The sequence below is a fragment of the Bifidobacterium adolescentis ATCC 15703 genome (genome assembly GCF_000010425.1).
Lineage (GTDB): Bacteria > Actinomycetota > Actinomycetes > Actinomycetales > Bifidobacteriaceae > Bifidobacterium > Bifidobacterium adolescentis.
This window is the reverse complement of the sequence record NC_008618.1, coordinates 173,015-634,387: the sequence shown is the minus strand read 5'-3', so window position 1 is coordinate 634,387 and position 461,373 is coordinate 173,015. Positions and strand designations below refer to the sequence as shown.

Sequence of the window (461,373 nt, the reverse complement as noted above, 5' to 3'; positions counted from 1 at the left end):
GAGGCCAGCTCGTATTCGTGACCGGGCAGTCCCGGATAATGCACGGACTTGACCAACGGGTGCAGCAGCAGATAGCTGGAAATCGCACGCGCGTTCTCCTGCTGACGGTCCATGCGCAAGGCAAGCGTCTGGATGCCGCGACGCACCGAATCGCATTCGTTCGGCGCGAGCACGCCACCCAAACGGTTCTGCGCGAAGTAGACGCGCTTGCCCAGCTCATCGTCCTTGACCACCACGAGGCCGGCGTTGACTTCGGAATGGCCGGCCAGATACTTGGTGGCGGAATGGATGACGATGTCGGCGCCTTGGTCGAGCGGCTGCTGCAGATACGGGGTGACGAATGTGTTGTCGACGATGGCGATCGCGCCATGACGGTGGGCGATTCCGGCAATGGCCGTCACGTTGTTGACTTGCAGAAGCGGGTTGGTGAGCACTTCGAAGTACACGGCCTTGGCCGGACATCCATGCGCATTGCCCTTGGCGGATTCGCCGGACACCGCCGCATCGAGCGCCTTGTAATCGGTGGTGCCCACTTCCTCTACGATGACGCCCCAGCGTTCGAAATACTCGTGGAACAGCGAGTAGGTGCCGCCGTAGATGTTCTTGCCGACGATGATACGGTCGCCGGGTTGGAAGATCGACAGCACCGCGTGGATGGCGGCCAGGCCGGAACCGAACGCGAAACCGCGCGTGCCATGCTCCAGCTGCGCGATCTGCTTCTCCAGGAACTCGCGCGTCGGATTGCCACTGCGGGCATAATCCCAGCGGGGCATGGTCCCGACCGATTCGAAAGCATAGGTGGACGAGTTGTAGATCGGCGGGTTCACGGCTCCGGTGTTGTTGTCGTTGACCGGCAGTCCGTGGACGAGCTGAGTGTTGAATCTGGTCATGGTGCGCACCCCCTCGGTGTGGTTTCCCTGCCGCGTGCCGTTCACGCGATCGCTGGTTCCTACTTAACCGTGTCTTGGAAAGCGCCACGCGCCGGAGATTATCGACGTTGCTTATACAACGTGCGAATCGCCATAGCGTTTATTTATGAGGGGTTATCGGATGGTACGAAACCTCCGGAAACATACACCCGCGTGGACTGTAAACGGTTTCGAAGGATGTGACATAACCGGCCCGGAATCGGCATGAAAAAACCTTCCGCGGCGTGTGCCACGGAAGGCTTGGAAACAGGATTGACGGACGGCAGGCCGCCGTCAGGTCAGGTAAGAATCAAAGCTGGCCGCCTTCGACCACAATGTCATCCGGGTTGACGTCGGAGCCGTACACCGGCTTCAAAGTCTCCTCGTAATCCTTGTGGAAGAAGTTCTCCTTGCCGAGCTTCACGATCTCGTCGTTGATCCAGTTGAGCAGCTCCTTGTTGCCCTTCTGCACGGCCGGCGCGATGGTGTCTTCGTCACCGAGCTTGGTGATGCCCACCTTGAAGCCCTTGTTGGTCTTGGCCCAGGCCAGCACCTCGGTGTTGTCGGTGGAGAAGGCGTCGCCACGGCCGTCGAGCAGCGCGTTGTAGGCGTCGGCGTACTGGTCGTACTTCTGCAGCTTGACGTCGGGTTCGTTCTTCTCGAAATAGCTTTCGGCGGTGGTGCCCTTGGCGATGATCAGCGTCTTGCCCTTGAGCTGGCTCACGTCGGTGATTTCGGCGTTCTCCGGGGAGACCACGCCGAGCGCGACCTTCATGTACGGCTTGGCGAAGTCGACCTTCTCCTTGCGCTCGTCGGTGACGGTGAAGTTGGCCAGCGTGATGTCCACCTTGTTGGACGTGAGCACATCCACACGGGCGGCCGGATCGACGGACGTGTACTTGACCTTCACGCCCAGATCTTTGGCGAGACGCTCGGCGAAGACGATGTCGTAGCCGGCGTTCTTGCCGTCCTTGTCGATGTAGCCGAACGGGGCCTTGTCGGAGAAGACGGCCACTTTGAGCACGCCGGACTTCTTGATCTCGTCCAGGGAGCGGGCGGTCACCTTGGACGTGGTGACGCCGCCGTTGGAGGCGTTGTTCTCCTCGCTCGGGGTGGCGGCGTTGGGACCGCAGGCAGCCACGGAGGCGGCCATGATCAACGCGGCCGATGCGGCCACGATGCTCTTGATTGTCTTGTTGATGATTGATGCGGTCATGGTTACTCCTCTCTTGTACGGATGACTGCTATCAAAACTTGCGATTACTCGGCGGAAGTTCCCGTCGGTTCCGTCGGCGTTTCCGCCGGCCTGCGATGCCTGTCGAATTCGAACGTGTGCAAGAAACGCTTGGCACGCTCGGTTTTCGGATTGGTGAAGAACGCTTCGGCGTCGTCGGATTGTTCAACGATGCCGCCGTCCTCCAGCATGATCACCTGGTCGGCGATGGCTCGTGCGAATTGCATCTCGTGCGTCACGATGAGCATGGTCTGGCCGGAATCGGCGAGTTCCAGCATCACGTCAAGCACCTCGCGCACCATTTCCGGATCAAGCGCGGCGGTGACCTCGTCGAACAGCAGCACTTCCGGATGCAGGATCAGCGCACGGCAGATGGCCACGCGCTGGCGTTGGCCTCCGGACAGCTCATGCGGCCAGGCATCCTTGCGGTCGGCGAGTCCGACGCGTTCCAGCAGAGCGATGGCTTCCTTCTCGACCTCCGCCTTGTCGCGCTTCTGCACGAGCGTCGGAGCGAGCGTGATGTTGCCGAGCACAGTTTTGTTGGGGAACAGGTCGTAGCTTTGGAACACCATGCCGACACGCGTGCGCAGCTCGCTGCCGCGCTTGCTGCGGCCGGCCGATTCGGTGCCCGGCTTGCCGGTTTCGATAATCTCGCCGTTCAGCGCGATGGTGCCGCCCTGAATCGGCTCAAGACCTGCGATGGTGCGCAGCAACGTCGACTTGCCCGATCCGGACGGGCCGACGATGACGAACACCTTGCCATGGGGCACGTCGAAGGAGATGTCGTCCAGCACTGGCTTGTCGGCATTGGCGTACCGCTTGACCAGATGCCTGATTTCAAGGCTTGTCTGCGATTTCCCGCTGTTTTGCGCGGTCTGCGTAACCTGTTCAGCCTGCTCAGTCATGCTTCCACCTCTTTTCCAACCTGCGGGCCACGATGGACAGCGGCCAGCACACGATGAAGTACATGAAGAAAATCGTTCCGTAAATCCACAAAGTGCCCGTCGGATACTGGAAACGGTTCGCGTCGATGATCTGCTGGCCCACCTTGATGACTTCCACCACGCCGAGCAGCACGGCCAATGACGTGGTCTTCACGATGCGCGTGGCAAGGTTCACGGAAGCCGGCAGCAGCCGGCGCAACGCCTGCGGCAGAATCACTTTCGTGAACGTCTGCCAGCCGCTCAATCCCAAAACGTACGACGACTCGTACTGCGCCTTCGGAATCGATTCGAGCGCACCACGCACCAGATCGCCCAGTTCAGCGCCGCCCCACAAAACGAAGACGAACACGCATGCGCCGGTCGCATCCAAATTCCAATTCCATGCCTGCGCGAAACCGTAGAAGGCGATGAACAGCAGCGCCAGCTGTGGCATGATGCGGATGAAATCCAGATAAATCCTGGTCAGCACTCGCACAACGGGATTTTTCATCGTCATCAGCCAGCCGACAATCAGGCCGACGGGCACGGACAACGCCACGGACACACCGGCGATCCACACCGTGACCCACAGGCCCTGTAGCAGGCGCGGAATCACGCCCGGCTCGAGCAGAATCTCAGCGCCGCTCATAGTCGAACCTCCGTTCCAGCCAAGTGCCGAACAGCGAGATCGGCAGCAGAATCACCAGATACGCCACAATCAGCAGGAACAGCGACTCATAGGTGTCGTAGTACATGCCGATCAGGTCCTTGGCCATGTACATCACGTCGGCGAGCGCGATGGCGGACACCACGGACGATTCCTTGATGAGGAAGATCACATTGGCCACGACGCCTGGAATGGAGGTGCTGATGGCCTGTGGAATGACCACGCGGCTTAATGTCTGCCATTTGCTCAAGCCCAGCACGTATGCGGATTCGCGCTGCACTTCCGGAATGGTCTCCAGGCCGCCGCGCATCGCTTCGGCCATATAGGAGCCGCCGAGGAAGCCGAGTCCGACGATGGCGCACAGTTCCGCGGACCAGACGAGTCCGAGTTTCGGCAGGCCAAAATACAGGAAGTATAGCTGCACCAGCAACGGCGTGTTACGGCTCAGCTCGATGTAGACGCGCACGACCTGCCGCAGGACGGGGATGCGCGCGATCTCGATGCCGGCGCAGACCAAGCCGACCACGATCGCCAGGATGATGCCGAAGACGGAAATGAACAGCGTCATTTCGGCACCGCTGACGAAGAACGGCGCGTAGTGCGAGATGAACGTCCAGTCGAACACGCGCGCCTCCTTCTCTTCTCAACGGATTTTTCGTATTTGTTCCGGCGAACGCGGCTCATACTATCGCTTTATTCGCCACTACGAGCCAGTTTCGTTATCGGTTTTTCGTATAAGGACTTATCAGGTATCGCGAAACAGTCGTCCTGCGATCCCTCCAAGGTTCTTCTACAGTATGGCATGTTGGCGGATTGCGCCGTCGGCGCATATCGAAATGTGAAGATTGGGTATGCCTTGCGAGAGAGTATGCACATGCTCATTCGACATGCAACGATGGAGGATCTGGACGCGATCGAGGCTGTGGAGGCCGCCTGCTTCCCACCTGCGGAGGCCGCAAGCAACGAAAGCCTTACCGCACGCGTGGCCGCTTATCCGGACCATTTCTGGCTGTTGGTCAACACCGATGACGACGATACCCCGTTCCCCTCGCGTGTAGAGGACGGCACGTTGGTTGGTTTCGTCGATGGCATGGCCACAAACGAGCCGAATCTTGCCGATGCCATGTATGACGACGCCGATATGCATGACGAGCATGGCGATTGGCAGATGATTTTCGGCGTGGATGTGGCACCCGTCTACCAGCATCGCGGCTGCGCCAGCTATCTGCTGCGCCAGGTGATTCTCGACACGGCACAGGCCGGACGCAAGGGCCTCGTGCTCACCTGCAAGGAACGGCTGGTCGATTTTTACGCACGGCTGGGATTCGTGGACGAAGGACTGTCCGAGTCGACGCATGGCAACGTGGTCTGGCATCAGATGAGGCTCGCGCTGACGCACGCCGTCGGCACGGGAAACCCTACTGCGAACGGCTCCGCCAAGACCGCGGAGCGAACCAATGATGCGGATACGACCGCCATGAGCGGCGTGGACCACGACACGGAAACCTTGGAGTTTCCGCAGGTTGAACCCACCGCGTGAAGAACGGCCGGCGAACTTCACGTGAACATCGCGACACGCCGACGATTTGCATTCCGCCGAGAATCCACGTAAGTTAGCACTCGCTTCGGGCGGTTGGCGCAGAGGTAGCGCACTTCCCTGACACGGAAGGGGTCACAAGTTCGAATCTTGTATCGCCCACGCGAAGCGGATGACGAAGCCGGGAAACCGGTGGAGACATCCCACGGGTGATTGGCGCAGCGGCTAGCGCACTTCCTTCACACGGAAGGGGTCATAGGTTCGATTCCTATATCACCCACTGGATGCCTGCTTCTCACGGCAGGAATCCTTTGCGGACATAGCTTAGTTGGTAAAGCGCAACCTTGCCAAGGTTGAGACCGCGGGTCCGAGTCCCGTTGTCCGCTCCAGCATGAAGCCTCACCGATTCGGTGGGGCTTTTCGTTTATCCGTTTGTCGGTATCCGACAACAGGCCTCGGGTGGGAAGCAATCGGCGCTTCCCACCCGTCTGTCTTTCGGTTCTATTCGCGCATGCCATCCCACGCGTAGTCGAGATGCATGAATTCGGGCACCTTGTACCATTTGACCGGATAGCCGGCGCCATGCGCGCAGAACACCGAATCCGGCGTGTTCTCCAGGTCGGATTCCGGATCGTAAGCCATGTTCTCGATCACCTCGTCGGCATTGTGGCACGGCTGGTAGCCGGCGAACACGCAGCTTAAATGGCCACGGCCGTGCGTGTACGCGTTCACGTCCATCGCATAGTCACGCATTTCGGATACCGGCGCCGTGCCGTTCAACACCATATATTCGCCGTCGCCGGTAGGCGTGTCGAACGTGCCCGACATGCGCTGGATGTCGGCCATCGCATGTCCGACCATGTCCTGCGGCACTTCCAGACGGAAGCCGTACCAAGGTTCAAGCAGACGGCAATCGCCCTTCTTCTTCGCTTCCATCAGGCCCTGGCGTATCGCACGGTAGGTGGCTTGGCGGAAATCGCCGCCTTCCGTGTGCTTCAGATGCGCACGGCCCGTCAGCAGCGTGATTCTCATATCGGTGATCGGCGAGCCGGTGAGCACGCCCAGATGCTCGCGTTCCTGGAAATGCTGCATGATGAGGCGCTGCCAGTTGCGGTCGAGCACGTCCTCGCTGCACACGGTGGCGTATGCCATGCCCGAGCCCTGCGGCAGCGGTTCGAGCAGCACATGCGTTTCGGCGTAGTGTCGCAACGGCTCGAAATGGCCGATGCCTTCGATCGGAGCGGCGATCGTCTCCTTGTACAGGATGCTGCCCGGTCCGAACGTGACGTCCAGGCCGAAACGGTCGTGCATGATCTGCTGGATGATCTCCAGCTGCACCGCGCCCATCAACTGCAGGTGCACTTCCTCTAGGCGAGACTGCCAGACGACGTGCAGCAGCGGATCCTCGTCCTCCAGTTCGCGTAGGGCGACGAGACATTTGTGAATGTCGCACTCCCCCGGTTCCAGCGTGTACGTGAGCACCGGCTGGAGGACCGGACTGCCGGCGTCCCGCTCCATGCCGAGGCCTTCGCCGGGGAATGTCTGCGTCAGACCCGTGACGGCGCAGATGGTGCCTGCGGGGACCGTGTCGACGGTGGTGGATTTCGCGCCGGAATAGACGCGCACCTGGTCGGCTTTCTCATGCCATTGGCCGTCTTCGGCAACCGCATCCGCGTCGCCGGCGTGCGCGGTGCCGCTTAGCATCATCTTGGCCTTCAGTTCGCCGCCGGTCACCTTGAGCCAGGTCAGACGGTTGCCTTGCGCGTCATGAGACACCTTATATATGCGTGCGCCGAATTCGCCATTGTATTGCGGCTCTTGCGCGAACCGTTCGAAACCTGCGACGAACTGTTCTATACCGTCCATTTTCAGCGCTGATCCGAAATAGCAGGGGAACAGCTCACGGCGGGCGATCATGGCGCGAATGGTTTCGTCCGGCACGGTTTCGGTGTCGAGATACGCGTCCATGGCCGTTTCGTTTTGCATGGCGATCTCCTCCATGCGTTCGCCGTCAATCGGCTCGGTGAAGTCGACGCAGCCGTCCGAGAAGCGTTTCTTGAGTTGGGCGAGCAGTTGCGTTTTGTCGGCGCCAGGCGCGTCCATTTTGTTGACGAAGACGAATGTGGGCACCTGATAGCGATTGAGCAGTCGCCACAACGTTTCGGTATGGCCTTGGATGCCGTCCGCGCCGGAGATGACGAGGATGGCGTAGTCGAGCACGGCGAGCGTACGTTCCGTTTCGGCGGAGAAGTCGACGTGGCCAGGAGTATCGAGCAGGGTGATGGTGAGGTCGGGCGTGGCGATGACGGCCGGCTCGGTGAAGATGGTGATGCCGCGCTGCCGTTCCATGGCGTCCGTGTCGAGGAAGGCGTCGCCGTGGTCGACGCGGCCGAGTTTGCGTACTTGGCCGGTAGCGTACAGCAGCGCCTCCGACAACGTGGTCTTGCCCGCGTCCACATGCGCCAGAATGCCCGCGACGATTCGCTTCATGGTCTCCCCTATCTTCGCAAGCCAATGGCTTGCCGTTCAATGGACAGGAAAGCCCCCGCACCGCATGAAACGACGCGAGGGCTTGATGGTGACCCCGGCCGGGCTCGAACCGGCGACCTTGAGATTAGAAGTCACATGCTCTATCCAGCTGAGCTACAGGGCCAAACTAAACACAGTATAGTCAGTTCGCACACGGTTGCCAACTCGACACGGCAATCACATCGCCTTGAGCACAATGCCGACAATGGCTACGAGCACGCCGACGTATTGGATGCCGGCCACGGGCTTGCGTGGCACGCCAAGCAGGCCGAAACGGTCGACCAGCAATCCTCCGCCGACCTGACCGAGCAATACCAGCATCACCGTCATGCCGGTGCCGATATGCGCGGACAGGTACGCGTTGCACATCACCAGCGTCGCACCCAGCAATCCGCCTACCCACATCCACCACGGATTGCCTTTCTTCAGCGCGTCGCCGAGGCTGTAGGTGCGGTCGACGAATGCGACGACGATCGCAAGCGAGATCAGACCGACCACGAACGAGGCGAGTGATGCCTTCACCGGCGATCCCAACGCGACGCCCAGCTTGCCCAACAACGCCGTCTGCACGGCCGAACACATGCCGAACGCGATGCCTGCGCAACTCCACAGCACGGTCGCGGAACCTGGCACATGTACGGCTTTTCCGTCAGTTTCGGATTTTTCGGAATCGCCGGAATTTTCCGAACCGCCAGCCGGACGATCGATGGCAGGCCTCAATCGCAGATTCGGTCCGGCGACGGCAAGCAGGAAGCCGACCAGCGTGATCGCCGCGCCTGCGATGCGCAGCGGGGAAATCGGCTGCGCGGTGGTGCCGAACCAGCCGAAAGTGTCGATCAGCAGGCCCATGACGATCTGCCCGGTGACTGGCATGATCACGGTTTTGAGACTGCCCAGTTTCGGCAGCAGCAGCACATTGCCGGTCAGGAAAGTGACACCGAACACGCCCGCGAACCACATCCACCATGGGCCGTTCGCCGCGGTGGCGGGAATCAGCGGATACGGGCCAAGCAGCAGCGTCAAAGTCAGCATCGCAATGAGGCCGATGCTGAACGACACCAGCGAGGCGCGCAACGGCGAGCCGATGGAACGGCCGAGCCGCGTGTTCACCGCGGTCTGCACCGGCGTGATCAGTCCGGAGAAAATTCCCAGCAATCCTTGCAGCATGTTCAGCCTTCCTACGTTTCTCGGCACACGCTTCCCGGCACAGATTATCACAGCACCAGACCATCAGCCGACGTAACAATAAACCCTTGAAATCCAATGATTCCAAGGGTTTTCATGCAATCCCAGCAAAAGGTGCGAACCGGCGACCTTGAGATTAGCGGTCAGGGAAACCGGTCGACGGCCAAACGCTACTCGATAATCCAGCTCAGGCCGACGAGCACGATGACGAACAGCACGTTCACCGCGGTGTAGACGGCCAGATAACGGCCTTTCTTGTCCGGGTAGGCGCGCGTCACGTTCTTGTAGCCGATCAGCGACGCCATGGACGCGATCAGCGTGCCCAAGCCGCCCAGGTTGGTGCCGATGATCAGTTCACGCCACTGGTCGCAGAAGCCGGACAGCAGCAGCGTGGTCGGCACGTTGGAGATGAACTGGCTGGACACCACGGCCACTTCCAGCGGATGCGCGCCCACCAGCGAGGCGGCCAGCTCGTAGAATTCCGGCACGCGTTTCATGTTGCCGATGAAGATGAAGAACATGCAGAACGTGAGCGGCAGTCCCCAATCGACGTTGCGGAACACGCGGCGGTCGCATAGCAGGAACGCCACGAACACGATGACGCACATCAACCACAGCGGAATGAAATCGCTCACCGCCAGCAAGCAGACCACGAACAGCACCGAATACACAATCGTACGCCAGCCGCCATAACCGGCACCGTAGCCGGTCACGCGAATCTCGTCAGGCTGCGGCCGGTCGGAATGCGGGGCGAGTACGTTCTGTTCGATGCCGGAACTATCGATCGCGGAAAATTCGGAAACCGGTTTGCTGCCGAAAATCACGCAGGTGATGATTATCAGCAGAACGGCTGCGGTAGCGGAATACGGGGCCATGATGCCGATCATCTCGGACGTCGGCATGCCCGTCAACGCTTTCAGATACAGGTTGTGCGCGTTGCCGATCGGGGTGAGCATGCTGCCCACGTTCGCGCCGATGGTCATCAGCGTGCCGACAAGCACCGCATGCTCTTCCATGTGCGCCATCGTCAACACCGCGATTGCGAACGGCACGAAGGTGACCAACGCCACATCATTGGTGATGAGCATGCCGGAGAAAAACGGCAATGCGATCAACGTGAGCACCAGGCCACGCGCGGTTTTGACGTGATGCAGCAGGCGCGAGCCGATGATGCGGAACACGCCGATGCGCTGGAAGCCGCACACCACAAGCATCAGACAGATCAGCTGCGAGATGGTGCTGGCGTGGATGTAGCCGGCGTATTCCTTGTCTGGCGGCACGATGAAGCACGATATGAGTGCGAGTATGGAAGCGACTACGAGAATGGTCTCGTTCTTCAGGACCTTGACGACCAATCGCCGCATGCATTCCTCCGTCAATCCCGTTTGCAACCGCCTTGCACACCTTGCAAAACCCAAGCGATTTTCATGCAAACGCCTAGACCACTTTACCCAAAAATGCGACTAGCACGAACCCTCGGCGTGCTGCTTTTCCGACCATTCCAACGATTTTCATCCACTATTGCTTACTGCCGCATGCTTTTGCAAACCGGCGAAACCGAAAACAAGGCCCGCAAATCTTCACAAATTAACCCCGCGTGCGCCAAGATTTTGTCTAAAAATCATCTTCCGTTCGCCTTCGATTCACCATATGGGCGTGTCACGCAACGTTGTTGCCGAAAACACGCGACTGCAGGTCCTTGCGCAGCGTTTCCAGTTTGGTGATCTGTCCGAGCAGTTCGATTTTCTCTGCACCGTCCGGCAGTTGCGCCATGCGGCGCTGGGCCGCGCCGATTTTGCGCATGATGCCGGTATCAAGCAGTCTGACAATCAGTTCGGACGCGTACCGCCGCTCCTCCTGCGTCGGCTTGCGCAATTGCGCCGATTGTTCCTGCGACTCGCCTGTATTGCGGTTCGCGTCCGCTTCGCTCGGCGGCAATGGCAGCGGCATGACGGCCAGCTCGTTGATGACCGATTCAAGCATCGGACCGCCCGCCTTCGTCAGATTGTGCATCCACAGTCCCTGCGGCACGTCTTCCCCTGGAAGCCCGCCCGCCGCGGCGACCGCTTGGAACAGCGTGCGGAACACCGGCGTCATGAAACTCGACAAGGTCAGGCTGGCGAACATCGTCGGATCGACGGCCAACGGCACCTGGATCAGCGTGGCCATGAACTGCTGTTCGCAGATGAACACGGCGTCGTCGATGCGATAGTAGCTTTGCTCGGCCGCGTCGCGATGCTCCAACGCCTTGCGTGCGGCGGGATTCGCATACGGATTCGCGCCACGTTCCGCATATGCTGGTTCAGCCGACGGCCCCGCATTGTTTTGGAATCGACGTTTCGGCGCGTACGCGTCCTCGTCACGCATGTTCAGTTTGCGACGCTGGTACGCCACTTCGCGTTGCATGATGTCCAGATCGACGCCGATGCGACGTACCGCCTTGCGTGAGTACAGGTCGAGCAGCGAACGGTCTCGGATTTGCGCGATCAGCGGGGCGACCGCCTTGACCGCGCCCATCTGACCTGTCGCGTACGTGGTGTCGAAACGGTCGATTGCCGAATCGATCACGAAATCGTACAGCGGCCGCGCATTGGCGATCAGCGCGCGCACCGCCTCGTTGCCGCGTTTGATGCGCAGATCGCACGGGTCGAGGTTGTCTTCGGCGACCGCGACGAACGCCTGCGTCGAGAACGCGGCGTCCAAACCGAACGCGTGGATCGCGGCCTTCTGCCCAGCCGCATCGCCGTCGAATGTGAACACGACACGCGAGCTCAACGCCTGCCCCTCCACCTTCAGGGGGCCAACCAGCTGCACGGCGCCCAACGAATCGTCCGCGATCAATCGGCGGATGATCTTCGCATGCTCGGCGCCGAATGCGGTGCCGCACGTGGCGACCGCCGTGTCGATGCCGGCCAGATGCATGGCCATCACATCGGTATAGCCTTCGACGATCACCGCCTGGCGTTTCTTCACAATCGCCGATTTGGCAAGGTCGATGCCGTACAGCACCTGTGTTTTGCGGTACAGCTGCGTGTCGGGCGTGTTGATGTATTTCGCATTGATCGTGTCATCCTCGTACAGCTTGCGCGCGCCGAAGCCAAGCGTACGACCGGTCGAATCACGAATCGGCCATGTCACGCGGCCACGGAAATAGTCGTATACGCCACGCTGGCCCTGACGGGCGAGTCCCGCGTCGAGCATCTCCTGCTGGGTGAAGCCTTTGCCGGCAAGGTGCCGCACCAGGTTATCCCATCCTTGGGGGGCATATCCGCAGCCGAACCGCTGGCAGTCGGCCTGGCTGAAGTTGCGACCGTCCAACAGCTTGCGCGCGGCGAGCGCCTCCTTGGTCATCAGCTGGGAGACGAAGTATTCCTGCGCCGCCTCGTTGGCTTCGAGTAGGCGTGCGCGTTTCGAACCGGTGTGCGCGGGCACGTTGTCGGCCTTGTCGTAATGCAGTTCGATATGGTATTTGTCGGCGAGCAGCTCCACCGCGTCGCGGAAATCGATGTTCTCCTGATGTTCGACGTAGCCGAACACGTCACCGCCGAGACCGCAGCCGAAGCAATGCCACACGCCAAGCGCGGGACGTACGGAAAAACTTGGCGTTTTCTCGTCATGGAAGGGGCACAGGCCTACGTATGTGCCGGTTCCCGAGGGTTTGAGCGTGACGGTCGCGGATACGATGTCATACAGGTCGGCGGTGGCGCGGACCTTTTCTATGTCTTCCTTCTTGATCATTCCCGGCATACGGTCCAGCCTACCAGCCCCGTTCAGCAGAGAAGGGAGTGGAGGGTCAGGGCGGACGTGTCGGTCAGGCTCGCCACCTGGTCTATGGCCACGCGCAGGCGTTCGCCGTCGCTGCCGGCCTCGCGCCAATCGTCGAGGAACACGTTCTCCAACGCGCTGGACGGTTTGGGATTGTCCGCCATGAACACGTCCACCAGATCGCCGACGATCCGCTGTTCCTCGCCGTGCATCGGCTCGCGTTCGCCGGGCGCCATGACGAAATGCACGGCGATGCCTTTCAGCACCACGATTTCGTAACTGGTTTCCTCGGGAATCACCAGATCGCCGTTGTATCGGGTCAGCGGCTCGTTGCCGTACGTGTCCCGCGTGGCTTGTTCCACGGAACCGGCGAATCGGCCGATCAGATTGCTGGTCATGTTCTTCAATGCGGCGAGCGCGCGTCGCGAACCGTCGAAATAGCCGGGGAACGTGTCGCGCCGGTGCATGCGTGCGAACGCGGCCACCAGCTTGTCTGTGTCCCATTGCGGTCCGTACCAGGCGCGCGCGTCCTCGACGACCGCGTCGATCACGCCGCTTTCATGCAGCACGCCCGGATTGAACGCGCCGGTGGCGATGGCGTCCTCCACATCATGCACGCTGTAGGCGATGTCATCGGACAGGTCCATCACCTGGCATTCGACGGGACGGCGGGTGGTGTCGGGCGCGTGTTGTTTGAGCCAGGCGAACACGTCCGTATCATCCGGATAGACGCAGAATTTCGCGCTGCGCTCCCCTTTCGGATGCGCGGCGGCTTCGGCAAGCGTCCACGGGTATTTGACGGCCGCATCGAGCGCGGCACGCGTCAGATTCACGCCTGCGGAACGTCCGTCGGGAAACAGTATTTTCGGTTCGAGGCGCGTCAATAATCGCAAGGTTTGCGCATTGCCTTCGAAACCACCGATATTGCCGGCGATTTCGGCAAGCGCACGTTCCCCATTATGGCCGAACGGCGGGTGGCCGAGGTCGTGCGCAAGGCAGGCGCAGTCGACCACGTCGGGATCGCAACCGAGCGAAGTGCCGATCTGTCGACCGATTTGCGCGACCTCCAACGTGTGTGTAAGCCGTGTACGTGCGAAATCGTCCGTGCCGGCTACCAGAATCTGCGTTTTCGCGCCGAGCCTGCGCAATGCGGACGAGTGGATGAGTCGGGCGCGGTCGCGTTGGAAGGCGGTGCGGGAGCTGGATTTGGGTGGTTCCGGAGCCCAACGCTCCTCGTCGAACGCGCTGTATCCTTCGCTCGTCATGATGCACCGCCTTCCTATGGGTGCGGCGGCTGCCGCCGCTTTTTACGGGATTACAGGATGCTTGCCGGGTCGAGCTTGGCGAGGTCCTCGGCGGACAATACGTCCGTGGCATGCTCGTACAGGCGCGGAATGCGGTTGCGCAGGCAGGTGAAGATCTCGTAGCTGATGGTGTCGGCGGCATGACCCCAATCGTCCGCGGTCGGTTCGGCGTAATCCTCGCCGCGGCCTGGACCGAACAGTTCCACATTGTCGCCTTCGTGGATGCCGAGTTCGGCGGCGGAACCGTGCAGGTCGAGGATGAACTGGTCCATGCACACGCGGCCGGACACACGGTACAGGCGCGGGCCTTCCGAGGTCATCACGCGCACCGGGCCGCCGGGCTTGGTCACATGCTTGGCGCCTTCCATGTCGAATCCGGAGGCGGAGCGGTGGATGCCGTCCGCATAGCCGAGCGGCACGATCGCGGTGGAGGTGTCGGACGGGGTCAGATACGTGCGGCCGTAGGAAATGCCATGTCCGGCCTCCACATCCTTGACGGTGCCGAGCTGCGCCTGCAGGGTCATGGCGGGCTTCAGGCTATACGTGGACGGCGTGCCCATGGCCGGATCGGCTTCGTAACCGTACAGGCCGATGCCCGGACGGGTCAGTTCGAAGTGGATTTCCGGACGGGACAGCGTCGCCGCGGTGTTGGCGAGGTGGCGGATTTCCGGCGGAATGCCGGCCGCCTCCATACGACGGGTGAAGTCCTTGAACGTTTCGACCTGCATGTCGGTGGATGCCACGAATTCCGGGACGTCCGGCGCGTCGGCGACCGCCAGATGGCTCCACTGGCCGACGATGTGCAGCACGCCTTCCTTGGCGAGCGGCACCAGTTTGGCGAGCGCCGCGTCGAAACCGGCGGGCGTGAAGCCGTTACGGCCGAAGCCGGAATCGACCTTCACATGCACGCGCGCCGTCTTGCCGAGCCTGCGTGCGGCCGCGGCGACGCCGTCGATGCCGGCGAGCGAGCCGACGGAAATGTCGATGTCGTTGTCGACCAGCTCGTCGAACGGCACTTCGGCGCCGCTGTAGACCCACGTCAGAATATGGCAGCGATCGGGGCCGATGCCGGCTTTGCGCAGCAGCAGCGCCTCATGCGATTGCGCGGTGCCGAGCCATGTGGCGCCTCCCGCGAGCGCGGCGAGCGCGGCCGGAACCAGACCGTGGCCGTACGCGTCGGCTTTGACGATGCCCATGACGGCGGTGCCGGAATGCGGACCGCCGACGACACTCACCAGATGGCGCATGTTGTCGCGCAGTGCGGCGAGGTCGACGATGGCCTGCGCCGGATACCGCCGCTGGGCGGCCTTGTAGTTCGCTTTGCCTTGTTCGGAGGAGAAATCCCATTCACGTGTTGCGCTCAAAGTCATGGCTCCCATTGTCGCGCCGCTATGTGACAGGTATGGAACATCAGGGACATATGGTGAGACGATTCACGATGTTTTCACGATTTTGTCCGGCAGTGTTTTTTACACTTTCCATACACAAGGCTGTTGCGCATATCGCCGCGGCCTTTCTGATTTCTGGCGTTAAGGCGTGCCAGAGTCCCGGAAATCCGTCCGGTCCAGCCCATTTTTGAAACAATCACAGGGAATCTGACGACCATGGATCTATTTCGCAAGAAGTCGGTGGACCAACTTGTCTCCGAATCGACTCCGCTGAAGCGAACACTGAAAACCTTCGACCTGACCATGCTGGGCATCGGCGCCATCATCGGCACCGGCATCTTCGTGCTCACCGGCAAGGGCGCGCTCACCGCGGGACCGGCATTGTGCGTGTCCTTCCTGCTCGCCGCCGTCTGCTGCGGTTTTGCGGGCCTGTGCTATGCGGAGTTCGCCGCGATGGCACCGGTTTCCGGCTCCGCCTATTCGTACGCGTATCTGGCGTTCGGCGAGTTGATCGCCTTCGTGATCGGTTGGGATTTGATTTTGGAATACGCGTTGCAGGCGGCGACCGTGTCCGCCGGCTGGTCGGGCTATTTCAACAAGCTGTTGGAAGGCTTCGGCCTGCATCTGCCGGTCGAACTGACCGCCGCGTACGGCACCACGCCGGGAGTCACCACGTATTTCAATCTGCCGGGCTTCGTGATCGTGCTTATCATCACGTGGGTGCTGTCCATCGGCATCAACCAGACGAAGAAGACCAACGACATCATGGTGATGATCAAGCTGGCCATCATCGTGCTGTTCATCGTGTGCACCGTCTGGTACATCAATCCCGCCAACTGGAAACCGTTCTCCCCGTATGGCATCTACACGTTCCAGCCGGGTTCGACGCAGCCGTACGGCATCGTGCCGGCCGCGTCGATTGTGTTCTTCAGCTTCATCGGCTTCGACGCCGTCTCCTCCTCCGCCGAGGAGACCATCAATCCGAACAAGACGCTGCCGCGCGGCATCCTGATCTCGCTGGCCGTGTCCACCGTGCTGTACATCATCATGACGCTCATCATGACCGGCGTGGTGCCGTACAAGGAGTTCGCGAAGTTCATCGACGCTCCGGTGGCGGGCGTGATTCTCGAGACCGGCCTCAACTGGCTGGCGTTCATCGTGAACCTCGGCGCGTTGATCGGCATGACCACCGTCATGCTGGTGCAGCTGTACGGCCAGTCCCGCATCTGCTATGCGATGAGCCGCGACGGACTGTTCCCGAAGTTCTTCGGCGAAGTGCATCCGAAGTACCGCACACCGTTCAAGGGCACGTGGTTCTTCGGCATTCTGACGGCCATCGCCGGCGGTTTCATCAACATCAACGTGCTGTTCGAGCTGGTGAACATCGGTACGCTGTCCGCGTTCATCATCGTGTCGGCCGGCATCCTGTGGATGCGCAAGACCCAGCCGGACGCGCATCGTGGCTTCCGTGCGCCGGGCGTGCCGTTCACGCCAATCTGCGCCATCATCTTCTGCCTGATTCTGATCTTCGGTTTGAATTGGGAGACGTGGGTGCGTTTCGCCGTGTGGTTCGCGCTTGGACTGGTCGTGTATTTCACGTACAGCCGCAAGCATTCTCAGCTTAACGAGCCGGGACTGTTCTAATCATCCCTTCATATGGAAAAGGACGTCTCCCGCAGTTTTACGGGAGACGTCCTTTTTTCTACGTTTCTATGTATGCGCAATCACCATTCGTGACGCTGGTAGGCGATACGCGTGGTATCGGTGGGGCGGTCAAGCAGTTGGATCAGGCCGCAGCGGGCGAATCCGTTCGATTCGAGCACGTGCTGCATGGCCTTGTTGTTCGGATGCGTGTCGGCGCGCACGTTGCCGTAATGTTCGATGCACCAGTTGATGCAGTCCTTGGCCGCGCCTTTGACGATTCCCGACGAGGCGATGCGGTGGATGGTCACATACGAGTCGTCGTCCAGCCAGGCGCCGTCGATATGCGCGTAGGTGGGATCCTCGCCCGTGCACAGGGCGAACTGGGCGAGCACACGCTCCTTGCCGTCAGCCTCGTCCACCAGCAGCATGGTGCGCTGCTGGCGAATGTCGTCAAGGATCACTTCCTCACGTGGGAACGTGTTTCCCCATTGCGTGGGATTCCCGTTGGCCGCCATAAGCTCACGCGCATGCTGGTAGATTTTCAGCATGACAGGCAGATCATCCATGGTGGCACGACGGAACCGACGTTCGGAAGTGGTTTCGCTCAACCCTTTCACCTCAATTCGACTGTGTACCTCTCTCAAGCATTCCAGCCGTCCAAACTACCACGCCCACCGCACAGGCATGGTAACGCTCACACAAGGCGGCGTTCGAACGGGTCGGAGCTGATGCCCTTGGCGAGGATGTCCTTGCACCATTCCTTGGCGGTGAACAGGCTGTGGTCGCGGTAGTTGCCGCAACTTTCGATGGTGGTTGCCGGCACGTCGTCCCATGTGGCCTCGTAGGCGATGAATTCCAACGATTCCTTCAATGCGCGAGCCACATCCTCGGTGGAATGCTCGCCCCACGTCAGCAGGTGGAAGCCTGTGCGGCACCCGAACGGCGAGCAGTCGATGTAACCGGGGATGCGTTCGCGCAGCAGCACCGCGATGGTGTGTTCGATGGTGTGCAGCCCGCCGGTCGGAATGGCGTTCTCGTTCGGCTGCACCAATCGCAGGTCGTAGTTCGAGATCACGTCGCCGTGGAGGCCGGTTTCCGTATCGATGTAGCGCACATACGGCGCCTTTACTTTGGTGTGGTCCAATTGGAAGCTTTCCACCACCGGCTTGTCTTCCGCCATGTTCTGTCCTTTCGTTGTTGTGTTCACATTCCACTATTCACGGTTCGCGGGCTCAACGTCAACCGTCGTGCCATGCGTGTCGGTTATGGCCGGTTCAAGCCTCGTCGCCGGAATCCTCCCGAATCGCGGCCAGGAACCGTTCGCCGTACTGTTTGAGCTTGCTTTCCCCCACACCGTTGACGGCAAGGAACTGGTCGTCAGTAATCGGCTTGACCCGTACCATGTCACGCAACGTCTTGTCGGAGAACACGATGTACGGCGGTTTGCCAAGTTCGCGCGCGATGTCCAGTCGCAGCGCACGCAGCTTCTGGAATAGCGCCTCGTCGCCGTCATCCGGCACGTACGATCCGACAGCGGGAGTGGACACGTCGGGCGTTCGACGCGCACGGGCGTCAGCACGTTTGATCTTCTTGATGTCGTAATGGAATTCGGGTGCGACCGTTTCCGCCGCACGGGGTCCGAAGCCGACGATCGGCAGGCGTCCTTCCGCGATCGTCAGGAAGCCGTCGGTGGCCATCTGGCTCAGCACGTCGCGGATGCGCGCTTCCGGCACTTCGTCGAGCATGCCGAACGACGGCAGGCTTTCGGGGTTGAGATAGCTTAGATCCTGTGCCTTCGAGCCGCGCAGCACCTTGACGATTTTGCCGCTGCCGACATGCTGGTTCACATCGTGCACGCAACGGCTGATGGCTCGGGCGATGTCGGTGACGTCGATGGTTTCGAATGTGTGCTCGCAGTTGGCGCAACCGCCCACGCATTTGCCGTCCGTTTTCGCCGCCGCGCCCGCGGTTTCGCCGAAATACCGGGTCATGTACGCGTGCAGGCAGTCCGTGGTACGGCAGTAGCCGACCATCGCGTCGAGCAGCCGGCGTTTCGACGCGCGTACGGCCTCCTGCTCTTCGGGAGTCAATCGTTCGTTTTCGTAATCCGAATCGAGCAGCCGGCGGCGGGTGACGATGTCCGATTCGTTCCACAACAGCGTGCAGCGGCTTGGTTCGCCGTCTCGTCCGGCGCGACCCGCCTCCTGGTAGTACGCTTCGATGGATTCGGGCATGTTGTGGTGGATGACGAACCGCACGTTGGATTTGTCGATGCCCATGCCGAACGCGTTGGTGGCCACGACCACGGGCACACGGTCGGTGACGAAATCGCGTTGCGCCTTCTCTCGTGCGTCGGCGCTCATACCGCCATGGTAGGCGACGGCGATGGTGCCGATATCCGACACATCCGCACCCCCTGCGGCACGCAATTCGGCGACGGCGCTGTTAAGCGATTCGGCGAGCGCTTCCGTTTCCTTGCGCGTGGCGCAGTAGACGATGCCGGATTCGTCCGGATGGCTGGCGATGTAGGACGCCACCCAGGATGCTTTGTCTTTGCGTGGCATGCTGATGACGTCGAAATACAGGTTCGGCCGGTCGAAACCGGTGACGGTGATGGACGGTGTGTGCAGGCCCAGAATCGAAACGATGTCGCGGCGCACGCGTTCGGTGGCGGTGGCGGTGAACGCGGCGACCGTTGGACGTGTGGGCAGTCCGGCGATGAATTCGCCGATGCCAAGATATGAGGAACGGAAGTCCTGCCCCCATTGGGAGACGCAGTGCGCTTCGTCGACGGCGACGAGCGAGATCGGCACACGGACGGCGAAGTTGCGGAATCGTTCGGTTTCCAAACGTTCCGGCGCCACGTACAGCAGTTTGATCTGGCCGGAGAGCGCCTGCGCGAAGACGAGATCCTGTTCGTCCGGCGTCTGAGTGGTGTTGATGAACGCGGCCGGAAGGCCCACGTCGTTCAGGGCGTCGACCTGGTCGCGCATGAGTGAGATCAGCGGCGAGATGACGATGGCGACGCCCGGCAGGATCGCTGCGGGAATCTGATAGCAGATGGATTTGCCGGCGCCGGTGGGCATGACGCCAAGCACGTCGTGTCCGGTGAGGATGGCCGAGACGATGCCGGATTGTCCAGGACGGAACGAATCGTAGCCGAAATAGCGGTTCAGCGCCTCCAATGCGCGGGGGTCTACGGAATCGGCGGAATCAACAGCTTGCGTCATGGTTTCCAAGTGTAGCAATGCCGTGCGTTGACCGCGGAGAGCGAAACGGCCGGCGCGGGTCTTGCCCATGCCGGCCGTTTCATGCTTCTATCGGAAATAGGGAATTCAGATCTGGCGGAACGCCTGCTCCAGGTCAGCGATCAGATCGTCCGCGTCCTCAAGGCCGACGGACAGGCGGATCAGGTTGGCGGGCACTTCGAGCGTGGTGCCGGCCACGGAGGCGTGGGTCATGGCGCCCGGATGCTCGATCAGGGATTCCACGCCGCCCAGGGATTCGGCCAGGGTGAACACTTCGGTGGCTCCGGCGAACTTCTTGGCCGCTTCGAAACCGGCGGCGATCTGGATGGAGATCATGCCGCCGAAACCGCCGTGCATCTGGCGTGCCGCGATGTCGTGGCCCGGGTGGGATTCGAGCCCCGGATACCATACGCGTTCCACTTCGGGGCGGGTTTCGAGCCACTGGGCCACTTTCATGGCGTTGCGGCTGTGCTGCTTGACGCGCAGGTCGAGGGTTTTGAGGCCTCGGATGTCAAGCCAGGAGTCGAACGGGGAGGGCACCGCGCCGGCCGCGTTCTGCAGGAAGGCCACCGCGTCGCGTGTTTCCTTGTCGTTCAGGACCACCGCGCCGCCGACCACGTCAGAGTGGCCGCCGATGTACTTGGTGGTGGAGTAGACGACCACGTCGGCGCCGTCTGCGAGCGGATGCTGCAATACCGGGGATGCGAAGGTGTTGTCCACGACCACTTTGGTGCCGTGCGCGTGCGCCACGGCCGCGGTGGCGGCGATGTCGGTGATGTTGAGCAGCGGGTTGGACGGGGTTTCCACCCAGATGTACGCGTACTGCTTCTTGGCGAGCGCGGCTGAGACGGCGGCCGTGTCGGTGATGTCCACCACGTCGAGGCCGATGCCCCACGGCACGAACACCTTGGACAGCAGACGGTAGGTGCCGCCGTACACGTCGTTGCCGAGCAGGATGTTGTCGCCGGGCTTCAGGGTGGAGCGCAGCAGCACGTCGATGGCGGCAAGTCCGGAGGAGAAGCTTAACGCGTATTTCGCGCCTTCCACGGCGGCGAGCTGCTCGTCGAAGCTGTTGCGGGTCGGGTTGATGGAACGGCTGTAGTCGTAGCCGTTGCGCAGGCCGCCGACGCCGTCCTGCTTGAAGGTGGAGGTCATGTAGATGGGGGTGACCACGGCTCCGGTGGTCGGGTCGGGTTCCTGGCCTGCGTGGATGGCGCGGGTGGCGAGAGCGGTGGCGTTGAGGGCTTCGGTGTTGGTCGAGATGGTCATGATGGGAACTCCTTGGAAGTAGCGGATGGTTTGGGTCGTTCGGATGATGGGCATTGGTTTCAAAGGTGCGATCGGGCTGCCGGACAGTCGTTTGACGGTCTTTTACAGGTACTGTTCGGCGAGGCTGGGCTTGGTGGTGCGTTCCACGACGTCGGCGAATCCGTTGGCTCGCATCCAGTCGTCGTTGAAGATCTTCTCCATATAGCTGCGGCCGGAATCGGGCATCAGCACCACGACGAGCTGGTTTTCGTCGAGGTCGTGCTCGCGGGCGTATTTCAGCGCGGAGAACACGGCCATGCCGGATGAGCCGCCGACGAGCAGTCCTTCCTCGTTGGCGAGGCGTCGGGTCATTTCGAAGGCTTCCGCGTCGGTGACCTGCACTATCTCGTCGGGAAGGCTCCGGTCGAAGGCCTTCGGGTAGAAGTCCTCGCCGACGCCTTCGATCTGGTATTGGTGCACGTCGTTCGGGTCGGAGTAGATGGAGCCTTCCGGATCGGCGCCGATGACCTGCACCGCGCCGTTGGACACGTCCTTCAGATAGTGTCCGGTGCCGGAGATGGTGCCGCCGGTGCCGATGCCCGCCACGAAATGCGTGACCTTGTGGTCGGTGGCCTCCCAGATTTCCGGACCAGTGGTGTGATAGTGGCTTTCGGGACCGTTCGGATTGTCGTACTGGTTGGGACGGTAGCCGCCGGGAATCGCCTTGGCGAGGCGGTCTGCCACCTGGTAGTAGGAGCGCGGATCGTCCGGACCGGCGTCGGTGGGGGTTACGACCACTTCGGCGCCGTATGCGCGCAGCACCGCACGCTTGGCTTCGGAAACCTTGTCCGGCAGGGTGAAGATCGCACGGTATCCGCGCTGCAAAGCCACGAGCGCGAGTCCGACACCGGTGTTGCCGGAGGTCGGTTCCACGATCACGCCGCCGGGCTTCAGTTCGCCGCTGCGTTCGGCCGCGTCGATGATGCGTTCGGCGATGCGGTCCTTGGACGAGCCACCCGGGTTCAGGTATTCGACCTTCACCGCGATGGTGGCTTTGATGCCGTCAGTCACGTGGTTGAGTTTGACGAGCGGGGTGTTGCCGATGAGTTCGGACAGGGAATTGTGGATGGTCATGACGTTTCCTTTGCACGGTGCGGTTCGTGGGCTTTTCGAATGGTTTTGGTTTCGTATGTTCGAGAAGCTCGCGTCCGTCGCGTGCAGTTGTTGAAACGGGACCTGTTGCGATGCTGCCTTGCTCATTCGCGTGCGTCGCGTGCGCCAACCTCGGCTGATGCGCTATTTCGAATGATCGTTTGGCGATTCGCATACGGCCTGCGATATGCGCGACCGCTTGTTGGAATGTCCTATCTCAAGTTATGCGTCGATGAACCACGCGCCCCTCGGGCGGTTGGTCAGCGACAGCAACAACATGAGAAATTGAACATGGCTCATACGATAGCACGGACGTGGACATCGGCGTGTTGCCCATGCCGAGCATCGTCACCACCATACCGGCAGCAACTGCGGAACACGCACCTCACGACGCCGGATCAACAGCCAGCACAACAAGTTGCCGAAGATCATCACACCTACGAAAAGCACCATCATCGGCCAGAACGTGTAGGCCTGATCGTATACGAGACGCTCGTTGGACGTTCCGTACATCGCCGCGGACGCCGCTTGCCCCTCACGCCACATCAGACACCAGCGTCCCCGCAGTGCCTCGAGCAGTTTCCATATCATCGGATTGACATCGGTGGCGGTTCTGTTCAACAGCCATGGACGCGCGACCCATGCTATGCATGCCGACACCGCCAGGGCGATTGCCCCGTACCGATTGACCTGCGCCAGCAGTTCCCCGACGCATTGACCCAGAATCGCCACCGAGGCGGTCAACAGGAACAGCGCCAGGAACAGCAGCATCGGATTGGCCGTATCGCCTCGCACGCCTGTTCTCATGGCCGCGTATGAACCGCCCAGATCACGGTTCAGGAATCGCAATCGTCCGAATGAATCGGATGGTGGCACACAAGCCAGCCACTGCAGGTCACTGCCGACACGGAACGTGATGAGGATATCGGCATCATGGTTCGGCGTCAGCACGAACCCCAACGTCATGACCACCGAGCAGGCAAGGGAGAAGCAAAGATTGGCGAACATCTCGGTCCAGAAATACACGGCCCGGCCCACGCCCATGGATATCAGGGAACGAAAGCCACTGACAGCCGGAACCGCCGTCAGAACCGCGCACATCACCAACGTCGGGCCAAGCACATGGTATTCCACCACATAATGACCTCCGGATACCAAGGCCAAAATCAGACCCCACAGCCACGGCACGCAATAACCGGCCAACACGTACGCCATCAACACGACGCAACGCGCGGCAAGCTGCCTTGTCAGCGCGAACCGCATCCCGGCCGACAAGCCTTTCACTTCATCCATCATGACGCATACCCCTTGTCCATGCCGGTAATCTGGATGACATACTCATTGAGATCGAAAGACCTCATGACAACGTCCTCCGGCATCGGTGCAGATGGCACGCCACGCACGCCGACAGTCAGCAGACCACCGAGAACGGTTTCCGACAGCGTACGCAAACCATTGTCGGCCAAGTACCGCCGCACCGATCCGACCGGCCCCGACAGCATCCGCCCACGTTGTGCCAACTCGTTCATGTCGAAGGATTCCAGCACCCGCCCATGGTCGAGGACCACGGCATGTTCGACCAGTCCCTCCACCTCCGTTATGAGATGGGTGGATATGATCATGGTGCGAGGTCTGTCGCCATACGACTCAATCACGAAGCGGTAACACAGGTCACGGGCCGCAGCGTCAAGACCATCAGTCGCTTCATCAAGCAACACGATATCGGTCGGCGCGCAAAGCGCGGCAACCAGCTTCGCCGCGCCACGCTGACCGGTGGACAGTCTCATGAAACGAGCATCAGGCCGCAGCCCGAAAGCCTGCATCATACGCCCCGCCAACACATCATCGAATCCGCCGTATCGCCGCGAGATCAGACGGAACACCGATCGCAGACGCCATTCGACAGGATATGGCCAAGTCTCGTCCATCAGCATGAGACGTTCCCACATGCCGCCGCCATCCGTCATACGGTTGCCGTCGAACGACACACTGCCGGCATCGGCCACGAGTCGGTTCGCGATGATGTTCAGCAATGTGCTTTTGCCGGCACCATTGCGCCCGAACAGACCATGTATCGCACCGCTCCGTAATTCCAGATTCACTCCGTTGAGCAGGGACGTTCCATGACGGCTCTTGCTCAGATCGCTGATGACCAGACTCATCGATAGGTCCTTCCGATGATGCGCTGTAGTTGTTCGCAGCTGATGCCAAGCGCCTTTGCCTGCGCGACGAGTTCGACGACCCGCGTGGTGAGCAGTTCCTCGCGTTTGGCGTCACGAGCCTTCTCCCGTGCTCCCGTGGTGACGAACATGCCAAGGCCGCGTCTTTTCTCCAGCAGACCCTGATCGACCAGGAGATTCATGCCTTTGAGCACCGTGGCGGGATTAATCGCATACGTGGACGAGATCTCGGTGGTGCTGGGCACCTGTTCGCCTTCCGCGAAGGCACCGGAGACGATAGCTTCGCTGATTTGTTCGGCCACCTGCCGGAACAATGGCGTCGTTCCCGAAAAATCGAATCGCATCCGACGCCTCCAGCCGCCTAGTCGGTTCAATATCAACGTCATCCACTCTAACCGTTGGTCTGCCGCGATGCGGCAACGAACAGCCGGCGAAGCATCTCTCAAGGACACGGCACACGTCATGCGCGTGCCTTGAAATAGGCGAACAACTGCCGTTCACGGATCGTCATACCCCCAACCGCAGTCCCGGCAAGCATCCCGACCGACATGGCGCCCGGAACACGGCATAGCATCGCGACAACCGGCATCGCGTCACCGGATCCGGTCAATATGAGCGGCACAATCGCGACAACCGGCAGACATGCCACGCAAGACGCCGCCACCGTGGCCAGCGTCTCCAAAGACAGCTGCAGCAGCATCGCGGTTTTCGGATACCCCGCATGCAACGCGCTCGCTATCTCGATTCTGCGCATGCAAACCGATGCGAACCCCAACGCCATTGCGATGACGAACATCAACAGTGGCGCATACCGGGTGATGCGGGCATCGAAATCCGCCGGGCCAGGCATATGCGACCCCAGCATAGTATTGATCCGGCTGATTTTCGCATGCGGCGTTTCGTTGCTTCCACTCGTCCCGGCAGAGGTGGAGCTCGCAGCGGCGCCGACACCGGATTCGGCATCGGCGCGAATGGAGACACGCAGCAGGCTTTCGATACCGTCGGGAACCGGCCACGCACGGACCAGACAGGTGTCATAGGCCTTGGTATCGTTGCCGGGCGAGATAATCGCATAGCCGTATGTTGGTTGCCTTCCGTCGCTTGGCCAATCGAACGTCGCGGAAACACGCATGCGTGCGCCACCGACGAGCGGCAGCACCGTGCCGGCATGCGCGCCATACGTGCGCGCCACAGCCGTCGACATGATCACACCGGAATTGTCCTTCCGTATCCCTGTCGCCGCGAATACCTGCGCGACATGTGCGCTTGCCTCGTATGTCGGAATCTCGGTCGCGGGCAATGACGCGATGCGCACGCGGTCGGACGACTGCCGGAGGGCGGCGGCGCCCAACACTCCGTTCGCGGAACGCAGCCCTTCGCAGGCCGCGCCGTCGATTCCTCCCTGCAAAGTGATCGCATAGGTGGAGGCACCTGATTCCTTCCATTTCCAGGCGTCGCCGATCAACCCCGTCATCTGCGTCAGGTCTGCGCACATGCATGCGACCGCGCATATCGACAGCAGCAGCGAGATAAGCGCGCATCGGCTCGTACCAGTGGCGACGTTGCGCCAAGTCTCACGCAGCACCGCTTTCAACCGCATCGATTTCATTGGTAATCCTCCAAATCGATGACATCGGTGGCGGCGTCGCGCGTGCGATGATCATGCGTGGCGACCACCACGATCATGCCCTGTCTTGACAACGCGCCCAGTCGCGCATTCACCGTATCCGCCGTATGTACATCGAGTTGCGCGGTCGGCTCATCGACCAGCAGCAGATCGGCGCCCGACGCCACGCCACGCGCCAGCATGAGCCGTTGAGCCTCTCCTCCGGACAGCTCCCGGTATTCGCTGGACGCGCGCTCCGCCAGACCGAACTGGGCAAGCAGCTCGCGCGCGCATGCCTCCGCCTGCGGCACATCCAACCCCCGCGCAAGATAAGGCAGAGTCACATGGTCGATCACGTTTCGGCGCGCCACTCCGATGGGATTTTGGAACACCCAGCTGGTTTTCCCGATGTTCAGCCGCTGAATGGATCCTTCCGACGGCTTCACCCATCCCGCCAATATGGACAACAATGTGCTTTTGCCCGAACCGGAAGGCCCCACCAGCGCGTACACGCGATCGGGCCGCAGGTCAGCATTTAACGAACGGAACAGCCAAGTGTCTCCAGTGAATGTGTGACCGACATCGCGCAACGTCACCAGTTTTCCCGGCGTCCGCTCATCATCCCCCTTCATCAGAGGACCCGTGGAATCAACGGGATCACTCATCGGCATGGTTTGCCTCCTTGCGGATTCGTGCGCACTTTGCCCAATGCCGCGCCGGAATCGACCGTGGCCATTGAGCGCCCCAAACGGGAGCCGATCACGGTGACCGCGACGGGCTTGCCATCGGACACCACGCAGGCCTGTTCATCATGTTGCGCGTAGAAAGCGGTGGGTGGCAGCGACCATACATCGATTGGAGTTTTTAGACGCCATTGCAGGGTGAAGGTCACATCCGACGCGCCATCCGACGCGCTCTCGGAGGACTCAGCTGTGCCGGACGCCTGCCGATAGGCGTCGCTGCCCAGCAATGCAGCCAGCGTCGACGAGTCGGTGATTGCCGTCGTTTGTTGCGGCATGTCGACCATTCGACCGTCCACGTCAAGCACCCGATCTCCTGCGACCACCTCGTCCTGCGGCATGGTCACGGATACCGATTGCGATTGCGAATCGGTGGTCAACAGTTCGGATTTCACGTCGATTGATGCGCCGATGCCGGCAACGCAGGAACGGATCGTCACGGATTGCCCATCCAACCACACGTAAGCGTCTTTGGCTAGCGTCCACCCGTTGTCCTTGACCAGCCGTGCCGCGCCGACGGTATCGGCGAGCGCATTGTATGCGAGAATCGTGTCCCAGGTCATCGCATCGCCGTCGGGGGCCGCATATCCAAGCCGTCGCAGCTCGGCGTTCAGCGCCGCCACGTCGCGGCCTCGCATACCGGACTGCAGGTCGCGGAACGGCGGAACGGCGGTATGCAACGACAGCAGCGGCACTTCATCCACTGCGATGAAGCTTGTTCCGGAATCGATGGTTTGTCCGGGCGCGCAACCATAGGCGGTGATGGTGCCCGATTTGGGCGAGGCCACGGTGCGCCCCGTTCCGGTATGGACCGTGACGGTGACGTCTCGGGCATCATCGAACCGGCTTTTCGCCGCAGTGATCGAGCCGGAGGCCGTTGAGGATCGCAACGATTGGGGTATGGCCGGTCGGACCAGCAGGAATCCGCATCCGACGCCTGCCGCCAATGCGATGACCACCAACAGCGCGACGACCGACATGGCCAATGGCTGACGTCGTCGCGTCGCCGGCCACCGCTTTCCATCCGCATCCGTCCGTCGGTTCCGAACATGCGACCATGCTCTGACGGGTGTTTTGCCGCCCGCCATCACAATGCCCCACATTGTTCGATGATGGCCGCTTTGCGTTTGTCGTAGGCGGGATTGTCCTTGAGGGCGTATTTGCCGATCAGGTCATCGAAGCTCGTTCCGCCGGATTCGCCCATCGTCGCCAGCTCGTCGTAGGCGTCGGCGGTCACGGAGTCGTCCACGATGCCGTGTTTTTTCAGGCAGGCCAGTGTCTTGTCGTTCTGCTGGCGCGCGAGTTGGTCGTTATCGACGTTCTCGGGATTCTCCTTGAGGCTCAGATACAGGTCGACGATGTTCTTGTATTGGGTCTCATTCTGGCAGGCTTCGTCAGCGGCATTGGTGGCGGCAATCTCATCTTCGCTCAAGTTGCGCTTGTCAAGCGCGTCGTCTCCGTAGGACGGGCCGATCGACCCACCGGGGTATCGCGCCTCGCCGGCGTCCACTGTGATGCCTTTCGAGGTCAGGCATTGCGCGTAGCTGGAACCGAGCTGGACCAACTCCTCTTCCGTGATTTTGCCGTCCTCGAGAATCTGGGCGGCTTCAGTGCTACCGGAGTTCTTGATTTTTGCGATTTCGTCCCGATACGACGCGTCCGCGGCGTTGGCGTCCGCATCGCCGCTGATGGCGGACGCCTGGCCCCGTGACGACTGCTCTTGCTTCCGATCTCCTGCCGTGCCGCACGCGCCCAACGATATGCTCAAAGCAAGAACCGTCAGTATTGTCACGATTCGCCGTGGCCGTTGCATCCCGTGGCTTTGATATGTTCCATGCGTCATCGCAGTCCCCCGATCATGAACATCCGGTCATGCCGGACCATCCATCCTGTTGGTTACATGGTTAGTTACATAACTAACTAACCATGTAACCAACAATATCGACCGACACGCAATCGGTCAAATCGTTATAGAAAAGAGACGCACCACGAATATGCGAGACGGTATGGCGCGCACGAATGAGGCATGCGGAGCGACACCTACAGCGAGGCGGCCTGCACCAATCGCTTGGTGTACTCGTCCTGCGGATGGCCCAGCACCTGGTCCGTCGGGCCGACTTCGACCGCGCGCCCGTCGTGCAGGACCAGAATGCGGTCCGCGATGTGCTGCACCACGCCCAGATCGTGGGACACCATGATGATCGCCATATCGGGCTGCGATTCGCGAATCGCGACGAACGCGTCGAGGATCCGGACCCTTGCAGCCACGTCGATGGCGCTCATCGGCTCGTCGGCGAGCAACATCTTCGGCTTGTCCACGATGGCGCGGGCGATCGCGGCGCGCTGCGCCTGCCCTCCGGACAGGTCGACAGGGAAACGGTTGACGAACGTTCCCGGATCGAGGCTCACCATTTCCAGCACTTCGGTCACACGTTCCGCGACGCGTTCCCGTGGCCAATCCGGATGATGCATTCGCAATGGCTCGCCTATGGATCGGCCGATGCGCCATCGCGGATCCAACGAATCGAACGGGCTTTGGAACACCAATCCGGACTGCAGGCGCAGACTGTGCGCCACGTCGCCACGGACCGGCTCGCCGCAGTATTCGACGCTGCCGCCGTCCGCGGATTCGAGCCCCAGCAGCACGCGGGTCAGCGTGGTCTTGCCCGACCCGGAGCCGCCGATCACGGCGAGGCACTCCCCCGCCCGTACATCCGCATCCACACCGAACAGCACCTGACGGCGGTCATGTTTCGCGCCATACCATTTGTCGAGGCCGCGGCCGCGCAGCACCATTCCTTCGTTCACGTCAGTCATGGTCCACCTCCTTTTGCGCGGGATTCCGCACGGATTCCCGCCCGGCATCCTGCCCTGCGTGCAACGACAACGCGCGGGCCGACCGGACCAGCCTGTGTCCCGCGTCGGTGCGCGGTTGGTCCAGAAGCGCGTCCGTATCGCCGGATTCCGCGATCCGCCCGCATTCAAGCACATAACAGCGTGTGGTGGCCCTGTTCAGCACCGCGAAATCGTGCGTGATGAACAGCATCGACGCGCCCGACTCGTCCACCAGCGACGTGAGCAGGTCCACGATCTGCCGTTGCGTGATCGAATCCAACGCGGTGGTCGGCTCGTCGGCGATGATCAGCCGCGGCGAAGTGACAAGCGCCGTGGCGATGCCGACACGCTGCCGTTGGCCGCCCGACAGTTCATGCGGGTATTTCACCAGCACGTCCTCGCCGAGGCCGACCTTGGCAAGCACCGCTGTGACGCGTTCCGACCGTTCGGCGAGCGACAGATCGTAATGCAGGTACAGCGGAAGACCGACCTGCTGCGCCACGGTCATCACCGGATTCAACGCGGCGGACGGATTCTGGAACACCATGCCCACGTACCGTCCGCGCAGGTCGGCGACCGCTGCGTCCGACGCGCCGACAATCTGCGTACCACCCAATTCGACGCTGCCCGTCACCTGTGCGGTAGCCGGCAGCAGGCCCATCATGGCGCGGGCGATCATCGATTTGCCGGAACCGGACGAGCCGACCAAGCCGACACGTTCGCCGTCGGCGATGTCCAAATCGACATCATCGACGATCGGCTTGCCGTTGATGGCGATGTTCAGATGACGTATGACGGCGCTCATGCGGCCTCCCTCAACGCGGGATTGGTTAGCGGATCGAGCGCGTCGCGCAACGCGTCGCCGAACAGGTTCAACGCGACCACCACCATCGTGACGACCAAGCCGGGCCATAGGACGGCCATGGGATAGATGCTGATGAATTTCACGGACGTGGACAGCGAATGCCCCCAACTGGGCACGCCGGCTCCGACGCCGACGCCCAGATACGTGAGTCCCGCCTCCGCCAGCAGCGAGGTGCCGGCGCTCATGGACAACTGCACGCACAATACCGGCAGCGTGTTCGGCACGATATGCGTGAAGAACACGCGGACGGAGCTTGCCCCCGACCATAATGCCGATTCGACGTATGCCGAACGTGCGGCGAGCAGTGCGGAGGGCCGTAGGATGCGTGCCAGGTTCAGCCCGTACGCGCAACCGCAGGCGGCGATGACCACCGCGGCGGACGCGCCGAACGGCACGGAAAGAATCAATGCGATAAGCACCGTCGGAATGGAGATCAGCGCGTCGGCCACCACCACCGATGTGGACGCGAGCGCACCGGAACGCGATACCATGGCTGCCACCAACAGCAGTCCGATCGCGGCCGCGACGACGACGGTGAGCACGGCGATCATGAGATTCGTGCGGGAGCCGGCCATCAGCCAGCTCAGCACATCCGCTCCGGTACCATCGGTGCCCAACGGATGCGCGGCGGATGGCGAGGCCCACGCGTTGAAACCGTCGGTGTCGAGCAGCGAATACGGCGTCCAGACCAAGGACACCGCAGCGGTCAGCAGCCATAGTCCGATGACGATCGTCGCGTATCTGCCGCTCGCCTTGGCCCAGATGGACGAGACGACCGCACCCGTCGTGCTCATAGTAGCTTCCGCTGGCGTTGTGGACGCTGATTCTTCACCATCCGTAGCGTTCGGAGTTTGCGTAGGATTCGATCTGCTCATGCGTTCACCTTCCCCGAAACGACGCCGGAGGCCTTCAGCCGTGGATCCAGCGCGCGATGCGTCATATCGACCACGAGTCCCAACAGCAGGAAGAATGCGGCCAATAGAAACAGTTCGCTTTGCACCGCGACCAAGTCGCGGTTGCCGACGTCGGTGACCAGCATGGCGCCAAGACCCGGCAGGGCGAACAGGTTTTCCACCACCATCACGCCGGTGATCATTTGCGCGAAGGTCAGGCCGACCACCGACACCAGTTGCGCAGTGGCCAGACGCAACGCCACGCGCAATACCGCCTGTTTGCGGGTCATGCCGCAGGCCATGGCCATGTCCACCGCCTGCGATGAGGCCATATCCCCCACTGCGGCACGCGTGTAGCGCATGATGGACGCGCCGGCTGTGATGCCGGTGGTGAGCGCCGGCAGCAGCAGACAGGACAGGGCCTTTCCCGGCGTGGCCCAGCCGGTGTCGGGGAAGCCTTGCGCGGGCAGCAATCCCAACAGTCCCCTGCCACGGGAGAACAGCAGGATCAGCAGTAGGCCGCCCCACAATGCGGGCACCGCGCCGCCCACGATCGCAATGCCGTGGAACAGGCCGCGCAGCCGCGGATTGCGTGTCAGGACGGCCTCGCAGCCAAGCGGCAGGCCGATCGCCAGCGCGATCAGCAGGCTCAGCACAATCAGAGGGAACGTTACGGCGGCGCGCATGGCGACCTGCCGCGCGACCGGCCGTCCGCCGACTGCGGACACGCCGAGGTCGCCATGCAGCATGCCCGCCATCCAATCGCCATATTGTGCGACGAGCGGCTTGTCCAAGCCGAATTCGGCGCGCAGCGACGCAATGCGTTCGGGGGTGGCGTTCGTGCCGGCGATGACCGCGGCGACGTCTCCCGGCAATACGCGCAGCATCACGAACACCAGCGCGGACAGGCCCACCAAAGCCGCTACGAACAGCGCCAGCCGCTTTCCCACGAATCGCATGGAAATACCGTTCCCTTACTTATTCCTGGAGATCCGCCACAATGGCAGCACCGTCTGACTGAGCTTGCTGGGGAAGCCCTGCACGTGCTTGTTGACGGCCACCGTCACGCGGTAGCCGAACAGCCAGTCCGCCGGCGCGTCCTCGCTTACGGCCTTCGCCGCCTGCTTCAGGTATTTCGCGCTGTCGGCCTCGTCGGTGGCTTCCAAAGCCTTGGCGTACAGTTTCTGCGCCTGCTTGCCGTCGTAATGGTAGTAGTAGTCCGGCGTGGTCCACTTGTAGAAGTCGTGGCTTTCGGCGTGGTCCACCAATGACAGCTCGTAGTCGCCGTTGGCGTGCACGTTCTGCAGCCATGTGGAGAATTCCACATAGTCGATCTTCAAATCGATGCCGATTTTGGCGAGCTGGCTCTTGAGCTGGTCGCCCAGTTCGGTGCCGTACGTGTTGGCGTAGGTGAGGGTGAGCCGCAACGGCTTGTCGGTGGTATAACCGGCTTCCTTCATAAGTTCCTTGGCCTTGTCCACGTTGTACGGGTACAGGCCGGTCAGGTCCTCGTAACCGGGGTCGACGGACGGGATCGGACCGCCGAGCGCGTAGTCGACGTTGCCTCGGGAGGCGATGATCTCCTTGTGGTTGATGGCGTAGCGGATGGCCTGGCGGACGCGCTTGTCCTTGAGTTTGGCGTTCGTGCAGTTGAAGGCGAGGACGAACTTGTCGCTGCCGTCGGCCGCGGACACCGTGTATGTGCTGGCATCCAATGATTTGGCGAGCGTGGCGTTCACCGGGGAAAGCACGTCGACGTCACCGCTTTTCAGCGCGTTGACCGCTGCGTTGTCGTCGGTGAGGAAGCGGATCACCACGTTCTGGGTGGCGGGCTTGTGCGCGGTTCCCCAATATTTCGCATTGGCTTTGAGCACCATTTTGCTGGCCGAGTCGAAAGATTCGACGGTATACGGGCCGGAGCCGACCGCTTCGGTTTTCGCGTTGTATTTGGCGTTTTTGTCGAACACGAGGCCAGGACGTCCGGTCAGATACCACAGCAGGTTGGAGTCGGGGGTGGAAAGGGTGAGCTTGACCGTGTTGGCGTCCACCGCTTCGGCCTTGTCGAGGCTGGCCACCTGGTTGGCGTTGTAGTACTGCTTCTCCTTGAGCTGGTTGATGGACCAGGCCACGTCGTCAGCGTCGAGCTTGTCGCCGTTGGAGAAGGTCATGTTCTGGTTGAGATGGAAGGTGTAGGTCTTGCCGTCCTTGGAAATGTCCCAGGATTTCGCGAGGCCCGGCTGCACTTTGTTGTCGGAGTCGCGCGACAGCAGCGCTTCGTAGACGTTGCCGATCAGCACCTGTTCGATGGCCGATCCGGACTGGTGGCGGATGTCGAGGCTGACCGGGGCGAGTTTGAGCCCGATGGTGACGGTGTCGGCTTTAGTTACGCCGGAAGTGTTCGCGTCATCGTTTTTGCCGCGCGTCACTGCAATGGCGACGATCACCGCGACGGCGGCGATGACGGCGATCAACGCGATAAGCCACTTCTTCGGGCCTTGCGATTTCGCGCCGTTCGACGATTTCGCACGCGCGTTCAGCGTGGCGTCGGTGCTTGCCGTGGACTGCGGCTGCTGTTCGTTCTCCTGTTTGGTTGCGTCGGCTTCGCCGTGCGCACCGGTAGGTGACGACATGGGATTTCTCCTCTTCGTATTTTCGATTATGTGTTGTGATTGCGGTTGACCGCCTGCGTGAGGTCGATCACCACGGCCTGATTCTACCGTCCGCCATACCCGCGGCCCGTTCGGATTCGCCCGCAAAGCGCGCGGAGGCTTCGGCCCGGTTATATACTTGACGCAGTCGCGGCAGGTCACAACGAGAAGGACGGTTGATCCATGGCGCATATTCTTTTGGGGGTCACCGGCAGCATCGCCGCGTTCAAGGCCTGCCATCTCGCCTCCGATTGGAGCAAGCAGGGGCATGAGGTGCGTGTGGTGATGACCGCCGCCGCACAGGAGTTCGTCACTCCCCTGACGTTCAGTTCCCTCACCCACACGCCGACACGCATGTCCATGTTCGCCGCCGGACATCGTCCCGGCGCTACGGCCGACGTGGCACCCGGACCGGACGGTCCGCTGCAGATCAGCCACGTGGCCGACGCGAAGTGGGCGGATCTGCTGGCAGTCGCTCCGGCGAGCGCCGATATCATCGCGAAAATCGCCTGCGGCATCGCCGATGACCAGCTGACCAGCACCATACTCGCGTACGACAAGGGACCGAAGATCCTGTGCCCCGCCATGAACGTGCATATGTATGAAAACGCCGTGACGCAACGCAATCTCAATACCTGCCGTGAGCTCGGTTGGACGATTGTGGAGCCGGAAAGCGGCATGCTGGCCTGCGGCGACGCCGGCAAGGGACGTATGGAGGAGCCGGCACGCATCGAAACGGCGGTGAAAGCGCTGCTGCTTGCGAATCGTCCGGACGGCGAGCTGCCGCTTAAGGGACTTGCCGTGCTCGTCACCGCCGGCCCGACGCAGGAGCCGCTTGATCCGGTGCGGTTCCTCACCAACCATTCCACCGGCAAGATGGGGTATGCCTTGGCCGAACAGGCACGCAATCTGGGCGCGCAGGTGACGCTTGTGTCCGGTCCGGTGGCGTTGGACGCCCCGTATGGCGTGGATGTGGTCGATGTCACGACCGCACGGGATATGTTCGATGTGGTGACGAGCCGTTTCTCGGACACGGACATCACCGTCATGGCCGCGGCCGTCGGCGATTTCCGTCCGGTCGAGCAGGCCCGGGACAAGATCAAGAAGAACGGGCGCAGCGGCATCGAGCTCGAGCTCACGTCGAATCCGGATATTCTGGCTTGGGCCGGCGAGCATAAGCGGCCGGACCAGACATTGTGCGGATTCGCCATGGAGACGCGCGACCTTGAGGCCAACGCGGCGAAGAAGCTTAACGGCAAGCATTGCGACATGCTGGTGGCCAACAATCTGCGCACCCCCGGCGCCGGTTTCGCAGCGGACACGAACGTGGTGACGGTGCTGACGCCGGGCGAAACCGCAGACAGGCCAAGCATCGAACGATGGAGCAAGATGGGCAAGGACGCACTTGCGAAACGTATTCTTGTCAAGCTCGCAGCCATGCGTGCGGACGGCGAACGGCGCTAACCGCAGCATTTTCGAATCGCAATAACCGTATCAATCGCAATAATCGCAATATTTCAACGGAACTTCCGCAAAACGCGAAGGAGAACGCAACATGCTTCTGATGGCTGTGGATATCGGCAACACGAACGTCGTGATCGGTTTCATCGACGATGGGCGCATCGCGGGCACGTACCGCATCACCACGAAGGCGAACCACACGTCCGACGAATACGGGCTGATGATCACGCAGTTCCTGGCTTTGAGCGGCTACAAGCCGGCGGATGTCGATGATGTGATCATTTCGTCCGTGGTGCCGAAGGTCATGCATTCGTTCCGTGCGAGCATCGTGAAGTTCCTCGACATCGATCCGATGATCGTGGGACCGGGCATCAAAACGGGACTCAACATCCGCATGGACAATCCGCAGAACATGGGCGCGGACTGCATCGCCGACTGCGCGGGCGCGTATTACGAGTATGGCGGGCCGATTCTGGTGGCTGATTTCGGCACGGCCACCACGTTCAACTACGTCACCGCGGACGCGTCGGTGATTTCCGGACTGATCACCACCGGTATCCGCACCGCCGCGGCCGCACTGTGGGAAGGGACGGCGCAGCTGCCGGAAGTGGAGATCACCCGTCCGAAGTCGATTCTGGCGAAGTCCACGAAACCGGCCATGCAGGCGGGCCTGTACTACAACTTCCTCGGCGGCATCGAACGCACGATCGCGCAGTTCCATAAGGAGATCGACGAGGATTTCCGTGTGGTGGCGACGGGAGGATTGAGCCGCGTGTTCGCCGACGGCACGAACATGATCGACATTTACGATCCGGACCTGATTTTCAAGGGCATGTGGCACATCTACGACCGCAACGTCCGCTGATTCAAGAGCCAGCGACGGGAACCGGCGATCATAGCCCGGCAATCTGAAAACCGACGGCCTGCGGATAATGCGCTATCCGCAGGCCGCAATCGATTAAACCAATTACACAGACGCTATTGGATGGTGAAGCCCTGGTTGGCTCCGTATTCTTTCAGGTCCTTCTGCCATAGGGCTATGCCGCCCTTAAGTTTGATGCGGTCGGACGATTCGGTGTTCTTCAACGCATCGCCGATGTTGGAGGTGTCGGAGACCTGACCGCCTGCGGCGATGATGTTGAGCCTGTTCTGCTCTTTGCGCAGCAGGCTCGACCATTTGTAGGCCTTGCCCACCGTGGACCGGAAGTCGCTGCGCGCATACACTTCGAACGGCAGATACTGGTATCCGGTCGACACGTTCTCCGCGGCCTGGGACAGCACGCGGTTGTATTCCTGCCCGCCGAAATAGGGCACTTCGATGCCACGGTCGTCGGTCACCGTGGTCTTGCTGAGGAATTTCGAGTCGGATAGGGTGTTTTTGTCGGCTGGGAACGCGCCGCCATCCACGCGGGTTGTGATGCCTTTGGCATTGTGGCAGGCGTATTCGATGAAACGGTATGAGGCTTCGGGTTTGCGGGAACGTTGCAGCACGGCAAGGGCCGAACCGCCGTTTTCCGATGTGGTGGCCTTGCCGTCGGGCGTCGGCATCTGGGCCACGCGCCACAGGCCGGCCGCGCCGGGAATGTCGGACATGAGCAGCGAAGGCAGCCATGCGCCGGAGAACAGCGAGGCGACTTTGCCTTGTCCCACGGCCGATTTCCATCGATCCGACCATGACGTGAGGTTTGTTGCCACCAAACCCTCATCGATCATCTTCTGCCAGAATTCGGTGAATTCGCGGGTGCCTTTATCTTCGGTGAGTCTGATGGTCACGTTCTTGCCATCGTTGGACGTGGAGAACGGGCGTCCGCCGGCGAGCCAGATCATCGTGTCGTAGAAGCTGGCGTCGCCGGAATCGGCGGTGATGTACACGCCGATTTTCTTGAGTTTTTTGGCGGCCTCGTAGTAGTCGTCCCATGTGCGGATCTTGGACGCGTCCACGCCAACCTGTTCGAACACGCTGTTGTTATAGAAGAAGGCCATCGGGCCGGAGTCCATGGGAAGCCCGTACACCCGTCCGTTGAGCTGCACCGACGCCCAGGTGCCGGGCGTGTAGAAATCGGCATAGCCTTCGGTTCTGCCGGTGATGGGCACGAGCTGGCTGCTGACCGCGTACTGGCGCAATGCGTAATATTCCAGCTGCACCACGTCGGGAATGCCGTAACCGTCTTGGATGGCGTTGTTGAGTTTGTCGTAACCGCTGGTGTTCTTCCAAACCACGCGGATGTCGGGATTGTCTTTTTCGAAGCCGGCGATGACCTGTTTCATGCTCGGCTCCCACGACCATACGGTGATCTGTGTGCGTGTGTCCGTATTGGCCCCGCATGCGGCGGCGCTGGACGCCATGACGCCCGCGCAGCAGATGGCGATGAGCTGCTTCACCAGTTTCGCCGATTTCAGCACCACGCCCACGGACCTCCGTTTTGTATTTCGCCTGCGATTACCACCATAAGATTATACGGGTCATGCGGAAGCCACGCACAAGCCTGGAAAGGCTCCCCATATCCACCCAAATACGCCGAATGCGGAAGAACCGCTCCGGAAGCGAACTTCCAAAGCGGTTCCCTGCGATATCGCATCGGCGGCTAAGCCGGTACGCAATCAAGCTTCGATGCCGAGCTTGGCGCGTTCCTTCTTGGAATACATGAAGGCCGGCAGCTGACGGCCCTGCTTGAGCCAGGCATGGTATTCGGCGGTGGCCGCGAACTCCACATCGGACGCGGAGTTCAGGCAGGTTTCCACGGAATCCTGGATGACGCCGATGATGAAGCCGACGCCCACCACCTGCATGGCGATGTCGTTGCTGATGCCGAACAGCGAGCAGGCCATCGGGATGAGCAGCAGCGAGCCGCCTGCCACGCCGGACGCGCCGCATGCGCCGAGCGCTGAGACCACGGACAGCAGGATGGCCGCCGGCAGGGAGATCTGGATGCCGAGCGTGTTGGCGGCAGCCATGGCCATGATGGTGATGGTGATGGCCGCGCCGTTCATGTTGATGGTGGCGCCCAGCGGAATGGACACGGAGTACATGTCCTTGTCAAGCCCGAGCTTCTCGCACAGCTGCATGTTGACGGGGATGTTCGCAGCGGAGGAGCGGGTGAAGAACGCGGTCAGGCCGGATTCCTTGAAGCAGCGGTAGACCAGCGGGTACGGGTTGCGGCGCAGGAAGATGAAGATGACGAGCGGGCCGAACACGAGCACCATGAGCAGCATGGTGCCGACGAGCAGGAGCAGCAGGCTGCCGTACTTGGTGAATGCGGACAGGCCGTTGTCGGCCACGTTGGTGAACACGAGGCCCATGATGCCGAACGGGGCGAGGTTGATGACCCAGCGGATCACCTGGGACACGGCGTCGGCCACGTTGGCCATGAACGCTTTGGAGCTTTCGTTGGCGATGGACTTCATGGCGAGTCCGAACAGGCAGGCCCACATCAGGATGCAGATGTAGTTGCCATCGATGATGGCCTGGATCGGATTGGCCACGATGTTGGTCAGCAGCGTCTGGATGACTTCGGAAAGGCCTTGCGGCACCACGTCGGCTTTGGCGGCCTTGCCCAAGGACAGGGTCTGCGGGAATAGACGGGAGGTCAGCACGGCCACGACCGCTGCCAGGAACGTGGTGAACAGGTACAGGAACAGCACGGTGCCGAAACGGCGGTCGAGTTTCGACGTGCCCTGCGCAAGGGCGCTGGCCACCAGTACGAACACCAGAATCGGTGCCGCGGCCTTCAACGCGGCCACGAACAGGGTGCCGAATTCGCCGATCCAGGTCACGTGGGGCATGGTCAATGCCAGCACGGTGCCGATGATCAGGCCGACGATGATACGGACGATCAGCGATGCGCCGTTGTAGATGTCGGCGACGCCGCGGACGGCTTTCGAGATTTTACCCATGGTTCTCTCTTACTCTCGTGATGCCGGAAACGCTCCGGCAAGTCAACAGAACGCCATGATAATCGGGCGTGTCGGGCGAGATAGGGGAATGTCCAAAATCGTGGGTTTCTATAAGCCCGCGCCCAACGGCACGTGCGATACGAATCGACGTGGCTCGCCGTTGAGCGGGTCATCGAATCGCAGTTCGCGCGCCACCAATTCCAAGGGTTGCGAGAAGTCGTCGTACGCGCGCTGCACGATGTCCGGGTAGAAATCGTCGCCCAATATCGCCAGTCCGAGCGAATTCATATGCACGCGCAACTGGTGCGTCTTGCCGGTTTTCGGATGCAGCGTGTAATTCACGTACGGTCTGCCGGCAACGAAGCGGATGCCGCTTCCCCGTTCGATCAGCGTTTCCGCGTTGGGCACGTCGGCGCTTTCGTACGCCTGCAATCGTCCGCGATCCTTGTTGATATGCGACCTGCGTACCAGCGGAAACGGCAGGTGCCGGTCGATGCGCACCGCCGTTCCATATCGCGGCCGCTGCGTCGGGGCGAGCGGTGCCAGGCATTCGTAGGTTTTGACGGTTTTGCGATTTTGGAACAGCATCTGGTACGCGCCTCGCGCAGACGGATTACGTACGAACACGACGACGCCTGCGGTCAGTCGGTCCAAACGGTGCGCCGGCGTGATGTTCGGCTCGTCGTACCGCTCGCACAACCGGACCAGCGCGGTTTCGCGATACCACATGCCGCGTGGCGTGGTGGCGAGGAAATGCGGCTTGTCGATGACGATGATGTTCTCGTCCTCGTACAGAACCTCATATTCGAAGGGAATATGAGGTTCCTCGAGCACGTACCGGTGCCTGCGTTCGTTACTCAACGGTGACGGACTTGGCGAGATTGCGCGGCTTGTCGACGTCGTAGTTCTTGAGCTTGGCCATGTCCATGGCGAACAGCTGCAGCGGCACCACGTCCACCAGCGGGCTCATCAGCGTCGGGCATGCGGGACGCCAGAAGACCACGTCGGCGTAACGTTCCACGTCCGGATCGTGTTCCTCGGCCACGGCGATGATGTAGGCGCCACGGGCCTTGACCTCTTCGATGCCGGAGATGACTTTGGAGTGCAGCACGTTGCGGCCGCGCGCCGGCGGCACGATGAATACGACCGGTTCGCCTTCGTCCACCAAAGCGATCGGACCATGTTTCAGTTCGCCCGCGGCGAAGCCTTCGGTGAACGTGTAGGCGATTTCCTTGAGCTTCAACGCGCCTTCCATGGCCACCGGATAGCCCACATGGCGGCCGAGGAACAGGAACGATTTCGCATCCACCATCTGTTCGGCGGCTTCCTGCACGGTCTTGGTCTGGGTGTCGAGAATCCACTGGATCTTGCGGGGCATGTCCTTCAGAGATTCCAAAGTCTGGGCGATTTCGTCTCGATACATGGCACCCTTGACTTGGGCCAGATACAGGCCGAGCACGTATGCGGCGGTGATCTGCGCCACGAACGCCTTGGTGGAGGCGACCGCCACTTCCGGACCGGCGTGGGTGTAGAGCACCGCGTCGGATTCGCGTGGGATGGACGCGCCCTGCGTGTTGCAGATGGCCAATACCTTGGAGCCCTGTTCACGCGCGTGGCGCAACGCCATCAGCGTGTCCATGGTCTCGCCGGACTGCGAAATGGCCACCACCAACGTTCGGGGGGTGAGGATCGGGTCACGGTAGCGGAATTCGTGGGCGAGTTCCACTTCTACCGGAATGCGCACCCAATGCTCGATGGCGTATTTGGCCACCATGCCCGCATACGCGGCCGTGCCGCAGGCGATGACGATGATCTTGTCGATGGCTTTGAAATCATGCTCGTCGATGCGCACCTCATCGAGGTTGATGTTGCCGTTCTCGTCGAGACGCCCCAGCAGAGTGCGCTGCACGGCGGCCGGATCCTCATGGATCTCCTTGTCCATGAAGGAGTCCCAACCGCCCTTTTCGGCGGCGGACGCATCCCAGTCCACGGTGTAGGTCTTCGGATCGGGCACGATGTTGCCCATGAAGTCGGAGACGACGACCTTGTCTGCGGACACCATCACGGCCTGGTCCTGGTCGATTTCCATGGCGCGCTTGGTGTAGGCCACGAACGCGGCCACGTCGGAGCCGAGGAAGTTCTCGCCTTCGCCAAGACCGACCACCAGCGGCGAATCGTGACGGGCGCCGACCACGATGTCCGGCTGGCGCACATCGGTGGCGAGGATGGTGAACGCGCCTTCCAGCATGCGTGCGAGACGGCGGACGGCCTTGAACAGGTCAGGCTTGCCGGTCTCTTCGATGATCTTGTCGCTGATCTTACCCAGCAGCTTCGCCGCGACCTCCGTATCGGTTTCGGAAACGAAATGGTAGCCTTCCGTCTGCAGGTCAAGACGCAGCTGGGACGCGTTTTCGATGATGCCGTTGTGGATGATGGCCACTTTGCCGTCACGCGAGGTGTGCGGATGCGCGTTGGTGTCGTTCGGCACGCCGTTGGTGGCCCAACGGGTGTGGCCGATGCCCACGGTGGCTTCCGGCATCGGATCGCGTTCGATGTCCTGCACCAGGTTGGCGAGACGGCCGGCCTTCTTACGCACCGCCACATGGTCCATGCCGGGCGCGGTCAACGCCACGCCGGCCGAATCATATCCACGGTATTCCAATCGCTGAAGACCCTGGAGGCAGACCTCCAAGGGTTTGCCGCACGCGGTCCGAACATTTCCTGCATATCCTACGATTCCACACATAGCTCCTTAGCCTATCGGGTAAGGATGTCAATCATGAAACCAAGCCGCGCGTCCTTACAAATCTTTGCCATATATGCGAAATCCCACTCCCCCAGGGAAATCGTGCGAACCAGTGACGCACGCAACGCGCCCATCGTCGGCGGCAAAAAGAAAACCCAACCCACCGGACGTCTGCGGACGCTTGACGTCAGTGGATTGGGAATTTACGGCAGTACGACAGCCTTACTTGCTACAGGACGTGCTGCAAGAAGTCCTTAAACCTCGACTCCTTCGGATGGTCGATGATCTCCGGTCCGCCCTGTTCGACGACCACGCCACCGTCCATGAAGACGATCTGGTCGGCGACCTCGCGCGCGAAGCCGATCTCATGGGTGACGACCACCATGGTCATGCCTTCCTTGGCGAGGTCGAGCATGACGTTGAGCACTTCGCCGACGAGTTCCGGATCGAGCGCGGATGTCGGTTCGTCGAACAGCATGATCTCCGGCTTCATGGCAAGCGCGCGGGCGATGGCCACGCGCTGCTGCTGGCCGCCGGACAGCTGTGCCGGATAGTAGTCGAGACGCTCCCCCATGCCGACGCGGTTCAGCTCCTGAATGGCGAGTTCGCGGGCTTCCTTCTTGTCCATGTGCTTGACGTGGACCGGAGCCTCCATGACGTTTTCAAGAGCCGTCATGTGCGGGAACAGGTTGAAGCGCTGGAACACCATGCCGAGTTTGGAACGCTGTTCGGCCACTTCCTTGTCGTTCAGGGTCTGCAGCACACGTTCGCCGCCTTTGTCGACGTACTTGTAGCCGATCATTTCGCCGTCGACGTCGATTTCGCCGCCGGTCAGGGTTTCCAGCTGGTTGATCAGACGCAGGAACGTGGATTTGCCGGAACCGGACGGTCCGAGAATCACGGTGACGGTGCCGGGCATGACGGTCATGTCGATGCCTTTGAGCACGTGCAGGTTGCCGAAGGCCTTGTGCACCTGGGTCGCCTTGACGGCGGGAACGATTTCGTTGGTTGTGATTTCGCTCATGGTCATTCCCCTCACGCGGTCATTCCCGCGAACGTGGCTTCGTTCTGCTTGTCGACGTCATCCTTGGGTTCGCCGAAGGTCTTGCCCGGTAGCGGCGTGCGCTTGCCGCGGGCTCCGGCGGGACGGGCGTCGAAGCCCTTGCCGAAGTGCTTTTCGAGTCGCGACTGGATGACCATCAGGATGGAGGTGATGACCAGATACCAGATGCACGCCACGATCAGCAGCGGAATCGGCTTGTACAGACGGGTCGCGATCGCCGTGGTGGCGAACTGCAGTTCCAGCGTGAACGGCACGGCGTTGACAAGCGACGTGGTCTTCAGCATGCCGATGAACTCGTTGCCGGTCGGCGGGATGATGATGCGCATGGCCTGCGGCAGCACGATGCGACGCATGATGAGCGTGCGCTTCATGCCGAGGGCCTTTGCGGCTTCCGTCTGCCCCGGATCGACGGCCTCGAGGCCGGCGCGCACGATTTCGGCCAGGTAGGCGGCTTCGTTCAGGGCCAAGCCCAGCCATGCGGCGTTGAACGCGGTGATGACAGACTGGGAGTCAATGCTCCAGAATTCGATTGAGGTGAACGGGATGCCCACGCCGATACGTGGCACCAGCACCGCGAACAGACCCCAGAAGACCAGCTGCGTGTACACAGGGGTTCCACGGAAGAACCAGATGTAGAACCAGCTCACGCCGCGCAGCACCGGGTTGATGGATTTGCGCATGACCGCCAGAATGACCGCCAGAATGATGGCGATGACCATCGAGATGACGGTCAGCAGCAGCGTGTACTTGATGCCTTCCAGTACGTTCTCGTTGAACAGGTATTTCCAGACCACATTCCATTCGAAACGCGGATTGGTGACCAAAGCCTGCACCAGCATCGCGGCGAAGAGCGCGACGATGATGGCCGCCACGATCGGACCCGTACGCTTGACGGGCAAGGCTTTAATGCGATTGGGAATATCGAGGCCGTCGCCGTCGACTTGTTTCTTCGCCATGATGCTGTTTCCTTTTTCTATCTATCTGATGAGATCAGTTGAGGTCGGTCGGATTGATCTCAGCCTTGTCGAGAGCGCCGGACTCGACGCCCCAATGCTTGAGGATCTTCATGTACGTGCCGTCATCCATCAGCTTCTGCACGGCCTTCTGCACGGCCTCGTCGAGCTGCTGGTCGCCCTTCTTGATGGCGATGCCCTGCTTGGCCACGCCTTCAACGTCGCCGAGGGCCTCAAGCTGGCCGTCGGTCTGGGAGATCGCGTAGCCGGCGACCGGCGAATCGGCGTAGAACACGTCGGCCTTACCGGTGGCCACTGCGGTGGCGGCTTCGGCCTGACGCTTGTAGGACATCACTTCGGCCTTCTTGTCGGCCTTGCAGCCCTTGGCGATCTTGTTGGCCTCGTCCTCCTGGACGGTGCCGGTCTGCACTGCGATCTTCGCGCCGCACATGTCGGAGGTGTCGAGCTTCTTCGGGTTGCCCTTCTGCACGGCCCACGTGGAGCCGGCGCGGTAGTAGCTCACGAAGTCGACGGACTGCAGACGCTCTTCGGTGATGGTCATGGCGGTGATGCCCAGATCGTACTTGGAGCCGATGGACGGGACGATGGTGTCGAACATGGAGGAGACGATCTTCGGCTTCAGGCCCAGCGTCTGGGCGATGGCCTTGGACATGTCCACATCGTAGCCGACCGGCGTCTTGCCGTCTTCGGCGTAGAATTCGGCCGGAGCATAGGACAGTTCCATGCCGACGGACAGCTCGCCGTCCTTGACGGTCTTCGCGGAGGCGGCCAGCTTGGCCAGCTCGTCATCCTTCTTGATGGTGCTCACATCGTAACCAACGGTGGTGTTCTTCGCCTTCGAGTCGCTTTTGGCGTCACCGGAATCCGTGGTGCCGCATGCGGCGACGGAGAACATCATGGCCGCGCTCAGCGCGAGAGCGGCAAACGATTTGAATTTCAACGACATAGTGGGTTCTCCTTCTATTCTCTTCCCATCCACTGAACGGTAATCGTCCATTTGCCAATCAGACGTCCAGTATTCCAAAGGCACACGATAAAACCGCAATGCTACGCCGACGTTAATCGGCAAAAAGCGTAGGGGCATCGATCTATATACGTCCGATGCCCCTACGCCCGCAGCGTCAGTGCGCCGATCAGCCCAAATCGGTCGGGTTGATCTCGGCCTTGTCGACGGCGCCGGATTCGACGCCCCAATGCTTGAGGATCTTCATGTACGTGCCGTCATCCATCAGCTTCTGCATGGCCGCCTGCACCGCCTTGGCCGTGTCGGAATCACCCTTCTTGATGGCCACGGCCTCCTTGGTCACGCCGACGTCCTCACCGAGGGCCTCAAGCTGGTCGTCGGTCTGGGAGATCGCATAACCCGCGACCGGCGAATCGGCGTAGAACACGTCGGCCTTGCCGGTGACGACGTTGGTGGTCACATCGGTCTGCAGCTTGTTGGACAGGATCTGGATGTCAAGCTTGTTGTCCGCCTTGCACTGTTCGGCGCCCTTGTTGACTTCCTCCTCCTGTGTGGTGCCGGTCTGCACCGCGATCTTCAATCCGCACAGGTCGGACGTGTCGATCTTGCCTGGGTTGCCCTTCTTGACCACCCACGTGGAACCGGCCTTGAACATGCTGACGAAGTCGACGGCCTTCATGCGTTCCGGGGTAATGGTGAACGACGAGACGCCGATATCGTACTTCGAACCGATTGATGGAATGATCGAATCGAAATTCGACGTCTGCGGATCCGCCTCGAGGCCGAACGTTTTCGCTAACGCCTTGACGATGTCCACGTCGAAGCCGACCGGCGTCTTGCCGTCCGCGGCCAGGAACTCGGCCGGCGCGTACGACGTATCCATGCCGACGGTCAGCTTGCCGTCCTTGGTGACGGAGGACGGCAGCATCTTGGCGATCTTCTCGTCCTTCTTCACGCCGGACACGTCGTAACCGGTGGTCGACGACGAATTCGAATCGACGGAAGCTTGGGAATCCGTTTTGTCGGAGGTTCCGCAGGCTCCCATCGAGACGACCATCGCCGCGCTCAACGCGAGCGCCGCCCAACCTTTCAGGTTCCTCATCATGGCAAGTCCTCTCTTCAACCCAGCCAAATCAACCAGCCAAACGTGGCTATGGCATAACCTAAGAGCGGATTGCTACGAGCGTATTAACGGACGCAAAAGTTCCGAAACATTCACTCGTTGGTGCCGGGGGTGTTGATCTCCGGCTTGCTGATGGCACCGTCCTGAACACCCCAGTACTTGAGGATCTTCATGTAGGTGCCGTCGTCGATGAGCTTCTGCAGGGCCTTCTGCAGGGCCTCGTCCATCTGCTGGTCGCCCTTCTTGACGACGATGCCTTCCGGGGCGATGCCTTCGGTCTTGCCAAGCGTTTCGAGTTCGCCGTCGGTCTGCGCGATCGCGTAGCCGGCGACCGGCGAATCGGCGTAGAACACGTCGGCCTTGCCGGTGACGACGTTGGTGGTCACATCGGTCTGCAACTTGCTGGAGATAACGTCCATCTCCGCCTTGCCATCGGCCTTGCATTGCTTGGCCATCTTGTTGGCGGCGGTCTCCTGCATGGTGGCGGTCTGCACGGCCACCTTCTTGCCGCACAGATCGGACGTGTCGACCTTGTTCGGGTTGCCCTTCTTCACGGCCCATGCGGAGCCGGCGTTGAAGTGGCTGACGAAGTCGACCGCCTCGAGGCGTTCCTTGGTGACGGTGAACGACGAGATGCCGATGTCGTACTTGGCGCCGACGGCCGGAATAATCGAATCGAAGTTCGCGGTTTCCGGATCGGCCTCAAGACCGAACACTCCGGCCAGCGCCTTGGCGATGTCCACGTCGAAGCCGACCGGCGTCTTGCCGTCCGCGGCCAGGAATTCGGCCGGCGCGTACGACGTATCCATGCCGATGGTGAGCTTGCCGTCCTTGTTCACATAATCCGGCAGCATTTTGGCGATCGCGTCGTCCTTCTTCACGCCGGAAACATCGTAACCGGTCAGTTCGCTGGACTTCGAACTGGATTTCGACGCCGAGGCGTCGCTGTCGTCGCTGGTGCCGCATGCCGCGCCGGTGGCGAGCATGGCCACGCTCAACATGAACGCGGCGGCGGTTTTCAGGGCTTTTCCTGCTTGCATGTTCCCTCTCCTATGGATTCATATCGGCCTGTTCAGCCGAACCGTATCCTAGCGTAAAGAGGGTGTGTTACAAAAATTTTCCTGAATCGGCGTTCTTTCACTATGTGAAACCGGAATTTTTCCGATTTATCGCACCTGCTTGTTGGCGTATCGCATGGCTCGCAGCGCCTCACGCTTGTCCTGCTCCTCGCGAAGCGACTGGCGCTTGTCGAATTCCTTCTTGCCTCGGGCGAGCGCGATCTCGACCTTGACGCGGCCGTCTTTGAAATACAGGCTCAGCGGAATGATGGTGAATCCCTTGGCCTGGGTTTGGCGGGCCAGCTTGTCGATCTGCGCCGCATGCAGCAGCAGCTTGCGCTTGCGCTTGGGTGCGTGGTTGTTCCACGTGCCGTTGAGATATTCGGGAATGTTGGCTCCCTCAAGCCACATCTCCCCACGACGGTCGATGGTGATGAACGATTCGGCCAGCGACGCCCGTCCTTCACGAAGCGACTTCACTTCGGTGCCGGTCAACACGAGACCGGCCTCATACTTGTCTTCGATGGCGTAGTCGTGACGCGCCTTCTTGTTCTGCGCGATCGGTTTGGTTCCCTGTTCCTTGGCCATGTCGGACCTCCTTCCCGGTTCTTTCGATCAGTGTATGCAACGCGACTCCGTCGACCATATCACGAAAGCGCGTCGCCCGACGATGCGGACGGCGCGCTTGCCGTGGTTTCATGTCTGGAACGGAACCGTCAGTAGTGGACGTACTGGTAGGCTCCGGCGTTGGAGATCGTTTCCCAAGCCGGGAACGTCGCGAAGCCAGTGCCGCCTTCGGAGATCAGAACCGAACCGTCGGCGTTCACGCGTTCCACGACGGCCACGTGGCCGTACTGCCAGTCGGCGGTCCAATGTCCGCCTACGCTTTGGCCGCGCGCGAACACCATCGCCGCGCCGACATGCGGGGTGTTGTTCACCAGGTATCCGAGTCCACGAGCGGTATTGGCCCAATCGGCGCCGTTGCCCATGTAGGAGCCGACCGGAAGGCTCAGCTGGGAACGCCTCAGGTATGCCCACAGCGTGCACTGGCGGGACGGATACGCGGCACCGCCGACCGTGTTGCCGGTGTTGTGTCCGTAGCAGTATCCGGAACCGGCCGGGCAATTGCCGGGCACCGCATAGTTCATGCCGCCGGCGCCGCCGGAATTGTTGTTATTGGGCGTCGGAGCCGGCGCAGGTGCAGGCGCGGGAGCGGGATTGTAGTTCGTGTTGTTGTTCGGACGCGACTGCTGCTGGTTGTTATTGGGGTTGACAGCGGCGTTGTTGGAATTGTTGTACTGGTTGTTCCATGAATCGATCTGCGATTTCATGGCGACGATGTCCGCCGCTTCCTTGGCGCTCTGCGTTGTCAGCTGGCTCTTCTGCGATTCGAGCTTCTCACGTTTCACCGTGCCCTCGTCACGCAGCTTCTGCAGGGCGGTCTGCTTGGCGCTGGCCTCGCTTGCCGCCTGCTGGGCGCTTGCCGCCTGCTGGTCGGCCTGCTCCTTGAGCTGAGTGATCTTCTGTTCGATGGCGCCCAGACGGTCCTTACGGTTCATCGACGTGTTCAGCTCGTTCGCCGCGTCGGTTGCCGCGTTGGATTCGCTTCGCGTGACCGCGGCCTGCGACTGCATCTTGTTGACGAAATCGTCGGCGGTCGTCGAATCGGTGACAAAATCCAGCACATCCGACGTACTGGAGCCGTGGAAGCTTTCGCGGGCGAGCTGCGCGACGGCGGCCTTGGCGTCATCATAGTCGGAGCCGGTCTGTTTGATCTGCTCCTCAAGGTTCGCCTTGTCCTGCTGGGCCGCTTGCAACCGCTGCGTGGTCGCTTCCGCCAGGCTCTGCGCCTGTTCTGCCGCCTGCTGGGCAGATTCCGCGGCCTCGACCGCCGCAGGAATCTGGTTGTCGTTCAAATCGGCCAACTGCAGAATCGTGTCGGCGAGATCGCTGCTCACGCCGACAAGCTGCGACTTCAGCTTGGCGTGGTTCGACACCTTCGCCTGGTATTCCGACATGCTCACGGCATGCGCCTGCGGAGCCGGCGCGACGACGACCGCGACGCCGCCGGCGCAGAACATAGCCGAAGCAAGCATCAGTCCAACGATGGGCCGCACCTGTCTCGTCATTTTCCTAGACATGTATTCCCTTCCCGAAATCCACCTATTTCGACATTGTATCCAGCAAACTTCAAATATGCTGAACATCTCGTTCAGCACTCCGCCGGTTTATGCCTTCAGGTACTTCCTCAGCGAGATGCTGGACGCGACGATCGACAGCACGACGGCTCCCACCACAAGGGCCGGTGCAAGCAGCCATACCGTCTTCTGGTTGATCAGAGGCATCCACTGCACGCTCTTCGACAGCCAATCCGTGATGAACAGCTTCACCATGGCGCTCAACGTTCCGCAGGCGAGCAGCGAACCAATCAGCGACGCAAACACGCCTTCCAACACGAACGGCAGGCGGATGGTCCAGTTCGAGGCTCCCACCAGTCGCATGATCTCGGTCTCGTTCTTACGCGAGGCGGCACTCATGCGAATCGTCGTGCCGGTCAGCATGATGGCCACCAGGATCATCACGCCGGCGAGCGCCACGGTGACCGCCGTCGCACGGTTCAGCACCGAGAAGACCGGGTCGAAGATCTTGCGTTGATCCTGCACTTCCTCGACACCGGTGCGGCCGCTCAACACTTCGGATACCACTTGGTATTTGGTCGGGTCCTTCAGTTTCAGACGCAGCGACCCCTGCATGTCGGCGGCGGTGAGCACGCGTCCTTGGTATTCGCCGTTCGGATACTGCTTGAGGAAGGTGTTCTTGTAGAAGTCCTCACGGCTCACATATGTGATTTTGGAGACGATGTTGCCGGCTTCCTCGTTGATCACGTTCTCCAGATCGACGATCTCCTGGTTGGAAGGCGCCTTGCCCGACGAGCAGGACGCCGCCTGGCTGGCACCGTCCGGGCACAGCCATACGACCACTTCGACCTTGTCGTACCATTCGCCCTTCGCGGCGGTGATCTGTGCCTGCATCAGGCCGGATACGCCGATGAACAGGAAGGAGATGAATGTGACCAGCATGACGGAGATGATCATTGAAACATTGCGCTTGAGGCTGTTCCATGTTTCGGAAAGGATGAAACGAAAACGCATCAGTCGTGCTCCTTGGTGTCCTCAGGGTTTTCATCGGACGGTGCCGGCGGGACGGGCGGTTCGGGCGGTGTCGGAGGCTCGGTTTGGGTCGGTGGAACGGGCGGTGCAGGCGGAGCGGACAGCGCCGATGCTTCGTCGGCACCAGTCTCGGAGGCATCATTTTCAGCGGAGGTCTTGGCCTGTTCGTTCCGTTCGGTTTGCTCGGCCTGTTCCTGGTCGGCCATCTGTTCGAGGCTCAGTCCCTTGCCCCAGGTCAAGGTGGTCTCCACTGACGCGAAGGCCTCGCCGTAACGGCCGGTGCGTCCGGAATGCACGGATTTGGCAAGACGGGCGATGCCGTCGTTCCCCTGTCCGTCATGGACGGCAGCGGCGACCACATCCACGGCGTTCACCACGGTTTCGGCGCGCGTCGCGCCTTCCACGTCGACGGTGTCGTCAGGAGCGTTCGTTGAATCGATGGCGTTCTGTCGACGGTATTTCGCGTTCGGGTCGGAAGTGCCCAATGCCTGGTGCGATTTCGACTCGACTTCGGCATCCGGGAAATACAGCGCGGAATCGTAGGATCCCTGCTGCTCGTCGCGCACAATCTTGCCGGTGTGCAATTCGACCACGCGTTTGCGCATGGAGTTGACGATCTCTTCGTTGTGTGTGGCCATGACGATGGTGGTGCCGGTACGGTTGATGGCGTCCAACACTTCCATGATGCCCAGCGATGTGGTCGGGTCGAGGTTGCCCGTAGGCTCGTCGGCGAGCAGGATCTGAGGATGGTTCACATACGCCCTTGCGATGGCGACGCGTTGCGCTTCGCCGCCGGACAGCTCATGGGGGTAGTTGTTTTCCTTGCCCGTGAGCCCCACCGTCTGCAGTACTTTGGGCACCAGCGATTTGATGGTGGAACGGCTTGTGCCGATCACTTCAAGTGCGAAGGCGACGTTCTCCCATACCGTCTTGTTGTTGAGCAGCTTGTAATCCTGGAAGATAAAGCCGATCTGCCGGCGATAATGCGGCACCTGCCGTGCGGACAGGCGTCGCAGATCGTTGCCGGCGACGCGGATCTCGCCATCCGTGGCTTCCTCCTCGCGAAGCAGCAGGCTCAGCAAGGTGGTCTTGCCGGAACCGGACGCGCCCACAAGAAAGACGAAATCACCTCGATCGATGTCAAGACTGATGTCATCCAATGCGGGACGCGTGCCCTTTGGATAGACTTTGCTCACATGTTCAAGCGAGATCAGCGCCATCGTGTTTTCCCTCCGCCTATCGCTTAGGCTTCTTGTTCCTCGGCTGCCGCGCGACGCTGTTCGTGACGCCAGCGGATGCCGGCTTCGATGAACTCGTCGATGTCGCCGTCGAAGACAGCCTGGGTCTGCGAGGTCTCATACCCCGTGCGCAGGTCCTTGACCATCTGGTACGGATGCAGCACATACGAGCGCATCTGGTCGCCCCAGCTGGCCTTGATGTCTCCGGCGAGCTCCTTCTTCTTCTTGGCTTCCTCCTCGTGGCGCAGCACCAGCAGTCGGGACTGCAGCACGGCCATGGCGGCGGCGCGGTTCTGAATCTGAGAGCGTTCGTCCTGCATGGTCACCACGATGCCGGTCGGGATGTGGGTGATGCGCACCGCGGAATACGTGGTGTTCACGCCCTGTCCGCCAGGACCGGACGAGCAGTAGGTGTCGACGCGGATTTCGGAATCCGGCACGTCGATGTGATCGGTCGCTTCGACCAGCGGAACCACTTCCACGGCGGCGAAGCTGGTCTGACGGCGGCCCTGGTTGTCGAACGGGGAGATACGCACCAGACGGTGGGTGCCACCCTCCACGCTCAGTCGCCCGTATGCATACGGGGCGTCCACCTGGAACGTGGCCGACTTGATGCCGGCTTCTTCCGCGTAGGAGGTGTCCATGACCTTGGCCTTGTATCCGTTGCGTTCCGCCCAACGCAGGTACATGCGCAGCAGCATCTGCGCGAAATCGGCCGCATCCACGCCGCCGGCGCCGGAACGGATCGTCACCACGGCGGAACGTTCGTCGTATTCGCCGTCAAGCAGCGTCTGGATCTCCATATCGTCGAGATCCTTTTGGATGCTTTCGACTTCGGCCTTCGCCTCGGCCAACGTGTCGGCGTCCTCTTCCTCCTGGCCAAGCTCGACCAGGGTCTCCACGTCCTCGATGCGCTGGTCGGCGGATGCCAGACGCTTGAGCTGCGACTGCACCGCGGACAGCTTGCTGGTCACTTTCTGTGCGTTTTCCGGATCGTCCCACAATCCGGGTTCGGCCGCTTTCACTTCAAGGTCCTTGGCCTCGGCGGTCAGTCGATCGACGTCGAGGGCCTTGGAAATGGACTCGTATTTGGCGCGCGCTTCGCTGATCGCCTCGGAGTAATCAAATTCTGCCATCGTTTACACCATACATTTCTATTACGTTCCTGACTATTCTGACATGGAGCCGTCCACGGCTCCCGCACAATCCATAAGGTTTTTCCACGTGCCCACATCCATTTCCCACATGGACGGACCGCGAACCTGTCCGCACGCATACGGGAAACCGGGGCCCGTTTCGGATCATACGGGCCCGAAGGCGTCAAAGCCCCGCGTAGATCGCAGGAATGACCAGACTCAGCAGCATCGCCGCGGCGATGACGATGCACACCGTGCGCACCATGGTGCGGCGACGGCGTTCTCGCTGCTCGCGTTCGTCCCTGTAGTCACTCATACGCGCCACTATACCGGCTCGCCCCTACTTAGCGTTTCTTGCGAAACGCCTCGAAAATCACTTGTGGTAAGGTTCTCCGGCGTTGATTTTGTATGCGCGATAGATCTGCTCCAGCAGAATCACCCGCATCAGCTGGTGCGGGAACGTCATTTTGGAAAAGCTCAGCAGGTAGTCGGCTCGTTTGAGGATCGCGGGGTCGAGTCCCAATGAGCCGCCGATGATGAGCTGGATATGGCTGGTGCCGTGGAGTCCGAGGTCGTTGATTTTCGCGGCGAGCTGTTCGCTGGTGAGCTGCTTGCCTTCGATGGCGAGGGCGATGACGAACGCATCGTCACGAATATGTTTGGCGATGCGTTCGCCCTCTTTGGCCTTGATCTGCCGTTCGAGTCCGTCGCTGGCATGCTCCGGTGTCTTCTCGTCGGCCACTTCGACGATGCCGAGCTTGCAATACCGGCCCAGTCGTTTCGAATATTCCGCGATGGCGTCGCGCAGATACTTCTCTTTGACCTTGCCGACGGTGATCAGTGTGATTTTCACGAGTTTCCTCTTGCGGAGAGCGCGGATGACGCTCTCCGCCATTCCGTTTTCAGTTCTTGTGGAGTTTCTCGTTGAGCTCGATGCCGGTCTTGCGGTAGCGCGCCTCGATGCGGCCGGACACGGAGTTGCGGATGAACAGGATGTTGTCCTTGCCGGACAGTTCGGCGCCCTTGACGGTTTCGAGCGGTTCGCCGGCGGCGACCTTGGCCTTGTCGTAGATGGTGACCTTGGTGCCGGCGGTGACGTACAGGCCCGCTTCGACCACGCAGTTGTCTCCCAGGGAGATGCCGATGCCGGCGTTCGCGCCGAGCAGGGAGTGCTCGCCGATGGAGTTCTTGAGCTTGCCGCCGCCGGACAGGGTGCCCATGATGGACGCGCCGCCGCCGATGTCGGAGCCGTTGCCGACCACGACGCCTTGCGAGACGCGGCCTTCGACCATGGAGACGCCGAGGGTGCCCGCATTGAAGTTCACGAAGCCGGCGTGCATGACGGTGGTGCCTTCGGACAGGTGCGCGCCCAGTCGCACGCGGTCGGCGTCGCCGATGCGCACGCCGGTCGGCACGACGTAGTCGACCATGCGGGGGAACTTGTCAATCGACAGCACGTTCACATCGACGTGCGGCGCCAACACGGCTCCGGACTGTCGGGTGGCGGCCATCACGTCAAGCTTGCGCAAAGCGAAATCATCGACGGCGAACGGACCGTAGTTGGTCCACACCACGTTGTTGAGCTTGGCGAAAATGCCGTCGAGATTCAACGTGTTCGGCTTGGCCAGACGCATGCTCAGCAGGTGCAGACGCAGATAGGCGTCGGCGGCGTCCTCGATCGGCTCGTCCAGCTTGGACACGGTGAACACGGGCATGCGGCGCACGCCACGCGCGTCGGCCTCGTCATGCGCGATGGCGCCGAAGTTGTGATTCGGACGCGAGGTTTCAGCCGGAGCCTCGCCCAACGTGAGTTCCGGATACCACACGTCAAGGGTGTTGCCGGCCGCATCGATGCTTGCCAGACCCCAACCCCATGCGGTGCGCTGTTCAGTCATGTGTACGCTCCTTTGACCATGCCGGAGCCGTAGACCGGTTCCAGCGATTCGTTAGGTTCTTTCGTTCCTTGAAACACTGTAGCGGCAAGCCATGGCAGGCGCATGCGCACGTCCGAAACCGGAGCCGCGTGTCAATATCGTTCAGTGGCGCTGGTCCATCGGCACGTAATCGCGTTCCGTGTAGCCGGTGTACACCTGGCGCGGACGGCCGATCTTCGTGTTCGGGTCGGCGAGCATCTCACGGTACTGCGCGATCCAGCCGGGGATGCGGCCCAACGCGAACAGCGTGGTGAACATGGACGGATCGAAGCCGATCGCACGGTAGATCAGTCCCGTGTAGAAGTCGACGTTCGGATACAGATGACGAGACACGAAGTAATCGTCGCTCAATGCGATCTGCTCCAGTTCGGTGGCCACGTCGAACAGCGCGCGCTCGTCCGCCGGCAGCTTCAGCGTGTCGGTGCGTTCCATGATCTTCTGCAGATAGGTCTTGGCGATCGCCGCGCGCGGATCGTACGACTTGTACACGCGGTGGCCGAGGCCGGAGATGCGACGCCCGTTGGCCTTCGCGTCCTCCACGAATTCCTTGACGGTTTTGCCGGAGTCGCGGATGGCCTTGAGCTGGCGGAGCACCGCCTCGTTGGCGCCGCCGTGCAGCGGGCCGGACAGCGCGTTGATGCCGGCCGCGACCGCGGAATACAGGTTGGCGTGCGCCGAACCGGCGATGCGCACCACGGACGTGGAGCAGTTCTGCTCGTGGTCGGCATGGATGATGAGCAGACGGCCAAGCGCGTGCACATACAGAGGATCGGATTCGAACGGCTCATACGGCACGGCGAAGCACATGCGCAGGAAATCGTCGACATAGCCACGCGAGTAGTCCGGGTACAGCATCGGCTCATCGCGACGGCGGCGGAAGATGTAGCTGACGATGGTGCGCGCCTTGGCCATGATGATGGTCGCCGCTTCGTCCAGCTGGTCGGAATCGTTGATGTCCGTGGTGTCCGGGTAGAACGTGGCGAGCGCGTTGACCGCGGACGCCATCACACTCATCGGATGCGCGGTGCGCGGGAAGGAGCCCATGAACGTACGGAAGTCCTCCCCCACCATCGTGCGGTGGTTGATGTCGGAGATGAAACGGTCGTACTGGTCCTTGTTCGGCAGTTCGCCGTGACGCAGCAGCCAAGCGACTTCAAGGAAGTCGGACTGCTCGCACAGCTGCTCGATCGGATAGCCGCGATAGCGCAGAATCGAGTTCTTGCCGTCGATGTACGTGATTTTCGATTCGCATTGCGCGGTGGTGAGGAAACCGGGGTCGAGTGTGACCCAGCCATCATTGCGCAGCGTGGACACCACGATGCCGTCCGCGCCCGCCGTGGCTTCGACCACCGGCAGGGTGAAGTCCTTGGATTCCACACTCAGATTGGCTGTGGCCATACTCGTTCGCTCCTTACCAGTTCAAAAAGTACCGCCCACTATATGGCATGCGCGTTTCGATATGTGGGTTCCGTCTCAAAACGGGCATGAAAAAACGGGCTGTGCGTAATCGCACAAGCCCGTTTTCATAAGGTTTTGGACTAGTCGCGGACGGTGAGGATCACCGGACCGTTTTCGGTGATGGCGATGGTGTGCTCGCTGTGTGCGCCACGGGAGCCGTCCTCGCTCTTCAGCGTCCAGCCGTCCTTCGGATCCTGGTAGATCTCGTCGGTGGTCTTGAGGAACCACGGTTCGATGGCGATGACCAGGCCCGGACGCAGCTTGTAGCCGTGATGCGCCTTGCCGTCGTTCGGCACGTGCGGATCGCCGTGCATGATATGGCCGACGCCGTGTCCGCCGAACTCCAGGTTGATCGGGTAGCCGTATTCGCGTGCCACGTCGCCGACGGCGCAGGAGACGTCGCCCAGACGATTGCCCGGCTGAGCGGCTTCGATGCCGGCCGCCAAAGCCTCTTCGGTGCACTTGATCAGGCACAGGTCGTCGGGATGCTGCGTGCCGACGCAGAAGCTGATGGCGGAATCCGCGACCCATCCGTCGACGTTGATCGCCAGATCGAGGCTGACCAGATCGCCGTCCTTCAGGTTGTAGTCGTACGGAACGCCGTGCAGCACGGCGTCGTTCACGGACGTGCAGATGTAGTGCGCGAACGGACCGGTGCCGAAATCAGGCGCATAGTCGACGTAGCAGGACGAGGCGCCCTTGCGGTCCACGATGCGCTTGTGGACGAATTCGTCGATTTCCAACAGATTGGTGCCGACCTTGGTGAATTCCTTCAGGTCGCGCAGGATGCCGCCGACGAAGCGGCCTGCGGGCTTCATCGCTTCAATCTCTTTAGGGGTTTTCAGTTCGATCATGCCTTCAACCCTACTTCGCGGGCCATACACCGGCGAACGATGTTCTCCTTTCTGTATTCCACCTTGCGTTCCACCCGAATATTCGATTCGAATACACGATGTTGTCACCAAAGATGGATAGTGTGAAGCCATGAACAACACTTCGAATTCTTTGGTTTCGGGTATCGATCCGGCATCGTTCTCCGCCGTGACCGGCCCGTCTCAGGACTTGTTCCGCTTCGTCAACGGCCCGTGGGTCGACATGTACCGTCTTCCCGACGACCGTTCCCGGTATGGTTCCTTCGACAAGCTCGCCGAGGATGCGGAAAACCAGATCCGCGACATCCTTGAAGAGGATGATTGCCCAGCCGTCAAGTCGCGCGCTTTGTACCATAGTTTCCTTGACGTCGATGCCATCGACGCGGCCGGACTCGCCGCCATCGAAGACCAGTTGGCTTCCATCGACGAGGCCGAAGACAAGGCCGCGCTCACCCGCGCGCTTGGCGCCATGAACCCGACCGGCGGTCCAGACCTGATCGGCATCGCCGTTTACGGAGATCCGGGAGCGCCGGAGACCAATGTCGTGCACATCGAACAGGACGGTTTGGATCTGCCGGACGAGGCCTACTACAGGGAAGACCATTACGCGCCAATCCGTGAGGCGTATGTCGAGATGGTCGCCAAGCAGCTGAAGAACGCGCATCTTGCGGCCGATGACGAGGATGCCCATGCGCAGGCCAAGCGTTTCCTTGACGTGGAGACGCGCATCGCGGCGAACCATTGGGACAACGTGTCCACGCGCGATTCGGTGAAGACCTATAACCCGACGGATTACGCCGACCTGTGCGCCATGCTCGCCGATGTTGACCTGGACGCTTGGATCGACGCCTGGCAGAACGCTTACGACGCGACCACCGCGGCTGCCGTGCAGCCGTTGGATTTCCGCGGCTGTTTCAGCCACACGATCGTGCATGAGCCAAGCTTCCTCACCGGACTCAACGCGTTCTGGAAGGAAGCGTCGCTGGATGATCTCAAGCTGTGGGCCCGCGTGCATGTGGTGATCGGCTCCACATTGGAGCTTCCCCACGAATTCGACGAAACGAATTTCGACTTCTACGGCAAGACGCTGTCCGGGCAGAAGGAGCAGCGTGTGCGTTGGAAGCGTGGCGTCTCGCTGGTCAACGGCATCTGCGGCGAGGATGTCGGCCGCGAATACGTGAAGCGTCACTTCCCCGAAACCTCCAAGCAGCGTATGGAGCAGCTGGTCGGCAATCTCATCGACGCCTACCGTGTGTCCATCTCCAATTCCACTTGGCTTGGCGACGAGACCAAGGCCAAGGCATTGGAGAAGCTGTCCAAGTTCGTGCCGAAGATCGGCTACACGAACCATTGGCGTGACTATTCCGCGCTGGATGTGCGCGAGGACGCCGGCTTCGTCCAGAACATGCGTGCCGCGAACCTGTATGAGACCGGCTACCAGCTGGCCAAGGTGGGCAAGGCCGTCGACAAGGACGAATGGCTGATGAATCCGCAGACGGTGAACGCCTACTATGAGCCGTCCATGAACGTGATCGTGTTCCCGGCCGCCATTTTGCAGCCGCCGTTCTTCAACCCGGATGCCGAGGATGCCGCGAACTACGGCGGCATCGGCGCGGTGATCGGCCATGAGATCGGCCACGGTTTCGACGACCAGGGCTCGCAATACGACGGCGACGGCAAACTCAACGACTGGTGGACCGAAGAGGACAAGGCCAATTTCAAGGCGCTCACCCAGAAGCTCATCGACCAGTACAACGAGTTCGTGCCGACGCAGCTCGCCGAAAAGTATTCGGATGACCCGTCGAAGGCCCCTCATGTGAACGGCGCGTTGACCATCGGCGAGAACATCGGCGATTTGAGCGGTGTGAACATCGCTCTCAAGGCCTATGCGTTCGCTCTCGATGAAGCGGCCGGCCGCGGCAAGGATGGTTCCACGGAAGCCATCGAAGCCGCGCTTGCCGATGCTCCTGAAATCGACGGCTTCACCGGCCTGCAGCGTTTCTTCCTGAGCTACGCTTCGATTTGGCGCACTAAGAATCGCGACGAGTTGGCGGAGCAGTATCTGCAGATCGACCCGCACTCCCCCGCCGAATGCCGTACGAACGGCATCGCCCGTAATGTGGACCTGTTCCACAAGGCGTTTGGCGTGCAGCCCGGCGACGGCATGTGGCTCGCACCGGAGCAACGCGTGCGCATCTGGTAACAGGCCATGCCAGCGATCGCATAAGCGTCAGGCAATCGTCAGAAGCCATCGCCGCCGAATTCCTCACGTAGGGGTTCGGCGGCGTTGCTATCCGTACCGGCCTGCGAGCCGCCTTGCTCGTCAACGCCGGAACTCTGCCCGTCCATCGCATTGACTGAAGTTTCGCCCCGCTGTTGGGCGGCTTGCACATATGGATCACGTCCTAAAGCCTGTCCAGGCTGCGCGTCTTGCTGGCCGGAATCGTTTTTCTTGGCGAGTTTGCGGAAGGTGGAGACACCGTAGCTCAAATCATGCCCCGCCGCATTCGCTTCCATGACGAGTTTCGACTGTTGCTTGCCGTTCTGGTCCACCCAGCTTTCCGCCGCCAGCACGCCGGTCACGATGACCGGTTCGCCTTTTTTGAACGATTGGCAGATGCTTTCGGAAAGGCCTCGATATGCCTTCACCGTGATCCATGTGGTGGGCAGGTCCTTCCACTGTTGCGTTCGGCCATCGAAATAATGTCTGGTGCTGGCCAGCCGGAATGAGCTGGCATGCGGCATGCCTTCCCGATTGAATTGCGTGGGCTGGCCGCCCACATATCCCGTGATGGTGAGGAGACCCTGCTGCTGCGCCATGTTCGGCCCTTTCTGTTTGACGAATGATGGACCGCGGAAAGCGCCGTTGACGGCACGGAAGCGACAGGCAGTGAGGTGGATTTATGGTGAGAGAGGGTAAACTGCATGCCCTTCCCGCATCTTCACGTTTCCGCGGTAAGACCACTATCGCCGAACGTTCCATCCGTCTGCAAGCCCAACCGGAGAATGTGGATAACTTGAGATCGTCGGGCGAGTCGTGGATTGTCGGTGGATAATTTCGACTTATCCACCGACATCCACAATCCTCATGTGCGTGAGATGCGCACGGTATTCCCCATGAAAAACAAAAAACGGAAGACCACCTGCTTGATGGTCTTCCGTTGCCGTATGTCGTTCGTCGGATCAAACCGACGCGCTACGGATTGCCGTATGTCACTTGAGCAGTGCAGCGACGCGGTCCGCGATCGCCTGCGCGGCGTCCGCGACCGGCACCGCTTCGGCGTTCTCACCGTTGCGGTCGCGCACTTCGATGGTGCCGTTGTTGACGGTGTCGCGGCCGGCGACGGCGATGATCGGCACGCCGATGAGTTCGGCGTCCTTGAACTTGACGCCCGGAGACACCTTCTTGCGGTCGTCGAAGATGACTTCGATGCCCTTGGCCTCAAGCTCACCGATCAGCTGTTCTGCGGCTTCGAACGCGGCCGCATCCTTGCCGGTGGCCACGACGTGCACCTGTGCCGGCGCGATGACTGCCGGCCACGCCAGACCCTTCTCGTCGTGATGGGTTTCGGCGATGCAGGCCATCACACGGGAGACGCCGATGCCGTAGGAGCCCATCCACACCGGAACGGTCTTGCCGTTCTGGTCGAGCACCTTCAGGCCGAGCGCGTTGGAATACTTGAGGCCCAGCTGGAACACCTGGCCGATTTCCACGCCGCGCTCGAAGCTCAGCGGGCCGGAACCGTCCGGGCTCATGTCGCCATGACGTACCTGCACGGCTTCGACGGTGCCGTCAGCCTCGAAATCGCGGCCGTACACCAAATCGTAGTAATCCACGTCCTGCTCGTCGGCGCCGGTGAACCATGCGGAACCGCGTGCCACGTGCGCGTCGATCAGGTAGCGCAGCGCGTCACCGGTCTCGGACGCGTTCTCGGCCTTCTTTCCGTCGCGCGCCTGCGGGCCAAGCGCCATCGGTCCGATGTAGCCCTTGACGAGTTCCGGATGCTTCTTCAGATCCTCGTCGGTGGCTTCCTCGATCTCGGCCGGGGTGAACTGCGCCTCAAGACGCTTCATGTCGACGGTACGGTCGCCCGGAACGCCTACGACCACGAGCTCGCGCCACGGCTCGTCGTGGTCTTCGTCCTGCGGATGCATGACGGCGATGACGACGTTCTTCAGAATGTCGGAGGCCTGCCAATCGCGGCCGTCGGAACGAGGATGGTTGGCGTTGGCGAATTCGACCATCTTGTCGATGGTGGCCGCGTCCGGGGTCGGGCGCTTTTCGGCTGCCGGCGTTGCGGTAAAGTCGATGGCTTCCGGTTCCGGAGTGGTCAGCGCCTCGACGTTCCAGGCCTTGCCGGACGGCGACTGGGCGAAGGTGTCCTCGCCGATCTCCATCGGAGCCAGGAACTCCTCGGATTCGAAGCCGCCCATCGGGCCGGCCATGGCGTGCACCGGCACGTACTTCAGGTCGAGACGGTTGAAGATGCGCTCGTATGCGCCGCGCTCGTCCATGTATGCCTTGACGAGGCCTTCCTTGTCGAGGGTGAAGGAGTAGGCGTCCTTCATGATGAACTCGCGGCCGCGGATCAGGCCGGCGCGCGGACGGAACTCGTCGCGGTACTTGGTCTGGATCTGGTAGAGGGTCACCGGCAGGTCCTTGTAGGAGGAGTACAGGTCCTTGACCAGCAGGGTGAACATTTCCTCATGGGTCGGGGCCAGCAGGTAGTCGGCCTCGTGGCGGTCCTTCAGACGGAAGATGTTGTCGCCGTATTCCTCCCAGCGGTGGGTGGCCTCATACGGCTCGCGCGGCAGCAGTCCGGAGAAGTGGACTTCCTGGGCGTCGATGGACGCCATCTCCTCGCGGATGATGTTCTCGATCTTGTTCAGGACATTGAGGCCCAGCGGCAGCCAGGTCCAGATGCCCGGAGCGGCCTTGCGCAGGTAGCAGGCGCGCTGCAGCAGCTTGTCCGACACGACGTCGGCATCGGCGGGGTCCTCGCGCAGGGTGCGCAGGAACATGGTAGACATACGAAGTGCTTTGGTCATACGTTCCAAATTACTCAGGTAAGCCGACTTGGATGCGCCACACGTCCTCGAATCGCACACCAATACGCGAAAAACGTTATTTATAGAGTTATAAATAAGTCTAAAGCCGTTTCTATGATACTGGAATCAGCACCATATCGCTTCATAAGGAAAGGACGCAGCATGCGTCACGTCACCGCGCACATTTCGATTTGGAACAAACTCGGCCGGATCGGCATCATCTGCTATTTCGTCTTCGCGGCGGCAGCGCCGGAAGTGCTGACCGAAGGCAACCAATGGATCGGCCTGTGCCTGGCCGTATTGTGCGTCACGTTGATTTCCCTGCCATGGAAGAAGCCGTTCAATGCGATTGCGCTGGCCGGCATGGTGATATGGATCATCGTCACGCGGGCGATTCCAGGTCTTGAGTTCCTGCAGCGCAACCCGCTTTGGTTGCTCGTCGGACTGGCCTGCGTGATCGCCAGCTGTTGGGACCCCGATTCGGAAAGCGTCGAGGACGAAGTTGAGCTCGACCCGGATCTTGCGCGTTCCCTGCAGGCGATGGGCTGATATTTAGCAGCGGGTCAGAACAGCACGTCCTGCGCGAATTCGTCATCCTCACCGGCCGGTTGCGGCATGCGGGCGCGGAATGCTCCGACACCGTCGGAGGCAAGCGTATCGACGGCCTGCGCCGACTCCAATCGCAATTGTCCATCAAGACGGACCGCGTCCGGTGAGACCAGGAACATGCGCTCGTTGACGCCTTGCAGATACAGGCCGTCGAGCCCTTCCACTCGCGACAGCGCCACGTATCCCATGCCCGGCGCGAATGTGCGCCGCAAATCCATGACGGCACGATCGAGCGTCATGCCTTGCGATTTGTGGATGGTGATCGCCCACGCGCAGCGCAACGGCACCTGTTTGACCGTGGCGAGCACGGTATCGCCGTCCTGCATCTGCCAGGAATTCGGCTTCATGGTGACGATGTTGCCGTTTTCGAATTCGACGATCGGCCAGCCGCCCTGCGATTGCGTGGTGAATCCACGCACGGTGCCGAGCGACCCGTTGACGTACTGGTGGTCGGTGTCGTTGCGCACCGCCATCACGGCCGCGCCCGTTTTGAGGTACAAGCGTTCGGGAGCGAGCATGTTCTTTTTGAGCCGTTCCACCAGATTCGCCGCGCCCTCGGATTCGGCGAGGTATTCGTGCGGCTCCTCCTTGATTTCGAACAGGCGCAGGTCATTAAGCGCGTCGGCCTGCCTGTTGACGGGGAACAGGTTCACCGCCTGCTGCCCGGGTTCCGGAATGGCCCCCAACCGGGTCAGCAGCACATTGCGGTCGCCATCGTCCACCGCGCCTTCGCGAATGTCGGTCAGCACGTTCAACAGCTGGCCGTCATCCTGACGATGCTGTTCGGTCAGATAGCAGACAACGGGGTTCAATTCGCGCCATACCAACGATTCGGTGACGAAACCTTCGGGATTGAGTCCGGCGCGCATGTACCGTTCGCGACTGGCCAGATATTCGGCGGACGGCGCGATCAGGTCGTTGTTGCGTCCCGATACCGAAACCGGCGGCAGCTGGAAAAAATCGCCGGACAACACCACCTGCAGCCCGCCGAACGGACGTTCGTCGCGGCGGATGATGCGGCAGATCCGGTCAACCATGTCGAACAGCCACGCGTGCAGCATGGAGACCTCGTCGATGATGAGGATGTCGGCTTCCTGCAGCTTGCGTTTGCGGCGTGTGCGAACGGTTTTGACCAGATTGTCGGTCAATGCCGTGGCCAAGCCGATGCCGCTCCAGGAATGGATGGTGGTGCCGTTGATATGCGTGGCAGCGATGCCCGTGGATGCGGTGACGGCCACGGATGCGCCGTCGGCACGCGCCTGCCGTATGAATTCGTTGAGCACGTAGGTTTTGCCGGCACCGGGCGCGCCCGTCAGGAACACGCTTGCGCCGGAACCCAGAATCGCAAGCGCCTCGGATTGCCTCATTACGCCACCTTCTTTACGTCACCGCGCCCCATGCAACGAAATCGTCAGGCAACCAGCCTGTCCACAACCTTGAGCACACCGTGCTCGACGTTCGACGGTGCGATGTAGCGCGCGGCGGCCTTCAAATCGGGGTGTGCGTTGCCCATGGCGAACGACCAGTCGCCCGCCTCAAGCATGAGCAGATCGTTGAGGTAGTCGCCGAACACCGCCGTCTGCGCGGGTGTGACGCCGAGCACGCGCTGCAACGCCTCGACGCCCTGCTTTTTGTCGGTTTCGATGTTCATGATGTCCACCCACAGTTTGCCGGAGACGACCACCTGGTAGTCCGCGCGCAGATGTGTGAGCTTTTCGTTGGTGAATCGTTCGGAGCCGTCAAGGTCGAGGATCGCGAGTTTCAGAACGATTTCGGCGTCGCCGTCAGGGGTGTAGGCGGACGGTTCCTGCGCGAAGTCGAGCACTTCGTGCAGATCGTCCACGATGCTCAGCGCCGCGTAGTATTTGCCGACTTCATCGAGGAACGGCTTGTCGGAACGCTGCACGTATGCCGATTTAAGGCCACACACCACCAGTCCCACGTTATGCTCGCCGGAGGCAGCGGCGTCGTCGACCAGGTCGATGACGTGACTCGTGACGTCCAAATCGACGCCATGCACTTCCACGACTTTGCCGTCGAGCGCCACCACATTGCCGTTTTCCGCGATATAGGACAGTTCTCCCCCGTCGAGAATCTCCGCGGCTTTGTCGGCGAACATGTTGCGCAGCGTGGCGTATTGGCGTCCGGACGCGGGCACGAATTCGACGCCACGGCGTTTGAGCCGGGCGAGCATGGGCCAGAATCCGTCGGGGATTCGGCTTCGTTCGTCAAGTAACGTGCCGTCCATGTCGGCGACCACAAGGCGGATATCCTGCGGTTGGCCGATGGTGGTCCAATCAGCTGCGGTCATGCGGTTCCTCTCGCTGGAGTCGTGCTGTCAGTCCTTGTTGAGCAGGCTGGTTTCCTGGATTTCAGAGGCGATGGCCTTCGCCTCCGCTTCGCTCGGACCGGGCACCGGGGCCATGAACGCCTTGCGGTAGTAACGCAGTTCGTCGAGCGATTCGATGATGTCGGCGAGCGCGCGGTGGCCGCCGTTCTTCGGCGGACGGTTGAGGTAGACGGCCGGATACCAGCGGCGGGCGAGTTCCTTGAAGGTGCTCACGTCGATGGTGCGGTAGTGCAGGTTCTCCATGAGTTCCGGCATGTAGTGGTCAAGGAACTTCTTGTCGGAGCCGATGGTGTTGCCGGCGAGCAGCGGCTTGACGCCGGCCGGAGTGAATTTCCTGACGTATTCGATGACCTTGGCTTGCGCTTCGTCGAGGCTCAGACCGTGTTCCCATTCGTTGATCAGGCCGGAACGGGTGTGCATGGCGCGCACGAAGTCATTCATGTGGTCGACAGCCTTCTGACTGGGCTTGATCACATAGTCGACACCTTCGTCGAGCACGTTCAGGTCGAAGTCGGTCGGCACCACGGAAACCTCGACGAGCTCGTCGCCGCCGAAGATATCTAGGCCGGTCATCTCGCAGTCGATCCAGATCAGACGTGAGCCTTCGGACGTGTATGTTTCGCCATCGTGTGCATCTACCATCGTTGCCTCTTTCGATTGGTCCGCGGTCGCGCCCTCTGCGCAGGCCGAACATATGAAGATACCGCAGGGTAGGTACGTCGGACCGTCATCGTTGGAAAACGGTCGTTGGAAACAGGAAAGCCGTCCGCGCCCAAATGGAGGGACGCGGACGGCTGGAGCGCGCTGCCGGTTCGATGGTTCAGCGCACGAGTGCGGTATCCGGCACGGACACCCTCAGATCGGGGCATCCTGCGTGCGGTCAATCGGCCAGTTTGAGCCAAGCGCTGGTATCTTGCGGCAGCTTGCCGTCGTCGGTAAGCGGTCCTGATGTCAGCAGCACTTCGCCTTGCGGCAACGTGATCGGTTCTTCGCCGAAGTTGGTGATCGAGGCCCAGCCGTTGGCACGGCGGTACGCGATGGTGCCACCCGGGAAACCGTTGGCGCCGTCATGCGCCTTGCCGGGCTGGTCTTCCGGAAGCCATTCGAGACTCAGGTCGGTGGTCTGCAACTCATGTCGCAATGCCAGCACGCGGCGGTACAGGTTCAGCATGGAATCCGGGTCGGCCGATTCGACATCGACCGCGAAATCCTTGTACCACTTGGGTTGCGGCAGATGCGGCTCGGCCTTCGCGTCTGCCGGCGAGAATCCGAAGGAGCCGCCATGGCCGAACTCATCGTTCGGATCGTCCAGCTGCGGAGCGTCGGCCGCAACCCACGGCAGCGGCACACGGCAGCCGTCACGGCCTTTGGTGCTGGCGGAACGGGAGGTGCGCCATGCGGACGGATCCTCCAGCTCATCCCACGGAATGTCGGCCACTTCGAACAGGCCGAGTTCCTCGCCTTGATACACGTAGGCGGAGCCGGGCAGCGCCATCTCCATCATGATCGCGGCGCGGGCGCGCTTGGTGCCGAGCGCGCGGTCCTCCCGGTATGTGGTGCCGTCGCGCAGCAGCCAGTCGAGCGGCAGTCGATGGTATTCGCCGGTCGGCACCTGGGGCAGCGCGTAGCGGGTGGCATGGCGGACCACGTCATGGTTGCTCATCACCCAAGTGGCGGTGGAACCGGACCGTTCGGCGCTTTCCAGACCTTCCTCGATGGCGAGGTGCATGTCGTCGCGGATCCAATCCTTCTTGGCGAACTCGAAGTTGAAGATCTGGCCGAGATCGTCCGGGGAGGCGTACAGATGCTGGCGGCTTGGTCGGACCCACGCCTCAGCCACGGCGAACGCCGGCGGATCGTACTCGTTGAACACCTTGCGCCACTCGTGGTAGATGTCGTGCACTTCGTCGCGGTCGATCACCGGATGGGAGCCGTCTTCGGGCTGATCGTTGGTGCACCAGACCACATAATCGTCCAGATCATCGCGGTCGAGATCCTTGGCCAGGCCGTGCGCCACGTCCACGCGGAAGCCGTCGGCACCGTGGTCAAGCCAGAAACGCAGGGTTTTGATGAAATCGGCGCGCACGTCCTCGTTTTTCCAGTTCCAGTCCGGCTGTTCCTTGGTGAACATGTGCAGATACCATTGGCCGTCGGGCACGCGCGTCCATGCAGGGCCGCCGAAGTGGTTCTGCCAGTTGGTCGGCGGCTCGTCGCCGTTCGGTCCCTTGCCATCGCGGAAGATGTAGCGGTCGCGTTCCGGCGAGCCGGGTTTCGCGGCCAACGCGGCCTTGAACCATTCGTGCAGGTTGGAGCTGTGGTTCGGCACGATGTCCACGACGATTTTGATGCCGTCGGCATGCGCGGCTTTGGCGAGCGCGTCGAAATCGTCCATGGTGCCGAGTTTCGGATCGACGTTGCGGTAGTCGTCCACGTCATAGCCGCCGTCGGCCAGCTGGGACGGGTAGAACGGGCTCAGCCAGATGGCGTCGACGCCCAGTTCCTTCAGATATCCGATTTTCTCGGTGACGCCGGCAATCTGGCCGAGGCCCTCGCCGCGGGAATCCTTGAAGGAACGTGGATACACCTGGTAGACCACGGCCTGCTTCCACCACAGCGACGGATCGTTGACTTCGGTCATGTTGTCCCCTTTCATACAAACGCTTGTGCACCGTGCGCACGTATCACAACTCCGTACGTAGAACGATTTTCGTTGATTTTCCTACGATGGTTATGTTGTGTTGTGTAGCTTCGTTGCTGTTATCGCATTGCTTGACATAATCAATAATAACGCTTGTGCAAAAAAGCGCAAACCACAGGAGGCAGAACAAGGTGGCAGCACTTCAAAAAGCAAGCAATAACAACACCTGAAGCCATGCAAGCGTTTTTACAAAAGCAGCGTGTCGTGATAGAGTGAAGCAGTCGCGGGCAACCGACCGCCCGCATAGTCCACCCTAAGGAGCCATCCGACCATGCCACGAACCACCATCGCAGACGTAGCCCAGGCAGCCGGAGTGTCCGTCTCCACCGTGTCCCGCGCGCTTCGCGGGCTCGACAGGGTCAGTCCCGAAACCAGGGAACGCATCGAGCAGGAGGCGAAGCGCCTGCATTTCTCCTTTTCGAAAAGCGCGTCGTCCCTGGCGTCCGGCAAAACCATGCGAGTCGCCGTGCTGCTGCCGAACGAAATCAGCAGCTGGTTCAACGCCCACGCCTTCGAAGGCATTTACGAGGTGATGTCGAAGGCCGGATACGACATCGTTCCTTACATCGTGTGGACGCAGGACGATTTGGATGCGTTTTTCCAAAATCTTCCGGGCAACCGCAACGTCGACGCGGTCATCGAGGCGTCATTTGACTTCGACGAGGCGAAGAAGCAGGTGCTTGGCAATCTGACCATTCCGGTGGTCGGCATGAACGCGCCGAGCACGCACGGTCTCGACGCCGGCGTCGCCATCGACGACGAGGCTTCCATGGCGACGATTGTACGGTTCCTCAAATCGTTAGGGCATAAGACGCTCGCCTACATCGAACAGCCCATCAACACCACGCCGTTCGTCTGCTCCGACAGGCTGCGCAAGAAGGGATTCAGCGAAGCCTCACAAGCTTGCGGTTACGCGGATGAAGACATCATCGTCATGCCGTCACTATCCCATATCGATGCTCGCAGCGAGCAGGACATCTATTCCGGCATCGTCGCGCAGCTGCTCAGCGCTCCAAAGCAGCCGACCGCCATCTGCGTCTCCGTCGACGCCGTGGCCGCTCCCCTGCTGAAGGAGCTGCGGCGCATGGGATGGCGCGTGCCACAGGACGTGTCGCTGGTCGGATTCGATGATGACGACACCGCCACCGCATTGGATCTGACCACCATGCATCAGGATCCGGCGGAAATCGGCCGTATCGCTGCACGTAAGACGCTTGCGCTGCTCAATGGCGAGACGCTTGACGAGCCGTTCACCGTCATGCCGACGTCGCTGGTGCTGCGTGGCACCACGGAACGCGTAAGTTGACGTTCATACGGTGCCATCGACATGGCTCAATTAACTAAACGTCACTAGACCAATAGCTGCCGAAAACGCACGAAACCCGTCCAGCGGCATTCCTGCCACCGGACGGGTTTCGTATTATCTAGCGTTTAGTCGCGTCGTATGCGTTTCGCGCGGTATTCGCCAATCACTGACGGCCGGAGTAGTTCGGCGCCTCGGCGGTCATGACGATGTCGTGCGGATGGGATTCGCGCAGGCCAGCGTCGGTGATGCGGATGAAGCGGCCACGTTCCGGCATTTCGGAGATGTTGTGCGCGCCAATGTAGAACATGGACTGGTGCAGGCCGCCGATCATCTGGTACAGCACGGCGTTGAGCGGTCCGCGGTACGGCACTTCGCCTTCGACACCTTCCGGAACGACCTTGTCGTTGGAGGTGACGTCGGCCTGGAAGTAACGGTCCTTGGAGTAGGACTTCTTGCCACGCGGAGCCATGGCGCCCAGGGAGCCCATGCCACGGTACAGTTTGTACTGCTTGCCGTGCAGGAGCACCTTCTCGCCCGGAGCTTCCTCGCAGCCCGCGAGGGTGCCGCCGAGCATCACGGAGGATGCGCCGGCCACGAGGGCCTTGGCGATGTCGCCGGAGTAGTGGATGCCACCGTCGGCGATGCACGGCACGCCAGCGGCGCGGCAGGCCTGGGCGGCCTCGTACACGGCGGTGAGCTGCGGGACGCCGACACCGGCGACCACGCGGGTGGTGCAGATGGAGCCCGGGCCGACGCCGACCTTGACGGCGTCGACGCCGGCGTCGATCATGGCCTGCGCACCCTGGCGGGTGGCGACGTTGCCGCCGATGATGTCCACGCCATTGAACGCGGAATCGGACTTCAGGCGGCGAATCATGTCGAGAGCCAGCTTGGCCTCACCGTTGGCGGTGTCGACCACGAGCACGTCCACGCCGGCTTCCATCAGAGCGGAAGCACGGTTGTAGGCGTCGCCCAGGAAGCCGATGCCGGCGGCGACGCGCAGACGGCCCTGCTCATCCTTGGTGGCGTCCGGATACTGTTCGGTCTTGACGAAGTCCTTGACGGTGATCAGACCGGTCAGGTGACCTTCGGAATCGACCAGAGGCAGCTTCTCGACCTTGTGCTTGGCCAGCAGGTCGTGCGCGTCTTCCTTGGAGATGTCGGACGGACCGGTGATGAGGTTCTCGCGGGTCATGACCTCGGAGACCTTCAAACGGTCGTAATCCTCGGAAGCGATGAAACGCATGTCACGGTTGGTGATGATACCGACGAGCTTGCTGTCCTTGTCCACGACCGGCAGGCCGGAGATGTGGAAACGGCCGCACAGCTTGTCGAGGTCGGCGAGGGTCACGTCCGGGCTCACGGTGAGCGGATCGTTGATCATGCCGGATTCGGAACGCTTGACGATGTCGACCTGGGCGGCCTGGTCGTCGATGGAAAGGTTGCGGTGCAGCACGCCGATGCCGCCGTTGCGAGCCATGGCGATGGCCATGTCGGATTCGGTGACGGTGTCCATCGCGGCGGAGATCGCCGGGACCTTCATCGTGATGTTGCGTGTGAGATGGGTGGTGGTGTCCACTTCGGACGGAATGACGTCCGTCTCGTTCGGCAGCAGCAGCACATCGTCATAGGCGAGGCCAAGCTGGGCGAAAATCGGAGGAAGTGGGGCGAACGTGGAATCTGCATTCATATCAGGAATTGTAGCCATAGACCCACTATATGAACGTGGGCTGACTTACTGCGACACGGCGCGAAAAGCCGAAATTATCAATCGTAATAAAAGCTGCTTATATCGTTTGGCAAAGCGTTTCATCAGTTTTTCTTGCGATTGCGCCGGACGGACGATCAGCGTCCACCGCGCGTTTTGTCGCCGCGCGCGCGTCCGACCGACGCGTGTTGCGCATCGGTTCCGGAGATTGCGTTTTCCTCACGGATTTCGGGAATGCGGTGTTTCAGATACGGGTACATCGTGGCGACCGTCAGCAGCGCCGACGCAATGAGGAAGCCAATCAGCACATACTGCGCTTTGAAGAACAGAATCATGATCGAGCCGAATGCGATCAGCGACGCCCACCCCCAGAGAATCAGCACCGCGCCCTGCACGGTGTGTCCGATGCGCAGCATGCGGTGGTGCAGGTGCATGCGATCGGGATGCATCGGCGACTGGCCTTTGCTCAACCGCCGCACAATCGCAAGACACATGTCGAGGATCGGCAGGAACAGCACCAGCATCGGCAGCAGAATCGGCATGAACACCGGCAGATAGATGCTGGTATGGATGGACGCCGGATCGAGACGGCCCGTCATGACGATCGACGCGCAGGTGATCAGATAGCCGAGCAGCATGGAGCCGGAATCTCCCATGAACAGTTTCGCAGGATGCCAGTTATGCAGGATGAAGCCGACGCACATGCCGACCATGGCGATGTCGATCAGCGTCGCCATGGATGCGTACGACGGCGAGCTTCTTGCGATGATGTACGAATAGATGGCGAAGGCGATGCCGCCGATCGCGACGATGCCCGAAGCGAGGCCGTCAAGACCGTCCACGAAGTTGACCGCGTTGATGGACGCGACGATAAGGAACGCGGTGATGGCCATCGACAGGCTCGGCGACGCGGTGACGAGCGAGCCGAGAGGCAACGAGATGATCTGCAGGCCGCCCCAGGCCACAAACACAGAGATGAGCAGCTGACCGGCGAGTTTGAGCATCCAGTCAAGGTCCCACAAATCGTCGGCCATGCCCAGCAGGCTGATCATAATGGCGCCGGCTAGAATCACCCATGCCTGATGCGATTGGGCGAACAGGCCTTCGATGAAAGGGATGCGCGAGGCGAACAGCATGGCCACGGTGAAGCCGATAAGCATGCCCAGTCCACCCATGCGTGGCGTCGGCACGGTATGCACGTCGCGTGCACGCACTTCGCCGACTGCGCCGATTTCGATGGCGATGTGCCGGATCAGCGGCGTGAGCAGATAGGTGACGCCACCTGCGACCGCGGCAATGAACAGGTAGATTCTCATGCGCCCAAAGCACCGCCATTCAGTGTTAAAGCCTTACGGATGACCAGCTCGCGAATCACTCCCTCCCGAAGAATCGCGATGCCGTCGCGCTCGTGCGGGTCGGCTGCAACCACCGTGGACGACACATGTCCCGGAGTCGCCCCCCCGTCCAAATACAGATCCACCGCATCTCCCAGCGCGTCCGCGGCTTCCTGCACCGTTTGTGCGCTTTCCTCGCCGGAACGGTTGGCGCTGGTGGCGGCCAACGGCCCGGTGGCTCGCAGAATACGCAGCGCGACCGCGGAATTGGGGATGCGCACGCCCTGTGTGGCTTTGCCGGTTGTCGGATCATGACGCAACGTGGCAAGCGAACAGTCGTCTTCCGCTTCCGCTATCGGCGAAAAAGCGCCCGGCATGAACATGGCGGCCAGACGGTTGAGCGGCACCGGCAAGGTCAGATGCAGCTTCTCCATGCTTTCGATTGACGGCAGCAACACCTGCAACGACTTGTATTTCGGTCGTTGTTTGGCTGCGAACACCTTGCGGATCGCCTCGATGTTACGCGGATCGCAGGCGACGCCGTACACCGTGTCAGTGGGGATGACCACCAATCCGCCATCATGGATGATTTCAACGGCCCGGGCAAGGGATTCGTCGTTTACTGTGCAAATTTCGCTCATGACACCTCCCTTTCAGCCAGTCAACTTACCTATTGTAAGGCATGGCTCGATGGCGCGCCCGAATGGAGGGAACACGACCGGCGAATATTCCATCGGATATAGAAAAAGCCCTGTCGGTTTGGATGCGTCCAAGCCGACAAGGCGGATACGGCATGAATCAGGCGCCCAGATACGCCTTGCGCACCTGCTCGTTGTTGAGCAGTTCCTTGGCGTCGCCTTCCATCGTGATACGGCCGGTTTCCAGCACGTATGCGCGGTCGGCGATCGACAGCGCCATCTTGGCGTTCTGCTCGACCAGCAGAATCGTGATGCCCTGCTCGTGCAGCTTGCGGATGATGGAGAAGATCTCCTTGACGAGCTTCGGGGACAGGCCCATGGACGGCTCGTCCATGAGGATCGTCTTCGGATGGCTCATCAGCGCGCGGCCCATCGCCAGCATCTGCTGCTCGCCGCCGGACAACGTGCCGGCCTTCTGGTTACGGCGTTCCTTCAGACGGGGGAACAGGCCGTAGACCATGTCGAGGTCCTTCTTGAGGTCCGACTGGTCCTTCAGGCTGAACGCGCCCATCTCCAGGTTCTCTTCGACGCTCATGCGTGTGAAGACGTGGCGCCCTTCCGGAATGTGCGCCATACCGAGGGTCACGATCTTGTTGTTGTGGGTTTTCAGCAGATCCACTCCGTTGTACATCACGGAACCGGATTTCGCCGGTACCAGACCGGTGATGGTGTGCAGCGTGGTGGTCTTGCCTGCGCCGTTCGCGCCGATCAGAGACACGATCTCGCCGTCGTTGACAGTGAAGCTGATGTCCTTGACGGCTTCGATGGCACCGTACGAAACGGAAAGGTTCTTGACTTCCAGCATCAGGCTTCCTCGCTTTCGTGCTTGGCATCGTCGCTGTCGGTATCGTCGTCGGAACCCAGGTATGCGGAGATGACCTGCGGGTTGTTGGCGATCTCGTCCGGCGTGCCGGCGGCGATGGTGCGTCCGTAGTCGAGCACCTGGATGCGCTGGCAGACGTTCATCACCAGGCTCATGTCATGCTCGATCAGCAGGATGGCGATGCCGAAGCGGTCGCGGATGGTGTTGATGCAGTTGAGCAGGTCCTCGGTCTCCGTCGGGTTCATGCCTGCCGCCGGCTCGTCGAGCAACAGCAGTTTCATGCCGGTGGCGAGGGCGCGGGCGATTTCCAGCTTGCGCTGGGCGCCGTACGGCAGGTTCGCCGCTTCGGTTTCGGCCAGGCCCTCTAGTCCGAAGATCTTGAGCAGGTCGATGGCTTTGGCGTGCATCTCGCGTTCCTGCTTCCAGAATTTCGGCGTGCGGAAAATCGCGCCGCCCATGTGGTAGCTGAACGATTCGTTGAATGCGACCAGCACGTTCTCCTCCACGGTCATCTGGCCGAACAGGCGGATGTTCTGGAAGGTTCTGGCGATGCCGGCGCGCACCACCTGGTACGTCTTCTTGCCGTTCATGCGTTCGCCGTCCAGGAAGAACTCGCCTTCCGTGGGCTGGTACACGCCGGTCAGCAGGTTGAACACGGTGGTTTTGCCGGCGCCGTTCGGGCCGATCAGACCGACGAGCTCGCCGGAGTTGATGGTCATGTTGAAGTCGGATACGGCTTTGAGGCCTCCGAAGGTGATGCCGAGATGTTCGGCTTTCAGGATGGGCTCGCTCATGCCTGCGCCTCCTTGGTGTCGGCGGCCGTCTCGACGGTTTCGTCCGTCTTGGCGGTGTCCTTGGCTGCCTTGGCGGTGGATTCAGCCTGCTTCGACTTGCCGTGCGCCTTGACCTTCATCGGGTAGAACAGCTTGTTGATGGTCTTGGTCAGGGAGAATTCCCAGTTGCCGAAGATGCCCTGCGGGCGGAAGATCATGATGAGCACCAGCGCCACCGAGTACACGAGCATGCGGTAGGTGGAGAAGGCGCGCAACAGCTCCGGCAGGATCGTCAGCGCGATGGCGGAGACGATGGAACCTGTCAGCGAGCCCATGCCGCCGAACACGACCATGATCACGTAGTTGATCGATTGCAGCCATCCGGCCATCGCGGGGTTCAGCGAGCCGATGTACTGGGCGAAGATGCCGCCGGCGATGCCCGCGAAGAACGCGGAGATAGCGAACACGAGCACCTTCATGTAGGTGATGTTGATGCCGGACGCGCTTGCCGCGATCTCGTCGTCGCGGATGGCCTTGACGGCACGGCCGTAACGGGAGCGGGCGAACATGAACAGCAGCACGACGGTGACGACGGTGATCCAGAACACGACGTACAGGTTGGCGAGTCGGTCGATGCCGATCAGCGCCTGGCCGGCCGCGCCCTTGTCAAGGCCCATGCCGCCGGCGACCTTCAGGTTCTGGATGATCACGCGGATGATTTCGCCGAAGCCCAGCGTGATGATGGCGAGGTAATCGCCATGCAGACGCAGTGCCGGAATGCCGACCAGGATGCCGAAGATGCAGGCGACCACGCCGCCGGCGAGCGTCGTCAGCAGGAATCGCAGCGTCGGATCCATCGCAACGCCGTTGGCGACGAGCAGCTTGCTCAGCAGGGCCGCGCTGTACGCGCCGATCGCTTCGAAGCCGCAGCAGCCCAGCGTCAGCTGGCCGAGCACGCCGATGGTGAGGTTCAGCGACGTGGTCATGATGATGGCGATGCAGCTTGTCATCATGATGCCCTTGATGTAGGTGCTGGCCATGCCGGATTCGCATACACCCATCAGAATGCCGAACAGCACGACGATGCCGACCGCGCACATCAGATAGGACTGTTTGGTGGAAAGCATTGATTTCTTCATGAGGTCACACCTTCTCGGTTTCCGGTTCGCCCATCAGGCCGGACGGCTTGACCAGGAGCACGATGATGAGGATGCCGAACACAATGGCGTCGGAGAACGCGGACGTGATCACGCCGCTGGTGATGGTGCCGATGTACGCCTTGGTCAGGCTTTCGACCACGCCGATCACCAGACCGCCGACCATGGCACCCGGGATGGAGCCGATGCCGCCGAGCACGGCCGCGACGAAGGCCTTCAGGCCCAGCATCGCACCCATCATCGGGGACACCTGCGGATAGGAAACGCAGTACATCAGCGATGCGACGGCGGCGAGGCCCGAACCGATGGCGAACGTGAGCGTGATGGTGGAGTTCACGTTGATGCCCATCAGGATCGAGGCCTCCTTGTCTTCGGAGACCGCGCGCATGGCCTTGCCCTGCTTGGTGTAGGTGACGAACAGCTGCAGCGCGACCATGATGATCACGCCGAGCACGATGGTGATGATGGTCGCGCCGTCGATCTTCAGTTTGCCGATCGCCAGCGTCGGAATCTGGATGATGGTGGGCACGGTCTGGTAGTCGGCGCCGAAGATGGCCTGGGAGCCGTTCTCCAGCAGAAGGCTCATTGCGATTGCGGTGATGAGGGCCGTCATGCTGTTGCCCTTTTCACGAACCGGCTTGTATGCGGCCCTCTCCACGATGACGCCCACCGCCACGCACATGAGGATCGCGGGGATGACGGCCACCCATGCGGGCAGGCCGAATGCGACGATCGCCGGAATGGTAAGCATCAGCACGTAGGAGCCGACCATGATGAAATCGCCGTGTGCGAAGTTGATCAAACGAATGATGCCGTACACCATGGTGTAGCCGAGTGCCACGAGCGAGTACACGCTGCCGATCTTCAGACCGTTGAAGATCTGACTGATGAACATGATGATCTGATCGCCCATCATTCCTCCTTTCAAAAGTTGATGATGCCGGACTTTTGACATAACCGTCCGGCTTGGCCGCTGAAGAAGCCCAGCGGCTGAATATGGTTATTTTCGTCTTGATACGCGAAAGGGAGAGAACCGGTTTCCCGGCCCCCTCCTCTTCACAGATTCAGGCCTTCAGGCAAGCGACGCTCACTTGGCAGGCTGAATGGTGGTCTTGTACTGCGGCTTGCCGTCCTTGAGCTCAAGCACGACGACGGACTTCTTCGGGGAGCCCTTCTTGTCGAGCGTGAAGTTGCCGGTCACGCCTTCGAAGCTCATGCCGGCGATGGCGTTGCGCACGCCTTCGCGGGTGGCGTTCTTGCCGGCTTTCTCGATGGCCTGCTTCATCATGTACACGGAGTCGTAGCCCAGTGCGGTGAAGGTGTTCGGATCGGCGTTCTTGTTGGCCTTCTTGTAGGACTTGATGAAGTCCTGCACCTTGGCGTTGGAGGTGTCGTCCGGAGAGTAGTGGGTGGTGTAGAGCACCTTGTTGTACAGCGACTTGTCGTCGGTCATCTTCAGGCCGTCGTAGCCGTCAGGACCCATCACATAGCCCTTGTAGCCGACGGAGCGGGCCTGCGGGATGATGTACGGGCCAGCGACGGAGTAGTAGTACGGAGCGTACAGGAACTCGGCGCCAGCGGCCTGGATCTTCTGCAGCTGGGAGGAGTACTCGGTGTCGTCGGCGCTGGAGGAGTTCTCTTCGGCCACGACGTCAAGGCCGGCCTTCTTGGCGGCAGCGGCGAAGGCCTTGCCCACGCCGGAGGAGTACGGATCGCCGGTGCCGTACAGCACGGCGACCTTCTTGACCTTCAGGGTCTCGGCTGCGAACTTGGCAGCGATCTCACCCTGGTAGGAGTCCTTGAAGCAGGTGCGGAACATGTAGCCACCGGTCTCGATGGAGTCGGAGGTGGCGGCCGGTGCGATGGCCGGCAGCTTGGACTGGTCGGCCAGCGGAGCCACTGCCGCGGTGGTGGAGGAGATGGTCGGGCCGACCACGCCGAGCACGCTGTTGTCGCCGGCGAGCTTGTTGAAGGCGTTGGAGGCTTCGGTGGCGTCGCCCTTGTCGTCCATGGACTCGAGCTTGACCTTCTTGCCGTTGATGCCGCCCTTGGCGTTGATCTCATCCACAGCCAGCTTGAAGCCGGCGACCTCGGCCTCGCCATATGCGGCGGCGGTGCCGGAGTTGGTGGTGACGGAGCCCAGCGTGATGGTATCGCTGTTGGCCGCGCTACCGTTGGAGCTGCTGGAATCGTCCATGCTGCCGCCGGAGCAGGCAGCGAGGGACATCGACATTGCGCCTGCCGCGATCAGGGCGACGCACTTGGCGGAGAACTTCGCGTTCATTCCGTTCTTCCTCTTTTCTTGAAAACGCTGCACATTCCTTTCAACGCGCACCTTGGAAAAAATCATGTTCATCTCAACCCCCGTGCGCGGAACCACGGCGACCACTCATGACGGACGCCCGTTCTCTCTCTGTGCATTCCGATTGTTCTTTATAGCCTGACGGACGGCGGCCTGCATAAAATGTTCTTATAGTGAGACTCAACTTCTGGTTATATCCCCGTCAGCATGGCGCAAAAGAATATAAGTTACTGTGCCGGCTGTTTTTCCGCCGTCAGATAACGTGGCCGTCCGGTGTAGTCGTTATGCACGGTAACGTCGACGAAGCCGCAGGTTCGTGCGAAGGCGGCAAGCCGCTCCCCCTGCGTGATGTCGTGCTCCATCACCATAAGTCCACCCGCACGAAGCAGTTTCGCCGCGCGTGCGATGATGCGTTCCGGAATGAGCGTGCCATCCGCCGAACCGCCGTATAGCGCCAGATCGGGATCATAATCGCGCACTTCCGACTGTTCGGGAATGTCGGCAAGCGGCACGTACGGCGGATTGGTGAGCACGATGTCGATGGTGCCGTCAAGTTGGCTTAGCGTCGGCATTTGCGTGGCGTCGGCGATGTCCAGATGATAATTGCCGGCGATTGCGGGATACCGTTTCGCGGTCTCGTCGAGGTTGCGCCACGTCCACTCGGCGGTCGTAGCGCTTTTCTCGACGGCCCACACCTCGCTGCCCGGCACTTCCGAAGCGAAGGCGAGGCCGATCGCACCGCTGCCGGCGCACAGATCGACCACTTTGGCGCGGTACATGCCGTTTCTGGTGGCCCAGTCGACGCCTTCCTGCACGACCAGTTCGGTTTCCGGACGTGGAATGAACACGCCTGGACCGACTTTCAAATCAAGGTAGCGAAACGGCGCATGGCCGGTGATGTGCTGCAACGGCTCGCGTTTGACACGACGGGCCAGCATGGTCTGGAAACGTTCCATCGCCGGTTCCGCGTCTTCTTTTTCGGCCAGACGTTCGACGCCATCGCCCATGAGCATGGCTTTGTCCACGTGCTGCAGGTCCGTATGGAACGCTTCGGCGAGCAGCAGTTTGGCGTCGTGCTGCGGAGTGTCGACTCCCGCCGCACGTAGTTCGTCCGCGGCGGAACGCACCGTTTCGAATACCGTCGCCACCCAATCGCCTTACTTCTGGTTGGCGAGACGATCGGCTTCGTCCGCCTGGATGTCGCTGTCGATCACGGCCTGCAGATCGCCGTCAAGCACGGCGTCGAGGTTGTACGCCTTGTAGTTCGTGCGATGGTCGACGATGCGGTTTTCCGGGAAGTTGTACGTGCGGATACGTTCCGAACGGTCCAGCGAGCGCACCTGGGAATGGCGCATATCGGCGGCCTCGGCGGCCTCCTGCTCGTGTTTCATGGCCAGCAGGCGGCTCTTCAGAACGCGCAGTGCCGCCGCGCGGTTCTGGATCTGGCTCTTCTCGTCCTGCATGTTCACGGTGATGCCGGTGGGGATGTGCGTCATGCGGACCGCGGAATACGTGGTGTTCACGGACTGTCCGCCGGGGCCGGAGCTCATGAAGATGTCGATTTTGAGGTCTTTCGGATCGATTTCGATTTCATCGTCGTCCTCGTCGGCTTCCGGGAAGACGATCACGCCGGCGGCGGAAGTCTGGATACGTCCCTGCGATTCGGTGACGGGGATGCGCTGCACGCGGTGCACGCCGCCTTCGTACTTGAGGGAAGCCCACACGCCGTCCTCCGGCGCCGGAGTGCCTTTGGCGCGGATGGCCAGCTGCACGTCCTTGACGCCACCCAGCTCGGTGGTGTTCTCGCTTTGCACGGTGACCGACCAGCCGCGCTTTTCCGCGTATCGCATGTACATACGCAGCAGGTCGCCGGCGAACAGCGCCGCTTCCTCACCACCGGTGCCGGCCTTGATCTCCATGATCGTGTCACGCGCGTCATCGGGGTCACGCGGAATCAGCGCGGTGCGCAGCTTCTCTTCGGCTGCGGGCAGCTCGCCTTCCAACCGCTTGGCCTCTTCGGCGAAATCGGGATCTTCGGACGCCATCTCGCGGGCCGCCTCCAGATCGTCCTTCACCTGCTTGTATGCGGTGTAGGCGGAGACGATGGCACCCAGTTCGGCGTGGCGCCGACCCAGCTTGCGCATCTTGTCGGGATTGGATGCGACCTCCGGCTCGGCCATCTGCTGTTCGATATTGTGGTATTCCTCAAGCGCGGTGACGGCCGCGGGGAATTGTTCGTCTGCCAATGTACGCCTTTTCTTCGTATCTGCGCTTCAGCGGAATCACTCGTCGCTGAACCTTACTCAACCTGTCCATCATATAAGGTGGCGCGGAAGTGCGGTCGTCGGAGGTGAGCGACGGCACGTCGGTAACGAAAAACGCCAGCCCACGAATGGACTGGCGTTTTCATTGCCTAAGCAATAAGACTCACTTGGCCTTCTTGCCGTAACGCTTCTCGAAGCGAGCCACGCGGCCACCGGTGTCGAGGATCTTCTGCTTGCCGGTGTAGAACGGGTGGCAGTTGGAGCACACGTCGACGGTCATGTGATCGCCGTTGTAGGTGGAACGGGTGACGAAGGTGTTGCCGCAAGAGCAGGTGACCTGCACTGCGTGGTAATCAGGATGGATACCCTGCTTCATAGTTTGTCTCCTAGAGATTCGGGGGACCCGGGTCGCATTGCCCCGATGGCAAGGCGTGAACCGGATAACCTTATGGAGTGTAGGCGATGGCCGGGACACGGTATGCGCCGTCACACGCAGGGCGTACGGACTGCAATCCGCGGATATGCAAAGGACCCGCCGCTTCCGGCAGGTCCGCATGTGCCCTCGCTGGGACTTGAACCCAGGACAAACACCTTATAAGGGTGCTGCTCTAACCAACTGAGCTACGAGGGCAACGGGAGGAAGTATACCCCAACCTCTGCCCGATTGCGGCAGCGTCGACAGATGACCATTGGAAGACCGACGGCAACACGCCAGCAAATCGTTATTTATAAGTTTATAAACAACGTGCTAACCTATTAATTAAATCAATGGACGATATACCCATACAGTACACCTCGTCACAGCCATTTCACCGACGAAAGGGCACCCATGCGCTACGGTCATTTCGATGATGCCGCAAAGGAATACGTGATTGAAACCCCGGCGACTCCCCTGCCGTGGATCAACTACCTTGGCAACGAGGACTTCTTCTCGCTGATTTCCAACACCGGCGGCGGCTACAGCTTCTACAAGGACGCCAAACTACGCCGCATCACCCGCTACCGGTATAACAACGTGCCGGCAGACAACGGCTCCCGCTGCTATTACCTGAGCCTGATGGACTCCGATTCCGCCGATGCCAAGCCGGTCGAAACCTGGTCGCCGACCTTCCTTCCGTGCAAGACCCCGCTTGATTCCTGCAAGTGCCGTCAAGGCATCGGCTACACCGTGTTCGAAGCTTCCAAGCGAGGCATCGAATCCAAGCTCACCGCCTTCGTGCCGCTGCACACCAATGCGGAAATCAATCGGCTCGACGTGACGAACACCACCGACGAGCCGGCCGTCATCGACGTGACCGGCTCCGTGGAATGGTGCCTGTGGAATGCCGTGGACGACTCGTCCAACTTCCAGCGCAACCTGTCCACCGGCGAGGTGGAGATTGGATTGGCGACGGTGTGTTGGACGGTTTCTTAGAGGACGAGTCCCCAACCCCGGGCGAGGGCAAGAACTCCTGGCTCACCGGCACCGCCGCGTGGACCTTCGTGGACGCGTCCCAATACCTGCTCGGCGTGCGCCCCACCCTCGACGGCGACACCGTCCCGATCCCGACCGATACCACCAAACCAGTCGAAGTCACCGTCACCTTCTGACGGATTGACTATCCGAGTATTGGAAACGGGCGGCCGTGGAAGCATTTTCGCGGCCGCCCGTTTCCAATACCCCCCAAGAGCGGGGAAACACGCAAACCGTGTACGGTAACACGGCATAACCACACGAACTTCATACGAATAGGATGGATGCCATGCAATATTTCATATTTCGAACACAAGATTCCCGGCATCGATGACAGCACGGCCACATTCGTCGGCTATTGCCTTGACAACAGCAAGGAGATCGACCCGGACCGCAGACGTCCATCCGTGCTGGTGATACCCGGCGGCGGCTATGAAATGACGTCTGATCGTGAGGCCGAGCCAATCGCCATGCAGTTCCTTGCAGCCGGTTTCAACGCCTTCGTGCTACGGTATTCCGTCAAACCGTCCGTATTCCCCGTCGCGTTGCTGGAAGCCGCAGAAGCGGTGCGACGCATGCGTGCGCACGCCGCCGAATGGCATGTCGACGGCGATCGAATCGCCGTCATCGGCTTTTCCGCCGGTGGCCACCTCGCCGCCAATCTTGCGACTTCCGCCAGTGACGACGTGCTCGCGGCACACGGCTATGATCCGGACGCGGTACGTCCGAACGCACTGATGCTCGCCTACCCGGTAATCACATCCGGACCGCTTGCGCACCGCGGCAGCTTCGACGCGCTGCTCGGCGACCGCAAGGCTGATGCCGAAGCGCTCGAACCCGTATCCATCGAGAAGCATATCGACGCCAAGACCCCACCGGTGTTCGTATGGCACACCGTTCCGGACGACTGCGTGCCCTACGAGAACACACTTATGCTCATCGATGCCTGCAAGAAAGCCGGCGTGAGCATCGAGGCGCACCTGTTCCCCAGCGGCGGGCACGGTCTGGCGCTGGGCACCGCGGAGACGGCGTGGCAAGGCGTCAACGGCATCGAGGAATGCGTGCAAGCTTGGCCGAAGCTGGCCGTCGCATGGATGCGCCGCACGCTTGCTCAGTGAATCCATCACGTGGCGGCCACCATCAAGTGGCCACCATCAAGTACAGTTGCACAACGGTGCAACAACCACCATTAACCAAGACCATAGGAGATTGACATGAGCGTTGCGGCATGGGACCGTTTTCTGCAGGAACAGGACAGCTGGCCCGCCGCGTCACGCGCCAACACTTCAACCCCCTATGGCACTCAGGCGCGCAACGCATTGGCGGGCAAGACCTTCGAGAAGAAAAAGCGCATGAGTCAGGAGGAGAGGCACCTGCAGATCCTCCAGGCGGCCGTCAAAATCATCGCCACCAAAGGATTCTGGGGCATGAGCCTGCAGGACATAGCCGACGAGATCGGCATCACCGAGGCGGCGCTCTACCATTACATTTCGTCGAAGGATGACCTGCTCAACATGGTGCTGTCGGAATGCTACGACACCCCCGACGCCGACGAGTACAATGCGGTGACCGCCGCCGTGACCGACAACGACGGTCATCGCGTGTATTTCTACCCCCGTTACTGTCTGAACATCGCACTGTACAATCTGCAGCGTCCGGAATTGGTGCAGTTGTATTCGGTGCTCAACGGCGAAGCGCTCAGTCCGACGCATCCGGCGCATAATTTCTTCATCGGCCGCCATATGCGCAATTGGGAGATGATCTGTTCGATGAACTGGATCCTGCCGACCGGCGTGGACGAGGAACGTTTCTACGACCTGTATACGCTGGCGATGAGCGCGATGGACGGTCTGCAATACCGTTGGCTGGGCGACGATTCGATGAATCTGCTTGAGGAATGGATGTCGATTTCCGACATCATCTTCCCGCCAAGCGAATGGGCCGGCTTCACCGATCCAAGCGAATACGACCCCGCCCCAGACCGCTGCCTGCTGCCGTTCACCTTATCGGCACGTCAGTAAGGCCGCCGACTTCCGTTTCGAAGGCGTAGTATGCGCCGATAAGGCCCGCGTTGTTCGTGTGGCGGCAACGTTTGACGGATGTGCGGAAATCGCCCCACTGCGGAATCCTGTCGAGCGCCGCGTTCACCATCGGCAAGAGCTGCTGTTCACGGCAGATACCGCCGCCGAGCAGTATGCATTCCGGATCGGTGGCTGCGGCGGTGTTGAAAATGGCGATCGCCAGGTAATCAATCCATTTGTCAACGATCTTGCGCACGCGCGGCTCGTCAAGCCTGCGGAACAGGGTGGCGGGCACGATGGAACCGGTCGGCACGTCGAATTCCTTGGCGTAGTCCTCGGCCAGCACGATGGTGGACAAATAGTTCTGCATGGTGTTGAACCCGCCGGTTTCATAGTTCGGAATCATCATGCCGAGCTCGCCCGCACGCCAATCCTTGCCACGGCGAATCCCGCCACCCAAAAACAGCGCGCCGCCGATGCCGGTGTCGATGGTGATCAGCGCGAAATCGTCGAGTTTGACGGCGTTGCCGGAGAGTTTTTCCGCCATGGCCGCGCAGTTCGCGTCGTTCTCCATCCAGGTCGGCACCGGCTTGTCAAGATATTCCTGCAGTTCCTTGCCGATCTCATGCTTGTACAGCATGCCCAACGCGCCGGCGGTGACGGCAACCTGTTTGCTGACGTCGATGAATCCCGGCACGCTCATGGCGATGCCGTCAAGCGGCGCGCGTTGGCCGTTGACGATGTGCGCGAGCGCCTGGTAGAAAGATTCCACGCTGTCGACCGGCGTGGCGACGGTGCCGGGGATGCCCATCCGGCCATCCTCGAACACCACGTAACGCGTGAAGAATGTGCCGATCTCGAACGCAAGAATGCGCCTCTTCGCAGTCATATCGCTATCTAACCTGTCTTCAATAGAGTTCAAAACCTGTGACCAGTATAGCGTCCGGCGACTTGCGCGGGCGTATTCGGTCGCGTCTGACGCATCCTGCCACGTGACGACGCCGATGCCGATTATCCGAGTTCGATCACGTTCACGCCGTACGGTTTGAGCCCGACCGGCCCGTCGACCACATGGCCGGTGAGCAGTTCCACACCGCCGTCGAGCTCGTCCAGGCACAGCCTCTTGTCGGATTCGCTGTTGTTGATGAGGAATGCGTAGCGGACGCCGTCATCGCCATAGCGTACGGACAGACTCACATCCTCCGGGGTGTCGAGCGGTTTCAGCCCCAGCTCCTTGATGATCGGGGCCATGAAGGCGCTCATACCGGTCTCGTCCAACAGCGTGCCCACGAAGTACGCCTTGCCTTTGCCGTACGTGTTGACGGTGAGCGCGGAATGGCCCGCGTAGAATTCGCCGCCACCATAGGCGGCGAGCCGTCTGGCGCCTTCGCGGTGGATGATGCTGGCCACGATCTCGCCCTTGGCATCAACCGCGTCGCCATGCACTTCGATGGTCTCGTCCGGCGCGAGCGCGTCGATTTCCTCCACCCATACGCCCATCAGGTCGCGCAATTTGCCGGGATAGCCGCCCGGCACCACGAGGTCGTGTTCGTCGTGGATGCCGGCCATGTAGCCGGTTATGAAGCTGCCGCCTTCGGATACGTAGGATTCCAGCGTTTCGGCGACGCCCGGCAGCACGGTGATGAGGGCGGGCGCGACCACCAGATCGTATTGTTTGAGCTTGTCGAGAGGCGTGGTGCTTTCGATGATGTCGACAGGCACGTTGCGTCGCCAGAACGCGCGATAGAAGCGGTGCACTTCGTTCGGATAGGAGAATCCGGCGGTTGGTCCGACGCAGCCTTCGAGAGACCAGTAGCTTTGCCAGTCGAACATGATGGCGACTTTCGCACGGATTTCCGATCCCATGATCCGCTTGCCGATGCGGTCCAGTTCCCCGCCGAGCGCCGCGGTCTCCTTGAAGACACGTGACTGTTCGGTGCCATCGTGCGCGATGACCGCGCCATGGAATCGTTCGCAGCCGCCGATCGACTGCTTCATCTAGAAGAACTGCACGGTGTCCGCGCCATGCGCCACGGCCTGCCAGCTCAGCTTGCGCACTTCGCCGGGACGCTTGACTTTGCAGAACGGGAACCAGTTCTGCTGGTTCGGGGTCTGTTCCATCAGCATGAACGGCTTGTTGCCGCCGATGCCGCGCATCAGGTCGTGGCACATGGCGGTGAAGCTCGGCGGAGTGTCCATGTCCGGATAGTTGTCCCAGCTGACCACGTCCATTTCCTTGGCCCATTCGAAATAGTCGAGGTCTTTGAACGTGCCCATGAGGTTGGTGGTGATCGGCGTGGCCGCGTCGTAAGCACGGATCGCGTCGCGCTCGTTCGTATAGCAGGCCAGCTGCGCCTGGTTTTGGAAACGACGGTAGTCCATCTGCAGGCCGGAGACCACGCATTTGGCGTCGCTGATGCCGTCGCCGTAGCTGACGGGCGGCACCACGTCGCCCCAATCGTAGATGGTGTGGCTCCAGAAATTGGCGCAACACGGAGCACTGGACAAATATCATCTCTATTTATATACTTATAAATAGCTGTTCAAGGAGGATCATGAAATTCAACACCAACGCCCCGTTCTGGCAGTTCATGAACACGTTGGCGCGCTTCACCGCGCTGAATCTCGTCTACCTGGTCACCCTGATTCCGAGCATCACCATCGGCCCGGCCCGCGCCGCCCTGTACAGCACGATGTTCGCCTATGACGAGCATGACGACGTCAATCTGGTACGCGAGTATCTCAAACGGTTCAAACGCGAGTTCAAACAGGGACTTGCGGCCTGGGTGCTCGTCGCCATCCTCGCCACCGCCATCCTCTTCGGCCTGTCGTTCTGGAAGGCGTGGGATACCAACGCCTCCTACATACCGCTGATCCTTCTGGTCATCGCCGCCGTGGTCGTGGCGCTGTTCGCCGAATACGTCGCACCGTTGCAGGCACGCTTCGCCAACACCACCGGCAGGCTCTTCTCGCTATCGGCGATGTTCCCCTGGCGAGCCTTCCCCTGCTCGCTCGTCCTCGTCGTCATCGACGTACTCGCGGCCGGCCTGTCATATTTCGTACCGTTCATACGCGTTCTCGCCATCCTCTTCGGCATCGCCTGGGTGGCGTATGCGAAATCCCTCATTCTGCTGTGGGGCTTCAAACGGTATGGCGGAACGGGCAAAGTGGAGAATCCGCAATATGTCAATGCGCACGAGTGACGTTGCGGCGGCGCTCAGGAATCATGCTTTGTCGGTGATGAACGTCAGCGGATTGTCGATGAATTTGCGCAAGCCGACTTCCGCGGCACCGTACAACGCCGGATGGTCGGCCACCAACGGGATGGACACGCTCACCTGCATGTCCGACGCCCCCAAGACCTGCGATTCCAAACGGTTTTCGAGCGTTTCGTAGAAGAACGGCCCGAAATCGGTCCACCAACCGCCCAGCAGCACGGTATCGACATCGACCAGATTCAGTGCGGAGCCGATGGCCGAGGCCAGCGCGTCGATGGCCCGTCCGACGGCTTCCACGGTCCGCACATCATGGGAATGCCATGCGTCCAACAGACGCTCCAGTGCCTCACCGCTCGAAGCCGCATTCTTTTCGGCCACTCCGGAAGCCTCGACCAGCGCGCGACGGCCAGCATACGTTTCCAAACATCCGCGTCGTCCGCATCCGCACAGCGGACCGTCCAAAGACACCGACACGTGACCGATCTCACCGGCGAAACCGTGGCTTCCCGACACGATCTCACCGTCACGGACGATCGCGCCGCCGATGCCGATATCGCACGACAGATACAGGAAGGAGTCGGCGCAATCCACGCCATCGAACACGTCCGCACGCGCACAGGCATATCCCGGAATCTGCGCGATGGCGGCCAGCTTCGCCTCATTGCACGGGGTAACGTCATACCCTCGCATAACGTCGAACGTGGTCAGATCGACATTCTCCCAACCGAGATTGCGGGCCATGAGCAGCCTCTTGTCGGAGGTGACCAAGCCCGGCAGCGCACACGAGACGCCCGCGATGATGCATCGTTTCGATTCCAGATCCTCAGCCATCGCCTTGGCCATGGCGTCAAGCTTGCCGAATACGACGTCCGGCTCGACGCCGCTCATGTCGGCATCCACCCATTCGTGCCTGAGTATGTCGTGGTTGATGTCCAAAGCCATGCATCCATAGCCGTCGGTGTTGACCTGCATGCCGATGCCGCACACCTTGCCGCCTCCCAGCATCAACGGCGTGGACGGGCGCCCATAGCTGGCCGAGTTCTGCGGCTCACCCTCCTTGACGACGCCCGCATCGATCAGCAGCGACACCAGCAACGACATCGTCGCCTTGGTCAGCCCGGTCTCCTTGGCAAGATCCGCTCGGCTCATCGGCCCGGAGGCACGCAGTAGCGTGTCAATCACCACCGAAAGATTGTGATTGCGCAGATCGTCCTGATTGATCCTGCGAAGAGATACCATAGCCGTTCCCGTCCCTGCCCTGTTTGCCGTGTTGCCGCATCAGCATGAATTTCCCGAACCGATGTTCCGGAGCCTTTCCTGATGCTACACTACTATAGTATAGTTTATTCATCTAACTATTAACCGTGCGCCACCGGCGAACGGCACATGCAAGGAGGCAACACAAACTATGGCAAGGACTCTGGTTGCAGGCGTCGACACATCGACGCAGTCCTGCAAGGTACGCGTGACGGACGCCGAAACCGGCGAGCTTGTACGATTCGGGCAGGCCAAACACCCGAACGGCACATCCGTCGACCCCTCATACTGGTGGAGCGCATTCCAAGAGGCCGCCGAGCAGGCCGGCGGCCTGGACGACGTATCCGCGCTGGCCGTCGGCGGCCAGCAGCACGGCATGGTGATCCTCGACAACCAAGGCAATGTGATCCGCGATGCGATGCTGTGGAACGACACCAGTTCGGCGCCCCAGGCTGCGGCTCTGATCGAAAAGCTCGGCGCAGCGCCCGCACAAGACGGCGAGCCGGAAGACCCAATCGCCCGAGGCAAGCAGCGTTGGGTCAAGGCCGTAGGCTCCTCCCCCGTCGCATCCTACACGCTGACCAAGGTGGCATGGGTGGCCGAGAACGAGCCCGAAAACGTCAAGAAAATCGCCGCCATCTGCCTACCTCATGACTGGCTGAGCTGGCGCATCGCCGGTTACGGCCCGGTCGCCGAAGGCGAGGACGCCCATCTTGAAGCCCTGTTCACCGACCGCTCCGACGCCTCCGGCACCATCTACTACGATGCCGCGTCGAACGAATACCGCCGCGACCTGATCGCCATGGTGCTCGAGGCCGCGGAAGGCGCCAAAGCCGCGCAATCGCACGCCGAGGCCATCGTGCTGCCCACCGTGCTGGGGCCGCGCGACGCCGCCCCCGTCAAGGCCGATCCGGCCATCGCCGGCAAGAACGTCGAAGGCGGCTGCCTGCTCGCCCCCGGCGGCGGCGACAACGCCATGGCATCGCTGGGACTGGGCATGGCCGTCGGCGACGTGTCCATTTCCCTGGGCACCTCCGGCGTGGCCGCAGCCATCTCCGAGAACCCAACCTACGACCTGACCGGCGCCGTATCCGGCTTCGCCGACTGCACCGGGCACTACCTGCCGCTGGCCTGCACCATCAACGGTTCGCGCATCCTCGACGCCGGCCGCGCCGCCCTCGGCGTGGATTACGACGAACTGGCCAAGCTGGCCTTCGCCTCCAAGCCCGGCGCCAACGGCATCACCCTGGTGCCGTACTTCGACGGCGAACGCACGCCGAACCGCCCGAATGCCACCGCCACCTTCTCCGGCATGACTCTGGCCAACACCACACGCGAGAACCTGGCCCGCGCCTTCGTCGAAGGACTGCTGTGCTCCCAGCGCGACTGCCTGGAGCTCATCCGATCCCTGGGCGCAAGCATCACGCGCATTCTGCTCATCGGCGGCGGCGCGAAGTCCGAAGCTATCCGCACGCTGGCACCAAGCATTCTGGGCATGGACGTGACCCGACCCGCCACCGACGAATACGTGGCCATCGGCGCGGCCCGCCAGGCCGCCTGGGTGCTGTCCGGCGAAACCGAGCCTCCGGCATGGCAACTCACCATCGACGGCGTGGAGACCGGCGAACCGACCGAAGCCGTATACGAAGCCTACGCCAAGGCCCGCGGCTGATCCATCACCGCAGGAATTCAGGCATAGGGCCGGGAAGCTTCCCAACAATGGGGCTTCCCGGCCCTATGCTGATTCATGAACCATACTCATAGAAACGACAATATGAACGACAGCTTCCGTATAAGGCTTTACGCGCTCACCTGCATCGCATGGCTGGAGAAATCGATTTGCCGTCAACACCCCCTATGAAACGTTTGCAAAACTACAGCAAACCTTCCACATCGGCGAAGGCAGGGTCATGTTCGGGAATCTCACGAATCACATGCGCTGGATTGCCCACGGCTATGACATTCTCCGGAATGTCACGTGTCACCACGGACCCGGCGCCGATGATGGAATTCGACCCGATGGTCACCCCCGGCGTGACCGTCACATTGGCGCCGAACCACACGTTATCACCGATGGTCACGGCACTGGCATGCTCCCAGCCCGCCAGGCGGGTGGCAGCGTCCTTGGCATGGTTGGGTGTGGCGATGGTGCAGCGCGGACCGATCAGACAATCCTCACCGAGCGTCACATATCCGCCGCCGCACACCATGAAATCCTTGTTGAGGAACGTGCCGCGGCCAATGGTCAATCCGATACCATAATCGACATTGAACGGCGGCGTGAACTGCACGCCCTCCCCCGCGTCCGGGACCAGCTCGTGAAACAAACGGTACGCCTCGTCCGGATCATCGAAGAAGATGCGGTTGATCTTCGCGCAGGCGCGCATGGCCTCGCCTGTGAATTTCGGCAGCGACTTCGATTTGCGATATTGCGTCGGCTTGCCGGCGAACAGTTTGGTCAGATCCTCGTCGGACGCGATCAGCGCTTCCGTCTCCTGCGTCATATCCGTCTCCTTCATCACATTCCACCGCACTATAGTGAACGCTCACACCATACTATATTCACTTACTTGACCATGACGCATGAAACGTTACCCGGCGTATCGTGGCATCCACCGAACAGCATATATCGTTGACCATCAGGTCCGCATGCCGTCCACTCAGGCAATCCGGAACCGTTCGGATCACCTGTCGCCGCGAAATTCACCCAATATCGATTCATCGCATGGGACAAATCGTAATGCCAGCCTCGAAACGGCCGCCAGCTCGCAGGGAGCGTTCCGAACGAAAACCATAAATCGGACGAATGAAACGCACCGGCATCATCCCCCGGCATATCCACATCGAATCGATACCTGTATGGTTCCGAGCCGCCGCCTGACACCCATGCATCGATCATATCCAGATTGCCGCACTCACCCTCCGGATACGGAGTGCCATCAGGGCCCGGAACCATGAACTCGCCGGTCGTGTTCCCCACCAACAAATCACACGGAACGCGATGTCCCGCAATAAGCGCATCACGGTATTGCTCGACAAGGAATGTCCCATCGACGCAGGGAATCCAATTAGTCATCGGAGCCCATACGACATCATCACCCTGCCCAGACCAATCGCAAGCAGGAAAAGTCACCGCCGCCTCCAGCAGATCAGTCGCAGGAACAGAACGCGCCTCGGCAATCGATTCAACTTCCAGATACTTCAAAAAACGCGCTCCATTTCGCTGCGCATCCTCAAGAGACCACAGATGGCGATTGAACAGACCAGTTCCACCTCCAGACTGCATGATGACGCGTTGGAACAGACCATCGTTCATCGGCGAGACACTTTGCGCCAACGCGCTTGCGGCCCCTGCGGACTGGCCGAACACGGTAATGTTCGCAGGATCACCACCAAACAAGGCAATATTGTCCTTTACCCACTGAATGCCCATCCGCTGGTCAAGAAATCCGAAATTCGCACAAGGCCGTCCATCAACCGCTTCCTTTTCCAACATGGCATGCGCGAAAAAACCAAACACATTCAACCGATAAGCAATGGAGACCACCACCACGCCCTGACGGGCCAGCTGCTCTCCATTGAACTCCTTCTCACAGGTAGATCCAGTCTGAAACGCTCCACCGTAAAGCCATACCATCACAGGCAGCCCATGACCATCGCAACGGGAATCCGTACGAATCTCGGAACCACTGCCGCATCCACGCAAGGCCGGCGTCCAGATATTCAGATACAGACAATCCTCAGCCATCGGAGTGTCAGCGTCAATCTGCCATTCCCTGCCGTAGAACTCATCCGAGCCGGGCAGCGGCTGCATCGGCATCGGCGCGAAATCACCGGCTTCGAGCACGCCATCCCACGCTTCAGCAGGTTGTGGCTCACGCCAGCGTAACTCATCAACAGGCGGCTTGGCATATGGAATGCCCCGAAACACGGTGATCACAGGATCCGCGTCGGAGAATCCGGACACATCCTTGACGAATCATGACTTGTCTGCGCATGACTGCTCCTAATCAACCATGGGCAACGGCAGATGAAACGGCGGAAGCAGAACACCGTCCCCGTCGCAGATGAGACCGGATTCCGGGCTGTTGCTCCACGCATACCGCACCTCGTCCGGCATGCGCGACGGTATGCGCGCCACAATATCGCAACCATCCAGCCATGCCTCAGCCCGCACCGAAGTGGCGCAGTCGTGCCACAGGAAATCAATTTCTCGCGGAACGTCACCATCCAACGTCATCAGATGGCGATTCTGCGATTGCATCTGTTCGCCCATGGAATTCCGCCACACGCAGTGCATCCTCAACAATCCATCGTCCGCCTCTGCGGTTTCAACAACCGGCTGAGGCTGAGCCTGCTGGCCATACACAAAATCCATCGCGACATTGAATGCACGATCCGCGATGGTTTTCTTATCATGAGGATGCAAATCATTGCTTTCACCGGCATCAAGCGTCACCACCGCAGCCACGTGTTCAAGTTCGTCCGCCACTCTCCATTCCTGTTCTCGAATAAGCGGCCAACCACCATCCTCGATGGCGTCGATGTCGAATTTTGGAAGCTGGACGATCAGAAACGGCATATCCGGCTGATGCCATTTGACGCGCCACAATTGAATCATGGCCTTCAGCTCGTCACCATATTGCATGGCGCGATCGCCGGTATTCGATTCGCCCTGATACCACAGCACGGCCCGCACCGCATATGGAAAACACGGGGCGAGCATGGCGTTGTACAGGCCGGTCGGCTTCCATCTGACGAAATCCTCGAATGGGCAATCGCGGTCAGCTTCGGCGGTCACGGCATACTGCCAAATGCCGGACAGGTCGAAGATATCGTCTCCGATGGTCAGTGTCATCCGTTTGCCGGGCGTCACACGGCCGCCGGGCCGTTCAACGACCAGACGCATGCGGATTTCGTTCGCGCCGGCGCGCAACACGCCGGCTGCGACCGGATAGTCCCGCGGCTCATACACATTGCTTCGCCCACCGACCAACACACCATTGACCCACGTATGGTCGGCATCATTCATGGTGCCCAGACGCAGTAGGGCGGGCTTCCCCGCATCCGACGGAGGCAGGAACACGGTTTTTCTCATGGTAATCTCGCCGCGGAAACCGGCAAGTCCGCGATCCTTGTACCATCCAGGCAGGCGTATGTCATGCCATGCCACGTCGCGCGGCTCGATGTTCTTGGATTCCGGACAGTCCCACGCGATCAATGGCAGCCATTCATGGTGGGCATCGGCCACAGCCTCGTATCCAAGCGCCTGATACCACCGGTCCCGTTCGGCAACGGAATCGCGGCTTTTCTTCGACGCCACGCCATCGCCAAGATACGGCTCAAGGTCAGCGAGCGCTTCGGGGAACGCCCGCAATGCGTCGGCATCCATCCAGGATTCAATCGGCGATCCGCCCAATGAAACGTTCAACAGGCCGACGGGCACATTCAGCCACCGACGGATCCTGCGTCCGAAGAAATAGGCGAGCGCGGAGAAATCCCCAAGGGTTTCCGCATCGCACCCCTGCCAGAATGCATGGTCATGATCGCTGCGGGGACCGTTGAAGTCGCAATCGGGAATCGCTTTGTATTGCCGCAGCAATGGGTCAGGCTCACGATCCCACTCCAACGGATAGTCCGCACGCACCCAAGCCATGGGCAGTTCCATGTTCGACTGTCCCGAACACAGGAACACTTCTCCCGCATAGCATTGGCGCGAGATGCATTCGGTTCCGTCCTCATAACGCACCGTCAAATCGTACGGTCCGCCTGCTGTGATCGGACCGTACGACACGCTCCATGAGCCGTCGTCCCCCACCCGTGTAGTCCGGTCCTTGCCATCGAGGCGTACCAGCACGCCGCGTCCAGGGTCGCCGGTGCCCCAGATATGTATGGTCGCACCGGCCTGCAGCACGCAACCGTCGTCAAGCAGTTTCGGCAATCGCAAGACCATGCTCGTCCGCTCCTCATTGCCCATAGATTTCAATGCCGTCGAGTATGCCGGCTGACGACGGACGCTCTGTCGCCAGCCGGCACTGTCTACTGGTTATCGGAAAGCTCCCGATAGTCGAAGTAGTCGAATTCGGCCTGCGCGCCGTAGCCGGACAGATCGACGCAGGCAAGTCCCACGAACGCGCCTGTGAAGAAGCCGCCGTAACGTTGGTTCACGTAATCGTCGGACAGGATCTTCGCATCGAGCTTGACCGGAATCTCGGTGAAATGTTCTCCGTCGAAGGAATATTCGTAGGAATAGTATTCCGTGCGGACCTTGGTGCGCAGCCATACCGCTTCGGCGTCTTCGGGCACTACGATGGCGTCATCCTTGAGGAACGACGTATATTGGTTGAAATCGTTCTGAGCCACTTCGATGACCCTTGCATGTCGTTTCTCATCCCAAGTGACAAACGCCCATGACCAGCACAGGTCATCGTAATAGTTGGTCAGGCCTGCCATCTGCATGTAATTCTTCGGATCGAAACGCACCTTGGTTTCGGCGTCGAAATCAAATGCCTGCCAGCGACGAGCCACAAGAGACAAGTCAAACAGGTTGCACAGCGAGCCCTGACCACGCAATGCCAGTTTGCCACCGCCCACCGTGCCCATGGCGTCGGTGAACGGGACGCGTAGAGTGTTCCAATTCGGACCGAGCTCGCCGGAATCGAACTCATCATGTTCGTCACGCGTTGTTGGGGCCAAAGTCTCGATGGCATCTTTCGGAGCATCAACGTAACGCTGTCCGCCGTGACCTCCGACCACGCGCGGCCAACCGTCCTCATCCCATTCGACTTTCTGGATGGAGGTCTCGCGTCCGAGTGTGCACCATCCGCGGGTGCCATGGGCCGGTTCGGTATCATGACGCCACGGACGACCGCATAGGGAGGCGTAATACCACTCGCCGGACGGGGTGTCCACCAACGCTCCATGGCCCTGCTTCTGCAAATAGGTGTCAGGAGTGTCGAAGTTACCGATGAACGGGCCATTCGGCATAACTTCGAAGGAGTATTCGTCAAGGGTACGGGAACGCGCCACAGATTCCTGATGTTCATACACCGTGCCGCCTTCTGCGGCAAACAGGTAGTACCAACCATCCTTCTTGTATAGGTGGGGACCTTCGGTGATCTTCACCGAAGTGCCATCCCAGATGGTGCGGGCCGTTTCTGGCTTGAGCTTCATGGTGTCGACGTCGAATTCCGTCAACGTGATGCCGTCGAACTGGTGGTGGTATTCACGGAAATCCCATGTCTGCTGCACCAAGTATTTGCGGCCGTCGTCGTCATGGAACAGGCTGGCGTCAAAACCGACCCCGTTGATGCGAACCGGCTCGCTCCATGGCCCGTGGATGTCCTCGGCGGTGACCAAATAATTAGTGCAATCCTTGAATGCACCATTGACCACCTTGACATCAGTGTAGATCAACCAGAATTTGTTATCCGCATAGCTTAGGTCAGGAGCCCAGATGCCTCCCGAAGAGGGGTTTCCTCTCATATCAAGCTGGCTGGACCGGCTCAACGGGCTTGGAAGAATGTTCCAATGCACCAGGTCCTTGGACTCATGCAGGCGAACGCCTGGGAACCATTCGAAAGTGGAATTGGCAATGTAATAAGTGTCACCGACGCGAATCATTGAAGGATCGGCATGAAAACCGGTGAGCACCGGGTTGGAAATCTTCATAATGTACCTCTTGCATAAGAGATGAAGCCCGGAAGACGGAAAGGAACATCTTCCGGGCGTGGATTGTCACATTTCGTCAGCCCTTGACCGCACCTGTCAGGCCGCCGACGATCTTCTTCTGGAAGATGGTGAAACAGATCAGGGCCGGAATCATAGCCAGAGAGGTGAAGGCCAACACCTGTGCGGTGTCAACGGAGTGTTCGGAGCTGAACATCTGTACGCCAAGTGGCAATGTGTACTTGTTGGCATCACTGAGCACGAACAGCGGCAGCATGTAGGCATTCCAGCTTCCCACGAAGGTGAGGATTCCAGTGGTGGCCACGCCAGGCATGGACAGCGGAATGACCATGCGCCAGAAGAAGCCAAGGCGGGAGCATCCATCGAGAAGACAGGCCTCCTCAAGCTCATTAGGAATCGACTGTAGGAACGGCACCAAGATGATGATGGTCTGAGGAAGTCCGAAGGCAATTTGCGGAAGGATCAGACCCCACAGGGAGTTGGCCAGACCCAGATTGCGAATCAGCAGATACAAAGGTGTAATGCCAACGGTCATCGGGAACATGAGACCAGCAGAGAACAACGCGTACATAAGCGGCGCATAGCGGAATTTGTATCGGGCGATGACAAAGCTCACCATGATGCTAAGCACCACGACACCTACCATGGTGGCGATACCCACGATGGTAGAATTCTTCAGTTCCGTCCAGAAAATATCACTTTCGAAGACCGTCTTGTAGTTGTCGGGGACCCATGGGTTCGGCATCCCGGACGGATGGTTGGTGATCTGCGAATTGGTACGGAAACCGCCGAAGATAATGTACAACACCGGAGTGATGCAGATGGCCACAAGCACCAGGGAGAAGAAGTAGACGATTGGGTTGCCCCATGGCGTCTTGGATGACTTACGGTAACCATTCTTCTTGCTGTACTCGCTTTTGTTGGAATGTCCTGCGATTGTTGCGGCAGTCATCACTTCACCTCACTTGCCAGGGCAGCAACCTCACGATGCTGCACTTCTTTTGCGCGCTTCCTGGCACGCTTCTCGGCTTCTTTCTGTTCAGTAACAGCACCGTCCAAGTCACGGTTCAGCACGAACTTCTGATAGACGAGTGCGATGATCAAAGAGATCACGAAGATGATCAGAGCAACGGCGGAACCATAGCCATAGTTGCCGGCTCCACGACCTTCACGCACCATGTAGGTGGCCATGGTGGACACACCAGCGGTGGTCGACACATACTTGCCCCACACGATATAGACCAGATCGAAAAGCTGCAGAGAGCCAATCATGGAAAGGAACACCCAGATCCGCAACGTCGGAGCAAGCAACGGCAACGTGATGCTTTTCTGCATCTGCCAGAAACTCGCCCCATCCACCTTGGCTGCTTCATACAGTTCCTCGGGAATGGATTGCATGCCGGCGAGCATCAGAATTACGGCGAAACCGACGTATTTCCAGCTGATCAGCAACAGCAGCGTCCAAATAGCGATCTTCGGGTCGGCCAGCCAATCGGGACCATTGATGCCGAAGTTGGCCAGAATCTCATTGATGGCGCCCTTCTTCTGCAGCAACAGGCTCCATCCTGTGCCGACGATGACCTCGGAAACGACATACGGCACGAAGATGAGGGTGCGGATGAGACCACGCCCCTTGAACTTCTGGTTCAGCAGCAATGCGAACAGGATGGCGAGCGGAGCCTGGATGACCAACGAGCCGATCACGACCTCGAAGGTATGCAGAATTGCCGCCTGGAACGCGGGATCCTTAAGCGCTGTGATGTAGTTCTGGAGACCAACGAATTTACCTGTCTTGGAGGGAAGTCCGTAACCCTTCCACTGATAGAAGCCGTAATAAGCACCCAAGACGATAGGCAGAATCACAAAGCAGACGAACAGAAGAATCGCAGGTGCGGACAGTACGAAAATCTCAACATTACGACGCATTTTGCCATCGGACGGTTTCTTGGACCGCTTAGCGCGCAGCGTCACCGCGTCTTTGCTTGTACTTGACATGGTTTTCTCCACTACCAGATACGTTTCTCGAATAGGAAGGAGGGCAGATGAAAATCTGTCTATCCACCCTCCTTTGGCCTTCAACCAGCCATGTTCACTGTCAGCCCTTGGCCGCTGCGTCCTTCATCGCCTTGACGATGTCAGCCGAAGTCCCCTGTCCGGAAAGCAGATTCACCACTCCGGAATTAAGAGCGTTGCCAATATTTCCGCCGAGAGCGGTATCCATCCACAGCTGCATGCCATCGGACTTTTTCATAGCTTCGATGATGGCTTTAAGATTTTCATCGGTAACCGCATCGTAAGCTTCGGCGGAAGCCGGAATGGTGCTGAACGCAGTGGCGTATTTCTCCTGATTTGATTTCTCAGCCATGAAATTGACGAAATCAACAGCAGCGTCCGGAGCCTCGGGATTGACAGCGAAACCGGTCACAGCGCCCATCAAAGCACCTTCCTCGCCTTTTCCTCCGTCCACGGTCGGGAAGGCGAAGAAGCCAAGGTCAGCCATTGGCTTCTTGTCCGGAGTCAGGTCCTTGAGAACTCCAGGCTCCCATGTGCCCATGAGCTCCATCGCAGCCTTATGATTGGCCAGCAGACCTGCGGACGAGCTGGCGCCCTGCTGGGCCGTCGTGGTGAGGAATCCTTCGTTAAAAGCATTCGCATCCAACAAATCCTTCAGATCATCTCCGGCCTTGGTCCAGCAGGAGTCGGAGAAGTCCTTGTCATTGACGCCCTTGGCGTAGGCCTTCGGAGAGCATTCGCGCATGGACAACCAGTAGTACCAGTGACCGACCGGCCAAGCATCCTTGCCGCCGAGTGCGATCGGATCGATGCCAGCGCTGCGAAGCTTCTGCACATCGGTCTTCAGCTCGCTGAAGGTGGTCGGCGCGGCATCGATGCCAGCCTGCTTGAACAGATCCTTGGAATACCAGATGCCACCAGGCTGCACAGTGACTGGAACACCATAGACCTTGCCGTCATAGGACATGGACTCCAGCGCAGAAGACATCTGCTTCTTGACGGTGTCACTGATCTTATCAGTGAGGTCCATGGTCTGTCCGGCGTCAATCATGTCCTTGGTCTTGGCTCCACCAAGGGTCATGTACACATCCGGGCCGGAGGCGGGATCCTGCATAGCGGTGGTCAGCTTGCCTTCGAAATCCTCGTTTTGGATGGCCTGAATCTGAACCTTGACACCAGTCTTCTTCTCGAACGCTTTGGCCATATCCTCCCAATACTGCTTGCCGTCACCAGCTGTTGCGTTATGCCAGAACGTAATGGTCTTATCGTCTTTAGCACCAGTGCTGGAGCCGCAGGCACCCATGCCCAACATGGTCGCCACCGCAAGAGTGGCAGCTGCAATGGTTCTGAACTTCATTGTCTTCTCCTTATTGACCAAATCATCATCGACAAAATGATGGCAACGACAGGAATTTCTCTCGAATGGGTCGAATCGGGAAGCATGACCGCAACGAATGCTGCTGCAGCTCCCCTGGCAGACAGAGAATCAGCCTTTGACTCCCTTCGAAAATTTCCATTTCGTTTTCGTTGTACCTATAGACTACCGAAACAAATCACACAAAGTCAAGTTTTTTGTAAAATCAGAAAACTAATTATTTTTCGTTGATTTTACAACGTTTTTAAGTATTGCCAACATATCGAAAGTTTCGAAAAACGCAAACCGAAACTTTCGTTCGCGTTTTCGGATATGATGAGCATGAAGAAGGAGTGACTCATGCGCAATACGACAAAGAAAGCTACGGTACGACTCTCTGACATAGCTAAAGAGACCGGTTATTCCCTTTCCACCGTATCCAAGGCGCTCAACGGCAGAGCCGACGTTTCCGAAGAGACGCGGCAAACCATCAACGCGGTGTTGAAACGGTATGGGTATTCCCGTAAAGCGACAGGCGCGAAAAGCCAACGAATTATCGAAATCGTGTTCCAAGATTTCGATAATGTTTGGGCCCTTGAAGTACTCCGTGGCGCCATTCGCGAAGCCAAGTTGCATGATTTGAACGTCATCACCACCGAAGGCGGCAATCGCCAGCACCCGGACTCATCCTGGATTGACAACATGCTGCGTCGGCAGACAGATGGCGCCATTCTTGTCTTCTCCAGTCTGACACGTATCGAACGGAACAAACTGCATTCCAGAGGTATTCCCTTCGTCTTGTTCGATCCATTCGGTAATCCAGATCCAGACACGCTGTCGGTGCAAGCGGACAACTGGACCGGAGGCGTAATCGCCACCAGGCATCTGCTCGCACTCGGACATACCCGCATAGGCATCATCACCGGACCGGAGGAAATGATGTGTTCCAAAGCACGTCTGGACGGATATACATCAGCGCTTGCGGAACATGGAATCGAAACCGATCCCGAACTTATCACCGAAGGCGATTTCACCACTTCCGGCGGTTACGCACAGTCCATCTCCCTGTTGAAACGACCAAATCGTCCGACCGCAATCTTCGCCGGCAGCGATCTGCAGGCCATGGGCGTCTACGAGGCGGCAAGACAGCTGGGATTACGTATTCCGGAGGATTTATCCGTGGTCGGATTCGACGATGTGCAGACTGCCGCATTCCTTGGCCCGGCGCTGACCACCGTACGGCAGCCGCTCCAAGACATGGCAAGGGCCGCCGTACGCATGCTGGTCGAGGCGCTGTCCACCGACGACGTGATCCAACCGCACATCATCATGCCGACATCGCTAGTGGTACGCAACAGCACACAGCAACTCGAGGGTTAATCAGCGGGGCAAACCTCACAGGCACAACCGTAAGGGAGAACACAGCGCTCCTAGCCTTTCGACCCGTTTTCACCTCGTTCTAAGACGGCCCGTCGGAACACCAGCAGTGAACCATCCTGAAATTCCGTAGAATCTATGCCATGAAGCCGGCCATGCAACCGACGAACCCACCAGCCCATTCGGTGCTGAGGAAACGGGCATCGACACTCAGCAGGACCTGCCCCTGACGCACGAACGTCGCAGAATCAACCGGACCATGCATGCCAGTTACGATGACCGACAAGCGGTTGTCGTCGAAAAGTACCGCCGGACGCACTCCGTCAGCCTGTACGGCAACAGACCCAGCTTGCGAATCGTCTCCATTCACCATCTCGTAGCGCACATCCGTGCCATGCATCGAAAACACCGCGTAATGCGTGGAATTCTGCCGAATCACTAAAGAACCGGACATGGGAATCGGCATGAGCGTCGGCAGTTTCGCTATTCTGCGGTAGCTGACATCACGCTCGTCGCGCACCACCACATCGTTCGTCGAGCCATCAGCCACATCCACCAGCGCAGGTTCCACGTCACCGGCGAGCGAGGATTTCACCCTAGGCTCGATGGTGATGCCATCGTCTTCAGTAGTAACCGTGATCTCGTCGGCCAAGCGGCCAAGACCAGCGCACGTCACTGGCCATCCGGGGTCACCCTCATGCGTATCTAATGCACCGTTGCCGTCCAGCTTCCAATCGGCCGGATTATGTTCCCAGGATACCGGAGCGACAAAGCTCTCCCTTCCCAAGTAGCTCAATAATTCGCCGTCATGCTTTCCCCGCGTCTCCCTCACGCCGAGACACACCAGCCACCATCCCAGTTCCGGATGAAGCAACAGGTCCGCATGTCCCACGCATTGCAGCGGTTCCGACAAACCCAGATGTCGGTGGGTGAGAATCGGATTCTTCTTATCCGCGTGGAAGGCACGGATTGCGGTGCCAAGATAGCAGCGTTCCCCGTCACGAACCTGCGGAATGCACTCACCCGATTCGGATGCTTCCCGTTCGTAAGCTTCGAACGCCCGAAGCAGTCCATGCGGTGCATAGATGCGCATGGCCATTTCGCTATGTTCGAAACTGGTGCCCCCCTCAGCGGTCATCAGATACACATAATCACCCACGCGATAGAGATGCGGCGCCTCAGCCCACACCGATTCCATACCGTATCCGCGCCATATTACCGTCTTGCCCGATCCCGCAGGAAGACCGTCATCGACAAAAGTCCAAGTCTCCGGATTAATGCGTTGGGTCCAGACCTCGGTCTGGCCTTCCCATTGCGGATTGACCGCAGGACGGGTCTGGGTCCAGTACACATTGCCGTCCCCGTCCTCGAATATGTCTGGATCGATGCCTTCGGCGCCCTCGATCCAGAACGGCCCACGCCAAGGTCCGTCGATCGAGTCCGACTCAAGAACGAAGTTGCCTTCCGCCGCCTGGGCCGCATCCAATTCGGCCTGGGAGCATCCTTCCGCGATGGCTTTGCGTCCATTGATGCGAGCGATGGTGCAGGCAATCACGTATTTGCCACGAATCCTACGCAGCGTCGGCGCATAGACGCCACCCGAGTCATCCACGAAAGGAATGAGCAAACGTCTTGCCAACTCCTCATCTATGGCATCCGACACGTGTTTCCAGTGGGCCATATCCCTGGAAACGTAAATAGGCAAGCCTGGAACCAGTTCGAAGGTGGAGGTCACAAGCACGATTTGCCGAAGATCATCATCCCAAATCCAACTCGGATCAGGATGCATTCCGTGAAGAATGGGATTGGCGATGGTAATCGTTGTGGTCATAAGTACGCCTCATTCGGGAACGTTTGGATACATCACATCATTGCGAATAATCGAAATTTTCGCTTGGTCTAACAACGCACGCAAGCCGCTCACCGGCGATCTAGCCGGCAAACGACTTGCGTGCGAAGGAAATTTGAGGAAGGAGGAAGGAAAGAAAAGTGAGTGGTGTGCCGGAACACCGACGTTCGGCACACCACATCCGGCTCTGTCACAGTCGAGCCCCACTGTTTGATCCAGCGATGAATCAGGAGTCCTAACGGAAACTCCTTACTGCGCCCATGCCTCGGTCCTGCAATTCCGGAACGCTACGCGCGCCCAGTCATTGCTCGCCCTCGACTACCGTCTCGGACTTCGCCCGAGGCTACCTAAAACCCTAGTGAGTTTTCGGCTCACGCCTCGGCCAGGGCGTCGATCATGTAGTTGTTGATCGTGGCCTTGACGGACTCGAGGTGATCGGACTTGGTGGCTTCGATGAGCTTGGACTGCGGGATATCCAGAGCGTACTCCTCGAGGGAAGCCAGGGAGGCGGTGCCGTTCTCGACGGTTGCGCCGATGCCGGAATCGAAGGAGCTGTAGCGCTCGGCCTGCAGGTTCTCGATGACCTTGTCCTCGTGCATCTTGGCGGCGACCAGGAGGCCTGCTGCGAAGGAATCCATGCCTGCGATGTGGGAACGGAACAGATCCTCGGCGGTGAAGGAGGTACGACGCGGCTTGGCGTCGAAGTTCAGACCACCGTGAGGGCCGATCTGGCCTTCGGCGAGGACTTCCCACATAACGGTGGAGGTCTCGTACAGGTCGGTCGGGAACTCATCCATATCCCAGCCGATGAGCTTGTCGCCCTGGTTGGCGTCCAAGGAGCCGAGCACGCCGGCCTCGCGGGCGGTGCGGATCTCGTGCTGGTAGGTGTGGCCGGCCAGGTTGGCGTGGTTGCCTTCCAGGTTCAGCTTGAAGACGTCCATCAGATCATAGGTGCGCAGGAAGTTGATGGCGGTGGCGGCATCGAAGTCGTACTGGAACATCGTCGGTTCCTTGGCCTTCGGCTCGATCAGGAACTGGGCGTCCAGGCCGATTTCCTTCGCGTAGTCATGGCACATGTGGAAGAACTTGGCCATGTGCTCCTGCTCGCGCTTCATCTGGGTGTTCCACAGGTTCTCGTAGCCTTCACGGCCGCCCCAGAACACGTAGTTCTCGGCACCAAGGCGCTTGGCGATCTCCAGGGAGTGCTTCAGCTGGCCGCCGGCGTACGCGTAGATGTCGGCGAACGGGGAGGTGGAGGCGCCGGAGACGAAGCGCGGGTTGGTGAACAGGGAGGAGGTGTTCCACAGCAGCTTGATGCCGGTGGACTTCATGTTCTCTTCGATCTTGTCGACGACCTTGTCCAGGTTCTTGTCGGTCTCGCGCAGGGTGTCGCCTTCCGGAGCGATGTCGCGATCATGGAAGCAGAAGTACTCGACGCCGAGCTTCTGGAAGAACTCGAAGGCGTAGTCGACCTTGGCCAGGGCCTCGTCCTCCGGATCGGAATACTTGCCGTACCACGGACGCTGGGCGGTGCCGGTGCCGAACGGATCGACGAGCTGCTGGTCGAAGGTGTGCCACCATGCGACGCCGAAACGCAGCCAGTCCTTCATCTTCTTGCCGGCAACGACCTTGTCGGCATCGTAGTAATGGAAAGCAAGACCCTCCTGCGGCCCCTTTTCGCGACCGACGTACGGAATCTTATCGATATCCCACAGACCCATGGAATGCTCCTTTGCTTGGTTTACTTACGTAAAGCTTTATTTCGCAGCGGGCTTTCCGCCCGTCTTGGTCTACATAATAAATTGAATTACCTAAGTTTGTCAATTCGTTAAACTATACGGCGTTTCCATTGGAATCAAGCCATTTATCAATGCAGTGATACAGTGTGTTTGTTTGTTCGCATCGCGGCGCAACACCTGCGCGGCACACGGAAGCGCGGAATCGAAAGAAGGAACATATGAGCGAAAACGTCGACACCATCTGCGTGCAGGGAGGCTATCAGCCGGGCAATGGAGAATCCCGCACTCCCCCAATCATCCAGGCCACGACCTTCAAATACCAGTCGAGCGAACAGATGAGCCGACTGTTCGACCTGTCCGAATCCGGCTACTTCTACACCCGCCTGCAGAATCCGACCAACGACACCGTCGCCGCGAAGATCTGCGAGCTGGAAGGCGGCGCGGCCGCGATGCTCACCTCGTCCGGCCAGGCGGCGAACTTCTTCGCGCTGTTCAACATCTGCAACAACGGCGACCACATCGTCGCCTCCTCCGCCATCTACGGCGGCACGTTCAACCTCATCAACGTGACCATGCGCAAGATGGGCGTCGAATGTACCTTCGTCAGCCCGGACTGCACCGAAGAGGAACTTGAGGCCGCGTTCCAGCCGAACACCAAGGCCGTGTTCGGCGAGTCCATCTCCAATCCGGCGCTTATCGTGCTCGACTTCGAGAAGTTCGCGAACGCAGCGCATCGTCACGGCGTGCCACTGATCGTCGACAACACCTTCCCGACGCCGATCAACTGCCGTCCGTTCCAGTACGGCGTGGACATCGTCACGCACGCCACCACCAAGTACATGGACGGCCACGGATCCTGCGTGGGCGGCGCGATCGTCGATTCCGGCAATTTCGACTGGATGGCCCATGCGGAGAAATTCCCGGGCCTCACCACTCCGGACGACTCCTACCATGGCGTCACCTACGCGAAGGAATTCGGCAAGGCCGCATACATCACCAAGGCCACCGCGCAGCTCATGCGCGACTTCGGCTCCACTCCGGCGCCAATCAATTCGTGGATCATGGGCATGCATCTGGAATCCCTCGGCGTGCGCATGGAGCGCCACTGCGCGAACGCACTGGCCGTGGCCAAGTGGCTCGACGCCGATCCGCGCGTCAGCTGGGTGAGCTTCCCGGGCCTCGAAACGGACAAGTACCATGCGCTGGCGGAGAAGTACATGCCGAACGGCACCTGCGGTGTGATCTCCTTCGGCGTGCCGGGCGGCCGCGAGAAGGTCTCCGCGTTCCTCGACCATCTGAAGATGGTGTCCATCGCCACGCATGTGGCCGATGCGCGCAGCTGCACGCTGTATCCGGCCGGCACCACGCATCGCCAGCTCACCGAGGAGCAGCTTGAGGAAGCCGGCGTCGGCATCGACCTGGTGCGCCTGAGCTGCGGCATCGAAAACACGGCCGACATCATCGCCGACCTCGACCAAGCCCTCGCCGCCGTGCAGTGAGCCGCAGAAATCCGCCATCTCGCTTATGGATGGCGGATTTCTTCACCCGACCGATGCTATTTCGCTTATAGATGGCAGTCTTCTTGAATCGCTAAGGCCCTAGGGGGTAATATTCATACCTCTTAAGGCCTTTTTGTGGATTTCATCCGCCATCTATAAGCGAAATAGCATCATGCCGCAGCCCGATTCCGCCATTCATAAGCGAGATATGGGCTTGCCCAAGCCTTACAGACGGTTGCCCTTCCTCCGACCATCGGCTATCTGAGCAATCGTCATTCGCCCACATAGCCGCACAGGCTCCCCCAAACGCAATGACATCCTCTGCGCCACACGTTCCGCCAATTCCCTTTGAGAATCCTCATCCCTGAGATTTTCCGCCGTCACCTGGATATACAGCCATCCTTCATCCTCCAACGCTTCCCGACGTTTACTGTCAGCCAACCATCGCGAGGCATGATGCCTGCCGTCGTATTCAATGATGATTTTCAAATCCGGATAAGCCATGTCCGCGAAAAATACATGAGAATAGCCTTTGAGCCGAATGGCATAGTTCACTTCCGGACAAGGCAAACCATAACACAACAGAACAATTCGACTTCTCGTTTCCTGGGAAGAATCTGTATTCTCCCGCATCAGCCTGAGAGCCCTACGCATTTTCGACACTCCTCTCACCGCACGTAATCTGTCGGAGCCTGAATAGTTGGACAAATCGGACAAGCTATCGACATATATCCGAAACTCCTCCAGTGTGGCCTTTTTCATATGTCCATCACGCCGCATCATCGAATCACCCAAAACCACCAATTCTTCATCTTCAAGCCGATTGGCATGCATGGCCCATGTGGTCACGGAATCCGTGCATCGCAATCGACCATGATGAATCGGCATATGCGTCTGAGGTCCAGACCAAAGCACAAAACAAATTCCCTGCAGTATCGTTCGCACGCCGTTACTTTCAATCACCGCGTGCAGCGTATCAGCCAAAAGCCCTCCGCGCCGGTAGCGAGGCAGTTCGATGCCTTGTAAACTCAGTGCGGTATCAAGCGCGAACACCAGCCGCCTTCCGGTGCGCCTCTGCGCTTCGAGACATTGTTCGATGGTTCTTGTCCTCAGCCGTGCGAGGCTTTCCGAATATTGTGCTCCATTGTCCATAGCGCCAAAGTAGAGGAAATGTCGCCGCGCTGCCTACCGGCTTCCGGCAAACAGTGGATAAGTGGATAACTGCGCCCTTCCTTTTCTGATGCGGATAACCGTATCCCAGCGGAGGAATTCAAAGTGCGCATAGCCGATTGAGACGAGCGCGGCAATCGCAAGCATTGCAAAGATACTATGGCTGGCAATGAGGTCATTTTGTTGAATCGAGGATGTATGGGCGAACCGTATGTGATTGAGAATGTGTGTTTCGTGGGGTCCGATGAGTCTGTCGACATCACGATTGAGCAAGGGCGGATCGCGGATGTACGGTCTTCGGAAAAGTCGGTAGCCAAGGCTTCAAAAACGTGGATCATTCCCGGCTTGTGGGATTGTCACACGCACTTCACGCAGTGGTCGTACACGCTGGGGCGGCTTGATCTGATTGATGCCCGCAGCGCCGATGAGGCAATGAGTCTGCTACGCGAGCACTTGGAGGAACGCCGCGAATCCGGCACGCTCGACCCGGACCAGTACGTGGTCGGCATGCGGTTCAGACACTCCCTGTGGGCCGATGATGCCCAACCGACATTGGCTGCGATCGACGCGGTGTCGGGCGACCAGCCCGTGGCGCTGTCAAGCGCAGACATGCATTGCGGCTGGGTGAATTCAGCCGCGGCTCGTAAGCTCGGCGTGCATGTAGGCGAGTCGGGACTCGTCGGCGAGCTTGAATGGTTCGACGCTTACTGCAAGCTGGACAAAGGCCCCGGTGCGGCTGACGAGCTGATGCGATTGCTGCGCAACGCGGAACAGGACGCCGCCGGCAAAGGCGTGGTCGGCGTGCGCGACTATGAGATGGCCGAGAACATCGACACGTGGATTGACCGCTTCAAGCAGGGGCTTGACGGATTGCGCATCGAAGCCGGCGTTTACCCCGAACGACTTCAGCAAGCCATCGACGACGGCTGGCATACCGGCGACGAACTTCCCGGAAGCCATGGCTTGGGCCATGTCGGTGCGATGAAGATGATTTCCGACGGCTCGCTCAACACCCGATCCGCCTACTGCTCCACACCGTATTCGGGCATTACGCCGGAAACCTACGGCACGCTGAGCTACACCCCCGAGCAAATCGAATCGTATATGCGGCTCGCCACCGAACATGGCTTCGACATCGCCTGTCATGCCATCGGCGACGAAGCGAACACCATCGTGCTCGACTGCGCGGAACGTACCCACGCGCACGGCTCCATCGAGCATGCCCAAATGCTCAAGGAACGCGACATTCCACGTCTTGCGCAATTGGGACTTGCCGCGAGCATCCAGCCACAGCACGCCATGGACGACCGTGACGTCATCACACGATTCTGGGGCAATCCCGCCGGAATTCCCTACGCGTTCAACAGTTTGCACAAGTCTGGAACCAAACTGCTTATGGGCTCGGACGCGCCGGTCGCGCCGTTGGATCCGTGGCTGGCCATTTCCGCAGCGGTGTTCGGCACGGAGAGTTCCGATCGAGAGCCTTTCCAGTCTGAGCAATGTCTGGATTTCGAAACCGCTCTCGCTTCGTCCACCGCCCTGGGGCGTACGACGTTGCAAGCTGGAGATGCGGCAGACCTAGTGCTGCTGGATTGCGATCCGAGTGAGCTTGAGTCCCCTGAGGCCATGCGCGCCATGCCCGACCATGTGCTCGCCACTATGCTTGCTGGGTGCTGGACATATCAGTCTCACGTATCTCGCTTATAGATGGCGGAATCGGAAAGCCGCCCGATGCTATTTCGCTTATAGATGGCGGCGCCTCTACGTCATTAAGGTCTTAGAGGGTATGATTTACACCCTTTAAGACCTCTTCGCAAAATTCATCCGCCACCTATAAGCGAGATAGCACTGGACAAGCAGACGAATCCGCCATCTATAAGCGAGATACACGGCCAACAACGCACGAATGGCGCTTCAGTCTTTTTGGCAAAGCCATGGACAACCGCTCGAATGCTTCGTCGCTTTCCACGATGAGGCTGTCGATTTTGCGCTTGCCCAGCTCACTCAGCCATTCGTCTGGATCCGTGCAGGCGAGCGCGCCGGCCTCCAGGAGTAACGGCCTGTGGCCGCCAATCACCACTTCGTCTGCGCCGACGGCTTGGACCGGTCCGTTGAAATGCGCGAAAGACTCGTCAGGAACGTCCGATTCAGTTCCGGCAAGCACCGCCGCATATGTGGCATATAGTTCGCGCCGACGGACCGCATACTCAGAGTCCGATTCACCCGCACGCCTTCTGCCGTCCACAATGTACGGCTTTCCCGTGGTGATGTAGTGGAAGAAATGGCGATTGATGGCGTCGCATTCCTCCCGCATCACGTCGCGAACCACTTCGACGCCCGCTTCCTCAAGGATGCGAAGGCCTTTGCCCGCTACAATCGGGTTCGGGTCAACCGATCCGACCACCACGCGTGCGATGCCGTGCGCCAGAATCAAGGCAGTGCACGCCGGCTGCGATCCGACATGGCAGCAGGGTTCAAGCGTGTCGATGACCGTGGCGCCAGTCAGATCGATGCCGTGCGCGTCGGCATAGTCGAACGCCATACGCTCCGCATGCGGGCCACGATACCGGTCATGGTATCCGGTGGCGAGAACCTCGCCATCACGTACCACCACCGCGCCTACCAGCGGATTCGGGTCCACCCATCCCGCACCCTTGCGGGCCAGTTCAAGAGCCTGCGCCATAGATTCGCGGTATTGCAACATGTCTTCCATGACCCCAAGCATATTGCACCAGTCCAAGCCGCACACGTTGCACCTCACATCCCGAAGCCGACGCGAACGGTCAGGGAATGGACAGGTTCGCCCAGCCGTCCGTCTCGCAGCCATGCGACGCTACAATATTGGCAGACCGGCAACATCCAACGAGAGGAATCACATGCAACGTGAGATTATGACGTCCATCCCATTTTTGAGCCAGCCGTCCGCCGCAGCCGAGAACACCGAAGAGGATCTGGCCGTGGCACAGGACCTGAAAGACACGTTGGACGCGCATCGCAATGGTTGCGTGGGCATGGCGGCCAATATGATCGGCGTTCCCAAGCGCATCATCGCTTTTGTGGATGAGGATTTCGGCGGCCGCATTTTCGTGATGTTCAATCCACACATCACCGCCGAAGACGGCGCGTTCGATACGGCGGAAGGTTGCCTCTCGCTCCAGGGCGAGCGCCGCACCGTCCGATACCAGCGCATCGAAGTGGATTATATGGATCGGAAATTCCGCGAGCGCCACGCAGCGTTCACCGGTTTCACCGCGCAGATCATCCAACACGAGATCGACCACTGCGATGGCGTGATCATTTGATCGCCGGCCTGCCGCCCACCAATCAATAGCCGCCCGCCGAAAACAGCCAACCCACCACCCCGTACTCGAAAAGCACGGGAAAACAGGAAGAATCATCAACAAAGTCACGTACGGAGGTACGATTTCGCCCTCAAACGGTCGAAACATACCCCGTACGCGAAAACCCGATTTCACCGCGCAAAATCACCGCCACCGCACCTACGGGGACAACACCGGGACTCCCCTCTCTCCGGCGACATCTCAACTCGGTGCCATCGCGCGCACAGAGGCACACGGAGACACCCAGGCTCGGAGACCGCCGCAGCAGGCCACCATCACCACCAACCACGTACGGAGGCACGCTTCCATTCCCACACAACCGACCCACGACCGCTGTGTAGACGGGATATGGGATAATCGGCGATGGTACTTTGCGTATGGACACGGTCCGAAAACACTTGGCTTCGATGAGTTCGCAGCAGACTTGCGATTCGTCCGCAACCAGTCGCGCCGGCAACGCGCCACAGCACGGCGAACAAGTGCGATTTTCCGTCGACCGACATACGCAAAACGCTGGAATTCCAACGTTTCTTAAGGATGGAACACAACATTGGCTGAGTTTATTTACCAGATGATCAAGGCCCGCAAGGCTTACGGCGACCGAGTGATTCTTGACGATGTGACCCTGAGCTTCCTGCCGGGCGCGAAGATCGGCGTCGTCGGCCCGAACGGCATGGGTAAGTCCACGCTGCTGAAGATTATGGCCGGCCTCGACACCGTTTCCAACGGCGAAGCCTACCTGACCCCTGGTTTCACCGTCGGCATTCTACAGCAGGAACCGCCGCTGGATGACACCAAGACCGTCGGCGAGAACATCAAGATGGCATTCGGCCCGATCGCCGAAAAAGTGACGCGTTTCAACCAGATTGGCGAGGAAATGGCCAATCCGGACGCCGATTTCGACGCGCTGATGGAAGAAATGGGCAAACTGCAGAACGATATCGACGCGGCCAACGGTTGGGATCTCGACTCCCAGCTCGAGCAGGCCATGGACGCTCTGCAGTGCCCGGATCCGGATACGCCGGTGAGCGTGTGCTCCGGTGGCGAGCGCCGTCGTGTGGCACTGTGCAAGCTGCTGCTTGAGGCTCCGGACCTGCTGCTGCTCGACGAGCCCACCAACCATTTGGACGCCGAATCGATCCTGTGGCTGGAGCAGTTCCTGCACCAGTACAAAGGCGCCGTCATCGCCGTCACCCACGATCGTTACTTCATGGACAATGTGGCCGAATGGATCTGCGAAGTGGATCGCGGCCACCTGTATCCATACAAGGGCAACTACTCCACCTACCTGGAGACCAAGGCCAAGCGTATGGAGATCCAGGGCGCCAAGGACGCCAAGCTCGCCAAGCGCCTGAAGAGCGAGCTCGACTGGGTGCGTTCCTCGCCGAAGGCCCGTCAGGCCAAGAACAAGGCCCGTCTGGAACGTTACGACCAGATGGAGCAGGAGGCACGCAACAACAAGAAGCTCGACTTCTCCGAAATCCAGATTCCGGCCGGCCCGCGTCTGGGTTCCACCGTGCTGGAAGCCGAGCATATCCACAAGGCGTTCGGCGACCGCGTGCTCATCGACGACTTGAGCTTCACCCTGCCGCGTAACGGCATCGTCGGCGTGATCGGCCCGAACGGCGTAGGCAAGTCCACCCTGTTCAAGACCATCGTCGGCTTGGAGCCGTTGACCTCCGGTTCGCTCAAGATCGGCGACACCGTGAAGATCAGCTACGTCGACCAGAACCGTGCCGGCCTTGACCCGAACAAGAACCTGTGGGAGGCCGTGTCCGACGGACTCGACTTCATCGAGGTGGCCGGAGTGGAAGTGCCGACCCGCGCCTACGTGGCGTCCTTCGGCTTCAAGGGTTCCGACCAGCAGAAGCTGGTGGGCGTGCTGTCCGGCGGCGAACGCAACCGTCTGAACCTGGCACTGACCCTGAAGCAGGGCGGCAACCTGCTGCTGCTCGACGAACCGACCAACGACCTTGACGTCGAAACCCTGGAATCCCTCGAAAACGCGCTGCTCGCCTTCCCGGGCTGCGCCGTGGTGATCTCCCACGACCGTTGGTTCCTCGACCGTGTGGCCACGCACATCCTCGCATGGGAGGGCACCGACGAGAATCCGGCCAACTGGTACTGGTTCGAAGGCAACTTCCAGGCCTATCAGGAGAACCGCATCGCCCGTCTCGGCGAGGATGCGGCCCGCCCGCACCGCCTGCACCGCAAGCTGACCCGCTAAAGGCAGACAGATCCAATCGAGTCGCGTTAAGCGCAGATTTCAGCAAAGCGCCACCCTTCATTACGAGCGGTGGCGCTTTGCCATACGTCAACCGTTTGCCGCTAACCAACCGTTCATTCTTCTCACGTACTCGTTACAAAACAATCCGACGAAATTTACTACGTATGGATAGACTCGATGCCAGCATAAAGAGCTATCCACACGCGGAAGGAATCGAGGCCATCATGACGCAGACAGACATGACGCCGCTGCAGCGACTGGCAAAGGTGCTCCAGCTGGGCACGCCCTCAAACTATCGCAACCATACGTATATCAACGGCGAAAGCCTGTACTTCCCCACTGGCCGAGTCTACGGCGGACAGGTCATCGCGCAGTCGCTGATGGCCGCGTCGAGAACCGTCGCTCCATCCCGTCTGCCGAATTCCATCCACGGCTATTTCATTTCGGCCGGCGATATCCGTCAGGATCTGCTGTTCGACGTGGAAAATCTGCGTGACGGACGTTCCTTCTCCGCCCGTCGCGTGAATGTCACGCAGGCGCAGGGCTCGATTTTGACGGCAATCGCCAGCTTCCAGGAACATGACCAGGAAGGCATCGAATTCGCCGACCCGATGCCTGAGAACATTCCCGATCCCGACAGCCTGACCAGTGCGAAGCAACTGATGGAGCCGTATGCGGAACAGTCGCCGTTCGCCAAGTATTATGCGGAGAAGTCGCCGTTCGATATTCGCCATGTGACGCGCACCATCATGCTTGGCGCCGACAAGAAGAGCGCCAGCGAGGATTCCGGCAAGCAGATGGTGTGGATGAAGGCCGACGGCAAGGTGGACGTGCCGCAGGTCATGCATCGTGCGATGCTGGCGATGGGCTGCGACCAGATCATGCTGGAGCCGATTCTGCGCCGTGCTGGCTTAAGCATCGCCACGCCGGGCATTTCGTATGCGTCCATCGACCATTCGATGTGGTGGTACCGCGACATCGACATCAACCAGTGGCATCTGTACGTGCAAGACACGCCGACCGCGGCGCACGGACGCGGCTTGGGCCAAGCGAAGGTCTACACACAGGATGGCGAGCTGGTGGCCTGCATGGCGCAGGAAGCGATGTTCCGCGTGCCGAAGAAGGACTGAGACGGAGTTAAAGAAGGTCTGACGTTCAGACTTTCGATTTCGTGGCAGGATTCGTAGCCGATTTTGTAGACGCCTTCGTGGCGGCGGCCGCATAGCGATTGCGCTGTGCGGCCTTTTTCACGGCCGGACTTTCCGGCCCGTCGATAGGCGGGATGCGGCACAGCCACTCCCCCACGATGCCGACGATCATGTCGGCGACGCATACCACGCAGGCCACCACGCATTCGATGATGGCTTGGCTATAGAATTCCGCCTCACCATGCGGCAGACTCATGATGATCTGCCCACCGTACCAGCCGGGCAACGCCGCGCCCGCAAGTCCGAGCGCTTTGCAGGCCACCAGCGTGCCGAACGCCTTCTGCGGGTCCAATGGCTTGAGCTGCGCGCGTTTGACGGGATCTTTGGTCGTGTATTTATGAATCTGCAGAGCCATGTACAGCACCACACCACCCAACACGGCCAGCACCACCGGCACGATCCAGGGTGCGCCAACCAACGGCAGGCCTGAAATCTCGCCGTATTTCGCCAATCCCATGCCGGCCAGCACGCCAAGTGCGGCCGCAAGGACGAATGACCACCAAGGGGTTCTGCGTGCCCTCATAGCGTGTCTCCGATAATCCAATTGTCGGTCAGCATGCCCACTTGCGCGGCGTCCGGAGCCATCGCCAGCAGGAACGCGACCGGATCCCTGCCGAGTTTCGCGTCCGGATCCATGTCGAACCATGGGGCGAGCACGGCCGCATGCTCACGTGCGGACGGCCACGGCACCATGCAATCAGGTTCGTTGCGGACCACGCCTTCCATGTCCACAAGGTCGAGGTCGAGGTCATCCGAAATGGAGGATGACACCGATTCCAACGCACCGATAAGCTCACGCGCGTCCATGCGCGTGGAAATCTGCATGACGGCGGCCATTTTGTCCGGATAGTCGTCGACCTGGCTGACATGGTACAGCGGCGAAATACCTTCCACCTGGTTGCCGGGAAGCGCGTCGATGGCCACGATTGCCTGACGGAACTGGTGTTCCGCATCAGTTGAAACGCTATCCAGGGAAATGACCGCTCGACGGGATGCCGGTCCCGGTTTCGCCGCGGCCGCAGCGGCTGCTTTGGAGGCCGCCGTACCTTCCGGAAGTTCAATGGAATCAATGGATTCAACAGAATCGGCATCGTCAATCGCATCAACGTCATCTGCAGACGTCCCAATGTCGGAATCGCGAACTATGGGATCCTGAGCTCCGGCAACCATCCAATCGTCCGCGATCTCATCGATATGGTCGCGGTCGGACGTTTCGTGCAGCAGTTGCGCCACGGAACCGGCGTGCGCTCCCCCGAGTTCTGCGTCCGGTTCAAGCGCAAGCCACGGCCCCAATACGAAAGCCCGCTGCCATGCGCGCGGATGCGGCAACGTCAGGTCGGGGTCGGCGCTTTCCTGCCCGTCAAAGTCGATGATGTCCAAATCGAGCGTGCGCGACGTCCAATGGTCGGTGCGCACGCGACCATGTGAGGCTTCGATGCGCTGCAAACCGGCCAGCAGTTCGGCGGCCGAAAGCCTGGTATCCACGGACACGACCGCATTGCGGAATTCCGCAGTACCTTCCGGCATGCCCCATGCGTCGGTCCGATAGAGCGGCGACACCCCCGTCACCTGCGTGGAGGGAAGCCCATCAATGCACCGAACGGCGTCACGCAAGGTGGCGGTCACATCGCCCTGATTGCCTCCCATGGCGATGATGGCATGATGCACCTGCCCATGTTCCGACGACCGCTCACGCGATGGACTGTCAACTGTTTCACGGGAACGTTCCACGGTCACGCTGACATCGTCGAACGGCACGGTGATCGGCGCATTCGGCTTATGCACGGTGACCTGCGTGCGGCACACGGCCGGAAAGCCGAGAATCATGCCGACGATACGATTGGCCAGCTTTTCAATCAAATCGACGTGTTCGCCTTCGATGATGGCCACGATGCCTTTGGCGATCGCACCATAGTCGACGGTGTCGTTCAGATCGTCGGAACGGCCGGCGGCAGCGAGGTCGAGGAACAGCGTGGCGTCCACCACGAAGGTCTGGGCCCGCTCATGCTCGAAGTCGAGCACGCCATGTTTGCCCGTCGCGCGGATTCCCGTCAGTCGAATCTGATCCATACCAGCCTTCCTTTGCCGTTCCTACGTTCCGTATTCCTATTATTTCCGCGATTGCGATGTTGTGACTATCTGCGATTCGCACGGTCACGCGTTCGCATACTCGCGCCATGCGTTGCCGACGGCGACCGCGTCGCGGCTTTTCGCCACGTCATGCACGCGCACGGCCCACACGCCATGTTCCGCGCACAGGGCGCTGATGGCCGCGGTGGCGTTGTCTTTTGAGGCCATGTCCGGCTCGGTCACACCGGCGCCGGCAAGCAGCGAGCCGACGAAACGTTTGCGGGACGCGCCGATCAGCACCGGATAGCCAGTCGCGTTGAACCGGTCAAGCGCCGCCAGAATCGGCAGGTTATGCTCCACGCCCGGCTTGGAGAAGCCCAGGCCCGGGTCGATGATGACCTGTTCGGCCTGCACCCCGGCTTCAAGCACCGCATCCACCTGACGCATCAGCTCGTCATACACGTCATTCACCACGCCATGCTCGTAGCGGGAGGTGTCGGCGTCCGGCACATTGCCTGCGGCGCCGGCAAGCCAGCCACGCCAATGCTGCACGATGTACAGGCAGTCGGAATGGTCGGCCACCACATGCGGCAGTTCGCGGTCCAACTGGCCGCCGGACACGTCGTTGATGATCTGCGCGCCATGTTCGAGCGCGGCCAACGCCACCGAAGCGCGCGTGGTGTCGATGGACAGCACCGCCCCTTCGGGAATCAGCGCGTCCACAGCGCCCAGCACACGGGCCTTCTCGTCGGCTTCGCTGACGCGTTTGGCTCCCGGACGGGTGGATTCCGCTCCGATGTCGATGATGTCGGCACCGGCTTTCATCATCGCCTCGCCATGGGCTTTGGCCGCCTCCGGAGCAAGCCAGAGGCCGCCGTCGGAGAAGGAATCCTCCGTGATGTTGAGCACGCCCATCACCAACGTGCGCTGGCTATCATGAATCGCCTTCATATCAATCGCCATCGGTTTTCTTCCTTCATTCATTCCGTTCTTCCGTTCGGTTCTGTCCGATTCCGCCCGGTAAAGCGCACTTACGAATGGTTCGACAGAATCAGGCTCATCGCCTCGGTCCGCGTGGCCGCGTCGCGCATGCATCCTCGCACCGCCGAGGTGACGGTACGGGACTGCGCCTTCTTGACGCCACGCATGGCCATGCACATGTGGTCGCATTCGGTGACCACGATCACGCCACGCGCGTCGATGCCTTCCATCAACGCGTCGGCCACCTGCTGGGTAAGCCGCTCCTGCACCTGCGGACGGCGTGCGTACAGTTCCACCAACCGTGCCAGTTTGCTTAAGCCCGCCACTTGGCCGTTCTGCGGGATGTAGCCGACGTGGGCCACGCCATGGAACGGCAGCAGATGATGCTCGCAGACGGAGAACAGCTCAATGTCGCGCACCAGCACCATTTCGTCGGTGTCCACCTTGAAACGGGTTTTCAGCACTTCCTCCGGCCCGTGTCCGAGGCCGGCGAACAGCTCCTTGCACGCGCGCCCGATACGGTCCGGCGTGTCCAGCAGACCTTCACGGTCCGGATCCTCGCCGATGGACTTCAAGAACAGGCGCACGGCCTGGCGCACGCCTTCCTCGTCATAGCCGACAGGCCCGGCCGCATGAGCGGCACGGGCCTTGTCGTCGAGGAGGGTATCGAAATCGGTATCGCTCATCAGTTGGTCAATCCTGCGCTTTTCTTCAGCTTGTCGGGAATCGGGACCGGCGGAATGTCGGAATCGGGACGCTTCTCGTCGCTCAACCAGACCTCGCGCTTCGGCGCCTTCTTGATGTTGGCGAAGATGGCGGCAAGCTCCTTCTCGTTGAGCGTTTCCTTGACGAGCAGCTGACGTACCAGCTCGTCGAGGATGTCGCGGTTCTCGTTAATGACGTTCCATGCTTCGGTATGCGCGGTCTCCACAAGCTTGAGCACTTCCTCGTCGATGATTTCGGCGGTGTGCGCGGAGTACTTGTGGGTGAGCGCGCCGAGATCGCTTTGCTCGTCGTCGGACCACTTGATGGCGCCCAGCTTCTCGGAGAAGCCGTAGTCGAGCACCATCTGACGCGCGATGTTCGTGGCCTTCTCGATATCGTTGGACGCGCCGGTGGTCGGGTCGTGGAACACGACCTCTTCGGCGGTACGGCCGCCCATGGCGTACGCCATCTGATCGAGCAGCTGGTTGCGGGACATGGAGTAACGGTCCTCGGTTGGCATGACCGCGGTGTAGCCCAGTGCACGGCCGCGCGGCAGAATCGTCACCTTGGTCACCGGATCGGTGTCGTTCATGGCGGCCGCGACCAGCGCATGGCCACCCTCGTGATATGCGGTGTTGCGTAGCTCGTCGAGAGCCATGCCCTTGGAACGACGCTTCGGACCGGCCTGAACACGGTCGATGGCCTCGTCGATGGCGCGGTTGTCGATGAGCTGGGCGCCGGCACGGGCGCACAGCAACGCGGCTTCGTTCAACACGTTGGCAAGGTCGGCGCCGGTGAAGCCCGGCGTGCGCACGGCGATCATATGCAGGTCGACGTCCGGCACGAACGGCTTGCCCTTGGCGTGTACCTTCAGAATCGCCTCGCGGCCTTCCAAATCAGGTGCTTCGACGGCCACCTGACGGTCGAAACGACCCGGGCGCAGCAATGCCGGATCGAGCACATCCGGACGGTTGGTCGCAGCGATGATGATGAGGTTCGTATCGTTGCCGAAGCCGTCCATCTCGACGAGCAGCTGGTTCAGCGTCTGCTCGCGTTCGTCGTGGCCACCGCTCATGCCGGAACCGCCACGCTTGCGGCCGACAGCGTCAATCTCATCGATGAAGATGATGGCCGGAGCGTTCTTCTTGGCCTCATCGAACAGGTCACGCACACGGGAGGCGCCAAGGCCCACGAACATCTCCACGAAGTCGGAGCCGGCCATGGAGTAGAACGGCACGCCGGCCTCGCCTGCGATGGCGCGCGCCAGCAGCGTCTTACCGGTGCCTGGAGGGCCGTACAGCAGCACGCCGCGCGGAATGCGGGCGCCCAAAGCCTTGTAACGGGACGGGTCCTTGAGGAAGTCCTTGATTTCCTCGACCTCCTGCACGGCAGCGTCTTCGCCGGCCACGTCGGAGAACTTGGTGGTCGGGGTCTGGCCGTCGAGCAGTTTGCCGCTGTTCTTCTTGCCGCCCATGCCGAACATGCCGCCGGCGGCACCGCCCATACGGCTCATCAGGAACCAGAACAGGCCGAAGATGATCAGGAACGGCAACAGCGAGGTGAGCAGGTAGGTCCAAATGCTGGTCTGCTGCATGGACGCGGTCCAGCCCTTGGCCGGATCGGCCTTCTGCACGGCCTTGACCACGGCCGCGGACTGCGCATACGTGTAGTAGAACTGCACGTTCTTGCCGTAGTTCTTCGTACGTCCGGTGTCCGGGTCGGTGGCGGAGTAATCGCTCGACAGCTTGAGCTTGACCTGCTGGGTGTTGTCCACGATCGTCGCATACTCGACGGTGTTGCCGTTGAGGATCTGCATGCCATCCTTGGTGTCGATGGTCTGCGAGCCCGCACCGGCGAAAAGCTGGAACATGGTCACGGCAAGCAATGCCACGACCACAACCCACAGCCACGGCGACTGCCAGAACGGACGGGGGCCGTTGGACTTGTTGCCGTTCGCCCCGCTGCCACCGTTCTTGCCGTCATCGTTGCGGCTAAACGGATTGGTGAACGGGTTACTACCCCCGTTGGGCTTGTTGCCGCCGCCATTGCTTGGCGGCTGGTTCGGACCAGGGAAACTCATGCCTGACCTCCTTCATAGACTGACGGCTTCAGCACCGCGATCGAATCGAGGTTGCGGTAGTACTCGTCGTAATCCAAGCCGAAACCGACCACGAATTCATCGGGAATCTCACGTCCCTTGTATTTCACATCAACATTGACCTTGCGACGTGCCGGCTTCTCCAGAAGCGCAAAAATTTCCACGGAAGCCGCTCTACGGCGCTTGAGCTCGTCGACCAGCCAAGCCAGGGTGATGCCCGAATCGATGATGTCCTCAACGATCAGCACATGGCGTCCTCGCACATCCGTGGACAGATCCTGACGAACCGTGATCTTGCCGCTCGACTCCGTGCCGGAACCGTAGCTCGACAGGCTCATGAAATCCATTTGGACCGGAATGCTCATGGCCTGGGAGAACGCCGCAAGCGTGTTCACGGCTCCCTTGAGCACGCAGACCAGCAGCGGGTTCTTGCCACGATAGTCTTCACTGGCTTGTGCCGCGGCACGGTTGATGATGTCGGAGATCTCTTCTTTGCTGATCAGCTCGTGATCAATGTCTTCTTGTACGTCAGCGATTCGCATGCCCACCATCTTGGCACATGCGAATGACGTGTTTCTGGCTATATGCTGAATATCCGCTGGGAAGATTCACACGTGGCCGTTCACAGCTTCGGCAGACCGGCCACGAATGTGTCGATGGCCGCCTTCGCCGCCGCGAAATCGGTGGGATTGTTGACGATCACCGCGAAGGTCAACGCTCCGCCGTTCAACCGCGACACATTGCCGGTCATGGAGGTCACGTCGCCCAGACTGCCGGTTTTCACACGGATCAGCCCCGCTTCGTCAGCATCGTTCAGACGGCTCTCAGCGGTGCCGACGAAGCCCATGACGGACATTCCTTCGGCTGCGGCCGCCCCCGATCCCGCAGCCAGATTGCGCAGTTGCACTTCGAGCAGGGTGCGCGCCGTCAGTTTCGAATCCTCCGTAAGTCCCGAACAATTGCGCATGTCGAGCCCGGTCGTAGTGATGCCTTTGCGCTCCAGCACGCTTTTTACAGCCTGCACCGCGCCAGCCGGCGAATTGTCCGCGCCGACCTGCAACGCCAGCAGCCTGCCGAATTCCTCGGCGAGCGAATTGTCGGAATGCCGCATGGTGAACGCCATAATCTCGTTCAACGACGCCGAACGCACGGAGGCAAGCGGATGGGATGCCCCCGCAACCGTGCCTTGCGATACAAATCCCTGAACCGTGATGCCCTGTTCGGCCAGCCGCTGCTGGAACACCAGCGCCGCGTCACGCGCCGGCTGCATGCTCAATGCCGGATACGCCGAGAACACATCAGGATTGGCCGGACCTGTCCCGTTCCAATTCCTGCCGCCGTCCACGGCCATGGAAGCTGTCGGGGCGTAGTACAGGTGGTCCGTGTCGAGTTCGGCGATGCCTTGCGGCCAGCGGTCGTTGCCGAACAGTGTGTCGTCATAAGCCAATGTCACGGAGGTGATGCCACGCTGCCGCAACGCCTGTGCGGTCCGCCCGGCAAGCGTGCCCAATCCGGCACGTCCGTTGATGTGGTTCGCGTCGGACGCTCCGGCTCCCAACAGCATGTCGCCGTTGCCTTTGAGCGCCAGCCGCGCGGTGCCGTCCTGGGACTGTTCCAGATAGGTCTGCGTGTCCAGGGTCTTGCCCATGTCGAGTTCGACGGCGGCCGCATACGCCGTCAACGTTTTCATGGTGGATGCTGGCGTGCGGGGCACGTCGATGTTGTTTTCCGCGACCACGTTGCCCGACGCGTCGGCGATGGCGATGGAGAATTCGCCGCCGAAGCCGGCGGCTGAGGCTCGGAACGCGTCGGTCAGCGCGCGCGCAGCGGCCGGATCGATGGTCTTGGAAGCGTCGATGTCGGCGATCACGTCGGCCGCCTCGATCGAACGGCCGGCAGCGGCGGCCGTCGAATGTTCGACATGGCGCAATGTGAGGACGCCCGGTACGACATCGCACATGTCGGCCACTGCATAGCCGACGCACAGTGCGACGGTGGCCACGACGGAAACCGCCACCGTGATTGCTCGGCGTCGTCGCGTATAGCGGTAATCGCCAGCGTCATCCATAGCCAAACCACACCCTCTCTTCGTCATCTTTTCACCATCCGCACCGTATGGATCGCCACGAAACATCTCATGACCGTTCACACCGCCGCGGGCAAGCCTCAGCCCTTATGCTCGATCGGCTTCCATTCGGACTTGGCGAACACCGCCTGGAACGAAATCGGCACATAGCTCAGCATGTAGATCGGGAAGGCCAGCACGTAGGCGAGCAGCTCCTTGTTGGTGGCGCCCACGTGATCGCGTTCCGCCACGATGGTCAATGCGGCGAGTCCCATCATGCCGATCACCGATATCACAATGCCGGATGTCCAGCCGGTCAGCGAATTCAGCTGGCTTTGCCATGTCACGAAACCGCAGGCGGCGAACAGCATGCCCAACAGCACGCGTGCGATGCCGAGCACGGTGAACGGGCACAGCAGCAGCGTGAAATCGACGGCGGAGAAATCACGTTCCCTGACCGCGCGCTTGATCAACGCCGGTCCGTAATAGCGGAACACCTGCAGGAAGCCCTTGCTCCAACGCAGGCGTTGACGCCAGCTTTGCGCGAAGGTGACCGGCTGCTCGTCGTACAGGATGGCGGTGCCGCAGTAGCCGATGCGGTCGCCGTGCAGCACGCTGTCCATGGTGAATTCCAGATCCTCGGTGAGTAGGTGGAATTTCCAGCCGTTGTTGCGACGCATGATCTCCTGGGAGAACATGAAGCCGGTGCCGCCCACGTGGCAGCTGTTGCCGAGCCACATGCGGGAGGCGGAAACGAAGCGCGATTCGCGGATGAACCACAACGCGGAACCGGACGACACCCAATTGTCGGACAGGTTCACGGAATTGCGGTAGCTGGTGAGGATTTTGAAACCGGCTTGGAAGCCCTTGTTCATTTCCTCGATGTAGTGCTTGTCGAGTTTGTTGTCGGCATCGAACACGAAAAAGGCGTCATACGGGTCGGATGCGCCCGACTCGTTCATCTGGTCGAGCAGATAGGTCAGCGCGTAGCCTTTGCCGACCTGCTCCTTGTTGAATCGTTCGATGACGTGGCATCCCATGTTTCGGGCCACTTCGGCGGTGTTGTCGGTGCAGTTGTCGGCCACCAGCCAGATGTCGATGAGCTCGCTCGGATAGGTTTGCGAATGCAGACAGTCGATGAGGTTGCCGATGACGTTCGCTTCGTTTCGCGCGGAAATCAGCACCGCGTACCGTTTGTTCATCGGCGCTTCGGGGAACTTGATCGGCTTGGCGAACAGCGAGATGACGATGCAGACCGCTTGGTAGAGCATGCCGGCGCCGCCCAAAACCACCAGCACGACATCAAGTACGCTCAGCAATACCATTAACGCCACCTACTTCTCGGATTGTCATCCGTTCCCTGCGATTGCGACCCGTCCGCTACCTGCGGTCCGGCTTCCGTCTGCGCTCCGTCCGCTTCCGCGGTTCCCCGCAGCGGCTTGCGATCGACCCCGTCCAACACGCGCTTCGGAATGGCGACGGTCTGCGATTCGTCGGCATCCCCGGTCTCGTCGGACCGAGTGATATTGTACGCCTGCTCCTGCAGGAAGCGCACGTCGTCGGGAATCGGCACATGCGCGCTCGACCCCTGCACGGCGCGCGGCACGGCGTGCAGGTGCTCGCTGATGACTTCGGCGCCTTCCACCAGCTTCGACTTCTTGTCCGGAACCGGATCGTCCATCAGCGGCGAATCGACCAGATCGTACCGCTTGGTGTAGGTGCGGGCGATCGTCTGGATCGAGGCGACGATAGGCAGCGCCAGGAACGCGCCGATCGCGCCGAACAGCGAGCCGAAGGCCAGGACGGCAAGGAAGGCGACCGCATCGTTGACGTCCATGGTGCGGCGGGAGATCTTCGACGCGAAGATCAGGTTTTCGATCTGCTGGTAGACGCAGATGAACGCCACCACGGCGATCGCCTGCCACAAACCACAGCTGCCCCAGGCGAACAGCACCGGCAACGCGCCGCCGATGTACGTGCCGAGCATCGGGATGAACTGCGATACGACGCCGCAGAACAACGCCAACGGCATCCAATACGGCACGTGCAACGCCATCAGGCAGATCGAGGTGAAGAACGCGTTGAGCACGGCGAGGATGGCACGTGAGAACAGGAACGATGAGATCTGCGTCTGGCTGACGGTCCAGACGAACAGGAACCGGCGCTGCGCGGAGGGAGCCATCCACTGGCAGGCCGCGCGGCGCAGCTTCGGGCCGGCCGCCGAAATGTAGAACGTGGTCATGATCACCGTCATGAGGTTCAGCAGGAAGCTGAAGAATCCGGACACCGTGCTGATGGCGGTGCCCGCGAAATCCGTGACCCACGAGGTCTGGATGTTCTTCAGAATCTCACCGCCGAGACTGTTGATCTCAGGAAGCTTGAAATCCGTGTATTGCGCCACGAAATCGCAGATCTGCTGGTAGAGGGCCGGCAGACCGTTGCACAAAGCGATGACCTGCTGCACGAACAGATTGCCGAACAGACCGAACATCACGCAAAGCAGGACACCCAACATCAGCAACGCGAAAATCGAAGCGAACGAACGCTTCCAGCCATGCTTGACCAGCGGAATCACCACCGGCTCCACGGCGAGCGCCAGGAACAGCGAGATGACGACGTCGATGATGAGGTATTCGATTTTGCCCCAACTGCGCCAGCAGAAGGAGAGCAGCACGATGGCGATGGCGATGTACAGCAGCGCGCGACCCAGCCATTCCGGAGGTCTGCGTGGATCGCCTTTCGCAGGGAACAGCGTGCCGAGATCCCAACGCATTTCGTCGGTATTGCCGCACTGTCCGGACGTTCCCGTCCTCTTGTCCGTATCCATATGCTGTTCGCGTTCGCTCATGGCTCCTTATTGTAGACAGGCACCGTGTACGGGCTGGAACCTATTCTTGAAACCATGCTGAACGTTTCAATTGTCATCCCCGCCTGGAATGAACAGGAGCGTATCAACGATTGCCTGCTCAACGCCACCCGGCAGACCGTGATGCCTCATGAGGTGATTGTCGTCGATAACCGTTCCACTGATTCGACCGTTGCCGTGGTGGAGCAGTTCATGAAGGACCATCCGGAAGCGCCGGTGAAGCTGCTGCATCAGGATGATGAGCAGGGTCTGATTCCAACGCGTGATTATGGTTTGAATCATGCCACCGGCGATATTCTTGGCCGTTTCGATGCCGACTGCATGATCCGCCCGGACTGGGTGGAGGTGGTGTCCGGCATTTTCACCGAGGATCCGGATGCGATGGGCGCCACCGGTCCGGTGATGTATTACGATTTGCCGAGCCGTCATTTCGGGCTTCGCGGGGACAATTCCACCCGCAAACGTATTTATAGGGCCGATGATGGGCAACCTCTGCTGTTCGGTTCCAACATGGCCCTGCGCGCCACCGCCTGGCGCGAAATCGCCGACGAGGTCTGCCAAGACAAGGCGGATGTGATGCATGAGGACATCGACATCTCGCTGCATCTGTTGGGCAAGGATCTCAAGACCGTGTATTGTCCGCGGATGATCGCGGGCATCAGCGCACGTCGTATGGACACGTCTCCGGCATCGTTCCTCAACTATATGCGCCGTTTCAAGAACACGTTCAACGCGCATCCGCAGCATTACCGCAAGCACAAGCCGGAAATCCTCATCACCGCGTTATATCCTGTGATGCATCTGCTGTATCCGGTGTGGCAGAAGGTGTTGAACACCGCTGATATCAATCCGGCCGAGGCCGCGTGGATCAACGAGCAGATGGAATTGGCCGAACAGGAAGGCCATGAGCTGTATGACGACACTCCCACTGATGAGGAGTGGAGCGAGAAGCACGAGGAATAGCGATTAGGTATAGCGATTATTCGCGGCGTATTTTCCGCGGATAGCGAACGGACGGCACCGACCATGCGATCGATGCCGTCCGTTTTGTTTTTACGATTGCGGTTTTGCGATTGCGCCTACCGCAGTCGGACCTACATCAGGCTCTTGTAGATGGCGAGGATGTCTTCCTGGGTGGCCTGGCGCGGGTTGCCCGGCGTGCACACGTCGTGGAAGGCGTCATGGGCCAGCGGCTCCAGGTCGGCTTCGGTGGCGCCAACTTCGGAGATCTTGGTCGGGTTCTTCAGATCCACGGTGAGCTTGTGCACCGCCTGGACGGCCTCTTCACGCACGGTTTCGATGTCGCCGGTGTAGGCGTCGGCGATACCGAAGGCGTCGGCGATGTCACGGTACTTCTCGCCGGTGTAGTCCTTGTTGTATTCCATGACCGGGGCCAGCAGGATGCCGTTGGCCACACCGTGCGCCACGCCGAGGCGGCCGCCCAGCGGGTGGGCCATGCCGTGCACCAGACCGAGGCCGACGTTGGAGTAGGCCATGCCGGTGATGTAGGAGGCGTAGGCCATCTGTTCGCCGGCCGGAATGTCTCCATCGGCGCTCTTGGCGAGGTTCTTGGCGATCATGCGGATGGTCTGCATGGACAGGCAGTCGGACAGGCTCCACGCGCCCGGTGTGATATAGCCTTCGATGGCGTGGGTCAGGGCGTCGAGTCCGGTGGCCACCTTGAGGCCGCGCGGCATGGAGTCGGTCAGGTCCGGATCCACGAAGGCGACGATTGGGATGTCGTGCGGGTCGACGGCCACGAACTTACGCTTGTTGGCCGTGTCGGTGATCACATAGTTGATGGTCGTTTCGGATGCGGTGCCAGCGGTGGTCGGCACACCGAAAATCGGCACGGACGGGTTCTTGGTGTCGGCCACGCCTTCAAGGGACAGCACGTCGGCGAATTCCGGATTGGCAGTCACGATGCCGATGCCCTTGCAGGTGTCCTGCGGGGAACCACCTCCCAGGCCGATCAGGAAGTCGGCTCCGGAGGCTGCGAACTTGGCGACGCCATCCTGGATGCATTCGACCGGCGGATTCGGCTTGACGTTGTCGAACACCTCATACGGCATGCCCGCCTCGTCAAGAACGTCGGTGACCTTCTTGACGGTGCCGGTCTCCAGCAGCACCGGATCGGTGACGATGAACGCCTTGGTGAAGCCATGGGACCTGGCGACGCCCGGAATCTCCTTGATGGCTCCGCGGCCGAAATACGCGGTCTGGTTGAAAATCATGCGATAGACCATAGTGCTCTCCTTTAAGCGACTGTGTGTTCAAGCGAAGACCACGGCATCCATTGCCGCGGCCAACGGTTTCATCATAAGCCCTTTTCCATGCGAGGAAGCACCCACGACACACAATTTTTTCGTCAATATCCCACAACACCGGCAAAACCGGACAGCATGCCGTCCGATGCCCGAAATCCTATTCTTCGGACGACGTGTCTTCTTTGGCGAACACCCACATGACCTCGTCCACGGAATGGGTGTCGGGGAAAATCGTAATCAGGAACCGTTCGCCGTCGTTTCTGACATAGGCGTACCGTATAGCGCCTTCCCTGCATATCCGGTCGCGGACGTAATCATAGTCGAACAGCATGCGGAAGCCGTCCCGGTAGGCCGGCGCCACCAATTTGTCGCAATAGTCGAGCAGCATCTCGTGGAAGGAACCGCCATGTTTGTCAAGCATTTTTTGCACATAGCCGGGAACCACGACCGGCCGTTGCGTATCGGCACGCAGATTGACCACATAAGCGATCGAATACCGTGTATTCAAATGCTGCAGCAACGATTCCATGTCTTTGTTGCGTACCAGGATGTCCTCAAGCTGCTTGTTCAACGTGCGCAACTGCCTTTTGCCGCTGCCGCTGGCGTAGTAGCGCTTCTTGTCTTTGCGCATCTCGTTTTCCGCCTGGTTGACCAGATCCGGAATATCCTCGCCGTCATCGGATTCGGCCATGCCCACGGACAGCTCGCAACCGTGATCAAGCAGCTCCTGACGCATATATTCCATCTGTCGGGCGCTCTGCGCCATCGAATGGGCGAAACTGATGATCACGAACTCGTCGCCGCCGATGCGGTAGATATTATCGTCGCCGAAATAGGCGCGCGCCGCATCCGCAAGCTCGCACAGCACCACGTCGCCTCTGGCATGACCCAAATGATTATTGATCTCATGCAGGCCAATCAGATCTATGTACATCACCGTCAACGGCTTGTCATGGGTGGCTTGGATGAATTCCACATCATCGTCGAAAGCGTTGCGGTTGAGCAGCCCCGTCAATGAATCCCGTCGGTACTCCTCGCCGTTCAACCGGACAAAGGACTCTATCGGCAGGTTCCGGCCAACCATCACCACGGCCCATGGATCGCTTTCGGAGCATTCACGTGAGGGAATCACCGCGAAGGAGATTATGCCGGTTCTGGCCAGCACCTCACTGCGGTACACTCCGAACGCGGATTTCTGCGAGAACAGCAGCGAACGGAGCGAAGCCAGATCCATATCAGCACGGAACCTGTCGGCATCGTCCGGATGCACCACGCGTTCGGCGATCAGCGTCTGCACGTAGGTTTCGAAATCATCGGTTTCCGGCGTCGGCAGTATGCCATCGCGTTTGACCGCGCGGTACTCGCCCGTCTTCACATTCAGTCGGGAGAGTTCCGCCACGCCATTGGCCAGAATCTCGAAGGTGCTGGCGGCGAGCGCGGACGTCTCAAGCATGGTACGGCCGTTGACGGGCACATAGCTGCCATGCATGAAATCGTTTGACATATCCCAGAAATGCCGGTCGTCGGGACGTTCGGCCAACAGCTTCTCCATCCGTCCCACCGGAAGCGGTTCGTGGAAGTAATACCCTTGGATGTACCGGCATCCCACGGACAGCAGCTGGTCGACCTGCTGTTTGGTCTGTGCGCCTTCGGCGATGACCAGCAGTCGCAGCTTTCTGGCCATGTTGACCACCGATTCGACGATTTTCAGCCCTTTGCTGGCATTGTCCTCATCGAGGTCGATGAATTTCATGTCAAGTTTGATCACATCGACGTTGATGTCCTTGAGCATGTTCAGCGACGAATACGCCGATCCGAAATCATCCATCAGCACCGCGATGTTGTCCGCATGCAGCTTGCGGATGGTGCTTTCCACTTTGGACAGGTTCCTGGCCACGGCGCTTTCGGTGATTTCCGCTTGGAGCAGCCGAGCGTCGACATCGTATTCGTTCAGCAGTCCGGTGAGCGTGTCCGCCACATCCATCTGGTCGATGTCCACCATGGAGACGTTCACGGAAATCGGCACCAGATTGCGGCCCTCACGTTCCCAACGTGCCAGCATCCGGACCACGGAACGCCATACGAACACGTCCAGTCGGGAGATTTGTCCGGCCTGTTCCAGCATGGGAACGAACCTGCCCGGAGATACCACACCATATTTGGGGTGGTTCCAACGCACCAGCGCCTCGGCACCGACGATGGCACCCGTAGCCGCATTGCATTTGGGCTGCAGGTAGAAGCAGAACTCGTTGTTGTCGAACGCACGGTCGATCTCGTCGAACGTCAGCTCCGGCACAAGCTCGTCGGTGGACGGCGTCCTGCCCATTTCCGGTGTGTCAGCCAAACAGATTCCTTCCTGTCACCACGTCCTATCCGTGATATTCACCGTTGTACTGTATCAGGGTGACGTCCTCAACACCCTCGATGGCACGAATCCGCTCGGCGAACGTCATGTCCTTGTCGTCGCAGAACACTTCCACGGCCATCTCCACATGGTCGCCACGCATGGTTTTGGATTTGACGAAGAACTTCGTGCGGCCGAACGCGCGCGTGATGTCGTCCCCGACCGCGTCGGAAGCGTAATGGATCACCGCGATGTACACGCGGCCCTTGTCCTGATGCGAATAGAACAGGGCGAGCATGCCGATCATCACCGCGCCGGCGACCACCACCAGCAGATACATGCCCGCGCCGGCCGCGATGCCGGACGTGATGGCCCAGAACAGGTACAGCAGGTCCATCGGATCCTTCACGGCGGTACGGTAACGCACGATGGACAACGCGCCCACCATACCAAGCGAGATCACGATGTTCGTGCTGATGGCCAATGTGACCATGCAGGTGAGCACGCACATGCCCACCAGCGTCACCGCGAAGCTGCGCGAATACACGACGCCCGTGTAGAACCGCCGGTATACGCAGTAGATGACGATGCCCACCAGCAGCGCCACCAGCAGGGCCAGCGCCATTTTGGGCACGTTGTATTGGCTGAAGGAGTTCAGCACCGATTTCTTGATCATGTCGTTTACGCTCATGGTTTCGTTTTCTCTTTTGCGATTGTTCGGTTATTACGTTTTCTACGATTGCCGATGTTTTCGGCTGCGCGTTTTCGTCCGTCTGTTTTCGGTCTTCCGCGATACGTCCGACCGGTGCGCTCAAGTCACACGCTCGGCACGTTCCAGCCTTCCTGCCAGTAGTCGAAACCCCGCAGATACGAGGCTTTGTCATAGCACAGCACGTATTTCGAGGCGGCCGTTATCTCCTGCGCCTTGCCTGGCAGAATGTCACGCACGATCTGCGGCAGGAATTCGGTGAATTTGACCTCCATCACCAGCTTGCCCGGCTCAAGCACGGGCAGGGTGGGCAGGGTGCGGTCGAAGATGTCGAATCCGTCGACCGCGGCGCGCACGTCCATGTCGAACGTGACGCGCACCGTGCCGGCGTCGAGGATCCATGGTTCGCGTTCGTAGTCGACGATCACCCGAGGCCGCAGCACATTGCTCACGTATTCCACGTAGAATTCCCGGCACAGCTGATGTTCGCTGTGTTCCATGAATCCGACGTCGCCGGCCAGTATCCGGTCGAACTGCTCGTGCGTGAGCGGCGCGTCCTCCTTGTAAATCCAACTGTCGCTTTTGCGCTTGCGTTCCAGCTTGATCACCCGGTCGCTGTAGTCGTAGATGCGGATGCGGTATTTTTTACGTGTCAGCACGCCGTCCACTTTTTCTTGGTAGGCGGTGTTCCAGTAATCGTCGAAATACAGGCTGCGGATTGTATAGCTGCCGTCACGGGCATGGCTGTCATGGTCGAGCAATGGTGCCATGCGCACGTTCAGGTCGGCCTTCTGACCGTACGAAATCAGATATTTGAGCTCGTGACGGTAACGTTCCTCGCAGCGGCGTGGCGGCATGGCAAGCTCCTCGCCGATACGCCGCCCGACGCGCCGCCCGATTCGCCGCAGCAGCGACGTCGAGGTCTCATCACTGCCCATTGTCGTCCTCCACGACCTGGCCGGACTTGATGTAGAAGCATTTCGTGCCGTACGTCTTGCCATGTTCCGTGACGTAATAGTTGAAGGCGTCCTGCATCTTGCCGGAGGTGTTGCGCGCACGCACCCGAACGAAATACTGTCCATCGGACGGCAGGTCCATCACGATTTGGGGCAATGCCAGATTGGTCTTGCTAAAGACGACGTCCTTGCATAGATAGTCCTTGGCCACGGTGATGTCGTAGCTCAGATCCTCGCCTCGGAAGTCGAACGAGGTGTCCCAGTTGATTTTGAGCTTGCCATTGTCGGCTTGCGGCGCGCCGATGAAGAACGGCATGGGCTTGTCGTAGCTTTCCCGGTAGGTTTTGTAGTTCTGCTCGATCTCATCGTGCAGTTGCCCGGCCACCACGTCATACTGCGCGCGGGTCAACGGCTCGTATGTGGAATCCGGCGTTTTCCACAGGTACTGGTTGGTGATGGATTCGTAGTGGCTCACCATGCCGTTGATTCGATTGGCGTTCATGTAGTTGTATTCCCGTTTCACCGCCGTGTCGAGTTCGTCGCGGAACGACTTGGTTTGCAGGCAGCGGCGGAACAGCACGTTGCCCCAGTAGTTGCTGACGCCCTGTTCCCAGCTGGAACCTTCGGACGTGTTACGCAGCTGGTTCTCCTTGCGCATGAGCATGCCGTCATTGTCCCAGTCCAGCACATAGAAGGTGTCGGAATTCGTAGGGCTGTACAGGTACATGTTGCGGCTCTGCGTGTCGGTGTTGCCGGTCAGCAGCTGGAACGCCATCCAGTATGCGAGATTTTCCGTATCGAAATATTTGCCGAGGATGCTGCTCATCGGCACCGAATAATCGTTGAGCTGGTTGAGCATGGCGATGAGTTTGGTATGGTCGCTGTTGCCTTTGACCTCCAGCTTCTCCTCGAATTTCGACAGATTGTATTTGGGATCGTCGGCGAGTCTGATCACGTCCGCGTCGCGTTGGAATTCGAAGTAGTTGACCTTGTACAGCTGGCCGTTCTTGTCGAGGCCGTGCGCTTGGAGCGCGCTTTTGTTGAGCTGCTCCACCTGCGTGTACAGGCCATAGTCGTCGAAGGAGTTGGAACCGGAGGTTTCGTCCTTGACGTACAGGTGCACGAATTGCGTGCGCAGTCCCATCATCTGGTCGATGCCGCGGATCAGGTCGTATGCCATCTTGTTGCGGAATCGCAGCCCTTCGCCCATATGCTTGTTCAATGCGATGGTGCGCTGCCCGCGCCATTTGCCTTTGCCGCTTTTCAGCTCGATTTTGTAGTTCTTCTGCTTATTGAGACTGGACGACTGGCCGCGCACCTGCACGGTGGCGTTCGGCGCTTTTTCACCGTAGCCGAGTTCGCCGGATACAGGCCCCTGTTCGTCGCCGACCTGCAGCAGACCGTTGACTTGGTACCGGTTGGTGCGCATGGCCGCGTAATCATCCACGGAATACTGGTTGATTTCGCTCCAACTGTGGTCGGTGCCTTCCGACTTGTTGCCGCGCGAGACCGTCAGATACATGGTTTCCACACCGCTGTCGTCATACACCTTGTACAGCGAGTCGTTGTCACGCAGATGCGCGCCGTCAAGCCCCTGCGTGGCGCTTTTCTTGACTTTCTCATGCTTTCCTTGCGATTGCGCCGCCGATTTGTCTGCCGTGGAACCACTGTCCGCAGCGTTTCCGCAGGCGACGCAGGAGAACGTCGTCACGACCGTGGCGATGATCGCCACGCATTTGAATATGGCATTGCGGCCGCACGGCCGATTACCCATCGTCATTCGTCCGTTCCTTTCCATGCTTTCCACGCTTTCCCTCATGATTCCTTCCGTCCGAAAGTTCCATGCAGCCGTTCGCCGAATTCGTCCAACGCTTCGCCCAGTTTCGTAAACCATCCGCGCTTTTCGGTCGCCACAATCGGCTGCGCGCCGAGCACACGATACGGCAGATTGTCGGTGAACACCGCCAATCGCACGACCGCGGCCAGCAGGAACGCCGACGCGCCCAGCAGGAAGCCGAATCCCATCAGCGTGACCGGAACGAACTGCGAAATAACAGTCAAGACCGTGGCCGACCCGGCGAATATCGCGGCGCAGCACACCGCGCCGAAGTAATCAGTGAAATACAGCAGAATCATCAGCATGGTGTTGCCGACCGCGTACAGGGCGTATCCGACGCACAGCACACGGAAATAACCATGCATGCCATCGTTGAAACCGAGCGGCAGCACGCCCAACACCATCTTTTCCAACGAGATGACCGCCGCGGTGACGAACAGCTGCTTCAACGCGGTGTAGTACAGCTCACGGTTGAGCACGGCGAGCATCTCGCGTTCGGCCACCACGATGTCCTTCACGGTGCCGCCGTCGTTGAGCAGCGCGTAGTAGGCACGGTATTTCGGATAGAAATTGACTTCCACCGACACCACGAAATTCACGGTGGTGATCAGAATCGTCAGGAACGCCAGTAACGCGGGCACATCATAGTAGGGGGCACCGTAGAACAGTCCCTTCACATGCACGCCAAGCGGACCACACCAGGTGATCACCAAGTGGGAGAACAAGCCGAGGGTGGTCAGCAGTCCCGTCAGGGCGAGCGGCAGGAACCGGTCCAGCCATGCGAGGAACGTCCACGGGCTTTCCGAGCTTTGCGGGAAATACCGGTGCAGCAGCACCACGTCCCAGACCATCATCACGCCGTAGCCGAACGCCACTGCGGCCAGCAGGCTTTCCACCTGCGGCAGGCCCAGCGCCATCATCGCGCATGCGGACAGGAACGCCACGACCACCGCCGCGACGAACGACCACATGATGCCTTGGTAATCCTTGATGGCCGTCAGATAGCTCATCGCATTCCAATTGACGATCATTTCCAGGAACAGCCATAGGCAGAGTAACCCCTGCATGAGGGTCGCGCCGGAAAACAGCAGGAACACCGCGTACAGCACCGCACCCACCGCCAGCATGAGGGTCGTGGATCCCCAGAACGATGGAAGAATGGTCTCCTCATGATGTTCGAACAGCATGTCCGCAAGGAAACGCGTCACCGGCATGGACAGGAAGCTGGTCAACACCAATGAGGCGAGCAGCGTGTACGTGATCATGCAGACCAGCAGATTCTGGTCCGCGCGGGGCACGTGCCACCAACCGCTGACCGCCAGCACGCCGAACTGCAGCAGGATGCCCAGCAGCATCGGTCCGGTGCAGATCACACCGGCATAACCGTAGGCGCGCACCATGGCGACCAGGCCCTTGCGGTGGAACAGTTTCTTGAGTTCGAATCCGATTCCCGCCATATCAGTGCTCCAACCCGTAATGGTCGGCGGTATCGAGATACAGCGCACGGTATTCGTCAAGCATGCGCTCATGCCGATAGTAGGTTTTCACGCGTTCGCGTCCCACTTGGCCCATGGCTTCGCGCAGCTTGCGGCTCGCGCACATGCGTTCCATGGCGCGGGCAAGGCCCTCGCGGTACATCGGAGGCACATAGAAGCCGGCCACGCCGAGGTCGTCGCCTTCCTCGCCTTCCAGCAGTTCACGGCAGCAGCCCACGTCGGTGGTCACGCAAGGGCGGGCCGCCGCGAACGATTCCAACACCGACAGAGGCTGGCCTTCGGAGATGCTGGTCAGCACCGTGAAATCCAGTTTGCGCATGTATTCGACCACATTCACGCGTCCGGTGAATTCAAGGTTCTTCACTTCAAGCTGTTTCACCAGCTCATAGCATTCGTCGGCATAGTCCTGGTCGTCCACACCACCGAGGATGTGCAGCCTGACATTGTCCACGCGGTTCGACAGTTCGCTGAACGCGTGGATGAGGGTTTTCACGTCCTTGATGGGAGCCAGACGTACCACGGCGCCGATATCCACCCAACCGTCCTCAGGCTTGAGTGGAATGTCGCAGAACCGTTCGTATTGGATGCCGTTGGGAATGACCAGGCATTTGCTTGCCGGAGCGCCCATGTCGATCTGGGTCTGGCGAGCGCGGCCGAACAGGCTGGTCACACGCCATGCCCTACGGTAGATCTCCTGCGACAGCATGGCGAAGAAACGGATCCACCGTTGCCGGAACGCGGGCGCAACCCATTCGGCGGAAAGAATCTCCTCCTCGCGTTCGCGCGTGTAGATGCCATGTTCGGTTAGTAATACGGGTGCGTGGTTGATACTGCCGCCCAAGCATGCCAGCAGGCCGCCGTAACCGGTGGAGATGGCATGGTAGATCTGCGCTTTCGGCACTTCTCCCGTCATCAGGTACAGCACCGGCAGCAGCATGGATCGCACGGTGTGGAACGCATCCGCGTAGGCAACGTACGGGTATTCCTCCATGCAGATCTTCGTAAACAGGTCGATGAATTCGTTGCTTTGCAGGAACGACAGCGGATGCACGCCTTTGTTGTGGAACAGGTTGAACAGTACGTCCCAGTCGGGATCGCTCAGATTCACCAGCTCACGCAGTGCCTTGACTTCCTCGTCGGTGAAGATCACTTTCGCATGTTCACCGCTCAGACGCAACGCGTCGTCGAGGAACACCTCATGCACTTCCACCACGTTGGATGGAAGGTCGTACACGAATTTGCCACGGTCCTTGGCTTTCGCGCCGATCACCCACAGCACGAACTCGTGTTCCTTCATGGCGGTGATGTAGCTGTGCATCCATGTGGACACGCCTCCATGCACGTACGGGTAGCAACCTTCCAATACCAGGCAGATTCTCATGCCGCGCCTCCAGCCTTGCGTTCGACGTGCACTGTGGAGTCCGTGGCCTTGATGAGGTACAGATTCCCCGTCATCCGGATCATGCTTCCGCCTTGGATTCTGCCGGGCGTGCCATGGTTCGCGCGGAGCAGCAGCCAAGCCTGGTCCTTGAAATTGCCCAAGTCGAATTCCCACTCATTGGCGGATTCCCTCATCTTGACAGTCAGTCCAGAAAAGCGTTGCACCGCGGACGCGCATTCCGTGCCTGTCTGCATGCGGATGGACGGTGCGGACACTTCAAGCCAGTCGAGATAGTTCTCAAGGCCTTTTCTGTAGACCGCCCAGCCTTCTTTCGCGCCACGGTCAGGGTCGAGCATGTCGTCCGGATGCATGAAGTGGGTGCTGACGAAATGCATGTTCAGTTCGGATTCTGCGGCGAGCCGCATGTAATCGTTTCCCACCATGCCGCCGGAGACGATGCGCGGCGCCTCGACGATGCCGTCATCGGCCACACCGAATTCCTGCACGTAAGGAAGTTTGCTGTCGCTTGGCAGGTAGGTGCTGGCGATGGTGCGGATTTCGGGCACGTCTCGTCCGATTGTCTGCCGTCCTTCCTTGGACAGGATGTTGGACGGCGGCACATATACCGACGCTGTGGCCGCCGGCAGCACGGACTTTTGGAATGCGATCAGCTCGCGCAGCGAGGCGACGACAGCTTTGCGATTCGGCCACTGATGGTACGCGTATTCGTCGCCATAATCGGTGTTCGGCAGTACGAGCGGCTGATGGTTGTAGCCATGGTAGCCGATTTCGCCGTTCTGTTTGAGCAGCAGTCCGCCGAAATAGATGAAATGCGATTCGTCCTTCTGCCGTACGGGAGCGTCTTTCGTATCGTCCCCGTAATTCTCGATCATCACGCCGGTGAACCGAATACCGTAGCGTTCCGCAAGTTTGGTCAGGTCCGGCCACCAGACCTTCGAATAGAAGTTGGTGATGCTCATGCCGTAGTCGCGTTTGATGTAGGTGGCGTCTCCGCTGGGGACCGGGGATGGAAAATCGTCCAGATAGAACGCGGCGCTGTTGATGACCGGGTATGCCGTGGCGGAACCCAGCAGGCTGAACGCGGAGGCATAGAAGCCGCGCACCACCTTGCCATAGATGCCGATATTGCAGGTCACGGTTCGTCCGGAACGCACATCGGCACTCCAGATCAGTGGCGTATGGCCGTTGGCACTGACCGCTTCGACGGCGGCCTTCTCATTGAGGTTCAGACTCAACGACGATTTGAACGGGCCACTGAACATGTAGGTGTGCCCGCCACCCAGCATAAAGTCCCTGGCAGGCTTGATGCCTTTGGTCATCACGTAGTCGTATGCGGAGGATTCGATGCCGATTTGAGGCCCGATCGCGTCCAGATAGCCTGTTTTTTCAGGCGTCATGGCAAGCATCATGTTGCCGCCGCCTTCAACCCATCTCATGATGGACACCAGCTCATCCCCCAGCGAATCAAGTTCCGGCATGACGATCAGCACGGTGCGGTACCGATTCAATGAGGGGATGTCGTCGGGATCGGTTTTGGCCAGATCCACGGTGGCGGTCGGCACTTTCATGTCGAGCAGCACCTGTTTCATCATGGTTTCGGCCTCGTCCACACCATCCTGGGAACTATCCACGAGCATCAGGTTCGTGGCGCGCTGCCCCATGATGGCGTTCTGGGCCGGAATGGCCTCGTTACGAGCCATGTATTTCAAAGTGAATTTCGTCGCGCCGTAGTGGATGCCCAAGGTTTGCGCCAACAGCACCAAGGCGATGGCCATGAATACGGCCCACACGCGGACCAGGTTTTTCCAACGGAAGCGCTTCCATATGCGCCATGCGGAACGTATCATGCGCGCCCAGCCTCCTTGTCGCCGAGCCAGAATCGCAGGATGTCGTGGCCTCGGCCGCCAAGGTAGATGTGGTCGTCCTTGATGTGCCGGACGGTGCGTTGCACCGCCTCGCCATCGTGACGTGCGGCTTCCAATCGCAGTTTCATCAGCCAGACGTCACCTTGACGCGGCCATGCGGACAGCGCCGCTTCGATGGTGCGAGACGCGGCATCGAACGAACCGAGATCCATCTGCGTCTTCGCCAACGAGCATACGGTGCGGTAGTCGTTATGCCGTTTGAGCCGTTCGGCGAGCAGGTCGGTGTATCGGCGCATCTGCAACGTTCTGGCATACCCCTGTTCCATGGAGGATTCCAAGTAGTGTTCGAGCGCCTCACGGTACCGGTCGAGCGCCTCGTCCGAATCGCGGTTCCGCTCGTATTCCTCCATGCGTTGCTGCAACGCGATGTCTTCCTTCGCGCTGATCTGCGCCATGGCCGTGGCCGCGTAATGCACGACTTCCACGTCCTCGTTCAGACGGGCTTGGGAGAGCAGATTGGCGTATTGGCCGGGATTCTCGTTAAGAATGGACAGCATCAGATTACGACGCTGCCGTGGATTGTCCACGATCAGCGCCTCTTCCAACGGCACGGTGTTGGCGTAATCCGTACGGTCGTCCACAAGAATGTTGCGTTGTTCCTGATCCTCGACCTTCAGTTCCTGCAGACCGGCGGGAATCCGTCGTCCCCCACGAAGCACGGCACGCGAATGCATGAGCGCCACGCTCAACGGCCCCCATAGGGGAATCAACGCCATGAACGGGAGCAGCAGTCCATCGACTTTCAGCACTCCGACGTGGTGCAGCAGACACAGCGTCATGCAGACCAGCAGATGCACGGCGATGATGATCAACGCGGCGATAGTCGTCGACCCCATCAGCTTTCACCCCCATCGTCGGCTTGCGCGATATGCGATCGGGCTTCGGAAAGCAGGGCATCCTCTTGGGTCTGCGGAACGTAGGAGCAGTGCAAGCCGGAACGGGTCAGACGTTTGAGGATGATCGGCAGTTCCTTCTCCCCCGCCTGGTTCATCAGCAGATACACGCCGTCATCCGTCAGCATGCCGGCCTCATCGGTCTGGCGGATGCTTTGCATCAGCAGGGAGTCCACGTCCTCAAGGTTTCCCTCGCATTCGACTTTGAGCAGCAGATGGTCGCCCATATGGTCGTGTTTGAGGTCGTTGGCAGCCAGCACCTTCGGCAGGAACGCTTCTGGCTTCAGCAGGTTCGTTCCCGGCACCAGCATGGACCGGCGCGCCACGTCCTCGTATTCGAAGGCCCTGATCATGGCCGATTCGACCAGACCGCACATGATGCTGAACAGATTCTGGAAGTACAGGTTCATCTGGTCCGGTTTGGCCTCTCCCATGGTGATGATCACGGCCAGTTCGCCACGGTCACGCACGCCGACGGCGTACATCGGGAATTTGTCCTTTAACGTTCGGTTCACCCATATGCCGTTGTGTTCCAGCGCGGTGATGATTTCACCGTAATCCGAGACGCGTACGGAGCGGAAGCTGCCGACGTCGAACCGTGGGCTCGCCGCCACAAGACGGGCGAACTGTCCGCCGTTGTCCACTCGGAAGATGGCGAGGCTGTCGCTATCGAGGCTTTCCTGCATGATGCGGATCGCCGTATGGTACAGCTTCTGCGGTTGCACTTCGTCCAATTCTCGGGTCACGGCGTACAGTTTGCCGAAACTGTCGCGTCTGCCGATGATCTGGTCGCGCAACTGTCTGCGGTCGTCGAGCATATCCTGATACAGCCCGCGCAGGAAGTCCAGACGATTGCGCAACAACCCGTTCTCGTCGCGCACGAACCTCACGCTCTCCTGGTTGCGCGACTGCACATAGCCGCATACCGATCCGGCCACGAAATAAATGACGAAGGCAAGCCAGTTCGATGTGTCGTAGAACAACGGGGCGAAGGACGCGCCCTGCGACGCGTAGGACATGGCCACGCCGGCGCAGGCCAGTACGGCTGCGAACACGCCGGCATGCAGCCCGTAGATGGTGCCGACGATCACCACGAACAGCAATCGCAGGTCCACGGTTTCCAGCTGGCTGTTGCCTTGTGTAAAAGTGCGGAGCCATTCCGTCAGCAGGAACGCGCCGATGATTTCCAGCACGGTCCACCATTTGTTGTGGCTGCGTAGGAAATCCCATACCGGATGCTTGTCGGTTTTGTTCTCGCGGAGCTTCAACCAGCCTTCGATGACGTGCGGAAAATCCTCGCGAAGCGAGTATCGTGGCGAAAAGCCGTACCGCAATCGCAATTCGTGGTCGTCGGCGGGGTATGCCTGCGGACGGTCCTCGCCGTATACGACCTTCGTTCCCGGAAAATATCCCGCGATCAGCGTTCCCAAATCGCCGTAAGTGAAGTCGAACACGTTCGGAACGTGGAACAGCTCGCTGTCGGCGGTCCAGTCGTCGAATATGCGGTAGATAAGTTCGGCCAGATCGTCGGCGCATAGGAAGCAGGTGCGTTGTTCGGCGCGTTCATGGAAGCGCAGTTCTCCCGCTTGTGCCTGTTCGAACAAGCCGTTGAAATATGCGGTGACGCCATTGCGTTGCGGCGCGTACAGATAGGGGCAGCGCACGATCTTCACTTCCAGATCGTAGGTGCGCGCATAGTACAGGCCGAGCTCTTCGCCGGCACGCGACATCAGGCTTTTGCTGGTCTCGTGCACGTCCGTTTCCTGCGGATAGGTGAATTCCGATTCCGGCCCGCTCACCATCAGCATCTGGACCTTGCGATTGCGGACGGTGTGCAGCAGTCGGCGCAGGTAGCCCAGGTCGCCGTCACGTTCGCTGCGAGGCGTCAGATCTTCGGAGAAGTAGACGATTCGATCGAATTCGTAGTTGGAGAACACTTCCGACATGGCGTCACGGTCGGGCATGTCGATGATTTTGAGATCCTCGCCGCTGGATTCGGTCCCTTTGCGGAGGGCCACCACCACCTTGTCGTGGGGGAACGCGTGCTCGATCCACTGCTTCGTCACGAAGTCGGTGTTGCCGATTAACAGTATCTCCACTCGCCTCACCCCAGGGATACACCCGTTTAGAGGTCAACATCATGGAACAGTACAGCCGTCAACCCCTTGTCTACCTGCACCATAGTTTAGCGACAGAGGGGACAGAACATCCCTCTTCGTTGGGGGTAATGGGCGTATGTCTTTCGCCGATATGGTTCGGATGGCGCTTGTGCTGGGAAACGAGCGGAAATCGCGCAGGTAAATCGGAAAAGATATGCGAGAAAAACAAAACCCCAGATTGCTCCGGGGTGTATCTGGTGGCTCCGAGCGGCATCGATCCGCTGACCTAACGATTTTCAGTCGTTCGCTCTACCAACTGAGCTACAGAGCCATGAACAACTTGCGCTGTTCCAGCGACCACGGCCGGACTTGAACCGGTGACCTCCGCCGTGACAGGGCGGCGCTCTAACCAACTGAGCTACGCGGCCATTGCCACCTTGTTTCCAAGGTACGTACCCCCTGAGAGAGTCGAACTCTCGTTGTCAGATTGAAAGTCTGGTGTCCTAACCGTTAGACGAAGGGGGCGCTTTCAGCGTTTCCGCTTGACAACTTGCCCTACTATACGCGAATCTGGCCGACATGCAAACCTCGGCGTGTCGCGCCGGTGTCACACACCGCCACAATAAGACAGGAATCCTCGTAAAACACTGAAATTCCAAGCCTTATCGCATTACACGCGACGATAGGTGAAATCGTGAATCACGCGCCCGGCGGCAAGTCCCTTCTTCTCGAAATTGGTCAAAACACGGCCATCGAATCGCTCGGATTCAGCGAAATCGGCGTGTCGCAATGCGGCCGCCTCATCCGCGTTGCCTTTGCCGACGTGCTCGACGGGCAGGCTCACGGTCAATGCGCCGTCGTTATGGAAGCCGTCCAGCTCGTCCATCACCTCGTGAACGTGCAGCGCGTAATCCTCGATGTCGGTGGCGATGCGCCACACGCCTTCGTCCGTCAACGCGCGGTGGATGTCCGCAGCGAGCTCGGGCTGTACGATGCGGCGCTTGTGATGGCGCATCTTCGGCCACGGGTCGGGGAAGAACGTCCACACTTCGGCGATCGAGCCGTCGACGGCCGCCTTGAACAGTTCTGGCGCGTTGATCTGGGCGATCCGCAGGTTCTTCAGGTTCTGCTTGCCGGCGAGCAGCAGCGTGTGCGCCACGCCCGGATCGTAGACTTCCAACGCAAGGAAGTTGACGTCCGGCCGGGCGGCTGCGGCGGCAACGACGTTCTCGCCTTGTCCGGAGCCGATTTCCACGATCAGAGGATTGGTATTGCCCCACGTTTCGCGGATATAGGCTTGGTCGAACACGAAACCCTCACGCACGCCGAGGGACCCTTCGCCCGCGTTGATGTTCAGCAGATACGTATCGGCGTAGGTGTCCCAGGCCCGCTGCAGTCGCGCGTCGAGCCGGGCGGACCGCCGCACGAAGGACAGCACCTTGCGACCGTAGAGGGCCGGCCTGCCGTCAGCAGCGGCCGACTGCACATGTTGTATATTCTGTGCGTTTTCTTCTGTTTTGCGACCATCGGTCGGCGTGTTTTCGTCATGTTGCATACCCTAATTTATAGAGGAAACGCAGGAACGAGCCGTTAGTGTGCGTTCGTGTTCACGTGTTATACTCAAATTGTTCAAAAGGTAACAAACCTGAGCAAAAGTGAACAATGGTTGACATTTTCACCAACTGTTGCATTTCACTGCTCATTCGAAGGAAAGGCCAGAACATGACAGTTCTCGTCACTGGTGGGTGCGGATACATCGGCGCCCACGTCGTTCACGCACTTCATCAGGCCGGCGAAAAGGTTGTCGTCGTCGACGATCTGAGCTACGGCAAGCCCACCCGCATCGAAGGCTCCCGCCTGTACGGCATGGACATCGCCGCTCCGGGCGCCGGCGAGCGCCTCGCGGAGATCATGAAGGCCGAAGGCGTCGATTCCGTGATTCATTTCGCGGCCCGCAAGCAGGTCGGCGAATCCGTCGAGAAGCCGCTGTGGTACTACCAGCAGAACCTCAACGGCATGCTCAACGTGCTGATCGGCATGCGCGATTCCGGCGCCAAGAAGCTCGTCTTCTCCTCCTCCGCCGCCACCTACGGCGTGCCGCCGGTCGATGTGGTGCCGGAAGACGTCGTGCCGATGCTGCCGATCAACCCGTACGGCCAGACCAAGCTGTTCGGCGAGTGGATGGCCCGCGCCTGCGAGGAACCGTATGGCATCCGCTTCTGCGGCCTGCGTTACTTCAACGTGGCCGGCTGCGGCCCGGTGGAACTTGAGGATCCGGCTATCCTGAACCTCATCCCGATGCTGTTCGACCGTCTGAAGAAGGGCAAGGCCCCGGCGATCTTCGGCGACGACTACCCGACTCCGGACGGCACCTGCGTGCGCGACTACATCCACGTGTCCGATCTGGCCGACGCGCATATCGCCGCGCTGAAGTATCTGGACCGCGACGAGCGAAAGTATGACGCGTTCAACGTCGGCACCGGCGAGGGCACCTCCGTGCGCCAGATCGTCGATGAGGTCAAGAAGGTCACCGGTCTGCCGTTCAAGGAGACCGTCATGGGCCGCCGCGCCGGTGATCCGCCGCACCTGATCGGCTCCCCGAAGCGCATCAACGAGGAGATGGGCTGGCACGCCAAGTACAATGTCGAGGACATTGTGAAGTCCGCTTGGGACGCATGGCAGGCCAACCCGGAGCACCACATCGACGTCGACACCTGGAAGCAGACCGACTGAGATTCGTCTCCTTTCCCGCGAAACCGCGGCGCGCCACGCCCAACACACCGTGACACGCCGCAGTTTTGCATAATTGCGATTTTGTCGTAGTATTTCTATCTGTTGTCAGTCGCAAGACTGAAACAACGGCCGCGTAGCTCAGTTGGTTAGAGCGCCGCCCTGTCACGGCGGAGGTCACCGGTTCAAGTCCGGCCGTGGTCGCCACCAAACCCCAGCCCAATCCGCCGGGGTTTTTCTTTTACCCTCACTCTCCCCTCCCACGCCAATCCACGCTTCCCAACCGTCAAGACATAACTTGCCCACAAAAACGAGGCGCCCCACAAAAATCAAAAAACGCAACTTACCCACAGAACGAAGCAACATCGCAACCTGCCAATAAAAACGAGGTGGAGGCCGGCATATGCGTTGCAAGGCCGTAAGCTCGGCCGAACGGCCTTGAGTGTGCCTTGCAACGCATATGCCGGCCTCCACCGGACACCCCGCAATCGCAACATCGCAAAAACGCCGTATATTCAATCCCACCAAACACCGCAACATCAGAAAAATCGCAACTTCACAACACAGCCAGCCCCCCCCCCAAAAAAAAATCGCAATAAATCGCAAAAAACAAAAGCGGCACGCTTGAAACCATCAAGCATGCCGCAATCGCAATAAAAAATCAGTTCTGCAACTGCTGTTCGACCCAATCGACGATATATGGCGCCACCTCTTCGATTTGGTCGATCGCCACTTCGAATTCGCGCGGACCACCGTACCACGGATCCACCAGATCGATGCTGTCCTCACGTCCCGCGGCCGGCTTCGGCAGATTCGGGTCGAAGCTGCGGTACATGTGCACTTCGCTGCGCTTGGCTTGCGGCAGCTGACGGAGCAGCGCGCGCATGTGCGAGGCGGTCATCGGCAGGAACAGGTCGGTGCGTTCGATTTCGTCGCGCGTGATGCGATGCGCGAAATGGTGCGATGGCAGCTCGTAGCCGCGTTCCTTAAGTACCTTGACGGCACGGCGGTCGATCGGATTGCCGTATTCCTCGTCGCTGACGCCGCTGGATTCGACGTTGACCTTGTCAGCCAAGCCGCGGCGCTCGAATTCGGCGCGCAGAATGATTTCAGCCATGGGTGAACGGCAGATGTTGCCCGTGCACACGGTCATCACGGTATACATGAAAAGTTACTCCTCGTGGTTTCTTTCGTACGTCACGAAACGGAAGCCTTCGACTTGGTCGTTTCCTTTCCGCGCCTTCTGCCACGTGCCTTCCTCGGCCACGCGCCATGCTCCGGATTCCACCAATGCGTGGATATCGGGCGCGTAGGTGTCGGCGTTCACGTGCATGCTGATCTGCGTCACATACGCCTTGTCGGCGAATGGCATCGCTTCCTCGAATACTTTGGCTCCGCCGATGACCCAGATTTCACTGCGGTCCAAGCCGTCATCCGGAATGGCCTCCTGACGGGCCAGATCCAACGCGTCATCCAGCGAATCCACCACGGTGGCGCCCGGCGCGAAATAGGACGGGTCATGCGAGATGACGATGTTGTCGCGGTTGGGCAGCGGACGGAACTTCGGGCTTAGCGACTCCCACGTCTTGCGGCCCATGATGACCGGATGGGAGACGGTCAGCTCCGTGAAATGCCTCATATCCTCAGGCAGATGCCATGGCATGCCGCCTTCGAATCCAATGGCACCGTCGTGACCTTCCTTGTCACAGGCCTGCGCCCAAATCAGATTCACAGAGAAGGTTTTGGGGAAATCGTCGCCCCAATCCTCCTCGTCTTCACGCCCGGCAAGTCCGGGCTCGGGTTCGTGATAGCCACTGCGGCTACTATCGTGCTCCATTTCACTCACTCCTTGAAGTCGGAACTAGGGTCAGTAGTCTACCGTCTGGCGCAGACGCGCCAGACGGCGGCAACAACCTCAGACCGCCACCGGTGCCTTGATGGTCGGATGATGCTGGTAATTCACGATTTCGAAATCGCTGTAATCGTAGTCGAACAGCGAATCGGCCTTCCTGATGCGGATCTGCGGATACGGGTACGGCGTACGGCTCAGCTGTTCCAACACCTGGTCGATGTGGTTGTCGTAGACGTGGCAGTCGCCGCCGGTCCAAACGAATTCGCCGGGCTCGAGTCCCGTCTGCTGGGCCATCATGAGGGTGAGCAGCGAATAGGAGGCGATGTTGAACGGCACGCCGAGGAATATGTCGCAGGAACGCTGGTACAGCTGGCAGCTCAGGCGGCCGTCGGCCACGTAGAACTGGAATAGGGCGTGGCATGGCGGCAATGCCATATTCTCCACTTCCGCCGGATTCCATGCGGAAACCACCATGCGGCGCGAATCGGGGTGGTTACGGATCAGGTCGAGCACATTGGAGATCTGGTCGATCGTGCGGTTCGGATCGTCCGGCGTCGGCGCCGGCCAGCTACGCCACTGCGCGCCGTAGACCGGCCCCAAATCGCCGTTCTCGTCGGCCCATTCGTCCCAAATGTGCACGTTGTGCTCCTGCAGCCAACGTACGTTCGTGGAGCCTTTGAGGAACCACAGCAGCTCGTAGGCCAGGCCTTTGAAGAACACCGTCTTCGTGGTGAGCAGTGGGAAGCTGTCTTTGAGATTGAAACGCATCTGCTGGCCGAACAGGGAAATAGTGCCCGTGCCCGTGCGGTCGGATTTCAGTGTGCCTTCCGTAAGGATTTTGCGTACCAGATCCTCGTAAGGCATGGGAATGTCCGTTTCCGGACGTGCGGGAATATGAGTACGAATGTCTGCGAGTTGTTCGGAAGTCAAAGCCATAATAGGCAAGTTTAGCCGGTGGCGTGGAGGCGGACGGCCGGGATGCGCGTTGTAAGGCCGTAAGCTTGGCCGAACGGCCTTGAGTGTGCCGCCAACGCGCATCCCGGCCGTCCGCCGGCCTCCAGCGCAATCGCAACGAATCACAAAACCGTATCGCTTCATCTTGCGGAACGCACTCCCCCACGTCCGTTTCGATGCGCTAGATTGGTATCACGGATTGGCGCGAACGGCGCGCCACAGGACATGAGGAGTTTCCATGGGCAAGAGGCTGTGGGTAGAGCGCAACAAGGACGGTTCCTGGGACGCGTTCAGCGAGGATGGCGCGCACATCAAGTTCGGCAAGGGCCGTGGCCAGTTCACGCCGGGCGATCTGATGAAGGTCGCGCTGGCCGGTTGCGCCGCGCTGTCCAGCCAGTTCGCCGTCGAGCATACGCTGGGCGATGGCAAGGGCGCGAAGATCGTGGTGGACGGTACGTATGATGCCGATACCGACGCCTACATCGGTTTCGACGAGCAGGTGGTCATCGACGCCACCGACGCCGGTTTGAGCGACGAGGACGCCGAAAAGCTCGCCGATCGCGTCAGCCGTCATATCGAGAAGGGCTGCACGGTCAAGCATACGTACGTCGAGCCGACGCCGGTGCGTATGAACGTCACCGTCAAGCACTGAGGCACGTACCGCACATAGTTAGAGGGTGGCTGCGATTCGTTGGAATCGCAGCCACCCTCTTCTATGCGGTTTTTATATCGATTTCAGTCGATTTGCCGTACCGTCACTGACGGTCCGGATCGATCTTCGTTTCGATGGCTTCGACCACTTCCGGCTTGGCCTTGTCGACCGGCACTTCCTCGACGCCCTTGATGTCGTCGATCGCCTTCGGCGTGACGTCGGCAGGCGAGCTCGGCACGGTGTCGAGACGGGTCTCCGCGGCTTCCACATACTTGCGCGGCACCACGTAGACCGGTCCGACCGCATGCTGCAGCAGCCCCTGGCTGGTGGAGCCGAGCAGCAGGCCGGTGAAACCGCCACGTCCGCGGGAGCCGACCACGACGACGTCATGGTCGTAGCTGGCCTTGGTCAGCGCGCCGGCTGCGGGGCCGGGCACGATCTGCTTGTTGATCTTGAGGCTCGGGTATGCCGCTTCAAGCGGCTTGATGCGCACATCCAGATCCTCCTGGAAGGACGCCATGACGCCTTCGTCCTCAGAGCCCTTCATGTTCGGCACGGCGGAGATGACGTCCAGTTCGGCGCCCCACGAATCGGCGAACGCGGCCGCGATCTCCAACGCCTTCAGACCCCACTTGGATTCGTCGGAGCCGACTGCCACCTTGGTGATGGTGTTGTTCAAGTGCATCAGGTTGCCTTCGTCGTCGGTGTACGGCACCACGACGATCGGGCAGTACGCGTATGCCGGCAGGCTGGAGCTGGTGGTGCCGAGCAGTCGTTCGGCCAGACCACCCTTGCCGCGGTTGCCAATGACGATGAGGTTGTAGTTGCGCGACAGTTCGACGAACACGGATGCGGGATCTCCGGTGACGATCAACGTCGATGCCTCGACGCCCTGCTCGTCGGCGATGGCCTTGGCCTTCGACAGAATCTCCTGCGCATCGTTGTGCGCGGCATTGTCATCGCCCATGGCCGTATACGTGGCATCGAACGACACTGCCGCATAGCTTGGCAGCGAATATGCGCAGACGATCTGCAGGGTCAGTCCCGCATGCTTCGCGTAATTCGCTGCCCACCATGTCGCCTTGTAGCTGGCGTGGGATCCATCGACACCTACGAGGATTGCCTTGTCATTGATCATGAGCGACCTCCCTTGAATCAGGTTGCGGCAACGCGACTATGCGTTGCACCTGACTTCCACCATACCGCGCGACATGCGGTTTTCAAGTAACGACGCGGAAAATAACAAAGCAAAAGGGCGTATTCCTCACGGAAATACGCCCTTAGCTCAATGTCAAAGCTTCAGAAGATTCGACGAATGCTGTAGCTGCTGGGGAACACCCATGCGATGGGATCGTAGCGGGTGCCGTTCAGCTGGGAGTTGATGACCATGCCGTTGCCGACATAGATCGCGGCATGCTGCGCATTGGCGATGATGTCTCCCGGCTGCGCGTCGGCGAGGCTGCCAACCGCGCGACCCACAGTCGCCTGAGCACCGGAGTAATGCGGCAGGGAAACGCCCATCTGGCCGTAGACATACTGCACGAAACCGGAGCAATCCCAACCGGACGGGGTATTGCCGCCGGACACATACGGAACCTTGCCGACGAACTGGTTCGCGAACGTCAGCAGGCTGGACACGCTGGCCCCATCAGGCGGCGTCACGGTGAAGGAACCGCTGCTGCTGAGGTCGCTTCGAGCGGCGGAACGAGAAGCGGCTTGGGCCTGTGCTTGAGCCTGGGCCTGCTGCTGACGCTGCTGTTCCGCTGCCGCTGCGGCGGCTTCGGCGTCTTTTTCGGCTTGAGATTTGGTTTGGGGAACGTTCAGGCTTTCCACACCGCCCCAGTCGGAATCGGATTCGACCTGGGTGGACGATGCCTCCGCGAGGATGTTCTTCTTCACGGCGTTGGTCTTCGGGAACGAACGGGTAGCAACGACAGCATCTTGCGTGGCGCCATCATTGGCTGCCAGCGCGGCAGGTGCCACCCCGGCGAAAGTAAGAGCGGCCGCGGCGAGCGCAGCAATCACGGAACAATGCTTAATATGCTTCATCGAATCCTTAGCTTACAGCATCCCTCTTACAAGAAAAGGGGCACGGTCGTCGGTAGGGAAACTCAGTAGTGAATATACTGGAAATCGCCCACGTTCGTGAGCGTGCGGGAATACGTGCCGCCATTGAGGGAGGCGCCGGATTCAGAGGTCACGATCGAGCCGTCGTCGTTGATTTTCTCAACGATGGCGACGTGGCCGTAATACGAGTCGGAACCTTCCTGGCCTGCGGCGAACACGATGATGTCGCCGACATGGCGCGGCGTGTTATCAACCCAATAGCCCAAGGCGCGGGCCGAATCGGCCCACTGGCAGCCGTTGCCCATGTGGGAGCCTGCAGGCAGACCGAGCTGATGGCGGCGCACATACACCCACCACGTGCACTGGCTGAACTCGTAGGCGTTGCCGACGTCTCCGGTGGCATGGTTCGGATTGAAGTTAGCCGGTAAGGCGCTGCTGTCTTGGTCCATCAGGACGGCGACGTTCGGATTGTCGGCGATGGACTTGGACATCAGGCTGGCGTCCATGGAGGCGCTGGTGTCTCCCAGCTGCCAACCGCCGTTGTTGCTGGTGGAAGCCAGTTCCTTAAGGGCGGTACGTCCTTCGGAACGGGATGCCGCTCCATCGGACACACGTTTGATCTGGGACGTTTCGGTACCGTCGTCCGCAAGCACCAGTCGGGATGCGTTCTGCTGGCTGAACGCCAACGCGGTCGCCGCGGTGCCGACAAGCGCCGCCAACGAAGCGGAGGTCACCAACGCGGATTTGCGGGAAGCGGCTTTGGCGGCCTCACGCATGGTACGGCGGCTCATTGGAGCCACTTCATTCAGCTTATCCACGACTTCCGGAGCGAGTCCGACTACGGCGCCGCCTTCCGCCAGCTGTGCCATTCGCACGGCCTTAGCGGTATGGGAGCCCCGGTTCGCCGTGAACAACGCCTTGGATAGGCTGAATTGCGCGTGCGAAACCTTGGCAGCTTTATGCGCCGCATGCCTCATATATTAATCACTCCTTGCGGATTGCGAAACCGTCGCAGCTTATGACCGCGCACGGTTACAGAACCGTCACAAGGGTAAGGGTACACCGACATAGGGATTATCATCAAGACCCCGTCCTTGCGCAAATAATTCGCCACGGGTGGAGGAACGTCCGGAAAACGGCCATATCAACGCGCAATCCGACCTTCTGACTACCCTTGGATGACATGACGAACACTGTGAACATTCCTACCAACATGCTTCCGGAGGATGGACGTTTCGGCTCGGGGCCGAGCAAAATCCGTCCGGAGCAAGTCCAGGCGCTCGACGCGGGCGCGCGCAATCTTCTGGGCACCTCGCACCGCCAGACCCCGGTCAAGCAGGTGGTCGGCTCCATCCGCGAAGGCCTGTCGAATTTCTTCCAGATTCCCGACGGCTATGAGGTCGTGCTGGGCAACGGCGGCGCCAGCGCGTTCTGGGACATCGCCTGCGCGTCACTTATCACCCGCAAGGCGGCGTTCGGCACGTACGGCTCCTTCAGCGCGAAATTCGCCAAGTCCGCGCAATCCGCGCCGTTCCTTGAGGATCCGGAGATCTTCGCGGGCAAACCGGGCACGTATCGCCTGCCGGAGCTCACCGAATATGTGGACGCTTACTGCTGGGCGCACAACGAAACGTCCACTGGCGTGGCGGCCCCGGTCAAGCGTGTCGAAGGTTCCAAGGAGCAGGGCGCGCTGACTCTGATCGATGCCACGAGCGGCGCCGGCGCGCTGAACGTGGATATCAGCCAGACCGACGCCTACTACTTCTCCCCGCAGAAGGCGTTCGGCTCTGACGGCGGCCTGTGGATCGCCGTGCTTTCCCCGGCTGCGATCGACCGCGCCTACGGCATCGCTAAAAGCGTCAGCCTGCCGGGCGCGCGACGCTGGATTCCTCCGTTCCTGTCCCTGACCTCCGCCATCGAGAACTCCCGTAAGGACCAGACGCTGAACACGCCCGCCGTGGCCACGCTGGTCATGCTGGAGAACCAGGTGCGCTGGCTTAACGACAATGGCGGCCTCGCCTGGGCCACGGCGCGTTGCGCACGTTCCGCGTCGCTGCTGTACCAGTGGGCGGAGAAGTCCGATTACGCGCAGCCGTTCGTTTCCGACGAAAACGCACGTTCCAACGCCGTGGTCACCATCGACCTTGACGAGAGCATCAACGCTTCCCAAGTGGTCGCCGCGTTGCGCGAGAACGGCATTGTGGACACCAACGGCTACCGCAAGCTCGGCCGCAACCAGCTGCGCATCGGCGTGTTTCCGTCCGTGGAGCCGAGCGACGTCGAGGCGCTTACGAAGTGCGTCGATTACGTGGCCGAGCACCTGTGACGCGCGCACCGAGGTAAGGTAACGGTATGAAATTTGCTCCGATTATCGACCCAAGCGTGCGCAAACCCTCCCCCAAACCGGTGCGCGTCGACCTGCGGAAGGTGTTCACGTTCGGCACCGCATTATGGGCCATCGCCTTGGTGATCTGCATGATTCTGCTGGCCTTCGGCATCAATGTCGAACGATTGCAGACCATGTGCGCCGCCGGCACGGTGATCGGCGTGCTCATGCTGGTTTGGGAGCATTTCGACCGGTGGGACTACCGCCGTCTTGGCGAATAACCCGACCGGCGGTTCAGCCAATCGCGAAATAACCGGTAACAACATTGGGTCGCTTCCGCACCAACCTGCGGAAGCGGCCCTTTGCCGTATATGGCGTGTCCCAACGCTCTGCAATCGCCGCTAATTTCTGGCGACCGGCAGCCCCAACGTAAACGTGCTGCCCTGTCCCGGAGCGCTCCACACCGAAGCGGAGCCATGGTGGGTCAACGCCACATGCTTGACGATGGCAAGACCCAAACCGATGCCTTCCTCGGAATGCCCATTCTGGTTGCCGCCACGGTAGAACCGTTCGAAAATACGGCTTTGCTCCTTCTGCGCAATGCCGCAACCACGGTCAAGCACGCTGAGCAGCACTTTGGTGCCGTCCTCGTTCGGCTTGACGGATACGGTTATGCCCTTGCCGTCCGGTGAATAGGCGATGGCGTTTTCGAGCAGCTTTGCGACCGCGGCCTGAATCTGCTCGCCTTCCCCGTTGATGTCCAGTGATTCGTCGCCATCGATTTCAATGTCGATGCCGCGCCGTTGCGCCATGTCGCGATGCGCGTCGACGACGGTTTTCACCTGTTCCATGACGTTGATACGGTTGCTCGCCGTCGGCAGAATCGGTTCCTGCGCCTTGATAAGCAGCAGCAGGTCGGACACCATATGTTCCATGCGAGCGCAGGATTGGCGCAGTTTTACGGTGTTCCCCTCAATCGCGGCCTTATTGTCCGAGTCATGTTCCAACGCGTCCGCAAGCTCCTCCAGCGACTGCGTCGGCTTGAGGAGCTGCTCCGAAACGTTGGTGATGAAGGAATCACGGATCTGGGAGAAACGGACGGTTTCGCTCACGTCGGAAACCAGCACCACCACAAAGCGTTCGTTGAGCCTGCCTACGATCACCTTCAGCCAGTTCGGGCGGGACACCGTGGTCACCGGCTTGTCCGGCGATTGGCCGATCAACGCCTGTTTGGCAACCTCCCGCATGGTTGGCTTCCCTGCTTTCGGAGCCTTCTTCGGCTCATGCAACGTGGTCGTGGTCAGGCTGAACTGCTTCTTGCCGCCGTGGGCACGGACCTCGTGCACCGCGCTTGCCACGGTGTCATCGGCGATGGCGTCGTCCCGCACCACGCCAAGGGCGTAGGCGTCCGGATGCGCGCGTATCACCTCGTCATGCTCGTCGACCACGATGGAGGCCAGCGGCAGTATGGACAGCAACGTGTTCGTCGCGTCGTCCAAAGTATCATCATTGTTGCGATCGTCACCATGGCGATGTGTCAGATTGCGCCACCACGTGCCTACGGATTCAAACATGTCTTCATTCTCGCACACCCTGACGTTCCCCGATGAATGGTCGTGGCGCGATTTTCGTGAACGCAGGGTGAACGTGCCGGTGAACATTGGCGGAACAACACGTCCGTCACGTGCGAATCCGCCACTTCCCTAATACACTTGAGAGAGGTTATATCCGAACCCGATATTGACATACGTGAAGCATTTGAAAGGCAAGCATATGCGCGTTATCTTCAATGAAGAGCTCAAGGCAGTCGCCGATGACCTCGACCGCATGGCGCAAGACGTTCGCAAGGCAATCAATGGTGCCGGCGACGCGTTGCTGAACCAGAATCTTGAAGCCGCCCAGGCCGTCATCGACGGCGACATCGAAATCGATGCCCTCGAATCCAGCGTCATCGACCAGTGCGTGAAGCTGCTGGCCAAGCAGAACCCGGTGGCCACCGATCTGCGCGTGGTCGTCTCCACCCTGCGTCTGGCCGCAACGTTCGAGCGCATGGGCGATCTGGCCCGTCACATCGCCGAAGCGGCCCGCCGCACCTATCCTGCTTCCCCGCTGCCGGCCGATGCCCAGCCGCTGTTCGCCGAAATGCAGGCGTTCCTTGACAATGTGGCCGACCAGGTGGTTTCCATGCTTACCGACCGCGACACCAAGACCGCCGAGCAGATCATTCTCAACGACGACAAGCTCGACGCTCTGCACAAGAAGACCTTCGAACTGGCCCAGTCCGAGGATTGGAAGGGCACCAACCAGCAGCTCATCGACGTGGTCCTGATCGGCCGCTTCATGGAGCGTCTCGGCGATCACGCCGTTTCCGCGGCCCGCCGCGTGATGTTCATCGTCTCCGGTTTCGACCCGTCCAAGGAGCCGACCCGCGACGAAGGCACCGACATCGACTGAGGGTTCCTCACCTCTTCTTGCATTTTCCTTGACGAGATGGGTGGTTTCCGTTTGGAAGCCACCCATCTCGCTTATATGTGGCAGATGACCTCGGCCAAAAACATCATAAGGGGGTAAAAATCCCGCCACCGAACATCCTTTTCCAAAAGAAATCTGCCACATATAGGCAAAATCACTTTCGCATGCAGGCGCAATCCGCCACCTATAAGCGAAATTCCTCCGATAGTCGTAAAAACTAGACATCGCGTCCAGTTCATGCCCGTATACTTGTGTCCCACGACGCGGCACAATAGTGCCCAGCGGCATCCAAAGGAGGAAGTCATGTACTATTCCAACGGCAATTACGAAGCGTTCGCCCGGCCAAGGAAGCCCGAGGGAATCGACGATAAGAACGCCTACATCATCGGCACGGGTCTTGCAGCGCTGTCCGCCGCCTGCTATCTGGTGCGTGACGCGCAGATGCCCGGCGACCACATCCACGTATTCGAGAAGGACCCGGTTCCGGGCGGTGCCTGCGATGGCGCGAACATTCCTGGCGTCGGCTATGTGATGCGTGGCGGCCGCGAGATGGACAACCATTTCGAGGTGATGTGGGACCTGTTCCGTTCCATCCCGTCCATCGAAACGGATGGCGTGTCCGTGTTGGACGAATACTACTGGCTCAACAAGGACGATCCGAACTATTCGCTGTGCCGTTCCACCAAGGCGCGCGGCGTGGACGGCGGCACGAACGGCAAGTTCGCGCTGTCCGACAAGGCGTCGATGGAGATCATGGAGCTGTTCTTCACACCGAACGAGGAACTATACGGCAAGAAGATCTCCGACTTCTTCGACGATGAGGTGTTCGATACGAACTTCTGGATGTACTGGCGCACCATGTTCGCCTTCGAGAACTGGCATAGCGCGTTGGAGATGAAGCTGTACATCCGCCGCTACATCCACCATATCGGCGGACTGCCGGACTTCAGCGCGTTGCGGTTCACCCGCTACAACCAGTACGAGTCGATGATTCTGCCGATGATCAAGTATCTGGAAGGCTTCGGCGTGCAGTTCCACTACAACGTGAAGGTGGAGAACGTCGATTTCGCGATTGGCGGCGGCATGGGTCCCGTACGCCAGCGCACCGGCACCGGGCAGGACACGATTTTGAGGAAGCAGGCCGAATACGGCGCGTATCCGCGCAATCCGTTCAGCTCGCCGACCAAGAAGATGGCCACGCGCATCGACCTGACCAAGGCGGATGGCACGACCCGCAGCATCGATTTGGGCGAGAACGATCTGGTGTTCATCACCAATGGCGGCTGCGTGGAGAACTCCTCGATGGGTTCGCAGACCGAGCCGGCCGCGTGGGCTCCGGAGATCAAGCCCGGCGGCGGTTGGGATATGTGGCGTCGCATCGCGGCGCAGGATCCGAGCTTCGGACATCCGGACGTGTTCTGCTCCGACCCGGAGCATTCGAAGTGGATGAGCGCCACCGTCACCACGTTGGACGGCGAGATTCCGCCATACATCCAGAAGATCTGCAAGCGCGATCCGTTCTCCGGACGTGTGGTGACCGGCGGCATCGTCACCGTTGAGGATTCCAATTGGCTGATGAGCTGGACGCTGAATCGCCAGCAGCAGTTCCGAGACCAGCCGAAGGACCAGCTGTGCGTATGGGTGTATGGTCTGTTCCCCGACAAGCCCGGCAACTATGTGAAGAAGCCGATGCAGGATTGCACCGGCGAGGAGATCTGCGAGGAATGGCTGTACCACATGGGCGTGCCGACCGACAAAATCGCCGACTTGGCGAAGAACCACGCCAACACGGTTCCGGTGATGATGCCGTACATCGATGCCTTCTTCATGCCGCGTTCCGCCGGCGACCGCCCCGATGTGGTGCCGGATGGCGCGGTGAATTTCGCATTCCTCGGCCAATTCGCGGAGACGCCGCGCGACACGATCTTCACCACCGAATATTCGATGCGCACCGGCATGGAGGCCGTGTACACGCTGTGCGACGTGGACCGCGGCGTGCCGGAGGTGTGGGGTTCGGTCTACGACGTGCGCAACCTGCTCAACGCCACGGTGATGCTGCGAGACGGCAAACCGATCACCGATATGAAGCTCAACCCCATCGAAAGGGGCGTGTTGAAACAGATCGTGAAGAAGCTGGATTCCACTGATATTCCGACATTGCTCAAGGAATACGGCGTGATCTGACGTTCTTGCGATTCCGTTTTGTCCGCCTTGCCTGCGCCGCACGGCACCCGCCGAGCCGCGCAGGCAAGGCGACATCAGCAAAACGCAGATACAACGTGAAAAAGACTTACCGACAAAGGCGCCGGCAATAACGAAAGATGGGAACCTACGGTATACAGGTTCCCACCTTTTCGTATGTGTTTCATGCGATCAGCCGCGACTATTCACGCGCCCAATCGCAACAAACTCACTTCTGGCCCTGAGCGGCGACGGCGGCAGCACCGGCAGCGGCGGCTTCCGGATCCAGGTACTCGCCACGCGGCTTGATCGGCTTGAAGTTCTCGTCCAGCTCGTACAGCAGCGGCATTGCGGTCGGGATGTTGACCTTGGCGATCTCCTCTTCGGAGAGGTTGTCCAGCATCTTCACGATGGCGCGCAGGGAGTTGCCGTGAGCGGCGATCAGAACGGTCTTGCCAGCCTTCAGCTCCGGCTCGATGTCGGACTTGAAGTACGGCTCAACGCGCTTGACCACGTCGGCCAGGCACTCGGCTTCCGGAACCGGATCGCCGGTGTAGCGCGGATCGTTGTTCTGCGCGTACTCGTCGTTCGGATCGATCTCCGGCGGCGGTGTGGCGTAGGAACGACGCCACAGCATGAACTTCTCGTCACCGTACTCCTGACGGATCTCGGTCTTGTTCTTGCCCTGCAGGGCGCCGTAGTGACGCTCGTTCAGACGCCAGCTGCGCTTGACCGGAATCCACAGGCGATCGGCCTCGTCCAGCGCGACGTTGGCGGTGTTGATGGCGCGACGCAGCATCGAGGTGAAGACGATGTCAGGCAGGACGTTCTTCTCCTTGAGCAGGCGGCCGCCGTTCTTGGCTTCCTCGACACCCTGCTCGGTCAGCGGGACGTCGACCCAGCCGGTGAACTGATTGGTTTTATTCCATGCGCTCTGTCCGTGACGGAGCAGTACTAGTTTGTAAGTCATGCTTGCAAGTCTACCGCTTGGCACACCCAAAACAAGCCGTTTCCGACGATTGACGCCCCACGTTTTGCAACAATTTTCATTTCGTTGCACTGTCGTTGCAGCGCTAGGCAAACACCACGCAACACACGTACGTTACGGCGAGCGCCAGTGAGGAGAACGTGCACAGCGGCAGCGCCTCGCCGTATTTTTTTCTTGCGATCGCGACGGCGGCGGCAGCGCACATCGCGCACGTGACCGCCAGTATTGCGATTGTCGGCATCGCAGGCGTCGACAGCAGCAGTATATAAGCGGCGAGCAACAGCACGGCGACGGACAGCAGCGCAATCGCAAAAACCGTGCCGTTGCGCCGGCCCAAAGCGGTCATCCATGTGTGCTTGCCGTGCGTGCGGTCGGTTTCGACGTCGCGTAGGTTGTTGACGCACAGGACCGCGACGGCGATGAGGCCGACGTTGGCGCCGCCGAGCATGCCTTCGGTCGAGATTGTGCCGGCCAGGGCGAACATCGTGCCGCAGGCGGCGACGAGCCCGAAAAAGATGAAAACGAATATCTCACCCAAATAGTGGTAGCCATAGGGGTGTTTGCCGCCGACGTAGCACCAGCCGGCCACGAGACAGGCGATACCGACCAGGATGAACCACCAGTAGCCGGTCAATGTAACGACAGCCAGACCGCACAGGCAGGCGATCAGCGCGTTGATTCCGGCCACGGCAAGTACTTTCTTTGGACTCACGCCGGACGCGACGAGACGGGCGGGGCCATGCTGGGGCTGCGATGCCGGAAGCATTTCCGGAGTCGAAGTCGATTCCGCGGATGGTGTTTTTGCAAATGACCGTGCGGAATCGACGGCACGCCCCTCGTCAGTGCCACGTATGCCGTCGGAATAGTCGTTCGCGAAATTCGCGGCGACCTGCAGGAACAACGCCACGCAACCGCACAGTACCGCCACCAAGATGAACCAGCCTGCGGAACGCTGGCATTCGCCGACCAGCGAGCCGAATTTCAATTCGCTCAAGTCATGCTGCCCGCCGAAGAACGGACACGGCTCATGCCATATATCGCCACCCTGCGAGTAAAGAAACACGCCCCGCCACGACAGCGTGGCCCCGATAACCACTGGGGCGATCGCCAGCGGCAGGGTTTTCAGGCGAGCGCCGCGAATCCAAGTCGATATTTCCATGAATCTCATGTTAGATGTTGGGTGTGCGAGGGTATGCAAAAGGGCGCTCCCGTATTGGGAACGCCCTTTAGTAATTGCTCTTTTATTTTTTAAGGATGGCTCCGGCGGCACGGAAGCCCACAGGGCTTCCTCTTCGACCGCCTCGCGTGAAGCCGAATATTGAACTGAGGCTCCGCCTCAGTTCAGCGGCTTCACAAGCGGGAAGGTGATGGTCTCGCGGATGGTGGCGCCGGTCAGTGCGATGAGCAGTCGGTCGATGCCCATACCCATGCCGCCTGCCGGAGGCATGCCCACGCCGAGGGCCTCCAGGAAGTCCTCGTCGATGTCGCAGGCTTCCTCATCGCCGGCGAGCGCATCCTTGGCCTGGGCCACGAAACGTTCACGCTGCACGACCGGGTCGTTGAGCTCGGAGTAGCCGGTGGCCAGCTCGAAGCCGCGCACGTACAGATCCCACTTCTCGACCACGCCGGCCTTGGAGCGGTGGCCCTTGACCAGCGGGGAGGTCTCGACTGGGAAGTCGCGCACGAAGGTCGGCTCGTACAGCTTGTCCTCGTAGAAGTGCTCCCACAGGTGTTCGACGAGCTTGCCGTGGTTCTCCACGTCGTCGCGTTCCACGCCGAGTTTGTCGGCGATCTCGCCCAGGTGCTCCACGGAGGTGCCGGGGTTGTCCGGGCCGCCGTTCGGCACGATTTCCTCGCCCAGGGCCTCGGAGAGGGAGTCGTACATGCTGATGGTCTTCCATTCGCCGCCGAAGTCGTATTCGGTGCCGTCCAGCAGGGTCACCTTGTGGCTGCCGAACACGTCCATGGCGGTGTCCTGCACGAGCTGCTTGACGAGCGCGCCGATGGTGTCGTAGTTGCCGTAGGCCTGGTAGGCCTCGACCATGGTGAATTCCGGCGCGTGGGTGGCGTCGACGCCCTCGTTGCGGAAGTCGCGGTTGATTTCGAACACGCGGTCGATGCCGCCGACGAGGCAACGCTTGAGGAACAGTTCCGGCGCGATGCGCAGGTAGAGGTCAAGGTCGAAGGCGTTCATGTGCGTGGTGAACGGACGAGCCGCGGCACCGCCGTGCACGGTCTGCAGCATCGGGGTTTCGACCTCGAGGAAGTCATGGTCGGCGAAGGTCTTGCGCAGGGAGGCGACGGCCTTGGAACGGTTGCGCACCATGTTGCGGATCTTCTCGTCCGCGATCATGCCGATGTACGGCTTGCGGGTGCGGGTGTCCTCGTTGAGCTCCTTGTGCAGGGCCGGCAGCGGCTGCAATGCCTTGGCGGCGATGGCCCATTCGGTGGCGAATACGGACAGTTCGCCGGTCTTGGAGGCGATCACGCGGCCCTTGATGAACAGGTGGTCGCCCAAATCGACCAGCTGCTTGAACTGCTTCAGGGAGTCGGCACCGATCTCCTTCTTGGAGATCATGCCCTGGATTTTGGTGCCATCGCCGGCGGACAGCTGCACGAAGCATAGGCCGCCCGCGTTGCGCAGGAACAGCACACGGCCGGCGATGCCGACCACGTCCCCGGTCTCGTCGCCCGCTTCGAGCTTGCCGTCATACTTGGCGCGGACCTCTTCGATGGTGGCGGTGACGTCAAGGGTCACCGGGTACGGCTGGATGCCTTCCTTAAGCATCATGGCGCGCTTGGCCACACGCATCTGCACCTGTTCCGGGTGGGCCAGCGGGCCGAATTCCTTATTGGACGGGTCCACGGCCTCGTCCAGCGCGGCGCCGCCGTTGATCTTGGCGCGAATCGCAGCATCCTGCTGCAGCAGCATTTCGGCGCGTTCCACCGTGGTCATGGTGGGAACTGCGGCCTCTTCTTCGTTCTGATTCTCTTGGGATTCGTTGGTCTCAGTCATAAGCCCCAAGTGTACCGAGAAGCCACTACACAACACGCGACACGCCGACCTTGCATACAGCGCCCAATCGTGTAATATATCCAACTGTTGCCAAACGGGCTGTAGCGCAGCTTGGTAGCGCGCTTCGTTCGGGACGAAGAGGCCGCGGGTTCAAATCCCGCCAGCCCGACAACTAAGGCGGAACTTCGGTTCCGCCTTTTTCTTTGCCTTTCCATCAAACCGACGCTTGGCACCGTCTCACCGTCGGTTTCGCGGGAATCGCAATATCGAACCGACGCTTGGCACCATCCAAGTGCTGGTTCGGCGGACAATCCAAAATAAGGAATCCCCATGAAGAGAAGCATTCTGGCGCTGGCCTCCGGCGCCTTCATCCTCGGCGCCGCCGAATTCGTGATGATGGGCATCCTGCCCCAGACGGCCACCGCCATGCATGTCAGCATTCCCGCGGCCGGCCATTACATCTCCGCATACGCCATCGGCGTGTGTGTCGGCACACTGATCCTGGTGTTCGGCCGCAAGGTGCCGCCGAAGCATCTCATCATCCTGTTCATGGCCATCGCGTTGGTCGGCAACACGCTCAGCGCCGTCTCCTTCTGCTCGCCGATGCTGCTGGTGGCGCGTTTCATTTCCGGCCTGCCGCATGGCGCGTTCTTCGGCACGGCCACGCTGATCGCCAAAACGCTTGCCGACAAGGGCAAGGAGGCGCAATCCGTGTCCATGATGGTGATGGGCCAGACGGTGGCCAACATGCTGGGCGTGCCCGCGGGAACGTTGCTCGCCGAGGCGATGTCCTGGCGGCTGGCGTTTGCGATTCTGGCCGCCTGGGCGCTTATGACGATCGTCGTGGTGATTTCGTGGGTGCCGTCCATCGATCCGATCAAGGACGCCGGCATCAAGGGGCAGTTCCGCTTCCTCACCCATCCCGGCCCGTGGCTGATTCTGCTGGCCGTGTTCTTCGGCAATTCGGGCATCTTCTGCTGGTGGAGCTACGTGTCGCCGTGGTTGCAGAAAACCGGCGGATGGTCGGCGACGATGGTGCCGATGCTGATGGTGCTCGCCGGCCTCGGCATGGTGGTCGGCGGCATCGTGGGCGGCAGGCTGACCGACCTGTGGAAGGCGGGCGCGACCGCGGCGCTATCGCACGGCATCGCCTTGTGCGGACTGTTGCTGGTCTTCCTGTTGCCTGGTAATCATGCGACCACCGCGTTGCTGACGTTCATCATCGGTTTCGCGCTGTTCTTCAATTCATCGCCACAGCAACTGCTGATGGTGCAGGCGGGCGAAGGCGGCGGCGAGCTGATTGCCGGTGCCGCCGTACAAATCGCCTTCAATTTCGGCAATGCGATCGGTTCCATCGTCGGCGGAGCGGCACTGACCGCGACGGCGATGAATTACCATTTCACCGGCATCGCAGGCGCGCCGATCAGCCTGCTCGCCGTCATCCTGCTGGTGCTCTACACCCGTCGCTACGAAGCCCGCGCCTAGCCCCATCCCAACCTTCCCATCCTTCTCCCCCAAATCCCATCTCAGCGTCGATCCCATCGCCCCCAATCCGCGAGACCGACGCTGAGGAGGGCCTAAGCGTCGGTTTGGCGGAAATCGCAATATCAAACCGACGGCTGGAGGACGCTCAGCGTCGGTTTGGCGGAAAGGTGCGGCGAAACCGACGGGTTTCCACATATCCACAGGTGGATTGTGGAGGGGATTATTGCGATTTTCCCCTGATTTCGTATTGTTTTACGGCACGGGAGCATTGACTCGCGGCGCAGGAATTGCGATCGTTCCGCGGATTCCCCATGATTCCGTGTTTTCCGCGCCACGTACGCCGAATACGACTAGAGTGGCGTACCGTGCGAAGCATTGTGAAACGAATTCTCGTCACCTGCGCGGCGACTACCGCGCTGGCGCTTCTTCTGACCATGGTCCTATGCGCGCTCGGCAATGCGATGGCGCCGAAATGGCAGGTCGAGCCGTTCACGGACCATATCACGCTCACCACGACCAATACCGCTATCCAAGCCGTTGACCAGGCCACAGGTGCCGTGCTCAAAACCCCGCAGGAGGGCGCGTACCGCACCAAGGAAACGCATATCACGGTCGCGTTGGACGGCAGCAAAACCGTGAATGCCATCGTTCGCGAGCCGCTCGACGCGCCGGCAGATCATCCCGCATGCCTGTTCCTGCACGGTTCGGGCACCGGCAAATCGTCGGAGGCGTTCGGCGACGTGGCGAACGCGATGGCGTCGGCCGGCATCACCACTCTCGTGCCGGACAAGCGGCTCGACAACTACACCATGCTGCACCGCGACTACGTGTCCAGCGCGCACGACTATGCGAAATCGCTGGAAATCCTGAGAAAATGGCCGGGCGTGAGCAGATCGGAAACCGGCATCTACGCCGAATCGGAAGGCACATGGATCGCCACCGTGCTGACGCAACAGCATCCGGATCTTGCCTTCGCCATCCTCACCTCTCCCCCGGTCGTTTCGGGCCGTCAGCAGATGACGCTCGCAGCCACCAATTATCTGACCGCCGCGGGCGCACCCGATGCCGTCAAGCAGCTTATTCCGCGCATCACCAGCCTTGGCACACAACGCATGGGACTCGCCTATGCGGATTTCGACGCGGCCAAATACCGCACATCGCTTACCATGCCGCTGCTTATCAACTATGGCGTCAAGGACACAGCCATGCCGGTCGAACAGGGCGCGCGGCTGCTGATCAAAGCCGCAAACCAGGCTGGCAATACGAATGTGACGCTGCGGTATTATGACGCGAACCATCAGCTTCGAACCGGTTCGAATCAGACGGTTCCGGGACTGCCGTTGGAACCGCATTACACGCACGATCTGGAGGATTGGATCAACGCGGTGACGAGCGGCACGGGTGCGAACGGCTGGGCAACGCCGATGATCGCCGGAACGCAGCCGAATCAGACGGTCGCGGCACCGCTGAAGACCCCGCCCGCGCTGGTGAAGTCGATGGGTGTGATTGTCGGCGCAATCGCGGTTTGCCTGCTCTGCGCGCTGCTGGCGATGTGCGGCGCGCCAATTCTGCTCATCGCCGGCTGGGTGCGCGAGCGCCGTGCGTCACGGCGGGTATCGCACGATTCGGCTTCGACGGAACCGGCGGAGCCAACGGATTCGACTTCAATGTTTTCAACGGATGCGACCACACCGACAGGTCCATCCACACAACCGAATGCGGCACGTCCAATCGCAATAACCGACCATCGATTCCCGGTCGGCATGCGCGTCGCACTGGCGCTCAACACCCTCCTTGCCGTCGGCACGACCGGCGTGTTCCTGGCGTATCTGGTCACCGTCATCATTGATGCGATCTCGTTGACCGACAATTCGGCGGCGCTTGCCAAGAACTGGCATGCCATCGTCATGCTCACATGGCTGAGCCTTGTCGCGTTCGCCTGGCTGTTGGCGGAAATCATCGTGGACGCGTGCCGTCGTCATGCTAGGAATCGCGCGATTGCAAGCATAGATGACGATGCGGATATGAATAATGGCCACGATGCCGCAGCCGGAAGCCGATGCGATATAGGAAAAGATGGAAAAGCATGCATCGGATCCGGCCATGTCATCGTGGCCACGTGTGTGGTGGTGTCGGCGGCGCTATCGTTGGCGCTGCTGGCTTTCTGGGGACTGTTCTGCTGACTGGCGTTCCCGTCGGCGCAGACGCACCGCGGCGACGACGGCCCAGACCACGGAAATGATGAGCAGCAGCGCGCCGAGACCGCCGACCACGTAGAAGAACAGCGTCGAGGGATTCGGCATCCACCGCCATGCGCCGATGGGCAGCAGGCACAGCATGGACATCAGGCCGATCAGGCAGAAGAACACGCCCAGCACGATGGTTCCGGTGCTTGGTCCGGACGGGCGGATTACCAGCTCGCCGTCCGTTTTGCCGATGCGCACTTGCTTGGAGGGGTCGACCGGCTCGGCTGATTTGGCTGGATCAGCCGATTTGACGGAACCGGTCGGACGTGCCGAACGGCCCGCAAAGCTTCCGCGCATGTCTTGTCCGGAGGTTTCCAGCGATTCGGCCTCGTCCTGCGATTCGAACTTCCTCTGCGCTTCCGGACCGCCGTCGAACGGCTTCTGGAACGATTCGGTCTTCGCCTCGCCCGGATCGTCGACGGCCGGCAGGGTTTCCGTGGGCTCGTCCGAGACCTCCGCGATTCCCATGACGTCGGTCAACGGCACTTCACGGGTTTTCTCGTCACTCATTTCGTTTCCTTTCCGCTGGCGCTTTTCCCGACGTTCTTTCCATCGACGCTGCCATGCGATTGGCCGCCCGTCGTTCCCACTGGCAGCTTGCTGTCGGACGTGTACTGCATGGTGACACTGCCGCCGACCGTTCCATCGACGTTGACATACAGATCCGGTTCCTCCGGAGCCTTGTCCGAATCGATCGACGGCCAATACCACTTGTTCTCGTAGATCGTTTTGAATGCCTTGTCGAGATCCGTGCCGGCGTATACCGAATCCTGCGAATCGTTCTCCGTATCCGAACCGGCATCGCCCGCATCATCATCGCCGGAATCGTCGAAATCGGTGGTGCCGTTGAGCGCCGGAACGCCCTTGTTTACGCCATGATGGCCGAGTCCCGAATCATCGTTCTCGTCGAGGGACAGGCCCATGAAGCCCGTGCCGTTGAAGAACGTAATCCCGTCCGGCCCTCCTATGTAATCCGTGACGTTGGTGTAGCCGTCGTCCGGATCGCTGACCGACCACTGGCATCCGTCCGGCAGCGTGACCACCACCTGGGCGTTCACCACCACCAGATTCAGCTTCCCTGTCGGACATGAGCTTTCGCCGTACGTGCCGTCGTTGAGCTTGACCTTGTGCTTGCCATGCGCTGCCGGATATCCGCTCAAATCGATGTCGAGCACATCGTTGGCGTAGTTCTTGCCGACCACCACCAGTCCCTGTTCGTATCGTTTCATCTGGGCGTCGCTGGTGTCGCTCCATGTCACGATGCCGGAGACCGTCGTGCGGTGGTAGTCATTCGACATCATCCAATCGCGGCTTTCCCATGCCACCGCACTCGTGCAGAACGTCATCACCACGGCCATGAACGCCGCGCACCATGCCAGCGGATGCAGGCCGCCGGTGCGACGGCCCATGCAACCAAGCACGACGATCACCACGCCGATTCCCAGGCAGATGCCGCCGCAGCACAGTGTGGCGAGACGCAGCACGCGCAAGGCGTAATCCCAATCAACCGGCATCGTAATGGCGTACCAGCCAGATCCGGCGATCGCCAGCAATGCCAAGCCAAGCGTCACCAGTACCAGCAGCGGTCCGGCTGGCTTGCGGCGGGCGCGTTTCGACTGCGGCGCCGCCACCGTCGGCGGAACGGTGAAGGTCGGCGGCACATTGGCCGTGGCAAACGCTGCAGGCGGGTTCACCGGCTGCTGAAACGTCTGGTATAGCGATTGGACGGGACGCGCGTACTGCTGGTAGCCGGAAGGCGCGGGACACGTCGGCTGCGGCATCGGCTGGCCTGGCGTGCCGGGCATGTTTGCAGTGGTGGCCGTGTTCGTGGACATCGGCTGCGGCATATATTGCGATTGCGCAGGCCGCACCGGCCGTCCCGGCTGAACGGGCTGAGCAGGCTGCCCAGGCCACGATCCGCCCTGCTGCGGCGGCTGCCAGCTCGCCGCATACGACTGGCGGTTCACCAGCAGCCAGAACACCAGCACGGCCACGCCGAACGCCAGCCATCCGGCGCCGGGCAGGCACAGCGCCACCGCGGCGCATACCAGCGCGCCCGCGCAGTTCCAATCCCAATGGCCGTTGACCAGCTCCTCGCACAGGATCCGGCCATCCGTCTCGTCCGGTAGCAGGAACCAAGCCAATGCGTAGAACGCCGCTCCGGCGCCGAACAGTAGCGAGGTGAGAATCACCAGCGCGCGGACCAGGGTGGCGTTCCATCCCAAGCGGCGCGCCACGCCGTCGCACACGCCTGCGATCCACCGGTTGCGGCCGCGCGTGATCCGGCTGGAGCGGATCCATGCGAAGAATCGATTGCCGCGATTCGGCTGCGGCTGATACATCGGCGGCCGTGGCTGCGATTGCGGTTCGGCAGAACCAGCGGCACTGCCGCCTTGCGGATTGTTGTTTGCGTTGCTCATATCTCCATTACAGCAATCCGCAGCCGTCATACGTATCGGGGAACACCCTGAATCTGCCCTGAACACCAGCTGAAAGCCCTGAATCGGCATCCCCGACAGGGCACAATGGAAGCATGAAGTCCTTAGCCAAACCGCGGTACACGCAGGAACAGTACGACCAGGCCAGCGCGGTCTACATGCGCTGGTGCTACGAACAGGCCCTGCGCGAAGGCCGTCCCGTGCCGTCCAAGCCGGCGCGACTGCCATTGCTGCGCCCGACGTACGGCCGCGAGGTCGCTGGCGTGGCCAAGGCCATCAGCATACATCTGGGCGTGTCCGTTCATCTCATCCGTTTCATTTTCGTGGTCACCACGTTTTTCTTCGGTGCGGGCGCGATCGCCTATATTTTTCTGTGGATCACCGTACCCGTCGGAGACCCGGTCCAGCAGGCGTACGTCATCGCCGGCAGCCAGCCCGTCGAGAACGCGCCGCTGTCCCACGGCAACGTGAGGAACGTAAGAAACCTAAGGAACGTCGGAAACGGCGGCGCGCAATCGCAAGACAGCGACGGCAACGCGGACGGCATGCAATCCGGCAGCGGAGCACAATCGTCCGAAAGCCTGGAACAGATGTTCGCCAACGCGCCGAGACCCGCGCTGCTGGCCATGGCGGGACTGCTTATGCTGGGCCTATGCGTGGCGATGGCGGCGAAAGGCATTGAAGGCACGCTGATTGTGCCGTTGCTGCTCGGCGTGGTCGGCGTCGGCGTCTCCTGGCTGCGGTTCAACGCGAAGGACGGCCAATTATGGACGATGCTCGGCGGCATCGCGGTCATTTTCGTCGCGTACGCGATCTACATCGCCACCCACGTGCGCATTATGCAGTCCGCACGGCACGCCACGTTCACCATGCTCGTCGCCGGTTTGGCGCTGCTTGTCGGCGTGTTGCTGGCGATTGTGCCGTGGATTATGACGCTGGTGCGTGATTTGGGCACGGAGCGCGCGCTGAAGGAGCGCGAGGAGGAGCGCGCCGACATGACCGCCCACCTGCACGACGGCGTGCTGCAGACGCTGGCGCTGATCCAGTTGCATGCCGATGACCAGCAGACCGTGTTTTCACTGGCGAGGCAGCAGGAACGCGAGTTGCGCGAATGGCTATATCAGGAGCGCACCACGTCGGATCGTTCCGTCAACGCCGGTTTGAAGCAGATCGCGGCGCATGTGGAGGACACGCATGGCAAGCCGATCGAGGTGGTGACGGTGGGCGACGCGCGGCCGAGCGCGCAGACCGACGCGTTGTTGGATGCCACGCAGCAGGCGCTCGTCAACGCCGTGACGCATGGCGGCGAACCGGTGTCCGTCTACTGCGAGGCCGGCGACAAGCTGGTGGAGGTGTTCGTACGCGACCATGGCGACGGCTTCGACGTCGACGCCATTCCAGCGAATCGCCTGGGCATCCGCGAGTCCATCATCGGACGTATCAAGCGCCGCGGCGGTACAGTGGAGATTGTGTCGAGGCCCGGCTGGGGCACGGAGGTGCGCATGCACATGCCGATTTCAGGAGCGGCGGAGGATGCGGACAGCGCTACGACCACCACAGCGGACGGCGATACGGGCGTGCAATCGGCGCAATGAACACGGCACATGCAGCAGGTGCGGCAATGAATCAATCGAACCAAGGAGCAGGAATGAGCGAGTGGGAACAGCGCATCAGAATCGCCGTCGTGGACGACCACGAAATGTTCCGTGCGGGCGTGATCGCCACGTTGCAGCCGCATTTCGACGTGGTCGGACAGGCCGCGGATGTGGAAGGATCGGTGGCGATGATCGCGCAGACCAAACCGGACGTGGTGCTGCTGGACGTGCATGTGCCGGGCGGCGAGGGCGGCGGCGGCACCGAAATCCTTACGAAATCACGGCCTTACTCCCCCAATACCGTGTTTCTTGCGCTGTCTGTTTCCGATTCGCCGCAGGACGTCGGTTCGGTGATTCGCGCCGGTGCGCAGGGATATGTGACGAAGACTATTTCCGGCGACGACCTGGTGTCCTCCATCAAGCAGGTGCATGAGGGCTACGCCGTGTTCTCGCCGAAATTGGCGGGATTCGTGCTGTCCGCCTTCCAGAACGGCCCGAGCGCGAACGGCGCGTTCGGCGGCCCGATCCACGATGACGAGCTGGACCGGCTGTCCAACCGCGAGCAGGAGGTCATGCGGCTGATCGCGCGCGGCTACACGTACAAGGAGGTGGCTTCGGAACTGTTCATCTCCATCAAGACCGTGGAGACCCATATGAGCTCGGTGCTGCGCAAACTGCAGCTGTCGAACCGTTCCGAGCTCACCCGTTGGGCCGCGGATCGACGGATTGTGTGACGTTGCCGCCACGACAACGACAATCGCCATAAACGGCATGGAAAAGGGCTTACCGAAAAATCCTTCGGTAAGCCCTTGATTGGTGCGGGCAGAGCGAGATTCGAACTCGCGGAGGCTTGCACCTCAACGGTTTTCAAGACCGTCTCTTTAGACCGCTCAGACATCTACCCTTTGCGCCTAACATCGCTGCTACGCACGAAACGCCAATATACCACAGTGCGCGGAAGTGCGACACCTGGCACAGCCTCCATCCCCGTCGCTTCCAACAGAAAACCGCACACGCATCTGCCCAGAACGACACAAACGGCACTGGGACCGTCCAACATACGAAAAGCGGCGCCGGCACAAATGCCAACGCCGCTTTCACGGATTCATATCAGACGCGAACGTCTTGGAAAATCAGGCTTCCCACTTGGTCGGCTCGATGACTTCCTTGCCGCCCATGTACGGACGCATGGCCTTCGGAATTTCGATGGAGCCGTCCTTCTGCTGGTGGTTCTCGAGAATGGCGACCAGCCAACGGGTGGTGGCCAGCGTGCCGTTCAGCGTGGAGACGGCGCGGGTGTTGCCATCCTCCATACGTTCGCGGATGTTCAGACGACGGGCCTGATACTCGGTGCAGTTGGAGGTGGAGGTCAGCTCACGGTAACGGCCCTGGGTCGGCACCCAAGCCTCGCAGTCGAACTTACGTGCCGCGGAGGAGCCCAGATCGCCGGCGGCGGTATCGATGATGCGGTACGGCACCTCGACCTTGCCGAGCATTTCCTGCTCCATGGCCAACAGGTGCTCATGCTCCTTGTAGGAGTCCTCCTGCTTGGCGTAGACGAACATCTCCACCTTGTCGAACTGGTGCACGCGGATGATGCCGGAGGTGTCCTTGCCTGCTGCGCCGGCTTCACGGCGGTAGCAGGAGCTCCAGCCGCAGTAGCGCAGCGGGCCGTTCTCAAGGTTCAGGATCTCGTTCTCGTGCATGCCGGCGAGCGCCACTTCGGAGGTGCCGACCAAATACTGGTCGTCCGGCTCGCGCAGGCGGTAGATTTCGTCGGCGTGGGAGTTGAGGAAGCCGGTGCCGCGCATTACTTCCGGACGCACCAGCGTCGGGGTGATGGCCAGGGTGAAGCCGTGTTCCTCGGCCTGGTCGACGGCCATGGTGAGCATGGCGATCTGCATGCGGGCCACCTGGCCGCGCAGGAAGTAGAAGCGGGAGCCGCCGACCTTCACGCCGCGCTCCATATCGATACCGGCCACGCCGCGGCCGAGCGTCAGGTGGTCCTTCGGCTCGAAGCCTTCGGCTGCGAAATCACGGATCTGGCCGACCTTCTTGACCACGACGTAGTCGTCCTCGCCACCTTCCGGAGCTTCCGGCTCGACGATGTTGGACAGCTTCCACATGGCGGTGGTGTATTCCTCGGCTGCGGCGTCGGCTGCGGCCTTGTATTCGGAGACCTTCTGGGAGAGTTCCTTGGTTGCGGCGATCAGCTTGGCCTTTTCGTCGGCGGGGGCGGCGGCGACCTTCTTGCCGATCTCCTTCTGCTGCGCGCGGGCAGCTTCGAATTCCTTCAGAGAGGAACGGCGAACCTCGTCGGAGCGCAGCACCTCGTCGACCAGTTCGACCGATTCGCCACGCTTACGCTGGGATTCCTTGACAACGTCAGCATGTTCACGAATGAATTGAATATCAAGCATGCTTCCCAGCCTAGTGCCGAAAGCAGACACTGACGCCATCGTTCTCATTTTTGGATATAACGTGAGGGAACGCCGAATTTTTCATGTCGAATTCGTCTTTTTGCGCAATCGCATAGACAATAGAGGCATGCCTATGCCAGTTATCGTCCTGCTCGTCATCATCGCCGTGGTCGCCGTATGCGCGGCCGCCTTCTTCGGATACCGCGCGTACAAGCACCGTACGCTCGCGGAGAAGCTTGACAAGCGTGACGATGACCAAGTGCATTACGCGTTCATAGTCAATCCTTCAAAGCCCCAGGCGGAACAGCGCAAGCAGCATATCAAGGAGTTCTGCGAGGCGAAGCATCTCACCCAGATCGAATTCATCGAAACGCAGCTCGACAAGGACGGTCGCGCCTGCGCGTTCGAAGCGTTGGACCATGGTGCCGATGTGGTGGTGGCTGTCGGCGGCGATGGCACGGTGCGTACCGTCGCGAGCGCGCTGTCGGGTACCGGGCATGCGCTGGGCATCGTGCCGATCGGCACCGGCAATCTGTTCGCCCGCAATATGGGCATTCCCGTGGACGATATCGATGCGGCGCTCACCGTGGCCACGTCGCACGGCTCCCGTCTGGTGGATGTGGGCCGTCTGACCCTTCTGGATGATGAGACCACCGACCACGGGCATGCGTTCCTCATCATCGCCGGCATCGGTTTCGACGCACTGATGATCGACGACACCGATCCGGAATTGAAGAAGAACATCAGCTGGCTGGCTTATTTCGTGTCGGGCGTGAAGAATCTGTTCGCCCCGAAGTACAAGGGCAATGTGACCATCACCAGCGCCGACGGCAGCACGCATTCCACGCGTGGTCTCACGTTCCGCACGTTCATGGCGGGCAATTGCGGCCAGATCCCCATGTTTTCGCTGATGCCCGAAGCTTCCTATGACGATGGCATCCTCGACTACGAGATCATCGACACGTCCGGCGGCCTGATCGGTTGGGCGAATCTGTTCGGCGACGTGCTGCACCAGACCATCACCGGCAAAGCTCAGCAGAGTCCGCTGTCCACGAACTCCACCGTCGACCAGGTACAGGGCGTCAGCGCGGAAATCACTTTGGAGAGGCCTGTTTTGGCGCAGGTGGATGGCGATATGCTGCCTGAAACGAAGCACATCCGTTTCAGCGTGGAACGTCAGGCCCTATGCGTGCGCGTGCCGGAGGCCGCTTCCGAAGATACCGGCATACTGGCGTTGAACGCGAATATGTCGGCTACGCCAACGAAACCGCAGCCGACCGAACAGGCAAGCGGGCAGCCGGCCGAACAGTCGAACGATTAGGAACCGTCAGGAATGCGCGGAACGGGCTGCTGAATATCGGAAGATACCGGAAACTCAGTCGACCTGCCGATTCACTCCGTTGGTCACGCGCGCCACATGCAGGGCAAGATAGGCGATTTCGGCTTCCGTAAGGTCGGAACCAAGACGCATCTTCACCACCACGGCAAGCTGCCTTGCGCACTGGCAAGCCTTCGGATATGAGGTTTTGATTGATTCGATGATTGGTTGCGGCTCATCGTCGAGCTGCTCATGCTGGTGGATGCGTACGAACAGGTAACGCAGATGCGTGATGAATCGCGCCACATTGACGCTGTCCTGCGCAAGCGTGATGCCGTACGCGCCTTCGATGACGGCGATCATCTGCTGGATGATGCCGGTCATGGTGTAGGTGGCGGACAGGTCGCCGCCGGAGAATCCGGCATTCACCAAATGCAAGGCGAGCGCCACCGCCTCACTGCGGGGCAACGCGCCACCCAAATACGTGTTCATCGCGTCGACCATCGCCACGCCTTTGGCGTATTCGTCGGCGTATAGGGAACGTACTTCCGCTTCGAGCGGATATTCGATGTTCTGTTTTCTTTGCGCGCGTTGTATCGCGCCGCAGATGTGGTCGGCGAGCGCCATGACCAGGGTTGGCTGCTTGTCTGCCTGTTCTTTCAGCCCCGTACGGTTCATGGCGTCCGTGACGAGTCTGATGATTTCGGGCGGGATCCCGGCCACTTGTTGCGCCATGTGGTCGGGATCCTTGCCATCGACGGGGATGAACCGACGGACGATCTTCGCGTCATCCACATGTTGTCCCGGCTTGGCTTGGAAGCCTATTCCACGGCCTGTGAGAATCACCTCACGATCACCGTCTCTAGCCAATACGACATTGTTGTTGAATACGCGAAGAACGTCCACGTCGACCCCTTTTTCGCCTCTGTGTGACAGGTTAGCGCTGGATGTCGATCACCTCGTCCCCTGCCTTGACGTCGATGCCGGTCTTCGGCGTGACGGAGGTGAGGGCGGCGGTGTTGAGCACCGTCATCAGCGTGGTGGTGCTGTATCCAGCGTCCTTCACTTTAGCAAAGTCGACGGAAACCAGCGGATCGCCGGCATTCACGCGCTCATCGGCCTTGACCTTGACGACAAAGCCCTCGCCGTTCATCTTCACGGTGTCGATGCCGACGTGCACGAGCACTTCCACACCGTCATCGGTTTTGATGCCGAAGGCGTGGCCGGTTTCGGCGACGGTCTGCAGCACGCCGGAGACCGGGGCCACGACCTCGCTGTCGGTCGGCTGGATGCCGACGCCTTCGCCGAGCGCGCGGGAGGCGAACACCGGATCGCCGGTTTCGTCCAGGGCGATCACGTGGCCGGCGACCGGAGCGTTCACCACGGTGGTCGCGGCGGCGGCAGCGGCCGGAGCTTCGGTCTTGGTGGCGGTAGCAGTCGCGGTGGCGGTGGTGGCAGCCGGAGCGGCTTCCTTGGCTTCGACCGCCGGAGCGGCGGCCTTCTGATCGGCGGCGGCGCGGGCCAGCACTTCAGCCTTCTGTTCCGGGGTGCGGTAGTCGAAGGTGATGATCAGGAAGAAGGAGGTCAGGAAGGAGACCGCGATGGACACCGCGTACACCCACATCTGGTCGAAGACCGGAATGGTCAGCAGCGAGGTGAAGGCGAAGGCGGTGGTGGTCACACCATGCACGGTCTGGCCGGCGGCGGTGACGGACGGGAAGAGCCAGCCGAGGACGGCAATGACGACGCCACCAAGGCCGCAGCCCACGAGCATGCGCTTGTAGACCAGCTTGTACCGCAGGTGGATGCCGTACAGGGACGGTTCGGAAACACCACCAAGCAGGCCGGCTGCGAGCGCGCCGAGAGCGGTCTGGCGCATGTCCTTGTCCTTGTCACGCACGGCGATGAAGAGCACGCCGGCGGTGGCACCGAAGCAGGCGAAGTTCCACACGCCCATCGGGCCCTGGATGAAGTCGTAGCCGAGCGTCTGGATGTTCATGAGCATCAGGGCGTTGAGCGGCCAGTGCAGGCCGAGCGGCACGAGGAACGGGTACAGCAGCGGGATGATGATGGCGAAGATGAACGGTGCATGGGTGTTCATCCAAGCCAGGCCGACGCCGAGGCCGTTGCCGACCCACACGCCGATCGGGCCGATGATGAAGGCGGTCAGCGCGCCGACGATGATCATGCAGAAGAACGGCACGAACACCAGCTGGACGCTTTCGGGAATGATCTTCTTCAATCCGTGGTAGACGAGGGCGAGCACGGCAGCCATGAGCAGCGGCACGAACACGTTGCCGCTGTAGTCGCTCAACGCCATCGGAATGCCGAAGATGTTGGCGGTGCAGGACTTGGTGCCCAGAGCCGCGTTCTCCACGCACGTGGTGGTCTTGGCGTCTATCAGGCTGGTGAACTGCGGGGTCATGAGGATGGCCATGATGGCGCCGCCCAGCCACGGATCGACCTTGAGCTTCTTGGAGGCGTTGTAGGCGACCATGATCGGCAGGAAGTAGAACACGCCCTTCCAGATGGCCTTGACGAACACCCAGCCGGCGGAGGCCTCGTCATTCGGAATGACGTTCAGTGAGATGAGCAGGTTGACCAGGGCGATGATGATGGAGGCGCCGAGCAGCACGCCCAGGATCGGGCGGAAGGAGTCGGCGAGATACTCGAAGAAGGAGTCCAGCCATGCCACCTTGCCGCGTGCCTTGGAACGGGCCTCGGCCTTGACGTCGGCGTTGCTCTTCTGGCCTTCGCCGGATGCGGAGGCGGCACCGGCGTTCGCCATTTCGGGCAGATGCATGATGTTTTCGTATACGGTGGCCACGCCGCCGCCGATGACGACCTGGAAACGGTCACCGCTTTGCGGGACCGCGCCAAGCACGCCCTTCATATGTTCGAGGGCGTTCTGGTCCACCTTGGACGCGTCCGCCAGCTCGAAGCGCAGTCGGGTGGCGCAATGCGTCAGACTGCGAACGTTTTCAGGTCCGCCGATCGCAGTGATGATCTGCGATGCGAGAGAGTCAGCCATCCTGATTCCTTTCTATTTCCTTCCGATGGGATTCGATGACGCAGCGCGGCTTTTTTGCAACAAAAAAAGACCCGGAACATGGCAAACCAATGCCACATTCCAGGTCTTGCGTCTAAAAATGTTGACTTGCAACCCTGCATGAGTCGAATTCGTTAGAAACGATACACTATCGGCGTGCGATGCGCAAATCGTCGGGCATCGGGACACTGAAACCCCAATTCCATACTGGAGACACGCCGAGACGTCAAAAAGAAAACGTATTCATCGCACATTGTGGGATGGCTTTCCGCGTTCCGCGCAAACTCGTGGCACAATGAAGGTATGGTTGCAAAAAATGCGGGAATGCCCGCCACCCCAGCAGATCTGATCAATGTCGACGAGGTCATTGGAAAGTACTATGACGTCGTCCCCGACCCGAACGTTCCGGAGCAGCGCGTCTCCTTCGGCACTTCCGGACACCGTGGTTCGTCCCTGAAGACCTCATTCAACGAGGCCCACATCGTGGCCATCACGCAGGCCATCGCCGAATACCGCAAGAAGGCCGGCGTCACCGGCCCGCTGTACATCGGCCGCGACACCCACGCCCTGTCCGAACCGGCTTGGAAGACCGCCATCGAAGTGCTCGTCGCCAACGGCGTGACCGTGCGCATCGACTCCCGTGACGACTTCACCCCGACCCCGGTCGTATCCCAGGCCATCCTGACCCACAACCGCGCCGCCGACGGCACCCAGCGCTTCACCGGCGAAGGCCTGGCCGACGGCATCGTCGTGACCCCGTCCCACAACCCGCCGACCGATGGCGGCTTCAAGTACGATCCGGTCACCGGCGGCCCGGCTCCGGCGGACGTCACCAACGCCATCGCCGACCGCGCCAACGAGCTGCTCGGCGATTTCAGGAACGTCAAGCGCGTGCCGTTCGAGCAGGCCGTCAAGTCCGATCTGGTCGAGCGTTTCGACTTCCGTGAGCACTATGTGGCCGATCTGGAGAACGTCATCGACTTCGACGTGATCCGCTCCTCCGGCGTACGCCTGGGCATCGACCCGCTCGGCGGCGCTTCGGTCAACTACTGGCCGCTGATGAACGAGAAGTTCAACCTGACCATCGACGTGGTGCGTCCGCAGGTCGACCCGACCTGGAGCTTCATGACCATCGACCATGATGGCAAGATCCGCATGGATCCGAGCTCCCCGTACGCGATGAAGGGTCTGGTCGATTCCCTCAACAACGGCGCTTGGGACAAGTACGATCTGGTCGGCGGCACCGATCCGGATGCCGACCGCCATGGCATCGTCTGCCCGAACTGGGGCGTCATGAACCCGAACCACTACATCGCCGTGTGCGTGGAGTATCTGTTCGGCGGCAATCGTCCGGGCTGGCCGGAAGGCGCCGGCATCGGCAAGACGCTGGTCTCCTCCTCCCTGATCGACCGCGTGGCCGCTTCCATCGACGCCAAGCTCGTTGAGGTTCCGGTCGGCTTCAAGTGGTTCGTGGACCCGCTGTTCAAGGGCGAGGTCGCGTTCGGCGGCGAGGAAAGCTCCGGCATGTCCTTCCTGCGTAAGGACGGCCGCGTGTGGACCACCGACAAGGACGGCCTGATTCCGGACCTGCTGGCCGCTGAGATCACCGCGAAGACCGGCAAGAACCCGGCCCAGCTGCACCAGGAGCAGGTGGAGCGTTTCGGCGAAAGCTGGTACAAGCGCGTCGATACCCCGACCACCCTCGAGCAGAAGCAGAAGTTCGCCAAGCTCACCGGCGACGACGTCGAGGCCACCCAGCTGGCCGGCGAGGACATCACCGCCAAGCTCACCGAGGCTCCGGGCAACCACGCCAAGATCGGCGGTCTGAAGGTCACCACCAAGGACAACTGGTTCGCCGCCCGTCCGTCCGGCACCGAGAACATCTACAAGGTGTACGCCGAGAGCTTCGAATCCCCTGAGGCTCTGGACAAGGTGCTCGCCGAGGCCACCGAGGTCGTGGACAAGGCTCTGGCCGAGTGATACGGCGTTCCGCCAAGTAATCAAGGCGTAGCGCGAAAAGACCCGTTCCGTATGGAGCGGGTCTTTTTCGTTGTCGATATCCGCCGTATGGCACGAAACGTGCTTTTCTGGCATGAAACGCAAGCTCCGCGGCACCCCGTATTTCCCTCTCCCGGTACGCTTGGAAGCAGAGCCGGAACGTCATCCGCGCAATCACGGCACAGCAAGGAGGGAACGTGCGCATCGCCATCGTCGAGGATCACCCTGCCGAACGCGAACTGATCGCCACCATGTGCGCGGAATACTTCAACGGCCGGAACGTCGGCGCAACCGCCGGCAGGAATGCCATGCAAACGGTCTGTGACGTTTTCCCCGACGCGAAATCGTTCATCGAAAGCTGGAAGAACAGCCGTTACGACCTGCTGCTGCTCGACTGTTATCTCAGCGACGAGAATCTGCCGCATGCCACCACCGGATTGGACATAGCGCGGCTGCTGCGCAATCAGAACGACGACTGCGCGATCGTCTTCATCACGTCCAGCACCGATTTCGCGGTGCTCGGCTACGAGGTGCAGGCGAGCGGTTATCTGCTCAAGCCCGTCAATCGCAAAACCTTCGAAGCCACCATGGAACGCGTCGAGGAGCAGCTGAAGGCAAAACCGCCGGTCACCCATCTGGCAAAGGCGCAGTCGCCCGGCACGGTGGATTCCAGCTGGCATGTGGCGTTCGGCAATCCGGCCGTGACCATGGACCGGCGGCTCATCGCATACGCCCTGTCCAACGCGCACTACGTGGAATTTACGTTCGCGGACGGCACCCAGACCAAAATCCGCACCAATTTCTCCGATGTGGACCGACGGCTCACCGTGTTCGACAACTTCTACCGCACCGCGCGAGGCGTGCTCGTCAACTTCGACTACGTGTCCGGCATCACCAACGCGCAGTTCGTCATGAAAGGCGGCAAACGCATTCCCATCACGAAAACGGCGGTGACCACCACCTGCCGCGCATACGCGGAATACACGTTCACCCGCATGCGTACGGAGGACTGACATGTTCGCACCACTCGGCGAAATCATCCGGAACGGCATCGCCCAAACCACCCCGTCAGGTCTGTTCTTCGCCATCGGAGAGCAGCTCAACGCGTTGTCCGGCCTGGCATTGTGCCTCATCATGGCATGGAGTCACATGGACAATCCACGCCGTAACGGCACACTGTTCATGTCCATCGGACTGGTCTGGTTCCTGCTATGCGGCGTGCTGTGCGGCACTCTGGGCATCCCATCACTGTGGACGGTCATTCCGACCGCGCCGCTTGTGCTGCTGGTCCTGCGATGGCTGACCGAACTGCCATGGCGGCAACTGTTGCTGATTGTGGCCACGGCTTCCTACATGGTGGCGATCGTCTACTATCTGTCGCTCGTCATCGATGTGGCCGTTCTTGGCGCGGATTCAACCAATCTCCGCGTCGGCTGGCCGGGACTGGTCAATCTGCTGCTGCTTGACGTCATCGCACTGGTCTCGCTTTGGCATCCGCTGCATGATTCGATTCCAGCCACATTCGATTCCCCATCCATCAGCAAAGGCTTCTGGCAGCTTATCTGGCTGTTTCCGTTCGTTTCGTCCGCGATTGTGGTGTGGTGCATGCCGGCGGACAATTCCACGCTGCTGGACTCGCATATGCTGGAAATCGCGTTCACCGTGGCGGTGGTCTATTCCTGTTTCATGGTGTTGGCGTATTTCCTCATCTGGTACATGATTCAGCAGTCGGACCGTCTGCTCGCGGCCCGCAGGCGACAGCATTATGAGGCTTTGCAGACGTTGCAGCTGCAACACATGAACGAGCGGATCCGTGAGGCGCGTCAGATCAAGCACAACGTGCGTCACCACATCCACTCACTGCAGGCGTTGGCCGCGGCTGAAGACATGGATGGCATCCGCTCATATCTGGATGAGATGTCCAAACACCGGCTGCTGCAACCGGCACCAATGCAGTATTGCGAGCATGCGTCGCTGAACGCGGTGCTTGTCTACTATTGCGATTGGGTCCGGCATTTGGGTGCGGATGTGGACGTCAAAGCGGCGGTGCCGCAATACATCAACATCAACAACGCGGAATTATGCTCCATGGTCGGCAATCTGCTGGAGAACGCCACGGAGGCCATCACCCAGCAAACGCAGGGCGAGAGGCGGCTCAAAGTGCGCATCCGGTATCGTTCCGGCCCTCCGGCGGCCCTGTTCATCACGGTGGACAACACGTACGGCGAAGCCGATACCAGCATCGAACAGATCGACGGCGATCTCGTCTCGACCAAACATGGTGGCACGGGGCTGGGCACCGCCACCGTACGAGAGACGGCCGAACGGCACCATGGCACGGCCTCCTTCGAGCACAGCGACGGCATGTTCCGCGCCTCCGTCATGCTGTGTCTCGGCGACTAATCGCATATGCCGTTGCCATGCGGTATCGATAGGCGATACCGCATGGCGGACGATGCGGTATGACGGGCAAACGGCGAGTCGCGCGGCTTTCGTAGGGTAGAAGCATGACGATTACGGTTTCAACAGACGGTTCCGCGCTTGGCAATCCGAATGGTCCGATGGGTTGGGCCTGGGCCGACCACGAGCCCGCGGCAGGCGGCAAGCCGGGGCACGAGCATGCCGGCGATTGCGATGCCGGCGGCGCGACGAACGGCACCAACCAGATCGGCGAATTATGCGCCGTGCTGGAGGCGTTGCGAGCGCATCCCGGTTCCGAAGACCTGGTGATCGAGACCGACTCGCAGTATGCGATCAACTGCTCCACCAAGTGGGTGCAGGGTTGGAAGCGCAACGGCTGGAAGAATTCGCAGAAGAAACCGGTGAAGAACGCCGATTTGATCCGCGCCATCGACAATGAGATCGCGCATAGGGCGGGGTCGGTGCGATTCGTGTGGGTCAAGGGTCATGCCGGCAACGCGGGCAACGAGAAAGTGGACGAGCTGGCACGCACGTATGCGGGCGATTGCCGTTCGCATGTGCGCGAAGGCTATCTGCCGTTGGAAGGATGGCAGTCGCTGCTGGCTTCCGAGTATTCGCGTGGCACCGATGTTCCCGAGGATGCGAGGATGCTGATGGATGGTGCGATCAGCGCCGCCGAATACCACATGGGACGCGGACAAGGCGATTCCGCCACGACCGGCACCGGCGATTCCGGTGCCGATACCGCCAATTCCAGCAACAGCACGAAGCCGCGTTCGATCGCCAGCATGCTGGCGGAGCCGGAAGGCGTTTCCCACGACCTTGCGGATTTCGGACAGACAACCGATGACGACGCAGATGATGCGGTGGAAACGACCGTGCTCGAGACCGAACCGGCGGAAACCACCACAATGCTTGAGACCGAAGCGACGAAGGTCATACCCGAATCCAGCTTCCCGGACGCGGGCGGTCCAGCCGAACCGGACGAATCCGGGAAAACGGACGAATCCGGTGAACCGCATCAATCCTATGCGCAGATGCTGGTCAAACCCGACTATTTTCCCCGTGAAGGCGACGAGAACGACAAGCCGGTGACTGGCAACGCGGACGGCACGGACACGGACAGCACGGCCGTACCGCAGAATGCGAACGAATCGCGCAGCGAATCGCAAGACGACGAAGAATCGGCACCGGAACAGGCAGCTTCATCGCAATCGCAGGATCTGCCGAAACTGCCGCATCGTCCAAGCCCATCGGGCCTGTCGGTGTCGGGTACGGTGCGGTTCACTCCCCCACCGGAATCCAGCCCGACCTTCGACGGCAATCCACGTCTCATCCGTGGGTATATCGCCGTGGAAGGCTATGTGATGGGTGACGGCACGCTGGTATTGGACGAGGCGCCGTTCGCGGTCAAACATAGCTGAGCGAGACATGTGGGGAGCGGCTTTACGCAAGCCGCTCCCCACATGTCATTTCATGCGCGTCTTTTTTTGCACGCCACCTCACGCAGGACCGTGAAACATTCCGTGAAAACTTTTCCGCAGTCCAAAACAGACACCTGCTCCCGCAACCAACCATTCGCGCCTTGAAAATCAACGCATCCGATAGTATGGAGACGGTCTTAACCCCATATCGAAGGAGGATCATGGACAAGGCACAGCAGGACGCGCTGAAGAAGGCGGCCGGCATCGAGGCTGCAAAGCTGATTCAGAACGGCATGATCGCAGGTCTGGGCACCGGCTCGACCGTGCGTTTCCTGGTCGACGAGCTCGGTCGTCGCGTCAAGGAGGAAGGCCTCGAGTTCACGGGCGTCACCACCTCCCGCCGCACCCAGGAGCAGGCCGAAGGCTACGGCATCAAGATCGTCAACATCGATGACGTCGACCATATCGACGTGACCATCGACGGCGCCGACGAGGTGGACAAGAACTTCAACGGCATCAAGGGCGGCGGTGCGGCTCTCCTGTGGGAGAAGATCGTGGCCACCAACTCCAACAAGATCGTGTGGATCGTGGACGAGTCCAAGGTCGTGGACACCATCGGCAAGTTCCCGCTGCCGGTCGAGGTGATTCCGTTCGGCGCAGGCCAGGTCGTCAAGAAGTTCGAGGCCAAGGGCTACAAGCCGGTGCTGCGTCTCGACGCGAACGGCGAGCCGGTGCGCACCGATGAGAACAACTATGTGGTGGATCTGCACCTCGAGCGCATCGACCACCCGCAGGAGCTCGCGCAGGACCTCATCACCACGGTCGGCGTGGTCGAGCACGGCCTGTTCCTGAACATGGTGGACCAGGTCATCGTCGGCGATCCGAACGGCCCGCGCGTGATGGACAACCCCAACAAGTGAGATCCTGACAGGCAGGCGTGTCGGCTGGTGTGGAATATACCGGCCGACACCGCCGCGCAGATAGCAAAAATCCCGCGACTCCGAAAGGAATCGCGGGATTTTGTTTGAGCGGACGCTTCACACGCGCCTGAAGACTACTTGCGCTGGTGGCGAGTCTTACGAAGCAGTTTACGATGCTTCTTCTTGCTCATGCGCTTGCGGCGCTTCTTGATGACCGAGCCCATCTCAGCCTCCGTTCCTTAAACTCAAAGGGTAAAAGTTTGCAACTTGCCCAATACTACACTGCTTCGGGGACGAATACGCGCGCAGACATTCATATGGTGGAAAATCACGTTTCGTTTTCCGCGTGATATTCCATCAGCCGGCCGCGATTCGCCATCGAGACGATTCCGTCGACGTTACAGGGGGAACTGCTGGTAGAAACGCTGGATGTCGTTCTTCGCGCCGGTGGCATAGAAAACCACCGTATCGTTGCGCCACACGGCAACGGCCTTGGTATCGTCGTCCGGATCGGCTTTGGCGCTGTAGGCGCCGGTCGTCTTGCCGGAAACCTTCACGTTGCCGCTTCCCAGCTCCTTGCCGGTCATGGCTTCAGCCAGCGTGTCGTACTGGGATTTCGCCTTGTCGCCGTCGTTCCACTGGCCCACTTCCAGCGTGACGTCCTGTCCTTTCTTGCCGGTGGAATACGTCAACGCGTATTCCTCGACGGGAGAGGTGCTGGACCACGTCGTGCTGGCGTCAGCCTTGGTACGCGCGTAATTCAATACGGAATCCGGCATGGCCTTGAGCAGCTCGCTGGCCCCGTCGGGCAATGCCACGGCATCGATCGACGGTTTGGCGGGCTCCGTCTTGTCGCCGTCCGTACCGTTCGAAGTGGAAGCCTGCTGGCTCGTCTGACCGGCCTGACCGGCCTGTCCGTTCTTGTTCAAGGCCCAACCAGGCCACACAAATGCGGAAATCAAAGCAAGCACAACCACAAGCGCGGCTGCTACGACGGCGGCAATCAATTTGCCATGCGAAGAGGAATTCTGCGTATCAGACATGCTTGTCATTCTTTCACAGCCATAAGACGCGCAACCATCCCCTCGAAGTCATGGAATCCAGTTCCCGAAACGGTTTTCAGCGCAATGTCTGTGCAACGAGTACGCCACCCGCGAACGTCTTGTCCCAAAACCTCCGTATTGTCGGCGATATGGCAAAGACGTCCTCGCAATTCCTCTGTTCCGAATGCGGCTGGAGCGGCCCGAAGTGGCTCGGCCGCTGCCCCGAATGCGGTCAATGGGGCACCATTGAGGAATTCCATGAAGCCCGTCCCGCGGCAGGCTCGCGTACCGCGGCTCCGGGACGGACCTCGCGCACGCAATCGCATCCGGTCGCATCGTCCGCGGCGAGGCCGATCACCGACATAGGCACGGAGAACATCTCCAGAATCGCCACAGGATTTTCGGAATTCGACCGCGTGCTCGGCGGTGGCATCGTGCCGGGATCGGTCACGCTGATCGCAGGAGAGCCGGGCATCGGCAAATCGACATTGCTGCTGGAAACCGCCGGCAATGTGGCGAGGCTGACGGCGTTCGCCACCGAGCGCAATACCGTACTGTATATTTCCGGCGAGGAATCGCAGGCGCAGGTCCGCATGCGCGCGTCGCGCATCGGCGCCATGGAGCCGAATCTACTGCTCGCCTCCACCACGGATCTGTCCACGGTGTTGGGGCTTATCGAACAGTTCAAGCCGGCGTTGGCCATCGTCGATTCGGCGCAGACCATCGTCTCGCAGGACGTCGATGGCATCTCCGGCGGATCCACGCAGGTGCGCGAAGTGGCGAGCGCGCTGATTGACACCGCCAAAACCCTTGATATTCCAGTGCTTTTGGTGGGTCATGTCACCAAGGATGGTTCGATCGCAGGTCCACGTACGTTGGAGCATCTGGTGGATGTGGTCTGTCAGTTCGAAGGCGATGCCGAAACCGCGTTGCGTATGCTGCGTGCAGTGAAGAACCGTTTCGGACCGACCGATGAGGTCGGCTGTTTCGATATGAGCGGCGAGGGCATTGAGGAGGTGACCGATCCGTCCGGCCTGTTCCTATCAACCGGCAATGGTTCTGCGGCGACGCAGGTGGATGGCACGTGCGTGACGTTCACGTTGGATGGGCATCGCAGTCTGCCGATTGAAGTGCAGGCGCTGGTCACCAAGTCGGTGCTGCCGACGCCACGTCGTGCGGCGAACGGTGTGGACTCCAACCGTATCGCCATGCTGGTGGCGGTGTTATATCGTCACGGTGGCATCAATCTGCTGGCCAACGACCTGTACATTTCCACAATCGCCGGCGGTCAGGCGCGTGAGCCGGGTTGCGATCTGGCGATTGTGGCCGCGTTGGCGAGCGCTGCGAAATCGAAACCGATTCCCCGCACGACGTGCGCGATCGGCGAGATTTCGTTGACCGGGCAGGTGCGCCCGGTGCCGAGACTGGAATATCGGCTTCGTGAGGCGGCGCGTCTTGGTTTCACCACCGCCGTTGTGCCGACGCTGCGCAAGAACGTCGCCGTGCCGGGAATGGGCGTGGTGCAGGCGGATACGTTGCAGGACGCGTTGGCCGCGATTCTGCGATAGGTCGCCGATGCCCAAACGGCATCGCCATCCGCTTTTTGCAACCCGGGAAAGCCCGTTTGGGTAACAAAACACGGATGGCGTCAATGATTCGCGTCAATCGAACCAATCAAATCAATCGAACCGATCCGTCTCAAGCGGTGAGGCGCTTCGTCTCCTCGACGTTGCGTTTCAGCTCGACCACCAGATCGTCGGCCGAATCGAATTTGATCTGCGGGCGCAGGAATCCAGCGAATTCCACGCGCGCCTGATGGCCGTACAGGTCCAACCAGTCATCGGTGATGGCGTAGGCTTCCACCACGCGTTCGGCGTCACCGTCCTCGTTGAACGTCGGCTTGGTGCCGATGGAGATGGCCGCCGGCCAGCGGTGTGGCGACTGCATGTCCACGCGCGCGTTGACGGACGAAGCATCATACTGCTGCGATACGCCGTCGGCCGGCTTCTCCCCGGCTTCTTCGCCACCGTCAGCGGACTTCTCCCCCAAATCGACCAGCCAGCCGGCGTACACGCCGTCCACCGGCAGGTATCCGGCGACGTTCTCGCTCAGATTGGCGGTCGGGAATCCGATGGTGCGGCCGCGTTCCTCGCCATGCACCACGGTGCCTTCCACGGCATGCGCGTGGCCGAGTATCGCGTCTGCGTCCTTGATACGGCCTTGGCTCAGCAGATAGCGCACATTGGTGGAGCTCCACGTGCGCACCTCCTTGGCCTGATGCTTCTTGCTCCATGCGCGTCGTTCGGCCTTGGAAGCCCCCTCCAGAGGGTCGGAAGGCTCGCCGGGTTCGGACGGCATCACCGGCTTCGCATTGACCGGCACTCGGGTCAGCCCCGGACCGAAATCGTCCACGACCTCCAGCTGGAACACGCCGGTGGCGAGCGCCAGATTCTCAATGGCCTTCACGTTTCCGGCGCGGTTCGCGCCCATGGCGGCGTCGGAGCCGAGCACCAGCGTGCGCATGCCGAGTTTGCCGACCATCTGGCCAAGGAAGAAGCGATATGATTTCGCGGCGAATGCCATGGTGTAGCGCACGATGAGCGTGTAGTCCACGCCGATGGCGTCGATGGCGCGCAGCCGTTCGTTCACACTGGTCAGCGCCTGCGTGTCAGGCGTGCCTGCGGGCGGTTCCTGACCGTCATGTTTGGCGGCGTAAGCGTGCACCAGCGCGGGACGCGGGTCGAACAGCACCACCACGGAGAACGCCTGCTCCTGTTCGGCGAGTTCGGCCACACGGCGGACGACCGCCTGATGTCCCTGATGCATGCCGTCGAATGAGCCGATGGTCACCACGGACTTCTTGTCGTTGCTCAGGGTCGGCCAATCCACCATGCCGCTGGCATCGGGGGTAAGCGTGATCGTCTTCATGTGTCCTTCTTTGCGTATTGTCCGTGTGTTTGTCGTGTTCGTATTGCGTGCCGGCCGGTCTTGATTGTTTCAGTTGAAGACCGCGACCGGCTTGGTCTCGCCACGTTTGGCGCGTTCCACGATCGCCACCAGATCGTTGGTTTCGGGAACGTACGCGGCCATGGTCGTATGGATGTCGTGGGCGATTCTACGGCCGAACCGCAGGTCCGTCGCCTCCTGTTCGGTGACGGGAAGCATGTCCATGGAAGCGGCCGCGCTGGCGACCAGGTCGAGTGCGTGGTCAACGGCATGCTCGGCATCGTCAAGCACCGCACGGTTGCGTGTCACTTCGATGCCTTCGCGGTTGGTGAAGGTTTTGGCTTCCGTATGGGCGGTCATGACGTTTGGCATGTTCACCGAGAAACGCCCGACGCGGATGCGGCGCAGCATGGTCAGATGGCCGCCGAGGCCGAGTTCGGCGCCCAGATCGCGGCCGAGTGCGCGGATGTAGGTGCCGGCCGAGCAGGTCACGGTCACGTCGAGTTCCATGACTGGCTGCATGTTCGGTTCGTTTTGCCCGTCGGTTTCGGCATGCCAGGATTCCTCCGGGGCGATTTCGATGGCATCGGCAAGCGGTGATCCCGCGCATGTGGTCGAAGCATAGCCGTATCGCACTGCCGAAACGCTGAATTCCGAGATGGTCACCGGACGAGCCTTGAGGTCCACATCCTTGCCTTCTCGGGCCAGATCATAGGCGCGCTGGCCGTTGATTTTGATGGCTGAATAGGAGTTCGGCACCTGCTCGATGCGCCCGGTGAAATGATGGGCGATGACGTCTTCAACGGTCTGTCGTGAAGGGAATTCGGCGATAGTTCCCTCCCCCGGCAGCAGTTCGCCGTCGGCGTCGTCCGTGGTGGTGCGCTGGCCGAGTCTGATGGTGGCCAGGTAGGTTTTGTCGTGGTCGACGATGTAGTTGAGCAGACGTGTGGCGTTGCCGAAGCCGACCACCAGCACGCCGGTGGCCATCGGGTCGAGCGTGCCGGCATGGCCGACGCGTTTCATGTGCAGGGCGCCACGCACCGCCGCGACCACATCGTGGCTGGTGACGCCCTGCGGCTTGTCGATGACCAGCAGACCGGAGTTGTCAGGCTTCGTCGTCATCGTCCCAATCCTCGACCTCGACATCGTCATCATCGTCGAAGTCGTCATCATCGGGCTCGTCGTGCTTGTACGGATCGGCGTCGCCGGCGTATTGCGCGTTGGCGCGGGACTTGGCGAGTTCTTCGTCGCGCTTGTGTGCGAGCGCGAGGATGTCCTCGATCTCATGGGCCTCGCCCGGCACTTCGTCGAAGATGAATTCCAGTTGCGGGGTGAGTCGCAGTCCGGCCTTGGTGCCTACCAGGGAACGCAGGCGTCCTTTGGCCTGGTTCAGGGCCTGCTGCGCGCGGCGGCGTTCGCCCTGCTCGTGTCCTTCGTGGCCGAGCTGGGTCCAGTAGACTTTCGCGATCTGCAGATCGTTGGTGACGCGCACTTCGGTGATGGTCACGTTGGCCAGTCGCTTGTCGTGCAGCTGCGCCTCCATGGACGATGCGATCACACGCTGAATCAACGCCGCGATGCGCGCGGCGCGGGGATTGGTTCCTGCCATTGCTGTCCTTTTGGTGAAAAGTTCTTGTTGTATCACGGAACGCCCGCAGTCGTGAACCGGCTGTGGGCGTTCCTTACCTAGTTATCGATGCGAAGCTCGAAGCACTCGGCTACTTACGCTCGATTTCCTGCATTTCGAAGGTCTCGATGATATCGCCGATCTCGATGTCGTTGAAGGTGCCGAGGTTGATGCCAGCCTCGTAGCCTTCCTTGACGGAGGTGACGTCGTCCTTGAAACGACGCAGCGAGGAGATCTCGAGGTCGTTGACGGTGGCGATGCCGTTGCGCAGGATACGGCACTTCGTACCACGCTTGACCTCGCCGTCCTGAACCATGACGCCGGCGATGTTGCCGAACTTGGAGGAGCGGAAGATCTCGCGGATCTCGGAGTGGGAGGTGACGACCTCTTCGTATTCCGGCTTGAGCATGCCCTTGAGGGATGCTTCGATGTCCTCGATGGCCTTGTAGATGATCGAGTAGTACTTGATCTCCACACCTTCGCGTTCGGCCAGATCCGCCACCTGGCGGTTCGGACGGACGTTGAAGCCGATGATGACGGCCTTGTCGACGGTGGCCAGGTTGACGTCGTTCTGGGTGATGGCGCCGACGCCGCGGTGGATCACCTGGATGCCGACCTCGTCGGACACCTCGATCTTCATCAAGGAATCTTCCAGAGCCTCGACGGAACCGGAGGAATCGCCCTTGATGACGATGTTGAGCATATCCACCTCGGACTTGGCGAACTGCTCCTTGAGGCTTTCGAGGGAAACGACCTTGCGGCGCTTGGCCAGCTGGGCCGCACGCTCGGTGGCCTGACGCTTCTCGGCGATCTGACGTGCGGTACGGTCGTCGGAGGCCACCAGGAACAGGTCGCCTGCGGTCGGCACGGAGGTCAGACCCAGCACCTGCACCGGGGTGGACGGACCGGCTTCCTGCATGTGGTTGCCGTTCTCGTCGAGCATGGCGCGGACACGACCGTAGGAGGTGCCGGCAACGATGGCATCGCCGATGTGGAGGGTACCGGACTGCACCAGCACGGTAGCCACGGCGCCACGGCCCTTGTCAAGTCGGGCTTCGACGGTGGCGCCACGGGCGTCCATATCCGGGTTGGCGCGCAGGTCGAGCTCGGCGTCGGCGGTGAGCAGCACCGCTTCGAGCAGCTTGTCGACGTTGGTGCCCTGCTTCGCGGAGATGTCGACGAACATGGTGTTGCCGCCGTATTCTTCCGGAACCAGACCGTATTCGGTGAGCTGGCCGCGGACCTTGTCCGGGTTGGCGCCCGGCTTATCGATCTTGTTGACGGCCACCACGATCGGCACATGCGCGGCCTGGGCGTGGTTGATGGCTTCCACGGTCTGCGGCATGACGCCGTCGTCGGCGGCGACCACGAGGATCGCGACGTCGGTGAGTTCGGCGCCACGGGCACGCATTGCGGTGAAGGCTTCGTGGCCCGGGGTATCGAGGAACGTGATCTTGCGCGGCTCGCCCTCAAGGTTGACGGTCACCTGGTATGCGCCGATGCGCTGGGTGATGCCGCCGGCTTCGCCTTCGATGACGTTGGTGCGGCGGATGGTGTCGAGCAGTCGGGTCTTACCGTGGTCGACATGGCCCATGACGGTGACGACCGGCGGACGCGGCTTCAGATCCCCGTCCTCCTGCAGTTCCTCTTCGTCCAGGTTGATGTCGAACTGCTGCAGCAGCTCCTTGTCTTCCTCTTCGGCGGACACGATCTTGATGTTCCAGCCGATTTCCTCGCCGAGGATCTGGAACGTGGCCTCATCCAGGGACTGGGTGGCCGTGGCCATTTCACCAAGGTGGAACAGCACGGTGACCAGCGCCGCCGGATTGACGTTGATCTTCTCGGCCAGATCGGCGAGGGACGCGCCCTGACGCAGACGGACTTCCTGCCCGTTGCCGGTCGGAATGCGCACGCCGCCGATGACCGGAGCCTTCATCTCCTGGAATTCCTGACGCTTCGCCAGACGGTTCTTACGCGCCTTCGAGGACTTGCCTCCCTGACGTCCGAACGCGCCTGCAGCGCCGCCGCGGCCGCGGCCACCACGTGCCGGACCATTGCTCGGAGCGCTGTTGCCGCCCTGGAAACCGCCGCCATTGCCGCCGAAACGATTGCCGCCGCCGGCGGGACGCTGGCCGCCGCCCTGACCCGGACGATGCTGGCCCCACTGGCCCGGCTTCGCGCCGCCCTGACCCGGACGACCACGGAAGCCGCCACGCTGGCCGCCGCCCTGACCCGGACGGCCGCCACGACGTCCTTCGCCATTGTTGACGCTCGGACGGTTCATCGGATGCGGACGCGGAATATCACCCGGAGTCGGGGTGTGCATGCCCTGCTTGCGGCTGAACGGATTGTTGCCCGGGCGCGGTCCCGGGGTGTGCGGCTTCGCGCCGTTGGCGTTGTTGCCGCCCTGCGGGGCGTTGCCATGCTGGGGGCGAGCTCCCGGAACGGCCGTCGGGCGACCGGACTGGCGGCGGTCTCCACCCTGCGGACGCGGGGCGTTGCCGTTAGGACGATTGCCATGCTGGCGGGATTCGCCTGGACGCGGCGCGCGATGACCCGGCTTCGGGGCATCGGACTTGGAAGCGGCATGACGCGGCTTCGGCGCTGCGGGGGCAGCCGGCTTCGGTGCTGACGGAGCGGCCGGCTTTGGCATGGAATGAGATGCCGGTTCGGCAGGCTTCTTGGCCGTATGGCCCGGCTTCTTGGAATCAGATGCGTTGCCCTGTCCGCTGGACGCGAATGCGTTCCTCAGCTTGCGTGCAACGGGAGGTTCAACGGTAGACGATGCGGACTTCACGAATTCGCCCATCGCCTCAAGTTTGCTTAAAACGGTTTTGCTGTCAACGCCAAGTTCCTTGGCAAGTTCATATACGCGTGCTTTCGGCACTCAATTCTCCTATCTTGGGCCGCGCGCATACGGGCGCGACCGCTACTGATTCACGGCGAGCTTGTTCCTTCTCATCGTGCAACCATGTTCGTGATACCTCGTCTTTTCCCTGGGCATGACAGCATGGCCGTCACGCTTTGGATTGTCGAGTCCAGCATACTCAAGCCCGTGGATTGTACGTCCACGGGCTTGTTGTCTACCGGAAGTGTTGTTTATTCCTCGGTTTCCCCATCGGAATGGTCCGCCGATTCGGCCATCTTCTTGGCATGCGCCTCAGCGGATTCGATGCCGATCTTCCAGCCGGTCAGCTTGGCCGCAAGACGTGCGTTCTGGCCTTCCTTGCCGATAGCCAGGGACAGCTGGTCATCGTGGATGAAGGCGATGGCCGTCTTGTTCTTCTCGCTGATCACCTGCACACCGGTGGCGACGGCCGGAGACAGCGCCGCGGCGACGAATTTCGCCGGATCCGCGGACCAGTCGACGATATCGATTTTCTCAGGACCGAGGTTCTCCATGACGGCGCGCACTCGGGCTCCGCCGGGGCCGATCAGCGCGCCCTTCGGGTTGACGCCTTCGGTGTTGGCACGGACGGCGATCTTGGTGCGGGCGCCCGCCTCGCGGGCGATGGCCATAATCGACACGGCTCCCGAAACCAGTTCCGGAACCTCACGTTCGAACAGGCGGCGGACCAGCTCCGGATGGGAACGGGACACCACGATTTCCGGGCCCTTCAGACCACGGGCCACGTTCACCACGTACACGCGGATACGTTCGCCGTGACGGTAGCGTTCGCCGGGCACCTGCTCGCGGCGCGGCAGCAGGGCTTCGACGTCGCCGACGGCCACGTGCACGTTGGATGTGTCCTTGACGTCCTGCTGCACGATGCCGGTGATGAGCTTGCCCTTCTGACCGGAGAACGCGCCGAACACCTTGTCATCCTCGGCCTTGCGGAACAGCTGGCTGATCACCTGACGAGCGGTCGCAGCGGCCAGTCGGCCGAAATCGTGCGGAGTGTCGTCGTATTCCTCGCCCAGAGTCGGCGCGGGATGGGGATCGTCTTCAGTCGGCTCGCCAGGAATCTCGTCCTGGGCCCATACGGTGAAGCTTCCCGCACGCGGATCAAGCTCGACGCGAGCGTGCTTCGCAGCGTGAGGGGTTTTCAGATATGCCAGTCGCAATGCTTCCGAGAGTGCGGCATCCAGCGTCTCGGGATCAATTCCCTGCCCAGCGGCGAGCTGGTGCATTCCTGCCAGGTCCAGTTCCATATTTCCAAGACCTCCTATATGAAGTTATTCCGAGCGCATGGCCCAATGGTCACAGTCAGATATTAGTCTAATGATTCATGCAGACACGTACCCCTTCTTTCCGCTCGGTTTCTTTTATCGCGAAACGCGTCTGCGCATTGCTTTGCACCGCTATCCTCATGCCGGCGCTGACGGCATGCTCCATGCCCAGGATCGCAGGCAGGGCTGAAGCCGAACAACGGCAAAGCCCGTGCGAGAAGGCCTATTTCGATGCCACCGCCGATAACAAGATCGCACACGACCAGCATCAGCACATCATCCGCCGCTATTTCTCGGCGCAGCAGGCGGTCTCCGCATGGACGAACACCGCGGCGCAATGTCCGGCGCGTTTTGCCGAAGGCACGTTGCGCAGCGCGCAGGCACGTCATATGGCTCGCGCACTGGGCGATCAACTGTCGGTGGCCGTCGCGCCGATCACGCTGTCGCGTTTTGACGATGTCGAATCGCTTGACGTCGATTCCAAGTCCCTTGCCACCGCCGCGCAGGACGAAGACCGTGCCGGATTCGCCATGGAAGTGCTGGCGGCCCGCAACAGCGGCCATGCGACGCTGGATATCAGCGATCGTCATAAGACCACATCGCAACGGTTCGCATCCTTCTCGGGCGCCATTGACGATCGTAGGAAAACGTACGAGGCCACCGCCTTGCTCGCCCACCCCGACACGATGCTCGATTCCGCCACCGGCCTTACGGCACCGACCGACGCCACCATCGAAATGAACTGCGCGCGAAGCGAGATAACGGCAATCGCCGGAAGCTCCAATGCCGCGAACGATCATTCCCAGTCACGCGTCACCAATGCAAAACAGTCGACGGATTCGCGAGCGCAATCCCTGGGCGTGCTTGCCGGTCTGATTGCGGACCGTGTCGAATTGGCGCTTGATTGGGGCTATCCTTCCTTCGACGAAGCGCTGTTCGCCTAAGGACGCACAGTCGGGCGCAAATCAAGACACGCCGGAAATCACACCGTTGCAGCCAGTCCGATTTGACAATCGCCACCACTGTGGCACAATTATCAAGTTGCTTGTTTTCAGGTGACGAATGGATAAGTGTCCGAGCGGTCTAAGGAGCACGCCTCGAAAGCGTGTGAGGGCGAACCCCTCCGCGAGTTCGAATCTCGCCTTATCCGCATGCAATGAAGGTTGAAACAATGGCGTTTCGGCCTTTTTGTTTATCTGCTTTGCATCTGCCGAAATACGGAATCCGGCATCGAGAAAACGTCGGGGAATCAGTATCCCTGCTCGTGCACGGAAGCGTTGACCCACTGGTCCTGCTTGACGTCGCAGCCGGAGAAGATGCCGATGTCGAGCATGCAGTCGCGGTAATCGCGGCCATGGGCGATGGTGATGTAGTTGTCGTCGACCATACGGTTGTGTGTGGGGTCCAAACCGACCCAACGTCCATCATGGTAGATTTCGACCCATGCGTGCGTGGCGCCCTCGCCGCCGAGCAATCCCGCGATGTATCGGGCAGTGAGTCCGACGTGCCGGCACACGGACAGCATGACGTGCGCGTAATCCTGGCATACGCCCTTGCGTTGAGCGAACGCTTCCTCGGCGGTGGTGCGGATGGTGGTGGAGGCCGGCGTGTAGACGAACGTTTTGAACACCTCGTCCATCACCTCACGGGCTTGGTCGATCGGCGTGCAGTCGGCAGGCAGGGACACGATGCGTTCATGGCAGATGCCGATCAACGCTTCGATGGCCGGCCCCGGCACTGTCAACGCCGAATTGAAGCGGTACAGCGGCTTGTAGATTTCGGATTTGATATGCGCGTTGTCCACGAAGGCGATGCCGGTCACCGAGTAGTTGAACATGGTGTGCGGTTCGGGAATGAATCCGGTCATCACCACGGAATCGAAGGAATCGATGGTGGTTTCGAGTTCCACATCCGGTTCGATTTTGACTGCCACGTCGATCACCTGCTGGCGTGGGCCGGTGGCTGGAATGCAGCGCAGTTGGAAGCGATGGTCGGTCACGGGCGAGCTGAATGAGAGCTTCATCTCATAGTCAAACACCAGTTTCTTCACATCGTCTCCTCAGCGATTATTGTCGTTCCTTCGGCGTTTTCCACGCCGTGGGCCTTGTTCTAGCCGTTATACACGCACCGTGCGATGGCTGTGGCACGTATTCTTCACAGTCGCGCGGCGTCCATGTCCATCGTGTTGAGCATGCCCAGATCCTTCAGATCCTTCGTGGAGATGCGCCCATCGAAATCTTTCAGCAGCATCCCCAGTTTTTCCGCAAGCTCCGCATATCCCCGCTGCGGCAGCTGGCCGACCAGCCAGCGCAATCCTTCGGCGAAGCATTGCGGTACCGGCAGACCGTTCAACGGCAGGATGTAGCTGCCCAGTTTGGCGAGCGGCGCCTTGAGCTCTTCCACGGAATATCCGAATCGTGTGTACAGATCCAGACGTTCCAGATATTTGCCCACGAAAATGAACGATTTCAGAGTCGGTTCGACGGGGGAATTCTCCACACCTCCCCAGAAGGCGAGCATGTTGTCCGCGATGTCGCGGTGTTTGAAGATATCCGCGTCCGTGCCGCCGTATTCGGATGCCTCCACTATGGAGCTCATGGCCAACTCCACCTGCTGCAACGAGCGAGAACCAAGTTCGGGGCGCAGAATCACCGCGTTGTTGAACGCGTAGACGATGGCGCTGCGTACGGAATCCGGATTCTTCTCGTCGTACAGGAAGCTGTGGATGAACGCGTCGAAATCCTCGAAATCCTCCGGCAGGTCGAGCGCGCGGGCGAACGGTCGGAACGCGTCCACATCCGTGTCCATCACACGGTCGTAGAAGGGGAAGAATTGGCTCAGCGTGGTGAATACGCGTTCCGTGTAGCGGCCGAGCCAGAACAGGTTGTCGGCCTTCGACGCGGTGACGAGTGCCAGCGAGTGCTTGCGGGACTGTTCCAGCACGCGCACGACCTCCGAGCCGGGTGCGTAATCATGCTCCACGCCGGTCTCTTTGGCCAGTACCCAGGTGTCCTTGAAACCGCCGCCCTGTGATGAGTTGACGATCATCTGGCCCGGTATGGACGAGTAGCGTGTCAGTCCCGAATACCATGCGTGCGTGTTCTTGCCGGTCACCACGAAGGCGCGCAGGTCGCATTTACGTGAGCTCATCTGTCCGGTTTCGGGGTCCACCACGTCGATGTCCTTGAATTGGATGACCTCCTGCGCGATGAACCGGCGCGGTTCGGCCTTGATGCGTTCGGCCAGTTCCTCTCGTTGCGACCGGTCGAGCGATGAGCCGAACACGACGCCGTAGCCGCCCGCTTCCGCCACATCCTTGATGACCAGTTCGCCGAGCCGGTCGAGTACCTCCTTGCGGTCCTTGTCGAACATCGGCATGTAGGTCGGCGCATTGTGCAGAATCGGCTCTTCGCCGAGATAATAGCGGATCATGTTCGGCACGAAATAGTAGATGGCCTTGTCGTCGGCCGCGCCGTTGCCCGGAGCGTTGACGATCGCCACATTGCCCGACCTGTAGGCGGACAGGATTCCCGGCACGCCGATCACGGAATCCGGGTTGAACGCGAACGGGTCGAGATATTCGTCGGACAGACGGCGGTAGACCACGCCGACGCGGTGTTTCCTGCCGGCATAGTCGAGGAAGTACACTTTGTTGTCCACGACTTCGAGGTCTTCGGGGAACGCGAGCGCCGCGCCGGTTTTCTCGGCCAGGTATGCATGTTCGAAGAACGCGGAATTGTACCTGCCGGGGGTGAGCACCACTGCTATGCCGTCGGTGGAGACGAAATCCATGGATTGGCGCAGCAGTCGTGGATAATCGCGATTGTCGCGCACACGTACGTTGCGGAACAGGCTGGGCGTGATTCTGCGTTCGATATCGCGGGCGAACAGCAGATAGCTGGCACCGGATGGAATGCGCAGATTGTCTTCCAGCACCCACCATTGCCCGTCCTGCCCCTGCACCAGGTCCTCGCCGGCGATGTGCGCGAACACGCCGCCCGGAGGTGTCACGCCGTTGACTTGCGGAAAGTATCCCGCGGACGTGTACACGTATTCTTCCGGCACGATGCCGTCTTTGATGGCCTGCTTGTCGGAGTAGATGTCGCGCAGGTAGGCGTTCAACGCGTTGACGCGCTGTTTCAGTCCGGCTTCCATTCTGTCGAATTCGTCCGATTCGATGATGCGCGGAATCGGATCGTACGGAAACAGCCGGTCATGGTACTCGCCGTTCTTGTAGATGCCGAACCGTACGCCATTACGGCTCAGCTCCCGGTTGATCGACTCCCGACGATCGACCAGTTCCGAAGCCAACCTTCGTGCGGCGGATTCAATCATCGTTCCGCGCTCCCTTCCACCCCATGCGAACGCATGCCAATCTGAGGCATCGTGCCTTGATGGAAGAAAAACCTAACGAACCAGCGTTTCCGGAAAACGAAACGGTCTGTTACGACAATGTCTCGGCAATGGACATGACAAGCGCCCGTAACCTGGCTGTGACAATCGCAATAAAGCTACAGTGTGCGCTTGGCGCGAATGGCTTCGGCGCGGACCGCCAGCTGGTCGTCGGCCGGATATTCGATATGCTCCAGCGTCAGTCCTTGCGGCGCGATCGGTCCTGTGGAGCCTTCGCGCAGCGGAGCCGCCATTTTTCCTGCAAACCAGTCGAGGGAACGTTTGCCGATACCGACCTGCACGCAGCCGTTGACGAGGGAGCGCACCATATTGCGTGCAAACGCGTCGGCGACGATCACGAAGCAGACGAGGCCCGATTCCACGGTCGGCGTACGGTACCGCTCCCCCATCGTCATGCCGTCGTCGATAAGCGTCCGCTGCGGCACGCGACGCCAATACGCGGTCTTCACCTCGCGTATGGTGGTGCCGCCCGGATTTGGGGTGGCGAACGAGCCGAAATCGTGCAGGCCGATCGTCATCGCAGCGGCTTCGTTCATGGATTTGAGGTCAAGTTCATCGTCGATATGCAATACGAAGTTTCTGGTACGGGGGTCCACCTCGCTTGACCTATCGGCGATTCGGTACACGTAGGTACGTTCCAACGCGGAGAAACGCGCGTCGAAACCGTCCGGAGCGGGTGCGATGCCGCGGATTGCGATATCGGCCGGCAGCATGCGCTGAAGTCTGCGGGTAAGCGCGATGACGGGCGGCACGTCCATGTGGCCGACGCAGCGTTTGAGCACGTCCTCGTTGACGTCCAGATGGCATACCTGATGCGAGGCGTGCACGCCGGTGTCGGTTCGTCCGGCCACGGTAAGGCGCAGCGGTTCGGTCGGGTCTCCTTCCGGTACGCGAAGAATGGTATGCAGCACGCGTTCGATTTCGCCCTGTACCGTACGTATTTCGGGCTGTTTCGCCCATCCGTAGAAGCCGGTACCGTCATATGCCAAATCGATGCGTAGTCTCACGGCATTGAGCATAGCAAATGGCTGGCATAGTGAGGCATGTGGCGCGACAGTCTTGGCAGCAGATATGGCAAAGGCCGGGAACCTTGCGATTCCCGGCCTTCAATCAGCTAAGAGCGATTCACTCGGCGTTCTCAGCAGTAGCCTCTTCAGCGGCGGCTTCCGGAGCCTCGGCAGCGGCAACCTTGGTTGCGGCTTCGGCTTCCTTCACCACGGCCTGCTTCGGGCTCACCGGCTCGGTGACGAGCTCGATGATGGCTGCCGGAGCGGCATCGCCGCGACGCGGAGCAATCTTGACGATGCGGGTGTAGCCGCCTTCGCGCTGCTCCATCTGCTCGGCGATCTCGGTGAACAGCTTGTGTACGACGGACTTGTTGCGGATGACGCGCATCACGCGACGACGGTTGTGCAGATCACCACGCTTGGCGAGCGTGATCAGGCGCTCGGCCAGCGGACGAAGACGCTTGGCCTTCGGCAGGGTGGTGGTGATGCGGCCGTTCTGGAACAGGCTGGTGGCCATGTTCGCGAGCATAAGACGCTCATGAGCCGGGCTGGAGGCCAGACGCGGACCCTTCTTTGGTGTAGGCATTGTTTCTCCTTGAAAGCCCCGTTGGATTCAGGTGGGCAGTTGCCCGAACGTCCGAATCCAACGAAGCGGTTAGGTCAAAAGTGGCGGATCACTCGTCTTCCGGCGAGAAGAAGGTGCCACCTTCGAGATTATTGGCATCGAAGTTACCCAGCGGGGAAGCCTTGAGGGCGAGTCCCAGAGACTGGAGCTTCTCCTTGACTTCATCGATGGACTTCATACCGAAATTGCGGATATCGAGCAGATCCTGCTCGGTGTGGGCGACCAGCTCGCCGATCGTGTGGATGCCCTCGCGCTTCAGGCAGTTGTAGCTGCGCTGGGTGAGGTTCAGGTCCTCGATCGGGATGTTCATCTCCGGGTTGGTTTCCTCTGCCACAGGAGCAGGGCCAACCTCGACGCCCTCAGCCTGGGTGTTGAGCTCACGGCACAGACCGAAGAGTTCCACCAGGGTGGAGCCTGCGGATGCGACTGCATCGCGCGGGGAGATAGCCGGCTTGGTCTCCACGTCCAGGATGAGCTTGTCGAAGTCAGTGCGCTGTTCAACGCGGGTGGCTTCCACACGATAGCTCACCTTGAGCACCGGGGAGTAGATCGAGTCGACCGGAATGCGGCCGATCTCGGCGTTATCCTGCTTGTTCATCTGGGCGGGCACATAGCCGCGGCCACGCTCGACGGTGAACTCGATCTCGAGTTCGCCATCCTCGGCGAGGGTAGCGATATGCATGTCCGGGTTGGCGATGGTGACGCCGGCCGGCGGGGTGATGTCGCCCGCGGTGGCCTCGCCCTTGCCGCTCTTGCGCAGATACATGACAACCGGCTCATCGTATTCGCTGGTGAGCACGATGCCCTTGATGTTCAGCAGGATTTCGGTAACGTCCTCTTCAACACCCGGCAGAGTGGTGAACTCGTGCGGGACGCCGGAGATACGCACCGAAGTCACAGCCGCTCCCGGAATGGAGCTCAGGAGGGTACGGCGCAGCGAGTTGCCAAGCGTGTAGCCGAAACCAGGCTCAAGAGGCTCGATGGTGAAGCGGGAACGCTGAGGGTTGAGAGATTCCTCGGTAAGTGTCGGACGCTGTGCGATAAGCACTGTGGTTATCCTTTCAGCTTCAGGCCGGTGGTGCACTCACCGGCCATAAGCGGCGTTGGATTGATGATTTCTTCTAGTGCTCAGACGCGACGGCGCTTCGGAGGACGAACGCCGTTGTGTGCCTGCGGGGTGACGTCGGTGATGGAACCGACTTCGAGTCCGGCGGACTGCAGGGAACGGATGGCGGTTTCACGACCGGAACCCGGGCCCTTCACGAACACGTCGACCTTCTTGAGACCGTGCTCCATAGCCTTGCGGGCTGCGGATTCGGCGGCCATGCCAGCGGCGTACGGCGTGGACTTACGGGAGCCCTTGAAGCCGACATCGCCACCGGACGCCCAGGACACAACTGCGCCGGACGGGTCGGTGATCGAAATGATGGTGTTGTTGAAAGTGGACTTGATGTGCGCCTGCCCAACCGGGACCGACTTGCGGTCGCGGCGACGCGGCTTGCGCGCGGCTTGCTTTTGAGCTGCCATTGACCCTCGTTTCCTAATAACGAATTTGCTTTGATGTTCAAACGATGAGGCTTACGCCTCGTGGCTTGAACTGTCAGCCACCGATTACTTGGTGGCCTTCTTCTTTCCGGCGACCGTGCGCTTCGGGCCCTTGCGGGTACGAGCATTGGTCTTGGTGCGCTGACCGCGCACAGGAAGTCCCTTACGGTGACGCTGGCCTTGGTAGCAGTTGATCTGGATCTTACGGCGGATGTCCGCATCGATTTCACGACGCAGATCACCCTCGATCTTGTAGTTACCCTCAAGGTAATCACGCAGCGTAATCAGCTGCTCATCCGTCAGATCCTTGACGCGAATGTCCGGATTGATACCGGTCGCGGCAAGCGTTTCCTTGGCACGAGTACGACCAACACCAAAGATGTAGGTGAGGGCGATCTCGATGCGCTTCTCATTGGGGATGTCGACTCCGGCAAGACGTGCCATTGCGATTCCTTCTGTTTTCCGCAGGTCTTGCACCGAGTCGTCCGGTTTCCCGGCCCGGGCCTGCGTACCCGGGGTTCATCCCGCTTTCACGGGCTGTGACTCAGCGCCTGTACTGTTTATGCCGCTGGATCTGCTCTCAGCCCTGACGCTGCTTATGGCGCGGGTTGACGCAGATCACCATGACGCGGCCGTGACGACGGATCACGCGGCAGTTCTCGCAGATCCTCTTCACACTAGGGCTGACCTTCATGGTTTTCCTTTGCTTGTGTACCTTTACTTGTAACGGTACGTAATACGGCCGCGGTTCAGGTCGTAGGGGCTCATCTCCAGCACAACACGATCCTGCGGCAGGATGCGGATGTAGTTCTTCCTCATCTTGCCCGAAATGGTTGCGAGCACGATATGCTTGTTTTCGAGTTCAACACGAAACATCGCGTTCGGCAGTGCTTCCACTACCTGTCCTTCGACTTCAATCACACCGTCTTTAGCCATGAGCCTCGTTCCGTTCCTTGGCGATTACTATGCGTGCCCGAAGACACACCAACTTGCAAGAATACACGAAAGCGGGAATCAAGACACGTTCGGCGTGTCGCGATTCCCGCTTTCGTTGGAAATATGTTATTCTGCTTGGTTTTTCCTTCAGCCAAGCTCCGCCACGATGGTGGCCTGGATCTCGTCGACGGCGCCGACGCCATTGAACGTCTTGAGCAGGCCGCGCTTCTGGTAGATGTCCAGCAGCGGCGCGGTCTCCTTGGCGTACACGTCAAGACGCTTGGCGATGGCTTCAGGGGTGTCGTCGGAGCGGCCTTCGATTTCGGCGCGCTTCTTCATACGCTCCATGAGCACGTCGTGATCTGCATCCAGTGCGACGACCGCGTCAAGCGGGGTGTCCAGTTCGCCCAGGATGGCGTCGAGAGCCTCGACCTGGGAGGCGTTGCGCGGATAGCCATCGAGAATCCAGCCGTTCTTGGCGTCGTCCATGGCCAGACGGTCCTTGACGATCTTGTTGGTCAGCTCGTCCGGCACAAGCTCGCCCTTGTCGATGTACTTGAGCGCTTCGACGCCAAGCTCGGTCTTGTTCTTGATGTTGTAGCGGAAGATATCGCCGGTGGAGATCGCCGGGATTCCGTAGTGCTCGCTCAGCAGAGCGGCCTGGGTGCCCTTGCCTACGCCCTGCGGGCCCATGATCAGCAGTCGCATGTGTTGTTCTCCGTTTCGTTCATTCCCCTCAACGGGGATTTTCGGATGATGGATTACTTAACATAAAAATCGTGATACCGCTCCCGATCAACGGAAACGACATCACGATTCAAGTGGTTACTTACCTTCCTTGTGGTCGGTGTCCTCGAACAGGAAGCCAGCGTACTGGAACTGTTCGGTCTGGGCCTTGGCCTGGCGCAGGGTGTCGAGGCCGACGCCTGCGATGATCAGGATGGTGGTTCCGCCGAACGGCAGCTTGGTGTTCAGGTTCAGCGCCATGATGAGCACCGTCGGGATAAGCGCCACGAACAGCAGGTAGACGGCGCCGACCGTGTTCAGACGGTTCATCACGTAGCTCAGGTAGTTGCTGGTGGCGCTTCCCGCGCGGATGCCCGGAATGAAGCCGCCGTACTGCTTCATGTTGTCGGCGGTCTCGTCCGGGTTGAAGGTGATCTCCGTGTAGAAGAAGCAGAAGAACACGATCATCAGCGCGTACAGTGCGATGTACCACACGGATGTGGTGTTGGCCAGGTTGGAGTTGATCCACTTGACCCAGGACTGGTCGGAATTGCCGAACTGCGCGATCAGCGTCGGCACGGCCAGGATGGAGGATGCGAAGATCGGCGGGATGACGCCGCTCATGTTGATCTTCAGCGGCAGGTAGGTGGAGGAGCCACCGTACATCTTGCGGCCGATCATACGGCGGGTGTACTGCACCGGAATACGACGCTGGGCAAGCTCGACGTAGATGACAAGGATCATGATGACCAGCAGGGTGCCGACGACCGCGGCGAACTTGCCCCAATTGCCATCGGTGCCGTTGGTGCCCCAGCCGATCTCCCACAGCTGCGGCAGGAAGCCGGAGCAGATGGACATGAAGATAAGGATGGACATACCCTGGCCGAGGCCCTTATCGGTAACCAATTCGGCCATCCACATGATGAGGCCGGTGCCGCCGGTCATGATGAGCACCATGACCACAAGGTTCCACACGGAACCGTCCGGAACAACCTGAGAGCACTGGTAGTTGAACAGCGCGCCGGAACGTGCGGTCACCAGAATGGTGGTGGACTGCAGCACGGCAAGGCCGATGGTCAGATAACGGGTGTACTGGGTCAGCTTGGCTTCGCCGGACTGGCCTTCCTTGTGCAGTGCCTCGAAACGAGGGATGACCACACGCAGCAGCTGGATGACGATCGATGCGGTGATGTACGGCATGACGCCCAATGCGAAAATCGACAGCTGCAGCATGGCGCCGCCGGAGAAGAGGTTCACCAGACCGATAAAGTTCTCAGAAGCGTTGTTCATCTTGCCGACGCACTGCTGGACGACGGTGTAATCGACGCCAGGGGTCGGGATGAATGAACCGATACGATAAATGATGATGATACCAAGGGTGAAGAGGATTTTATTCCTCAATTCCTTGGTCTTCAAGGCCTGGATTAACGTCCTCACCTGGGGTTCCTTCCATCGTCGTGCGCACCTGCGCACACGTGCAAAAACAGACTCTAACGCTCGAGTCTAGCGTACGGCGTCTACCGATATGGCGTTTTCGTCATTATTCGTCTGTTTTTTGTTTTTCCATGCATGATTGCATTTTGACTGCAAACGAATGAGGCTTCCCCCGCTCTAAAGCGGGGGAAGCCTCATGTCTGAGCTTCAGTCAGCTACATTCCGTTGGAATCAATCCTCGGAAATGGAGCCGCCAGCAGCCTCGATCTTGGACTTGGCGGAAGCGGAAGCCTTGACACCCTTGAGAGTGTAGGCAGCCGAAACCTCGCCGTCGCCCAGGACCTTGACCGGGAAGCCGTTGCGGACGGCACCCTTGGCAACCAAATCAGCCACGGTGATCTCGCCGCCCTGCGGGAACAGTTCCGCAAGAACAGCCACGTTGACGACCTGGTATTCCTTCTTGAACGGGTTCTTGAAGCCACGCAGCTTCGGAAGGCGCATGTACAGCGGCAGCTGGCCACCTTCGAAGCCCGGACGAACCTGATAGCGCTTCTTGGTGCCCTTGTCGCCACGGCCCGAGGTCTTACCCTTGGAGCCTTCACCACGGCCAACGCGGATACGATCCTTGTTGGCACCCGGAGCCGGCTTCAGGTCATGCATCTGCAGAATGTCTGCCATAATCAGTCAGCCTCCTCGACGGTGATCAGGTGACGGAGGACCTGCAGCTGGCCACGAAGGGCCGGAGTATCCTCACGAGTCACGGTCTTGCCGATCTTGTTCAGGCCCAGAGTCTGAGCCGCAGCACGCTGCTTCGGAGTGGAGTTCACCAGACCGTGGTGCAGCTTGATGTTCAGGTTAGTCATCACTCACCGTCCTTCTGAGCAGCCTTGGCCTGAGCCTCTTCACGAGCCTTGCGGGCCTCGGCGATGCCTTCGGCGCGAGCACGCAGCAGCGCGTCCGGAGCCACCTCTTCGAGAGACATGCCACGACGTGCGGCAATCTCTTCCGGCTCTTCGAGCTTCTTGAGGGCGTCGACGGTTGCGCGCACCACGTTGACGGCGGTGGCGGAGCCCATCGACTTGGTCAGGACGTCGGTGATGCCAGCGCATTCCATGACGGCGCGGACTGCACCGCCGGCGATAACGCCGGTACCCGGAGCAGCCGGGCGCAGCAGCACGGTGCCAGCGGCATCGTGGCCGATCACCGGGTGGGTGACGGTGCCCTTGATGCGCGGCACGGTGAACATGTGCTTCTTGGCATCCAGCTGGCCCTTGGCGATTGCAGCCGGGACCTCACGGGACTTGCCGTAGCCAACACCAACGGTGCCCTTGCCGTCGCCAACCACCACGAGGGCGGCGAAGCTGAACGTACGACCACCCTTGTGGGTCTTGGACACACGGTTGATGGTCACCACGCGATCGAGCATCTCGTTCTCGTGAGATTCCTCACGACGGTTGCGACGCTCGCCACGACGACCCTCACCGCGCTGGCCACGACGGGACTTGCGGTCCTCGTTGTTGGACTCAGCGGCAGCCTGAGTGTTCTGAGTTTCTTCAGCCACTTGGGTTTCCTTTTCGTTGTCGCTCACAGTGCCAGACCTCCCTCGCGGGCGCCTTCAGCGACAGCTGCGACGCGGCCATGATACTTGTTGCCGCCACGATCGAACACGACCGCGGTAATGCCAGCGTCCTGAGCCTTCTTGGCGATCAGTTCGCCGACCTTCTTGGCGGCTTCGGTCTTGGTGCCCTCGAAACCGGCGAAATCGCTGGTCAGAGTGGATTCGCTCACCAGGGTGACACCCTTGGTGTCATCGATGATCTGGGCAACCATGTGACGGTTGGAACGGGTAACCACCAGACGCGGAAGCTCCGGGGTACCGCTGATGTGCTTGCGCAGACGAGCGTGACGGCGCTTAAGCGCGACCTTCTTGCCCTTACCGAGAATCTGGACGCTCATTACTTACCAGCCTTTCCAGCCTTGCGCAGAATGTGCTCATCCGCGTACTTGATGCCCTTGCCCTTGTAGGGTTCCGGAGCACGAAGCTTACGAATGTTAGCGGCGCACTGGCCAACAGCCTGCTTGTCGATGCCCTTGACGATCACCTGGTTCGGGTTCGGCAGTTCGAATTCGATACCTGCCGGCGGCTCGACGGTGATGGTGTGGGAATAGCCGAGGGAGAACTCAATGCCCTTACCCTTCATCTGGGCGCGGTAACCGGTACCGACGATCTCCAGAGTCTTGGCATAACCCTCGTGCACGCCCTTGACCATGCCCGCCACGATGGAGCGAGCCAGGCCGTGCTTTGCACGGGTCGGACGCAGGTCATCAGCCGGGGTGAGGACAACTTCGTTGCCTTCGACCACTGCGGTGATGCCTTCAGGAATCTCGTAGGAGTCAGTGCCCTTAGCGCCCTTGGCGGTAAAGGACTGACCGTCGATCTTGACTTCCACGCCAGCCGGAATGGTGACGGGGAGCTTACCAATATGCGATGCCATGTTTCAGCTCTCCTTTCTCACCAAACGAAAGCGACGATCTCGCCGCCGATGCCTCGGTCGAGGCATTCCTTCTGGGTCAGCAGTCCCGAGCTAGTCGAGATGATTGCGATGCCAAGGCCACCGAGCGGCATCGGCAGAGCATCGGACTTTGCGTAACGACGCAGGCCCGGCTTGGAGATGCGCTTGATGCCCTGGATGGAACGCTCGCCGTTCGGACCGTACTTGAGGGTGACCTCAAGAGTCTGGCCAACCTTGGCTTCCTTGGCGGTGAAGTCCTTGATGTAGCCTTCACGCTTCAGAATCTCAGCGATGTTCGCCTTGAACTTGGAGTACGGCATATCCACGGTCTCGTGCTTTGCCGCGCTCGCATTACGCAGACGCGTAAGCATGTCTGCGATCGGATCTGTCATTGTCATTTGGGCTAACGCCCTTTCTCGCCATGGTTTCCGCCGCCCTCACGCCTTAGAGGCGATCGGGCCGCGGACCTTCAGCGTCGATATTTACCAACTGGACTTCGTAACGCCGGGCAGCTCGCCGCGGTGGGCCTTCTCACGAAGGCAGATGCGGCAGAGGCCGAACTTGCGGTAGACGGAGTGAGGACGACCGCAGACCTGGCAACGCGTATAGGCGCGCACCTTGAACTTCGGCTTAGCGGCCGCCTTGTTCTTAAGAGCGGTTTTTGCCATATCAGTTCTCCTTGAAGGGGAAGCCGAGGTGCTTCAGGAGCACGCGAGCTTCCTTGTCGTCCTTGGTGCTGGTCACCACGGTGATGTCCATACCACGCTGGTGATCGATCGAATCCGGATCGATCTCGTGGAACATGGACTGCTCGGTGAGGCCAAAGTTGTAGTTGCCCTGACCATCGAACTGGTCGCCGTTGATGCCGCGGAAATCGCGGATACGCGGCAGAGCCATGGTCAGAAGGCGATCCAGGAACTCCCACATGCGCTCGCCACGCAGGGTGACGTAGGCGCCGATGGCCTGGCCCTCACGCAGGTGGAACTGCGCGACAGACTTCTTAGCCTTGGTGATCTTCGGCTTCTGGCCGGTGATCAGAGTGAGGTCCTTGACAGCGCCTTCGATGAGCTTGGAGTCGCGAGCCGCGGCACCAACGCCCATGGAGACGACGACCTTCTGGACGCGAGCGACCTGCATCGGGTTGGAGTAGTGGAATTCCTTCTCCAGCTCCGGCACGATCTGCTCGTTGTACTTCTGCTTCAAGCGCGGAGTTGCCGGCGCTTCGACAGTGGTATCGGTCATGCCAGCTCCTTTCCGGACTTCTTGGCGACACGTACGCGCACGGTCTTCACCTTGCCGTCACGAGCCTCTTCCTTTTCGACGATGCGCACGCGGGTGGGCTGCTTGGTCTCCGGATCGATGACCATCACGTTGGAGCGATGAATCGGAGCCTCGACAGCCACGATGCCAGCCTGCTGGCCCTGCTGCGTGGCGCGGACGTGCTTCTTGACGATCTGCACGCCCTCGACGATCAGACGATCGTCCTTGAGCACCTGCTTGACGGTGCCTTCCTTGCCGCGATCCTTGCCGCGGATGACCTTGACCAGGTCGCCGCTCTTAATCTTGGCTGCCATGTCAGATCACCTCCGGGGCGAGGGACACGATCTTCATGAAGCGCTTGTCGCGCAGTTCACGACCGACCGGTCCGAAGATACGAGTGCCCTTCGGTTCACGGCCAGAGCCGAGAATGACGGCGGCGTTCTCGTCGAACTTGATGTAGGAGCCGTCGACACGACGGTGTTCCTTGACAGTGCGGACGACGACAGCCTTGACGACGTCGCCCTTCTTGACCGACCCGCCAGGGATGGCGTCCTTGACGGAGGCGACGATCACGTCACCGATGCCGGCATAGCGTCGCTTCGATCCGCCGAGCACTCGGATGGCGAGGAGTTCCTTCGCACCCGTGTTGTCGGCGACATGAAGCCGCGTTTCCTGCTGAATCATTGATTCTCCTTAGCCGAGCTGGTTCTCCCCAAGCACCCCGCCTGCCTGCTAGAAGCAGGCGGGGTGACTCACGGAGCCTTGCCGAACTTATTTACTTAGCGCGCTCGATAATGCTATCGAGACGCCAACGCTTGGTCTTGCTCAGGGGCCGAGTCTCCATAATACTCACGAGGTCGCCAATGTGAGCCTCGTTGTGTTCATCATGGACCTTGACCGTACGAGTGGAGCGCACAACCTTGCCGTAAAGCGGGTGGGTCGAACGCTGCTCGAGCTCGACGGAAATCGTCTTGTCCATCTTATCGGACACGACGTAACCGCGACGAACCTTGCGGAAGTTACGCTCTTCAGCCATTACTTCTCCTCAGCTTTCGTTTCGGTCGCCTCGGGGGCCTGGCTGATGCCGAGCTCACGCTCGCGCAGGATGGTGTACATCCTGGCGATGTCGTGCTTGACCGCCTTGAGGCGGGCGGTGTTTTCGAGCTGACCGGTCGCGGACTGGAAGCGCAGGTTGAACAGCTCTTCCTTGGACTTCTTGAGGAAGCCCTCGATCTCCTCGTTGGTCTTCTCGTTGAGATTCTTCATGGTGTAGTCTGCAGTTCCGACTGCCATCAGATGTCACCGCCTTCACGAGCAATAACACGGCACTTCATGGGGAGTTTGTCGATTGCGCGGCGCAGAGCCTCACGAGCGACATCCTCGGACACGCCACCGATCTCGAACATAACGCGACCCGGGTGGACGTTGGCGATCCAGAATTCCGGAGTACCCTTACCGGAACCCATTCGGGTGCCGAGCGGCTTCTTGGTCAGCGGACGATCCGGGAAGATCGTGATCCACACGCGGCCACCACGCTTGATGTAGCGGGTCATGGCGATACGAGCGGCCTCGATCTGGCGGTTGGTCACATAAGCCGGAGCCAGAGCCTGGATACCGAAATCGCCGAAAGCGATCTCGTTGCCGCCCTTGGACATGCCACGGCGGACCGGACGGTGCTGCTTACGATACTTGGTTCTCTTTGGGATAAGCATTCTCAGCTCACTCCTTCGTTTCCGTTGCGGCAGGTGCCTCAGCAGCGGCCGGAGCCTCTGCTGCTGCGTTCTGCTGCGGAGCAGCGTTGCGCTGGCCGCGACGCGGACGACGATCGCCGCGACGACCCTGGCGGTTGTTGCTCTGCTGTGCCTGCTGCTCTTCGAACTCACGCTCGGTCATATCACCCTTGTAGATCCAGACCTTCACGCCGATACGGCCGTAAGTGGTCTTGGCCTCGAAGAAGCCGTAATCAATGAGGGCACGCAGGGTCTGCAGCGGAACGCAACCCTCGCGATAGAACTCGGAACGGCTCATTTCGGCGCCACCAAGGCGGCCGGAGAGCTTGATACGGATACCCTTGGCGCCTGCACGCATGGCATCCTGCTGGGCCTTACGCATCGCGCGACGGAAGGTCACGCGGTTGGTGAGCTGCTCAGCGATGCCCTGTGCGACGAGCTGGGCGTCCAGTGCGGCGTTCTTCACTTCGAAGATGTTGAGCTGGACCTGCTTGCCGGTGAGCTTCTCGAGCTTGGCGCGAACGCGCTCAGCCTCAGCGCCACGACGGCCGATGACGATACCCGGACGAGCGGTGTGGATGTCCACACGCACGCGGTCGCGGGTACGCTCGATGACGATACGGGACACGCCCGCACGCTCGAGGTCCTTGCTCATGGCCTTGCGGATGGCGTCATCTTCGAGAACGAAGTCGCGGTAGCGTTCGCCAACCTTGTTGGAATCGGAGAACCACTTGGAACGATGGTTCTCAGTGATTCCCAGGCGGTAGCCAAACGGATTGATCTTCTGACCCATCTTTAGCGGTTTCCTTCCTTGTTAGCGACGACGACCGTGATGTGGCTGGTGCGCTTGTTGATACGAGCGGCACGGCCCTGTGCACGGGCGCGGAAACGCTTGAGCGTCACGCCTTCGTCCACATAGGTCTCCTTCACGACCAGGTCGTTCTCGCGGAACGGCTCGCCGGCCTTGTCGGCCTTCACACGAGCGTTCGCGATGGCGCTCTCCAGGACCTTACGCACCGGGAGGGATGCGTCCTGCGGAGCGAACTTCAGAATGGTGATGGCTTCGGTCGCCTTCTTGCCTCGGATGAGGTCGACCATACGGCGAGCCTTGCGCGGCGTCACGCGGACGTGACGAGCGATTGCTTTAGCTTCCATGTGTCCTTACTCTCCTTTAGCGGCGTGCCTTCTTGTCGTCCTTCACATGACCCTTGAAGGTCTTGGTCGGGGCGAACTCACCGAGCTTGTGGCCAACCATGGATTCGGTGACGAACACCGGAACATGCTTGCGGCCATCATGAACGGCGAAGGTGTGTCCGATGAAATCAGGGGTAATCATCGAACGACGGGACCACGTCTTGATGACGTTGTGCGTACCCTTCTCGTTCTGCTCGTCGACTTTCTTCTGCAGGTGGGCGTCGACGAAGGGGCCCTTCTTGATGCTACGAGTCATCTACTCGACACTCCCTTACTTACGGTTCTTACCATTCGGGCGACGACGAACAATCATCTTGTTCGAAGCCTTCTTCGGACGGCGGGTACGAACCTCGCCCTTGCCCCACGGAGAAACCGGCGGCTTGCCACCGCGGGTACGACCGCCGTGCGGGTGATCGACAGGGTTCATGGACTCACCACGGGTGATCGGGCGCTTGCCCATCCAACGAGCGCGGCCTGCCTTGCCAAGCTGGATGTTGGCGTGATCGGAATTACCGACCTCACCAACGGTCGCGCGGCAGCGAGCGTCCACGTTGCGGATTTCGCCGGACGGCATACGCAGCTGAGCGTAGGCGCCATCCTTGGCGACGAGCTGCACGGCAGCACCGGCGGAGCGGGCGATCTTGGCGCCACCCAGCGGGCGGAGCTCAATCGCGTGCACCACGGTACCGGTCGGGATGTTGCGCAGCGGCAGGTTGTTGCCCGGCTTGATATCAGCCTGAGCGCCGGTCTCGATGACGTCGCCCTGCTTGATGCCTTCCGGAGCGATGATGTAACGCTTCTCACCGTCTGCGTAGTGCAGCAGTGCGATGCGGGCGGAACGGTTCGGGTCGTACTCGATGTGAGCGACCTTGGCCGGCACGCCGTCCTTGTCCCAACGCTTGAAGTCGATGAGACGGTACTGGCGCTTGTGACCGCCGCCGCGATGACGGGAGGTCATACGGCCGTAGGAGTTACGACCGCCAGTCTTGCTGAGCTTGCGAACCAGCGACTTCTCAGGCGTGGAGCGCGTAAGCTCGGAGAAGTCCGAGACGGACGCGTTACGGCGGCCTGCAGTCGTCGGCTTATAAACGCGGATAGCCATAATCTAGTTCTTCCTTTAACTTTTCTCGGCTAGCCTTCAGTTACCGAAGATGTCGATCGTCTGGCCCTCGGCGACGGTCACGATGGCGCGCTTCTGATTGACGCGCTGGCCGAAACCGTTGCGGGTGCGCTGGCGCTTGCCGGCGCGGTTGAGGGTGTTGACGTTCGTCACCTTGACATTGAAGATCTCTTCGATTGCCTGCTTGATCTGAACCTTGTTCGCGTTCGGGGCCACCACGAAGGTGTACTGACCGCGATCGGACAGAGCGTAGCTCTTCTCAGAAACGACAGGCTTGAGGATGATGTCGTGTGCGGGCTTGTGAATAGCGACCATGAAAATCAGGCCTCCTTTGCAGCCGGCTCAGCCTTCGCAGCGAGGAAAGCATCAAAGCCTTCCTTGGAGAAGACCACGTACTGAGCGGTGACCACATCGTACGTGTTGAGCTGATCGGCGAAGATCGGGTGAACGGTCGGGATGTTACGAACGGAAAGCCATTCGTTCACATTCTCGCGAGAGAGCACCACGGTGGTGAACTTGTTCTCGGTCACCGGGGTAAGAGCGGCAACGGCGGCCTTGGTGGACGGGGCTTCGGAAACACCGAAGTCGACAACGGCCACATGACCGGCATTGGCACGATCGGAAAGCACGTACTTCAGAGCAGCGGCCTTCATCTTCTTCGGGGTGCGCTGGGAGTAGTCACGCGGCTGCGGACCGAACACGGTGCCGCCGTGGTACCACTGCGGTGCACGGATGGAGCCCTGACGAGCACGACCGGTGCCCTTCTGCTTCCACGGCTTGCGGCCACCGCCGGAAACCATGCCACGAGTCTTGGTGGCGTGGGTGCCCTGGCGAGCAGCGGCGAGCTGGGCGATGACGACCTGGTGGATCAGCGGGATGCGGGACTGAACTTCTTCAGCGGAGAAGCCGAAGATCTCAGCCGGGGCATCGACGGTGCCGGTGGCCTTGCCCTGGTTATCGGTGACGTTCAGAGTAACGTTTGCCATGATTTATCAGGCTCCCTTCACTGCCGAACGGACGAGAACGATGCTGCCCTTCGGGCCCGGAATGGCGCCCTTGATAGCCAGCACGCCGTTCTCAACATCCGACGAAACGATGGTGAGGTTCAGCGCGGTGTTGGTCACATGACCCATGCGGCCAGCCATGCGCTTGCCCTTGAGGATGCGGCTCGGGGTGGCGCATGCGCCAACAGAGCCAGGACGACGCTCGTTCTTGTGAGAGCCGTGGGTACGACGATAGGACTTGAAGCCCCAACGCTTGATGGTGCCTGCGAAGCCCTTGCCCTTGGTGGTACCGGTCACGTCGACCAGGGTGCCTTCCGGGAACAGCTCAGCGGTCAGCTCCTGACCCGGCTCGAACTCTTCGGCGTTATCGGTGCGGACCTCAGCGAGGTGACGACGCGGGGTGACGCCAGCCTTGGCGAAGTGGCCGGCGAGCGGCTTGGTCACCTTGGTCGGGTCAACCTGGCCGTAGCCAAGCTGAACAGCCTTGTAGCCGTCGGACTCTTCGGACTTGACAGCGGTCACCACGTTGGTGGACACGTCAACGAGGGTCACAGGAACGAAGAAACCGTTCTCGTCCCAGACCTGAGACATACCGAGCTTCTTGCCCAGCAGTGCAGTGCGATTAGACATAATGGTTCCCTCCTCCCTTACAGCTTGATCTCGATGTTCACGTCTGCGGGCAGATCAATATGCATGAGGGAGTCCACGGCCTTCGGGGTCGGGTCCACAATGTCGATGAGACGCTTATGAGTGCGCATCTCGAAATGCTCGCGAGAATCCTTGTACTTGTGAGGAGAACGGATAACGACCAACACGTTCTTCTCGGTCGGGAGCGGAACCGGGCCAACCACAGTTGCGCCCGCGTTCGTCACCGTTTCGACGATCTTCTTCGCCGATTGGTCGATGACCTCATGGTCATAGGACTTAAGCCTGATGCGGATTTTCTGTCCCGCCATTGCCTTCCGCCCTTTCTAGCGATTCGTTATTTACTGTTTACCAGCCTGCTTCCAAGGGCACCGGCGCAGAAGACCCCCGGAACCGTGGAAGTTCCGTGGCCATACCACATCAGTGCGCAGCCATGCAGCTTCTCACCGGAGTGAGCCGCTGTGCCACGCTCGCTTTTTGAATTACAATTTGCGAGCCCTAAAATCAGGCAACTTCTTTATCTAAGCATCAGGGGTGAACATATGGAATTCGCGCGTGTCGCGGTTTTTCCAACGTTTTTCGCGGTGTCGCGCCAACACAATCACGCGTCTTCTTTCGATGAAGAACGCGGAAGGTAACGGCGACGGTCCACTTCCCCCTCACTATAAAAAAGGAGCCTGATGGTTTCCCATCAGGCTCCTTTTGCACGACTTCTTATATACGCTTCACTTCACATCTTTTATATAAGGAGTTACGTTGCGATATTGCGATCAGGCGCGCTCGGAAGCTTCCTCCGTAGCGGCTTCGCCCTGACGCTGGACGCGCAGCTTGTGGCCTTCCGCCTGGCTGACGCCGTAGTAGGCGGCAATGGCGATATCCTTCATATCCTCGATCTGCGGGATACGCGGGTTCGCCGGTGCGCACTGGTCTTCGTAGGCGCGCATGCCGATCTGGTCGATGATGGACCAATAGTAGTCCTCATCCACACCGCACTCCTGGAAGCTCTTGTTCATACCGAGCTTGTTGTCACGGTAATCCTCAACAGCCTTGGCCAGGTTCTCGACGCCCTCTTCCGGAGTCTTGCCCGGGTTCACGCCAAGGTTCTTGGCGATCTCCTGGTAGCGTTCCGGAGCGATGTACTTGTTGTACTTCGGCCAGCTGGTCGGCTCCTCCGGGACGGAACCGTTGTAACGGATCACGTACGGCAGGAGGATGGAGTTGGTACGACCGTGGGCAACGTGGCACAGTGCACCAATGGTGTGGGCCATGCCGTGGCACATGCCGAGGAAGGCGGAGCCGAAAGCCATGCCGGCCATGGTGGCGGCATTATGCATCTTCTCCTGGGCACGGGTCTTCTCCTCACCCGGCTCGCCATTGACGGACTCAGCGAGGTTGTCCCAAACCAGCTTGGCAGCGTGCAATGCCATACCATCGGTGAAGTCGTTGGCATACACGGACACATAAGCCTCAAAAGCGTGGGTCAGAGCATCGAAACCAGCATCGGAAGCCAGCTTGCGCGGCTGAGTACGTGCCAGCACCGGATCGACGATAGCGACGGACGGGGTCAGCGCGTAATCGGTGATCGGGTACTTATAGCCGGTCTTGTGGTCGGTAATCACAGCGAACGGCGTGACTTCGGAACCGGTGCCGGAAGAAGTCGGAATGCAGACCAGCTTGGCCTTCTTGCCCAGCGGCGGAATCTTGAACGCGCGCTTACGGATATCGAAGAACTTCTCACGCACATCGGAGAAGGAGATTTCCGGGTGCTCGTACAGCAGCCACATAATCTTGGACGCATCCATCGGGGAACCACCGCCGACGGCGATGATGGTATCCGGCTCGAACTCCTCGCGCATCATGGCGGCGCCACGTTCGACGGTCTCCACGCTCGGCTCCGGCTCGACATAATCGATGATACGGAAGGTCACGCGGTTGGAACGTGCACGCAGCTGATCGATGATCTTGTCAACGATGCCGAGCTGCTCCATGACCTTATCGCACACGATGACGGCCTTTTCGATGCCGTACATGTCGCGCAGGTACTTGATGGCGTTCGGCTCGAAGTAGGTCTTGGCCGGAATCTTGAACCACTGCATGTTGTTGTTCCTCCGAGCGATGCGCTTGATGTTGATGAGGTTGACTGCCTGGACGTTGCCGGACACGGAGTTGCCGCCGTAGGAGCCGCAGCCCAGGGTCAGGGACGGAGCGATGGCGTTGTAGATGTCGCCCACGCCGCCGAGGGAGCTCGGGGAGTTCCAGATGATACGGCAGGCGTGCATGCGCTGGCCGTACTCGCGGACCAGGTCACGGTCGTTGGTGTGGATGGCGGCGGTGTGGCCGGCGCCATGCTTCAGCATGGCTTCGCACATCTCGAAGGCCTGTTCCTTGTTGTCGGACTTCAGCACGGCCTGGACCGGAGCAAGCTTCTCCATGGTCAGCGGCTCGTTCTCGCCGACTTCCTTGCACTCAGCGGCAAGGATGGTGGCGTCTTCCGGAATCTCGAAGCCGGCGGCCTTGGCGATGTACTGCGGGGACTTGCCCGGCACCACGGAGTTGAGCTTCGGGGTCTGTCCGGAGTAAGCGGTGCAGCCGAACATGTACTGCTCGAGCTTGGCCTTCTCGTCAGCGTTCACGAAATAGGCCTTGCGACGCTTGAGTTCCTTAACGAGCGGAGCGTAGATGTCCTTGTCGGCGATGATGGCCTGCTCGGTAGCGCAGATCATGCCGTAATCGAAGTGCTTGGAAAGAATCAGATCGTTGGCTGCACGCACGACGTCGACGTTCTTGTCAACGTATGCCGGAGCATTGCCCGCGCCGACGCCCAGGGCCGGCTTGCCGGAGGAGTATGCGGCCTTGACCATGCCCGGACCACCGGTGGCGAGGATGGTGGCGACACCATCATGCTTCATCAGGGCGCCAGTGGCCTCGATGGACGGATGCTCGATCCACTGAATACAGTTCTCAGGAGCGCCTGCTGCGATAGCGGCATCGCGAACGATCTTGGCGGCCGCGACGGAGCAGTTCTGTGCGCCCGGGTGGAAGCCGAAGATGATCGGGCAGCGGGTCTTCAGTGCGATCAGCGACTTGAAGATGGCGGTGGAGGTCGGGTTGGTGACCGGGGTCACGCCAGCGACGACGCCAACCGGCTCGGCGATTTCGTCGATGCCCAGCACGTCGTCCTCGCGGATGATGCCGACGGTCTTCTGACCAGCCAGGTAGTTGGTGACATGCTCGCAGGCGAAGATGTTCTTGGTGGCCTTGTCTTCGACCAGACCACGGTGGGTCTCCTCGACGGCCATCTTGGCGAGCACCAAGTGCTTGTTCAGGGCTGCGACGGAAGCCTTGGCCACGATGTGGTCAACCTGCTTCTGATCGAGCTTCTCGAATTCATCAAGAGCCTTCAGGCCCTTCTTGACCAGAGCGTCGACCTCAGCCTCGGCTGCGGCGAGCTTCTCTTCCGGAGTCGGCTTGGTCGGCTCTTCCTTCTTCTTTGCGTCTGCCACTTGAAGTCCTCCTCGATTCTTTGGGGGTTTGCAAAGTAGTTTCCCGTTATTCCACCCGCCTCGAAGCGGATGGACGCGTTGCTGGTCTTTTGTGACCTAGGACACACTTTAGTGAGTATGCAATATGATTTTCCACTGCGTCGTGTCGCAAGAGAAATATTATATTCTGTTCATTTAATGTTTAGATTGCGTTCTTTTGTGAAGAGAAAAAGCTTTAAAAACATCATTTTGAGCGTTTTTGTTGCTTTTTATCATAAATCACACACACTTTCTCAAGTCTCACCTCCTCATCTTTTATAAAAGTATTTTCTATATGATATCAATCATATCAAACTTTTACAAAGTTTATTTACTTATCTTGTCCGTCCAATGTATTTTTTCCGCCAGCCAGTAGGAGTTTCGCCTGTTTCTTCAAAGAAACGACGATTGAAATTCGAAGCGTTTCCATATCCGCAAGCACGACGAATCGACGCGACGCTTTGATTCGTGGTCGTCAGCAATCTGCACGCATGCCCGATACGCAATCGTCGAACAAAATCCGAAAACCTTATTCCTGCGGCCCTTTTGAACAGACGAGAGAAAGCCGACACACTCATTCCAGCCTGACGAGCGGCCAAATCCAGGCTAATTTCACCGCTCAGATGCGAGGAAATGTACTCAATGGCATCGTTGACCACACTTTCCGCACCACTGCATACAGCCGGATCGTATCCGGACGCAACCACTGTATAGGATTCATCTGCTGAGGCATGCGCGAACACATCCAACACACGAATCAGATCACTAACACGGCAAGCAAGACTATGTTCCTCCATGCTTTCCAGAATCGAACCGGCCTGACGAGCGGATTCACCGCTCAGCACCAACGCCTGCCCCGCACGCCTCAACACCATTGCAAAACCAGACGTTTCCGGAAATCCAGACATCAGCAGACGTATGGTTTCCGGACGCACATGGCACACCACATCACGCTGACGAAGCCGCTCCCCCGGAGCGATGTCGGACACCCAATTATGCGGAAGATTCGAACCAATCAGCGCAACCTGCCCGGCCTCATACGGAACAACGGCATTGCCCGCCATCATCAATCCGGTACCTTCCCGAATCAGATGAATTTCAATATGAGGATGATGATGCCATTTCGCCAACGAGCTTGGGTAGCCATGCTTCACCCAACGCACCGAAGCCTGCGCGTCCGGCACAATGATCTCCAATACGCCGGAATCGTTCGAACTTCCACCTTTCGGCACGAATCCACCAAAAGAGGTCTGAGCCAAAGCCGTCTTCCCATGCCGATTATCGTTGACTTGTACAACAGCACCCATGGCCTAGACCCCTTTCGTCGTTCCGTAACGTGCGTAACGTCAGTCGTTATTCACGGTAATCTGCAGCTTAATATCTCCAGGACGCCCCTCGGCCATGCGATCAAACGCCGCCTTGGCATCCTCCATCGCATAGGTGTCGGTGATGAATGGCTTCAGATTCAGTTTACCGTTAGCCACGAGGTCGATGGCCTTCTGATACACATTGGCATAACGGAAGATATTTTCGATGCGCACCTCGGTAGCCTGCAGTTCCGTAATGTCGATAGCCACCGGACTGACCGGAATGCCAACGATAACGGCAGCGCCACCGGGAGCAATCAGCTTCCAGAATGTCTCGTATGACTTCGGCGAGCCCGAGCACTCGAAAGCCACATCAGCACCCCAACCCCCCGTTTCCTCACGGACGCGCTCCACCAGATCCTCTTTGGTGAGATCCACCGGAATAATACCTGGAATCTGAGCCGCAATCGCCAATTTGATTGCCGACACATCAGAAATCAGCACCTTGGAAGCGCCACCTGCCAACGCGCACGACGCGGTCAGCATGCCGACCGTACCCGATCCGGTGACCACGCAGACATCGCCCGGCTTGATACGAGCCTTGGTGGCGGACCACATGCCCACAGCCAACGGTTCAAGCAGCGCACCCTCACCGAAGCTCACATTGTCGGGCAGCTTGTAGGTGAACGCCGCAGGATGGTTCACCGTTTCGCACAGGCAGCCATCAATCGGCGGAGTGGCAAAGAAACGCACCGCAGGATCGACGTTATACATGCCCAGTTTGCTGGCACGCGAACTCATATCCGGAATGCCGGGCTCCATGGCCACACGATCGCCCACTTTGAAGCCTTCGACGCCAGGACCGACCTCAACCACCGTGCCGGAAGCCTCATGACCGAGAATCATCGGCTGCTCCACCACATATTTGCCCACGCGACCATGAGTGTAATAGTGCAGGTCGGAACCGCACACACCAACGGTATGCGGCGCGATCTTCAGCTCGCCTAGACCAGGTGCGGGGACGTCAGGCACCTCACGCACATTGATGACGCCCTGCTCTTCGAGAACGACTGCCTTCATGATTATTCTCCTTTGTGGATAATGATGTTTTTTGAGAAAAATGATGATCGAGCAATTGATATTCAATTGCGATTAGTTACGCTCGATCGCGGCAATGCGATGGCCGCGATCGTCAAATCCGGGTTGATGAGGATGAATGCCGAACGTGACCAACGATCCGATCGCATAGCAGATCGCATACGTCCAGCACACGCCGCCGAATCCGATAGTGGAAACCAGCACCGTCGCAATCAGCGGACCGAAAAACGTAGCCAGGCCGGAAGCGAAATTATGCGCGGAAATCGCAGCACCCTTATGTTCCAACGCCAACGCGGGAAACACGGCTCCCATAGGAACGAAAGCGGAAATTCCCAATCCAAGAACAACCGCATCAGCACACATAAGCACCATATTCGCCCCGAAAAACTGCGGAATGTAATACATGCCCAGCGTGCCGATCACACAGAACCAGCAGCCAAACCAGCGCATTTGCCGCATCCAACCATGCGAATCGCCCATACGACCCCAGAACACATTGCCGAAAATGGTGACCACAAACTGGAATCCCCAAATCTGGCTCCATTGCGAAACCTTAAACCAAGCACCGCCGCCATTGTTGGTAGTGGCCAAGTAGAGTGGCATGATGACGGGAAAGCCATACAACGTCAGATTGCAGATCACACGCACCACCGCAGCCAAAGCGATTTGGCGATTATGCACCAGAATGGTGACTCCTCGACTAAGCTCGCGCAGCTTGTCTGCATTGCTCATGGAAGAGTTGCCAGAACCCTTGCTTTTCGGCACCATCAGCAGGCAAATCAGCAGTCCAGCTATAGAAAACGGCAACGAAAGCCACAGCGAATAGTACTCGCCCACCATCGGAATGGTGAAACTCGGCAAATATGCGCCAAACACGCCGATGCCGAACGAGTAGGCGGCCCAAAACCACCCCATGGCCGACGCGAGCTTGGCAGGATCGATGGTTTGCGCCATCAACACCACGAACGAGTAGATGAACAGCGGGTAGCCAACACCCCGCAACGCATACACGCCTAACATCAGCGGATAGACGCCGCTCGGCAACGCCACACCAACGAACAGCAGGTGCAAAACGACCCAGGCGCTCGCGCCGATAAGCATGATGCGTTTGGCACCGAACATTTCAGCTAGCACACCGGACGCCCAGCCGGCAAGCGCAGCCACCAGCCCGTACATGGTGAACATCAGCGACGATTGCGAAGAGCTGAATCCCTGGTCCACGATGTATTTGGACAAAAAAGTCAATTCAAAGCCATCGCCGGTCATGAACACCGCTATGGCGACCAAGCCGGCCAATAGCGTGCGCGGCAGACCTATCTTCATAACATGTCTCTTTTCTTGGTAGAACGTCGTTGTCACCGTCTCAACTTTTTTTGTTGATAAATATATTTTCGACGCAGAAAAGTGGCAGAAAATCCTTTATGCACAGCTGTTTTTGATACTTTTTTGCAATACCTGATATCTCAGACCAACACGAGACATAAGGAAAGGACTTTTATGAAGTAGTCTTGGAAAAGAAGTTGCGCAGGAAGGATCAACCAGTGAAAGCCCAATCCGCCCTATCAGTCAAAGAAGCCAATTTCAAGGCCATGACCACGTTCATCTACACCCAAGGTTCAGCCACCAAGCAGATGTTCGAACACGAATTAGGGCTCAGCCTGCCAACCATCACGCAGAATCTGCGCGCCATGGAGGCCGACGGGCTCATCGTCAAAGGCGAGATGCAGAAATCCACCGGTGGACGCAAAGCGCAAATCTACGAATTCGCGGCACACTCCAGCGTGGCTATCGGCGTGCGAATCCAAACCACACGAATCACGGCCATCGCCATTGATCTGAACGGCAAATCCGTGGCCACCAGACAGCGCACACTCCCCTATCGCAACAACGACGCCTACTACCAGCGCATGAACGACATCATCAACGGTTTCGCGCAGGAACTGGCGAAACAAGGCAGCACGGTGCTAGGCGTGGCCTTCTGCATGCAAGGCATCGTATCGGCAGACGGGCAGTCGATCACCTTCGGCAAAATCATGAACAACACCGGCCTGAAACTCAGCGAACTCAGCCACGGCCTCAACTATCCGTCGCTGATGATTCACGATTCCGACGCTTCTGCCATGGCGGAACTCTGGTTCGACCACAATCTGAAGGATGCCGTCTGCATCTACCTCGAGCGACGCCCCGGAGGCGCGGTCATCGTAGACGGATCGCTTTACCAAGGGCCAAACCAATGCAATGGCTCAATCGAACATATGACGCTGATTCCAGGAGGCAACACCTGCTACTGCGGACAACAGGGCTGCATGGATACGTATTGCTCGCCGGAAACGCTGATGGAAGACGGCGAAAGCCTGCCCGGCTTCTTCTCGGTGTTGGAACAAGGCGAGCAGGAGCATCGCAAACGATTCTCGCAATGGCTGGATTATGTGGCGCTGGCGGTAACGAATATTCGCTCGGTACTGGCCGGTGACGTGATCATCAGCGGTGAGGCAGCACAATATCTCGATGATGACGATATGGCCGGACTACGCGAACGCGTGGTGGAACATACGCCATTCGGCACCACGGATTTCACCCTGCGCAAGGGAATGGCGCTCGACCATCAAGACATTATCGGCGCGGCCCTGCGTTTTGTGGAGCCGTACGTACGCGAACTATGCGATATGTGACCGCTTTTGCGCACATATTAATCGCATCGATTGCATAACAAAAAGAAGCGTGTTCCGAACCCGTATATAAGGTTCAGCGCACGCTTCTTTGTTTGCTTCCGTCTGTTTCGCCTGTTGTATTTGTTTTCAACGATTATTTGACGGCAATCATCTAACGATAGTTATTTGACAATCTGACAGAATTCAATGGTTTCGCCGTTCGGTCCGTATACGTTGAAGTAGCGGATGCCATGCTCCCAGAAGCTGTCGATATGCTGGATTTCGTTATCTTTGAAATTCAGCCCGAGTTCCTTCGCGTTTTCGAATGCAGCTTCGATGTCGGGAGTGTCGAATGCCCAATGGTTGATGGCACCAGTGGTCAGCGGAGCCGGATCGCCCTCCCACGTTTCGATGGTCAGATGGCCGTAACGCAGGAATGCACAACGATTTTCGCCGTTATGAAACAGTCCGGCCAGTTCGAAACCAAGCTTCTTCGTATAGAATTCGATGGTTTCGTCGAGATCCTTCGCCGGCATGCCGGAATGCTGCAGATCGGTAGTGAATTCAGACATTGCTTTCGCCATAAAATTACCTCCTGATAACGATGAATACGATTGATTTTCCCCTTTTGTGATTAGGATATGCGCTATGCGGCGATGTCGGCTGTGCATTTGCCGTCATGTCGTGATACTTTTTCGCTAATTCCAAGCTGTTCGGGACGAATAAACAACGTCAGCACAAAAGCAAGCACGCCTGCGGACCAGCCGCCAAACGCCGCGAACAAGCCATACACCGTGATTAGCAGCGACGCTTGGGAGGAGCTGAATCCTTAATCCACCATGAATTTGGAGAGGAAGGTAAGCTCGAAGCCATCGCCGGTCATGAAAATGACGACGGCAAGGAACCCCAGCATCAGCGTTCGCGGAACACCCAAACGCTCAAGCACGCGGATCATGTCAGGCACCAATCTTGACGACAGCCTTGGAAACGCCAGTGATCTTGCCGTCGAGGAAGTCTTGCACCTGCTCGAGTTCAAGCTCGTGGCTGATCAGGCCTCCGATGTTCATTTTGCCGGAGGAGACCAGCGAGATGGCATCGCGGAAGGTGAGCGGGTTGATGAAGGAGCCTTGGATGGTCAGCTGCTTCTTGTAAATGTCGTACGTATTCATTTCGAAATGCGCCTCCTGCGGGCCGACGCCGAACATCAGCACCTGCGCGCCCTTCTTGGCGGCGGCTACGGCCTGAGCTTGGGTCGCAGGAAGACCGACGGCTTCGATGATTACATCGTAGGAATCTTCCGGAATCTGTTCGCGGGTGGTGTTGTACGTTTCGGTGACGCCGAACTGCTCCTTGTTGCGCTGCAACTTTTCATCGAAAATGCCGGCAAGATCCACCTGATGCACGCCATACGCCTGCAGAAGCTGGGCGAAGACCTGCCCCATGAAACCGTCGCCGATAACCAACGCCTTCTGATACGGGCGAAGTTCCAGCAGATCGAGACCATGCACCGCGCATGAGACCGGCTCGACGGCAGCGGCGTCACGCAGGGAAACGTTATCTGGTAGCTTATAGACCACACTTGCGGGGGCGGTGAATTGTTCCGCCAGACCGCCGTTGCGGGTCACTCCGACCGCACTAAGATGGTCGCAGAGTTCAGGACGTTGCGTCAGGCAGAATTCGCACTGGCCGCAGTAGATGTTCGGGTCGACGGCGACACGGTCTCCCGGATTGACATTGGTGACGTCAGCGCCGACTGCAGCAACGATGCCAGAATTCTCGTGGCCAAGCACGATCGGCGGCACCGCAGCGGCCGATCCGGGGCGACCGTCATACAGGTCATGATCCGTGCCGCACACGCCTGCATATGCGGTGTTGATCAGCACTTCATTGGGTTCGATCTGCGGTGTTGGCATGTTCTGGATTTCAAATTCCTTGACACCGGTCAGTACAAGAGCTTTCATGATATGTCCTTTCCACTATAAAAGAAGTTCCGGCAGATCGTTCTGCCTGATGATTGAAAACTATACACTTTCTTAAATTCTTTTGCAAATCTCTTTTCATAAAGTTGTTTGCAAAGCGTGTGCCGCAGAAAATCAACGTTTTGTTTTTTAAAAAATCATCATCACAACATGCACATCATCATCGAAAACAGCCAGAACGGCATCTCACCGGCAGCGCAGCAACCATCGATCTGACATTGGCAGAGATGGTCCCGACATAGCAAGTCAACAGATAATTTCAAAGTGTTTAGAATGAGGTTATGAAGAACCCACCTTTGCACCGCTACGCAACCCGCCCAGGTCTCTATTTCACCGACGATGGTGGCGCGGACGCCGTTGTCCGCTCAGAAACAGCAGACCAAGTGTGGTTTTGCGTACTTGAACCACTTGACCAACCGAGCGCCTTCTATGCCGACGCCGCACGGCTGTTCAACGAACCCGGACTCACGTTCATCGATCAGGCCAAAAAACAGCGCATCTGCACCAGACGCATTCCCTCGCTCAATCTTCGCGAAACACTGTTCCGCATGGACGGTCCCAACTACGGACTGTGGTACGTGCACGTGCCGCAAGCATGGGACGGCATGCAATACGGATACCGCGTCAACGGCCCATAGGATCCCGATCATGGCGTGAGTTTCAACCCCTACAAGCTGCTGCTTGACCCATACGCCAAAGGCATCGAAGGATCGATGAAACTCGATCCAGGCGCATTCGCCTACGAATGCGAAATCGTCAACGGCAAGGTCAAGGGCTCCCCCTTCGGACCGATGAGCACCATCGACTCGGTAGGGCGCATGCCCGTTTCCGTAGCCATAGACGACCGCGCCATCGACAAACACGCAGGAGAACCCTCGCATCCACACGTTCCGTGGAGCAAAACGGTTATCTACGAGCTGCATGTCAAAGGCTTCACCGCCAACGCGCCATGGCTGCCCAAAGAACTTCGCGGCACCTACGCGGGCCTCGCACACCCGGCCACGCTCTCATACCTGCAGGATCTGGGCGTCACCTCCATCGAACTGCTGCCGATCCAAGCCAAACAATCGGAACTCTTCCTGCAGGAACGAGGACGCACCAACTACTGGGGATACTCCACGCTCGGATATTTCGCCCCCGAATCCTCATATGCCACCAAACGCTCGCAAGAGGCAGGAGCGGCCGCAGTACGGCAAGAAGTCATCAACATGGTGCGCGCATTGCACGAGGCCGGCTTTGAAGTGATTATGGATGTGGTTTACAACCACACCTGCGAATCAGGTCCCGAAGGCCCGACCATTTGCTGGCGAGGCCTTGACAATCTCTCGTACTACCGACGCACCAAAGACAAGATCAGCCGCCTGTACGACACCACCGGTTGCGGCAACACGCTTGATTTCACCAACACGCACGTCACCACGTTCGCCGTGGATTCGTTGCGCTATTGGGCCAAACGCATTGGTATCGACGGATTCCGATTCGATCTTGCGGCGACGCTGGCACGTCTCGACGGTGAATTCACCCGCTACCATCCATTCCTGTACGCTTTGCGCTCCGACATACTGCTCGGCAATCTCAAAATGATCATGGAACCATGGGATTGCGGCCCGAACGGCTGGCGCACCGGCGAATTCGGCATTCCTTTCGCGGAATGGAACGACCGTTTCCGCGATTGCACGCGCAAATTCTGGCTGACCGACGTGGATCGCACACGCAGCGGCGAATACGGCGAAATGACCATGCAAGACATGGCCACACGCCTATGCGGATCTTCCGACCTGTTCGCCACCGACCCCGGCCGCGGTTCGACCGCCTCCGTGAACTATGTGGCCTGCCACGACGGCTTCACCACCGCCGACCTGACCATGTACAAGAGCAAACACAACGAAGCTAACGGCGAAAACAACCACGACGGAACAAACGACAACCATTCCATCAATTTCGGGCATGAGGGCCCCAGCAGCGACCAAATCATCGTGCAGCAGCGCCAGCGTGCCACCATGAACCTGCTGGGCACGCTCTTACTGTCGTTGGGTACGCCAATGCTGCTCGCCGGCGACGAATTCGGCAATTCGCAAAACGGCAACAACAACGCCTACACGCAAGACAATGACATTACATGGCTTGATTGGGATTGGCTATACAGCACCGAGCAAACGCCGGAATTGAAGCAATTCAATCTAACGTCACGTTTAATCACGTTGCGGAAATCCCACGATTTGTACAGTCATGAGGATTTCTTCACGCGCCTGAGCAAAATCGGTTTGCTGAAGAAATCCGATCGCGTGCATTGGTATCTTCCGAACGGGCAGATGCCGGACGATTCGGATTGGACGAATCCTGCCGTACGCTCGTTCGCCATGCAGCTGCTCTCCCCCGACGAGCCTAGCCTGCTAATTCTGATCAACGGTTCCGACGAAGTCACACGTTTCCATCTTCCGAAAGGCATTGAATGGGAGATGGTCTGGTCTTCATCAGAGATCGTCGGCGAATATCCCGGTTTGGGAACGTCCATCGAACGGGTATCAGAATTCGACGCAGAGTCGGAAAACAAGCCGGCAGGTAGACTGCGCAATCATCTGCACCGCATCAATATGATGTACTGGCAGATGCAAGACAATGAAGCAAATCTGCAATCTGCCGACGATGGATTGTCGGAAGACGATCCGACATTGTGGACGCTCCCGGCGTTGAGCATCAGTGCGATGAGGCAGATGCCGACCGCCTGATTCCATCAAGCTCTGCCTGAATCGTTCGAATACCAAGAAACCCCTCGGAAAACGAATTTCCGAGGGGTTTCGAATAAAGCTTGCTGTAAGCTTTAGCGCTTCGAGAACTGCGGAGCGCGACGTGCCTTGTGCAGACCAGCCTTCTTGCGTTCCACGACGCGGGCGTCGCGGGTCAGGAAGCCAGCCTTCTTCAGGGCGGCGCGGTTCGCATCACGATCGATAGCGTTCAGAGCGCGGGCAACGCCCAGGCGGATTGCGCCAGCCTGGCCGGTGGTGCCGCCACCGTCAACGAGGACGATAGCGTCGAACTTGCCTTCGAGCTTGAGCAGAACGATCGGGGAGTTGACCTCACGCTGCAGCAGCTTGGCCGGGAAGTACTCTTCCAGGGTGCGACCATTGATGGTCCACTTGCCGGTGCCCGGAACCAGGCGAACACGGGCGACGGCTTCCTTACGACGACCGGTGCCGTAGCCCGGAGCGATGGTGGAAGTACCGGTGCCAGCGCCAGCGTTGGTCTCGGTGGTGTACGAGGTGAGCTCCTCTTCGGTCTCGAGAACCGCGGAGTCGTTGGTGTTTTCAGCCATGTTTCTTATCTCCCTTCGGTTCACTTAGCCTGCTGCGAGACCTGAGCGATCTCGAAAACCTGCGGCTTCATGCCAGCGTACGGATGCTCGGCACCGCGAACGATGTGGAGACGATCCAGCTGAACCTTGGCCAGACGGTTCTTCGGCAGCATGCCCTTGATGGCAGACTTGATGATGCGCTCGGGGTTGGTCTTGAGCAGCTGGGCGTAGCTATCGCGACGCAGGCCACCCGGACGACCGGAGTGCATGTACAGTTCCTTGCCCAACTTGTTGCCGGTCAGAGCGATCTTGTCGGCGTTGAGGATGATCACGTGGTTGCCGGAATCGGCGTGCGGAGCGTAGGTCGGCTTGTTCTTGCCACGCAGCAGGGTTGCCGCCTGAGTGGCGAGACGACCGAGCACCACGTCGGTGGCGTCGATGACGTACCAGTCGTGAGTCAGATCAGCTGGCTTCGGAGTGAAAGTTTTCACGATGTACCTTTTCTATATATTGTGTTCCGGACCATCCATCAGCATTACACGCGTTGGTTGGGCGCGGAATAATGCCGTTTTTCAGGTCTCATTATCCGTGGGCTCCCTGAAAGTCCTCGATGGCGAGTGGGAAAAGCGCTTTGAAGGACCCCGTAGGGAAACACAACAGTCTACTAGTATATCGCCTGCCTTGACATTCGGCAACACGAAAAACAAGGGTGTCCGCAGACCGTCGGACCTGTGGACACCCCATGGAATCGCCTATAGAAGATCAGCCACGCATGATGGCGGTGATCTCTTGCAGACGCGGTTCGTCGAAGAGCTTTTCGAGCGGCACCACGTTGCCTTCGCCATCGGCCAGCGGAATACGCCAATTCGGATACTCGTTATTGGTGCCCGGCTGGTTCTGCGTGCGCTTCTCACCGACCGCGTCGACGATGGAGGCGGCCATGAGCTTGCAGGGCGAACCTTTCAGACCACGGTACAGCGCGTCGACAATCTCGTTTTCGTTGGCGGCTTCGTCATCCAGAGCAGCCTTGTCGAGATAGCCCTCCTCGACCAGCATGTTCAGCATGGCATTGTGCTCGGCGGTTGCGGACTTCTGGAATTCCTCCACCGGACCGGACAGCAGGCCGAGCTGCTCACGCAACTTGACGTGGCCATATTCGAGGTAACCGGCCGCCGGAGGCATGTCATGCGTATTGACGGACGCCAGTGCGTACGGACGCCAATCCTTCGGAGTGCGGAACACACCGTCCATCTGTTCGAACCATTCCACGGCACAACCGAGAATGCCATGTTCGGACAGCGACTTGGACACATAGGCCGGCACGACACCCAGATCCTCGCCGACAACCACGCCACCAGCGCGGGAAGCCTCAAGCGCGAGAATGCCGAGCATGACATCGGAATCGTAATGCACATATGTGCCATCAGTGGCGGGCTTGCCTTCCGGAATCCACCATAGGCGGAACAGACCAAGGATATGATCGATACGCACCGCACCGGCATTGGCGAACATGTCATGCACCATATCCCGGTACACCTTGAATCCGGTCTGTTCGAGGGCGATCGGGTTAAGCGGCGGCTGGCTCCAATCCTGGCCCTGCTGGTTGAACATGTCCGGCGGGGCACCGACCGTGGCGCCCTTGGCGAAGCGTTCCGGATTCCACCACACATCGGATCCTGCCGGATGCACGCCGACGGCCATATCCGCGACGATGCCGATCTTCATACCGGCCTTGCGGGCGGCCTGCTGCGCCGCGTGCAACTGATCGGTGGCGACCCACTCAAGCCAGCGGTAGAACTCAAGGGTGTCCGGGAACTTCTCACGCAACTGCGCGACTTCTTCGGAATCACGGTTGTATTTGCGCACCCAATTATCGGCGTCGTCGGAGGGAGCTCCCCACTTGTCGTAGCACAGGCACCAGGTGGCGTAGGATTCGATCTCGTCTCCGCATTCGGCGAGGTAACGGTCGAATTCGGCCTGGCGAGCCTTGGTTCGGCCGGCCTTGTAGATGACCCACAGCGCATGCTTCTTGACGCGCCACATGGCGTCGCGATCGATCAGCCGCGCGTCGTCATTCAGCGATTCGACCTGCTCGTGCAGCGCATCGACTTCAGCCCTGTCCTCGTGGGACAGCGTGAGATATTCCGGCATGGACTCCGGACGGATGTAGCTGAAATTGATGAAACGGCGGGAAATCGGCAGATACGGCGATGGCGTCAGCGGAGGCACCGGCTCCGCGGCGTGCATCGGGTTGATAAGCATGAAGTCGGAGCCGGTCTTCTTTTTGGCCTCGACCAGCATGGTCTTCAGATCTTCGAAGTCTCCCACGCCCCAGGATCCCTTGGAACGGATGGAGTACAGCTGGCTCATCCACCCCCACAGGGAGCCGTTCTTCATATCATCGAGCAGTTCGATTTTCTCAGGAGCGCTGATAACGGTTGCAGTCTCCGCCTCGTTGCCGACAGTGACCTCGAGGGTGTGATAGCCTTCGGGCAGATCGGCGGGCAGGACGAGATACGACGTGAAGAAGAAGCTGCTATCAATCTCATGGGCGATTTTCTCACCGCCCTCATGGGAGATTTTGCCCGTGAATTGCTTGCCGTTTTCCAGCGTGATGGAGGCTTCCGGCACATCGAACATGCCGCCGTGCACCTCCACCTTGCTTTCCTTGCCCACGATATGCAGCACGGTGGGAGCCACCACGCGCGTTTCGCGTTCGGACTTGATGGATGTGATGGACTGGTTGATCGCCTCATCGTTGGAAGCGTCAATACCAAGCGCCTTGAGCACCGCCACCAGAACATCGTCTTCGATTTCGTGGTAATCATGGCTCATACCGACGTAGCTGGTGGCGACACCCACCAGCTTTGCCAGACGAATGAGCGGACGGGCGAGACGCGTTGCGTTTTCGGTCTGTTCTGTCATGGTTCCCAGTCTAGGACCAAAACATGCGCACCACGCGCAGGAATCTCATAAAAATGACAACGTATGCAATTATTTTTCCGCAAGCTGCCGTTGAGCGGCCTTCTGCACGTCGCTTGAAGCGTCCTGCGCCAACTGCTGGAGCATCCGATCGGAAACATTCGGATTCAAGGCGACGGCCCTGCGCACCATGGTCGCAAGCACCACCGGAGCGTCCGGTTCGACCTGCGTTCCCAACGAGCCCAGGAAATCAAGCGTGTCGGAATCCATGGTGGAATCTTCGGCGCCTTCAAGACGCATTTTCCAAGACGTACGTTTGTTGCGCAGCGCGGTGGCACGCACTTCGGGCGACTCATCCTTGGTCAGTCGGCCCACCAGCCAGTTCTTGTCATCGGCGTTTCCCGCAACGGCTTTGCGTACTTCAGGAGACTCGTCGGTGGAAAGCTTGACCAGAATGTTCGGGAACGGCATGGTTTCGGCAAGGAAGACGCGGTCCTCCACCGGCGTATGCGCGTTGCCGGCCACAGCCTCAAGCAATGCGGTGGCACGGGAGAACGCCGCCTGGTCGCTCCGGTCCGGCAGCGGACGTCTGGCGAACTCGCTTAATGCGGCGGAATCAGTGGAATGCCGGAGCCGCTCGTATGTGGCGGTCAACGGCTCGAAATCCACGGTCTCATCGGCGTTCGAGGCGTCGGCCTGCGAATCATTCTCATGCTGCTCGTTCTCATCACTCATATTTTCACCTTACGACACTATATGCATGCGGCTCACAACGTGAACTCATACTTTGACCGGACGGTTGGACGTGCCCACCAGTTGCGGAACGACCGTGGCGTTGAAAGTTTCCACAACTCGGGATTCGAAGACATTCGCCTGTTCCTGCGGAACCACCACAGTCAAGGCGATGCGGTCAGTGTACTGCGCGTCGGTCTGCTCGCCTTCCACCGTTGACAACAGATTCTGGAAGCTGCCCAACTGCGGATAATCAAGAGTTACCTGATATTCGCCGCACGGTACGATTTTCGCCTTGGAAGCAGCCTTGACCGCAATTGACGCACCTGTGGAATACGCACGAATCAGGCCGCCGGAACCAAGCAGGATACCGCCGAAATACCGTGTGACCGCGACCACGCAATCAGTCATTTCGTTTGCCCGCAGCACGTCGAGAATGGGCTTGCCGGCGGTTCCGGACGGCTCGCCATCATCGCTCATGCGTTCCGCAAGACGTCCATCGGATCCACCACACACCGCGGCATAGGCGACATGCCGGGCTTTCGGATGCTGGTCACGGATCGTCTGAACGAAAGCGAGCGCCTCATCCAACGAGCTGATATGACAGGCGTCTCCGATGAATTCCGATTTCTTTTCGACGAAGGCGTCGTGCGCCGGCCGATCGGCGGAATCGAGTATGGTCTGCATGCTGTTCAACCTACCTAACCTCACCGACCGCGCGCATATGCTGCTTCCCGGTTATTTTTTCAGACGACGACGTTGAATTCCTCCCCCTTGAAGAAGGCGGCGATGGATTGGACCACCTGCTTGGTCATGCCGATATACGCGCCGTCGGTGCGCCATGCGATGTGCGGGGTGAGCACGATGCCGGGAATCTTGCACAAAGGATCGTCGGCGGCAAGCGGCTCATGATCGAACACGTCCAAGGCCGCCGGAATGTCTCCGCGTTGAAGTCTTGCGAGCAGTGCGCCGGGTTCGATGACTTCGGCGCGGGCGGTGTTGACGAACAGGGTTCCCGGACGCAACGCGTCGAGGTTCTTCGCCGTGATGATGCCACGGGTGGAGTCAAGCAACGGCATATGCACGCTGACCACGTCTGAATTCGAGATCAACTCGTTCATGTCTTCCACCGGAGTGACATTCAGGTTCTCGAACACCTGTGCCGGCACGTGGGAGTTCCACGCGGATACTTTCATGCCGAAAGCGTTGGCGATGCCGGCCACGGTCTGCCCGATGCCGCCGAGTCCGATGATGCCGAGCTTCTTGCCGAACAGTTCGAAACCGTCGGCACCGTCCCAATCGCCTTGCTTGACCTGCATATCAAGCGCTCCGGCGTGCCTGGTCAGTTCCATGAGCAACGCCATGGCGTGCTCGGCGACGGCGTGATCGCCGTAATGCAGCACGTTGCAGACGCGGATGCCGCGTTCCTTGGTTTTCTCAAGATTGATGTAGCTGGCGACGCCGGTGCCTCCGAACGCATAGCACTTGGCGTCGAGCCTGTCGAGGATGGCATCGGCGCAGTGGAATCCGATGACCATGACGGCGTCGGCATCCTTGCAGCGTTCCACGATGGTGTCCTCGTCCAGTGTGAAATCCTCGTACATGCGCACGCGGGCCACGTTTTCGAGCATCGTGAAGTTCTGTTTGAACGGTCCGATCATCGATTCGATGACCACCGGCATGACCACCAGCGGCAAGTCGGTACGGTCCGGCTGGGTCTCGAAAACTCCATCCATATCTTTACCTCACATCACGAGCGGAAACGCTCCATACAGGTCGATTAACGAATACGAGGCATATTCTGCCACGGGAAACTACTTTCCAGATGAACCAGCTTGTTCTGCGGTGATGTTCCACTCTCGAACCACGTTCTGGTCCGCGCCCATGGAATAGATCACGTTCCAGATACGTTGTCTCTGATTGGCATCTTCTGTTTCGTTCCAACAGGCTCCATCCGGATGGTCGTCCGAAATCGGACACCACTGGTATTGGCCTTGACGCACATTGGCCGTCGGCACCCAATCGATGCGATTGACCCGCCATGAGCCGGCCACGCCTTTCTTGCCGGCGAATTGGACGCGGGCCGTCACGCCTTGGTTGTTGACCTCGTTGCCTGGAATGTAGGACGTGACCGTCACCGCGTTGCCCAGACCGTAGATGATCCATGTGCCGTTGTAGTTCTCAACGGGCTGCGCGCAGTGGCATCCGGCACCGTAGATGACGTCGAATGCACCGGTGTCGGCCAGCTCATGCGCTTCGGACTGCTGCCACGAGTCGGCGTAGTCAAGATATTCCTGCACGGAATGCATGGCGATGGCCACCACGTCGGCGCCTTGTTTACGGGCCTCTTTGGCTTTGGCCACGGCTTTGTCGATGTCGGCCTGATGGTTCGGATCGCCGCTCTCGCGCAGACGGTCGACGCGCCAATCATAATCGGGGGTTTGCGCGTTCAGGGACACGGTACCGGCGATCAGGCCCAGTTTGCCGCCACCGGTCGGGGAATCGATGACCAGCGGTTTGGTAGAGTCTTCCTCGGTCTTGTAGGAGCCCGTCTGTGCGATGCCGTCCTGGTCGAGGGTATCCCACAGGCGTGTGATGCCATCCGCGCCTTGATCCCACGAATGGTTCGACGCATGCGTGCATGCGCGATACCCCACCTTGGCGGCCGCGTCGGCGACCTCCGAGGGAATGTTGAACACCGGATACCCGGTGTAGGGGCCACCGCGAGGCGCAATCGGCGTTTCGAATTCGCACACCGCGATATCGGAGGCATCGATGTACTTGCGCATCGGTTCGAACAGACTGGTGAAGTCATAGGCCGTACCGTCCGTCGCCGCGGTATTGGGACCGGCGAAGTTGTCCCACAGACCAGGGTGGAACAGCAGATCGCCATTGACCATCATGGCGATGCAATCGGTATCCGGACAGTCCGGCGAATTGCCGTGATGTTCCTTCGGCTCGGCCTTTTTCACCACATGCTTTTTCTGCTTGGCCACGTCCATCTGCGTTGCGGCCCCCTGCCCGGCTTGGGACTGTGATGAATGCAAGCACCGCGTCAGGAACCACCCACCTACCGCCAGCAATACAACAAGCACGACGGCTGCGACGATGGCCAGCCTGCGACGCCCTGCAACCAGCACTTCCGGGTTGCGGGCATGCACCGCCTTGTCCCTGTATCTCATGGCACTCCCCCTGTTTCTTCTCATGCTCCACATCACTCTCAATGTTCAAGATTACCTGATGGCCCCGTACGCCATATGCCAAGACGCACGCTTCCTTTACCGTATTTGAGCCGTACCGCGTCTAATGCCGCTTCCGCACCGCGTAGCCGTTCCGATTGGGTCGACGGTTCGGTATCCGTTCCACGACCCCGCTGCGCCTCGTTCTGCTCTTCAAGCATGTCATCAAGCGAAAGCTGAACCGCCGCATCCGCCGCTTCGACCAAACCGCCCGCGCTCATGCCGGCAAGTCGCACCGGTCTGGTCAAGGAAATGGCGTCGATAGAGCTTTCCGGCATGCCCATCATGGCCAGCAATAATGCGACACATTGCGGATACAGCATGCTTGCCGCATCCGTCGGACAGTCCAGCGTATGTCCTTTCGTCGCATAGCTCAAATCCGGGAATCGCAGCTTCACCATGACCTTACGCGCCATCAACCCTCGTCTGCGCAGCGTGCCGGCCACATCATCGCAACACCAGCGGAGCATGGATGTCACCTGCCGCATGTCTTGGGTGTCCTTGTCGAACGTGCGTTCCGCGCCGACGGATTTCCCCTGCGCACGCGGTGCGACAGGGCGGTCATCCAATCCGCGTGCCGCCATGTACAACCCGCGCGCGCTGATGGCTGACCCCGTCGCCTGCTCAAGCGATTCCATGCTCATCTTCGCCAAGTCAGCCACGGAATCAACGCCCCATGCGTTCAGTCGTTTCTCCAAGGACGGACCGATGCCAGGTATGCCACGCAACGGCATCATCTGCACGAATTCGGCATGTCTGGCCACGGGGATCATGAGCATGCCATCCGGTTTGGCATTGGTCGAAGCCATTTTGGCGACAAGCTTGTTCGCCGCGATGCCGACGGAACAGGTGATGTGGTACCGTCTGGCGACCTGATCGCGTATCCAAGCTCCGATGGCGCGGGGACTTTTCCACCGCAGCAGCGCGCCGGAGACGTCCATATAGCATTCATCCACGGAAACCTGTTCGATGCGATCGGTGACGCGGGAGAACACCTCTGTGAAGATACGTCGGGACATCTCACGGTAGTAGTGGATGTCCACCGGCAGAAAGACGCCGTTCGGGCATAGTTTTCTTGCCCGGGAGCTTGCCATCGCCGAATTGATGCCGTATTTGCGTGCCTCATAGTTCGCCGCGGACACCACGGAACGGTTGCCGATGCCGATGATTACCGGTTTGTCGGCGTATTCCGGATGCCGCGCCACTTCGAGGGATGCGAAAAAAGCGTCCATGTCGATATGCAGCACCGTGCATCCGACCTCATCGTGACCCCAGTCACGTTTGGCCGCTGCGATTCTTGGTGCCGTGCTCATGATTCCATGATAGACAACGATTCGGCAGTTTTGGAACAAATGTTCGAATATGGCGAAACCTGCGGGCATACCGGCGTGTCGCATATCAATGAGACCGCTCGACACGGCTCACGAGTTCGAGTCCCACTGACATCACCACACGTTTTTCTCTCATTTTTTCACAATATGGTGTTTCGCACGCGGATAGATGCTATAGTTACATGCTGTTGCGTCGTAACGCAACAGTGGAGTCATGCCTGAGTGGCCGATAGGGGCACCCTGCTAAGGTGTTAGTCGTGTTTAGCGGCTCGAGGGTTCGAATCCCTCTGACTCCGCCTTGAGGGTTTTCGGAGAAATCCGGAAGCCCTTTTTTTCATGCCAAAACGGCGGAATACCAACGATTTCAAGACATACGGCGCAAACAGAGAATGTACGGAAATGTACGCCAATGCCAACATTTCCGGTACCCAGCAAGGTACCCGAGTTGGGTACCCAACAAGACAGCCGACGACTGCACTGCAAATAGGCCATCGTGTCGGCAATGGTCATGAGCGGGGGTTCAGTCTTCCTCATAATCACCCCCGTTCACGCTCACCGCAACGTCCAACAATTGAGACGCCACATCCGACGGAATCCACGCAGACACGCCCCTATACGGCGAAACGTCCGGCCTAGAACACTTCAAACAGCTCCTAGCCTGCACAACGCCGAACAGGGTCTTTAATGGCCCGAGCCTCCGCGAGATGCCACCGACGAACCAGACGACGGAAACGGTGAAAAGTCGGATAATCAGTCTCGAAATCCTCCTGCACGTGCAACGGCAAACCATTATGCGACAGGGACGATCCACAAAGACCGTCCCTGTTTACATATCAGCATTTATACATCAACGGCATGCCGTCACAGGCCGAATGCTTTTCGATCCGTTTCGGTAAGCCAATCCGTCCGCATGCCCGGTTCTTGGCACAAATGCATGGCGGGGCATTCCTCACCGATGCAAGGATCCCATACAGGAAGCGGCGTTCCGTCACGGTCCGTTCCGTTGGGATCGCCATTGGCGGCGAAATTGGTCCAGTACAGCCCCATTCGCCTTGCCAGATCGTAATGCCATCCAACGAACGGACGCCAGCATTTCGCAAGGCTTCCAAAGGAGAACCACAGATCGGACGAGTGGAAGGCTCCGGCATCATCCCCCAGCATGGCGACATCGAAATGATAGTAGTATGGCGCGGTCCCACCGCTTGCGGTCCATTTGCGAATCAGCGTGAGATTGCCGAGCTGGCCGACATGCACAGGCTTCCCATCTTCAGTCGAAGCGATGAACTCATTGGTCGTGTTGCCGACCAGCATGTCGACGTTGTTGGCCTTGCAGCCCTCGACGATACGCTCCTCCTGATCGGGAAGGAACAGGCCGTCCACGCATGGCACCCAATTGACGATCATCGACCAGTCATCTTCACGTCCGCTGTCCGGTGGAACAGGCAGGGACTCGGCGGCTTCCAATACCGTTCGGGCCGGGATTGCACGGGCCTGCTCCAGCGTGGAGACACCCAATGCTTCGAACAGACGGATTCCGTTGGCCTGCGCATGCTCCAGCGTGTCCTGCCGCGCATTGAAATACCCTAAGCCTGCGCCGGATTGCATGATGGCTTTCTGAAACAGGCCATGATTCATCGGCGAGCAGATCTGGGCCAAGACGCTGGCGGCACCGGCCGATTGGCCGAAAACCGTGATGTTTTCCGGATCTCCGCCGAACTTCGCGATGTTTTCCTTCACCCATTGGATTCCGGCACGCTGATCCAGGAATCCGAAATTCGCATATGGTTCGCCGTCGCCGCGTTCTACGGCCTCCTCATGAAGCAAAGGGTGCGTCATAAACCCAAATGCATTCAGGCGATAGGCCACACTGACCACAACGACGCCGTTCGCGGCGAGATGCGTGCCGTCGAATTCCTTTTCAAATGTGCCGCCACATTGATAGGCTCCGCCGTAGATCCAGACCATGACCGGCAGCTTTTCGGAAGTTACCATGCTATCCGCGCCATATCCGCGTAATGCCGGAGTCCAAATATTCAGGTAGAGGCAATCCTCGCTCATCGGCACGGCCGGATCGGTGCCCCATTCACGATCATAGAAATCATCGGAGGCGCCCGGCGTCGGCTGCATCGCGGTAGGCCCGAAATCGAAGGCTTGCAGCACACCATCCCATGGCAAGGCCGGCTGCGGCGCACGCCAGCGCAGACCGCCGACGGGAGGCTGGGCGAACGGGACTCCTCGGAACACGGTGATGCCCTGATCCTCAGCCGCCAAGCCTTCGACAGTTCCTTGCGCCACTATGACCTGTCGCTTCATTGCTCTCTTTCCTTCGTATTCGGCGTCGAATACGCAAAGTCGTAAAAATCGGCGATTCCACCGGTCTCTTTTGTCGAATACAGGAACAATCCGATACGGCAACCTGTGAAATGATCCATTTTGAAGATCATCCGGTGCGCTGTCCCCAATGGACACCATTCGGATTCCGGCGTATCCGCATCGCGGTAGAAGAACGTCACTTCATCCTTGCAATCGGTGAAATCATATACCGCGCGCAGACGCATGCAATCCGCATCCGCCATGATTTCCGCATCCGTTACGGCTGGACTGTCCCAATCATTATCGGAGAAGATGGAATCGTCATTCGCCGGCTTGTATTGGACGGTCAGCATCGTGCGGCCGTTCCTTCGCGTAAGCGCGATGTAGGAATAGCATCCTTGGAACGCCGCCAATCCGGCGAAGTCGCCATCATGCAATGTCGACGCGTCGACGGTGACTTCGGCCACCGTCACCGGCCCCATCGTGCGCTGCGTCAGCGTGTTCCATGCATGATTGAGATTCGAGCTGATGCGTCCGGAATGCAGGCGGAATGCTCCCGGACGTTCCGTCAGTGACCAGTATTCGTTATGTGAGATGTGATTGAACTGCCAGTATGGCTGCAGACAGTTGGCATCGACTCCGCCTTCGGCGTTATACCGGGCTATGAATTCGCTGCCGTTGATGGGCGTGACAGGTTCGGCACAGCTTGCAGCCGGCACGCTGACCGACTGCGGCACTTTGCCGTTCTCGCCGACGACGGGGAATCCGTCCTCGCCGAACCGCATCGGCATCAGTATCGGCACGCGTCCCACACCGCCGCGGTCCTGCATCATGAATGCATACCAGTCGCCGTCCGGAGTGTCCACCATACCGCCTTGCGCGACTCCGTAACCGTGGAAGGACAGGTCGTCTTCGATAATTTCACGCACTTCGAAAGCTCCATCCAAGGATTCGGCCATCAAGCAGGCTTCTGTTTTGCCCTTGCCTTGCGGGAAGTGACAGGTGAAGACGTAATAGCGTCCATCATGCTTGTACAGGTGACTGCCCTCATAACCAAGGTCAGCCTGCGGATCGTCCTGCACGATGACCCGGTCGAGCCCACCCGGCATCGGCCCGCTTAATTCAGGATTCAACTCCGTGATGCGCAATGTCGACTGCCCATGTACGACATAGGCTCGATCATCGTCGTCAAAGAACAGTCCGCTGTCGTAATAGAAGCCGTCAAGCTCACGCTTTCGCCATGGGCCGCATGGATCGTCCGCCGTCAGCAGATAGCTGGTATGCGTATCGTTGGCGGCGAACAACACATACCAGGTGCCCCGATGGTAACGCAGTGACGGCGCCCACATGCCTCGACCGTAGGCGTTGGCACCTTCACATTCCAAACGTTCTTCAGGGGTATCCGCCACGATATTCAATGCGTGCGCAATGAATTCCCAATGCACTAGGTCATAGCTGCGCAGAATATCGCACCCGGGTGTGAAATGCATAGTCGTAGTGGCCATGTAATACACGTCCCCGACCCGGATGATGTCTGGATCAGGAAAATCCGTGTAGACCATAGGATTAGTTGAGGTAATCATCATTCATACCGATACTTTCCGCTCAACGCCAGCATGGCGAAAGCATAGAGGAAGTTGTCATAGTAACGACGCGTGCCGGTTCGCATCGGCGTATTCCACAGCATGCGCACCCATTCACGGGCATTATGCTCCGCGTCGGGCTGGGCCGAATGCACCGCCGCAAGTGCGCCTTGCGCGGTCGCGGCCAGGAATCCGACCGGATGAAGCACGACCTCGTCCACGGCGGTGCCGTCGATGGCGTAGACGCTAGTACGGTCGTGGGTCAGGAAGAATCGCTGCAGCGCGGCGACGCGGTCGCACAGCACTTCCTGCGGACCGTTCCAGGCTGCATCCAGTCCGATATTCGCCGCAGTACGGTAGGCGTCGGAATAGAAATGCCAATGATTGGACTCGTCGACATGCGGCTTTCCGTCATAATCCGCGTATTCAGCGTTCATGCCGGTCCGCTCGTCGCAGGCCGCCTGCAGATAGCGACGGCTTGCGGCGGCTGCCTCATGCCAAAATGGACGGTCTTCTTCGTCGGCCTCTTCGGCGAATACTTCATAGAAGTGCGGCAGATGGTAGGACGGATCGCTCCACTCGGTTTCCGGAATGAACTTGATGAGCTTGTTGTCGGGATTCCACATGGGCTCGCCGTCGTAGCGTTCGCCCTTATGAACGCAATATCTCAAGATCTCGCGTCCCCATGCGGAATATTCGTAGATATCCTCGCCATCACCCCAGCGACGGGAGGCGAGGAACAGGTCCATCGCGAAATATTCCTCGCCGTCAGGTGCAGGACCATTCGAGTTCGGCGTACCGTCCGGCGCGACCGACCATGCGAAATAATGCGCATGATGACCGTCCTTCATGTACATGTGACGCATTACCCAGCCCCACAGCTTGTCGAATACGTCCTTACGGTCGTATTGCAAGGCGATCATCATCGCATAGCTCATACCCTCGGTACGTACATCGTTGTTGCCGGTGTCCATCACATAGGCAAGACCTTCGTCGTTCTCCCAATAGAATTTGTTCGGACCTTCGAAAATTTCATGCCAGACCTGTGACACGCGCTTATCGATGGCGTCCTGGGCATATCCGCACTGTGCGAACATGGACTCGCCCAATGTCTTGTTGGTATCGGTTGCATTTGTCATATCAGTTGTTCCATTCCCAAATTCGGATGTGATTCTCTCCGGAGACAAGACCATTCAACGCCCCGGCCTTGCGTTCCGTTGCCGTCAAGGCTTGTCCCAGCAAGTCGGTGTCCAGCACATAGTCACTGCCATCGGGCTGTTCATAGCGTTCCTCCACGATGCGAGGCACGCCGAGCATATCGCTGGTGACGACCTGCATTCTGGTATCGGTGACGGCCTGTGGCACAGTGCACTGCAGGTACAGTCCATCGGGTTCTTCGACCAATGTCACCGGCATGGGCTCATCACATGCAACGCTCGTGGAGGCGGTGCCGCCGAAGAACGGGGCGTCCTCCTGCATGCGCTCCGAATCGTCGGCCGCACCTTCCTGCTTGTTCAGCCCCTGTGCGCCGGACAGATAGATGTTGCCGCCCGCGTATAGAGACTGCAGAGGATTGCGCTCGCCACCACCCTGCGAAGGATCTGCCCACATGGCCCGCTGGCGTTCCAAGTATTCATGCATCGACATCGGGCAATCGCTGTAGGCGGACAAACCATATTCACCGACGGTCGGTTTCACCGGTTGCGGCGCGAACATGTTGTTCAGCCAACGCTCATCGCCGCCGGATACCACAGCGCACCCGGCCACCTCGGTGGTGTGCGGATAGTGATACGGCGTGGAACGGTCGGGGACGGTATGCGGTTCAATGCCGCCGCAAATCAGATTGTTGACGAAGGCACCACCTTGCGACCAGTTCTGGAACATCACCGGCGAGGCAAAAACGTTATTGTCCACCAGATACGGCCCATGACTCACTTCAATCATGAGGTCACGGACGTTATCGTGGAACACATTGCGCGTGATGCGCGTGCCCTGCGTCTGCCAATCCATCCACATGCCCAGCGAGCAGTCGTGGATGTTGTTGTTGGCAATGACCGTATCCAATGCGGCATGGAATTTGATGCCAGCGACCTCCCATCCGAAGAATTCACGCTTCAACGCAATGTGATGGACATGGTTATGCTCGATACGGCAGAATGCGCTGCCCATATGTCCGACGATGGCATTCTGTCCGCACTCGTAGATGTCGTTGTTGCGTACGATATGACCGCCGATCAGCCCCTTTTCCCAGCCGATGCGACGGGCCTTGAACACGGCCTCCAACTGGTACTGGTAACCGGTCTTGCGCTCGGTTTTCGCCCACTCGTTGTCGCCGGATGAGATTTCCTTGCCCAATGACACCGCGGAGAATTTGGCGTCATGCAGCACGTTGTCTTCGATGATCCAGCCATACGACCAGTTCGGGCCGATCATGCCCCACTGCTGCGAGGTAGGCGGCGCCCAATCTCCAGTGGCCTGCGCCATTTCAAAGCCACGCACGGTGATGTAGTTGACATGGTTGCGGGAAGGGAAGAAGCATGTGCGACGAACACTGACCTCCACCAGTTCCTCATTCGGATCGGCACCTTGGAAATTCGCCCAGATCGTTGTGGTGCCGGCATTTTCGTCCACTTCGGCATGCCATACATAACGTGTACGGTCCACATCCGGCACGGGGCAGGGAATCTTCAACGCGAAATCCTCATCCGTATCACGCGGCTGCGGATCGTATACGCCTTCCAACGTCGTCGATTCGAAGAAGGAAACACCGTTGAGATACACATCGCCAAGATGTTTGTCCGGATCCTTGCCGAACTTGGGCATTTCCAGCCAGTCACCGAAAATCGGGGTCGCGAATGGATTGAAATCCCCGAACATCGTATTATCAAGCACCACCGTCCACACATGCGGATGATCGGCCAATTCCGTCCAGCCCTGCACGCATTCCGAGCCTTTGATAACCGGCCGTGCTTCGCCTTCGGCTCCGCAGTAGGTGATGCGCTCATGTTCACTCAGACCGCCGCGTCTCGGATTGACTTGTTCGCGGTATACGCCTTCATGCACGATTACCGTATCACCCGGAGAGGCCATCTGCGCGGCCTTGGAAATCGTGGCGAACGGATGCTCCGTGTCGCCGCACGCAGCATCGTTGCCGGTTGGTTTGACATGGTATTCAAACTTCATTGCTGCATCTCCTTATCCAATATCGGATGTGGGAATACAAAGTCTTTCTCCCTTAGCGACATGCACGAACACACATCTTCATGTTTCGTAAATGCTTTAGCATTTCAGCCAAAGCACTGTTTGATTATATGATTTGACTTTCAAGAAAGTCAAATCGCTTAACTAAATGCTTAAATTTTTTGTTACGAAAGTTCTATATGCAACTATTTACGAAACTTTCGAATAGATTTAAGTATTCCAAACGCAGGAAATTACAGGCTTCCGCCCAAACACGATTAACTGCAAAAACTATTTACGCTGTCCCCGGCAATAGCGTTATCATCGATGCTTCATTGGCCGACAAACTGACACTGTACTGGGGAGAGCTCTCTCACTGCGCCACTCGAACGCCCGGTTCCGTTACCGCCATAGCAATCGTACCGACGAGCCTTCACCCGATATATCGAGCCTCCCGGCTCCAAGATGTCAAAAGGCACGTCGCCTGTGCAGACCAATCCCCCTCCCGTATGGATGAAGGAGATCTCAATGCCGTCATCCTTGTGAATCGCCATGACAGGAAGCGGCCCCATCGGCTCGCGATCACGTCCATAAACCAACGACTCGGCAGCCGTTGCCAAGCGCTGCGCGACATGGCGCTTATCCAAAGGATGCAGGTCATTATCCTCTCCATATCCGATCGTCACCACCATCGCCGTGTTCCACAACGTCAAAGCGCGCCGTTGTTCATCACGCAGCCTTGGCCAATCGCAATCGGGTTCCAAAGTATAGTTCGGCAATTGGGCGAATATGAATGGTAGTTCCGGACGCTTGAGTAGCGCACGCCACTCCTGGATCAGCGACATCAACAGCTGCACATAGCCATAAGACGCATGGGCGTTGGACTCCCTCTGACTCCGCCATAATGAAGGACCTCCGAGTGAATCGGAGGTCCTTTTTGTTTTCAACGCTTTCGTTCGTCAAAAGGCCATCGTCAGCAAACCGTCAACGTGCCAATCGTTCCGCGGCGGAGGCGATCGCCGCATCACTGGCCGTAGCCGAGAATCGCAAGTATTCCGGCGCTCCGTAGAACTCGCCGGGGCTGGCGACGATGCCGATTTCGGCAAGCTGGCGCAGATCCTCCCAGCAGTCGCCGGACTTGGCTTTCACCCACACGTACAACGCGCCTTGCGGCATGTCGGTGCAGTATCCGTATGCGCGCAGAGCACTCACCAGCATGCCCAGACGCTCCTGGTAACGGGAATGCTGGGTCTTGACCGCGTCGAAGTCACGCAGCCCGGCGGCCATCGCAGCCTGCACCGGTCCGGGAATGATCTGCCCGATCTGTTTGCGGTATGCCGCCATCGGCCCGATCAGCGATTGATCGCCAGCGATAAGCGCCGTACGATACCCGGCCATGTTGCTTTGCTTACTCAGCGAATACAGCACCAATACGCCTTCGGCGGACCCGCCACACACATCGGCGCGCAAGGCGCACGGCGTGGAGGCAAGCGTATCCGCATCCGCTTCCGCAACGTCGTCTTCCCATTGCATCAACGCATAGCATTCATCGGACAGCACCACGGCACCAATCGCGCGCGCGGCACGCACAATACCGGCCATCTGTTCCGCGGACAGCACCTCACCGGTCGGATTGCACGGCGAATTGACCCAAACGGCCTTGACGCCCGGCACATCCTTCCAGGAATCCGCATCCGCCACGTCGTCGACCTTCAGCGTTTGCGCGCCGGCCAACTGCGTGCCGATCTCGTACGTCGGATACGACACCTTCGGCTGCACGACGACATCGCCCTCGCCGAAATGCAGCAGCGACGCCATCAACGCGACGCCTTCCTTGGAACCGACCGTCGGCACCGCATCGGCGCCGATCGCACGCAAATCGACATTGCGGGCGGCCGCGAACCACTCGTGAATGGCGTCACGCAAATCGGCGGTACCTGCCGTAACGGGATATCCGTACGCGTTCGGGTCGTTCGACGAGACCGCGAGCGCCTTACGCACCGAATCGGGAACGGGGTCGACGGGAGAACCGACGGACAGGTCGACCATGCCACCGAACGCGGCTTTCGCCGTACGTTTGTACGACGCGATGCGGGACCAGTCGTACGGCGATGAAAATTCATGAAAACCCATCCGTAAGGCTCCTTTTCAAGCGGAAATCACAACCATGTTCCAGCATACGGCAATCGACGTGCCGGCACATGCAACCGTTCCATACAAAAACCGGTTTGCCGCTGACGTGTGCAAACGTCAGCGGCAAACCGGTTAAAATCGACCGCGAATATTCCGCTTTACGCGCAATACGGACGGCGGACGCATCAGCCAAGACATGCTCACTGGTTCTGCGGCGGCAGAGCAGCTACCTGCTCCGGATCCTTGCCGATCGGGCCGGCTGCGGAAGCGCCGCCCATATCACCAACTTCGGCGAAGAAGCTGACTGCGGCGTCCTTGTACCAAGCCCACTCGTCTGGCAGATCGTCTTCATAGAAGATGGCTTCGGTCGGGCACACCGGCTCGCATGCGCCGCAATCCACGCATTCGTTCGGATTGATGTACAGGGAACGGGAGCCTTCGTAGATGCAATCGACCGGGCACTCGTCCACACAGGCCTTGTCTTTGACGTCCACACACGGCTGGGCAACAACATACGGCATGCTTACCTCCTCAACAACAACGTGTACTGTTCCAGATTACTCTTGCGCGGCAACTTCGAGTTCGCCGGCACCGAGACGGGCATGACGGTAGCCATAGCCGAAGTAGATGGCGAAGCCGACGATGAGCCAGACCACGAAACGGATCCAAGTGAGCACGCTCAGGTTGACCATCAGCCACAGGTTGGCGAGCGCAATCAGAATCGGCACCCACGGATTGCCAGGAATCTTGAAGGAACGTTCCAGGTCGGGGCGCTTCTTGCGCATGATCGGAATGGAAATCGCCACCAGCGTGAACGCCGACAGCGTGCCGATGTTCACCATGTCGGACAGGATGCCGACATTGCAGCAGGCCGCGATCAGCGCCATGACCACGCCGACGATGATTTGCAGACGCACCGGAGTGCCATGCTTGCCGGTATGGCTCAGGCCACGCGGCAGCAGTCCGTCTCGGCTCATGGCGAACACCACGCGTGTCAGGCCGAGCAGCAGCACCATGACCACGGTGGCCATGCCGATGACGATGCCGAGGCTGATGATCTTCGCAGCCCAGTCGGCGCCGACCATCTTGAACGCGACGGCCAGTGACGGATCGGACTGTTTGGCAAGGTCCTTATAGGAGACCATGCCCGTGGTGACGATGGCCACGAGGGTGTACAGCACGATGATCAGGCCGAGGCCCACGCCGATGCCCAGCGGCACGTTCTTCTTGGGGTTGATGGTCTCTTCGGAAGCGGTGGCCACGACGTCGAAGCCGAGGAAAGCGAAGAACACGAGTGCCGCGCCGGAGATGATGCCGGTCACGCCATAAATGCTGGGGGCCATGCCTGTGGCCCACTGCCACAGCGGCTGTTCCATGACCGCGGAGACGCCGGAGCCGTCGGTGGATGCTGCGGGTTCGCTCGGCGGAATGAACGGGGTGAAGTTTTCGGCCTTGATGTAGAAGAAGCCGACGACCACGATGAACACGACGATGGCGATCTTCAAAATGGTGAGCGCGCCGTCCACGCGGGCGCCGATCTTGGTGCCCATCACCAGCAGCGCGGTGAAGAAGGCGACGATGATGACCGGAGCCAGGTCGAAGTTGAACGAGCCGATGGCGATGTTGGTGTTGATGTTCCAGCCGATCAGCTCGAAGAACTGGTTGAGGTACACGCCCCAGTATTTGGAGACGACCGAACCGGCCATGAGCATTTCAAGGATCAGATCCCAGCCAATCACCCATGCCACGATCTCGCCGACGGTGGTGTAGGTGAAGGTGTAGGCGGAACCCGCCACTGGAATCATGGAGGCGAATTCGGCGTAGCACATCACGGCGGCGCCGCACACGACGCCTGCGATCAGGAAGCTCAGCACCACCGCCGGACCGGCATGGAAGGCAGCCGCCTGCGCGCCGATGGAGAAGATGCCTGCGCCCACGGCAACGGCCACACCCATGATGGCAAGATCCCACCAGGTCAGATCGCGTTTGAGCGCATGGCCGGACTCACCTGTTTCAGCCAGCGTCTGTTCGACGGATTTCTTGCGAAATACGTTCATGTCTCGTCCTTCTCTTCTTTCCGCCCGCGCGGTTTCACGCTCCACCTTCTAGAGCACAAGGCGCAAGTATAAGTCGTTTTCGTCACATTGACGGCGTGCGTGACGCTATTTAAGATTCATACCGATGACGACCGGCTCGGGCACCAGTCGGATGCCGAACGCGGCCTCGACGCCGTCCTGCACGGTTTTGGCGAGGCGGGCGATATCTTCGGCTGATGCTCCCCCACGATTGGTCAACGCCAACGTATGCAGCGTGGACAGGCCAGCCGGAGCGTTTTCGTTGATTTTGAACCCCTTATGGAAGCCGGCATGGTCGATGAGCCAGGCCGCGGAGGTCTTGACGCCCTGCCCGCCGCCCGGCAATGCCGCGTCGAAGCGCGGCGCGTCTTCGGGAAGCGTCTCGGCCTGCTGTGGCGTGAGAATCGGGTTCATGAAGAAGCTGCCGCAGCTATGGCGGTTGAAGTCCGGACCGTCATCGCCGTTCTGCTTGGATTGCGATTCAAGAGCGACATCGACCAGATTCGTCTTCTTGGTGCCCTGCATGGCCGGCGACGCATAGCGATGCGCGTCTTCCAGCATGCCTTTAGCCGCACGCACCTTCAGCACCGCGTTGCGGATGTCCGCGGTGTTCATGCGATCGCCCACGGCGACGTCCAACGCCTTGGCGAGCTGACCGTAACCGACCACGCCCGTATCGCTGTGCCGCAACGCGAACGTGACGGACAGCACCACGTATCGCGGCGTCGGGAAAAATTCCGCGGCCGGAGTCGCCGGAGCGCTGTACATGCTGGCTTTCAGCGCGCTCATGCGGTAGCCGAAGGCGAGCTGATCGTTGCGCAACGCCTTTACCGCACGTTCCTTACGATCCCAAACCTCGACGCTGTCGACGCTGGTGGCGACCTCCTGACCGTACGCGCCGATGTTCTGCACGACCGACGCGCCGACGGTGCCAGGAATGCCGGACAAGCCTTCGACGCCTTCCAGTCCAAGTCGGACGCAGTAATCGACGAAATCATCCCAGTTGCAGCCGGCTTCGGCGTTCACGTGGACGACACGCCCATCATCCTCGACCGGAGCCGCCTCATCCAACACGCCGATGGAGCGTCTCGCATCGCGGACCACCACGCCTTCGAACGGCGTGTCGGATACGAGCATGTTGGATCCGCCGCCGATCACGCACAATGGCAGTCCTTGGGAATCGGCTTCCTCAACAGCTTCGATGACGCCGACGCGCGTGGTCGGTTCCAGGAAAGTGGCGATAGGACCGCCCACACCGATGGTGGTGAGATCTGCAAAACTAGTCATAACGCTCCAGAGTAACAAAAAACCCGACCAAATTGGTCGGGTTTCGAAAGCTTGATTCCGCTCAGCGGGTCTCGCGATGCACGGTCTGCTTGCCGCAGCGGGAGCAGAACTTCTTGAGCTCAAGACGATCCGGCGTGTTACGGCGGTTCTTCGTCGTGATGTAGTTACGCTCCTTGCACTCGGTGCATGCCAGCGTGATGCCCGGACGAATGTCGGCGCTCTTGCTTGCCATTTAGTTCACCTCTTGTGGTTCGTTGCTATACCGACATTCCGTCGGCCTTTGTAGCGAGAAAGAGACTCGAACTCTTGACCTTACGATTATGAGTCGTACGCTCTAGCCAGCTGAGCTATCCCGCCATGAGAGCCTCGAGTGAGAATCGGACTCACGACCTCTTCCTTTACCAAGGAAGTGCTCTACCACTGAGCTATCGAGGCGTGGCGGATAGTGGATTCGAACCACTGAAGCACGAGGCGACTGATTTACAGTCAGTTCCCTTTGACCGCTTGGGAAATCCGCCGTGCTGCCTGTTTGGTTGAACCCCAACCGGCAACCCGTTTAGTATGCCACAGACCGGCCGACTTATGCAAATACGGCGTGTCGCGACAGCCAAAAACGGCGCAAATCGTTGAAATTCCAACGTTTTGCGCAAATCGGCGCCGAACAACGCAGAAACCCCGCCTCCCGAGCCTTGCAAATCGCAATATACGGGAAACGGGGTTTCGACAGCTACGCGCTAGTCTCAGCCGAGGATGGCCAGGATGTCACGAGCGGAGACGATAAGGTAATCCTCGCCCTGGTAGTGCACCTCGGTGCCGCCGTACTTGGAGTACAGCACCTTGTCGCCGACCTTGACGTCGACCGGGATACGCTCGCCGGCGTCGTTACGACGGCCCGGGCCGACAGCCAGGACTTCACCCTGCTGCGGCTTCTCCTTGGCATTGTCCGGAATGAACAGACCGGAAGCGGTCTGGGTCTCGGCTTCCGCCTGCTTGACGATGATCTTGTCTTCCAACGGTGTGAGTGAGATCGACACTGTGGACCTCCTCTTTCTAAAGAGAAATCGATACTTACCGCGCCGGGACCCGCTAGCAAGAGGCTGACGATCACTTACGGCGTCGTCCTTTCGCGCTGTGACTTATCCTAGCGCGATTATTAGCACTCTGCCAACTCGAGTGCTAACGCTCTGAGAGAAATTATCAAAAAAGCCTGAAACCATGCGGTTCCAGGCTTTGTAAAAAACGGTTCAAGCGTTTCGTCAGGCGCTACGACGGGCCAGAATGGCCTCCAGGCCGGTGCCTAGGGAGTCCGAAGTCACATCCGGAGCCTCCACATCGGCACGTACTTCGGCATCGTGGAATCCCGGAACGTCGACCTCTCTGAGGTGCACGCCCTCATCCACGCGGGCGGCGGCCTCATCGGCATCCATGCTGCCCATTGCGTCGTTTGGCGGAATCAACGGCTCAGCCTCGTCGGAAGGCGTTTCGACGGGCACGGCCTTGGCCACTTGTTTGGTGGACTTGATCTCCATGCTTTCCGGAGCATCCACCTCAACGTCGGCACCGTCGCGAGGCGCACCCAACGAGAAGGAAATCAAGTCCTGCGTGGACTTGACGGCAACGGTTTTGGCTTCTTCGGCCATATTGTCTCGCTCATCGTGGATGGACAGTCCCACTTCCTTGACGTCAGCGGGCGCGGCATCCGCACGTTCGGTTGTCTGGTCGACGGCCTTCTCGGCAGTCTGCGTCTCTTCCTTGGAAGACATCTCTTCCTTGCGCCGTTTCACCGCGGCGTCCCGATCGGCCTTGCCGCGGGCGATCGCCTGGCGAATCTCCCCCTCGGGAACGACATCGGTCTTCAACTGCTCGTCGACGACCTTGCGGGCTTCGGCCAGCTCCTGCGCGCGCAGTCTGGCACGTTCCGCCTGCTCCGCCTGCGCACGTTTGCGTTCGGCGGCGACACGCTTCTTCACCTTGGCATGGTATCTGGCGACCTTCCGCTCCCACGCCACGGCCTGCTTGGACGCACGCACACCCAACGCGAGCACCGCGGCCAGCAACGCGGCCGGAATGAGCGCGAACAGCGGGCTGAAGTGCAGTGCGAACGCACAGACCAGCACAACGACCGTGATTGTCAGCAATGAGACGGCGATGGCGCGCCTCCTGCGGACCGCGGCGTGACGAAGGGCGCGAATTTCCGCGATCCGTTCTTCGGATGTTGCGCCTTTGTGCGCCTCTGTGGACTGCATCAGTACCCCTTTCGCTGCCGCGACGGTCTCATCGGAAAATCGCGTTCCGCTGTCGGCATCCACCAGATGCAACGACGGTGAAAAGCGGTCCTCGCGATGTTCGATCACCCTCTTCATGCCTTTAATCGTCCGTCTGGGCAACCAAATGAGCATCAGGATGACAACGATCGCAAGCACGACCACCGTGCTTAACGATTCATAACCCATATGTCATAAGAATAGGTGACATTCCGACATTCGAGGCGAGTCCTCCCCGGCGTGTCGAATCAGGAGGGTGAATTCCCTGTCATCAGACGCGCGGTGAAACCGTTTGGCACGTCCTCGGCCATCAATACGTAGCTTTCATGATCGCGCCATTGGCCGTTGACGTACATATACGCGCGCCGCACCCCCTCCAACGTTGCTCCGACCTTGCGTGCGACGGCACGGGACCGCTTGTTTTCCGGCAAAATGTCGATTTCCATGCGATGCAGTCGAGGTCCGGCCGGGTCGAACATGGCCCAATCCGCCAACAGCGCCACCGCCATCGGCGCGTAGCCACGCCCGGCGCAACGCTCGTCCACCCAATAGCCGACCACGCCGGAACGCATCGCGCCGTAGCAGATTGCGCCCAACGAGATCTGCCCGACGATACGGCCATGCTGTTCGATGGCGAACACGGCACCGGTACCGGCCCGTTCGTTGCGCCGCAGTTGTTTCATCCATTCCTTGTAGGTGATGGGCGCGCCGTGCAGCGGATCGCCGGATTCCCACGGCTTGAGCCAGGCATCGTTGCGCCAGCGAACCTCGTTCCACTCGTCATAGTCGGCGCCCGTCAACGGGCGCAGACTCACCGGGACGCGCATGCTGTGCGATTGGATGAATTCCGGCATTTCAAAGGAATTATTCCCCGGACGACGCATCATGTCGCTCAAGGATTGCAAAATCGTCACCCTTCCATTGTGCCCCACCCATACCCCATGTTCCGTTTTCCACGCAATCGAACCGTGGTACAACGAACGATATGGACATGTGTAAGCAACAACGCGAGCTGAAACGGCATTGGCGCGCGGCTGCGATCGAACGACGAAAGCGGACGTCCGCCGACCAGCGTCGCGAAGCGGGACGGCTGCTTGCCGAACACGCATTGGAAGCGTCGTTGATTCGACCGCGATCGACCGTCGCGGCCTTCGCCTCGATGGGCAGTGAAATATCGATGATGCCGTTGCTCGAAGCGATGTTCGACACGGATTGCCGTGTTTTGGTGCCGCGTCTGGGTGCTGGCATGGAAGTCGGCTGGAGTGAGCTGAACGGTCTTGACGATCTGCGCGACCAGCGCAATGCTGATGGTTCCATCAACACACATCGCCCGCAGGAGCCGGAAAACGCAGCGGAAGGACCGGAAGTTCTCACTTCGGCCGAGCTGATCATTGTGCCAGCGTTCGCTGTGGACGAACATGGTTTCCGATTGGGGCGCGGCGGCGGTTGGTACGACCGCGCTTTGGAGCATCGTAGCAGCACCGCGCGCGTGGTCGCCGTTTGCTGGCCTTGGGAGCCGACCGACGAGACCGTGCCGCATGAGCCGCATGATATTCCCGTCGACGGCGTGCTCACGCCGGATGGTTATGCCGATGTCCGAGGATAGGACGGTTGCGGGGCCGTCTCAGGGAACGTACTAGGATATGTCCCGTTAAGAAATTTGGGATTGTGCGTAAAGCGAGGATATCGTGCCTACTTACCATTACCGTTGCAAGAACTGCAACTACGACTTCACCGAGCAGCAGTCATTCACCGACGATCCGATTACCGTATGCCCGGAATGCGGCGAGGAGCAGGTCCGCAAGGTTTATTCCGCGGTGCCGATCGAGTTCAAGGGGTCCGGCTTCTACCGCACCGACAAATCCAAGTGACCCACAGGCGCGGAATCCAACGCGACACGCCGGAGATTGTGGATAACTCCCATTCTCCGACCACAACCCCGGATTCCGCTTGCCGTGGTCATAACAATCAGGTCATCATGCATGCATGATGACCTTTTTTCATTCCTTGATGGACCGCCGGCCACATTCGAGTTTGCGCACATCGACGGCTTCGGAAGGACGGACCGCGCGCACGACGCGTCTGCAACGAGACCGTCATGGTTCGACTGCCGCATCGTTGGAAGCCAGACGAAGCAACGCACGCCTGCATCGGTTCCTCGCCGCATTGTGCGCTGGCCTGACGGTATTCGCCACGCTGCAATGCGTACGCGCAGCCATCGCCACGCAGCCTATTGTGGTCGCGGTGCGGAATGTCGCCAAAGGCACGGCCATCACACGCGAAGACGTGGAGTTACGTGAGGCGCCGAGCGATGGCTCGCTGAGCAACGCCTTCCATACGCTTGACGACGCCGTCGGCTTGATCGCACAGGTGGGCATCGGCGCGCACGATGTGCTTATGTCGGGCATGGCCCGTGCGTCCCCCGTTGTGCCGCAGGGCCATACGAGTATCGAAGTGCGTTTGGCAAGTGTGGCCGGCGGTTTGATTCCCGGAGACAAGGTGACACTTTCCAGCGCCACCATGACAGATGCTGAGATGCAGTCCGGCACACCGAATGTCGCGGATATGCCGAACGGTACGGAAACGCCGTCCGGCATGGCTAATGATATGCCGGACGGTGGTGTGGATGCGCAGTTACACACGATCTGCGCCGAAGCGCTGCTGACCGGCAAACCGGCTAAGGATGCGCAAGGCAATACCATCGCGGTGTTCGCCATGCCGCCCAATGAGGCGGCCGTCGTGTTGCGGGTTCAGGAATACAGTGCGGTCATCGCCACCATCAATTAATGGCTGATAATCCTAATCGATAGCTGGCACCCGGCTGGACGTATCAGCGGCCGCGTTCGGAGAAGACCGCCCAATGTGGCGGAAGCTCGTTTAGGATGCGCTTGTCGTCATCCGCCTCGCGTTGGCGCTTGGTGAGCACGTCCGAAGGTTCGAGTTTGACGCCATCGGCATCGAACAGTTCCGTACCTTGGCGGACCACGCGCTTATGCTTGCGTGCGGTCCGCCGCGTGGCGGAATAACTGGGTGTGGAGTGCGTCTCGGACTGGGTCTGCGAATCGTCATGCTCCATGACGTTTTCGATATGCTCGGCGCTCACCGTTCCTCCCGGTACAGGCTTCCCAGTCGTGCCACGATGCGGTCGACTTCCTTATCGGGGTTCACGAACGCGCCGACGCTCCATACCGTCATCACCGACCAGCCAAGCGATTCGATGTCCTGCAGCAGCACGCGATGGCGTTCCCTGGTGGATTGCAGTCCCATGAACTGCGCGTCATCGGTGAGCACGGCCAAAGCGAACGGCTCGCCTTTCAGACCAACCACCAACGGCAGTTTGAGTCCGTCATCGAAACCGTAATCGACGGCCACGTCCAAGCCGCGTTCGCGGATCCTCTCGGCGAGATCGTTGAAGAGCACGTTCTCTCCGGACTCCTTGATCGCCGGGCGGACCATGCTGTCATCAAGCTGTTCGGCCCAACGCAGCACGGTTTTGAGCGCCTTCGGACCATCCTGATGCAGTCGCTCGTCGTCCATATCGTCGGATGCGAAGGACGAGACGATGTCGAGATGACGGTCCGGTACCGCCAAAGCGTCCAGCAGCATGCCTCGGCCGCCGTCGGATTCCAGCGCGCCGAACTGCTGCAGCAGCCTGCCGTGCGAGGTCTTGGCGTAGCACATCGCAAGAATCGCGTCGGTGGCGTGGGCGCCGGCCACATCGACGATGTCCACGATGCGCACGTGGCGCAGGAACATGCCCATGGCCTTGTCTTTGTTGGCAAGCGACTTGAGCTCGGCACCCAGACGGATGCGGAACGTGTGCGTGAGCGCTACCACGGTAAGCACATACGATGCGGGAACGATGGTGAAACCGGCCGCGCGCTTGCGGATGATGCTCACCACTTCGTCGATCTCCTGCTGGCTTGATTCGACCAGGCCGGAATTGATGACCGGCACACCGTTGGCGTCCGGCACGAAATGGTACGCGACTTCGCCTTGGTATCCTTCACGCGCCACATCGCACGGCACGGAGCCGTATCCTTCCGATTCGAGGAAGGCGTTGAGCTTCGGCGCACGGCGAACCGGCCTGTCGGTTATCTTCACGCTTGGCAGCAGTGCGATCAGTCGCTGCAGGCCATCGGATGTGACGGTCTTGCGGTGCGCGATCACCACGACCTGCTTCGCGCGGGCGATGATGCTGAGCAGCTCGATGGACGGAATATGCGCGGCCGTATCGATGATGACGGTATCGGCAAGCGGCGCCGGGTCGGTGATGGCAGCGAGCGTGGCTGGCGTTGCCACCAGAATAGGCTTTGCCGCGGCCAAAATCTGCGGATGCTCCCTGCGCAGCCTGTTCAACGGCACGTTTCGGGAACCGGCAAGCGTGGTATGCAGCAGATTGGCTTCCTGCGTGCGGGAGAAAAGCATGTCGCACAGACGGCGTACGGACTCTTGGGCGACCATCGGTCCGATGGAACGCACGTGTTCGACATCCACCTGGGTGAATCGGTCGGCGGCGCTTTGCATGGCGGAGCCATCCTGGTTGGAAATGATGGCGGAGGACTTCACGATGTCTTCGAAAGCCGTGGTCCACCACGCCAGCTGCAGTTCTCCGGCCACGGCGTCGTTCGGCACGCCGCGGTTGCTCAGGTCCGCCACAAGCTCATCCAGACCGGCCGAATGGAACTCACGTTCCAGACGGGCGCGTTCCGGCAGCGTATCCAACGCCTGCTTGTCGTCATACAGGGCCTTCAGACGCTCTTCCACCTGGTTGAGGTCGACGGTGTCCAGATTGCCGCCCTGCGGTGTGGTGGCGAGCGCCACGTTCAACGCGGTCATATCGTTCGTCAGCTGGTCCTGCGTGTTGATGATGTCGTCGAGTTTGGCGGGCAGCACCGGCCATCCGCCGTGAGGAACGAACATGTGCCACTGTTCGGCCTGCTTGGCCACCACGAGCAGCGCCTCATGCAGGTTCTCCACCTGCGCGCCGACGCGCAGCATCGACTTGGCCTCCTTGATATGGCGGCGACGTTCCCAGAATCCCATGGAGCTGCCTTCGGCCTTGCGCTGGGCCTTGGGCTTGGTGGCCTCGATCATGGAATCGATGTCGCGTTCGAAGATTTCCGGCTGGAAGACGTCGAGCACGCGGCGCAGGTTCTTGAGCACCATGACCTGGCGTCCCCACTCCTGCGCGGTGGTGGGAATCGGGAAGCCGCAGGTCTGCACGGTGCTGGACACCTGTTTGCGGGTGGCGGGCAGCACCTTGCGCAGCAGCTCGACCACACGCTGGTATGCGCTGATCGCTTCCTCTTCGGAATACAGGGAGGCTTTGTACCAGGCGGTGTCCTGCGCGCCGATGGTGTATTCGCCGAGTTCTCCCGCGCGATACAGCTTCTGGGCCCATTCCTCCATCTTGTCCGCGATGGAATGGGCGGACTGCTTGGTCAGACGCACATGCGTGGTCGGATGCGTGGGCAGGACGGCGATTTGTGCGAGGTTCTGGATGGTCTGGTATGCGGACACGCCCCATTCCTGGCTGACGCCATGCAGGTCGCCCAGATAGCGGGCCAGGCGGGAGCGTACGCCCACCAGTTCGTCGGAGATCTGGTCGAAACGCGAAGTCGCGACGCCGGATTGGAAACCGACTGCGGCTATCAGCTGACGGTCGATTGCCGCATTGGCGCCGTCATCGGCGATGTCCAGCAATTGGCCGCTCATCTCGTTGGCCGCGATCGTCTGCATGAAACGGCGCTTTTGGTCGGTGACGCACGGCACGTACAGCACGCTGTGTCCGCCCATCACGCAACGGGAGGCGATTGCCGCGGCCTGTTCGGCCGTGTTGCCGCTGATCGCGCTGTCCACGAAAATCGAATGCCCGGATGCGGCCAGCTGCGCCGCGTATCGGACGGTGTTGTCAACGTCGCCAATCTCGTATTCGCCATGGGGATCGGCGTCGAACGGACTGTATTCGGGAATCTGCGCGTCTTTCAGCGCGTCCGCGGCTTCCTTGTTCCCGGCGAGCGCGTCCAGAACGGTGTTGCCTGTCGGGCCTTGGGACAGCTGGTTGATGATCTGGCGACTTTCCACCAGCATCTGCGAGGACGGGTCCATGAAGCAGCCGAGGATGATGTGACGTTCGATTTCGAAATCGGGGAAAACGCTGGACGCGCGCGCTGTGATGGCCGCGAACACCGCGGACGTTTCGGGGGTGCCGCTTTCGTAATTCGAACCATCGAAGAGCTTGGTCTCGTCCAATGTCACGTTGTTTTCACGCATCACGGCGGCGAAGGCCGCGTTCAGACGCACTCGTCCGGTGAACGCGATGACGGTGCCGTTCTCGATGTTGCGGCCTTCCTTGCGCACTTCGACCGGATACATGAGCACCGGCATCTGGTTGCCTTTCCAAATGGCCACGCCGACCACCAAGGAGAGTTCGCCGACGCCGCTGACACGGCTTTTCGCGTCACGGTCGTCGAGCACGCGTTCCACACGCCTGCCCGCGGCGCGCAGCATGCCGTTGTCTCGGAACAACGAGTCCAAGGTGACGTGTCCTTTGGCGAACAGCTGCGCGATGCCCGATGGGTGCGCATGCGTCAGGTCAAGCTGGGCGCTCAGTTGCGTCACATCCTCAAGCGGGGATGGTGCCAGACCAAGGCGATACTCCTCACGCCATCCGCGGATACGGTCCAACGCGGTGGCCGTCTCTTCGTTTTCGCTCATATACCGACTCACTTCCCTACTGCCTTGCGGTATTCCTCATATCCCGGATTGTGTGCCAAAGCCGCATCGATGTCTTGGTTGCCCAATGCGCCCAACCACGCGTACAGGTCATCGTATAGGGATGGGTTCATGGCGAGGAACGGCAACAGTTCCGGATGACGCGCCATCTGGAACTGCACTGTGAAATCATCCGTGCGTTTGGCGTCATCGGAGGTCAGGCCGTCGACCTCGATGGTCTGCTCCTGCTTGGCGAGGCCGCCTTTGGACACACGGTCGAATACCGATCCCGGTTCGAAGATCGGCTTGAATGCGGCGGTTTCGTCCGGCGCGGGCTGCGATTGGCTGTTTTGCGGGCGGAACCGCTCGTCGTCGTCTTCCGCGGTCACCGTTCCCGGCTGTTCCGTCTGCGGCTGCGTAGCGTGCATCGGCTTCGACTGCTGTTCGGCGGGCTGCTGTTCGGCCGTTTCCGATGTGGGCTGTTCCGCCATCTGCGATTGTTCGGCGGACTGCGTCTGTTCCTGGGCGGACGCGTCAGCCGCATTGTCAGCCTTGTCAACGTTGCCTGTGTTATCGCCAGTGTCGTTCCTGTCGGGCAGAGCGACGGCGATTGGCGTGCTGGGGCGCGCGCTGAACAGCTTGTCCACCGGAATCAGGTTGTTCTTGTTACCGTCATGGGATGCTTCCAAGGGCTGAGCGGCTGTCTCGGTTGAGACGGCAGCCACCTCGGCATCGGTCGCAGCCGCATCAGCGGAATCGGCCGCATCGGCCTCGATCTCAGCTTCAGCCTCGGCCTGCGCTGCGGCGTCGGCGAACAGGTCGCGGGGCTTGTCCGCGGCCACGACGGTTTCCTGAACCAAGGAGACCGAGGGGAATGCATCTTCGAGTTCCGGCTTGTCGGCATGCTCCGGCGTGAAGGTCTGACGTTCCGCCTGGTGCAGAGCATCGGCACGGTCGGTGACATTGCGCGCGTGGAAGAACGTCGTCGGCTCGCCGGCACGCAGATTGAGGATGTCGTCCACGGACATGTCGGCTGCATCCGGTTCCTGCGGAGCCTCGTCGGAGACCGCGTATTCGAACAGGTTCGAAACCGGCTGGCTTGTATCATCCGAGACACCGGAGGTGGCGTCGTCATCCTCGTCATCGTGTTCGAATGCGGATTCGAGCGTAAGACGCACGTCGCCGAACTGCAGGGTCATCGAGTCGATGGGCAGCTTGATGTCCTCGCCTGCGGGCAGGCGCATCAGTTGGCCGTTGTTCGTCACCACGAACGAGCCGTTGGTGGAATGCAGATCTCGTACGGAGCAATTGCCCTGCTTGTCGACGGAGAGGACCGCATGTCTTTTCGACATGGACTTGCCCGGATCCATGATGTCGAGACGAGCGAACCCGTCATCCGACAGCGGGCGCAACGGTTTGCGCCCGATTTCCACGCTTTCGCCGTCATGAAGCGTTTTCACGTTGTTTCCGTCAACTTTGACGGTCCACTGCCGCGTCATTCGTCGATCCTCGCTCACCGTTGTCGGCCTTCCTTTCGCACTACACTATCTGCCATTGTGTCATGATTCATCGCGAAAGTAAGGATTCCGAACCGATAAATTGACAACTTTCGCCTAATTCCCCCATTTTAGAACATGCCTGAGTCATGCTCCATATGCGGAAAACCCCGCTGCCTTACGGCAAACGGGGTTTCCATTACAGCTTGGTGATTGCGGCTTGAAGCCGCGCGAATCACTTGAGCTCGACGGTGGCGCCGGCTTCTTCGAGCTGGGACTTGGCCTTCTCGGCGTCTTCCTTCTTGGCCTTCTCCAGGACAGCCTTCGGAGCGCCGTCGACGAGAGCCTTGGCCTCAGCCAGGCCCAGGTTGGTGATAGCGCGGACGGCCTTGATGACCTGGATCTTCTTGTCGCCAACGGCGGAGAGGATGACGTCGAACTCGTCCTTCTCTTCCTCAGCAGCAGCGCCAGCAGCCGGAGCGGCGGCAACAGCGGCGACCGGGGCAGCAGCCTCGACGTCGAACTTCTCTTCGAAGGCCTTGACGAACTCGGAGAGCTCAACCAGAGTCATCTCACCGAAAGCTTCGAGCAGCTCATCGTTGGTGTACTTAGCCATAATGGCTTCCTTTCATTCTTGGCGACGGACTGAATTGAAGAGGTGGCCGTCACCTAAAACAATTGTTTTTCTTTTTTGTGGTTGCTTCATTCATGCGGCGAGCCGCAGCGAAATCAGGCAGCCTTTTCCTGCTTCTCGCGCAGCGCATCGATCGTACGCACGGCCTTGGTCGGCAGAGCGTTGAACAGGTACGCGGCCTTGGACATCGTAGCCTTGATGTCGCCGGCGAACTCGGCGAGCAGCTGCGGGCGAGACTTGAGGTCTGCCAGCTTCTTGGCGCCTTCAGCATCGTAGACGGTGCCATCAGCGAAGCCGCCCTTGATGATCAGTGCCTTGTTGGTCTTGGCGAAGTCACGCAGGGTCTTCGCAGCTTCGATGAAGTCACCCTTCACGAAGGTCACAGCGGTCGGGCCGGCGAGAAGTTCATCAAGACCTTCGATGCCAGCTTCCTTGGCTGCAATGCGAACGAGCGTGTTCTTTGCCACAGTGTAGGAAGTATCGCGGCCTAGCTTTTCGCGCAGTTCAGAGATCTGCGGAACGGTAAGCCCGCGGTACTCGGTCAGGTAGATAGCGTCGGCGTTACGGAACTTGTCCGTAAGCTGAGCGACCACCGCTTCCTTTTCGGGCCTCTTCATGGCGTTCCTTCCTTAGTCAACCGTTGACTGTGAGATTCGGAACACCTCGCAGGGCAATAAAAAAAGCCCTGCACGCAGGCAGAGCAACATTCGACCGCTAAGCGGAAAGCCCTTGGTGGGCGTATGTTCTTCAACCTGCGCTGGCTTGGCGAACCAAACTTCGTGAGCGCTTGCACGCTCCAACCAACGGTCTGTGGTTTACAAGTGGGTAATTTACTGACCCGTTTGGACTAATCCAGACCGGCGTGTCGCGCCGCCGCAAAAGCAACCCCTTACCAATCGCACGAAATTTCCATGACTTACATAGGTGCTACGTTTGCTTTGTTCAGGGACGCATGTCCCAGGCGAGTCGCGATTCTCGCCGGCGCACGCCACCATATGGCACGCGCCTACCAACCCAAGAAAGATGAGAAAAGAGAAAATGGAGAAATTCTTCCATCTCAAGGAGAACGGCACCACCGTCTCCACGGAGATCATGGCCGGCCTGACCACGTTCTTCGCCATGTCCTACATCATCATCGTCAACCCGCAGATCCTGTCTTCGACCGGTATGCCGTGGGGCGGCGTGTTCCTCGCCACCATCATCGCGGCCATCATCGGCACGCTCGTGATGGGCCTGTTCGCCAACGTTCCGTATGCGCAGGCCGCCGGCATGGGCCTCAACGCGTTCTTCACCTACACCGTGTGCTTCGGCCTCGGCTTCAAGTGGCAGGAAACCCTGTGCATGGTGTTCCTGTGCGGTTTGATCAACATCATCATCACCGTCACCAAGATTCGTAAGATGATCATCCAGGCCATTCCGGAAGTGCTGCAGAACGCCATCGGCGGCGGCATCGGCCTGTTCGTGGCCTACGTCGGCTTCCTCAACGTCGGTTTCTTCACCTTCACCACCAAGTCCGCGGCCAAGAGCGGCGACACCGTGCAGGCCACCCCGGGCCTTGCCGTCATGAACAATCCGACCATCTGGCTGTTCATCATCGGCCTGGTGCTGGCCATCGTGCTCACCGTGCTCAAGGTACGCGGCGGCATGCTGATCGCCATCGCCGTCACCGCGGTCGTCGGCATTCCGATGGGCCAGACCACCATGGCCAACTCCGTGTCCATCGCCGACACCTTCGCCCAGCTGCCGCAGACCTTCGGCGTGATCTTCACCAAGGATGGCTTCCCGGCGCTGTTCTCCGACGTGTCGAAGCTGCCGATCATCCTGCTGACCATCTTCGCGTTCTCCATGTCCGACACCTTCGACACCATCGGCACCTTCATCGGCACCGGCCGTCGTACCGGCATCTTCTCCGCCGAGGACGAGAAGGCTCTTGAGAACGGTTCCGGCTTCTCCTCCAAGATGGACAAGGCCCTGTTCGCCGACTCCATCGCCACCTCCATCGGAGCCATCTGCGGCACCTCGAACACCACCACCTACGTGGAGTCCTCCGCGGGTATCGCCGCCGGCGGCCGCACCGGCCTGACCTCCGTGGTCGTGGCGATCTGCTTCGCGCTGTCCGCCTTCCTCTCCCCGGTCATCTCCGCCGTGCCGTCCGCCGCGACCGCAGGCGTGCTGGTCGTGGTCGGCTGCATGATGGCTTCCTCCTTGAAGGAAATCGAGTGGGGCGACATCTCCGAAGCCATTCCGGCGTTCTTCGCGTCCGTGTTCATGGCGTTCAGCTACTCCATCTCCTACGGCATCGCCGGCGGCTTCATCACCTACTGCATCGTCAAGACCTGCAAGAAGCAGGCCAAGGACGTGCATCCGGTGATCTGGGTCGTGGCCGTGCTGTTCATTCTGGACTTCATCATCACCGCAGTGCTGTAACAGTCCTTTTCATACGGAAAATGGGCGGTTCCTTCAGTGGAATCGCCCTTTTTTTATCGACTTTCGTATCGGTTTGACGCAGATCCGCATTAGATGGCTTGGGAGAACGCGTCGACGAGCGCGGCCATCCAGTCCGTCAGGGAATCGTACTGCTCCGGCATCTGCTCGGTCAGCTCCACGATCGGAATATTGGACGATTTGGCGGCGGTGACGATCTTGCCGGTCAACTCGGTCTCCTCCTGAATGTTGACCACCAGCAGGCCGACCTTGCCGGCCTCCAGCATGTCGGTGAACTGTTTGATGTCGGTCGGCGTTGGCTCGCTTTCGTTGGCCGTGGCACGCATGTAGCCGGTCGGCGTCGCGTCTTTGAGGCCCAGGTCCCCGGCCAAATATTCGGCGACCGATTCCGTGGCGGCATAGGCTTCGCCATCCGCCTTGCGTTTGGTCTCCGTGATTTTTCGGGCGACCTCGTCTTCCTTGGAACGCCATTGCTGGTTCAGCTTGTCGAAATCGGCCTTGCCGTCGGGCCTTGTGCCCTCGTATGCCCTGGTGATGGCCTGTGCGACCGCTTTGCGCACCGCCGCCGAGAACCAGACGTGCGGGTTGCCGCCATCCTTGACGCCACCGATCTCCGCCGCGTTGATGACTTGCGATTTGGCGGATTGCGCGGCTTTGACGGCCCATGAGTCGTACCCGGCGCCGTTGACGATGACGATTCGTGCCTTCTGCAGTTTGGCGATGTCGGACGTGGTCGGCTCATAGTCGTGCGCGTCCACGTTGGTGGAGTTGATGATGCTGGTCACCTGCACGCCGCTTCCGCCGAGCTGCTCGGCGAGGGTGCCCCATTGGTTGATGGAGGAGACGACGGAAATCGCGCCATGCGCGGAACCGGCACCGTTCTGCGACGTTCCGCAGGCAGACGCGGAAGTGAGAAGGCCGACGGAAGCGAGTACGGCAATCGCAATTCTTGCATAACGGTTCACGATGGTTCCTCCATTTTCATACGCTTCATGCTTCGGTGAATCCATCATAACCGTAACTGAGAATGATTCTCAACAGCGCGTGTCGCTTCCACAAGAAAAACAACAAACCGACGCCGAGAGCAATCTCAACGTCGGTTTGCGGGGAAAAGGAGCTGCCGATCAGCCAAAACGTACAATTACAGAGTTTCGCACAGCGAAGCGCTATTAACTGGCCAGCTGAAGCTGACTCGCACCAACCCACCGGGTTGGCACTACGTTTTGGCGAATCGGCCTTATCGATCAGCCAAAACGTCCGGAGACGTAACGTTCGGCTTCTTCGTTCTGCGGGTTGTTGAACATCGTGGTGGTGTCGGTGAAGTACTCGAGGTGACCCGGCTGGCCGACGGCCTTCAGGTTGAAGAAGGCGGTGTAGTCGGCGATACGGGCGGCCTGCTGCATGTTGTGCGTCACGATCACGATGGTGTACTCGTTCTTCAGCTCGTTGATCAGATCCTCCACGGCCAGGGTGGAGATCGGGTCGAGGGCGGAGCACGGTTCGTCCATGAGCAGCACCTGCGGGTGCACGGCCACGGCGCGTGCGATGCACAGACGCTGCTGCTGGCCGCCGGACAGGCCGATGCCCGGATTGTCCAGACGATCCTTGACCTCGTTCCACAGGTTGGCGCCACGCAGGGCCCACTCGACCAGATCATCCGCGTCGGACTTGGAGATCTTGCGGTTGTTGAGCTTCACACCGGCCAGCACGTTCTCGCGAATGGACATGGTCGGGAACGGGTTCGGACGCTGGAACACCATGCCGACGTCACGACGGACGGCGACCGGATCCACATCCTTGTCGTACAGGTTCTTGCCTTCCAGCAGCACCTCGCCTTCGCAGTGGGCGCCCGGAATGATCTCGTGCATGCGATCGAGGGTGCGCAGCACGGTGGACTTGCCACAGCCGGAAGGTCCGATGAACGCGGTGACCTTGTTGGCTTCGATGTTGATGTTCACGTCTTCCACGGCCAGGAAGTCGCCGTAGAAGATGTTCAGATGGTTGACATCAATACGTTGTCCCATTTGTTTTCCTTATTGTTCTTATGTTTTCGACTATTCGACCGCGCTCAGCGTTCCGACTTGACGGCGAAGATCTTCGCCACGAGACGGCCGATGAGGTTGAGGATCAGCACGATGAGAATCAGCACAAGGGCTGCGGCCCAGGCGCGTTCCATCGGGATGGTGGTGACGCAGGCCGCGGAAGCGTTGGCCGGGCAGTTCGCGTTGAGCTTGGAATACTCCTGGTAGACGTACACCGGAAGCGTGGTCATCTGGCCGGAGAAGAGGTTGACGTTCGTGGAGGCGATGTAGCCTGCGGTCATCAGCAACGGAGCGGTTTCACCGATCACGCGGGCGACGGCGAGAATCGCACCCGAAACGATGCCCGGCAGGGCGGTGCGCAGCACGATCTTCGTGATCGTGCGCTGCTTCGTGACGCCCAGGGCGTACGAGGCCTCGCGCAAATCGTGCGGCACGATCTTGAGCATTTCCTCGGACGACTTGACCACGGTCGGCAGCATCAGCAGGGAAAGTGCGACGGAGCCTTCGAAACCGTTGATGGTGCCGGGGCCGATCAGAATCGTGAACATCGAGAAGGCGAACAGGCCTGCGACGATGGACGGGATGCCGCTCATCACGTCGACCAGCAGGGTGATGACCTGTGCCAGCTTGCCACGGTTGGAATATTCCACCAGGTACACGGCGCACATCAGGCCGATCGGGATGGAGATGAGCATGGCGCCGAAGGTGATTTCCAGCGTGCCGATGATGGCGTGCAGGATGCCGCCGTAGCCGCCGGACGGGGTCGAGTTGCCGCCGACCACGCCGGTCATGTTGTAGCTCAGGAAGTTGAGGTTCAGCCTCTTGACGCCGTTGATGATGGTGGTGAGCAGCACCGAGAACAGCGGGATCAACGCCACGATGAACGCGCACGAGATGAGCGCCTTCATGGCGAAGTCCTTGCGCTTGCGCGCTGAGGTGAAGGAACGGGTCGGCTTGAACTTGTCGAAGTCGATGACGGGAGCGCCGTCCATCGGCGAAGCGTCGTTATTTGCGGCGGTCATCACGCACTCGCTTTCTCGGTGAGCTTACGAGCGATGAAGTTCACCACGAAGGTAATCAGGAACAGGACCAGGCCGGTGCCGATCAGCACGGAAACACCCAGATCGTTGGCTTCCGGATACTGCGCGGCGATGTTCGCGGCGATGGTCTGGTTCTGCGAGGCCTGCAGCAGCTTGACGGAGTAGTTGAGGCCCGGGGACAGGATCATGAGCACGGCCATCGTCTCGCCGAGCGCACGACCGAGGCCGAGCATGGAGGCGGACACGACGCCGGACTTGCCGAACGGCAGGACCGCGAGCTTGACCATTTCCCACTTCGTGGCGCCGAGGGCCAGAGCCGCCTCTTCCTGAAGGCGAGGGGTCTGCAGGAAGATGTCGCGGGACATGGAGGTGATGATCGGCAGGATCATGACGGCCAGCACCACGGACACGGTGGCCACGGTACGGGAGGGATTGGCGGCGGGACCGGCGAAAATCGGAATCCAGCCAAGGTATTTGGCCACCCAATTCCAGAACGGGTAGATGGCGGGCACCAGCACCAGACCGCCCCACAGACCGTAGATAACGGACGGGATGGCGGCGAGCAGATCGACCACATAGCTCAGGGCGGTGGCGAGCTTCTTCGGCGCGTAATGCGAGATGAACAGTGCGATGCCGACCGACACGAAGAAGGAAATCAGCAGTGCCAGGGCGGAAATCAGCACGGTACCGAACAGCAGCGGTCCGACGTAGCCCCAGAAGCTGGAAGCCTTGCCGCCGGTGAAGTTGCTGATGGTCGCGCTGTTGGCCTTCTGGTCACCGCCGATCAACGGCCACGCGCGGAACAGCAGGAACAGCGCGACCGCGGCGAGCACGACGAGGATCAGGATGCCGCAGGCGTAGGCCACGCCCTTGAACACCTTATCCGCGTTCTTGCCGCTCACCGGCTGCTGTGCCGTTTTGCTTTGCGAACTCACGGGTTCTCCTTTTGGTTTGCTTGCGATTGCTTTCGATTTTTCTGGTTTTGCGTATCGTCCGTAGGTATCGTTTCAGGCCGCAGCCGTTTTTTTACGCGGCTGCGGCCTGAAACCTACGGTCAGTCACCGATCACCGAAAGCGATCGCCCCACTGTGATGGGCTCACTTGGTTTTGATGGCGTCGATGGACTTGACGACCTTCTGACGCAGGGTGTTGGACATCGGAGCGGAGCCGGCTGCGGAAGCGGCGGTCTGCTGGCCTTCGTCGCTGGTCACGTAGGTGAGCCAGGACTTGACGAACTTGGCGGTGTTGGCGTCCTTGTATGCCGGGCAGGCGACGTCGTAGGAGACCAGCACGATCGGGTAGGCGCCCTTCTCGGTGGTGTTGTGGTCGAGCTTGACGACCACGCGGTTGTCACCCTTGGCGGAATCGTCGAGCGGGGAGGCGTCCACGACCTTGGCGGCGGCTTCAGCGGAGAACGGGACGTAATCGTCGCCGACCTTCACGGCCACGGTGCCCAGATCGCCGGCCTGGGAGGCATCGGCGTAACCGATGGTGCCGTCAGCCTGCTGCACGGTGGAGATCACGCCGGAAGTGCCCTTGGCGCCCTGGCCGACCTCGTTCGGCCAGTTCTCGCCGAGGTCGTAGCTCCATGCGTCGCCAGCGGCGTCCTTGACGTAGCTCAGGAAGTTCTTGGTGGTGCCGGACTTGTCGGAACGGTGCACCACGGTGATGTCGAGGTCAGGCAGATCGACCTTCGGGTTCTGCTTCTTGATGGCGTCATCGTTCCACTTGGTGATCTTGCCGTCGAAGATCTTGGCGATGGTCTCGGCATCCATGTTCAGGGTCTTGCCCTTGCCGGACACGCCCTGCAGGTTGAAGACGACGGCGATCGGGGAAATGTAGACCGGGATGTCGAAGGCGGTGCCGGAAGCGCACACGCTCTTGGACTGCTCGACCTCGTTATCGGCGAGGGAGGCGTCGGAGCCGGCCCATGCGGTTGCACCGGTCAGGAAGGTGGACACGCCAGCGCCGGAACCGGACGGGTTGTAAGCGACCTTGGCGTCCGGGTTGGTGCCCTGGAAGCCGGCGATCCAAGCTTCGACGGCGGCCTGCTGGGAAGAAGCGCCAGCGCCGGAGAAGTTGCCGGAAACGGTTTCGGTCTTGGTATCGGACTTGGCCGAAGAATCGGTGGAAGCGGTGATGTTGTCACCGCAAGCCGCGACGGAAGCCAGCATCACAATGCCGGACACAGCGGCGATGGAGCGTACGAGAATGGAGTTACGCATTATTCTTTTCCCTCTGTCAACATTCAGATGGCGTATGTTTCTGATTTTTCGATTTTCTGTTGTCGCCATCGTTCTTCATGACAATCTCCAGCCTATTGGGCGTTTCACTCGCCCCAAACCAAAAACGGTGAACGGAAGATGAACAGTCTACGACACCTTCGCCGTTCGACGTTCCTTCCGTTCACCGTTCTTTGCAAGCACGATGCGAATGCGCGCTATACCAAGCCTTTCATCATCATTCGCTTGGCGTATCGATCTTGTATCCGAGGCCGCGCACGGTGGTCAGATACTTGGGATGGCCCGGGTCCTCCTCGATTTTGGCGCGCACGCGCTTGACATGCACGTCCAGCGTCTTGGTGTCGCCGACATAGTCGGAGCCCCAGATGCGGTCGATCAGCTGGTGGCGGGTCATCACGCGGCCCTTGTTCTGCATGAGGTATTCCAGCAGTTCGAATTCCTTCAGCGGGAAGAACACGTTCTCGCCGCGGACCGTCACCTCATGCTGGCCGATTCTCATGGAAATGTCACCGCATACGAGCGGAATATCGTCGTCGGCGGCTTCTCCGGATTCGGCGACCATCTGGTTGCGGCGCAGCACCGCGCGGATGCGTGCCAGCAGCTCACGGAAGGAATACGGTTTGGTGATGTAGTCGTCCGCACCGATTTCAAGGCCGACGACCTTGTCGATTTCCGCGCTTTTCGCGGTCAGCATGATGATCGGCACACGGCTTTGCTCGCGGATCCGACGGCACAGCGCGGTGCCGTCAAGACCGGGCAGCATCAGATCGAGCAGCACCAGATCGATACCACCCTTGGTGAACAGTTCCAATCCTTCTTCACCGGTGGCCGCGGCGGACACGTCGTACCCTTCACGGGTGAGCTGGTAGACCAGCGGCTCACGGTACGACTCTTCGTCCTCGACGATCAGAATTCGCGTCATCAGTGGTTCTCCTCATTCTCTGTTGTGGTGGAGTGGCCGGACTGTTTCTTTTCACGGGTGTTATCATTCGCCGAATCCGCCGGATGGTCGGGTTCCGCAGCGCCCGAAGCCTGCGGCATCGTGATGGTGAAGGTGGATCCCTCCCCCTCACGCGACCATACGGAGATGGTGCCGCCGCAATCCTCGACGCAATGCTTGGTGATGGCCAATCCCAGGCCGGTGCCGCCGGTTTCACGGGAGCGCGCCGGATCGACGCGGTAGAATCGCTCGAAAATTCTGCTGAGCGACGCCGCGGGGATGCCGATGCCCTGGTCCACGACGCGAATCGCCACCTTGCCGGATTCGATGCCGATGCCGACGGCCACCGTGGTATGTTCCGGCGAATAGTTGATGGCGTTCTCCACCAGGTTCTTCACCGCAGTTTTGATGGTCTCATGGTCAGCGACCACGAACACGTCCAGGTTCTGTTCGGCTTCCTTGGCCAGTTCCTCGGCGTTCGCATGCACCAGCACCTGCCGGCCGTTCACGGACAGGACCAGGCTGATGTGCTTCGATTCGGCCTTGACCTGGTTTTCGGCGAGCGCCTCGCGTGCCACGGGCAGCACGGACAGCCGTTCCGCGTTGAGCATCGCTGCCGCGCTTTGCGCTTTCTGCAGGTCGATCAGACGGTGGACCAGTTCCGTCAATCGTTCGGATTCCTTGGAGATTCGGCCGGAGAAGTATTTCACCGCGTCCGGATCGTCGGCCGCGTCGCCGATCGTTTCGGCGAGCAGAGAAATCGCGCCTGCCGGGGTTTTCAGTTCGTGCGAGACGTTGGTGACGAAATCGCGCCGCATGATTTCGAAACGGCGTTGCTCGCTCATGTCGGAAATGAAAATCGCAAATAGGTTGTCGGCGATCTGTCCGACGCGCACGTGCAGGTAGAGCGTGTCTTCGGGCAGCGGCTTGCCGGCTTCGACGCCTTTGCCGTTCGTGTTCACCACGCCCGTTCGCGTGCGGCCGTGCAGGGGGATGGTCAGTTCGCGTTCGCGCACCACGCTGTCTGTGGAGACCAGTTTCACGATGTCGCGGATTTCCGCGAGCGCCATCGCCTGGTCGTGGATGATGCCGAAGCGCCGCGCGGCCGGGGATGCGTATTGGACCGTGGCCAGCGAGTCTACGACCACCAAAGCTTCGGGCATGACGGCCACCAGCTGGCGTTCCGTGGACTGCACGGGAACGCGGGGGCCGAACAGGGACGTGTTCTTCGCAGCTCCGAACAGGCTCGGATCATTGGGGTCGACGCTGTCCTGCACATCCTGGAAGCCTCGTCTGCGGCCAAGCAGGAACGCCACGACGAACACGACCACGGCCACGACCACCAATGCCGCAACCACCGACGGCGTTGCCAGCATCTGCTCCAACGTCATGCGTTCACCTTCCGATAATCCTCAGTTCTTCCTTAAGACTAGCGGTTTCGGAGAGGCTTTCGCGTATGCGATTCTCTCACGCCACCGGAAGTTTTCCTGCCGTTCATCTTCCGAAACGCAGCATATCGGAATATGAGACGTCCCGTTTGCCGATATGACGATGCATGATGACGGGTCATGCGGCAAACGGGATGTGGAAACGGCTTTTCGCAACGTTAGGCGTTTCGCAACGCCACATGAACGCTACATGCGTTTGGCGATGTTCACCGTCAGTTTCGCGGCGGTGTCCGCGTATTCGGAAATGTCGAACGTTTTGAAATCCTCGTAGTCGGTGTCCGCGTTGTCGCTCAACGCGCGAATCACCAATGCGGGAACGTCGTTGCGGGCGGCGACATGCGCGACGGCGGCGCCTTCCATTTCCACCGCGTCCGCGCCGGTCTCACGGATCACCTGCTCGACCTTCTGCGGATCATCGACGAAATAGTTGCCGGTGGCGATGATGCCGACGATATGGTGAATGTTCAAGTCGTTCAGCGCCTGGTCGGCCAGTTCGAGCAGACGGTCGTCGCTATGGTATTCCTCGATGGGCCGGTCGGCGGTGCCGGGCTTGAACTGTCCCACCAATCGCATGTCGGTGTCGAGATAGCGCAGGGTGCCGCCGAGCACCACGTCGTTGATGTGCAGATTCGTGTTGAGATTGCCCGCGATGCCGGAGAAGATCACGGCGTCCGGCTGGTCAGCGTCGATCAGATGCTGCGTGGTGGCGGCGATGTTGACGGTGCCCATGCCGCCGACGGTCGCGGCAACGTTGACGGCGGTGCCCTTGTTGGTTTCGAGGGTGCCGCGCGTCACCTTGACGCCGGCTTCCTCGGTGACGGTGACGTTGCTCAGTGCCGTTGCGATATTGGCGACTTCCTCATCCATGGCGCCAATGATGGCGATTGCGGTCATTGCACCCTCCCTGTCTTACGTGCTGTCTTGAGTGTTGTTTTACGCGATTGCGATTCGCGTTTCCCGAATTTTCTGCAATCGCGCGGATAGTGAATCGAATCGGTCACTTCCAGCGGCGCACGGCCACCGCATGGGCAAGCTCGCGTAGCAGCTGTTCCGTGGTGTTCCAGCTCAGACATTTGTCGGTGATGGACTTGCCGTAGACGAGCTGGCCGAGCGGCGCGGCCTTCTGGTTGCCGCCTTCGATGAAGCTTTCCATCATGATGCCGGTGATGCCCTGCTCGCCTTTGGCGATACGGCCCGCGATGTCACGCACCACCTGCGCCTGACGATGCTCGTCCTTGCCGGAGTTGCCATGCGAGCAGTCGACGATCAGCCCATGTGCCGCAGCGGAATCGGCCGGCATTTCGGCGCGGATGGTGTCCATGGCCTTGGCCACCGAAGCGGCATCGTAATTCGGGCCGTGCGAGGAACCACGCAACACCACATGACAGTCGGGATTGCCAAGCGTTTTGACCACGGCGGCGCGGCCAAGATGGTCGATGCCGAAGAACGTGTGCTGTTGTGCGGAAGCGAAGCAGGAATCGGCCGGAGCCTTGATGGAACCGTCCGTGGCGTTCTTGAAGCCGATCGGCATGGACAGGCCGGACGCCAACTGCCGGTGCACCTGGCTTTCCGTATTGCGCGCGCCGATCGCACCCCAGCTAATCGCGTCGGAAATATACTGCGGACTGGTCGGCTCCAAAAACTCCGTGGCCGCCGCCAAACCCTCGTCAAGCACGCCAAGCAGCGTGCGGCGGGCCAACAGCAAGCCCTTCCTGATATTGCAGCTGCCGTCGATATCCGGATCGTTGATCAGACCCTTCCAACCGACCGTGGTGCGCGGCTTCTCGAAATACACGCGCATGACGATCAGCAGCTCGCCATCCAACTCGCCTTTCAACGCGGACAGGCGACGCGCGTAATCGAGCGCGGCCTTCGGATCGTGAACGGAACACGGACCGACAACCACCAGCAGGCGATCGTCCTGACCGTACAGGCAGGCACGAATCTCATCACGCGAATAGGCGACGATCTCCTGCGCCTGCTCGCTCAACGGCAGGTCGCCCAACACCTGCGCCGGCGTGGGCAACACTTCGAATTCCAGCACGCGGCGGTTCACGATGCGGCTGATGCCCACCTGGTCCTCCCAGCGCGGCACGTCGGTCTCCACCAGCGGATTCTTGCCCTCATCCATGGCCTGCCTAATGGCACGTAAATCCTCAGGCGTATTCAGCTGCTGCTGCATGATCTCGCTCTCCTTGTCGCTTCCTTTCCCAAGGATAGCAACGATGGCGCAGAAACATCAGCCAAGCTTGCGACGCGCGTCGACCGCGTCGGCAAGCGTGTGCAGCAGCTGCTCGGTACGATCCCACGGCACGCATGCGTCGGTGATCGACTTGCCGTATTCCAGCTGGTCGAGCGGCGCGGGCTTCTGATTGCCCGCCTTGAGGAAGCTTTCCATCATGATGCCGAGAATGCCCTGTTCGCCGGCCGCGACGCGTGCGGCGATTTCTTCGACCACTTCGGCCTCGCGCACCTCGTTCTTACCGCAGTTGCCGTGCGCGGCATCGATGATCAGACCATGCTCGCTTGGTCCGGAAGCCTTGGAAGCCTTGAGATCCGCCAACGCTTGGGCCACGGAAGCGGCATCGTAGTTCGGACCATGCGAGGAACCACGCAGCACCAGATGGCAGTCGGGATTGCCCTTGGTCTCCGCGGAAATCACACGACCATCCAGATTGATGGAGAGGAAATGATGCTCGAAAGCGGCCGCGAAACACGAATCGGCCGCCGGCTTGATGGAACCATCCGTAGCGTTCTTGAAACCGATCGGCATGGACATGCCGGACGCCAGCTCGCGGTGCACCTGGCTTTCCGTATTACGCGCGCCGATAGCGCCCCAGCTGATCAGATCGCAAATATACTGCGGGGTAATCGGATCAAGCCATTCCGTAGCGGCGGGCAAGCCGAGCCCCAGCACGTCGGTAAGCACCTTGCGAGCCATGAACATGCCCTTGCGAATATTGAACTGGCCGTCAAGATCAGGATCGTTGATCAGACCCTTCCAACCGATCGTGGTGCGCGGCTTCTCGAAATACACGCGCATGACGATGACCAGACGATCATCAAGCTCCTTCTTGACGGCGGCAAGCCTCTCCGCATACTCGTGCGCAGCCTTCGGATCATGAATCGAACACGGGCCGACGATGGCCAGCAGACGATCGTCACGGCCATGCAGCACGTCACGAATCTCCTGACGGGACTTCAACACCAGATCGCTCATCTCGTTCGTGAGCGGAAGTTCCTTCAGAAAATATCGGGGAGCGGGAATCGGGTCAAGCTGACGAATATTGACATCCACGGTCTCCGGAAACACGGCGCGCTCATCCAACAGCTGTGCATCCTTCGAACTATCCGGACCGCGAAGACCTGCCATCGCTTCTGTTCCTCCCCTGCATCATTATGCTTGCGTAGCGCGATAGCGCCACCGTCGTTACCTTAACGGATGGGGACGGAATATGGGGATGGGCGACTGCATGGTGGAATGGGTGGGGGTGACGTGGGAAAGACAAAAGAAAAACCCGGGCTGGTTGACCCGGGCTAAATCTAAATGAAAACGCCTGTCGGCGTTTTCTCCTCGCTACGAGAGCCCACTGGGCTCTCGCTTAACGCTCGGCGCGTGTTGGCTACGCGCGCTTCGCGCGCTACATAGCCAACGCGCCTTCGGCCCTGCAATTACGGACCACGCTCCGCGTGGACTCAATACTACCTTCGCCGTGCCTTCGGCCTGACGGCCTCAGCCGCGCCTACAAACAGTCCACAGGACTGTTTGCTTAACGGCGCGTCGGCTCAGGGAGCGCTGGCCTTAGGCCAGCGCTCCCATCGGATCCCACGCGGGGAGCATGGTGGCGGGTTCTTCTAGGGCCTTGAGGTATTCAGCGGGAAGGAGGACCTTGGGGACGGCGACCTCGTAGACGTATTCGGTGAACCAGTCGTCGCTCATGGTGAAGTAGCCCTTGTCGGCAATCTTGTCTCCCCACGAGTTCTCCACACGCCAACGGCGGGTGGTGTGGCCATCCTCATCCACATCCACACCGACGAACGCCATCGCGTGATTCATCGCGGAATCGCCGAAACGGACACGCTGTTCCTTGTCCAGATCGAAATCGACGCCATACACGCGGCCATACTCGAACAGGTCGGTGGCCCACGCGCCGTTCTCACGGTCCATCATCGGATGGCAATCAGCGCCGAACCATACCGGAATGCCCTGTTCCTGAAGAATCTGACGCACGCAGTCCTTCATGAACTGGTTCGGCACGTTGAGGTACTCGGTCGGGTCTCCCCCGGCCACGTTGCCCAGATGCTCGATGCCGATCTTCTTGCCCTTGACGTGCTCCTGACGCGGATCGTCCACCAGGCAGACATAGCTTTCCAAATCGGCGGAACCCACATATTTCTTCCAGAACTCGACAGGCGTGATCTCGCCATCGCGGTGGAACTCGCCGTCCTTGTCGGTCCACTCCCAATCGAAGCTCTTCGGCGGCTCGCCCAAGTGAATCGTCAGAATACGGTGACCGGCGGCGACCGCATCGGCGATGATCGCATCGATCGCGGACGGATCAGCGTACATATGCGCAACCGCGGTGTGCAGCATGCGGCGCAGCTGCACGTTCATCTCACCGGTGTTCCTGGAGGATTCAGTCTCCGGGAACAGGTCCTTCGGCACCGCGCCATACTTCTTGTACACGTTCATGGCCATGGTCCACTGGCCGCCGTCGCCCATCACGTCGGACAGCAGATGCTGCATCAGACGCGAATCGGCAGGCTCGCCGGCACGCACCAGCTTGGCCACGTCCTTCAGGAAGTAGTTGACGCGTTCGAGCTTGTCGTAGTACATGGCGTAGTTCTGGGAGAACTCGAACTCCTTGAGACCCATGTTCTGCTTGGCCACGAAACGGGCCACGTTCAGCGAGCTGAACAGCCAGCAACGGCCGGAACGGTCCTGATGGGTGACGGTGCCGTTGTCCACGACGGTGGAGAAACGACGCTGCATCAGACGGGCGCGATCGTAGTTGCGCGCCACCTTGTCGATGCCGGCCGTCGTGACGGCGTTCATGGCCATGCGATTGTGCTCGCTTGCTTCGAAATCGTCGACGAGCTTGTTCAGTTCATCACCGCTCAATGGCGTGATGTCGGTCATTATCCATTCCCTTTCTATGGTTTCAGTTGTTCTGCGAAGCGTCTGCGGATTCGGCGTCGCCTTCCGGCTCGGTCTCGGCTGCGGAATCGTTCTCGACGGCATCCTGCGTGTCGGCGTCTGCCGGTGCGGCGGTCTCATCGTCGTGCTGCGCGTCGTCATCAGATTGCGCGTCGGAAGGCTCGCCTTCATCGACGGCGTTGACCACGGACAGGTCGTTCATGCCGAAACCGGAGAACGCGTTGGAGAACATGGCACGCAGTTCGCTGACGCGCTGCGTGATCTGGGCCTCACGGCTCTGCAGGTCGGCGATGCGCTGCTGCACGCCGTCCAGTTCCTTCTTCGCGGCCTCACGACGCTCGTTGATCTGCTCGTCGGCGTCTTCGGTGGCCTGCTTGAGGATGCTTGCCGCGTTCGCGTCCGCCTCGTCACGCTTGCTGGAAGCGTACGCCTCAGCCTCGTCACGGGTCTTCTGCGCGGAGGAAATCAACTCGCTGGCCTGCTTGTTGGCGGCCTCGCGACGCTCGTTCAGGTCGGTGAGCAGCTCATTGACCTTCTTCGTGGCCTCCTCCTGCTGGGCGGAGATGTCGGCGCGGATCTGCTCCACTTCGGCGTTGACCTGGCTGATGGTCTTGGTGCGGTGCACCTCCGCCTCGTCGGTGATCTCCTGGGCCTTCGCCTTGGCGGTGTCGGTGATTTCGGCGGCACGGCGCTGCGCGTCGGTCATCATCTTGGACACCTGCTCGCGCACGTCCGCCAGCTTCTTGTTGGCTTCGGCAAGCGCGGATTCGATCTGGTCGTTGGTCTCGCTCTTCAGGCGGGAGATCTCCTCATTGGCGTTCTTGCGCTGTTCGGCGATCTTGCTGGTCGCCTCGGTGCGCATGTCGGAAATCTCACGTTCCTGCGTGGCGCGTTCGGCGGCAAGACGCTTGCCGTGTTCCTCACGGGAGTTGGTCAGTTCCAGATCGACGGTCTGACGCTGCGCCACCACGGCCTTCTGGGCCTCGCTGCGCATCTGGTCGACCTCATGCTGGGCATTGGCCCTCATGGCTTCGGATTCGTCCTTGGCGTCACCGAGCACCTTGGCCGCCTTGGCGTTGGCGTCGTCCATGATGCGCTTGGCGTCGATTTTGGCGTTGTTCAGCAGTGTTTCAGCCTGCAGCTGCACCGTGGCGCGGGCCGCGGAAGCGTCCTTCTTGGCTCGTTCAAGCAGCTCGGCGCTGGTCTGTTCCGCGCTGGCGAGCATCTGCTGGGCGTTGGCGCCCAGTGACGCGAAGGACTTCGGAGCGGCCTTCTTGTTCTTTTCCTCCTGCAGCTGCGCCTGCAGCTCAAGGATGGTCTGGTCGTCGGCCTTGACCTGCTCACGCAGACGGTTCACCGTCTCCTGAGCCGAAGCGAACGCCTCGTCGACTCGATCCTTGTCGTACCCCCTCAACACGATTGGGAACTGCTCAACCATGCCCTTTTCCTTTCACGAATTCCCTACACTTCGCGCATCTGCCAGCGCGCACTCGTTCAGTACTCTATCTCAGTCAGCAGGCGGCACGCAGAACGAAATGCATTATTCTCACAGAGAGCACAGAAATCGTTCGAAAAAGTCTGTCGGGGGTATGGCGGTATGTCCGCGACCACGTGTCGAAACCGCATGACTCACATGTCGCAGAAAATCGTGCCGTAGAAAGCGGAGCCGTCCTCAGCCAAGCAGAATGTCGCTTGACGAGGGTTGCAGGAAGTATCGTACCGATTCACGCAGTACGTCATCGACCGCAGCGGTCTGCTGTTCGATCGGCAGTCCACGTTCGTGCGGCCGACCGTTGACGATCGGCAGGCTGACGAACCCCGACAGAATGCGACGTTCCTGGCCCGCCGACCAGTTGAGCAGATGGTAGAACAGCGAATTGCATACGAACGTACCGGCGTCGGAACTCAACGCGGCGGGAATCTCGTGTTTGGCGAAATCGTGCAGTATCGACCGCAACGGCAGGCGCGTCCAGTACGCGGCCGGACCTTCCGGGTCGATCGGGCGGCGGGGCGGAATCACGTTGTCGGCATCCGGCTTGGCCGCATCCATGAGATTTGTGGCGCATCGTTCCAGCAGAATGCCACGGGAGGTGCGCTTGAGCCCTGTGGCGATGACGATGTCCGGCTTGGCCTGTTCGATGGCTTCCAGCAGTGTGGGCCAGGCTTTGGCGAAGCTCACCGGAAGCGTGACGTTGGTGACGGTGACGGCGATGTCCTGCAGCAGTTCTTCGGAGATCGCCTGCGATTGCGCCGGATCGCCCCATTGCTTGGCTACCGCCGCCGGCACGAGCACGGCCGGATTGACGTCGATGCCTTCGTAGGGCGTGAAACCGGAGATGACGATGTTGATCTGCTGCATGGTTTCCAGTGTACGTGGTGAATGTGTTGAACGTTAAGTCTGCCGACACGTCGACGGACTTAACGTTCGATGAAAATCAACGGCTGTGCATCTGGGAGAACGCCTCGGCGAACACGGCGTGCATGCGCGCCTTGGCTTCCTCCTTGGCGTGTTCGGGGTCGAGGCTGCGGGCGATGCCTTCGGCGATCGGCATGTCGGATGGCGTGGTGATTTTGAGGTTCGTTTCGGAACCGTCCACGATGGCGACCGGCTCGTCGGGCAGGTAGTCCACCACCACGCGCGTGTCGTCGGTCGGATGGAAGTCGGGGTCGGCGGCGGCCAGTTCGTAGGCTTTGACGATGGTACCGAAACGGAACGCCTGCGGGGTCTGCGCGCGGAAGGTGTTCGGACGTTCCGGCACGGATTTGACCACCTTGCGGTCGCCCAGATCCTCTGTGAGCAGAATCGTGTCGGTGGAGGCGTAGGCCACGGTGGCGGCATTGAACTGGTCCAGGCTGTCGATGCAGCCGTCGATGGACCGCTCCTCGACGAACGGACGCACGCCGTCGTGGATGAGGATCTTCGCGCCGGAGGGAATGCCGGCCTGCTTGAGCAGGTCCAGGGCGGCGAGCGTGCTGTCCACGCGTTCGGCGCCGCCGGGAACGATGGCCCGCACTTTGGCGTAGCCGGCTTCGTCGATAAGCTCGTTCACCGTCTCTTCGACGCGTTCGTTGACCACCACGATGATGTCGCTGATGCGGTCGTTGTTTTCGAATGCCTCGATGCTCCGGCAGACGATTGGCTTGCCGCCCACCGACACCAGCTGCTTGGGGTTGTTCTCGTCGAATCGGGTGCCGAATCCCGCTGCCAGCACCACGGCCACGACCGGCATCTTCTGTTCCTGCATCTGCTCTCCCTTACTCATATGCTCCACCGTAAAGCCGCGGCCGCATGCCACCCCGTTCCACGGCGGGTTCTGCACGCAATCCGCAACAGTGGCCACGCGAATCACTCGAATCGCACGAATCGCGTGGCTTGTATGACTCGTATGGTGATTATTCGCGTACGATCAGCGCCAGCATGCGTCCTTCATGCTGTTTTTTGGCGAGCGACGCGCGGCGATGCGAGAACCACAGCGGGTTTTCGAGCGTGCACAGGCTGCGGCGGATCTTGTTGAACCGTTCGGAAAGCTTCGGATCGCCTTCGCCATCGGCGGCGCAGATGCCGGCCAGTTCCTCGTCTTCGGACAGGTACTGCGTGGCCGCGTTGACGCGTGGACGGGATGAGACGATGTTGTCGGCCGGCACGCCCGCTTTGGCAAGCTCCTGCAGGGCGGCCGCGGCGATGTCGATGCCCGGCTGGCCAAATCGGCTCAACGTGAAGGTTCCCGGGAACTGCGCATCGAATTCGTCGGCGATGTCGCCACCGACCTCGTAGCAGTCGCCGCAGATGCAGGGGCCGAGCGTGGCGACGATACGTTCCGGCTGGGCGCCCTTGGACACCATCTTCTCGATGGTCGCGCCGATCACGCCTTTCTGCAGACCGCGACGGCCGCAGTGCGCTGCGCCGATCACGCCGGCTTCGGGATCGGCCATGAGCACCGGCAGGCAGTCGGCGGCGAACATGCCGAGCGCCACGTTCTTCCGGGACGTCACTTGGCCGTCGGCTTCGATGACGGTCGGCTCACCGTCATTCCCCGTCGCGTTGTTTTCGCCGTCCGTCTCGTCTTCCGGCTTCTTCGTGCCGGACACGTCGAATCCGAACGGCTGGTTGATGACGAATGATTCGTCCACGTCCACCGCGTCGCCGGAATGCACCTGGCTGATGAGGCTGATTTTCGCGCCGAGCACGTCGGCGAGCGCCTTGCGGTTGGCGAGCACGTGTTCCGGTTTGTCGCCGGATTTGCCGCCGAGGTTGAAGTGCGCGAAATCGCCTTCGCTGGTGCCGCCGAGTCGCGTGGTGTAGACGACTTTGATGCCGGGGGCCAGCATGATCGGAATGGTCACGGGAATCGGGTTGCCGTTTTTGTCAGTGGGGTCGATGGCGTTGGAATCGAGGATCGCGTCATCGTATTGTGTGCTGCTCATGTCTTGTTTTTCCTTGGTTTTGCGATTGGAAGGCCTGCTTGCGATTGCCGTCTTCTATTCGGCTTTCAGCGTCGGCTTTTTCGTGCGCGAACGGATGGCCGCGTTGACGGGCACCTCCTGTGGGCACGGCATGGAGAAGACGTGCGCCGGGTTGTTGATGGCTTCGACCCAGTGGCCGTCGGCGTCACGGAAACCGCCGGCAGGCACGGTGTAGGCGAAGGGGGCCGCGCCGGGCAGCACGAATTCGACTTCCTGGCCGGCTTCGATCTTGTTGCGGCTCATGATGGTCACGCGTCCTCCGTCTTCCGGACTCCATGACAGCACTTCGCCGACGACGAGCCATGCGCGGAAGTATGCGGAACGGTCGGTGCTTTGCCGCACTTTGTGTTCCGGATAATAGAAGCCGGTGGAGTAGTCGCGGTGCGCCACTTTGTCGGGCTCGTCGAGCAGCCAATCCGGCAGGGTGACATGCGGTGCCGGCCGTACACCGGCGTGATGCCAGCCTTCCGGCAGTATTTCGGCGGCGGTGTTCGACTTGCGTCGGGTGCTGCGTGCGTGGTAGCTCAGATTGTCCGGCTCGCCAATCGCGATATTGCCGGACGAAACGTTGCCAGCCGAAACGTTGCCGGACGGCACGCCCCCAACGGGAACGGCGTCGATGTCGGGCTTGCCGGCGAACGCGCCATCGGCGTTGGCCATGATCGCATCCTCGGTGTCCGGCTTGCCGTATTCCGGGTCACCGGGACGGATCACGCGGTCGCGGAACGGCTTCAGAACATTGCCGTCGGCATCTTCGAAGCCGCGCTGGACCATGTATTCGTTGACGGCCGTCTTGTAGGCGTTCGTCATGGCGGCGATGTAGTAGGCGCTCTTGGAACGGCCTTCGATCTTGAGGCTCGTCGCGCCCGAATCAAGCAGATCGTCGATGTGGGCGAGCATGTTCATGTCCTGCGAATTGAACAGGTACGCGCCTTCCGCGGTCTGTTCGATCGGGAAGTACTGGCCGGGGCGTTTCTCTTCGACGATCGAATACTTCCAGCGGCACGGCTGCGCGCATTCGCCGTGGTTGCCGTCGCGGCCGGTCAGATAGTTGGAGAACAGGCAGCGTCCGGAGAAGGCCATGCACATCGCGCCATGCACGAAGCATTCGATGTCGAGGTCGTCGGGAATGCGGGCGCGGATGTCGCGCACGGCCTGCAGGTCCATTTCGCGGGCCAGCACCACGCGGCGCGCGCCCAGTTCGTAGAACGCGTTGGCGGCCTGGTAGTTGGTGACGCCGGCCTGCGTGCTCACATGCAGTTCGAGGTTCGGAGCCACCTGCTTGGCCATGAGCATCACGCCGATGTCGGAGACGATCAGCGCGTCCACGCCGGTGTCCTTCAGCTTGCCGAGGTATTCGCGCATGGCTTCCACCTCGTTGTTGCGCGGCAGCACGTTGAAGGTGACGTACACGCGGGCTCCACGCTCGTGGGCGTAGCGTGCGCCTTCCTCGAAATCCTCGAGGCTCAGGTTTTTCGGCGCGCTGCGCATGCCGAACGCCTTGCCGCCGCAGTAGACGGCGTCCGCACCGTAATCGACCGCGGTTTTCAGTCCCCTCAAATTGCCTGCGGGGGCCAACACTTCTGGCTTGTTTCTTCTTTGCACGGATGTTCCTCTTACTCGTAAAAGACCATCAGATATTGTCGTAGATTCACGGGACAGGCAAAGCCCGTCCAGCCGTTACGCAAGCTCGGGCTACGCCAGCTCGCGTGCGACGGCGGCGAGTACGTCCACGGCGTCGGCGAACTCTTCCGGCGTGGTGTAGGAGTAGCTCAGGCGCAGGGAGTTGTCGGCGGCGAAATCGTAGATGTCGCCGGGGTTGAGCAGCACGCCACGTTCGGCGGCCAGCTGGAACAGGCGGTTCATGCGTATCGGCCGGTCGAAGGTCATCCAAATGTAGAAGCCGCCGGACGGCACGTTCCAGTGGGCGAGCCCGTCCATTTTCTCCTGCAGCGTAACGAGCGCGCGGTCGCGGCGGTGCCGCAGCTCCCGTTTCAGGCCGGCCACGTATTCGTCGTACATGCCGTTCGTGAGGAATCGCGCGAACGTCCACTGGCTCAGCACGCTCGCACCGTAGTCCATCTGCATTTTCACGTCGGCGAGCCGCTGCACGATCGGTTCGGCGGCGACCAGCCATCCGATGCGCAAGCCGGGAGCCAGCGACTTGGACGCGCTGCCGAGCGTGATGACCATGCCGGTCTCATCGAGGGCCTTCAGCGACGGCAGCGGGGCATCATCCTCGAAATACAGGTCGCGGTAGGCGCCGTCCTCGATGATCGGCAGTCGGCTGTCCACGGAAAGCTCGACCAGTTCATGCCGGCGTTTGTCGCTCATAGTGACGCCTGTCGGATTGTGATTGGTCGGAATCGTGTACAGGATCGCATTGCCTTTGCGGTTGCGCGCGTTGAGCGGCGCCGGACGGCCGGTGTCAAGCTCCCCTTCCGCCAGCAGGCCGCGCAATGCCTGCACGTTGAGGCCGTCGTCGTCCATCGGCACGCCTTCCAGATGCATGCCGGCCGACTGGAACACCTGCAGCGACTTGATGTAGCTCGGCGATTCCGCGTATACGGTGGTGCCGGCCGGCAGCAGGCTCACCGAAATCATCTGCAGCGCCTGCAACGCGCCGGATGTGACCAGCACCTGGCTTGCCGTGCAGTCGACGCCGGTGGCGCGCATGTGCGCCGCGATGGCCTCGCGCAGTTCGGGCAGGCCTTCGGGCGGCGGGTAGCCGAGCGTTTCGATCTCGTCCGCCGCCTCGCCGAGCACCTGCCGCCACATGGCTTTCGGAAAGAGCCGCGGGTCGAGCTCGCCGGTGCCGATGCGCGTCATGTTCGGCGTGAACTCGTACCGGTTGATGGCTTGGATGGTGTCGTTGTTGGCTTTGAAGAAGCCGGAATCCACGTAATCGGCCCAGTCGGGCGCGCCCGGCAGCATCAGCGACCACGTGTTGCTGACGATTCGCGTGCCCGCTCCATGCTGCCCTTCGACGATGCCATAATCGGACAGCTCGTTGATGGCCGCGATGACGGTGGACCGGTTCACGCCGAACCATTCGGCGAGCGCGCGTTGCGACGGCAGACGCGAGCCAATCGGCCAATTGCCGCTGTGCACCTGTTCGCACATGTACCCGACGATTTGTTCGGTGACGGGTTCGCCGGTGGTACGGTCCGGTTTCCAATCGATGTTCAGCGGCGCGATGCGTGCCATGACGCTCCTTCACATTGGTGGTGTCGGTATGGTTCGGCGTTTTCCGCGGTCGGCGCATCTGCTTTCTGACAGTGGACCGTCCTGCGATTGGCTGAGCCAAACCTCAGCTTTTGGCTGGTTGCCTATTGTAGCAACACCTATACAATATGACACTGGTTACGTTGTTTTTCGCAGAATAGAGGTTTTTCCTGCGATTACAAAATGAGCAATTTGGTTGGTTTTGGCTGGGTTGATTACAACCAACCAAATATGTTTGGATGGATAAGAGGCGAGTATGGGATTCTTTTTCCAAGGGCTGACGTTGGGATTGGCGTATGTCGCGCCGATCGGTATGCAGAATCTGTTCGTCATCGATTCGGCGCTGACCAAGCCGCGCCGCCGCGCGCTGCTGACCGCGCTGATCGTACTGTTCTTCGACGTGTCGTTGTCGCTGTCCTGCTTTTTCGGCATCGGCAAGCTCATGCAGGACCACGCATGGCTGAAGCTGGCCATTCTGGCGATCGGCGGCTTGGTGGTCATCCGTATCGGCGCGGGTCTGCTGTTTCCCGGCAAGGGTGGCGATGATGGCGCCGCGCAAACGCCGCAGTCGCAGACCTCGCAATCGCAGGGCCTTGCGCAACGCGTCACTTCGAAATTCGGCGGCGACAGCGAGCTGCTGCACACCATCGTCACCGCCGGTGTGGTGACGTGGTGCAATCCGCAGGCCATCATCGACGGCACGCTGATGCTCGGCGCGTTCAGCGCGACGCTTACCGTCGGTCAGTCCACGCCGTTCATCACCGGCGTGGAAACCGCGTCGGCACTGTGGTTCTTCGGCATCACCCTGCTGGTGTCGCTGTTCAGCCACAAGTTCAGCCCGCGAATCATCACCGCGATGAACCGCGTGTGTGGCGCGGTGGTGGTGCTGTACGGCGTCAAACTACTAGCTGATTTCGCGATGGCCGTGCTGTAATCCCCGATAGCCGTCCGGTTCCGCAAAAACGTATGCCCGTCCGTGTTTTGCTACCCGAGCTGAGTGGTTGGGCTAACAAAATGCGGACGGGCAGTGCTTTTTCAGCCGAGGAAGGCGAGCTCCTCGTCAGTGAGTTCGAGCTCGTCGGCCTTCAGGGAGTCGAGGATGGTTTCGGGACGGTGTGCGCCCGGAATCACGAACATGTGGTCGCCCTTGGCCAGCTCCCAAGCCAGCACCACGCGCTGGTAGCTCACGCCATGCTTGGCGGCCACTTCGCGGAACGGGTCGAACAGGTGCTCGTCGTACGGGTGGCGGTAGCCGCCGAGCGGACTCCAGCACACGAAGGCGAGACCTTCCTTCGCGCAGTATTCCAACGTGTCCTGGGTTTCCAGATGGATCGGCGAATACTGGTTCTGCACGGCAACGAGCTTGTCGCCGAGAATCTCCTGTGCGATTTTGAGCTGTTCGATGCTCACGTTGGACACACCCGCCCACTGGGCAACGCCCTGGTCGAGCAGCGCCTTGATACCTTCGCAGGACTCGTTGTACGGCACTTCCGGATCGTGGCGATGCAGGTAGAGCAGGTCGATCGAGTCGACGCCGAGCGCCTGCGCGGACTGCTTGCCGTATTCGATGAGGTGTTCCGGCTTGCCGTCGCGCGGCCAGATCGGCTTGTCGCCATCCCACGCGCGGCGCAGACCGACCTTGGTGGCCACGGTGACTTCCTCACGAGGTCCCTTCCAGGTCTCCAGTGCTTCGCGGACCAGCTTTTCGCCGGTCTGCTCCTCCTCACCGGGGGTGTAATACGCCCACGCGGTGTCGATATGACGGCAGCCAGCATCCAAAGATGCATGCAAGGTCTCGATACCGACATCGTGGCCCCGGTTGTTTTCAATGGTTAGCGGCATCTCGCCGTGGCCGATGGCGGTGGTATGGAATGGTCCGAGATCGCGGAATAACGTCATGTCTTGTCCTTCCAAACAGGCACGTGCCCTGCATCGGGCATATGCACGAAGCGTCTTTCCGGCAAAGCATGCCAAGCCGGTCGACGTCAGCGTTCAGGTGTGTTTCCAATGGAGAAGCCTACCAATCGCCATAGGCGAACGGTAGGCTTCTCCATGCCGGGGCCACGTTGATTATGCCAATGATCGTATGACGAAACGGCATGACGGGCAGACAGCGCTGCCGCGGCGGCGCCTTGGCTATCGGCCTCCGCCGCCTCCACCGCCGCCGCCTCCGCCACCGCCGCCGAAGCCGCCACCGGAGAAGGATCCGCCGGAGCCAGAGGATGAGGAAGGCGCGGCCGCGGAAATCGTGGAACTCACCGAAGCGAATCCAGAGCTGATCTGCGAACCGATGTCACCGACGCCGCCCATGAATTGCGTACCGCCATACATACCACCCGGCATCATGCCATTCGTATTGATCGGACCGTTCCACGCCTGGGAACGATAGGTCCAATAGCCCAAGGAGTCATAACCGTAGGTGTCAAGCCATTGCGGGTCGTTGACTTCGGGGTAGGCGCGGGCGAATTCCCTCGCTACCTTCTCGGAGATGCCGAACGCCGCCGCGTAGACCATGTACCAGTTCCATAGCGTCAAATCAAGGGCTCCGCGATTGGAGAAATTGGAGAAATCTTCCATATAGCGTTTGAGTCCCAAGCATTCGCCGGCATACTGCTGGCCGCGTTCGGTGATGCCTTCCGATCGGCCCGCGGCCATGCAGAAGACGCCGATACAGATGAACGGCACGCCCAAGCACAGCGCCATCGCGATATTGCTCGCACCGTTGGCGAATATACCAATAGCGCCGATGACCATCAGACATAGGCTCGGCACCAACCACCGTCCGTTCACGCTCTTCACCGCGCCAAGCGCTCCGAATTCGAGGCCACAGGCGCTCTTGAACCGATTCAGGGACTGGTAGCCCTCCTCCCAGTCGGAGCAGGCCGTGTCCATCTGGTTGAAGTCGAACACCGGCGAGCCGACGCGCATGGAGATGCCGATCAGCAGTTCCAGACAGGCTTCCTCGGACTGGCTCAGACCGAGGGTGTTGCGATGGGAAAGCGCGGCCGGCATGATCACCAGAGTGCTGGAGGAAGCCGTGGCCTTGGCTCGATTGGGATCGGAAGCAATCATGCGGGCGAGGTCGGAGGCGTTGGCTTGGCTCAGGTCGATGCCTTGGTACAGGCTGGATGGCCCCGGGTAGACGGCAAGCGCCTTCTTGACCACCAACGCCAGTATCGTCGCCGTCATGGCACGCGATGATCGGTCACCTACGGATTCGTCCACCACGTCGATCAGATACGCGCTGGCCGCAGGGCTGACCTGCGGCGGATCGCGCCAATATTCGATGCCGCCTTGGTAACGGGCCTCGCGGTTCGCCGACAGCACGCCACGAATCGCCAGCACGCAGCATAGCACTCCGATTATCAGACAAATCAACCAGCCTGCGACGGTGAGCTGCGCCTTCAACCGTTGTCGGTCACGCCACTGCCGTTCCTTGGCGGCCTCCGTGGATTTCAGTTCGTCGAGATAATCGCCGGACTGCGTACGTTCGACGCCGGCAGCGCCTGTGTTGTCGAAGGCCGCGACGAGGTCGACATATTGGTTGGTGCGCAGGTCGCTGATGGTGAAATGCAATGTGCCGTCCGCATCGCGCGATGTCTGGGAGGTGGCTTCGGTATGCAACCACGCCCACGAATTGTTGGAGGCGATGCCTTTGGGGAAACGCACGGTGCCGGTGACCTTGCCGGCCGGCACCTGGTTGTTTTCAGGGAACATCTCCCACATGAGATTCGTCACGTCGCTATGCCGCGTGCCCATGTCATGGAACGTCATGCTCACATCGAACTTGAGGCTGCTCTGTTTGACGGTGGCGGGGATGTTCCAGCCGATCTCGATGTTCTTCTGCTCGCCGGAACCATTCGGGTCGATGCCGTCGGTAGTGGGATCGAACGGCTGCGGCGAGTCGGAACCGGCCGTGGTGTCGGCGATGTACCAGTGGCCGGCATAGGTCGAGTCCCATGTGCCGTCGGATATGCCGGATGGCAATTGTGGATCGGTCTGCGTATATTCCTCGCCTGTGGATGCGTTGGTCACGGAGATGTCGGTGATGTTCGTCAGATCTTGGTTGCGCAGTTTGAACGTCAGATACAGCTGTTTCCACGGCTTGGTGTCACCGTTGCCGTCCTCGCGACGCTTCAGCTGGTAGTCCAGATGCTCTGTGAATCTAATGTCGCCGTTGCTCTGGAGCCGTGCATCGAAGTCGACGGAGCGGTAGCTCAGGTCCGCCTCGTCGCCGGATATGACGAATACCGCAAGGATGATGGCAACCACCGCCACCAGCGCACTGAACGCGGCGATTAGCCCGCGTCCGTACCGTTTACCGTTCATTGTTCACCCCTTCCTGCTCTCTACGACTGGCCAATGCGGCCATGGTGCGTTTGCCAGTACGTCTGTTTCATCGGCCTCCGAACGAACCGCCGCCGGAGCCGCCGGACGATCCTCCGAAACCGCCGCCGGAGAAGGAACCACCGGAACCGCCGGAGCTTCCGGAACCTCCGGATGAGGAGGATGGGGCCGCCGCGGAGATCGTGCTGCGCACATCGGCGAAACTGGAACTCAGCTGCGCACCGAGATCGCCGAAATTCGCGCTGAATGCGGCCGGATCAATCGTGGAGGCGCCAAGCGACGTGCCGACGGATGCGCCAAGCAGGCTGCTGGAACGCAAGGGCATGTACATGTACGAGGTGCCGGCATGCTCATCCAACCACTGCGGATCGGCCACTTCGGGATATGCTCTGGCTAGCTGGGCCATCGCCTTCTTGGAAATGCCGAACGCGGTGGCATACACCATGTACCGGCCCCACAACGTCATGTCGAGCACGCCTCGGTCGGTGAAATCGCTGAAATCCGTAAGATAGCGTTTCAATCCGGCGACTTGCCCACCATAGCGTTGCCCCTCATCGGTCAGCACATAGCGTTTCCCGTATGCTGCGGCGAAAGCGCAAAGCGCGACCACCGGAACGCAGACGACCAGCGCCACGGCAAGCTCACCGTCCTGCACGTATTTCAACGCCAGGAAGAAGGCGAACGCAATACCCAGCCCACTGAACAGATAGCTGAGCAATCCCATAGGCTTGACGGCATGTAAGTCATCGAATTCCATGGAGCACGCGTTGTCGAAGGTTTCCAACAGCTTGTAACCGCTCGAATAGTGTTTGAAGGCCTTGCTCATCTGTTTCAAATCAAACACCTGCGCATCATGCAGACGCGATGACGCTTTAAGCAGGATGTCAAGCACCGCTCTTTCGGAGGAACTGAGCAGCAACGAACCGATGTCGTCACACACCACCGGCATGATAGCGATGGTGCTGGTCTTCTTCAGTTTGCGCGCGGACGCCGCATTGGAACCGAGCATGCCAGCCACCGAAGCCGCGCTCGTCGTGGTCAAATCAATGCCGTTATACAGGTCCACCGGCCCCGGATAGATGGCGATCGCGCCTTTCGAGGCAAGCGACATCACCGTGGCGGACATCTGTCTGTTGGCCAGTTTGTCGGCGTTCTTGGTCTTGCCGGAACCGAATATCGAGGAGGATGCGCTCATGATATCCTCCATCTTCGCGGCGGCTGCTGGACTTAGGTCAGGCAGGTCCCGCCAGTATTCGATATCGCCCTTGTATTGCGATTTGCGGAAGCTGACGATGGCGAAATACAGCGCCGCCACAGCAAGCGCGATGCCGATCAACGCCGCGAATATCCAGCCGGCCACCCGTTTGACGGCCTTCGTATGCTGACTGGACCTCCATTCCCGTTCCTGTTTGGTTTCATCGTCGATAAGCCGTTGCTTGTATGCGCCGGACTTGGTGCGTGCCACGCCTTGCGCTTGCGAGGCATCGAACATGGCCACGACATCCAAATAGTCGCCGGCGCGCACATCATTGGCGGAGAACATCAGGGAACCATTATCGCCGCGGTTCGTGGTGGAGGTATTTTTGGTGTGCAGCCATGCCCACGAATTCTTGCCGTTAATGCCGTTGGGGAATGTGACTTTGCCCGTCACCGTACCGATGGGAATCTGGTTTTCCTCGCCGAACGGCTCCCATTGGAAGGAGACGACGTCGTCATAGGCGGTGCTCACGCCATGCAGCGTCATGGATACATCGAATTTGAGACTGTCCTCGGATACGGTTTGTGGAATATTCCAACCGATTTCAAGTGTTTTGTCGGCCTGACCGTCATCACTTAACCCATCGGTCTGCGGATTGAACGGCTGAGGATCGTTCTCATCCTCAGTGACGTCCACGATGTACCACCGTCCCGCATGCTCGTCGTTCCAGTTGTCGGCATTGTCGGGGAAGACGAAGTCGCCCTGGCGGTATGTCTCGCCGTTGGATACGTCCTTGACCCCAATATCGCTGATATCCGTGAGATTCTTGGATTTCAGCGTATACCGCTGATACATCTGCTTCCAGTCACGGCCACGGTCCTTCAGCCTCATGTCGATATGCTGCGTGACTTTGAGATCGCCGTTCCTCTGCACCGCCACGTCGTAGTCAAGCGTGCGGTAGCTTAAATCGGGTTCCTCATCGGAGGTCTGCGCATTGATGAGCACGATGCCCAACATCGTCAACGTGACCACAATCGTGGACAGCAGACTGACCAACGTACGTCTGATATTCATCGGCGGTATCTCTGTTTTCTCTCAAGGGTCCTCAAGCACCAACGCATGGTCTCGGCGTCAACGGACCGTAATACAGGAAAGGGAGTGCTGGCAAGACATCACACCTCGTCAGCGCTCCCCTTTCTTGTATGGAAACGTTCAGAACTTGACTTGCGGAGCCTGACGGTCCGCTTCGTCGACCTGGAAGTACGCCGCCTGCTCGAAGTGGAACAGTCCGGCGATGATGTTGGTCGGCACGACCTCGATCTTGGTGTTGTACTTCTGCACCACATCGTTATAGAACTGGCGGGCGTAGGCGATTTTCTCCTCGAGCCCCTTGAGCTGCCCCTGCAGATCCATGAAGTTCTGGTTGGCCTGCAGCTGCGGATATGCCTCGGCGGTGGCCTGGAGGTTCACCAGCGCACGGCTCAGCTGGTTCTCGGCCTGGATGCGCTGCTGCACATCACCGCTTTGCGCAGCCTGGATGACGCCGGCACGAGCCTGCGTCACCTGCGTGAACACGTTGGATTCATGGGCAGCATAGCCTTTGACGGTTTCCACCAGATTCGGAATGAGGTCGGCACGCTGCTTGAGCTGCACGTCAATCTGCGCCCAGCCGTTCTTCACCCGGTTACGCAGCGTAACCAGCCCGTTGTAGGCGGACATTGCCCACAACAGCACAAGAACGATGATGACGACGATAATAATGGCTACGATCATCGTATTTCCTCTCTGCTTCTCTGCTTCGTTGCTTCTATTGCCATCATGTTCTCATGAGGACTGCACCATTCCACGGCGCGCATACACCCGTAAAACGATTGACATCATGTTTTGCCAAGCGTGTCGGAATGCAGAAAGGCCCGCCCCACGGGGGCGGGCCTTTCAGATAATCATCTTATGCTGCGGGAAATCCGCGCGAAGGTGTCATCAGTCTTCGAATGCTGAGCCGTCAAGCGAGAAGCCCAGTGGGCTTCTCGTAGGTGAAGTGAGCAGCTTCGCTGCGAAGGATCCGTGAGAAGACGTCAGTCTTCGAACGGATCAAAGTCGCGGCGCACGCGGCGACGCGGACGCTCGGAGCGCTCTTCGCGATCGGCACGGTACTCGTCGTAGTTCTCGTCGGCGGCGTAACGCGGGTTGCGGTCGTCACGACGGCTACCACGGCGACGGTCGGAACGGCGGTCATCGCGATCGTAGTCACGGTCATCGCGGTCGGAACGACGGCGACGCGGACGATCATCATAATCACGATCATCGCGATCGGAACGGGACGAACGGCGGTCGTCACGATCGTAGTCGCGATCGTCACGGTCGGAACGACGGCGACGCGGACGATCATCATAATCACGATCGTCATCGCGGTCGGAACGACGGCGACGCGGACGATCATCATAATCGCGATCATCGCGATCGTCGGAACGACGGCGGTCGTCACGACGGCCACGGCCGCCACGGCGGTCATCGCGATCGCCACGGTCACGACGCGGAGCGGAGGATTCCTGATCCTCGAAGCCCGGGATGGCAAGGGAGATCTTGCCGCGATCGTCAACACCCTGCACGACCACCTCAACGGTGTCGCCTTCCTTGAGCACGTCTTCGACGGCGTCGATGCGCTCGCCGTTGGCGAGGTTGCGGATCTGGGAGATGTGCAGCAGACCGTCGGTGCCCGGGGTCAGGTTCACGAAGGCGCCGAAGGAGGTGGTCTTCACGACCTTGCCGTTGTAGGTCTCGCCGGCTTCCGGCACGTGCGGGTTGGCGATCTGGTCGATGATCTCCTTGGCCTTCTCGGCGGCCTCGCCGCCTTCGGAGGAGATGTACACGGTGCCGTCATCCTCGATGGCGATTTCGGCGCCGGTGTCTTCCTGGATCTGGTTGATCATCTTGCCCTTCGGGCCGATGACCTCGCCGATCTTGTCCACCGGAACGGTGGTGGTGATGATGCGCGGCGCGTACGGGCTCATCTCGGCCGGGCCGTCGATGCACTCGTTGATGACTTCAAGGATGGTGGTGCGGGCTTCCTTGGCCTGCTGCAGGGCGGACGCCAGGATGTCGGCCGGAATGCCGTCGAGCTTGGTGTCGAGCTGCAGGGCGGTGATGAATTCGGAGGTGCCGGCCACCTTGAAGTCCATGTCGCCGAAGGCGTCTTCGGCGCCGAGGATGTCGGTGAGCGTCTTGTAGATGTGCTGGCCGTCGACGTCGCCGGACACGAGGCCCATGGCGATGCCTGCGACCGGAGCCTTCAGCGGAACGCCAGCGGCGAGCAGGGACAGCGTGGAGGCGCAGACGGAACCCATGGAGGTGGAACCGTTGGAGCCGATTGCCTCGGAGACCTGACGGATGGCGTACGGGAACTCCTCACGGCTCGGCAGCACCGGCACGAGGGCCTTCTCGGCGAGGGCGCCATGGCCGATCTCGCGGCGCTTCGGGGAACCGACGCGGCCGGTCTCACCGGTGGAGTACGGCGGCATTTCGTAATTGTGCATGTAGCGCTTGGACTGCGGGCCGGACAGCGCGTCGATTTGCTGCTCCATCTTGAGCATGTTCAGGGTGGTGACGCCCAGAATCTGGGTTTCGCCACGCTGGAACAGTGCGGAGCCGTGCACGCGCGGCACGATGTCCACTTCGGCGGACAGGGTGCGGATGTCACGCAGGCCACGGCCGTCGATGCGGTAGTCCTGGGTCAGGATGCGGCGGCGCACGATCTGGCGCTGCAGCTCCTTGAACGCGTTGCCGATTTCCTTGTCCTTCTCGGCGTCTTCCATGTCGGTGAACTCGCCGGCGAGGGTGGCCTTGACGCCTTCCTTGATCTCGTGGATGCGGTCCTGGCGCGGCAGCTTTTCGGCGATGGACAGGGCTTCGTCGAGGTCGGCGTGGGCGATCTCGTCGATGCGGTTGTACAGATCCTCGGTGTACTCCGGGAAGAGCTGGAATTCCTTGGTTTCCTTCGCGGCGATCTTCTTGAGCTCGGCCTGGGCCTCGCAGATCACCTTGATGAACGGCTTGGCGGCTTCAAGACCGCCGGCGACGACTTCCTCGTCCGGCTTGGTCTGGCCTTCGTCGTAGATGAGGTGCCATGCGTTCTTGCCGGCACCGGCTTCGATCATGGCGATGGCGACGTCGCCGTTCTCGACAACGCGGCCGGCGACCACGATTTCGAACACGGCGCGTTCGCGCTCGCTCCAGCGCGGGAAGGCGACCCACTGGCCGTCGATCAGGGCCAGACGCACGCCGGAGACCGGGCCTTCGAACGGCAGGCCGGAGATCATGGTGGAGGCGGAGGCGGCGTTCAGTGCGACGACGTCGTATGCGTCATCCGGGTTGACGGCGAGCACGGTTTCGACGACCTGCACTTCGTTGCGCAGGGTGTGCGGGAACAGCGGACGCAACGGACGGTCGATGATGCGGCAGGCCAGGATGGCTTCGGAGCTCGGACGGCCTTCGCGGCGGAAGAACGAGCCCGGGATCTTGCCGGCTGCGTACATCTTCTCTTCCACGTCCACGGTCAGCGGGAAGAAGTCGTAGTTCTCCTTCGGGCTGGAACCGGCGGTGGTCGTGGACAGAATCATCGAATCATCGTCAAGATAGGCGGCGACGGCACCATCCGCCTGCTGGGCGAGACGACCGGTCTCGAAGCGCAGCGTGCGCTTGCCGAATGAACCATTATCGATTACGGCTTCAACAGCCTTGATTTCGGGACCCTCCATAGGGTTCCTCCTTTGTTTTCTTTTCTTGTGTACCTACTATCGGCAGTCCTCTTCAGCGGACTCCAACCGATTCCTACATGCGTGACGCGGCGTTGCCTCCGCCGCTTCCTCATCTCTAGATTCTAGACCTCGTGCGCCCCAAACCTCGGGCCTTCAAACTGTCTGTTCCTTGAACTCGGCTGTCATGCAAAAACGCCCGGGCGCCATATGGCGCTCGGGCGGAAGAATGTTATCGGCGCAGACCCAGACGCTCGATCAGGGAGCGGTAACGGTTGATGTCAACGCGCTTGAGGTAATCAAGCATACGACGACGGTCGCCGACCATCAGCAGCAGACCACGACGGGAGTGGTGATCGTGCTTGTGCTCCTTGAGGTGCTCGGTCAGATCAGCGATGCGCTTGGTGAGCAGAGCAACCTGGACCTCCGGGGAGCCGGTGTCACCCTCGTGGGTTGCGTAGGTCTTGATGATTTCCTGCTTTTCCTCAGCCGTAAGTGCCACGGCATCCTCCTTATATTGCTGCGCGGTGCTGCCGGCCCAATACCGACGCGCTCTCTATCCGCGGGCGAAACACGCCAAGGGAACATCTTACACGACGGCCGGACCAAAATCGCCGGCCGATATTTCCGCCCCCCGCCGACGGCCGTTCTTCACGTCACGCCATGGACATGAGCAGACCGCCGAACAACACCACGGCAAGCGCGACGAGTTCGATTGCGAAGAACAATAGGAACGAGGCCCAGCTGCGTGTGAGGACGTTGAGCTTCGATTCCTTCTTGATGCACACCAGCAGGCCCACCCAGAGCACCGCGTAGACCGCGACGCCGAAACCGGCGGCGATGATGCCGAGATTCGCGGCGTTCGCCAGTCCGGCCGCCTCACCGTACATCACATAGGTGGCGTTCCAGAAGTTGAAGCTCAGCAGGCACATGCCGGCGACGAATTGCTCCGCGGCAAGGCCGATCACGAAAATGGTCCCCCACAGCCATTTCTTCGCGTCCGCGACCATCAGTCCGAGTCCGGTGAGCGCCACGATGGTCACCGTCCATGAAATCAGCGCCACGCCTTTGGGATCGAGGAAATTCAGGTTCGCCACCATCCATGAGGCGTCCCGCACCGCGATGTCGCGCCCCCACCAGTACGGCGCGATCATGGCCAGCAGCACCAATGCCATGAACAGAATCCAGCGGACCGGATGCGATTTGCGGCGTTCGATGTCGGCCAAGGACAGGTCCGACGGTTCGATGGACGCCGTCGGGTGTTTGGAGACGTCGACGGTCTCGACCACGCCATCCACGACTTCCGTTGCCTTGTTGCGTTCCTTCTGACCCATGTTCCGCTCCGTATATATTGCGATATCTTGCGATTGCGCCGCCGCACGCCGCGGCCCGTTCCAGCATACCCGGGCAATCGTATGCCCGGGCATACGGATATACGAAAGGCGTGCCTTGAGGCACGCCTTCTTCTTCTCTGATGCTGTTGTGGAGCGGATGACGGGAATCGAACCCGCGTAATCAGTTTGGAAGACTGAGGCTCTACCATTGAGCTACATCCGCGTGTTGCCGCTACGTCCGAAGCCGACACGAAACGACTCGAGCTATTATACACATCCCACCAACTTTTGCAAGCGGGAATGGCATTTCAGATTTCGAGCATGACCACGGCGGAGGCGATCGGCCCGTCATGGCTTATGGAGATGGAGATATCGTACGACTGGCACACCGGATCCAACGGCAGGCCCAACGACTGCTGCACCTTGCGTTGCACTTCGGAGGACAGTATGACGCGCGGCACGCCGTGGGAATCGTCGAGAATTTCGATGCGCACCCATGGGAAGTTGTCGAGCGTGTACGGATATGCGACTTCGGCGCCGTCTTTCGCATGCCGCGAAATGGCCGCGCACCACGCTTTCAGGAACGCCTCCTTGCCTGCCCAGCGGGCGGCGAGGTGCACCGCCTCGTCATCATGCTTGAGCTGCGACCGTTGCGCCGTCTGCCATATCTCGCGCATGGAGAACAGATTGCGCATACGCGTCCCCGGCTCATTCAGCTGCTTGGCGAACGCAGGCACGTCAACGACGTCATGCCCTAGACCCAGCATTCCTCCGCCTTCCTAGGAATTATTAATCGGGGTTACCCCGGGAATGCCCCGACCATGTCATATGGAAAAGGGCGACACATCTGTGCAGAAGTATCGCCCTTTTCTTATCAGGCCGTCATCATTTGCCCATATTCAGGACAGATTTCGACGTAGCCGTCTCACGCTTCGAAATAGCCGGTGGACGCGAGGCGCGCGTTCGGATCGAGCAGCATGGCCTTCTCCACCTCGTGCGCGTCGTAGCCGCGGCCGTCCTCGTGGAAGCGGCGGTTGTCGATCGGCTCGTAGAGCGCGGCGCGCCCCATCATGCCCTCTTCAAGGCGACGCTGGCCGGCGGCGAGACGCGCGTTGGCACGGTCGCGCCATTCGTTCAGCGCGTCCTCGCCCGCGGTGTTGGCCACGGAAGCCTCGAAGGCGCCCGGGTTGACGATCGCGGCGAAGCCGGACACGTGGCCGAAGCCGAGCGACGTGGCCAGGCCGGCCTTGACGGAACCGACCTTCAGCGGCTCGCGCAGCCAGACCATGTGGTCGTCGCGCTTGAGCTTCGGGTCGACGCAGTCGAGGGCCGCGTTCGCCGGAACGACGCCGGACTTGAACAGCTGGGTCAGGCCGTTGACCTGGAAGATGCAGGCACCGCCCTTGGCATGGCCGGTGAGCGACTTCTGGGAGATCACGAACAGCGGGTTGCCGTCGGTGCGGCCGATGGCGTGGGCCAGCGTGTTGTGCAGTTCGGACTCGTTCGGGTCGTTGGCGTTGGTGGACGTGTCGTGCTTGGAGACCACGGCGATGTCGTCCGGCGTGACGCCGAGCTTGGCGAGGTCATGCACGAGCTTGGAGTCCTTGCCTCCCATGCCCGCTGCGAGCGCGCCCAGTCCCGGAGCCGGGATGGAGGTGTGCGCGCCGTCCGCATAGGAGTGGACGAATCCGACCACGCCGGCGACCGGCAGGCCGAGCTTCAGCGCGATGTCACCACGCGTCAGCAGGATGGTGCCACCACCCTGGGATTCCACGAAGCCGCCGCGGCGACGATCGTTGGCACGGGAGAAGAAGCGCGCGTCGATGCCCTTGGCATACATCTCCTCGGAGTTGGCGGTGGCGTTCATGTTGCCGAAGCCGATCACGGATTCCACGCCGATGTCGTCGATCGCGCCGGTGACCACGAAGTCGGCCTTGCCGAGGGCGATCTTGTCGGCGCCTTCCTCCAGAGAGACGGCTGCGGTGGCGCAGGCGGAAACCGGCTGGATCATGTTGCCGTAGCCGCCGATGTAGGACTGCATCACGTGTGCCGCGACGACGTTCGGCAGGGCTTCCTGCAGGATGTCGGTCGGAATCTCATGGTTGAGGAAGCGGTCCAGGTACAGCTTCCTCATGGAGGCCATGCCGCCGAAGCCGGTGCCCTGCGTGGAGGCCACCATGGACGGGTGCACGGCTTCGAGGATCTCGGCCGGGGTGAAGCCCGCGGACAGGTAGGCGTCGACCGTGGTGACGATGTTCCACAGGGCGATCTTGTCCACGTCGCCGACCATGGAGGCCGGAATGCCCCACTTGACCGGGTCGAAGCCCTTCGGGAACTGACCGCCGACGGTGCGGGTCATGGCCGCGCGGCGAGGCACGCGGATCATGGAGCCGGCGTGGCGGGTGACGTTCCACTCGCCGGATTCGGCGTCGGCCGCGTAGCTGGTGTGGGCTTCGTCGAGCTTGACGTATTCCTCGGCGATCTCACGGGTCGGAACGGAGAAGGTCACATCGTGGTCGAGGAACACCTCGGCCTCCTCCTCGTCGGCACCGTCCTTGTAATCGTTGCCCATGCCCTCTTCGAACGGACGCACGCCGGAGCGGGCCACGACCTCGTCGTGGTAGCGTTCGGCGATATCCTCTTCGGGCACCAGGTTGCCGTCGGTGTCGTACCAGCCCGGCTTCGGGCTGTCGTTCCAGGTCAGCAGGCCCATGTTCCAAGCCAGTTCGAGCACCGCGCCGGCGGACAGGTCGACCTTGCCGTCGGAGTGGATGCCGAGTTCGGCTTCGAAACGGGTGCGGCCGGAGCCCCACGGGCCCAGCTCTCCGATGGAGACGATGACGATCTCGTCTTCCGGACGGGCGGTGACGTGCTGCCAATCCTTCAGATCGACCTTCGCCTGACGCGGGGCGCGCGGGCTCGGCAGCGCCTTGATCAGCGTTGCCGCAGCGGCACAATCGCCCTGCTTGTCCTCATCGCCGGCTTCGGCGGCAGCGGCCTTGGCCGCGTCCTCCATGGCTTCGGCGCGCAGTGCCTTGATGTCGATCGGCTCGCTGCCGAGGCCGCCGGTCAGGTCCACGTCGAGCGGGGCCTTGACGGCCTGCTCGCGGGATTCCTTGGTGGACAGCTCGAGCAGCTTGACCGCGATTTCGGCGGTGGAGTAGGTCTTCAGTCCGTGACGTTCCACGACTTCGACCAGCGGATCGTTGCCGCCCATCAGGCCGGTGCCACGCACCCAGCCGATTTTCGGGTGGGCGAAGGTGACGCGGCTGGACCACACCTTTTCGGCGCGGGCGCGGTTGACGATCGCGTCGAAGGCGCTCTTGACCTCGCCGTACGCGCCGTCGCCGCCGAAGACGCCACGGTTCGGGGAGCCCGGCAGAATCACATGCAGCTTGTGCTGCACGTCGGTGTCGGCGCCGATCTTCGCGAAGCCGGTGATCGCGCGTTCCACACCCCACAGCATGAGGCGCGCCTGCGATTCGAACAGCTCGCCGGAATCGGCCAACGTGCCGTGCACCGGCGGAGCGGCGAACGGGAAGAACAGGCTTGGCTCGTAGGCGGGCTTCAGGATCGTGGTGGTCGCGCCGGAGGTCTTCTTCTGCACGTTGCCGACCCACGCCACGAGAGCGTCCACGTCACGGTAGCTGGACAGGTTCGCCGGAACGAGCCACAGCTTGGCGTCGCCTGCCGCATGCTCGCGGTAGGTCTGCTTGGCCCAGGCCTTCACGCTCTGCCTGAAGCTGTGCGAAGTGGCCACGACGGTCGCGCCTCCGGCGAGCAGGCCGTTGACCACCTGCGCTGCGATGGAGTTCGGGGCAACGCCGGTCACGACGGCGATATCGCCTGCGAAGCGGCTTGCTTCGGCGGAATCGTTCGTCTGCTCGAGCGCCTCGTCGGCCACGCGCTTGAACGCGGCGGCAAGCTCGACGTCAGCGGTCTTGCCCGCATACCATGCGGCTTCGTCGGCGACGGCCTTGCCCAGGCCGATGAAGCTGCCGTCCAGTGCGGAGGCGTCGTTGTCGTAGTAGGCGCGGGACAGGTCCTCGCGTGCGGATGCCCAACGGTCGTCGAACAGGATGGCCTTGCGCTCGTCGAAGCGCGGCTCGACCTGCTTCGGCCAGTCGGAGCCGAGCTCGGCTTCGACGGCGGCCACCACGGCGGCGTTCTCGTCGGCGGAATCGTCGGCGACCGAAGCGGTGACGCCCAGCTGGTTCAGCACGAACTTGGCGGTGGAGGCGAGCACGCCGTCGGCACCGGTCACCTTGGCCGCGAACGCGTCCAAGGCTGCGGAATCGACCACGGCGCCACCGGCTGCGCCACCTGCGCTCGGCATGGCGACGGCCACGCCCTTGTCGGAAGCGACCTTCTGCACGGCCGCGTCGATCAGCGCGTTGGCGGCGGCCGCATTGGAAGCGGCTTCGGTGCTCAGCGAGGCGAGGTCGCCACCGCGGGAGCTGGCGCCTTCGCGGGTTTCCAGCACAAGGGCTGCGACCACGTGGGAGGCCCAGCCTTCGCCGAGCTGCCAGGTGTCGGTCACGCGCTTGGTGATCTGGCCGAGCTTCACGCCGGCGGCGCCGAACAGGCCGCGCACACGGTCGCGGACGATGTCGGACAGCACCGGACCGAACGCCTTGTAGTTCGGGGCCACCTTGTCGACCAGCGCGCTCAGCGCCTTGACGGTCGCTTCGGCGGCGCCGTCCACGGAAGCCACGCCCAGCTCGGAGCTGATGTCCATAAGCAGCTGGTTACGGCGAGAGGAGACGCCGTTGGTCAGGGTGTCGGTGGTGTCGGATTCGCCGATCTGGTCCGGACGCACCTTCGCCGAATATGCCAGCAGCATGGCGATCGCGTCGGAAGCGTTGAACGGAATATCCGCGACTGCGGCGCCGGACGGAGCGCCGGCAGGTGCGACCGGTGCAGCGGCAGCCGGGGCTGCGGCGACGGGTGCTGCGGCGACCGCGGCAGGCGCTGCGGCGGCAGCGGCCGGAGCCGAAGCTGCTGCCGGTGCTGCGACGGAATCGTCAGCATCGTCGTCGGCAACGAGGGAATCGGAATCGGTCATGTAGACGCGGCCTTCGTCGCGGCCGACGTTGTAGACGGTCACGTCACGGCCGGCGAACTGCGGCAGGCGCAGCGTCTTGGCGCCGAGGTTGGCGAGCGTCGGAGCGTTGCCGAGACCCACCTCGACGTACTCCTCCACGCCAAGGCCACCCTGTTCGGCGGAACCGAACAGCAGCGCCTGGGTTTCGATCCAACGCACCGGGGAGGCGAACTGCCAGCTCAGCAGTTCGGTGAGCAGCAGACGGCCGAGCTTCTGGTCGTCCTCGGCGTAGGAATCCCACACCTTCGGATCGTCCAACGCGGCCTTGATGCGCTCGGACGGCACGACCTCGAGGATCTTCGCGGCGAATTCCTTGGTCATCTCGAACGGCACGGCCACCAGATTCGGAATGTAACGGCCAACCAGACGGCCACGGTAGTCGATGTGCTTCGGCAGCAGCGCGTCAAGCTTGTCGCGGAACTCCGGCACACCCTTGCGTAGCAGCGTGGAATGGAACGGCACGTCGATGCCCGGCACCAGCATGAACGCCGGCTTGCCGCCGTATTCGGCGACGCGACGGGCGGAATCGGCCTTCAGCGCCTTCAGACCGGCGATGGTGCCGGCCACGGCGTACTGCTGTCCGGCAAGGTTGTAGTTGACGATCTCCAGGAACTCGCCGGAAGCCTTCGAAACGGATTCGACGTATTCGCGCACGCCGTCGTCGCCCACACCGAACTGGTTCGGACGCAGCGCGCCCATACGGTAGTTGGAACGGCCCTTCTCGTCACGCGGAATGAGGTGGTGCATGGTGGAGCCACGGTGGAACACCAGCTCCAGCACGGTTTCCAGCGGAATCACGCCTGCGAAGGAGCTCAGCGCGTTGTACTCGCCCAGCGAGTGGCCAGCGAAGTAGGCGGGCCAGATGTCCGCGCCGGCTTCGCGCAGACGAGCGGTCTGGGCGAACGCCACGGTGGCGAGCGCCACCTGCGTGAACTGGGTCAGGTTGAGCAGGCCTTCCGGATGACGGTAGGTCACGCCGTTGGCGGTCAGTTCCTTCGGATTATCACGCACGACGGCGAGGATGGAGAAGCCGAGCTTCTCGCGGGTCACCTTGTCGGCGCGCTCCCACACCTCGCGTGCGGCCGGGGACTTGGCACGCTCGTCGAGCACCATGCCCTGCTTCTGGATGCCCTGGCCCGGGTAGACGAAGGCGGACTTCGGCGCACGCACGATGGCGGTGCCACGGGACACGATATTGCCGTCGATGCGGCTGGTCACTTCCAGCACCATGCCGGCGTGGGCCACACGGCCGACGCGTTCGATGGAGATCTCCACCTCGTCGTCGAGCTGCACCATGCCGTACATGTTGTACGTCCAGCCTGCGATCTCGTAATGCGCGCCCTTCTCGTCGAGCGCCTGCACCGCGTACTGGGCGGTGGCGGACAGCCACATGCCGTGCACGAGCGGCGCGGCGAGACCGGAGACGGCGGCACCGCGATGAGAGGTGTGAATCGGGTTGAAATCGCCGGAAGTACGGGCGAAAGCGGTCATCTCGTGCGGAGCGACGACCTTCACACGACGCAGCAGACGGCGCGGAGTGCTTTCGATTTCGGCTTCGATTCCACCATAGTCGGGCGCTTCCGGCGGCAGCGCGTCGGAGTACGCGCGGCCGCGGATGGCGAAACGCTCGGTTTCGTTGGCAAGCAGCGTACCGTCCTGAGCGGTGTGCGTGACGTGGATGGTCACCACACGGCCGGAAGCGGATTCGAAGTAGTCGTCGGCCCAGCTGGTGAGCTCGATGCGCTCGCCGGTGTGCTTCAGCAGCTCGTCCTCGCTCACCTCGAGTTCGATGAGGTGGTCGAGATGCACGGCGTTGAGCAGGCCTTCGATGACCGGGAAGCCGTTGACGTACACGGAGCCGAGGGCCGCGTAGATGGCGGGCCAAGCCGGTCCGACGAGCGCGTCCGGGGCGATGCGGGACGGCACGAGGTCGCTCGGCAGCGCGCCGCCGGTGGCGGCCTCATGGTCGAAACCGAGGTTGGCGGACAGCGTGTAGCCGGTGTGCGCCTGGCCGAACGGGAAGGCGGTCTTGTCGGACACTTCCTCGATCTGCGGCATGGCGGTGAGCTTGTCGCCGGTGATGGCGGTGTTGCCGATGCCCGCGGTGTCGGCGAGCATGCGGTAGACGTGCTCCGGCAGACGGTCGCGGTCCACGACCGGGAACAGGCCGGATTCGTTGCCGTCGACGTTCAGCGGAATGACGATGTCGCGTACGGCGTGCTTGGAGGCGCCGCCGTCCGGATCGTTGTCCCAGAAGGTGTCGAGATGGATGTCGAGGTCGTACTTTTCGACGCTGCCTTCAACGGCCACCTTGCGGATCTCGTAGTTGGCGTCGCCGTTGGCGGTGCCGTACGCCGGGTTGGCCATGAGGTGGCCGACCCAGGAGATGTTCGGGGATTTGCGGATGAATTCCTCGGCGGAGACGGCCGCGCCCAACTGGGCGAAGGCGGTCTTGTCGGCGCTCGCCGATTCGGCGGACACGCGCTTGACCATGGCGGCTTCGAAGCGGCCGAGGATGTCGGCCACCGGCTCGTCCACGGTGGTGATGCCGGCCACGGAGATCGGGCCGGGGATGATGCGCACGGAATCGGCGGAATAGCGGGAGTCCTCGGACTGCCACAGCTGGTCCTGGCCCCACCAACGCAGCAGGTCGTTGTCGATGACCGGCACGAACGGCATCGGCTTCGGATACTCGCGTACGAGCACCGGGAACCATGCCTCGTCCATCGGGGTGACGGTCAGTTTGCCGGCCTGCGGGTAGGTTTCGGCAAGCTTGGCGATCGCGGCGTTCGGATCGGCTTCGACGTCGGCGCGGGAAGCGAACAGCGATGCGAATTCGCCGCTTTCCTGCGTGGTGACGCGGGCTTCGATGCGCTGCAGCAGGTGCAGGAAGCGATCGGCGTAGGTTTCGTCCACCCACGGGAAGGAGAGGTCGGCGAAACGCTGGGCCCACTCAAGGTAGGTCATGGTCTTCAGATCGCCGAAATACGGCTTGGCGGTGGCGTTCAGCGCCGCGATGATCTCGTCGCGACGGCTTTCCAGCTCCTCCGGGTGCTTCATGACGCGCACCAGCAGGCGGCCGCAGCGGGCGGAGGAGTTCTCCAGCTCGTAGATGTCGGCGTGCAGGTGGCTCAGACCGGAGGTGACGCCGCCCTTGGCCTGTCCGGACGGAACCCACTGCTCGCCCAGCGGGGCGAACGGATCATTGTCGTCGCCCTTGGCCGGAATGCCAGGAGTGCTGACGAGCATCTGCTTGACTTCAGGGTTGGTGTGCGCTTCCTTGGCGGTCATGGCGGCGGTGCCGACGAGCACGCCGTCCACCGGCATGAGCGGACGGCCGTATTCGGCGGCCCATTCGCCGGTGATGTAGTCGGCGCCGCGTTCCGGCGTGCCGATGCCGCCGCCGACCACGAGCACGAGGTTGGCCTGCTCGCGCACTTCGGCGTAGGTGCTCAGCAGCAGATCGTCAAGCGATTCCCAAGAGTGGTGGCCGCCTGCGGAACCGCCTTCGACCTCGATGAGCACCTTGGTTGGCGCGACGGCCTTGGCGATGCGCACCACCTGGCGGATCTGGTCGACGGTGCCCGGCTTGAAGCTCACGTACGGGAAGCCGTCGGCGTTGAGGTTGTGGATGAGTTCCACGGCCTCGTCGAATTCCGGAATGCCTGCGGAGACGACGACGCCGTCGATCGGGGTGCCGCTGGCACGCTTCTTCGGCACGATGCGCTGGGAGCCGAACTGCAGGTTCCACAGGTAGCGGTCCATGAACATGGCGTTGAATTCGACGGTGCGGCCTTCCTCGAGTTCCTCCTCGAGCTTGGCCACGTGACGGTCGAACACGCTGGCGGTGACCTGGCCGCCGCCTGCGAGCTCGGCCCAGTAGCCGGCGTTGGCGGCAGCCGCCACGATCTCCGGCTCCACGGTGGTCGGGGTCATGCCGGCCAGCAGCACCGGAGCCTTGCCGGTAAGTTCGGTGAACGCGGTGCGCACCTTGTCTCCGGCGGACGTGTGGATGATGCTCGGCGCGAAACGCGTCCAGTTCTGGGTGCGTTCCGGCAGGGTCTCGAGCGTGGAGAGCGCGCCGCGATCGGCCACGGTGGAGGCTTCCACCACGCCGACGCCGGTGCCCTGGGCCACGGTGGAGAACAGTTTGCCGACGGTGTTGCCCGGACCGAAGTCCAGCACCCACAGGGCGCTCGGATCGGTGGACTTCATCAGGGCGCGCACGCGGGCGGCCCAATCCACATGGTTGAGCAGCACTTCGGCGGCGAGCTCACGGGCATGGTCGGCGTTGATGCCGCAGGCCTCGGCCCATGCGACGGCCTGGGAGACGGCATCGGCCATCAGCGGGCTGTGGAACGGCAGGGTCACGTCGAGATATTCGAGCGTCGGGTCGAACACGCGGCCGCCACGCACCTTCTCCTCGCGCAGCTTGGCCTGACGCTTGTGTTCCTTGGCGACCTCCACGCCGAATGCGGCCAGGTCCTCCGGATAGCCGGACAACACGTAATGCGTGGCGGAATTGGTGACGGCCACGGCGATCGGGCCACGTGCGCCGTCGACGCGTTCGATCAGCGCGTCCACCTGGGCGCGGGTGATGTCCTTGACGGACAGCATCGGGGTCGCCTCGCCGTGGCGTGCGGCGAGACCGAGCTGGCGTGCCTGACGGGTGCCGGCGACGCCGATCAGCGTTGCGATCGCAAGAATCTCGTCGATCTTGGCTGCGGCTGCGTCGATGGAACCGGCTTCGCAGATCGCCTGCACCATATGCACGGCAAGCACGCCCTGGGAGTGGCCGAGCACCACGACCGGCTTGGCCTGGGCCGGATTGTAGCCGAGTGCGGCGGCGTCGAGCAGCGCGCCCAGCTGGGTCAGCGCGATGCCGGGAACGCTGGCGGAAGCCGCGGCTGCGGCGCCCAGACGTGCCGGGTTCGGTTCGAAGCCGAACAGGTCGACCGGGCGTCCGGTGGTGGCGAGCAGCTCGGCGGACACCGGATACAGCAGCGCCTGCGCGGCGGCCGCATGGGTGTGCAGGACCTCGTCGAGCGCCGGATTCGCGCTCTGGTCGGCGAGCGCCACCGGCCACGGGGTGGATTGGCCGGCGAAGGCGAGCGCGTGGGGCTCGCTGTTCAGTCGATCAAGAAAAAAGGTGTTCATAATCTTCCTTACTTGTTCCAAAATTTCTTGCGATTGTTGTGGTTGCTTACGTTGGTTACGTCGCGTTGCGTCCGTCACAGCGGCTGGTTGCCGTGGTGTTTGCTGGTTCGGCGCACGCGTTTCTTGCTGGCGAGCAGGCGGAGCGATTCGATGATGGTCTCGCGTGTCTGTTCGGGGTCGATCATGGCGTCGATCTCGCCCATTTCCAGCGAAAGGTTCGCGTTGACGGTGGTGCGTTCGTAGTCGGCGATGTACTTGGCGCGCAGCGCTTCGACGTCCTTGCCGTTGTCTTTGGCTTTCTGCAGGTCCTTGCGGTGGATGATGTTGACCGCGCCGGCCGCGCCGAGCACCGCGATCTGGCTGGATGGCCAGGCGAAGTTCATGTCCGCGCCAATGGATTTAGAGCCCATCACGATGTATGCGCCACCGAAGGCCTTGCGCAGGATGATGGTGACGAGCGGCACCTGCGCGTTGGCGTAGGCGTAGATGACCTTCGCGCCACGGCGGATGATGCCCGCATGTTCCTGTTCGGCGCCCGGCTTGTAGCCCGGGGTGTCCACCAAGGTGACGACCGGCAGGTTGAACGCGTCGCACAAGCGCACGAATCGCGCCACTTTTTCGGATGAGTCGACGTCGAGAATGCCGGCGTTGACGTTCGGCTGGTTGGCCACGATGCCGACGGGATGGCCGTCGATGCAGGCGAAGCCGACCACCGCTGAAGCGGCGAACAGTTCGTGCACCTGCACGAATTCACCGTAGTCCACGATGCAGCGGATCACGTCGAGCACGTCATACGGCTGGCGGTCGTTGTCCGGCACGAGGGTGGCGAGGCGTTTGGCCACGTCACGGTCGGCGCGGGTGGCCGCGTACGCGTAGACCGGCGGCTGCTGGTCAGAGTTGGACGGCAGATAGGCGAGCACGGTACGCGCGTAGTCGATCGCATCCGCCTCGTCCTCGCCGAGATAGTGGGCCACGCCGGACGTGGCGTTGTGCACGTAGCCGCCGCCCAGATCGTCCATGCTGATCACTTCGCCGGTGGCCGCTTTGACCACGTCGGGACCGGTGACGAACATGTTGGAATTCTCGCGGGTCATGATGATCAGGTCGGTCAGGGCCGGGCAGTAGACGGCACCGCCGGCGCAGGGGCCGAGGATCAGCGATAGCTGCGGCACGAAACCGCTGGCGTCGCAGGTTTTGCGGAACAGGTGGCCGTATTCGGTCAGCGCGGCCACACCCTCCTGGATGCGCGCGCCACCGGAGTCGATGAGCGCGATGATCGGCACCTTGAGGTCGAGCGCCTTGTCCATCAGATGGCAGATCTTGCGGCCTTCGGCCACGCCAAGCGTGCCGCCTTTGACGGAGAAGTCCTGCGCGTAGACGGCCACTTTGCGGCCGAACACCTCGCCGAAGCCGGTGATGACGGCGGAGCCTGCGCGGCCACCGTTGATGTCGCCGCCGCGGAAACGGCCGATTTCCTCGAAGGAACCGGTATCAAGCAGCAGATCGAGACGTTCGCGCGCGGTCAGCTTGCCTTTGACGTGCTGGCGACCGCGGGCATGGTCTTCGGCTTCGGCGGCGAGCTGCGCGGCACGCAGCACGGACGTACGGATCGGCTGCGATTCGCGGGCTTCGGCAGCCGCTTCGTCACCCAGTCGCTCCTGCTGTTCCATGACGACCTTCACGGCCTCTTTGACGGCCGGGCTTGCGATGATGTCGGTCATTTCGCGCCGCCTTCCGTCTTGGTTTCCGTATTACCGTCCGTTGCCGGCTTGCCGTCAGCCGCCTTGGAAGCGCCGTTGACGTCAATGGTCATCAACGTCTCGCCCGCTTCGATGCCTGCCGCCGGGCCGACGAATATCTTGGTGACGGTGCCCTTGACCGGCGCGTACACGTAGTTCTCCATCTTCATGGATTCGAGCACGACGAGCAGGTCGCCCTTGGCCACGTCCTGGCCTTCGACGACGTTGATGCGTGTGACGACCGCCTGCATCGGGCTGGCGATCACACCGGACTGGCCGTCGTTGCCCTGCTGCTTCTTTTCGACGTGGTGCAGGCCCTGTCCGCGCAGCGGCTGGATGGCGCGCTTGGCGTCACGCGCCTTGGCGCCGCCGGTCAGGTTGGCCACGATGTCGTTCGGCACGGTCAGCGACACACGATGGTTGTTGACTTCGATGACGAAGGTTTCGCTGGATTCCTTCTGCTCGGCTTCCTTCGCACCCGAAGCGCCGGCCATGGATGCCGGCTGGCCGCCCTTGGTGGAGGATGCTTCCTTGTTCAGGTACTTGCGTTCCAGCCATTTCGTGCTCACGTCGTAGGCCACGCCATGCTCGGCGGTGAACTCGTCGTCGTTGAAGATCTGCTCGAACAGGCTTGCCGGGGTCGGCACGCCTTCCACCTTGAGCTCTTCCAACGCGCGGCGCACACGTGCCACGGCTGTCGCACGGTCGGAGGCGGTGACCACGAGCTTGCCCATCATCGAATCGAACTTCGGGGAGACGGTGTCGCCTTCCACCACGCCGGAATCGACGCGGATGCCCGGGCCGGACGGCCATGCGAGCTTGGTCAGCGTGCCGGAGCTCGGCGCGAGGTTCTTGGCTGGATCCTCGCAGGTCAGACGCAGTTCGAAGCTGTGTCCGCGCAGCGGGTGGTCGACGGTTAGCTCGCCGCCGTTGGCGATGGTGAGCTGTTCTCGCACCAAATCGAGGCCGCAGACCTCTTCGCTGACGGTGTGTTCCACCTGCAGACGCGGATTGACTTCCAGGAAGTAGACCTTGCCCTGCTCGGTCACCATGAATTCGCAGGTGCCAAGTCCTACGTAATCGACCGCGTCGAACAGGCGGCGGGAATAGGTTTCCAGCTGTTCGAGCACGCCGTCGGGAAGGAACGACGCCGGAGCTTCCTCAACAAGCTTCTGGTTGCGGCGCTGCACGGAGCAGTCGCGGGTGGAATACACGGTGAAATTGCCGTGCGAATCGCGTCCGCACTGCGTTTCGACGTGACGGCCCTTGTCGATGAACCGTTCGACGAAATACTCGTCCAAATCGCCGCCCTGCAGCGCATCGTGGTTCATGTAGAAGCCACGCAGCTCGTCGTCGTTGTGCACGAGCGTGATGCCGCGGCCGCCACCGCCGTCGGTGCGCTTGAGCATCAGCGGATAGCCGTGCGTGTGCGCGAAGTCGAGCAGCAGTCGCATGTCGGAAATCGACTGGGAAATGCCGGGAACCGGCGGCACCTTCGCGAAAGTGGCCACGCGGCGGGCCGTGATCTTGTCGCCCAGGTCGACGAGCGCCTTCGGATTCGGGCCGACCCACGTGGCGCCGGCGTCGAGGACCTTCTGCGCGAAGCTTGCGACTTCGGAAAGGAAGCCATAGCCGGGGTGCACCGCGTCGGCACCGCTGCGCTGCAGGATGTCGATGAGCAGATCCTCGTTGAGATACGTGTCCTTGTAGGTGTCGCCAGACAGCAGATACGCATCATCGGCCATCTGCACGTACTGTGCGTGACGGTCCTGTTCGGCGTAGACCGCGACCGTGGGAATCCCCATCTCACGTGCGGTGCGCACGACTCGAAGCGCGATTTCGCCGCGATTCGCCACCAGTAGTTTGTTGACATTCTTAGGCATAATGTCAAGTTTGGCGGTCGAGGCGTGATTCGACGAACTCGTTTCCCACAAAAGATTCGCAATCTTTTTGTAAGGCTCCACAAACGTTACCGAAACTTAGCAACCCTACGATGGGGAGCATTGATTGACGAAAGACTCATTTTCGTCACTTTTTGTAGCATCCTGTAGCATCCGCAAAAAAGGGAGGATTCCACCATGCGCAACGCAATCCTGACCATCTCATCCGCAGCCAAAACGGCCACCAGCGGCAAATTCGGCGCCGTTTTGAAGTCCACGCTGTTCGCCGTGCTGCTCGCCGCCGCCTCCATGGCGGGCGCCGTGCCGATTCCGGGCACTCCGGTTCCGATCACCCTGCAGACCTTCGTGGTCATGCTGGCCGCGCTGATGCTGCCGTGGAAGCAGGCGGGCGCCGCGGTGCTCATGTATCTGGCCGCGGGCGCGGCTGGTCTGCCGGTGTTCGCCGGCGGCGCGTCCACCATGGCTTTGGTCGGCCCGAGCGCCGGCTTCCTCATCGGTTTCCTGCCAGCCGCCGTCGTCACCTCGCTGCTCAAGGGCAAGGCGCGTGTCGATTCCCCGAAGCATGCTGCGTTGACCGCCGCACGGTATCTGTTCGCCTGCGTGGCCGGCTGCATCGTGCTTGACTATCTGCTCGGCTTCATCGTGCAGTCCGCCATTACGGGCGTGGCGATGCCGGTGGTGGCCATCGCTTCGATGGGCTTCATTGTGGGCGATTGCATCAAGGCGGTTGTGGCTTCGTTGGTCGCGAGTGGACTGGCAAAGCTGCAGTGACTTTTATCGGCAGCGACTTTTCTGCGGTAGTTTTCTACGACTTTTTGCTGGGAATTTTCTGCTGAGGGTTTTCCGCTGAGAATTTCCGCTGTGATTTCCGGGTTTCTTCGTGATTTCCGGGTTTTGATACAGTCTTCCGTTTTCGCTGTGATTTTCGTTTTCGCTGTGTCCGGTGGGGCCGGCGGATACCAACGTGCGACACGCTCCGGGCCGCTCAGGCCGAGTTTTTTACGGTCTTACGTTGGTATCCGCCGGCCCCACCTCGTTTTGGGGGAATGTTGCGTTTGCGGGTGGCGCGGTTTTTGGATATTGCGATTTTGGGAAATGCCGTTTTTCTCGAATATTGCGTTTTTTTGAAACGTGCGATTTTCGAAAAAGCGCTTTACGACTTTATGAGGGATGAGGGTTAGAGAATTATTGGGGTAGGACGCCTACGTCGGCGGTGTGCACGGTGTGCAGGTTGCCGTTGTCGTCTCTGATGGTGAGGGAGGCGTCGGGGTTGAGTTCCAGCGCGGTGCCGCGCAGGGTGGTGCCGTCCACGAAATGCGCCTCGCATGGCTTGTCGAGCGTCCAGCAGACCGGACGCATCTCCTCCATCGCACGCGTGGCCTCGCGATGCGGGTCGGCTTCGAAATCGGCGAGCCTTGATCGCAAACCGTCCACCAGATGGGCCGCGATCATGTCGCGCAATGTCATGGAATCGGGCAGGCCATGCGCGACCAGCTGCAGCGACGTGGCCTTGTCGGTTGGCAGATGGTCTTCGGGGACGGTCAGGTTCAGGCCGATGCCGAAGACGATGCCGACGCGTTCCGTTGCGGCAGCCACATCAGTGGTACCAGTCGCACCGTCCGCGATGGGAGTTGCGGCAAGCGGAACCATTTCGGCGAGCACGCCGCCCAGTTTCTTGCCGTCGACGAAAATGTCGTTCGGCCATTTGAGCACGATGTCCTTGCCGAGCGGGCCGCCGCAATCGCGGATGGCCGCGATAATCGCGTTGCGCGCCTCGCAGCCGGCGATCATCTGCAGCCAGCCGTTGACGGACGTGTCCCGCACAATCGCCGTAGGCACGCTGACCACCAGGGAGACGATGAACGACTCCCCCACCGCGCTGGTCCATTGATGGTCGAGACGGCCACGGCCGGCGGTCTGCTCGTCGGCGCAGATCGCCACGATTTCACGGCCGGTCCAATCGCGTCCATCGCAGCCATCGAGGCCATCTCGTCTGGCCGAGCCGAACAGCGCGCCTTTGCGCACCAATTCGGCGGCGTACGTGTTGGTGGAGCCCACTGAGTCCAGCGCGATCACCTGGTCGGCCGCGACGCAGGTGCGTGGCATGGTCAATGCGGAATCCAATATGGTCGTCATGATTCCTTCTCCTGTCCGTCGAGCTGTCGTCCATCGAGATATCGTTCGTCGGCGTCCTGCTTGTCGGACTGCTATCTGTCGATTCGGTGCCCGCCGATACGCCGTTTGCCCGCCGTCGACGTGCCAACGTACGACGCCTCGCGTGCGGCAAGCCGCGCGGCACGCGACTCGCGCCAGAACTCCAGGCACAGGAATCCGAACACGAATGCGATCGGAAGCATATGCCGTTCGAAATTGTTGGCCGGTGCGGTGATCATCACACCCATAAGCAGCAGCAACGGCAGATGCCATGACAGCGACCGCCATCGACGCAGCACCACTTCGGCGGCGCCGATCAGCAGTGTCAGCGTGACATACAGGTTGCCGTGCGTCACCCAGCCAAGCACGGGAATCTGCCCCCATTTCTTGGCAAAGCCGGCCACCTGGTTGCGCCACTGGTGGTTGTACAGGTGAATCCATTCGTTGTCGGACTGCACGTAATCGTTGTTCACGTAGTAGTCCATCGACACGTATGGCAGGTCGGTCACGTTGAAGTATCCGAAGCATTCGGCGAAGAGCGCATCGAGCGCGATCTGAGGATTCGCCTTGACGATCTGCCACCATGCGTCATTGAAATCCTTCATGTCGTCCTTGGTGACGGTACGCCACTTGTAGCTGACCTTCTTGGACTGGATACCCGACGATTTCACCGGGTCGGCGTCCTGCTGGAAGTACGATTCGGCCATCTGGTCGAGGTTGAAGACGGGAGCGAGTTTCTTGGCCGCGTCCTCGGGAATGCCCTGCGGATTGTATTTCGCCACGCGAGCGATCTGCTGCAGCTGGATGCCACGGCTTTCGATCGGATCGCCGCCGATGACGGCACCGCTGTTCACCAGATAGACGAGGCCGCCATGGATGAGCACGGTCGGCAGCATCAATGCGACCACGTACGTCTTCCAACGTTTACGGTCGTTGATGATGGCCAGCAGCGCGGCGAACAGAATGATGTACCACGCGTATTTGGCGCTGATCAGCATGACGCAGCTCGACATGAACAGTGCCGCCAAGGAACGTTTGCGCAGTTTCATGGGCTTGCCGTTGATGGTGGGCAGCGCCTTGATATGCGTCATATGCAGCTCATACCACACGCCGAACCACCAGACGAACGCGAACGCGAACAACGGCGATTTGGTCAGTGAGATCGTGGCGAACACCGCCAACGGGCACACCATGAAGAACAGCAGAATCACGAAACGCGTCTTCGCGCCGGCGCGCAGTCTGGACGGACGCGCCACCACACCCGCCTCGGGATGGGTGAAATCGCGCATGTTCCAGCAGTCGTGCCGTTCGGGATGGGAGAAGTCGAACGTGCCGACGCCCAGCCTACGCCACGGCAGATTGAAGAAACGATTGGCGGTGGCGGCGCAGCAGAACGCGGCGAACAGCCATTGCAGCGCGGCCAGCGCCACGATGCCGGCGTCGTTGGAATCGGTGAAATACCGGGAGACCGCGGCGAACGCACCGTAGAAAACGGTCAGCACGATGTTGTGCTGGTCGGTCAGATACGTGGGATTGGCCGGCCACATGTAATGCGCGGTCGGATAGATGTCCATCGGCACGAATGAGAAGAAGCCGATGTACGGCTGTTTCAGTCCGGTCCACTGGTTCAACGCCCAGCTGAATTCGCGGATCTGGGAGCGGATGTCGGCGCCGTACGCGGCAAGCAGGATGGTCGGAATCCACAGCCAGCCGATGACGAACAGCAGCATGAGCTTCCACCAGCAGTCGGTGCAACGTGTCAGCTTGCGACCAATCCAGACGATCACCGCATGGATGGCGCGCCCCGGACGGCTATGCGCGGCGTCGCTCAGATGGCGCAGCATGATGCCCAATACCGTCGTCGGCGTGCCGGACACCTCCTGACACAGCTTGACGTACCGACGTGAGAAATACGTCGGCAGCACGCGCTCGCCACGGCCGTAACGGACCAGCGACCACAATATAGCAAACGAAACAACGAAGGCGATCGCCATGTACAGCACGTTGGCCCAGCCGAAGTCGGCGAGTCCGGTGCCAAACCAGTACAGCGGGCCGATGCCGCAGCACCACGCCACCCACAGGCATGCGAGCACGCCCAACGTCCAGCTGAGGAACGTGTCGGCTTTTCCGGCTTTCTTGTTTTCGCTCATAGTCGGCATATTACCGCCACTGCGCGAATGGGGACCGGAACGGTCGGCGAACGTGCGGCAATTCGCAGATACGACGATTAGAATGGACGGTTATGAACTCCGAGCAGGCAGACATCCTCGACCTTTTGTCAGGCCATACCGACGATACGACCATCGAGCGGTTGGCTTTCGAATGCCTGTTGACGAACATGACCGACGATCGTGTGGTCTCCTTGATGAACATTCTCGGATGGCAAGGCGATTTCAACTGTTTTGCGATCGGCGGGGTGCCTTCGGCCAGTCTTGCCTCGACATCCCTCGCCATCCGCAAGGCGGTGCGCGATTTGGGTGGCGAGCATGTGGTCATCGGCACGTACGGCACTTTCCTGCTGGCTTTGGCTTGCCAGATGGGCGCGGTCACGCCGGAGGTGACCTGTACCGCGGTCATGCCGGCGTTCAGCGAGGACGAGCCACTGTATTTGAGCCCGGTCCGTTCCGGTGTGGCGGGGGCTTCGCATGCGTTGCGTGAGACGATGTTCTCGCTGCAGGCGGCTCCGGCGCTGTCCACTCCTTCCCGTCCGCTGCGTGCCGACGAGCTGTTGCCGGAGCGTGCGCTGCTGGGTGATGATTACGCGCGTGAAGAACTGTATCGGAACGTATATCAGGTGCTGCGCGGCGAGAATCCCGATGATCCCACTTATCTGACGGTGTCCACGTTCCTGAAGTATGGCAGTTCGTTGGAGAACACGGCGAAGGAGCTGAATGTGCATCCGAACACCGTGCGCTACCGCTTGAAGCGTGCCGCCGAAACAACCGGCTGGGATGCCACCGATCCGCGTGACGCGTATGTGCTGACGACCGCGCTGGCGATTGGCCGTATGCGCGACCGCTGAGCCGCTGCCCGGGTGGTGTGGCGTCTGGGTACGCCCGTTGCACCTGTCATCCGGTCATAAAGTCATGAATCTTTCCGAACATATGAAAAGACCCGCATGCTGCGATTGCAGATACGGGTCTTTTGGTGAAGTTTAGCTTCTGTGCACTCAGGCAACGACCGCCGGATCAACCGGGACGCCCGGGTTCATCGTGGAGGTGATGGTCGCCTTGGTGACGTAGCGGCCCTTCACGGTGGACGGCTTCAGACGCTTGACTTCGTCGGCCACAGCCTTGAAGTTCTCGTCCAGAGCCTGCTCGGTGAAGGACATCTTGCCGATGAGGAAGCTCAGGTTGCCGTTCTTGTCGACACGGAAGTCAACCTTGCCGCCCTTGATGTCCTTGATGGCCTTGGTGACGTCCATGGTCACGGTGCCGGTCTTCGGGTTCGGCATGAGGCCACGCGGACCGAGCACGCGGCCGAGGCGGCCGACCTTGCCCATCATGTCCGGGGTGGCGACGACGGAATCGAAGTCAAGGAAACCGTCGGCGACCTTCTGCACGAGGTCGTCGTCACCGACGATGTCGGCGCCAGCCTCGAGAGCTTCGGTGGCCTTCGGGCCACGGGCGAAGACGAGGACCTTGGCGGTCTTACCGGTGCCGTTCGGCAGGTTCACGGAACCGCGGACCAGCTGGTCGGCCTTGCGCGGATCCACGTTCAGGCGCAGCACGGCCTCAACGGTCTGGTCGAACTTGTACTCCGGCATGCTCTTGAGGAGAGCGATGGCTTCGTTGGCGGTGTAAAGGTTGTTGCGATCGATCTTCTCAGCCGCTTCGCGATACTTCTTGGAACGCTGTACCATTAGTCCTTCTCCTCTCAGTCGGTAACCGTGATACCCATCGAACGGGCGGTGCCCGCGATGATCTTCATGCCGGCTTCGACGTCGCGTGCGGACAGATCAGCCATCTTGATTTCAGCGATCTCACGGACCTGAGCCTTGGTGACGGAGCCGACCTTGTGGGTCAGCGGGTTCTCGGTACCCTTCTGGATGCCAGCGGCCTTCTTCAGCAGAGCTGCTGCCGGCGGGGTCTTCAGGATGAAGGTGAAGGAACGATCTTCGTAAACGGTGATCTCAACAGGGATGACCTGGCCCATCTTGTCCTGCGTGGCAGCGTTGTACTGCTTGCAGAAGTCCATGATGTTCACGCCATGGGAACCCAGAGCCGGGCCCAGCGGCGGAGCCGGGTTGGCCTTGCCGGCCTGAATCTGGAGCTTGAGAAGCGCCGAGACTTTCTTCTTAGGAGCCATTGTATGGTTCTTCTTTCTGTGAAGCGGTGGTTAACGGCACCGGAGTAGGTCTCCCGCGTCCGGTTCCTTCCGCAACGTATATTGCTGTGCTGTGCTAGCAGGTGCCGCCGCCTTGTCCAGGCACACGAGACCCTCCAGACACAACTTTTCTATTATGCGATTCCGCCACGACATTGCGCGTATGGCAATACATACAAAGAAACCCCGCCGAAGCGGGGTTCAAAAGAATCACGATTTCAGGTTCCTGAATGGGTGTGACGCGTGCGGTAGCAAGGCGCCCAAGCGCAGGCGTACCAAGGTGCGTCAAGCTTGGAGCAACGCAGCTAACGCTCCGTCATGCACGTTCAGGCTAATTTTTCAACCTGGTTGAAGCCTAGCTCCACCGGCGTGTCACGGCCGAAGATGGACACGAGCACGGTGAGCTTCTGCGTGGACGGATCCACTTCGGAGACAACCGCGGCCATGGTGGTGAACGGTCCATCGGTGACGGTGACCTGATCGCCAGGAGCGTAGGAGACCTCAAGCTTGCGCTTCTTGGCTGCAGCCGGCTTGTCTCCGGCGGCCTTGAGAGCTTCGGAAGCGATCATCGGAGCCATCATGGAGACGACTTCCTTGCGGGTCAGCGGTGCCGGATCCTTGGTCGGGCCGACAAAGCCGGTGACGCCTTCGGTCTCGCGGACGATACGACGGGCGTTCTCATCCGGCAGCATGCGGATCAGCACATAGCCGGGGACACGCACGCGGGTGATGACCTTCTTGCCTTTTTCGGTGTGCTTTTCGACTTCCTCCATCGGCACTTCGACCTGGAAGATCTTGTCTTCCATACCGAAGCTGGCCACGCGGGATTCGACGTTGGTCTTCACGCGCTTCTCATAGCCGGAATAGGTGTGCAGCACATACCACTTGCCTTCAAGCGTGCGCAGGCTCTTGGAGAATTCCTCGACGGCCTTGGCACCGGCATCCTGCTCAGTGTCTTCATCCTCAGTGGTTTCCGCGGTCTGCTCTTCCGGAGCGTCCTGCTCGGACTGGGCCTGCTCATCGGTCGCCTGATCGGCGGCGACGGCCTGGACGGCCTCGCCTTCGGCCGGCAGCGCCTCAACAGCGGCAGCAGCCTCGGTATCAGCCTTGGAAGCCTCGTCGAGGTTGTCGGAAAACACTTCGTCAGTCATGCACTTTCACCTTCAAGTTGTTTATCAGCCGAATATCCACAGGGTCAGCTTGCCCAGACCGTAGTCCATGCCGGTGACCAGTGCCATCAGCAGCAGCACGAAGATAAACACGGCGAGGGACCAGAAGAACAGTTCCTTGCTGGTCGGAGTGACGACCTTGCGGAGTTCGTCGATAATCTGTTTGATGAACAAGCCAATGCGCATGAAGATGTTCGGCTTAATGGCCTTCTCGCTGTTCTTCGCCTTCGCCATAATAATCCTCCGCTGGGCTTGTTGTAAGAAGCTTGGCAGGGAAGGCGGGACTCGAACCCACAACCTACGGTTTTGGAGACCGTTGCGCTACCAATTGCGCCACTTCCCTAGGTGAACTCTGCCGTCTCCACTTGCCGGCGAGGATTCTATGCAAAACCACGCAAGAAGCAGACGGCAAAACCGCCAAGTCGAAATAATAGCGGGTTTTCGCGACTTCGTCCAACCCGATTCACGACGAATTGCAAGAAACCGCTATTTTCCAACGAAAAAAAAGATTCGCGCCCGGCATGTCACCGAAGCGCGAATCGCTAAAAATATCGTCTATCAACTGAACTTTCCGTCAGTTGAGCGCGGGGCCGGTCGGCTCAGTCCTCGATCCAACGCTTCATGCGACGCATGCCTTCGACCAGATCGTCGTCGGCAAGCGCGTAGGAGAAGCGCAGATAGCCGGGAGCGCCGAACGCCTCGCCCGGGACAGCGGCGACATGGCCTTCGTCAAGCAACGCGGCGGCCAGTTCGGAAGTGTTGGCGAACGTGGTCTTGTTGGTGCCGATCGGTTTGTTCAGCAGCGCGGTCACGTCGGCGAACGCGTAGAACGCGCCGGTCGGAGTCGGGCAGTTCACGCCTTCGATGTCGTTCAACGCGGCGACGATGGTCTGGCGGCGCTTGTCGAATGCGGCGCGCATCTCGTAGACGGCGTCCAGGGAGCCGGAGACGGCTTCGATGGCGGCACGCTGGGAGATGTTGTTCACGTTGGAGGTCATGTGACCCTGCAGTTTGGATGCGGCCTTGGCCACGTCCACGGGGGCGATCATCCAGCCGACGCGCCAGCCCGGCATGGCGTAGGTTTTGGCCACGCCGTTGAGCACGAGCAGCTGGGAGCGCACTTCGGGCACCGCGGCGCCGATGTACGTGGTTTTGGCGCCGTCATAGTTCAAGTGTTCGTAGATTTCGTCGGAAATGACCCACACGTGGTGTTCGATGGCCCACTGCGCGATGGCCTTGACGGTTTCCGGCTTCCACACCGCGCCCGTCGGGTTGTTCGGCGTGTTCACGATGATGGCCTTCGTGTGTTCGGTGCGGGCCGCTTCGATGGCTTCGATGCTGGGCTCGAAGTTGCGGTCGGCGCCGGCGAACACGGTCACGGGCACGCCGCCGGCGAGCTTCACGGCTTCCGGATAGCTGGTCCAGTACGGGGTGGGGATGATGACCTCGTCGCCCTCGTTGAGCAGAATCTGGAACGATTCGTAGACGGCCTGCTTGCCGCCGTTGGTCACGATGACCTGGCTTGGATCGACTTCGTAGCCGGAGTCGCGCAACGTCTTGTCCGCGATGGCCTGGCGCAGTTCCGGTAGGCCGGCGGTCGGCGTGTAACGGTAGTTTTTCGGGTCCTGCACGGCCGCGGCCGCGGCCGCGACGATTGGTGCGGGGGTTGGGAAGTTCGGTTCTCCCGCGCCGAACCCGATGACGTCGATTCCGGCGGCCTTCATTGCCTTCGCCTTGGAATCGACGGCCAGAGTAGCGCTCGGAGCCACGTGATTGATACGGTCGGATAGAGTCTGCCAGTCAGCCATAGTCATGCCTGTAATGCTAGACCTGCCACGCGAAAAACGACAGCCCCACGACACACGTCTATTTCGCCGCGAACGCTTCGCTTGAAGCGAAATCGATGGCCTAACCACACCTTTTGCACTGGCTCAGACCAGTACGAGATTGTCGCGGTGCACCAGCGGATGCGCGTATTCCTCGCCGAGGAAACGCTTGAGCTGGGCCGTATTGCGTCCTAGCATCTGCGGGATCTCCTCGGAGTCGAAGCCGACCAGGCCCTTGGCCAAATGGTTGCCCTGCTCGTCGTCAACCCAGACGGCGTCGCCGGCGGCGAAATCGCCCTTCACTTCCACCACGCCGGCCGCAAGCAGGCTGGCCGCTCCCCCGCGCACCGCCTTGGCCGCGCCGGAATCGGCCACCAGCGTGCCCTGCGGGTGGGAGGCGAAGCCAATCCACAGCCTACGTGACGAACCGCGGTCGTTGATCGGCGCGAACGCGGTGCCGACCGGATCGCCCATCATCGCGGGACCTGCGTTCGACGCGCATGTCAACACCGCGGGAATGCCGGACACCGCGGCGACGCGCGCGGCCTCCATTTTGGTGACCATGCCGCCGGTGCCGACGTTCGAGCCGGTTCCGCCGACCTGAACCTTCGCCAGCGCGTCCTCGACGTTCGGCACATAGGAGATGCGTTTCGAGCCGGGCTCGCTTGGCGGCGCGGTGTACAGCGCGTCCACGTCGGTGAGCAGGACGAGCGCGTCGGCGACGACGATGTTGGCGATGAGCGCGGACAGACGGTCGTTGTCGCCGAACCGGATCTCGTTGGACGCGAGGGAATCGTTTTCGTTGATGATCGGCACCGCGCCCAAGTCGAGCAGGCGGTCGAGCGTACGGCGCACGTTGCGGTACTGCTGTGGGGCGATCGTGTCGGAAACGGTGATGAGGATCTGTCCGACACGCAGCCCGTACCGTGCGAAAGCGGCCTCATACTGGGCCATCAGCAGGCCTTGGCCGACGGCGGCGCACGCCTGCTGGTCGGCTACGTCGGTCGGACGCTTGTCGAAACCGAGCGTGCCGAAACCGGCCGCGATCGCGCCGGAGGAGACCAGCACCACGCGGCCGCCCATCAATCGCACGCGGGCGATGGCCGCCACAAGCGCGTTCAACCGTTGCGGATCCAAGTGGCCGCTCGGCTCGGTCAGCGAGCTGGAGCCCACCTTCACCACGATGGTCTGCGCTTCGGCGATGGCCCTGCGCACTTGCGCTTGCGATGGCGTGTTCATAGTTCCTCCCGGTACCGTTACCGGCTATTGAAAAAGCCCGCCGACATGCCATCGGCACATCAGCGGGCTTCGTTGGATGGTTCTATTGTTCCACATCCTCGTCGTCGGCGGTCTCGCCACGTCCAAAAAGACTGGTTTCGTCGTGACGGTCGTCGTCCACGGAAGGATCGGCCCAGTGTCCTGCCTTGCGTTCGGCCATCATGGCTTCGCGCACGGCCTGACGGGCGTCCATCATCTCGTGGTACTGGCGACGGCGTTCCGTGTTGGAACGACGCTGCGCACGACCATCCGATTCCTGCAGTCGCAGGTCGACGCCGCGTGCGCCCAACTGGGTGCCGTCGAGCATTTCCGCGCCGGCCGCGATGGTCGGATCCCAATCGAATTCCACGGCACGGTCGCCACGGCCGATGCGCACTTCGTCGCCCGGCTTGGCGCCCTTGTGCCGCAGCTCGTCTTCGACGCCCAGCTTGGCCAGACGGTCGGCAAGGTAGCCGACGGCCTCGTCATTATCGAAGTTGGTCTGCATGACCCAACGTTCCGGCTTGGTGCCGAGCACCTCGTACCAGACTTCGCCGTTGCCGTTCTCCTTGCGTTCCACGGTGAAGTCGAGCGCGTTGCCGCCTTCGTCGTTACGGCGACGGCGATTGCGCGGCTCCTCGAGCGGCTTGATGACCACGCGGGCCTCTTCCTCGGCCTGCTCGCGTTTGGCGACTTCCGCGCGCATGTTGGTCACGAGGTCGGCCAGCGCCCAGTTGAGTTCCTTCAGGCCCTCGTGGGAGGCGGTGGAGATGATGTGGACCTTGAGGCCGAGCTTTTCGAATTCGGGCTTGACGAATTCGGCGAGTTCCTTGGCTTCCGGCACATCCACCTTGTTGAGGATGATGATGCGCGGACGTTCGGGGATCGGAATCGCGCCGAGCGGCAGTTCGAGCTTGCCGGCGTATTCGGCGAGCTCGTGTTCGAGCGCCTGGTAGTCGCTCATCGGGTCACGGCCGGGTTCGAGGGTGGCGCAATCGATGACGTGGGCGATGATTTCAGTACGTTCGATGTGACGCAGGAATTCGAGGCCGAGGCCCTTGCCCTGGGATGCGCCCGGAATCAGGCCCGGCACGTCGGCGATGGTGTAGCGCATGTCGCCGGCCACCACTACGCCGAGGTTCGGCACAAGCGTGGTGAACGGATAGTCGGCGATCTTCGGTTTGGCGGAGCTCATCGCCGCGATCAGGCTCGACTTGCCTGCGGACGGAAAGCCCACCAGCGCCACGTCGGCGATGGACTTGAGCTCGAGGATGACGTCACGTTCCTCGCCCGGCTCGCCCAGCAGTGCGAAGCCCGGCGCACGACGGGTGCGATTGGCCAGCGCCGCATTGCCAAGACCACCGTTGCCGCCCGCGGCCACGACGAACTTGTCTCCTGCATGACGCAGGTCGGCGAGCTGCTCGCCTGGATGCTTCGGCTTGCCCTGCGGTCCCTTGGCTTCGAACACGACCGTGCCCACCGGGACGGGCAGGATCAGGTCAGCGCCCTTCGAACCGTCCTTCGTGTCGCCCAGGCCCATCGTGCCGCTTTCCGCCTCCCGGTGGGGCATGAAACGGTAATCAAGCAGACTGTTGGCGTTCGAATCGGCCATGAAGATCACGGAACCGCCGTCGCCGCCATTGCCGCCGTTCGGGCCGGCCAACGGCTTGTATTTCTCCCTACGGATGCCGGCGGAACCATTGCCGCCGTCGCCGCCCTTGACATGGACGGTCACTCGATCCACAAAATCACTCATGTATCTACCTTACATAACAGAAAGACCGCGTCCATATGGGCGCGGTCTTTCATCAAAAGCGTTATTTGCGCGTGTCTCAGGCGGCAATCACGTCGACGACCTTGCGGTCACGACGCACGCCGAACTTCACGCTGCCGTCCTTGAGGGCGAACAGGGTGTGGTCCTTGCCCATGCCGACGTTCTCGCCCGGGTGGAACTTGGTGCCACGCTGGCGAACGATGATGTTGCCGGCCACGACGGCTTCGCCGCCGAACTTCTTCACACCGAGGTATTGCGCGTTTGAATCGCGACCGTTGCGCGAGCTGGACGCGCCCTTCTTATGTGCCATGTCTGTTCCTTTCGGTCCTTGACTCTAACCCTACGCGAATCAGGCGATAGCCGTGATCTTGACGAGAGTCAGCTGCTGGCGATGGCCCTTGCGACGAGCAACGCCGGTCTTGTTCTTGTACTTCATGATGCTGATCTTCGGACCCTTGGCCTCATCGTTGACAACCTCAGCCTTGACGGTGAGCTTGGCGAGATCCTTGGCACCGAGGATGACCTTGGAGCCGTCCACCACGAGGGCAGCCGGAAACTCCACGGTGTCGCCCTTCTTGGCGTTGAGACGGTTGACGAGGATGACGTCACCGACCTCGACCTTTTCCTGATGGCCGCCGGCCTTCACAATAGCGTACATATCCGTTCCTTTATTAACTTGGAAAGCTTACTGCCCGGCACGTTCGAGCCTCGCGGCCAGACACCAGCAATCTAATCTACACATACCCGCGTACAACCGCAAGTCTGCTCCCGGCGTGTCAAGTTGACATACCGGGATTTTCCTTTATTCTTCTTGTTCTTCCTCGCCCAGGTCCGCATTGTTGGCGGCCACGGCTGCCGCCGCGATCTGCGCGAGTTTGGCCTTCACGTCCGGCGAGGAGCCCTTCGGCACCTGCACGTCCGTGCCATGGCCATGCTTGTTGGTCTTGACGAACGGATCGCCGCCCTTCAGGGCGTACGGATCGTCGTAATCCGCCGAAACGGTCGGTTCGTCATGGAGGATGAAGCCGCGGCCCTTGCAGGTCGGGCATTCCTCGGAGAACGCCTCCACCAGACCCTGGCCGATGCGCTTGCGCGTCATCTGCACCAGTCCCAGCGAGGTGACTTCGGCCACCTGATGCTTGGTGCGGTCGCGCGCCAGGCACTCCACCAGTCGGCGGAGCACCAAATCCCTGTTGGCCGGCATGACCATGTCGACGAAGTCGATCATCACCATGCCGCCGATGTCGCGCAGACGAAGCTGTCGCGCGATCTCTTCGGCCGCTTCGAGGTTGCAACGGGTCACCGTTTCCTCGAGGCTCTTGCCGCGGCCGATGAAACGGCCCGTGTTCACGTCGATGGTGGTCATGGCCTCGGTGCGGTCGATGACGATCGAACCGCCGGACGGCAGGTAGACCTGACGTTCCATGCCCTTACGCAACTGGGAGTCGATCTGCCACTTGTCGAACACGTCCTTGCCGTCATGTTCGGCCGGATCCCACTTCTCGAGCTTGTCTTTCAGGTCGGGGGCCATCGTGTCGAGGTATTCCTCGATACGCTCGTACACGCGGTCGCCTTCCACGATCATCTTGGAGAAGTCGTCGTTGAAGATGTCGCGCACCACGCGGATGGCCACGTCCGGCTCGCCTTGCAGCAGCTTCGGACGCTTGCCGTGCAGGAACTCGTCGCGCTTGGCGGTGATGCGTTCCCACTGGCGCACCAGGTTCTCGAGATCCTTGGTGATGGCCTCTTCGGAAGCGCCTTCGGCCGCGGTTCGGATGATCACGCCCATATCCTTCGGCGCGATCTTCGACACGATGTTCTTCAGGCGGGCGCGCTCACGCTCGCTCAGCTTGCGGCTCACGCCGGTCATGCCGCCGGACGGCACCAGCACGAGGAAACGGCCGGCCAAGGTGACCTGCGAGGTAAGCCTTGCGCCCTTGTGGCCGATCGGATCCTTGGTTACCTGCACCAGCACCGGATCGCCCGACTTGAACGCCAGTTCGATACGACGCGGCTGGCCTTCCAGACGTGCGGAATCCCAGTTCACCTCGCCGGCGTACAGCACGCCGTTGCGGGCCTGTCCGATGTCCACGAACGCGGCCTCCATGCTCGGCAGCACGTTCTGCACGCGGCCAAGATAGATGTTGCCGACGGTGGCCACTTCCTGGATGTCGGACACGTAATGCTCGACGAGCACATTGTCTTCGATCACGGAGATCTGGGTGTGGCGCTCACGTTCGCGCACCACCATCAGACGCTCGACGTGTTCGCGACGGGCCAGGAAGTCCTGCTCCATGAGCTGGTTCTGACGGCTGCGTTCACGACGGTTGTCGCGGCGGCGCTGCTTCTTGGCTTCCAGACGGGTGGATCCTTCGACGTCGGTGATTTCGTCGATGTACTGCTGCTTGCGGGAGCGACGGGACATCGTCTCGTCCGATTCCTCGGCCTTCGACCCTCCACGGCGGCGGCGACGGCGACGGGTCACCGTGCCCTCTTCCTCATCGTCATCCTCATGACGGCGACGGGATTCGCGTTCGGAGGTCTGCTGCTCGTCGGCTTCCTCATGGTTGCCGCGTCCGCGACGGCGGCGACGGGTGCGCGTCGGCTGCTCGTCATCATCATCGTTTCCATTGCGGGACTCGTCATCGATCGGCGCATACGTGATGCCATCGAGGACCAGGTCCTCCTCGATCTGCTCCACTTCGGCAGCGGCACGACGTTCCTGCGCGTTCAGACGACGGGAACGACGGGAACGACGGGAATCGCCATGATCATCGTCTTCGGCGTCGTTGTTGCGGTCATTGCCATCATCACGGCCGCGACCGTCATTCGAAGCGTCCGTGCGGTCCGTGTCGGCCGTGTCGTGGCTGCGACGGCGGCGGCGACGAGTCGGACGGTCATCGTCGCGGTCATCACGGCTGTCACGGGCATCGTCCGAACCTCTGCGGCCCGTATCGTCAGCATCGTCATCGTCGGACGATCCGCGGCCCGCGGGGGCGGCCGGCAGAATCGGCTCCTGGAACAGCAGCGACGTCATCGGACGCGGATTATGACGCGTCTCATGGCCTTCCGGCAGCGCGCTGACGGCGTCGAGCGCACGGTCTTCGGATGATTCGTCACGATTGCCACGATTGCCGTAATCGTCACGATCGTCACGGTCATCACGCGGCTCGTCGCTGATACGGCGACGGCGACGCGACGGGCGATCATCCTCGTCCTGCACGTCCACAGAGGAACGACGGCGACGGCGCGGACGTTCGTCACGCATCTCATCGTCGTCATCGTAACGGGTCACGCGACGACGACGCGGACGCGACGGCTCGGCGTCATCGGCATCATTGAAATCGGCGGAATCACGCGCAGGCTGGACAGGCTCAAGCTTCGGTTCCTCAAACAAGGGGGCTTTGGCATGCTCCTCGACCTTCAGCTCCAAAGACGCGCCCGCGGCACCTACGCCACGCACCACGCGGCGACCTCCACGACGGCGGCGCGGAGCCGGATCGGCAGACACAGAACCCGCACTGCTTGCCGCATTATTGGTTGAATTATCGGATGACACAACAGCCTCGACCTGATCGAGGCCCTCATTGGTAGTAGGCACAACGCTCCTCGGCAACGCGCTGCAATCGCATCGCCTTCACTCAAGCCCCAACGGTTCTCACACCACGCTCTCACCGTGGCCGCGCATCATGGCGCCCGTAGGAAGCAACTTCCGTCAAAAGTCTTCATCATGCGACGGCGGACACCTGCGCTCGCGACTCACAGAACATTCACGCGAGGGGATCAACGCCATCGGATGCGTCGGCGGTCTTGCAGAACCACCGTCTATAAGTATGACACAAAAAACAACGGAGCGTGACAGGACGGGAAATTTATTCCCCCTACACGCTCCGTTTTCCAATGATTCGCGTTGACACGCCGTGAATGAACGTGCGCCGGCATAGTGGTTCAGCAGCGGTTCAACGGTGGACCAATAGTGGTTCTGCGGCAAGCCCGCGGCAGCGAATTACCGGCGATTCAACGGCAGCTCAGCAACGACTCAACGGCGATTCAACGCAGCCAGTCCTCCAGCAGGTCGGCCATGAGCAGCAGATCGGTCTCCGGCAGCTGCTCGTCCTGCTTGTGAGCCAGCAGCGGGCTACCCGCGCCGAGATTCACGGCCGGAATGCCCAGAATCGCGAAACGCGCCACATCCGTCCAACCCAGCTTGGCAAGCGGGTCACGACCGGTACGTTCCTTGACAAGCGATACCAGCGATTGGGCAAGCGGCGAATTGAGGCCCGGACGTGCGCTCGGCGATTCGTCCTTCATCTCGATGCCGAAGCCTTCGAACACGCCACCAGTGGCCTGATGCTCGCCGTTGCCGAGTTTCGCGCCCGCATCCGCGCCGATCATCAGCGCCTTCGCCTCGGCGAGCGACTTGTCCGGCGCGAACCGGTAGTTGACGTGCACACGGCACTCGTCGGGAATCACATTGGTACCCTTGCCGCCGGAAATCAGCGTGGCGTTCAGGCCCTCCTGATAGGTCAGGCCATCTACTTCGATGGCGCGGTTCTCATGTGCGTTCAAACGGTTCAGAATCTCGGCCGCCGCGTGGATCGCGTTCTTGCCCATCCAGGCGCGGGCCGAATGCGCGGCAACGCCGTGCGTGATCACGTCGAATCGCATCGTGCCGTTGCAGCCGCCCTCGATGCCGCAATCGGTCGGCTCGCCGATGATCGCGAAATCGCCGGTGATCCAATCCGGATGCGACTCGACCACCTTGCGCAGGCCGTTCTTCTCGGCCGCGACTTCCTCATGGTCGTAAAACACGTACGTCAAATCGTATTTCGCATCCGTCAGCGTGGCCGCCAGATACAGCATGACCGCGTCGGAACCCTTCATATCGGTGGCGCCACGACCCCAGATCACACGCTCATGCTCATGACCGGCCGCCACATCCTCGCGAATCAGCGGATCGCCCGGCTGAAGCCATTTCGGCGGGAAATTGTCAATCACCGGCACCGTGTCGAGATGGCCGGCAAGAATCACGCGGCGCTCGCGGCCGAAATCGGTGGATGCCACCAATGTGTCGCCGTGCCTGCGCACCGTCAGATGCGGCTGTTTTTTCAGGAACACCTCGACGGCGTCCGTCAACGGGCCTTCGTCATCGCTGACGGAATAGCAGCCCATGATCTGCCTCATCAGCTCGTTCAACTGCTCCTGTTTGCTGGCGGAAGCGGAAAATCCAATCGTAAGTTCGTTCATGCCGTCCATTATCCGGCAAAACGTGCCGTCAATCGTGTATCGGGCTCGCTTTTGAGACGTGCATACGACCGACGCGCGCTTGGTGCCACACTAGATAGCGGTCGAAAGGCAACGGCCGCAACGAAAAGGAGAGTGCAATGCCGGGTCTGTTAAGCGCGATGGAAGGTTTCTGCGTCATCGGCATCGTCATCGCGACCGGCTATGTGGCCGCGCGCATGCGCATCGGCGGGCCGACCGCGCAGATGGTGCTCAACAGGTTCAGCTTCTTCGTGTCGAGTCCGTGCCTGATGTTCGCCATCCTGTCCAAGGAGAAAATCTTCGAGATTTTCCATTCCTCCATCGTCGTGGCGTTTTTTTCGGCGCTGCTGGTGGGCGTGGTCTTCCTGATTCTCAACCGGCTGTTCTTCCATATGAAGGCCGCGGACGCCACCATCGGCGCACTGAATTCGCTGTATCTGAACTCGAACAACATCGGCCTGCCGATCGCCACGTACATTCTGGGCAATCCGGCGCTTGTCGCACCGATTCTGGTCATGCAGCAGGCGGTGTTCACGCCGATCGGCCTGACCGTGCTCGACGTGACCACCAAAGGCAAGGTCTCCGCGAAGGAGATTTTGAAGCAGCCGTTGCATCAGCCGCTGCTCATCGGCTCGCTGCTGGGCATTGTGGTGTCCGCGATTTCCGCGAAGGTCGGCTATTTCGTGGTGCCGGACTGTATTTACGATCCGATCGACATGATCGGCAATTCCGCGGTGCCGATGATTCTGATGGCGTTCGGCATGTCCTTGCACGGCACGAAGCCGTTGCAGGACAAGTCGAATATTCCGGCGGTGTTCACGGTGGCCGCTTTGAAGAACATTGTGATGCCGATCATCGCGTTCCTGCTGTCGTATTTCGTGATGGGCTTCCGTGGCGCCACGCTGTACGCGTGCGTGGTGCTCGCCGCTCTGCCGACCGGGCAGAACGTCTACAACTACGCGGCGCGGTACAACGTGGGTCTGTCGTTCGCACGCGACGGCATTCTGTTCTCGACGTTGTCGTCGCCGATTTTCATCGCGATTATCGCGGTGCTGCTCGGCTGACCTCGCCAGTCCTCGCCGCGGTATCCACGACCGCCGCGGCGAGGCCATCAATCGTCCATACGGTAGCCGGCATGACCGAGCCCGTGCGCCGCATGATTCGCGGCACACCCTCCGAGCACCATCAGCGCATAACACAAGCCGATTCCCGCGGCCAACGTAAGCAACGAAGCCGGATTGAGCAACGACGTTGCCAGAATCGGAAACAGCAACAACACCGAGCACCCCAATGAAACGGCCATCACCGTGTTGAGCGGGGTGATCACTTCCATCATGCGTGCCTTGTCGAGCGTCGCCTCATCCGTGCCTTCCAACGCAAGCATGCGGTACTCGTCGGCCTGGTCGTAGACGTTGCCCGTCTGCATCACGCCGGAACTGACGGCGGCGAGCACCGCGGCAAAGGCGAGCGTCAGGAAACCACCCATCGCTATATCGCGCATGTACAGCATAGATGGGTCGAACGGGTCGTGGTTGCCTCCGATTCCGGTGGCGAGCAATCCGCACACCGACGTCATCCCCGCAATGAACACAGCGAGCGCCACACCGGACACGTTACGCCAAGCACGCTTGGGATTGTCGAGGATACGGCGCATGGCAATCATAGTGGCCGCGTCCTTCGGGTGTTTCGCACGCGATCTGGCGCGCATCGCCACCACCCAGGTACCGACGACGTTCACCATGGCGAAACCGAGGAAGAAGACGCCGAAGATGATGGCGTAGACCACCATCTGACCCAAGTGCGCGAATGCGGAGATGCTGTTGAGCAGCAGGTAGCCTACGGCCAACACGGCAAGGAAAATCAGTGCGCGCCATGCGGACGGCATGGGTTGTCCGGTACGTTGCATCACGCCAAGCGGGGTGATGGCCACGCGGCGTAGGGCGACCAGCGCGGAGACCAAGGCAAGCAGCGTGACTCCGACGGTCACGGCCGCCAGAGCAGGCAGTCCCACCCACAACTGTTCGAAGGTGAAATGCTGGTTTTGGAAGTCGAGCAGCATGATCGCCGGTATCAGCGCGAAGTAGCCGGCCATGCCGACCAGCGCGCCAAGCAGAGCCTGGCCACCAGCATCGAGCGCGGTGAGTTTCGTGACCTGCGCGGTGGTGGCGCCCGCAAGTCGCAGTGCGGCGAGACGTGCGTCCCTGCGGGAGGCCGCGAGACGGGCCGCCGAGCCGGCGAGCGCCACGAACGGCACGATGAGTAGCAGACTGGCGAATGCGGCGAGCAGCACATAGCCGTCGGAATAGGTGTTCATGACGGCTGTGGCCTGGTCGGCCGTCCAATGGCCGTCGCCGACCGTGGCGACGAGCTTGTCGGCGTGCGCCAGGGTTTTGGACCATGTTTCGTATGTACCGGGCGCGCACCTGTTGGAATTGATCATGCAACCGAACGTGTGGTCGGCGGAGGCCCGCCAGATGAAGCCATGCAGGCCTCCGAGCACGGTTAGGAAGACGGCGGTGGCGGATGCGAAGGCAACGATGGCCAGCGCAGAGGTGCGGCTGGATGTGCCGCGGGTGCCGGAGCGGTGGAACAATCGCCATAATCGGAACATGTTCATCGTGCGCCTCCGGCGGTAGGTTGGGATTGCTGCGGCGAGCTCAGCCTGCCGTCACGCATGGTAACGGTGGCATCGCAGAATGCGGCCACGTTCGAATCGTGCGTCACCACGACCACGGCCGCGCCGGTCTGTCGTGCGGTCCGCATGAGAATGCTCATGATTTCGTGGCCGGTGGTCTGGTCGAGCGCGCCGGTCGGTTCATCGGCGAAGATGACTGCCGGCTGCGCGGCGAGCGCACGTGCGATGGCGATGCGCCGCATCTGGCCGCCGCTCATTTCGCCGGGACGTTGTTGCGCGAGCTGGCGCAATCCCAATCGTTCCAGCCATAGCATGGCCGTGTCGGTGGCCTGCTGGTAGCTTGCGCCGCCCAGCATCATCGGCAACGCGATGTTTTCGATGGCCGGCAGTTCCGGCAGCAGTTGTCCGGATTGGAAGACGAAGCCGAAGGCGCTGCGGCGCAGTTTGGTGCGGTCAGCGTCGCTCAACCGCGCCAGGTTGGCACCGCGAAACATCACATTGCCGGCTGTCGGGGTGATGATGCCGGCGAGTGCGTGCAGTAACGTCGATTTGCCGGAACCGGACGGTCCCATGACCGCGATGCTTTCGCCTGCCTGGATGCCGAAATCCACGTGATTGAGCGCCAGCATGTGTGTGGCGTTCGGTGTCGCCTGTTGGGTCGAATAATCCATGACCAGATCGGTCGCGTGAAGTATGTGTTCCATGTTTCCTACGGTACGGAAACGGATTGGTCCCGGCCATCAGACGGCGGGATGAACTTACAGGTTTCCTTCCGGCATGCATCATCCGCAAGGATTAGCGTAATCGCGGACTGCGGATGAGATGCCGTATGTCAGACGAGATGCCAGGAGAGGCGGTGCAGGTCGCTGGGTCCGAATTCAGCGATGGCGTCACGGTGTGCGGCCGAACCGTAACCCTTGTTGTGGGCCCATTCATAGGGTTCATATTGGGGTTGCGCTCCCAGTTCGACCATGAGCCGGTCTCGCGTGACTTTGGCGATGACGGCTGCGGTGGCCACGGTGGCGCAGTACCTGTCGCCCTTCACTTTGGTAGAGACTTCCGCAGGAACCGGCACGTCAGGCGCGTCGAAGGTGTTCAGCGCTTTGGTGATGTAGTCGTTCGGTCCGTCGAGGATCGCCCCGACCTTCACCGGCCGCCCGTCAAGCAGACCGTTGCCGTCGATGCCGAGTCTCGTCTCCGCTTCCGACAGCGCACGCAACGCGGCCACGCCGAGCGCGTAGGAGATGCCCCAATCGTCGATTTCCGTGTTGCTGGCCGAGCCGACCGCCCAGGACGCGCACCACGATTTAAGCTCTTCGAATATGGCTTCGCGGCGGTGTTCCGTCAGCATTTTGGAATCGGCCACGCCGTCGGGTACGGCAAGCGGCGACGGACCGGACAGGTCGCACGTGCGGATTGCGGCGGCGCCGACCATGACGGGACCGGCGAGCGAGCCGCGGCCGACCTCGTCGAAGCCGACGATCACGTCGTAGCCGGAGGCCGCGATCGCCCGTTCCATATCCAGCGTGGGCACTATGGAAACGGACATCAGTCGGCAGATCCTTCCGGCACGTCCTTGAACACGTCGTGATGCGCGTCCAGCGTGCTGATGTGGTTCAGCGGCCAATACTTGACCAGACCGACGCCGACCACGTCGGAAACCGGCACGAGGCCGTGCGAGGAATCGTCCTGATGGTAGCGGGAATCGGCGGAATTGGCGCGATTGTCGCCCATGACGAACACATGTCCCGCAGTCACTTTTTCACTGAACGCGAAGGAGCTGGGGTCCACGCCGGAGCGGATGTACGAAGTTTCGTCGATGGCCACACCGTTGACCGTGACCGGCTTGCCGGGCCCCTCGCAGGCCACGGTGTCACCGGGCAGGCCGATAAGTCGTTTGATGAGGTAGTCGCCGCCGAATCGGCCGCTGTTCTCCTGCTGCAGCCAATGGTCGGGGTCCTTGAAGACCACCACGTCGCCGCGCTGGAGCTTGAAGACTTTGGGGGTGAGTTTGCTGGTGATGACCCGGTCGCCCGGTTCGATGGTGTTCAGCATGGAGCCGGACGGAATCACGTAGAAGCCGAACAGGAACATGCGCACCAGCAGCACGATGACGATGGGTATGCCGCACCAGATCAGGGTGTCTCGTAAGCCGAAGCTTTCCTCGCTTTCGACTCTTCTTCTGGCATGCTTCATGGGATTCCTTACCGTCCGGTTTCACGCACTGGCCCCTATCATAGCGGCCCAATATAGAAAATCGGCTCCTCGACGGGTTGCCGAAGAGCCGATTCCACGCTTTATTTGCGATTCGAACTCACTTCTCGGAGTTGTCGCGGCGCTCGACGATACGAGCGGCCTTACCGCGCAGGTTGCGCAGGTAGTACAGCTTGGCGCGACGCACGCGGCCCTTGCGGACCACCTTGATGGAATCGATGGCCGGGGAGTGCAGCGGGAAGCGGCGCTCGACACCGGTGCCGAAGCTGATCTTGCGGACCACGAAGGTCTCACGAACGCCGCCGCCCTGACGAGCGATCACCACGCCGGTGAAGGCCTGGATACGGGAGTTGTTGCCTTCCTTGATCTTCACGTTGACTTCGACGGTGTCACCGGGACGGAAAGCCGGGATTTCCTCGGCCGGCTTCATGTGCTTGGCGTCAAATGCCTCAATAGCGTTAACCATTGTGTTTCCTCGAGTCGCCGCCGCATATCGGCGCACAGGTAAGGGCTTCGTACGGCGTTCTTGCGATTGCCGTCTCGGCCTGTTCTTCCGCTCCGCAGGTCTGCCTGCGAAGGGTTGCCGATCCGCCGGAAATATTGCGATAAAGCACGGCCGGAGTTACCTGCGACCGTTCCGGCTGGACCCAAAGAAAAGCGGGATTATGCGGCATCCCACCTTTCAGCACAGCAATAATCAAAAATACCCCATCCGTAAGACACGGATGGGGTATGCCACGTACGCGCTAGACGCCACGTTTCGATGGAAGATCAGAACTCGCGGCATGAACGGTCGCCAGACCGTTCACCAGACAACACCGTGCGGCGCGCGCAACCGTGAGTTCTGATGCAACGCAGCGGAATCAGAACTCACGGTTGGCGCGGTAGAACTTGATCAGGGACTGGGTGGACGGATCCTGGGCGGCCAGGGCGTCGTCATCCTTGGAGATGGCCGGGGTGATCTGCTTGGCAAGCTGCTTGCCGAGCTCGACGCCCCACTGGTCGTAGGAGTCCAGACCCCACACGGTGCCCTCGACGAAGGTGATGTGCTCGTACAGGGCGATGAGCTCGCCGAGCGCGAACGGGGTCAGAGCCACGCCGAAGATGGAGGTGGTCGGACGGTTGCCGGTGAACACGCGGGCCGGGACGATCTCTTCCGGGGTGCCCTCAGCGCGCACTTCGTCGGCGGTCTTGCCGAAGGCCAGGGCCTTGGTCTGGGCGAAGTAGTTGCCCAGGAACAGCTCGTGCACGTCCTGGTCGCCGTCCTTGGTCGGGTTCGGGGTGTTCACGAACGCGATGAAGTCGGCCGGGATGAGCTGGGTGCCCTGGTGGATCAGCTGGTAGAAGGCGTGCTGGCCGTTGGTGCCCGGCTCGCCCCAGAAGATCTCGCCGGTCTCGGAGGTGACCGGGGTGCCGTCCCAACGCACGGACTTGCCGTTGGACTCCATGGTCAGCTGCTGCAGGTAGGCCGGGAAGCGGTGCAGATACTGGTCGTACGGCAGCACGGCGTGGGAGGCGACCTTGAAGAAGTTGCGGTACCACACGTTCAGCATGCCGAGCAGCACGACGACGTTCTTCTCGAACGGGGTGTTGGCGAAGTATTCGTCGATCTCGTGGAAGCCGTGCAGGAACTCCTCGAAGCGGGCCGGGCCGAAGACCACGGCGAGGGAGGTGCCGACGGCGGAATCGACGGAGTAACGGCCGCCGACCCAGTTCCAGAAGCCGAACGCGTTGTTCGGGTCGATGCCGAACTCGGCGACCTTCTCCAGGTTGGTGGAGACGGCGACGAAGTGCTTCTTGATGGCTTCGGCGTTCTTGGCGTCGGAACCGTCGATGGCGCCCTTGGCCTTGAGCTCTTCGAGCAGCCAGGTGCGGGCCTCACGGGCGTTGGTCAGGGTTTCCAAGGTGGTGAAGGTCTTGGAAACGATGATGAACAGGGTGGTCTCCGGATCGAGGCCCTTGGTCTTCTCGGCCAGGTCGTTCGGGTCGATGTTGGAGATGTAGCGGGCGGAGATGCCGGCGTCTGCGTACGGCTTCAGCGCCTCGTACACCATGACGGGACCCAGGTCGGAACCACCGATGCCGATGTTGACCACGGTCTCGATCTTCTTGCCGGTCACGCCGGTCCACTCGCCGGAGCGGACCTTGTCGGCGAACGCGTAGATGCGGTCGAGCACCTCACGCACGTCCTTGACGGTGTCCTGGCCGTCGACGATGTACTTGCCCTCGTCCTCGACCGGGCGGCGCAGCGCGGTGTGCAGCACGGCGCGGTCCTCGGTGTTGTTGATGTGCACGCCGGTGTACATGGCCTTGGTGCGCTCGTCGAGCTTGACGGCCTTGGCCAGGTCGGCGAACAGCTGCAGGGTCTCCGGCTTGATCAGGTTCTTGGACAGATCGAAGTGCAGGTCGCCTGCATCGAAGCTCAGCTTCTCGACGCGCTCGGCGTCATCGGCGAACCACTGCTTGAGGCTGATGCCCTCGGACTGCAGCTCGTCGTAGTGCTTCTGCAGCGCGGCCCACTCCGGGGTCTTGGTGGCGTCAACGGGAGGATTGATGGCCATGTTGATAGGTCCTTTCATCATCACTGTGAAGCGGAACGTGACGGTGGAATCTCGTTCGATTTTCCACGGCACGAGCCGTTTTCTTCACCTCACAAGATACTCACAAAAGCCGACAGAACAACACAAAAATGTTTCCCGAGTTAACACATTCGGTCGGAAGCGCGATATACCGCGGTTCCGACCACTTTTCAGTGGCGACATGCCAGATAAACGACGATTACTGAAATCGTATGCAACGTTCAGCGGGAAAGCTTCAACGCACGTGAAAACGGCTGTCGTATGCAACGATCGCATTACGATTACGTACGCAACTTACGCACGACCACGCACGCGGCTTACGCAAGTCAGGCGATGGCGGCGAGCAGGAAGTGCGCGCCGGTCATCATGACCAGGCCGATGATCGCGGACACGGACAGCGAGAAGCCGGCGAGTTTCGCATTGCCGAGCACTTCGTCGGTGAACAGGGTGGAGAACACGGCGATTGGCGCGAGGCAGCACATCACCACGGCTTCGCGCACATTGGCGCCGAACGGCAGCACGAACCATGCGCAGACGGCGGACAGCAGGCCGAATGGCAGTCGCAGGCCGATGATCTTCAGCAGCTTCATCACATCGTCACGGCCGGCGGGCAGGTCCATCAGCATGCCGACCATCAGCATGGCGACGAACGAGTTGGCGTTGGCGAGCGGCTCAACGAACGTGGCCACGACGGCGGGGATCTTCACATTGGCAAGCATGAGCACGATCATGACCAGGTAGGTGTCAAACGGGATGGAGCCGAAGAAGCCTTTCGCCACGTTGCGTAGCAGCGCGTGGCGTGCCAGCCGGCGGGCATCGCGATCCTTGGGTTTCGTATACGGCAGCACCGGCGCATGCCCCTGGTACTGCTCGTCCAAGGTCTTGCCGGGCTGGATGTGCAGGAGGGTCTGCGTCATGACGTTCGTGCCGGCCGCCACCATCACGCAGTTGCCGATGTCGAACATGGCCGCTGGCACGATCGCCGCGGTGCCGAGAAACGCCTGTGCCACGGGGAAGCAGAAGCAGCCGATGTTGAAGCCGGAACCGTTGAGCATGGTGAACGCGCGATCCTGCACAGGCGTGTGACGTGTGGTGAGGAAGATGAGCACGGGCGGGATGAACGCGACCACGAAGCCGAAGACGGAGATCCACAGCATGCTGGAATCATGCGGGTTCGTGGCGAACGAGTAGATGATGGCGCAGGGCAGAACCAGGTTGAACAGGGCGACCTGCATGATGCGGTAGTCGCGGTTTTTGAATTTGCCGGCGCGTTTGAACAGGTAGCCGGTGAGGATGATGGCCAGCAGCGCGATTGGCTGAATTAACGTGGACATGTGCGCGAGATGGGACTTGAACCCACACGTCAAAGACACAGGAACCTAAATCCTGCGCGTCTACCAATTCCGCCACTCGCGCAATCACCATCCGCGCACGGCGAAAACCGATACGCACGGATGCACATATGCAAAACCCTAGATGCTCGGAAAACCTCCGAACATCTAGGGCAGTGGAGCCACTTGACAGAATCGAACTGTCGACCTGCTCATTACGAGTGAGCCGCTCTACCGACTGAGCTAAAGTGGCGCAATGCCCAGTAAGCATACGCTAGCCGCGCACAAGAAACAAAGCATAGCGGAAAAACCGGACGAGCACAAATCGCACGCACGCCATCCAGTGTCGCGCGCCACGGCAAGCGCCCGTCGCGGCCGTCATCCGATGTTATTTGACCAGCGCTTCGATCGATGCGACCAGCGCGCGCAGCGCCTTGCCTCGATGGGAGACCGCGTTCTTCTCGGCCGGCTCCATTTCGGCGGACGTGAGCTTTTCGCCGGCGTCGACCGCACGCTGCGGCTGATCGTTCGGCACAAACAGCGGATCGTAGCCGAAACCGTTGGCGCCGCGCGGGGCACGCAGCAGCACGCCCGGCATTTCGCCGACTTCGACGGTTTCGCTGGCGATCGTGTACGGCTTATCATCATCCGCACCGTCCGTCTTGCGCTCTCCTGGCAGGACCAGCGCGGCGGCGCAGCGGAACCGTGCGGTGCGCTTGCTGTCGGGGATGTCGGCCAGCTGCTTGAGCAGCAGCGCGTTGTTGGCCTTGTCGTTGCCGTGCTCGCCGGCCCAGCGTGCGGACAGGATGCCCGGCGCGTTGCCCATGACGTCCACGATCAGGCCGGAATCGTCCGCGACTGCCGGGCAGCCGGTACGTTCGGCCACGTCGCGCGCCTTGATGAGCGCGTTCTCCTGGAAGGTCACGCCGTCCTCGACCGGATCGGGCAATCCCAGGGAGCCTGCGGAGACGAGCTCGATGTCGGCGGCGTCCGCGCCGAGACGTTCCTCGAGAATGCGGCGGATTTCCGCCAGTTTGCCTTCGTTATGCGTGGCGACGATGATCTTCATGCCTTACGGTTCCTTCCGTCGTTTTCCGACTTATATCTGTTTGCGTTGTTCCATGCGCGCCGAGTCGCCGGCATCGGACCGTCAACGTCCTACATTCAGCGCATGCCGTGCCGTCGATCGGCTCAGTCGAGCGCGAGCGCGGCGCGTTGGGCGGCCTGCAGCTCCCTGTTGCCTTTTTCGGCGAGGTCGAGCAGGGTGTTGAGTTCGGCGCGGTTGAACGGACGATGCTCGGCGGTGCCCTGGATCTCGATGAAATCGCCGGAACCGGTCATGGCCACGTTCATGTCGGTCATGGCCTGGCTGTCTTCGATGTACGGCAGGTCCAGCATCGGCTTGCCGTTGATCACGCCGACGGAGACGGCGGAGACCCAGTCCTTGAGCACGCGGTTGGCGGACTTGACGTGCTTGTGTTCCTCGGCCCAATGCATCGCGTCGACGAGCGCCACGTACGCGCCGGTGATCGAAGCGGTGCGGGTGCCGCCGTCGGCCTGCAGCACGTCGCAGTCGATCTGCACCTGGTTTTCGCCGAGCGCCTTCATATCGACGACGCCACGCAGGCAGCGGCCGATCAGACGGCTGATCTCGTGCGTACGGCCGCCGATCTTGCCGCGCACGGACTCGCGGTCGGTGCGGTCGGCGGTGGCGCGCGGCAGCATCGCGTATTCCGCGGTGACCCAGCCCAGGCCGGAGTCCTTGCGCCAGCGCGGCACGCCGGCGGTGAACGTGGCGGTGCACATCACGCGCGTGTTGCCGCATTCGATGAGCACGGAGCCTTCCGGAACGTCCGTGAAATGGCGGGTGATGCGCACCGGGCGCAGTTCGTCGACCTTGCGTCCGTCCGCACGCACCACGGTCTGGTCGCCCAACATATCCTTAATCGCTACCATTGCTGTTCTGCACTTCGCTTTCCGCTGATTTCGGCTTTTGCCGCCGTCCGATTACTCGTCTTTTCAGCATTCGACCCTATCACCAGCCAAGCACGCCGCGCCTCGAGACCCCTCCTGCACGTATGATGGGATGCAACCAAAGATTGGCCACCGTGGGTCCTACACTTATGGTCAGTTTCACCAAAAGTCAAGAAAGGCTTTGGAAATGCTGGATTATTCACCCGCACTCATGACCGACATGTACGAATACACCATGCTTGACGCATGCCTGAAGGACGGCACCGCCAACCGCAAGTGCGTATTCGAGATCTTCACCCGGCATCTGCCGCTGGGCCGCCACTATGGCGTGGCTGCCGGACAGGGACGCATCCTCGACGCGCTCGAGAAGTTCCACCTCGACGACAACGACCTGAAATTCCTCGCCGACCGCAAGGTGGTAAGCCCGGAAACCATCAAATGGCTGGAGAACTTCCACTTCTCCGGCTCCATCAAGGGCTACCACGAAGGCGAGATGTTCTTCCCGAACTCGCCGATCCTGCAGGTCGAAGGCACGTTCGGTGAATGCACGCTGCTGGAAACGCTGCTGCTGAGCATTCTGAATTACGATTCCGCCGTCGCCTCCGCCGCGTCCCGCATGGTCAGCGCGGCGAAGGACCGCCCGTGCATGGACATGGGAGGCCGCCGCACCAACGAATGGGCCGCCGTCGCAGCCGCCCGCGCCGCCGTGGTGGGCGGATTCAAGGGCACCGCCAATCTGCTGGCCGCGCAAATGTACGGCCTCAAGGCCATCGGCACCGCCGCGCATTGCTTCACCCTGGTGCACGACGACGAGCGGAGCGCCTTCGAATCGCAGATCGCCGCGCTTGGCAAGAACACCACGCTGCTGGTCGACACGTACAACATCGAAGAGGCCGTGAAGACGGCCGTCGACGTGGCAGGCCCCGAACTGGGCGGCGTGCGCATCGATTCCGGCGATCTCGCCTCCCTCGCGCAGCGCGTGCGCAACCAGCTGGACGCGCTTGGTGCCACCAATACGAAGATCACCGTCACCAACGATCTCGACGAGTACGCACTGGCCTCTCTGCAGACCGCTCCGGTCGATTCCTATGGTGTGGGTACCATGCTCGTCACCGGCTCGGGCGCCCCGACCTGCGCGATGGTCTACAAGCTCACCGAACGCGAGAACTCCGCCGGCGAAATGCAGCCGGTCGCCAAGAAGTCGAAGGACAAGGCCACCGTTCCGGGCCGCAAGCTCGCCTTCCGCTCCTACGAATACTCGCTGGCCGACTGCGAACACGTCATCTCCGGCTCCGAAGACAAGCTCGCCGCATACCAGCCGGAAGACGGCTGGAAGGACCTGCTCGTCGACTACGTCACCAATGGCGAGAACCACAGCGAATACCAGGGCCACGACGCGATCGTCAACGCGCACAACTACCGCGCGCAGGCGCTCGCCGAACTGCCGATCGGCGCACAGAGCCTGATGAAGGGCGATCCGGTCATCCCGACCGAAGTCACCGTGCTGTGACGTCCGTCATGGCGTGAACCGCCCTGTACGGAGCAAACGACATAACAAAAACCGACGCCCGGTGATTCACCGGGCGTCGGTTTTTGCATAACATACGACGTTGCGCCGCACCCAGCCGCCATATTCAATCGCCACGTTCAGCCACCGCAACCGGCGGCATGAATCGGCAACATGGTCGAACGGCAATCAGAACGAGCTGTTCATCATCTCGTCATAGATGCGCTTGCAATCCGGGCACACCGGGTAATGCGTGGGGTCACGCTTCGGCACCCACACCTTGCCGCACAACGCCACAACCGGACGGCCCGTCATCTTCGATTCGGCGATACGGTCACGCGACACATAATGCGCGAAACGGTCGGCATCGCCATTGCCACCGTCATCAAGCTTCGTTTCCTCTTCAGGACGTTCCAGAACGGCGGTACCGGTACCCGCATCCGGGTTGGACAGCGGCGAAACCGGATCGTCGGATCCGAACAGGCCATCGAAAATCGCAAATACCATAATTAAGACTCCTCACACAAGCCGCGATCGCGGCCCCACTGCCTTCCATCATAGCCGAGCCGCATTGCGCCGCCACCCGTGCGCACGAACCGCGCCAACACGGGCATACGCCGATGTTGCGCACGTTCTCAACCAATCGCGGTACGCTTAAGGTTATGACAATTGCAGTTTGCCCCGGGTCGTACGACCCAGTGACCGCCGGCCACCTGGACGTCATCGAGCGTTGCGCGCGCTTTTTCGACGAAGTGCATGTGGTGGTGGCCGTGAACGCGGCGAAGACGCCGATGTTTTCCGAGGAAACCCGTGTTGAGATCATCCGCCAGGCGCTCGCCAAGCGCGGTTGCACCAATGTGAAGGTGGCGTCTACCACCGGCCTGATCACCGACTATTGCACGAAAATCGGTGCGACGGTCATCGTCAAAGGACTTCGGCAGAACGGCGATTACGAGGCTGAGCTGGGCATGGCATTGGTCAACCGCAAACTCGCCGGAGTGGAAACGCTGTTTCTGCCTGCGGCCCCGGACCTGGAGCACATCTCCAGCTCCATCGTCAAGGACGTGGCACGGCACGGAGGCGATGTGACGGGCATGGTGCCCGATTGCGTGATTCCACTGCTCGGCGAGGCGCTCAAGAACGAAAAGAGAGCATGATGAGTGAAGAGACCAACGATTTCAAGCCGCTTGCTGACGCCGATGACGCCACGTCGCAGCAGCCGGTCACGCCGGCGGCCGATTATCCGGCCACCGGCGCTGTTGCCGGTACCGCAGCGACCAACAACTCCGCAACCGGCAATGCCGCCGACCGTGCTACGGATGAGCCGGCAAAGCCCGCGAAATCGTCGAAACCGTCGATTTCCATGTCGGACCTGCCCGACCTTCGTGCCACGTTCGATCCCGATGCGCCACTCGACGACAGTTCGGATCGCAGCCGCGACGAATTCACCACCGTCTACGACATCATCGACAGCATCGAAGAGGAATTGGACGAGGCCAAGCCGATTCTGTTCGCGCCGAGCTCGGTGCGCGTGGACCGCGAATCGTTCACCGGCAAGCTCGACAAACTCAAGAAGATGCTGCCAGTGCAGCTGGAACGCGCCTCCGCGCTGATGCGCGAATCGGAACGCCGTCTGGAAAGCGCGCAAACGCAAGCCAACGTGATCATCGCATCCGCGCAGTCGCGTGCCGCCGACACCGTACGCGAAGCCAACGAGCAGGCGCAGTTCCTTGCCGGGCAGGAGAACGTGACGGAACTCGCCAGGCAGAAGGCGCGCGGCATTCTCGACCAGGCGCAAGCCAAGGCCGACAAGCTCACGCAGAACGCCGACAAATACTGCATCACCATGATGGAATCGTTGCAACAGCAGGTCGACAAGATCGGCACCGGCGTGCAGGCGGGCCTGAACGTGCTGTACGATCGCCAACGCGAAGCCGGCGCGCATCTGGACCATCTCGATGCGGACGATTATCCGGAAAACTGAGCAAGACGCGTAACACGCGTGGAACGCATAGCAAGAAAGAGCGAAAGACTGAACTATGGCACGTACTGAAGATTCCCCATGGGCCGTTTCCGTGGCGCAGGTGGCCTCGCGTCCGGGGCAAAGCAAGGAGATCGACGCCACTTTCCCCGCGCCGAGCGGCATCGGCGATGAGATCGTCGGCGTGGACGAAGGCGCGGATGTGAGCGTGGTCGGCTCGTTCGATTCGATCGTCGACGGTCTGATTCTGAACGCGCGTATCAGCGCTCCCGTGCATGCCGAATGCACGCGCTGCCTGAAGCCGATCCAGCGCGATTGGACGGTGAACGTCACCTCCTTCTTCCCGTATGAGGACAAGTCCGCCGCCGGCAAGGGCGGAAAGGCCGGCAAGAACGGCAAGGAAGAGGAAGTGGACATCATCGCCGGCGAGGACGAGGCGGAAGACACGTACCCGCTGCTCGACGGCGGCGCATGGGCCGACCTCGAGGCGCTGCTGCGCGACACGCTGGTCGAGGAACTGCCGCTGCAGCCGTTGTGCAAGCCGGATTGCAAGGGCCTGTGCTCGCAGTGCGGCATCGACCTCAACGAGAACCCCGACCATCAGCATGACATGACCGACATTCGTTTCGCCGCGCTGGAAGGGCTGAAAGCCAAGCTGGAAGGCAAGGAATAAGCCGTTCGGATGGGATGGTCCATCGTTTGTACGGAGCTCACGTTAAGATACTGAACGCTTAAGCTCAATCGTTCGAACGAAATAGAGGAAACACAATGGCACTGCCTAAGTACAAGACCTCGCGCGCGAATACCCATTCTCGCCGCGCAAACTGGAAGGCCAAGGCCGCCCAGACCGTTACCTGCCCGAACTGCGGCGCTCCGACGCTGCCGCACATGGCATGCCCGAGCTGCGGTTCCTTCCGCGGCCGCGTGTACCGCGAGGCTGTCCGCTCCATCCACACCAAGTGAGTGGTTGCCGGATAACGGTATAAAGCATCGAAACCCTGCCATCGACGGGTGGCAGGGTTTCTTTTATTATTATCAAGTGATACGGCGATTGCATTGCGTTTATTTCCGCGTGCGATCGGCGTACGACATACGTTGCTTGCGTAGCAAAACCGCCAGATCAGCTGGCGTCTTGCCATGTGCGCAACGGCCACAACCACAGACCGCGGCAGGCTCGGCCCGCCGCATGAACGGTAAGGAACATCCATGGCCAAAGAGACCAATCAGGACAACGCGCAGGACAACACCCAAACCGAAAACGGCAACAATACCAACGCCGGCCGCATCGGCACCTCCATCACCCCCGAAGGCGAGATGACCGCCAATGTGTTGCTCGAGGCGCTCGGCACCACAATCGAACCGGACCTGCTCGTCGAAGCGCTCACCCACCGCTCGTTCTCACACGAGCATGAGGGGGCCAAGAACTACGAACGCCTCGAATTCCTCGGTGATGCGGTGCTCGAACTGGTCTCCACGGAAACGCTGTACAAGGTGCATCCCGACATGAACGAAGGCCAGCTGGCCAAAATGCGCGCGAAAGCCGTTTCCGAGGAATCGCTGAGCAAAATCGCCCGCGAAAAGCTGCACGTCGGCCCGTACATTCTGCTCGGCCACGGCGAGGCGGAACAGGGTGGCGCGGACAAAAGTTCGATTCTGTGCGACATCGTCGAATCGCTGATCGGCGCGACGTTCATCCAGCACGGCATCGACGAGGCGCGCCGCGTGGTGCATCATCTCGTCGACGATACGCTGGCGGAGGTCGCCACCGAAGGTCCGGCGCTCGATTGGAAGACGTCGCTGACCGTCAAGGCGCATGAGATGGGTCTGCCCGACCCGCACTACCAGACGTCGGTCGCCGGACCGGAATACGCACTGGAGTTCACCGCGCGCGCGATTCTCGGCGATGGCGGCGAAGTCATCGGCGTCGGTACCGGCAGCAGCAAACGCAAGGCGCAGCTGGCGGCCGCGGAAATGGGCTGGAAGGCGCTTGACAGTCGCAAGGGCGAAATGGGCGGCAAGCAGAACGGGAAGACGCATAAGTCGCACCACAGGTCACATCGCAAGTCCAACGGTGGCACGCAGGATGCAGCGCAGGGCAAGTAACCGCGCAAACGGTAACGCAAGCGGCGGCACGGCCGGCGTCACGAAACAGCATTACAAGGCAGCGTCGCAATCGCAAAAAATATGGTCCATATCACAATGGCGCGTAACGCGCCAGAATATGGGCCTTTCCGGCGAACCAAGCTGTCAGCCGTTAGCATAGACTCATTATCAGAGAGGAATGCGGCTGCAATCCGCCACAAGCGGTTGCATAGCATTCCGTTTAAGGGGTAAAACGGCGCATGAACGACGCGGCCGCGGCCCCTTACGAGGAAATTTTCCACGAACGAGCATGAGAGAGAACATGGTGTTACCTACGCCTCTGCAGGCATTCAGCGGCATGCCAAAGGCATCCGCTACCACTGAAAAGCAGACCATTGTCGACGGCGAAAAGATGACCGGCGCCGAAGCGCTGGTTCGTTCGCTGGAGGATCTGGGCGTCAAGGACGTCTTCGGCGTTCCGGGCGGTGCGATTCTGCCCGTCTACGATTCCATCAAGGACGATACGAAGTTCCGCTTCGTGCTGATGCGTCACGAGCAGGCCGCCGGACATGCGGCAGAAGGCTACGCGCTGACCACCGGACAGGTGGGCGTGTGCATCGTCACTTCCGGTCCGGGCGCGACGAACATGATCACCCCGATCGCCGACGCGAACATGGATTCCATTCCTATGGTCGTCATCACCGGCCAGGTCGGCGTGAACGCCATCGGCACGGACGCTTTCCAGGAAGCCGATATCGTCGGCGCCACCTATCCGGTGGTCAAGCATTCGTACCTCGTCACCCGCGCGCAGGACATTCCGCGCGTGCTGGCCGAGGCGCATTACATCGCACGTTCCGGTCGTCCGGGACCGGTGGTGGTGGACGTCACCAAGACCGCGCAGACCGGCGAAATGTATTATTCCTGGCCGCAGCGCATGATTCTGCCGGGCTACAACCCGACCACCAAGGCGCACGGTCGCGTGCTGTCCGACGCGGCGAAGCTGTTCGAGCAGTCGTACCGTCCGGTGCTGTACGTCGGCGGCGGCGCGGTGCGTTCCGACGCGGGCGAGCTGGTCGAGGAGCTGGCGGAAGTGACCGGCGCTCCGATCGTCACCACCCTTCCGGCGCGCGGCATTGTGCCCGATTCCGATCCGAAGGTGCTTGGCATGCTCGGCATGCACGGCACAATCGCGGCGACCGGCGCCGTGCAGCGTTGCGATCTGCTGGTCGCGATCGGCGCACGTTTCGACGACCGCGTCACCGGCAAGCTCGACGCGTTCGCTCCGGGCGCACGCGTGATCCATATCGACATCGACCCTGCGGAAATCGGCAAGAACCGTCAGCCGGACGTGCCGATCGTCGGCGATGTGGCCACCGTGCTGAAGGACCTCATTCCGGAGATCAAGCGCGAGCAGGCGGTGCATGGCAAGCCCGACACCAGCCACTGGTGGGACGTCATCAACAAGTGGCGTGAGGAATACCCGATCACGTGGGATGAGCCGACCGACGGCAGCCTCGCTCCGCAGTGGGTCGTCAAGCAGCTGTCCGACATGGCCGACCCCAACACCGTGTGGGTGTCCGGCGTGGGCCAGCATCAGATGTGGGCCACCCAGATCATCGAATTCAACAAGCCCCACTCCTGGCTGTCCTCCGGCGGCCTGGGCACGATGGGCTTCGGCCTGCCGGCGGCCATCGGCGCACGCGTCGGATCCGCCCGCGAATTCGATGACAAGAAGCCGGTGTGGCTGATCGACGGCGACGGCTCCTTCCAGATGACTTCCGAAGAGCTGGCGGCCGCGTTCCTCGACCACGCGCCGGTGAAGATCGCCCTGCTCAACAACTCCGTGTACGGCATGGTCCGCCAGTGGCAGACCCTGTTCTACAATCACCACTACTCCGCCACGAACCTGCTGGACGGCGAGAACATGTCTGACATCGTGGACGTGCCGGACTTCGTGAAGCTCGCCGAAGCGTACGGCTGCGTGGGCATGCGCGCGTTCACCAAGGACGAGGCCATCGAATGCATCAAGAAGGCCAACGAGATCAACGACCGTCCGGTGCTGATCGACTTCCGCGTGTGGAAGGACGCCATGGTGTGGCCGATGGTCGCAGCCGGCGACTCCAACGACAACGTCACCTACATGCCCGGTGTCAAGCCTCTGCAGCGCGCCGGCGAGAACGAGTGAACGAGTAGAGCGTAAGGAAGGACATTTCGATCATGGCAAACTATCCTGCATCCCAGCCGGGTTCCAAGCGTCATACGCTGTCCGTGCTCGTCGAGAACCGTCCGGGCGTGCTGGCGCGTATCGCCGGCCTGTTCGCCCGCCGCGCGTTCAACATCAACTCGCTGTCCGTCTCCCCCACCGAACGTCCGGACATTTCCCGCGTCACCGTCACGGCCGACGTGGAGGAAGTGCCGCTCGAGCAGATCATCAAACAGCTCAACAAGCTGCTGCATGTGCTGAAGATCGTGGATCTCGATCCGGAAACCACCGTGGAGCGCGAGTTGGTGCTCATCAAGGTGGCCGCCGACGAGTCCAACCGCTCCGACGTGCTGGAGATCGTGCGTCTGTTCCGCGTGCGCGTGGTGGACGTGAATCCGGAGTCGCTGACCATCGAGGCCACCGGCGCAGAAGGCAAGATCGATGCGCTGCTCGGTCTGCTGGAGCATTACGGCATCATCGAGCTGGTCCGCTCCGGCGCGGTGGCCGTGACCCGCGGCCCGAAAGCCCTGAGCGAGAAGGTGCTCGGCTCCGAGATCACCGGTCGCTGAACGGGCTGAGCGGCATTGCCTACGACAAAGCGCCGCCCCACGATTCGTTTCGTGGGGCGGCGCTTTTTATTTCGATTCACCGCAACATCGTATGTTCCCATTGCGCCGCCTTGGGAATGCTACGAATGGAACGGGAACATATCACCAGCACAGCACTTGCCACAAGAACCGCGAGGAACAACAGCACCGCGCCATGGAATCCAAAAACCGGGAGCAAGGTGCCAGCCACAGCACTACAGAACATCGAAAGCACCTGGGCCGGAACCGTCAATGTAACAGTAATACGCCCCTGCATGCTCGTAGGCGACTTGGCGAAGATGAAACCGAGGAGCATCGCGTTGATCAACGGGAACGGCAGGCCAACCAACGAATTGGCAACCAGCATGACCCAATAGTTGTCGGTCAACGCCATCGGCAATGCGCACAGGCAGATGAACAGGTAGGCGAGGCACACGGTTGGTCCGACCGGAACCTTATCGCTGAGTTTGCCGGCCAGCAACGATCCCACAAGCATCGTCAACGATATGCCGCCACTGATGAATCCGATGAGGGTCGCATTGGTTCCGCACGACACCAGATGCAGCTGGATGGCATATTGGATGCCATTGACGCCGAAATTGACCAATGCCGCCACGATGAGCACGATCACCAGCGTTTTCCGATGCAGCGACCATGACCAGCCTTCCAGGAAATCGTGGCAGAAACCGCCCTTCGCTGCATCGCCATCCGGTTCCCCGATACGCCCGCCATCCGAACCATATTCGCGGACGCCGGTGGCGGCGACGCCGGCCACGGCGTACATACAAGCCGACGCCAGGAACGGCAGCCATGGAGCGACGCTGTACAGGAAACCTCCGATGGGCCCTCCTACCATGGTGATGGTCGCGTCGCGCCCCTCGTTGAGGCTCCGCGCCTTGGGATAATAGCGGATATCGATGATCGAGCGAAGCATCGCATCCGTAGCGCTCCCAAGAAATCCGTTGATGCCGGATGCGAGCACCGCGATCAACAGCAACACGGGGAACGACAATGCGCCGCACAGCAGCAGCACCGCGATTGCGCCCCAAGCCAGAACGCCGACGACGGCGTTCGCCACGATAAGCCGTTTGCGGTCATGCCTGTCGACGAAGGTACCTCCGAATACGCTCGCAACCTGTTGCGCGATCATCGACGACGTTCCGAGCCACCCGGCGGCGATGGTGGAGCCGGACACCGCATATCCGAGCAAACTGATCGCCAGTGCGCGCAGCGCCGCTCCGACCGCCGACGCCGTATCGGCGGTGAACCACGGGATATACCCTGCGGAATGCCAGAATGATTTCGTCGTTTCACTCATGCTTTGCTCCAATTAACCCACTTGTTCCGACTGTTCCGCCCACGCTTTCCGGTTTGCTCGTGGATTCATGCGTCAACCCCGCCGGCGTCTTATGAGACCCACCTGAAGGCCTGCAGAATCAGAGCCACGGGTTCGACGCCCAGCTCATCGTCGCCGTGCATGCCGGCCTTGATCTGCCAGCGGCGCACGACCTCATTGAGTTCCTCGATCATCGAGCTCGTCTCCTCGGCGGTCAGGTTCAGAACATGATCATCGCTGGTGCATGAATCAGCCCATTCCCGAGGCAATTCCGGCAGCCTGTCCAGAAAACGCTCGTAGGCCATCTCGTAGGAGAGCGCCGCGGAACGCCGGAACAGATCCATGGCCTTCGACTCGTCCGTACCGTTCTTTTCTTCGGGCCTTCCCAGACGAATGGCGCTTTGACAGGCCTTCCACCAGCTCTTTCTTCGATCTCCGTCAGGAGACTCCACCTTTTTCACTAGTCCCGCATGCGCAAGCTGCCCCAAGTGGTAGCTGATGGCTCCGGGAGCCTCGCCAAGCTGCTCGCTGATGCTTCCCACGGTCTGTTCGCCGTTCACCCGCAACGTTCCAAGGATCCTCATGCGAATAGGACTCGCCATGGCCCGAAGAGTATCGGCACTGGTCACGGTCACTGCGGCGTCTTCGGGCAGCTGCCCCTCGTTGGAGTTCGTATCGTTCATCGTAGAAGACTCCTTTCCATCGCCTCCCATTATATACAAATTATTTGTACAATATATTCGTGCTTTGATCTCAATCACGACATACGCTACCGGCAACGCTATGATTCCTTGCAGCAGTGGGAAAATGTCTATTCTGGAGCAAGAAGCAGACTAATGGGGGGGCATTATGCGCACGATTGTCAATGATCCGACTTTGGGGATTGTGGATAATGATCCACTGGTCGCAAGCGCAATTCAAAGCTTGTTGGTCGAGACATGCGCACCAATACGGATTCTGTGGACTGTCACCTCTGCAGAACAAGCACTTGAGGCCATGAGGGACTCTGCACAAAGGCCACAAGCCGTGCTTACCGATATCGCAATGCCTGGGATGAACGGCTCGGAATTAGCGCATCATATCAAGGAACAACATCCAGATATTGCCGTCATTGGTATCAGCGCCTTTTTGGATGACGAAAACGAAAAAAGATACGGAGCACAATGGTCCGATGCGTTTTATGCGATTATTCCAAAAGAAATTCCCACGATTCAACTGGTTCGAATCATCGGAAAAGCCACTGGAAATGACGAGGTTGCGTCGTGGGCGGGGAAGAGCATAAACTCCATGCGGCTTTCCGGCAAGGAATTACAGATCATTGCCGGCTATGCGAGAGGATTCACCACTTCCACTATTGCGCACCAACTGAATATCAGCGAAGCATCGGTAAAGACATATGCACGACGAGCTTTCGAGAAGCTCCATGCTCATAGTCGTGCCGAAGCTGTTGCGATGTGCGTAAGAAACGGTTGGATATAACGATGAGGCTGCCCCAACAAATAATGTCATTGGCAAAGGCCGTGCGCAAGCCCTACTTAGCGGGATCCATTATCTGCATCTGCTTTTTCCTGCTCGAGCTGACCGCTTGGCCAAATATGTCACCTTGGTCATGGCTATATTTGGCTCCGTACTGCATCGCCCTGCTGCTACTGGCCTGGTTCCCCGTACCGGCAAGCATGGCGATTCTTGTAACACACATAGCATGCGCGATAATCCCGGCAATATGCGATGGCCCTTCGACGTTATATGGCACATGGCTTGCATGCGGGATAATCGCATTTGAAATCAAACGATTTGAATTTGCCATCATGGGACCGCTGCTTTGCGCACTAGCACTTCCTTTGGGCTATTGGACAGGCGGCATCGACTACAATCCAAGCATCCCCGTGCTTGCATGCTCCTACATTGGAGCATTCTGCGTTGGTTTTGCCGTGAGATGGAAAGCGCAAACAGCACAACGAAAAATGGACTTGGCGATTGCACAAGAACAAGTTCGACGCCAGCAGAAAAGACTCAAAGAAATTCACATACTGCACGATTCCATCGCAGGAGCTATGACATATGCGATTCTGCTGTGCCGCAAAAAAGAGTCCTCAGAGAGCAGCGACACTTTGCCACAGATTGAACAGGTCCTCATGCAGGCATTACATGAGCTTCGCACTCAAATCATCAGCCCGATGACCGATGAGCTTAAAACAGACAAAGAGGAAGACGCGGACGAGCTCTTTCAACAACATATAGAAGCTCAATGCAAAAGACTGAGAATACTGGGTTTTACCGGGACACCAATAATCCGCGGGAATCTAAACGCAATGGACAAGTCACTACTACCATCGTTGCAAACGGTTTGTACCGAAATTCTCAATAACATTGCCAAACACGGGAAACCCGGGGCTTTTGCTTTTATCCTCTCTGTAGGACCAGATGCGGTCCGCATCTTCGCATCAAATCTATATAACGCCGCAATAAATAGTGCTCCAGAAAATCACTACGGGACAGCCCTCATACAAGATTTTGCGCAACAACATAATGGGACAATGACCATAAATTCAGAAAATGAAGAATGGTCATTGTCCCTAGCGATTCCGCTAACTCATCAAACACATTAAACCAGCCACCAGCATTTATTCACGGTGGCTTTCCTTTACTTCATATACGGAAACAACAAGATCCGTATTGCCGATATTGATAATGGACAATGAGGTGGCGCCAAGGAAATTCTTCGCCGGAAGAGAGACTGTTTCCACTCCATTAGACGTACAGGATTCCCTAGTGGTTAAAGTGTGCGGCTGTCCATCTTTGTAGAGGACAAGTGAGTAAGGAGCCTGCTCCTTCTGTTTGCACATGGAGACGACATAATACATATGGTTTTCGTCGACCTTTTTGGCAAATGGAATAGCACCATCGCCGTGCACGGATTTCGCGCCCAGCTTGTTCACCAGAACCAATTTGTCCGAGTTATTGAGATCATCGGCGGCAACACGGTCCAAAGCGTCCACAGTAAATGCTTTATACGCTTGCTCCGCAGCATCATCATTCTTGCTGCTGCTCCGAGCAGCGTCACCATCGGAGGTTTCGTGCACGGAATTCGCGCAACCGGCGCATGAGCACAGCAACAAAGCCGACAACAAACAACAGACGCTTCTTCGCATCACTTGATTCATGAGACACCCCCATTGGTTGTTCTTGCGGAGAACAGCTCCACCCCCGTAAGAACAAGAATATGACACTGATATCTCAAGCGCTACACCTTGCTGTCGCACGAATGGCTACACACCCGAAAACGCTGGAGGAGCTGCACCGCCGCCACAACATGCACACCCTGTCCGGCAATTGGCGTGGACGGTACGAATGCCATGTCGCCAATGCCGGGGACTGGCTGGTGATCTGGTCATCGAACGATTCGGTCGCGTTCTTCGAGCGTACTGGCAGCCACGACGAATTATTCCGGTAAACCGACGCTGAGCGAATCGCCAGCGTCGGTTTTGCACATTCCGTACCGCCAAACCGACGCCTACAAGCCTCTCACCATCAGTTTGCCCGACTGGGACTACTCGAGCTGTTCGGAGAGCTCCATCCATTCCATTTCGAGGGATTCAGACTCGTCCGTGACGGACTGCAACTGCTCGTTGAGCTTGCCCAGACCTTCGTAATCGCTTGGGTCATGCGCGGCCATCTGCGCTTCCAGATCGGCCTTCTGTTCCTCCAGCTTGGCCAGCTTGCGTTCGATCGCAGCGACGCGCTTGGACGCCTCGTGGAACGCCTTGCCGGTAAGCTTCGGCGCGGAAGCAGTCGAGTCGCCATCGGCAGACACGGATGAGGAGTCGCCGGCAGCACCCGTGGACGCAGCGGCATTACCGCCCTTGCTAGCCTTGCCGGCCTTCTCGTCCACAAACGGGTCCTTACCGTTCTTGATGGCCTCGGTCATGTCGAGATAATCCTGCACACCACCGGGCAGATGGCGGATCTTGCCGCCGATCAGCGCGAACTGCTGGTCGGTGACGCGTTCGAGCAGGTAGCGGTCGTGGGAGACGACGATCAGCGTGCCCGGCCAAGTGTCGAGCAGATCCTCCATCACGGCGAGCATGTCGGTGTCGAGGTCGTTGCCCGGCTCGTCCATGATGAGCACGTTCGGCTCGTCGAGCAGGATGAGCAGCAGCTGCATGCGGCGCTTCTGCCCGCCCGAGAGGTCCTTGATCGGCGTCATGAGCTGTGCGGATTCGAAGCCGAGACGCTCCATCATCTGCCCCGGCGTGGTCTCCTTGCCGTCCACGATGTAGCTCGGCTTGTAGCGGCTCAGCACTTCCTTGATCTTGTACTTGCCGAGCTTCTCCAGCTCGTCGAGACGCTGCGAAAGCACCGCGAACTTCACGGTCTTGCCGATGTTCACATGGCCGGCGGTCGGGGTGATCGTGCCGTCGAGGATCTTCAGCAGGGTCGATTTGCCGGCACCGTTCGCGCCGACGATGCCGAAGCGGTCGCCCGGGCCGATCAGCCACGTCACGTCGTCGAGGATCTTGCGGCCGGTCACGGTGACCTTCTGCGCCGCGGACGTGACTTCCGGCGTGGACTCGTCGGCGTCGTCACCCGACTCGTGCGACTCCTCCTCGGCCTGCCGGGCGGCCTGCGCCGCCTGTCGCGCCTCGGGCACGCCGGCGTCCACCAACCGCGGATCGGTCAGATCGTCGACGGCGACCTCCACGCTGCCGTGCGCCTGCGGCTCGGCATACATGGCCGGCACCACGTCCACGCGCGAGGCCGAAGCTTCCATTTCCGCCACATCCGGATCGATATCGGCCTCTCCCTGCGCATGTTCGAAGATCTGCGTCACATCGATGAGATCGACCACCTGTTTGCCGAGACGCGACGTGGCCATCTGCTTCAGCTCCAACGTGTTGCGCACCGGTGGCACGTCGGCGATGAGCTCGCGCGCCGCCTTGACATGGAACTTCTGCTTGGTGGAACGGGCGCGGGCGCCACGGGTGAGCCAGGCAAGCTCCTTGCGAGCCAGGTTGCGGCGCTTCGTCTCGCGCACGTCGGCCTGGCGGTCGCGCTCCACGCGCTGCAGCATATACGCGGAATATCCGCCTTCGAACGGGTCGATCACGCCGTCGTGGACCTCCCACATCGATTCGCATACCTCGTCGAGGAACCAACGGTCGTGGGTGACGAGCAGCAGCGCGCCCTGGCCGGACGGCCAACGGTTCTTCAAGTGCTCGGCGAGCCAGTGGATGGTCACCACGTCCAAATGGTTCGTGGGCTCGTCAAGCGCGAGAATGTCCCAGTCCTTGAGCAGCAGGCGGGCAAGGTCGGCGCGGCGACGCTGGCCGCCGGACAGGGAGCCGATCTTCGCGTCCAGACTGATGCCGCCCAGCAGAGCCTCCACAATCTCACGCGATTTGGTTTCCGCAGCCCATTCGTAATCTTCTCGCCCTTCCAACGCGGCTTCGCGCACGGTGGCGTTGTCGTCGAGCGGGTCACGCTGGTCGAGCATGCCGAACGTCAGTCCATTGCGCATGGTCACGCGACCGGAATCCGGTTCCTGCGTGCCTTTGAACAGGTGCAGCAGCGTGGATTTGCCGTCGCCGTTCTTGCCGACGACGCCGATGCGGTCGCCTTCGAAAACGCCCTGCGTCACATCGGTGAAAATATTCTTGGTCGCGAAAGCGAGCGAAACGTGTTCAAGTCCCAAATCATAAGTCGGCATAACTCACCAATGTAGCGCGTCGGCGGAACACCGCCTCCCGCACACGTATTTGGGGCTTGCTCACCAGCTGCATGATGCGAAACGTAGACAGGAGACCTTGGAATGTAGGCAACGAAAACGCCCTAGAAGATTCCGTAGGTGGTTTTCCGCTTCCGTAGGTGGTTGTCTTCGGATACCGCACGAAGAAAAGCCTTAAATTCAGCCTTTCCGAAACACTGGTCCATCACCCAACCACCTACGGAACTCAGGAACCACCTACGGAAGGCACTCAGCTGGCGATTCAGTGGGGCGTGTAGCGGGCAGAACGCTTATCAGCGCTCCAGCGTTGCGGCATAGGTGTTGCACCGGGCCGCGAATCCGGAGAAAACCTGATCGGCCATCGGCTGCAGCTGCGGATTGTATTCGGCGAAGGCGTCACGTAGCTGCGATTTCGAACCGCCGGCGGCCTTCAAATCCTTCACCATGCACGGCTCGTCCAGCCACTCGTCCAACAACGTGGGGGTGACCTCCAGGTGGAATTGCAGGCCAAGCGCCGAACCGAACCGGAACGCCTGGTTCTTCGTCTTCGCGCTTTTGGCCAACGGCTGTGCGCCTTCCGGCAGGGTCACCACGTCGTTGTGCCAGTGCAGCACGTCCAACGTCTTGTTCCACATGGAGAAGTAGTCGTGCTTGTCGATGCGTTTAATCGGCGCGAATCCGATTTCCGGCTCGCTGCCCTTCTTGAGTTTCGCGCCCAGCGCGGTGGCAATGATCTGATGTCCGAGGCACACGCCCAGCAACGGTTTGCCGACGCTGACGGCGGCGCGTACGAGTTTGGATTCCGCTTTGAGACCGGGATACTTGTCGATGTCGAGCGCGCCCATGGGGCCGCCCATAATCACGATGCCGGAGACGTCACTGAAATCGGGAAGATCGGGCTTTTTCTCTTTGGCGATGTTCATCACTTCATACGACATGCCCAAGTCGTCGAGACTATCCAAAATGCGCCCCGGTTTCTCCCACGGGACGTGTTGAAGAATCAGCACATGCGATTGCGTCATGCCACTATTTTTACATCATCTGCGTAAATGACGCTCGCGATTCGGCTCTGTGTCTGCATACGTTCGCAATACGATGCCGTGCATATGCCGGGAAAACCAAGCGTCATGTCCGATTCTGGCAATATTCTCGTGACTATGACAAACACGCAAGAACCGCAGAATACCAACACTTCCGGCGCTCTTGCGGTGGCGAAGGCCGCCGCGGGGCTGAAGCTGTACGACACCGCATCGCACGCCGTGTCGTCCTTCACGCCGATCAAACCAGGTCAGGTCGGTATCTACGCGTGTGGCGCCACCGTGCAAAGCTCACCGCATATCGGCCACATCCGCGCCGCCGTCGCGTTCGACGTGGTGCGCCGCTGGTTCGAGCGTCTGGGCTACAAGGTCACGTTCGTGCGCAATGTCACCGACATCGACGACAAGATCCTCGACAAGGCCGCCGCCGCGGGCCAGCAGTGGTGGGAGCGCGCGTATATCTACGAACGCGAGTTCACCGAGGCGTACAGCAAGCTTGGCGTGGAGCCGCCGACGTACGAGCCGCGCGCCACCGGCCACATGATCGACATGATCGACCTCATCAAGAAGATCATCGACAACGGCCACGCTTATGTGGTGCGTGACGCGGACGGCAACCCGACCGGCAACGTCTACTTCGACGTGGCGAGCTGGCCGCATTACGGCGAGCTGACGCACCAGAAGCAGACCGCGGTTTCCGACGCGGCTTCCGAAGTGACCGACGCGATGGGACCGTCCGTGGACAACGCGGGCAACGACAAGTACAATCCGGTCGACCCTGCCGACATGTCCCCCGACAAGCATGATCCGCGCGATTTCGCGCTGTGGAAGGCGCCGAAGGATTCCGATCCGCTCGACGCGCGCTGGAATACCCCGTTCGGCACGGGCCGTCCGGGCTGGCATATCGAATGCTCCGCGATGAGCCACCGCTATCTGAAGGACATGTTCGACATTCACGGCGGCGGTCTTGATCTGCGATTCCCGCACCACGAGAACGAGATGGCGCAGACGCGCGCCGCCGGTTACGATTCGGCCGCGCGCTGGATGCATTCCGCCTGGGTCACCGCGAAGGGCGAGAAGATGTCGAAGTCGCTCGGCAACGGCCTGTCCGTGCCGGCGGTGCTGGCCGAGCATTCCGCTTGGGTGGTGCGTTACGCCCTCGGTTCCGTGCAGTACCGTTCCATGCTGGAATGGTCCGACCAGACGCTTGCCGAGGCGCAGTCCGCGTACGACCGCGTGGCGAACTTCATCGAGCGCGCGGGCGCTGCCGTCGGCGAACAGCCGTCACGAGAAGAGATTATGGCGATTTCCGCCGACGCGCTTCCCGCCGATTTCGTTGCCGCGATGAACGACGACATCAACGTTTCGGGCGCTTCCGCCGCGATTTTCACGGCGATCCGTTCCGGCAACACGTTGCTGTCGAAGCTGGCCGACCGCGCCGATTCGGACGTGGCGAAGGCCGAGGTTCGCGAGGCGCTGGTGAACGTGCGTGCGATGCTCGACACGTTGGGCTTGGATCCGCTGGCGGAGCCGTGGGTTTCCGACGGTGCCGCAGGTGGTGCGGCTGGTGCCGGAGCCGATTCCGCCGAGCATGACGCGCTCGACAAGCTGGTTTCCGAACAGCTTGCGGAACGTGCCGAAGCGCGCAAGGCCAAGGATTTCGCACGTGCCGACGCGATCCGTGACGCGCTGGGCGCGGCCGGCATCGCCATCGAGGACGGTCCGCAAGGCTCCACTTGGTCGCTGAAGTAGGCAATCGCACCCATTTCATCCGCTATCCGCGTGAAACGCTAGACTGAGGAACATTATGGCAGCATTTAGTTCTTTGACAGACCGGCTCTCGAATGCGTTCAAGCATCTGAAGAGCAAGGGCAAGCTTTCCGAGGCTGATATCGACGGTACCATCCGCGAGATCCGCCGCGCGCTGCTCGACGCCGATGTGGCGCTCGACGTGGTGCGTTCCTTCACCAGCCGCATCCGCGAACGCGCGCTCGGCACCGAGGTTTCCGAAGCGCTCAACCCGGCGCAGCAAGTGGTGAAGATCGTCAACGAGGAACTCACCGCGGTGCTTGGCGCCGGTGTGGACCGCCCGTTGAACTTCGCAAAGAATCCGCCGACGATCATCATGCTCGCCGGCCTTCAGGGCGCCGGTAAGACGACGCTCGCCGGCAAGCTGGGCTACTGGCTGAAGGATTCCGGCCACACCCCGCTGCTCGTGGCGGCCGATCTGCAGCGTCCGAACGCGGTGACGCAGCTGCAGGTGGTCGGCGAACGCGCCGGCGTGCCGGTGTACGCGCCGGAGAAGGGCGTGCAGTCCGATGGCGGCGAAGCGGTCGTCTCCCCCGGCCAGACCACCGGCGACCCGGTGAAGGTGGCCCGTGACGCCGTGGAGCTCGCCAAGCAGAAGCTTTACGACACGGTGATCATCGATACCGCAGGCCGTCTCGGCGTGGATGAGGAGCTGATGAAGCAGGCTCGCGACATCCGCGATGCCGTGCAGCCGAACGAGATTCTGTTCGTCATCGACGCGATGATCGGCCAGGACGCCGTGCAGACGGCCAAGGCGTTCGACGAGGGCGTGGATTTCACCGGCGTGGTGCTGTCCAAGCTCGATGGCGACGCCCGTGGTGGCGCCGCGCTGTCCGTGGCATCCGTGACCGGCAAGCCGATCCTGTTCGCCTCCACCGGCGAAGGATTGAAGGATTTCGAGGTCTTCCATCCGGACCGCATGGCGTCCCGCATCCTCGACATGGGCGATATTCTCACCCTGATCGAGCAGGCGCAGAAGCAGTTCGACGAGGAAGAGGCCCGCAAGGCCGCCGTCAAGATCTCCGACGGTTCCTTCGGCCTTGACGATTTCCTCGACCAACTTCAGCAGGTGCGCAAACTCGGCCCGATGAAAAACCTGCTTGGCATGATTCCGGGCATGGCCGCGCATCGTAAGGAACTTGAGCAGTTCGACGAGAGGGAAATCGACCGCACCGAGGCCATCATCCGTTCGATGACTCCGGCCGAGCGTCGCGATCCCTCGATCATCGACGGTTCCCGCCGCGCCCGCATCGCCTACGGTTCCGGCGTGACGGTTTCGCAGGTCAACGCGCTGCTGCAGCGCTTCGACCAGGCCGCGAAGATGATGCGCCGCATGAGCAACAAGGTCGGCGCCGGCGTGCCCGGCTTCGGAGGCCCCGCGATGGGCGGCGGCAAAGGCAAGGGCAAAGGCAAGAAGAACAAGAAGAAGTCGGGCAAGTCCGGCAATCCGATGAAGCGTGAAGCCGAGGAGAAGGCATTGCGCGACAAGCTCGCCGGCAAGGCTTCCGACGGCGCTTCGTCAGGTGGCTCCGCGTTCGCCAAGAAGCCGCAGAATCCGGCGCTTCCTGCCGGATTGCAGGATATGCTGGGCGATTCCGGCGAGCTGCCGCCGAACTTAGGTGGCGGTCTGTCCGGTCTGCTGCACTAAGCGTCTGCTGCACTAAGCCGCGATATGTGCGATTGCCGGCGATTACGACAACCGGCAATCGCAATACGGCATATATAACGAAACTGCCGACGTTGGAACGTTTTCCAGCGTCGGCAGTTTCGTTATGCCAGCTTATTTTCGGTTTATTTCAACGTCAGCGTGGCAGCCAGAGCAAGATGATCGGTACCGTTGACCGTGAAGGAGCGCACGTCGGATGCGGTCAGACCGGCGGTGAACAAGATGTGGTCGAGGATGAGACGCGGCCACGGCAGCCACGATGGGAACGTGGCGCGGCGGCCCTTCGCCTCGGTCAACGCGGCGTCCTGGAAGCCGGCGTCAAGCAGCTTGCGGAAGCTCGGATGGTCGGTACCGGAGTTGAGGTCGCCCAATACGACGGTGATATCGCCCTGCTTCTGCGATGTGGCCAGCTCACCCAAGCCGATGATGCCGGCGGACCAGTCGCGGCAGCCGCGCATCGGCGATTTCGGATGGGCGGAAACGAAAGTGATGCCGCGCATCGCATCAATCGGGAAGCACACGCCAGGCACGTCGGCGGCGGGAATCACGGCGGTGATCGGCGACGTGTCGCTTGGCTCGATGCGAATCCAAATACCGTTGAAGCCGCCGTTGTCCGTATCTTTGTTCTCCCCTAACTGGCGGTACGGCAGCAAATCGGACAGGCCGGCCTCGTCCAAGGCCGCGACCAGATCGTCCGTCAATTCCTGCAGCGCGAGCACGGCGACGTCGTGTTCCTTGACGGCGCTGACGATTGCGGCCGCATTGGCACGACCGTACCGGCAGTTGAGCGTCATCACGCGGAAACGGCCGTGTTTCGCGGCTTCCGCGGCAGTCGACGTATGTGTTCCACGGGATGTTTCACGCTTTTTTGCGATGTTGTCGGCCACCATCTGCGCCGTGTTGATGGACGTGAGATTGTTGTTCCAATACGCGATTTTGCGTAGCAGCGAGGCGATGCACGCGATCGCCGCGACGACGGCGAGGGCGGTGTCATGCCGTACGGCACCGGCAATCGCAATCGCCAATGTTGGAATCCACAACAGCGGTGTCAGCGCAATCAGATACGGCAACGGCAAGTGGCCGTCCCAACCGGCCGGCATTTCGCTCAGAGCGATCCACAACACGCATACCAGCAGTACGATCCACAACGCAACACTCATGCAAATCCCCTTGAAATGGCCATAATCAGGCGCACGAAAACCGCCAATGAACATATCCAGCATAGCGAGTTCGTCCGATTCGGGTGATTCGGACGCCCGAGACCGCCACAACACCTCACCAATGTCCGATTCTGGAGAAACGGCCATTCAGAATGCGCAAAACGCAAGCCGAGCGTCCGAGTCAACAGAAACGGACGCTCGGGAACGCATACGGGAACGCGTCCATACCCCACGGTTATAATTGCTCAGTTATTCGCGCGCGCGAGGCCCTCTACCAATCGCGTGACGTGAGGAACACGTGGGTTTCGGATTCCGTGCCCCACACAGAACACGAAACACACACCCCTAGTTACAAGGAGAGCCATTTTGGCAACCAAGATTCGTCTGAAGCGCATGGGTAAGAAGTTCTACGCGTTCTACCGCGTGGTGATCATGGATTCCCGTACCAAGCGTGATGGCCGCGCCATCGAAGAGATCGGTACCTACAACCCGAACACCCAGCCTTCGACCATCAACATCAACTCTGAGCGCGCTCAGTACTGGCTCGGCGTTGGCGCTCAGCCGACCGAGCAGGTGCTGAACCTGCTGAAGATCACCGGTGACTGGCAGAAGTTCAAGGGTCTTGACGGTGCTGAAGGCACCCTGAAGACCGTTGAGGCTGGCCCGGATGCCGCCGCTCGCGTCGAGGCTGTCGAAGCCCAGGCCCAGAAGCTGAAGGCCGCCAAGTCCGAAGCTGACGCCAAGGCCAAGGCTGAGGCCGAAGCCGCCGCCACCGAGGAAGCTCCGGCTGAAGAGCCGGCTGCGGAAGCCGAGTGATCATGCTCGCCCAGGCTGTGGAACATCTGATCAAGAACATCGTCGATTTTCCCGATGATGTCTCGGTGAAGTCCCATGAGAATCCGCGCGGTGAACTCATTCGCGTGCGCGTGAACCCTGAGGATATCGGTCGCGTCATTGGACGCAGCGGACGCACGGCAAATGCGATTCGCACCGTGGTGCAGGCACTGTCCGACCACAAGGTGCGCGTCGACATCATGGACGTGCGCAGGTGAGATCCTAGCGTGGTGCGTGATATGCATTCCGACGACCCTCAACAGCTTGAGCTGCTGAGGGTCTGTCGTATCGGGCGTGCGCAGGGGCTCAAGGGCGAGGTCACCGTGCAGATCTTTACGGACGAACCGGAATACCGGTTCGCTCCCGGTGCTGTGTTGTATACGAAGGACGGCGAGGAAGAGTACGTGGTGGAAAGCTCCCGCACCTTCAAGAACCGTTGGATCATCAAATTCGAAGGCATCGACGACCGTGATGCGTCCGAAGCCGCCAATGGCGTGGTGCTATATGGCGAAGCGGACGATCCGGAGGAGATGCTTGAAGCAGACGAGTGGTACCCGAAGGACCTGATCAGTCTTGAGGCGCGCCTTGCCGAGGGCAATACGCTGGGGCTTGCGCCCGGCACTGTGGTAGGCAAGGTGGTGGATGTGATTGAAGTGGCCCAGTGGCTGCTCAAGATCCGTCTGGCCAATCCCGTCAAGGACGCCGATGGCGTGGTGGTCGAGAACAGCGCGCTCGTGCCGTTCGTGGACGAGCTCGTGCCGGACATCGACCTCGAGGGCGGATATCTGACCCTCGACCCGCCGGGCGGACTCATTCCGGGGCTCTGATCCGCTGCTTTTTCAACAAGGCGCTGGCGATTATGCCGGCGCCTTGTTCGTACGCGCCGCGCTTGGCAGGCGTACCGGTATTGTGGAACATTATGAAGATCGATATCGTGTCCGTATTCCCGGAATATTTCGAAGTGCTCAACCTGAGCCTGCTCGGCAAGGCGCAGGAGAAGGGCCTGGTCGAAGTCACCGCGCACAACCTGCGCGACTGGACGCACGACGTGCACCATTCCGTGGATGATACTCCCGTCGGCGGCGGCGCGGGCATGGTGATGAAGCCGGAAGTGTGGAGCGAATGTCTCGACGAGCTGCTGCATCTTGAGCCGACCACGGTTACTTGCGATTCCATGGTTACTTGCGATTCCACGGCAGACGCAGACGACACGGCTTCCGCGGACGCGGCCGAACCGGCGGAATCGGCGACAGAAATCGCCGCAAATGCCGATACCGTTCCGGCGACCGACCGTCCGGTGCTGATTTTCCCGAATCCGTCCGCCCCCCTGTTCACCCAGCAGGACGCGACGGAGCTGAGCCACGCCAACCATCTGCTGTTCGGCTGCGGCCGTTACGAAGGCTACGACGCGCGTATTCCGCAGTATTACCGTGCGCAGGGCGTCGACGTGCGTGAATATTCGATCGGCGATTATGTGCTGAACGGCGGCGAGGTGGCCGTGTCGGTCATGTTGGAGGCCATCACCCGTCTGCTGCCCGGTTTCATGGGCAATGCGGCCTCGATCGTGGAGGAATCGTATACGGGAGAGAACGCCCTGCTGGAGCACCGCCAGTATACGAAGCCGGCCGATTGGCGCGGTATCAAGGTTCCGGACGTCCTGTTGTCCGGCGACCACGCGAAGGTCGACCGTTTCCGCCGCGATGAGGCGCTGGCGAAGACCAACGAGCTGCGTCCGGATCTCATCGAGGCGTTGGATTGTTCCAAGCTTGACAAGGCCGATCGCAAAACGCTGATGGCGTTGGGCTGGGAGGTTTCCGGCGCGCACCCACGGCAGCGCTGATTACGCACGATTGTTCACGTCGACGGAGGGCATGCAGGTCCACCGTCGACGTTTTTAGTTGGAAAGCCCGGACGTCAGTCCGCGGATTCAACCGGCTCTGCCGGCTCGGCGGTTTCGGCAGGTTCGATGTAATACACGGCGGTTTCGCCGTAATCACGCCGGTCGGTGATATCCCAGCCTTCGGGCGCGGTCGGCTCGTCGGAACGAGTGGAGCGTTCCAGCACGATCACCGTGCCCTCGCCAGTCAGTTCGCCGGACTCACGGCCCGCCAAATCGGCCAGCAGCCGGTTGCACGCCTCGGTTTCGAACGCGTACGGCGGGTCGATGAAGATCACGCCGAATGGTGCAATCGCCGATGCGGCCGCCGCGTACTTTTCCGCACGCGCCTTGACCACGCGGGCGCTCATGCCCGGCTCCCAGGAACGGTTGTGCTTCAACGCCGTCAACGTCTTTGCGATCAGCGCGGCGGCCGGTGCGGCCGATTCCACCGCCACCAGTTCGCGCGCGCCACGGCTCAGCGCTTCGATGCCCAACGCGCCGGTTCCGGCGAACAGGTCGAGCACGCGTGCGTCATCCAGCACGCCCCACGAATCGAGGTGCGAGAATATCGCTTCCTTGGTACGGTCGGTGGTTGGCCTGGTGCCCGGTTTCGGCGTGGTCAACGCCATGCCTTTGAATCGTCCTGAAATTACGCGCATAACCATCGAGCCTAGTTGCTGGTCAGGAACGTCTCGTTGCCGCGCGTGAAGTCGAGCACCGCGCCGGCAAGCTGCACGTACCCTTGCAACGTGGGGTCTTCGGCCACCAGTTTCGCGGCTTCCGCTCTGGCTTCCTCGATGATCTTCACGTCTTTGACCACGCGCAGCAGTTTCAGTCCGGATTTGCCGCCGGATTGCGCGTCGCCCAGCACGTCGCCCGCGCCGCGGAATTCAAGGTCGGCCTGTGCGATTTCGGCGCCGTCCAACGTGCCGGCAATCACGTCAAGGCGTTTGGCCGCATCGCTGCCTTCCGGCGCACGTGAAATAAGGAACGCGCCCGATTCGGTGCCTCCACGGCCCACGCGTCCACGCAGCTGGTGCAACTGGGACAGGCCATACCGGTCGGCATCGAAAATCACCATGCAGCTGGCCTGCGCCACGTCCACGCCCACTTCGATGACGGTGGTGGCCACCAGAATCGGCGTCACGCCCGCTTCGAAATCGGCCATAATCTGCGATTTCGTTTCGTCATCGTCGCGGCCGGTCAGCGTGGCGATACGGATGCCAGCGAATTGCGGCAGCGATCGCAAGCGTTCCGCGATTTCCGCGACGGAATGCAACGGCGGCCGCTGTTCGCGCTGTTCGTCATCCTCGCCCAAATCGTATGTGGCGTCGAATGCGGAACCGACTTCCGCATCGCCTGAACCGCCCGCATCGTCGGCATCCTTCGCGTCGGCGTCGATGCGCGGGCAGACCACGTAGGCACGTTCCCCCGCGTCGATACGCTTGCGAATCAGACCGAACATTTCCGCCATCAGCGGGCCGTTCGCTTCGGGCACGACGAATGTGCGGATCGGCTTGCGGCCGCCGGGCAGTTCGGTGAGCCAGGAGATGTCGAGGTCGCCGAACCAGGTCATGGCCGCGGTGCGCGGAATCGGCGTGGCCGTCATGACCAGCAGATGCGGTGCCGTGGAGCCTTTGGCGTTCAGCGATTCGCGCTGTTCCACGCCGAAACGGTGCTGTTCGTCGATGACCGCCAGCGCGAGGTTGGGCGCTTGGAAGGTTTTGGAGAACGCGGCGTGCGTGGCCACCACGATGCATGGTTTGCCGGAGGCCGCTTGCGCGAGGACGCGTCGGCGGGCGGCGAGTTTCATGCCGCCGGTGAGCAGCAGCACGGGAATGTCCGGCAGGCTGTTCGATTGGCCGTCCAGCAGTTTCTCCACCTGGCCGCCATCCGATTGTCCACCGTTTTGCGGTTCCGGCGCGTTTCCCGACGTGACTTGTCCACTTTCATCCACAACCGCACGGTGCGTTGATTTTGTCTGCGATTCCCCTGATTTCGCGTTTTCGTCAGCCTCTTCGCCGGTACCACACATCCGATCCACCATGCCGCGGATGCTGCTGTAATGTTGTTCCGCCAACACTTGCGTCGGCGCGACGAGCACCGCTTGTTTGCCGGAGCCGACGGCCTGCATCATAGCCGCCACCGCGACCACGGTTTTGCCGGAGCCGACCTCGCCCTGCAGCAGGCGTTGCATGGGGTAATCACGTGCCATATCGTCGGAAATATCGGCGATCACCTGCTGTTGCCCGTCCGTCAGCGAGAACGGCAGCGACTCGACGAAATCGTCTTTCAGCCGCGTGTCGGCGCAGGCTGTGGCCGTGGCCTTACGCGACGAATCACGAGACTGCACCAGCGCGGTTTGGCAGATGAGCGCTTCCTCGTAGCGCAGTGTACGCAACGCCTTGTTGAAACCGTCGCGGTTTTGCGGATCGTGAATCGCCCTGAACGCTTCGGCTCGGTGCATCAGCCCATGTTCCATACGAAACGCTTCCGGCATGATGTCGGGAATGGCGGCGGCAAGCGCTTCCGTCCGTGCCTGCCGGTCGGCTTGCGGCGCGTCGAATTCCCCATGTTGCGCGTCGCTGGCATCGGCGCCATGCAATGCACGGGCTGCCTGTGCCGCAGCGTATTCGTCACCGCACAGCCGGTCCATGCATTTTTCGATCGACTCGTGGATGTGTTCGCTGGAGATGCGCGAGTTCGCGTGGTAGACGGGACGTGGGCGGCATACGTGGCGCATCGCCTCCGGTACGGAAGCCGCATCGTATTTGAGATTCGGCATGGTCGACGATTGCGGGACGACCGCCGGTTGTTCCGTGCCGAAGCCGTCATCCCATTCGGCGGCTTCCTCAGATGAGCGGCTGCGCAATTGCTCGCCGGCTGGATCGACCGTCAGTATGTCGGGATGGGTGAATTGCAGACGGTCGTTGTATACGCTTGGCTCGCCCGCGACCACCAGCAACGCGCCTTCGTGCAGTTTGCGCTGGATCCAATCGACGTACGACTTGCGATAGGAGAAGAACACGAGAGACGCCATGGAAGCGTCCATGTGCCGGCTGCGTGCGAAATCGCCGTCATCAACGTCGGCGATCAGCCGGAATCCGCGACGGGCCATCGGAAAGACGCGCACGCCACGCACGTGCGCGGCGAAGGCCATGTTCTCCCCTATTTTCGCTTCGCGCAGGGCGCGTGCCGGCACCGGCTCGGTGACGCGGAACGGATAGTAGGTCAGCGCGTCGCCCACGGACACCACGCCCAGCGATTTCAGCGCGCCGACTCTGCGGCGGTTCGTTTCGAACGAGGAAATCGGGGTTTGCCATGTGGTGCTCATAACACTCCATTGTGTCACGACCGGATGATTGTGCGGCGGGCTGAATTCCCCATTATTCGTGGCGGCGCCATTCGCCGCAACACGGCTTGTGGACGGTCAGATAAAGCAAAACCCCGGCGGCCATTCGGCTTACCGGGGTTTCAAGCTGTTATTTCGCGATTCACGCTTCAACGCGCTGGACCTTGCCAGCCTTGATGCACTTCACGCAAACGCGAACGCGAACGTTCTCGCCGTCGATGGTGGTGCGAACCGGCTGCAGGTTCGGGCGGAAGGTGCGCTTATTGCGAATATGTGAGTGCGAAACGGTGAAACCGGTCTGCGGTCCCTTGCCGCACACTGCGCAACGAGCTGCCATAATGGACTCCCTATAATTACTATTGACTTGCAAGTCTGCGCGTTCGACACCACACAACGAAGTGCATGGCAGAACACACAACTTCTCAACTATACAACCAGCCCCGGCCAATCGCAAACTTGTGGACGAAAATCGGCTTGCATTCCCCATATTCCGCCGTTTTTGCCATGTCTCGACAGCACGCGTATGCGGCCCGTACGGGCAGAACATGCTTGTTCATGCGCTGTTCATGTCGAATGGTCTGTTACCACCCGCCACGCCCGTACGATGAAGTAATGGAATAAGATGAGCCATAAGATTGACATTTAGCCGAAAAGAGTCAACATTGACCGACACAGCCGAGCCGCAGACCCAACCGTCCCAGCAGAACGCGCAGGCCCAGCAGCCGCAGCAATCCAGCCAGCAATCCAAGCATATGATGACGCCACGCGAGAAGAAGTGGATCGTCTACGACGTCGGCAATTCCGCGTTCGTGCTGCTGTCCACCGCCGTCGTGCCGATCTACGCGAATTCGCTGCTCAAGGCGGCCGGCGAGACGAACATCGTGTCGACGTGGGGCTACGCGCAGACCATCGCATCGCTCGTCATCGCCGTGCTTATGCCGCTGCTCGGCTCCATCGCCGACGTGCAGGGCATGAAGATCCGCTTCTTCACCGGCTTCTTCCTGACGGGCGTGGTCATGTGCTGCGCGATGGCGATGCCGCTTGGTTGGCTCGCGTTCCTCATCGTGTACGTGCTGTCCACCATCGGCCTTAATGGTTCGCTTACGTTCTACGACTCCATGCTGGTGGACACGACTTCGAACGAACGGATGGACCGCATTTCCTCACACGGCTACGCATGGGGCTATATCGGTTCGACCGTGCCGTTCATCGTCTGCATCGCGCTGATTTTCGGAGGCCCCGCGCTGTTCGGCTGGTCGACCACAGCCTGCACGCGCGCCTCGTTCGTCATCACCGCGCTGTGGTGGGTGGCGTTCACCATTCCGCTGCTCACCAGCTATAAGCAGGTGCATTACCGCGCCACCGCGGGGCAGGCAGGCGAGGCCATCCGCGGCACGTTCGCCGAGCTCGGCTCCACGTTCCGCGCCATCCGCAAGAACAAGCCGCTGTGGATGTTCATGATCGCGTTCTTCTTCTACATCGACGCCGTCAACACCGTCATTTCCATGAGCACGTCGTATGGCACGCAGCTGGGCATCGACTCCACGCAGCTGGTCGTGGCGCTGCTCGTCACGCAGTTCGTGGCGTTCCCCTGCTCCATCATCTACGGCAAGCTGGCAGGCCGGTTCGGCTCGAAAACCATGATCACCGCGGCCGTGGTGGCGTACATGTGCATCGTCTTCTTCGCCGCGTTCTTCCTGCGCGCCGCACTTGAATTCTGGATTCTGGCGATTCTGGTCGGCATGTTCCAAGGTGGCATCCAGGCGCTGTCCCGTTCGTATTACGGCAAGATCATTCCGAAGGACCATGCCAACGAGTACTACGGCTTCTACGATATTTTCGGCAAGACGGCGTCGATTATCGGCACGTTCCTCGTCGCTACCACGACGTCGCTGACTGGCAACGCGTCGATCGGCGTGTTGTCGATAGCCATTCTGCTGGCCGTCGCGCTCGTCTTCCTGCTTCTGCAGAAGGATCCGACCAAGGGTTCGACGGAAGCCGCAACCGTCGACTGACAGCTGCCGTCCGACAGCGTTCCGCTCGACAGCAATCGCTCGATAGCATTCCGCCTGACAATCGTCGTTCGGCGGAATGCGCTGTGCCGGCCTGCGGGAAACCGCGTAGGCCGGCACAACTTCGACAGTTACCATCTGGTATGTTATACTGGCATCGTTTGCACACCGTGGCGCAACGTAGCGCCGCTCCAGCAATGACGCAGAGAGAGGTAAACGATGTCATTGGCAAATGAACTAGTCGAAGCAGTGTCCGCATGGCCGGAAGTCGAGGCCATCACGTTGGGTGGGTCACGCGCCACCGGCGATAACGATGAAAAATCCGATTACGACGTCTACGTGTACGTCACCGCACCCGTGTCTGCCGAACGCCGCCGCAGGCTGCTGCGCAACTATTGCAGCCATATGGAAATCGACAACGATTTTTGGGAGACCGAAGACGACTGCACGCTGAACGACGGCACCAATATCGACGTGCTGTACCGCGATCTGGACCAGTTCGCAGCCAATGTCGCCGACGTGGTGGAACGGTTTCAGGCCAGCAACGGCTATACGACGTGCATGTGGCACAACATGCTCACCAGCAAGGTGCTGTTCGACCGCGACGGCCAGTACGCCGCGACCCGACAGCGGTTCGACGTGCCGTTCCCCGAGGAACTGCGCCGCAACATCATCAATCGCAACATGCGTCTACTTACCGGCAACCTGCCGTCGTACGACGCACAGATCCGCAAGGCCGCGAGCCGAGGCGACAAAATCGCGGTCAACCATCGCATGGCCGCGTTCATGGAATCGTATTTCGATGTGCTATTCGCGCTGAACCGCCGCACGCATCCCGGCGAGAAGCGTCTCGACAAGCTCGCCGAACGCGACTGCGCCATTCTGCCGAAGGATTTCCGCAAAAACATCGATACGCTGTTCGATTCGATGTACGCCGATCAGGCGGTGTTCAGCGAGACTTTGGGCGAAATCGTTGACGACCTGCGTCAGACGGTCGACGCGAACCTGTGATTTGACCGCGAATCCGGCGGTTCGACGCCGGTAGCGATTGGTTTTAGAAGAAGTTGAGCGCGCGGGCCACTTCGTCGACGATGTCGAACATGGCCTTGCGCGCACGTTCCGGATCGCCCTTCGCTATCGCGTCAGCGACCGCATCGTGCGCGTCGAGCGCGGCCGGCTTCGGCTTCATCGGGTATTTGCCGAGTTCCACACGGCCGCGCAGCACGGTGGCGATGGTGTCGGCAAGCGCGGCGAACAGTTCGTTGCCGCTTTCGCGCAGTATCAAAGTATGGAATTCCACGTCCAGATCGTGGAATTTGGTCAGGCCGGCAGCCCCCTCTTCGTTTGATTCGGCGATTTGGCGCATCTGCGCCGCGTAGACGGGGAATTTCGCCTTGACGTCGATGGAGGCGAGGCGTGCCGCCGAGGCCGCCGCAGCCGGTTCGACCGCCAATCGCAATTCGGTCAATGACGACAGCTGCCGCTCGCGCTGCGTGGAGTGGAGTCGCCATTCGATGACCTGATGGTTGAGCGCCTGCCAGTCGGAGAACGGCCGCGCCACCAATCCGACGCGTCGGCGCACCGTCACCGCACCCATGGATTCCAACGTTTTGGCGACTTCGCGCGCCACGGTACGGGAGATGCCGAAACGGTTCTGCACGTCTTCCAACGTCAAGCTTTCACCGGCCGGCCATTTGCCGTCCAGCATTTCGATGGCCAGCGTGCGGCACACTGCATCCTGCAGCAGTTCGCCGCCGTTTTCGTTTCCTGCCATCCACAATTCCTCTCGTTGTGCGTGCAAATCTTTTTTCAGGTTTTTGCGACACGCCGTATACGATTGCCGTTCGCGTGACGTCCGAATAATTACCCCCGCACGATTCGCGCGATTTGCCGCCGATTTGTACTACCTACAGCATAGCAAGTCGCATGATTATTTTTATTCGTAGTACTTTTAACTTGACTAGTACTACCTTTCATAGCTATATTGATGTCATCGCCGATGCGAAGTGGCACTGGCAATACAGCAGAGTTCAAGGAGGACAACATGAGCATTCACGTAGTGGTGATGGGTGTTGCAGGATGCGGCAAATCCACCGTGGCAGAAGCCATTCACGAACGTCTCGGATACGTGTACGCGGAGGGCGACGACTTCCATCCGCAGGCCAACATCGACAAGATGAGCGCAGGCATTCCGCTGACAGACGAGGACCGTTGGCCGTGGCTCAAGGTCATCAACACCTGGATGGTGGCTCGCGAGGCGCTGGACGAGAACACCGTGGTCTCCAGCTCCGCCCTGAAGCGCAGCTACCGTGAGGTGCTCGCCCAGAACGTTCCCACCTTCTTCGTGCATCTGACCGGCTCGCAGGAACTCATCCAGCAGCGTCTCAACGAGCGCAAGGGCCACTTCATGCCGCCGGCACTGCTGCCGAGCCAGTTCGCCATTCTTGAGCCGCTCCAGCCAGACGAGAACGGCGTGGAAGTCTCCATCGAAGGCAGCGTCGAGGAAATGGTCGAACGTGCCGTCGCCGCAGTGAACGAGTACGCGGCGAAGGTGGCCTCGCAATCGCAGCAAGCCGAGTGAACGGCGCAAGCCGCAACACAGCGCAAAATAATCGCACATAACTAAAAATCGAAAGAGAAATTCAACGAGTCAAGGAGGATTCATGAATCTCATCGCAGCGGCGATCATCGGCATCGCCGTCATCGTTCTTCTCATCGCGGCATGCAAGGTGCATCCGTTCCTGTCCCTGCTCGCCGGCTCATTCGTCATGGCCGTGTGCGCGGGCGTGCCGTTCGACAAGGCGTTCGATAGCTTCACTTCCGGCGTCGGCGGCACGATTTCCAACGTGGGCCTGCTTATCGCGTTCGGCTCGATCATCGGCACCATCCTGTTCAAGTCGGGCGGTGCGGACACCATCGTCGACACCATCATGGCCAAGACACCGTTGCAGCGTCTGCCGTGGGCCATGGCACTGATCGCGTTCATCGTGGGCATCCCGATGTTCTTCGAGGTCGGCGTGGTCATCCTCATCCCGGTGGTGCTGTTCGCCGCCCGTCGTTCCAAGTCCCCTGTGGTGCTGCTCGGCATCCCGGCCCTCGCCGGCCTGTCCACGCTGCACGCCTTCGTGCCGCCGCACCCCGGTCCGCTGACCGCCATCGGCGCGCTGAACGCGAACCTCGGCATCACCCTGGCCCTCGGCCTGATCGTGGCCATCCCGACCGTCATCATCTCCGGCCCGCTGTTCGGCAGGCTCGCCGCCAAGTGGGTTCCGATCGCAGCTCCGGAGAACGAGGCTGAGGCCGAAGCTCCGAAGTCCGCGGAAAACCGCCCGTCCTTCGGCACCGCCCTGTCCGTGATCCTGCTGCCGGTCGTGCTGATGCTCGCCGCGTCCATCGTGGATCTGACCGGTCAGAACACCACCGCCTGGGGCCGTGTGATCGCGTTCCTCGGCACCCCGCTCGTGGCACTGCTCATCACCACCGTCTTCGCCATGGTCGCCCTTGGCTACATGCAGAAGTTCTCCCGTGACGCCGTCAACGGCATGGTCGGACAGTCCTTCGGCTCCGTGGCCGGCATCATCCTGATCGTCGCCGCAGGCGGCGGCTTCAAGCAGACGCTGGTCGACTCCGGCATCGGCGACGTGATCGCCAACTCCATCACCGAATCCGCCATGAACCCGCTGATCGCAGGCTGGCTGGTGGCCGTGCTCATCCGTCTCGCCACCGGTTCGGCAACCGTGGCGACCGTCACCGCCTCCGGCATCATGGTGCCGCTCGCCGCCGGCATGAGCCCGACCCATCTGGCACTGCTGGTGCTGGCCATCGGCGCAGGCTCCGTGTTCTTCTCCCACCTCAACGACGCCGGCTTCTGGCTGGTCAAGGAATACTTCGGCATGAGCGTGGGCCAGACGCTGAAGACCTGGTCGCTGATGGAAACCATTCTGTCGGTGGTCGGTCTGGGCTGCGTGATGCTGCTCTCGCTGGTGCTTTGACGCACTGAACGCAGCAATCGCAACCACACTCACATAACCCAAAACATAACCAAAACTTGCCGCCCGCAAAGCTTGCCGCAACCTTCTTTTCTGCGTTGCGGAAGGCGCGGGAAGCCAACGGGCGGCATCAATCCTTATTCAAAATCGCAAAAACTTTTCAACCATTTTTAGAGAAAGAAGCACATCATGCAGTTGGGAATGATCGGCCTGGGACGTATGGGCGGCAACATGGCGAAGCGCATCGCGGCGGCAGGGCATGAGGTGGTCGGCTACGACCACTCCCCCGAGTCGGACCGCACCGTGGCAAGCCTGAAGGAACTGGTGGCCGCGCTGAAGGCCCCGCGTCTGGTGTGGGTCATGGTGCCGGCCGGTGAAGCGACCGACAGCACCATCAACGAGCTTGCCGAGCTTCTTCAGCCGGGCGATATGATCATCGACGGCGGCAACTCCCGTTACACCGACGACGCACGCCACGCGGCCGAACTGGAGCCGAAGGGCATCCATTTCATGGATTGCGGCGTCTCCGGCGGCGTGTGGGGCATCGACCGCGGCTACGCGCTTATGGTTGGCGGCAGCCAGGGGGACTTCGAGAGCGCGCGCCCGATTTTCGAGGCACTTAAGCCGGAAGGCGATTCCGGCTTGGTGCTGGCCGGCCCGGTGGGCGGCGGCCACTTCGCCAAGATGGTGCACAACGGCATCGAATACGGCATGATGCAGGCCTTCGGCGAAGGCTTCGCCACCATGGTGAAGTCCGATCTCGTTGAGGATCCGGCGGCCGTGATGAGCTCCTGGAGGGACGGTTCCGTGGTGCAGTCCTGGCTGCTCGACCTGCTGGCCATCGCCTTCAAGTCCGACCCGACGCTCAAGTCCATGCCGCCGGTCGCCAACGAGTCCGGCGAGGCGAAGTGGATGATCGAGGCGGCTCTCGAACTCGGCGTGCCGACCCCGGCCACCGCGGCCGCACTGTACGCACGTCAGACCTCGCGCGGCGGCGCCGACAACATCCTGCGCGTCGTGTCCACCATGCGCGCCCAGTTCGGCGGCCACGTCACCAAGATCGACGAGATCGCCACCCACTGACGGATTCACGCATTAACCGATTCAGATTCCTTCCTTCCCCATAACAGACTTCGCCCGGAGCTGGACCCCACCAGCTCCGGGCGAACCTGTATCAACGCACACGGTCCCGTCAGACAGTCGGCTTGCCGCCCCACAATCCTGCACTATCTCGCTTATAGATGGCGGGGTCCTACAGCAAAAAGGTTAGGGGGCAATATCCATACCCTCCAACCGGCTTTTCCCCGCATCATCCGCCATCCATAAGCGAGATGGCATCAGGCACGAGAGCGAATCCGCCATCTATAAGCGGAATATAGGCGAAATACGCGAGCGGCTCAGCGGCCGTACACCTCGTGCACGAATTTCTCAAGCGCCGCGATGGAACGCTCCACCTTCTCCGTGTCGATGCAGTAGGCCATGCGGAAGTAGCCGGGCACGCCGAAGCTGTCGGACGGCACGAGAATCAGGTCGTAATCCTTGGCCTTCATGCAGAACGCGTTCGCATCCTCCTCAAGCGCCTTCGGGAAGATGTAGAACGTGCCGCCGGGGCGCACCACGTCGAAGCCCAGACGGGTCAGCGCGTCATACAGCAGGTTCATGTTGGTTTCGTAGACGGACAGGTCGCTTGTCTCGTCAACCACCTTGGCCACGGCCAGCTGCGCGGTGGAGGACGGGCAGTTGTGGCCGGTGCCACGGCTGATCTGGCCGCACATCGGCACGATGAGCTTGGCGTCGGTGGCACGCGGATTCACCGCCACATAGCCGATGCGCTCGCCCGGCAGTGACAGCGACTTGGAGTACGAGTAGCACGAAAGCGTGTTGTCGTAGAATTTGCTCGGATACGGCTGCTCGCCGCCGTCGAACACGATCTCGCGGTACGGCTCGTCGGCGATCAGGAAGATGTCGTGGCCGTATTCAGTCTGCTTGGCGTTGAGCACCTCGGCCAGGCGGGTCAGCGTTTCAGCGGAATAGACCGCGCCGGACGGATTGTTCGGGGTGTTGATGAGCACGGCCGCGGTTCCGGGGTTGAGCGCCTTCTCGAACGCGTCGAAGTTGATCTGGAAGTTCTCGGTGTCGGCCGGAACGACGGTCAGGTGCGCGCCGGTGCCGTTCACATACGGCTGGTATTCCGGGAAGTACGGGGCGAAGGTGATCACTTCGTCGCCCGGCTTGGTCACCACGCGCAGCGCATGCGTCAACGCGCCGGCCGCACCCGTGGTCGGGAAGATGTAGTCGGCGGTGTAGTCCATGTCGAAGCGGCGGTTGAGGCTTTCGGCGATCGCCTTGCGCACCGACGAAATGCCCAAGGACGGAGAATAGCCGTGCAACGCCACCGGTTCGGCCGTTTTATACATGTCGATCACGGCGTCGGTATAGTCCTGCGGGCACGGCACGCTCGGGTTGCCCAGCGAATAGTCGAACACGTTCTCGTAGCCAATTTCGGCGCCACGCGCGGTCGCGTATTCGCTCAGCTCGCGGATTACGGATTTTCCGCCGAGCATGGCCTTGTAGGCTTCGTTGATCATGGAACAACCTCCCTGTCGTGCTGTTGCATACGTCTGACGCACCCTGAAAGAGCGCCGCTACAGACGTTTCTACCACCGAAAAGTCACGACATGCGGCGCATCGTTCACTGTTCGGCTTTCTGTTCGGCTTCGCTCTGCACGCCCTGCCCCGCCACGAAACCGCTGCTGAAGATGCGCTTCCAATAACCCAGCATGTCGGTTTTGGACATGGACATGAATATGCCCGTGGCCAGCACCGCCACATCCTCGTTGAACACGGCGTCCATCGGCAGCTGCTCATGGAGCTTCGGCCAGCGGCGCAGCACCGCCAACATGCCTCCGACGGTGAAGTCGAGCATCAGGTCAGTTTTGAGGTCAAGATGGTCGGCGTCAAGCCCCAGCACGGAGATCAACGTGAGCCTGCCGAAGTCCTGCAGGGATTCAACGAGTTCCGGCGAGCTGTGCGGCCCGGCAAGCAGCGCGAGCCGGTCAAGACGCTGACGCTGCTCGGGCTCGCGTAGCAGCGCGGTGACATGCTTGCGCCATTCGTTGTCGGGATTGAAATTCGCGTTGGGCGCGCTGGGAAGCGGCGTGTTTTCCACGGCGTGCAGAATGGCGGAATCGGCAAGTTCCGGCAGTCCCGTGAAATGATAGTAGAAGGAATTGCGATTCACGTCCGCCGTGCGCACGATGTCGGTGACGGTGATTTTGCGATACTCGCGTTCGGAAAGCAGTTCCCAGAATGCGTTTTCGAGCCGTTCTTTGGCTGGCAGAATCTCCGAATCTCGGCGTGGACGTGGCATGGCTCCCCCTATTTTGTACCTTCGATTTAAAAGCGCAACGCGAATTACTATACAAGTTGTCTAGAACAAACTGCACAGCATGTCGCATTAATAGCGATTGCCATCCACCGCAACGCCTCACCTCACACCACTGCGTCACGACCTCCGCGCTACGTCTACTTGCGCCGCACTTTCGGATTGCGGGCAAGAGCGGCCTGCAACATAATCGCCAGCGCCTGGTTGAGATTGCGTCGATCCTCACCGCTCAACCCAACGTACGTGCCAAGCATTTCGGGAATGACTTTCGGCCCGGCCGCCATCATGGCGGAAATACTGCCCGCACCGGACGCTTCGAGCACGGCAAACAACGCGTCCACCGCACGCTCGCGCTGCTCCTTGGACAGGTTGGCAAGCCACTTGTTCAGCGCTTTGTTGAAGGTCACCGAACTGCTGGCCACATCCTCGACTTTGTCGAATTCACCGCCGTGCATCTGCCAGGAGAACACGAAATGCTGCATTATTCCTTCCACGTCGGATTTCACCACGATGCAGCGTTCGGGAGTTTCCAGCACCATGCCCACTACCGATGAGTCCGGCACGATTTTGACGATTCGATCGCTCACGCTCGCATATTCGAAGCTATTCACCACCGCCTCAGGGAAGCCCGGCCCATCCAACGAATAGATGCGTTCGATGCGGTCCTTCACCCCGTCCTCAGCGTTCATCGCCGCATAAACGGCCAGATTGCCGCCTTTGGAATGGCCGGTGAGCACGATCGGAACATCCTTCCACAACTCGGCCACCCTGGCGAGATAGTCGGCGGCGGTCACCTGCGCCGGCACCGGGTATTGGAAGGCCATGTTGAAGTCCTCCTTCCAACCCACGAGCGAATCGTCGGTACCGCGGAACGCCACAACCAGCATGCCGGACGGCAGGCGATAGGTCACGGCGGCGAACTGCGTCTGCTCATCGCCGTCGAACTGCTCGAGAAACGCCCCCATTTCAATGTCGGAAAAACGCGGATTCGCGGCGATGGCATGGTAGAAATCGTGCGTCACCTGCGGATCAACCAAGCCCACGTTCTCGACATTATGGTCGGGCACCGCGCTTCCATGGTGCAGCTCGTCGTCGGCGCGCGCGATCGTCACACCGTCGAATGGAGGTTTCCGCAGCATCCGCACGGAGCGTATGGGATGGCGCGGGTCGAATTGCTTCACACGGTCATGCAACGTGCCGTATCGCGATTCGATGTCGTCAAGCCGCGGCACGCATTCCGGCACGTCGTCGTACGAAAGCTGCGCGAGCACGAGCGCGTCGGCCTCACGGAAGGGAAGCTCGCCGAAATCGCGCGTCTCCGTACGCGCGTAATCGATGATGTTGCCCATTGCACACCCCTTTCGCAGCCGTCGACATTCCGCATTCCATTATGCTTCCACAATTATGCGTCCGCACCGCACCATCCTACGTCAGCGAACGGGGATGCATCCGGATCATCGGCGCCCCAATGCCCTCCATTGCCCTTCTTATGTGTCATTTGTGCGGCACTCGTGTGTCACTTGCGCGGCACTTATGTGTCACAATTCCATTTTTCACGCCTTTTCGAGGATCGTGACACATGAATCGGCCGAAATGCGGCTCGGCAACCATCCCGACCAGCCGCTGCATCCGCCCATAGCCCCGCCTCGGCACGCGCTTCAGCCCGCCTCGGCACTCAACCCGCTTCAGCCCTCGCGCACCGCCTTCGCCGCGCTGACCGGAATCGCCTTGATCACCGCCCTGATGAGTCCGCGCGTCTCCCGATCGGTATTGCGCGCCGCCTCCACAATCTTCGGCAGCGAATCCGTCCAATGCTCCACCAAATCGGCGATATTGCCGTATCCCGCCGCCGCGAAGATCCCGTAGATCTGGTCAATGGCGCGCTCGCGCTGCTCCTGGCTTACGGTGTCAAGCCACCCGTCGAGGGTTCGTTTGATGAGCTGCGCGCCGGCCGTCAGCTCGTCCACCTGTTCGAAATCGCCATTTTCCGCCACTTGCCAGCTGTTTCCCATATGCTGCATGATGCCGATGGCATCCGCTTTGACGATGCGCACTGGCGCATTCGATTGCAGCAGCATGCCCACGACGGACGATTCGGGCACGGTTTTGCGGATACGCGATTCGATTGCACGGTACGCCTGACCGCGCACCGTCGATTTCGGAAGGCCCGGCCCGTCATGGGAAAAGATGCGGGAGATCCGTCTGTTGCGACCCCGCACTGGCCCACCCAATGAGGGCAGCAATCCGAGCCGCCGCGCGCGCTCGCCAGCCACTTCGATGTCATCGTGCGCGATACGCATGGCCGCATACACGGCCATATTGCCGCCTTTCGAATGCCCGCCGAGCATGACCGCGGGCGAATCGCCCGACGAAAGGAAACCTTCCGACCTGTCCAGAATCGAGTTCACATACCGATACGCGGATTCCTGTGACGGTACCGGACAGCGCACTGCCATATTGAAATCCTCCTTCCATCCGACAAGCGTGCCATCGGTGCCACGGAAGGCTACATACAGCGAATCGACGGGTCCGCAACCCACGTCGAACGTCATCGCGGCGAACTGCTGCTGTTCGCGCTCGCTCAGACGCTCCGCGTACTCGCCGACACGCAACGCGCGGAAACGCGGCGATTCGCAGACGGCACGCAGCAACGCGAGCCGATACTCGTTCATATCGGAGGAATTCGAAACGAACATGTCGTCATAGCTTTCCGCACGCAGCAGCTCTCGAATCGGCACCGTCGCCACCGACCTCGCCTCGCCGAACGCCGGAACCAAGCCGGAAAGCCGCATATATGAGAGCTCAGCCAGCACCAGCGAATCAACATCGCCGAACGGCAGCTCCGCGAATCCATGAAACTCGCGCCGCACATAATCCACGACATTGCCCATGTCGCACCCCTTTTCGCTGGCCAACGCATCCTACGGAATCCATTATGCTCCGCTGCGGCCAGCCGGCGGATCAGGAATCATCCAGTCAATCGCAAGCGTTGTGCAACGTCCCCTGTGTAGACTAGGCAGCCATGGATCCAGTTGAAATTCTCATGCACTGGCTTGCCAAAAACTACAGCAAGCTCATCCTGCTCGCCGTCGTGCTCATCGTCGCCGCGCTTATCGACAAGGCGCTCACCAAGGTGGTGCGCCGCATGCTCGACAAATCGCAGGTGCCGAACGCATCCATCTTCGTCAACATCCTGCGCGTGGTGGTGTGGGTGTTCGCCATCGGCACGCTGCTGCAACCGGTGTTCGGCATCAATCCGACCACCCTGTTCACGGCGCTTGGCATCGGCGGTCTTGCGGTTTCGCTGGGTTTGAAGGATACGATCGCCAATGTGATCGGCGGCTTCGGGCTTATGCTTGGCCGCGTCATCCAGCCGGGCGATTACGTCAAGGTGGCCGGCATCACCGGCACCGTCAAGGACATCAATTGGCGTCAGACCATCGTGCGCGAGCGCAACGGCAACGAGATGGTCATTCCGAATTCCATTCTGAACACCGCCTCGCTGGAGAAGCTTGACCCGTCGAACGAGTGCCTGGTGTCGGTGCCGTTCACCGCGAAGGCGGGCGTGGATGTGGAGCGTATGAAGGCCGACATCGTCAGCACCGTGGAACATGCGACCGTGGGGCTTGCCAACCCGCAATACAAGCCGGTGGTGAAGCTCAACGGCTTCACCCCGTACGGCATCGACGGCACGATCTACGCGTTCGCGAAAAACGACCTGCTGCTGTCCACGATGGCGGATGCGGTGGCGCAGTCGATCGCGCATGCCGATTATCTTGAGCACCGCGCGGTCGGCAGCGGCGAATAGCGGCAGCGGCGTGCGCAACGCAACGCACGCAACACAAGCTATGCAGGCAACAGAAAGGCCGACCGGGAACGTATCCCCGGCCGGCCTTCATAATCCGCGCGACTGCGGCTATAGGAACAGACTGATCGCCGTCAGCAGCACCGTGAGCACGATGAACGTGATCATGCCGACGTTGCCGTACACGGTTCTGGCGCCGGTCCCACGCGGCAGCTCCTCCGGCGCGATGTAGAATTCGGCTTTCCTGAAGTTACGGATCAGCAGCACGAATCCGGCGAGAATCACGGCACCGTACAGCAGGAAATAGACGAGCATGATCGCCAGCCCGGTGGCGTTCTGCGACGCCCACTGTTCCATCGCCGCCACATTGCCGTTTTCCGCGGCCTGAGACACCTTGTCCAGCTGGTCCAGGTCGACGCGCGTCAGAATCCACGGCGCGAGCACGCCGCCGTTGAAGTTGATGATCATGTGCATGGCCGTCGAATAGCGCAGTTTGCTGGTGCGCATGTAGATGTAGCCGAACATGACTCCCAGCAGGAACGCATAGAAGAACTGGAACAGGTTCATGTGGAACAGTCCGAACGCAAGGCCGGACAGCAGAATCGCCGTTTTCTCTCCGTATTTGCGAGTGTGGTCGATGAGCTGCTTGCGGAACATCCATTCTTCGAAAATCGGGCCAAGAATCACCAAGAACACGACATTCCAGATGTTCGTCTGCATGGCAAGATCGGCTACGCGGTTCGTGGCTTCACCGTCGGAAAGCGCCAGCGACAGCATACTGCCGACCATGCTGCCGACCCACATCATCGGCAGGCACATGAGCAGCAGCTTGAAGAACATGCCCGGTTTCATGTTGAATTTGCGGGTTTCGATGACGGTCGATTTGCCCATGAGCACCACCGCGACCGGCATGGCGATCAGATACAGCGGCACGTCGGAAATGAGGAACGTCATCCAATTCGGCATATCGCCGCCGGCGCCTACACCGCCCGCGACCGCGCGCACCACGCCTTTGAGCAGGAAGACGCCCGCGTACCAGATGATCACCATCAGGCACAGGCTTGCGCCGATGCGCGAAAAGTCGCGTTTCGCCCGCTGAAGCCATTCGAAGAACGGATTGCGATTCGGCTGCTGGAGCTGCTGCGGGAATTGCGATTGCGGATATTGCGGTGCCGGTCCCTGCGGATACTGGGGGTACTGCGGCTGTTGCGGTTGTTGCGGAAACGTCATGGTCACCTTACGAACTTACGGCAAGCAAATAAAAAAGCTGATATCCAGCACTGTACTACCAGTTCTCTGAATATCAGCTTGGAATCTCAGCCCTGCGAATGGCTCGGCTCACGCGATGGGCGACCGTACGCAATAATCACGCACGGCGATCGCACGCAATGACGGTACGCAACGATCGCGCGCAGCAACCAATCGTCAGACGGCGAGCGCCGGAATCGGCCGAGGCGCGACCACGACCTGCGCTCCGATCGCAAGTCCTGCGGGCAGCTCGTTGGCCGGCAGCTGCACGGTGACGCGAATCGTGCCACCCATGCCTGCGCAGGCTACGCGCACGTCCACGCGGGCCAGCGCGCCGAGGAAATGCACCATCTCCACGCGGCCAAGTTCGCCGGCTCCGTGGACGGCATCGGCATCGTCGGTCAGTTCGATCGTCATGTTCTCGGGGCGTACCAGCACCGTGGAGGCGTCGGTGGCGGAACCGTCCAGCAGCGGGACGCGCTGGCCGAACACCACGGCCTCCTCACCGTTGGCGATTCCCGGCAGACGGTTGGTCAGGCCGATGAAGGTGGCCACGTATTCCGTGCCGGGGCGGCGGTACAGCGTCTGCGGGTCGGCGATCTGCTCGATGCGGCCGTGGTTCATCACGCCGATGCGGTCGGCCACGGCAAGGGCTTCTTCCTGGTCGTGGGTCACGAACACGGTGGTGGTGCCGGCTTCGAGTTGGATGCGGCGGATTTCGTCGCGCAGCTGCACGCGCACTTTGGCGTCCAATGCGGACAGCGGCTCGTCGAGCAGCAGCACGCGCGGGTTCACGGCCAGCGCACGGGCCAGGGCCACGCGCTGCTGCTGGCCGCCGGACATCTGCTGCGTGTACTTTTTCGCCTGGTCGGCAAGTCCGACCAGTTCCAGCTTCTCCATGGCCTGGCGGCGGCGTTCCGCACGGTCCACGCCTCGGATTTCAAGGCCGAATTCCACGTTCTGCAACGCGGTCATGTGCGGGAACAGCGAGTAGGCCTGGAACACCATGGCCATGTCACGCTTGTTGACGGGCACGCCGGTCACGTCCTGGCCGCCGACGAGGATGCGTCCGGCCTGAATGTCTTCCAGCCCGGCCAGGGAGCGCAGCGCGGTGGATTTGCCGCAGCCGGAGCCGCCCAGCAGCACCACCATTTCGCCCGGATTGATTTCCAGGTTGAAATCGTCCAACGCCTTGACGGTCGAACCGGGGTAGATCTTGTCTACACCAAGCATCTGCACACCGCCGCCGCGCGCTTCGGAATCCTTGAGCACGGCCTTCGCCGCTTCGGTCACCACGTTGGGTTCGGTATCGGAGAACGCTTCCGAGGTATGGGCAACCACCGCCTTCTGTTCGGCGAGAGTCATGAGTTGTCACCTTCCTTGTTCCGACGCATCGCGCCGGAAATCAGATCGAGAGCCACCAGCAGAATCACGCCGAATAGCAGTGCCAGCAGCGACATTGCGGTGGAGATTTGCGAATTGGATTGGCCGAGCTGGTACAGCGCGACCTGTAGGTTCATACGGCCGAGCAGTGAGGCGACGGTGTATTCGCCCAGCACCACGGCTATGGAGATGAACGATGCGGACAGGATCGACTGCCACAGGTTCGGAATGAGTACGCGGAAGAATACGCGCGGCCATGAAGCGCCGAGGGACCGTGAGGCCTCGCATAACGTCTTCACGTCGATGGAATTGAGTCCCACCGCAAGCGCGCGGAAGGCAAACGGCATGACCAGCACCACGTAGGCGAAGCACAGCCAGATCGGGTTGGTGCTCAGCACGTCGGCGGACAGCCAGCGGTAGATCGGTCCCAGGCCAACCACCAGCACGATGGCCGGAATGGTCAGCGGCAGCGTGGCCACCCATTCGATGGCGCGTTCCAGTCTGCGCGAGCGGATGTGCACGATCACCATGGTGGGCACGAGCAGCACGAGCATGATCAGCACGGTCACCACGCACAGCGCGAGCGAAGCGCCGAGGCCGCTCCACAGGGTGCTCAGGTCGGCGCCGAGCGCGCTGCCGTCGCCGGTGAAGATGGCGATCCACGGGTCGAAGCTCCATTTTCCGGACAACGGGTGTCGGATGGTGAACAGGAACATGGACACCAGCGGCACGAACAGGAACAGCAGCGTCACCGTGAGAATGATGGTTTTGACGATGCGTTGCTTGCCGAGTCTGGCCGCACGCAGCTGCGGCGGCATGGTTTGCGATTCCTGCATGTTCTGCTTTTCCTCCGATTGCGCGCTTACGGTTTGCGTATTTGCGTTCACTGCCATCGTCCGGCCCTCTTTTCCACGGCGTGGCTGATCATCATGACCACCGCCACGACGACGATCATGGCGAAGGCGAGCACCTGCGCGAAGCCTTGCTGGTTCGGGTCCATTTCGTTGCGCATCGCGCCTTGGATCATCAGCGGCACGAGGATCGAACGCTGGGAGAACAGCGCGGCGGCCGTGGCGTATGCGGAGAACGCGGACGCGAACAGCAGCAGGAACGCGGAGATGAATCGCGGCGCCAGAATCGGGCCGGCCACGCGCGTCCAGTATTGGAAGGTGTTGCCGCCGAGGCTTTCCGTGGCTTCGCGCCACTGCGGGCGGATGGAATCGACCGCGGGCAGGAAGATGATGATCATCAGCGGAATCTGGAAGTAGCAGTAGATGGTGATCAGGCCCGGCAGCGAGCTGAGCCAGTTCGGATTCACCACGTAGCCGGTCAGCTGTTTGATGAGCATGGTGCCCACGCCGTTGATGCCGATGGTGGCGATGAACGCGAACGCCAGCATCACGCCGCCGAATTGGGCGAGTACCGACGAGATGGCCGAAATCATGCGGCGCAGCAGGCCGTTCGGCTTGGAGCCGATGACGAGGGCGTAGCTGGCGAGCGCGCCCACGATGGCGCCGATGACCGCGGATGCGACCGATACGAGTATCGATGTGCCGAATGCGGCGATGGTGTTCGCTTCGAAAAGTTTGTTGAAGTTCGCCACGGTGAAGCTGCCGTCGGCGGATTGGAAGGCGCCCACGATGACGATGACCGTCGGGGCGAGCAGGAAGCACGCGGTGTAGGCGAAGAACGGGATGGACACGGCGATGGTGCCGAGTTCACGCCTATGCGCGGCAAACGAGATGGCGGAGGAGCCCGCGCGCTTGGCGTGAGCTCCTGAGGTAAGCACTGCGGTCATGTCAGTTGCCGATGGTCTTGTCCCAGTTGTCCTGGAGCCATGTGGTGATGCGGGTGGAATCCTCGTTGGTGTAGCTCACCGGATCGCCGTCGATGGTGATGGCGTTCTTGAGGGTGGTCTGGTCGACGGTGCCGTCCTTCTTCATGGAGTCGAGCAGTACCGGGTTCGCGCCGCCCTTGAACCAGTCGTTCTGGGCGTCGGCGCTGTACAGGTATTCCTCCCACAGGCGGGCTGCGGCCGGGTGCGGGGCGTCCACGTTGATGGCCTGGTTGTAGTAGCTGACCACCTGGGCGTTCTTGAAGGTCTTGAACTTCCAGTTCACGCCCTTGGCCTTGAGGCTCTTCTGGTAGGAGGCCTGGTTGTAGGTCCAGTCCATCACCACGCCGGTCTGGCCGGAGTCGATGGTGCCGTCGGTCACGTCGACGGTGGTGAGGTTGCCGCAGTCCTTGAGCTTCTTGAAGAAGTCGAGGCCCGGCTGCAGGTTCTTGATGTCGCCGCCGGCCAGCTGGTTGATCATCAGGTAGCCGTTGAACGCGGCGCCGGCTTCGGCCGGCTTGCCGTTGAGCGCCACGGTTCCGGCGAACTTCGGGTCGGTCAGGTCGTTGATGGACTTGATGTCGCCGTACTTGTCGGCGTTCCAGCCGATGGACATGATGCCGGTGTAGTCGGCGTAGTACTTGCCGTCCTTATCCTTGACGGAATCCGGGATCTTGTCCCAGGCCTGCACCTTGTACGAGGCGAAGTTGTCGGTGCTGGTGGAGGCCACGGCCAGGCCGAGGTCGTACACGTCCGGAGCGGCGTCGGTGCCCTTGTTGGTCTTGCCGGCGTCCACTTCCTCCTTGGAGGAGGCGTTCGGGTTCTGCTCGTTGATCTTGATCTTCGGATACTTCTTCTTGAAGCCGCTGATCACGTCACCGTAGTTGGACCAGTCGTGCGGAAGCGCGATCACGTTGAGCGCGCCTTCCTTTTCGGCAGCGGCCACGAGGCCGTCCATGCCGCCGAAATCGGAGATCGAAGTGGCCTTTGCGGACTTTTCGTCCACTTTCACGGTTTTACCGGTGTTGGAGGCGCTATCGGTGGAATTGGCGTTACCTGATCCGCAGGCGGCCATGGAGCATGCGAGCACGGCGGCGAGCGAGCCGACGGCGATCTTGCGCAAAGCGTTCATCGTTTTCGTTTCCTTTGTTGTTTTGTTGTTCTTGGAATCGACAACATGGAAACGTAATGGCGTTACCTAACGCAGTGTCAAAGAATAAGTAAAGCCGAAGCGATTTTTAGGAATATTCCCGTTTCGCTTCGGCAAACTTACGATGAACTGGCCTTTTTCGTGTTGCTTTCTTTGCGCTTTTCAGCTCGAAATGCAGCACGGCTTCGGCTCAGCTCGGATGAGATTCAGGATTCAGCGCAGCACGCCTTCGATCAGCTTGGTGATCAGGTCGGTGTAGCGCACGCCGGTGGCCTCCCATGCCTTGGGGTACATGGAGATGGACGTGAATCCCGGCATGGTGTTGATTTCGTTGACCATCACCTTGCCGTCCTTGGTCACGAAGGTGTCCACGCGACTCAGACCGGCACCGTCCACGGCGACGAACGCCTTCTTGGCGGTTTCGCGCACGAGGTTCAGCGTCTCTTCCGGCAGGTTGGCGGGCACTTCCACGTGGCTTGCGGCGGCGTCCATGTACTTGCTGTCGAAGTCGTAGAACTGGTCGTCGCCTTCGGCGCGCTTGTCGAGCACGATTTCGCCCGGCCAGCTGGCCTGCGGCGCTTCGCCAGCCTTCGGACACAATACTGCGCATTCGATTTCGCGCGCGTCGATGCCCTGTTCCACGAGGATGCGCCAATCGTGGCGGGACGCCTCGTACACGGCGGCCGCAAGTTCGGCCGCATCGCCCTCATGCTCCACCTTGGTCACGCCGAAGCTGGAACCGGCGCGGGACGGCTTGACGAACAGCGGATACTGCAAGCCGGCTTCGCTAACCTGCGCCATGATCGCATCGGCGTCGGTCTTGAATTCGGAAGCCTTGTCGAAGGAACGCGCGTCGAGCGTGATGCCGGGCGCGACGGGAATGCCGGCGGCCGCGAGCAGCACCTTCGTGTAATGCTTGTCCATGCAGGCCGCGGAGGCGAGCACGCCGCACCCCACGTACGGCACGCCCATCATTTCGAACAGACCCTGGATGGTACCGTCCTCGCCGTACGGCCCGTGCAGCACGGGGAACACCGCGTCCACATGGCCGAACGGGGTCATCGTACCGTCATCCTCGCGGGCGAAGAAGCCGTCCTGTCCGAGAGCCACTTCAAGCACCACGTCCTTGGCGCCTGGGGTTTTCTCCACGGTCGGCAGGCCTTCGTCCAGGCTCCATCCGAGCGGATTCTCACCGTTGACGATCCACTTGCCGTCCTTGGTGATGCCCACCGGAATGGCTTCGAACTTGTCCGTGTCCAGCGCGCGCAGCGCACTCGCAGCGGAGATGCAGGAGATCGAATGCTCGTCGGCCTTGCCGCCGTACATCACCACAATGCGCTTTTTTGCCATATCTATAGCCTTTATTCCTTAACTTTTATGACTTTTCAGGATTTTTGCCAAGCATCCAGCATACAAGCCGGCTGCTACTCCTCGGTGATGCCTTCGCCGAACAGTTCGGACAGCATCTGCGCGCAGGAGATGCCGTCGTCCAGCACGTGGCTCATGGCCGTGGCGAGCGGGGTCGGCACACCGTACTGCTTGCCCAACGCCACCACCGCGTCGGTGGTCGGCACGCCTTCGGCCACGCCGTTGCTCACCTTGGTGGCCTCTTCCACGCTCAGGCCCTTGCCGAGGTTGGAACCGAACGTGTAGTTGCGGCTCAGCGGGGAACCGCAGGTGGCGATGAGGTCGCCCACGCCGGCAAGTCCGGCGAAGGTCTTCGGATCGGCTCCGGCCGCCTCGCCCAGCGCGGTCAGTTCGGCAAGGCCACGGGTTTCGATCATGGCCGCGGTGTTCTCGCCGTAGCCTGCGCCACGGGCCATGCCCACGGCGAGCGCCACCACATTCTTCAGCGATCCGCACATTTCCAAGCCGATCACGTCGCGCGTCACGAACGCACGGAAGTAGTCGGTGGTGCAGGCGGTGGCGATGGTGCGCGCGTTGTCGATGTTCGCGCATCCGACCACGGTCGCGGCCGGCTCACGGTCGGCGATCTGCTTGCTCAGGTTCGGTCCGGAAATGGCGGCGAAGCGTTCCGCCGGAAGGTCGAGCGTTTCCATGACGACTTCGTCCATGCGTTTGCCGGTGGTGCGTTCGATGCCTTTCATCAGGGAGGCCACGAGCGCGGTCTCGGGGATGAGTCCCTTGAATTCGGTCAGTGCCACGCGTGCGAACTGCGCGGCGATGGCCACGATGACGATGTCGGCGTTGGCCACGGCTTCGGCGCGGTCTCCGGTGGCGGTCATGTTGCTGGGCAGCGTTTCCACGCTGGGCAGGCGCACACCGTTGTGGTGATGGTCACGAATACCTTCCACGATTTCCGGTTCGATGGCCCACATGGTCACGTTGTTGCCCGCGTCGGCAAGCACTTGACCGAAGGCCGTTCCCCAAGCGCCAGCGCCCAGTACCGTCACATTCGCCATGAATTTTGCTCCTTGGATTATTTGGATTGCTTTTTGCGGCCGAGCGTATGCCACATCGGCCGCCGCTTTCAATCGACGTTGTCTTATGCTACCGCCGGCTACGCACACCGGCCGCGTGTTCCGGTCGCACGCGTATTTTGTTCGCCGCCGGAACGGGTGTGTGGGGGAAAATCAGTCTTTCACGCGACTCATGGTGCGGTAGTCCCAGTAGCCGTCAGGTGCCTGTTCGCCGCGGATTTCGGCCATGATTTCGGTCATGCGCACGCGGATGCGTCGGGTGAGTTCGTCGGCGCGGTCCGTCGGCACTTCGTCTCCCCAGGAATCGCAGCCGTCAAGCAGGTCCGCGTAGTCGAGCGCTTCGTCGTAGCACATCACCACGTTCTTGCGCGGCCACGGCCACCAGTGGTTGATGCTGGCCGCGCCCCAGGTCACGGCACAGTACAGCGGCACCTGGTAGCCGAGTCGGCGTGAGGATTCGAGGGCGATCACGCCCACGCCGTTTTTCATGCTCATCGGCCATTTCTGCGGATCGCGCGTCACGGTGCCTTCCGGCCATACGGTCAGCGGGCGGCCGGAAGTGAGGATTTCCACGGACGTTTCCTCGATGGCTTTGGCCTTGCCCGCGCGGCGCTGCACCGGCTGCATGCCGACCAGCTGGAACCATTTGCCGATCAGCGGCCATTTGGCCATTTCCGCCTTGGCCATGTAGCGCGGGCGGCGGCCCTGATGGAACATCGAGACCATCGGCACGAACACGTCGTACATGGTCACATGCGTGGCGGCGGTGATGAACGGGCCGGTTTCCGGCACGTGTTCCAAGCCCCAGGCCTTCACTTTGCTGTGATTGCGCAGCACCACGTCGCAGCCGGTCAGCAGGCGATGCGTGGCTTTGGGGTTCTGCGCTTCGATTTCCGTGGTGTTGGCTTTGCGCGGACCGGTCGGGAAATCGTGGGTCGGGTCTACAAGATGATGCTTCTGCGCGAGTTTTGCGACTTGCTCGTCGCTCAGCGGCTTCACTGCGGAGCGCGGCGACGGTTTTCCTTTGGATGCCATGGCTTCCATTGTGCCACCGGCCGCCGATACGTTCGTCATCGATGTTTTCCGCGTTATCTTGCTTTTTACTGCCTCATGCCATCGTTTTCTGCATCATTTGGCCGTCAAATGATGCAGAAAAGACGGGCGATAAGGCAGTAAAAGGAATATGCGGAAGATGTGGAAGGTATGGAAAGCAGGTTTGCGATTGCGGCAGCGGCAATCGCGGATAAAACAAAACCGGCACCCGCGTAAGGCGAGTACCGGTGAAAGCAACATGGGCGTTCGACGCGACTGTCAATCGCAACTGTTCAATTGCGAATCATCAATCACGATTGGCCAATCGCAATAAATCAGCCGCAGCCGATTCATCGAACCAATCGCAGCGAATCAGTCGAAATCTGCGCCGAGAGCCTCCAACTTGCCACGGAAGTCGGCGTAGCCACGGTCAATCAGGGAGATGCCCTGCACGTTGGACGGCCCCTTGGCGGCGAGCGCCGCGATCAGGTGGCTGAAGCCGCCGCGCAGATCCGGCACGTCGATGTCACGGCCGGTCAGCGGGGTCGGTCCGAAGATGACCGCGGAATGCTTGTAGTTGCGCTGTTGGAAGCGGCACGGCAGGGAGCCGAGGCATTCGCGGTACAGCTGAATCGTGGCGCCCATCTGCACCAGCGGCTTGGTGAAGCCGAAACGGTTCTCATACACGGTCTCATGCACGATGGAAAGGCCGTTGGCCTGGGTCAGCGCCACCACGAGCGGCTGCTGCCAGTCGGTCATGAAGCCCGGGTGCACGTCGGTTTCGATGGCCACCGGCTTCAGATCTCCGCCCGGATGCCAGAATCGGATGCCCTTGTCGGTGATGTCGAATTCGCCGCCGATCTTGCGGAACACGTTCAGGAAGGTCATCATTTCCGGCTGGGTGGCGCCCTTGACGAAGATGTCGCCATGGGTGGCGAGCGCGGCGGACGCCCAGGAGGCGGCCTCGATGCGGTCGGTCAGAGACGTGTGCGTGTAGCCCTTGAGCTCCTTGACACCTTCGATGCGGAACGTGCGGTCCACGTCCACGGAGATGATGGCGCCCATCTTCTGCAGCACGCTCACCAGATCCATGATCTCAGGTTCGATGGCGGCGCCGGAAAGCTCGGTCTTGCCTTCGGCGAGCACGGCGGCGAGCAGTGTCTGCTCGGTGGCGCCCACGGACGGGTACGGCAGGTGGATCTTCGCGCCATGCAGACCGTTCGGAGCGGTGATGTGAATGCCGTCCTTGTGTTCCTTGTCGACGTTCGCGCCGAGCTTGCGCAGGGTTTCCAGATGGAAGTCAATCGGACGACCGCCGATGTTGCAGCCGCCGAGCGCCGGAATGAACGCTTCGCCCAGACGGTGCAGCAGCGGGCCGGAGAACAGAATCGGAATGCGGGACGAGCCGGACAGCGTGTCCACGTCGGCCACGTCGGCGAGTTGCACGTTGGTGGCGTCGATCGTCACCACGCCGTTCGCGCCGTCCACGGTCACGTCCACGCCGTGCAGGCGCAGCAGGTCGGACACCACGTGCACGTCGCGGATTTCCGGAACGTTCTTCAGCACGGATGTGCCCGGGGCCAGCAATGCGGCGACCATGGCCTTGCTTACGAAGTTCTTCGCGCCGCGCACCTTGATGGTGCCGTTCAGCGGCTTGCCGCCTTCGACGTGCAGAATGTCGTTCTTATTGTCAGACACGCTCAACCTCTTTCGATTCCCTTTTGGATCAAGCTCAAAAAACACTGCTGCTTAGTTTGCCATAAGGCATGTAGCATGTTCGCGAAAAACGGAATTCAGCGCAGTGTCTCCTTAATTTCGCGCGCGAGATTCGCGTCCCACATGGCTCCGGTGGCGCTCATCACGGCGTTCGCGCCAGCCTCACGGTACGCCTTGTAGTCGTCAGGACGGATCACGCCGCCCACGCCCACGATGGCGAAGTCGAAGCCGAGTTTTTCACGGATGGCGGCGAGCCTGCCGACCATGTCGAGACCGGCGCCGCGGATGGCGTTGCCGCACACGCCGGAACGGTCACGTCCGGCTCCCGGCAGCGCCTGGTTGCCGTTCGCGTCCACTAGGCGCGCGGAAATCGTGTTGATGGTGGAGAAGCCTTGCACGGTGCCATGTCCGACGGTTTCCCTGACCATGGTTTCCAGGTCGGTGTCGTTGGGAATGTAGGCGAGTTTCACGATGAGCGGGCGATCGCCGATTTCGTTTTTCACGGCTTCCGTGATTTCCCCCACCAGATGCGGGTCGTGGCACAGCAGGCGATTGTGACCTTCGTTGGGGCAGCTGGTGTTCATTTCCATCAGTCCGGCTCCGGTTTCCGTAACCAGATGCGCGGTGGTGACATGGTCGGCGATGTACGCCTTGCGGTCCATGCCGTCCACGCGGGAACCTTGGAAGCTGGGCACGAGCAGCTGCCCGTCGCCGGCGGCGGCGATCGCCTTCTTCATGTCCGGCTGCCATTCGTCGGGGTCACGCGACGGCACGCCGAAACTGTTGGAGATCGAAATCGGAAGCTCATATCGGGTGTCGGCAAGCACGCCTTCATCCAGTTCGGCGCTGCCGGGAACCAGAGACCCGTCTGCGTTCTTCGGATGCACGGCGAGCACGTTCGGGAAGGCGTTGCAACCCCACGCGCGGGAGCGGACCGTCTTGTACACCGCCAAATCGAAACCCATGCGGAAGGCGGCGGTGGTGAACCGCTCGTTCAGCAGCGGACCAGCGGGAATGCCAAACGGCAGGTTCACGCGGAAGCCGAGGAATTCCTCGGCCTGGTCGGACGACTGCGACTGGGTGGTCTGTGCAGACTGCGCGGAGGCGCCGGCAGCGGAATCGCCCTTCATCACTTCGGCGAACGCACCGAAGGGCCCCTGCAGATAGTTGTCTTCATACGTGCGATTGACGTCGTAAAACGGCGCGAAACCCTGGCTCATACTGCTCCCCGAAATTGTTCTCGTGTCATGTTTTGGATATGCGATGCGAACACACGAAATGTCATGTCCACTGTAACGCGACACACGTCCCGCCTGCACGCCCCGTCTCACCTTGGAAACCTCCTTGGCTAGGACTTCCCCAGACGAGTTTGGGCTCTCGATCCAGGTCAAGTCCAGAGAACCGGAACGCCGTCATGAGCCGGTATGCTCGGCAAGACGGTACTTGCGTCCGCGTCCGACGCCTATTGGTTCAATAACACCGTCTTTCACCAGTGAGGCCAATATCTCCCGGGTACGGGTGAGGCCAAGCCCCAGCACCACAGCCAGATACGAGGTGGGTTGCGGTCCGCCGACCGTCAACGCATAGGTGATTTTCTCCAACTGGCTTTGCGGCCTGATCGCATTGCCGAAATCGGCAGGTAGGGCCACGTTCTTGCCGAATGTGCCGACCATGTCGTTCAAACGGTCAGCCCCGCGAGCGCCAATCCTATGGACCGTACCAGTGCCATGCTCCGAATTCCGCATTGTCGGCGACTCCGCACCAACAGGGCCCCCGCCATCTGCAGAGACTCCGGGAACAGCAGAAGCTCCGGCGATCATGGAATCTCCGGCGATCTTGCGCGGATACAACGTAAGCTGCACACGCCCCGGATCGTCGAACACTTCCAATTCCGGCGCGGCGGTTCCTGCGAACAGGCAGCCTTCACGCATCACGTCAAAACCACTGCCCGCCTTTTCTCCGATGCCAATCAGATTGAACATTTTCATCAACGTGGGATTCCGCGTATCCGAAATGCCGCCTTGCATCACCTCTTCGGAGGAAAGACGCAGGCTGCCGGGATTCGACAATACGATTCTGTCGTAATACTGGATGATCACCGTGCCCCGGCGAATGAAGTAATCGGCATGAACGAGCGTGTTGGTGACAGCCTCACGAACGGCCTTATCCATCAGATTGTCATCAATCCTATGCAAATCGGCATCAAGCTGGAACGGATGGGCAACAGCCGACCGCAGACGATTGACCACCTTGCCCCAAAAATCGTACAAGTTGCCCGACCAAGTGCCATCATCCGACGTGAATCGGTCATTCCACCGCTCCTGGTCGTCCATGACCTCGCGATAGTCCAGGAAATAGTAGGGGAATTCGGACGTGATTCGCCACGCCTCACCGAACATCAGCAATCCGGCTCGTGTGGGACGCACCTGAGAACCATCAAGCCGCAACGCTTCGATGCGAAGCAGGAAATCCTCATCAGACAATCCGACCCATGGATGGCCGGGCCGTCTGTTCTTGAACTGCCGACGATATGATGCGACGCTATCCGCGTTGAGCGCGTCAGCACCCATGCCTTCAACAATCGTTCTGTCCAAGGGAAGCAGGTCACTGTCCCGAAGCATGGCACGAACCGTTTCCTCATCGCACAGATAATCGCCATCGCCATTACGCCGGTATGAGCCCGTCATCGGATTCTGGCCCACGTACACGGGAATACAGTCCCTCGCCGCACGAGGAATGTCGATGGAAATAACATCTCCCTGCGAGGTATGGCGAATCACCACGTCGTTGTCGCTCAGCACAACGGCACTGACCTTCGATGGATCATGCACCATGTTCCAAAAATCCTGCGCCATGTTCCGCGCATCATCTACTCCGGTGATATACAAAGAATGGTCTTCATGTTCGGACACGCCCAGCAGAATCAGCCCACCTTCGGTATTGGCGAAGGAGCTGTACGTCTCCCATAAACTGTGGGGCAGGCCGCCCTTGGCACGTTTCGCTTCCAAACGGTTGCCTTCACGCATCCGAGGAACCTCCCGGGACCACCAGGCATCATCGTGCTCGCTACCGTCCATTGGCCATCACCGCCTTACCTACCACGCGTTTTACGCTCGCTTTGCCGCCACTTTGCCGTCGTATTATGATTTTACCACCGCTTTGCGCGCGCTTTGCCACCGCTTTGTGGAATTTGCTGTTGGCGGAAAGGTGATGGAAGGTAAACAAAAAGCCCGGCTTGGGTGCCGGGCTTGGGAAAAGTTAGATGTGGTTGCGGTCAGCCAATGATGAAATGGGCTACCGTCGCGATCAGCCAACGGCCCTGTCCTGCAATTATGGACTGCGCTGCGCGCAGGCTCATTGCTGCCCTCGTTTCGGACTCGGGCAAGGCCCTGTCGGCAGTGCACTGCACTGCCGACCAGCCATCGCGTCAGATGATGCCGCGATCGGCCAACGGCCCTTGCCAATCAGGGTATTCACCCTCTCGGGCAGATTCGATCGGCTGTTCCGGCTCGCGCTTGACCGGCAGGGTCTTCGGCTTGAACGGGAACTTTTCGGCGCGCATCTTCTCGTATGCGATGATGTCGTCTTCGTGCTGCAGCGTCAGGTCGATGTCGTCGTAGCCGTTCATCAGACGCCAGCGGGTGTAGTCGTTCACTTCGAACGGCAACGTCACATCGCCGCAGGTGACGGTACGGTCTTCCAGGCTGACGGTCATTTCGCGGCCCGGCTCCTCGTCCAGCAGCTTCCACAGCAGCTCAATGGATTCCTGCGGCATAATTGCGGCCAGCACGCCGTTCTTGGCGGTGTTGCCGTAGAAAATGTCGGCGAAACGGGAGGAAATCACCACGCGGAAACCGTAATCGTGCAGCGCCCACACGGCGTGCTCACGGGAGGAACCAATGCCGAAATCCGGGCCGGCCACCAGAATCTTGCCCTGCTTGTATTCCGGCTTGTTCAGCACGAATTCCGGGTCGCGGCGCCACGCGTAGAACAGGGCGTCGTCGAAGCCGCTTTTCTTCACGCGCTTCAGGAACACGGCCGGAATGATCTGGTCGGTATCAACGTTGGAACGGCGAAGCGGCACGGCCACGCCGGTAAGGGTAGTCAGTTTTTCCATGTCAACAAATCCTTCGATTGCCTATCGATATTCGATTTCGATATTTCGATTACTTACGATTGCGTTCGCAGCTTCCGCTCGCAGCAGGTTCACAGGTCGGCCGGCGAGCAGATGGTGCCGCGGATGGCGGTCGCGGCGGCAACGGCCGGCGACGCCAGATGCGTGCGCGAACCCTTGCCCTGACGGCCTTCGAAGTTGCGGTTCGAGGTGGAGATGGAACGTTCGCGGGCCACCATCTTGTCCGGGTTCATGCCCAGGCACATGGAGCAGCCGGCGTTACGCCATTCGGCGCCGAAGTCCTTGAAAATCTTGTCGAGGCCTTCCTTTTCCGCCTGCAGGCGCACGCGGGAGGATGCCGGCACCACGAGCACGCGGTGGATGTTGTCGGCCTTGTGGTGGCCCTTCATGATGGAGGCGGCCACGCGCAGGTCCTCAAGACGGCCGTTGGTGCAGGAGCCGATGAACACGGTGTCCACGGCGATGTCCTTGATGCGCATGCCCGGCTTCAGTCCCATGTAGGCGATGGCACGCTCGGCGGCGGAACGCTCAGTCTCGTCGTTGAAGGAGGCTGGATCCGGCACCACGCCGGAGATCTTCACGCCCTGGCCCGGGTTGGTGCCCCACGTGACGTACGGCTCGAGGTCTTCGGCGTTGATGGTCACTTCCTTGTCGAACACGGCATCGTCATCGGTCTTCAGCGTCTTCCAATATTCGACGGCCTTGTCCCACATCTCACCTTCCGGCGCGTGCGGACGGCCCTTCAGGTATTCGAAAGTCACCTCGTCCGGGGCGATCATGCCTGCGCGAGCGCCGGCTTCGATGGACATGTTGCAGATGGTCATGCGGGCGTCCATCGACAGCTTCTTGATGGCTTCGCCACGGTATTCGATAACGTGGCCCTGGCCGCCGCCGGTGCCGATCTTCGCGATGATGGCCAGAATAATATCCTTGGCGGTGACGCCCTTCGGCAGGTCGCCTTCGATGTTCACGGCCATGGTCTTGAACGGCTTCAGGCTCAGGGTCTGCGTGGCCATGACGTGCTCCACTTCGGAGGTGCCGATGCCGATGGCCATAGCACCGAACGCGCCGTGAGTGGAGGTGTGCGAGTCGCCGCACACGATGGTCATGCCCGGCTGGGTCAGACCCAGCACCGGAGCGAACGCGTGGACCACGCCCTGGTCAGCGTCGCCGAGCGGGCACAGACGCACGCCGAAATCCTTGCAGTTCTTTTCCAGCGTGCTCAGCTGCAGCGCCGAAGTCTCGTCCGGATTCGGACGGTCGATGTCGACGGTCGGCGTGTTGTGGTCTTCCGTGGCAATCAGCTGGTCGACGTGACGCGGCTTGCGTCCCGCCAGACGCAGACCTTCGAACGCCTGCGGGCTGGTCACTTCGTGCATGAGCATCAGGTCGATGTACAGCAGGTCGGGAGCCCCATCGCTACCCTTGCGTACCAAATGATCGGCCCAGACCTTCTCGGCCAATGTAGTTCCCATTGTGGGACCTCCTCAGATTTTTCCTCACTAATTTCCTCGCGGCTATTGCCTTGCCGCATTCTTCGTGCTATAAGCCTATGGGCTTGAAACGGGTTCGAGGTCCTTCATGCCGGTATATGAGATATGAACGAGGGACGAGCGCGGCAAACGCGGAAAAGTTACTTCCCGTCTTCTTACGGCATATGCGCAATCGTTGAAACTTCAGCATTTTCCCAGCTTCGCCAGCCGGTGGAAGCAAGGTAAATAATCTGCTTTACCCCAGTCGCGAACCACATACATTTTGCATTTCAATATGTGAGATGGCATAATTCAGCGTATGACTTCTTCTTCGAATACGAGCAACGCCATGCCCAAAACGCAGGCCATGAACGCCACGAACGAGGCAAACGGCAATTACGCAGCCACCCCGCAAAGCAACGAAATTCATTCCGGGGTCGGCGTGCTCGACAAGACAGTCAAGATTCTCGACGCTCTTGAATCCGGCCCAGCCACACTCGGACAGCTGGTTTCCGCGACCGGTCTGGCTCGTCCGACCGCGCATCGTCTTGCGATCGCGCTGGAACGTCACCGTTTCGTTTTGCGCGACCAGCACGGTCGTTTCGTGCTCGGATCGCGATTCGCGGAACTTGCGGCCGCAGCCGGCGAGGACCGCCTGTTGACCGCCGCCGCGCCGATTCTGCAGACCCTGCTCGACCGCACCGGCGAATCCGCGCAGATTTACCGCCGTCAGGGCGATCAGCGCGTCTGCATCGCAGCCGTGGAGCGCGCGTCCGGCCTGCGAGATTCCATTCCGGTTGGTGCGATGCTGTCCATGGAAGCCGGTTCCGCAGCCCAGATTCTGCTGGCTTGGGAGGATTCCGAACGTCTGCATCAGGGTCTTCGCCACGCCAAGTTCACTGCGGCCAAGCTCACCGCCGTCCGCAAGCGCGGCTGGGCCGAGTCGATCAATGAACGCGATGAGGGCGTGTGTTCGATTTCCGCGCCGATTCGCAACGCGTCCGGCCAGGTGATCGCCGCTATTTCAATTTCCGGCCCGAATGGCCGTATGGGCGCCAACCCCGGCCGCCGTTACGCGCCGCTGGTCATGGCCGCCGGCAAGTATCTGACCGACGCGCTGATCAAGGCGTCTTCCGGCCGCTGACAGGTCCGCGACCAGTCGCATACGTTAACGTAAAAAGCTGACGATGGAAAGTTCCCATCGTCAGCTTTTTTGTATTCATTCCAAAGTTGGATGCCGGAAACCAGAACAGTCACCGGCGGAACAGCGAGACCAGCTTGTTCCACGTCTTGCTCCACCACGTCGGCCTGTGGAGCAGGTCCATGCCTTCCGAATCGGGCTTCGATTCGCTGGTCATGCCGTAGGCGTAGGCCTTGCCCGCGCTGGGTTTGCCCACCAGCTCGTCGTATTCCAACAGCTGCGTGCGCGGCTCGTACGGGTGGCGGATGTCGAATTCGAACAGTCGAGCGGCACGCTTGGCCGGCACCGGGCCGTATGAGCCAAAACCGCTGGTCGGCGAGGCGACCATCATCATCTGCCGGTCACCGTCGGTTCCGACCGGCACGGAACCGACGAAGGCGTTGCGGTGGTCGTGCCCGGCGGAAATCGCAAAATATCCCGCCTTGTCAAGGATTGCGAATTCGCCGCTGTCGGCATCCGGGCAGCTGACGCCCTCCCCCAGATAGCTTCCGGGCTGCGTTTTGTCTTCGTTGAGCACGAAATGCCGCCCCGCGAAGTTGCGGTATCCTTCAATCGCGCGCGCAGCGGTGGCCGCGACCGGCTTGAGCAGGCGATAATACTGTTCGATCGGGAAATGCTGGAACACCATGCATGGCAGCGTGGACGGCGTCTTGCGCGGTTCGCGCGGCGAGTCCTGTTCATCTTGCCGGTCTTGTTGCAGCTGCTGCGATTGCGCCGCCATCAGCCCCGGCGCATCCGCCAGGAAGCGCAGCGCGGCTTCCGACGGGCTTCCGTAGCCGCCGGAACGCGCGTAATCGCCCGAATCCAGCAGGACCAAGCCCAACACGCCATACGTGCGATCGACGTCCGTCACCGACAACGCGAATGTGCCGGGCGCGCACGCGATCACGGGCTGTTCCGGCAATCCGAAGTCCTGTTCCATATCGCCGACATCATGTTTCACACCATGTTTCACGGCGATGCCCGTCGTGCCGTCGGCAGCGCGTTCCGGATTGATACACCCTGGGAATTCGCGGCAGATGCTTTCGATCTCGGCATTGTCGAGCCCGCACTGGAAGTCATGGTTGCCGAACGTCACAGCCCACGGCACGCCGCGGTCGGCAAGCGGGTGGACCAGTTGTTCGATGGTGGCTCGCACCAATTCGCGGGTGTGTTCCAATGCGGCCGCATAGCGTTCCCCGGACGCTTCGGACGATGCGGATGCCGGACGCGCGTCCCAGCGACGCTTGCGGGAGGTCAGCGCGTATGCGGAATCATATCCGGCGATCTGATTGCCGTTGAAAATAACAAGATCGGGGCGTGTGGCGTCAAGCGAGGCCTCGATGAGGCTGATGGTGTCTTTGCTGACTTTCGGCCCGTCTTGGATGTCGGCGAATTGCAATACGCGGAATTTGCCGGACTGGTGGAATTGCAGGCGGCCGAGCCGTGCGGATACGGAAAGCGGTCGACGGTCCCCCTCTTCCGCTGGTTGGATGCGCGGGCGCGTGGCTTTGGCGGCATGCTGCAATTCGGTCATACTTCTAGGGTAATGCAACATTGGGCGATTACATGTGCGATTCACGCAGGGCGTCAGCAGATTGCGCTGCCACATCGCATCCGGCAAAATCCATCAACCCACCGCCCAAAGCGGCGTGAACAGACAGGTGCGAAAAACAAAAAACCCTCGCATCTGCGAGGGCTCATTGGCTGGGATGCCTGGACTCGAACCAAGAATGGCTGAACCAGAATCAGCTGTGTTGCCAATTACACCACATCCCAATTTGGCAGGCGTGGCAACTTCGAAAAGTTGTCCGTCGTACCCCCGACCGGATTTGAACCGGTGTTGGCGCCGTGAGAGGGCGTAGTCCTAGACCGCTAGACGACGGGGGCTTGAGTTATCGCTGTGATTCTCAACTAGGCTGTGAACCGCAACGAGTGATAAATATACGCGAAACAGCACAGTCGCGCAACTTACGGCGTGTCGCGCTATTTTCCGCCATTCCGCACCAGCCTTCCGCATAAACGAAAACCCGCCGAATCACTCCGGCGGGTTTCCATCATTCAGCTAACAGTCAGCAGCTCAACGGCTCACAGGTGCTCGCGCAGGCCCTTGAGTCGAGCCATGGCAACGTCCTTGCCGACGATTTCCATGGATTCGAACAGCGGCGGGGACACGCGGCGGCCGCTCATGGCCACGCGCACCGGGCCGAAAGCCAGACGCGGCTTGTAGCCGCCGTCTTCGACCAGCGCCTTGTTCAGCGTCTCGTGCAGGGAGTCGGTCTTCCAATCACCCTCAGCAACGGCGTCCAGCGCCGCGATCGCAGCGTCGAGCACGGCCGGAGCGGAATCCTTCAGCTGCTTCTTGGCGTCGGCGTCCGGCTCGATGTAGCCTTCGGTGGACAGCAGGGAGCCGACCATGCCGGCCACTTCGCCCAGCAGGCGCACGCGCGGCTGGACCAGCGGAGCGGCGGCGGTGAGCACCTCACGCTCGCGGTCGGTCAGCGCATCCCAGGAATCGGCGGAGACCACGCCGTCGCGGTGCAGGTAAGGCACGGAACGGTTCAGGAAGTCCTGCGGTTCGAGCATGCGGATGTGCTCGGCGTTGATGGAGATGGCCTTGTCGACGTCGAAGCGGGCCGGGTTGGCCTTGACATCACGCACGTCGAACTTCTCGATCATCTCGTCCATGGAGAACACGTCGCGGTCGGGGGCGATGGACCAGCCCAGCAGCGCCAGGTAGTTCAGCAGGCCCTCACGGATGAAGCCGTTGTCACGGTGCAGGAACAGGTTGGATTCCGGATCGCGCTTGGACAGCTTCTTGTTGCCCTGGCCCATGACGTACGGCATGTGGCCGAACAGCGGCATTTCCTTGGCCACGCCCAGCTCGATCAGGTAACGGTACAGCACGATCTGACGCGGGGTGGAGCTCAGCAGATCCTCGCCGCGCAGCACCACGTTGATGCGCATCATGGCGTCGTCGACCGGGTTGGTCAGCGTGTACAGCGGGTCGCCGTTCGGACGCACGATCACGTAATCCGGCACGGAACCGGCCTTGAATTCGATGCGACCACGGATAAGGTCGTCGAAAGCGACGTCCTCGTCGGGCATGCGGATACGCAGGGCCGGCTTGCGGCCTTCCGCGCGGAACGCGGCCTTCTGCTCTTCGGTGAGGTTGCGATCGTAGCCGTCATAGCCGAAAGCCTTCGGACGGCCGGCGGCCACGTTGCGGGCCTCGATCTCCTCAGGAGTGGAGAAGGATTCGTAGGCGTAGCCGGCTTCGAGCAGCTTGGCTGCGACGTCCTTATAGATGTCGCCACGCTCGGACTGGCGGTACGGGCCGTCCGGGCCACCCACGTTGATGCCTTCATCCCAGTCGATGCCCAGCCAATTCAGGGCCTCGATGATCTGGTTGTAGCTTTCCTCGGAGTCGCGCTGGGCGTCCGTATCCTCGATACGGAACACGAACGTGCCCTTGGTGTGGCGGGCCTCAGCCCAGTTGAACAGTGCGGTGCGAACCATGCCGACGTGCGGAATGCCGGTCGGGGACGGGCAGAAACGCACACGAACGTTTTCAGGAAGTTCCGGTCTGGTATTTTCAACTTCAGTCATAGGCTCCATTGTGCCGCGCAAACCGGACGTGCCACGACCCAATCGCCGTTTTTCTTCCGCAGCGTTCCATACTGCAATATTTTTCCCTATCTTCACATCGGCAAAGGAGTAATGTATGAAGCGACTTTCTTTATTCTTTAGTCACCGTTTTGTGAAAGGGCACTCTAATGACGGACCCCAACCAATACAATCCGCAGGTGCCGCAGCCGGCAGCGCAGTATGGTCAGGCTCCTGCCCCCGACTACGGCCAGACGGCACCGCAGTACGGCACGCCGGATTACGGGCAGGCGCAGGCGCCCCAGTACGCCGCCCCGAACTACAACCAGGCACCTCAGTATGGTCAGGCTCCGCAGTACGGCCAAGCACCGCAACCGCAATACAACCAGGCTCCGCAGTACGCTCAGGCCCCTCAATATGGACAGGCCCCTCAGTACGGCCAGGCTCCAGCCGCGAATTACGGGCAGCCGGCACCGCAACCGCAGTCGGGCAATAGCTTCTTCGCATTGACCGCGCCGCTTGACATGCCCGCATATGGCTGCAACCTGGGCGAGGCGATCGTCCGTTTCTTCAAGAAGTACGCGGTGTTCAAGGGCCGCGCCTCGCGTAGCGAGTTCTGGTGGTGGTTCCTCACCTATACCGTCGTCACTTTCGTGTTGAGTCTCGTATTCCGCACGTTGAGGAACCTCACCGATTCCGGCGTGATCGCCACCGTCGGAGACTCGTTCTCCTCCATTTGGGGACTCGTCGTGCTTGTGCCGACCATCGCGCTTGGCGTACGTCGTCTGCATGACATCAACATGCGTGGCACCGTGCTGGCCATCATCTACGCGGTACAGGCGGCCGCCGGAATCTTCTTCGCCATCGGTCTGATCCTCATCATCGGCAGCAGTCTTTCGTTCAGGTCGTTGGAGGCGGGCAACAGCGTCAGCATCGGCGGCGTTGTCCTGCTGATCCTCGGCGTGCTGGCCTTCATTGCCAGCGGTGTGTTCTACTTTGTGCTGATGGCCCGCGATTCCAATCCGGAAGGCGCGCGTTTCGACGCTCCTACGGCTTCCAACGCATGGGCTCCCGCCACGGGCGAGGCTCCGGCAGACCCGTATGCGGCGCAGGCCACCTCGTACGGCAACGTCCCGCTGCCGACCAATCCGGCGGCTGCGGCACCGGCCGCGCCGTACACGGCACCAGCGACTCCGACCGATTCGTACACAGCTCCGGCACCGCAGTATGACGCCGCGCAGCAGCACGCCGCGCCGCAATACGCCGCACCTCAGCAGAATCCGCTGGCGGAGGCTCCGTCCGTACCGTCTATGCCTCCGATGCCGGCTGTTCCGACCATGCCTCCGACACCGTCCATTCCGCCGATGCCGGAAGTGCCGGCCCAGTTCCAGCATCCGCACGAGCAGCCGAATACCGACGCTCCGGCGGATTCGGACGCTCCGGCAGTACCGAATGATCCGGCGAACGGCACCGATCAGCAGCTCTGATTTCGCTCTGATCCCCGCCTTATCGCCACACAAAACGTGGCACACCATAACGAATAACGAATAATCCCGGTATCCTGTGCAATCGCAGGATACCGGGATTATTCGTTTCAGATCATTCGTTACGGGTAGTGACGTCGTTGCGGATGTAACGCGTGGGATAGGCGACAGCCACGCGCAATTCGAGCGCAAGCACAAGCGCACGCCACGCAAGTACACGCAAAGCCTTCACCGTCAGACGTCACACGACCGCCCGCAACACTTATTCCTCGGTCGGCTCCGAACCGGCCTCTTCCGACGAGTCCGAATCCTCAGACAAATTCGAGTCTGCAGACGAATCCAAATCCGCGTCGGAAGCCGCGTTATCGCCATCGCTCGTCAAATTGTATTTCTTTGCGAGCGCTTCCCTGCTTTTGCGCTCGTCCTCGTCTTTGGCGTCCTGTTCGGCCTGCTTCGGGTCCCACTCCAGGAACCTCATATGCCGCAGCCATTCCTGCCCCGCGAAGAAAGCGAGGTACTTGACGGTGGTGGAGAACGTCAGCGGGTTGAACGAGCTGTCGAACACCGACTGGGGCCGTCCGAACTGGCGGGCGGTGTCACGCAGACCAAACAGGTTGATGAGCTGTTCGGCGTTGATGAAAGTGGGCGGAATCGACAGCTGGTTGCGCATGGCGTTGACGAACAGCAGCACCGGCAGCACGCGGATGGCCTGCTCCTGCGAATCGTCGGTGCCATAGCACATGAGGTTTATCAGCGCGTCGAGAACCGTCATCGAGGCGAGGTAGCGTCTTGCGAATTCGTTGCGGTCCACCGTGGCCGACTGGCAGATGCCGACGTTTTCCGCCACGTCATCGTCGACTTCGAATCCGGAGGCGCTGCGCATAGTGCGTGAGAGGTTCTCCATGAGGTCTTGGATTTCCTTTTCGATTCGGGTCTCCACGTCGATGCCGAGTATTCTGGCGGTTTCCATGAACAGTTCGATGCCGTCGACCCCGTGGTAGGAGGCCATCACGTCATAGGCGTGGTTGGCGTCCATCAGCGTGCGGATGATTTCCGGATCGACGCCGGGAAGCACATCCATGCCTTCGTATACGGCTTCCGCAACCGACTGGTCGACTTCTTCGGAGCGTTTCAGCAGCACCTGCGTCATCATGCCGGAGAACATCACCTGCAGGTTCTCCGCATATTTGACGTCGTTTTCCAGTTCCTGGTTCGTTTGCAACGGCCACATCTTGACCAGATCGACACCGTAGTCAACTGCCATGGAGACCACGTGCGAGCCGTACATCGAGTCGACGACCTTCTGGTCGTATACAAAAGACATACTTTCTCCTTGTATATCGTGCGGCCGGCCCGAACCGCAGTCATCCCCGACCGCGATTGAGCCACCGCATGTTTTGGTTCACATTATTCGACGTCCGCCGCCGGATCGGCGTACGTAATGGACATTATTTTCCCGGTATTGCAATCGTAAGTGATGGAGGTGATAGAAGCGAGCGCGGTGTGGCGCAACAGCATGTTGTGTTCGGGGTGCCCCGTTTCCAGCATGTGCCGGTAGCTCCAAATCGGCGATTCGTGGCTGACCACCACGATCTGTTTGCCGGGATATTCCGCCACTTTCTCCAAGGCGAAGTCCTGCATGCGATGCGCGATCGACTGGTAGCTTTCGCCCCAGCTCGGCTTCCACAGGTTGCGTACCAGCTTCCAGTTGCCGTTCTTCCACAGCGCGCCTTCGCCGAAGCCGATACGCTTGCCGCGAAATTCGTTGCGCGCTTCGATGAGGCGTTCGTCCGTCTGCAGCTCCAGCGGTTCCTCGCCGCGCAGTCCACGTACCGAATTCAGCGATTCGAGGATCTCCCCCGCCGTTTCGCGCGTGCGTTCCAGCGGCGACGAGTAGACGGCGGATACGGTGTTCAGCTGCGGGCTGACCGCGATGTAATGCGCGGTGGCCTGCGCCATGCGCACGCCCACGTCGGACAGGTGGAAACCGGGCAGCCGCTCGTACAGCAGGTGCCCGGGGTTCTCCACTTTGCCGTGGCGCACGAAATGGATGGTTGTCGCCGGCATATTGGCCGCCTTTCTTGCGTTTCGGACCTGCCGGCCACGTGCTGGCTCAGCACGTTTCGCCGGTCGCCGGCCCTGTGAAAAAATTCGTCGATTCGAATATTGGTTCCTGCCCTAATGTACCGCGTGTCACGACGGTACCTGCGCATAAAGTTGCCTTGGTCAACAAAGACACACAAACAACACGCACCATCCCACCTTTCTCCCCGTGTGCGGCATGTCAAACATGTCAATCGATTGACGTGTTCGGACGGCTGGGGCAGCGAGCTGGTATCGGAAGCGGTTAACCAATAATTCAGGGGAACCACCACCATCAGTCCGCACGCGACGCAAAGCTGCGGACGTCACGAGCGAAACCGTGAGCGGAAAGGAGCGGCAAGCATGACCAACAATGTCCTCGTCGGCGTCAAAAACATCGGCCAACGTCTTTTCGGAGGGTATGCGGAGCTGCTTCGCATACCGCACACCGCACGATTCTCCGTCGGCTCGGTGATCGCCTGCATGCCGTTCCCGATGGTCGGCATGACGATCACGATTTCCGTGCAGCACTACTACGGCAATTATTCGCTTGCCGGCGCGCTGACCGCAGTGCAGGCGATCGCGCTGGCCGTGACCAGCCCGGTGCTCGGCAAGCTGGTAGACAAGTTCGGCCAACGGCAGGTGTCGATTCCGACAATCATCGTGTGGATGGTCGCCGCGATTTCGCTGGTATCCTGCATCACCGCCCGCGTACCGTCATGGATCCTGTTCTGCATCGTGCCGTTCATGGCGGCGATTCCGCCGTGGGGCGCGATGAGCCGTCAACGTTGGACCACATTGCTCAAAGGGGATGCGGAAAAAACGAACCGCGCGCTGTCCCTATCAGGCGTATTCGACGAATGCATGTGGGTGATCGGCAATCCGCTGGCATCCACCTTGGCCGTAATTTCAGGTCTGCTGGCGTTCTCATTCACCGGCATATGCGTGGTGGTCGGCGCGTTGATGTTCCTGACGGAGCTAACCACCGAACCGAAGTCGCAGACGCAGCTGGCACGCGAGGCCGGTATGACGCGTAAGGAGTACCGTGAGCGCGAAACGGCCCGTTCCAAGGCTTTGCAGACCGAAGCGGCAGTAGAATACGCGCGCGACAAGGCTCGTGCGGAAGGCAAGACGGCCGCTGAGGTGAAGGCCGCGATGCAGAAGGCCGCCACGGATATTGCGGCAGGCAGCAAGGAATCGATTTGGGGTCCGGGCCTGATTGCGGTGTGCGTGACGTGGTTCGGTTTGGGCGCGTTCCAGTCGGCCGCAGGCATTTCGATCGTCGCGTTCGCCACAGAGGCGCATATGAAGCAGTTCACCGGTTTCGTATTCGCCTGCTTCTCGTTCAGCTCTCTGATCGGCGCGCTCGTGTATGGTGCGAAAAATTGGACGATTCCACTGTGGAAGCGTTTCTACTTCTGTCTTGCGGTGGTGAATCTTGGAATCGGTTCGTTCATGTTCGCCAAGCATTTATGGGTGATCATGATCATCTACCTGTGCATCGGCGTCTGCCAGGCTCCGACGTGGGTGAACGGCAACCAGCTGATGCTGCACCTGGTTCCGCCCACACGTTTCACGGAGGGTATGGCTTGGATGGGCGCAATGAATTCGATCGGCGGTTCGGTCGGTTCCGCGATCGCCGGACAGTTCATCGACCGCATGGGCTCGCGGGGCGGTTTCATTGTGGTGACGGCGTTGGCGTTGACGTCGCTGGCGATCGCCATGCTTGGATTCAAGCAGATCAAAGAATCCACCGAACAGCCGACGCTTACCAACGTGAGTGCGTGAACCGTATAACCGAGCCGGCAATCCCAGGAAACGTACGCCAACCGCAGAAAGGCGCGTCCGAATCGCAATAAAAATCCGATTCGGACGCGCCTTTTCGTATGCCGTATACGAAACGCCGCCAGCTACTTCGGCCAGCCCTTCGGCGTATGTTCCAGCGACCACACGCCCAGCTTGTGCGAGAAACTGTTCTCCCACTTGGCCTCCAGCTCCTCCGGGCTCAGGCGGTTTTCCTTCTTCTTCAGACGGTTCGTGGCGTTGGTATGCGTATCGTCCAACAACCACTTGCGTGTCACGAAGTTCCACACCATCACCACGGCGGTGGCGATAAGCTTGCCCACGTTGGTACGGATCAGATATTCGGCGCTTTGAGAGACATACGCATCATGGTTCATGCCGTACGTGGAAATCCAGATGATGGCGTCGTTCATAAACAGGCCGATCACCGCGCCGACCACGAAGATGACGATCTCCATCCAGCGAGCCATGTCCTCACGGTGCTTGAACACCATCTTCATGCTGGCGACATAGTTGAAGATCAACGAGATGATAAACGAGATGGTGGCGGCGAGCACGTTGTGCATGTGGAAGGCGCCGACGAGAATGTTTAGAATACCCCAGTCGATGATGAAGGCGATCACACCCACAATGCCGAATTTCATAAGCTGTTCAATCAGTTTTCTCACACGGGATATTTAACACTCGCGCGCAGACCACCTAAACTTGGGTAACGAAGAACAATATATTTCAACGATTGCAAGGAGCAGCAATGCCAGTCATCCACACGCACGTTTCCGTATCCACCACCCCTGGGCAGCGCGAGGCGCTGAAGACGGCCTACGGCAAGGCGATTTCTGCCGTTCCCGGCAAGTCTGAAGGCTGGCTGATGTGCCCGTTCGAAGACAATATGCCGATTTATTTCGGCGGTGACGATTCCAAGCCGGCCGCATACGTGGAAGTGAATGTGTTCGGCCGTTCCGTGCCGGGTTCCGCCTGGGAGAAGCTGACGGAGCAGATCATGGCCGCGCTGGGCAAGGAACTGGGCATTCCGGCCGACCGCACTTACATCCGCTACACCGCCACGACCGACTGGGGTTGGAACGGCGGCAACTTCTGATCTCGGCTTCTTAACGAAGTTCCACCGTTCCTTCGAGGTTTGCCCATATTGCAAACCTCTCACCTCACCTACGGGAAGCACGTCTAGGAAGCTCGCCTGACTACGGCAGGGAAATCGCAATATCAGCACCCCCGACCGCTCACAAAAGCGAGAAACGGGCCTTTTCTACGGGACGTGAGCGAAAAGGGGTATGAAAACCAGCAAAATCGTCAGTAATCATACCCCCTTTTGCTCATAAGAGAGAAAAATCGCCCCATTCCGCAACTCGTGAGCAAAAGGGGGCGCACATGCAAGCACGCCCGCACCCACAAACGGACAACGTAAAGGTATCACCCACGAAAAAAGCCGCCGGCCCGAACGGGACCAGCGGCTTTGTATTTACGCCGAATCAACGATTAGCGAGCGCCCTCGACGGTACGGGACGTACCGCCACGCGGCGCAATCGCAAGAAAATCAGACGATCTTCGGCATCGGGGTGGTCAGCGACGTGGTGAGGTTCACGTGCACCAGGCCCGCGCCGGAATGCACTTCGACCTTCTTCAGCGTGACGGTGCGCTCGGCTTCCGGAGCGCGGTCGTTGTCGGTCATGGTGGCCGGAGACTTCACCGCGACCAGAGCAAGCGAGCCGAAATCGATGCCCGCGCTGGCGCACAGACCCTCGGCGGCCTGCAACGACTCGGCGAAACCGTCCTTCAGAATCACACGGTCGGCCGGAACGCCATACGCGTTCTCGGCGACCCAACGCACGTTCTCCACCAGAGCCATGCCCTTGTGGCTGTGCGGTTCGGCCGGCATAGAACCGTTCGTCACGGCATCGACGAACGCATCGAGCTGCGGGGCGAGCGCGTCGCCACCGTCGCGGTACAGGTTGCCGATGATCGGGTCGCGGAATTCCAGCTCCTTGGCCGTGGCCTTGAGCGCCGGAATCTGGTCGTCCTCGCCATCCCACAGGTTGATGAGCGGGAACGTAGGAATATCAAGACCTTCGAGGCGCTGGACGTGGAACGGGTAGCGCCATGCCAGATCCGGATCGTCACGCCACGTGGAAGCGCGGGTCACGACGATGGCTGCGGACGGCCACTGCGCGTCGTATTCGCGGCAGGCTATGTCAAGCCACTTCTGCGCGCCTGCGTCGGTACCATAACCGGCTTCGACGATGACCACGTCATGCAGCGCGCACGCCATTTCCACGGAAACCAGCGTCGGAATGCCGATGGACACGTTGGCGAACGGGCCGCCGTGCACGTACACCGGAGAGCCGTTCACGGTCTCCGTCTTGGCTGGCTTCACGGCGTCGCCGAGGATGCCGGTGATACGCCACAGGTCAACGAATTCGCCGAAGGTCACGGCCTTGCCATCCTTCGTGCCGGCGACCATCTTGGCAACGCGCTCGGAGATCTCATCCATGGAACGCGACAGCACAACGATCTGCATGAGCTCGCAGGTCGGGGTGAGCACCACACGCTCAGCCACGTCGCCCTTTCCACGGTCCACTGCGATCTGGCGCAGGGAACGGGACGGCACTTCGGAGACGCGCGGTACGAGGATGGTGTCCAGCTTGCCGTCGTCAACAGCCTTCTCCGCAAAGGAGACCAACAGGTTCTGGGCGGCCTCGATGGCTCCCATTTCACCGCACAGACCCCAGTCGATCAGCTCCGGGTGGGTCAGGGAGGCCTTGCCGCCGCCCGACGCGCCACCCTTGGAACCGGCTGCGGTGATGCCCATGCTCGGCTGGCGCAGCACGGCTGCCGCGTCGATGCCACGCTCACGAAGCGCATCGATCAACGCAATCGTGGTGGTGGTCTTGCCCTCACCGCGGGACGCCTTCAACGGGGTGTCGGCGGTGACGAGGACGACCTTGCCATGCTTGCGCGGCGCATCCGGATTGCTCTTCAGATAATCGAGATAGCCGAACGCATCAATCTTCTGCACCAGACCGTATTGGCTGATGAAATCCTCAATGCTGGTCACTGGAGTCCTTTCTTGAAGCCTTCCGCCAGGCGGCGTCGAGCGCCGAACATGGCCGGAACAACACAGATAAGCAACATTCTAGTGAACGAGCGTCAGCAATAGAAAACGGCTCCCATACAGCGGACGCCGTCCGGCCGTCATACGGAACGGACGGTGGCGAGCGCAGTGCGGGAGCCGTTGATCTTGGCGGTATTTCCGGCGTTATGCAACGATATGCAATCGCGGAAAAATACCGGCCATCCCATCAGGGAACGATCAGAAGTCGGACATGTGGAAGCCGTTCTTCATATTCATGCTGGTGGTGTAGAGCACGGAGTCGAGCAGCTTGTCGGTTTCCGCCTTAAGCTGCGCGGCCATGGTCTCGTTGGCGGTGGCGAGCACTTCGCGCGCCTCGCCGTTGCGGACGGCTTCGATGATTTCGTCCGGTTCCATCGGCTGCACGTCGCCAGTCTCGTCGTCCGCGTCGAATTCGTCGATGACGTCTTCCACCAGACGGTCGATCTGCCCGTCGGTGGCGGCTACCATGCGGTGGCCCATGCCGCCGGTCTTCTCCTGGTAGCGTTCCACCGCGTTGGCGGTGTCGGCGAAGCTGGCGTCGCACAGGGCCGCGATGATGCGGTTCTCCCAGTAGAAGTTCTCGGAGGTGACGCGCGTGGTGGTGTCCTCAAGGTACTTCGGCGTGGAGTCGACGTTCGGGAAGAACGGCACGAGCGTGTTAAACGGGTTGGAGCCGTAGGCGATCCACTGCACGGCACGGTTGACCTGCGGGCGGTACGGGCGGATCTGCATGACGGACAGCTGGCTCTGACGGTTGATGCCGATCGGACGGAACATGTGGCGCGAATGCTGGTCGCCGAGCTTGCCGTACGGATCGTACGGGGTGCCCTGATAGTGGGAGCTCAACACGTACTTCACGTCTTCGATGGTGATCTTGCGATCGGGCTGGCGAGCCCACGGAATGTCGTCCGAAGTCGGCTGGTGGTCGGCGTCCCGACCGTCCCACTGCTCGTCGTACGGGTTGAGGAAGCGCTGCATGTACCAAGCGCGCGGGGTGTTGTAAACATGGTCGGAATCAGAGTGGGAGCCGAACGCGTCACGCGGATTGAACGGGGTGACGTTCTCCACGGCCAGGTCGAGGTGGTTGCGTTCGATGAATTCACCGAGGTCCGCGGAGCACATATGCTCCTCCTGGTCGCCGAGGGCATCGTCAAGGTCGAATTCGTCGATGCCGAGCTGGTTCGGCATGGTCACGTATGCTTCGTCCGGCACGCGCTTGGCAATCCAGTGGTGGCCGCCGACGGTTTCAAGCCACCAGATCTCATCCACATCGGAGAAGGCGACACCGTTCATCTCGTAGGTGCCGTACTGTTCGAGCAGCGCGCCGAGACGGGTTACACCTTCGCGGGCGGTCTTGACATACGGCAGCACGAGGGTAAGGAAGTCCTCTTCGCCGATACCGCCGGGCACTTCCGGCTCGTAGCCGTCTTCGCCTTTCTTGCCTTTGGCTGGGGTGAGTTCCACGAACGGGTCGGCGCCGAGCACGCGCTCGTTGGTGGTGAGGGTTTCGGTGGCGCTCATGGCCACATTCGCCTCATTGACGCCGGCTTCGCCCCAAATGCCTTCCTTCAGATCCGCGTTCGGCACGGCCGTGTACTGCAACGGCTCGTCCGGCAGATCCACTTCCACATGGGACAGCACGCTCTTATAGTGGCGCGGCTGCTCGTCCGGCTTGACGACGATGAAGCGCTTCGGGCAGAATTCGCCGTTCGCGCTGTCCTCATTGCGGGCGATGATGGTCGATCCGTCATAGCTTGCGTCCTTGCCGACCAGAATCGTGGTGCATGCCATATATGTAGGTTCCTTTCGTTTGTTTTGTTTACGTTTGCGGTATTCTTTGGTATTATCTTGCGATTACGCGGTTTGCGCCTTGCCGGCTGTTCTCGCCGGTTTCGCCGGTCACGCCTTGCCGGTCAGGAAGATAGCGCCTTGGTCCGCGATCGCACCGGAATTACGCAACGCGCGTTCCATCTCGTTGAGCCAGAAGCCTTGATTGAGACCATTGAGAGGCGCGGTGGTGCCCCATACGTGCAGGTAGTATTCGTGATCCCGATCAGGCGGATACGGACCGTTGTAACGCATGGTGACGGCGGGATCGTCGCTACGGCCTTTCAACAACGGCGATGCGGCGGACGTGCGTCCCTGCACCGTCTCGGGAATCATCGCGGAAACCGTGCGGGAAAAATCGGCCGGAATCGCCAATGCATGTGAATCGTTGAAATCGTACATCAGCGCGTCCACGGGCAGATTGGCGAGCGACCAATGGTTCCACTGGAAACCGCACACCGGAATGGAATCGGGATCGACGAATTCCCAATGCAGAAACTGCACGGACGGGTCGAGCTCGTCGATATAGAAGGGGAAGGAAACAATCGGAGTGCCGTCGATGCAGTTCTCAGGCGGCGCCGCCTTGGCGAACGCGTCGGGAATGACGGTGAAATCTGCGGAAATCTTCATGCTTCCAGTATCGCGCATGCGCGTGACGCGACGCGGCCGTATGACGCGTCTACGCCGGTGGCGCAATCGACGCAATCGCAGCAATCGACACAACCCGCAACCGAAACGACCCCGTCCGCGCGGCGATCGCACGAAACGGGGTCATTCCGGGAAACAGGGCCCATCAGAACCGAATCGCTCTCATAGGCACATTTGCAGTGGCGGAACCCTGCGGCCGCGATGACGCAGCCGCAAAGTCCGGAATAGCCGAGTGAAGGAAAGAAGGGAAATCACTCGGCCGGCTTGTAGAAGTCGCCATTGAGGGCTGCGGCCGCCTTGGCCTTGGCCTCTTCGAAGGTGACTTCGGCGAGGGAGGCGCGCACATCGTCCAGCGCCACCGGGGTCATGGACAGCGAGTTGACGCCGAGACCGGCCAGCACGACCGCCAGATCCGGATCGGCCGCGGCCTCGCCGCACACGCCCACCGGCATGCCCTTGGCGTTGCCCGCGTCGCAGATCATCTTGATGGCGCGCAGCACCGCCGGATGCCATGCGGTCTGATAGTTGGCCACGGAGCCGAGGGTACGGTCGGCGGCAAGGGTGTACTGGGTCAGGTCGTTAGTGCCGATGGACACGAAGTCGGCCACGTCAGCCACCTTGTCGGCCATCAGGGCGATCGACGGCACTTCGGCCATCGCGCCCACGAACTTCAGACCGAAGCTCTTGCCGAGCTTGACGAAGTAGTCGGCCTCATGCTGGTCGGCGACCATCGGGGCCATGACCCACAGGTTCGCGTCGGTTGCGGCGTCGGCGGCGGCGAGCGCCTTGAGCTGGCCTTCGAGCACGTCCATGTGGGCGCGCAGGGTACGCAGGCCACGCAGGCCGAGGGCCGGGTTCGGCTCGTCTTCCGGAGTCAGGAACGGCAGCGGCTTGTCGGCGCCGGCGTCGAGCATGCGGATCACGACCTTCTTGCCCGGGAACTGGCTGAGCAGCTCGGTGTAGGCCTTGGTCTGCTCTTCGACGCTCGGCGGCTCGGAGTTGCCGATGAACAGGAATTCGGTACGGAACAGGCCAACGCCTTCGGCGCCGTATTCCAGCGCCTTCGCGGCATCGGACGGCTTGCCGACGTTGGCGAGCAGCGGAATCAGATGGCCGTCCTTGGTGGCGCCCGGCTTGCCACGCAGTTCCTTGGCTGCGGCGGCACGGGACTTGGCGGCTTCGGCGGCGGCAATCTCGTCTTCGCTCGGGTTCACCACGATCTCACCCTTGGCTGCGTTGACGATGACGTTGGTGCCGTTCTCAAGTTCGGCGGCTTCGGCGGCGGAGACGACCGCGACGATGCCACGGGCGCGCGCCAGAATGGCGGTGTGGGAGGTCGGACCGCCCTGGGAAGTGACGATGGCCAGGGTCTTGCTCATGTCGAGCGCGGCGGTGTCGGCCGGGGACAGGTCTTCGGCGACGAGCACGAACGGGGTTTCGCTGACCGGCAGTCCCGGAGCGGGAGCGCCCATGAGGTCGGCGATCACGCGCTGGCCGACGTCATGCAGGTCGGCTGCACGCTCGGCCTGGTAGCCGCCGATGGCGCGGAACATGTCTTCGACCGCGCCGAAGCCTTCCAGCACGGCGCGCTCGGCGGTCTTGCCCTGGTTGATGAGGTCCTTGATGGACTGCGCAAGGGACGGATCGGAGGCGAACATGGCGATGGCCTGCAGGATCGGGGCGGCCTGCTTGGCGCCTTCGTCGCCGTTGGCGGCCTCTTCGGCGCGACGGTTCAGGTCGGCGTTGACGAGGGCGAGCGACTTTTCGACGCGGGCGATTTCGGTTTCCGCGGAGATGTTTTCGGCGCGCGGAGCGTCCGACGGTTCCGGCAGCGGAGCGGCCATGCGAATGACCGGGCCGACTGCGACGCCACGACCGATACCAACACCCTTAATGTTCATGAGAACTCCTTTTCCTGTTTCCTTGGAAAAAATATGGATACGCAAACGATTGCAGGATTATGCCTGCCTTGCATAGGTGAGTTACTGCAATGATCCCCACCGTCTTTGCCGGTAAATCATTTTCAGCCTGCGATTAGTATACACGAAATTCCCGCAAAACAAAACCGGTAAACGTTTTCTGTGTTTCGTAAAAACTGTGCTATGATAATCGCAAGAAATGCAGATGCCGGCAAAAGCCGCATAATGCAATCGATATGCAAAAATCGATATACATCGACGTGTAAATATCGAGACAACCCAACGTAAGCAAACCAACCACCAACCACAACAAAGGAGACCATTATGGCAACCCGCAATCTCGTCATCAACGATCCGGTCGGCATTCACGCCCGTCCGGCCGCCATGTTCGCACAGGCCGTCACCGCTTCCGGCCAGACCGTGACCATCGCCAAGGAAGGCGGCAACGCCGTTCCGGCCGGCTCCATCCTGTCCATCATGGGTCTGGGCATCAAGCAGGGCGACACCGTGGTCATCAACGTCGAAGGCGACAACGCCGAGGCCGTGGCCGACAACCTGGCCAACATCCTCGTCAACGCCGAGTGACGCACCGCATAACGCACTGACGCACTGACGTACGAACGTTTCGACCGCCCGCCATATTCGACGGGCGGTCGTTCTATTCTTAATAAGCTCTTCGCGGCTCGAACCGGTTCATCAGACCAGACCTTTGACCGAGAAGCACACAGGGGTTCAGGGCACCCTTTAGGGCATTTTGAAAAACACTTAGGGAGCCGGCAAACGCAAGCCGGACACGACGGAAAGGACAGCGCATGGCAGGCAGAACCGACAGCGGCAGCTCAATCACCAACGTCGCGGCGACGGCCGGCGTGTCCATCGCCACCGTCTCACGCGTGCTGTCCGGCAAACGCGGCAAGGACGACGATATCGCCCGCCGCGTGCGCGAAGCCGCCAAACAACTCGGCTATTCCGTCAACTACGCGGCGAGCGCGCTGCGCAGCGACGTAACGAAAACCATCGGTCTGGTCATTCCGAGCGCCACGGAACCGTTCTCCGCGCAACTGCTCGACGAGATCGAGCCGACCATCGACACCGAATCGCAACAGCTGCTGCTGGGCATCGGAGCCACGCAGGAAGCGCAGGCGGAACGCATCGAATCGCTGGTCAACCGCCATGTGGACGGGCTGATCGTGGTGCCCGCGGCCGGCGCGGACCTTGCCGGAACGTTGAACCAGTACGCGAACACGCTGCCGATCGTGCAGATCTGCGGACGGCAGACCGCGCCGCGCGTGTCCGTGGTAGGCATCGACGAAAACGCCGCGATGGAGGCGATTGTCAAACATCTGGCCGAGCAGGGCATCGCGTCCGCCGCGTATATGGCCGGTGACGAGCTGTCTTTCGAATCGGCGGAACTGTTCGCCACATTCCACACGCATATGCGCACTTACGGGCTTGTCACCAGCGAAAACTGGAACCAGTTCGGCGAACGTACCGTGCAGCGCGGTTTCGATTGCGCCATGCGGCTGTTCAACGGGCCGCTCGTACAGCCGGAAGCCGTGGTCTGCGCCGACGATGCGATCGCGTTCGGCGTGATGGTGGCGTTCGACGCGTTGGGAATCCGCGTGCCGGAGGACGTGCTGGTGGTCGGCTACCATGATTCCGCCATCGCGCGTACCACCATGCCTCGGCTGACGTCGGTGCGTGCGCCGTTTGAGCGTATTGTGTCGGAATGCTTACGATTGCTGGCTTCCGGTCCTGCCGGAGGCGCGGCGGAGACGGCTGCTGCGCCAGGCGGCAGCGTGCGCGCGCCCCGAGTCATGCTTGCCCCGCAGCTTATTGTGCGGGATTCCTCGGTGTTCCGCCGGTGAATCGCGAATCGAATCGCCGGTAATTACTGGAAATTACGAAAATCACGGAATCAGCGCGCAGAACAGCGCTTCGAACACCAAAACCGGATTGCCGTTGCCGTTGAGCCTGCGGCGCGCGGTGGCGATGTTCTCCAGCCGGCGCACGGCTCCGGCACGGTCGAGCCGTACCGACAATTCCGTGATGGCGGAACGGTTTTCGAGGTTGATGAGCCCCACCGCGTCCTCGGCGTTGTTCTGCAGCACCGCCACGTCACGGTAGATGCTGGCGACCGAATTGAGCGCACGGTCGAGCACGTCACGCGTGAGTCTGGTGGCACGTCGTTTGAGCTCGTCTTTTTTGGCGATCGCATTGTATGCGCCACGCAGTTTCGGGGGTATGCGGTCTTTGGGTCCGAGTCCGTTGATGCGGCGGAAATCGGCTTCCGCTTCGGACGCTTTGACGTTGACTTCCGCTTCGGCCTGCGCCTTCGCGTTGTCGATGAGGTTGCCGGCCAATAGCACGGCATCCGACGCGCGATGCAAGCCGAGCACGCCGACGATGAGCTCGTCGCGGTCCGTCATGACGCGTTCGTCCTTGGCATACAGGCTCGCGATGCCGATGTGCCCCTCCGACAATCGTGCCGCACGCGCCGCGATATTCGGCTCGAAACCTTGCGATTCCAAGAATTTCGCCACCGCCTGGTTGGACGGTACGGCCAAGTTGACGATGCGCGTGCGCGAGCGGATGGTCGGCAGCACGTCTTGGGCGCTGGGCGCGCACAGCAGCCAGATGGTGTGCGGGCTCGGCTCTTCGATTTCCTTCAGCAGCACGTTGGTGGTGCGTTCCATCATGCGGTCGACGTCTTCGATGATGATGATGCGCCACGGCGCGGTGCCGGGCATCTGCTCGGATGTGGTGATGATGTCACGCACCTCGCCGATGCCGATGGTCACTTTGTTGGTGGCCAGCACGCTCACGTCGGGGTGGGTGCCGGCAAGCACCTGCTCGGTGGTTTTGGTCGGCTCATCGTTCAGGCCATGATCGGGGCTTTCGAGCGCGGCGGCGAACGCGCGGGCAACGTTGGAACGGCCCGATCCGGGAGGGCCGCAAATCAGCCACGACTGCGCGATGGCCTTCGGGTCGCCGCTGGCGATGGCCTTCAGCTGTTCGACCACCTGCGCTTGGCCTACTATGGAGTTCCACACGCTCATGCGATACCCCCGTCAGCGGTGCTCACGGTGTCGAAATCGGCTTTGATACGCGCCCACACGTCTTCGATGGACTGGCTTGCGTCAATGACGTGGAACCGTTCCGGCTCACGTTCAGCCAAGTCGAGGAACGCGACGCGTGTGCGACGCTGGAAGTCGTTGCCGGCCGCCTCCATGCGGTCTTCGGCATGCTGCAGCCGCGCATGCGATTGCGCCGGATCCATATCCAGCAGATACGTGCGTTCCGGCAGCAGACCGTTCGTGGCCCACATGCTCAGGTTTCGGATTTCCGCGGCCGTCAGCTCGCGGCCGCCCGCCTGGTACGCCAAAGAGGAATCGAGATACCGGTCGGTGATGACCACCGCGCCGCGTTGCAGAGCGGGCAGAATCACTTCCGCGACGTGCTGCGCGCGGTCGGCGGCGAACAACAGCGCCTCCGTACGCGGGGCGATGTCGGCACAATCGTTCTCATCCCCCGTATCCACGCCGTGCAACAGCATTTTGCGAATCGCCACGCCCAATGCGGTGCCGCCCGGCTCGCGCGTGACCACGCATTCGCGGCCCTGAGATTCAACATATGCGCGCAACCGTTCGACCTGCGTGGTCTTGCCCACGCCGTCAACGCCTTCAAACGAGATAAAAGTGCCCTGCATGCCTTTCACTGTACCGTGCGCCCCTGCCGTGCCCGGCCATTCGGCCCACGGCTTGGTGTCGCACGATGCCGATTGTCTTGCGGAACATCAGATCGTGCGACGTTTCGCGCGCCGCATAACGTCAGCGTGCGGGAACGACTTCAGGACGCGCGTAGCCTTCGTTGGCGGTCAGCCAGTCGACGTCAGCCTTCACGGTGGACGCGGTGGAGCCGATCTCCTTCGCTATACGCGTATTCGCCCAACCCTTGTCGGCCAGTTCACGCACCTTGGCACGGCGGTCGGCACGCGCCTGTTCGGTCGCGCTCACCTTCTTCGCGGATTTCGCTCCTTTGGCAGCGCCCTTCTTGGCTCCCTTCGCAGCCGTCTTGCGGCCACGACGCTTCGACGGCCCCTGCGCGCGCTTCTCCGCCAGCAGGCGGAACGCCTCGGCCGGTTCGATCGATTCGGGCGCATACTGCTTCGGCAGTGTACGGTTTGTCTCGCCGTCGGTGATGTACGCGCCGTAGAAGCCGTCCTTGATGGTCACGTGCTTCTGGGTTTCCGGATCGGTGCCCAAGTCGCGCAGCGGCGGCTTGGCCGCGCCACGTCCACGACCGCGTCCGTACTTCGGCTGCGCGAACAGTTCCTTGGCCTTCTCCAAGTCGACGGTGAAGATCTCGTCTTCGGAAGCCAGCGAACGCGTGTCGGACTTGCCGTCGGCACCGGTCTTGGTCAGGTACGGGCCGTAACGGCCATTGTTGGCCATGACCGTAACCGTTTGCATTTCGCCGGTTTCGGCGTTCGCCTCATCGTAGGAGCCGACTTCGCGCGGCAGGCTCAGCAGTTTCAGCGCGTCTTCCAACGTCAGCGATTCGGGACTCATCGTCTTGAACAGCGACGCCATCTTCGGACGGTCGGAAGCCGCCTTCTTACCGCCGGAACGCTTCGTCTTGCCCGCCTTGCCTGCGGCGGACTCGGCAGCGGTATCGCCGGCATCTTCCGCGCTCGGCATGACCAACGCCACGTACGGGCCGAACCGGCCATTGCGTACCTCGACGGTGCCGCCGGACACCGGGTCCTTGCCCAGTTCACGCGGCCCACCGGAATGGTTTTCAATCAGATCGTGGCCGACCTCGACGGTCAGCTCATCCGGAGCGAGCGTATCCGGCAGCGAGGCGCGCTTCGGATTGCCTTCCGCATCCAGATGCTTCATGTCCTCAAGATACGGGCCATAACGGCCGACGCGCACGTGCAGGCCATCGCCGATATCGATGGTGTTGATCTCACGCGCATCAATCTCGCCAAGCTGCGCCACCTGCTGCTGCAGGCCCTCATGCGCCTCGTCGGCGGACTGGGCCGCACCATCGCCGGAACCGAAGTAGAAGCGGGTCAGCCACGCCTTGCCGGTCTCATGGCCACCAGCAATCTGGTCGAGGCCGGTTTCCATATCGGCGGTGAACTCGTAATCCACATACTTCGGGAACTTCGTTTCAAGCAGTTTGGTGACGGAGAACGCCAGCCAGGACGGAATCAGCGCACGGCCACGCTCGTACACGTACCCGCGGTCGATGATCGTGGAGATGATGCTCGCATACGTGGACGGACGGCCGATTTCCTTCTGTTCTAACGTTTTGACGAGCGACGCTTCGGTGTAGCGCGCCGGCGGCTGGGTCTCGTGGCCGTCCGCGGCAACGTCCACGGCGGCAAGCTCGTCGCCCGGCTGCATCGGCGGCAGGGAAACGTTGTCATCGGTTTTCTTCGAAGCCTTCGCAGACTTTTCGGCCTTATCGCCAATCTTCACGCCCGCCGCCTCGGCGCTCTTCTTCGCGTCGACAACGCTACGGCGGCCCTCGCCGGTGGCCTTCATGAAGCCGGGGAATTCGATGACGGTGCCGGACGCCTGGAACATGGCCTCGCCGTCGGCTTCGGTCGGCGAGGACAGACGCACGGTGGCGGTGGAACCGGTCGCATCGGCCATCTGGCAGGCCAGCGTGCGCTGCCAGATCAGGGTGTACAGCTTGAGCTGGTCGGCCGGCACTTTGGTGGCGATTTCAGCCGGATCGCGGAAATGCGCGCCCGCCGGTCGGATACATTCATGGGCTTCCTGCGCGCCCGCCGTCTTCGTGGCGTACTGCTTGGGCGCATCGGACAAGTACTTTTCGCCGAAGTGCCGCGACACCGCTTCACGGGCGGCCGCGATCGCCTCCTGCGACAGCGTCACCGAATCGGTACGCATATACGTGATGAAACCGTTTTCGTACAGCCCCTGCGCGGCACGCATGGTCTGGCGCGAGCTCATGCCAAGGCGATTGCCGGCCGTCTGCTGCAGCGTGGACGTGGTGAACGGCGGCACCGGACGGCGACGGTACGGCTTGGTTTCCATCGACGAGACGGTGAACGTCGCATATTCCAGCGATCGCGCGATCGCATTCGCGTGCGTTTCGTCCAGCTGCACGACGTTGTCTTTGACGCCGGCGGCGGTCAGCTGGCCATCATCGCCGAAATCCTTGGAACCGGCCAAACGACGGCCGCCAAGCGACACCATGCGAGAATCGAACGCAACATTGTTGCCGTCGGCGTCGGGCGCTTCCAGCGTGGCGGTGACATCCCAATAGGGGGCACGCACGAACGCCATGCGCTCACGCTCACGTTCCACGATCAGACGGGTGGCCACGGACTGCACGCGGCCCGCGGATAGGCCCGGACCGACCTTGCGCCACAGCACCGGGGACAGCTCATAGCCGTACAGACGGTCCAGAATACGACGGGTTTCCTGGGCGTCCACCATGGCGGCGTCCACATCACGCGTGTTGTTCAGCGACGCCTTGATCGCTTCCGGCGTGATCTCGTGGAACACCATGCGCTTGACGGGCACCTTCGGCTTCAGCGTCTGCACAAGATGCCATGCGATCGCCTCACCTTCGCGATCCTCATCAGTGGCGAGGTAGAGGGTGTCTGCCTTCTTCAGCGCGCTTTTCAGGTCGGCAACGGTTTTCTTCTTGTTGCCGTCCACGATGTAATACGGCTTGAACCCGTCTTCGATATCCACGCCGAACTTGCCGTATTTGGCTTTCTCGGCCGCCGGCACCTGGCTGGGCTGGGCAAGGTCGCGGATATGGCCGACCGATGCCATGACCGTGTATCCGGAGCCCAAGTATCCGCCAATCTTCTTCGCCTTGGTAGGAGACTCCACAATAACGAGCTTGCTGCCGGTAGCCATAGCCACTCCTTATTACTAGTGATTGCAACGCAATAATACTCACTGAATACGGAGAAATGGCAAACCGCCCGTGTGGCGTATGGACGGCAGCATGCCCGGAACCGGCTGTTTTCAGCGCTTCGGCGGTGCGGGCGGCGCTCCCACCAAACCCAGTTTCGTCAACGGCGAGGCGGTCAGCTGACGCATGGCGAGCGTTATGCCAAGCACCAGCGCGGAAACGGCGGCCGTCAGCAGCGCCGTGGAAACGTACGCGCCGGCATTCGTCCATTCGGCGCTCATGGCGAGTCCCGGCTGAATCTGCCAGATGATATACGCGCCGTACAGGATGCCCAATACGCCAATCGTCAGCATCACACTGCCGACGATCTGCACGCTTGCCGACGAGACGCGCGTGCCCGGCTCATCCATGCCGCTGGCGAACGTGGTGGCAAGCGCCAGCAACGCCAGTCCGCCGACGATCAGCAGCGCCATAATCACGTCGGTCGGACGATGCCATTGCGCCGCGATCACCGACAATCCGACCAGCACCGTATACGCCCAACCAATCACCGCCACCAGCGCACGCAGCACGCGCGGCACGGCGCACAGCAGCATCACGCTTGCCGCAGCGGCAAGGATGACATGCCCGGAAGACGCGGAATTATTAGGATTCGATTCCAAATTAATAAGATACGGGCGTGGCAGCAGCGGCTTCAACAGTTCGGCCGCGGCGAAACACAGGCCTCCGAATACAGCGAGCTGCGCGATCGACAGCCACCGTTTGCGCACGATCAGCACGGCAAACGCGATTGCCCCCATGATGACGCTGACGGTGATGACCACTGCGGAAATGGCGAAGACGTGCACGACCGGCGCCAGCCAACCCGGCAACGCGGCATCGAATTTCGACCAGACGATATCCTCATAGCTTTGGCCGTCCATGGTACGCACGCCAAGCCACCAGACGCCGGCGGAAGCGGCAAGCATCAGCAGACCGAACACCACGCACAGCACGATGCTGGACACGCGCGGATGGCGGGTCAGCGGATCCACCTGAGCCAAGCCTTTGTTGACATCCTGCGGAGAAAGCACCGCCTCGACTTCGCGCATATCAGGGAACGACAACGATTCCAACGGTTCCGCAGGCGTTGCTGCCGTGGGCTGCTGAAGCATGTTCACAGGCTGCTGTGGATCTCGGACAAGTGGCTTGAATTCGTTGGTCATAGTCACCGAGAATACGGCATCGCCCCTACTGTGGGGAACGAATCGGAGAAGATATAGAAAAACCTCCACGCACCCGGAAGAGGCCACTTACCCTTGCTGCATTCCTGCCCTGGGGGAGTTGGGTGACATACCGCCACGCGGAGGCTCTTGCCATATTACACCATGCCCGGACCTCGCCGCACCGACTAGACGCACGGGTACACTTGAGAAGGAATCGCACGCCGCCCCTGTGCGTTTGCGTGGCTGCGATAAGCATCGATAACGTTTGGAAGGTTGTTTTGTTATGACTGATGCGGTGGAGTATCCCGATCTGGTGGTCGTGGGCGCGGGCCTGTTCGGCCTGACCGTGGCCCAGCAGGCCGTCGAGCACCTGGGCGTGAGGGTCGAGATCATCGACGTGCGCGACCATATCGGCGGCAACGCGTACAGCTACATGGACGAGGAGACCGGCGCGGAGATCCACAAGTACGGCGCGCACCTGTTCCACACGTCCAACAAGAGGGTCTGGGACTATGTGAACCGTTTCACAAGCTTCACGGACTACGTGCACCGCGTGTACGCCACGCACGACGGCGAGGTGTATCCCCTGCCGATCAACCTCGGGACCATCAACCAGTTCTTCCACGCGCACTACACGCCGGCCGAGGCGAAGGCCCTGGTCGACGAGCAGGCCGGCGAATTGGCGGGCACGGACCCGAAGAACCTCAACGACAAGGGCATTTCGCTGATCGGCCGCCCGCTGTACGAGGCGTTCATCAAGAACTACACGGGCAAGCAGTGGCAGACCGATCCGAAGGACCTGCCCGCGGGCATCATCAACCGCCTGCCGGTGCGCTTCAACTACGACAACCGGTATTTCAGGGACACGTGGGAGGGCCTGCCCACGGACGGCTACACCGCCTGGATGGAGCGCATGATCGACGATCCGCGCATCCACGTGACCCTCAGGACCGACTTCTTCGACGAGTCCCAGCCGTACAACAGGAAGGCGCTGGCCGCGGCGGGCGTGCCGGTGGTGTACACGGGTCCGGTGGACCGCTACTTCGACTACTCGCTGGGCGAGCTGAAGTGGCGTACGGTGGACTTCAGGGAGGTGCGTTACGACGAGGGCGACCATTTCGGATGCCCGGTGATGAACTTCTCCGACCCGGACGTGCCGTACACGCGCGCGATCGAGTTCAAGAACTTCAACCCGGAGCGCAGGGCTTCGCAGAACCCGGACAGGACCGTGGTGTGGGAGGAGTACAGCCGTTTCGCCGAGCGCGGGGACGAGCCGTATTATCCGATCAACACGGAGGCCGACAAGGCGTTGTACGCGAGGTACGAGGAGCTCGCGAAGGCCGAGCCGAGGACCGTGTTCGGCGGCCGTTTGGGCACGTACAAGTATTACGACATGCACAACGTGATCGACACCGCGTTGACCGCGTACGAGGAACAGGTCGAACCACTCCTCAAAAAGTGACGCGATATACATTGCGCAATATATGATTCCCGTTCACGCTGCGACGGCGCACGACCATTGGCCGCCACCGCCGCAGCGTTTCCGGGACAACAAAAATCCCTATGGCATTACCCCAGGCCATAGGGATTTTCATTATATGCTGATTCTGCCTACGAATCAGGCGAGTGGGTCGAGACCTACGAGATGGTTGCCATTGCCATCGCGGGTCTGCCGTCAGCAACGCACGCTATGCGCGCCACACATCCTTGCCGGCGGCCTTCGCGGCCGCCACATCGGCGTCAAGCTGCTCTTCGGTGCCTTCGACCTCACCCTTGATGAATTCCTCCACCAAGCGGCGGGCCTCGCCATCCTCGTGCTGCACGGCCGGAGACTTCATGAAGTAGGAGCTCGGAGCCAGAACCGGACCGGCCAGATGACGATCGAGCGCGATCTTCGCCGCACGCACGGCGTCGATCACAATACCGGCGGAATTCGGGGAATCCCACACCTCGAGCTTGTATTCGAGGTTCAGCGGCACATCGCCGAACGTGGTGCCCTCAAGACGCACGAAGGCGAACTTGCGGTCGTCAAGCCAAGCCACGTAATCGGACGGGCCGATATGCACGTTGTGCGGATCCATCTCGTGCGGCACCACGGAAGTGACAGCGCGGGTCTTGGAGATCTTCTTGGATTCCAGGCGGGAACGCTGCAGCATGTTCATGAAGTCCATGTTGCCGCCGACGTTAAGCTGGTACGTACGATCCAGACGCACGCCGCGATCCTCGAACAGACGGGCCAGCACGCGGTGCGTGATGGTGGCGCCGACCTGCGACTTGATATCGTCGCCGACAATCGGCACACCAGCGTCACGGAACTTCTGCGCCCACTCCGGATCGGAGGCGATGAACACCGGCAGGCAGTTCACGAACGCGCAGCCAGCGTCCATAGCGGCCTGAGCGTAAGCCTTGTCCGCCTTCTCGGAACCAACCGGCAGGTAGGAAACCAGCACGTCGACCTTCTTGTCACGCAGCACCTGGGCCACGTCCACCGGTTCGGCGTCCGACTCTTCGATCATCTGGCGGTAGTATTCGCCCAAGCCGTCGTTAGTCGGGCCACGCAGCACCTCCACGCCCAGATTCGGCACGTCCGCGAACTTGATGGTGTTGTTCTGAGAAGCGCCAATCGCCTCGGACAGGTCCTTGCCCACCTTCAGCGCATCGACGTCGAACGCGGTGACGAATTCGATGTCACGCACGCGGTAGCCACCGAAATTGTTGTGCATCAGGCCGGGAATCTTATCCTCGTCCTTGGTGTCCTTGTAATACTCAACGCCCTGCACCAGCGACGAGGCGCAATTGCCCACGCCGGCGATAGCCACTCGAATGCTCATCTGAAAACGACTCCTCTGTTATGCGTTTCGCAGGTATACCAATCCCCAAGCATACCCACAAACCGCATTGTAAACTGAAAAATCACTGAAAAACGGCCATATTACGGCAGTCGTCAACAGATTGTCGATTTGTAAAAAAGCTGCGCAAAAACATGTTTTTCCAGTCGGACAGCACTATCTACACCCTTGTTTTTCAGGTCGTTCGGCTACGGTGGAAACCATGGTTTCACGAACACGAAGTGTCAGCTCACGCTCAAAAAGCGCCCGCAGCGGCAGCGCAACGTCCACGACGCCACGGGTGGGCACCACCTACGGGGTCCATGGAGAAGTGCTGAGCAAGCCGCCCCAGGGGCCGAAGCACACTTCGCATCGCGCACCCAAAAAGACCAGAAAACACAAGCATCTCGTGCTCAAATGGGTGCTCGGCATCTTCGCGGCGCTCATCGCGGCAGGTATCGGCCTGTTCGCCTACATGTACATCACCACGGAAATCCCACAGCCGGAAAAGTTCGCGCTGGCCGAAAAGACGACCGTGTACTACAACGACGGCACCACGCCGATCGGCAGCTATGCGGAGCAGAATCGCGAAATCATCAGCTGCGCAGACCTGCCCGACTACGTCGGCAACGCGATCGTGGCATCGGAAGACCGCTCCTTCTATACCAATAAGGGCATCGATCCAATCGGCATCGCACGCGCGTTCTACAACAACCTGACCACCGGTAGCAGGCAGGGCGGTTCCACCATCACCCAGCAGTATGCGGAACGCTATTATCTGGGCGAAACCACCTCGTACGTGGGCAAACTGCGTGAGGCGTTCCTGGCGGTCAAAATCGCCCAAGCACAGGACAAGAGCCAGGTGTTGTGCAACTACATGAACACCATCTATCTCGGCCGTGGCGCATACGGCATCCAGGCAGCGGCCAAAGCGTACTTCGGCAAGGACGCGAAGGATATGACGCTCTCCGAAGCGGCCATGCTTGCCGGCATCATTCCCGCGCCGAGCGTATGGACCCCCGACGTGAATCCCAAGCAAGCTGAAAAACGTTACAAGCGCGTGCTGAACATCATGGACGAAGACGGCTACATCACGCCGGACGAGAAGAAAGCCGCGAAATTCCCGCAAACCATCGAAATCCAACAAAACAACCAGATGTCCGGACCGAACGGATACCTGCTGACGATGGTGCAGAACGAACTCGTCAACACCAAGGCGTTCAGCAAGCAGGACCTGGAAACCGGCGGCTACAAAATCGTCACCACCATTGACAAATCGAAGCAGGACCTGATGTTCTCCACCATCAGTCCCTCCCAAAACGGCATGCAAGGCATCGTGCCCGACGGCATGCAGTTCGGCGCGCTGTCGGTGAACCCCAAGGACGGTTCCATCATCTCGCTGTACGCAGGAGACGACTACCTGACCAAGCAGCTCAACAACGTCACCCAGGCAACGTACGAAGTCGGCTCCACCATGAAGCCGTTCGCATTGCTGGCCGCCGTCAACGAAGGCGTCAGCCTCAACACGTACTTCAACGGCAACTCGTACCGGACGTTCCCGGGCATCACCGAAACGGTGAGCAACTACGGCGGCGAGAATCTGGGATACGTGAACCTGTACACGGCGACGGAACAATCCTCGAACACCGTGTACATGGATCTGCAAACCAAGCTCGGCGCGCAGAAAATCGCCGAAACCGCACGGCAGGCCGGCGTTGACGATTCGTCTTTGGATGGTTCCAACCCGTTCACCGTGCTCGGCAACAACGGCCTGACCCTCAAGGACATGACGCAGGGATACGCCACACTGGCCAACCAAGGCAACAAGCCGACGCTGCATATCGTTGCCCAAGTGCAGACGGCGAACGGCACCGACCTGTACAACGCGCCGACCTCGGCGGAGCAGACGTTCGAAGCGAACAACGCGAATCTCGTGACGAAGGCGCTTACCGGCGTGGTCCAGCGAGGCACCGCCACCGAGGCGCGTGCCACTGGGCACACCATTGCCGGCAAGTCAGGCACCGCAAACGATTCCAACGCAGCGAGCTTCATCGGCTATACGCCGTCCATGCTGACTTCTGTGGCGATGTGGTATCCGGACGCCAACGGCAATCCGCAGCAGATCCCTTCGTTCGGCCGATGGACCGGCGGCAGCGACTACCCCGTGCATCTGTTCACCGAATACATGAAGCAGGCCCTTGCCGACACTCCGAACGAAACGTTCCCCGACGCCACCGATAACGGCAAGGTCGGCGGACCGGACGGTACGTGGGGCACCGGCGCGCAGAAGACCTGGACTAGAAAGCAGCAGACCACCGTGACTCCGCGCACCGAGGAGAACACCCAACAGACCACGCCGAATCAGACCGAGGAAACGCAGAATACCGGTCAGGGCGGTGGCGACGGCGGTAATAGCGGCGGTATCCCCGCTAACGGCGACGGTAACGACACCAACGGTGGCAATGGCGGAGGAACCAGTGACGATAATTCCGGTAATAACGGCGCCAATGGCGATACATCGCAGCAATAGCAGTCGCTGACTGCGATTGCCGTCGCGGTCAGCAAATACGCAAGGGGGCTTCCCGGTTATTCCGGGAAGCCCCCTTGGTTTTGCCGCGTGCACACGCGGGCGCATGGTCGTCAACGTCGTTTGTCAGAATGCATGCACATGCTGGGCAAGACGGTCGTATTCGGCGCGCGTCAGCGAGGCGACGCCACCGTGCTTCGTATGCGCGGTGAGGAAGTAATCGTCCGCCTGCAACGGCACCCAGCCCTGATCGAGATCGCGGCTGACCATCGGACGGTATCCGATCGACGGAATCACGTCCACGAACAAGTACCATTCGTCGTCCGCGCCACCGTTGTTGTGGTGGTTGGCGATTAACAGTTTGCAACAGAGTTCTGATATCTCAATTACTAGATATGGAAAGATGCCGCTGCGAAGAACTCCTGCGGCATCTTTTCATCGTGTTTAAGCACGATATTACTTCAAGTGCATACGCAAATTACAACCTTTTCACTTACGATGGGCTTCCACTAAACGACGGTACTCATCAACTGCTGCAGTACGAATACGATCAAACGAAAGATGATCATTTGCTCGTAGATCCCACAATCCCATTTGAGCAAGATACTGTTCGGCAGGTTTGTCCTCATCTCGATAAACCCAATACATCATATCGAACAAAGACCACCAAGTATAGCCAATAAGATTCATACCCTCTGCACGCAATTCATCCACAGCCGCTACCGATTCATGCAACCAACGGATTCTTTCCTCGACAGGACCAGGAGAACACGTTTCAGTCAAATATACTGGCAATTCGTATCTTTCCGAGAACAAAGTCAGTACATCTTTGAGCCCCTCGACACCATCATTTTGGAATGGCAGTGGATCATATGGCGAACCATCATGCGGATCTCCTGCCACATACTTCACTGTGGACACCTGAGGATAGTAATTAACGCCAATTACATCCGGTTTTATTGAATTATCGAGATACCACTGGAAGTCATCATCCTGAATACCATGCTTGGATAACCAACCGTAGAGAGGATGATTCGAATTCATCCGACCCATAATTGTGTCTTCCACAAGGAACCTGCGTTGTTTTAGGAAACCTACCTCATCAGAGTATGCATCCACATCACCAGCGAATCGGAATGATGCTTCAACATTCACGAATGTAGATTCTGGCGACACCTCGCTAATCGCTTGCTGAGTTAAAATCATCCCTTTAGTAATCTGCCGGAACAACTTAACAAACCCATCATCACCAACAAGATACGGTGGCCAATAGCCATATTGGCCGCAGTACATCATATTCAACAATGGCTCATTCAACGGAGTCCAAATATTGAGCCGGTTCTGATAACGCTGCGCCACTGTTGCCGCATACTCGGCAACATACTTTGGATAATCAGTATTTAAAAAACCATTATCAAGCCATAACGGTGTTCCATAATGCATAAGATCGACTATGACATCAACACCGATTTCTTCGAAACGGTCTACAACCCGGTCAAGCCAATCAAAACGGAATTTGCCAGGCGCAGGGTTTACCAAATACCAAGGTATGCCCCATCTTGTTTGATTCGCCCCAGTCTCCGATATAAGACCAATATCGTCGTACCAGCATTCATAATGCTTAGTTAGCTCATATTCATCTAAGGCACGCATACCTGGACGAGTCTGAGGAATAAAAGTATCTTCAATTCCTAATGAAAAATTGAGTTTTTCTTTATTCTCAAACCACTTTTTTACAGGCGAGACTTTTTGATTAACCATGATTTCATTATCCTTTCATACCACTCATGGCAACGCCTTCGACAAATTGCTTTTGGACAAAGGCGAATATGATTACCAGCGGAATAGCGGCAATAACTGCGCCAGCCATCATGATTCCATACGGAATCGCTCCTCCAACGGAGCCATTAAGCAGAGAAAGTCCCGCGATCAATGTGCGATCATCAGACTTAGATGTCATAATTAATGGCCAAAGCAAATCATTCCAGTTGTTCATAAAATTGAATAAAGCTAATGTAAACAGCCCCTGTTTTGCATTCGGCAACACAATCGACCAAAAGACGCGAAACTCATTCGCCCCGTCAATGCGAGCAGCATTGTCAAGATCTCGAGGCAATGAAATAAAAAATTGTCGGAGTAGAAAAATACCTGCAACATCAGCGGCACGAGGCAAAATCATGGCAACCATGTTGTAATTACCGATAAGCCCCATGGAAGAGAGCATCTTATACGTTGGAATAAGGAGCGCTTGGTATGGTACCATCATGCTCGCAATTAGCACGAACAACAACACATTCCGTCCTCGGAAATCGAGTCTGGACAATGCGTATGCGGCCAATGCGTCAAACGCTACAGAAAACAGCGTAACGAAACCGGCAAAAATCACAGAATTTCTGAACTGTGTTCCTACAGGAATTCGGTTGAATAATTGTACATAATTATCCAGCGTTAAAGAAGACGGAATCAGCTTCGGAGGCCAGGCATTGACTTCTTTGCTCGGCGCAAATGATGTAACCAAGCAAACAAAGAACGGAAAAACAGTAATTAATGAAGTTAGAATTAGAAGTATATATACTCCGACGCGGCCCAATAATACTCGTGGAGTAATGTACCGCGATGAATTGTGAGATGCAGAAACCACTGATCCTTTTTTCATCACATGGACTCCTTTTCATAACGGTTATTAAGGACAAGCTGGATAACCCCCACAATGAAGGTGAAAACCAGCAAAACATAGCTAAGAGCCGAAGCTGCGCCAAGATGGAAATTACGGAAGCCTTCAGTATAGATTCGATAAACAACCGTCTCAGTCATATGATCAGGACCACCAGACGTCATGACATAAATCTGATCAAACGCCTGGAAAGACTGGATCAAAGCCATTATGACGACATAAGTCATAGTGCTACGAAGCCCCGGAAGCGTAACAGAAGTAAACTTTCTCCACGCACCGCAACCATCAAGCTCCGCCGCTTCATATAGCTCATGCGAAACCCCTTGCAATCCTGCAAGAAAGATGACCATAAAATAACCAAAATTCTTCCATACACCAACCACAGTAACCGTAGGAAGGGCCCATGTAGTGCTACCGAGTACATCACCCATATGAATGCCAATCTTGGATAACCAATATGGCAGGAAGCCTAAATTTGGGTCAAGAATGAACTGCCACGCCATTGCGGCAACAGCCATAGAAATAACAAACGGGAGGAAGATGGCGGACCGGAAAAACCCTCTCAAAGGTAAATCATCACGGTTAAGAAGCATCGCAACAGCCAAAGCTACGATAATTAGTAGCGGCATATAAATAACCGTATATATCAGCGTATTCAAAAGAGCATGTACAGCATCTTGATTGGAGAATAAATCCGTATAGTTTTTCACTCCAATAAATTGAGGCTTATTAAATCCCGTCGCATTGGTAAAACTCATCCACAGCGCATAAAAAGCAGGATAAAAAACGAATGCCCCGATAATCACAATTGCAGCAGCACTGAATAACCAACCCATTCGTGTCTGAGCCCGCTTCATTTCATTCCGACGGACAGGAGAATCACTTGTGACCAATGAGCGTGGTGGCTTGTATCCACTTGATGATGCACGCATCTACTTTCCCTCCCAGCTTCAAAAAGGGGTGCGAGCCCCAGCTGCAAATCAATTGATACTCGCACCCTCTCTTCAGCTTAAATTAATTCATTCCTCAATATATCCTTGAATTTTATCGTTAGATTTTTGTAGAATATCCGTCAAGTCACCCGTAGATTCAGAAATCTTTGGGCCAAGAGCATTTAGTTCAGACTGAACATCTGCAAACCCAGACGGAACACTTCCAAGAAGCAGACTGGAATGATCCATATAAGGGCTAATTTGAGAAACGAAATTGTTGCTCTTCATATCGTCAGCAGTAACATCCGTACGATTGGGTGGGTAGTTTGCCTTAACCGCCCAAGTAATCTGATTCTTTTTATTATTAAAGAACTTCATCCAAGCATAAGCAGCCTTCTTCTTAGCATCATTACCGTCGACCTGTGAAGTCGTATACCAATAGTTAGCCGCAACTTCTGTGACCTGCTTCTCCGGCCCCTTCGGCATTTCAAATGTGCCGGTTTCAATTCCTTTCTCTTTGGCAGCATTAACAATCCAAGGCCCGATCCAGAACATCGCCGCCTTACCGGAGCAGAACAACGTCTGAGCATCCACAAGCGAAAGATTGCTCGGCGAGGACTTCTTCGCATAGAAATTATCACGAATCCAAGTAAGTGTATCCTTAGATTTCTTAGAAGTCAGGTTAGCCTTCCCGTCAACAACTAAATCTGTTCCGGCTCCCTGTAAAAATATCGGAAGATATCCAGCGTCCTTATCAGCAAGAGCAATCCCATACTGGTCAGGAGTACCATCTCCATCCTTATCAACGGTCAACTTTGACGCAAGAGCAGCAAGATCATCCCACGTCTTAGGATATTGATCCTCCGTGATTCCAGCCGCATCAAAAATAGCCTTGTTGAAATAGACGGAATATGGAGCATGGCCCATTGGCACTCCATAATGTTTACCGTCCACTTCTCCATCTTTGACAACATTCTTACGGTAATGACTTGTCTCATTAGAAGAATCGGAATAGAAATCATCCGTAGAGACAATAGCCCCCTGCTTGATGAAGCCTTTTGCACCATCTGGCTGATAAGTCACCACATCCGGACCATTACCAGCAGAAATTGAAGACAGAAGTTTATCATTAATTACATTCCAAGGATTCTGTTCAATTGTCACCTTCACATTGCTTTGCGATTTATTGAAATCGTCAGCAATAGATTGAACTACTTTCCCATCATTCTCAGTAAAACCGCTCCATACACTAAGCTCTGTCACTCCGCCATTGGAGCCTGCGGCCTTTGAGCCGCCACCACATGCTCCAAGAGAAATCACGGATGCAGCAGCTACAACTAACGCAGCTGCCCTGATTCCCTTATTCATATTTTTTCTCCTTTATCCGATTTGCCGCTACGCCTCTGTAACAGCTTCTTATTTTTCATAGCCCGCACCCCTTCGCGACCGCCAAAATCATTCATTAGCGGCACGATGGAAGTACATAATGCTCAATCAAGTCAAAAACATGTAGTTATAGACCCTCCTCCTTTTTCGGCATTCAGAGATTCCCTCAACGCCACAATAAAATTAACCGACTTCTTTGTTGGCAACATCACCTCGTTGGATTAAACAATATTTTCAACGTTGTAATTTTGATTATACAACTTTTTCTATCGTTGTACAACTTTATGACACACCGATAGAAGAGCCATGCAAACCTGTACTTGCGGCACTTAACACACACGGAGTTCCCGCGAGCGGACCGCCATCGGCCGGCAGCACGTCCGTGGTGGTAGGGGTCCACAGATTGTCGGGTTCCGGCACGCCGAAATCCGGACCGTCGGCGGTCCACTTGACCACACCGACGCGCGCGTGGCGATTCGGGTCGAACAGCGGATCGCCCTTAATTTCCGTGTAGTTGCGGCAGTGGTAGATCATCAGGTCCTCGGTGCCGTCCTCGGACTTGGTGAATGAATTGTGGCCCGGACCATACTGACCGTTCTCGGCGCAGGTCTTAAACACCGGCACCGGGCTCTTAGTCCAGGAGGCCTTGTCCAGCAGATCGCTGCCGCACTCGGCGGTCAACAGTCCCACGGCGTACGGAACGCCGGTGCCGGAGGCGGAATACGTGATGTAGATCTTGTTCCCATGGAACAGGAAGGCCGGTCCTTCGTTGACCAGGAAGTCGATGCATTCCCAGTCGTATTCCGGCTTGGTCAGCATGACGGGATCACTGCCCAGCGTCCACGGATTGGCCATCTTGGCGATATACAGGTTGGAGTTGCCTTCGATGGCGGGATCCTTCTGCGCCCATACCAAATACTGCACGCCATCAATCACTTCGGTGGTGGCGTCAAGTGCGAAGGAGTCGATCGGGGTGATGATCTGGCCCCTCTCCACCCAGTTGTCGGAAGTCGGATCGTCGTCGGTGTTCTCCAGCACGAACATGCGGTGCGTCGGCAGGCCGGATGCTTCGAAATCCGTTGCGGCGCCTGCGAAATAGATATACCATGCGCCATTGATGCGATGTAGTTCAGGGGCCCAGATGTAGATGCTCGCCGGGCCGGATTCGTGCTTGCGCCACACCACCGTCTCGGGAGCCTTCTGCAGATCGTTGATATTCGACGCGTGACGAATGGCGATGCAGTTGTATTCCGGATCGGAGGCGGTGAAATAATACTCGCCGTCAACCTTGAGCACCCAGGGGTCTGCGCGCTGAAGCACGATCGGATTGTTGTAAACAACCATGTTTAGTCCTTCTCAATCCGTTGTTCCAGTATTTACAACGTTGAATATATCATTCTTACATCGTTGTAACAACTTGGGCGCGTCATTGTCGGAAGATGCTTGGATGCGGTGCTGCCGCTGGGCATGGGCGTCCATCGTTTGCGCCATTCATGCCAATGTCGGTGCCGCCGTCGGTCATGGGTGCTCGACACACTCAAGGCCGTTCGGCCAAGCTTACGGCCGAGCGCCCATGCCCGGCGGCGGCACCTTGGGGGAAGAGCCGACTCAATGGGTACGCACGCTGGGAGAAACTTGCCGGAAGGCAAGCGAAAGCTCAGAGGACGAGGGAATCGATGGGGAGTTTGGTGGATTGGCGCACGACCAGCGATGATGCGACCTTGCGGAAGACCTTCTCCCCCGGCCTGTCGGCATTCGGGTCACGGCCGTCGATGCGCTCCTTGAGCACTTTCACCGACAGACGGGCGACCGCTTCAAGTCCCGGCGCGATCGACGTCAGCGCCGGCGACAGGTACTGTGAATCGTCGGAATTGTCGAAACCAACCACGGAGATGTCGTCGGGAATGTGCAAGCCGTGCATCTGGATCGCGTGCATCACGCCGGAAGCCAGCATGTCGTTCAGCGCGACGACGCCATCGACTTCGACGCCGGAATCCAACAACGCGTTCATGGCCCTCACGCCGTCACTACGATGCCACATGCCCGATTCGACGACCAGCCGATCGTCGAATTCGACGCCGGCCTCCTCCAGCGCCTCAAGATACCCTTGGTAGCGCAGTGCGGCGGAACCGACTTTCTCCCCCGGATGAACGCCGACCACGGCCACGCGGCGGCAACCGGTCGTCAGCAGATACTGCGTGGCACGCTTCGCGCCTTCGACGTTCTCGGTGGCGATGTGGTCCACCTGATCGGTGAAGATGCGTTCGCCGACCAGCACGAGCGGATAATCGACCTTCAGCTGCTCGACGTCATCCTGCCCAAGCTCCAACGGGCTGTAGATCAGGCCGTCGATCATCATCTGCTGGGACCCGTGCAGCGCTTCCAACTCGCCATCGCGCGAATATTGCGTCGGCTCCACAATCACGCGCAAACCGACTTTCTTCGCCTCTTCGATGACCAGCGACGACAGCTGCGCGAAATACGGCATCTGCAGATCGGGAATGGCCAAGCCGATGATGCCGGTCTGCCCTCGGCGCAGGTTGCGCGCCGATACGTTCACCGTGTATCCCAGTTCCGCGATGGCTTTGTTGACCTTGTCGCGCGTGGCCTGCGAGACGAATTCGTAGTCGTTGACCACGTTGGAGACGGTTTTGATCGACACTCCGGCCGCCTTGGCCACCTCACGCATGGTCACGACATGCTCGCCGTTTCCCCCCGTTCGCTTCGGCATATATACCCCTTTTGTCATTCAGCGGACTCAGTCGGCATCGAAGAAACCAACCTCCATTGTTACACCAGCATAGTCGGGGTCAAGCTCCTCCGCCGTTTGCATATCCAGAATGGGCATGCCCTCCTTGGACCAATGCACGCGGCGCACTTGGGCGTCGCGGCCACCATAGCGGCCGTGCTCGTATTCGGCGTTGTGGAACACGTAGATGAGGTTGCCGTCCTCGTCATGCGACCACATGCCGTGGCCGGTGCCGAGCTGCCAACGCCCGTTGTACATGCCGGACTTCTGCAGCGGATAATCGAGCTTCGTCCATACGCTGGCGTCGGTCAGATCGGCTCCCTGTCCGGCCGGGGCGGTGACCAGGCCGGTCGTGTAGTCGATGCCGACCAGCGAGCCCGAGTAGATCAGGAAAATCGTTCCGTCATGCACGATGGCGTTCGGTCCTTCGGCGATCATGTTGTCCCATGCGAATTCCGGCACGACGATCTGCTTCGGCTTGCTGGTGAGCCTCGCCGGACGAGCCGGGTCAAAGCTGGCGATCCAGATGCTGCCGACCTGCTGCCATGCGTAGTACCAGCGGCCCGAATCGCACAGCACGGTCATGTCAAGCGAAATGCGCTGGATTGGATTGAGCGTCTCGCCATCCGGGTCGAGGATAGGCTCGGGCACCGTCCAGTTCTCCGGCTCGCGCGGATCAAAATCCGTGCCGTCGGAATGCTGCTTGAGCTGCATGATGTGGCAGCTGCCGGTCCACATGTCCGGTTTGCCGGCACGATCGTTGGGGGTGCCGTCGGGATTGACGCGCGGCCCATCGAAGCAGGGCATGAACAGGACCGACAGCTTGCCGCCGATCACATGCAGTTCCGGAGCCCAGAAGCAGCCGGTCATCGGACGATCTTCGCTATTGAGATCGCCGCATGCGAGCAGATCGATCTCCTTGGCCTGTCCGCCCGCGGCGTCGGAAAGCGCTTCGATGGAGTCGGCGATGCGCAGCGGCATATGGGTCCTGCCGTCGTTCGGATCCACGCAATTGCCGTCGGTGTCATCGGTGGCGATGAACATGAACATCGGCTTGCCGTTGAACTTCCACGCGAACACCGTGTTTATGGTCAAATAAACGTGTACGGCGTCACCACCAAATCTGAACGGCATAAGCGTTCATATTGGACACGGACGGCGGACGGAAATGGCATCGGCGGAAGAAAAGCGCCGGTGCCGTACGGTTCCTGATAGATTCCCGAGTGCTAACAACCAACACATGGTCCTCGGGAGGAAAGGAATGACGACACCGGTGCGTATTCAACAGAGTATCAGGCAGCTCGAGACGAAAGGCCTGACGCATACGCAGATAGCTAGGGAACTGGGCGTTTCGCGGACGACCGTGGTCAAGTACGCGACCCGCGATTATTCGCCCGTTCCGCCGACCGGGGGAACTGCGAGCCGTTCCCTGGTCGCGGGCGAGTACGCGCGCAAGGCCGACGAATGGCTCGAGGCCGACCGGCGCATGCCACGCAAACAGCGGCACACCGCCCGGCGCGTACACGAGCGGCTCGTGGAGGAATGCGGCTTCGAGGGCAGTTATTCGTCGGTGCAGCGATGGGTCAAGCGCTGGCGCCAACGCCACCGCGGCGAGGCCGAGGGGTTCAGTGAGCTGGAATGGGCGCCGGGCAGCGCGCAGGTCGATTTCGGCCAGGCCCTGGCCGTGGTCGCCGGCGTGGAACGGACCGTGCATTTCCTGGTGGTCTCGTTCCCGTACTCGAACATGAGATACGTGGCCGCGCTGCCGGGAGAGACCGCGGAATGCGTGTGCCATGGTCTGAACAAGGTGTTCTCCCATGCCGGCATGGTCCCCCGCGTGCTAGTGTTCGACAACGCCACCGGGGTCGGCCACCGCAGGGCCGACGGGACCGTCACCCAGACGAGGCTGTTCTCGCTGTTCTGCGCGCACTACGGCTTCGAGACGAGGTTCTGCAACCCCTATTCCGGCTGGGAGAAGGGAAGCACGGAGAACGCGGTCGGTTTCCTGCGCCGCAACCTGATGGTGCCGACGCCGTCCGCGGAGGGATGGGACCGGCTCACGGACGCGTGGTTGGAACGCTGCGACGAGATCGCGCGCGGCGTCCACTACCGCGAGGACGTGCCGATCCGGGACCTGTTCGAGACGGACCTCGACCACATGCTCCCGCTGCCGCCGTCCATGTTCGACGCGTGCGACTGGCGCGGGGTGAAGGCCGACAGGACCGGAACGGTCACGATCGACTCGAACCGCTACCTCGCGGGCCCGAAATGGCATTCCATGCGTCTCATGGCCGGCGTGCGGGCCCTGCGGGTCGAGCTGCGTTCCATGGACGGCGAGCCGATCGTCACGTTGGAGCGCAGGTGGGGGCGCAGCCCCGACACCGCGATGGACCCGCTGTCGCTGCTCGCCATCATCGCACGCAAGCCGCGTTCGTGGGGCGAGAGTCCCATACGCTCCGACTTCCCGGAGGAGACGCGCGTGCTGCTCGACCGGATGGAGCCGCGCGAACGCGGCCTGCTGGTCGACGACATCCGCCACGCGGCCGTGGTGAGTGGCTTCCGTGCGGCCGTCATGGCCGTCGTCGAGATCGTCGCCGCGGGCAGAAGGCCCGACAGGGCCGCGATCGACCAGACGGCCAGGCGGATCGCGCAGGGCGACGGTCCCGAATCGAGGGCCAGGCTCGACACGTACAGCAGGTTCATGAGGGAGGACGGCGATGAGTGAGTCGACGGACGCCGCGGCGGGCGGACGCAGGGGCGGGCGGACCGTGAGCAAGTCCACCCCGGACGAGGTCATGGAGCTCGCATGCGGGCTGCCGTTGACCAGGAGCGTGCTGCGTTCCGTGGTCGCGGGCGCCACGCCCGGCCAGCTCGGCGTGCTGGCCGACCTGTTCAGGGCCGAGAACGCCAGCCGGACGGAATCCAGGCGCGCCAGGCTGATCAGGAACGCGGGATTCCCGTGCGTCAAGGGCTTCGACGGATACGACTGGGGCATGGCGTCGTTCCCCGCCGACTGGGGGCGCGAGCAGCTCATGGACCTCGGTTTCGTGGACCGGGCCGAGGACCTCGTGCTCTACGGCGACGTGGGATGCGGCAAGACGCACATGGCGATCGCCACGGGCATGCTGGCGTGCGAGAGGGGCATGCCGGTGAGGTTCTTCACCGCGTCGTCGCTGGTGATGCGTTTGCGGCGGGCGAGGGACGAGAACCGGCTCGACGCGGAACTGCGCGCGATAGGCCGCGCCAGGCTGCTGGTCATCGACGAGCTGGGCTACCTGCCGATCGACATCGACGGGGCCAGGCTCCTGTTCCAGGTCGTCGCGGATTCCTACGAGAAGCGGAGCGTGGTGTTCACCACGAACCTGGAGTTCGGACGGTGGGGCGAGGTGTTCGGAGACGGCGACATGGCCGCCGCGGTCATCGACCGCATCGTGCACCACGGAAGGATCGTCAGGTTCCGTGGCGAGTCATACCGCAACAGCCACTCCCTGATGAAATAAACGAAAAGAGCGGAACCAACCCGGCCGCCGGTGACGGTGTCCATTTTGAACGCCGATGGTGTTCAGATTAACTGGTGACGACACGCAGATTTATTTGACGAAAGACAACACCGACGGGTCGGCGCGTTCCACCGCGAACGGCACCGGATAGACGCTCTGGCGGATCACGCCTTCGACGGTACGGGTCTGGCCGGCCTTGAGCGTTCCCTCGGAGGCTTCCTGGGCGATGGCCTCAAGCTGGGCCATGTTCCAATCCACTGCGCGCGTGGCCTGCGAACCGTCGCTGTATGACAGTTCCGCACGGGTTGCGGCCAAGGCCAGAACCGCATTCCGGGCATCCTCACCATGCAGGCCCGCATCGATTCGCTGGGCGGGCACGGACGTTCCGGTATTGCGGATGCGGCCGAAGCGCTCTATCAGGCGCTCGGCCTCCGGCTCACTGATGGCGATGCTGTTGCCGACGACGGCGTTCGGAATGCCGCAATCCCCGGTCTGACGCAACGGCTGCGACGACGCCGATTCCACGACATCAAGCGGCCTGCCCGAACCGGCGGCGGCTACGATATCGGCCGTCCGCGCGGTGCGTGCCTTGCCATCGTCACCGGTCCAGGAGACGACGTAGCACGCGTCCGCGGCGTCGAAAGAGACGGACGGGTGATTGACCCCACCGGTGGTGCGCAACAGCACCAGCCCCCGCTGGTCGAACGCCGTCAGATCATCGCTGATGGCGAGCAGGAATGCCGACCGTTCGGAACCATCCGGCTCACCGCCGCGGGCGGTACGGGTCGCGGCGATGGCGAATCGTCCGTCCGCGAGGCGGAACAGGAACGGATTCTTCAGCGATTTCAGCGTGATATCCATACCGGGCATGACCACGCCATGGGCGACGGCGTCGGTGGCGGGGCGAGGCGCGTCGAACCGGTCGGCGGCGAAGTGCGCCGCGGCCGTGCACGCGTGGCGGGATTCCGCGGTCGCGGCGGCGATCGGCACACCGGCCGCGAAGAAGATGCCATAGTTTTCGTTCAGCGGCTGCCACTCGGCGTCATCGCCGGAACGTAGCGCCAAATGCATGCTGTAGGCGATGTCCTCGTTGTTCGCCTCTTCGCGTCCGGTGGCTTCGCGTGTATAGCACAGCAGGGAATAATTGGCCGACATGGAAGATCCTTCAGTAAGCAGATACAGGTTTTACAACGATGTACTATACCGTGTTTTACATCGTTGTACAACTTGGTGTGGCGGCATTGCGACACCCTTCATCCGCGGAGAGGAAGCATCATGGAACGCGCTTGTCGCACTTGTGAGCGGGCGCATCGCATGGCACATGACAACGACGAGGGGCTTCCCGGTTACCCTGGGAAGCCCCTCGAATCATATCCGGCGCGTTTGCTCAACGCGTCCGTGCAATCAGCGCAATCAGCGCTCGGAACGGTTGATGGCCGAGATGATGGCCTTCAGCGAGCTGGTGACGATAGAGGTATCGATGCCGACGCCCCACACGATGCTCGTGTTGTCTTCCTCGCCGATCTGGCATTCCACATAGGAAGCGGCCATGGCATCGGTGCCGACGGACATGGTGTGCTCCACGTAATCCATGACGGACGCTTCGATGCCGAAGTTGCTCACGGCGTTGAGGAAGGCGGCGATCGGACCGTTGCCGATGCCGGAGACCTCACGCTCCACCGGCTCGTCGACACCAACGTTCACGCCGCGGTCGAGAATCCTGGCCTTGAGCACGGTGTCGGAACCATCCTCGCCGGAGGAGACGGACACCTTCAGCAGCTTCAGACGGCCCCACTGCTCGAGGGTCTCGTCCTTGCTGTCTCCGACCACGACACCAGCCGCGGTGGCGCCGGATTCCTCGACCGGCAGGTACTCGTCCTTGAACAGACGCCAGATGTCCTCGTCCTTGACTTCCTTCTTGGTCTCATCGGCGTAGTTCTGCACGACCTTCTCGAACTCGACCTGCAGACGCTTCGGCAGATCAAGGTTGTGGTTGGTCTTGAGCAGGTAGGCCATGCCGCCCTTGCCAGACTGGGAGTTCACGCGGATGATGGCCTCGTAGGAACGGCCGATGTCCTTCGGGTCGATCGGCAGGTACGGCACGAGCCACACGAAGCTGTCCAGATCGGCGCCAGCACGGTCGGCGGCCACCTGACGGGCCTCAAGACCCTTCTTGATGGCGTCCTGATGGGAGCCGGAGAACGCGGTGAACACGAAGTTGCCGGCGTACGGGTGGCGCTCGGAGATCTTGATCTGGTTGCAGTATTCGACGGTCTTGCGGATTTCCGGAACGTTGGAGTAGTCGATCTGCGGATCGATGCCCTGGGTCAGGAAGTTCAGGCCAAGGGTGACCAAATCGACGTTGCCGGTACGCTCGCCGTTGCCCAGCAGGCAGCCTTCAACGCGGTCGGCACCGGCCAGCACGGCCAGCTCGGTGGCGGCAACGCCCATGCCCTCATCGTTGTGCGGATGCAGGGAGAGCACCACGGCGTCACGCGGTACGAGGTGGTTGGACACATACTCGACCTCGTCGGCGAAGACGTTCGGCGTGGTCATTTCCACGGTTGCCGGCAGGTTGATGATCATCGGATGTTCCGGCGTCGGCTTGATGACGTCGATCACCGCGTTGCACACCTCGACTGCGTACTCCGGCTCGGTGCCGGTGAAGGATTCCGGAGAATACTCGTAGTACAGGTCGATGCCCTTGGCCTCGCCCTCAAGCTCCTTGCACAGCGCCGCGGCGTCGGTGGCAAGCTTCTTGATGCCGGCCTTGTCCTTGCGGAACACGACCTCGCGCTGCAGCACGGACACGGAATTGTAGAAGTGCACGATGGCGCGCTTGGCGCCCTTCAGGCACTCGTAGGTCTTGCGAATCAGATGCTCGCGGGCCTGGGTGAGCACGACGATGGTGACATCGTCAGGAATGAGCTCACGCTCGATCAGCATGCGGATGAAGTCATAATCGGTTTCGGAAGCCGACGGGAAGCCGACCTCGATCTCCTTGAAGCCCATCGACACGAGCAGATTCCAGAAACGCAGCTTGCGCTCGGAATCCATCGGGTTGACGAGGGCCTGGTTGCCGTCGCGAAGATCGACGGAGCACCAACGCGGTGCACGCTGCAGTCGCTTGCCCGGCCACGTACGCTCCGGGAAATCAAACGGCACCTGCTTATCGTATGCGACGTACTTGTTGTACGGCATCTTGCTGGGCTTTTGCGGAGCTCCAATGTAACGCGCCGGAGGCAGCAGCGGGTCGTTGTTCCCTCCGTTGGACGCCGCGGCGACTGCCGCGAGATCAAACACTGACGATTGATCCTGACCCATCACTCCTCCTTATCTGTAAAGTCGGATCGGCCTTCTGCCAATCCACATTGTTACGTGCATGTTACCTACCTGCACTGCCGCCCATACTAGCGACAACCAATCCCATATTTTGCCGGTATTCCGCGATATGACGGCATGGTTTGCGATTTTCGCGCCCTTATTTCACCCCATATCCAGATTTGCCGCAGTACAGTGGGCATCATGAGCTTGCGATTCAACAGCGACGGTACGTTCCGGGTGCTGCAAATGGCTGATATTCAGGATGGTCCGGACGTGCGCGAAGACACGATTCGGCTGATCGAAGGCGCTATCAGGAAGGCACATCCCGACCTCATCGTGCTCACCGGCGATCAGATCCGCGGCTACGATCCGGCATATATCGATACGTTTCTACGTCGCCGTGGCGAACAGCCCGGTACGCACGTGCGCGCGGTCACCGAAATCGAAGCGAAAATCCGCGGCATCAAACGTCATCCGATCGCCAAAACACTGACCAAATCGCAGCCCTCCGACGAACGGTGGATGATCGACGGCATCGGCACCGATTCGCCGAAACTGGTGAAAAGCGCAGGTCGCAACGGTTCTGCCAGCAAGCTGGAATCGTGGGCGGAAGCCATCAATCGCGCCACCGCGGCGTCGCTGCTCGACGAGACACGGCAGAAAGTGCGCGACACGTTCGCCGCGTTTTTGGGGCCGGCGTTGGAATCGCGTATCCCCTTCGCTGCGACGTACGGCAACCATGATTTCCAATGCGGCATCCTCGCCGACGAACAGGACGATCTTTACCGCGAGTTTGCCGGCTGTATGAATCCCGTCGCCGGCTCGTCGCCGTTGGCGCTCGAACCGGGCACGTTCGCGTTGCCGATCGAAGCGTCCGACGGTTCGGGGCGCATCACAATGAGCGTGATGATGGTCAATTCGGGCGATTACGCCGACACGGCAGACGCGGGTGACGGCAACGGACGGCAGTCGGTCACCGAATACGCGAAATACGCGGCGAATTCGCGCGGCTGGGATTTGGCCGACTCCGACGGCTACGGCACCCCCTCGCCGGAAGCCGTCGAATGGCTGAAGCGCGTGCAACGCGAGTTGGGCAGGCGCAATGGCGACGGGCAGGCGGTGCCGGCGATCGCCTTCCAGCACATTCCGCCGCAGGAATTCTACGATTGCCTGCGCGAAGTGCCCGCCTACACGCCGAACGCCGTGGAGGGCGCGCGCGAATTCGCAGGACATTGCTATGTGCTCGACCGCGATGTGTGCCGACCCGGTTCGCGGCTGGGCGAGGCGATTGGCTGCGCCGACGTGAACGTGGGCGAAGTGGACGCGCTGCGTGAGGCGGGCGGCTATTTCGCGCTGTTCTGCGGGCATGACCACAAGAATTCGTTCGTCGGGCATGTGCACGACATCGATTTGGGGTACGCGCCGACCTGTGGTTTTGAATGCTACGGCCCGAAATCGCGGTTCCGCGGCATCCGGCTGTTTGAATTCCGCGAAGACAATCCGATGGCGTACGTGACGCGCATGCTGACGTGGGGCGATCTGGTCGGCCGTTATTCCAGCAACGAATTACGCGTGTTCTTCGAGGACCATTGCGTGACGGACCTGATCGGCGTGCGCAACGAGCTGCGCAGGCCGCAGGTCAGCGCCACGCTGCTAGGGGCGGGCGCGGTGACGTGCGGCGCGATCGGATACGCGGTTCGGGGGCTGTTGCGCAAATCGCAGTAATGCGATGCTCGTGGCAATCGCAATAATCGACAGCGACTCGGCGGCAGCACCGCCGACAACGCGACCTTATCGAATATCACTCAAGATATTTCGATTGGAAGAAGGCGTCTTGCTGTGATTCGCTACCGAGATTCGTGTCCTCGGCATTCACGATAATCGGCGTTTCCAGCTTGGCGGGCATGCTGTCATACCACGCATGGCTCCAGCCGACGATCGCTTCGCTGAGCTGCGAACTGTCGTATCCCGCCGGATATACCGTGAATGCACCGCAGGGGGCAATGCCGTAGGGGTCGGCAACCGTATATTTACTACCGTTTTTGATATACGTGTCTCCTATATTGCCATCGATTTTCAGCGCCGATTTGTCGCATTGCATCGTATAGCTGCCGTCCGCGTTCTTCTTGGCATCCTTGAAACGGCCTTTGAAATTCGAAATGGTGACCGATCCGTTCGGATAGTCATCTCCCGTAATGCCCATGTCGGAATCATGATATGTTCCGCTGAACGTGCCATCGGACGCCACCGTCATAGTGGTGCTCCAACCGCCGGAACCGGAAGCGAAACCGTACTTTCCGGCGATGGACTTCATCAAAGACCGAGTGGCGGCATCCGATTGCGAATCAGATTTCTTGGTGTCTGCGTTCCTGCTTGCATTTTTGCCGTTAGATTTCTGACTCTTGGCGGACACGCCCTTGATGTTGGCGTCTTCGAGGGAATCCCAGTCGGGCTGGACGTCCTCCACCAGATAGTAGGCGGTTTCGTCGCTGGGGGCGGGCTTCATTTTGACGGTGTCATCCTTGGAGCCGTTGTAGCCGTTGTAAGGCATGAATGGATCGAACCAGTCCCTTGTATAGGTTGATTCCTTCTCGCCGTTCTTGTACTGGTTCACGTCACGATACATCAAGAACGGACGGTCCGTATCGACAGGTTTTTGCTTTTGGGCAGCCGCGAGTGCAGACGCGTCAAAATAGCCAATTTTCTCTACTGATTCCACATCAGAGCCGACTGGGAACACCGCGAACAAATCCATCATATGGAATTTACCGCTGCCGTCCGGCTCATAATCGGACGCATCCGAAGAGTCGGAATCAATGTCATGGACCTTTCCGGCAACACAACTCCGCATATCGCCTTCCCCACCCAAGGCGGAATCGCCACACCAATACGTTTCGAACGCTTTGTGTGGGAACAATTCAAATGCTCCAGAGTTTCCAGTCAACAGATAGTCGGCTTTCTTGCTGCTGCAATACGGCTGTTGCACCGCATCGCAGGAAATCAAAGACTCACCGGTCATGCTGTACTTCGTGTTCGCAGCACCATCTTTCACTTTCAGGAAAACGATGTCTCCGCTGGAATAACTGTCATCCTGTCCTAGCGTGATGCAGTCGCCGGCCTTATTGCACCACTGGCCAGAAGCAACGTCACTCGTGCCCATCAGCAACCCATCTCCACCGGTTCCGCTGTGGTCAATGAACGTCTGCTTGGCACCCTTGGCATCCACACCCTGATACAGGGTGATGGTCTGGCCTTCGTTCAGCTGGCTGCCCGGCCCAGGTTCGGAGCCGGAGACCTTGCCGATGTACTGTTTCGATGAGAGACGTTTCTCCACTTTCACGTCGTAGCCTTTGGATTCAAGGCTTGATTTCACGTCGGAAATTTCCTGGCCGACGATGTCCGACGGCAGGCCGCCGTCGCTTTTCGTAGCCACGCCGATGTAGATGCCTTTCTTATCATCCTTCACGCCTTGGCCTTGCGCGGGGTACGTGCTGATCACGCTTCCCTCGGTGGTTTTGCTGGTGTCCGACACGATCACCTGCTTGTAATGCACCGGCACGCCCATCTGCGAGAACGTTGTCACCACGCTTTCAGCTTTCTTGCCGACCGTACCTTCCGGCACGCCAGGGCCGGCCGATTCGCGCACTGTCACCACACTGCCCGCTCTTACGCGGTCACCGGACTGAATTCCCTGATAGCCAAGGAACTTGCCGCTTTTCACGCCGGAGAATTCCTTGACGCGCTTGACTTTGAGACCCTTGCCTTCAAGCTGCCTGACCACGACCTTCGCATCCGGAGTCTTCGACGAGTCCTTGGGAGACGCCACCGCCACGTCCGGCAACGACTTGCCACCCCACAACTCCATGTTGTATGTCACGATGCCGGCCACCACAGCGGCGACCAGCAGCATCGCGGCCACCGCAATGCCGATGATGAGCTTGCGATTCGGGGAAGCGTCACGCACAGTTCCGTCGCTTTTTGGCTCAGGAGTTTCCGACACCGACGGAACGGATTGCGATGCAGCCGAAGTCGCGGACTGCGCTACGGGCAGCGTGCCGCCGCCCGGCAACGGGACCGGCGGAATCGCGTCTGCCGGCTGCGAAGCGAGCTGTTCTGCAGGGCGTTCCTCGTGCTGTGCCGCAGACTGTTCCTCGGGTTGCTCCGCAGACTGCGGTGCGAGCTGCGATGCAGGGGTTTCCGCCACCGTGGAATCGACGGAAAAATCATCCGAAATCCGTGCTTGTCCGGCATCAGGCTGCACCGGAACGGAGACCAACGGATTGCCGCAGTTCGTGCAGAACTTCGACTCCGGAGCGTTCTTCGAACCGCATTGCGTACAGAACATGGCTTCTCCCCTGCTTCAGTTTCTTCTCTGAAATCGATTATAGGGAGCCGGCGCGGTAAGCCGAAAGACTACCGGAACAGGCTCACGCCTCGACGGGCCATGCAGTAGGCGTTACCCAGCCACGTATGACGGGAATTCGGCCACACCGCGCCCAATCGCGGAGCATTCTGGCTCATCCAGATACTCGGTACGCGGCCGTCAGCGGAACGCGAGCCCAGCAGGTTGAAACCGTTCTTTTCCAGCAGCCATTCCGGATGCTGTGTGGCGATCGCAAGCCCCTCTTCCAAAGTCAACGGCAATCGCTCGTCGGAATCGATCAGCTTGCGTGCCACGTCCGGCTCGCGGTTGATATAGCAGGTGCCGGTGTGCGGTTCGATCACCAGATAGAACGGGCCTTCCGGCGGTTCGAAACCATCCTGCGGCAGGAAGCTGGCGATATCGCGCGGCGGCATGGTGGTGAACCCCGCCATGCGGTTGATGGAGGTTCGGGCGATCAGCGATTCGGGCGTCACCAGTTCGCGCGTGGGCACCAACAGGATCTGCGTACCCAAATCGGCGGAACCATCGCAATCCTCAAGCGCGCGGATAAGCGGGCGCGCAAGCGAGCGGAACGCGGCTGCCGACATATCGGCCACATCCGGATACCCCAACGCCACGATACGATCCAGCTGCTTCTGCGCTTCTTCTGATGCCTTCGACATGTCTACCAGTGTACGCGAGCGCGTTTACCGACCAGCATACGGATAGCTCGGCGGACATGACGGCGGGTTTTCGTAAGATTGAACAACGCGTGTGGCCGCCCGCGACGTCGTTTTGGGCCGGCTGGTCGACCTCAAGCGTAAGCAAAATCAAACTTGCAAAACTTGGAAAACCGTTCCAGCATAAGCGAAAGGTTGTTATGTCCGAAAAGATTAAGGTTGGCATTCTCGGAGCTACGGGCATGGTCGGACAGCGCTTCGTGACGCTGCTCGAAAACCATCCGTGGTTCGAACTGGTCACCCTTGCCGCGTCCGCGCACAGCGCCGGCAAGACCTACGAGGAGGCCATCGGCAGCCGCTGGAAGATGGAAACCCCGATGCCGGAGTTCGTCAAGCACATGGTCGTCAAGAACGTGGCCGACGTCGAGGACGTGGTCAAGGACGTCGACTTCGTGTTCTCCGCGGTGAACATGCCGAAGGACGAGATCCGCGCCATCGAAGAGGAATACGCGAAGACCGAGACCCCGGTCGTGTCCAACAACAGCGCCCACCGCTGGACTCCGGACGTGCCGATGGTGGTGCCGGAGATCAATCCGGAGCACTATGAGGTCATCGAACATCAGAAGAAGCGCCTGGGCACCACGCACGGTTTCATTGCCGTCAAGCCGAACTGCTCCATCCAGGCCTATACTCCGGCTTTGGCCGCGTGGAAGGAATTCGAGCCGCACGAGGTCATCGTGAGCACGTACCAGGCCATTTCCGGCGCGGGCAAGACGTTCAAGGATTGGCCGGAAATGGTGGGCAACATCATTCCGTTCATCTCCGGCGAGGAAGCGAAGTCCGAGAAGGAGCCGCTGAAGGTCTTCGGCCATGTGGACGAGGCCAAGGGCGAGATTGTGCCGTTCGACGGTCCGCTGCGCATCACCTCGCAGTGCATCCGCGTGCCCGTGCTCAACGGCCACACCGCCACCGTGTTCATCAACTTCGGTAAGAACCCGACCAAGGACGAGCTGATCGACCGTCTGGTCAACTACACCAGCAAGGCCGCCGAGCTTGGCCTGCCGCACGCTCCGAAGCATTTCATCCAGTACCTGACCGAGGATGACCGTCCGCAGGTGCTCAAGGATGTGGATTACGAGGGTGGTATGGGTGTTTCCATCGGCCGTCTGCGTGAGGATTCCATTTTCGATTGGAAGTTCGTGGGATTGGCGCACAATACCCTGCGTGGCGCCGCCGGTGGCGCGCTGGAAAGCGCAGAAATGCTTAAGGCGTTGGGTTACATCACCAAGAAGTGATGCGACGTTTATGCGGCTTGGGTAGCTAAACCGTAAGCCGCATAAACGAGCCATAGCCAAGCAAAAGGCCGACTCTTCGGAGCCGGCCTTTTGCTTGTTTGGGGACTGCTTGGCACGGTATGCAACGTACGGCGTGAATCGTAAAAAGCAAACGAAAAGGGCACGGTCGCAAAACCATGCCCTTTAAAAATACTGGGAAACTGAAGCCAGCACTATCAGCGGCCGGTGCCGCCGTACACCACGGCTTCCACCTGGTCGGCGTCCAGACCGTAGGCGGTGTGCAGCGCCTTGACGGCGTCGTTGAGCTGCTCGAGCGGTACAAGCGCGGCGATGCGGATTTCGGACGTGGAGATCATCAGCACGTTCACGCCCTTGTCGCTCAGCGCGTTGAAGAACTTCGCGGCCAGACCGGAATGGGTCTTCATGCCCACGCCGACCACGGCCACCTTGCCGACGTTCGGGTCGACGTCGAAGGACTGGAAGCCCAGCTCGCCCTGCTTCTCCTGCAGCACTTCCTGGACCTTGGCCGCGGCGGTGCCCGGCACGGTGAAGGAGATGTCGGCGGTGCCGGTGGAGGCGGAGGCCTGCACGATCATGTCCACGTTCACGCCGGCCTCGGCCAGCATGGTGAACACCTTCGCCGCCATGCCCGGCTCGTTCGGCACGCGGCGCACGGTGGCCAGCGACTCGGTGCTGTCGTGCGCGACGCCGGAGATGATCGGCACTTCCGGCCCCAGGTCGGGGAACAGGTCGCCCATGGACTGGTTGTTGTCTTCGCTCATGTTCTTACCTTTGTTTGTAAAGTCTTATTTTCGTTTTCGCGTTGTCTTGCAATTATTTGCGATTGCCTGCGATTACGCTGCCCGGCTGCCGTTCAGATGTTCGGCAGGGTGCGCGGATCGACGCCTTCCGGCACGATCAGCGTGCCGCGACGGTGGGAGAAGGAGCTGCGCACGTGCAACGGCATGCCGAATCGCTGCGCGTATTCCACGCAACGCAATGCCAGCACCTTGGAACCGCAGGACGACATTTCCAGCATCGATTCGTAGTCGATGACGGGAATGCGACGGGCGGTCGGCACGATACGCGGATCGGCGGTGAACACGCCATCGACGTCGGTGTAGATTTCGCAGATGTCGGCGTCCAGCGCCACGGCGAGCGCGACTGCGGAAGTATCGGAACCGCCACGGCCGAGCGTGGTTGCGTCGCCGCCTTCGTTCACGCCTTGGAAGCCGGCCACGATCGCCACGGAACCCTTATCCAATGCACGACGCACGCGATCGGGCTTCACGGCCTTGATATGCGCGGTGCCGAACTGCGCGTCGGTCATGAAACCAGCCTGGGAACCGGTGAACGAGTATGCATGAGAACCGGCCGCATGAATCGCCATAGCGAGCAAACTCATCGAAATACGCTCGCCTGCGGTCATCAGCATGTCCATCTCGCGCGCCGGCGGGTTGGAATCGATGCTGAGCGCCTGATCGATCAGGTCGTCGGTGGTGTCTCCCATGGCGGAGACCACGACGGCCACGTCATTGCCGGCGTTCTTCGTTTCGATGATGCGTCGGGCCACGCGCTTAATCGATTCTGGGTCGGCTACGGAAGAGCCGCCAAACTTCTGCACGATGAGAGCCACAACTTATCCAATCTTCTTCAACGTATCACCTGCCTGATTCGGCAAGTGAAGTTCATTATAGGAAAAACCTGATTTGTCAAGTCCGGACGCGCCCAACATACGGAACATTCGGGACCCGTTCAGACGGCGCGACGGCCGGCGAGCGCACGGCCCAGGGTGATCTCGTCGGCGTATTCGAGGTCGCCGCCCACCGGCAGGCCGCTGGCAAGGCGCGTCACCTTGATGTCGGTCTGGCTCAGCAGCTGCGAAAGGAAGCTGGTGGTGGCCTCGCCTTCCACGTTCGGGTTGAGCGCGAGGATCACCTCCTTGACTTCGCTGTCCTTAAGCCGTTCGATGAGTTTGGCGATGTTGAGGTCGCTTGGCTGCACGTTGGCCATCGGGTTGATGACGCCGCCCAGCACATGGTACATGCCTCGGTATTCGCGGGTGCGTTCGATGCTCATCACGTCCTTCGGCTCTTCGACCACGCAGATCACGCTGTGGTCGCGGCGTGGGTCGGCGCATACCGGGCATGGGCTGGTTTCGCACACGTTGCCGCAGATATCGCAGAACCGTACTTTTTCCTTGACTTCCGTGATGGCGTCGATCAGTGCCTGCGATTCCTCATCGGGCGCGTTGAGCAGGTAGAAGGCGATGCGTTGCGCGCCTTTCGGCCCGATGCCGGGCAGGTTGGCGAACGCGTCGATGAGTCGTTGGATGGCGCCGTCATAGGCCAAAGCCATGGTTCATACCTTTCGTTGACTGGTTGCCGCAGCCACGTTCCGGACAACTGACGTCTGATGGCCAGCGCCCGGTACTCGCCGTACGATAAGCGACATGCGACGTGCGGTGGCCGGTGTCAGTCGTCAAGTGTTTTCTTCACCTGCATGTTGCGCGGATTATGCGGATCGTCCGAGCTGAATTCCTCGACTTTCTTCACTTCGAACACCCTGTTCAGGTCGTTCATGTCCAAAGCGTTCGATGCGCCGATCGATTCGTCGCTCATGGAGTATTCGTCGTCTTCCGGGGCGACTTCAGGCTCCGGCGGTCCCGCCTGCACCGGCATGGGGGCTCCCCATGGGTCATCCGCGAATCCTGCCGGCGATGACGCCGGCTGCTGGGCCTGTTGCGATTGCATTTCGCGGGCGCTTTGCCGTGCGCTATGTCGTTCGCTGTGCTGTTCCGGCTGGTTTTGCCGCGGCTGCTCCGGCCCATTCGGTTGGCCTTGCTCCCGATCGTCCGTCTGCGGCGTGGGCAGTGGCGTGGCCCACGGATCGACGTCATCGCTCACATCCGGCACGTCCACATGTTTTACGTGGTGTTCCGGCGGCTGTACGTCGTTGGCGTTGCCTTCGGCGATGGGCGTCTGCGGAATTGGGGTGTTCCACGGATCGTCGTCTTCCGGCTCCTTGGCAACCTCCTTGCCGAGGTTCGCGGTCAGCAATGTGGCGGCCTTCAGCTGTTCCTGCACCAGCTGCGCGTTGATCTTGCTCTGCTCTTCCGGGCTGAGCTTGCTCCACGGCACCGCGGTGGAACCGTCGGCAAGCTTCTTGGCCGGCGCGAGAGTGACATCAGGGCCGAACACCTTATGCACTTCGCCGCGCACGATCTGCACCACATTGGTGGTGCCGTCGACCGCTTCCTTGGCCACGGCCTTGGCGAACGCGTATTTGCTCAACGACTTGTCGAATTTAATCCACAGTCGGCCTTTGACCCCGTCCAGCAGCACGCGGGGCACTTTCTCGCGGTCCACGTAGCGACGGACATCCTCAGGCAGGCCGGCAACGATCGCGTCCCACTTCTGGTCGGGAGTGCGATCGTCCGTTGCCGCAGGCTGGGGCGCGGACTGAGTCACGGACTGGGTGGGAGCGGATGGTTCGGCATTGGATAGTTTGGATGGCGCAGACTGCGTTTCAACCGGCTTGGACTCGGCTGAAGCGGCCGGCTCGCTGCCTTCCGACAGAGGTCCACCCATCGCCTGCTGGACTTCCGCCAATACGGAGGCCGCTCCGGAAACGACGGCATCGGCTGGATTCGTGGGAGCCGCGGACGGTTCCACGGCATGCCTTCCACGTGCCGATTGCGCGGCGTACCTACGGGAACCGGACGGACGCTGCGATTCAGACGCTGCGGCACCGCCCGCATGTCCAGCTTCCGGCATGCCGGACGATGGTGCGGCGGCTTGCGCGACCACGCCTGTCTCACGACCGGCAAGAAGGCGGGCGGCGAGCAGTTCCAGGCGCATGCGCGGCGAAATCGCACCGGTCATGTTGGCCAGCGTGGCGTTGATCGTATCCGCCATCTGCGTAAGCGCGGCCAATCCCAACGAAGCCGCCTGGCGATGCAGATCGTCCATGTTCTCGGTCGCGGTGTCGTCAGACAGCACGCTTTCCGCACGCTCACCGCCCAAGGTGAGCACCAGCAGGTCGCGCACGCGTGCCAGTAGGTCCTCAACGAAACGTCGGGGGTCGAATCCGCCGACCACGACCTTTTGAATGACGCCATACAGCGCCTCGCCGTTCTTGTCGGCGACGGCGTCGATTGCCTCGCCGATAAGCGCGTCCGGCGTGAAACCAAGCAGCGCGACCGCGGAATCGTAAGGAATCTTGCCGTCGACGGCACCGACCATCAGCTGGTCGAGCACGGACAGCGTGTCACGTACGGATCCGCCGCCGGCACGCATGGCCAAGCGCAGCACACCCGCTTCGGCCTCGATATGCTCGTCGGCGCAGATCTGCTCAAGATACGGGCCCATGACCTCCTGTGGCACCAGACGGAACGGATAGTGGTGGGTGCGGGAGCGAATGGTGCCGATCACCTTGTCCGGTTCGGTGGTGGCGAAGATGAACATGACATGCTCCGGCGGCTCCTCCACGATTTTCAGGAGCGCGTTGAAGCCCTGCGGCGTGACCATGTGGGCCTCGTCGAGGATGAAGATTTTATAGCGATCGCGGGCCGGGGCGAATCCGGCACGTTCACGCAGTTCACGGGCATCGTCCACACCGTTATGGGAGGCGGCGTCGATTTCCACCACGTCGATGGAGCCGGGGCCGCCGGTGGCAAGGTCACGGCAGCTGGCGCATTCACCGCACGGATGCGAGGTCGGACCTTTGGCGCAGTTGACGCAACGGGCCAGAATACGCGCGGAACTCGTTTTACCGCAGCCGCGCGGTCCGGAGAACAGATAGGCGTGCGTGAGCTTGTTCTCGTCAAGCGCACGCATCAGCGGAACCGTGACCTGATCCTGTCCGATCACGCCATCGAACGTGTCGGGACGATACCTTCTATACAGTGCCAGTGCCATCGCAAATTCCTTCCGCCGTAGTGTTCTAGAGTATCGATGAATTACGACACGTTCGCCAATCGGGAAGCGCCGAGGCCGACCATCTCCGCAAGTCCATCGCGTGTCTGTCTGATCTACAACCGGCGCAGCCGGTACTCTGGAAATCAGACATGAACCGTGTGATCGGCGTACCGTCGGTCACGAACGCTGACTGTTGCGCGCCTAAAACCCGTGCGTCACCACCATGCCGCACAAGGCGTTGCCACGCGATTGGGAGGAGAGAGCCATGACCGGGAAACCGGAAGCGTCCACCAGCACCATTGGAGACGCGCGTCGCTTGCAGATCGTGCAGGCGGCACGTGAGATCTGCTTGGAAAAAGGGTTTTCGAAGATCACGATCAGCGATATCGCCGAACGGGTCGGCATGACCAGATCGCTTTTCTACCACTATTTCCAAGACAAAGACCAGGTTGCGGATGCCGTGCTCGACGATGTCATCAGCGAAGTCATCGCCCGCCTGGAAGAGTGGAACGAGCATCGCGAGGCCGGCAACATCTCGAAGGCGCTTGACGATGTGGTGCGGCTGACCCGTTCGCTCATCGCCGATGAAGGCCCGTTCAGCCAACGTCTCATCGAGGATGGCAACGCTGCACTGTATCTGAGGTTCATCGACCGGGCCGCGGACCGCATTTCCGAATACCTGTGCGGTTCCACGGTACGTGAATTCGAGGAAAAGCACGGCATGCCGATCCGCAACGAGCATGAGACCTTCTACACGCTGATCGTCGGCTTGATCTCGCTGATCAGACTGCATCCTGACATTGACGATGACATTGTCAGGCAGGTGGCGGCACAGACGCTGCATTTGGACGAATATCTGTGACGGTGCTCCCACACGCGTCATTTCCGCCGGCAAGCAACATATAACGGCCGTTCAACGTCCGGAGGGGCATCGAGCGGCACCGGCTGGCTGACGGAAAACGACGTCAGGCGAGGAATCTACCGGTAAGAGGGTCGCGACCGTCACGTTTGATGGTTTCCAACACCCGTTCCTCGCTGTCGGCCGCCTGCGCTTCCGCCACGGCCGGCGGCACCAGCACACGCAGCGCACTGTCCTTGGCTAAGACCTTCACCGGCAAATGGCCCACGTATTCGCCATCGGCCATCAACACCGAAGGCTCATCCCCTTCGGTGGCGCGGGTGATTTCAATGTCGCGCACCCGCTTCCATCCGAAAGCATGGCTGCCCAGCAGTCGGCCGTGGTAGGCGCGTGCCACCGCGTCCACGCACTCCCGGAAATTCGGCACATGGTCAAGCCACACCAGATCAAGCAGTCCGTCCGCGAACCGTGAATACGGGGACACCTCGATGCCGCCGCCGATATGGCGGGAATTGGCCACGGTGAGCAGTGGCGAGATGATATCCCGCTCCTCCACCGAACCGTCGGCCAGCGTGGCCTTGATGTGGTATCCGTAGCTTTTCATGTGTGTCAGCTCCACGATGACCGCGGCGAAATACCGCAGCGAGCCATTCGGCAGATGCGAATGATTGGCGCGGTCGTTGATGCTTGCGTCCAAACCGCACGACAGCATGCCCGCATAATAGCGGTCGATCGGCGAGCGCGACTGTGAAACATCGGTTCCGTCGGTCGAATCGATGGCATGACCGTCAGGCAACGAAGTCACCAAGCCCATGTCCACGTCGATATGCGTGCCGCGCACAATCGCACCGACAATGCCTTCAACGGCGGTTTCGACGCGATTGACCGGCAAATCCAGTCCGCGTGCGAAATCATTGCCGGAGCCGATGGCCACGATGCCGAGTGGTTTGCCGGAGCAGCCGACTGCGTTGGCGCCTAACGCGACCATGCCGTCGCCTCCGACCGCGACCAGATAATCGTATTCGTCGCCGCGGCGGCGGGCGTTGGCCAGGGAATCGTCGAAGCTTGTGCCGGTCACATCGATTACGTCGAAGCCGTGCTTGCGTCCGGCTCCGCGCAGCAGATCAATGACATGACCGCCCACTTGGGCGCCCTTGCCTTTGTTCGATGTCGGATTGCAGACCACGGCAACGGTCGTATTCGCATGTGACGTCTTGCTCATACTTGTACGATAACCATGTTTCACGTCAAGCGCCAGATTGCCCATTACCTTCAGCTGAACATTCCGTGTCGTCATGCAACGACTGTCCGGCAATCTCCTAATCACAGGCAATAGGCCCCGCACGTGACTGCCGGACGACCCACGGTGCGAACGGTACCTGCGTGGCCGCCTGCACGGCGACCACCGCATCCTCGCCTTCAATGGCACAGGATTCGAGCCGGGTTCCATTGCCCGACGTTGTACGCGATGCGGCCGCGCACGGGTCGGCGGCACCGTCACGCAGCGACTGCGCGGCGGCCACCGACGCCAGGTCGGCCGTATTCTGCGCGCGATGCACGCACAGCAGCAGATTGCCTGCCATGGCGACCGCACCGAGCATGGCCGCGACGATTGCGATCAGCGCGACTCCCGATATGGTTCCGGAACCTTCGTCCGCGCCTTTCAGCACATGCAACACTCGTCGCACATACTGTTTCACGTCATGTTTCACGGAAGTCGTTCCTTTCTTGCCGCGCATTGGAAGCCTTTCAAAAACCGTTACGGACAGCACGCTGTCATGAACATCGCAATCAGAAATACCGAGTTGCCTTGCCCACGACGCTGGCGGGCAGCACGCCGGTCGGATCCGCCGCAACCGGGCAACGCACCACAACGGTGACGCTGTTCGCATTGGCGGCGAACGACACCGTGGAACCGCCACCGGCAATGGTTTGCGCCGCGGCGCGGGCTTTCGCTTCGCCGCCGGCGTCAATCGCCATGGCCCTCGCACCGGCGGCCGCAGCGTCCTGACAGTTCATGGACACTATGGAGGCACGCCCCAAACACAGCACCAGAATCGCCACCGCGGCCACGCAGGGAAGCACCACCGCGAATTCGGCGGTGACGGTTCCGCAATCGGCGTCACGGGCATGGCGTCTCCACCATCGCGCAAGCATGGTTACCCCACGCTCAACGCTTTCTTGATGAGGCCGGTCAGCAGCGTTTTCACGACATCCGATTTCACGATGGCGATCAGAACCGCGGCGAATGCCGTGGCCGCCACCAGCACCACCGCGTATTCGGCGGTGACCGCGCCCTTCTCCGGCTCGGCGGTCAGCAGGCGCATGCGCGCGTCCAATAGGCAGACCGCCTTATTGGCACGTTCCTTGGCCGCGCATAACTTCTGGCCGACGCGACCCATCAGACCCGGCGAACCATCGACATTGATTGACATTGCGTCGTTCATGACGCTCCTTTCATTCGGCTAATCCCGGCCGATTGACCGGGTACGCTCAGTGTCAGGTATTGGCATCGGCGATGGCATGGTTTTCGTGGGTTGTGGTCGAAGAACGTGGGTTATCCACACCCTCGGCGTGTCATCCACACTTATCCACAAGCGATTAGGGCATGACGGAACGGACCGCGCATCATCCGTCATTCCGACCGCGGTCCGATTCGAGCAAATTTGAGCCAATTCGCACCAACCCGCACTACCCCATGGCGAATCGGCCGCTACAGAAACGACATCACCGCCGGAATCACGCCAATGGCGACAAAGGCCGGCAGCATGCACAGGCCGGTCGGTAGCAACAACCGAATCGACAGTTTCGCCGCCGACTGTTCAATCCGCGACCGTTCATCCCAATCCAGCTGCTCGATTGCGGTTGCCAACCGATTCACCGGCGAGGAGCCGCTCGACCATGATGAGGAGAACGCGTCACGGACCACGGCGCAATCATCATCGTCAGGCCATGCCTCATTCCATGGCATGCCACTATTCAGCCGTTCTCCAGCCGAGCGCAATCCACCGCCGAACTCGCCTTCCACAATGTTTCCGACCGTAATCAGCGCGCGTGGAATGGACGCTCCTTGACGTATCGCCACGCTCAACATTTCCAATATCAAGGGCAATGGCAGATTGCATGACCGCACGTCGGAATCGGGCGGATTTCTGGCTGGCGACCATTCATACAGCCATGTCGCGCCAGCGGCGCCCACCGCTGCCAGCATCGGCCATGCCAAGCTCATCGCACATGCTCCTGCCGCATCAGCCTGCGAATCCAATACCAGCCGACGGCATAACAGCAGCCGGCGAAGCCGAGGCACATCCATCCTTTCACGTCTTCCACAAGGAATCGCAAGGGATGGGCTCCCATGCATTCCCCTAGCATCACCGTCAGCAACGGCAATGCCATCAGCAGCTTCACCGTGGCCTGCGGCATGGCAAAAGCGTTGGCACGCAAGTCGTCGAGCAGCCGTCGCCGCTTCAACGACGCCGCGACGGCCTCCAGGCATCGGCTCATCTCGCAGCCCAACTGCAGACTCAACGTGCAGGCCGCATGAAGTTCCGCACCAAGCTGATCCACATGCTTGTGTTGTTCCTGAAGCGAGCAGCGGCTTCGTACGGCCATGTCAATACGGAAACGGGTCAGTTCAGGCACTGCGAAAGGAGCGCCCTGTAATTCCTCGAACGCTTGGACCAAGGTGGCTCCGCTGCGTACGGACGCCCGCAGCGCGGCCACGCATGCGGCAGCGCCGATGGTCGGCATCCGTGGCGATGCATCCCGGTTTTCCCCATCGTTCCGGACTGTTCTGCCATGCCCGTCGGATTCATCATCACAAGTTCCATCTCCATCGGCCCCGCCGCTATCGTCAGCCGAACGAAGCCCGAAGCGAACCAGCACACGCTGTAATCGCCGCAATCCCGCCCATTCCACGTTCCGATTCAGCCACAGCCAGACGGCCATCGACGCCAGCCATGCGGCGCAATATTCCCAACCACACGCATCACGCATCATGCGCTCCATCGGCTCATGAATCCATCCCAACGTTGGCCGGCACGGACCGTACGGCCATCCCAGGCGGCCAGCAGACGCCCATGCAATCGCCCTTCCACCGCTTCCAATCTGCCGACCTGCGCAATGCGCCGTCTGCCGGCGATACGTTCCACATGAAGCACCACGTCGAACGCATCCTCGGCGAGCGCCGCCGTGGCGCGTGGCTCCAATCCGGCCAGCAAACCCAATGAGACCAATCGCGCCGGAACCGCCTCCACTTGATTGGCGTGCAATGTGGTCATGCCGCCTCGATGCCCGGAATTCAAGGCTCTGAGCAGATCCACGACTTCACCGCCACGGCATTCGCCGACCACCACGCGGTCCGGTCTCATGCGCAGCGTCGCGCAGATCAGTTCGGAAAGGCCTATGCCGCCGGCACCTTCCGTGTTGGCTTCGCGTGTGACCAGAGACACGTGGTTGGCATGTTGGATCATGCCCAATTCGCGCACTTCCTCGACGGTGACGATGCGCTCGTTCGGCGGGCATCGCATCAGCATGGCTTTGAGCATCGTGGTTTTGCCGGCACCGGTGCCGCCTGTCACCAGCACGCTTGCCTTGCGGGACACCAGTCCGGCCAGCAGGGGCAGCCATTCGGCTGGAAACATGCCGTTGCGCGCCAACGATTCCAGATTGGGCGAGACCGCATCGGGCAATCGTATGCTGATGGCCGCGCCCTGCGGCACCAGTGGTGCGATGACGGCGTGCACGCGCAGACCGTCCACGGTGGAGGCGTCGGCGATCGGGCAGGCGTCATCAAGCCGTCGGCCAAGTTGCGAGCATAATCGCGCTGCGAATTCACGAATCGACTGCGCTGACGGAAAGCATCGGCGCAGCAGACATACTTCCTGCATGCCTTGGCCGCAATCCGCCCAAACCGTGCCGTCGCAGGTCACCGCGATGTCCGTGACGCCCGGCTGCGAGGCGATGGCGCTAAGGGGTCCGAGTTCCATGCTTCACCCGCTTGCCTTCCAACGATTCCTGCAGTTCATCCGTGAGCGCGGCCAAGGCTTTGACGGTTTGGCGGTTCGGCCTGCGCAGGCCCAGGCCGTCCAGCAGTTCGCCGCACAGCTTGGCGTCCGGTTTGACAACCGCCGCGAGGGAATGGCCAAGATAGTTTTCCGTCTCTTCCAGCGTGGTCACGCCACGTCCACGTGCCACGCCGCGCGGTTCAACGCCGACGATATGGCCATGTTTCTGCCGTTCCGCCGTTCCACGCGATTGCATGGCCACTTTGGCTCGGGCCAGTCCGAGCACCGTCATTTCGACCACGGTGATGTGTGTGGCCTGGGCCAGTTCCGGAATGTCATCGAGTCCACGCCATTGCCCGGCGTCCACGATCACCGCGTCCTTCACCTGCGCGAGCGCGCGGATGCATGCCTGGATCTCCCAGGATTGCGGGTTTTCGCTTCGCCAGGGATTGCAGGCCAGCAGCGGCACGCCATCCCACACGGGCAGTTCTCGCAGCAGCGCTTTGCCGTCCACTTTGCCGAGCGGGGCGCTGATGTCTCCGAAGCGTGAACCGTCTTCGTCTTCCACACCGAGCAGCACGTCAAGACCGCCACCGTTGAGATCTGCGTCTACCAGCACGCTTTTGCATCCACGTTCCGTCAGTTCGCGGGCCAGCAGCGCCGCCAACGTGCTGGCACCGACTCCGGCGACGGCGGATCCGACCACCACGACGTTGCGTGGAGCAGGTTCCGGTTGCGCTTCAACGGGTTTCAGCCGTGTGGACGACGATTCCAACGGCGAACCCATGAAACCGCCCGCCACGGCAGGCCCGGCCCATCGTGCCGACGTTCGCGCGTCCACGGCGTTCTGCGGCGTATAGAACCGTTGCGGCGAGACCGTTTCCCGCCGAACGGTTTGCTGGGATCGAGTCGGCTGCCGCACTCTGGCCGCTGGCTGCGACCGGATTTTCGGCGAACACGTCACGCGCACGTCACGGCCTCCGTATGACGGCAATGGGACCGGAGGGACCTGTAATGAAGAAATTGCATCGCTCATACCGCCGATTGAAAAACGAAACCGCACATGGGTTCAAGCCGAAACGGCACCTGTGGTCGGAGAATGTGGGTTATCCACACCCTCGGCGTGTCATCCACACTTATCCACATCGCAACGCGATTCGGCACATCGCAAGACATTACGCAACGCAGCACGGCGCAGCGCAACAAAAAAGGAAGACCCGCCGAAGCGGGCCTTCCTGCAAGAATCTTCGGAGCAGAATCGCTGCACAACAACATCGTCGTAACGGTAAGTCTATCCAATGCCCGTTCAACGTAACAACCTATCTCGGTCATACACACCTTGTGGGGCTCTGCTCTTCAGTTGTTCTTGTACTTCGTAATTATGCTCGCCATTGCGGCAAGTGCAAACCGAAACGGGACGATGTTCCGTATTTATCGCAACTGTTGCTTTCCGATCGCAAGAATCGCAAAAATGCTCCATGCTGTGCGAATCGCAACGCTTGCTTGTTCATTCACGTTCATTTGCCCCGAAAAAACGGCGTGTCGGAAGCATATTTCACCAACTCGGCGAACGAATGTTAACTCCTGCTTAATTTTCCTGAGTTTTGCAAGACATTCCAAGCACTTGAGGATAAAGTAGATAACTATGGCACAGATTTTTGACGCACCCTCAAAGGCGATCCTGCGCAGCCAGATAGCTGAGCATATCGCTGAGACCGATAAGAACGATAAGCGCGAGCTTCAGGCAGGCGAGGAACCGCTGCCGAATGACCGTTTCTTCGACCGTGAGCTGAGCTGGTTGAAGTTCAACAAGCGCGTCCTCGAGCTTGCACAGGATGAGGACCTGCCGGTCATCGAACGCGCGAGCTTCGCCGCGATCTTCGCGAACAACCTCGACGAGTTCTTCATGGTCCGCGTGGCCGGCCTGAAGCGCCGCATCGACACCGGCATCGCCGTGACGGCCGCTTCCGGACTGAGCCCGAGGCAGCAGCTGCGCGCCATCAGCGAGCAGGCCCACCGCCTGCAGGACGAGCACGCGCACTACATCATCGACCACATCCTCCCCGACCTGGCGAAGGAACAGATCGTGCTGCTGAGCTGGGACAAGCTCACCGCGGCCGAGCAGGAGCGCCTGTCGCGCTACTACCGCCAGCAGGTGTTCCCGGTTCTGACTCCGCTTGCCGTGGATCCGGCCCACCCGTTCCCGTACATTTCCGGCGGTTCCCTCAACCTCGCCGTGCTGGTGGAGAATCCGGCATCCGGCAAGTCGCACTTCGCCCGCGTGAAGGTTCCTGACAACCTGAACCGTCTCGTGCCGGTCGACGACCTGACCGAAGACGAGAACACCAACGTGCGCTATGGCTTCATCACCATGGAGAACCTGATCATCGCCCACCTGGAATCCCTGTTCCCGGGCATGATCATCAAGGAGGCACGCTCCTTCCGCGTCACCCGTAACGAGGACATCGACGTGGAAGAGGATGACGCCGAGAACCTGCTCAACGCCATGGAGAAGGAGCTGCTGCGCCGTCGTTTCGGACCGCCGATCCGTTTGGAGATCTCCGACGAGACCAGCCCGTTCCTGTCCCAGCTGCTCGCCGACCAGCTGCGCGTGAGCGCCGACGAGGTCTACCGCCTGCCGGCGCCGCTTGACGCGACCGTGCTGTTCGAGCTCGGCGGCATCGACCGTCCGGATCTCAAGTACCGTCCGTTCATTCCGACCACCAATCGTCAGATCGCCGAAGTCGAATCGTCCCGTGCGCAGGACATTTTCGCCGCCATCCGCGAGCGCGACATCCTGCTGCACCACCCGTACGATTCCTTCTCGACGTCCGTGCAGGCGTTCCTGGCGCAGGCCGCGGCCGATCCGAAGGTGCTGGCCATCAAGCAGACGCTGTACCGTACGTCCAGCAATTCGCCGATCATCGACGCGCTGATCGACGCCGCGCATGCCGGCAAGCAGGTGCTGGCGCTGGTCGAGATCAAGGCGCGTTTCGACGAGGACGCCAACATCGCGTGGGCCCGCAAGCTGGAACGCGCGGGCGTGCACGTGGTGTACGGCATCGTCGGCCTGAAGACCCACTGCAAGCTGAGCCTTGTGGTGCGTCAGGAAGCCGACGGCCTGCGTCGTTACTGCCACGTGGGCACCGGTAATTACAATCCGAAGACCGCACGTATCTACACCGACCTGGGCCTGCTGACCTGCGATCCGGTGGTCGGCCAGGATATGACCCGCCTGTTCAACCAGCTGTCCGGCTACGCGCCGAAGTCGAGCTTCCACCGTCTGCTGGTGGCGCCGCGCACCGTGCGTTCCGGCTTGATTCAGCGCATCCGCCGCGAGGAGGACGCCGCACGCGCCGGCAAGGAAGCGTGGATCAAGATCAAGGTCAACTCCATCGTTGACGAAAAGACCATCGACGCGCTGTACCGTGCAAGCCAGGCCGGCGTGAAGATCGACATCGTCGAACGTGGCATCTGCGCGCTCAAGCCGGGCGTTCCGGGACTTTCCGAGAACATCCGCGTGCGTTCGATCCTCGGCCGTTTCCTTGAGCACAGCCGTATTTACGCGTTCGCCAACTCCGATGGCCCGCAGATCGGCGAAGGCCCTGCGGCCGGTCCGGAAGTGTGGATTGGTTCCGCCGATCTGATGCACCGCAACCTCGACCGTCGAGTCGAAGCGCTGGTCCGCATCGTGGCTCCGGAGCAGATCGACGAGCTCATCAAGTACGTCGATCTGCAGATGGCCGATTCCACCGCGTCTTGGCATATGCAGGCCGATGGCACCTATGTGCGCCATTGCAAGGATGAGGAAGGTCGACCGCTGGTCGACAGCCAGGAATACCTCATCAAGAAACACACGCGTCGACCGGTAAGGCACTGATCGATCGAGGCGAATGGCCGGTTCCGCACCTTGCGGGCCCGGCCATTTTCTGTATGTTCGGACGTCACGCGCCGCCGCCAGCCCGGCCCAGCCTAGAATAGGACAATATGAGCGAAAAGATGAGACGCATCGTGGAAGCCGCCGGCGGCATCGTATGGCGATGGAAGGCGGGCAGCGATATCGCGAACGATCCTGCGATCGCCAGTAGCAAATCCGCGCAGGAACAGCTCGACAGCATTGAAGTATGTATCGTGCACCGTCCGAAGTATGACGATTGGAGCTGGCCGAAAGGCAAACTCGAGCAGAACGAGACGCATCGGCATGCGGCGGTGCGTGAAATCGGCGAAGAGACGGGGTCGCCGGTCAAACTCGGACCGTATCTGTGCGAAGTCGAATACCCGTTGTCCGAAGAGGGCAAGAAGACCCGGCATTCGCACGATTGCACGGCCGACACCAAGCACACGTTGTATTGGATGGCGCAGCCGATTTCCGCCGACGACGCCGAACATCTGCTGGACGCGTTCGGCCCGGTGCACCGCGCGGACGTGGGCGAAATCAACGATATCGTCTGGGTTTCCGTACGTGAGGCGCGCAAAATACTGTCCCATTCGACCGATAAGGACACGTTGGCAGTGTTCGTGGACCGCGTGCAGGAGGGTGCCGCGACCGCGCAGAATCTGCTGATCGTACGCCATGCGAAGGCTGAATCGCGCAAGTCGTGGAAGGGCACCGACGCGAACCGTCCAATCACGCCGAAAGGCGCGGCGATGGCGTTTGCCCTCAACCGCGAGCTCGCCTGTTTCAACCCGACGCGACTGGCCACCTCGCCGTGGCTGCGCTGCCAGGAGACGTTGCAGGTGCTGAGCTGGCAGACCGAACGGCCGATGGAACACATCAACACGTTGACGGAGGACGCGTTCGCCGAGCATCCGGCGGTCTCATGGCTGGCGTTCCGCGAGCAGATCACGCAGACGCTCAACAGCCGCGAAACCACGGCCATCTGCATGCACCGGCCGGTCATCGGCGGCATGTACGACCATTTGCGCGGCCTGTGTGCGCGTAAGCAGCTTGCCAAGCAGCTCATCGCAAAATCGCCATACATGCCTACCGGCACCGCCATGTCGCTGTTCATCATCGACACACCGCAAGGCCCCAGCATCATCGACATTCAGAAGGTCTCCCCCATTGTCTACTAACATGCACTACGGTTCCGGTTCAGTCGTTCCCAGCCGTTCCGCCGGTTTCACGAACACCGGTTCGCCGCGTCCGGCACGCCCCGGCCAGCTCGACCAGATGATGGCCGACAATATCGCCGGCGACGCCGATCCGGCGGAAATCAACGAAATGTGCCATGCGTCGGCCGCGGCGCTGCTTGACCGCGTGCACCACACGCAGGACGCCGAACTGGTGGAACGCGTGCTGACGCTGGTGGACCGCGAAGGCGTGGACGTGATCGCCGAACTGTGGAGCCATGCCGACCCCGACTCGCTGCCGGGCATTCTGTGGCGACTGTATCTGCTGCGTACGTGGATGCGGAAGAACCGCGAATCGATCGCGCGACTGTGGCGCGTCGGCGAGCCCGTCGCCACCACCGCTTCCGCGATTGCCGGCGTGGACCAAGCACCGACGGAAAACGACATCGCACGTACCGCCGATTCGATTTTGGCCGGCGCGTTTACAGGCGATTTCGCCGTGGCACTTGAGCGGGCCGCCGCCTTCACCGACGTGGTTGCGTTGGGATTGCGTATCGAAGCGCGCAAACTGGCTTCGCTGAGCGGTTCCAGCGAGGCTGGATCATCTGATGTTTCCGACGGTTCCGCTACGTCTGCTGCGGCCGGCAGCCGCCCGTCGGCCGTTGAGAAGCGGGCGCGCGCGAAGGCTGCGAAACTGATGCACACAGCCGGCAACCTGTTCGCCACGGCCAAGGATTTCCGCCACGGGGCGAATCTGTGGCGGCGCGGACGATTGGAATAGGCCGTTCCACTGTCGTTTTCCACTACTGCTTTCCACCGCCGCTTTCCGTAATTTTCCCCCGTTTCATACCCCACGCGACACGGCGCTGCGAAGCGTCGAGCGCGACTGTACAATAGGAATTCGCGCCGGGCCATGCATAGCCCCGGGCTCCATTTTTTGCCGCTGCGAGCGGCCTTTGCGCCGACAGGCGCTTTCGTGGTTCGGCGCTTTTCTCCTCTTTTGATGTTTTCCTGATTTTTCTCTGGCTTTCTTGCGATTTTCGATTGCCATCCGATCGGCGCTCATCTGGGTTTCATTTGACCGACCTACCGGCGCGTTGCCGAACAGCCGATACATGGACTACGCTTAGAAACCATGGATATTCATGTTTTGAACCACCCGCTGGTGGACCACAAGCTCACCGTTCTTCGCGACAAGAACACTCCGTCCTCCACGTTCCGCGAGCTCGTTTCCGAACTCGTGATGCTCGAGGCCTACGAAGCCACCCGCGACATCGAAGTCGTGGACAAGCCCATCGAAACCCCGGTGGCTCCGATGATCGGCAAGCACATCGCCGCCCCGGCTCCGATTATCGTGCCGGTGCTGCGCGCAGGTCTGGGCATGCTCGACGGCATGACCAAGATGATTCCGTCCGCTGAAGTCGGTTTCCTCGGCATGAAGCGCGACGAGGAGAACCCGACCCAGCAGATCACGTACGCGAACCGTCTGCCGGAGGATCTCACCGGCCGTCAGTGCTTCCTGATCGACCCGATGCTCGCCACCGGCGGCACGCTCGTTGCGGCCACCCACTATCTGGCCGAGCGCGGTGCGAAGGACATCACCGCAGTGTGCATTCTGGGCGCTCCGGAAGGTCTGAAGTTCGTTGAGGAAAACCTCGACCCGTCCATCAAGTTCAAGCTGGTGCTGTGCGCCGTCGATGAGAAGCTCAACGACAAGTGCTACATCGTGCCGGGCTTGGGTGACGCCGGCGACCGTCTGTACGGCGTGATCGACTGAGCTGCCAATCGGAATAAATCAATCGAATAAAAATTCGGCCTGCTACCGCACCAATCATGCGATGGCAGGCCGAAACCATATAAAACCGGCTGTCGCCTGTCGATCATAGTCCGTCGACTAGCGCCCGGCTGCTGTCGCTCGCCGGGCAACTATCAGTCGGCTACTGTTCGTCGGGCACGAACGCTTCGAAGATGTGGCGGTCGAACTGGTCGCAGCACTGCGCGTATTCGTCGCGGCTGCGCACGGTCCACGACACCGGCACCGCACCCATGAATCGGGCCAGCTTCACCTGCGGGCTGTTGCCGCCCTTCCAATCGTAGGCGACGAAATCAGGACGGGAAATCCAGTCGGACAACAGCGCGCCGGCCGCGTATTCCTTGCCGAGCGCCACCGGATCGGTGGGCTTGTCCTCGCCGTACGGCCACCAAGACAGCTGGCCGCGGCACACTTCCGGACGGTTTTCCTTGTACCAGTTCACGGCGGCCGGGTTGAACGATTCGATTACGTACTTGCCGGAGTATGCCTGCAGCAACGCGTCGCCCTTCTCCATAAGCTCCACGTCGCGCGGATCCCACTTGGAGTTGTCATCGAACTTATATTCCACAATCAGCGGCACACGACCAGCCACCACTTTGAGCACGTCGGCGAATAGCGGCACATGCTGATAGTAGCCTTCCGGCGCGTTGTCCGGCGTGGTGACCAGCGGCGGTTCCTCCAATGCCAACGGCAGCGGCGCGGCCTTGCATGCGCCCGGAGCGTCGGTCGGGAACAGCGGAATACGAGTCAGCTCGTCATACGTGAGATCGGCGATACGGCGCGGATCTCCGGCAACACGCATCAGGTCGCCGTCATGCACCACCA

General features: G+C 60.5%; 388 protein-coding genes, 22 tRNA genes, 1 other RNA gene and 4 pseudogenes (2 of these 415 only partly in view). 95 read left to right on the top strand and 320 right to left on the bottom strand.

From position 1 onward, the window contains the following. The 5 genes from BAD_RS02705 to BAD_RS02685 form a co-directional block, all read right to left on the bottom strand. On the bottom strand, window positions 1–890 hold the 5' portion of the coding sequence (locus BAD_RS02705; protein WP_011742956.1) for a trans-sulfuration enzyme family protein. Its footprint begins 346 nt before the window's first position; only the first 890 of its 1,236 coding nucleotides appear in the window; the start codon lies at window positions 888–890; the stop codon falls past the left edge of the window. A gap of 328 nt (window positions 891–1,218) precedes the next feature. After that, window positions 1,219–2,124, bottom strand: coding sequence for a cysteine ABC transporter substrate-binding protein (locus BAD_RS02700; protein ID WP_011742955.1), 906 nt, complete (start codon window positions 2,122–2,124; stop codon window positions 1,219–1,221). A gap of 44 nt (window positions 2,125–2,168) precedes the next feature. After that, on the bottom strand, window positions 2,169–3,047 hold the full coding sequence (locus BAD_RS02695) for an amino acid ABC transporter ATP-binding protein (RefSeq protein ID WP_003808517.1): 879 nt from the start codon (window positions 3,045–3,047) through the stop codon (window positions 2,169–2,171). Then, entirely contained in the window at window positions 3,040–3,714 is a 675-nt protein-coding gene (locus BAD_RS02690) for an amino acid ABC transporter permease (protein ID WP_003808515.1), read from the bottom strand. Before BAD_RS02690 ends, BAD_RS02695 begins: the two co-directional genes overlap by 8 nt. After that, window positions 3,701–4,357 (bottom strand): amino acid ABC transporter permease, encoded by a 657-nt coding sequence (locus BAD_RS02685; protein ID WP_003808512.1) that lies wholly within the window; start codon window positions 4,355–4,357, stop codon window positions 3,701–3,703. The genes BAD_RS02690 and BAD_RS02685 overlap by 14 nt, the downstream gene beginning before the upstream one ends. A 243-nt stretch (window positions 4,358–4,600) precedes the next feature. On the opposite strand from BAD_RS02685, the gene BAD_RS02680 reads away from it, so the two are divergent. The 4 genes from BAD_RS02680 to BAD_RS02665 all read left to right on the top strand — a co-directional run bounded on the left by BAD_RS02680 (window position 4,601) and on the right by BAD_RS02665 (window position 5,658). Continuing rightward, window positions 4,601–5,272 carry a GNAT family N-acetyltransferase gene (locus BAD_RS02680; protein ID WP_319026320.1) on the top strand — a complete coding sequence of 224 codons (672 nt, stop codon included), beginning with the start codon at window positions 4,601–4,603 and terminating at the stop codon, window positions 5,270–5,272. A gap of 87 nt (window positions 5,273–5,359) precedes the next feature. After that, window positions 5,360–5,431, top strand: a tRNA-Val gene (locus BAD_RS02675). A 45-nt stretch (window positions 5,432–5,476) separates the two neighbouring features. Continuing rightward, window positions 5,477–5,549, top strand: a tRNA-Val gene (locus BAD_RS02670). 33 nt (window positions 5,550–5,582) lie between these two features. Then, window positions 5,583–5,658, top strand: a tRNA-Gly gene (locus BAD_RS02665). Between the two features lie 112 nt (window positions 5,659–5,770). On the opposite strand, the gene BAD_RS02660 is transcribed toward BAD_RS02665, so the two are convergent. From BAD_RS02660 to alr, 7 genes are all read right to left on the bottom strand, one after another. After that, window positions 5,771–7,759: an elongation factor G gene (locus BAD_RS02660; RefSeq protein WP_011742953.1), complete on the bottom strand. Its 1,989-nt coding sequence runs from the start codon at window positions 7,757–7,759 to the stop codon at window positions 5,771–5,773. An 86-nt stretch (window positions 7,760–7,845) separates the two neighbouring features. Then, window positions 7,846–7,922: transfer RNA gene (locus BAD_RS02655), tRNA-Arg, on the bottom strand. Between the two features lie 53 nt (window positions 7,923–7,975). Further along, window positions 7,976–8,965, bottom strand: a complete 990-nt coding sequence (locus tag BAD_RS02650; protein ID WP_041777268.1) for a DMT family transporter — start codon at window positions 8,963–8,965, stop codon at window positions 7,976–7,978. A gap of 188 nt (window positions 8,966–9,153) precedes the next feature. After that, window positions 9,154–10,347: an SLC13 family permease gene (locus BAD_RS02645; RefSeq protein ID WP_011742951.1), complete on the bottom strand. Its 1,194-nt coding sequence runs from the start codon at window positions 10,345–10,347 to the stop codon at window positions 9,154–9,156. A 295-nt stretch (window positions 10,348–10,642) separates the two neighbouring features. Next, entirely contained in the window at window positions 10,643–12,730 is a 2,088-nt protein-coding gene (gene dnaG / locus BAD_RS02640; protein WP_011742950.1) for a DNA primase, read from the bottom strand. Between the two features lie 23 nt (window positions 12,731–12,753). Then, the gene (locus BAD_RS02635) at window positions 12,754–14,013 is read right to left on the bottom strand and encodes a deoxyguanosinetriphosphate triphosphohydrolase (RefSeq protein ID WP_011742949.1); all 1,260 of its coding nucleotides are present in this window, start codon (window positions 14,011–14,013) and stop codon (window positions 12,754–12,756) included. A gap of 50 nt (window positions 14,014–14,063) precedes the next feature. Continuing rightward, complete coding sequence (gene alr, locus BAD_RS02630) at window positions 14,064–15,422, bottom strand: alanine racemase (RefSeq protein ID WP_011742948.1); 1,359 nt, start codon at window positions 15,420–15,422, stop codon at window positions 14,064–14,066. Between the two features lie 234 nt (window positions 15,423–15,656). On the opposite strand from alr, the gene BAD_RS02625 reads away from it, so the two are divergent. After that, the gene (locus tag BAD_RS02625; RefSeq protein WP_003808495.1) at window positions 15,657–17,084 is read left to right on the top strand and encodes an amino acid permease; all 1,428 of its coding nucleotides are present in this window, start codon (window positions 15,657–15,659) and stop codon (window positions 17,082–17,084) included. Window positions 17,085–17,164: 80 nt separating this feature from the next. On the opposite strand, the gene BAD_RS02620 is transcribed toward BAD_RS02625, so the two are convergent. From BAD_RS02620 to BAD_RS02540, 17 genes are all read right to left on the bottom strand, one after another. Continuing rightward, the gene (locus tag BAD_RS02620; protein WP_003808493.1) at window positions 17,165–17,650 is read right to left on the bottom strand and encodes a GNAT family N-acetyltransferase; all 486 of its coding nucleotides are present in this window, start codon (window positions 17,648–17,650) and stop codon (window positions 17,165–17,167) included. Window positions 17,651–17,778: 128 nt separating this feature from the next. Beyond that, the gene (locus BAD_RS02615; protein WP_011742946.1) at window positions 17,779–18,264 is read right to left on the bottom strand and encodes an S-ribosylhomocysteine lyase; all 486 of its coding nucleotides are present in this window, start codon (window positions 18,262–18,264) and stop codon (window positions 17,779–17,781) included. Between the two features lie 94 nt (window positions 18,265–18,358). Beyond that, complete coding sequence (recQ, locus tag BAD_RS02610; RefSeq protein WP_041777487.1) at window positions 18,359–20,314, bottom strand: DNA helicase RecQ; 1,956 nt, start codon at window positions 20,312–20,314, stop codon at window positions 18,359–18,361. 105 nt (window positions 20,315–20,419) lie between these two features. After that, window positions 20,420–21,601 carry a cystathionine gamma-synthase gene (locus BAD_RS02605; RefSeq protein WP_113736368.1) on the bottom strand — a complete coding sequence of 394 codons (1,182 nt, stop codon included), beginning with the start codon at window positions 21,599–21,601 and terminating at the stop codon, window positions 20,420–20,422. 102 nt (window positions 21,602–21,703) lie between these two features. Further along, on the bottom strand, window positions 21,704–22,714 hold the full coding sequence (locus tag BAD_RS02600) for a pyridoxal-phosphate dependent enzyme (protein WP_021913663.1): 1,011 nt from the start codon (window positions 22,712–22,714) through the stop codon (window positions 21,704–21,706). 366 nt (window positions 22,715–23,080) lie between these two features. Next, window positions 23,081–24,028 carry a hypothetical protein gene (locus BAD_RS02595; protein WP_011742942.1) on the bottom strand — a complete coding sequence of 316 codons (948 nt, stop codon included), beginning with the start codon at window positions 24,026–24,028 and terminating at the stop codon, window positions 23,081–23,083. Continuing rightward, entirely contained in the window at window positions 24,025–24,894 is an 870-nt protein-coding gene (locus BAD_RS02590; RefSeq protein WP_021913662.1) for an ATP-binding cassette domain-containing protein, read from the bottom strand. Before BAD_RS02590 ends, BAD_RS02595 begins: the two co-directional genes overlap by 4 nt. Further along, on the bottom strand, window positions 24,891–25,256 hold the full coding sequence (locus BAD_RS02585) for a GntR family transcriptional regulator (RefSeq protein WP_021913661.1): 366 nt from the start codon (window positions 25,254–25,256) through the stop codon (window positions 24,891–24,893). Before BAD_RS02585 ends, BAD_RS02590 begins: the two co-directional genes overlap by 4 nt. A 116-nt stretch (window positions 25,257–25,372) precedes the next feature. Then, window positions 25,373–26,521, bottom strand: coding sequence for a hypothetical protein (locus BAD_RS02580; protein WP_011742940.1), 1,149 nt, complete (start codon window positions 26,519–26,521; stop codon window positions 25,373–25,375). Further along, window positions 26,518–27,183: an ABC transporter ATP-binding protein gene (locus BAD_RS02575; RefSeq protein ID WP_011742939.1), complete on the bottom strand. Its 666-nt coding sequence runs from the start codon at window positions 27,181–27,183 to the stop codon at window positions 26,518–26,520. The genes BAD_RS02580 and BAD_RS02575 overlap by 4 nt, the downstream gene beginning before the upstream one ends. Continuing rightward, entirely contained in the window at window positions 27,180–28,238 is a 1,059-nt protein-coding gene (locus BAD_RS02570) for a hypothetical protein (RefSeq protein ID WP_070105419.1), read from the bottom strand. The genes BAD_RS02575 and BAD_RS02570 overlap by 4 nt, the downstream gene beginning before the upstream one ends. 107 nt (window positions 28,239–28,345) lie before the next feature. Further along, a complete protein-coding gene (locus tag BAD_RS02565) occupies window positions 28,346–29,026 on the bottom strand; it encodes a hypothetical protein (protein ID WP_143245376.1) in 681 nt (226 codons plus the stop codon). A 272-nt stretch (window positions 29,027–29,298) separates the two neighbouring features. After that, entirely contained in the window at window positions 29,299–30,075 is a 777-nt protein-coding gene (locus BAD_RS02560) for an ATP-binding cassette domain-containing protein (protein WP_041777266.1), read from the bottom strand. Further along, entirely contained in the window at window positions 30,068–30,898 is an 831-nt protein-coding gene (locus BAD_RS02555) for an ABC transporter ATP-binding protein (protein WP_011742935.1), read from the bottom strand. The genes BAD_RS02560 and BAD_RS02555 overlap by 8 nt, the downstream gene beginning before the upstream one ends. Further along, window positions 30,895–31,752, bottom strand: a complete 858-nt coding sequence (locus BAD_RS02550) for an ABC transporter permease (protein ID WP_011742934.1) — start codon at window positions 31,750–31,752, stop codon at window positions 30,895–30,897. The genes BAD_RS02555 and BAD_RS02550 overlap by 4 nt, the downstream gene beginning before the upstream one ends. A 77-nt stretch (window positions 31,753–31,829) precedes the next feature. Continuing rightward, window positions 31,830–32,810: an ABC transporter permease gene (locus BAD_RS02545; RefSeq protein WP_011742933.1), complete on the bottom strand. Its 981-nt coding sequence runs from the start codon at window positions 32,808–32,810 to the stop codon at window positions 31,830–31,832. Window positions 32,811–32,825: 15 nt separating this feature from the next. Beyond that, a complete protein-coding gene (locus BAD_RS02540; RefSeq protein ID WP_011742932.1) occupies window positions 32,826–34,481 on the bottom strand; it encodes an ABC transporter substrate-binding protein in 1,656 nt (551 codons plus the stop codon). 201 nt (window positions 34,482–34,682) lie between these two features. Here BAD_RS02540 and coaBC point away from each other — a divergent pair, with 201 nt between their 5' ends. Together coaBC and BAD_RS02530 are read left to right on the top strand one after the other, a co-directional pair. Continuing rightward, window positions 34,683–35,963: a bifunctional phosphopantothenoylcysteine decarboxylase/phosphopantothenate--cysteine ligase CoaBC gene (gene coaBC / locus BAD_RS02535; RefSeq protein ID WP_041777265.1), complete on the top strand. Its 1,281-nt coding sequence runs from the start codon at window positions 34,683–34,685 to the stop codon at window positions 35,961–35,963. Window positions 35,964–36,054: 91 nt separating this feature from the next. Continuing rightward, a complete protein-coding gene (locus tag BAD_RS02530; protein WP_011742930.1) occupies window positions 36,055–36,825 on the top strand; it encodes a type III pantothenate kinase in 771 nt (256 codons plus the stop codon). Between the two features lie 113 nt (window positions 36,826–36,938). On the opposite strand, the gene BAD_RS02525 is transcribed toward BAD_RS02530, so the two are convergent. From BAD_RS02525 to map, 19 genes are all read right to left on the bottom strand, one after another. Next, a complete protein-coding gene (locus BAD_RS02525; protein ID WP_217268736.1) occupies window positions 36,939–38,306 on the bottom strand; it encodes an ABC transporter substrate-binding protein in 1,368 nt (455 codons plus the stop codon). 255 nt (window positions 38,307–38,561) lie between these two features. Further along, window positions 38,562–39,854 carry a serine/threonine transporter SstT gene (gene sstT / locus BAD_RS02520; RefSeq protein ID WP_011742928.1) on the bottom strand — a complete coding sequence of 431 codons (1,293 nt, stop codon included), beginning with the start codon at window positions 39,852–39,854 and terminating at the stop codon, window positions 38,562–38,564. A gap of 108 nt (window positions 39,855–39,962) precedes the next feature. After that, on the bottom strand, window positions 39,963–40,688 hold the full coding sequence (locus tag BAD_RS02515) for a pseudouridine synthase (RefSeq protein ID WP_080505079.1): 726 nt from the start codon (window positions 40,686–40,688) through the stop codon (window positions 39,963–39,965). A gap of 19 nt (window positions 40,689–40,707) precedes the next feature. Then, window positions 40,708–42,600, bottom strand: coding sequence for a glutamine--fructose-6-phosphate transaminase (isomerizing) (gene glmS, locus BAD_RS02510; protein ID WP_011742926.1), 1,893 nt, complete (start codon window positions 42,598–42,600; stop codon window positions 40,708–40,710). Window positions 42,601–42,829: 229 nt separating this feature from the next. Further along, the gene (locus tag BAD_RS02505) at window positions 42,830–43,624 is read right to left on the bottom strand and encodes an amino acid ABC transporter ATP-binding protein (protein ID WP_021913646.1); all 795 of its coding nucleotides are present in this window, start codon (window positions 43,622–43,624) and stop codon (window positions 42,830–42,832) included. Window positions 43,625–43,635: 11 nt separating this feature from the next. Continuing rightward, window positions 43,636–44,619, bottom strand: a complete 984-nt coding sequence (locus BAD_RS02500) for an amino acid ABC transporter permease (protein WP_003808439.1) — start codon at window positions 44,617–44,619, stop codon at window positions 43,636–43,638. A 34-nt stretch (window positions 44,620–44,653) separates the two neighbouring features. Then, window positions 44,654–45,583: an ABC transporter substrate-binding protein gene (locus BAD_RS02495; protein WP_033499228.1), complete on the bottom strand. Its 930-nt coding sequence runs from the start codon at window positions 45,581–45,583 to the stop codon at window positions 44,654–44,656. 187 nt (window positions 45,584–45,770) lie between these two features. Then, the gene (locus tag BAD_RS02490) at window positions 45,771–46,706 is read right to left on the bottom strand and encodes an ABC transporter substrate-binding protein (RefSeq protein ID WP_011742923.1); all 936 of its coding nucleotides are present in this window, start codon (window positions 46,704–46,706) and stop codon (window positions 45,771–45,773) included. Window positions 46,707–46,816: 110 nt separating this feature from the next. Further along, the gene (locus BAD_RS02485) at window positions 46,817–47,764 is read right to left on the bottom strand and encodes an ABC transporter substrate-binding protein (protein WP_011742922.1); all 948 of its coding nucleotides are present in this window, start codon (window positions 47,762–47,764) and stop codon (window positions 46,817–46,819) included. Between the two features lie 126 nt (window positions 47,765–47,890). Then, complete coding sequence (gene smpB / locus BAD_RS02480; RefSeq protein ID WP_003808431.1) at window positions 47,891–48,370, bottom strand: SsrA-binding protein SmpB; 480 nt, start codon at window positions 48,368–48,370, stop codon at window positions 47,891–47,893. 128 nt (window positions 48,371–48,498) lie between these two features. After that, window positions 48,499–49,923 carry a CHAP domain-containing protein gene (locus BAD_RS02475; protein WP_172458545.1) on the bottom strand — a complete coding sequence of 475 codons (1,425 nt, stop codon included), beginning with the start codon at window positions 49,921–49,923 and terminating at the stop codon, window positions 48,499–48,501. An 87-nt stretch (window positions 49,924–50,010) separates the two neighbouring features. Next, a complete protein-coding gene (gene ftsX, locus BAD_RS02470; protein ID WP_003808425.1) occupies window positions 50,011–50,934 on the bottom strand; it encodes a permease-like cell division protein FtsX in 924 nt (307 codons plus the stop codon). Beyond that, a complete protein-coding gene (ftsE, locus tag BAD_RS02465; RefSeq protein WP_003808422.1) occupies window positions 50,934–52,172 on the bottom strand; it encodes a cell division ATP-binding protein FtsE in 1,239 nt (412 codons plus the stop codon). Before ftsE ends, ftsX begins: the two co-directional genes overlap by 1 nt. A gap of 23 nt (window positions 52,173–52,195) precedes the next feature. Next, the gene (gene prfB, locus BAD_RS02460; RefSeq protein ID WP_003808420.1) at window positions 52,196–53,326 is read right to left on the bottom strand and encodes a peptide chain release factor 2; all 1,131 of its coding nucleotides are present in this window, start codon (window positions 53,324–53,326) and stop codon (window positions 52,196–52,198) included. A gap of 184 nt (window positions 53,327–53,510) precedes the next feature. After that, window positions 53,511–53,642, bottom strand: a complete 132-nt coding sequence (locus BAD_RS09355) for a hypothetical protein (RefSeq protein ID WP_003808418.1) — start codon at window positions 53,640–53,642, stop codon at window positions 53,511–53,513. Window positions 53,643–53,699: 57 nt separating this feature from the next. Beyond that, window positions 53,700–54,179 (bottom strand): 23S rRNA (pseudouridine(1915)-N(3))-methyltransferase RlmH, encoded by a 480-nt coding sequence (gene rlmH, locus BAD_RS02455; protein ID WP_033499393.1) that lies wholly within the window; start codon window positions 54,177–54,179, stop codon window positions 53,700–53,702. Window positions 54,180–54,228: 49 nt separating this feature from the next. After that, window positions 54,229–55,221 (bottom strand): 2,3,4,5-tetrahydropyridine-2,6-dicarboxylate N-succinyltransferase, encoded by a 993-nt coding sequence (gene dapD, locus BAD_RS02450; protein ID WP_003808416.1) that lies wholly within the window; start codon window positions 55,219–55,221, stop codon window positions 54,229–54,231. Window positions 55,222–55,362: 141 nt separating this feature from the next. Continuing rightward, the gene (locus BAD_RS02445) at window positions 55,363–56,658 is read right to left on the bottom strand and encodes a citrate synthase (RefSeq protein ID WP_011742919.1); all 1,296 of its coding nucleotides are present in this window, start codon (window positions 56,656–56,658) and stop codon (window positions 55,363–55,365) included. A gap of 140 nt (window positions 56,659–56,798) precedes the next feature. Further along, window positions 56,799–57,572: a type I methionyl aminopeptidase gene (gene map / locus BAD_RS02440; protein ID WP_011742918.1), complete on the bottom strand. Its 774-nt coding sequence runs from the start codon at window positions 57,570–57,572 to the stop codon at window positions 56,799–56,801. Window positions 57,573–57,702: 130 nt separating this feature from the next. On the opposite strand from map, the gene BAD_RS02435 reads away from it, so the two are divergent. After that, window positions 57,703–59,793: a M13 family metallopeptidase gene (locus BAD_RS02435; RefSeq protein ID WP_011742917.1), complete on the top strand. Its 2,091-nt coding sequence runs from the start codon at window positions 57,703–57,705 to the stop codon at window positions 59,791–59,793. A 38-nt stretch (window positions 59,794–59,831) separates the two neighbouring features. Here BAD_RS02435 and BAD_RS02430 read toward each other — a convergent pair whose 3' ends face one another. Both BAD_RS02430 and BAD_RS02425 read right to left on the bottom strand, forming a co-directional pair. Continuing rightward, window positions 59,832–60,410, bottom strand: a complete 579-nt coding sequence (locus BAD_RS02430; RefSeq protein ID WP_011742916.1) for a single-stranded DNA-binding protein — start codon at window positions 60,408–60,410, stop codon at window positions 59,832–59,834. A gap of 393 nt (window positions 60,411–60,803) precedes the next feature. After that, window positions 60,804–62,639, bottom strand: coding sequence for a proline--tRNA ligase (locus tag BAD_RS02425; protein WP_003808405.1), 1,836 nt, complete (start codon window positions 62,637–62,639; stop codon window positions 60,804–60,806). 162 nt (window positions 62,640–62,801) lie between these two features. Here BAD_RS02425 and BAD_RS02420 point away from each other — a divergent pair, with 162 nt between their 5' ends. Beyond that, entirely contained in the window at window positions 62,802–63,188 is a 387-nt protein-coding gene (locus BAD_RS02420; RefSeq protein ID WP_041777263.1) for a hypothetical protein, read from the top strand. A gap of 14 nt (window positions 63,189–63,202) precedes the next feature. On the opposite strand, the gene BAD_RS02415 is transcribed toward BAD_RS02420, so the two are convergent. The 4 genes from BAD_RS02415 to BAD_RS02400 form a co-directional block, all read right to left on the bottom strand. Further along, on the bottom strand, window positions 63,203–64,615 hold the full coding sequence (locus tag BAD_RS02415) for a PIF1 family DEAD/DEAH box helicase (RefSeq protein WP_011742914.1): 1,413 nt from the start codon (window positions 64,613–64,615) through the stop codon (window positions 63,203–63,205). 44 nt (window positions 64,616–64,659) lie between these two features. Beyond that, window positions 64,660–65,559: a Cof-type HAD-IIB family hydrolase gene (locus tag BAD_RS02410; protein ID WP_011742913.1), complete on the bottom strand. Its 900-nt coding sequence runs from the start codon at window positions 65,557–65,559 to the stop codon at window positions 64,660–64,662. 27 nt (window positions 65,560–65,586) lie between these two features. After that, window positions 65,587–66,240 carry an oligoribonuclease gene (gene orn / locus BAD_RS02405; protein WP_003808399.1) on the bottom strand — a complete coding sequence of 218 codons (654 nt, stop codon included), beginning with the start codon at window positions 66,238–66,240 and terminating at the stop codon, window positions 65,587–65,589. 238 nt (window positions 66,241–66,478) lie between these two features. Beyond that, window positions 66,479–68,236: a glycoside hydrolase family 13 protein gene (locus tag BAD_RS02400; RefSeq protein WP_050731445.1), complete on the bottom strand. Its 1,758-nt coding sequence runs from the start codon at window positions 68,234–68,236 to the stop codon at window positions 66,479–66,481. 331 nt (window positions 68,237–68,567) lie between these two features. Here BAD_RS02400 and BAD_RS02395 point away from each other — a divergent pair, with 331 nt between their 5' ends. Next, window positions 68,568–69,602, top strand: coding sequence for a LacI family DNA-binding transcriptional regulator (locus BAD_RS02395; RefSeq protein WP_011742911.1), 1,035 nt, complete (start codon window positions 68,568–68,570; stop codon window positions 69,600–69,602). Between the two features lie 163 nt (window positions 69,603–69,765). Here BAD_RS02395 and guaB read toward each other — a convergent pair whose 3' ends face one another. The 12 genes from guaB to BAD_RS02335 form a co-directional block, all read right to left on the bottom strand. Further along, window positions 69,766–71,310, bottom strand: a complete 1,545-nt coding sequence (gene guaB / locus BAD_RS02390) for an IMP dehydrogenase (RefSeq protein WP_011742910.1) — start codon at window positions 71,308–71,310, stop codon at window positions 69,766–69,768. Between the two features lie 137 nt (window positions 71,311–71,447). Next, window positions 71,448–72,626, bottom strand: coding sequence for an MraY family glycosyltransferase (locus BAD_RS02385; RefSeq protein WP_011742909.1), 1,179 nt, complete (start codon window positions 72,624–72,626; stop codon window positions 71,448–71,450). Further along, complete coding sequence (locus BAD_RS02380; protein ID WP_003808388.1) at window positions 72,623–73,285, bottom strand: L-threonylcarbamoyladenylate synthase; 663 nt, start codon at window positions 73,283–73,285, stop codon at window positions 72,623–72,625. The genes BAD_RS02385 and BAD_RS02380 overlap by 4 nt, the downstream gene beginning before the upstream one ends. A gap of 157 nt (window positions 73,286–73,442) precedes the next feature. Then, the gene (locus tag BAD_RS02375; protein ID WP_003808386.1) at window positions 73,443–74,147 is read right to left on the bottom strand and encodes an ABC transporter ATP-binding protein; all 705 of its coding nucleotides are present in this window, start codon (window positions 74,145–74,147) and stop codon (window positions 73,443–73,445) included. After that, window positions 74,147–74,959 carry an ABC transporter ATP-binding protein gene (locus tag BAD_RS02370; protein WP_011742908.1) on the bottom strand — a complete coding sequence of 271 codons (813 nt, stop codon included), beginning with the start codon at window positions 74,957–74,959 and terminating at the stop codon, window positions 74,147–74,149. The genes BAD_RS02375 and BAD_RS02370 overlap by 1 nt, the downstream gene beginning before the upstream one ends. Beyond that, window positions 74,956–76,077 (bottom strand): branched-chain amino acid ABC transporter permease, encoded by a 1,122-nt coding sequence (locus BAD_RS02365; protein WP_011742907.1) that lies wholly within the window; start codon window positions 76,075–76,077, stop codon window positions 74,956–74,958. Before BAD_RS02365 ends, BAD_RS02370 begins: the two co-directional genes overlap by 4 nt. 4 nt (window positions 76,078–76,081) lie before the next feature. Continuing rightward, window positions 76,082–77,008, bottom strand: a complete 927-nt coding sequence (locus BAD_RS02360; protein ID WP_113736367.1) for a branched-chain amino acid ABC transporter permease — start codon at window positions 77,006–77,008, stop codon at window positions 76,082–76,084. Between the two features lie 174 nt (window positions 77,009–77,182). Further along, window positions 77,183–78,379: an ABC transporter substrate-binding protein gene (locus BAD_RS02355; RefSeq protein ID WP_038444194.1), complete on the bottom strand. Its 1,197-nt coding sequence runs from the start codon at window positions 78,377–78,379 to the stop codon at window positions 77,183–77,185. Window positions 78,380–78,624: 245 nt separating this feature from the next. Continuing rightward, window positions 78,625–79,545: a peptide chain release factor N(5)-glutamine methyltransferase gene (gene prmC / locus BAD_RS02350; protein WP_011742904.1), complete on the bottom strand. Its 921-nt coding sequence runs from the start codon at window positions 79,543–79,545 to the stop codon at window positions 78,625–78,627. Window positions 79,546–79,554: 9 nt separating this feature from the next. Continuing rightward, window positions 79,555–80,643, bottom strand: a complete 1,089-nt coding sequence (gene prfA, locus BAD_RS02345; RefSeq protein WP_003808375.1) for a peptide chain release factor 1 — start codon at window positions 80,641–80,643, stop codon at window positions 79,555–79,557. Between the two features lie 181 nt (window positions 80,644–80,824). Beyond that, complete coding sequence (gene rpmE / locus BAD_RS02340) at window positions 80,825–81,037, bottom strand: 50S ribosomal protein L31 (RefSeq protein ID WP_003808371.1); 213 nt, start codon at window positions 81,035–81,037, stop codon at window positions 80,825–80,827. Window positions 81,038–81,218: 181 nt separating this feature from the next. Further along, a tRNA-Ile gene (locus BAD_RS02335) sits at window positions 81,219–81,292 on the bottom strand. A 198-nt stretch (window positions 81,293–81,490) separates the two neighbouring features. On the opposite strand from BAD_RS02335, the gene BAD_RS02330 reads away from it, so the two are divergent. The 4 genes from BAD_RS02330 to BAD_RS02315 all read left to right on the top strand — a co-directional run bounded on the left by BAD_RS02330 (window position 81,491) and on the right by BAD_RS02315 (window position 84,135). Beyond that, complete coding sequence (locus BAD_RS02330) at window positions 81,491–82,075, top strand: cellobiose phosphorylase (protein WP_011742903.1); 585 nt, start codon at window positions 81,491–81,493, stop codon at window positions 82,073–82,075. After that, window positions 82,057–82,251: a hypothetical protein gene (locus BAD_RS02325; protein ID WP_041777261.1), complete on the top strand. Its 195-nt coding sequence runs from the start codon at window positions 82,057–82,059 to the stop codon at window positions 82,249–82,251. The genes BAD_RS02330 and BAD_RS02325 overlap by 19 nt, the downstream gene beginning before the upstream one ends. A gap of 147 nt (window positions 82,252–82,398) precedes the next feature. After that, window positions 82,399–83,232, top strand: coding sequence for an alpha/beta hydrolase (locus tag BAD_RS02320; RefSeq protein ID WP_011742902.1), 834 nt, complete (start codon window positions 82,399–82,401; stop codon window positions 83,230–83,232). A 96-nt stretch (window positions 83,233–83,328) separates the two neighbouring features. Further along, window positions 83,329–84,135, top strand: coding sequence for a TetR/AcrR family transcriptional regulator (locus BAD_RS02315; RefSeq protein WP_011742901.1), 807 nt, complete (start codon window positions 83,329–83,331; stop codon window positions 84,133–84,135). Here the strand turns inward: BAD_RS02315 and BAD_RS02310 are convergent. From BAD_RS02310 to BAD_RS09245, 3 genes are all read right to left on the bottom strand, one after another. Continuing rightward, window positions 84,113–85,024, bottom strand: a complete 912-nt coding sequence (locus BAD_RS02310; protein WP_011742900.1) for an ROK family protein — start codon at window positions 85,022–85,024, stop codon at window positions 84,113–84,115. The two genes, BAD_RS02315 and BAD_RS02310, sit on opposite strands and share 23 nt — an antisense overlap. Before the next feature lie 122 nt (window positions 85,025–85,146). After that, on the bottom strand, window positions 85,147–86,133 hold the full coding sequence (locus BAD_RS02305; protein ID WP_011742899.1) for a beta-galactosidase: 987 nt from the start codon (window positions 86,131–86,133) through the stop codon (window positions 85,147–85,149). After that, the gene (locus BAD_RS09245; RefSeq protein ID WP_231837105.1) at window positions 86,134–86,643 is read right to left on the bottom strand and encodes a beta-galactosidase; all 510 of its coding nucleotides are present in this window, start codon (window positions 86,641–86,643) and stop codon (window positions 86,134–86,136) included. Window positions 86,644–86,690: 47 nt separating this feature from the next. Here BAD_RS09245 and BAD_RS02300 point away from each other — a divergent pair, with 47 nt between their 5' ends. Then, window positions 86,691–87,338, top strand: coding sequence for a YesL family protein (locus BAD_RS02300; protein WP_050731444.1), 648 nt, complete (start codon window positions 86,691–86,693; stop codon window positions 87,336–87,338). 21 nt (window positions 87,339–87,359) lie between these two features. Here BAD_RS02300 and BAD_RS02295 read toward each other — a convergent pair whose 3' ends face one another. Continuing rightward, window positions 87,360–88,592: an ROK family transcriptional regulator gene (locus BAD_RS02295; RefSeq protein WP_011742897.1), complete on the bottom strand. Its 1,233-nt coding sequence runs from the start codon at window positions 88,590–88,592 to the stop codon at window positions 87,360–87,362. 169 nt (window positions 88,593–88,761) lie between these two features. On the opposite strand from BAD_RS02295, the gene BAD_RS02290 reads away from it, so the two are divergent. Further along, window positions 88,762–90,282: a xylulokinase gene (locus BAD_RS02290; RefSeq protein WP_011742896.1), complete on the top strand. Its 1,521-nt coding sequence runs from the start codon at window positions 88,762–88,764 to the stop codon at window positions 90,280–90,282. Window positions 90,283–90,484: 202 nt separating this feature from the next. Here BAD_RS02290 and BAD_RS02285 read toward each other — a convergent pair whose 3' ends face one another. The 7 genes from BAD_RS02285 to BAD_RS02255 form a co-directional block, all read right to left on the bottom strand. Then, window positions 90,485–91,114: a sugar O-acetyltransferase gene (locus BAD_RS02285; protein ID WP_021913013.1), complete on the bottom strand. Its 630-nt coding sequence runs from the start codon at window positions 91,112–91,114 to the stop codon at window positions 90,485–90,487. 62 nt (window positions 91,115–91,176) lie between these two features. After that, a complete protein-coding gene (locus BAD_RS02280) occupies window positions 91,177–92,577 on the bottom strand; it encodes a carboxylesterase/lipase family protein (protein ID WP_011742894.1) in 1,401 nt (466 codons plus the stop codon). 39 nt (window positions 92,578–92,616) lie between these two features. Further along, a complete protein-coding gene (locus BAD_RS02275) occupies window positions 92,617–94,563 on the bottom strand; it encodes a sialate O-acetylesterase (RefSeq protein ID WP_231837104.1) in 1,947 nt (648 codons plus the stop codon). A gap of 86 nt (window positions 94,564–94,649) precedes the next feature. Further along, complete coding sequence (locus BAD_RS02270) at window positions 94,650–96,281, bottom strand: glycoside hydrolase family 43 protein (protein WP_011742892.1); 1,632 nt, start codon at window positions 96,279–96,281, stop codon at window positions 94,650–94,652. A 76-nt stretch (window positions 96,282–96,357) separates the two neighbouring features. Continuing rightward, a complete protein-coding gene (locus tag BAD_RS02265; protein ID WP_003808319.1) occupies window positions 96,358–97,251 on the bottom strand; it encodes a carbohydrate ABC transporter permease in 894 nt (297 codons plus the stop codon). Continuing rightward, window positions 97,251–98,294 carry a carbohydrate ABC transporter permease gene (locus BAD_RS02260; RefSeq protein WP_003808317.1) on the bottom strand — a complete coding sequence of 348 codons (1,044 nt, stop codon included), beginning with the start codon at window positions 98,292–98,294 and terminating at the stop codon, window positions 97,251–97,253. Before BAD_RS02260 ends, BAD_RS02265 begins: the two co-directional genes overlap by 1 nt. Before the next feature lie 100 nt (window positions 98,295–98,394). After that, window positions 98,395–99,669, bottom strand: coding sequence for an ABC transporter substrate-binding protein (locus BAD_RS02255; protein WP_050731443.1), 1,275 nt, complete (start codon window positions 99,667–99,669; stop codon window positions 98,395–98,397). A gap of 357 nt (window positions 99,670–100,026) precedes the next feature. Between BAD_RS02255 and BAD_RS02250 the strand changes: the two genes are divergently transcribed. After that, the gene (locus BAD_RS02250; RefSeq protein ID WP_011742889.1) at window positions 100,027–101,046 is read left to right on the top strand and encodes a LacI family DNA-binding transcriptional regulator; all 1,020 of its coding nucleotides are present in this window, start codon (window positions 100,027–100,029) and stop codon (window positions 101,044–101,046) included. A 133-nt stretch (window positions 101,047–101,179) separates the two neighbouring features. Here BAD_RS02250 and BAD_RS02245 read toward each other — a convergent pair whose 3' ends face one another. After that, complete coding sequence (locus tag BAD_RS02245) at window positions 101,180–102,874, bottom strand: glycoside hydrolase family 43 protein (RefSeq protein WP_011742888.1); 1,695 nt, start codon at window positions 102,872–102,874, stop codon at window positions 101,180–101,182. A 389-nt stretch (window positions 102,875–103,263) separates the two neighbouring features. Continuing rightward, window positions 103,264–104,613 carry a xylose isomerase gene (gene xylA / locus BAD_RS02240; RefSeq protein ID WP_011742887.1) on the bottom strand — a complete coding sequence of 450 codons (1,350 nt, stop codon included), beginning with the start codon at window positions 104,611–104,613 and terminating at the stop codon, window positions 103,264–103,266. 236 nt (window positions 104,614–104,849) lie between these two features. Here xylA and BAD_RS02235 point away from each other — a divergent pair, with 236 nt between their 5' ends. Further along, window positions 104,850–106,130 carry an O-acetylhomoserine aminocarboxypropyltransferase/cysteine synthase family protein gene (locus BAD_RS02235; RefSeq protein ID WP_003808298.1) on the top strand — a complete coding sequence of 427 codons (1,281 nt, stop codon included), beginning with the start codon at window positions 104,850–104,852 and terminating at the stop codon, window positions 106,128–106,130. 225 nt (window positions 106,131–106,355) lie between these two features. On the opposite strand, the gene BAD_RS02230 is transcribed toward BAD_RS02235, so the two are convergent. Next, complete coding sequence (locus BAD_RS02230) at window positions 106,356–107,282, bottom strand: DUF559 domain-containing protein (RefSeq protein WP_011742886.1); 927 nt, start codon at window positions 107,280–107,282, stop codon at window positions 106,356–106,358. A 216-nt stretch (window positions 107,283–107,498) separates the two neighbouring features. On the opposite strand from BAD_RS02230, the gene BAD_RS02225 reads away from it, so the two are divergent. Then, window positions 107,499–109,007, top strand: coding sequence for an amidohydrolase (locus tag BAD_RS02225; RefSeq protein ID WP_041777259.1), 1,509 nt, complete (start codon window positions 107,499–107,501; stop codon window positions 109,005–109,007). Between the two features lie 166 nt (window positions 109,008–109,173). On the opposite strand, the gene BAD_RS08615 is transcribed toward BAD_RS02225, so the two are convergent. Further along, window positions 109,174–110,013 carry a bifunctional diaminohydroxyphosphoribosylaminopyrimidine deaminase/5-amino-6-(5-phosphoribosylamino)uracil reductase RibD gene (locus BAD_RS08615; RefSeq protein WP_231837103.1) on the bottom strand — a complete coding sequence of 280 codons (840 nt, stop codon included), beginning with the start codon at window positions 110,011–110,013 and terminating at the stop codon, window positions 109,174–109,176. Window positions 110,014–110,176: 163 nt separating this feature from the next. On the opposite strand from BAD_RS08615, the gene BAD_RS02215 reads away from it, so the two are divergent. The 3 genes from BAD_RS02215 (at window position 110,177) to BAD_RS02205 (ending at window position 113,998) form a co-directional block, all read left to right on the top strand. After that, the gene (locus tag BAD_RS02215) at window positions 110,177–110,602 is read left to right on the top strand and encodes a peptide deformylase (RefSeq protein ID WP_003808289.1); all 426 of its coding nucleotides are present in this window, start codon (window positions 110,177–110,179) and stop codon (window positions 110,600–110,602) included. A 589-nt stretch (window positions 110,603–111,191) separates the two neighbouring features. After that, window positions 111,192–112,868: an energy-dependent translational throttle protein EttA gene (gene ettA, locus BAD_RS02210; RefSeq protein ID WP_041777258.1), complete on the top strand. Its 1,677-nt coding sequence runs from the start codon at window positions 111,192–111,194 to the stop codon at window positions 112,866–112,868. 224 nt (window positions 112,869–113,092) lie between these two features. After that, a complete protein-coding gene (locus BAD_RS02205; RefSeq protein WP_011742880.1) occupies window positions 113,093–113,998 on the top strand; it encodes an acyl-CoA thioesterase in 906 nt (301 codons plus the stop codon). Window positions 113,999–114,023: 25 nt separating this feature from the next. On the opposite strand, the gene BAD_RS02200 is transcribed toward BAD_RS02205, so the two are convergent. From BAD_RS02200 to BAD_RS02160, 9 genes are all read right to left on the bottom strand, one after another. Next, window positions 114,024–114,599: a DUF3180 domain-containing protein gene (locus tag BAD_RS02200; protein ID WP_041777257.1), complete on the bottom strand. Its 576-nt coding sequence runs from the start codon at window positions 114,597–114,599 to the stop codon at window positions 114,024–114,026. Beyond that, on the bottom strand, window positions 114,596–116,146 hold the full coding sequence (folK, locus tag BAD_RS02195; RefSeq protein ID WP_011742878.1) for a 2-amino-4-hydroxy-6-hydroxymethyldihydropteridine diphosphokinase: 1,551 nt from the start codon (window positions 116,144–116,146) through the stop codon (window positions 114,596–114,598). Before folK ends, BAD_RS02200 begins: the two co-directional genes overlap by 4 nt. An 84-nt stretch (window positions 116,147–116,230) precedes the next feature. Next, complete coding sequence (gene folP / locus BAD_RS02190) at window positions 116,231–117,109, bottom strand: dihydropteroate synthase (RefSeq protein WP_041777256.1); 879 nt, start codon at window positions 117,107–117,109, stop codon at window positions 116,231–116,233. Window positions 117,110–117,177: 68 nt separating this feature from the next. Next, entirely contained in the window at window positions 117,178–117,813 is a 636-nt protein-coding gene (gene folE, locus BAD_RS02185; RefSeq protein WP_011742876.1) for a GTP cyclohydrolase I FolE, read from the bottom strand. Beyond that, window positions 117,813–119,912 (bottom strand): ATP-dependent zinc metalloprotease FtsH, encoded by a 2,100-nt coding sequence (ftsH, locus tag BAD_RS02180; RefSeq protein ID WP_011742875.1) that lies wholly within the window; start codon window positions 119,910–119,912, stop codon window positions 117,813–117,815. The genes folE and ftsH overlap by 1 nt, the downstream gene beginning before the upstream one ends. Continuing rightward, a complete protein-coding gene (gene hpt / locus BAD_RS02175; RefSeq protein ID WP_172458544.1) occupies window positions 119,909–120,472 on the bottom strand; it encodes a hypoxanthine phosphoribosyltransferase in 564 nt (187 codons plus the stop codon). The genes ftsH and hpt overlap by 4 nt, the downstream gene beginning before the upstream one ends. Before the next feature lie 80 nt (window positions 120,473–120,552). Beyond that, a complete protein-coding gene (locus tag BAD_RS02170) occupies window positions 120,553–122,025 on the bottom strand; it encodes a D-alanyl-D-alanine carboxypeptidase/D-alanyl-D-alanine-endopeptidase (RefSeq protein WP_407918981.1) in 1,473 nt (490 codons plus the stop codon). A 71-nt stretch (window positions 122,026–122,096) separates the two neighbouring features. Beyond that, window positions 122,097–123,320, bottom strand: a complete 1,224-nt coding sequence (locus tag BAD_RS02165) for a glycosyltransferase family 2 protein (RefSeq protein ID WP_003808260.1) — start codon at window positions 123,318–123,320, stop codon at window positions 122,097–122,099. Further along, window positions 123,320–124,843 (bottom strand): AI-2E family transporter, encoded by a 1,524-nt coding sequence (locus BAD_RS02160; RefSeq protein WP_011742873.1) that lies wholly within the window; start codon window positions 124,841–124,843, stop codon window positions 123,320–123,322. Before BAD_RS02160 ends, BAD_RS02165 begins: the two co-directional genes overlap by 1 nt. A 54-nt stretch (window positions 124,844–124,897) precedes the next feature. On the opposite strand from BAD_RS02160, the gene BAD_RS02155 reads away from it, so the two are divergent. After that, the gene (locus tag BAD_RS02155) at window positions 124,898–125,824 is read left to right on the top strand and encodes a glycosyltransferase (RefSeq protein WP_003808256.1); all 927 of its coding nucleotides are present in this window, start codon (window positions 124,898–124,900) and stop codon (window positions 125,822–125,824) included. A gap of 131 nt (window positions 125,825–125,955) precedes the next feature. Here the strand turns inward: BAD_RS02155 and fucO are convergent, their stop codons facing one another. From fucO to trmB, 14 genes are all read right to left on the bottom strand, one after another. Next, window positions 125,956–127,107 carry a lactaldehyde reductase gene (gene fucO, locus BAD_RS02150; RefSeq protein WP_003808254.1) on the bottom strand — a complete coding sequence of 384 codons (1,152 nt, stop codon included), beginning with the start codon at window positions 127,105–127,107 and terminating at the stop codon, window positions 125,956–125,958. Between the two features lie 178 nt (window positions 127,108–127,285). Next, window positions 127,286–129,472 (bottom strand): GGDEF domain-containing protein, encoded by a 2,187-nt coding sequence (locus BAD_RS02145; protein ID WP_041777254.1) that lies wholly within the window; start codon window positions 129,470–129,472, stop codon window positions 127,286–127,288. A gap of 25 nt (window positions 129,473–129,497) precedes the next feature. After that, window positions 129,498–130,163 (bottom strand): DUF4956 domain-containing protein, encoded by a 666-nt coding sequence (locus BAD_RS02140; RefSeq protein ID WP_034524510.1) that lies wholly within the window; start codon window positions 130,161–130,163, stop codon window positions 129,498–129,500. A 125-nt stretch (window positions 130,164–130,288) separates the two neighbouring features. Further along, window positions 130,289–131,119, bottom strand: a complete 831-nt coding sequence (locus BAD_RS02135) for a polyphosphate polymerase domain-containing protein (protein WP_011742869.1) — start codon at window positions 131,117–131,119, stop codon at window positions 130,289–130,291. Then, entirely contained in the window at window positions 131,109–132,917 is a 1,809-nt protein-coding gene (locus BAD_RS02130) for a CotH kinase family protein (RefSeq protein ID WP_041777480.1), read from the bottom strand. The genes BAD_RS02135 and BAD_RS02130 overlap by 11 nt, the downstream gene beginning before the upstream one ends. Window positions 132,918–132,952: 35 nt before the next feature. Then, window positions 132,953–134,431: an exopolysaccharide Pel transporter PelG gene (gene pelG / locus BAD_RS02125; RefSeq protein WP_011742867.1), complete on the bottom strand. Its 1,479-nt coding sequence runs from the start codon at window positions 134,429–134,431 to the stop codon at window positions 132,953–132,955. Window position 134,432: 1 nt separating this feature from the next. Then, window positions 134,433–135,851: a GT4 family glycosyltransferase PelF gene (pelF, locus tag BAD_RS02120; RefSeq protein ID WP_011742866.1), complete on the bottom strand. Its 1,419-nt coding sequence runs from the start codon at window positions 135,849–135,851 to the stop codon at window positions 134,433–134,435. After that, complete coding sequence (locus tag BAD_RS02115; RefSeq protein WP_050731442.1) at window positions 135,848–137,719, bottom strand: DUF2194 domain-containing protein; 1,872 nt, start codon at window positions 137,717–137,719, stop codon at window positions 135,848–135,850. The genes pelF and BAD_RS02115 overlap by 4 nt, the downstream gene beginning before the upstream one ends. Beyond that, a complete protein-coding gene (locus tag BAD_RS02110; RefSeq protein ID WP_011742864.1) occupies window positions 137,716–138,633 on the bottom strand; it encodes a hypothetical protein in 918 nt (305 codons plus the stop codon). Before BAD_RS02110 ends, BAD_RS02115 begins: the two co-directional genes overlap by 4 nt. Next, window positions 138,633–140,789, bottom strand: a complete 2,157-nt coding sequence (locus tag BAD_RS02105) for an NAD-dependent epimerase/dehydratase family protein (RefSeq protein WP_041777253.1) — start codon at window positions 140,787–140,789, stop codon at window positions 138,633–138,635. Before BAD_RS02105 ends, BAD_RS02110 begins: the two co-directional genes overlap by 1 nt. Before the next feature lie 255 nt (window positions 140,790–141,044). After that, window positions 141,045–141,120, bottom strand: a tRNA-Phe gene (locus BAD_RS02100). Between the two features lie 23 nt (window positions 141,121–141,143). Beyond that, window positions 141,144–141,217, bottom strand: a tRNA-Asp gene (locus tag BAD_RS02095). Between the two features lie 25 nt (window positions 141,218–141,242). Beyond that, window positions 141,243–141,314 (bottom strand) — tRNA-Glu (locus tag BAD_RS02090). Window positions 141,315–141,459: 145 nt separating this feature from the next. Next, the gene (gene trmB / locus BAD_RS02085; protein WP_011742862.1) at window positions 141,460–142,344 is read right to left on the bottom strand and encodes a tRNA (guanosine(46)-N7)-methyltransferase TrmB; all 885 of its coding nucleotides are present in this window, start codon (window positions 142,342–142,344) and stop codon (window positions 141,460–141,462) included. Between the two features lie 167 nt (window positions 142,345–142,511). On the opposite strand from trmB, the gene galE reads away from it, so the two are divergent. Both galE and BAD_RS02075 read left to right on the top strand, forming a co-directional pair. Beyond that, window positions 142,512–143,522 carry a UDP-glucose 4-epimerase GalE gene (gene galE, locus BAD_RS02080; RefSeq protein ID WP_033499272.1) on the top strand — a complete coding sequence of 337 codons (1,011 nt, stop codon included), beginning with the start codon at window positions 142,512–142,514 and terminating at the stop codon, window positions 143,520–143,522. 127 nt (window positions 143,523–143,649) lie between these two features. Next, window positions 143,650–143,726 (top strand) — tRNA-Asp (locus BAD_RS02075). Window positions 143,727–144,180: 454 nt separating this feature from the next. On the opposite strand, the gene BAD_RS02070 is transcribed toward BAD_RS02075, so the two are convergent. From BAD_RS02070 to BAD_RS02060, 3 genes are all read right to left on the bottom strand, one after another. Further along, entirely contained in the window at window positions 144,181–144,684 is a 504-nt protein-coding gene (locus BAD_RS02070) for a low molecular weight protein-tyrosine-phosphatase (protein ID WP_011743012.1), read from the bottom strand. A gap of 6 nt (window positions 144,685–144,690) precedes the next feature. Next, window positions 144,691–145,356, bottom strand: a complete 666-nt coding sequence (locus BAD_RS02065; RefSeq protein WP_003808238.1) for a dihydrofolate reductase — start codon at window positions 145,354–145,356, stop codon at window positions 144,691–144,693. A 78-nt stretch (window positions 145,357–145,434) separates the two neighbouring features. Further along, entirely contained in the window at window positions 145,435–146,307 is an 873-nt protein-coding gene (locus BAD_RS02060; RefSeq protein WP_041777252.1) for a thymidylate synthase, read from the bottom strand. Between the two features lie 256 nt (window positions 146,308–146,563). On the opposite strand from BAD_RS02060, the gene BAD_RS02055 reads away from it, so the two are divergent. Next, window positions 146,564–146,977, top strand: coding sequence for an OsmC family protein (locus tag BAD_RS02055; RefSeq protein ID WP_003808235.1), 414 nt, complete (start codon window positions 146,564–146,566; stop codon window positions 146,975–146,977). A 103-nt stretch (window positions 146,978–147,080) separates the two neighbouring features. Here the strand turns inward: BAD_RS02055 and BAD_RS02050 are convergent, their stop codons facing one another. The 3 genes from BAD_RS02050 to BAD_RS02040 all read right to left on the bottom strand — a co-directional run bounded on the left by BAD_RS02050 (window position 147,081) and on the right by BAD_RS02040 (window position 150,021). Beyond that, entirely contained in the window at window positions 147,081–148,115 is a 1,035-nt protein-coding gene (locus BAD_RS02050; protein WP_041777251.1) for a universal stress protein, read from the bottom strand. 161 nt (window positions 148,116–148,276) lie between these two features. Beyond that, window positions 148,277–149,026 (bottom strand): C40 family peptidase, encoded by a 750-nt coding sequence (locus BAD_RS02045; protein ID WP_003808229.1) that lies wholly within the window; start codon window positions 149,024–149,026, stop codon window positions 148,277–148,279. Between the two features lie 62 nt (window positions 149,027–149,088). Beyond that, complete coding sequence (locus BAD_RS02040; protein WP_011743008.1) at window positions 149,089–150,021, bottom strand: CHAP domain-containing protein; 933 nt, start codon at window positions 150,019–150,021, stop codon at window positions 149,089–149,091. 206 nt (window positions 150,022–150,227) lie between these two features. Here BAD_RS02040 and serC point away from each other — a divergent pair, with 206 nt between their 5' ends. Continuing rightward, window positions 150,228–151,370 (top strand): phosphoserine transaminase, encoded by a 1,143-nt coding sequence (gene serC, locus BAD_RS02035; RefSeq protein ID WP_011743007.1) that lies wholly within the window; start codon window positions 150,228–150,230, stop codon window positions 151,368–151,370. 26 nt (window positions 151,371–151,396) lie between these two features. Next, on the top strand, window positions 151,397–151,651 hold the full coding sequence (locus BAD_RS02030) for a DUF2530 domain-containing protein (protein ID WP_003808222.1): 255 nt from the start codon (window positions 151,397–151,399) through the stop codon (window positions 151,649–151,651). A 120-nt stretch (window positions 151,652–151,771) separates the two neighbouring features. Here the strand turns inward: BAD_RS02030 and BAD_RS02025 are convergent, their stop codons facing one another. Continuing rightward, a complete protein-coding gene (locus tag BAD_RS02025; protein ID WP_011742860.1) occupies window positions 151,772–153,031 on the bottom strand; it encodes a sensor histidine kinase in 1,260 nt (419 codons plus the stop codon). A gap of 112 nt (window positions 153,032–153,143) precedes the next feature. On the opposite strand from BAD_RS02025, the gene phoU reads away from it, so the two are divergent. Then, window positions 153,144–153,824: a phosphate signaling complex protein PhoU gene (gene phoU / locus BAD_RS02020; protein WP_041777250.1), complete on the top strand. Its 681-nt coding sequence runs from the start codon at window positions 153,144–153,146 to the stop codon at window positions 153,822–153,824. Window positions 153,825–154,145: 321 nt separating this feature from the next. Beyond that, on the top strand, window positions 154,146–156,026 hold the full coding sequence (locus BAD_RS02015; RefSeq protein ID WP_041777249.1) for an oleate hydratase: 1,881 nt from the start codon (window positions 154,146–154,148) through the stop codon (window positions 156,024–156,026). A gap of 226 nt (window positions 156,027–156,252) precedes the next feature. Here the strand turns inward: BAD_RS02015 and BAD_RS02010 are convergent, their stop codons facing one another. The 3 genes from BAD_RS02010 to lysS all read right to left on the bottom strand — a co-directional run bounded on the left by BAD_RS02010 (window position 156,253) and on the right by lysS (window position 160,027). Continuing rightward, the gene (locus BAD_RS02010; RefSeq protein ID WP_003808215.1) at window positions 156,253–156,993 is read right to left on the bottom strand and encodes a phosphoglyceromutase; all 741 of its coding nucleotides are present in this window, start codon (window positions 156,991–156,993) and stop codon (window positions 156,253–156,255) included. Between the two features lie 103 nt (window positions 156,994–157,096). Then, window positions 157,097–158,179, bottom strand: coding sequence for a 1,4-dihydroxy-2-naphthoate octaprenyltransferase (gene menA / locus BAD_RS02005; RefSeq protein WP_041777248.1), 1,083 nt, complete (start codon window positions 158,177–158,179; stop codon window positions 157,097–157,099). A gap of 168 nt (window positions 158,180–158,347) precedes the next feature. Next, a complete protein-coding gene (lysS, locus tag BAD_RS02000; protein ID WP_041777247.1) occupies window positions 158,348–160,027 on the bottom strand; it encodes a lysine--tRNA ligase in 1,680 nt (559 codons plus the stop codon). 95 nt (window positions 160,028–160,122) lie between these two features. Between lysS and BAD_RS01995 the strand changes: the two genes are divergently transcribed. The 3 genes from BAD_RS01995 (at window position 160,123) to BAD_RS01985 (ending at window position 163,695) form a co-directional block, all read left to right on the top strand. Beyond that, window positions 160,123–160,196: transfer RNA gene (locus BAD_RS01995), tRNA-Pro, on the top strand. A gap of 161 nt (window positions 160,197–160,357) precedes the next feature. Then, the gene (locus tag BAD_RS01990; protein ID WP_011742854.1) at window positions 160,358–161,512 is read left to right on the top strand and encodes an MFS transporter; all 1,155 of its coding nucleotides are present in this window, start codon (window positions 160,358–160,360) and stop codon (window positions 161,510–161,512) included. A gap of 434 nt (window positions 161,513–161,946) precedes the next feature. Then, window positions 161,947–163,695, top strand: coding sequence for an alpha/beta hydrolase family protein (locus BAD_RS01985; protein WP_070105418.1), 1,749 nt, complete (start codon window positions 161,947–161,949; stop codon window positions 163,693–163,695). On the opposite strand, the gene BAD_RS01980 is transcribed toward BAD_RS01985, so the two are convergent. Both BAD_RS01980 and BAD_RS01975 read right to left on the bottom strand, forming a co-directional pair. After that, window positions 163,654–164,268 (bottom strand): hypothetical protein, encoded by a 615-nt coding sequence (locus BAD_RS01980; RefSeq protein WP_003808200.1) that lies wholly within the window; start codon window positions 164,266–164,268, stop codon window positions 163,654–163,656. The genes BAD_RS01985 and BAD_RS01980 overlap by 42 nt on opposite strands. Next, the gene (locus BAD_RS01975) at window positions 164,265–166,178 is read right to left on the bottom strand and encodes a PspC domain-containing protein (protein WP_231837102.1); all 1,914 of its coding nucleotides are present in this window, start codon (window positions 166,176–166,178) and stop codon (window positions 164,265–164,267) included. Before BAD_RS01975 ends, BAD_RS01980 begins: the two co-directional genes overlap by 4 nt. 113 nt (window positions 166,179–166,291) lie before the next feature. Between BAD_RS01975 and BAD_RS01970 the strand changes: the two genes are divergently transcribed. Beyond that, window positions 166,292–167,791, top strand: a complete 1,500-nt coding sequence (locus tag BAD_RS01970; RefSeq protein ID WP_003808196.1) for an ATP-binding protein — start codon at window positions 166,292–166,294, stop codon at window positions 167,789–167,791. Window positions 167,792–167,844: 53 nt separating this feature from the next. Beyond that, window positions 167,845–168,525: a LuxR C-terminal-related transcriptional regulator gene (locus tag BAD_RS01965; protein ID WP_011742850.1), complete on the top strand. Its 681-nt coding sequence runs from the start codon at window positions 167,845–167,847 to the stop codon at window positions 168,523–168,525. Between the two features lie 85 nt (window positions 168,526–168,610). Here the strand turns inward: BAD_RS01965 and BAD_RS01960 are convergent. Both BAD_RS01960 and serS read right to left on the bottom strand, forming a co-directional pair. Then, window positions 168,611–168,695, bottom strand: a tRNA-Ser gene (locus BAD_RS01960). Between the two features lie 229 nt (window positions 168,696–168,924). Continuing rightward, complete coding sequence (gene serS / locus BAD_RS01955; protein ID WP_011742849.1) at window positions 168,925–170,211, bottom strand: serine--tRNA ligase; 1,287 nt, start codon at window positions 170,209–170,211, stop codon at window positions 168,925–168,927. A 127-nt stretch (window positions 170,212–170,338) separates the two neighbouring features. On the opposite strand from serS, the gene BAD_RS01950 reads away from it, so the two are divergent. After that, complete coding sequence (locus tag BAD_RS01950; protein ID WP_011742848.1) at window positions 170,339–171,532, top strand: diacylglycerol/lipid kinase family protein; 1,194 nt, start codon at window positions 170,339–170,341, stop codon at window positions 171,530–171,532. A 54-nt stretch (window positions 171,533–171,586) separates the two neighbouring features. On the opposite strand, the gene BAD_RS01945 is transcribed toward BAD_RS01950, so the two are convergent. Then, window positions 171,587–172,435, bottom strand: coding sequence for a PRD domain-containing protein (locus tag BAD_RS01945; RefSeq protein ID WP_021912806.1), 849 nt, complete (start codon window positions 172,433–172,435; stop codon window positions 171,587–171,589). A 31-nt stretch (window positions 172,436–172,466) separates the two neighbouring features. Continuing rightward, a complete protein-coding gene (locus BAD_RS01940; RefSeq protein ID WP_011742846.1) occupies window positions 172,467–174,560 on the bottom strand; it encodes a glucose PTS transporter subunit IIA in 2,094 nt (697 codons plus the stop codon). 321 nt (window positions 174,561–174,881) lie between these two features. Between BAD_RS01940 and pgm the strand changes: the two genes are divergently transcribed. The 5 genes from pgm to rpiA all read left to right on the top strand — a co-directional run bounded on the left by pgm (window position 174,882) and on the right by rpiA (window position 181,341). Continuing rightward, window positions 174,882–176,558, top strand: coding sequence for a phosphoglucomutase (alpha-D-glucose-1,6-bisphosphate-dependent) (pgm, locus tag BAD_RS01935; RefSeq protein WP_041777476.1), 1,677 nt, complete (start codon window positions 174,882–174,884; stop codon window positions 176,556–176,558). 215 nt (window positions 176,559–176,773) lie between these two features. Next, window positions 176,774–177,589, top strand: a complete 816-nt coding sequence (locus BAD_RS01930; RefSeq protein WP_041777246.1) for a LytR/AlgR family response regulator transcription factor — start codon at window positions 176,774–176,776, stop codon at window positions 177,587–177,589. A gap of 1 nt (window position 177,590) precedes the next feature. Beyond that, window positions 177,591–178,979 (top strand): sensor histidine kinase, encoded by a 1,389-nt coding sequence (locus tag BAD_RS01925; protein WP_011742843.1) that lies wholly within the window; start codon window positions 177,591–177,593, stop codon window positions 178,977–178,979. Between the two features lie 104 nt (window positions 178,980–179,083). Beyond that, a complete protein-coding gene (locus BAD_RS01920) occupies window positions 179,084–180,421 on the top strand; it encodes a ribonuclease H family protein (RefSeq protein ID WP_011742842.1) in 1,338 nt (445 codons plus the stop codon). 221 nt (window positions 180,422–180,642) lie between these two features. Beyond that, window positions 180,643–181,341 (top strand): ribose-5-phosphate isomerase RpiA, encoded by a 699-nt coding sequence (gene rpiA, locus BAD_RS01915; RefSeq protein WP_011742841.1) that lies wholly within the window; start codon window positions 180,643–180,645, stop codon window positions 181,339–181,341. A gap of 134 nt (window positions 181,342–181,475) precedes the next feature. On the opposite strand, the gene BAD_RS08770 is transcribed toward rpiA, so the two are convergent. Together BAD_RS08770 and BAD_RS01910 are read right to left on the bottom strand one after the other, a co-directional pair. Further along, a complete protein-coding gene (locus BAD_RS08770; protein WP_004268639.1) occupies window positions 181,476–181,565 on the bottom strand; it encodes a 30S ribosomal protein bS22 in 90 nt (29 codons plus the stop codon). A 174-nt stretch (window positions 181,566–181,739) separates the two neighbouring features. Then, window positions 181,740–182,393, bottom strand: a complete 654-nt coding sequence (locus BAD_RS01910; RefSeq protein ID WP_011742839.1) for a hypothetical protein — start codon at window positions 182,391–182,393, stop codon at window positions 181,740–181,742. 140 nt (window positions 182,394–182,533) lie between these two features. Between BAD_RS01910 and radA the strand changes: the two genes are divergently transcribed. Continuing rightward, complete coding sequence (radA, locus tag BAD_RS01905; protein ID WP_011742838.1) at window positions 182,534–183,952, top strand: DNA repair protein RadA; 1,419 nt, start codon at window positions 182,534–182,536, stop codon at window positions 183,950–183,952. 130 nt (window positions 183,953–184,082) lie between these two features. Here radA and BAD_RS01900 read toward each other — a convergent pair whose 3' ends face one another. The 5 genes from BAD_RS01900 to nusA form a co-directional block, all read right to left on the bottom strand. After that, window positions 184,083–185,312, bottom strand: a complete 1,230-nt coding sequence (locus BAD_RS01900) for a bifunctional riboflavin kinase/FMN adenylyltransferase (RefSeq protein WP_011742837.1) — start codon at window positions 185,310–185,312, stop codon at window positions 184,083–184,085. A 69-nt stretch (window positions 185,313–185,381) separates the two neighbouring features. After that, the gene (gene truB / locus BAD_RS01895; RefSeq protein WP_011742836.1) at window positions 185,382–186,452 is read right to left on the bottom strand and encodes a tRNA pseudouridine(55) synthase TruB; all 1,071 of its coding nucleotides are present in this window, start codon (window positions 186,450–186,452) and stop codon (window positions 185,382–185,384) included. Continuing rightward, window positions 186,436–186,939: a 30S ribosome-binding factor RbfA gene (gene rbfA / locus BAD_RS01890; protein ID WP_003808161.1), complete on the bottom strand. Its 504-nt coding sequence runs from the start codon at window positions 186,937–186,939 to the stop codon at window positions 186,436–186,438. The genes truB and rbfA overlap by 17 nt, the downstream gene beginning before the upstream one ends. A 109-nt stretch (window positions 186,940–187,048) precedes the next feature. Further along, on the bottom strand, window positions 187,049–189,844 hold the full coding sequence (infB, locus tag BAD_RS01885) for a translation initiation factor IF-2 (protein ID WP_011742835.1): 2,796 nt from the start codon (window positions 189,842–189,844) through the stop codon (window positions 187,049–187,051). Between the two features lie 212 nt (window positions 189,845–190,056). Beyond that, on the bottom strand, window positions 190,057–191,109 hold the full coding sequence (gene nusA / locus BAD_RS01880; RefSeq protein WP_003808157.1) for a transcription termination factor NusA: 1,053 nt from the start codon (window positions 191,107–191,109) through the stop codon (window positions 190,057–190,059). A 182-nt stretch (window positions 191,110–191,291) separates the two neighbouring features. Between nusA and BAD_RS01875 the strand changes: the two genes are divergently transcribed. Beyond that, window positions 191,292–192,071 carry a hypothetical protein gene (locus tag BAD_RS01875; RefSeq protein WP_113736370.1) on the top strand — a complete coding sequence of 260 codons (780 nt, stop codon included), beginning with the start codon at window positions 191,292–191,294 and terminating at the stop codon, window positions 192,069–192,071. Between the two features lie 120 nt (window positions 192,072–192,191). Beyond that, window positions 192,192–192,277: transfer RNA gene (locus BAD_RS01870), tRNA-Ser, on the top strand. 99 nt (window positions 192,278–192,376) lie between these two features. Here the strand turns inward: BAD_RS01870 and BAD_RS01865 are convergent. The 36 genes from BAD_RS01865 to BAD_RS01690 form a co-directional block, all read right to left on the bottom strand. Further along, window positions 192,377–193,177, bottom strand: coding sequence for a transglutaminase family protein (locus BAD_RS01865; protein ID WP_011742833.1), 801 nt, complete (start codon window positions 193,175–193,177; stop codon window positions 192,377–192,379). 104 nt (window positions 193,178–193,281) lie between these two features. Continuing rightward, window positions 193,282–195,462 (bottom strand): circularly permuted type 2 ATP-grasp protein, encoded by a 2,181-nt coding sequence (locus BAD_RS01860; protein ID WP_011742832.1) that lies wholly within the window; start codon window positions 195,460–195,462, stop codon window positions 193,282–193,284. Window positions 195,463–195,638: 176 nt separating this feature from the next. Beyond that, a complete protein-coding gene (gene truA, locus BAD_RS01855) occupies window positions 195,639–196,559 on the bottom strand; it encodes a tRNA pseudouridine(38-40) synthase TruA (protein ID WP_011742831.1) in 921 nt (306 codons plus the stop codon). A 106-nt stretch (window positions 196,560–196,665) separates the two neighbouring features. Then, a complete protein-coding gene (rplQ, locus tag BAD_RS01850; RefSeq protein ID WP_011742830.1) occupies window positions 196,666–197,133 on the bottom strand; it encodes a 50S ribosomal protein L17 in 468 nt (155 codons plus the stop codon). A gap of 88 nt (window positions 197,134–197,221) precedes the next feature. After that, window positions 197,222–198,220, bottom strand: a complete 999-nt coding sequence (locus BAD_RS01845) for a DNA-directed RNA polymerase subunit alpha (RefSeq protein WP_021913098.1) — start codon at window positions 198,218–198,220, stop codon at window positions 197,222–197,224. Window positions 198,221–198,300: 80 nt separating this feature from the next. Then, complete coding sequence (rpsK, locus tag BAD_RS01840) at window positions 198,301–198,699, bottom strand: 30S ribosomal protein S11 (RefSeq protein ID WP_003808141.1); 399 nt, start codon at window positions 198,697–198,699, stop codon at window positions 198,301–198,303. A gap of 84 nt (window positions 198,700–198,783) precedes the next feature. Next, complete coding sequence (rpsM, locus tag BAD_RS01835; protein ID WP_003808138.1) at window positions 198,784–199,161, bottom strand: 30S ribosomal protein S13; 378 nt, start codon at window positions 199,159–199,161, stop codon at window positions 198,784–198,786. 136 nt (window positions 199,162–199,297) lie between these two features. After that, on the bottom strand, window positions 199,298–199,411 hold the full coding sequence (gene rpmJ / locus BAD_RS01830; protein ID WP_003808136.1) for a 50S ribosomal protein L36: 114 nt from the start codon (window positions 199,409–199,411) through the stop codon (window positions 199,298–199,300). A 23-nt stretch (window positions 199,412–199,434) separates the two neighbouring features. Next, window positions 199,435–199,653, bottom strand: coding sequence for a translation initiation factor IF-1 (infA, locus tag BAD_RS01825; protein ID WP_003808114.1), 219 nt, complete (start codon window positions 199,651–199,653; stop codon window positions 199,435–199,437). Between the two features lie 147 nt (window positions 199,654–199,800). After that, window positions 199,801–200,361 carry an adenylate kinase gene (locus BAD_RS01820; protein ID WP_003808063.1) on the bottom strand — a complete coding sequence of 187 codons (561 nt, stop codon included), beginning with the start codon at window positions 200,359–200,361 and terminating at the stop codon, window positions 199,801–199,803. A gap of 117 nt (window positions 200,362–200,478) precedes the next feature. After that, window positions 200,479–201,816: a preprotein translocase subunit SecY gene (secY, locus tag BAD_RS01815; RefSeq protein ID WP_003808061.1), complete on the bottom strand. Its 1,338-nt coding sequence runs from the start codon at window positions 201,814–201,816 to the stop codon at window positions 200,479–200,481. 228 nt (window positions 201,817–202,044) lie between these two features. After that, entirely contained in the window at window positions 202,045–202,491 is a 447-nt protein-coding gene (rplO, locus tag BAD_RS01810) for a 50S ribosomal protein L15 (protein ID WP_003808057.1), read from the bottom strand. A 2-nt stretch (window positions 202,492–202,493) separates the two neighbouring features. Further along, the gene (rpmD, locus tag BAD_RS01805; protein ID WP_011742827.1) at window positions 202,494–202,679 is read right to left on the bottom strand and encodes a 50S ribosomal protein L30; all 186 of its coding nucleotides are present in this window, start codon (window positions 202,677–202,679) and stop codon (window positions 202,494–202,496) included. Then, complete coding sequence (gene rpsE, locus BAD_RS01800; RefSeq protein ID WP_003808052.1) at window positions 202,676–203,401, bottom strand: 30S ribosomal protein S5; 726 nt, start codon at window positions 203,399–203,401, stop codon at window positions 202,676–202,678. Before rpsE ends, rpmD begins: the two co-directional genes overlap by 4 nt. Beyond that, complete coding sequence (gene rplR / locus BAD_RS01795) at window positions 203,398–203,769, bottom strand: 50S ribosomal protein L18 (protein ID WP_003808051.1); 372 nt, start codon at window positions 203,767–203,769, stop codon at window positions 203,398–203,400. Before rplR ends, rpsE begins: the two co-directional genes overlap by 4 nt. Further along, window positions 203,769–204,308 (bottom strand): 50S ribosomal protein L6, encoded by a 540-nt coding sequence (gene rplF / locus BAD_RS01790; protein ID WP_003808049.1) that lies wholly within the window; start codon window positions 204,306–204,308, stop codon window positions 203,769–203,771. The genes rplR and rplF overlap by 1 nt, the downstream gene beginning before the upstream one ends. Window positions 204,309–204,325: 17 nt before the next feature. Continuing rightward, window positions 204,326–204,724 carry a 30S ribosomal protein S8 gene (rpsH, locus tag BAD_RS01785; protein ID WP_003808048.1) on the bottom strand — a complete coding sequence of 133 codons (399 nt, stop codon included), beginning with the start codon at window positions 204,722–204,724 and terminating at the stop codon, window positions 204,326–204,328. Window positions 204,725–204,808: 84 nt separating this feature from the next. Continuing rightward, window positions 204,809–204,994, bottom strand: coding sequence for a type Z 30S ribosomal protein S14 (locus BAD_RS01780; protein ID WP_003808046.1), 186 nt, complete (start codon window positions 204,992–204,994; stop codon window positions 204,809–204,811). A 1-nt stretch (window position 204,995) separates the two neighbouring features. Continuing rightward, window positions 204,996–205,568 (bottom strand): 50S ribosomal protein L5, encoded by a 573-nt coding sequence (gene rplE / locus BAD_RS01775; RefSeq protein WP_003808042.1) that lies wholly within the window; start codon window positions 205,566–205,568, stop codon window positions 204,996–204,998. Further along, complete coding sequence (rplX, locus tag BAD_RS01770) at window positions 205,565–205,900, bottom strand: 50S ribosomal protein L24 (RefSeq protein ID WP_003808040.1); 336 nt, start codon at window positions 205,898–205,900, stop codon at window positions 205,565–205,567. Before rplX ends, rplE begins: the two co-directional genes overlap by 4 nt. 1 nt (window position 205,901) lies before the next feature. Next, window positions 205,902–206,270 (bottom strand): 50S ribosomal protein L14, encoded by a 369-nt coding sequence (gene rplN, locus BAD_RS01765; protein WP_003808038.1) that lies wholly within the window; start codon window positions 206,268–206,270, stop codon window positions 205,902–205,904. Between the two features lie 91 nt (window positions 206,271–206,361). Then, entirely contained in the window at window positions 206,362–206,622 is a 261-nt protein-coding gene (gene rpsQ, locus BAD_RS01760; protein ID WP_003808036.1) for a 30S ribosomal protein S17, read from the bottom strand. Beyond that, window positions 206,622–206,879 carry a 50S ribosomal protein L29 gene (gene rpmC, locus BAD_RS01755; RefSeq protein ID WP_003808034.1) on the bottom strand — a complete coding sequence of 86 codons (258 nt, stop codon included), beginning with the start codon at window positions 206,877–206,879 and terminating at the stop codon, window positions 206,622–206,624. Before rpmC ends, rpsQ begins: the two co-directional genes overlap by 1 nt. Beyond that, window positions 206,879–207,298 carry a 50S ribosomal protein L16 gene (gene rplP, locus BAD_RS01750; RefSeq protein ID WP_003835996.1) on the bottom strand — a complete coding sequence of 140 codons (420 nt, stop codon included), beginning with the start codon at window positions 207,296–207,298 and terminating at the stop codon, window positions 206,879–206,881. The genes rpmC and rplP overlap by 1 nt, the downstream gene beginning before the upstream one ends. A gap of 7 nt (window positions 207,299–207,305) precedes the next feature. After that, window positions 207,306–208,109 (bottom strand): 30S ribosomal protein S3, encoded by an 804-nt coding sequence (rpsC, locus tag BAD_RS01745; protein WP_011742826.1) that lies wholly within the window; start codon window positions 208,107–208,109, stop codon window positions 207,306–207,308. A gap of 2 nt (window positions 208,110–208,111) precedes the next feature. Beyond that, window positions 208,112–208,471, bottom strand: coding sequence for a 50S ribosomal protein L22 (gene rplV / locus BAD_RS01740; RefSeq protein WP_003808026.1), 360 nt, complete (start codon window positions 208,469–208,471; stop codon window positions 208,112–208,114). 16 nt (window positions 208,472–208,487) lie between these two features. After that, complete coding sequence (rpsS, locus tag BAD_RS01735) at window positions 208,488–208,766, bottom strand: 30S ribosomal protein S19 (protein WP_003808025.1); 279 nt, start codon at window positions 208,764–208,766, stop codon at window positions 208,488–208,490. 15 nt (window positions 208,767–208,781) lie between these two features. Beyond that, the gene (gene rplB / locus BAD_RS01730) at window positions 208,782–209,612 is read right to left on the bottom strand and encodes a 50S ribosomal protein L2 (protein ID WP_003808023.1); all 831 of its coding nucleotides are present in this window, start codon (window positions 209,610–209,612) and stop codon (window positions 208,782–208,784) included. Between the two features lie 36 nt (window positions 209,613–209,648). After that, a complete protein-coding gene (gene rplW / locus BAD_RS01725; RefSeq protein ID WP_003808021.1) occupies window positions 209,649–209,945 on the bottom strand; it encodes a 50S ribosomal protein L23 in 297 nt (98 codons plus the stop codon). A gap of 5 nt (window positions 209,946–209,950) precedes the next feature. Beyond that, window positions 209,951–210,616, bottom strand: a complete 666-nt coding sequence (rplD, locus tag BAD_RS01720; RefSeq protein WP_003808018.1) for a 50S ribosomal protein L4 — start codon at window positions 210,614–210,616, stop codon at window positions 209,951–209,953. A gap of 6 nt (window positions 210,617–210,622) precedes the next feature. Continuing rightward, complete coding sequence (gene rplC, locus BAD_RS01715; RefSeq protein WP_003808016.1) at window positions 210,623–211,264, bottom strand: 50S ribosomal protein L3; 642 nt, start codon at window positions 211,262–211,264, stop codon at window positions 210,623–210,625. Between the two features lie 17 nt (window positions 211,265–211,281). Continuing rightward, window positions 211,282–211,590, bottom strand: coding sequence for a 30S ribosomal protein S10 (gene rpsJ / locus BAD_RS01710; RefSeq protein WP_011742824.1), 309 nt, complete (start codon window positions 211,588–211,590; stop codon window positions 211,282–211,284). 459 nt (window positions 211,591–212,049) lie between these two features. Further along, window positions 212,050–214,782: a bifunctional acetaldehyde-CoA/alcohol dehydrogenase gene (adhE, locus tag BAD_RS01705; RefSeq protein ID WP_011742823.1), complete on the bottom strand. Its 2,733-nt coding sequence runs from the start codon at window positions 214,780–214,782 to the stop codon at window positions 212,050–212,052. Between the two features lie 353 nt (window positions 214,783–215,135). Continuing rightward, complete coding sequence (locus BAD_RS01700) at window positions 215,136–216,107, bottom strand: helix-turn-helix domain-containing protein (protein ID WP_011742822.1); 972 nt, start codon at window positions 216,105–216,107, stop codon at window positions 215,136–215,138. Between the two features lie 39 nt (window positions 216,108–216,146). Next, window positions 216,147–217,187 carry an NAD(P)-dependent alcohol dehydrogenase gene (locus tag BAD_RS01695; protein WP_003807942.1) on the bottom strand — a complete coding sequence of 347 codons (1,041 nt, stop codon included), beginning with the start codon at window positions 217,185–217,187 and terminating at the stop codon, window positions 216,147–216,149. 72 nt (window positions 217,188–217,259) lie between these two features. Further along, the gene (locus BAD_RS01690) at window positions 217,260–218,528 is read right to left on the bottom strand and encodes an MFS transporter (protein WP_041777244.1); all 1,269 of its coding nucleotides are present in this window, start codon (window positions 218,526–218,528) and stop codon (window positions 217,260–217,262) included. A gap of 218 nt (window positions 218,529–218,746) precedes the next feature. Here BAD_RS01690 and BAD_RS01685 point away from each other — a divergent pair, with 218 nt between their 5' ends. Next, on the top strand, window positions 218,747–219,877 hold the full coding sequence (locus BAD_RS01685; RefSeq protein ID WP_011742819.1) for an ROK family transcriptional regulator: 1,131 nt from the start codon (window positions 218,747–218,749) through the stop codon (window positions 219,875–219,877). A gap of 161 nt (window positions 219,878–220,038) precedes the next feature. On the opposite strand, the gene BAD_RS01680 is transcribed toward BAD_RS01685, so the two are convergent. The 3 genes and pseudogenes from BAD_RS01680 to BAD_RS01675 all read right to left on the bottom strand — a co-directional run bounded on the left by BAD_RS01680 (window position 220,039) and on the right by BAD_RS01675 (window position 221,817). Continuing rightward, window positions 220,039–220,440 (bottom strand): VOC family protein, encoded by a 402-nt coding sequence (locus BAD_RS01680; RefSeq protein WP_003807935.1) that lies wholly within the window; start codon window positions 220,438–220,440, stop codon window positions 220,039–220,041. Window positions 220,441–220,598: 158 nt separating this feature from the next. Continuing rightward, window positions 220,599–220,811: pseudogene (locus BAD_RS08765) on the bottom strand (cytochrome C biogenesis protein CcdA); the annotation flags it as partial. A 1-nt stretch (window position 220,812) separates the two neighbouring features. Next, window positions 220,813–221,817: a zinc-dependent alcohol dehydrogenase family protein gene (locus BAD_RS01675; protein WP_011742817.1), complete on the bottom strand. Its 1,005-nt coding sequence runs from the start codon at window positions 221,815–221,817 to the stop codon at window positions 220,813–220,815. A 299-nt stretch (window positions 221,818–222,116) separates the two neighbouring features. Here BAD_RS01675 and glgX point away from each other — a divergent pair. Beyond that, window positions 222,117–224,564 (top strand): annotated as a pseudogene (glgX, locus tag BAD_RS01670) (glycogen debranching protein GlgX). Window positions 224,565–224,656: 92 nt separating this feature from the next. On the opposite strand, the gene rpsI reads toward glgX, so the two are convergent. The 8 genes from rpsI to dinB all read right to left on the bottom strand — a co-directional run bounded on the left by rpsI (window position 224,657) and on the right by dinB (window position 233,333). Continuing rightward, window positions 224,657–225,148: a 30S ribosomal protein S9 gene (gene rpsI, locus BAD_RS01665; RefSeq protein WP_003807930.1), complete on the bottom strand. Its 492-nt coding sequence runs from the start codon at window positions 225,146–225,148 to the stop codon at window positions 224,657–224,659. A gap of 20 nt (window positions 225,149–225,168) precedes the next feature. Beyond that, entirely contained in the window at window positions 225,169–225,618 is a 450-nt protein-coding gene (gene rplM / locus BAD_RS01660) for a 50S ribosomal protein L13 (RefSeq protein ID WP_003807927.1), read from the bottom strand. 271 nt (window positions 225,619–225,889) lie between these two features. Continuing rightward, window positions 225,890–228,052 (bottom strand): 4-alpha-glucanotransferase, encoded by a 2,163-nt coding sequence (gene malQ, locus BAD_RS01655; protein WP_041777242.1) that lies wholly within the window; start codon window positions 228,050–228,052, stop codon window positions 225,890–225,892. Window positions 228,053–228,121: 69 nt separating this feature from the next. Beyond that, the gene (locus tag BAD_RS01650; RefSeq protein ID WP_011742813.1) at window positions 228,122–228,784 is read right to left on the bottom strand and encodes a hypothetical protein; all 663 of its coding nucleotides are present in this window, start codon (window positions 228,782–228,784) and stop codon (window positions 228,122–228,124) included. A 45-nt stretch (window positions 228,785–228,829) separates the two neighbouring features. After that, window positions 228,830–229,468 carry an IMPACT family protein gene (locus tag BAD_RS01645; protein WP_003807921.1) on the bottom strand — a complete coding sequence of 213 codons (639 nt, stop codon included), beginning with the start codon at window positions 229,466–229,468 and terminating at the stop codon, window positions 228,830–228,832. Between the two features lie 59 nt (window positions 229,469–229,527). Then, complete coding sequence (locus BAD_RS01640; protein WP_011742812.1) at window positions 229,528–230,517, bottom strand: D-2-hydroxyacid dehydrogenase family protein; 990 nt, start codon at window positions 230,515–230,517, stop codon at window positions 229,528–229,530. A gap of 78 nt (window positions 230,518–230,595) precedes the next feature. Continuing rightward, entirely contained in the window at window positions 230,596–231,963 is a 1,368-nt protein-coding gene (locus BAD_RS01635) for a CapA family protein (RefSeq protein WP_229037194.1), read from the bottom strand. Window positions 231,964–232,001: 38 nt separating this feature from the next. Further along, the gene (gene dinB / locus BAD_RS01630; protein WP_050731441.1) at window positions 232,002–233,333 is read right to left on the bottom strand and encodes a DNA polymerase IV; all 1,332 of its coding nucleotides are present in this window, start codon (window positions 233,331–233,333) and stop codon (window positions 232,002–232,004) included. A gap of 226 nt (window positions 233,334–233,559) precedes the next feature. On the opposite strand from dinB, the gene BAD_RS01625 reads away from it, so the two are divergent. Beyond that, window positions 233,560–233,647: transfer RNA gene (locus BAD_RS01625), tRNA-Ser, on the top strand. Between the two features lie 565 nt (window positions 233,648–234,212). Here BAD_RS01625 and BAD_RS01620 read toward each other — a convergent pair. The 16 genes from BAD_RS01620 to BAD_RS01545 form a co-directional block, all read right to left on the bottom strand. Next, window positions 234,213–235,664, bottom strand: coding sequence for a carboxylesterase/lipase family protein (locus tag BAD_RS01620; protein ID WP_011742809.1), 1,452 nt, complete (start codon window positions 235,662–235,664; stop codon window positions 234,213–234,215). Further along, a complete protein-coding gene (locus BAD_RS01615) occupies window positions 235,661–237,250 on the bottom strand; it encodes a glycoside hydrolase family 43 protein (protein WP_041777241.1) in 1,590 nt (529 codons plus the stop codon). Before BAD_RS01615 ends, BAD_RS01620 begins: the two co-directional genes overlap by 4 nt. Next, the gene (locus BAD_RS01610; RefSeq protein WP_004220042.1) at window positions 237,247–238,386 is read right to left on the bottom strand and encodes a glycosyl hydrolase family 8; all 1,140 of its coding nucleotides are present in this window, start codon (window positions 238,384–238,386) and stop codon (window positions 237,247–237,249) included. The genes BAD_RS01615 and BAD_RS01610 overlap by 4 nt, the downstream gene beginning before the upstream one ends. A gap of 1 nt (window position 238,387) precedes the next feature. Then, entirely contained in the window at window positions 238,388–240,430 is a 2,043-nt protein-coding gene (locus tag BAD_RS01605; RefSeq protein WP_011742807.1) for a right-handed parallel beta-helix repeat-containing protein, read from the bottom strand. A gap of 329 nt (window positions 240,431–240,759) precedes the next feature. Beyond that, complete coding sequence (locus BAD_RS01600; protein ID WP_144036383.1) at window positions 240,760–241,272, bottom strand: hypothetical protein; 513 nt, start codon at window positions 241,270–241,272, stop codon at window positions 240,760–240,762. A gap of 139 nt (window positions 241,273–241,411) precedes the next feature. Next, a complete protein-coding gene (gene dapC, locus BAD_RS01595) occupies window positions 241,412–242,560 on the bottom strand; it encodes a succinyldiaminopimelate transaminase (RefSeq protein WP_011742805.1) in 1,149 nt (382 codons plus the stop codon). A gap of 200 nt (window positions 242,561–242,760) precedes the next feature. Further along, window positions 242,761–243,081 carry a ferredoxin gene (gene fdxA, locus BAD_RS01590; RefSeq protein ID WP_003836048.1) on the bottom strand — a complete coding sequence of 107 codons (321 nt, stop codon included), beginning with the start codon at window positions 243,079–243,081 and terminating at the stop codon, window positions 242,761–242,763. A 36-nt stretch (window positions 243,082–243,117) separates the two neighbouring features. Continuing rightward, entirely contained in the window at window positions 243,118–244,617 is a 1,500-nt protein-coding gene (locus tag BAD_RS01585) for an amino acid permease (RefSeq protein WP_038444051.1), read from the bottom strand. Window positions 244,618–244,722: 105 nt separating this feature from the next. Further along, on the bottom strand, window positions 244,723–245,922 hold the full coding sequence (locus tag BAD_RS01580; protein ID WP_041777239.1) for an FAD-binding protein: 1,200 nt from the start codon (window positions 245,920–245,922) through the stop codon (window positions 244,723–244,725). Window positions 245,923–245,983: 61 nt separating this feature from the next. Further along, window positions 245,984–246,154, bottom strand: a complete 171-nt coding sequence (gene rpmG / locus BAD_RS01575; RefSeq protein ID WP_003807891.1) for a 50S ribosomal protein L33 — start codon at window positions 246,152–246,154, stop codon at window positions 245,984–245,986. A gap of 51 nt (window positions 246,155–246,205) precedes the next feature. Continuing rightward, window positions 246,206–246,279 (bottom strand) — tRNA-Met (locus BAD_RS01570). A 5-nt stretch (window positions 246,280–246,284) separates the two neighbouring features. Further along, window positions 246,285–246,357: transfer RNA gene (locus tag BAD_RS01565), tRNA-OTHER, on the bottom strand. 1 nt (window position 246,358) lies between these two features. After that, window positions 246,359–246,440, bottom strand: a tRNA-Tyr gene (locus tag BAD_RS01560). A gap of 222 nt (window positions 246,441–246,662) precedes the next feature. Beyond that, window positions 246,663–246,956 (bottom strand): co-chaperone GroES, encoded by a 294-nt coding sequence (gene groES / locus BAD_RS01555; RefSeq protein WP_011742802.1) that lies wholly within the window; start codon window positions 246,954–246,956, stop codon window positions 246,663–246,665. A gap of 222 nt (window positions 246,957–247,178) precedes the next feature. Continuing rightward, entirely contained in the window at window positions 247,179–248,375 is a 1,197-nt protein-coding gene (locus BAD_RS01550) for a hypothetical protein (protein ID WP_011742801.1), read from the bottom strand. 59 nt (window positions 248,376–248,434) lie between these two features. Then, complete coding sequence (locus BAD_RS01545) at window positions 248,435–249,040, bottom strand: GNAT family N-acetyltransferase (protein WP_113736355.1); 606 nt, start codon at window positions 249,038–249,040, stop codon at window positions 248,435–248,437. Window positions 249,041–249,171: 131 nt separating this feature from the next. On the opposite strand from BAD_RS01545, the gene BAD_RS01540 reads away from it, so the two are divergent. The 3 genes from BAD_RS01540 (at window position 249,172) to BAD_RS01530 (ending at window position 250,973) form a co-directional block, all read left to right on the top strand. Then, on the top strand, window positions 249,172–249,792 hold the full coding sequence (locus BAD_RS01540; protein WP_011742799.1) for a 5-formyltetrahydrofolate cyclo-ligase: 621 nt from the start codon (window positions 249,172–249,174) through the stop codon (window positions 249,790–249,792). Between the two features lie 82 nt (window positions 249,793–249,874). After that, window positions 249,875–250,057: an FmdB family zinc ribbon protein gene (locus BAD_RS01535; RefSeq protein ID WP_003807880.1), complete on the top strand. Its 183-nt coding sequence runs from the start codon at window positions 249,875–249,877 to the stop codon at window positions 250,055–250,057. Between the two features lie 163 nt (window positions 250,058–250,220). Continuing rightward, entirely contained in the window at window positions 250,221–250,973 is a 753-nt protein-coding gene (locus BAD_RS01530) for an SAF domain-containing protein (RefSeq protein ID WP_229027833.1), read from the top strand. Window positions 250,974–251,016: 43 nt separating this feature from the next. Here BAD_RS01530 and BAD_RS01525 read toward each other — a convergent pair whose 3' ends face one another. From BAD_RS01525 to rplJ, 5 genes are all read right to left on the bottom strand, one after another. Continuing rightward, a complete protein-coding gene (locus BAD_RS01525) occupies window positions 251,017–251,262 on the bottom strand; it encodes a hypothetical protein (RefSeq protein WP_033499404.1) in 246 nt (81 codons plus the stop codon). A 23-nt stretch (window positions 251,263–251,285) separates the two neighbouring features. Then, complete coding sequence (locus BAD_RS01520) at window positions 251,286–254,906, bottom strand: helicase (RefSeq protein ID WP_041777237.1); 3,621 nt, start codon at window positions 254,904–254,906, stop codon at window positions 251,286–251,288. 8 nt (window positions 254,907–254,914) lie between these two features. Next, the gene (locus tag BAD_RS01515) at window positions 254,915–256,402 is read right to left on the bottom strand and encodes an FHA domain-containing protein (RefSeq protein WP_050731440.1); all 1,488 of its coding nucleotides are present in this window, start codon (window positions 256,400–256,402) and stop codon (window positions 254,915–254,917) included. 232 nt (window positions 256,403–256,634) lie between these two features. Next, window positions 256,635–257,015 carry a 50S ribosomal protein L7/L12 gene (gene rplL / locus BAD_RS01510; protein ID WP_003807866.1) on the bottom strand — a complete coding sequence of 127 codons (381 nt, stop codon included), beginning with the start codon at window positions 257,013–257,015 and terminating at the stop codon, window positions 256,635–256,637. Window positions 257,016–257,128: 113 nt separating this feature from the next. Next, a complete protein-coding gene (gene rplJ, locus BAD_RS01505; RefSeq protein ID WP_003807864.1) occupies window positions 257,129–257,650 on the bottom strand; it encodes a 50S ribosomal protein L10 in 522 nt (173 codons plus the stop codon). 421 nt (window positions 257,651–258,071) lie between these two features. Between rplJ and BAD_RS01500 the strand changes: the two genes are divergently transcribed. Continuing rightward, on the top strand, window positions 258,072–259,460 hold the full coding sequence (locus BAD_RS01500; protein WP_033499317.1) for an NCS2 family permease: 1,389 nt from the start codon (window positions 258,072–258,074) through the stop codon (window positions 259,458–259,460). Window positions 259,461–259,549: 89 nt separating this feature from the next. Here BAD_RS01500 and BAD_RS01495 read toward each other — a convergent pair whose 3' ends face one another. The 17 genes from BAD_RS01495 to BAD_RS01415 all read right to left on the bottom strand — a co-directional run bounded on the left by BAD_RS01495 (window position 259,550) and on the right by BAD_RS01415 (window position 280,020). Beyond that, entirely contained in the window at window positions 259,550–260,491 is a 942-nt protein-coding gene (locus tag BAD_RS01495) for a metal ABC transporter solute-binding protein, Zn/Mn family (RefSeq protein ID WP_011742794.1), read from the bottom strand. A 231-nt stretch (window positions 260,492–260,722) separates the two neighbouring features. Continuing rightward, window positions 260,723–261,502, bottom strand: coding sequence for a phosphate ABC transporter ATP-binding protein PstB (gene pstB, locus BAD_RS01490; protein WP_003807858.1), 780 nt, complete (start codon window positions 261,500–261,502; stop codon window positions 260,723–260,725). Between the two features lie 44 nt (window positions 261,503–261,546). After that, on the bottom strand, window positions 261,547–262,542 hold the full coding sequence (gene pstA, locus BAD_RS01485) for a phosphate ABC transporter permease PstA (protein WP_041777236.1): 996 nt from the start codon (window positions 262,540–262,542) through the stop codon (window positions 261,547–261,549). Continuing rightward, window positions 262,542–263,495 carry a phosphate ABC transporter permease subunit PstC gene (pstC, locus tag BAD_RS01480; protein ID WP_011742792.1) on the bottom strand — a complete coding sequence of 318 codons (954 nt, stop codon included), beginning with the start codon at window positions 263,493–263,495 and terminating at the stop codon, window positions 262,542–262,544. The genes pstA and pstC overlap by 1 nt, the downstream gene beginning before the upstream one ends. 162 nt (window positions 263,496–263,657) lie before the next feature. Further along, window positions 263,658–264,785: a phosphate ABC transporter substrate-binding protein PstS gene (locus BAD_RS01475; protein ID WP_041777235.1), complete on the bottom strand. Its 1,128-nt coding sequence runs from the start codon at window positions 264,783–264,785 to the stop codon at window positions 263,658–263,660. A gap of 235 nt (window positions 264,786–265,020) precedes the next feature. Further along, complete coding sequence (locus BAD_RS01470) at window positions 265,021–265,725, bottom strand: response regulator transcription factor (protein WP_003807850.1); 705 nt, start codon at window positions 265,723–265,725, stop codon at window positions 265,021–265,023. Next, on the bottom strand, window positions 265,725–267,134 hold the full coding sequence (locus tag BAD_RS01465; protein ID WP_011742789.1) for a sensor histidine kinase: 1,410 nt from the start codon (window positions 267,132–267,134) through the stop codon (window positions 265,725–265,727). Before BAD_RS01465 ends, BAD_RS01470 begins: the two co-directional genes overlap by 1 nt. Before the next feature lie 243 nt (window positions 267,135–267,377). Further along, the gene (gene mtnN / locus BAD_RS01460; RefSeq protein WP_003807845.1) at window positions 267,378–268,085 is read right to left on the bottom strand and encodes a 5'-methylthioadenosine/S-adenosylhomocysteine nucleosidase; all 708 of its coding nucleotides are present in this window, start codon (window positions 268,083–268,085) and stop codon (window positions 267,378–267,380) included. A gap of 103 nt (window positions 268,086–268,188) precedes the next feature. Next, entirely contained in the window at window positions 268,189–269,373 is a 1,185-nt protein-coding gene (locus BAD_RS01455) for a 3-deoxy-7-phosphoheptulonate synthase (protein WP_011742788.1), read from the bottom strand. A gap of 57 nt (window positions 269,374–269,430) precedes the next feature. Further along, window positions 269,431–270,564: a 3-deoxy-7-phosphoheptulonate synthase gene (locus BAD_RS01450; protein WP_003807841.1), complete on the bottom strand. Its 1,134-nt coding sequence runs from the start codon at window positions 270,562–270,564 to the stop codon at window positions 269,431–269,433. 429 nt (window positions 270,565–270,993) lie between these two features. Then, window positions 270,994–272,331: a C1 family peptidase gene (locus tag BAD_RS01445; RefSeq protein ID WP_011742787.1), complete on the bottom strand. Its 1,338-nt coding sequence runs from the start codon at window positions 272,329–272,331 to the stop codon at window positions 270,994–270,996. Between the two features lie 22 nt (window positions 272,332–272,353). Then, complete coding sequence (locus tag BAD_RS01440; RefSeq protein WP_011742786.1) at window positions 272,354–273,787, bottom strand: DivIVA domain-containing protein; 1,434 nt, start codon at window positions 273,785–273,787, stop codon at window positions 272,354–272,356. A 234-nt stretch (window positions 273,788–274,021) separates the two neighbouring features. Next, complete coding sequence (locus tag BAD_RS01435) at window positions 274,022–274,708, bottom strand: pyroglutamyl-peptidase I (protein ID WP_041777234.1); 687 nt, start codon at window positions 274,706–274,708, stop codon at window positions 274,022–274,024. A gap of 76 nt (window positions 274,709–274,784) precedes the next feature. Further along, a complete protein-coding gene (locus tag BAD_RS01430; protein ID WP_041777233.1) occupies window positions 274,785–275,612 on the bottom strand; it encodes an IspD/TarI family cytidylyltransferase in 828 nt (275 codons plus the stop codon). Between the two features lie 130 nt (window positions 275,613–275,742). Beyond that, complete coding sequence (locus tag BAD_RS01425) at window positions 275,743–276,774, bottom strand: polyphenol oxidase family protein (protein ID WP_011742783.1); 1,032 nt, start codon at window positions 276,772–276,774, stop codon at window positions 275,743–275,745. 54 nt (window positions 276,775–276,828) lie between these two features. Further along, window positions 276,829–278,418 (bottom strand): peptidase U32 family protein, encoded by a 1,590-nt coding sequence (locus BAD_RS01420; protein WP_035010145.1) that lies wholly within the window; start codon window positions 278,416–278,418, stop codon window positions 276,829–276,831. 90 nt (window positions 278,419–278,508) lie between these two features. Next, window positions 278,509–280,020, bottom strand: coding sequence for a PLP-dependent aminotransferase family protein (locus BAD_RS01415; protein ID WP_011742781.1), 1,512 nt, complete (start codon window positions 280,018–280,020; stop codon window positions 278,509–278,511). Window positions 280,021–280,294: 274 nt separating this feature from the next. On the opposite strand from BAD_RS01415, the gene BAD_RS01410 reads away from it, so the two are divergent. Beyond that, window positions 280,295–280,972, top strand: coding sequence for a LysE/ArgO family amino acid transporter (locus BAD_RS01410; protein ID WP_011742780.1), 678 nt, complete (start codon window positions 280,295–280,297; stop codon window positions 280,970–280,972). Between the two features lie 101 nt (window positions 280,973–281,073). Here the strand turns inward: BAD_RS01410 and BAD_RS01405 are convergent, their stop codons facing one another. From BAD_RS01405 to BAD_RS01350, 12 genes are all read right to left on the bottom strand, one after another. Further along, window positions 281,074–281,937: an aldo/keto reductase gene (locus BAD_RS01405; protein WP_011742779.1), complete on the bottom strand. Its 864-nt coding sequence runs from the start codon at window positions 281,935–281,937 to the stop codon at window positions 281,074–281,076. A 237-nt stretch (window positions 281,938–282,174) separates the two neighbouring features. Further along, on the bottom strand, window positions 282,175–284,367 hold the full coding sequence (locus tag BAD_RS01400) for a DUF2207 domain-containing protein (RefSeq protein ID WP_011742778.1): 2,193 nt from the start codon (window positions 284,365–284,367) through the stop codon (window positions 282,175–282,177). Window positions 284,368–284,434: 67 nt separating this feature from the next. Continuing rightward, on the bottom strand, window positions 284,435–286,657 hold the full coding sequence (locus BAD_RS01395; protein WP_011742777.1) for a DUF2207 domain-containing protein: 2,223 nt from the start codon (window positions 286,655–286,657) through the stop codon (window positions 284,435–284,437). A 138-nt stretch (window positions 286,658–286,795) separates the two neighbouring features. Further along, window positions 286,796–287,356 carry a LemA family protein gene (locus BAD_RS01390; protein ID WP_011742776.1) on the bottom strand — a complete coding sequence of 187 codons (561 nt, stop codon included), beginning with the start codon at window positions 287,354–287,356 and terminating at the stop codon, window positions 286,796–286,798. Between the two features lie 302 nt (window positions 287,357–287,658). Further along, window positions 287,659–290,337: a polyribonucleotide nucleotidyltransferase gene (locus tag BAD_RS01385; protein ID WP_003807809.1), complete on the bottom strand. Its 2,679-nt coding sequence runs from the start codon at window positions 290,335–290,337 to the stop codon at window positions 287,659–287,661. 229 nt (window positions 290,338–290,566) lie between these two features. Then, complete coding sequence (gene rpsO / locus BAD_RS01380; protein ID WP_003807806.1) at window positions 290,567–290,836, bottom strand: 30S ribosomal protein S15; 270 nt, start codon at window positions 290,834–290,836, stop codon at window positions 290,567–290,569. A 154-nt stretch (window positions 290,837–290,990) separates the two neighbouring features. Continuing rightward, complete coding sequence (locus BAD_RS01375; protein ID WP_011742775.1) at window positions 290,991–291,668, bottom strand: hypothetical protein; 678 nt, start codon at window positions 291,666–291,668, stop codon at window positions 290,991–290,993. Window positions 291,669–291,817: 149 nt separating this feature from the next. Continuing rightward, a tRNA-Gly gene (locus BAD_RS01370) sits at window positions 291,818–291,891 on the bottom strand. An 85-nt stretch (window positions 291,892–291,976) separates the two neighbouring features. Next, the gene (locus BAD_RS01365) at window positions 291,977–292,435 is read right to left on the bottom strand and encodes a holo-ACP synthase (protein ID WP_011742774.1); all 459 of its coding nucleotides are present in this window, start codon (window positions 292,433–292,435) and stop codon (window positions 291,977–291,979) included. 158 nt (window positions 292,436–292,593) lie between these two features. Beyond that, complete coding sequence (locus BAD_RS01360; protein ID WP_011742773.1) at window positions 292,594–301,929, bottom strand: type I polyketide synthase; 9,336 nt, start codon at window positions 301,927–301,929, stop codon at window positions 292,594–292,596. A gap of 74 nt (window positions 301,930–302,003) precedes the next feature. Beyond that, entirely contained in the window at window positions 302,004–303,599 is a 1,596-nt protein-coding gene (locus tag BAD_RS01355) for an acyl-CoA carboxylase subunit beta (RefSeq protein WP_370622422.1), read from the bottom strand. Window positions 303,600–303,646: 47 nt separating this feature from the next. Continuing rightward, window positions 303,647–305,551 (bottom strand): biotin carboxylase N-terminal domain-containing protein, encoded by a 1,905-nt coding sequence (locus BAD_RS01350; RefSeq protein WP_011742771.1) that lies wholly within the window; start codon window positions 305,549–305,551, stop codon window positions 303,647–303,649. A 195-nt stretch (window positions 305,552–305,746) separates the two neighbouring features. Here BAD_RS01350 and BAD_RS01345 point away from each other — a divergent pair, with 195 nt between their 5' ends. Next, window positions 305,747–306,340: a biotin transporter BioY gene (locus BAD_RS01345; RefSeq protein ID WP_003807783.1), complete on the top strand. Its 594-nt coding sequence runs from the start codon at window positions 305,747–305,749 to the stop codon at window positions 306,338–306,340. A 414-nt stretch (window positions 306,341–306,754) separates the two neighbouring features. Here the strand turns inward: BAD_RS01345 and BAD_RS01340 are convergent, their stop codons facing one another. Further along, on the bottom strand, window positions 306,755–307,705 hold the full coding sequence (locus tag BAD_RS01340) for a biotin--[acetyl-CoA-carboxylase] ligase (protein ID WP_011742769.1): 951 nt from the start codon (window positions 307,703–307,705) through the stop codon (window positions 306,755–306,757). A gap of 71 nt (window positions 307,706–307,776) precedes the next feature. Beyond that, complete coding sequence (locus BAD_RS01335; RefSeq protein ID WP_011742768.1) at window positions 307,777–309,882, bottom strand: DUF6020 family protein; 2,106 nt, start codon at window positions 309,880–309,882, stop codon at window positions 307,777–307,779. A gap of 83 nt (window positions 309,883–309,965) precedes the next feature. On the opposite strand from BAD_RS01335, the gene BAD_RS01330 reads away from it, so the two are divergent. After that, complete coding sequence (locus BAD_RS01330) at window positions 309,966–310,745, top strand: PucR family transcriptional regulator (protein WP_003807777.1); 780 nt, start codon at window positions 309,966–309,968, stop codon at window positions 310,743–310,745. 147 nt (window positions 310,746–310,892) lie between these two features. On the opposite strand, the gene rplA is transcribed toward BAD_RS01330, so the two are convergent. From rplA to dapE, 12 genes are all read right to left on the bottom strand, one after another. Further along, window positions 310,893–311,585, bottom strand: a complete 693-nt coding sequence (gene rplA / locus BAD_RS01325) for a 50S ribosomal protein L1 (RefSeq protein ID WP_003807775.1) — start codon at window positions 311,583–311,585, stop codon at window positions 310,893–310,895. Window positions 311,586–311,599: 14 nt separating this feature from the next. Continuing rightward, window positions 311,600–312,031, bottom strand: a complete 432-nt coding sequence (gene rplK / locus BAD_RS01320) for a 50S ribosomal protein L11 (protein ID WP_003807772.1) — start codon at window positions 312,029–312,031, stop codon at window positions 311,600–311,602. Between the two features lie 344 nt (window positions 312,032–312,375). Next, window positions 312,376–313,200: a transcription termination/antitermination protein NusG gene (gene nusG, locus BAD_RS01315; protein ID WP_011742767.1), complete on the bottom strand. Its 825-nt coding sequence runs from the start codon at window positions 313,198–313,200 to the stop codon at window positions 312,376–312,378. A 24-nt stretch (window positions 313,201–313,224) separates the two neighbouring features. After that, on the bottom strand, window positions 313,225–313,452 hold the full coding sequence (gene secE, locus BAD_RS01310; protein WP_003807764.1) for a preprotein translocase subunit SecE: 228 nt from the start codon (window positions 313,450–313,452) through the stop codon (window positions 313,225–313,227). A gap of 33 nt (window positions 313,453–313,485) precedes the next feature. Next, window positions 313,486–313,561: transfer RNA gene (locus BAD_RS01305), tRNA-Trp, on the bottom strand. Between the two features lie 256 nt (window positions 313,562–313,817). Beyond that, window positions 313,818–315,032: a pyridoxal phosphate-dependent aminotransferase gene (locus tag BAD_RS01300; protein ID WP_172458538.1), complete on the bottom strand. Its 1,215-nt coding sequence runs from the start codon at window positions 315,030–315,032 to the stop codon at window positions 313,818–313,820. A gap of 117 nt (window positions 315,033–315,149) precedes the next feature. Next, the gene (proB, locus tag BAD_RS01295; protein WP_003807760.1) at window positions 315,150–316,283 is read right to left on the bottom strand and encodes a glutamate 5-kinase; all 1,134 of its coding nucleotides are present in this window, start codon (window positions 316,281–316,283) and stop codon (window positions 315,150–315,152) included. A gap of 82 nt (window positions 316,284–316,365) precedes the next feature. Further along, window positions 316,366–318,057 (bottom strand): GTPase ObgE, encoded by a 1,692-nt coding sequence (gene obgE / locus BAD_RS01290; RefSeq protein ID WP_011742765.1) that lies wholly within the window; start codon window positions 318,055–318,057, stop codon window positions 316,366–316,368. Window positions 318,058–318,133: 76 nt separating this feature from the next. Further along, the gene (rpmA, locus tag BAD_RS01285) at window positions 318,134–318,385 is read right to left on the bottom strand and encodes a 50S ribosomal protein L27 (RefSeq protein ID WP_003807757.1); all 252 of its coding nucleotides are present in this window, start codon (window positions 318,383–318,385) and stop codon (window positions 318,134–318,136) included. Window positions 318,386–318,424: 39 nt separating this feature from the next. Next, window positions 318,425–318,733 (bottom strand): 50S ribosomal protein L21, encoded by a 309-nt coding sequence (gene rplU, locus BAD_RS01280; RefSeq protein WP_011742764.1) that lies wholly within the window; start codon window positions 318,731–318,733, stop codon window positions 318,425–318,427. Between the two features lie 144 nt (window positions 318,734–318,877). Beyond that, window positions 318,878–321,634: an Rne/Rng family ribonuclease gene (locus tag BAD_RS01275; RefSeq protein WP_374937068.1), complete on the bottom strand. Its 2,757-nt coding sequence runs from the start codon at window positions 321,632–321,634 to the stop codon at window positions 318,878–318,880. Between the two features lie 491 nt (window positions 321,635–322,125). Continuing rightward, window positions 322,126–323,322, bottom strand: a complete 1,197-nt coding sequence (gene dapE, locus BAD_RS01270; RefSeq protein ID WP_038445334.1) for a succinyl-diaminopimelate desuccinylase — start codon at window positions 323,320–323,322, stop codon at window positions 322,126–322,128. Window positions 323,323–323,459: 137 nt separating this feature from the next. Here dapE and BAD_RS01265 point away from each other — a divergent pair, with 137 nt between their 5' ends. Next, window positions 323,460–324,404: an AEC family transporter gene (locus BAD_RS01265; RefSeq protein ID WP_011742761.1), complete on the top strand. Its 945-nt coding sequence runs from the start codon at window positions 323,460–323,462 to the stop codon at window positions 324,402–324,404. A gap of 47 nt (window positions 324,405–324,451) precedes the next feature. On the opposite strand, the gene BAD_RS01260 is transcribed toward BAD_RS01265, so the two are convergent. From BAD_RS01260 to rph, 11 genes are all read right to left on the bottom strand, one after another. Beyond that, window positions 324,452–325,957, bottom strand: a complete 1,506-nt coding sequence (locus tag BAD_RS01260; protein WP_011742760.1) for a hypothetical protein — start codon at window positions 325,955–325,957, stop codon at window positions 324,452–324,454. Beyond that, window positions 325,954–326,646 (bottom strand): ABC transporter ATP-binding protein, encoded by a 693-nt coding sequence (locus BAD_RS01255; RefSeq protein ID WP_231837111.1) that lies wholly within the window; start codon window positions 326,644–326,646, stop codon window positions 325,954–325,956. The genes BAD_RS01260 and BAD_RS01255 overlap by 4 nt, the downstream gene beginning before the upstream one ends. Before the next feature lie 161 nt (window positions 326,647–326,807). Further along, window positions 326,808–327,524, bottom strand: coding sequence for a ribonuclease HII (locus tag BAD_RS01250; protein WP_041777232.1), 717 nt, complete (start codon window positions 327,522–327,524; stop codon window positions 326,808–326,810). Next, entirely contained in the window at window positions 327,524–328,171 is a 648-nt protein-coding gene (gene lepB / locus BAD_RS01245) for a signal peptidase I (RefSeq protein WP_021912812.1), read from the bottom strand. The genes BAD_RS01250 and lepB overlap by 1 nt, the downstream gene beginning before the upstream one ends. Before the next feature lie 118 nt (window positions 328,172–328,289). Continuing rightward, a complete protein-coding gene (gene rplS, locus BAD_RS01240) occupies window positions 328,290–328,655 on the bottom strand; it encodes a 50S ribosomal protein L19 (protein ID WP_021912811.1) in 366 nt (121 codons plus the stop codon). A 397-nt stretch (window positions 328,656–329,052) separates the two neighbouring features. Further along, window positions 329,053–330,750, bottom strand: coding sequence for a glucose-6-phosphate isomerase (gene pgi / locus BAD_RS01230; protein ID WP_026647255.1), 1,698 nt, complete (start codon window positions 330,748–330,750; stop codon window positions 329,053–329,055). Between the two features lie 344 nt (window positions 330,751–331,094). After that, window positions 331,095–332,102 (bottom strand): AEC family transporter, encoded by a 1,008-nt coding sequence (locus tag BAD_RS01225; protein WP_011742754.1) that lies wholly within the window; start codon window positions 332,100–332,102, stop codon window positions 331,095–331,097. 1 nt (window position 332,103) lies between these two features. Further along, window positions 332,104–332,184: transfer RNA gene (locus tag BAD_RS01220), tRNA-Leu, on the bottom strand. A gap of 92 nt (window positions 332,185–332,276) precedes the next feature. Beyond that, window positions 332,277–332,352, bottom strand: a tRNA-Thr gene (locus BAD_RS01215). A gap of 135 nt (window positions 332,353–332,487) precedes the next feature. Next, a complete protein-coding gene (locus tag BAD_RS01210) occupies window positions 332,488–333,168 on the bottom strand; it encodes a non-canonical purine NTP pyrophosphatase (protein WP_041777230.1) in 681 nt (226 codons plus the stop codon). 122 nt (window positions 333,169–333,290) lie between these two features. After that, window positions 333,291–334,055, bottom strand: a complete 765-nt coding sequence (rph, locus tag BAD_RS01205; RefSeq protein ID WP_041777229.1) for a ribonuclease PH — start codon at window positions 334,053–334,055, stop codon at window positions 333,291–333,293. Between the two features lie 205 nt (window positions 334,056–334,260). Here rph and BAD_RS01200 point away from each other — a divergent pair, with 205 nt between their 5' ends. Continuing rightward, window positions 334,261–335,583: a nicotinate phosphoribosyltransferase gene (locus tag BAD_RS01200; RefSeq protein WP_041777228.1), complete on the top strand. Its 1,323-nt coding sequence runs from the start codon at window positions 334,261–334,263 to the stop codon at window positions 335,581–335,583. Window positions 335,584–335,769: 186 nt separating this feature from the next. On the opposite strand, the gene BAD_RS01195 is transcribed toward BAD_RS01200, so the two are convergent. After that, window positions 335,770–336,087 carry a DUF3039 domain-containing protein gene (locus BAD_RS01195; protein ID WP_011742751.1) on the bottom strand — a complete coding sequence of 106 codons (318 nt, stop codon included), beginning with the start codon at window positions 336,085–336,087 and terminating at the stop codon, window positions 335,770–335,772. Between the two features lie 155 nt (window positions 336,088–336,242). On the opposite strand from BAD_RS01195, the gene coaD reads away from it, so the two are divergent. From coaD to ilvN, 7 genes are all read left to right on the top strand, one after another. Continuing rightward, window positions 336,243–336,737 (top strand): pantetheine-phosphate adenylyltransferase, encoded by a 495-nt coding sequence (coaD, locus tag BAD_RS01190; RefSeq protein WP_021913439.1) that lies wholly within the window; start codon window positions 336,243–336,245, stop codon window positions 336,735–336,737. Further along, entirely contained in the window at window positions 336,734–337,564 is an 831-nt protein-coding gene (locus tag BAD_RS01185) for a cell division protein (protein WP_011742750.1), read from the top strand. Before coaD ends, BAD_RS01185 begins: the two co-directional genes overlap by 4 nt. Window positions 337,565–337,619: 55 nt before the next feature. Next, window positions 337,620–338,234, top strand: coding sequence for a YceD family protein (locus BAD_RS01180; protein WP_011742749.1), 615 nt, complete (start codon window positions 337,620–337,622; stop codon window positions 338,232–338,234). A 95-nt stretch (window positions 338,235–338,329) separates the two neighbouring features. Next, window positions 338,330–338,524: a 50S ribosomal protein L32 gene (gene rpmF / locus BAD_RS01175; protein WP_003807696.1), complete on the top strand. Its 195-nt coding sequence runs from the start codon at window positions 338,330–338,332 to the stop codon at window positions 338,522–338,524. 351 nt (window positions 338,525–338,875) lie between these two features. Continuing rightward, on the top strand, window positions 338,876–339,664 hold the full coding sequence (gene rnc / locus BAD_RS01170) for a ribonuclease III (protein WP_011742747.1): 789 nt from the start codon (window positions 338,876–338,878) through the stop codon (window positions 339,662–339,664). A gap of 301 nt (window positions 339,665–339,965) precedes the next feature. Next, on the top strand, window positions 339,966–341,828 hold the full coding sequence (locus BAD_RS01165) for an acetolactate synthase large subunit (RefSeq protein WP_011742746.1): 1,863 nt from the start codon (window positions 339,966–339,968) through the stop codon (window positions 341,826–341,828). Window positions 341,829–341,860: 32 nt separating this feature from the next. Next, window positions 341,861–342,415 carry an acetolactate synthase small subunit gene (ilvN, locus tag BAD_RS01160; protein ID WP_003807691.1) on the top strand — a complete coding sequence of 185 codons (555 nt, stop codon included), beginning with the start codon at window positions 341,861–341,863 and terminating at the stop codon, window positions 342,413–342,415. A gap of 76 nt (window positions 342,416–342,491) precedes the next feature. Here the strand turns inward: ilvN and BAD_RS01155 are convergent, their stop codons facing one another. Both BAD_RS01155 and BAD_RS01150 read right to left on the bottom strand, forming a co-directional pair. Next, complete coding sequence (locus BAD_RS01155; protein ID WP_041777226.1) at window positions 342,492–343,751, bottom strand: MFS transporter; 1,260 nt, start codon at window positions 343,749–343,751, stop codon at window positions 342,492–342,494. Between the two features lie 89 nt (window positions 343,752–343,840). Next, entirely contained in the window at window positions 343,841–344,452 is a 612-nt protein-coding gene (locus tag BAD_RS01150; protein WP_011742744.1) for an ArsR/SmtB family transcription factor, read from the bottom strand. A 166-nt stretch (window positions 344,453–344,618) separates the two neighbouring features. Between BAD_RS01150 and BAD_RS01145 the strand changes: the two genes are divergently transcribed. Both BAD_RS01145 and BAD_RS01140 read left to right on the top strand, forming a co-directional pair. Next, window positions 344,619–345,248 (top strand): response regulator transcription factor, encoded by a 630-nt coding sequence (locus BAD_RS01145; RefSeq protein ID WP_011742743.1) that lies wholly within the window; start codon window positions 344,619–344,621, stop codon window positions 345,246–345,248. A gap of 23 nt (window positions 345,249–345,271) precedes the next feature. Next, window positions 345,272–346,378, top strand: coding sequence for a sensor histidine kinase (locus BAD_RS01140; protein ID WP_264309057.1), 1,107 nt, complete (start codon window positions 345,272–345,274; stop codon window positions 346,376–346,378). Window positions 346,379–346,393: 15 nt separating this feature from the next. Here the strand turns inward: BAD_RS01140 and BAD_RS01135 are convergent, their stop codons facing one another. Next, window positions 346,394–346,933: a hypothetical protein gene (locus tag BAD_RS01135; RefSeq protein ID WP_041777225.1), complete on the bottom strand. Its 540-nt coding sequence runs from the start codon at window positions 346,931–346,933 to the stop codon at window positions 346,394–346,396. Between the two features lie 101 nt (window positions 346,934–347,034). Between BAD_RS01135 and BAD_RS01130 the strand changes: the two genes are divergently transcribed. Further along, window positions 347,035–347,223, top strand: a complete 189-nt coding sequence (locus tag BAD_RS01130; RefSeq protein ID WP_050731439.1) for a type II toxin-antitoxin system RelE/ParE family toxin — start codon at window positions 347,035–347,037, stop codon at window positions 347,221–347,223. A gap of 96 nt (window positions 347,224–347,319) precedes the next feature. On the opposite strand, the gene BAD_RS01125 is transcribed toward BAD_RS01130, so the two are convergent. Both BAD_RS01125 and BAD_RS01120 read right to left on the bottom strand, forming a co-directional pair. Then, complete coding sequence (locus tag BAD_RS01125) at window positions 347,320–349,476, bottom strand: ABC-F family ATP-binding cassette domain-containing protein (RefSeq protein WP_011742740.1); 2,157 nt, start codon at window positions 349,474–349,476, stop codon at window positions 347,320–347,322. 311 nt (window positions 349,477–349,787) lie between these two features. After that, window positions 349,788–350,516, bottom strand: coding sequence for a type 1 glutamine amidotransferase (locus tag BAD_RS01120; protein ID WP_011742739.1), 729 nt, complete (start codon window positions 350,514–350,516; stop codon window positions 349,788–349,790). A 135-nt stretch (window positions 350,517–350,651) separates the two neighbouring features. Here BAD_RS01120 and cysS point away from each other — a divergent pair, with 135 nt between their 5' ends. Further along, window positions 350,652–352,283 (top strand): cysteine--tRNA ligase, encoded by a 1,632-nt coding sequence (gene cysS, locus BAD_RS01115; protein ID WP_011742738.1) that lies wholly within the window; start codon window positions 350,652–350,654, stop codon window positions 352,281–352,283. 55 nt (window positions 352,284–352,338) lie between these two features. After that, window positions 352,339–353,988 carry a signal recognition particle protein gene (gene ffh / locus BAD_RS01110; protein ID WP_011742737.1) on the top strand — a complete coding sequence of 550 codons (1,650 nt, stop codon included), beginning with the start codon at window positions 352,339–352,341 and terminating at the stop codon, window positions 353,986–353,988. A 143-nt stretch (window positions 353,989–354,131) separates the two neighbouring features. On the opposite strand, the gene BAD_RS01105 is transcribed toward ffh, so the two are convergent. After that, complete coding sequence (locus BAD_RS01105) at window positions 354,132–355,166, bottom strand: endonuclease/exonuclease/phosphatase family protein (protein ID WP_011742736.1); 1,035 nt, start codon at window positions 355,164–355,166, stop codon at window positions 354,132–354,134. A 366-nt stretch (window positions 355,167–355,532) separates the two neighbouring features. Between BAD_RS01105 and rpsP the strand changes: the two genes are divergently transcribed. From rpsP to trmD, 4 genes are all read left to right on the top strand, one after another. Then, the gene (gene rpsP / locus BAD_RS01100; protein WP_011742735.1) at window positions 355,533–355,982 is read left to right on the top strand and encodes a 30S ribosomal protein S16; all 450 of its coding nucleotides are present in this window, start codon (window positions 355,533–355,535) and stop codon (window positions 355,980–355,982) included. Between the two features lie 2 nt (window positions 355,983–355,984). Continuing rightward, window positions 355,985–356,218, top strand: coding sequence for an RNA-binding protein (locus BAD_RS01095; protein ID WP_011742734.1), 234 nt, complete (start codon window positions 355,985–355,987; stop codon window positions 356,216–356,218). A gap of 21 nt (window positions 356,219–356,239) precedes the next feature. Next, window positions 356,240–356,827, top strand: coding sequence for a ribosome maturation factor RimM (gene rimM, locus BAD_RS01090; RefSeq protein ID WP_003807658.1), 588 nt, complete (start codon window positions 356,240–356,242; stop codon window positions 356,825–356,827). A 92-nt stretch (window positions 356,828–356,919) separates the two neighbouring features. Continuing rightward, window positions 356,920–357,840: a tRNA (guanosine(37)-N1)-methyltransferase TrmD gene (trmD, locus tag BAD_RS01085; protein ID WP_011742733.1), complete on the top strand. Its 921-nt coding sequence runs from the start codon at window positions 356,920–356,922 to the stop codon at window positions 357,838–357,840. Window positions 357,841–357,914: 74 nt separating this feature from the next. Here trmD and rsmD read toward each other — a convergent pair whose 3' ends face one another. From rsmD to rpmB, 3 genes are all read right to left on the bottom strand, one after another. Beyond that, window positions 357,915–358,538: a 16S rRNA (guanine(966)-N(2))-methyltransferase RsmD gene (rsmD, locus tag BAD_RS01080; protein ID WP_041777223.1), complete on the bottom strand. Its 624-nt coding sequence runs from the start codon at window positions 358,536–358,538 to the stop codon at window positions 357,915–357,917. An 11-nt stretch (window positions 358,539–358,549) separates the two neighbouring features. Continuing rightward, the gene (locus BAD_RS01075; protein ID WP_041777222.1) at window positions 358,550–361,213 is read right to left on the bottom strand and encodes an ATP-dependent DNA helicase RecG; all 2,664 of its coding nucleotides are present in this window, start codon (window positions 361,211–361,213) and stop codon (window positions 358,550–358,552) included. Between the two features lie 160 nt (window positions 361,214–361,373). Then, window positions 361,374–361,568: a 50S ribosomal protein L28 gene (gene rpmB / locus BAD_RS01070; protein ID WP_003807649.1), complete on the bottom strand. Its 195-nt coding sequence runs from the start codon at window positions 361,566–361,568 to the stop codon at window positions 361,374–361,376. A gap of 415 nt (window positions 361,569–361,983) precedes the next feature. Here rpmB and BAD_RS01065 point away from each other — a divergent pair, with 415 nt between their 5' ends. Both BAD_RS01065 and BAD_RS01060 read left to right on the top strand, forming a co-directional pair. Next, a complete protein-coding gene (locus BAD_RS01065) occupies window positions 361,984–363,246 on the top strand; it encodes an MFS transporter (RefSeq protein WP_011742730.1) in 1,263 nt (420 codons plus the stop codon). A gap of 216 nt (window positions 363,247–363,462) precedes the next feature. Further along, on the top strand, window positions 363,463–364,254 hold the full coding sequence (locus BAD_RS01060; protein WP_003807643.1) for a DUF4037 domain-containing protein: 792 nt from the start codon (window positions 363,463–363,465) through the stop codon (window positions 364,252–364,254). A 43-nt stretch (window positions 364,255–364,297) separates the two neighbouring features. Here the strand turns inward: BAD_RS01060 and BAD_RS01055 are convergent, their stop codons facing one another. Then, the gene (locus BAD_RS01055) at window positions 364,298–365,017 is read right to left on the bottom strand and encodes a FadR/GntR family transcriptional regulator (RefSeq protein ID WP_003807641.1); all 720 of its coding nucleotides are present in this window, start codon (window positions 365,015–365,017) and stop codon (window positions 364,298–364,300) included. Window positions 365,018–365,287: 270 nt separating this feature from the next. Between BAD_RS01055 and BAD_RS01050 the strand changes: the two genes are divergently transcribed. The 3 genes from BAD_RS01050 (at window position 365,288) to gnd (ending at window position 368,315) form a co-directional block, all read left to right on the top strand. Continuing rightward, entirely contained in the window at window positions 365,288–365,824 is a 537-nt protein-coding gene (locus BAD_RS01050) for a gluconokinase (RefSeq protein ID WP_011742729.1), read from the top strand. Between the two features lie 82 nt (window positions 365,825–365,906). Next, window positions 365,907–367,235 carry a GntP family permease gene (locus tag BAD_RS01045; protein WP_011742728.1) on the top strand — a complete coding sequence of 443 codons (1,329 nt, stop codon included), beginning with the start codon at window positions 365,907–365,909 and terminating at the stop codon, window positions 367,233–367,235. A gap of 186 nt (window positions 367,236–367,421) precedes the next feature. Beyond that, window positions 367,422–368,315 (top strand): phosphogluconate dehydrogenase (NAD(+)-dependent, decarboxylating), encoded by an 894-nt coding sequence (gene gnd / locus BAD_RS01040; protein WP_011742727.1) that lies wholly within the window; start codon window positions 367,422–367,424, stop codon window positions 368,313–368,315. Between the two features lie 314 nt (window positions 368,316–368,629). On the opposite strand, the gene BAD_RS01035 is transcribed toward gnd, so the two are convergent. From BAD_RS01035 to BAD_RS01020, 4 genes are all read right to left on the bottom strand, one after another. After that, a complete protein-coding gene (locus BAD_RS01035) occupies window positions 368,630–369,820 on the bottom strand; it encodes a pyridoxal phosphate-dependent aminotransferase (RefSeq protein WP_011742726.1) in 1,191 nt (396 codons plus the stop codon). A gap of 104 nt (window positions 369,821–369,924) precedes the next feature. Further along, complete coding sequence (locus BAD_RS01030; protein WP_011742725.1) at window positions 369,925–370,602, bottom strand: TetR/AcrR family transcriptional regulator; 678 nt, start codon at window positions 370,600–370,602, stop codon at window positions 369,925–369,927. 155 nt (window positions 370,603–370,757) lie between these two features. Then, the gene (locus BAD_RS01025; RefSeq protein WP_003807627.1) at window positions 370,758–371,966 is read right to left on the bottom strand and encodes a DUF2974 domain-containing protein; all 1,209 of its coding nucleotides are present in this window, start codon (window positions 371,964–371,966) and stop codon (window positions 370,758–370,760) included. 336 nt (window positions 371,967–372,302) lie between these two features. Beyond that, complete coding sequence (locus BAD_RS01020) at window positions 372,303–373,508, bottom strand: DUF2974 domain-containing protein (protein WP_003807625.1); 1,206 nt, start codon at window positions 373,506–373,508, stop codon at window positions 372,303–372,305. Window positions 373,509–373,639: 131 nt separating this feature from the next. On the opposite strand from BAD_RS01020, the gene BAD_RS01015 reads away from it, so the two are divergent. After that, complete coding sequence (locus BAD_RS01015; protein WP_003807623.1) at window positions 373,640–374,425, top strand: mechanosensitive ion channel family protein; 786 nt, start codon at window positions 373,640–373,642, stop codon at window positions 374,423–374,425. Window positions 374,426–374,533: 108 nt separating this feature from the next. Here the strand turns inward: BAD_RS01015 and BAD_RS01010 are convergent, their stop codons facing one another. The 13 genes from BAD_RS01010 to leuC form a co-directional block, all read right to left on the bottom strand. Further along, window positions 374,534–375,652 carry a CPBP family intramembrane glutamic endopeptidase gene (locus tag BAD_RS01010; RefSeq protein ID WP_011742724.1) on the bottom strand — a complete coding sequence of 373 codons (1,119 nt, stop codon included), beginning with the start codon at window positions 375,650–375,652 and terminating at the stop codon, window positions 374,534–374,536. Between the two features lie 195 nt (window positions 375,653–375,847). After that, window positions 375,848–377,035, bottom strand: a complete 1,188-nt coding sequence (locus tag BAD_RS01005) for an ABC transporter ATP-binding protein (protein WP_011742723.1) — start codon at window positions 377,033–377,035, stop codon at window positions 375,848–375,850. Beyond that, window positions 377,032–377,889 carry an ABC transporter permease gene (locus tag BAD_RS01000; RefSeq protein ID WP_011742722.1) on the bottom strand — a complete coding sequence of 286 codons (858 nt, stop codon included), beginning with the start codon at window positions 377,887–377,889 and terminating at the stop codon, window positions 377,032–377,034. Before BAD_RS01000 ends, BAD_RS01005 begins: the two co-directional genes overlap by 4 nt. Window positions 377,890–377,936: 47 nt before the next feature. Next, window positions 377,937–378,851, bottom strand: a complete 915-nt coding sequence (locus tag BAD_RS00995) for an ABC transporter permease (protein WP_003807614.1) — start codon at window positions 378,849–378,851, stop codon at window positions 377,937–377,939. A 1-nt stretch (window position 378,852) separates the two neighbouring features. After that, window positions 378,853–380,019, bottom strand: coding sequence for an ABC transporter substrate-binding protein (locus tag BAD_RS00990; RefSeq protein ID WP_011742721.1), 1,167 nt, complete (start codon window positions 380,017–380,019; stop codon window positions 378,853–378,855). A 231-nt stretch (window positions 380,020–380,250) separates the two neighbouring features. After that, window positions 380,251–381,387, bottom strand: coding sequence for a D-alanine--D-alanine ligase family protein (locus BAD_RS00985; RefSeq protein WP_011742720.1), 1,137 nt, complete (start codon window positions 381,385–381,387; stop codon window positions 380,251–380,253). Window positions 381,388–381,461: 74 nt separating this feature from the next. Continuing rightward, entirely contained in the window at window positions 381,462–382,460 is a 999-nt protein-coding gene (locus BAD_RS00980; protein ID WP_011742719.1) for an NAD(P)H-dependent glycerol-3-phosphate dehydrogenase, read from the bottom strand. A gap of 171 nt (window positions 382,461–382,631) precedes the next feature. Continuing rightward, window positions 382,632–383,513 carry a lysophospholipid acyltransferase family protein gene (locus BAD_RS00975; RefSeq protein WP_041777470.1) on the bottom strand — a complete coding sequence of 294 codons (882 nt, stop codon included), beginning with the start codon at window positions 383,511–383,513 and terminating at the stop codon, window positions 382,632–382,634. A 369-nt stretch (window positions 383,514–383,882) separates the two neighbouring features. Next, window positions 383,883–385,208 (bottom strand): UDP-N-acetylglucosamine 1-carboxyvinyltransferase, encoded by a 1,326-nt coding sequence (gene murA, locus BAD_RS00970; RefSeq protein ID WP_011742717.1) that lies wholly within the window; start codon window positions 385,206–385,208, stop codon window positions 383,883–383,885. 95 nt (window positions 385,209–385,303) lie between these two features. After that, a complete protein-coding gene (locus tag BAD_RS00965) occupies window positions 385,304–386,446 on the bottom strand; it encodes a diguanylate cyclase (RefSeq protein WP_011742716.1) in 1,143 nt (380 codons plus the stop codon). Between the two features lie 192 nt (window positions 386,447–386,638). Next, window positions 386,639–388,252, bottom strand: a complete 1,614-nt coding sequence (locus BAD_RS00960) for an ATP-binding protein (RefSeq protein WP_011742715.1) — start codon at window positions 388,250–388,252, stop codon at window positions 386,639–386,641. Between the two features lie 401 nt (window positions 388,253–388,653). Then, on the bottom strand, window positions 388,654–389,343 hold the full coding sequence (leuD, locus tag BAD_RS00955) for a 3-isopropylmalate dehydratase small subunit (protein ID WP_011742714.1): 690 nt from the start codon (window positions 389,341–389,343) through the stop codon (window positions 388,654–388,656). An 89-nt stretch (window positions 389,344–389,432) separates the two neighbouring features. Beyond that, window positions 389,433–390,836 (bottom strand): 3-isopropylmalate dehydratase large subunit, encoded by a 1,404-nt coding sequence (gene leuC, locus BAD_RS00950; RefSeq protein WP_003807585.1) that lies wholly within the window; start codon window positions 390,834–390,836, stop codon window positions 389,433–389,435. Window positions 390,837–391,200: 364 nt separating this feature from the next. Here leuC and BAD_RS00945 point away from each other — a divergent pair, with 364 nt between their 5' ends. After that, window positions 391,201–391,977, top strand: a complete 777-nt coding sequence (locus tag BAD_RS00945; RefSeq protein WP_223895346.1) for an IclR family transcriptional regulator — start codon at window positions 391,201–391,203, stop codon at window positions 391,975–391,977. A gap of 109 nt (window positions 391,978–392,086) precedes the next feature. On the opposite strand, the gene BAD_RS00940 is transcribed toward BAD_RS00945, so the two are convergent. From BAD_RS00940 to gltX, 4 genes are all read right to left on the bottom strand, one after another. After that, entirely contained in the window at window positions 392,087–393,550 is a 1,464-nt protein-coding gene (locus BAD_RS00940) for a metallophosphoesterase (RefSeq protein WP_011742712.1), read from the bottom strand. Between the two features lie 167 nt (window positions 393,551–393,717). Continuing rightward, window positions 393,718–393,792: transfer RNA gene (locus BAD_RS00935), tRNA-Gln, on the bottom strand. 38 nt (window positions 393,793–393,830) lie between these two features. Next, window positions 393,831–393,903 (bottom strand) — tRNA-Glu (locus BAD_RS00930). A gap of 198 nt (window positions 393,904–394,101) precedes the next feature. Continuing rightward, window positions 394,102–395,622 (bottom strand): glutamate--tRNA ligase, encoded by a 1,521-nt coding sequence (gltX, locus tag BAD_RS00925; RefSeq protein ID WP_011742711.1) that lies wholly within the window; start codon window positions 395,620–395,622, stop codon window positions 394,102–394,104. A gap of 167 nt (window positions 395,623–395,789) precedes the next feature. Between gltX and BAD_RS00920 the strand changes: the two genes are divergently transcribed. Further along, window positions 395,790–397,106, top strand: coding sequence for a DUF805 domain-containing protein (locus BAD_RS00920; RefSeq protein ID WP_011742710.1), 1,317 nt, complete (start codon window positions 395,790–395,792; stop codon window positions 397,104–397,106). A 259-nt stretch (window positions 397,107–397,365) separates the two neighbouring features. On the opposite strand, the gene BAD_RS00915 is transcribed toward BAD_RS00920, so the two are convergent. Then, window positions 397,366–398,427 carry a hypothetical protein gene (locus tag BAD_RS00915; protein ID WP_011742709.1) on the bottom strand — a complete coding sequence of 354 codons (1,062 nt, stop codon included), beginning with the start codon at window positions 398,425–398,427 and terminating at the stop codon, window positions 397,366–397,368. 83 nt (window positions 398,428–398,510) lie between these two features. Beyond that, window positions 398,511–399,170 (bottom strand): histidine phosphatase family protein, encoded by a 660-nt coding sequence (locus BAD_RS00910; RefSeq protein ID WP_003807570.1) that lies wholly within the window; start codon window positions 399,168–399,170, stop codon window positions 398,511–398,513. Between the two features lie 378 nt (window positions 399,171–399,548). Between BAD_RS00910 and BAD_RS00905 the strand changes: the two genes are divergently transcribed. Further along, complete coding sequence (locus BAD_RS00905; protein WP_011742708.1) at window positions 399,549–400,973, top strand: MFS transporter; 1,425 nt, start codon at window positions 399,549–399,551, stop codon at window positions 400,971–400,973. A 122-nt stretch (window positions 400,974–401,095) separates the two neighbouring features. Here BAD_RS00905 and BAD_RS00900 read toward each other — a convergent pair whose 3' ends face one another. After that, entirely contained in the window at window positions 401,096–401,632 is a 537-nt protein-coding gene (locus BAD_RS00900; protein WP_041777220.1) for a GtrA family protein, read from the bottom strand. 107 nt (window positions 401,633–401,739) lie between these two features. Here BAD_RS00900 and BAD_RS00895 point away from each other — a divergent pair, with 107 nt between their 5' ends. After that, window positions 401,740–402,087 (top strand): phenylpyruvate tautomerase MIF-related protein, encoded by a 348-nt coding sequence (locus BAD_RS00895; protein ID WP_011742706.1) that lies wholly within the window; start codon window positions 401,740–401,742, stop codon window positions 402,085–402,087. Window positions 402,088–402,540: 453 nt separating this feature from the next. Here BAD_RS00895 and BAD_RS00890 read toward each other — a convergent pair whose 3' ends face one another. The 4 genes from BAD_RS00890 to ptsP all read right to left on the bottom strand — a co-directional run bounded on the left by BAD_RS00890 (window position 402,541) and on the right by ptsP (window position 408,491). Further along, window positions 402,541–404,058, bottom strand: coding sequence for a formate--tetrahydrofolate ligase (locus BAD_RS00890; protein WP_041777219.1), 1,518 nt, complete (start codon window positions 404,056–404,058; stop codon window positions 402,541–402,543). Window positions 404,059–404,313: 255 nt separating this feature from the next. Beyond that, a complete protein-coding gene (locus BAD_RS00885) occupies window positions 404,314–405,906 on the bottom strand; it encodes a C69 family dipeptidase (RefSeq protein WP_011742704.1) in 1,593 nt (530 codons plus the stop codon). Between the two features lie 108 nt (window positions 405,907–406,014). Next, window positions 406,015–406,572, bottom strand: coding sequence for a YbhB/YbcL family Raf kinase inhibitor-like protein (locus BAD_RS00880; protein WP_041777218.1), 558 nt, complete (start codon window positions 406,570–406,572; stop codon window positions 406,015–406,017). 269 nt (window positions 406,573–406,841) lie between these two features. Next, entirely contained in the window at window positions 406,842–408,491 is a 1,650-nt protein-coding gene (ptsP, locus tag BAD_RS00875) for a phosphoenolpyruvate--protein phosphotransferase (protein ID WP_041777217.1), read from the bottom strand. Between the two features lie 342 nt (window positions 408,492–408,833). On the opposite strand from ptsP, the gene BAD_RS00870 reads away from it, so the two are divergent. Then, a complete protein-coding gene (locus BAD_RS00870) occupies window positions 408,834–409,094 on the top strand; it encodes an HPr family phosphocarrier protein (RefSeq protein ID WP_003807548.1) in 261 nt (86 codons plus the stop codon). A 227-nt stretch (window positions 409,095–409,321) separates the two neighbouring features. Continuing rightward, entirely contained in the window at window positions 409,322–410,377 is a 1,056-nt protein-coding gene (locus BAD_RS00865; protein WP_011742700.1) for a LacI family DNA-binding transcriptional regulator, read from the top strand. Window positions 410,378–410,419: 42 nt separating this feature from the next. On the opposite strand, the gene BAD_RS00860 is transcribed toward BAD_RS00865, so the two are convergent. From BAD_RS00860 to ffs, 5 genes are all read right to left on the bottom strand, one after another. Beyond that, entirely contained in the window at window positions 410,420–411,568 is a 1,149-nt protein-coding gene (locus BAD_RS00860) for a DNA polymerase III subunit delta' (RefSeq protein ID WP_011742699.1), read from the bottom strand. Then, complete coding sequence (gene tmk / locus BAD_RS00855; RefSeq protein ID WP_003807542.1) at window positions 411,565–412,218, bottom strand: dTMP kinase; 654 nt, start codon at window positions 412,216–412,218, stop codon at window positions 411,565–411,567. The genes BAD_RS00860 and tmk overlap by 4 nt, the downstream gene beginning before the upstream one ends. A gap of 121 nt (window positions 412,219–412,339) precedes the next feature. After that, window positions 412,340–415,417: a type I DNA topoisomerase gene (gene topA, locus BAD_RS00850; protein WP_041777216.1), complete on the bottom strand. Its 3,078-nt coding sequence runs from the start codon at window positions 415,415–415,417 to the stop codon at window positions 412,340–412,342. Between the two features lie 111 nt (window positions 415,418–415,528). Beyond that, window positions 415,529–416,620, bottom strand: a complete 1,092-nt coding sequence (locus BAD_RS00845) for a phosphatase PAP2 family protein (protein WP_011742697.1) — start codon at window positions 416,618–416,620, stop codon at window positions 415,529–415,531. A 53-nt stretch (window positions 416,621–416,673) separates the two neighbouring features. Beyond that, an RNA gene (gene ffs / locus BAD_RS08685) (signal recognition particle sRNA small type) lies at window positions 416,674–416,770 on the bottom strand. A gap of 133 nt (window positions 416,771–416,903) precedes the next feature. On the opposite strand from ffs, the gene glf reads away from it, so the two are divergent. Then, a complete protein-coding gene (glf, locus tag BAD_RS00840; RefSeq protein ID WP_011742696.1) occupies window positions 416,904–418,082 on the top strand; it encodes a UDP-galactopyranose mutase in 1,179 nt (392 codons plus the stop codon). Between the two features lie 226 nt (window positions 418,083–418,308). Here the strand turns inward: glf and BAD_RS00835 are convergent, their stop codons facing one another. Next, the gene (locus BAD_RS00835) at window positions 418,309–419,451 is read right to left on the bottom strand and encodes an inositol-3-phosphate synthase (protein ID WP_011742695.1); all 1,143 of its coding nucleotides are present in this window, start codon (window positions 419,449–419,451) and stop codon (window positions 418,309–418,311) included. A 220-nt stretch (window positions 419,452–419,671) separates the two neighbouring features. Here BAD_RS00835 and BAD_RS00830 point away from each other — a divergent pair, with 220 nt between their 5' ends. Further along, window positions 419,672–421,978, top strand: coding sequence for a transglycosylase domain-containing protein (locus BAD_RS00830; protein WP_041777215.1), 2,307 nt, complete (start codon window positions 419,672–419,674; stop codon window positions 421,976–421,978). 123 nt (window positions 421,979–422,101) lie between these two features. Here the strand turns inward: BAD_RS00830 and BAD_RS00825 are convergent, their stop codons facing one another. From BAD_RS00825 to BAD_RS00790, 8 genes and pseudogenes are all read right to left on the bottom strand, one after another. After that, window positions 422,102–422,278 carry a hypothetical protein gene (locus BAD_RS00825; protein WP_231837099.1) on the bottom strand — a complete coding sequence of 59 codons (177 nt, stop codon included), beginning with the start codon at window positions 422,276–422,278 and terminating at the stop codon, window positions 422,102–422,104. Between the two features lie 186 nt (window positions 422,279–422,464). After that, window positions 422,465–423,736: a family 1 glycosylhydrolase gene (locus tag BAD_RS00820; RefSeq protein WP_011742693.1), complete on the bottom strand. Its 1,272-nt coding sequence runs from the start codon at window positions 423,734–423,736 to the stop codon at window positions 422,465–422,467. A 7-nt stretch (window positions 423,737–423,743) separates the two neighbouring features. Beyond that, window positions 423,744–424,631 (bottom strand): carbohydrate ABC transporter permease, encoded by an 888-nt coding sequence (locus BAD_RS00815; protein WP_011742692.1) that lies wholly within the window; start codon window positions 424,629–424,631, stop codon window positions 423,744–423,746. Next, on the bottom strand, window positions 424,631–425,581 hold the full coding sequence (locus tag BAD_RS00810; protein ID WP_011742691.1) for a carbohydrate ABC transporter permease: 951 nt from the start codon (window positions 425,579–425,581) through the stop codon (window positions 424,631–424,633). Before BAD_RS00810 ends, BAD_RS00815 begins: the two co-directional genes overlap by 1 nt. A gap of 87 nt (window positions 425,582–425,668) precedes the next feature. After that, window positions 425,669–426,949 (bottom strand): extracellular solute-binding protein, encoded by a 1,281-nt coding sequence (locus BAD_RS00805; protein WP_011742690.1) that lies wholly within the window; start codon window positions 426,947–426,949, stop codon window positions 425,669–425,671. A gap of 300 nt (window positions 426,950–427,249) precedes the next feature. Beyond that, window positions 427,250–428,311 carry a glycoside hydrolase family 43 protein gene (locus BAD_RS00800; RefSeq protein WP_011742689.1) on the bottom strand — a complete coding sequence of 354 codons (1,062 nt, stop codon included), beginning with the start codon at window positions 428,309–428,311 and terminating at the stop codon, window positions 427,250–427,252. A 313-nt stretch (window positions 428,312–428,624) separates the two neighbouring features. Further along, complete coding sequence (locus BAD_RS00795) at window positions 428,625–429,698, bottom strand: LacI family DNA-binding transcriptional regulator (RefSeq protein WP_041777212.1); 1,074 nt, start codon at window positions 429,696–429,698, stop codon at window positions 428,625–428,627. A gap of 27 nt (window positions 429,699–429,725) precedes the next feature. Then, window positions 429,726–430,799, bottom strand: a pseudogene (locus BAD_RS00790) (family 43 glycosylhydrolase); the annotation flags it as partial. A gap of 178 nt (window positions 430,800–430,977) precedes the next feature. On the opposite strand from BAD_RS00790, the gene istA reads away from it, so the two are divergent. Continuing rightward, window positions 430,978–432,441 carry an IS21-like element ISBad1 family transposase gene (gene istA, locus BAD_RS00785; RefSeq protein WP_011742685.1) on the top strand — a complete coding sequence of 488 codons (1,464 nt, stop codon included), beginning with the start codon at window positions 430,978–430,980 and terminating at the stop codon, window positions 432,439–432,441. Continuing rightward, window positions 432,434–433,216 carry an IS21-like element ISBad1 family helper ATPase IstB gene (gene istB, locus BAD_RS00780; protein ID WP_011742684.1) on the top strand — a complete coding sequence of 261 codons (783 nt, stop codon included), beginning with the start codon at window positions 432,434–432,436 and terminating at the stop codon, window positions 433,214–433,216. The genes istA and istB overlap by 8 nt, the downstream gene beginning before the upstream one ends. A gap of 99 nt (window positions 433,217–433,315) precedes the next feature. Here istB and BAD_RS00775 read toward each other — a convergent pair. Together BAD_RS00775 and leuA are read right to left on the bottom strand one after the other, a co-directional pair. Further along, window positions 433,316–434,371: pseudogene (locus BAD_RS00775) on the bottom strand (alpha-arabinofuranosidase); the annotation flags it as partial. Window positions 434,372–434,629: 258 nt separating this feature from the next. Continuing rightward, a complete protein-coding gene (leuA, locus tag BAD_RS00770; RefSeq protein ID WP_011742682.1) occupies window positions 434,630–436,540 on the bottom strand; it encodes a 2-isopropylmalate synthase in 1,911 nt (636 codons plus the stop codon). Window positions 436,541–436,738: 198 nt separating this feature from the next. Here leuA and BAD_RS00765 point away from each other — a divergent pair, with 198 nt between their 5' ends. Further along, the gene (locus BAD_RS00765; protein ID WP_172458541.1) at window positions 436,739–438,265 is read left to right on the top strand and encodes a metallophosphatase; all 1,527 of its coding nucleotides are present in this window, start codon (window positions 436,739–436,741) and stop codon (window positions 438,263–438,265) included. A gap of 76 nt (window positions 438,266–438,341) precedes the next feature. Here BAD_RS00765 and BAD_RS00760 read toward each other — a convergent pair whose 3' ends face one another. Then, window positions 438,342–440,885, bottom strand: coding sequence for a PASTA domain-containing protein (locus BAD_RS00760; RefSeq protein ID WP_011742680.1), 2,544 nt, complete (start codon window positions 440,883–440,885; stop codon window positions 438,342–438,344). A 68-nt stretch (window positions 440,886–440,953) separates the two neighbouring features. Then, entirely contained in the window at window positions 440,954–441,586 is a 633-nt protein-coding gene (locus tag BAD_RS00755; protein WP_035010307.1) for a DUF5701 family protein, read from the bottom strand. A gap of 197 nt (window positions 441,587–441,783) precedes the next feature. On the opposite strand from BAD_RS00755, the gene asd reads away from it, so the two are divergent. Next, window positions 441,784–442,878, top strand: a complete 1,095-nt coding sequence (asd, locus tag BAD_RS00750) for an aspartate-semialdehyde dehydrogenase (RefSeq protein WP_011742678.1) — start codon at window positions 441,784–441,786, stop codon at window positions 442,876–442,878. A gap of 215 nt (window positions 442,879–443,093) precedes the next feature. On the opposite strand, the gene BAD_RS00745 is transcribed toward asd, so the two are convergent. The 4 genes from BAD_RS00745 to dnaX all read right to left on the bottom strand — a co-directional run bounded on the left by BAD_RS00745 (window position 443,094) and on the right by dnaX (window position 447,797). Continuing rightward, on the bottom strand, window positions 443,094–443,660 hold the full coding sequence (locus BAD_RS00745; protein WP_041777211.1) for an ACT domain-containing protein: 567 nt from the start codon (window positions 443,658–443,660) through the stop codon (window positions 443,094–443,096). Between the two features lie 92 nt (window positions 443,661–443,752). Beyond that, window positions 443,753–444,514, bottom strand: coding sequence for an aspartate kinase (locus tag BAD_RS00740; protein WP_003807502.1), 762 nt, complete (start codon window positions 444,512–444,514; stop codon window positions 443,753–443,755). 119 nt (window positions 444,515–444,633) lie between these two features. Then, on the bottom strand, window positions 444,634–445,236 hold the full coding sequence (gene recR, locus BAD_RS00735; protein WP_011742676.1) for a recombination mediator RecR: 603 nt from the start codon (window positions 445,234–445,236) through the stop codon (window positions 444,634–444,636). 116 nt (window positions 445,237–445,352) lie between these two features. Next, a complete protein-coding gene (gene dnaX / locus BAD_RS00730; RefSeq protein WP_011742675.1) occupies window positions 445,353–447,797 on the bottom strand; it encodes a DNA polymerase III subunit gamma/tau in 2,445 nt (814 codons plus the stop codon). A gap of 265 nt (window positions 447,798–448,062) precedes the next feature. Between dnaX and BAD_RS00725 the strand changes: the two genes are divergently transcribed. After that, window positions 448,063–448,659: a TetR/AcrR family transcriptional regulator gene (locus BAD_RS00725; protein WP_033499555.1), complete on the top strand. Its 597-nt coding sequence runs from the start codon at window positions 448,063–448,065 to the stop codon at window positions 448,657–448,659. A gap of 103 nt (window positions 448,660–448,762) precedes the next feature. On the opposite strand, the gene BAD_RS00720 is transcribed toward BAD_RS00725, so the two are convergent. The 8 genes from BAD_RS00720 to BAD_RS00685 form a co-directional block, all read right to left on the bottom strand. Further along, window positions 448,763–449,878: a diacylglycerol/lipid kinase family protein gene (locus BAD_RS00720; RefSeq protein ID WP_041777466.1), complete on the bottom strand. Its 1,116-nt coding sequence runs from the start codon at window positions 449,876–449,878 to the stop codon at window positions 448,763–448,765. Window positions 449,879–449,975: 97 nt separating this feature from the next. Further along, on the bottom strand, window positions 449,976–450,368 hold the full coding sequence (locus BAD_RS00715; protein WP_227561380.1) for an Rv3654c family TadE-like protein: 393 nt from the start codon (window positions 450,366–450,368) through the stop codon (window positions 449,976–449,978). Window positions 450,369–450,447: 79 nt separating this feature from the next. Next, complete coding sequence (locus BAD_RS00710) at window positions 450,448–450,813, bottom strand: TadE family type IV pilus minor pilin (RefSeq protein WP_003807487.1); 366 nt, start codon at window positions 450,811–450,813, stop codon at window positions 450,448–450,450. Window positions 450,814–450,815: 2 nt separating this feature from the next. Further along, on the bottom strand, window positions 450,816–451,058 hold the full coding sequence (locus BAD_RS00705; RefSeq protein ID WP_368099832.1) for a DUF4244 domain-containing protein: 243 nt from the start codon (window positions 451,056–451,058) through the stop codon (window positions 450,816–450,818). 311 nt (window positions 451,059–451,369) lie between these two features. After that, on the bottom strand, window positions 451,370–451,885 hold the full coding sequence (locus BAD_RS00700; RefSeq protein ID WP_003807480.1) for a type II secretion system F family protein: 516 nt from the start codon (window positions 451,883–451,885) through the stop codon (window positions 451,370–451,372). Continuing rightward, window positions 451,882–452,406, bottom strand: coding sequence for a type II secretion system F family protein (locus BAD_RS08610; protein WP_021913231.1), 525 nt, complete (start codon window positions 452,404–452,406; stop codon window positions 451,882–451,884). Before BAD_RS08610 ends, BAD_RS00700 begins: the two co-directional genes overlap by 4 nt. Window positions 452,407–452,651: 245 nt before the next feature. Next, entirely contained in the window at window positions 452,652–453,644 is a 993-nt protein-coding gene (locus BAD_RS00690; RefSeq protein WP_011742672.1) for a CpaF family protein, read from the bottom strand. Further along, on the bottom strand, window positions 453,625–454,449 hold the full coding sequence (locus BAD_RS00685) for a P-loop NTPase (RefSeq protein WP_011742671.1): 825 nt from the start codon (window positions 454,447–454,449) through the stop codon (window positions 453,625–453,627). Before BAD_RS00685 ends, BAD_RS00690 begins: the two co-directional genes overlap by 20 nt. A gap of 858 nt (window positions 454,450–455,307) precedes the next feature. On the opposite strand from BAD_RS00685, the gene BAD_RS00680 reads away from it, so the two are divergent. The 3 genes from BAD_RS00680 to BAD_RS00670 all read left to right on the top strand — a co-directional run bounded on the left by BAD_RS00680 (window position 455,308) and on the right by BAD_RS00670 (window position 459,516). Then, complete coding sequence (locus tag BAD_RS00680; RefSeq protein ID WP_011742670.1) at window positions 455,308–457,542, top strand: RNA degradosome polyphosphate kinase; 2,235 nt, start codon at window positions 455,308–455,310, stop codon at window positions 457,540–457,542. Between the two features lie 107 nt (window positions 457,543–457,649). Beyond that, a complete protein-coding gene (locus tag BAD_RS00675; RefSeq protein WP_011742669.1) occupies window positions 457,650–458,738 on the top strand; it encodes an NUDIX hydrolase in 1,089 nt (362 codons plus the stop codon). Between the two features lies 1 nt (window position 458,739). Continuing rightward, a complete protein-coding gene (locus BAD_RS00670) occupies window positions 458,740–459,516 on the top strand; it encodes a hypothetical protein (protein ID WP_011742668.1) in 777 nt (258 codons plus the stop codon). Between the two features lie 63 nt (window positions 459,517–459,579). On the opposite strand, the gene BAD_RS08985 is transcribed toward BAD_RS00670, so the two are convergent. Continuing rightward, the gene (locus tag BAD_RS08985; protein WP_143245373.1) at window positions 459,580–459,852 is read right to left on the bottom strand and encodes a hypothetical protein; all 273 of its coding nucleotides are present in this window, start codon (window positions 459,850–459,852) and stop codon (window positions 459,580–459,582) included. 18 nt (window positions 459,853–459,870) lie between these two features. Between BAD_RS08985 and upp the strand changes: the two genes are divergently transcribed. Continuing rightward, window positions 459,871–460,512, top strand: coding sequence for a uracil phosphoribosyltransferase (upp, locus tag BAD_RS00665; protein WP_003807463.1), 642 nt, complete (start codon window positions 459,871–459,873; stop codon window positions 460,510–460,512). 160 nt (window positions 460,513–460,672) lie between these two features. Here upp and BAD_RS00660 read toward each other — a convergent pair whose 3' ends face one another. After that, window positions 460,673–461,373, bottom strand: partial view of a glycerophosphodiester phosphodiesterase family protein gene (locus BAD_RS00660; protein ID WP_407918980.1) — the 3' portion only. It continues 364 nt past the right edge of the window; only the last 701 of its 1,065 coding nucleotides appear in the window; its start codon lies off the right edge, out of view; the stop codon is at window positions 460,673–460,675.

What these genes read in the sequence shown, in the direction of transcription:
- BAD_RS01125 (WP_011742740.1), bottom strand. Translation starts at nt 349,476, where the DNA reads ATGCCGACTTATGATTTGGGACTTGAACACGTTTCGCTCGCTTTCGCG.
- rimM (WP_003807658.1), top strand. Translation starts at nt 356,240, where the DNA reads ATGCATTCCGACGACCCTCAACAGCTTGAGCTGCTGAGGGTCTGTCGT.
- BAD_RS02055 (WP_003808235.1), top strand. Translation starts at nt 146,564, where the DNA reads ATGGGCAAGAGGCTGTGGGTAGAGCGCAACAAGGACGGTTCCTGGGAC.
- rpmF (WP_003807696.1), top strand. Translation starts at nt 338,330, where the DNA reads ATGGCACTGCCTAAGTACAAGACCTCGCGCGCGAATACCCATTCTCGC.
- glf (WP_011742696.1), top strand. Translation starts at nt 416,904, where the DNA reads ATGACTGATGCGGTGGAGTATCCCGATCTGGTGGTCGTGGGCGCGGGC.
- BAD_RS01030 (WP_011742725.1), bottom strand. Translation starts at nt 370,602, where the DNA reads ATGCCACGTCCACGCCGAGATTCGGAGATTCTGCCAGCCAAAGAACGG.
- trmB (WP_011742862.1), bottom strand. Translation starts at nt 142,344, where the DNA reads ATGCAACATGACGAAAACACGCCGACCGATGGTCGCAAAACAGAAGAA.
- BAD_RS01545 (WP_113736355.1), bottom strand. Translation starts at nt 249,040, where the DNA reads ATGCCGGAATTCATCCAATCGCACAGCATGCGCGTCCCGGTGAGTCTG.
- BAD_RS01450 (WP_003807841.1), bottom strand. Translation starts at nt 270,564, where the DNA reads ATGGCAGGTCTTCGCGGTCCGGATAGTTCGAAGGATGCACAGCTGTTG.
- BAD_RS01700 (WP_011742822.1), bottom strand. Translation starts at nt 216,107, where the DNA reads ATGGGTGCTGTTGTACAAGTCAACGATAATCGGCATGGGAAGACGGCT.
- obgE (WP_011742765.1), bottom strand. Translation starts at nt 318,057, where the DNA reads ATGAGTGATTTTGTGGATCGAGTGACCGTCCATGTCAAGGGCGGCGAC.
- BAD_RS01405 (WP_011742779.1), bottom strand. Translation starts at nt 281,937, where the DNA reads ATGACGTTATTCCGCGATCTCGGACCATTCCATACCACCGCCATCGGC.
- gltX (WP_011742711.1), bottom strand. Translation starts at nt 395,622, where the DNA reads ATGACTGAAGTTGAAAATACCAGACCGGAACTTCCTGAAAACGTTCGT.
- BAD_RS02330 (WP_011742903.1), top strand. Translation starts at nt 81,491, where the DNA reads ATGCGCTACGGTCATTTCGATGATGCCGCAAAGGAATACGTGATTGAA.
- proB (WP_003807760.1), bottom strand. Translation starts at nt 316,283, where the DNA reads ATGAACACGCCATCGCAAGCGCAAGTGCGCAGGGCCATCGCCGAAGCG.
- BAD_RS02360 (WP_113736367.1), bottom strand. Translation starts at nt 77,008, where the DNA reads ATGGGCGATCAGATCATCATGTTCATCAGTCAGATCTTCAACGGTCTG.
- dinB (WP_050731441.1), bottom strand. Translation starts at nt 233,333, where the DNA reads ATGAGCACGGCACCAAGAATCGCAGCGGCCAAACGTGACTGGGGTCAC.
- lepB (WP_021912812.1), bottom strand. Translation starts at nt 328,171, where the DNA reads ATGAAGCATGCCAGAAGAAGAGTCGAAAGCGAGGAAAGCTTCGGCTTA.
- BAD_RS00870 (WP_003807548.1), top strand. Translation starts at nt 408,834, where the DNA reads ATGGCAACCCGCAATCTCGTCATCAACGATCCGGTCGGCATTCACGCC.
- BAD_RS02110 (WP_011742864.1), bottom strand. Translation starts at nt 138,633, where the DNA reads ATGGGGTCGACGACTATCGCCGCGTTGATCATCATCGCCGTGCATCTG.
- smpB (WP_003808431.1), bottom strand. Translation starts at nt 48,370, where the DNA reads ATGGCCAAGGAACAGGGAACCAAACCGATCGCGCAGAACAAGAAGGCG.
- BAD_RS02650 (WP_041777268.1), bottom strand. Translation starts at nt 8,965, where the DNA reads ATGCTGCAAGGATTGCTGGGAATTTTCTCCGGACTGATCACGCCGGTG.
- BAD_RS01780 (WP_003808046.1), bottom strand. Translation starts at nt 204,994, where the DNA reads ATGGCAAAAACCGCTCTTAAGAACAAGGCGGCCGCTAAGCCGAAGTTC.
- BAD_RS02420 (WP_041777263.1), top strand. Translation starts at nt 62,802, where the DNA reads ATGCGTCACGTCACCGCGCACATTTCGATTTGGAACAAACTCGGCCGG.
- BAD_RS01075 (WP_041777222.1), bottom strand. Translation starts at nt 361,213, where the DNA reads ATGAGCACCACATGGCAAACCCCGATTTCCTCGTTCGAAACGAACCGC.
- rplL (WP_003807866.1), bottom strand. Translation starts at nt 257,015, where the DNA reads ATGGCTAAGTACACCAACGATGAGCTGCTCGAAGCTTTCGGTGAGATG.
- BAD_RS02155 (WP_003808256.1), top strand. Translation starts at nt 124,898, where the DNA reads ATGCTGAACGTTTCAATTGTCATCCCCGCCTGGAATGAACAGGAGCGT.
- BAD_RS02620 (WP_003808493.1), bottom strand. Translation starts at nt 17,650, where the DNA reads ATGGATGATCTGCCTGTCATGCTGAAAATCTACCAGCATGCGCGTGAG.
- BAD_RS01020 (WP_003807625.1), bottom strand. Translation starts at nt 373,508, where the DNA reads ATGGGCAATGTCGTGGATTATGTGCGGCGCGAGTTTCATGGATTCGCG.
- BAD_RS01300 (WP_172458538.1), bottom strand. Translation starts at nt 315,032, where the DNA reads ATGACTATGGCTGACTGGCAGACTCTATCCGACCGTATCAATCACGTG.
- BAD_RS01390 (WP_011742776.1), bottom strand. Translation starts at nt 287,356, where the DNA reads ATGATCGTAGCCATTATTATCGTCGTCATCATCGTTCTTGTGCTGTTG.
- BAD_RS00795 (WP_041777212.1), bottom strand. Translation starts at nt 429,698, where the DNA reads ATGCCGAAGCGAACGGGGGGAAACGGCGAGCATGTCGTGACCATGCGT.
- BAD_RS01525 (WP_033499404.1), bottom strand. Translation starts at nt 251,262, where the DNA reads ATGGAGCATGACGATTCGCAGACCCAGTCCGAGACGCACTCCACACCC.
- BAD_RS08985 (WP_143245373.1), bottom strand. Translation starts at nt 459,852, where the DNA reads ATGTATCGGCTGTTCGGCAACGCGCCGGTAGGTCGGTCAAATGAAACC.
- BAD_RS01640 (WP_011742812.1), bottom strand. Translation starts at nt 230,517, where the DNA reads ATGGATGGAGTTTTCGAGACCCAGCCGGACCGTACCGACTTGCCGCTG.
- rnc (WP_011742747.1), top strand. Translation starts at nt 338,876, where the DNA reads ATGACCGCCAATGTGTTGCTCGAGGCGCTCGGCACCACAATCGAACCG.
- BAD_RS02550 (WP_011742934.1), bottom strand. Translation starts at nt 31,752, where the DNA reads ATGAGCACGACGGGTGCGGTCGTCTCGTCCATCTGGGCCAAGGCGAGC.
- rplR (WP_003808051.1), bottom strand. Translation starts at nt 203,769, where the DNA reads ATGAGCGTCCAGATTCTCGGTAAGGGCAAGAAGGTCGCGCTTAAGCGC.
- pelG (WP_011742867.1), bottom strand. Translation starts at nt 134,431, where the DNA reads ATGGCGGGAATCGGATTCGAACTCAAGAAACTGTTCCACCGCAAGGGC.
- gnd (WP_011742727.1), top strand. Translation starts at nt 367,422, where the DNA reads ATGCAGTTGGGAATGATCGGCCTGGGACGTATGGGCGGCAACATGGCG.
- folP (WP_041777256.1), bottom strand. Translation starts at nt 117,109, where the DNA reads ATGGCGATTGATATGAAGGCGATTCATGATAGCCAGCGCACGTTGGTG.
- BAD_RS02570 (WP_070105419.1), bottom strand. Translation starts at nt 28,238, where the DNA reads ATGTCGGTCGTCGCGCTGTTGGTGGTCATCGCATTGGCGGCAGGCGTC.
- rpsI (WP_003807930.1), bottom strand. Translation starts at nt 225,148, where the DNA reads ATGGCTGAAAACACCAACGACTCCGCGGTTCTCGAGACCGAAGAGGAG.
- BAD_RS02135 (WP_011742869.1), bottom strand. Translation starts at nt 131,119, where the DNA reads ATGGGCAGTGATGAGACCTCGACGTCGCTGCTGCGGCGAATCGGGCGG.
- BAD_RS00920 (WP_011742710.1), top strand. Translation starts at nt 395,790, where the DNA reads ATGACGGACCCCAACCAATACAATCCGCAGGTGCCGCAGCCGGCAGCG.
- BAD_RS01400 (WP_011742778.1), bottom strand. Translation starts at nt 284,367, where the DNA reads ATGAACGGTAAACGGTACGGACGCGGGCTAATCGCCGCGTTCAGTGCG.
- BAD_RS02505 (WP_021913646.1), bottom strand. Translation starts at nt 43,624, where the DNA reads ATGAGCGAAATCACAACCAACGAAATCGTTCCCGCCGTCAAGGCGACC.
- BAD_RS02300 (WP_050731444.1), top strand. Translation starts at nt 86,691, where the DNA reads ATGAAATTCAACACCAACGCCCCGTTCTGGCAGTTCATGAACACGTTG.
- BAD_RS01210 (WP_041777230.1), bottom strand. Translation starts at nt 333,168, where the DNA reads ATGAAGATCATCGTCGCCACGCATAACGAAGGCAAACTGGCGGAAATC.
- BAD_RS02250 (WP_011742889.1), top strand. Translation starts at nt 100,027, where the DNA reads ATGCGCAATACGACAAAGAAAGCTACGGTACGACTCTCTGACATAGCT.
- BAD_RS00675 (WP_011742669.1), top strand. Translation starts at nt 457,650, where the DNA reads ATGAGCGAAAAGATGAGACGCATCGTGGAAGCCGCCGGCGGCATCGTA.
- BAD_RS01150 (WP_011742744.1), bottom strand. Translation starts at nt 344,452, where the DNA reads ATGAACGATACGAACTCCAACGAGGGGCAGCTGCCCGAAGACGCCGCA.
- secE (WP_003807764.1), bottom strand. Translation starts at nt 313,452, where the DNA reads ATGGCGAAGGCGAAGAACAGCGAGAAGGCCATTAAGCCGAACATCTTC.
- BAD_RS00975 (WP_041777470.1), bottom strand. Translation starts at nt 383,513, where the DNA reads ATGGCATCCAAAGGAAAACCGTCGCCGCGCTCCGCAGTGAAGCCGCTG.
- BAD_RS02355 (WP_038444194.1), bottom strand. Translation starts at nt 78,379, where the DNA reads ATGAACGCGAAGTTCTCCGCCAAGTGCGTCGCCCTGATCGCGGCAGGC.
- BAD_RS01120 (WP_011742739.1), bottom strand. Translation starts at nt 350,516, where the DNA reads ATGACGCAATCGCATGTGCTGATTCTTCAACACGTCCCGTGGGAGAAA.
- BAD_RS02485 (WP_011742922.1), bottom strand. Translation starts at nt 47,764, where the DNA reads ATGCAAGCAGGAAAAGCCCTGAAAACCGCCGCCGCGTTCATGTTGAGC.
- galE (WP_033499272.1), top strand. Translation starts at nt 142,512, where the DNA reads ATGACAGTTCTCGTCACTGGTGGGTGCGGATACATCGGCGCCCACGTC.
- BAD_RS02410 (WP_011742913.1), bottom strand. Translation starts at nt 65,559, where the DNA reads ATGACCGCAGCTGATTGGACCACCATCGGCCAACCGCAGGATATCCGC.
- rplB (WP_003808023.1), bottom strand. Translation starts at nt 209,612, where the DNA reads ATGGCTATCCGCGTTTATAAGCCGACGACTGCAGGCCGCCGTAACGCG.
- BAD_RS01550 (WP_011742801.1), bottom strand. Translation starts at nt 248,375, where the DNA reads ATGGGTTATGAATCGTTAAGCACGGTGGTCGTGCTTGCGATCGTTGTC.
- BAD_RS02415 (WP_011742914.1), bottom strand. Translation starts at nt 64,615, where the DNA reads ATGAGGCAATCCGAGGCGCTTGCGATTCTGGGTTCCGGCGCAAGCGTG.
- BAD_RS00990 (WP_011742721.1), bottom strand. Translation starts at nt 380,019, where the DNA reads ATGAACGCTTTGCGCAAGATCGCCGTCGGCTCGCTCGCCGCCGTGCTC.
- BAD_RS02290 (WP_011742896.1), top strand. Translation starts at nt 88,762, where the DNA reads ATGGCAAGGACTCTGGTTGCAGGCGTCGACACATCGACGCAGTCCTGC.
- rpmE (WP_003808371.1), bottom strand. Translation starts at nt 81,037, where the DNA reads ATGAAGCAGGGTATCCATCCTGATTACCACGCAGTGCAGGTCACCTGC.
- BAD_RS01465 (WP_011742789.1), bottom strand. Translation starts at nt 267,134, where the DNA reads ATGACGTTGGAGCAGATGCTGGCAACGCCGTCGGTGGTTGCGGCATTG.
- rpsK (WP_003808141.1), bottom strand. Translation starts at nt 198,699, where the DNA reads ATGGCAGCTCAAAAGCAAGCCGCGCGCAAGCCGCGTCGCCGCGACCGC.
- BAD_RS00745 (WP_041777211.1), bottom strand. Translation starts at nt 443,660, where the DNA reads ATGAGCGAAGACAACAACCAGTCCATGGGCGACCTGTTCCCCGACCTG.
- BAD_RS02475 (WP_172458545.1), bottom strand. Translation starts at nt 49,923, where the DNA reads ATGTCTAGGAAAATGACGAGACAGGTGCGGCCCATCGTTGGACTGATG.
- BAD_RS01340 (WP_011742769.1), bottom strand. Translation starts at nt 307,705, where the DNA reads ATGACGACCATATTGGATTCCGCATTGACCATGCCACGCACCTGCGTC.
- BAD_RS02435 (WP_011742917.1), top strand. Translation starts at nt 57,703, where the DNA reads ATGAACAACACTTCGAATTCTTTGGTTTCGGGTATCGATCCGGCATCG.
- BAD_RS01635 (WP_229037194.1), bottom strand. Translation starts at nt 231,963, where the DNA reads ATGAGATACAGGGACAAGGCGGTGCATGCCCGCAACCCGGAAGTGCTG.
- BAD_RS02585 (WP_021913661.1), bottom strand. Translation starts at nt 25,256, where the DNA reads ATGCGATTCGATTTTTCGGGAACGACGCCATTGTTCCGGCAGGTGGCC.
- BAD_RS00895 (WP_011742706.1), top strand. Translation starts at nt 401,740, where the DNA reads ATGCCAGTCATCCACACGCACGTTTCCGTATCCACCACCCCTGGGCAG.
- rpsS (WP_003808025.1), bottom strand. Translation starts at nt 208,766, where the DNA reads ATGACTCGTAGCATCAAGAAGGGCCCCTTCGTCGACGCCCACCTGCAG.
- BAD_RS02400 (WP_050731445.1), bottom strand. Translation starts at nt 68,236, where the DNA reads ATGACCGAAGTCAACGATCCGTCGCTGTGGTGGAAGCAGGCCGTGGTC.
- BAD_RS02575 (WP_011742939.1), bottom strand. Translation starts at nt 27,183, where the DNA reads ATGAGTGATCCCGTTGATTCCACGGGTCCTCTGATGAAGGGGGATGAT.
- BAD_RS02425 (WP_003808405.1), bottom strand. Translation starts at nt 62,639, where the DNA reads ATGACCAAAGCACTTCGTATGTCTACCATGTTCCTGCGCACCCTGCGC.
- BAD_RS02130 (WP_041777480.1), bottom strand. Translation starts at nt 132,917, where the DNA reads ATGACGATGGGTAATCGGCCGTGCGGCCGCAATGCCATATTCAAATGC.
- BAD_RS02025 (WP_011742860.1), bottom strand. Translation starts at nt 153,031, where the DNA reads ATGTTCACCGGCACGTTCACCCTGCGTTCACGAAAATCGCGCCACGAC.
- BAD_RS02305 (WP_011742899.1), bottom strand. Translation starts at nt 86,133, where the DNA reads ATGAAGCAGTCGATCGGCGGCTGCGAACGATTCCATGGCGCGGTCATC.
- rplD (WP_003808018.1), bottom strand. Translation starts at nt 210,616, where the DNA reads ATGGCAAACGTTACTCTGAACGTCACCGATAACCAGGGCAAGGCCACC.
- BAD_RS01515 (WP_050731440.1), bottom strand. Translation starts at nt 256,402, where the DNA reads ATGACGCGGCAGTGGACCGTCAAAGTTGACGGAAACAACGTGAAAACG.
- leuA (WP_011742682.1), bottom strand. Translation starts at nt 436,540, where the DNA reads ATGGGTCAGGATCAATCGTCAGTGTTTGATCTCGCGGCAGTCGCCGCG.
- BAD_RS02050 (WP_041777251.1), bottom strand. Translation starts at nt 148,115, where the DNA reads ATGATCAATGACAAGGCAATCCTCGTAGGTGTCGATGGATCCCACGCC.
- BAD_RS01820 (WP_003808063.1), bottom strand. Translation starts at nt 200,361, where the DNA reads ATGCGACTGCTGATCATGGGCCCGCAGGGCGTAGGCAAGGGCACCCAG.
- BAD_RS01140 (WP_264309057.1), top strand. Translation starts at nt 345,272, where the DNA reads ATGTCATTGGCAAAGGCCGTGCGCAAGCCCTACTTAGCGGGATCCATT.
- BAD_RS01650 (WP_011742813.1), bottom strand. Translation starts at nt 228,784, where the DNA reads ATGAGTGATGAGAACGAGCAGCATGAGAATGATTCGCAGGCCGACGCC.
- BAD_RS02170 (WP_407918981.1), bottom strand. Translation starts at nt 122,025, where the DNA reads ATGACGAAGAGAGGGTGTGGTTTGGCTATGGATGACGCTGGCGATTAC.
- BAD_RS00965 (WP_011742716.1), bottom strand. Translation starts at nt 386,446, where the DNA reads ATGAGCCAGGGTTTCGCGCCGTTTTACGACGTCAATCGCACGTATGAA.
- ftsE (WP_003808422.1), bottom strand. Translation starts at nt 52,172, where the DNA reads ATGGCGCTGATCTCGCTTGAACATGTGAGCAAAGTCTATCCAAAGGGC.
- BAD_RS01455 (WP_011742788.1), bottom strand. Translation starts at nt 269,373, where the DNA reads ATGCAGCAGCAGCTGAATACGCCTGAGGATTTACGTGCCATTAGGCAG.
- tmk (WP_003807542.1), bottom strand. Translation starts at nt 412,218, where the DNA reads ATGCAGGGCACTTTTATCTCGTTTGAAGGCGTTGACGGCGTGGGCAAG.
- BAD_RS02525 (WP_217268736.1), bottom strand. Translation starts at nt 38,306, where the DNA reads ATGGCGTCCAGCGCCGCCGCATGCGGGGCCAATACGGACACACGCACA.
- upp (WP_003807463.1), top strand. Translation starts at nt 459,871, where the DNA reads ATGGATATTCATGTTTTGAACCACCCGCTGGTGGACCACAAGCTCACC.
- rplK (WP_003807772.1), bottom strand. Translation starts at nt 312,031, where the DNA reads ATGGCTCCTAAGAAGAAAGTCTCGGCGCTTCTCAAGCTCCAGATTCAG.
- BAD_RS00985 (WP_011742720.1), bottom strand. Translation starts at nt 381,387, where the DNA reads ATGGCAAAAAAGCGCATTGTGGTGATGTACGGCGGCAAGGCCGACGAG.
- rplU (WP_011742764.1), bottom strand. Translation starts at nt 318,733, where the DNA reads ATGTACGCTATTGTGAAGGCCGGCGGCCATCAGGAAAAGGTCGAGGTC.
- BAD_RS02010 (WP_003808215.1), bottom strand. Translation starts at nt 156,993, where the DNA reads ATGACTTACAAACTAGTACTGCTCCGTCACGGACAGAGCGCATGGAAT.
- BAD_RS09355 (WP_003808418.1), bottom strand. Translation starts at nt 53,642, where the DNA reads ATGAGTGACTACAGGGACGAACGCGAGCAGCGAGAACGCCGTCGCCGC.
- BAD_RS01335 (WP_011742768.1), bottom strand. Translation starts at nt 309,882, where the DNA reads ATGCCGACTATGAGCGAAAACAAGAAAGCCGGAAAAGCCGACACGTTC.
- BAD_RS02030 (WP_003808222.1), top strand. Translation starts at nt 151,397, where the DNA reads ATGAAATTTGCTCCGATTATCGACCCAAGCGTGCGCAAACCCTCCCCC.
- BAD_RS00670 (WP_011742668.1), top strand. Translation starts at nt 458,740, where the DNA reads ATGCACTACGGTTCCGGTTCAGTCGTTCCCAGCCGTTCCGCCGGTTTC.
- BAD_RS02490 (WP_011742923.1), bottom strand. Translation starts at nt 46,706, where the DNA reads ATGATGAGGAACCTGAAAGGTTGGGCGGCGCTCGCGTTGAGCGCGGCG.
- BAD_RS00945 (WP_223895346.1), top strand. Translation starts at nt 391,201, where the DNA reads ATGAACGCCACGAACGAGGCAAACGGCAATTACGCAGCCACCCCGCAA.
- rpsJ (WP_011742824.1), bottom strand. Translation starts at nt 211,590, where the DNA reads ATGGCGGGACAGAAAATCCGCATCAGGCTTAAGTCCTATGACCATGAG.
- BAD_RS00865 (WP_011742700.1), top strand. Translation starts at nt 409,322, where the DNA reads ATGGCAGGCAGAACCGACAGCGGCAGCTCAATCACCAACGTCGCGGCG.
- BAD_RS02115 (WP_050731442.1), bottom strand. Translation starts at nt 137,719, where the DNA reads ATGATACGTTCCGCATGGCGCATATGGAAGCGCTTCCGTTGGAAAAAC.
- rplF (WP_003808049.1), bottom strand. Translation starts at nt 204,308, where the DNA reads ATGGCATCGCATATTGGTAAGCTCCCCGTCACCATTCCGGCTGGCGTG.
- nusG (WP_011742767.1), bottom strand. Translation starts at nt 313,200, where the DNA reads ATGACTGACGAAGTGTTTTCCGACAACCTCGACGAGGCTTCCAAGGCT.
- dapC (WP_011742805.1), bottom strand. Translation starts at nt 242,560, where the DNA reads ATGGGTTTTCATGAATTTTCATCGCCGTACGACTGGTCCCGCATCGCG.
- BAD_RS00960 (WP_011742715.1), bottom strand. Translation starts at nt 388,252, where the DNA reads ATGCGTGAAGGCAACCGTTTGGAAGCGAAACGTGCCAAGGGCGGCCTG.
- BAD_RS01005 (WP_011742723.1), bottom strand. Translation starts at nt 377,035, where the DNA reads ATGACTCTCGCCGAACAGAAGGCGGTGGTTGCCCATACCTCGGAAGCG.
- BAD_RS02265 (WP_003808319.1), bottom strand. Translation starts at nt 97,251, where the DNA reads ATGACTGCCGCAACAATCGCAGGACATTCCAACAAAAGCGAGTACAGC.
- dapD (WP_003808416.1), bottom strand. Translation starts at nt 55,221, where the DNA reads ATGACTGAACAGCGCACCGCATGGGGTTGGGGTCTGGCAAGCATCGAT.
- BAD_RS01180 (WP_011742749.1), top strand. Translation starts at nt 337,620, where the DNA reads ATGGCACGTACTGAAGATTCCCCATGGGCCGTTTCCGTGGCGCAGGTG.
- BAD_RS02375 (WP_003808386.1), bottom strand. Translation starts at nt 74,147, where the DNA reads ATGCTGGAAGTCAAGAACCTTTCCGTTTCGTACGGTGCCATCGAAGCC.
- BAD_RS02315 (WP_011742901.1), top strand. Translation starts at nt 83,329, where the DNA reads ATGAGCGTTGCGGCATGGGACCGTTTTCTGCAGGAACAGGACAGCTGG.
- guaB (WP_011742910.1), bottom strand. Translation starts at nt 71,310, where the DNA reads ATGGCTACAATTCCTGATATGAATGCAGATTCCACGTTCGCCCCACTT.
- recR (WP_011742676.1), bottom strand. Translation starts at nt 445,236, where the DNA reads ATGGCTTTGGCCTATGACGGCGCCATCCAACGACTCATCGACGCGTTC.
- BAD_RS08770 (WP_004268639.1), bottom strand. Translation starts at nt 181,565, where the DNA reads ATGGGCTCGGTCATCAAGAAGCGCCGCAAGCGCATGAGCAAGAAGAAG.
- BAD_RS02295 (WP_011742897.1), bottom strand. Translation starts at nt 88,592, where the DNA reads ATGGTATCTCTTCGCAGGATCAATCAGGACGATCTGCGCAATCACAAT.
- BAD_RS02235 (WP_003808298.1), top strand. Translation starts at nt 104,850, where the DNA reads ATGAGCGAAAACGTCGACACCATCTGCGTGCAGGGAGGCTATCAGCCG.
- BAD_RS02370 (WP_011742908.1), bottom strand. Translation starts at nt 74,959, where the DNA reads ATGAGCGAGCCCATCCTGAAAGCCGAACATCTCGGCATCACCTTCGGA.
- BAD_RS02070 (WP_011743012.1), bottom strand. Translation starts at nt 144,684, where the DNA reads ATGTATACCGTGATGACCGTGTGCACGGGCAACATCTGCCGTTCACCC.
- pstB (WP_003807858.1), bottom strand. Translation starts at nt 261,502, where the DNA reads ATGGGACAACGTATTGATGTCAACCATCTGAACATCTTCTACGGCGAC.
- BAD_RS01250 (WP_041777232.1), bottom strand. Translation starts at nt 327,524, where the DNA reads ATGTCCGTTTCCATAGTGCCCACGCTGGATATGGAACGGGCGATCGCG.
- nusA (WP_003808157.1), bottom strand. Translation starts at nt 191,109, where the DNA reads ATGGAACTGGACCTGGCAGGAATGCACCAGCTCGCCGCTGGGCAGGGA.
- rplW (WP_003808021.1), bottom strand. Translation starts at nt 209,945, where the DNA reads ATGGTCGCTATTCACAAGCCCGCACACGACATCATCCTCAAGCCTGTC.
- BAD_RS01900 (WP_011742837.1), bottom strand. Translation starts at nt 185,312, where the DNA reads ATGAAGACGATCACGCTTACCCCCGATGCCAGCGGCATGGTGGATTGG.
- BAD_RS02045 (WP_003808229.1), bottom strand. Translation starts at nt 149,026, where the DNA reads ATGAAGCATATTAAGCATTGTTCCGTGATTGCTGCGCTCGCCGCGGCC.
- rpmC (WP_003808034.1), bottom strand. Translation starts at nt 206,879, where the DNA reads ATGGCAGTCGGAACTGCAGACTACACCATGAAGAATCTCAACGAGAAG.
- BAD_RS01410 (WP_011742780.1), top strand. Translation starts at nt 280,295, where the DNA reads ATGGGATTCTTTTTCCAAGGGCTGACGTTGGGATTGGCGTATGTCGCG.
- BAD_RS01360 (WP_011742773.1), bottom strand. Translation starts at nt 301,929, where the DNA reads ATGAACACCTTTTTTCTTGATCGACTGAACAGCGAGCCCCACGCGCTC.
- BAD_RS01010 (WP_011742724.1), bottom strand. Translation starts at nt 375,652, where the DNA reads ATGACGTTTCCGCAACAACCGCAACAGCCGCAGTACCCCCAGTATCCG.
- BAD_RS01265 (WP_011742761.1), top strand. Translation starts at nt 323,460, where the DNA reads ATGCCGGGTCTGTTAAGCGCGATGGAAGGTTTCTGCGTCATCGGCATC.
- BAD_RS00800 (WP_011742689.1), bottom strand. Translation starts at nt 428,311, where the DNA reads ATGGTTGTTTACAACAATCCGATCGTGCTTCAGCGCGCAGACCCCTGG.
- rpsM (WP_003808138.1), bottom strand. Translation starts at nt 199,161, where the DNA reads ATGGCACGTCTTGCCGGAGTCGACATCCCCAATGAGAAGCGCATCGAG.
- recQ (WP_041777487.1), bottom strand. Translation starts at nt 20,314, where the DNA reads ATGACGCAAGCTGTTGATTCCGCCGATTCCGTAGACCCCCGCGCATTG.
- BAD_RS02660 (WP_011742953.1), bottom strand. Translation starts at nt 7,759, where the DNA reads ATGAAGCGAATCGTCGCGGGCATTCTGGCGCATGTGGACGCGGGCAAG.
- BAD_RS00995 (WP_003807614.1), bottom strand. Translation starts at nt 378,851, where the DNA reads ATGACCGCAGTGCTTACCTCAGGAGCTCACGCCAAGCGCGCGGGCTCC.
- alr (WP_011742948.1), bottom strand. Translation starts at nt 15,422, where the DNA reads ATGACTTTGAGCGCAACACGTGAATGGGATTTCTCCTCCGAACAAGGC.
- BAD_RS01355 (WP_370622422.1), bottom strand. Translation starts at nt 303,599, where the DNA reads ATGGAACAGCAGGAGCGACTGGGTGACGAAGCGGCTGCCGAAGCCCGC.
- BAD_RS01185 (WP_011742750.1), top strand. Translation starts at nt 336,734, where the DNA reads ATGATGAGTGAAGAGACCAACGATTTCAAGCCGCTTGCTGACGCCGAT.
- BAD_RS00760 (WP_011742680.1), bottom strand. Translation starts at nt 440,885, where the DNA reads ATGTTCTGTACGCAATGCGGTTCGAAGAACGCTCCGGAGTCGAAGTTC.
- BAD_RS01385 (WP_003807809.1), bottom strand. Translation starts at nt 290,337, where the DNA reads ATGGAGGGTCCCGAAATCAAGGCTGTTGAAGCCGTAATCGATAATGGT.
- asd (WP_011742678.1), top strand. Translation starts at nt 441,784, where the DNA reads ATGTCCGAAAAGATTAAGGTTGGCATTCTCGGAGCTACGGGCATGGTC.
- rpmG (WP_003807891.1), bottom strand. Translation starts at nt 246,154, where the DNA reads ATGGCAAGCAAGAGCGCCGACATTCGTCCGGGCATCACGCTGGCATGC.
- BAD_RS00705 (WP_368099832.1), bottom strand. Translation starts at nt 451,058, where the DNA reads ATGGGTCGCGTCGGCCAGAAGTTATGCGCGGCCAAGGAACGTGCCAAT.
- BAD_RS02430 (WP_011742916.1), bottom strand. Translation starts at nt 60,410, where the DNA reads ATGGCGCAGCAGCAGGGTCTCCTCACCATCACGGGATATGTGGGCGGC.
- BAD_RS01430 (WP_041777233.1), bottom strand. Translation starts at nt 275,612, where the DNA reads ATGAGTAAGGGAGAGCAGATGCAGGAACAGAAGATGCCGGTCGTGGCC.
- rpiA (WP_011742841.1), top strand. Translation starts at nt 180,643, where the DNA reads ATGGACAAGGCACAGCAGGACGCGCTGAAGAAGGCGGCCGGCATCGAG.
- folE (WP_011742876.1), bottom strand. Translation starts at nt 117,813, where the DNA reads ATGAGCGATACCGATTTCGATACCCTCCTCGACGACAAGGCCCGTGCC.
- BAD_RS01095 (WP_011742734.1), top strand. Translation starts at nt 355,985, where the DNA reads ATGCTCGCCCAGGCTGTGGAACATCTGATCAAGAACATCGTCGATTTT.
- BAD_RS02700 (WP_011742955.1), bottom strand. Translation starts at nt 2,124, where the DNA reads ATGACCGCATCAATCATCAACAAGACAATCAAGAGCATCGTGGCCGCA.
- rpsH (WP_003808048.1), bottom strand. Translation starts at nt 204,724, where the DNA reads ATGACAATGACAGATCCGATCGCAGACATGCTTACGCGTCTGCGTAAT.
- BAD_RS00700 (WP_003807480.1), bottom strand. Translation starts at nt 451,885, where the DNA reads ATGAGCTTGGCATGGCCGATGCTGGCAGCGGTGGGCGCCGCTGGCGCG.
- ilvN (WP_003807691.1), top strand. Translation starts at nt 341,861, where the DNA reads ATGGCAAACTATCCTGCATCCCAGCCGGGTTCCAAGCGTCATACGCTG.
- BAD_RS01600 (WP_144036383.1), bottom strand. Translation starts at nt 241,272, where the DNA reads ATGTCGCTGATCCAGGAGTGGCGTGCGCTACTCAAGCGTCCGGAACTA.
- BAD_RS00830 (WP_041777215.1), top strand. Translation starts at nt 419,672, where the DNA reads ATGGTTTCACGAACACGAAGTGTCAGCTCACGCTCAAAAAGCGCCCGC.
- rplP (WP_003835996.1), bottom strand. Translation starts at nt 207,298, where the DNA reads ATGCTTATCCCAAAGAGAACCAAGTATCGTAAGCAGCACCGTCCGGTC.
- BAD_RS08610 (WP_021913231.1), bottom strand. Translation starts at nt 452,406, where the DNA reads ATGCCGACCATCGGCGCTGCCGCATGCGTGGCCGCGCTGCGGGCGTCC.
- BAD_RS01495 (WP_011742794.1), bottom strand. Translation starts at nt 260,491, where the DNA reads ATGATGGATTCACCGAAGCATGAAGCGTATGAAAATGGAGGAACCATC.
- BAD_RS02560 (WP_041777266.1), bottom strand. Translation starts at nt 30,075, where the DNA reads ATGACTGACGTGAACGAAGGAATGGTGCTGCGCGGCCGCGGCCTCGAC.
- BAD_RS01990 (WP_011742854.1), top strand. Translation starts at nt 160,358, where the DNA reads ATGAAGAGAAGCATTCTGGCGCTGGCCTCCGGCGCCTTCATCCTCGGC.
- BAD_RS02225 (WP_041777259.1), top strand. Translation starts at nt 107,499, where the DNA reads ATGGGCGAACCGTATGTGATTGAGAATGTGTGTTTCGTGGGGTCCGAT.
- BAD_RS00755 (WP_035010307.1), bottom strand. Translation starts at nt 441,586, where the DNA reads ATGTCGAAGGCATCAGAAGAAGCGCAGAAGCAGCTGGATCGTATCGTG.
- BAD_RS02580 (WP_011742940.1), bottom strand. Translation starts at nt 26,521, where the DNA reads ATGAAATCGATGCGGTTGAAAGCGGTGCTGCGTGAGACTTGGCGCAAC.
- BAD_RS02385 (WP_011742909.1), bottom strand. Translation starts at nt 72,626, where the DNA reads ATGAGAATCTACCTGTTCATTGCCGCGGTCGCAGGTGGCGTCACCTAT.
- rplX (WP_003808040.1), bottom strand. Translation starts at nt 205,900, where the DNA reads ATGGCAGCCAAGATTAAGAGCGGCGACCTGGTCAAGGTCATCCGCGGC.
- BAD_RS01580 (WP_041777239.1), bottom strand. Translation starts at nt 245,922, where the DNA reads ATGACTAGTTTTGCAGATCTCACCACCATCGGTGTGGGCGGTCCTATC.
- BAD_RS01045 (WP_011742728.1), top strand. Translation starts at nt 365,907, where the DNA reads ATGAATCTCATCGCAGCGGCGATCATCGGCATCGCCGTCATCGTTCTT.
- rplJ (WP_003807864.1), bottom strand. Translation starts at nt 257,650, where the DNA reads ATGAAGAGGCCCGAAAAGGAAGCGGTGGTCGCTCAGCTTACGGACAAG.
- BAD_RS01425 (WP_011742783.1), bottom strand. Translation starts at nt 276,774, where the DNA reads ATGAGCAGCACACAATACGATGACGCGATCCTCGATTCCAACGCCATC.
- BAD_RS01035 (WP_011742726.1), bottom strand. Translation starts at nt 369,820, where the DNA reads ATGATCAACGAAGCCTACAAGGCCATGCTCGGCGGAAAATCCGTAATC.
- BAD_RS01415 (WP_011742781.1), bottom strand. Translation starts at nt 280,020, where the DNA reads ATGGCACGCATCGCGCCGCTGAACATCGATTGGAAACCGGACCGTACC.
- prfB (WP_003808420.1), bottom strand. Translation starts at nt 53,326, where the DNA reads ATGGCAGAATTTGATTACTCCGAGGCGATCAGCGAAGCGCGCGCCAAA.
- BAD_RS01910 (WP_011742839.1), bottom strand. Translation starts at nt 182,393, where the DNA reads ATGACAAGCATGTCTGATACGCAGAATTCCTCTTCGCATGGCAAATTG.
- rplC (WP_003808016.1), bottom strand. Translation starts at nt 211,264, where the DNA reads ATGTCTAATCGCACTGCACTGCTGGGCAAGAAGCTCGGTATGTCTCAG.
- topA (WP_041777216.1), bottom strand. Translation starts at nt 415,417, where the DNA reads ATGGCTACCGGCAGCAAGCTCGTTATTGTGGAGTCTCCTACCAAGGCG.
- BAD_RS01435 (WP_041777234.1), bottom strand. Translation starts at nt 274,708, where the DNA reads ATGCAGCAGATCAACATCGTCATCTCCGGTTTCACGCCCTACGAAGGC.
- BAD_RS01475 (WP_041777235.1), bottom strand. Translation starts at nt 264,785, where the DNA reads ATGCGTAACTCCATTCTCGTACGCTCCATCGCCGCTGTGTCCGGCATT.
- BAD_RS02215 (WP_003808289.1), top strand. Translation starts at nt 110,177, where the DNA reads ATGCAACGTGAGATTATGACGTCCATCCCATTTTTGAGCCAGCCGTCC.
- BAD_RS01055 (WP_003807641.1), bottom strand. Translation starts at nt 365,017, where the DNA reads ATGGCAGGAAACGAAAACGGCGGCGAACTGCTGCAGGATGCAGTGTGC.
- BAD_RS02395 (WP_011742911.1), top strand. Translation starts at nt 68,568, where the DNA reads ATGCCACGAACCACCATCGCAGACGTAGCCCAGGCAGCCGGAGTGTCC.
- BAD_RS02625 (WP_003808495.1), top strand. Translation starts at nt 15,657, where the DNA reads ATGGATCTATTTCGCAAGAAGTCGGTGGACCAACTTGTCTCCGAATCG.
- BAD_RS00900 (WP_041777220.1), bottom strand. Translation starts at nt 401,632, where the DNA reads ATGAAATTCGGCATTGTGGGTGTGATCGCCTTCATCATCGACTGGGGT.
- BAD_RS02590 (WP_021913662.1), bottom strand. Translation starts at nt 24,894, where the DNA reads ATGAGTCTGGTCATCAGCGATCTGAGCAAGAGCCGTCATGGAACGTCC.
- BAD_RS01225 (WP_011742754.1), bottom strand. Translation starts at nt 332,102, where the DNA reads ATGTCCACGTTAATTCAGCCAATCGCGCTGCTGGCCATCATCCTCACC.
- glmS (WP_011742926.1), bottom strand. Translation starts at nt 42,600, where the DNA reads ATGTGTGGAATCGTAGGATATGCAGGAAATGTTCGGACCGCGTGCGGC.
- BAD_RS00880 (WP_041777218.1), bottom strand. Translation starts at nt 406,572, where the DNA reads ATGAAGATTTCCGCAGATTTCACCGTCATTCCCGACGCGTTCGCCAAG.
- BAD_RS01440 (WP_011742786.1), bottom strand. Translation starts at nt 273,787, where the DNA reads ATGGTTGAGCAGTTCCCAATCGTGTTGAGGGGGTACGACAAGGATCGA.
- BAD_RS00685 (WP_011742671.1), bottom strand. Translation starts at nt 454,449, where the DNA reads ATGGGTTCGCCGTTGGAATCGTCGTCCACACGGCTGAAACCCGTTGAA.
- BAD_RS02605 (WP_113736368.1), bottom strand. Translation starts at nt 21,601, where the DNA reads ATGACCATCTCGACCAACACCGAAGCCCTCAACGCCACCGCTCTCGCC.
- menA (WP_041777248.1), bottom strand. Translation starts at nt 158,179, where the DNA reads ATGAGATTCATGGAAATATCGACTTGGATTCGCGGCGCTCGCCTGAAA.
- BAD_RS01350 (WP_011742771.1), bottom strand. Translation starts at nt 305,551, where the DNA reads ATGCCTAAGAATGTCAACAAACTACTGGTGGCGAATCGCGGCGAAATC.
- pgm (WP_041777476.1), top strand. Translation starts at nt 174,882, where the DNA reads ATGGTTGCAAAAAATGCGGGAATGCCCGCCACCCCAGCAGATCTGATC.
- BAD_RS02680 (WP_319026320.1), top strand. Translation starts at nt 4,601, where the DNA reads ATGCACATGCTCATTCGACATGCAACGATGGAGGATCTGGACGCGATC.
- BAD_RS02530 (WP_011742930.1), top strand. Translation starts at nt 36,055, where the DNA reads ATGCTTCTGATGGCTGTGGATATCGGCAACACGAACGTCGTGATCGGT.
- BAD_RS02255 (WP_050731443.1), bottom strand. Translation starts at nt 99,669, where the DNA reads ATGAAGTTCAGAACCATTGCAGCTGCCACTCTTGCGGTGGCGACCATG.
- pstA (WP_041777236.1), bottom strand. Translation starts at nt 262,542, where the DNA reads ATGACCGCCGCAAATAACGACGCTTCGCCGATGGACGGCGCTCCCGTC.
- istB (WP_011742684.1), top strand. Translation starts at nt 432,434, where the DNA reads ATGAGTGAGTCGACGGACGCCGCGGCGGGCGGACGCAGGGGCGGGCGG.
- rpsQ (WP_003808036.1), bottom strand. Translation starts at nt 206,622, where the DNA reads ATGGCTGAAGAGCGTAACTTCCGCAAGGTTCGTCGCGGTTACGTCGTG.
- rplQ (WP_011742830.1), bottom strand. Translation starts at nt 197,133, where the DNA reads ATGCCTACACCAAAGAAGGGTCCGCGTCTGGCCTCCAGCCCGGCTCAT.
- BAD_RS01925 (WP_011742843.1), top strand. Translation starts at nt 177,591, where the DNA reads ATGTTCGCACCACTCGGCGAAATCATCCGGAACGGCATCGCCCAAACC.
- BAD_RS02230 (WP_011742886.1), bottom strand. Translation starts at nt 107,282, where the DNA reads ATGGACAATGGAGCACAATATTCGGAAAGCCTCGCACGGCTGAGGACA.
- istA (WP_011742685.1), top strand. Translation starts at nt 430,978, where the DNA reads ATGACGACACCGGTGCGTATTCAACAGAGTATCAGGCAGCTCGAGACG.
- rplO (WP_003808057.1), bottom strand. Translation starts at nt 202,491, where the DNA reads ATGGCAGACATTCTGCAGATGCATGACCTGAAGCCGGCTCCGGGTGCC.
- BAD_RS00805 (WP_011742690.1), bottom strand. Translation starts at nt 426,949, where the DNA reads ATGAATAAGGGAATCAGGGCAGCTGCGTTAGTTGTAGCTGCTGCATCC.
- ftsX (WP_003808425.1), bottom strand. Translation starts at nt 50,934, where the DNA reads ATGCGTTTTCGTTTCATCCTTTCCGAAACATGGAACAGCCTCAAGCGC.
- BAD_RS02200 (WP_041777257.1), bottom strand. Translation starts at nt 114,599, where the DNA reads ATGAGGGCACGCAGAACCCCTTGGTGGTCATTCGTCCTTGCGGCCGCA.
- map (WP_011742918.1), bottom strand. Translation starts at nt 57,572, where the DNA reads ATGATCGAACTGAAAACCCCTAAAGAGATTGAAGCGATGAAGCCCGCA.
- BAD_RS02615 (WP_011742946.1), bottom strand. Translation starts at nt 18,264, where the DNA reads ATGGCGGAAGACAAGCCGGTGGTGGAAAGCTTCCAATTGGACCACACC.
- BAD_RS00835 (WP_011742695.1), bottom strand. Translation starts at nt 419,451, where the DNA reads ATGAGCATTCGAGTGGCTATCGCCGGCGTGGGCAATTGCGCCTCGTCG.
- truA (WP_011742831.1), bottom strand. Translation starts at nt 196,559, where the DNA reads ATGCTCAATGCCGTGAGACTACGCATCGATTTGGCATATGACGGTACC.
- BAD_RS02065 (WP_003808238.1), bottom strand. Translation starts at nt 145,356, where the DNA reads ATGGAGCACGATAGTAGCCGCAGTGGCTATCACGAACCCGAGCCCGGA.
- radA (WP_011742838.1), top strand. Translation starts at nt 182,534, where the DNA reads ATGGCAAAGACGTCCTCGCAATTCCTCTGTTCCGAATGCGGCTGGAGC.
- coaD (WP_021913439.1), top strand. Translation starts at nt 336,243, where the DNA reads ATGACAATTGCAGTTTGCCCCGGGTCGTACGACCCAGTGACCGCCGGC.
- BAD_RS00905 (WP_011742708.1), top strand. Translation starts at nt 399,549, where the DNA reads ATGACCAACAATGTCCTCGTCGGCGTCAAAAACATCGGCCAACGTCTT.
- BAD_RS01165 (WP_011742746.1), top strand. Translation starts at nt 339,966, where the DNA reads ATGGTGTTACCTACGCCTCTGCAGGCATTCAGCGGCATGCCAAAGGCA.
- mtnN (WP_003807845.1), bottom strand. Translation starts at nt 268,085, where the DNA reads ATGACCGCAATCGCCATCATTGGCGCCATGGATGAGGAAGTCGCCAAT.
- ffh (WP_011742737.1), top strand. Translation starts at nt 352,339, where the DNA reads ATGGCAGCATTTAGTTCTTTGACAGACCGGCTCTCGAATGCGTTCAAG.
- pgi (WP_026647255.1), bottom strand. Translation starts at nt 330,750, where the DNA reads ATGGCCATCAATCCTCCCGTTGACGCCACCAAGACCCCGGAGTGGGCC.
- leuC (WP_003807585.1), bottom strand. Translation starts at nt 390,836, where the DNA reads ATGGGAACTACATTGGCCGAGAAGGTCTGGGCCGATCATTTGGTACGC.
- BAD_RS01695 (WP_003807942.1), bottom strand. Translation starts at nt 217,187, where the DNA reads ATGAAGGCAGTCGTTCTCGAAGAGCAGGGCGTCATCAATGTGCGTGAG.
- BAD_RS01050 (WP_011742729.1), top strand. Translation starts at nt 365,288, where the DNA reads ATGAGCATTCACGTAGTGGTGATGGGTGTTGCAGGATGCGGCAAATCC.
- BAD_RS02060 (WP_041777252.1), bottom strand. Translation starts at nt 146,307, where the DNA reads ATGGCTTTGACTTCCGAACAACTCGCAGACATTCGTACTCATATTCCC.
- BAD_RS02320 (WP_011742902.1), top strand. Translation starts at nt 82,399, where the DNA reads ATGCCATGCAATATTTCATATTTCGAACACAAGATTCCCGGCATCGAT.
- BAD_RS02140 (WP_034524510.1), bottom strand. Translation starts at nt 130,163, where the DNA reads ATGAGCGTAAACGACATGATCAAGAAATCGGTGCTGAACTCCTTCAGC.
- BAD_RS01985 (WP_070105418.1), top strand. Translation starts at nt 161,947, where the DNA reads ATGGTCCTATGCGCGCTCGGCAATGCGATGGCGCCGAAATGGCAGGTC.
- BAD_RS01620 (WP_011742809.1), bottom strand. Translation starts at nt 235,664, where the DNA reads ATGAAGCGACAGGTCATAGTGGCGCAAGGAACTGTCGAAGGCTTGGCG.
- BAD_RS02260 (WP_003808317.1), bottom strand. Translation starts at nt 98,294, where the DNA reads ATGTCAAGTACAAGCAAAGACGCGGTGACGCTGCGCGCTAAGCGGTCC.
- BAD_RS01345 (WP_003807783.1), top strand. Translation starts at nt 305,747, where the DNA reads ATGCGCAACGCAATCCTGACCATCTCATCCGCAGCCAAAACGGCCACC.
- dnaG (WP_011742950.1), bottom strand. Translation starts at nt 12,730, where the DNA reads ATGCCGGGAATGATCAAGAAGGAAGACATAGAAAAGGTCCGCGCCACC.
- BAD_RS01200 (WP_041777228.1), top strand. Translation starts at nt 334,261, where the DNA reads ATGCTGGATTATTCACCCGCACTCATGACCGACATGTACGAATACACC.
- BAD_RS02245 (WP_011742888.1), bottom strand. Translation starts at nt 102,874, where the DNA reads ATGACCACAACGATTACCATCGCCAATCCCATTCTTCACGGAATGCAT.
- BAD_RS00885 (WP_011742704.1), bottom strand. Translation starts at nt 405,906, where the DNA reads ATGGCATGCACCACGATTCTGGTCGGCAAGGACGCAAGCTATGACGGA.
- BAD_RS02500 (WP_003808439.1), bottom strand. Translation starts at nt 44,619, where the DNA reads ATGGCGAAGAAACAAGTCGACGGCGACGGCCTCGATATTCCCAATCGC.
- BAD_RS02600 (WP_021913663.1), bottom strand. Translation starts at nt 22,714, where the DNA reads ATGACCATCCACAATTCCCTGTCCGAACTCATCGGCAACACCCCGCTC.
- BAD_RS00710 (WP_003807487.1), bottom strand. Translation starts at nt 450,813, where the DNA reads ATGCTTGCGCGATGGTGGAGACGCCATGCCCGTGACGCCGATTGCGGA.
- BAD_RS02310 (WP_011742900.1), bottom strand. Translation starts at nt 85,024, where the DNA reads ATGACTGCGAAGAGGCGCATTCTTGCGTTCGAGATCGGCACATTCTTC.
- serS (WP_011742849.1), bottom strand. Translation starts at nt 170,211, where the DNA reads ATGCTTGATATTCAATTCATTCGTGAACATGCTGACGTTGTCAAGGAA.
- BAD_RS02445 (WP_011742919.1), bottom strand. Translation starts at nt 56,658, where the DNA reads ATGGCCACAGCCAATCTGAGTGTGGAATCCAAGGACTTCACCCTGCCG.
- sstT (WP_011742928.1), bottom strand. Translation starts at nt 39,854, where the DNA reads ATGGGTAAAATCTCGAAAGCCGTCCGCGGCGTCGCCGACATCTACAAC.
- BAD_RS01980 (WP_003808200.1), bottom strand. Translation starts at nt 164,268, where the DNA reads ATGAGTGACGAGAAAACCCGTGAAGTGCCGTTGACCGACGTCATGGGA.
- BAD_RS01025 (WP_003807627.1), bottom strand. Translation starts at nt 371,966, where the DNA reads ATGGGCAACATCATCGATTACGCGCGTACGGAGACGCGCGATTTCGGC.
- BAD_RS00815 (WP_011742692.1), bottom strand. Translation starts at nt 424,631, where the DNA reads ATGAAAAAAGGATCAGTGGTTTCTGCATCTCACAATTCATCGCGGTAC.
- BAD_RS00940 (WP_011742712.1), bottom strand. Translation starts at nt 393,550, where the DNA reads ATGACCGAATTGCAGCATGCCGCCAAAGCCACGCGCCCGCGCATCCAA.
- BAD_RS01365 (WP_011742774.1), bottom strand. Translation starts at nt 292,435, where the DNA reads ATGCTGGGTCTAGGGCATGACGTCGTTGACGTGCCTGCGTTCGCCAAG.
- BAD_RS01135 (WP_041777225.1), bottom strand. Translation starts at nt 346,933, where the DNA reads ATGAATCAAGTGATGCGAAGAAGCGTCTGTTGTTTGTTGTCGGCTTTG.
- BAD_RS01065 (WP_011742730.1), top strand. Translation starts at nt 361,984, where the DNA reads ATGATGACGCCACGCGAGAAGAAGTGGATCGTCTACGACGTCGGCAAT.
- BAD_RS02015 (WP_041777249.1), top strand. Translation starts at nt 154,146, where the DNA reads ATGTACTATTCCAACGGCAATTACGAAGCGTTCGCCCGGCCAAGGAAG.
- BAD_RS02275 (WP_231837104.1), bottom strand. Translation starts at nt 94,563, where the DNA reads ATGGTCTTGCGATTGCCGAAACTGCTTGACGACGGTTGCGTGCTGCAG.
- BAD_RS01500 (WP_033499317.1), top strand. Translation starts at nt 258,072, where the DNA reads ATGGAGAAATTCTTCCATCTCAAGGAGAACGGCACCACCGTCTCCACG.
- coaBC (WP_041777265.1), top strand. Translation starts at nt 34,683, where the DNA reads ATGGCGCATATTCTTTTGGGGGTCACCGGCAGCATCGCCGCGTTCAAG.
- BAD_RS01540 (WP_011742799.1), top strand. Translation starts at nt 249,172, where the DNA reads ATGGACATGTGTAAGCAACAACGCGAGCTGAAACGGCATTGGCGCGCG.
- BAD_RS01255 (WP_231837111.1), bottom strand. Translation starts at nt 326,646, where the DNA reads ATGGATTATTCGACCCAACAGGCGACACCGAACGCCACACACATGCTG.
- BAD_RS01965 (WP_011742850.1), top strand. Translation starts at nt 167,845, where the DNA reads ATGAGCGAGTGGGAACAGCGCATCAGAATCGCCGTCGTGGACGACCAC.
- orn (WP_003808399.1), bottom strand. Translation starts at nt 66,240, where the DNA reads ATGGTAGATGCACACGATGGCGAAACATACACGTCCGAAGGCTCACGT.
- BAD_RS02495 (WP_033499228.1), bottom strand. Translation starts at nt 45,583, where the DNA reads ATGTCGTTGAAATTCAAATCGTTTGCCGCTCTCGCGCTGAGCGCGGCC.
- cysS (WP_011742738.1), top strand. Translation starts at nt 350,652, where the DNA reads ATGACAAACACGCAAGAACCGCAGAATACCAACACTTCCGGCGCTCTT.
- rpmJ (WP_003808136.1), bottom strand. Translation starts at nt 199,411, where the DNA reads ATGAAGGTCAGCCCTAGTGTGAAGAGGATCTGCGAGAACTGCCGCGTG.
- dapE (WP_038445334.1), bottom strand. Translation starts at nt 323,322, where the DNA reads ATGAACGAACTTACGATTGGATTTTCCGCTTCCGCCAGCAAACAGGAG.
- BAD_RS02365 (WP_011742907.1), bottom strand. Translation starts at nt 76,077, where the DNA reads ATGAAGAAATCAATGCTTTCCACCAAACAGTCCTATCTGATGTGCGCG.
- BAD_RS01130 (WP_050731439.1), top strand. Translation starts at nt 347,035, where the DNA reads ATGGCTACACACCCGAAAACGCTGGAGGAGCTGCACCGCCGCCACAAC.
- BAD_RS00690 (WP_011742672.1), bottom strand. Translation starts at nt 453,644, where the DNA reads ATGGAACTCGGACCCCTTAGCGCCATCGCCTCGCAGCCGGGCGTCACG.
- rplN (WP_003808038.1), bottom strand. Translation starts at nt 206,270, where the DNA reads ATGATTCAGCAGGAAACGCGGCTTCATGTCGCCGACAACACGGGTGCG.
- rplA (WP_003807775.1), bottom strand. Translation starts at nt 311,585, where the DNA reads ATGGTACAGCGTTCCAAGAAGTATCGCGAAGCGGCTGAGAAGATCGAT.
- BAD_RS01680 (WP_003807935.1), bottom strand. Translation starts at nt 220,440, where the DNA reads ATGGCGAAAGCAATGTCTGAATTCACTACCGATCTGCAGCATTCCGGC.
- BAD_RS02165 (WP_003808260.1), bottom strand. Translation starts at nt 123,320, where the DNA reads ATGGTATTGCTGAGCGTACTTGATGTCGTGCTGGTGGTTTTGGGCGGC.
- rsmD (WP_041777223.1), bottom strand. Translation starts at nt 358,538, where the DNA reads ATGCGCGTAATTTCAGGACGATTCAAAGGCATGGCGTTGACCACGCCG.
- BAD_RS01375 (WP_011742775.1), bottom strand. Translation starts at nt 291,668, where the DNA reads ATGGGTCAGAAGGAACGCAACAAGGCAACGGAAGTCGTGGATGGCGTG.
- malQ (WP_041777242.1), bottom strand. Translation starts at nt 228,052, where the DNA reads ATGACAGAACAGACCGAAAACGCAACGCGTCTCGCCCGTCCGCTCATT.
- BAD_RS00980 (WP_011742719.1), bottom strand. Translation starts at nt 382,460, where the DNA reads ATGGCGAATGTGACGGTACTGGGCGCTGGCGCTTGGGGAACGGCCTTC.
- BAD_RS01145 (WP_011742743.1), top strand. Translation starts at nt 344,619, where the DNA reads ATGCGCACGATTGTCAATGATCCGACTTTGGGGATTGTGGATAATGAT.
- BAD_RS02635 (WP_011742949.1), bottom strand. Translation starts at nt 14,013, where the DNA reads ATGACGAGCGAAGGATACAGCGCGTTCGACGAGGAGCGTTGGGCTCCG.
- infA (WP_003808114.1), bottom strand. Translation starts at nt 199,653, where the DNA reads ATGGCTAAAGACGGTGTGATTGAAGTCGAAGGACAGGTAGTGGAAGCA.
- BAD_RS01615 (WP_041777241.1), bottom strand. Translation starts at nt 237,250, where the DNA reads ATGATGATTACCTCAACTAATCCTATGGTCTACACGGATTTTCCTGAT.
- BAD_RS01260 (WP_011742760.1), bottom strand. Translation starts at nt 325,957, where the DNA reads ATGAACATGTTCCGATTATGGCGATTGTTCCACCGCTCCGGCACCCGC.
- BAD_RS01060 (WP_003807643.1), top strand. Translation starts at nt 363,463, where the DNA reads ATGTCATTGGCAAATGAACTAGTCGAAGCAGTGTCCGCATGGCCGGAA.
- rplS (WP_021912811.1), bottom strand. Translation starts at nt 328,655, where the DNA reads ATGGTTAACGCTATTGAGGCATTTGACGCCAAGCACATGAAGCCGGCC.
- BAD_RS02285 (WP_021913013.1), bottom strand. Translation starts at nt 91,114, where the DNA reads ATGACGCAGGAGACGGAAGCGCTGATCGCGTCCGACGAGGATCTGACC.
- BAD_RS01605 (WP_011742807.1), bottom strand. Translation starts at nt 240,430, where the DNA reads ATGAAGTTTGAATACCATGTCAAACCAACCGGCAACGATGCTGCGTGC.
- folK (WP_011742878.1), bottom strand. Translation starts at nt 116,146, where the DNA reads ATGGATCAGATTCGACTGACGGGAATCCGCGCGACGGGCAAACATGGC.
- BAD_RS02160 (WP_011742873.1), bottom strand. Translation starts at nt 124,843, where the DNA reads ATGAGCGAACGCGAACAGCATATGGATACGGACAAGAGGACGGGAACG.
- BAD_RS00860 (WP_011742699.1), bottom strand. Translation starts at nt 411,568, where the DNA reads ATGAGCGTGTGGAACTCCATAGTAGGCCAAGCGCAGGTGGTCGAACAG.
- pelF (WP_011742866.1), bottom strand. Translation starts at nt 135,851, where the DNA reads ATGAGAATCTGCCTGGTATTGGAAGGTTGCTACCCGTACGTGCATGGA.
- BAD_RS01585 (WP_038444051.1), bottom strand. Translation starts at nt 244,617, where the DNA reads ATGAACGTATTTCGCAAGAAATCCGTCGAACAGACGCTGGCTGAAACA.
- BAD_RS01950 (WP_011742848.1), top strand. Translation starts at nt 170,339, where the DNA reads ATGCCTATGCCAGTTATCGTCCTGCTCGTCATCATCGCCGTGGTCGCC.
- serC (WP_011743007.1), top strand. Translation starts at nt 150,228, where the DNA reads ATGACGAACACTGTGAACATTCCTACCAACATGCTTCCGGAGGATGGA.
- BAD_RS01000 (WP_011742722.1), bottom strand. Translation starts at nt 377,889, where the DNA reads ATGCAGGAATCGCAAACCATGCCGCCGCAGCTGCGTGCGGCCAGACTC.
- BAD_RS00720 (WP_041777466.1), bottom strand. Translation starts at nt 449,878, where the DNA reads ATGAGCAAGACGTCACATGCGAATACGACCGTTGCCGTGGTCTGCAAT.
- ptsP (WP_041777217.1), bottom strand. Translation starts at nt 408,491, where the DNA reads ATGAACATTAAGGGTGTTGGTATCGGTCGTGGCGTCGCAGTCGGCCCG.
- phoU (WP_041777250.1), top strand. Translation starts at nt 153,144, where the DNA reads ATGCGCGTTATCTTCAATGAAGAGCTCAAGGCAGTCGCCGATGACCTC.
- BAD_RS01155 (WP_041777226.1), bottom strand. Translation starts at nt 343,751, where the DNA reads ATGAGTGAAACGACGAAATCATTCTGGCATTCCGCAGGGTATATCCCG.
- BAD_RS01015 (WP_003807623.1), top strand. Translation starts at nt 373,640, where the DNA reads ATGGATCCAGTTGAAATTCTCATGCACTGGCTTGCCAAAAACTACAGC.
- BAD_RS01105 (WP_011742736.1), bottom strand. Translation starts at nt 355,166, where the DNA reads ATGAGTGTTGCGTTGTGGATCGTACTGCTGGTATGCGTGTTGTGGATC.
- BAD_RS00725 (WP_033499555.1), top strand. Translation starts at nt 448,063, where the DNA reads ATGACCGGGAAACCGGAAGCGTCCACCAGCACCATTGGAGACGCGCGT.
- rplE (WP_003808042.1), bottom strand. Translation starts at nt 205,568, where the DNA reads ATGACCGATACCACTGTCGAAGCGCCGGCAACTCCGCGCTTGAAGCAG.
- rph (WP_041777229.1), bottom strand. Translation starts at nt 334,055, where the DNA reads ATGGTAGCGATTAAGGATATGTTGGGCGACCAGACCGTGGTGCGTGCG.
- xylA (WP_011742887.1), bottom strand. Translation starts at nt 104,613, where the DNA reads ATGGGTCTGTGGGATATCGATAAGATTCCGTACGTCGGTCGCGAAAAG.
- rpsC (WP_011742826.1), bottom strand. Translation starts at nt 208,109, where the DNA reads ATGGGTCAGAAGATCAATCCGTTTGGCTACCGCCTGGGAATCACTGAG.
- BAD_RS01920 (WP_011742842.1), top strand. Translation starts at nt 179,084, where the DNA reads ATGACGATTACGGTTTCAACAGACGGTTCCGCGCTTGGCAATCCGAAT.
- leuD (WP_011742714.1), bottom strand. Translation starts at nt 389,343, where the DNA reads ATGGAAAAACTGACTACCCTTACCGGCGTGGCCGTGCCGCTTCGCCGT.
- BAD_RS01975 (WP_231837102.1), bottom strand. Translation starts at nt 166,178, where the DNA reads ATGAGCAACGCAAACAACAATCCGCAAGGCGGCAGTGCCGCTGGTTCT.
- BAD_RS01520 (WP_041777237.1), bottom strand. Translation starts at nt 254,906, where the DNA reads ATGAGCGAAAACGAAGAGACGGCCACCGCGTTGGACCGTATCCGCGGA.
- BAD_RS01690 (WP_041777244.1), bottom strand. Translation starts at nt 218,528, where the DNA reads ATGAAGATAGGTCTGCCGCGCACGCTATTGGCCGGCTTGGTCGCCATA.
- rpmB (WP_003807649.1), bottom strand. Translation starts at nt 361,568, where the DNA reads ATGGCAGCTCGTTGCGCAGTGTGCGGCAAGGGACCGCAGACCGGTTTC.
- BAD_RS01875 (WP_113736370.1), top strand. Translation starts at nt 191,292, where the DNA reads ATGCCCAGGATCGCAGGCAGGGCTGAAGCCGAACAACGGCAAAGCCCG.
- BAD_RS01445 (WP_011742787.1), bottom strand. Translation starts at nt 272,331, where the DNA reads ATGACCGACATCACGCCATTGAGCGGTGATGAACTGAACAAGCTCGTC.
- BAD_RS08615 (WP_231837103.1), bottom strand. Translation starts at nt 110,013, where the DNA reads ATGGAAGACATGTTGCAATACCGCGAATCTATGGCGCAGGCTCTTGAA.
- BAD_RS02205 (WP_011742880.1), top strand. Translation starts at nt 113,093, where the DNA reads ATGACGCAGACAGACATGACGCCGCTGCAGCGACTGGCAAAGGTGCTC.
- BAD_RS01195 (WP_011742751.1), bottom strand. Translation starts at nt 336,087, where the DNA reads ATGGTATTTGCGATTTTCGATGGCCTGTTCGGATCCGACGATCCGGTT.
- lysS (WP_041777247.1), bottom strand. Translation starts at nt 160,027, where the DNA reads ATGACTGAGACCAACGAATCCCAAGAGAATCAGAACGAAGAAGAGGCC.
- BAD_RS01470 (WP_003807850.1), bottom strand. Translation starts at nt 265,725, where the DNA reads ATGACGCGAATTCTGATCGTCGAGGACGAAGAGTCGTACCGTGAGCCG.
- BAD_RS00915 (WP_011742709.1), bottom strand. Translation starts at nt 398,427, where the DNA reads ATGTCTTTTGTATACGACCAGAAGGTCGTCGACTCGATGTACGGCTCG.
- BAD_RS02595 (WP_011742942.1), bottom strand. Translation starts at nt 24,028, where the DNA reads ATGATGGATGAAGTGAAAGGCTTGTCGGCCGGGATGCGGTTCGCGCTG.
- truB (WP_011742836.1), bottom strand. Translation starts at nt 186,452, where the DNA reads ATGACGACGAAGCCTGACAACTCCGGTCTGCTGGTCATCGACAAGCCG.
- BAD_RS01395 (WP_011742777.1), bottom strand. Translation starts at nt 286,657, where the DNA reads ATGAATATCAGACGTACGTTGGTCAGTCTGCTGTCCACGATTGTGGTC.
- BAD_RS02040 (WP_011743008.1), bottom strand. Translation starts at nt 150,021, where the DNA reads ATGAGGCATGCGGCGCATAAAGCTGCCAAGGTTTCGCACGCGCAATTC.
- rplV (WP_003808026.1), bottom strand. Translation starts at nt 208,471, where the DNA reads ATGGAAGCTAAAGCAATCGCTCGTCACGTCCGCGTGACGCCGCGCAAG.
- hpt (WP_172458544.1), bottom strand. Translation starts at nt 120,472, where the DNA reads ATGCGAATCGCTGACGTACAAGAAGACATTGATCACGAGCTGATCAGC.
- BAD_RS01940 (WP_011742846.1), bottom strand. Translation starts at nt 174,560, where the DNA reads ATGGCTGACTCTCTCGCATCGCAGATCATCACTGCGATCGGCGGACCT.
- BAD_RS00810 (WP_011742691.1), bottom strand. Translation starts at nt 425,581, where the DNA reads ATGCGTGCATCATCAAGTGGATACAAGCCACCACGCTCATTGGTCACA.
- rpmA (WP_003807757.1), bottom strand. Translation starts at nt 318,385, where the DNA reads ATGGCACATAAGAAGGGCGCGTCCAGCTCGCGCAACGGTCGCGATTCA.
- dnaX (WP_011742675.1), bottom strand. Translation starts at nt 447,797, where the DNA reads ATGGCACTGGCACTGTATAGAAGGTATCGTCCCGACACGTTCGATGGC.
- BAD_RS00680 (WP_011742670.1), top strand. Translation starts at nt 455,308, where the DNA reads ATGGCACAGATTTTTGACGCACCCTCAAAGGCGATCCTGCGCAGCCAG.
- BAD_RS01645 (WP_003807921.1), bottom strand. Translation starts at nt 229,468, where the DNA reads ATGCAGACCATACTCGATTCCGCCGATCGGCCGGCGCACGACGCCTTC.
- BAD_RS01610 (WP_004220042.1), bottom strand. Translation starts at nt 238,386, where the DNA reads ATGACAAATGCAACCGATACCAACAAGACATTGGGCGAGTCCATGTTC.
- fdxA (WP_003836048.1), bottom strand. Translation starts at nt 243,081, where the DNA reads ATGCCGTATGTTGTTGCCCAGCCGTGTGTGGACGTCAAAGACAAGGCC.
- ftsH (WP_011742875.1), bottom strand. Translation starts at nt 119,912, where the DNA reads ATGAGTTTCCCTGGTCCGAACCAGCCGCCAAGCAATGGCGGCGGCAAC.
- BAD_RS02540 (WP_011742932.1), bottom strand. Translation starts at nt 34,481, where the DNA reads ATGTCGTCACCTACCGGTGCGCACGGCGAAGCCGACGCAACCAAACAG.
- BAD_RS00845 (WP_011742697.1), bottom strand. Translation starts at nt 416,620, where the DNA reads ATGACCAACGAATTCAAGCCACTTGTCCGAGATCCACAGCAGCCTGTG.
- BAD_RS01675 (WP_011742817.1), bottom strand. Translation starts at nt 221,817, where the DNA reads ATGAAAGCTCTTGTACTGACCGGTGTCAAGGAATTTGAAATCCAGAAC.
- BAD_RS00910 (WP_003807570.1), bottom strand. Translation starts at nt 399,170, where the DNA reads ATGCCGGCGACAACCATCCATTTCGTGCGCCACGGCAAAGTGGAGAAC.
- BAD_RS02645 (WP_011742951.1), bottom strand. Translation starts at nt 10,347, where the DNA reads ATGCGGCGATTGGTCGTCAAGGTCCTGAAGAACGAGACCATTCTCGTA.
- BAD_RS02545 (WP_011742933.1), bottom strand. Translation starts at nt 32,810, where the DNA reads ATGCGATTCGTGGGAAAGCGGCTGGCGCTGTTCGTAGCGGCTTTGGTG.
- BAD_RS01860 (WP_011742832.1), bottom strand. Translation starts at nt 195,462, where the DNA reads ATGATTGAATCCGCCGCACGAAGGTTGGCTTCGGAACTGGTCGATCGT.
- fucO (WP_003808254.1), bottom strand. Translation starts at nt 127,107, where the DNA reads ATGGTCTATCGCATGATTTTCAACCAGACCGCGTATTTCGGCCGCGGA.
- BAD_RS02380 (WP_003808388.1), bottom strand. Translation starts at nt 73,285, where the DNA reads ATGAGCGAAATTTGCACAGTAAACGACGAATCCCTTGCCCGGGCCGTT.
- BAD_RS02695 (WP_003808517.1), bottom strand. Translation starts at nt 3,047, where the DNA reads ATGACTGAGCAGGCTGAACAGGTTACGCAGACCGCGCAAAACAGCGGG.
- BAD_RS01330 (WP_003807777.1), top strand. Translation starts at nt 309,966, where the DNA reads ATGAACTCCGAGCAGGCAGACATCCTCGACCTTTTGTCAGGCCATACC.
- BAD_RS00820 (WP_011742693.1), bottom strand. Translation starts at nt 423,736, where the DNA reads ATGGTTAATCAAAAAGTCTCGCCTGTAAAAAAGTGGTTTGAGAATAAA.
- rbfA (WP_003808161.1), bottom strand. Translation starts at nt 186,939, where the DNA reads ATGGCAGGAACCAATCCCCGCGCCGCGCGCATCGCGGCGTTGATTCAG.
- BAD_RS01970 (WP_003808196.1), top strand. Translation starts at nt 166,292, where the DNA reads ATGAAGTCCTTAGCCAAACCGCGGTACACGCAGGAACAGTACGACCAG.
- trmD (WP_011742733.1), top strand. Translation starts at nt 356,920, where the DNA reads ATGAAGATCGATATCGTGTCCGTATTCCCGGAATATTTCGAAGTGCTC.
- BAD_RS02555 (WP_011742935.1), bottom strand. Translation starts at nt 30,898, where the DNA reads ATGAGCGCCGTCATACGTCATCTGAACATCGCCATCAACGGCAAGCCG.
- BAD_RS02690 (WP_003808515.1), bottom strand. Translation starts at nt 3,714, where the DNA reads ATGAGCGGCGCTGAGATTCTGCTCGAGCCGGGCGTGATTCCGCGCCTG.
- BAD_RS02270 (WP_011742892.1), bottom strand. Translation starts at nt 96,281, where the DNA reads ATGAAGATTTCCAACCCGGTGCTCACCGGTTTTCATGCCGATCCTTCA.